399 protein-coding genes, 4 tRNA genes, 3 pseudogenes and 1 riboswitch (2 of these 407 running past the window's edge) are annotated in these 461,373 nt (G+C 53.9%); of the genes and pseudogenes, 159 read left to right on the top strand and 247 right to left on the bottom strand.

The features are described 5' to 3' along the window. The 3 genes in view from folE to IPH75_09750 are tightly spaced (at most 20 nt apart) and all read left to right on the top strand, a layout consistent with a single transcriptional unit that may run on beyond the window. Window positions 1-30, top strand: the final stretch of a protein-coding gene (gene folE, locus IPH75_09760) for a GTP cyclohydrolase I FolE (GenBank protein ID MBK7142353.1). It extends 531 nt beyond the left edge of the window; only the last 30 of its 561 coding nucleotides appear in the window; the start codon falls outside the window, past its left edge; it ends in the stop codon at window positions 28-30. A gap of 20 nt (window positions 31-50) precedes the next feature. After that, window positions 51-1,271 (top strand): 6-carboxytetrahydropterin synthase, encoded by a 1,221-nt coding sequence (locus IPH75_09755; GenBank protein ID MBK7142352.1) that lies wholly within the window; start codon window positions 51-53, stop codon window positions 1,269-1,271. Further along, the gene (locus tag IPH75_09750; GenBank protein ID MBK7142351.1) at window positions 1,271-1,963 is read left to right on the top strand and encodes an SDR family NAD(P)-dependent oxidoreductase; all 693 of its coding nucleotides are present in this window, start codon (window positions 1,271-1,273) and stop codon (window positions 1,961-1,963) included. The genes IPH75_09755 and IPH75_09750 overlap by 1 nt, the downstream gene beginning before the upstream one ends. A gap of 4 nt (window positions 1,964-1,967) precedes the next feature. On the opposite strand, the gene IPH75_09745 is transcribed toward IPH75_09750, so the two are convergent. Then, entirely contained in the window at window positions 1,968-2,516 is a 549-nt protein-coding gene (locus IPH75_09745; protein ID MBK7142350.1) for a hypothetical protein, read from the bottom strand. A gap of 55 nt (window positions 2,517-2,571) precedes the next feature. Beyond that, complete coding sequence (locus IPH75_09740; protein MBK7142349.1) at window positions 2,572-4,344, bottom strand: aromatic amino acid hydroxylase; 1,773 nt, start codon at window positions 4,342-4,344, stop codon at window positions 2,572-2,574. A gap of 400 nt (window positions 4,345-4,744) precedes the next feature. Between IPH75_09740 and hppD the strand changes: the two genes are divergently transcribed. Genes hppD through IPH75_09710 form a run of 6 tightly spaced genes read left to right on the top strand, consistent with a single transcriptional unit; the run spans window position 4,745 to window position 12,278 of the window. Continuing rightward, window positions 4,745-5,884, top strand: a complete 1,140-nt coding sequence (gene hppD / locus IPH75_09735) for a 4-hydroxyphenylpyruvate dioxygenase (protein MBK7142348.1) — start codon at window positions 4,745-4,747, stop codon at window positions 5,882-5,884. Window positions 5,885-5,897: 13 nt separating this feature from the next. Beyond that, window positions 5,898-7,061: a homogentisate 1,2-dioxygenase gene (locus IPH75_09730; protein MBK7142347.1), complete on the top strand. Its 1,164-nt coding sequence runs from the start codon at window positions 5,898-5,900 to the stop codon at window positions 7,059-7,061. Between the two features lie 39 nt (window positions 7,062-7,100). Beyond that, window positions 7,101-8,234 carry a histidinol-phosphate transaminase gene (hisC, locus tag IPH75_09725; GenBank protein ID MBK7142346.1) on the top strand — a complete coding sequence of 378 codons (1,134 nt, stop codon included), beginning with the start codon at window positions 7,101-7,103 and terminating at the stop codon, window positions 8,232-8,234. A 1-nt stretch (window position 8,235) separates the two neighbouring features. Continuing rightward, window positions 8,236-9,267 (top strand): fumarylacetoacetate hydrolase family protein, encoded by a 1,032-nt coding sequence (locus tag IPH75_09720; GenBank protein ID MBK7142345.1) that lies wholly within the window; start codon window positions 8,236-8,238, stop codon window positions 9,265-9,267. Further along, window positions 9,264-10,295: a flavin reductase family protein gene (locus IPH75_09715; GenBank protein MBK7142344.1), complete on the top strand. Its 1,032-nt coding sequence runs from the start codon at window positions 9,264-9,266 to the stop codon at window positions 10,293-10,295. Before IPH75_09720 ends, IPH75_09715 begins: the two co-directional genes overlap by 4 nt. An 18-nt stretch (window positions 10,296-10,313) precedes the next feature. Beyond that, window positions 10,314-12,278: an acetoacetate--CoA ligase gene (locus IPH75_09710; GenBank protein ID MBK7142343.1), complete on the top strand. Its 1,965-nt coding sequence runs from the start codon at window positions 10,314-10,316 to the stop codon at window positions 12,276-12,278. A 61-nt stretch (window positions 12,279-12,339) separates the two neighbouring features. Here the strand turns inward: IPH75_09710 and IPH75_09705 are convergent, their stop codons facing one another. The 3 genes from IPH75_09705 to IPH75_09695 form a co-directional block, all read right to left on the bottom strand. Then, window positions 12,340-14,454, bottom strand: coding sequence for a Cache 3/Cache 2 fusion domain-containing protein (locus IPH75_09705; GenBank protein MBK7142342.1), 2,115 nt, complete (start codon window positions 14,452-14,454; stop codon window positions 12,340-12,342). Window positions 14,455-14,869: 415 nt separating this feature from the next. Continuing rightward, entirely contained in the window at window positions 14,870-17,209 is a 2,340-nt protein-coding gene (locus tag IPH75_09700) for a HAMP domain-containing protein (protein MBK7142341.1), read from the bottom strand. Between the two features lie 80 nt (window positions 17,210-17,289). Continuing rightward, on the bottom strand, window positions 17,290-20,247 hold the full coding sequence (locus tag IPH75_09695) for a hypothetical protein (protein MBK7142340.1): 2,958 nt from the start codon (window positions 20,245-20,247) through the stop codon (window positions 17,290-17,292). A gap of 334 nt (window positions 20,248-20,581) precedes the next feature. On the opposite strand from IPH75_09695, the gene IPH75_09690 reads away from it, so the two are divergent. After that, window positions 20,582-23,653, top strand: coding sequence for an amidohydrolase family protein (locus tag IPH75_09690; GenBank protein MBK7142339.1), 3,072 nt, complete (start codon window positions 20,582-20,584; stop codon window positions 23,651-23,653). Further along, on the top strand, window positions 23,640-24,935 hold the full coding sequence (locus IPH75_09685) for an amidohydrolase family protein (protein ID MBK7142338.1): 1,296 nt from the start codon (window positions 23,640-23,642) through the stop codon (window positions 24,933-24,935). The genes IPH75_09690 and IPH75_09685 overlap by 14 nt, the downstream gene beginning before the upstream one ends. Before the next feature lie 49 nt (window positions 24,936-24,984). Here the strand turns inward: IPH75_09685 and IPH75_09680 are convergent, their stop codons facing one another. The 17 genes from IPH75_09680 to IPH75_09600 form a co-directional block, all read right to left on the bottom strand. Further along, the gene (locus IPH75_09680; protein ID MBK7142337.1) at window positions 24,985-25,770 is read right to left on the bottom strand and encodes an N-formylglutamate amidohydrolase; all 786 of its coding nucleotides are present in this window, start codon (window positions 25,768-25,770) and stop codon (window positions 24,985-24,987) included. Window positions 25,771-25,779: 9 nt separating this feature from the next. After that, complete coding sequence (locus IPH75_09675; GenBank protein MBK7142336.1) at window positions 25,780-28,227, bottom strand: carboxypeptidase-like regulatory domain-containing protein; 2,448 nt, start codon at window positions 28,225-28,227, stop codon at window positions 25,780-25,782. A gap of 77 nt (window positions 28,228-28,304) precedes the next feature. Further along, window positions 28,305-28,718, bottom strand: a complete 414-nt coding sequence (locus IPH75_09670) for a DUF420 domain-containing protein (protein MBK7142335.1) — start codon at window positions 28,716-28,718, stop codon at window positions 28,305-28,307. Beyond that, window positions 28,715-30,250, bottom strand: a complete 1,536-nt coding sequence (locus tag IPH75_09665; protein ID MBK7142334.1) for a COX15/CtaA family protein — start codon at window positions 30,248-30,250, stop codon at window positions 28,715-28,717. The genes IPH75_09670 and IPH75_09665 overlap by 4 nt, the downstream gene beginning before the upstream one ends. A 99-nt stretch (window positions 30,251-30,349) precedes the next feature. Beyond that, window positions 30,350-30,820 (bottom strand): cytochrome C oxidase subunit IV family protein, encoded by a 471-nt coding sequence (locus IPH75_09660; protein MBK7142333.1) that lies wholly within the window; start codon window positions 30,818-30,820, stop codon window positions 30,350-30,352. 12 nt (window positions 30,821-30,832) lie between these two features. Next, on the bottom strand, window positions 30,833-31,492 hold the full coding sequence (locus IPH75_09655) for a cytochrome c oxidase subunit 3 family protein (protein MBK7142332.1): 660 nt from the start codon (window positions 31,490-31,492) through the stop codon (window positions 30,833-30,835). 23 nt (window positions 31,493-31,515) lie between these two features. Beyond that, window positions 31,516-33,138, bottom strand: a complete 1,623-nt coding sequence (gene ctaD, locus IPH75_09650) for a cytochrome c oxidase subunit I (GenBank protein ID MBK7142331.1) — start codon at window positions 33,136-33,138, stop codon at window positions 31,516-31,518. A gap of 18 nt (window positions 33,139-33,156) precedes the next feature. Further along, on the bottom strand, window positions 33,157-34,098 hold the full coding sequence (coxB, locus tag IPH75_09645) for a cytochrome c oxidase subunit II (protein ID MBK7142330.1): 942 nt from the start codon (window positions 34,096-34,098) through the stop codon (window positions 33,157-33,159). A gap of 9 nt (window positions 34,099-34,107) precedes the next feature. After that, window positions 34,108-34,905 (bottom strand): SCO family protein, encoded by a 798-nt coding sequence (locus IPH75_09640; GenBank protein MBK7142329.1) that lies wholly within the window; start codon window positions 34,903-34,905, stop codon window positions 34,108-34,110. Between the two features lie 166 nt (window positions 34,906-35,071). Further along, window positions 35,072-35,416: a hypothetical protein gene (locus IPH75_09635; protein MBK7142328.1), complete on the bottom strand. Its 345-nt coding sequence runs from the start codon at window positions 35,414-35,416 to the stop codon at window positions 35,072-35,074. Between the two features lie 8 nt (window positions 35,417-35,424). After that, a complete protein-coding gene (locus IPH75_09630; GenBank protein MBK7142327.1) occupies window positions 35,425-36,612 on the bottom strand; it encodes a hypothetical protein in 1,188 nt (395 codons plus the stop codon). Between the two features lie 11 nt (window positions 36,613-36,623). Continuing rightward, window positions 36,624-37,223, bottom strand: coding sequence for a cytochrome c (locus tag IPH75_09625; GenBank protein MBK7142326.1), 600 nt, complete (start codon window positions 37,221-37,223; stop codon window positions 36,624-36,626). Beyond that, window positions 37,220-37,783, bottom strand: a complete 564-nt coding sequence (locus IPH75_09620; protein MBK7142325.1) for a DUF3341 domain-containing protein — start codon at window positions 37,781-37,783, stop codon at window positions 37,220-37,222. Before IPH75_09620 ends, IPH75_09625 begins: the two co-directional genes overlap by 4 nt. Beyond that, the gene (nrfD, locus tag IPH75_09615) at window positions 37,780-39,198 is read right to left on the bottom strand and encodes a polysulfide reductase NrfD (GenBank protein MBK7142324.1); all 1,419 of its coding nucleotides are present in this window, start codon (window positions 39,196-39,198) and stop codon (window positions 37,780-37,782) included. The genes IPH75_09620 and nrfD overlap by 4 nt, the downstream gene beginning before the upstream one ends. After that, on the bottom strand, window positions 39,195-42,209 hold the full coding sequence (locus IPH75_09610; protein MBK7142323.1) for a TAT-variant-translocated molybdopterin oxidoreductase: 3,015 nt from the start codon (window positions 42,207-42,209) through the stop codon (window positions 39,195-39,197). The genes nrfD and IPH75_09610 overlap by 4 nt, the downstream gene beginning before the upstream one ends. Then, complete coding sequence (locus IPH75_09605) at window positions 42,197-42,844, bottom strand: cytochrome c3 family protein (GenBank protein ID MBK7142322.1); 648 nt, start codon at window positions 42,842-42,844, stop codon at window positions 42,197-42,199. The genes IPH75_09610 and IPH75_09605 overlap by 13 nt, the downstream gene beginning before the upstream one ends. A 223-nt stretch (window positions 42,845-43,067) precedes the next feature. Next, window positions 43,068-43,940, bottom strand: coding sequence for a protoheme IX farnesyltransferase (locus IPH75_09600; GenBank protein MBK7142321.1), 873 nt, complete (start codon window positions 43,938-43,940; stop codon window positions 43,068-43,070). 798 nt (window positions 43,941-44,738) lie between these two features. Here IPH75_09600 and IPH75_09595 point away from each other — a divergent pair. Then, window positions 44,739-48,392 (top strand): vitamin B12-dependent ribonucleotide reductase, encoded by a 3,654-nt coding sequence (locus IPH75_09595; protein ID MBK7142320.1) that lies wholly within the window; start codon window positions 44,739-44,741, stop codon window positions 48,390-48,392. Window positions 48,393-49,672: 1,280 nt separating this feature from the next. Here IPH75_09595 and IPH75_09590 read toward each other — a convergent pair. From IPH75_09590 to IPH75_09575, 4 genes are all read right to left on the bottom strand, one after another. Then, on the bottom strand, window positions 49,673-50,245 hold the full coding sequence (locus IPH75_09590; protein MBK7142319.1) for a hypothetical protein: 573 nt from the start codon (window positions 50,243-50,245) through the stop codon (window positions 49,673-49,675). A gap of 441 nt (window positions 50,246-50,686) precedes the next feature. Continuing rightward, on the bottom strand, window positions 50,687-51,982 hold the full coding sequence (eno, locus tag IPH75_09585) for a phosphopyruvate hydratase (protein MBK7142318.1): 1,296 nt from the start codon (window positions 51,980-51,982) through the stop codon (window positions 50,687-50,689). A 238-nt stretch (window positions 51,983-52,220) separates the two neighbouring features. Continuing rightward, window positions 52,221-52,412: a hypothetical protein gene (locus IPH75_09580; GenBank protein MBK7142317.1), complete on the bottom strand. Its 192-nt coding sequence runs from the start codon at window positions 52,410-52,412 to the stop codon at window positions 52,221-52,223. Beyond that, a complete protein-coding gene (locus IPH75_09575; GenBank protein ID MBK7142316.1) occupies window positions 52,412-52,999 on the bottom strand; it encodes a TlpA family protein disulfide reductase in 588 nt (195 codons plus the stop codon). The genes IPH75_09580 and IPH75_09575 overlap by 1 nt, the downstream gene beginning before the upstream one ends. A gap of 288 nt (window positions 53,000-53,287) precedes the next feature. On the opposite strand from IPH75_09575, the gene IPH75_09570 reads away from it, so the two are divergent. The 4 genes from IPH75_09570 to IPH75_09555 all read left to right on the top strand — a co-directional run bounded on the left by IPH75_09570 (window position 53,288) and on the right by IPH75_09555 (window position 57,911). Beyond that, window positions 53,288-54,616, top strand: a complete 1,329-nt coding sequence (locus IPH75_09570; protein MBK7142315.1) for an SPASM domain-containing protein — start codon at window positions 53,288-53,290, stop codon at window positions 54,614-54,616. Between the two features lie 112 nt (window positions 54,617-54,728). Then, entirely contained in the window at window positions 54,729-55,799 is a 1,071-nt protein-coding gene (locus tag IPH75_09565) for a radical SAM protein (protein ID MBK7142314.1), read from the top strand. Window positions 55,800-55,878: 79 nt separating this feature from the next. After that, window positions 55,879-56,775, top strand: a complete 897-nt coding sequence (locus IPH75_09560; protein MBK7142313.1) for a DUF2167 domain-containing protein — start codon at window positions 55,879-55,881, stop codon at window positions 56,773-56,775. Next, complete coding sequence (locus IPH75_09555) at window positions 56,772-57,911, top strand: hypothetical protein (protein ID MBK7142312.1); 1,140 nt, start codon at window positions 56,772-56,774, stop codon at window positions 57,909-57,911. The genes IPH75_09560 and IPH75_09555 overlap by 4 nt, the downstream gene beginning before the upstream one ends. A gap of 26 nt (window positions 57,912-57,937) precedes the next feature. Here the strand turns inward: IPH75_09555 and IPH75_09550 are convergent, their stop codons facing one another. The 4 genes from IPH75_09550 to IPH75_09535 are packed head-to-tail and all read right to left on the bottom strand — an operon-like array spanning window position 57,938 to window position 60,640. Next, complete coding sequence (locus IPH75_09550) at window positions 57,938-58,366, bottom strand: arsenate reductase ArsC (protein MBK7142311.1); 429 nt, start codon at window positions 58,364-58,366, stop codon at window positions 57,938-57,940. 2 nt (window positions 58,367-58,368) lie between these two features. Next, window positions 58,369-59,475 (bottom strand): ACR3 family arsenite efflux transporter, encoded by a 1,107-nt coding sequence (gene arsB, locus IPH75_09545; GenBank protein ID MBK7142310.1) that lies wholly within the window; start codon window positions 59,473-59,475, stop codon window positions 58,369-58,371. A 9-nt stretch (window positions 59,476-59,484) separates the two neighbouring features. Then, window positions 59,485-60,288, bottom strand: coding sequence for an arsenite methyltransferase (gene arsM / locus IPH75_09540; GenBank protein MBK7142309.1), 804 nt, complete (start codon window positions 60,286-60,288; stop codon window positions 59,485-59,487). Between the two features lie 16 nt (window positions 60,289-60,304). Next, window positions 60,305-60,640 carry a winged helix-turn-helix transcriptional regulator gene (locus tag IPH75_09535; protein MBK7142308.1) on the bottom strand — a complete coding sequence of 112 codons (336 nt, stop codon included), beginning with the start codon at window positions 60,638-60,640 and terminating at the stop codon, window positions 60,305-60,307. Window positions 60,641-61,136: 496 nt separating this feature from the next. Here IPH75_09535 and IPH75_09530 point away from each other — a divergent pair, with 496 nt between their 5' ends. The 4 genes from IPH75_09530 to IPH75_09515 all read left to right on the top strand — a co-directional run bounded on the left by IPH75_09530 (window position 61,137) and on the right by IPH75_09515 (window position 64,302). Further along, entirely contained in the window at window positions 61,137-61,808 is a 672-nt protein-coding gene (locus IPH75_09530) for a heavy-metal-associated domain-containing protein (protein MBK7142307.1), read from the top strand. Window positions 61,809-61,924: 116 nt separating this feature from the next. Next, window positions 61,925-62,887, top strand: a complete 963-nt coding sequence (locus IPH75_09525; GenBank protein ID MBK7142306.1) for a hypothetical protein — start codon at window positions 61,925-61,927, stop codon at window positions 62,885-62,887. Window positions 62,888-62,896: 9 nt separating this feature from the next. Beyond that, the gene (locus IPH75_09520) at window positions 62,897-63,151 is read left to right on the top strand and encodes a SemiSWEET transporter (protein MBK7142305.1); all 255 of its coding nucleotides are present in this window, start codon (window positions 62,897-62,899) and stop codon (window positions 63,149-63,151) included. A gap of 110 nt (window positions 63,152-63,261) precedes the next feature. Then, a complete protein-coding gene (locus IPH75_09515; GenBank protein ID MBK7142304.1) occupies window positions 63,262-64,302 on the top strand; it encodes a PD40 domain-containing protein in 1,041 nt (346 codons plus the stop codon). 68 nt (window positions 64,303-64,370) lie between these two features. On the opposite strand, the gene secF is transcribed toward IPH75_09515, so the two are convergent. The 3 genes from secF to IPH75_09500 form a co-directional block, all read right to left on the bottom strand. Continuing rightward, window positions 64,371-65,297: a protein translocase subunit SecF gene (gene secF, locus IPH75_09510; protein ID MBK7142303.1), complete on the bottom strand. Its 927-nt coding sequence runs from the start codon at window positions 65,295-65,297 to the stop codon at window positions 64,371-64,373. Window positions 65,298-65,311: 14 nt separating this feature from the next. Next, a complete protein-coding gene (gene secD, locus IPH75_09505) occupies window positions 65,312-67,006 on the bottom strand; it encodes a protein translocase subunit SecD (protein ID MBK7142302.1) in 1,695 nt (564 codons plus the stop codon). 79 nt (window positions 67,007-67,085) lie between these two features. Continuing rightward, window positions 67,086-67,526: a hypothetical protein gene (locus tag IPH75_09500; GenBank protein ID MBK7142301.1), complete on the bottom strand. Its 441-nt coding sequence runs from the start codon at window positions 67,524-67,526 to the stop codon at window positions 67,086-67,088. A 159-nt stretch (window positions 67,527-67,685) separates the two neighbouring features. Between IPH75_09500 and IPH75_09495 the strand changes: the two genes are divergently transcribed. Continuing rightward, window positions 67,686-70,403, top strand: coding sequence for an insulinase family protein (locus IPH75_09495; protein ID MBK7142300.1), 2,718 nt, complete (start codon window positions 67,686-67,688; stop codon window positions 70,401-70,403). Window positions 70,404-70,477: 74 nt separating this feature from the next. Here IPH75_09495 and IPH75_09490 read toward each other — a convergent pair whose 3' ends face one another. The 18 genes from IPH75_09490 to IPH75_09405 form a co-directional block, all read right to left on the bottom strand. Then, window positions 70,478-71,731, bottom strand: a complete 1,254-nt coding sequence (locus tag IPH75_09490) for a sodium:calcium antiporter (GenBank protein ID MBK7142299.1) — start codon at window positions 71,729-71,731, stop codon at window positions 70,478-70,480. A 24-nt stretch (window positions 71,732-71,755) separates the two neighbouring features. After that, a complete protein-coding gene (locus IPH75_09485; GenBank protein ID MBK7142298.1) occupies window positions 71,756-72,661 on the bottom strand; it encodes a CBS domain-containing protein in 906 nt (301 codons plus the stop codon). Next, window positions 72,648-73,313 carry a DUF502 domain-containing protein gene (locus IPH75_09480; GenBank protein MBK7142297.1) on the bottom strand — a complete coding sequence of 222 codons (666 nt, stop codon included), beginning with the start codon at window positions 73,311-73,313 and terminating at the stop codon, window positions 72,648-72,650. The genes IPH75_09485 and IPH75_09480 overlap by 14 nt, the downstream gene beginning before the upstream one ends. 154 nt (window positions 73,314-73,467) lie before the next feature. Next, on the bottom strand, window positions 73,468-74,979 hold the full coding sequence (locus tag IPH75_09475; GenBank protein ID MBK7142296.1) for an NADH-quinone oxidoreductase subunit N: 1,512 nt from the start codon (window positions 74,977-74,979) through the stop codon (window positions 73,468-73,470). Between the two features lie 4 nt (window positions 74,980-74,983). Next, on the bottom strand, window positions 74,984-76,468 hold the full coding sequence (locus IPH75_09470; GenBank protein ID MBK7142295.1) for an NADH-quinone oxidoreductase subunit M: 1,485 nt from the start codon (window positions 76,466-76,468) through the stop codon (window positions 74,984-74,986). Window positions 76,469-76,492: 24 nt separating this feature from the next. After that, window positions 76,493-78,577 (bottom strand): NADH-quinone oxidoreductase subunit L, encoded by a 2,085-nt coding sequence (nuoL, locus tag IPH75_09465; protein ID MBK7142294.1) that lies wholly within the window; start codon window positions 78,575-78,577, stop codon window positions 76,493-76,495. 5 nt (window positions 78,578-78,582) lie between these two features. Further along, on the bottom strand, window positions 78,583-78,882 hold the full coding sequence (gene nuoK / locus IPH75_09460) for an NADH-quinone oxidoreductase subunit NuoK (GenBank protein MBK7142293.1): 300 nt from the start codon (window positions 78,880-78,882) through the stop codon (window positions 78,583-78,585). Further along, a complete protein-coding gene (locus IPH75_09455; protein MBK7142292.1) occupies window positions 78,882-79,403 on the bottom strand; it encodes an NADH-quinone oxidoreductase subunit J in 522 nt (173 codons plus the stop codon). The genes nuoK and IPH75_09455 overlap by 1 nt, the downstream gene beginning before the upstream one ends. After that, window positions 79,396-79,908, bottom strand: coding sequence for an NADH-quinone oxidoreductase subunit I (locus IPH75_09450; GenBank protein MBK7142291.1), 513 nt, complete (start codon window positions 79,906-79,908; stop codon window positions 79,396-79,398). Before IPH75_09450 ends, IPH75_09455 begins: the two co-directional genes overlap by 8 nt. A gap of 43 nt (window positions 79,909-79,951) precedes the next feature. Beyond that, window positions 79,952-81,019 carry an NADH-quinone oxidoreductase subunit NuoH gene (gene nuoH / locus IPH75_09445; protein MBK7142290.1) on the bottom strand — a complete coding sequence of 356 codons (1,068 nt, stop codon included), beginning with the start codon at window positions 81,017-81,019 and terminating at the stop codon, window positions 79,952-79,954. Continuing rightward, window positions 81,016-82,119: an NADH-quinone oxidoreductase subunit D gene (locus IPH75_09440; protein ID MBK7142289.1), complete on the bottom strand. Its 1,104-nt coding sequence runs from the start codon at window positions 82,117-82,119 to the stop codon at window positions 81,016-81,018. The genes nuoH and IPH75_09440 overlap by 4 nt, the downstream gene beginning before the upstream one ends. Further along, window positions 82,116-82,592, bottom strand: a complete 477-nt coding sequence (locus IPH75_09435) for an NADH-quinone oxidoreductase subunit C (GenBank protein MBK7142288.1) — start codon at window positions 82,590-82,592, stop codon at window positions 82,116-82,118. The genes IPH75_09440 and IPH75_09435 overlap by 4 nt, the downstream gene beginning before the upstream one ends. Before the next feature lies 1 nt (window position 82,593). Further along, entirely contained in the window at window positions 82,594-83,103 is a 510-nt protein-coding gene (locus IPH75_09430; protein MBK7142287.1) for an NADH-quinone oxidoreductase subunit B, read from the bottom strand. After that, window positions 83,094-83,447 (bottom strand): NADH-quinone oxidoreductase subunit A, encoded by a 354-nt coding sequence (locus IPH75_09425; protein ID MBK7142286.1) that lies wholly within the window; start codon window positions 83,445-83,447, stop codon window positions 83,094-83,096. Before IPH75_09425 ends, IPH75_09430 begins: the two co-directional genes overlap by 10 nt. Window positions 83,448-83,779: 332 nt before the next feature. After that, a complete protein-coding gene (locus IPH75_09420) occupies window positions 83,780-84,163 on the bottom strand; it encodes a RidA family protein (protein ID MBK7142285.1) in 384 nt (127 codons plus the stop codon). A 108-nt stretch (window positions 84,164-84,271) separates the two neighbouring features. After that, entirely contained in the window at window positions 84,272-84,658 is a 387-nt protein-coding gene (locus IPH75_09415) for a DoxX family membrane protein (GenBank protein ID MBK7142284.1), read from the bottom strand. Window positions 84,659-84,770: 112 nt separating this feature from the next. Next, window positions 84,771-85,751: an HD-GYP domain-containing protein gene (locus IPH75_09410; protein MBK7142283.1), complete on the bottom strand. Its 981-nt coding sequence runs from the start codon at window positions 85,749-85,751 to the stop codon at window positions 84,771-84,773. 148 nt (window positions 85,752-85,899) lie between these two features. Continuing rightward, the gene (locus IPH75_09405) at window positions 85,900-86,520 is read right to left on the bottom strand and encodes a hypothetical protein (protein ID MBK7142282.1); all 621 of its coding nucleotides are present in this window, start codon (window positions 86,518-86,520) and stop codon (window positions 85,900-85,902) included. 370 nt (window positions 86,521-86,890) lie between these two features. Between IPH75_09405 and IPH75_09400 the strand changes: the two genes are divergently transcribed. After that, on the top strand, window positions 86,891-87,097 hold the full coding sequence (locus IPH75_09400) for a hypothetical protein (GenBank protein MBK7142281.1): 207 nt from the start codon (window positions 86,891-86,893) through the stop codon (window positions 87,095-87,097). A gap of 58 nt (window positions 87,098-87,155) precedes the next feature. Here IPH75_09400 and IPH75_09395 read toward each other — a convergent pair whose 3' ends face one another. From IPH75_09395 to hprK, 6 genes are all read right to left on the bottom strand, one after another. After that, window positions 87,156-88,187, bottom strand: coding sequence for a VWA domain-containing protein (locus IPH75_09395; GenBank protein MBK7142280.1), 1,032 nt, complete (start codon window positions 88,185-88,187; stop codon window positions 87,156-87,158). Window positions 88,188-88,249: 62 nt separating this feature from the next. Next, the gene (locus tag IPH75_09390) at window positions 88,250-89,764 is read right to left on the bottom strand and encodes a magnesium chelatase (GenBank protein ID MBK7142279.1); all 1,515 of its coding nucleotides are present in this window, start codon (window positions 89,762-89,764) and stop codon (window positions 88,250-88,252) included. A gap of 83 nt (window positions 89,765-89,847) precedes the next feature. After that, entirely contained in the window at window positions 89,848-90,090 is a 243-nt protein-coding gene (locus IPH75_09385; protein ID MBK7142278.1) for an RNA-binding S4 domain-containing protein, read from the bottom strand. After that, window positions 90,090-91,391 (bottom strand): peptidylprolyl isomerase, encoded by a 1,302-nt coding sequence (locus IPH75_09380; protein MBK7142277.1) that lies wholly within the window; start codon window positions 91,389-91,391, stop codon window positions 90,090-90,092. The genes IPH75_09385 and IPH75_09380 overlap by 1 nt, the downstream gene beginning before the upstream one ends. Beyond that, entirely contained in the window at window positions 91,391-93,136 is a 1,746-nt protein-coding gene (locus IPH75_09375; protein ID MBK7142276.1) for a peptidyl-prolyl cis-trans isomerase, read from the bottom strand. Before IPH75_09375 ends, IPH75_09380 begins: the two co-directional genes overlap by 1 nt. Window positions 93,137-93,284: 148 nt before the next feature. Continuing rightward, window positions 93,285-94,256 (bottom strand): HPr(Ser) kinase/phosphatase, encoded by a 972-nt coding sequence (gene hprK / locus IPH75_09370; GenBank protein ID MBK7142275.1) that lies wholly within the window; start codon window positions 94,254-94,256, stop codon window positions 93,285-93,287. Between the two features lie 244 nt (window positions 94,257-94,500). On the opposite strand from hprK, the gene IPH75_09365 reads away from it, so the two are divergent. After that, a tRNA-Asn gene (locus IPH75_09365) sits at window positions 94,501-94,573 on the top strand. Here the strand turns inward: IPH75_09365 and IPH75_09360 are convergent. From IPH75_09360 to IPH75_09315, 10 genes and pseudogenes are all read right to left on the bottom strand, one after another. Continuing rightward, window positions 94,535-95,353 carry a recombinase zinc beta ribbon domain-containing protein gene (locus tag IPH75_09360; protein ID MBK7142274.1) on the bottom strand — a complete coding sequence of 273 codons (819 nt, stop codon included), beginning with the start codon at window positions 95,351-95,353 and terminating at the stop codon, window positions 94,535-94,537. The genes IPH75_09365 and IPH75_09360 overlap by 39 nt on opposite strands. Before the next feature lie 204 nt (window positions 95,354-95,557). After that, window positions 95,558-96,007: pseudogene (locus IPH75_09355) on the bottom strand (recombinase family protein). Beyond that, entirely contained in the window at window positions 96,004-96,192 is a 189-nt protein-coding gene (locus IPH75_09350) for a helix-turn-helix transcriptional regulator (protein MBK7142273.1), read from the bottom strand. The pseudogene IPH75_09355 and the gene IPH75_09350 overlap by 4 nt, the downstream one beginning before the upstream one ends. Before the next feature lie 31 nt (window positions 96,193-96,223). Further along, window positions 96,224-97,324 (bottom strand): tyrosine-type recombinase/integrase, encoded by a 1,101-nt coding sequence (locus tag IPH75_09345; GenBank protein ID MBK7142272.1) that lies wholly within the window; start codon window positions 97,322-97,324, stop codon window positions 96,224-96,226. 928 nt (window positions 97,325-98,252) lie between these two features. Then, on the bottom strand, window positions 98,253-98,993 hold the full coding sequence (locus IPH75_09340; protein MBK7142271.1) for a hypothetical protein: 741 nt from the start codon (window positions 98,991-98,993) through the stop codon (window positions 98,253-98,255). After that, on the bottom strand, window positions 98,956-100,092 hold the full coding sequence (locus IPH75_09335; protein ID MBK7142270.1) for a 7-cyano-7-deazaguanine synthase: 1,137 nt from the start codon (window positions 100,090-100,092) through the stop codon (window positions 98,956-98,958). Before IPH75_09335 ends, IPH75_09340 begins: the two co-directional genes overlap by 38 nt. Before the next feature lies 1 nt (window position 100,093). After that, window positions 100,094-100,861 (bottom strand): hypothetical protein, encoded by a 768-nt coding sequence (locus IPH75_09330; protein ID MBK7142269.1) that lies wholly within the window; start codon window positions 100,859-100,861, stop codon window positions 100,094-100,096. A 59-nt stretch (window positions 100,862-100,920) separates the two neighbouring features. Then, window positions 100,921-102,177: a restriction endonuclease subunit S gene (locus IPH75_09325; GenBank protein ID MBK7142268.1), complete on the bottom strand. Its 1,257-nt coding sequence runs from the start codon at window positions 102,175-102,177 to the stop codon at window positions 100,921-100,923. 104 nt (window positions 102,178-102,281) lie between these two features. Next, the gene (locus tag IPH75_09320; protein MBK7142267.1) at window positions 102,282-103,742 is read right to left on the bottom strand and encodes an N-6 DNA methylase; all 1,461 of its coding nucleotides are present in this window, start codon (window positions 103,740-103,742) and stop codon (window positions 102,282-102,284) included. Window positions 103,743-103,758: 16 nt separating this feature from the next. Beyond that, on the bottom strand, window positions 103,759-106,425 hold the full coding sequence (locus IPH75_09315) for a DEAD/DEAH box helicase family protein (GenBank protein MBK7142266.1): 2,667 nt from the start codon (window positions 106,423-106,425) through the stop codon (window positions 103,759-103,761). Window positions 106,426-106,956: 531 nt separating this feature from the next. On the opposite strand from IPH75_09315, the gene IPH75_09310 reads away from it, so the two are divergent. The 4 genes from IPH75_09310 (at window position 106,957) to IPH75_09295 (ending at window position 112,995) form a co-directional block, all read left to right on the top strand. Further along, complete coding sequence (locus tag IPH75_09310) at window positions 106,957-109,170, top strand: hypothetical protein (GenBank protein ID MBK7142265.1); 2,214 nt, start codon at window positions 106,957-106,959, stop codon at window positions 109,168-109,170. Window positions 109,171-109,542: 372 nt separating this feature from the next. Beyond that, entirely contained in the window at window positions 109,543-109,776 is a 234-nt protein-coding gene (locus IPH75_09305) for a DUF542 domain-containing protein (protein MBK7142264.1), read from the top strand. Next, window positions 109,755-110,213 carry a hemerythrin domain-containing protein gene (locus tag IPH75_09300; GenBank protein MBK7142263.1) on the top strand — a complete coding sequence of 153 codons (459 nt, stop codon included), beginning with the start codon at window positions 109,755-109,757 and terminating at the stop codon, window positions 110,211-110,213. Before IPH75_09305 ends, IPH75_09300 begins: the two co-directional genes overlap by 22 nt. A gap of 100 nt (window positions 110,214-110,313) precedes the next feature. Further along, window positions 110,314-112,995 carry a S8 family serine peptidase gene (locus tag IPH75_09295; GenBank protein ID MBK7142262.1) on the top strand — a complete coding sequence of 894 codons (2,682 nt, stop codon included), beginning with the start codon at window positions 110,314-110,316 and terminating at the stop codon, window positions 112,993-112,995. A 472-nt stretch (window positions 112,996-113,467) separates the two neighbouring features. Here IPH75_09295 and IPH75_09290 read toward each other — a convergent pair whose 3' ends face one another. Genes IPH75_09290 through IPH75_09280 form a run of 3 tightly spaced genes read right to left on the bottom strand, consistent with a single transcriptional unit; the run spans window position 113,468 to window position 116,704 of the window. Next, complete coding sequence (locus tag IPH75_09290) at window positions 113,468-114,907, bottom strand: ammonia-forming cytochrome c nitrite reductase subunit c552 (GenBank protein MBK7142261.1); 1,440 nt, start codon at window positions 114,905-114,907, stop codon at window positions 113,468-113,470. Window positions 114,908-114,918: 11 nt separating this feature from the next. Beyond that, window positions 114,919-115,398: a cytochrome c nitrite reductase small subunit gene (gene nrfH, locus IPH75_09285; protein MBK7142260.1), complete on the bottom strand. Its 480-nt coding sequence runs from the start codon at window positions 115,396-115,398 to the stop codon at window positions 114,919-114,921. Window positions 115,399-115,444: 46 nt separating this feature from the next. Then, a complete protein-coding gene (locus IPH75_09280) occupies window positions 115,445-116,704 on the bottom strand; it encodes an alginate export family protein (GenBank protein ID MBK7142259.1) in 1,260 nt (419 codons plus the stop codon). Between the two features lie 294 nt (window positions 116,705-116,998). Between IPH75_09280 and IPH75_09275 the strand changes: the two genes are divergently transcribed. Together IPH75_09275 and IPH75_09270 are read left to right on the top strand one after the other, a co-directional pair. Continuing rightward, the gene (locus IPH75_09275) at window positions 116,999-118,240 is read left to right on the top strand and encodes a DUF438 domain-containing protein (protein ID MBK7142258.1); all 1,242 of its coding nucleotides are present in this window, start codon (window positions 116,999-117,001) and stop codon (window positions 118,238-118,240) included. Continuing rightward, window positions 118,237-118,773, top strand: coding sequence for a DUF1858 domain-containing protein (locus IPH75_09270; GenBank protein MBK7142257.1), 537 nt, complete (start codon window positions 118,237-118,239; stop codon window positions 118,771-118,773). The genes IPH75_09275 and IPH75_09270 overlap by 4 nt, the downstream gene beginning before the upstream one ends. 40 nt (window positions 118,774-118,813) lie before the next feature. Here the strand turns inward: IPH75_09270 and IPH75_09265 are convergent, their stop codons facing one another. The 15 genes from IPH75_09265 to IPH75_09195 all read right to left on the bottom strand — a co-directional run bounded on the left by IPH75_09265 (window position 118,814) and on the right by IPH75_09195 (window position 131,719). Then, a complete protein-coding gene (locus IPH75_09265) occupies window positions 118,814-119,416 on the bottom strand; it encodes a hemerythrin domain-containing protein (protein ID MBK7142256.1) in 603 nt (200 codons plus the stop codon). A gap of 6 nt (window positions 119,417-119,422) precedes the next feature. Next, the gene (locus tag IPH75_09260) at window positions 119,423-120,844 is read right to left on the bottom strand and encodes a cbb3-type cytochrome c oxidase subunit I (protein ID MBK7142255.1); all 1,422 of its coding nucleotides are present in this window, start codon (window positions 120,842-120,844) and stop codon (window positions 119,423-119,425) included. A gap of 154 nt (window positions 120,845-120,998) precedes the next feature. Further along, the gene (locus tag IPH75_09255) at window positions 120,999-121,790 is read right to left on the bottom strand and encodes an ABC transporter permease subunit (GenBank protein ID MBK7142254.1); all 792 of its coding nucleotides are present in this window, start codon (window positions 121,788-121,790) and stop codon (window positions 120,999-121,001) included. Beyond that, window positions 121,787-122,497, bottom strand: a complete 711-nt coding sequence (locus IPH75_09250) for an ABC transporter ATP-binding protein (GenBank protein MBK7142253.1) — start codon at window positions 122,495-122,497, stop codon at window positions 121,787-121,789. Before IPH75_09250 ends, IPH75_09255 begins: the two co-directional genes overlap by 4 nt. Then, window positions 122,494-123,741 carry a nitrous oxide reductase family maturation protein NosD gene (nosD, locus tag IPH75_09245; protein ID MBK7142252.1) on the bottom strand — a complete coding sequence of 416 codons (1,248 nt, stop codon included), beginning with the start codon at window positions 123,739-123,741 and terminating at the stop codon, window positions 122,494-122,496. Before nosD ends, IPH75_09250 begins: the two co-directional genes overlap by 4 nt. Further along, on the bottom strand, window positions 123,738-124,091 hold the full coding sequence (locus tag IPH75_09240; protein MBK7142251.1) for a nitrous oxide reductase accessory protein NosL: 354 nt from the start codon (window positions 124,089-124,091) through the stop codon (window positions 123,738-123,740). The genes nosD and IPH75_09240 overlap by 4 nt, the downstream gene beginning before the upstream one ends. A gap of 100 nt (window positions 124,092-124,191) precedes the next feature. Beyond that, the gene (locus tag IPH75_09235; protein MBK7142250.1) at window positions 124,192-124,749 is read right to left on the bottom strand and encodes a hypothetical protein; all 558 of its coding nucleotides are present in this window, start codon (window positions 124,747-124,749) and stop codon (window positions 124,192-124,194) included. Window positions 124,750-124,899: 150 nt separating this feature from the next. Then, window positions 124,900-126,816 (bottom strand): Sec-dependent nitrous-oxide reductase, encoded by a 1,917-nt coding sequence (gene nosZ, locus IPH75_09230; GenBank protein MBK7142249.1) that lies wholly within the window; start codon window positions 126,814-126,816, stop codon window positions 124,900-124,902. A 44-nt stretch (window positions 126,817-126,860) separates the two neighbouring features. Further along, complete coding sequence (locus IPH75_09225; protein ID MBK7142248.1) at window positions 126,861-127,388, bottom strand: cytochrome c; 528 nt, start codon at window positions 127,386-127,388, stop codon at window positions 126,861-126,863. A gap of 124 nt (window positions 127,389-127,512) precedes the next feature. Next, window positions 127,513-127,944 (bottom strand): Rrf2 family transcriptional regulator, encoded by a 432-nt coding sequence (locus IPH75_09220; GenBank protein ID MBK7142247.1) that lies wholly within the window; start codon window positions 127,942-127,944, stop codon window positions 127,513-127,515. A 560-nt stretch (window positions 127,945-128,504) separates the two neighbouring features. Further along, window positions 128,505-129,194 (bottom strand): sulfite exporter TauE/SafE family protein, encoded by a 690-nt coding sequence (locus IPH75_09215; GenBank protein MBK7142246.1) that lies wholly within the window; start codon window positions 129,192-129,194, stop codon window positions 128,505-128,507. An 87-nt stretch (window positions 129,195-129,281) separates the two neighbouring features. After that, complete coding sequence (locus IPH75_09210) at window positions 129,282-129,773, bottom strand: hypothetical protein (protein MBK7142245.1); 492 nt, start codon at window positions 129,771-129,773, stop codon at window positions 129,282-129,284. Between the two features lie 13 nt (window positions 129,774-129,786). Next, on the bottom strand, window positions 129,787-130,020 hold the full coding sequence (locus IPH75_09205) for a TM0996/MTH895 family glutaredoxin-like protein (GenBank protein ID MBK7142244.1): 234 nt from the start codon (window positions 130,018-130,020) through the stop codon (window positions 129,787-129,789). A gap of 10 nt (window positions 130,021-130,030) precedes the next feature. Then, window positions 130,031-131,332, bottom strand: a complete 1,302-nt coding sequence (locus IPH75_09200) for a permease (protein MBK7142243.1) — start codon at window positions 131,330-131,332, stop codon at window positions 130,031-130,033. 60 nt (window positions 131,333-131,392) lie between these two features. Further along, entirely contained in the window at window positions 131,393-131,719 is a 327-nt protein-coding gene (locus IPH75_09195; protein ID MBK7142242.1) for a winged helix-turn-helix transcriptional regulator, read from the bottom strand. A gap of 660 nt (window positions 131,720-132,379) precedes the next feature. Here IPH75_09195 and IPH75_09190 point away from each other — a divergent pair. From IPH75_09190 to IPH75_09130, 13 genes are all read left to right on the top strand, one after another. Then, complete coding sequence (locus IPH75_09190; protein ID MBK7142241.1) at window positions 132,380-141,949, top strand: VWA domain-containing protein; 9,570 nt, start codon at window positions 132,380-132,382, stop codon at window positions 141,947-141,949. A gap of 250 nt (window positions 141,950-142,199) precedes the next feature. Continuing rightward, window positions 142,200-143,402: a sensor histidine kinase gene (locus IPH75_09185; protein ID MBK7142240.1), complete on the top strand. Its 1,203-nt coding sequence runs from the start codon at window positions 142,200-142,202 to the stop codon at window positions 143,400-143,402. Beyond that, entirely contained in the window at window positions 143,402-144,052 is a 651-nt protein-coding gene (locus IPH75_09180; GenBank protein MBK7142239.1) for a response regulator transcription factor, read from the top strand. Before IPH75_09185 ends, IPH75_09180 begins: the two co-directional genes overlap by 1 nt. A 140-nt stretch (window positions 144,053-144,192) precedes the next feature. Then, window positions 144,193-145,425: an ammonium transporter gene (locus IPH75_09175; protein ID MBK7142238.1), complete on the top strand. Its 1,233-nt coding sequence runs from the start codon at window positions 144,193-144,195 to the stop codon at window positions 145,423-145,425. A 26-nt stretch (window positions 145,426-145,451) separates the two neighbouring features. Further along, window positions 145,452-146,189, top strand: coding sequence for a hypothetical protein (locus IPH75_09170; protein MBK7142237.1), 738 nt, complete (start codon window positions 145,452-145,454; stop codon window positions 146,187-146,189). 301 nt (window positions 146,190-146,490) lie between these two features. Next, complete coding sequence (locus IPH75_09165) at window positions 146,491-148,911, top strand: heavy metal translocating P-type ATPase metal-binding domain-containing protein (GenBank protein ID MBK7142236.1); 2,421 nt, start codon at window positions 146,491-146,493, stop codon at window positions 148,909-148,911. A gap of 1 nt (window position 148,912) precedes the next feature. Next, a complete protein-coding gene (gene ccoS / locus IPH75_09160) occupies window positions 148,913-149,101 on the top strand; it encodes a cbb3-type cytochrome oxidase assembly protein CcoS (GenBank protein MBK7142235.1) in 189 nt (62 codons plus the stop codon). 3 nt (window positions 149,102-149,104) lie between these two features. Further along, window positions 149,105-151,267, top strand: coding sequence for a cytochrome-c oxidase, cbb3-type subunit I (gene ccoN, locus IPH75_09155; GenBank protein ID MBK7142234.1), 2,163 nt, complete (start codon window positions 149,105-149,107; stop codon window positions 151,265-151,267). A 15-nt stretch (window positions 151,268-151,282) separates the two neighbouring features. Continuing rightward, window positions 151,283-151,474, top strand: a complete 192-nt coding sequence (locus tag IPH75_09150; GenBank protein ID MBK7142233.1) for a hypothetical protein — start codon at window positions 151,283-151,285, stop codon at window positions 151,472-151,474. Between the two features lie 115 nt (window positions 151,475-151,589). Continuing rightward, window positions 151,590-152,135, top strand: a complete 546-nt coding sequence (locus IPH75_09145) for a c-type cytochrome (protein ID MBK7142232.1) — start codon at window positions 151,590-151,592, stop codon at window positions 152,133-152,135. 7 nt (window positions 152,136-152,142) lie between these two features. Beyond that, window positions 152,143-153,594, top strand: coding sequence for a cytochrome c oxidase accessory protein CcoG (ccoG, locus tag IPH75_09140; protein ID MBK7142231.1), 1,452 nt, complete (start codon window positions 152,143-152,145; stop codon window positions 153,592-153,594). Further along, window positions 153,587-154,051, top strand: coding sequence for a FixH family protein (locus tag IPH75_09135; protein ID MBK7142230.1), 465 nt, complete (start codon window positions 153,587-153,589; stop codon window positions 154,049-154,051). The genes ccoG and IPH75_09135 overlap by 8 nt, the downstream gene beginning before the upstream one ends. Before the next feature lie 4 nt (window positions 154,052-154,055). Then, window positions 154,056-154,757 (top strand): sulfite exporter TauE/SafE family protein, encoded by a 702-nt coding sequence (locus tag IPH75_09130; GenBank protein ID MBK7142229.1) that lies wholly within the window; start codon window positions 154,056-154,058, stop codon window positions 154,755-154,757. Between the two features lie 2 nt (window positions 154,758-154,759). Here IPH75_09130 and IPH75_09125 read toward each other — a convergent pair whose 3' ends face one another. Further along, window positions 154,760-156,121 (bottom strand): ATP-binding protein, encoded by a 1,362-nt coding sequence (locus tag IPH75_09125; GenBank protein ID MBK7142228.1) that lies wholly within the window; start codon window positions 156,119-156,121, stop codon window positions 154,760-154,762. Further along, a complete protein-coding gene (locus IPH75_09120; GenBank protein MBK7142227.1) occupies window positions 156,111-157,493 on the bottom strand; it encodes a sigma-54-dependent Fis family transcriptional regulator in 1,383 nt (460 codons plus the stop codon). Before IPH75_09120 ends, IPH75_09125 begins: the two co-directional genes overlap by 11 nt. 294 nt (window positions 157,494-157,787) lie before the next feature. Between IPH75_09120 and IPH75_09115 the strand changes: the two genes are divergently transcribed. The 7 genes from IPH75_09115 to IPH75_09085 are packed head-to-tail and all read left to right on the top strand — an operon-like array spanning window position 157,788 to window position 170,150. Then, window positions 157,788-159,044 (top strand): HlyD family efflux transporter periplasmic adaptor subunit, encoded by a 1,257-nt coding sequence (locus IPH75_09115; protein MBK7142226.1) that lies wholly within the window; start codon window positions 157,788-157,790, stop codon window positions 159,042-159,044. A gap of 50 nt (window positions 159,045-159,094) precedes the next feature. Then, window positions 159,095-159,784 carry an ABC transporter ATP-binding protein gene (locus IPH75_09110; protein ID MBK7142225.1) on the top strand — a complete coding sequence of 230 codons (690 nt, stop codon included), beginning with the start codon at window positions 159,095-159,097 and terminating at the stop codon, window positions 159,782-159,784. A gap of 43 nt (window positions 159,785-159,827) precedes the next feature. Beyond that, on the top strand, window positions 159,828-162,173 hold the full coding sequence (locus IPH75_09105) for an ABC transporter permease (GenBank protein ID MBK7142224.1): 2,346 nt from the start codon (window positions 159,828-159,830) through the stop codon (window positions 162,171-162,173). 16 nt (window positions 162,174-162,189) lie between these two features. Then, a complete protein-coding gene (locus IPH75_09100) occupies window positions 162,190-164,601 on the top strand; it encodes an ABC transporter permease (GenBank protein ID MBK7142223.1) in 2,412 nt (803 codons plus the stop codon). 15 nt (window positions 164,602-164,616) lie between these two features. Beyond that, a complete protein-coding gene (locus IPH75_09095; protein ID MBK7142222.1) occupies window positions 164,617-167,010 on the top strand; it encodes an ABC transporter permease in 2,394 nt (797 codons plus the stop codon). Between the two features lie 21 nt (window positions 167,011-167,031). After that, on the top strand, window positions 167,032-167,724 hold the full coding sequence (locus tag IPH75_09090) for an ABC transporter ATP-binding protein (protein MBK7142221.1): 693 nt from the start codon (window positions 167,032-167,034) through the stop codon (window positions 167,722-167,724). Continuing rightward, window positions 167,721-170,150, top strand: a complete 2,430-nt coding sequence (locus tag IPH75_09085; GenBank protein MBK7142220.1) for an ABC transporter permease — start codon at window positions 167,721-167,723, stop codon at window positions 170,148-170,150. Before IPH75_09090 ends, IPH75_09085 begins: the two co-directional genes overlap by 4 nt. A gap of 76 nt (window positions 170,151-170,226) precedes the next feature. Here the strand turns inward: IPH75_09085 and fumC are convergent, their stop codons facing one another. The 6 genes from fumC to IPH75_09055 all read right to left on the bottom strand — a co-directional run bounded on the left by fumC (window position 170,227) and on the right by IPH75_09055 (window position 178,317). Further along, complete coding sequence (gene fumC, locus IPH75_09080) at window positions 170,227-171,627, bottom strand: class II fumarate hydratase (protein MBK7142219.1); 1,401 nt, start codon at window positions 171,625-171,627, stop codon at window positions 170,227-170,229. 135 nt (window positions 171,628-171,762) lie between these two features. After that, on the bottom strand, window positions 171,763-174,132 hold the full coding sequence (locus IPH75_09075) for a hypothetical protein (GenBank protein ID MBK7142218.1): 2,370 nt from the start codon (window positions 174,130-174,132) through the stop codon (window positions 171,763-171,765). Further along, on the bottom strand, window positions 174,132-175,487 hold the full coding sequence (locus IPH75_09070) for a M48 family metallopeptidase (protein ID MBK7142217.1): 1,356 nt from the start codon (window positions 175,485-175,487) through the stop codon (window positions 174,132-174,134). The genes IPH75_09075 and IPH75_09070 overlap by 1 nt, the downstream gene beginning before the upstream one ends. A 250-nt stretch (window positions 175,488-175,737) precedes the next feature. Continuing rightward, a complete protein-coding gene (gene rpmA / locus IPH75_09065; GenBank protein MBK7142216.1) occupies window positions 175,738-175,989 on the bottom strand; it encodes a 50S ribosomal protein L27 in 252 nt (83 codons plus the stop codon). A 157-nt stretch (window positions 175,990-176,146) separates the two neighbouring features. Then, entirely contained in the window at window positions 176,147-177,427 is a 1,281-nt protein-coding gene (locus IPH75_09060) for an ABC transporter permease (GenBank protein MBK7142215.1), read from the bottom strand. Further along, window positions 177,427-178,317: an ABC transporter ATP-binding protein gene (locus tag IPH75_09055; protein MBK7142214.1), complete on the bottom strand. Its 891-nt coding sequence runs from the start codon at window positions 178,315-178,317 to the stop codon at window positions 177,427-177,429. Before IPH75_09055 ends, IPH75_09060 begins: the two co-directional genes overlap by 1 nt. 252 nt (window positions 178,318-178,569) lie before the next feature. Here IPH75_09055 and IPH75_09050 point away from each other — a divergent pair, with 252 nt between their 5' ends. Next, complete coding sequence (locus IPH75_09050) at window positions 178,570-179,301, top strand: 5'-methylthioadenosine/adenosylhomocysteine nucleosidase (GenBank protein MBK7142213.1); 732 nt, start codon at window positions 178,570-178,572, stop codon at window positions 179,299-179,301. A gap of 89 nt (window positions 179,302-179,390) precedes the next feature. On the opposite strand, the gene IPH75_09045 is transcribed toward IPH75_09050, so the two are convergent. The 7 genes from IPH75_09045 to lysS form a co-directional block, all read right to left on the bottom strand. Then, the gene (locus IPH75_09045) at window positions 179,391-181,838 is read right to left on the bottom strand and encodes an ATP-dependent Clp protease ATP-binding subunit (protein MBK7142212.1); all 2,448 of its coding nucleotides are present in this window, start codon (window positions 181,836-181,838) and stop codon (window positions 179,391-179,393) included. A 73-nt stretch (window positions 181,839-181,911) separates the two neighbouring features. Then, window positions 181,912-182,991 (bottom strand): protein arginine kinase, encoded by a 1,080-nt coding sequence (locus IPH75_09040; protein MBK7142211.1) that lies wholly within the window; start codon window positions 182,989-182,991, stop codon window positions 181,912-181,914. Next, window positions 182,988-183,518 carry a UvrB/UvrC motif-containing protein gene (locus IPH75_09035; GenBank protein MBK7142210.1) on the bottom strand — a complete coding sequence of 177 codons (531 nt, stop codon included), beginning with the start codon at window positions 183,516-183,518 and terminating at the stop codon, window positions 182,988-182,990. Before IPH75_09035 ends, IPH75_09040 begins: the two co-directional genes overlap by 4 nt. A gap of 20 nt (window positions 183,519-183,538) precedes the next feature. Then, window positions 183,539-184,204: an ABC transporter ATP-binding protein gene (locus tag IPH75_09030; GenBank protein MBK7142209.1), complete on the bottom strand. Its 666-nt coding sequence runs from the start codon at window positions 184,202-184,204 to the stop codon at window positions 183,539-183,541. Between the two features lie 120 nt (window positions 184,205-184,324). Then, window positions 184,325-185,554 (bottom strand): ABC transporter permease, encoded by a 1,230-nt coding sequence (locus tag IPH75_09025; GenBank protein ID MBK7142208.1) that lies wholly within the window; start codon window positions 185,552-185,554, stop codon window positions 184,325-184,327. A 223-nt stretch (window positions 185,555-185,777) separates the two neighbouring features. Continuing rightward, window positions 185,778-186,107: a hypothetical protein gene (locus IPH75_09020; protein ID MBK7142207.1), complete on the bottom strand. Its 330-nt coding sequence runs from the start codon at window positions 186,105-186,107 to the stop codon at window positions 185,778-185,780. 476 nt (window positions 186,108-186,583) lie between these two features. Continuing rightward, entirely contained in the window at window positions 186,584-188,170 is a 1,587-nt protein-coding gene (lysS, locus tag IPH75_09015) for a lysine--tRNA ligase (GenBank protein ID MBK7142206.1), read from the bottom strand. Between the two features lie 313 nt (window positions 188,171-188,483). Here lysS and IPH75_09010 point away from each other — a divergent pair, with 313 nt between their 5' ends. Further along, complete coding sequence (locus IPH75_09010) at window positions 188,484-189,038, top strand: GNAT family N-acetyltransferase (protein MBK7142205.1); 555 nt, start codon at window positions 188,484-188,486, stop codon at window positions 189,036-189,038. A gap of 26 nt (window positions 189,039-189,064) precedes the next feature. Here the strand turns inward: IPH75_09010 and coaD are convergent, their stop codons facing one another. The 3 genes from coaD to IPH75_08995 all read right to left on the bottom strand — a co-directional run bounded on the left by coaD (window position 189,065) and on the right by IPH75_08995 (window position 190,803). Next, window positions 189,065-189,586, bottom strand: a complete 522-nt coding sequence (coaD, locus tag IPH75_09005) for a pantetheine-phosphate adenylyltransferase (GenBank protein MBK7142204.1) — start codon at window positions 189,584-189,586, stop codon at window positions 189,065-189,067. Between the two features lie 63 nt (window positions 189,587-189,649). Next, the gene (locus IPH75_09000; protein ID MBK7142203.1) at window positions 189,650-190,483 is read right to left on the bottom strand and encodes a hypothetical protein; all 834 of its coding nucleotides are present in this window, start codon (window positions 190,481-190,483) and stop codon (window positions 189,650-189,652) included. Then, a complete protein-coding gene (locus IPH75_08995) occupies window positions 190,480-190,803 on the bottom strand; it encodes a helix-hairpin-helix domain-containing protein (GenBank protein ID MBK7142202.1) in 324 nt (107 codons plus the stop codon). Before IPH75_08995 ends, IPH75_09000 begins: the two co-directional genes overlap by 4 nt. Window positions 190,804-192,606: 1,803 nt before the next feature. On the opposite strand from IPH75_08995, the gene IPH75_08990 reads away from it, so the two are divergent. Together IPH75_08990 and IPH75_08985 are read left to right on the top strand one after the other, a co-directional pair. Next, complete coding sequence (locus tag IPH75_08990) at window positions 192,607-193,200, top strand: hypothetical protein (GenBank protein MBK7142201.1); 594 nt, start codon at window positions 192,607-192,609, stop codon at window positions 193,198-193,200. Window positions 193,201-193,589: 389 nt separating this feature from the next. Continuing rightward, a complete protein-coding gene (locus IPH75_08985; GenBank protein MBK7142200.1) occupies window positions 193,590-193,961 on the top strand; it encodes a T9SS type A sorting domain-containing protein in 372 nt (123 codons plus the stop codon). Between the two features lie 76 nt (window positions 193,962-194,037). On the opposite strand, the gene IPH75_08980 is transcribed toward IPH75_08985, so the two are convergent. The 8 genes from IPH75_08980 to IPH75_08945 form a co-directional block, all read right to left on the bottom strand. Continuing rightward, the gene (locus tag IPH75_08980) at window positions 194,038-194,580 is read right to left on the bottom strand and encodes an NTP transferase domain-containing protein (GenBank protein MBK7142199.1); all 543 of its coding nucleotides are present in this window, start codon (window positions 194,578-194,580) and stop codon (window positions 194,038-194,040) included. Window positions 194,581-194,819: 239 nt separating this feature from the next. Further along, window positions 194,820-195,377: an LPS export ABC transporter periplasmic protein LptC gene (gene lptC, locus IPH75_08975; protein ID MBK7142198.1), complete on the bottom strand. Its 558-nt coding sequence runs from the start codon at window positions 195,375-195,377 to the stop codon at window positions 194,820-194,822. Window positions 195,378-195,425: 48 nt separating this feature from the next. Further along, window positions 195,426-196,340, bottom strand: coding sequence for a lysophospholipid acyltransferase family protein (locus IPH75_08970; GenBank protein ID MBK7142197.1), 915 nt, complete (start codon window positions 196,338-196,340; stop codon window positions 195,426-195,428). Window positions 196,341-196,369: 29 nt separating this feature from the next. Further along, a complete protein-coding gene (locus IPH75_08965; protein ID MBK7142196.1) occupies window positions 196,370-196,999 on the bottom strand; it encodes a LysE family translocator in 630 nt (209 codons plus the stop codon). 57 nt (window positions 197,000-197,056) lie between these two features. After that, on the bottom strand, window positions 197,057-198,028 hold the full coding sequence (locus IPH75_08960) for a KpsF/GutQ family sugar-phosphate isomerase (protein MBK7142195.1): 972 nt from the start codon (window positions 198,026-198,028) through the stop codon (window positions 197,057-197,059). Then, the gene (locus IPH75_08955) at window positions 198,025-198,561 is read right to left on the bottom strand and encodes an HAD hydrolase family protein (GenBank protein MBK7142194.1); all 537 of its coding nucleotides are present in this window, start codon (window positions 198,559-198,561) and stop codon (window positions 198,025-198,027) included. Before IPH75_08955 ends, IPH75_08960 begins: the two co-directional genes overlap by 4 nt. Then, window positions 198,554-199,360, bottom strand: coding sequence for a 3-deoxy-8-phosphooctulonate synthase (gene kdsA, locus IPH75_08950; GenBank protein ID MBK7142193.1), 807 nt, complete (start codon window positions 199,358-199,360; stop codon window positions 198,554-198,556). The genes IPH75_08955 and kdsA overlap by 8 nt, the downstream gene beginning before the upstream one ends. A 55-nt stretch (window positions 199,361-199,415) precedes the next feature. Further along, window positions 199,416-199,814, bottom strand: coding sequence for a DUF4430 domain-containing protein (locus IPH75_08945; GenBank protein ID MBK7142192.1), 399 nt, complete (start codon window positions 199,812-199,814; stop codon window positions 199,416-199,418). A 147-nt stretch (window positions 199,815-199,961) separates the two neighbouring features. Between IPH75_08945 and IPH75_08940 the strand changes: the two genes are divergently transcribed. Together IPH75_08940 and IPH75_08935 are read left to right on the top strand one after the other, a co-directional pair. Then, on the top strand, window positions 199,962-200,834 hold the full coding sequence (locus IPH75_08940; GenBank protein ID MBK7142191.1) for a hypothetical protein: 873 nt from the start codon (window positions 199,962-199,964) through the stop codon (window positions 200,832-200,834). Between the two features lie 46 nt (window positions 200,835-200,880). Continuing rightward, window positions 200,881-201,933 carry a PDZ domain-containing protein gene (locus IPH75_08935; GenBank protein MBK7142190.1) on the top strand — a complete coding sequence of 351 codons (1,053 nt, stop codon included), beginning with the start codon at window positions 200,881-200,883 and terminating at the stop codon, window positions 201,931-201,933. 2 nt (window positions 201,934-201,935) lie between these two features. Here the strand turns inward: IPH75_08935 and IPH75_08930 are convergent, their stop codons facing one another. Beyond that, window positions 201,936-202,994 carry an NAD(P)-dependent oxidoreductase gene (locus IPH75_08930; GenBank protein ID MBK7142189.1) on the bottom strand — a complete coding sequence of 353 codons (1,059 nt, stop codon included), beginning with the start codon at window positions 202,992-202,994 and terminating at the stop codon, window positions 201,936-201,938. Between the two features lie 115 nt (window positions 202,995-203,109). On the opposite strand from IPH75_08930, the gene IPH75_08925 reads away from it, so the two are divergent. After that, window positions 203,110-203,466 carry a VOC family protein gene (locus tag IPH75_08925; GenBank protein MBK7142188.1) on the top strand — a complete coding sequence of 119 codons (357 nt, stop codon included), beginning with the start codon at window positions 203,110-203,112 and terminating at the stop codon, window positions 203,464-203,466. Between the two features lie 13 nt (window positions 203,467-203,479). Here the strand turns inward: IPH75_08925 and IPH75_08920 are convergent, their stop codons facing one another. After that, the gene (locus tag IPH75_08920) at window positions 203,480-204,592 is read right to left on the bottom strand and encodes an AI-2E family transporter (protein ID MBK7142187.1); all 1,113 of its coding nucleotides are present in this window, start codon (window positions 204,590-204,592) and stop codon (window positions 203,480-203,482) included. 392 nt (window positions 204,593-204,984) lie between these two features. On the opposite strand from IPH75_08920, the gene IPH75_08915 reads away from it, so the two are divergent. The 4 genes from IPH75_08915 to IPH75_08900 all read left to right on the top strand — a co-directional run bounded on the left by IPH75_08915 (window position 204,985) and on the right by IPH75_08900 (window position 207,742). Further along, window positions 204,985-205,347, top strand: coding sequence for a hypothetical protein (locus IPH75_08915; protein ID MBK7142186.1), 363 nt, complete (start codon window positions 204,985-204,987; stop codon window positions 205,345-205,347). A gap of 119 nt (window positions 205,348-205,466) precedes the next feature. After that, window positions 205,467-205,814, top strand: coding sequence for a cupin domain-containing protein (locus IPH75_08910; protein MBK7142185.1), 348 nt, complete (start codon window positions 205,467-205,469; stop codon window positions 205,812-205,814). A gap of 36 nt (window positions 205,815-205,850) precedes the next feature. After that, window positions 205,851-206,900, top strand: a complete 1,050-nt coding sequence (locus IPH75_08905; GenBank protein MBK7142184.1) for a type III polyketide synthase — start codon at window positions 205,851-205,853, stop codon at window positions 206,898-206,900. Window positions 206,901-206,980: 80 nt separating this feature from the next. Then, on the top strand, window positions 206,981-207,742 hold the full coding sequence (locus IPH75_08900; GenBank protein MBK7142183.1) for an inositol-phosphate phosphatase: 762 nt from the start codon (window positions 206,981-206,983) through the stop codon (window positions 207,740-207,742). Window position 207,743: 1 nt separating this feature from the next. On the opposite strand, the gene IPH75_08895 is transcribed toward IPH75_08900, so the two are convergent. Beyond that, window positions 207,744-208,103 carry a DUF393 domain-containing protein gene (locus IPH75_08895; protein ID MBK7142182.1) on the bottom strand — a complete coding sequence of 120 codons (360 nt, stop codon included), beginning with the start codon at window positions 208,101-208,103 and terminating at the stop codon, window positions 207,744-207,746. 81 nt (window positions 208,104-208,184) lie between these two features. Here IPH75_08895 and IPH75_08890 point away from each other — a divergent pair, with 81 nt between their 5' ends. From IPH75_08890 to IPH75_08875, 4 genes are all read left to right on the top strand, one after another. Next, window positions 208,185-208,928, top strand: a complete 744-nt coding sequence (locus tag IPH75_08890; protein MBK7142181.1) for an energy transducer TonB — start codon at window positions 208,185-208,187, stop codon at window positions 208,926-208,928. A gap of 224 nt (window positions 208,929-209,152) precedes the next feature. Next, window positions 209,153-209,740, top strand: coding sequence for a sigma-70 family RNA polymerase sigma factor (locus tag IPH75_08885; GenBank protein ID MBK7142180.1), 588 nt, complete (start codon window positions 209,153-209,155; stop codon window positions 209,738-209,740). Beyond that, a complete protein-coding gene (locus tag IPH75_08880; GenBank protein ID MBK7142179.1) occupies window positions 209,737-210,537 on the top strand; it encodes a zf-HC2 domain-containing protein in 801 nt (266 codons plus the stop codon). The genes IPH75_08885 and IPH75_08880 overlap by 4 nt, the downstream gene beginning before the upstream one ends. A gap of 53 nt (window positions 210,538-210,590) precedes the next feature. Beyond that, entirely contained in the window at window positions 210,591-211,628 is a 1,038-nt protein-coding gene (locus tag IPH75_08875) for a hypothetical protein (GenBank protein MBK7142178.1), read from the top strand. Here IPH75_08875 and IPH75_08870 read toward each other — a convergent pair. Beyond that, window positions 211,625-213,730, bottom strand: a complete 2,106-nt coding sequence (locus IPH75_08870; protein MBK7142177.1) for a DUF4388 domain-containing protein — start codon at window positions 213,728-213,730, stop codon at window positions 211,625-211,627. The two genes, IPH75_08875 and IPH75_08870, sit on opposite strands and share 4 nt — an antisense overlap. 279 nt (window positions 213,731-214,009) lie before the next feature. On the opposite strand from IPH75_08870, the gene selD reads away from it, so the two are divergent. Beyond that, window positions 214,010-215,065: a selenide, water dikinase SelD gene (gene selD, locus IPH75_08865; GenBank protein MBK7142176.1), complete on the top strand. Its 1,056-nt coding sequence runs from the start codon at window positions 214,010-214,012 to the stop codon at window positions 215,063-215,065. A 150-nt stretch (window positions 215,066-215,215) separates the two neighbouring features. Further along, window positions 215,216-215,839, top strand: a complete 624-nt coding sequence (locus IPH75_08860; protein MBK7142175.1) for a superoxide dismutase — start codon at window positions 215,216-215,218, stop codon at window positions 215,837-215,839. A gap of 87 nt (window positions 215,840-215,926) precedes the next feature. Here the strand turns inward: IPH75_08860 and IPH75_08855 are convergent, their stop codons facing one another. Then, the gene (locus IPH75_08855) at window positions 215,927-216,508 is read right to left on the bottom strand and encodes a superoxide dismutase (GenBank protein ID MBK7142174.1); all 582 of its coding nucleotides are present in this window, start codon (window positions 216,506-216,508) and stop codon (window positions 215,927-215,929) included. 406 nt (window positions 216,509-216,914) lie between these two features. On the opposite strand from IPH75_08855, the gene IPH75_08850 reads away from it, so the two are divergent. Both IPH75_08850 and IPH75_08845 read left to right on the top strand, forming a co-directional pair. Further along, entirely contained in the window at window positions 216,915-217,172 is a 258-nt protein-coding gene (locus IPH75_08850) for a hypothetical protein (protein MBK7142173.1), read from the top strand. A 187-nt stretch (window positions 217,173-217,359) separates the two neighbouring features. Next, on the top strand, window positions 217,360-217,884 hold the full coding sequence (locus IPH75_08845) for a DinB family protein (protein ID MBK7142172.1): 525 nt from the start codon (window positions 217,360-217,362) through the stop codon (window positions 217,882-217,884). A 68-nt stretch (window positions 217,885-217,952) separates the two neighbouring features. On the opposite strand, the gene IPH75_08840 is transcribed toward IPH75_08845, so the two are convergent. From IPH75_08840 to IPH75_08830, 3 genes are read right to left on the bottom strand one after another with little or no spacing between them, the layout of a single operon-like run. Then, entirely contained in the window at window positions 217,953-219,293 is a 1,341-nt protein-coding gene (locus tag IPH75_08840; protein MBK7142171.1) for a glycine--tRNA ligase, read from the bottom strand. Beyond that, window positions 219,290-220,099, bottom strand: coding sequence for a DNA repair protein RecO (recO, locus tag IPH75_08835; protein MBK7142170.1), 810 nt, complete (start codon window positions 220,097-220,099; stop codon window positions 219,290-219,292). The genes IPH75_08840 and recO overlap by 4 nt, the downstream gene beginning before the upstream one ends. Window positions 220,100-220,107: 8 nt before the next feature. After that, a complete protein-coding gene (locus tag IPH75_08830) occupies window positions 220,108-220,473 on the bottom strand; it encodes a septum formation initiator family protein (protein ID MBK7142169.1) in 366 nt (121 codons plus the stop codon). A 178-nt stretch (window positions 220,474-220,651) separates the two neighbouring features. Between IPH75_08830 and IPH75_08825 the strand changes: the two genes are divergently transcribed. Then, window positions 220,652-220,852: a winged helix-turn-helix domain-containing protein gene (locus IPH75_08825; protein ID MBK7142168.1), complete on the top strand. Its 201-nt coding sequence runs from the start codon at window positions 220,652-220,654 to the stop codon at window positions 220,850-220,852. Window positions 220,853-220,897: 45 nt separating this feature from the next. Here the strand turns inward: IPH75_08825 and IPH75_08820 are convergent. Together IPH75_08820 and IPH75_08815 are read right to left on the bottom strand one after the other, a co-directional pair. Further along, window positions 220,898-220,970: transfer RNA gene (locus IPH75_08820), tRNA-Lys, on the bottom strand. Between the two features lie 15 nt (window positions 220,971-220,985). Then, a tRNA-Lys gene (locus IPH75_08815) sits at window positions 220,986-221,057 on the bottom strand. Window positions 221,058-221,337: 280 nt separating this feature from the next. Between IPH75_08815 and lon the strand changes: the two genes are divergently transcribed. The 4 genes from lon to IPH75_08795 all read left to right on the top strand — a co-directional run bounded on the left by lon (window position 221,338) and on the right by IPH75_08795 (window position 226,881). Further along, the gene (lon, locus tag IPH75_08810) at window positions 221,338-223,812 is read left to right on the top strand and encodes an endopeptidase La (protein ID MBK7142167.1); all 2,475 of its coding nucleotides are present in this window, start codon (window positions 221,338-221,340) and stop codon (window positions 223,810-223,812) included. A gap of 77 nt (window positions 223,813-223,889) precedes the next feature. After that, window positions 223,890-224,441, top strand: a complete 552-nt coding sequence (locus IPH75_08805; protein MBK7142166.1) for a YihA family ribosome biogenesis GTP-binding protein — start codon at window positions 223,890-223,892, stop codon at window positions 224,439-224,441. An 8-nt stretch (window positions 224,442-224,449) separates the two neighbouring features. Beyond that, window positions 224,450-225,724, top strand: coding sequence for an adenylosuccinate synthase (locus IPH75_08800; protein MBK7142165.1), 1,275 nt, complete (start codon window positions 224,450-224,452; stop codon window positions 225,722-225,724). 590 nt (window positions 225,725-226,314) lie between these two features. Continuing rightward, on the top strand, window positions 226,315-226,881 hold the full coding sequence (locus IPH75_08795; GenBank protein ID MBK7142164.1) for a porin family protein: 567 nt from the start codon (window positions 226,315-226,317) through the stop codon (window positions 226,879-226,881). A 74-nt stretch (window positions 226,882-226,955) separates the two neighbouring features. On the opposite strand, the gene IPH75_08790 is transcribed toward IPH75_08795, so the two are convergent. Next, window positions 226,956-227,348: an ankyrin repeat domain-containing protein gene (locus IPH75_08790; protein MBK7142163.1), complete on the bottom strand. Its 393-nt coding sequence runs from the start codon at window positions 227,346-227,348 to the stop codon at window positions 226,956-226,958. 244 nt (window positions 227,349-227,592) lie between these two features. Further along, window positions 227,593-228,612: a S41 family peptidase gene (locus IPH75_08785; GenBank protein MBK7142162.1), complete on the bottom strand. Its 1,020-nt coding sequence runs from the start codon at window positions 228,610-228,612 to the stop codon at window positions 227,593-227,595. A gap of 368 nt (window positions 228,613-228,980) precedes the next feature. Here IPH75_08785 and IPH75_08780 point away from each other — a divergent pair, with 368 nt between their 5' ends. Together IPH75_08780 and IPH75_08775 are read left to right on the top strand one after the other, a co-directional pair. Next, window positions 228,981-229,502 (top strand): FKBP-type peptidyl-prolyl cis-trans isomerase, encoded by a 522-nt coding sequence (locus IPH75_08780; protein MBK7142161.1) that lies wholly within the window; start codon window positions 228,981-228,983, stop codon window positions 229,500-229,502. Between the two features lie 398 nt (window positions 229,503-229,900). After that, window positions 229,901-230,662, top strand: a complete 762-nt coding sequence (locus IPH75_08775) for an outer membrane beta-barrel protein (protein MBK7142160.1) — start codon at window positions 229,901-229,903, stop codon at window positions 230,660-230,662. Window positions 230,663-230,730: 68 nt separating this feature from the next. Here the strand turns inward: IPH75_08775 and IPH75_08770 are convergent, their stop codons facing one another. Further along, a complete protein-coding gene (locus tag IPH75_08770; GenBank protein MBK7142159.1) occupies window positions 230,731-231,894 on the bottom strand; it encodes a PLP-dependent transferase in 1,164 nt (387 codons plus the stop codon). Further along, window positions 231,894-232,880, bottom strand: a complete 987-nt coding sequence (locus IPH75_08765) for a cysteine synthase family protein (GenBank protein ID MBK7142158.1) — start codon at window positions 232,878-232,880, stop codon at window positions 231,894-231,896. The genes IPH75_08770 and IPH75_08765 overlap by 1 nt, the downstream gene beginning before the upstream one ends. Before the next feature lie 319 nt (window positions 232,881-233,199). On the opposite strand from IPH75_08765, the gene IPH75_08760 reads away from it, so the two are divergent. Next, window positions 233,200-233,376, top strand: coding sequence for a hypothetical protein (locus IPH75_08760; protein MBK7142157.1), 177 nt, complete (start codon window positions 233,200-233,202; stop codon window positions 233,374-233,376). A gap of 23 nt (window positions 233,377-233,399) precedes the next feature. On the opposite strand, the gene greA is transcribed toward IPH75_08760, so the two are convergent. The 3 genes from greA to IPH75_08745 are packed head-to-tail and all read right to left on the bottom strand — an operon-like array spanning window position 233,400 to window position 237,783. Then, a complete protein-coding gene (gene greA, locus IPH75_08755) occupies window positions 233,400-233,876 on the bottom strand; it encodes a transcription elongation factor GreA (protein ID MBK7142156.1) in 477 nt (158 codons plus the stop codon). 37 nt (window positions 233,877-233,913) lie between these two features. Beyond that, complete coding sequence (locus tag IPH75_08750; GenBank protein ID MBK7142155.1) at window positions 233,914-235,284, bottom strand: sodium:solute symporter family protein; 1,371 nt, start codon at window positions 235,282-235,284, stop codon at window positions 233,914-233,916. Between the two features lie 6 nt (window positions 235,285-235,290). Then, window positions 235,291-237,783, bottom strand: coding sequence for a TonB-dependent receptor (locus IPH75_08745; GenBank protein MBK7142154.1), 2,493 nt, complete (start codon window positions 237,781-237,783; stop codon window positions 235,291-235,293). 85 nt (window positions 237,784-237,868) lie between these two features. Beyond that, window positions 237,869-237,966: riboswitch (TPP riboswitch) on the bottom strand. Window positions 237,967-238,110: 144 nt separating this feature from the next. On the opposite strand from IPH75_08745, the gene IPH75_08740 reads away from it, so the two are divergent. After that, window positions 238,111-239,655 (top strand): hypothetical protein, encoded by a 1,545-nt coding sequence (locus IPH75_08740; GenBank protein MBK7142153.1) that lies wholly within the window; start codon window positions 238,111-238,113, stop codon window positions 239,653-239,655. A 7-nt stretch (window positions 239,656-239,662) separates the two neighbouring features. Here IPH75_08740 and IPH75_08735 read toward each other — a convergent pair whose 3' ends face one another. Then, window positions 239,663-239,872 carry a TOBE domain-containing protein gene (locus IPH75_08735; protein ID MBK7142152.1) on the bottom strand — a complete coding sequence of 70 codons (210 nt, stop codon included), beginning with the start codon at window positions 239,870-239,872 and terminating at the stop codon, window positions 239,663-239,665. Between the two features lie 102 nt (window positions 239,873-239,974). Here IPH75_08735 and IPH75_08730 point away from each other — a divergent pair, with 102 nt between their 5' ends. Beyond that, window positions 239,975-241,684 (top strand): DUF814 domain-containing protein, encoded by a 1,710-nt coding sequence (locus IPH75_08730; GenBank protein MBK7142151.1) that lies wholly within the window; start codon window positions 239,975-239,977, stop codon window positions 241,682-241,684. 3 nt (window positions 241,685-241,687) lie between these two features. Here the strand turns inward: IPH75_08730 and IPH75_08725 are convergent, their stop codons facing one another. The 3 genes from IPH75_08725 to IPH75_08715 form a co-directional block, all read right to left on the bottom strand. Continuing rightward, window positions 241,688-242,656: an EamA family transporter gene (locus tag IPH75_08725; protein ID MBK7142150.1), complete on the bottom strand. Its 969-nt coding sequence runs from the start codon at window positions 242,654-242,656 to the stop codon at window positions 241,688-241,690. A gap of 1 nt (window position 242,657) precedes the next feature. After that, entirely contained in the window at window positions 242,658-243,161 is a 504-nt protein-coding gene (locus IPH75_08720; protein MBK7142149.1) for an Lrp/AsnC family transcriptional regulator, read from the bottom strand. A 193-nt stretch (window positions 243,162-243,354) separates the two neighbouring features. After that, complete coding sequence (locus IPH75_08715; GenBank protein MBK7142148.1) at window positions 243,355-244,143, bottom strand: methyltransferase domain-containing protein; 789 nt, start codon at window positions 244,141-244,143, stop codon at window positions 243,355-243,357. Window positions 244,144-244,355: 212 nt separating this feature from the next. Between IPH75_08715 and IPH75_08710 the strand changes: the two genes are divergently transcribed. Next, window positions 244,356-244,973 (top strand): PEP-CTERM sorting domain-containing protein, encoded by a 618-nt coding sequence (locus tag IPH75_08710; protein ID MBK7142147.1) that lies wholly within the window; start codon window positions 244,356-244,358, stop codon window positions 244,971-244,973. 83 nt (window positions 244,974-245,056) lie between these two features. Here the strand turns inward: IPH75_08710 and IPH75_08705 are convergent, their stop codons facing one another. From IPH75_08705 to IPH75_08685, 5 genes are read right to left on the bottom strand one after another with little or no spacing between them, the layout of a single operon-like run. Continuing rightward, the gene (locus IPH75_08705; protein ID MBK7142146.1) at window positions 245,057-246,748 is read right to left on the bottom strand and encodes a hypothetical protein; all 1,692 of its coding nucleotides are present in this window, start codon (window positions 246,746-246,748) and stop codon (window positions 245,057-245,059) included. Window positions 246,749-246,793: 45 nt separating this feature from the next. After that, window positions 246,794-248,494 (bottom strand): hypothetical protein, encoded by a 1,701-nt coding sequence (locus IPH75_08700; protein MBK7142145.1) that lies wholly within the window; start codon window positions 248,492-248,494, stop codon window positions 246,794-246,796. 38 nt (window positions 248,495-248,532) lie between these two features. Then, entirely contained in the window at window positions 248,533-251,664 is a 3,132-nt protein-coding gene (locus tag IPH75_08695; GenBank protein MBK7142144.1) for a hypothetical protein, read from the bottom strand. Window positions 251,665-251,693: 29 nt separating this feature from the next. Beyond that, window positions 251,694-253,412, bottom strand: a complete 1,719-nt coding sequence (locus IPH75_08690) for a hypothetical protein (GenBank protein MBK7142143.1) — start codon at window positions 253,410-253,412, stop codon at window positions 251,694-251,696. Between the two features lie 47 nt (window positions 253,413-253,459). Continuing rightward, window positions 253,460-254,842, bottom strand: a complete 1,383-nt coding sequence (locus IPH75_08685) for a hypothetical protein (protein MBK7142142.1) — start codon at window positions 254,840-254,842, stop codon at window positions 253,460-253,462. Window positions 254,843-255,046: 204 nt separating this feature from the next. On the opposite strand from IPH75_08685, the gene pgsA reads away from it, so the two are divergent. Genes pgsA through thpR form a run of 4 tightly spaced genes read left to right on the top strand, consistent with a single transcriptional unit; the run spans window position 255,047 to window position 257,899 of the window. Continuing rightward, window positions 255,047-255,634: a CDP-diacylglycerol--glycerol-3-phosphate 3-phosphatidyltransferase gene (gene pgsA / locus IPH75_08680; GenBank protein MBK7142141.1), complete on the top strand. Its 588-nt coding sequence runs from the start codon at window positions 255,047-255,049 to the stop codon at window positions 255,632-255,634. Next, complete coding sequence (locus tag IPH75_08675) at window positions 255,634-256,086, top strand: phosphatidylglycerophosphatase A (GenBank protein ID MBK7142140.1); 453 nt, start codon at window positions 255,634-255,636, stop codon at window positions 256,084-256,086. Before pgsA ends, IPH75_08675 begins: the two co-directional genes overlap by 1 nt. A 20-nt stretch (window positions 256,087-256,106) precedes the next feature. Further along, window positions 256,107-257,348, top strand: coding sequence for a competence/damage-inducible protein A (locus tag IPH75_08670; protein MBK7142139.1), 1,242 nt, complete (start codon window positions 256,107-256,109; stop codon window positions 257,346-257,348). Next, complete coding sequence (gene thpR / locus IPH75_08665) at window positions 257,348-257,899, top strand: RNA 2',3'-cyclic phosphodiesterase (protein ID MBK7142138.1); 552 nt, start codon at window positions 257,348-257,350, stop codon at window positions 257,897-257,899. The genes IPH75_08670 and thpR overlap by 1 nt, the downstream gene beginning before the upstream one ends. A 74-nt stretch (window positions 257,900-257,973) precedes the next feature. Here the strand turns inward: thpR and IPH75_08660 are convergent, their stop codons facing one another. Beyond that, a complete protein-coding gene (locus IPH75_08660) occupies window positions 257,974-258,666 on the bottom strand; it encodes a choice-of-anchor N protein (GenBank protein ID MBK7142137.1) in 693 nt (230 codons plus the stop codon). A 461-nt stretch (window positions 258,667-259,127) separates the two neighbouring features. On the opposite strand from IPH75_08660, the gene recA reads away from it, so the two are divergent. Then, entirely contained in the window at window positions 259,128-260,177 is a 1,050-nt protein-coding gene (gene recA, locus IPH75_08655) for a recombinase RecA (GenBank protein ID MBK7142136.1), read from the top strand. A gap of 220 nt (window positions 260,178-260,397) precedes the next feature. Then, the gene (locus IPH75_08650; protein MBK7142135.1) at window positions 260,398-262,557 is read left to right on the top strand and encodes a hypothetical protein; all 2,160 of its coding nucleotides are present in this window, start codon (window positions 260,398-260,400) and stop codon (window positions 262,555-262,557) included. Between the two features lie 63 nt (window positions 262,558-262,620). Here the strand turns inward: IPH75_08650 and IPH75_08645 are convergent, their stop codons facing one another. The 10 genes from IPH75_08645 to IPH75_08600 form a co-directional block, all read right to left on the bottom strand. After that, window positions 262,621-263,070 carry a hemerythrin family protein gene (locus IPH75_08645; protein ID MBK7142134.1) on the bottom strand — a complete coding sequence of 150 codons (450 nt, stop codon included), beginning with the start codon at window positions 263,068-263,070 and terminating at the stop codon, window positions 262,621-262,623. A 98-nt stretch (window positions 263,071-263,168) separates the two neighbouring features. After that, window positions 263,169-263,960, bottom strand: a complete 792-nt coding sequence (locus IPH75_08640; protein MBK7142133.1) for a PASTA domain-containing protein — start codon at window positions 263,958-263,960, stop codon at window positions 263,169-263,171. 92 nt (window positions 263,961-264,052) lie between these two features. Further along, window positions 264,053-265,420, bottom strand: coding sequence for a 16S rRNA (cytosine(967)-C(5))-methyltransferase RsmB (rsmB, locus tag IPH75_08635; protein MBK7142132.1), 1,368 nt, complete (start codon window positions 265,418-265,420; stop codon window positions 264,053-264,055). Between the two features lies 1 nt (window position 265,421). Beyond that, window positions 265,422-267,920, bottom strand: coding sequence for a TIGR03960 family B12-binding radical SAM protein (locus tag IPH75_08630; GenBank protein MBK7142131.1), 2,499 nt, complete (start codon window positions 267,918-267,920; stop codon window positions 265,422-265,424). Window positions 267,921-267,999: 79 nt separating this feature from the next. Continuing rightward, the gene (gene tsaD / locus IPH75_08625) at window positions 268,000-268,998 is read right to left on the bottom strand and encodes a tRNA (adenosine(37)-N6)-threonylcarbamoyltransferase complex transferase subunit TsaD (protein MBK7142130.1); all 999 of its coding nucleotides are present in this window, start codon (window positions 268,996-268,998) and stop codon (window positions 268,000-268,002) included. Beyond that, window positions 268,979-269,917, bottom strand: a complete 939-nt coding sequence (locus IPH75_08620; protein MBK7142129.1) for a YbbR-like domain-containing protein — start codon at window positions 269,915-269,917, stop codon at window positions 268,979-268,981. Before IPH75_08620 ends, tsaD begins: the two co-directional genes overlap by 20 nt. A 101-nt stretch (window positions 269,918-270,018) precedes the next feature. Beyond that, on the bottom strand, window positions 270,019-271,491 hold the full coding sequence (locus tag IPH75_08615) for a hypothetical protein (protein MBK7142128.1): 1,473 nt from the start codon (window positions 271,489-271,491) through the stop codon (window positions 270,019-270,021). Continuing rightward, window positions 271,488-272,708: an amidohydrolase gene (locus IPH75_08610; protein MBK7142127.1), complete on the bottom strand. Its 1,221-nt coding sequence runs from the start codon at window positions 272,706-272,708 to the stop codon at window positions 271,488-271,490. The genes IPH75_08615 and IPH75_08610 overlap by 4 nt, the downstream gene beginning before the upstream one ends. After that, window positions 272,705-273,430 (bottom strand): endonuclease V, encoded by a 726-nt coding sequence (locus IPH75_08605; GenBank protein MBK7142126.1) that lies wholly within the window; start codon window positions 273,428-273,430, stop codon window positions 272,705-272,707. Before IPH75_08605 ends, IPH75_08610 begins: the two co-directional genes overlap by 4 nt. Before the next feature lie 142 nt (window positions 273,431-273,572). Then, window positions 273,573-274,544, bottom strand: coding sequence for a TerC family protein (locus tag IPH75_08600; protein MBK7142125.1), 972 nt, complete (start codon window positions 274,542-274,544; stop codon window positions 273,573-273,575). Window positions 274,545-274,742: 198 nt separating this feature from the next. Between IPH75_08600 and IPH75_08595 the strand changes: the two genes are divergently transcribed. The 6 genes from IPH75_08595 (at window position 274,743) to IPH75_08570 (ending at window position 280,299) form a co-directional block, all read left to right on the top strand. Continuing rightward, window positions 274,743-275,258 carry a metal-dependent transcriptional regulator gene (locus IPH75_08595; GenBank protein ID MBK7142124.1) on the top strand — a complete coding sequence of 172 codons (516 nt, stop codon included), beginning with the start codon at window positions 274,743-274,745 and terminating at the stop codon, window positions 275,256-275,258. Window positions 275,259-275,266: 8 nt separating this feature from the next. Then, entirely contained in the window at window positions 275,267-276,199 is a 933-nt protein-coding gene (locus IPH75_08590) for a zinc ABC transporter substrate-binding protein (GenBank protein MBK7142123.1), read from the top strand. Window position 276,200: 1 nt separating this feature from the next. Then, on the top strand, window positions 276,201-276,962 hold the full coding sequence (locus IPH75_08585; GenBank protein ID MBK7142122.1) for an ABC transporter ATP-binding protein: 762 nt from the start codon (window positions 276,201-276,203) through the stop codon (window positions 276,960-276,962). A gap of 6 nt (window positions 276,963-276,968) precedes the next feature. Then, the gene (locus tag IPH75_08580; GenBank protein MBK7142121.1) at window positions 276,969-278,285 is read left to right on the top strand and encodes a metal ABC transporter permease; all 1,317 of its coding nucleotides are present in this window, start codon (window positions 276,969-276,971) and stop codon (window positions 278,283-278,285) included. Beyond that, complete coding sequence (locus IPH75_08575; GenBank protein ID MBK7142120.1) at window positions 278,282-279,178, top strand: metal ABC transporter permease; 897 nt, start codon at window positions 278,282-278,284, stop codon at window positions 279,176-279,178. Before IPH75_08580 ends, IPH75_08575 begins: the two co-directional genes overlap by 4 nt. A gap of 125 nt (window positions 279,179-279,303) precedes the next feature. Beyond that, window positions 279,304-280,299 carry a hypothetical protein gene (locus IPH75_08570; protein ID MBK7142119.1) on the top strand — a complete coding sequence of 332 codons (996 nt, stop codon included), beginning with the start codon at window positions 279,304-279,306 and terminating at the stop codon, window positions 280,297-280,299. Between the two features lie 53 nt (window positions 280,300-280,352). Here IPH75_08570 and IPH75_08565 read toward each other — a convergent pair whose 3' ends face one another. Then, entirely contained in the window at window positions 280,353-283,613 is a 3,261-nt protein-coding gene (locus tag IPH75_08565; protein ID MBK7142118.1) for a S8 family peptidase, read from the bottom strand. A 307-nt stretch (window positions 283,614-283,920) separates the two neighbouring features. On the opposite strand from IPH75_08565, the gene IPH75_08560 reads away from it, so the two are divergent. After that, complete coding sequence (locus IPH75_08560; GenBank protein ID MBK7142117.1) at window positions 283,921-284,433, top strand: hypothetical protein; 513 nt, start codon at window positions 283,921-283,923, stop codon at window positions 284,431-284,433. 112 nt (window positions 284,434-284,545) lie between these two features. Here IPH75_08560 and IPH75_08555 read toward each other — a convergent pair whose 3' ends face one another. Continuing rightward, a complete protein-coding gene (locus IPH75_08555) occupies window positions 284,546-285,388 on the bottom strand; it encodes a hypothetical protein (GenBank protein ID MBK7142116.1) in 843 nt (280 codons plus the stop codon). A 298-nt stretch (window positions 285,389-285,686) separates the two neighbouring features. Here IPH75_08555 and IPH75_08550 point away from each other — a divergent pair, with 298 nt between their 5' ends. Beyond that, window positions 285,687-286,547 carry a S9 family peptidase gene (locus IPH75_08550; GenBank protein ID MBK7142115.1) on the top strand — a complete coding sequence of 287 codons (861 nt, stop codon included), beginning with the start codon at window positions 285,687-285,689 and terminating at the stop codon, window positions 286,545-286,547. Between the two features lie 139 nt (window positions 286,548-286,686). Here the strand turns inward: IPH75_08550 and IPH75_08545 are convergent, their stop codons facing one another. After that, window positions 286,687-287,097, bottom strand: a complete 411-nt coding sequence (locus IPH75_08545; GenBank protein ID MBK7142114.1) for an ORF6N domain-containing protein — start codon at window positions 287,095-287,097, stop codon at window positions 286,687-286,689. Between the two features lie 464 nt (window positions 287,098-287,561). Here IPH75_08545 and ffh point away from each other — a divergent pair, with 464 nt between their 5' ends. The 7 genes from ffh to IPH75_08510 all read left to right on the top strand — a co-directional run bounded on the left by ffh (window position 287,562) and on the right by IPH75_08510 (window position 292,622). Next, window positions 287,562-288,890, top strand: coding sequence for a signal recognition particle protein (gene ffh, locus IPH75_08540; protein MBK7142113.1), 1,329 nt, complete (start codon window positions 287,562-287,564; stop codon window positions 288,888-288,890). 14 nt (window positions 288,891-288,904) lie between these two features. Next, window positions 288,905-289,273 (top strand): 30S ribosomal protein S16, encoded by a 369-nt coding sequence (gene rpsP, locus IPH75_08535; protein ID MBK7142112.1) that lies wholly within the window; start codon window positions 288,905-288,907, stop codon window positions 289,271-289,273. Window positions 289,274-289,367: 94 nt separating this feature from the next. After that, window positions 289,368-289,598, top strand: coding sequence for a KH domain-containing protein (locus IPH75_08530; protein MBK7142111.1), 231 nt, complete (start codon window positions 289,368-289,370; stop codon window positions 289,596-289,598). Further along, window positions 289,599-290,117 carry a 16S rRNA processing protein RimM gene (rimM, locus tag IPH75_08525; protein ID MBK7142110.1) on the top strand — a complete coding sequence of 173 codons (519 nt, stop codon included), beginning with the start codon at window positions 289,599-289,601 and terminating at the stop codon, window positions 290,115-290,117. Window positions 290,118-290,131: 14 nt separating this feature from the next. After that, window positions 290,132-290,899, top strand: a complete 768-nt coding sequence (gene trmD, locus IPH75_08520; protein ID MBK7142109.1) for a tRNA (guanosine(37)-N1)-methyltransferase TrmD — start codon at window positions 290,132-290,134, stop codon at window positions 290,897-290,899. An 8-nt stretch (window positions 290,900-290,907) separates the two neighbouring features. Then, a complete protein-coding gene (gene rplS, locus IPH75_08515; protein MBK7142108.1) occupies window positions 290,908-291,267 on the top strand; it encodes a 50S ribosomal protein L19 in 360 nt (119 codons plus the stop codon). A gap of 140 nt (window positions 291,268-291,407) precedes the next feature. Next, the gene (locus IPH75_08510) at window positions 291,408-292,622 is read left to right on the top strand and encodes an SIR2 family protein (protein ID MBK7142107.1); all 1,215 of its coding nucleotides are present in this window, start codon (window positions 291,408-291,410) and stop codon (window positions 292,620-292,622) included. Between the two features lie 72 nt (window positions 292,623-292,694). Here IPH75_08510 and IPH75_08505 read toward each other — a convergent pair whose 3' ends face one another. Beyond that, window positions 292,695-293,279, bottom strand: a complete 585-nt coding sequence (locus IPH75_08505; GenBank protein ID MBK7142106.1) for an RsmD family RNA methyltransferase — start codon at window positions 293,277-293,279, stop codon at window positions 292,695-292,697. A 232-nt stretch (window positions 293,280-293,511) separates the two neighbouring features. On the opposite strand from IPH75_08505, the gene IPH75_08500 reads away from it, so the two are divergent. Both IPH75_08500 and IPH75_08495 read left to right on the top strand, forming a co-directional pair. Continuing rightward, window positions 293,512-294,171 (top strand): ribonuclease HII, encoded by a 660-nt coding sequence (locus IPH75_08500; GenBank protein ID MBK7142105.1) that lies wholly within the window; start codon window positions 293,512-293,514, stop codon window positions 294,169-294,171. Beyond that, window positions 294,155-294,535 carry a YraN family protein gene (locus tag IPH75_08495; protein MBK7142104.1) on the top strand — a complete coding sequence of 127 codons (381 nt, stop codon included), beginning with the start codon at window positions 294,155-294,157 and terminating at the stop codon, window positions 294,533-294,535. Before IPH75_08500 ends, IPH75_08495 begins: the two co-directional genes overlap by 17 nt. 33 nt (window positions 294,536-294,568) lie before the next feature. Here the strand turns inward: IPH75_08495 and IPH75_08490 are convergent, their stop codons facing one another. Then, window positions 294,569-295,318, bottom strand: coding sequence for a response regulator (locus tag IPH75_08490; protein ID MBK7142103.1), 750 nt, complete (start codon window positions 295,316-295,318; stop codon window positions 294,569-294,571). A gap of 1 nt (window position 295,319) precedes the next feature. Next, complete coding sequence (locus IPH75_08485) at window positions 295,320-296,663, bottom strand: phosphomannomutase/phosphoglucomutase (protein ID MBK7142102.1); 1,344 nt, start codon at window positions 296,661-296,663, stop codon at window positions 295,320-295,322. A 261-nt stretch (window positions 296,664-296,924) separates the two neighbouring features. Here IPH75_08485 and IPH75_08480 point away from each other — a divergent pair, with 261 nt between their 5' ends. Together IPH75_08480 and IPH75_08475 are read left to right on the top strand one after the other, a co-directional pair. Further along, complete coding sequence (locus tag IPH75_08480; protein MBK7142101.1) at window positions 296,925-298,649, top strand: NAD-dependent malic enzyme; 1,725 nt, start codon at window positions 296,925-296,927, stop codon at window positions 298,647-298,649. A gap of 113 nt (window positions 298,650-298,762) precedes the next feature. Continuing rightward, on the top strand, window positions 298,763-299,620 hold the full coding sequence (locus IPH75_08475) for an NAD(P)-dependent oxidoreductase (protein ID MBK7142100.1): 858 nt from the start codon (window positions 298,763-298,765) through the stop codon (window positions 299,618-299,620). On the opposite strand, the gene IPH75_08470 is transcribed toward IPH75_08475, so the two are convergent. The 3 genes from IPH75_08470 to queF are packed head-to-tail and all read right to left on the bottom strand — an operon-like array spanning window position 299,617 to window position 301,753. After that, window positions 299,617-300,153: a hypothetical protein gene (locus IPH75_08470; GenBank protein MBK7142099.1), complete on the bottom strand. Its 537-nt coding sequence runs from the start codon at window positions 300,151-300,153 to the stop codon at window positions 299,617-299,619. The two genes, IPH75_08475 and IPH75_08470, sit on opposite strands and share 4 nt — an antisense overlap. Before the next feature lie 17 nt (window positions 300,154-300,170). Further along, entirely contained in the window at window positions 300,171-301,337 is a 1,167-nt protein-coding gene (locus IPH75_08465; protein ID MBK7142098.1) for a hypothetical protein, read from the bottom strand. Window positions 301,338-301,357: 20 nt separating this feature from the next. Then, window positions 301,358-301,753, bottom strand: coding sequence for an NADPH-dependent 7-cyano-7-deazaguanine reductase QueF (queF, locus tag IPH75_08460; protein ID MBK7142097.1), 396 nt, complete (start codon window positions 301,751-301,753; stop codon window positions 301,358-301,360). Between the two features lie 107 nt (window positions 301,754-301,860). On the opposite strand from queF, the gene queC reads away from it, so the two are divergent. The 3 genes from queC to queD are packed head-to-tail and all read left to right on the top strand — an operon-like array spanning window position 301,861 to window position 303,684. Next, window positions 301,861-302,565, top strand: a complete 705-nt coding sequence (queC, locus tag IPH75_08455; GenBank protein MBK7142096.1) for a 7-cyano-7-deazaguanine synthase QueC — start codon at window positions 301,861-301,863, stop codon at window positions 302,563-302,565. 3 nt (window positions 302,566-302,568) lie between these two features. After that, the gene (locus IPH75_08450; protein MBK7142095.1) at window positions 302,569-303,315 is read left to right on the top strand and encodes a 7-carboxy-7-deazaguanine synthase QueE; all 747 of its coding nucleotides are present in this window, start codon (window positions 302,569-302,571) and stop codon (window positions 303,313-303,315) included. A gap of 6 nt (window positions 303,316-303,321) precedes the next feature. Beyond that, entirely contained in the window at window positions 303,322-303,684 is a 363-nt protein-coding gene (gene queD, locus IPH75_08445; GenBank protein MBK7142094.1) for a 6-carboxytetrahydropterin synthase QueD, read from the top strand. Between the two features lie 60 nt (window positions 303,685-303,744). Here queD and IPH75_08440 read toward each other — a convergent pair whose 3' ends face one another. From IPH75_08440 to IPH75_08425, 4 genes are all read right to left on the bottom strand, one after another. After that, entirely contained in the window at window positions 303,745-305,523 is a 1,779-nt protein-coding gene (locus IPH75_08440; GenBank protein MBK7142093.1) for an MCP four helix bundle domain-containing protein, read from the bottom strand. Window positions 305,524-306,067: 544 nt separating this feature from the next. Next, complete coding sequence (locus IPH75_08435; protein MBK7142092.1) at window positions 306,068-308,023, bottom strand: HAMP domain-containing protein; 1,956 nt, start codon at window positions 308,021-308,023, stop codon at window positions 306,068-306,070. A 393-nt stretch (window positions 308,024-308,416) separates the two neighbouring features. Then, window positions 308,417-308,788, bottom strand: a complete 372-nt coding sequence (locus IPH75_08430) for a hypothetical protein (GenBank protein ID MBK7142091.1) — start codon at window positions 308,786-308,788, stop codon at window positions 308,417-308,419. Next, window positions 308,788-309,099 (bottom strand): hypothetical protein, encoded by a 312-nt coding sequence (locus tag IPH75_08425; protein MBK7142090.1) that lies wholly within the window; start codon window positions 309,097-309,099, stop codon window positions 308,788-308,790. The genes IPH75_08430 and IPH75_08425 overlap by 1 nt, the downstream gene beginning before the upstream one ends. 242 nt (window positions 309,100-309,341) lie before the next feature. Here IPH75_08425 and IPH75_08420 point away from each other — a divergent pair, with 242 nt between their 5' ends. Beyond that, window positions 309,342-309,938, top strand: a complete 597-nt coding sequence (locus IPH75_08420) for a hypothetical protein (protein ID MBK7142089.1) — start codon at window positions 309,342-309,344, stop codon at window positions 309,936-309,938. A 271-nt stretch (window positions 309,939-310,209) separates the two neighbouring features. Here the strand turns inward: IPH75_08420 and IPH75_08415 are convergent, their stop codons facing one another. Both IPH75_08415 and IPH75_08410 read right to left on the bottom strand, forming a co-directional pair. Further along, the gene (locus tag IPH75_08415; protein MBK7142088.1) at window positions 310,210-311,028 is read right to left on the bottom strand and encodes a Fe-S cluster assembly protein HesB; all 819 of its coding nucleotides are present in this window, start codon (window positions 311,026-311,028) and stop codon (window positions 310,210-310,212) included. 2 nt (window positions 311,029-311,030) lie between these two features. Beyond that, on the bottom strand, window positions 311,031-312,440 hold the full coding sequence (locus IPH75_08410; GenBank protein ID MBK7142087.1) for an O-antigen ligase family protein: 1,410 nt from the start codon (window positions 312,438-312,440) through the stop codon (window positions 311,031-311,033). Between the two features lie 246 nt (window positions 312,441-312,686). Here IPH75_08410 and IPH75_08405 point away from each other — a divergent pair, with 246 nt between their 5' ends. The 4 genes from IPH75_08405 (at window position 312,687) to IPH75_08390 (ending at window position 316,627) form a co-directional block, all read left to right on the top strand. Further along, window positions 312,687-313,049 carry a hypothetical protein gene (locus tag IPH75_08405; protein MBK7142086.1) on the top strand — a complete coding sequence of 121 codons (363 nt, stop codon included), beginning with the start codon at window positions 312,687-312,689 and terminating at the stop codon, window positions 313,047-313,049. A 13-nt stretch (window positions 313,050-313,062) separates the two neighbouring features. Further along, window positions 313,063-315,306, top strand: a complete 2,244-nt coding sequence (locus IPH75_08400) for a sigma 54-interacting transcriptional regulator (GenBank protein MBK7142085.1) — start codon at window positions 313,063-313,065, stop codon at window positions 315,304-315,306. 433 nt (window positions 315,307-315,739) lie between these two features. Further along, a complete protein-coding gene (locus IPH75_08395; protein MBK7142084.1) occupies window positions 315,740-316,309 on the top strand; it encodes a BMC domain-containing protein in 570 nt (189 codons plus the stop codon). A 36-nt stretch (window positions 316,310-316,345) separates the two neighbouring features. Further along, complete coding sequence (locus tag IPH75_08390; protein ID MBK7142083.1) at window positions 316,346-316,627, top strand: hypothetical protein; 282 nt, start codon at window positions 316,346-316,348, stop codon at window positions 316,625-316,627. 290 nt (window positions 316,628-316,917) lie between these two features. Here the strand turns inward: IPH75_08390 and IPH75_08385 are convergent, their stop codons facing one another. The 4 genes from IPH75_08385 to IPH75_08370 all read right to left on the bottom strand — a co-directional run bounded on the left by IPH75_08385 (window position 316,918) and on the right by IPH75_08370 (window position 320,730). Further along, window positions 316,918-317,337 carry a hypothetical protein gene (locus IPH75_08385; GenBank protein MBK7142082.1) on the bottom strand — a complete coding sequence of 140 codons (420 nt, stop codon included), beginning with the start codon at window positions 317,335-317,337 and terminating at the stop codon, window positions 316,918-316,920. 42 nt (window positions 317,338-317,379) lie between these two features. Then, on the bottom strand, window positions 317,380-319,095 hold the full coding sequence (locus IPH75_08380; protein MBK7142081.1) for a hypothetical protein: 1,716 nt from the start codon (window positions 319,093-319,095) through the stop codon (window positions 317,380-317,382). A gap of 10 nt (window positions 319,096-319,105) precedes the next feature. Continuing rightward, window positions 319,106-320,059, bottom strand: a complete 954-nt coding sequence (locus tag IPH75_08375; GenBank protein MBK7142080.1) for a DmsE family decaheme c-type cytochrome — start codon at window positions 320,057-320,059, stop codon at window positions 319,106-319,108. 74 nt (window positions 320,060-320,133) lie between these two features. Then, window positions 320,134-320,730 carry a TetR/AcrR family transcriptional regulator gene (locus IPH75_08370; protein MBK7142079.1) on the bottom strand — a complete coding sequence of 199 codons (597 nt, stop codon included), beginning with the start codon at window positions 320,728-320,730 and terminating at the stop codon, window positions 320,134-320,136. Window positions 320,731-321,009: 279 nt separating this feature from the next. Here IPH75_08370 and IPH75_08365 point away from each other — a divergent pair, with 279 nt between their 5' ends. The 7 genes from IPH75_08365 (at window position 321,010) to IPH75_08335 (ending at window position 328,172) form a co-directional block, all read left to right on the top strand. Beyond that, window positions 321,010-321,981: an L-threonine 3-dehydrogenase gene (locus tag IPH75_08365; protein ID MBK7142078.1), complete on the top strand. Its 972-nt coding sequence runs from the start codon at window positions 321,010-321,012 to the stop codon at window positions 321,979-321,981. Window positions 321,982-322,007: 26 nt separating this feature from the next. Then, entirely contained in the window at window positions 322,008-322,418 is a 411-nt protein-coding gene (gene acpS / locus IPH75_08360; GenBank protein MBK7142077.1) for a holo-ACP synthase, read from the top strand. After that, window positions 322,396-324,099: an acetate--CoA ligase gene (gene acsA / locus IPH75_08355; protein ID MBK7142076.1), complete on the top strand. Its 1,704-nt coding sequence runs from the start codon at window positions 322,396-322,398 to the stop codon at window positions 324,097-324,099. Before acpS ends, acsA begins: the two co-directional genes overlap by 23 nt. 27 nt (window positions 324,100-324,126) lie before the next feature. After that, window positions 324,127-324,372, top strand: coding sequence for an acyl carrier protein (locus tag IPH75_08350; protein ID MBK7142075.1), 246 nt, complete (start codon window positions 324,127-324,129; stop codon window positions 324,370-324,372). A gap of 30 nt (window positions 324,373-324,402) precedes the next feature. Continuing rightward, window positions 324,403-325,650, top strand: a complete 1,248-nt coding sequence (gene kbl / locus IPH75_08345; GenBank protein ID MBK7142074.1) for a glycine C-acetyltransferase — start codon at window positions 324,403-324,405, stop codon at window positions 325,648-325,650. A gap of 139 nt (window positions 325,651-325,789) precedes the next feature. Further along, window positions 325,790-326,692 carry a hypothetical protein gene (locus tag IPH75_08340; protein MBK7142073.1) on the top strand — a complete coding sequence of 301 codons (903 nt, stop codon included), beginning with the start codon at window positions 325,790-325,792 and terminating at the stop codon, window positions 326,690-326,692. 340 nt (window positions 326,693-327,032) lie between these two features. Continuing rightward, on the top strand, window positions 327,033-328,172 hold the full coding sequence (locus tag IPH75_08335) for an aminotransferase class I/II-fold pyridoxal phosphate-dependent enzyme (GenBank protein ID MBK7142072.1): 1,140 nt from the start codon (window positions 327,033-327,035) through the stop codon (window positions 328,170-328,172). Here the strand turns inward: IPH75_08335 and IPH75_08330 are convergent. The 5 genes from IPH75_08330 to IPH75_08310 all read right to left on the bottom strand — a co-directional run bounded on the left by IPH75_08330 (window position 328,153) and on the right by IPH75_08310 (window position 332,206). Beyond that, window positions 328,153-328,818 carry a hypothetical protein gene (locus tag IPH75_08330; protein MBK7142071.1) on the bottom strand — a complete coding sequence of 222 codons (666 nt, stop codon included), beginning with the start codon at window positions 328,816-328,818 and terminating at the stop codon, window positions 328,153-328,155. The genes IPH75_08335 and IPH75_08330 overlap by 20 nt on opposite strands. Window positions 328,819-328,919: 101 nt before the next feature. Next, window positions 328,920-330,041, bottom strand: coding sequence for a hypothetical protein (locus IPH75_08325; protein MBK7142070.1), 1,122 nt, complete (start codon window positions 330,039-330,041; stop codon window positions 328,920-328,922). 205 nt (window positions 330,042-330,246) lie between these two features. Next, window positions 330,247-330,579: a hypothetical protein gene (locus IPH75_08320; GenBank protein ID MBK7142069.1), complete on the bottom strand. Its 333-nt coding sequence runs from the start codon at window positions 330,577-330,579 to the stop codon at window positions 330,247-330,249. A 20-nt stretch (window positions 330,580-330,599) separates the two neighbouring features. After that, the gene (locus IPH75_08315; protein ID MBK7142068.1) at window positions 330,600-330,926 is read right to left on the bottom strand and encodes a hypothetical protein; all 327 of its coding nucleotides are present in this window, start codon (window positions 330,924-330,926) and stop codon (window positions 330,600-330,602) included. A 266-nt stretch (window positions 330,927-331,192) separates the two neighbouring features. Further along, window positions 331,193-332,206: an isocitrate/isopropylmalate dehydrogenase family protein gene (locus IPH75_08310; GenBank protein ID MBK7142067.1), complete on the bottom strand. Its 1,014-nt coding sequence runs from the start codon at window positions 332,204-332,206 to the stop codon at window positions 331,193-331,195. A gap of 145 nt (window positions 332,207-332,351) precedes the next feature. Here IPH75_08310 and IPH75_08305 point away from each other — a divergent pair, with 145 nt between their 5' ends. Continuing rightward, complete coding sequence (locus tag IPH75_08305; GenBank protein ID MBK7142066.1) at window positions 332,352-332,897, top strand: peroxiredoxin; 546 nt, start codon at window positions 332,352-332,354, stop codon at window positions 332,895-332,897. Between the two features lie 78 nt (window positions 332,898-332,975). Here IPH75_08305 and IPH75_08300 read toward each other — a convergent pair whose 3' ends face one another. After that, a complete protein-coding gene (locus IPH75_08300) occupies window positions 332,976-333,974 on the bottom strand; it encodes a magnesium transporter (protein MBK7142065.1) in 999 nt (332 codons plus the stop codon). Between the two features lie 35 nt (window positions 333,975-334,009). Next, complete coding sequence (locus IPH75_08295; GenBank protein ID MBK7142064.1) at window positions 334,010-335,011, bottom strand: decaprenyl-phosphate phosphoribosyltransferase; 1,002 nt, start codon at window positions 335,009-335,011, stop codon at window positions 334,010-334,012. Between IPH75_08295 and IPH75_08290 the strand changes: the two genes are divergently transcribed. Next, window positions 334,994-335,938 carry a hypothetical protein gene (locus tag IPH75_08290; GenBank protein ID MBK7142063.1) on the top strand — a complete coding sequence of 315 codons (945 nt, stop codon included), beginning with the start codon at window positions 334,994-334,996 and terminating at the stop codon, window positions 335,936-335,938. The genes IPH75_08295 and IPH75_08290 overlap by 18 nt on opposite strands. A gap of 3 nt (window positions 335,939-335,941) precedes the next feature. After that, on the top strand, window positions 335,942-336,574 hold the full coding sequence (locus tag IPH75_08285) for a hypothetical protein (GenBank protein MBK7142062.1): 633 nt from the start codon (window positions 335,942-335,944) through the stop codon (window positions 336,572-336,574). Here the strand turns inward: IPH75_08285 and IPH75_08280 are convergent. From IPH75_08280 to gmd, 5 genes are all read right to left on the bottom strand, one after another. Continuing rightward, window positions 336,571-338,010, bottom strand: a complete 1,440-nt coding sequence (locus tag IPH75_08280) for an HD domain-containing protein (GenBank protein ID MBK7142061.1) — start codon at window positions 338,008-338,010, stop codon at window positions 336,571-336,573. The two genes, IPH75_08285 and IPH75_08280, sit on opposite strands and share 4 nt — an antisense overlap. Beyond that, on the bottom strand, window positions 338,000-340,072 hold the full coding sequence (locus tag IPH75_08275; GenBank protein MBK7142060.1) for a HEAT repeat domain-containing protein: 2,073 nt from the start codon (window positions 340,070-340,072) through the stop codon (window positions 338,000-338,002). The genes IPH75_08280 and IPH75_08275 overlap by 11 nt, the downstream gene beginning before the upstream one ends. A 113-nt stretch (window positions 340,073-340,185) precedes the next feature. Beyond that, a complete protein-coding gene (locus IPH75_08270) occupies window positions 340,186-341,526 on the bottom strand; it encodes a nucleotide sugar dehydrogenase (protein MBK7142059.1) in 1,341 nt (446 codons plus the stop codon). Between the two features lie 73 nt (window positions 341,527-341,599). Then, window positions 341,600-342,571 (bottom strand): GDP-mannose 4,6-dehydratase, encoded by a 972-nt coding sequence (locus tag IPH75_08265; protein MBK7142058.1) that lies wholly within the window; start codon window positions 342,569-342,571, stop codon window positions 341,600-341,602. Beyond that, a complete protein-coding gene (gene gmd / locus IPH75_08260; protein MBK7142057.1) occupies window positions 342,568-343,536 on the bottom strand; it encodes a GDP-mannose 4,6-dehydratase in 969 nt (322 codons plus the stop codon). Before gmd ends, IPH75_08265 begins: the two co-directional genes overlap by 4 nt. Window positions 343,537-343,794: 258 nt before the next feature. On the opposite strand from gmd, the gene IPH75_08255 reads away from it, so the two are divergent. From IPH75_08255 to IPH75_08235, 5 genes are all read left to right on the top strand, one after another. Beyond that, entirely contained in the window at window positions 343,795-344,703 is a 909-nt protein-coding gene (locus IPH75_08255; GenBank protein ID MBK7142056.1) for a tetratricopeptide repeat protein, read from the top strand. A 74-nt stretch (window positions 344,704-344,777) separates the two neighbouring features. Continuing rightward, a complete protein-coding gene (locus IPH75_08250) occupies window positions 344,778-345,653 on the top strand; it encodes a hypothetical protein (GenBank protein ID MBK7142055.1) in 876 nt (291 codons plus the stop codon). 122 nt (window positions 345,654-345,775) lie between these two features. Next, window positions 345,776-346,714, top strand: coding sequence for an aldo/keto reductase family protein (locus IPH75_08245; GenBank protein MBK7142054.1), 939 nt, complete (start codon window positions 345,776-345,778; stop codon window positions 346,712-346,714). 44 nt (window positions 346,715-346,758) lie between these two features. After that, window positions 346,759-347,262 carry a DinB family protein gene (locus IPH75_08240; protein MBK7142053.1) on the top strand — a complete coding sequence of 168 codons (504 nt, stop codon included), beginning with the start codon at window positions 346,759-346,761 and terminating at the stop codon, window positions 347,260-347,262. Between the two features lie 161 nt (window positions 347,263-347,423). Next, window positions 347,424-348,104 (top strand): toxin-antitoxin system YwqK family antitoxin, encoded by a 681-nt coding sequence (locus IPH75_08235; protein ID MBK7142052.1) that lies wholly within the window; start codon window positions 347,424-347,426, stop codon window positions 348,102-348,104. Between the two features lie 10 nt (window positions 348,105-348,114). Here the strand turns inward: IPH75_08235 and IPH75_08230 are convergent, their stop codons facing one another. Beyond that, window positions 348,115-349,008: a DMT family transporter gene (locus tag IPH75_08230; protein ID MBK7142051.1), complete on the bottom strand. Its 894-nt coding sequence runs from the start codon at window positions 349,006-349,008 to the stop codon at window positions 348,115-348,117. Window positions 349,009-349,323: 315 nt separating this feature from the next. Between IPH75_08230 and IPH75_08225 the strand changes: the two genes are divergently transcribed. The 4 genes from IPH75_08225 to IPH75_08210 all read left to right on the top strand — a co-directional run bounded on the left by IPH75_08225 (window position 349,324) and on the right by IPH75_08210 (window position 353,143). Further along, the gene (locus IPH75_08225; protein MBK7142050.1) at window positions 349,324-349,827 is read left to right on the top strand and encodes a hypothetical protein; all 504 of its coding nucleotides are present in this window, start codon (window positions 349,324-349,326) and stop codon (window positions 349,825-349,827) included. 21 nt (window positions 349,828-349,848) lie between these two features. Next, window positions 349,849-350,349 carry an RNA polymerase sigma factor gene (locus IPH75_08220; protein ID MBK7142049.1) on the top strand — a complete coding sequence of 167 codons (501 nt, stop codon included), beginning with the start codon at window positions 349,849-349,851 and terminating at the stop codon, window positions 350,347-350,349. Window positions 350,350-350,351: 2 nt separating this feature from the next. Next, window positions 350,352-350,828 carry a hypothetical protein gene (locus IPH75_08215; protein ID MBK7142048.1) on the top strand — a complete coding sequence of 159 codons (477 nt, stop codon included), beginning with the start codon at window positions 350,352-350,354 and terminating at the stop codon, window positions 350,826-350,828. Between the two features lie 65 nt (window positions 350,829-350,893). Next, window positions 350,894-353,143: a UvrD-helicase domain-containing protein gene (locus tag IPH75_08210; GenBank protein MBK7142047.1), complete on the top strand. Its 2,250-nt coding sequence runs from the start codon at window positions 350,894-350,896 to the stop codon at window positions 353,141-353,143. A 9-nt stretch (window positions 353,144-353,152) separates the two neighbouring features. Here IPH75_08210 and IPH75_08205 read toward each other — a convergent pair whose 3' ends face one another. After that, the gene (locus IPH75_08205) at window positions 353,153-353,632 is read right to left on the bottom strand and encodes a hypothetical protein (protein ID MBK7142046.1); all 480 of its coding nucleotides are present in this window, start codon (window positions 353,630-353,632) and stop codon (window positions 353,153-353,155) included. 33 nt (window positions 353,633-353,665) lie between these two features. Then, entirely contained in the window at window positions 353,666-354,262 is a 597-nt protein-coding gene (locus IPH75_08200) for a GNAT family N-acetyltransferase (protein ID MBK7142045.1), read from the bottom strand. 241 nt (window positions 354,263-354,503) lie between these two features. On the opposite strand from IPH75_08200, the gene IPH75_08195 reads away from it, so the two are divergent. Next, window positions 354,504-354,842 carry an STAS domain-containing protein gene (locus IPH75_08195; protein ID MBK7142044.1) on the top strand — a complete coding sequence of 113 codons (339 nt, stop codon included), beginning with the start codon at window positions 354,504-354,506 and terminating at the stop codon, window positions 354,840-354,842. A gap of 148 nt (window positions 354,843-354,990) precedes the next feature. Next, on the top strand, window positions 354,991-357,303 hold the full coding sequence (locus IPH75_08190) for a carbohydrate binding family 9 domain-containing protein (protein MBK7142043.1): 2,313 nt from the start codon (window positions 354,991-354,993) through the stop codon (window positions 357,301-357,303). 75 nt (window positions 357,304-357,378) lie between these two features. Here the strand turns inward: IPH75_08190 and clpX are convergent, their stop codons facing one another. The 4 genes from clpX to IPH75_08170 all read right to left on the bottom strand — a co-directional run bounded on the left by clpX (window position 357,379) and on the right by IPH75_08170 (window position 360,996). Further along, complete coding sequence (gene clpX / locus IPH75_08185) at window positions 357,379-358,629, bottom strand: ATP-dependent Clp protease ATP-binding subunit ClpX (protein ID MBK7142042.1); 1,251 nt, start codon at window positions 358,627-358,629, stop codon at window positions 357,379-357,381. 71 nt (window positions 358,630-358,700) lie between these two features. Then, on the bottom strand, window positions 358,701-359,282 hold the full coding sequence (clpP, locus tag IPH75_08180; protein MBK7142041.1) for an ATP-dependent Clp endopeptidase proteolytic subunit ClpP: 582 nt from the start codon (window positions 359,280-359,282) through the stop codon (window positions 358,701-358,703). A gap of 96 nt (window positions 359,283-359,378) precedes the next feature. Next, window positions 359,379-360,653: a trigger factor gene (tig, locus tag IPH75_08175; GenBank protein ID MBK7142040.1), complete on the bottom strand. Its 1,275-nt coding sequence runs from the start codon at window positions 360,651-360,653 to the stop codon at window positions 359,379-359,381. A gap of 258 nt (window positions 360,654-360,911) precedes the next feature. Next, window positions 360,912-360,996: transfer RNA gene (locus IPH75_08170), tRNA-Leu, on the bottom strand. A gap of 683 nt (window positions 360,997-361,679) precedes the next feature. On the opposite strand from IPH75_08170, the gene IPH75_08165 reads away from it, so the two are divergent. The 3 genes from IPH75_08165 (at window position 361,680) to IPH75_08155 (ending at window position 364,522) form a co-directional block, all read left to right on the top strand. Continuing rightward, on the top strand, window positions 361,680-362,066 hold the full coding sequence (locus tag IPH75_08165; GenBank protein ID MBK7142039.1) for a hypothetical protein: 387 nt from the start codon (window positions 361,680-361,682) through the stop codon (window positions 362,064-362,066). 33 nt (window positions 362,067-362,099) lie between these two features. After that, a complete protein-coding gene (locus IPH75_08160) occupies window positions 362,100-362,705 on the top strand; it encodes a hypothetical protein (protein MBK7142038.1) in 606 nt (201 codons plus the stop codon). A gap of 977 nt (window positions 362,706-363,682) precedes the next feature. Further along, a complete protein-coding gene (locus tag IPH75_08155; GenBank protein ID MBK7142037.1) occupies window positions 363,683-364,522 on the top strand; it encodes a hypothetical protein in 840 nt (279 codons plus the stop codon). A 787-nt stretch (window positions 364,523-365,309) separates the two neighbouring features. Here IPH75_08155 and IPH75_08150 read toward each other — a convergent pair. The 3 genes from IPH75_08150 to IPH75_08140 form a co-directional block, all read right to left on the bottom strand. Further along, a complete protein-coding gene (locus IPH75_08150; GenBank protein ID MBK7142036.1) occupies window positions 365,310-366,335 on the bottom strand; it encodes a site-specific integrase in 1,026 nt (341 codons plus the stop codon). An 89-nt stretch (window positions 366,336-366,424) separates the two neighbouring features. Beyond that, window positions 366,425-366,619 carry a helix-turn-helix domain-containing protein gene (locus IPH75_08145; protein MBK7142035.1) on the bottom strand — a complete coding sequence of 65 codons (195 nt, stop codon included), beginning with the start codon at window positions 366,617-366,619 and terminating at the stop codon, window positions 366,425-366,427. A 1,297-nt stretch (window positions 366,620-367,916) separates the two neighbouring features. Then, a complete protein-coding gene (locus tag IPH75_08140; protein ID MBK7142034.1) occupies window positions 367,917-368,141 on the bottom strand; it encodes a hypothetical protein in 225 nt (74 codons plus the stop codon). A 190-nt stretch (window positions 368,142-368,331) separates the two neighbouring features. Between IPH75_08140 and IPH75_08135 the strand changes: the two genes are divergently transcribed. Then, on the top strand, window positions 368,332-368,499 hold the full coding sequence (locus IPH75_08135; GenBank protein ID MBK7142033.1) for a hypothetical protein: 168 nt from the start codon (window positions 368,332-368,334) through the stop codon (window positions 368,497-368,499). A 70-nt stretch (window positions 368,500-368,569) separates the two neighbouring features. Here IPH75_08135 and IPH75_08130 read toward each other — a convergent pair whose 3' ends face one another. The 6 genes from IPH75_08130 to IPH75_08105 all read right to left on the bottom strand — a co-directional run bounded on the left by IPH75_08130 (window position 368,570) and on the right by IPH75_08105 (window position 374,190). Continuing rightward, the gene (locus tag IPH75_08130; GenBank protein MBK7142032.1) at window positions 368,570-368,746 is read right to left on the bottom strand and encodes a hypothetical protein; all 177 of its coding nucleotides are present in this window, start codon (window positions 368,744-368,746) and stop codon (window positions 368,570-368,572) included. Window positions 368,747-369,068: 322 nt separating this feature from the next. Then, window positions 369,069-369,296, bottom strand: coding sequence for a hypothetical protein (locus IPH75_08125; protein MBK7142031.1), 228 nt, complete (start codon window positions 369,294-369,296; stop codon window positions 369,069-369,071). A gap of 72 nt (window positions 369,297-369,368) precedes the next feature. Next, a complete protein-coding gene (locus IPH75_08120; protein ID MBK7142030.1) occupies window positions 369,369-370,409 on the bottom strand; it encodes a hypothetical protein in 1,041 nt (346 codons plus the stop codon). Between the two features lie 261 nt (window positions 370,410-370,670). After that, window positions 370,671-371,927, bottom strand: coding sequence for a hypothetical protein (locus IPH75_08115; protein MBK7142029.1), 1,257 nt, complete (start codon window positions 371,925-371,927; stop codon window positions 370,671-370,673). A 25-nt stretch (window positions 371,928-371,952) separates the two neighbouring features. Beyond that, entirely contained in the window at window positions 371,953-373,626 is a 1,674-nt protein-coding gene (locus IPH75_08110) for a type IV secretion system DNA-binding domain-containing protein (protein MBK7142028.1), read from the bottom strand. Between the two features lie 3 nt (window positions 373,627-373,629). Continuing rightward, window positions 373,630-374,190: a hypothetical protein gene (locus tag IPH75_08105; GenBank protein ID MBK7142027.1), complete on the bottom strand. Its 561-nt coding sequence runs from the start codon at window positions 374,188-374,190 to the stop codon at window positions 373,630-373,632. A 121-nt stretch (window positions 374,191-374,311) separates the two neighbouring features. Between IPH75_08105 and IPH75_08100 the strand changes: the two genes are divergently transcribed. Beyond that, complete coding sequence (locus IPH75_08100) at window positions 374,312-374,602, top strand: hypothetical protein (GenBank protein MBK7142026.1); 291 nt, start codon at window positions 374,312-374,314, stop codon at window positions 374,600-374,602. Between the two features lie 155 nt (window positions 374,603-374,757). Here IPH75_08100 and IPH75_08095 read toward each other — a convergent pair whose 3' ends face one another. The 8 genes from IPH75_08095 to IPH75_08060 form a co-directional block, all read right to left on the bottom strand. Continuing rightward, complete coding sequence (locus IPH75_08095) at window positions 374,758-375,804, bottom strand: replication-relaxation family protein (protein MBK7142025.1); 1,047 nt, start codon at window positions 375,802-375,804, stop codon at window positions 374,758-374,760. Between the two features lie 1,169 nt (window positions 375,805-376,973). Continuing rightward, complete coding sequence (locus IPH75_08090; protein MBK7142024.1) at window positions 376,974-378,443, bottom strand: Ig-like domain-containing protein; 1,470 nt, start codon at window positions 378,441-378,443, stop codon at window positions 376,974-376,976. Between the two features lie 2 nt (window positions 378,444-378,445). Further along, window positions 378,446-378,853 (bottom strand): site-specific integrase, encoded by a 408-nt coding sequence (locus IPH75_08085; protein MBK7142023.1) that lies wholly within the window; start codon window positions 378,851-378,853, stop codon window positions 378,446-378,448. 56 nt (window positions 378,854-378,909) lie between these two features. After that, window positions 378,910-379,551: a tyrosine-type recombinase/integrase gene (locus IPH75_08080; protein ID MBK7142022.1), complete on the bottom strand. Its 642-nt coding sequence runs from the start codon at window positions 379,549-379,551 to the stop codon at window positions 378,910-378,912. Window positions 379,552-380,279: 728 nt separating this feature from the next. Continuing rightward, on the bottom strand, window positions 380,280-383,882 hold the full coding sequence (locus IPH75_08075; protein MBK7142021.1) for a DUF4020 domain-containing protein: 3,603 nt from the start codon (window positions 383,880-383,882) through the stop codon (window positions 380,280-380,282). A 138-nt stretch (window positions 383,883-384,020) separates the two neighbouring features. Continuing rightward, complete coding sequence (locus IPH75_08070; GenBank protein MBK7142020.1) at window positions 384,021-384,875, bottom strand: replication-relaxation family protein; 855 nt, start codon at window positions 384,873-384,875, stop codon at window positions 384,021-384,023. 37 nt (window positions 384,876-384,912) lie between these two features. Then, complete coding sequence (locus tag IPH75_08065; protein MBK7142019.1) at window positions 384,913-385,431, bottom strand: hypothetical protein; 519 nt, start codon at window positions 385,429-385,431, stop codon at window positions 384,913-384,915. Between the two features lie 231 nt (window positions 385,432-385,662). Further along, window positions 385,663-385,941 (bottom strand): helix-turn-helix transcriptional regulator, encoded by a 279-nt coding sequence (locus tag IPH75_08060; protein ID MBK7142018.1) that lies wholly within the window; start codon window positions 385,939-385,941, stop codon window positions 385,663-385,665. Between the two features lie 285 nt (window positions 385,942-386,226). Here IPH75_08060 and IPH75_08055 point away from each other — a divergent pair, with 285 nt between their 5' ends. The 5 genes from IPH75_08055 (at window position 386,227) to IPH75_08035 (ending at window position 392,813) form a co-directional block, all read left to right on the top strand. Continuing rightward, on the top strand, window positions 386,227-386,397 hold the full coding sequence (locus IPH75_08055; protein MBK7142017.1) for a hypothetical protein: 171 nt from the start codon (window positions 386,227-386,229) through the stop codon (window positions 386,395-386,397). A gap of 60 nt (window positions 386,398-386,457) precedes the next feature. After that, window positions 386,458-388,179 carry a recombinase family protein gene (locus tag IPH75_08050; GenBank protein ID MBK7142016.1) on the top strand — a complete coding sequence of 574 codons (1,722 nt, stop codon included), beginning with the start codon at window positions 386,458-386,460 and terminating at the stop codon, window positions 388,177-388,179. 103 nt (window positions 388,180-388,282) lie between these two features. Further along, window positions 388,283-388,516 carry a hypothetical protein gene (locus tag IPH75_08045; protein MBK7142015.1) on the top strand — a complete coding sequence of 78 codons (234 nt, stop codon included), beginning with the start codon at window positions 388,283-388,285 and terminating at the stop codon, window positions 388,514-388,516. Between the two features lie 836 nt (window positions 388,517-389,352). Next, window positions 389,353-391,086, top strand: a complete 1,734-nt coding sequence (locus IPH75_08040; GenBank protein ID MBK7142014.1) for an AAA family ATPase — start codon at window positions 389,353-389,355, stop codon at window positions 391,084-391,086. A 2-nt stretch (window positions 391,087-391,088) separates the two neighbouring features. Beyond that, window positions 391,089-392,813 carry an ATP-dependent helicase gene (locus IPH75_08035; GenBank protein MBK7142013.1) on the top strand — a complete coding sequence of 575 codons (1,725 nt, stop codon included), beginning with the start codon at window positions 391,089-391,091 and terminating at the stop codon, window positions 392,811-392,813. Window positions 392,814-392,955: 142 nt separating this feature from the next. Here the strand turns inward: IPH75_08035 and IPH75_08030 are convergent, their stop codons facing one another. The 7 genes from IPH75_08030 to IPH75_08000 all read right to left on the bottom strand — a co-directional run bounded on the left by IPH75_08030 (window position 392,956) and on the right by IPH75_08000 (window position 401,567). Continuing rightward, window positions 392,956-393,138 (bottom strand): hypothetical protein, encoded by a 183-nt coding sequence (locus IPH75_08030; protein ID MBK7142012.1) that lies wholly within the window; start codon window positions 393,136-393,138, stop codon window positions 392,956-392,958. A gap of 155 nt (window positions 393,139-393,293) precedes the next feature. Then, window positions 393,294-393,656, bottom strand: a complete 363-nt coding sequence (locus tag IPH75_08025; GenBank protein MBK7142011.1) for a hypothetical protein — start codon at window positions 393,654-393,656, stop codon at window positions 393,294-393,296. 23 nt (window positions 393,657-393,679) lie between these two features. Beyond that, the gene (locus IPH75_08020) at window positions 393,680-394,030 is read right to left on the bottom strand and encodes a hypothetical protein (protein ID MBK7142010.1); all 351 of its coding nucleotides are present in this window, start codon (window positions 394,028-394,030) and stop codon (window positions 393,680-393,682) included. A 106-nt stretch (window positions 394,031-394,136) separates the two neighbouring features. Continuing rightward, entirely contained in the window at window positions 394,137-398,039 is a 3,903-nt protein-coding gene (locus IPH75_08015; protein ID MBK7142009.1) for a hypothetical protein, read from the bottom strand. 1,429 nt (window positions 398,040-399,468) lie between these two features. Continuing rightward, window positions 399,469-399,627: a hypothetical protein gene (locus IPH75_08010; protein ID MBK7142008.1), complete on the bottom strand. Its 159-nt coding sequence runs from the start codon at window positions 399,625-399,627 to the stop codon at window positions 399,469-399,471. 96 nt (window positions 399,628-399,723) lie between these two features. Continuing rightward, on the bottom strand, window positions 399,724-400,779 hold the full coding sequence (locus IPH75_08005) for a DUF932 domain-containing protein (GenBank protein ID MBK7142007.1): 1,056 nt from the start codon (window positions 400,777-400,779) through the stop codon (window positions 399,724-399,726). Window positions 400,780-400,874: 95 nt separating this feature from the next. Then, window positions 400,875-401,567, bottom strand: coding sequence for a hypothetical protein (locus tag IPH75_08000; GenBank protein ID MBK7142006.1), 693 nt, complete (start codon window positions 401,565-401,567; stop codon window positions 400,875-400,877). A 235-nt stretch (window positions 401,568-401,802) separates the two neighbouring features. Between IPH75_08000 and IPH75_07995 the strand changes: the two genes are divergently transcribed. After that, on the top strand, window positions 401,803-403,014 hold the full coding sequence (locus tag IPH75_07995; protein ID MBK7142005.1) for a hypothetical protein: 1,212 nt from the start codon (window positions 401,803-401,805) through the stop codon (window positions 403,012-403,014). Window positions 403,015-403,112: 98 nt separating this feature from the next. Here IPH75_07995 and IPH75_07990 read toward each other — a convergent pair whose 3' ends face one another. After that, window positions 403,113-403,331, bottom strand: coding sequence for a single-stranded DNA-binding protein (locus IPH75_07990; GenBank protein MBK7142004.1), 219 nt, complete (start codon window positions 403,329-403,331; stop codon window positions 403,113-403,115). A 724-nt stretch (window positions 403,332-404,055) separates the two neighbouring features. Here IPH75_07990 and IPH75_07985 point away from each other — a divergent pair. Then, window positions 404,056-404,871, top strand: coding sequence for a ceramidase domain-containing protein (locus IPH75_07985; protein ID MBK7142003.1), 816 nt, complete (start codon window positions 404,056-404,058; stop codon window positions 404,869-404,871). Window positions 404,872-404,931: 60 nt separating this feature from the next. Further along, window positions 404,932-405,783, top strand: a complete 852-nt coding sequence (locus tag IPH75_07980) for a hypothetical protein (GenBank protein ID MBK7142002.1) — start codon at window positions 404,932-404,934, stop codon at window positions 405,781-405,783. A gap of 626 nt (window positions 405,784-406,409) precedes the next feature. Here IPH75_07980 and IPH75_07975 read toward each other — a convergent pair. The 9 genes from IPH75_07975 to IPH75_07935 all read right to left on the bottom strand — a co-directional run bounded on the left by IPH75_07975 (window position 406,410) and on the right by IPH75_07935 (window position 422,358). Then, window positions 406,410-407,366: a DUF2726 domain-containing protein gene (locus IPH75_07975; GenBank protein ID MBK7142001.1), complete on the bottom strand. Its 957-nt coding sequence runs from the start codon at window positions 407,364-407,366 to the stop codon at window positions 406,410-406,412. Between the two features lie 249 nt (window positions 407,367-407,615). Then, complete coding sequence (locus IPH75_07970; protein ID MBK7142000.1) at window positions 407,616-408,182, bottom strand: hypothetical protein; 567 nt, start codon at window positions 408,180-408,182, stop codon at window positions 407,616-407,618. 383 nt (window positions 408,183-408,565) lie between these two features. Next, window positions 408,566-409,615, bottom strand: coding sequence for an NAD(P)-dependent alcohol dehydrogenase (locus IPH75_07965; GenBank protein ID MBK7141999.1), 1,050 nt, complete (start codon window positions 409,613-409,615; stop codon window positions 408,566-408,568). A 100-nt stretch (window positions 409,616-409,715) separates the two neighbouring features. Then, window positions 409,716-410,684 carry an NAD(P)-dependent alcohol dehydrogenase gene (locus IPH75_07960; protein ID MBK7141998.1) on the bottom strand — a complete coding sequence of 323 codons (969 nt, stop codon included), beginning with the start codon at window positions 410,682-410,684 and terminating at the stop codon, window positions 409,716-409,718. 24 nt (window positions 410,685-410,708) lie between these two features. Continuing rightward, a complete protein-coding gene (locus tag IPH75_07955) occupies window positions 410,709-412,556 on the bottom strand; it encodes a serine/threonine protein kinase (protein ID MBK7141997.1) in 1,848 nt (615 codons plus the stop codon). Window positions 412,557-412,682: 126 nt separating this feature from the next. Further along, window positions 412,683-416,576: a translocation/assembly module TamB domain-containing protein gene (locus tag IPH75_07950; protein ID MBK7141996.1), complete on the bottom strand. Its 3,894-nt coding sequence runs from the start codon at window positions 416,574-416,576 to the stop codon at window positions 412,683-412,685. Beyond that, complete coding sequence (locus IPH75_07945; protein ID MBK7141995.1) at window positions 416,576-418,447, bottom strand: BamA/TamA family outer membrane protein; 1,872 nt, start codon at window positions 418,445-418,447, stop codon at window positions 416,576-416,578. The genes IPH75_07950 and IPH75_07945 overlap by 1 nt, the downstream gene beginning before the upstream one ends. 38 nt (window positions 418,448-418,485) lie before the next feature. Continuing rightward, window positions 418,486-419,262: a DUF3298 domain-containing protein gene (locus IPH75_07940; protein ID MBK7141994.1), complete on the bottom strand. Its 777-nt coding sequence runs from the start codon at window positions 419,260-419,262 to the stop codon at window positions 418,486-418,488. A 198-nt stretch (window positions 419,263-419,460) separates the two neighbouring features. After that, a complete protein-coding gene (locus IPH75_07935) occupies window positions 419,461-422,358 on the bottom strand; it encodes a hypothetical protein (GenBank protein ID MBK7141993.1) in 2,898 nt (965 codons plus the stop codon). A gap of 232 nt (window positions 422,359-422,590) precedes the next feature. Here IPH75_07935 and IPH75_07930 point away from each other — a divergent pair, with 232 nt between their 5' ends. Beyond that, complete coding sequence (locus IPH75_07930) at window positions 422,591-423,379, top strand: hypothetical protein (GenBank protein ID MBK7141992.1); 789 nt, start codon at window positions 422,591-422,593, stop codon at window positions 423,377-423,379. A gap of 89 nt (window positions 423,380-423,468) precedes the next feature. Here the strand turns inward: IPH75_07930 and IPH75_07925 are convergent, their stop codons facing one another. The 3 genes from IPH75_07925 to IPH75_07915 all read right to left on the bottom strand — a co-directional run bounded on the left by IPH75_07925 (window position 423,469) and on the right by IPH75_07915 (window position 426,574). Further along, on the bottom strand, window positions 423,469-424,329 hold the full coding sequence (locus tag IPH75_07925) for a bifunctional methionine sulfoxide reductase B/A protein (GenBank protein ID MBK7141991.1): 861 nt from the start codon (window positions 424,327-424,329) through the stop codon (window positions 423,469-423,471). A gap of 232 nt (window positions 424,330-424,561) precedes the next feature. Further along, window positions 424,562-425,977 carry an aspartate aminotransferase family protein gene (locus tag IPH75_07920; protein ID MBK7141990.1) on the bottom strand — a complete coding sequence of 472 codons (1,416 nt, stop codon included), beginning with the start codon at window positions 425,975-425,977 and terminating at the stop codon, window positions 424,562-424,564. Window positions 425,978-426,061: 84 nt separating this feature from the next. After that, on the bottom strand, window positions 426,062-426,574 hold the full coding sequence (locus IPH75_07915; GenBank protein ID MBK7141989.1) for a hypothetical protein: 513 nt from the start codon (window positions 426,572-426,574) through the stop codon (window positions 426,062-426,064). A 150-nt stretch (window positions 426,575-426,724) separates the two neighbouring features. Between IPH75_07915 and IPH75_07910 the strand changes: the two genes are divergently transcribed. The 6 genes from IPH75_07910 to IPH75_07885 all read left to right on the top strand — a co-directional run bounded on the left by IPH75_07910 (window position 426,725) and on the right by IPH75_07885 (window position 432,255). Next, complete coding sequence (locus tag IPH75_07910) at window positions 426,725-427,546, top strand: PIG-L family deacetylase (protein ID MBK7141988.1); 822 nt, start codon at window positions 426,725-426,727, stop codon at window positions 427,544-427,546. A 33-nt stretch (window positions 427,547-427,579) separates the two neighbouring features. Next, window positions 427,580-429,088: an aspartate aminotransferase family protein gene (locus IPH75_07905; protein MBK7141987.1), complete on the top strand. Its 1,509-nt coding sequence runs from the start codon at window positions 427,580-427,582 to the stop codon at window positions 429,086-429,088. A 258-nt stretch (window positions 429,089-429,346) separates the two neighbouring features. After that, window positions 429,347-429,856: a TlpA family protein disulfide reductase gene (locus IPH75_07900; GenBank protein MBK7141986.1), complete on the top strand. Its 510-nt coding sequence runs from the start codon at window positions 429,347-429,349 to the stop codon at window positions 429,854-429,856. After that, on the top strand, window positions 429,856-430,086 hold the full coding sequence (locus IPH75_07895) for a DUF4266 domain-containing protein (protein MBK7141985.1): 231 nt from the start codon (window positions 429,856-429,858) through the stop codon (window positions 430,084-430,086). The genes IPH75_07900 and IPH75_07895 overlap by 1 nt, the downstream gene beginning before the upstream one ends. After that, entirely contained in the window at window positions 430,071-431,372 is a 1,302-nt protein-coding gene (locus IPH75_07890; protein ID MBK7141984.1) for a DUF3570 domain-containing protein, read from the top strand. Before IPH75_07895 ends, IPH75_07890 begins: the two co-directional genes overlap by 16 nt. Continuing rightward, the gene (locus tag IPH75_07885) at window positions 431,362-432,255 is read left to right on the top strand and encodes an FAD:protein FMN transferase (protein MBK7141983.1); all 894 of its coding nucleotides are present in this window, start codon (window positions 431,362-431,364) and stop codon (window positions 432,253-432,255) included. The genes IPH75_07890 and IPH75_07885 overlap by 11 nt, the downstream gene beginning before the upstream one ends. 2 nt (window positions 432,256-432,257) lie before the next feature. On the opposite strand, the gene IPH75_07880 is transcribed toward IPH75_07885, so the two are convergent. The 9 genes and pseudogenes from IPH75_07880 to IPH75_07840 form a co-directional block, all read right to left on the bottom strand. Next, window positions 432,258-434,090: a DUF4153 domain-containing protein gene (locus tag IPH75_07880; protein MBK7141982.1), complete on the bottom strand. Its 1,833-nt coding sequence runs from the start codon at window positions 434,088-434,090 to the stop codon at window positions 432,258-432,260. A 129-nt stretch (window positions 434,091-434,219) separates the two neighbouring features. Further along, entirely contained in the window at window positions 434,220-434,696 is a 477-nt protein-coding gene (locus IPH75_07875) for a DinB family protein (GenBank protein MBK7141981.1), read from the bottom strand. 35 nt (window positions 434,697-434,731) lie between these two features. Beyond that, a complete protein-coding gene (locus tag IPH75_07870) occupies window positions 434,732-435,232 on the bottom strand; it encodes a DinB family protein (protein ID MBK7141980.1) in 501 nt (166 codons plus the stop codon). 82 nt (window positions 435,233-435,314) lie between these two features. Further along, window positions 435,315-435,743, bottom strand: coding sequence for a (4Fe-4S)-binding protein (locus IPH75_07865; protein MBK7141979.1), 429 nt, complete (start codon window positions 435,741-435,743; stop codon window positions 435,315-435,317). Window positions 435,744-435,758: 15 nt separating this feature from the next. Further along, window positions 435,759-436,043: an N-acetyltransferase gene (locus IPH75_07860; GenBank protein ID MBK7141978.1), complete on the bottom strand. Its 285-nt coding sequence runs from the start codon at window positions 436,041-436,043 to the stop codon at window positions 435,759-435,761. 145 nt (window positions 436,044-436,188) lie between these two features. Next, on the bottom strand, window positions 436,189-437,955 hold the full coding sequence (locus IPH75_07855; protein ID MBK7141977.1) for a DUF4397 domain-containing protein: 1,767 nt from the start codon (window positions 437,953-437,955) through the stop codon (window positions 436,189-436,191). Window positions 437,956-438,037: 82 nt separating this feature from the next. Next, a pseudogene (locus IPH75_07850) lies at window positions 438,038-438,720 on the bottom strand (DUF4397 domain-containing protein). Window positions 438,721-438,815: 95 nt separating this feature from the next. Beyond that, window positions 438,816-439,337 carry a fasciclin domain-containing protein gene (locus IPH75_07845; GenBank protein MBK7141976.1) on the bottom strand — a complete coding sequence of 174 codons (522 nt, stop codon included), beginning with the start codon at window positions 439,335-439,337 and terminating at the stop codon, window positions 438,816-438,818. A 46-nt stretch (window positions 439,338-439,383) separates the two neighbouring features. Next, window positions 439,384-439,605: a DUF378 domain-containing protein gene (locus tag IPH75_07840; GenBank protein MBK7141975.1), complete on the bottom strand. Its 222-nt coding sequence runs from the start codon at window positions 439,603-439,605 to the stop codon at window positions 439,384-439,386. Between the two features lie 261 nt (window positions 439,606-439,866). Between IPH75_07840 and IPH75_07835 the strand changes: the two genes are divergently transcribed. After that, window positions 439,867-440,817 (top strand): MerR family transcriptional regulator, encoded by a 951-nt coding sequence (locus tag IPH75_07835; protein MBK7141974.1) that lies wholly within the window; start codon window positions 439,867-439,869, stop codon window positions 440,815-440,817. 18 nt (window positions 440,818-440,835) lie between these two features. Here IPH75_07835 and IPH75_07830 read toward each other — a convergent pair whose 3' ends face one another. Further along, window positions 440,836-441,411 (bottom strand): DUF4287 domain-containing protein, encoded by a 576-nt coding sequence (locus IPH75_07830; protein ID MBK7141973.1) that lies wholly within the window; start codon window positions 441,409-441,411, stop codon window positions 440,836-440,838. 182 nt (window positions 441,412-441,593) lie between these two features. Here IPH75_07830 and IPH75_07825 point away from each other — a divergent pair, with 182 nt between their 5' ends. Further along, window positions 441,594-443,405 carry a hypothetical protein gene (locus IPH75_07825; GenBank protein MBK7141972.1) on the top strand — a complete coding sequence of 604 codons (1,812 nt, stop codon included), beginning with the start codon at window positions 441,594-441,596 and terminating at the stop codon, window positions 443,403-443,405. A gap of 192 nt (window positions 443,406-443,597) precedes the next feature. Here IPH75_07825 and IPH75_07820 read toward each other — a convergent pair whose 3' ends face one another. The 9 genes from IPH75_07820 to IPH75_07780 all read right to left on the bottom strand — a co-directional run bounded on the left by IPH75_07820 (window position 443,598) and on the right by IPH75_07780 (window position 451,446). Beyond that, the gene (locus IPH75_07820) at window positions 443,598-443,945 is read right to left on the bottom strand and encodes a cupin domain-containing protein (protein ID MBK7141971.1); all 348 of its coding nucleotides are present in this window, start codon (window positions 443,943-443,945) and stop codon (window positions 443,598-443,600) included. A 386-nt stretch (window positions 443,946-444,331) separates the two neighbouring features. Next, window positions 444,332-446,023 (bottom strand): SUMF1/EgtB/PvdO family nonheme iron enzyme, encoded by a 1,692-nt coding sequence (locus IPH75_07815; protein ID MBK7141970.1) that lies wholly within the window; start codon window positions 446,021-446,023, stop codon window positions 444,332-444,334. A gap of 851 nt (window positions 446,024-446,874) precedes the next feature. Continuing rightward, window positions 446,875-447,027 carry a hypothetical protein gene (locus IPH75_07810; GenBank protein MBK7141969.1) on the bottom strand — a complete coding sequence of 51 codons (153 nt, stop codon included), beginning with the start codon at window positions 447,025-447,027 and terminating at the stop codon, window positions 446,875-446,877. Between the two features lie 132 nt (window positions 447,028-447,159). Beyond that, the gene (locus IPH75_07805) at window positions 447,160-447,531 is read right to left on the bottom strand and encodes a response regulator (protein MBK7141968.1); all 372 of its coding nucleotides are present in this window, start codon (window positions 447,529-447,531) and stop codon (window positions 447,160-447,162) included. Next, window positions 447,521-447,976 (bottom strand): hypothetical protein, encoded by a 456-nt coding sequence (locus tag IPH75_07800; protein ID MBK7141967.1) that lies wholly within the window; start codon window positions 447,974-447,976, stop codon window positions 447,521-447,523. The genes IPH75_07805 and IPH75_07800 overlap by 11 nt, the downstream gene beginning before the upstream one ends. A 45-nt stretch (window positions 447,977-448,021) precedes the next feature. After that, window positions 448,022-449,956 carry a PAS domain S-box protein gene (locus IPH75_07795; protein ID MBK7141966.1) on the bottom strand — a complete coding sequence of 645 codons (1,935 nt, stop codon included), beginning with the start codon at window positions 449,954-449,956 and terminating at the stop codon, window positions 448,022-448,024. A 210-nt stretch (window positions 449,957-450,166) separates the two neighbouring features. Beyond that, window positions 450,167-450,493: a PAS domain-containing protein gene (locus tag IPH75_07790; GenBank protein MBK7141965.1), complete on the bottom strand. Its 327-nt coding sequence runs from the start codon at window positions 450,491-450,493 to the stop codon at window positions 450,167-450,169. Window positions 450,494-450,510: 17 nt separating this feature from the next. Beyond that, window positions 450,511-450,756: a PAS domain-containing protein gene (locus IPH75_07785; protein MBK7141964.1), complete on the bottom strand. Its 246-nt coding sequence runs from the start codon at window positions 450,754-450,756 to the stop codon at window positions 450,511-450,513. A gap of 156 nt (window positions 450,757-450,912) precedes the next feature. After that, complete coding sequence (locus IPH75_07780; protein MBK7141963.1) at window positions 450,913-451,446, bottom strand: DUF3365 domain-containing protein; 534 nt, start codon at window positions 451,444-451,446, stop codon at window positions 450,913-450,915. Between the two features lie 419 nt (window positions 451,447-451,865). Between IPH75_07780 and IPH75_07775 the strand changes: the two genes are divergently transcribed. Then, the gene (locus tag IPH75_07775; GenBank protein MBK7141962.1) at window positions 451,866-452,249 is read left to right on the top strand and encodes a PilZ domain-containing protein; all 384 of its coding nucleotides are present in this window, start codon (window positions 451,866-451,868) and stop codon (window positions 452,247-452,249) included. 77 nt (window positions 452,250-452,326) lie between these two features. Here IPH75_07775 and IPH75_07770 read toward each other — a convergent pair. From IPH75_07770 to IPH75_07755, 4 genes and pseudogenes are all read right to left on the bottom strand, one after another. Next, window positions 452,327-453,497, bottom strand: a pseudogene (locus IPH75_07770) (SpoIIE family protein phosphatase). A gap of 14 nt (window positions 453,498-453,511) precedes the next feature. Beyond that, window positions 453,512-453,892: a response regulator gene (locus tag IPH75_07765; GenBank protein MBK7141961.1), complete on the bottom strand. Its 381-nt coding sequence runs from the start codon at window positions 453,890-453,892 to the stop codon at window positions 453,512-453,514. 41 nt (window positions 453,893-453,933) lie between these two features. Next, a complete protein-coding gene (locus IPH75_07760; GenBank protein MBK7141960.1) occupies window positions 453,934-455,442 on the bottom strand; it encodes a hypothetical protein in 1,509 nt (502 codons plus the stop codon). Continuing rightward, window positions 455,436-458,627 (bottom strand): nuclear transport factor 2 family protein, encoded by a 3,192-nt coding sequence (locus IPH75_07755; protein ID MBK7141959.1) that lies wholly within the window; start codon window positions 458,625-458,627, stop codon window positions 455,436-455,438. Before IPH75_07755 ends, IPH75_07760 begins: the two co-directional genes overlap by 7 nt. 287 nt (window positions 458,628-458,914) lie before the next feature. On the opposite strand from IPH75_07755, the gene IPH75_07750 reads away from it, so the two are divergent. Genes IPH75_07750 through IPH75_07740 form a run of 3 tightly spaced genes read left to right on the top strand, consistent with a single transcriptional unit; the run spans window position 458,915 to window position 460,834 of the window. Beyond that, complete coding sequence (locus IPH75_07750; GenBank protein ID MBK7141958.1) at window positions 458,915-459,265, top strand: GntR family transcriptional regulator; 351 nt, start codon at window positions 458,915-458,917, stop codon at window positions 459,263-459,265. Between the two features lie 4 nt (window positions 459,266-459,269). After that, window positions 459,270-460,163 (top strand): ABC transporter ATP-binding protein, encoded by an 894-nt coding sequence (locus IPH75_07745; protein ID MBK7141957.1) that lies wholly within the window; start codon window positions 459,270-459,272, stop codon window positions 460,161-460,163. Continuing rightward, the gene (locus IPH75_07740) at window positions 460,163-460,834 is read left to right on the top strand and encodes an ABC transporter permease subunit (GenBank protein ID MBK7141956.1); all 672 of its coding nucleotides are present in this window, start codon (window positions 460,163-460,165) and stop codon (window positions 460,832-460,834) included. The genes IPH75_07745 and IPH75_07740 overlap by 1 nt, the downstream gene beginning before the upstream one ends. 4 nt (window positions 460,835-460,838) lie before the next feature. Here IPH75_07740 and IPH75_07735 read toward each other — a convergent pair whose 3' ends face one another. Continuing rightward, window positions 460,839-461,373, bottom strand: partial view of a cysteine synthase family protein gene (locus IPH75_07735; protein ID MBK7141955.1) — the 3' portion only. It continues 446 nt past the right edge of the window; only the last 535 of its 981 coding nucleotides appear in the window; its start codon lies beyond the right edge, outside the window; it ends in the stop codon at window positions 460,839-460,841.

The raw sequence follows: 461,373 nt of genomic DNA, 5'->3' as shown, positions 1-461,373 counted from the left end.
AGAGCCGAATTCCTCTCTTTGCTCAAGTAACGACTGACCCGGGCTTGACGATGTACCTCACACTTAGCAAACGATTTGAATTTGCCGCCTCCGCGCGGATGCACAACAGCCGCCTCTCCCCTGAGGCCAACGCCGATTACTACGGCGCGGCCGCAGGCAATCGATACGGGATCGGCAACAACTACACCGCGTATTTTGTCTTCCATGGTCCGGTCGATGAATCGCTCGGAATGATGATCAATGTCAGCATCATCAAGGAGCGGATGTCGGCTCTGTTGCAGGGGCGCTACGATCATAAATTCCTCAATGTTGACACCGTTCCTTTTGAAGAGATCCCGCCGACGCCTGAAAACGTCGCCCGCATGTTGTTGTTGGAGGCTATGCCTTTCTTCTCGGACACCGCCGCAAAACCGGTAGCACTCCATCTTGAAGTTTCCCCCCTCAGTTCGGTGACGGCCTATGCCGATGGACGCTTCGAACGGAATTTCTGGGTCGAGTTCTCCGCCGCGCGCCGCACCTGTTCGCCGCACCTCTCCGATGCAGAAAATCAGAAGTTGTTTGGGATAGCGTCATCACCGATGGGGCACGGTCACAACTATCGATTGCGAGTGACGGTCGAGGGCCGGGTTGAACCGGAGATGGGCCTCTTGGTTCCCTATCGCGAACGATGTGCCGCGCTGGATCAACTCAAGCAGATGCTCGACCACAAAAGCCTGAACGACGAGGTTCCTCTGCTCAAGGGGTGGCCTATAACGACCGAATCACTCGCCAAATTTTGCTTTGATCAGCTAAGTTCGCACATGCCGATGTCGCAGGTGCGACTGCATGAAACCAGTTGGTTTTTCGCCGAATATCAGAAGGATCGATCAACCACCGTAGGGGTCGAGCGCATGTTCCACGCCGCACACCGCCTCAATAATCCGAATCTCTCCGCTCAAGCCAATCGCGAGCTGTATGGCAAATGCAACAACCCATCCGGCCATGGACACCTCTATCGTGTCCAGTCGACTATCGGCGGCCCGCTGGATGAACGGAGCGGCACTCTCGCTGACCTCAATTGGGTCTACAACGGACTCGGCGACACGATTTCTCCCTGGGCGTTCAAACATCTTGATGCCGAAGTGGCTGACTTCGCCGAAAAGACCTCGACCGGCGAAAATATCGTTTCTATCCTCTGGCCAAAACTTGACGCAACCTACAATGGCCGCCTGCAACGCCTCCGTCTCTGGGAGACCCCCAACAATCGCTTTACCCTCAGGAGATCGATCTGATGCAGCGTATTTTGATCACCGGCGCCAGTCGCGGCATCGGGCGCGCTATCGCCGAACAGCTCGCCGAACCGGATACGCGCCTGCTCCTGCAAGGTCGTGATATGGCTGCTCTCGAAAACACTGCGGCCGTTGTAACAGCCAAGGGCGCGCAAACCGAACTACTTCGCTTTGACCTTGGCCGCCGGGATGAAGTGTTCGAATTGCTTAAAAAGCTCGACTCTATCCCCATTGACATCTTCATCAACAATGCCGGCGTCGGCATGGTCGCGCCGCTTGAGCAGGTCACACAAGAGGATTGGGACCTTACTGTTGCCGTAAATGTCACCGCGCCATTTCTCCTCTGCCAGCGTCTCGTCCCGCAGATGAAAGCCGGAGCGAGTATCGTCAATATTCTCTCGGGCGCCGCCAAGATCGGCTTCCCCGGATGGACCAGCTATTGCATGAGTAAGTTTGCGATGGATGGTTTCGCTAAGGCATTGCGTGAGGAATTGCGACCGCGCGGCATCCGCGTGATTAATATCTACCCCGGTGCCACGGATACGGACATCTGGGATCAGGTCCCCGGCGATTGGCCACGAGAGAAGATGATGAAGGCGGAATCAGTAGGTATGGCCGTCAAAGCGGCTTTGGAGCAGCCAGCTAATATCCTCGTCGAAGATATTACCCTGGGGATCATCTCCGGAAGACTATAATCGACTATTCCCGCGCTCGGAAACCGAATTTTTCATACTTCGCGTTATACCGGACCATCCGATACTGTATCTCTTCCGCCCCTGCGCTCCCATCGCGAGCAGTGAAACTGATCTCCAGCGTATCAACATCGGGCGGGATATCGACAGCCCCAAATCGAAGGATTCGCCGCGTCTCATCCCCAAAATTCACTGAATCGACTCGCATATGCCGAAATGGCACGGTGAGTTTACTCCCGCTTGGGCTAAGTGAGATTATCAGGGAATCAACAGCCGGCGACGTTGCAGGGATCACTTTGGCAACCATTTGCAGGGTAAACGCATAACTATTGCGAATGAGTCGGGTTGAGTCGTTCGTCTCATATGAAGAGACTGCACGTGCCAGCCAATCCCAACCCATATGGACTCCGATCGAACCATCGATCACATCCTTGGGGGCTTCCCTGTATTCGATCTGTGGTGAAGTGGATTCGACTCGAAAAATAGTACTGTAGAACGTGGTTGAACAACCAAGCCCGACTAACATAACCAGCAGCAGAAACGAGATGATTTTCATGACTCTACCTCTACCCGAAAAGTAGCTATGCGGCAGAGCCAATTCAAGTCGAATTTCAGGTATACAGAAGATTCAAGCCGTCGGCGATCAGCCCCTTCAGCTCTGGATTCCTTGCCGCCTGTTTGTCGAGCCACTCGCGGACGATCGGCTGAAGTTCCCGATGTATCTCCCGCTTCGCCATGATCTCGAGTATCTCCAGCGAGGCAAGCCAATCTTCGCGATGCTCCTCGAGGAGGATCTTCCACAATTCGGGGAGCAGCTCCGGACTGGACTTTTCGTCGCGAATTTCCCGAATATGCTTATAGACGTTGTAGAGCTTGCGTGTCTTGAGATCCGGCTGGACCTTGATCGTGCGCTCTTTCGGCACCAATGCAATCTGCTCGTAAGCATCTTTGTCGGCCGCACCGTTGAAGACGGAGACTATTCGGTCACCCACCGCCATATCATACATCCCCCAGGCCGGTTCAAACAGGACTCTGCTACCGAGAGTGACTCGACAGTCGGCAAAGCAGAGCAGAACAAGGTGCCCATCCTGACGGACCACCTTCTCCAGTCTCCCCGCAACCTCAATTCCGCTGTCATAGATCAGGTGGCATTTCTGGTGCAGGACAATCCCCTGTTCATTCAGTTCGCTATCGGTCATCTCCTCAAGCGGCGTGGAGATGCCTTTCAGCTTGCCGACTGGTGAACCGAATCCGTCGGCATGGTAATCCTTCCCGTGACCATCCAGCTGTTGATCCCCAACCGCCAGTGCCGATGGACCCTGAACGCGGATATATGCCGGCTGATTTCCGTAACCAGGGAGCATTTCCACGAAAACACCGGAGACCTGCAACCCTGAGGAATAAACCGCAGTCGCCACATTGTTGCATTCGATCGCTTTGGAGATCCCTTCGGTCCCGCCAACCGTCCAGGCCATGGTCGAGACAAACTCATCCAGAACATGATTGAGGTGCTCGAAATCCGGCGTCACAAAAAGCTGCGGCTGCTTGGTGGTGATATCAAACGCGACATCCGCCGCGGCGATAGTATAAGGAATCTTCTTCACTCCCTCATCAAGACAACTCACCGCCTCGCCTATCGAAGAGAGCAACCCGGCTCCATAGATCTTCGGTTGCTCCATATTGCCGATCAGCCCGTATTCGACCGTCCACCAGTGGAGTCGGCTAAGCCGAGCCATCTCGGAGGGCGCGCCCAGATTCGCCTGACGCTCTCCGACCAGCTTTGCCGCCGCTTCGACCTCATTTGGGTCGGCGTTCGGCGCTTCTTTCAGGATAGACAAATGCCGGATCGCCTCATACAGCTCGAAATCCTTGCGTGAGGACATTGCCCGCGCGCCGACCTCACCAAACCGCTGCAGGTAGGCGGCATATTCGCCATCAACGATGATCGGCGCATGCCCGGCCGCCTCGTGGACGATATCCGGCGCTGGAGTATACTCTATGTGATTTATCTGCCGCATATCGCAGGCGATCACCAACACCCGGTGCGCCTGGTATTCCATGAAAGCCGCCGGCGGAATGAACCCGTCAACCGCCACCGCCCCCCAGCCGATCCGACCAAGGATCTCGTTCATATCTTCAATTCTGGGGATGGCATCGAGATTGATACCGGTATTGAGTAGCCCCTCGAAGTAGATCCGATGGGCATTCTCTCGCAGGATATGGACAGCCTGACGCATGATAAATCGCCAGACGGCATGATCGACCGGGGAATATTTCTCCCAGTTCTGACTGACATAGAACTGGCGAAGGTGATTGGGGAGCGACGCAACCTGCGGGTTGGAGGACCATGCAGTCGGCGCCGGAGACTGTCCTACATTTTGCATAGCACTATTCCTTCTGTCCCAGGGACAAGTGGCGGCTGCGGAGTCGAAGAGGTCGCCCGGAGCGGGGCCGCACGCCGTCACCGTCAAACATGTAGTTGACGGGCCCAATATATCCTAATAAACCCACCCCGGCAAGGGTTAGTTTCTGCGCCCAAACGAGATACCCCGGTTTGCCCGGAGGAACAAAGGTCACCTGACGCCGGTTCTTGGATGCAGGAGGACGGGTCGGCGATGGCCCTAGGCAGAACGGTATCAGGGACTTACAGGACCCACCTTGCCTGACAAACCCCTTGCCTTTGCGCCCCCTCGCCTCTATACTAGCCGGGGTTCTCCCCTGCTTTGACACCGGCTCCGGGATTCGGTGACCGAAGATGACGACTTAGCATAAAGGGCTCTGCACATGTCAGGATTAGATGGGATCAGGGGCTACGACTATATCGAGTTTTATGTCGGCTCCGCCAAACAGACCGCGTTCTGGTTCGCCAGCACGCTCAATCTCAATATCACCGCTTATGCCGGTCCTGAAACCGGCGTGCGTGACCGCGTCTCGTATTACCTCACCAAAAACAATCTGAAGTTTGTGGTCACCTCGGCTATTGACCCGAACAACTATGATGTCTTCGGTTTTGTCCAGAAACATGGCGATGGTGTGAAGCGCTGGTCGATCGAGGTGGATGATGTCGAGGCTGCCTTCCGTTATGCCACCCAACATGGCGCGGTGATGGTCGCCCGCCCGCACAAACTGGAAGACCACAACGGCTATGTCATGGAAGCCGCTATTCGGCTCTACGATGACACCGAGCTGGTCTATGTCAATCGTGACCACTATAATCAGACCCTCAAACCGGGTTACTGCAAGCCCCACATGAAGATCGAGATCACCAGCCGTGACACCGGCATTCAGGCGGTCGATCATATCGTCGGGAATGTCCGCGAAAACGAAATGAACCTCTGGGCCGACTACTTCAACCAGACCATGGGGTTTGAGACCTTCGTTGATTTTAAGGCCGGCGATATCGGCACCAAATATTCTGCCCTCCTCTCCAAAGTCGTGCGGAGCCAGAACAATATCATCAAGAACCCGATCAATGAACCGTTCGAAGGTCTCAAGAAGTCCCAGATCGAAGAGTTCATCCAGACCTACCACGGCTCCGGTGTACAGCATATCGCGATCCGGACCGAGAAGATCGTCGACACTATCGCCGCGCTCCGCGCCAATGGCGTCGAATTCCTCACCGTTCCGGACACCTATTACGATATGCTGCGAAATCGGAAAGACCTCAATATCGAAGAGTCTATCGACGACCTGCAGAAGCATGGCATCCTCTGCGACAAAGAAGAGAATGGCTACCTGCTTCAGCTCTTCACCAAACCGATCGGTGACCGCCCGACCTTCTTCTTCGAATTCATCCAACGTCGTGGCGGATCGCAGGGATTCGGCAAAGGGAATTTCCAGTCCCTCTTCGAATCGATCGAACTAGACCAGAAACTTCGCGGCAATCTCGACCGTGAATATCAGCCGAGCATGCCGGCCTGCTAAGGAGTATTTGACCATGCCGTTCTACCATAAACTGGGCAACATTCCGCGTAAACGCCATACGCAGTTCTATAAGCCGGATGGCAAGTCCCTCTATCGCGAGGAACTCTATTCGACGCTCGGTTTTTCCGGTGTTTATTCCAACAAGTATCACATCAATATGCCAAACTCGGTCTACGCCGTGAAAGAACTGCCGATCGCTGAAAATGTCGACTGGCCTGAAGCCCCCCTCAATTTCTATCACTGCTTCAGCAATCGGAAAACCAAAGATGGCGACTTCATCACCTCGCGCATGAAGTTCATGGAGAATCGGCACTGCATCATCTCCACCGCAACGCCGAACCGCGAAACCGATGATTTCTTCAAGAACGCCTATGCTAACGAATACATCTTCGTGCATTATGGCCGCCCACTTTTCCTCTCTGAGTATGGCCAGATCCAATTGGAAGCAGGCGACCAACTGATCATCCCCAAAGGGATCCCGTATCAGTTCAAGTTCAAGGACCTGAGCAAAAACAAACTCCTCATCGTCGAATCAGATACCCCGTTTGATATCCCCAAGCATTTCCGTAACCCATACGGTCAATTGGAAGAAGCCGCGCCATACCAGGAACGGGATTTCAAAATTCCGGAGTATATGGAGCCGAAGGACGAAAAAGGGGAGTTCCGGTTGGTGGTTCAGGGCGGCCAGCGCTTTTTCGAGTATACCCTGCAACACCATCCTTTTGATGTCGTTGGCTGGGATGGATTCCACTATCCGTACGCTTTTAACATCCGCGATTATAACCCAAAGGTTGGCCGCCTTCATCTTCCGCCGCCAACCCACCTTGCATTTAATACCGGACATTTTGTGTTATGTAATTTCTGCCCTCGCCCGTTCGATTTTGACCCCCAGGCGATTCCTGTCCCATACTGGCATTCCAACTGTGACAGCGACGAGGTTTTGTATTATGTTGAGGGGGACTTTATGTCCCGCGCCGGCATAGAAGAAGGGTCGTTCACCCTGCACCCATCGGGCATGCCCCATGGTCCGCAGCCGGGAAAGACCGAAGCTTCACTTGGCGCAACCGAAACGAGCGAGTATGCAGTCATGGTCGACACCTTTGAACCATTGCGTCCCACGACTCACGTCCGGGACACTATCGACCCGAACTACTCTCGCTCCTGGCTGGCAAAGTAACCGGCCGCACAACGAAATGTCTGTAGCAGAGAGTCTGTCATGATCGAAATACCGCGGTTTATCCTGAACCTGCAACCGTACATTGCGGGGAAGCCGATCGAAGAGTTGGCCCGTGAGAAAAAACTCTCCCGGATCGTTAAGCTTGCTTCCAACGAAAATCCGTTTGGACCATCCCCCAAAGCGATCGAAGCAATGCAGCGGTCACTTGCCGATCTGCATCGTTATGTCGATCCGGGCGCCTACTCGCTGATTCACAAGATCGCGGATCATTTTGATATCAAAGCATCGCAGGTTATCACCGGCTCCGGAGTTGATGCCCTCCTGTCATACACGGTCAAGGCATTTACGCAGGATGGCGACGAAGTGCTCACTTCCGAGGGGACCTTTATCGGCATCTACGTTAATGTCAACAAGCATCACCGGACGCTGAACCTCGCCCCGCTCGATAATTACGCCTATGACCTCGACAATATCCTGTCGCGCATTAACCCGAAAACCAAGTTGATCTATCTGGCGAATCCGAATAATCCAACCGGCACCAGCTTTGGTTCGGATGAGTTCGAGCATTTCATGGCGAAAGTCCCCAAAGATATTCTGGTTATTCTCGACGAGGCATATTTCAGCTATGCGCAGGCCAATCCGGAATACCCGAATGGCCTGACCTATTCTTACGAGAACTTACTGGTGATGCGGACCTTCTCGAAGGACTACGGTTTGGCGGGAGTCCGTATTGGTTTTGCCTACGGGCCGGAGTACCTGATCCGTGAGCTCTACAAAGTGAAACTCCCGTTTGAGCCGAACTATCTCGCTCAACAGGCGGCTATCGCTGCGCTTGATGATAGTGAATTCCTGAAGATGACCATTGAGACCAATGCCCGTAACATGAAGCGGATGGTCAAAGCGTTTGCCGAAACCGGCGTCAGGCAGATCCACTCCGACGCTAACTTCATTCTTCTGCTGATGCCGTCAGAGCAGTTTGCGGTCGATTTTAATCTCGGCTGTCTGGATCGCGGGCTGATCGTCCGCCATGTCCGTTCGTTCGGTATTCCGAATGGAATTCGCATCAATACCGGCACCGATGACGAGACCAATTTTGCGGTCCATGTCGTTGACGATGTCTATCACGCGGTGATGAAGACCGCCCCCGATTTCGCATCCCATCTGGAGGGTTAAGATGAAATTTGTTTCCTATCGCACACCGGCTGATCCGGAACGGATCGGCCTGGTGGTCGATAATCATATAGTTGATCTGGCAGCATCGGCCCCGCTTGCCGGTCTTTCGCTTCCGGTGACCATGGGCCAGTTCCTCGAAGGAGGATCTGCCACAATGGAGATTGCTCGGCAGGTCGAGACACTTTTCCGCGACGAACGGAAAGGTGTATTCGCCCCCGATGGTGTCGTCCTCCTTTCTCCCGTGCCACGACCAACCTCCTGTCGCGATGGCTACGCCTTCCGCCAGCATGTTGCAACAGCTCGCCGCAATCGCGGCGTTGAGATGATCCCGGAATTCGACCAGTTCCCCGTCTTTTATTTCACCAATCACCTCGGCGTAGTAGGACCGGGCGAGGTGCTGGTAGAAACCGACCACCTTCAGCAACTCGATTTCGAACTGGAAGGCGCCATCGTTATCGGCAAGCAAGGGAAGAATATCCCCGCCTCCCGAGCCGATGAATACATTGCCGGCTTTGTGATCATGAATGATCTCTCAGCGCGTGTGCTTCAGATGGATGAGATGAAACTGAGCCTTGGACCGGCTAAAGGCAAAGACTTCGCCACGGCACTCGGTCCCTGGATGGTCACTCCCGATGAACTGGAGAGCCGTCGCAAATCCGGTCCGAATGGATCTTCCTGGAATCTCCGGATGCGCGCCTGGCATAATGGCGAACAGATCTCCGACGGCAATATGCAGGATATGAATTGGACTTTCGCCGAGATCATCGAACGTGCCTCATATGGCGTGGATATTTACCCCGGCGATGTTATCGGCTCAGGAACCGTTGGAACCGGTTGTTATCTTGAATTGAATGGTACTCGCGCCCTCGAAGCCAAAGCCAAAGGGTCGGTCTACACACCGGTTTGGCTTAAAGCAGGCGATACGATCGAACTGGAGATCGATCTCCTTGGTCGACTGACCAATCGGATCGTGGCAAATTCGCAATCGTATTCGATACTCGAAAAGAAGAAGGTAGTCGAGCCGGCCCGATGACACAGCAGACGCGCGCAGAGATCCCATCGCGCACTGCCGATGGGATAAGGCATATCAATCCGCGCGAAGCCTCGGTCCGCGAGAATTTCCTCTACCTCCAGGGCGGGATCGCCCCCCGTCCGATCGCCCTTGTCTCCACTCTTTCTGCGACTGGCGCACGAAACCTCTCCCCGTTTTCATTCTTTAACGCCTTTGGTGGCAACCCACCGACCGTCTGCATCTCACCCTCTCGCCGTCAGCGCGATGGTTCTGTCAAAGACACATACAATAATTTGGCCGCCACGCGCGAATGTGTCATCCAGGCGGTGACCTACGACATGGTGCAGCAAGTCAGCCTTGCCTCAACTGAATATCCGACCGATGTAGACGAATTCATCAAATCCGGGTTGACGCCCATTCCATCCGAGATTGTCAAACCGCCGCGGGTGGCGGAATCTCCGTATCAGATGGAGTGCATCGTCAAAGAGATCATCCACCTCGGCGACAGTAACGGCTCCGGGAATCTGATCATCTGCGAGGTAGTGCGGTATCATATTGCCGAACGGATCTTCGTGAATGGAATAATCCATCCGGATGCGATCGATCTGGTTGGCCGCAATAGCGCAGACTTCTACACGAGAGCATCGGGAGCGGCGATCTTCGCCGTCAAGAAACCGCTCGAAACGCGCGGCATAGGCTTCGACCAGCTACCGGAATATATCCGTCAATCACACGTGTTTACCGGCAACAATCTCGGTCAGTTGGGCAACTGTGAATCGATCCCGTCACCCGAAGAGATCACCAGTTTTGTCCAGGCAATGGAACCACTCCCGCTTTCAGACTCTGAGATCGAGCAGGCACAACAGACCGGAAATTATCGCGCCCTATTTCAGACCGCATTACAACGGCAACACCATGGCGACAGTTCCGCCCCCGATCTGATGGAACGGGCCGCAAAAATTGCGCTCGACACCGCCAATGATACTGACTTCGCCTGGAAAGCCGCTCTCTACGCCGAAACCGCGCGCCATCAACTTCGTCATTCATAATCAGGATCAGGCCGAAGTATGTCAGTCACGAGCCCGGATGCCAACTCTCCCCTCTGGACCCCATCGGCAGAGCGTGTAGCATCCGCTCGGATGACCGCGTACATGCGTTGGCTCGGCGATAAGCACGGTCACGCCTTCAGTTCATATCATCAACTTTATCAATGGTCGATCGAACAGACCGACCAGTTCTGGAAAAGCATTTGGGAGTACGGCGAGATTATCCACTCGCACCCGCCGACATCGATTCTCGACGATAATCGCATGCCCGGCGCCCGATGGTTTGCATCGGCAAAGCTCAACTTCGCCGAAAATCTGCTTCGCTATCGCGATGACCGCATAGCCCTGATCAGTTACCGTGAGCAACATCTGGTCGGCCGACTTACCTATGCAGAGCTTTACAGACAGGTGGCTGCGGCCGCCGCGGGATTGAAGAAGGCAGGTGTCGGCCGTGGTGATCGTGTCGCAGCGTATATTCCTAATCAGGTAGAAGCGGTGATCGCCATGCTGGCGACCACTTCTCTCGGCGCGATCTGGTCCTCCTGCTCCCCCGATTTCGGTCTCCAGGGAGCACTCGACCGTCTCAGCCAGATCTCACCAAAGGTCCTGATCGCCGCGGATGGGTATCAGTATCTTGGGAAACAACACTCCTGCCTGGATGTCATCACTCATCTGGTCGACCAGATCCCAGCCATTCAACACGCATTTGTGGTCAACAATATTGGAAGCGACCTGTCCGGCACCGGTGATCGTATCCAGCGTTGGGATCAACTACTTGATCTGAACGCCACCGAGATCATCTTCGCCCAGCTCCCGTTTGATCATCCGATTTACATCATGTATTCCTCCGGCACGACCGGAAAACCAAAGTGTATTGTCCATGGCGCCGGTGGCACTCTGCTGCAGCATTTCAAAGAGCTGGCACTGCACACCGACCTTCGTCGCGACGACACCATTTTCTATTTTACCACCTGCGGTTGGATGATGTGGAACTGGCTGGTTAGTTCACTGATGATCGGCGCGACCATTGTGCTCTACGACGGATCGCCCGCCTACCCCTCAGTCAATTCGCTCTGGGAAATGGCCGACCATGAGAAGATCAGCATATTTGGCACCAGTCCCAAATTCCTCTCCACCTGTCAGCATGCGGGAATCAGGCCGATCGCGGATGACTCTCTCCCCCGACTGAGAACTATCCTGAGTACCGGCTCTCCTCTGACAGCAGAAAACTTCAGCTATGTGTATCGCGACATCAAAGCAGACATTCAGCTTTCTTCCATCTCCGGGGGAACCGACATCATCTCCTGCTTCATGCTCGGCAATCCGGTGCTACCAGTCTATGCTGAAGAGATCCAGTGCCGTGGCCTTGGCATGCAAGTAGAAGCGTTCGACAATAGTGGCCGCCCGGTTATCGAGCAGACCGGCGAACTGGTTTGCACAAAACCATTCCCGTCGATGCCAGTCTCGTTCTGGGATGATCCTGATGGCGCCAAATATCGTGCCGCCTATTTTGATGTTTATCCGGGTGTCTGGCGTCATGGCGACTATATCAAGATCACCAGTCGCGGTGGAGTGGTCGTCTTTGGTCGCTCCGACGCTACGCTCAATCCTGGGGGCGTTCGGATCGGCACTGCCGAGATCTACAACCCCGTCGAAGCAATGCCTGAGATCAAAGATTCATTGGTGATCGGCCAGCGCTGGAACAACGACATCCGTATCGTCCTCTTCGTTGTGCTTCATGATGAATACACGCTCGACGACGATCTGAAAAAGAGAATTCGTGAGTCGATCCGGCGACACAACACGCCGCGGCATGTTCCTTCTGTCATCCTGCAGATTCGTGAGGTCCCCCGAACCCTGAACGCCAAGAAGGTGGAAGTGGCCGTCACCCGGATCATCCACGGCGACCCGGTCACCAACCGAGAGGCACTCGTCAACCCTGATTCACTTCGCCAGTTCGAGAACCTACCCGAACTACGGGTGTGACCACCAATAAAAAGAGGCAGGTCCAGACCTGCCTCCACACTCCACCGATTTCTTAAACAAACTACAATTGGAACTTGGCAACCATCTGCTGAAGACCTTCAGCCTGACGGTTCAATTCCTCGGCCGCGGCAGCAGATTCCTCTGCACCATTGGCCGTCTCTTTAGTCACCACACTGATCTGCTCGATATTCTTGGAGATCTCATCGGCGGCACTCGACTGCTGTTCCGTAGCTGTCGCGATCTGCCCCACCATTTCGGTTACGCGCTGGGCCATGGTGACGATCTCATTCAGACTGCTCCCCGCTTTGTCGGCGAGCTGTTTGCCGCGATCCACCTGCTGGACACCAGTCTCCATCGTTTGCACAGCATCTTCTGTCTGTTGCTGGATCCCTTTGATCATCGAAGCGATCTCGCCGGTCGCCTTGCCAGTCCGTTCGGCAAGTTTGCGAACTTCGTCGGCAACCACTGCAAATCCACGTCCCTGCTCTCCGGCCCGTGCGGCCTCAATAGCCGCGTTGAGCGCCAGCAGATTGGTCTGGTCGGCAATATCATCAATGACCGAAATGATCTCGCCGATCTGGTCGGCGGATTTCGCAAGCTTGGCGATCGACTCCGCAGACTCCCGCACTACATCGGCGATCTTCTGCATTCCGTGGATCGTATCGCTGACGATCTGGCCACCCGAATCAGCGGTCGATGCCGCACCTTTGGCGGTAGTGGCGGCATCCCCGGCGTTCCGCGATGATTCTACGATCGTAACGCTCATCTCTTCCACTGCCGCAGATACCTGATGCACCTGTGAGGATTGCTTTTTCGCACCGTTCGCCATTGCCTCGGATGAGGATGCGATTTCAGTTGCAGCAGTCACCAGCTCGCGAGCATTGTCCGACAACTGTCGGATCATCCCGCTCAAATTGTGGATCATTGTTTTAAACGAATTTCCCAGGACATCATTCGGAGAACGAGGCTCGACTCGGACAGTCAGGTCGTTGGCGGCGATCCGTTGAGCGGCCTCAGAGACTGTTTTCATATATACGACCGCATCATGCACCGATTGCTGGAGCTCGCCGATCTCATCTTTGCTGGTTATCGTCACCTGTGCATTGCAGTCTCCCTGCGCCATACTCTTCGCAGCGCCAACCAGCAAATAGATCGGTTTGGTGATAGACCGGGCGAATATGACCGCCAAGGTCAGGCCACAAAGTAGTGCCAGAACACCGATCAGAATACTGGTGTTGCGCATACCGACGACCGGAGCGGTGAACTCATCCAGGTAACTTCCCACTCCGATGATCCAGTCCCACTCCGCAAAGTAAGTATAAGCGACGATCTTTTCACGAGGCTCAGTCTCCCCCAGTTCTTTGTTGATCCAGGGATAGGATATCCAAGCGATCTCGCCATCTCTCAACTTGGGACCATTTGTCATCATCTCTTTGATGAAGTCAAACTTACTGAGATCCGCGCCTTCTTTGGCCGGATGGATTTGCAGTACACCCTCGCTGTTGATTGCGTAGAGGTACCCGGTCTCGCCGATCTTCTGCGACAGCATAGCTGTACGAAGCTGCGGTGTCCGTTCTGGAACGCCCACATACAGAACACCAATGACTTTGTTATTAGCATCTCTGAGCGGCTCGTATGCGGTCACGAACCAGGAAGTTACCACAAATGCTCGGCCATGATAGGTCTCGCCACGTGTCACGACTTTCTCGTACACCTGATCGGAGAGATAGGTGCCGACTGCGCGGCTGCCATCTTCTTTTCGGACGTTGGTGGCGATACGCTTCGCCTTGTCACCCTCGCGCATAAATATTGTGCAGGTCGCGCCGGTCTGCGATTTGACTTTGTCGACAAAGACCGAATCGCCATTCAGCGCACGACTATTGCGACCGCCACCGATGACCAACTGATCGCCATCCATTCTGACAGCGTCATTGGTATAGTCGCGGAAAAGCGTACGCGCGACCTCAAAGTTGTATTTGACCTGCTGCGTGCTCTGTTCATACTGCATCTTGCACATCTCGACAGCGTTTGCTGCCAGATGCTCGAGATCGGTCTTTGCTGTCGCCGTGATCACATCGGAAGATTTCCATGTGGTCACGATCGTCACTGCCGCCGTGGCAACGAGCAGCGATCCGCCCATCGCGATCAGCAGTTTGTGTGCTAGTTTGAGTTTCATACTCGTTCTGTCCTCTCCTGTCACACTTGCCGGAGTCGCCGGTCCGGCTGGATCGGCAGCCCATTGGTCAAGTGATCGAATTGCCGCATCCGATGCAAATCGTCCTGGCAGTCATTTTCGCGGTGACCAGCCCCTCCGCTGCTCATCCTGCCACAACCCCCGGAGTTCCAGGTATCGGTTTTCGTTTGTCCGCCTGGCCTGCGATTCCCGGAGCAGGCAGCCGGTGTGTGATCACGCGATAGGAGCGATCAAGGGGAGCGCCGCTTTGCGCTCCACTTCCGAGTCGTAAGAGAATAGTCCGTATATATTTCGACTTCAAGAATCCTTCGCACCTCAGAGCACAGACAAAACATGCACCGATCGCTGGTGTCGGAGATCAGTCGATCAGGGCAACTGACCTCCGCACTGGCAATCCTTACGCATGTGTTCTGGCTATGCTCTCTGTAAGGTTGTCAATTGACGACACTACCTCATGAGATGCGCGCTCGGCCTCATCCAGACTCCGCTTGGCCGTCGCTTTGTCTCCCGATCGAAAACCGGAGATCGACTCATTTGCCAGACGATGGACGCGAGCGTGCGGATCCTCAATTCGATTGAACTCGCTCATGTGTCCAATTTCCGCCTTCCCTTGCGTATAGTACCACTTTCCGAAACGGCAGTTCTTGTGGTCTACTGTCTTCCACTGGGAAACGTCCAAGCTGCCAGCGATCACTTTCTCAAGATTTTCGACATACCGTTTGTGATCATCCTTCGCCAAGTGAAGCATGCCGGTATTGCCGCCATCCACTCTGAACTTCGACACCATCTGCTGAAGCCCTTCCGCCTGGCGGTTGAGTTCTTCCGCCGCGGCCGCCGACTGTTCGGCGCCGATCGCGGTCTCTTTGGTCACTGAATTGATATGTTCGATATTCTTGCTGATCTGCTCGGCCGCTGCGCTCTGCTCTTCCGAGGCTGTCGCTATCTGAGCGATCATCTCGGTCACGCGCTGGGCCATATTCACGATCTCGTTCAGGCTGTTGCCGGCATTGTCAGCCAGCTCACGGCCACGGTCCACCTGCTGCAGACCGGCCTGCATTGAATTGACCGCCTCGGAGGTCTCACTCTGGACGCCTTTGATCATTTCAGTGATCTCGCCGGTCGCTTTGCCGGTCCGTTCAGCCAGCTTTCTCACTTCGTCAGCAACCACGGCAAAACCGCGGCCCTGCTCGCCGGCGCGGGCAGCTTCAATAGCCGCGTTCAGCGCCAACAGATTGGTCTGGTCAGCGATGTCGTCGATCACGCCGATGATCTCGCCGATCTGATCTGCAGAATGCGCCAGCTTCGTTATGGAGTTCGCTGAATCTCTCACCACCTGGGCGATCCGCTGCATCCCCTGGATCGTCTCATTAACTATCTGGCCGCCGGTCAATGCCGTTTCGGAGGCATTCTTTGCCGCACCGGAAGCGTCACCGGCGTTCTTTGACGACTCCAAAATCGTCGCGGTCATCTCTTCAACGGCCGTTCCAACCTGGTTCACCTGGTCGGACTGATCCTTTGCCCCCTTGGACATCTGCTCCGAAGAGCTGGAGATCTCGGTGGCGGCGGACACCAGTTCGCGGGCGTTATCAGCCAACTGGCGGATCATCGTAGAGAGATTGTTGATCATGGTCTTGAAGGACTGCCCGAGCACGTCGACCTCTGACTTCGGCTCGACATGCACGGTCAGATCATTTGCCGCGATCTTCTGCGCAGCGTTAGCCAGTTCCTTCATGTACTCTGTCAAGCCGCGGAATGAATCCGCCAATTGACCAACCTCATCTTGTTGGTGAATGTCGATGTTCTGATTGATATCACCTAACGCTACCTTTTCGGCCGTCCGGGCTATATTCACAATCGGTCGCGATACGCCGCGCGCAATGATCCAGGCAACTACCAAACCGATCAGTATCGCTGAGATCGCAAACACAATTGCCAGACTGCCAATTTGTTTGGATAGGCTTGCAAGAGCCGAGGTCTGCATATCGACGAATTCAGTCGCTTTGCCGAGGAAAGCAGATGCAAACTCAGCTACTGCCTTGCCTTCGACCGACTGCTGCTCTTTCAGCGCCACATACTCTTTGAAGCTGGACAAGTAGGACTCCACCGCTTGTTTGGCCGCGGCCGACTTGTTACCCGAGCGAGCACGACCACCGATCTTTTCACAATAAGCGATCGCCTTCTCTGCGGCGGTGTAGGTCTCTTCCGCCCACTTCATATCCTTGCGCATCTGGTAGTTCTTTTCGTGCTGCCGGCATTGACGCACCAGATTGTCAATCGTCAGTCCATCTATCCCGCCCATAGCCGTTCCGGCGCTCTGCGCTGCGCGTCCGTTCTCAACTACCTTGGCATCCAGTTCCAGCAGCTGGAACTGCATTTCAGCGTACTTTGCAAACCGCTCACCATAGCTTTCGCTGGAAGCCTTGATCTCTTTCAGCAGCACCATCTCTTCATCGGTAGCCCCTTGTTCGGTCTCCGCGATGATGGCAGCAATGTCTGTCAGTTTTGCGTTGACCTTCTCAACCAGCTTCGGATCACTGGTCGCATAGAAATCTCGGCGTGCCACCGCGCAATCCATCGTCCACTGGATCGTCTTGCTGGCATTCTGCTGCATCTTCGTATCTGCAGATAATGACCTTAATCCTGAAACTGCGACATACCCAAGAGCCGCCGTTAACCCAAGCACGATCCCGAAGCCGATATACAGCTTCTTGGCTATCTTAATATCTTTCCAACTCATTGAAGCTCTCCCTTTTGGTCAATGCTCCCTTTTGTGCGTCATCGTACAACCTGCATCAACCTTCCACTCTCAATTGTTTGCTAAAACCCGACCTGAAAATTGGCCAGGAATTCATTGTTTTTCACGTTCGTTCCCTCTTCTCCATTGAACTGGTAGTTCAACTGGATCAGAGTGTACTTCTTATCGATATAGAATGTGGTGCCGATCGTCGTCCGATTCACTTTGTTATCGACAACCGCTCTATTGGCATCGTATTCTTCATAGCGAGCTACCAATTGCACTTCAGGTACGAACTTCCAGTTCGTCTTCAGCATATGGCCACCCCACACATACCATCCGGCTTTCTTCACGCCGGCTGCTTTCGTGTGGATGTACTCTGCCTCAACCTCTTCCGACTTCCACGTCCAATTGGCGAAACTCCCCCAGGTATCAACATTGCCCGGGTTCACTGCCTTGTTGGATTTTCCGGAGTAGTTGTTCGCTCCAAGGGTCAGCGCGGAACCGATCTTCATCTGCGCTCTAACCACAGAATTCTTGGCCGAATTGGAGTCTGAGACATTGATACCGGCGCCGTTGTACAGACCGGCCGTCAACTGCAACCCGAATTTCTTACTGAATGAATGATCCCAGGCGACCTGCGCACCAATGTCGCGGTCCGATCCAAGCGCCATTGCCAGCGACGGCGTGATGACCGTGTAGATCGCGGGCGAACGGAGGAAGTTCTGTCCAAATGCCGGTTGCATCTGCCCGAACTTGAAACTCCACTCTTTGTTCGGAGTCAATGTCACGAACCCATCCAGCAATTTGACCGACTTAGCAAACTCACCATGAATAGTGATCTTGGCGTAGTTATTGAGCGCTCCCGTGAAGCCAAGTCGCGCACGCTTGTTATCAAAGGTTGACAGCTTGCTGTCTCCGCCTCGCTCATAGTACTGCTGATTCAGCAACCCAAACATCGTGATCGAACCACGCTTGACTTCCGGGCTATTGATCGCCGGTTTCGCCGGCACTTTGGCCTTCTCCACCACTGCACTCAACTCGTCGACTATTCCCGCAAACCGCTCCAACTGATAATTCTCGTTGGTCGGCGCCGCGTAAACATCGTCATCGATCGAGGCCAGCTTCTGTGATGCCTGCTCGGTAAAGCCGCGAAGGGCATTGTTCTCTGCCTTGAGTACTTCGATATCACTCAGGATTGCCGCAATCGTTGAATCAGCGAGTCGATTCGCCTGAACCTGTTCGGTCAGCTTGCGAAGATCCGACTGGAGTTGCTGCAACTGCTGTTGGAATGTGACCATCTGGTCTGAAGCCGCCACCGTGGTCGATGTCGCCTTGGAGACCTCAACTGATTTTGGCGCTGCTGTCGGAGCAGGTGCCGCCGGTTGCTGTGTCTGCTGTAACGCATCAACTTGCTGCTGCAACCGATCAAGCGCCGCGCCCAGTGTCTGGACAGGCTTTCCGTCGGTCGTTGCCTGAGCTTCTGGAGCCGCTACCGGCGTTGTCACTGTTTCCGCTTTCGCCGGTATCTCTATCTTGGTTTCCTGTTCAACTGCCGGCAGATCATCAGTGGCATCAGCATGCTCAACCGCATTGCCGTCGCACTTGGCGAGTGTCGCACTGATCAGTGTAGTTTGATCGGGGTGATTCCCCAGCCAGTCGATTGAGCCGTTCTCGAGATGATACTTGGCGCCGACCACTGCCAGTCTCCCTGCCTTTACGCGCGCGCAGATCTCCGGACTCTGTGCATACAGGTCGGAGATCGTCTGCCAGATATTGGCATCAACTGACTTTTCTATCAGCTCTTTCCCTGCAACTGCCGGATTCGCCGTGGTCACCTTGGCCACCGCTGGCTGAATACGGTCGACTAATTCGGGAATCGCTCCAGACATCTCTGCATGGTTAGCGACCGCCGTGACAGCGCCGCAGGAACTATGTCCGAGCACCACTACCAGTGGCGTCTCCAAATGCTCGATCGCATATTCGAGACTTCCCGTCTCCATCAGACCGGCGACATTCCCGGCTACCCGAACGACAAAGATATCTCCCAGTCCGGCGTCATAAATATGCTCTACCGGCAGACGCGAGTCCGAGCAGGTCAAGACGGCCGCGTACGGGTGCTGACCATCGGTCATCACTGCCTGCATCCGATCCCAATCCTGGTTCGGATAGGTCCGCTGTGCATCGACAAAGCGGCTGTTGCCGTCCTTCAGGAGCGCTAACGCTGATTCGGGTGTCTCTCCGTCCTGGGGAGCAGCTTTGGAGATCGATGGCATCTGATAGTCGGCCGTCACGTAGAATTGCTCATCCTGATCGACCATCTCATTGTTATAAGCGTTGACCAGCAACGAGGTCTGCTTGGGGTGACTCCCCAGCCATTCGATATGACCGTCGCTGAGATGATATATCCCGCCCAATACTTTCAATTTCCCTTCAACCACGCGTTGGCGGATCGCCACGCTGCGGGCGAAGATCGACTCGATCGTCAACCAGATATTTTCGGTGATTGCCGCCGGGACCAATGCCTTGCCACTTTTCGATGGATTCGCTTTGGCGGCCCGTTCGACGGCCGGGGCTAGTTTCTCAAGGATCGGTCCAACAGATCCTTCACTCGCCGCCGAGGTAGCCGCGGCTGTCACGGCACCACAATTGGAATGTCCAAGGACCAACAGGGTAGGAGTTCCCAAATGGTCAACTCCATACTCAAGACTCGCCAGTTCGTTGATCCCGGCGATATTGCCGGCGACACGAACGACGAAGAGATCACCGATCCCCATATCAAATACCTGCTCCACGGGAACCCGTGAATCAGCGCAACTGAGAATGGTGGCGACAGGATGCTGTGCGGAGGCCGTACGTGTCAGATAGTCAGCATCCTGATGCGGATAAGTCACCTCTCCCTTGACATATCGCGCATTTCCCTCTTTGAGGAGATTCATTGATTGACTGGTTGAGAGTGTGGATTCTTTTCCCGTCGATGCTGTGACAGAAACTGTCACAACAAGGATGGTCCCAACCAAGCGTGCGATGAATGATCGCATAATTCCCTCCGGTCTATTGCGGCCCTTGCGATGGATTTCGCAATGCGCAGATAAGATCCGCGCGTACCGCCCCTCTTTAGTCGACTGTATTTGCTGCCCCAGTACAACCAGTACCGCCGTTCCGGCCATAGGCCGGCATCGGTTTGTCGAATTCACTTCGACTTACCTAACTGTTCGGCTACCTTGTTGTCCAGTTTAGGTCAAACGGTGTTGAATTATTGCACTACTTCGGCTTGAGAGACTTGAAGATACAAGGAATCGTTGGGCCTCTCAGTCTATGTTAGGCAAGCAAAGCCGTTGCATCCCTGCCTTTATTTTACTATTCTATCCGGATATGATGATACGGTTACTCGTCCTGTTGTTGGCGCTGGCTACCGGCCTCGGCGCCCAAACCACCCCTCCTTTCGGCGTCAGAACCAAAACCCCGGACCTCAAAGCCTACATCAACGCCAGGATCGTCGTCTCCCCTGACCTGACAATTCCGTCAGGCATTCTCATTGTCGAGCAGGGAAAGATTCAGGCAGTCGGTGAAAAAGTGCAGATTCCGGACGGTGCAGTTGTCGTCGATCTCAAGGGTAAGACCATTTACCCCGGCTTCATTGATCCGTATGGTCAGTACGGATTACCTGTACCGGAAAAGCCAAATCGCCAGCGTAACGCTCGTCCGCAGTACGAAGCAAATCGACAGGGCGCTGATTCCTGGAACGATGCTATTCATGCGGAACTGAATACTGTCTCAGGATTCTCTCCCGATGCCAAACGAGCCGAGGAACTTCTACGCCAGGGTATCACGACTGTGCAATCGGGCTCACTGGATGGTGTTTTCCGCGGGCGCTCATTTGTGACCCTGGTCGATACCGGTCTCTCCAATGGCCTCCTCCTCAAAACACACTCCTGGCATTTCGCCTCTTTCAACAAGGGGATGTCAACTCAAGAATACCCATCTTCGCTGATGGGCAGTATCGCTCTTATCCGGCAATCCTTCCTCGATGTTGACTGGTATCGCAAAGCGCACGCCGCCTATCGCCTCAATCCGCAGCAACCGATGCCGGAGTTCAACCTTTCCATCGCCGCTCTCGGGCAACTTGCCAACGAACCGATCATCTTCGAAACCGATGATGAACTCTCGCTCTTGCGCGCCGGACGGATCTCTGCAGAATTCAAGATCCCGTTCATCCATGTCGGTTCGGGACATGAATATGAACGCGCCGCTGAGATCGCCGCGCTCAATCAGACGCTCATCATCCCGGTCAACTACCCGAAACCGCCTAATGTCAAAGAGGCGGAAGATGACCTCGATGTTAATCTCGCGGATCTCCGCTATTGGGAGCAGGCACCGGCCAATGCTGCCATGCTGGACAAAGCCGCCATCAAATTCGCCTTCACTACCTATCGCCTTAAAGAGACCAGCCAGTTCCTCAAAAATATCCGTCAGGCGATCAGTTATGGACTCTCCCCCTCCGTAGCGCTCGCGGCGCTGACCACCGTCCCGGCCCGCATCTGCGGACTGGAGTCGGAACTTGGCACCCTCGAAAGAGGAAAACTGGCCAACTTCATCATCACCGATGGCGATATCTTCAGCGAAACCACCCACCTCTTCGGTGCAGTGGTCAAAGGGGACCGTCGCGAATTCATCCCCCTCGACCAGGTCGATTTCCGCGGGAATTATTTGATGGGATTGAATGGCCGCGAGCTCTCGCTCAGTCTCAAGGGCCAGCTCGATACTCTGCGCGGTGAGATCAAATCGGGAGATACAAAACTCTCGCTCGACCAGATCAATGTCACCCGCGATGAAATGACCTTCGCTCTCAGAATGGACAGCCTCGGCATGCAGGGAGTCGCCCGCATTGCTTTCCGCAAGGAGAACGACAGATTGGTCGGCCGCGCGACCATGCCGGATCTCAGCATTGAAAATATCCAGGCAACACTCTCCTCTCCGTTCGACCCGGCCGCCGCTGACTCCGCCAAAACGAAGAAACCGCCATCACTGGTTTCCAATGTCACCTTCCCCAACAAAGCATACGGGGTCACGCAGCTTCCTCCGGTCGCCAACCTGTTGATCAGGAATGCAACCATCTGGACCTCCGAAGCCGATGGTATCCTTGAGAATACCGACCTGCTGATTCAGAATGGGAAGATCGTCAGGATCGGCAAGTCAATTCCTGAACCTGCCGGCGCAACTATCATCGATGGTACCGGCAAACAGTTGACGGCTGGCATTATCGATGAACACTCCCATATCGCTGGCTCCGGTGATATAAATGAGGGAACTCTGATCACCACCCCCGAGGTCCGCATCGGCGACATAATCGACCCCGATGATATCAACCTCTATCGGGCCGTCGCCTCCGGTGTCACCACTCTGCAGATCCTGCATGGCTCTGCCAACCCGATTGGCGGACAGGCCCAGATCATCAAACCTCGCTGGGGTGCCTCCTCTGAAGAACTCAAGTTTGCTAACACCATCCCGACCGTCAAAATGGCGCTCGGCGAAAACGTCAAGCAGAGCAACTGGGGCGAACAGTACAGCATCCGTTACCCGCAGAGCCGACAGGGTGTGGAATCGATTCTCCGCGATGTTTACCAGGCGGCGCGCGAGTATGGCGATGATTGGAAGAAATATAACGCGCTCCCGGCCAGAGAGAAGGAACGGACCATCCCACCGCGTCGTGACCTCAATCTCGAGGCAACCCTCGACATCATCACCAACAAAATGCTGATCCACTGTCACTCCTATGTGTACACTGAGATTCTGATGCTGATGCGGCTGGCCGAGGAATTCGGCTTCAAAGTCCAAAACTTCACCCACGTCACTGAGGGATACAAGGTCGCCGATGAGATGGCCAAGCACGGCGCCACCGCCTCATCCATCGTTGACTGGTGGGCCTACAAGTTCGAGGTGTACGACGCCATCCCGCATAACCCGGCTATGATGAATGAGCGCGGCATTATTACTTCGATCAATTCCGATAGCCCGGAACTTGGCCGTCGCCTCGCTCACGAAGCCGCCAAGTCGATCATGTATGGCGGCATGAGCGAGCTTGATGCCATCAAGATGGTCACCATCAATCCCGCCAAGCAGTTGAAGATCGATGACCGCGTCGGGTCTATCAAAGTCGGCAAAGATGCTGATCTGGTCGTCTGGAATGGTAATCCGCTCTCTATCTATTCAAAACCGGAAATGACCTTGATCGATGGCCGCGTTTATTTTGATATCGAGACCGACCTGAAAGCCCGCGTCGCGATTCTCACTGAGAAGGCGGCTCTCATTCAGAAGGCGCTCTCTGCACCCTCCGATTTTAAGGGACGATGGCGCGAAGGATACAAACCACGCGAACGAGAGTGGGACTGCGAAGATCAATTCGACTACTGGAAGGAGTGGAATGAATACCATGCGACTCACTAAACTCCTCTCCCTGCTGCTGGTGCTGACAGCAGCATCGATCTGCGCCCATGATTATATTCCCGGCGCACCGCAGACCGCTCCGATTCTCCTCAAAGGCGGCACCCTCTACACCATTTCCAATGGTGTTCTGGAGAATACTGATCTGCTCTTTGAGAATGGTCGTATCACCCAGATCGCCCGCGGCATCACGCCCCCCGCTGGTGCGGAGGTGATTGATGTTACCGGTCAAATGGTCTATCCCGGACTTATCAATGGATACACGCAGGTCGGCCTGGTCGAAGTTGGCTCAGTCCGCGGCTCCAACGATAACAACGAAATCGGCCGCAACAATGCCGACCTGAAAGCCTGGGTCGCCTACAGCCCCGATTCGGAGATCATTCCAACTGTACGCTCCAACGGTGTCCTCACTTGCCTCGTCGTGTCCGGTGGCGCGCTGATTCAGGGACGCTCCAGTCTTATGAACATGGATGGCTGGACTCGCGAAGATGCCGCCGAAAAGCCGATCGTCGCTCTGCATATGGCATGGCCCTCGTCGGCCATTGTAGATGCCTGGTGGTCTGAAAAAACGGTTGAAGAACAGAAAAAGGAGATGACCGAGAACCGGGTCGCCATCGCCCAGCTCTTTGAAAGTGCCCACGCCTATTCTCTGGCCAAACAAGCCGATCCCAATATCAAGCAGGATACCCGATGGGAAGCGATGCTCCCGGTCTTCTCCGGCGAGCTTCCAGTCATCATCTCGGCCGATGATCAGCGACAGATCGAAGAAGCCGTTGCCTTCAGCAAACGCTTTGGCTTTAAACTGATGATCTCTGGTGGACGTGAGGCGTGGAAAGTCGCCGAATTGCTAACCGCCAATTCCATCCCCGTGATTGTCGCACCAACTACCTCAATGCCGATGCGACATGATGATGCCTATGACCTCGCATACAGCATTCCGGCACTCCTGGCCAGAGCCGGAGTTACCTTCTGTTTCGGGACATTCGATACATGGGGTTCGCGCAATCTCCCCTTCCAGGCAGGCAATGCGGTCGCTTATGGATTGGACAAAGATCTGGCGCTTCGGGCTATCACCCTTATCCCGGCTCAGCTTTTTGGCGTTGATAAAGAGATCGGCTCGCTCGAAATCGGCAAGAAAGCGACGCTGATCGTCTCCAGAGGAGATATCCTCGACCCCCTCACCCACAACGTTACACAAGCATACATTGGTGGTCGAAAGGTCGATTTGGATAATAAGCAGAAAGAGCTGTACCGAAAGTACGAAGCCAAGCGGGCGACAAACTAAGCCGACCGCTCCGCAGATGACAAAGCGAGGTAGTGATGCCTCGCTTTTTTTATTCGCCGAATATTCTCTCAGACAGAGCCTCAACTCCAATCTTGAGTACTCGCCGCAGTGATTCTACCGATGTCTGGTCTATCTCCCCGGTCCATTCATCCATGTACACCTTCTTCGCCTCGATGGAAACCACGCAGATCGATCCACCAAAACTCTCCTCGACCCATTTGGCAAAATGCCCCGGACCTCTGAATCTGACATTCTCTCGAACATCCAACCTCTCGCCATTCCACGTTTGATCTCGCAAGCATTCGATCAGGCGATCAATTTGGCCCGACCAACGCTGCCGGTTCGTTTCGGTTGTGTCGATCTCTATCGTTGGATTGCCGGAGCTATCCGCGGCAGGCATCGTCGGTCCGGACCGACGGTGATTATATGAATGCAAATCAAGCACGAGGGCTTTCCCGTATTTCTCGACTTTGTGCCGCAACATCGCTTGAGCAGTTCGATAGAATTCGTCGTAATGGTCCAGTGACTCAGCAATTGCCGCATCCGGCAAGTCTGTTTTCCACACTGTCATTCCCCACGCATCATCGGGATGTCGATACACAGCCTTTTCACGTGGTCGATTTAGGTCATGCTCAAAACGGGATATGTGGGAGATTAGTCTGGTGGGAGCAATTTCCGCCAACAGATCTGTCCCGGGGTCCTCTTCATAGAGTCGCTCGATCTCAGTCAGGGCAAAGTGATCCAGTAGGTTTGGCCGAACGCGATTCCCCGCATGAAGCGCTACCCCGACCAACGCTCCCTCTTCAGAGACTATACTAAAACGTAGGTCGCTCATGCTTTTGCTTTAGAACTCAATTCCCCAACTAAATGTCCAATCGCTCGTTTCGTAGGCGGACAACTGCCAGGTAAACCCCGCGCTGAAATTGAACGGCGAGATAAATGGCGTCAGATTCCCCAATGAAAACCCGATCTCCGAATACGCCTTGCGCGCCACCTGACCATAGATCTGATCCGGGTCAGGCTGATGCTTGAAGTCACTCCAGAACGCCCCGCCATGTACACTCAGCCACCAGGGGATCTTCTTTATCACCGGCAACCCGCTTTTCACCCAAAGCGATCTCCGGAACTCATGCCGCATGCTGACTGCAAACAGCCGGTCACCGGCGAAAAGTGTCTGATCGAGCGTTTTGAATGACCGGTCCTGATAAAAGTCGAGAGGACTGTATTCCATTGTAAAGTAGCGCTGTGGCGGCAATGGCTTATCCGATGCGCCGTAATATGCCCATAATGACGTCACCCCCATGCCCAAAGTTCGCTGCCGATGAAAGAGAGTCGCGTGATAACTGGTGAAATCAAAATCGCTTTTGAGCAAGCCGGGCGATGTATGCACCAGCCCAACAGAAAACTCCGAATACAACGGCTCTCCTACCACCTCAGTCTTCCCTTTACGCAACATGCGGGGCCGTGTATCAACGCTGAATCCGACGGAGAGGTCTCTTAGGTGTCCGTCAGCTATGGCCGGATTTGCCCGAATTGAGTCCTCTTCACCAAAAAAGCTGTAATCGCTATTGAGTGAATCCGATGCCAGTGCCATTGATTTCTGATGGAAATTACCGTATCCGATCGAAAGCCGAGTCTGGTTGACCAGTTTGGTTGAAAGGCCAAGCGAAAATCCTTTCTCCTTAAAGTAGTCAAACGGGTCGGTTTGGTTCCACAGCGCCGGCAGAGTCATATTACTCCCCCACCTATGAATGACCGTCGCACGGCGCCATGTATAATCATGATACCCTGCATATGCCGTAAGCGGCCACGTTTTCAATGGCTCAAAATACGCGCCAACCCGCCATTGCCAGTACTCCGCTCCAAAGGCGTACCCGACCCCGCCGTTCAATGATGTTCGCGGAAGTAGTTTGTTAGAGTACATACCATACCCGAGGTATGCCCCCTCGGCGCGATTGAAATGGAAAAGTTCATCCCTGGTAGACACGATGAAAGGCAGCCCGATCAGCGCCATCGCCAACTGCTTCCCGATCGGTTTCGGCACCGATTCCAGCGAGTCGATCCGTTGATAGCCAGTCATTTCATCCTGCGTCAATGGTATTGACTGCTGGTTGTTCCAGGCAGTCGAATCAAACGAGTCGGCCTCCTCTGTCACTTCCAGTACAATTTCACCAAATGTCCCCTTCTTAATCCCTTGCTCAATACTGAAATTATGGAGCGAGGCCACATGCTGAAACGACATCTCACTCGGAAATCCCGGAAAAGGGATCGGCAGTTTGACATCGGCGCCAAACCGTATCTCCACCGGCAACCAATACTCATTGTTGAATTGCGCACAGTGCTGGCTATAACGGGGATTCTTGATGAATGCCGACCGAAGGCCGCTGAAACCGACATCAACCGCCACCACATCGAAGGTAGAATCCGCGATATGGATCGTCCCCTTGAACAATGTCTCAAGGTCATTCTTCGGTTCGATTGCCAGCACAAAGACCCGCTGACTGTCAATGAAAGTCGTATCCATCAGCGAATAGTCATAGAAATCAAGCGCATCGTTGGCTGTTGGTGAAACGATCGACATCTCCCCGGCCTCAATTCGATTCTTATTGAAATTGAGTATCTCCCCCACCGTCACGAGATTGTTTTCAGCCTCGATATTCTTGGACTGTTTCCGCGCCGTGATCACCTCTTTGTATTTGTCCGGTTGCTCCCAATAACAGGTCACCTGCGTTTCCGTGATCAAAAGGATATTGAGCGAATCCGGCTTTTTGCTGTCCCGCACCACCAGCTTGGTATAGGCATCAAAACTATAGTCATGCAGTTTGCTCAGAATATCCTTTTTCCGTGCGATCGCCTCGAGAATGATCCGCTGCGCCGGATCGACCGCCCGGTCAAACACGCTGGTCCCGGGAATTTCGATCATCGCCGGATGCAGGGCGAAGTCCTGACTGACTCCTCCCTCAACCGCAATCACCGTCACTCGCTCTGAATAATAGGCGATATGACTGCACTTGAGACGATACTCCAGCCCTTGTTCCACGATCAACCGGTATCTCCCCGCGTCATTCGCGACCGTCGACTGCCCCGTCCCTTCGACCTGCACAGTCGCAAAGGGAATCGGCTGCTGGCTGTCAAAGTCGCGCACCATCCCCTCGATAGCGATCTTCACCACCGGTGTAATGCTGATGATCTTTCTATCCTGAGCGACGGTTGGAGTGATGAAACTGAGAGAGAATATCGTGGAGAGAACAAACAGACTGAAAACAGAACGATTCGCTAACGATCTGAACATTGATGACCCGCTCCCTTTCCTCTGGATTGGCCAATGCCCCTTATACGACCCGCCGCCAATGCAGTTTCCATTGAGGGCTACAACTGGTAAAGCATAAGATATACGACAACCCCCGATACCGACACAAACATCCAGACTGGCCAGAGCCATTTCGTAATGCGCGTATGTTTGACAAAATTCCCCCGGAAGGCATGCCAGACCGCCAGCAGGATAAATGGCACCATCACCGCCGCCAATATCACATGAGGAATGAGAATCGCAAAGTAAACCGGGCGAGTCCAATCCTGTTTTGCATACGGGACCGAGCCAACCGCATAATGATATACCAGGTAGCAGATGAGAAACAGTGCCGATGATACCAGCGCACTTATCATCAGTTTCTTATGAATCTCCGGCTTCCCCCGCTTCACATAGATATACCCCAGGAGCAAAAAGAGCGAACTGATGAGGTTAAGCGTCGCATTGACGGATGGAAGGTCCTGAACTGTCACAACATCTCCTTTGCCAGTACCGCTGCATGCGCCCGAAGCAGCTTCAGTGCACCCGGATCATCATACGCATAATATCCCCTGATATTTCCCGCAGGGTCGACCAGAATGAACTTCGTGCTGTGCATGCCGGGCAGATCTCCGCTCACCCCAAACCCCTTCTCCGCCAGCCAGACCACCTGGTCCATCTCTCCGCGGATAAAGACCCAGCGGTCATCGGTCACGTTGAATCGCTGCGCGTATTCCCTGAGCGTCTCCAGCGTGTCTGTCTCTGGATCAACGGTGATTGAAACCAATCGAAGTTGCTCGCTCCCGGCATACTCCCGGTATAGCTCGCTGAATGTCGCATTCATCGCCGGACAGGGCCCGCGACAACTGGTGAAGAAGAACTCGACTATATTGACTTTCCCTTTCAGTTCTTCCAATCCAAATGGCTGACCACTCCGCTCCACAAACTGAAACTCCGGCACCGGAGTATTGACCGGCAGACTCTGCCGCTCCGCTTCGGCACGGTCGACCACCAGGTAAGCGATCAGTGCCAGCCCGATAACTCCCGCCGCCATCGGCATCAGCACTCTCGCAAACGACCTGCCATAGGAGACAATATCTGCCCCGGTATGTCGCACGCCGAAAAACGCCACCATCGCCAATCCAATGAACAGACCCGCCGCCCACTGGTGAAAAAGCTGCGCAATCGGCGCCAGTCCAAATGCATAGAAGAACAGCCCAAGCAGAAGTTCGACCAACATCAGAAGCATCATCCCCCGCAACGCCAACCGGACTAATTGGGAGATTTGCTGACTCATCCGGAGTATTGAGTATCCTGCAAACCAAGTGAAAAAGACCATCAACGCGCCTGATATCATGTGAATATCATTCCAGACCGCAACCTGACTTATCAACTGGCTATCCTTAAGCAGTGGAAATTCTCGAGCGATCATTTCGATCGCCTCACGCACCTGAGTCCCCAGCACGATCTGCAACATCCCGCCAACCCAAAGCCACCCGCACCAGCGCACCGCCTGTGACGGATACTTTGGCCGGGCCGTTTCACCGGCCGGCACCGTCTGGTAGTAGGTCTGCTGAGTCACATAGATCAAGAGACTGACGATCAGATACGAGAGCAGAAGATGCATGGAAATAAGGAGCGGCTCCAGCTCCGAGGTAACCACCTTCCCCCCTTGCCACCCCTGATAAGCGACCAACACCGCCGCCGCCAGCGATGGCCAGAGAATCTTCGGAAGGTGACGGTACTTGACCAATGCCATGATCGCCACCGCCAGGATCAGGAATCCAACCGACACCCCGACCAGTCGGTTGACATACTCGATCCATGACAAAACCACCGTCAGGCTGGTCGCGCCAATATCCGGTGGAAGATCGCTGACCGACAACGGAGGAAACCACCGGCCGTAGCACTTCGGCCAGTCAGGACAGCCCAGTCCCGCTCCGGAGACCCGGACCAGCCCCCCGACAAAGATCAATATGTATGTGGCTATGGTTGAGAAGAATGCGAGGCGACGAAAGGATTGCATCTGGCGGCTCATTTCCGGGGCGAAAATTCCGTCTGCCGCCCCGTGGCATCGCCACTACACTACGCGCCGATCGCCCGGTGCGCAAGTGCAAAGTAGAGTCTAATGGCCGCTCGCGGCCGCACTGTCGACCGGGGCCATCATCGTATCAACCGCCGCGTTGGCGCTGTCCGTGACTGTCGCCCCACCGGGTGCTGGAGGAGTTGTCGGCGCATTCTGATAAATGATCGCCTTCGGCTCGATCGGACCATCCACTATCCTCTCCAGCTCATACCGGCGCTCAGTATCAAACATGGTTAACCCAATGAAAACCGCCAAAAACGCCAGCGAACTGAAGAAGATCAGGAAATAGAGCTTATTGTCATACCAGAGATGCATGAAGAAAAACGCGACCAGGCTCGCCTTGAACCCCGCGATCAACATGGCGATCAGAATATTGGCCGGACCAAAATCGATCCCGGCTACCGCCACTGTGACAGCCGTCATCACCAGCAGGATCCCCCCGATAAGCAGGTAGACCTTTAACGGTGTAATATGATGCTGCGCATGACCGGTCGTATGACTAGTAGACATTGTTTGCTCTCCTCACGACACCAGGTAAAGAAGGGGGAACAGGAAGATCCAGATCAGGTCGACCAGATGCCAGTACAGGCCGGTCACCTCGATCGGGTTGTAATACGCCGCATTAAACTGGTCGTTCTTCGTTTTGTACAGCATGATGGCGATCGCGATCATACCGCCGATCACGTGAAGCCCGTGGATCCCGGTCATCACGAAATAGATCGAGAAGAAGATATGCGGGTTGGTCCCTTCGATCCCCGTAAACGTGTAATATTTCCCCGGAAGCTGCCCCAGGTGGAATTTGTGCGAATACTCGAAATACTTGATCACCAGGAAGATGCCGGCGAATACCAGCGTGGCGATCAGATTATACATCGTCGCCTTTTTGTTCCCCACCTGCATCGACCGGATCGCCAGCGCCATCGTCACCGAACTCGTGATCAGCACCAGCGTATTAATGAACCCCATCTTGACATCCAGCGCCTTGTGTGCGGCATGGAACATCTCCGGATTCCAGGATTTGAAGATCGCGTAAGCGCAGAAGAGCCCGCCGAAGAACAAAACTTCGGTCAGCAGAAACACCCACATCCCGAGCTTTGCGGAATCCCGCTGCTGCTCGGCATCGGTGAAATGGTGCGCGACATGTTCGTCGAGCGATGAATGCGACTGTGCGTGGTTCGCCATTCTCTTCATTACCTCGTCGGGGTTTAGCGCAACCGATCCGGTTCGCGCTGGATCAAAACTTTGTCATAGTCGTACGGACCATGCGTTACCTGCGGCTGCGTGAAGAAGTTCTCGGTCGGCGGCGGAGAGGTCGTCTCCCACTCGAAGCCGAGCGCTCCCCACGGGTTATTCCCTGCCGGCTTCCCCTTGATCAATGAGTGCACCAGGTAGATACCCATAATGAGGAAGCCGAGCCCGAGCACCCAGGCGCCGTAGGTTGAAAAGGCATGCAGGCCATGATACTGGTCCAGATATGTGAAATATCGTCGCGGCATCCCGAGAGACCCCAGGATGAACTGCGTGAAAAAGGTCATGTTGAAACCGATGAAGATGATCACTGCTGCGGTGCTCGCCCAGAACTCGTTGTACATCCGCCCGAACATCTTCGGCCACCAGAAGTGTATCCCGCCCAACAGCGCCATCACTGTCCCCCCCATCATCACATAGTGGAAGTGGGCGACGACGAAATACGTGTCATGTACATGGATATCCACCGACAGGGCGCCCAGAAATATCCCGGTCAACCCGCCGATCGTAAATAGGATCAGGAATGACAATGTATACAGCATCGGGGTCCGCAAACTGATCTGCCCCTTATATAATGTCATGACCCAGTTGAAGACCTTTACCCCCGATGGTATCCCGACAAAAAACGTGAGGAACGAGAAGATCACCGCCGCCAGTTCCGACTGCCCCGAGGTGAACATATGGTGTCCCCAGACCAGGAACGAAACAAGCGCAATACCAAACGATGAAAACGCGATCGCGTTATAACCGAAGATCTTCCGGTGCGACATATGCGAGATCAACTCGCTGATGATCCCCATCCCTGGCAGGATCATGATATACACCGCCGGATGAGAATAGAACCAGAAGAAATGCTGATACAAGACCGGATCACCACCCATCGCCGGGTCAAATATCCCGATCCCCATTGTCCGTTCCAGCAGCAGCAGCACCAGCGTGATCGCCAGCACCGGCGTCGCCAGCACCTGGATCAGCGCCGTAGCATAGAGCGCCCAGACCATCAGCGGCAACTTAAACCAGGTCTGCCCCGGTGTTCGAAGCTTGTGTATCGTTACAATGAAGTTGATTCCGGTGAAGATCGAAGAAAACCCGAGAATGAACGCCGCCAGCAACATCGAAGAAACCGAGGAGGTTGAACTCGTGCTGTATGGCGTATAAAATGTCCAGCCGGTATCCGCGCCGCCGGTGATCAGTGAGTATATCCCGAAGAAAGCGCCAAAGACAAACACATACCAGCTTGCCAGGTTAAGCCGTGGGAACGCGACATCCTTTGCCCCGATCATCAGCGGCAAGACAAAATTCCCCAATGCCGCCGGGATCGATGGAATGATAAAGAGGAAGATCATGATCGCGCCATGCAGCGTGAATATCCGGTTATACGCTTCGGCATTCATGAAATCCTGGCCGGGATTCAACAGCTCCGTGCGAAGCACGATCGCCAGCGCTCCCGCGAAGAAAAAGAAGAACATGATCGCCGCAAAATACATGATCCCGATCCGCTTGTGATCGAGCGTAAACAGCCAGCTCTTCCAGCCCTTCGGACTGTTCAGGTAATGCGTCTGGGGAATGACATTTTCCATTCTATTACCTATCCTCGATTATTTCAGCGTCTTTATGTAAGCGATCAGGGCGTCGATCTGACGGTCTTTCAGGATCCCCTGATAGGTCGGCATTACCGGATCATACCCGTTGACGATATGCGCGCGCGGGTCGAGGATCGACTCGCGTATGTAATTTTCATCCGCAACCAACCGCTGGCCATCGGTCATCGCCTCCTGGCGGCCAAATAGCCCAAGGAAACTCGGACCAACCAGCTTCTTTCCATCCAGCGTATGGCAGGTGACACACGCCTTTGACTTGTACAACTGCGCCCCGAACTCTTCAAGAGACATCCCTTCGCCCATCCCCGATGATGACTCCAGCCACTTATTGAAATCTGTCTCCGATACCACTTTCACCTTCCCCAGCATCTCGGAGTGTCCCTTACCGCAGTATTCTGTACAGAATATCTGGTATTCGCCGACCTGGGTCGCTTCGAACCATGCCACCTGGTACCGGTTCGGCAACACATCGCGCTTGATGCGGAAATTCGGGACATAAAAACTGTGCAGCACATCCTTGGACGACATCAGCAACTTGATCGGCTTCCCAACCGGTACGGTCAGTTCGTTGACCGTATTCGCGCCGGCCGGATAATCAAACGACCAGAACCACTTCTGCCCGGTCACTTTGACTTCCAGCGCATCTTTGGGTGCCACATAGAACTTGATGAACGACTTGAATCCCCAGACGAAAATGACCATCACCAATACGGTCGGGATCACCGTCCAGAGAACTTCCAGCGTCGTGTTGTGTGATACCCCGGTCGTCAGCGTATCCTCACCCCGTCGACGGTACTTCACCACGAAGAAGGTGATCAGCGCGACGACAATGATGAACATGATAGTGCTCGACCAGAAGAGAAATCCCCAGAGCGGATCGATCTCACTGGCCAGCGTCGAATTCGCCGGTGGCAAAAACAGGTTGCCCGTTGTGTCCATAACTTTCCGTTATCTCCGATTTCCCGTCATCGACCCGTCGACTGAAAGAGCCAACTGCCGCTGACGGTTTTTTCGCTCATGTCGCCACAACAGCGCCACGAATATTCCCAAAATGATCGCCGACAACGCCCCACCGATCCGCATCACATTCGTCGCGAAAAGTACATACCCTTTCGCCTGCGGATCATAGTGGAAGCAGTAAAGGATCAGCCGATCGAGCGTATTTCCGATCTTCCCGTCCGAAGCCTCCAGTAGGGCCAGCTTCAGATCGCGGGGACTGAATTCTATTCCATACAAATAGCGGGAGATCTTCCCATCCGGCATCAGCACAAAGGCCGCCGCCGAGTGAGCAAACTCCTTCTGCTCTTCATCATATTTGTAGCCGAACCCGACCGCCTTGGCCAACGCTCGCGATTGCGTCGAATCACCTACCAGGAAATGCCAGCCGGCCTCTGCCCCCGGTCTCCCCAATTCCGCCAGATAATTCTCTTTTTTCGCCGCGGCCAACTGCCAGGTCTCCGCCGGATTGATCGACACCGCCACCAGATCGAACTTCTCCCCTGGCAACCAATCCATCCCCTTGACCCCGGTCACCATCCCGTTCAGCACCAGATTGCAAAGCATCGGGCACTGATAGTAAACGAGATTCAGGATCACCGGCTTGTCCGACTTGAAATAGTCGGCCAGGGTCACTCGACGCCCGGTTTCATCAGTGAACGCCAGATCCATCGGGACCGTCTCGCCCAGATGTTCGGTGATCCCGACTCCGGCTAATTCCGGTACCGAATCAAGGACAACTTGGCTCAATAAAGGCGATTCTCCAGTCAGAATCAAAAGAAAACTGAGAAGGAAACAGGATAAATAAAACCTTGTTTTGTCCATGTTCATGCCCTTGAAGACCATACTGCGTGAACAGCCCCCATCGGGGAAAGTTCACCTAAAACTGCTTATAACGGACCGAGCAAGTCTATGCTTACCGAGGGCCGGTTCCTGCTCGATAGGCCTCGTCGGCCACGAGCTGCATCGCCCGGTCTATGGGGATCTGATAGACGCCCTTGGCGGCATCTAGGATCTTGTAAGAATTCAGGATCTCGTCTTCCCGCGCCCGCAGGTCACGATACGAGATCGACTCCGGCTTTAACACCGTATCGTAAATGATCTCTTCTTTTGTCAGCACGAAAATATTGTCCACCACGATAACCGACAGGATCACGAACAACGCCGTAGCGGCGGTCACCAGGCCGATCACCTTGAGATTGGCGTCGCGCTTCTCATAGCCGAATGGCTTGTCGTGATGATCAGGTGAGGTACTTGACATATCTCTCCTCAGAACGGATTAACGTGATTGATCGATCCGGCCAGTTTCGGATCCTGCACCGGGATCAGCGGGTGACGCGAGAAGCGTCCCCAGAATCCCCAGAGAAAGACACCGCCGATAAATAGCATGGTCGCCGGTTCGATCCAGTTGATGCTCGCTCCCTCTTTGAGCAGCGTCGGATACACCAGCCAATACATATCGACCCAGTGCATCAGGAGGATCCAGCACCCGATCAACGTCAGGGCGATCGGTGTCCGCTTGGTCGCCCGGAACAGCAGCGCCACAAACGGCAGCACAAAATGTCCGAACAGGATCACCATGCTGACAAACTGCCAGCTCCCTTCCCATCGCGCCAGATACCAGACAGTCTCCTCCGGCACGTTACCATACCAGATCAGGAAATACTGGGAGAATCCGATGTAGGTCCAAAAAACCGTGAAGGCAAACATCAGCTTGCCCAGGTCATGGTAGTGTTCCACCGTTATCGTGTCGGCTAGTATCCCCTTCCGACGGAGCGCCAACGCGATCAGCGTCATGAACGCGATCACCGACAGCAGCCCACCCGCAAAGAAATAGACGCCGAAAATTGTCGAGAACCAATGTGGGTTTAATGACATCAGCCAGTCATACCCCGCGTAAGTCACGGTCACGGCAAACAGGAGCATTCCCCATGCGCTGGTCTTGCGCATCGCATCGCCGATCGCCTGCGTGTCTCCCTTATCCTGCTTCAGCGAAAGCTTGTGCAGCTTGATCGCCAGCAAAGACCAGATCGCAAAGAAAAACACTGTCCGGATGATGAAAAAGGTCTGATTGAGATACCCGGACTTCGCCTGCAACAACGCATCATGCGCCACCGCATCCGCATGGCTCCAGTGATAGAGCGAATGCATCCCGATCAACGCCGGTATGAATAGCGCCGCCATATACGGAAGCACCATCATGATACTCTCGGAGATCCGTCGGATCACCACACTCCAGCGCGCCCCGACCAGATGGTGCAGCATCGTGAAAAACAATGCTCCCAGCCCGATCGATGTCCAGAAGACAAAGGCTGTCAGGTAGGCATGGAAAAATCGGTCTGCATCCAGCACCCAACCCAGGATCGACAGGATCAACCCGGCGCCCCCGGCTATCAACATCCGCATGCCGAATTTCCCAGGGTCGCTCAACATATAAGTAACTTTATTCAGTGTCATCTGCATTCACGCTATTTCAGGGTACCACGCATCTCTTGTGGAACATCGTTTATCGTCGCCGCATGCGAACGCTGCAAGGCCCGGAAGTAGGCAATGATCGCCCACCGGTCCTCAACCGAAACCTGGAACCGATACGGCGGCATATTGCGGATCCCGTTGGTGATCACATTGAAAATGTAGCCATTCGCGGTATCGACCAGTCGCTGCTCATGGAATGATGGCGGCGGCAACAGCCCCCGATTAACCACTATTCCCTTCCCATCCCCGGTCCGGCCATGGCACGGCGAGCAGAAAATATTGTATCGCTCTTGACCACGCTGCAGAAGCTGCATCGTGATCGGAACCGGCATCCCATCAAATAATGAGCCATCCGGGTTGGTGCCGCTATGCAGCGCATCGTTCTCCCGAAGGAACCCGCGCGCGACCGTTCCGGCCGGTGGGATCCGCATCGTTGCACTATCCGCAAAAAACGGACTCTTCGACTGCACATCGTAGCGCGACTGATCATCCATATTCGGATTCATGTGGATCGGCGGCTTGTCCGATGGCGTGCCGCGCATGCAGCCACCCAAAGCCAGTAGACAGCCAATGGAGAGTAGCAGTTTCTTCATAGTCCTCGTACCACCTCCACGTGCGAACCACCTATCGATTTCAGGAATGCCTCGGTCTTGGCCGGGTCGAATTTCGCATCGTCCGATTCAATACTGACGAAAAACCCGTCATCATTCACTTTGGCGCTGAAATGCTCGGAATAAAACAGCCCGTTGAACCACATCGGCAGTCGATTCAGGATCAACATGGCGAACACCGCACCAAGCGCCGAGAAGAGAATGGTCAGTCCAAAACAAACGACCACCCAGGCCTGATAGCTATTGAACGGCTTCCCCGCGATCACCAGCGGATAATCCACCGCCTGCGTCCAATACTGCAACGCAAACGCGGAGACAAGTCCTACCGCACCGCATGCCCCGGCGATCAAGCCGACTTTCGACTGTCCCGCCCCCATCGCATCATCCATCCCATGGATCGGGAACGGCGAGTGAACATCCCACTTCTTATATCCGGCATCGCGCACCTTTTCGGCGGCGCCCAGTAATTCATTCGGACCGGCAAACTCCGCGATCACCGCGTAAATTTTCTCTTTCGCCGGAGCGGCCATTGTTTCGCTCATTCATGACCTCCCGCGTTTTTCGCGTGCGATCCGTGACCATGGTGATGCGTATCCGCCTGCGGCAGTACACCCTTCACCTCGGCCATCGACACGACCGGCAGGAATTTAAGGAATAACAGGAACAGGGTGAAAAACAGGCCGAATGACCCGATCATCGTCGCCCAGTCCCAGAAGGTCGGAGTATAATGATCCCAACTCGATGGGAGGAAATCCCGCGCCAGTGTCACCACGATCACAAACCGCTCAAACCACATCCCGACATTGATCAGGATCGAGGCGACAAACATGATCGCGATATGCCGGCGATACTTCTTGAACCAGAAGATCTGCGGCACCACCACGTTGCAGAAGATCATCGTCCAGTACGACCACCAGTACGGCCCAAAGGCACGATTGATGAACGCAAACCGCTCATACGGATTGCCGCTGTACCAGGCGATAAAGAACTCACAGGAATACGCGTAGCCGACCATCATACCGGTCACCAGCATGATCTTGTTCATCTTCTCCAGATGGTCGACCGTAATGATATCTTCAAGCTTGAATGCTTTTCGAACCAGGATCCCGAGAGTAAGCACCATGGCAAACCCCGAGAAAATAGCGCCGGCGACAAAGTAGGGCGGGAAGATCGTCGTGTGCCAGCCCGGGATGATCGAGACTGCGAAGTCCGTCGAAACCACCGAGTGCACTGACAATACCAGCGGAGTCGATACCCCCGCCAGGATCAAATATGCTTTTTCATAATTCCGCCACTGACGCTGGCCGCCTCGCCAGCCGAGCGAGAATATCCCGAAAGTCAGTTTGCGCCACTTGGTTTTGGCGCGATCGCGCAGCGTTGCCAGATCCGGGATCAACCCGACATACCAGAACGCCAATGAACAGGTGAAATAAATACTGACGGCAAACACGTCCCAGAGAAGCGGCGAGCGGAAGTTCGGCCACATCGACATCTGGTTCGGGATCGGAAAGACCCAGTAAAGTAGCCAGACTCGACCGACGTGGATCGACGGGAAGATCAGCGCGCAGATAACAGCAAAGATCGTCATCGCCTCGGCAAATCGGTTGATCGAGGTCCGCCACCGCTGACGGAACAAGAACAGGATCGCCGAGATCAGCGTCCCGGCATGGCCGATACCGACCCAGAAGACGAAGTTGACGATCGCCAATCCCCATCCCACCGGAATGTTAAGCCCCCAGATCCCTGTCCCTTCCCAAACCAAAAAGCCTACTGATCCGAGTAACACCAGTACGATCGACACGGCCATGCCAAACAGGACCAGCCACTCCAGAGAGATCTTGCGCTCCGTCAACTCACTGATCTTCTCAGTGATGGCATGGAACGTCGGATTCCCCTTGATCAGCGGTGGCTCGGTTGAGACTGATGAAGGTGAATGAATGTCAGTACTCACGGTCACCCTTTATGCGTTGCATGAGCGTCCCCGGAAACAACGGCTGTCCCGATCTCCGGATTGACGTTTCGGATTTTTGCAAGGTATGTCGTCCGCGGCTTGGTGTTCAGCTCTTCCAGCACCGCGTAATCGCGGTTCCCCTTCTTGAGCGCCACCACCTGGCTCGACGGGTCATTGATATTTCCAAAGACGATCGCTTTGCTTGGGCACGCTTGCTGACAGGCGGTCACGATCTCACCATCGTTAACCGTCCGGTCCTCCAACTTGGCCGCCAGCTTACCCGCGTTGATCCGCTGAATACAGAACGTGCACTTCTCCATCACACCGCGCGTTCGCACCGTCACATCCGGATTCTGCGCCATCTTGACCGTCTCCGGAAGATCCTTGGTGTAGTTGAAGAAATTGAATCGGCGCACCTTGTAGGGGCAGTTGTTGGAACAATACCGCGTCCCGATACACCGGTTGTAGACCATGACATTGAGCCCCTCTTTGTCATGGACCGTCGCCGCCACCGGGCAGACGTTTTCGCACGGAGCCATTTCACAGTGCTGGCACATCATCGGCTGATGCGACACTTCCGGCTCAGCAACATCACCTTTATAGTACCGATCCAGTCGCATCCAGTGCATCTCGCGGCCTCGCGATACCTGCTCCTTGCCGACGATCGGGATATTGTTCTCTGCCTGACAGGCGATCACACAGGCGTTGCAGCCGGTGCACGCAGTCAGATCGATACTCATTCCCCACTGATAACCGGTGTCATACGTATGCTGATCCCACATTGGGAGAAGCGGAGGATGCGCGATCATCTCCGGATAAAATTCACCAGTCTTCTGGTACTGGTCGAGCGTCGCTTCCCGAAGGATCGGACGACCTTCCATTGAACCATGGTCCTGCACATTCGACAGACTGTAGGTTCTTCCAACCTTGCTGATGGTCGCACCCAGGCCAAAGCCGAGCGAGTTAGAGGTCCGCAGTTTGTAACAGTCGAACCCAACGTTTTCAGCCACCCGCCCTGCGGCCGTCCGGCCGTAGCCGAGCCGCACTGTCACCGAATTATCTGCCTGACCTGGATTGATCCAGATCGGGAGCTCAAGTTCATTCCCCTGATGGGCTACTCGCGCCATATCTCCATTGTGCAGACCGAACGCTTGCGCCGTCTTCTGGCTGATCAGGGCAGCATTGTCCCACGACAGCCGCGTGATCGGATCAGGCAATTCCTGTAGCCAACCGTTGTTGGCAAAGCGTCCGTCATACAGGTTGGATTCGGTAAACAGGATCTCAAGATTATTTCCATCGGCGATCCCGGAAGGTAGCGGACTCGCCGCCAGATGATTCCGCACCGCCATCATATCGACTGAAACTGCGACTGGCGCTTCCGCGCTCTCTGGCAGCATGCCGTCATGCAGCACTTTCCGCCAGGACTTCTCAAACCCGGCTCCGGCGAGTGAACTCTGCCAGCTCTCCCGCACTACATCATATCCCTTAACTTTCGTACCGGTCGCCAGCAGGTTCATCACTTCGCAGGTCGACTGCGAACTGAAGAGCGGCTCGATCAGCGGCTGGATCACACTCAGGGTTCCATCCAGCGCCCGTACATCTCCCCACGCTTCGAGGAAATGCGACTGCGGCAAATGCCAGGTCGACAGATTCGAAGTCTCGTCGACATGCGTCGCCAGATGGATCGAGTTCTTCACTTTCGGCAGAGCCGCGGCAAACTGCAGATCAACCGGCGCAGAATAGACCGGGTTGCCGCCCAGCATCACTAAGGTATCAACTGCCCCCGCCTTCATCTGGTCGGTAAGCGATTTGAGCCCGGCATTGGCAGGAAGATAACTATCTTTGATTTCTACAAATGTCAGTGTCGTGCCGACATTCCCCAGCGCTTCGTTGAGCGCCACTGCGAGTGCATGCACCGAGGCAGGCTGCTGTTTACCAACCAGTATCGCCGATTTGCCGCGCGACCGTGCGAGGTCACGCGCCAACCCGGTCACCCACTTGGAATCATACGTGCCAGTGGTCGTCAGCCCGGCGAAGGCCGGCAAGCTGAGCCCCATCGACTGCAATTCCCGGCCGAGCACTACCAGGAAGTCGCCGACCTGTCGCGATTGGATGCGTAGCCGATGATCCGCCGTCGCTCCGGTTACCGAGTAATTGCTCTCGACCGCATACAGCCGATTCATCTTATCCGTCTGCGCCATCACTCGACGGCCATCCGCGAACTGTCGCGCCAACCTGACCGAGTCAGAATCGTGCGCAATGAAGTCCGCATCCAATGACAGAATCACTTCGGCGCGATCAAGCTGATACAGCGGCTGGAGTGATTTGCCCGTCGCCATCCGCACTCCCTCATATGCCTGCTCATTCCCCAGCGGTTCGTACACCACCCAGGTCGCCAGCGGGAGTTGCTTTTTGATCTGTTCGGCCAATCTATACAGAGTCGGTGAGTGGAATTCTTCAGTCAGAAACGCCAGCCCCTGCCCTTGATTCCCCTGGAAGAAAGTCAGCCGCTCGCGCCAGAACGTGACGAAATCATCCCAGTTCGAAACCGCGCCCGACTTGGTCGGAATGCGTGACCGATCCGGATCATACAGATTCAGGATCTCCGCCTGCATCAGCACGCTGGATGATCCGCGTGTTGAGCCATGCTCAGGATTTCCCTCGATCTTGATCGGACGACCGTTGATGCTTTTGACCAGCAACCCGAGCGCGTTCTGACCGAACGGCATCGCCGTCGCATAATAATTAGGCATCCCCGGTGTGATCTCTTCAGGCTGGGTAACATACGGAACGATCTTATCGACCGGTCGACGGCACCCGGCCAATCCGGCGAGTGCGACCGATGCACCCATCAGCGTCAGGAAACTACGACGCGACCAGCTATTATCAAACTCCGAGGCCCCCTGCGGAAATTCGCGATGAAGGAATTCCTTGAAATCAGGAGAATTTTCGAGCTGATCGAGACTCCGCCAATATGCCAGTCCGGTGGTCTGCTTCTTCTCTTTCATCGGTGACATCCTGAACAATCCTGCGGTGGATTGATCCCTTTCTCCTTTTTGACCCGGGCGGCAAACTCCAACTGATCGGCTGGGGGCATCCACTTCATATTGGTGATCTCATTGACCGGGCGAAGGTGCATATCCGGATTGCGATGGCAATCCAGGCACCAGCCCATACTAAGCGGTTTCACTAACTGAACCTCTTCCATGTCGGCAACATTGCCGTGACAGGAAGCGCACCCCACGCCCGCATGCAAATGCGCTGAGTGATCGAAAAATGCAAAATCCGGGATCTTGTGGACACGCACCCACTGGATTGGCATGCCGCTCGCAAAGCTCTCACGAACCGGCAACAGCTTGGCACTCTCGGGGAGCACCAGCTTGTGGCAATTCATGCAAGTCTGTGTGGGAGGTACATTCGCCTCAAACGACTTCTCTACTCCGGTGTGGCAGTAACGGCAGTCCATCCCCAGATCCCCGGCATGCACCTTATGGCTGTACGGGACCGGCTGTTTTGGCCGATAACCGACATCCGTGTAACTGGGTGATCCGTAATACCAGAAGAAAAGCGTTACTGCTGTCAGTAGACAGACAGCCCCTCCGGCCAGCATTGGCGGAAGTTGATTGGTCCATTTCGGAAATATCTGAGCCATAGAATCAGATGCTTGTTACTAATTTCACAAGAATTGGGCGCGAGGACAACCGAAAAAATCTATCTGCCCGGACTGCGCTCGCATGATCCTTGTAATCGTTTCCTGTGTTACGTATTGGCCTCGAATTAAACCCTCAAAATAGCCGATGTCAACCGGCAATTCACTAGTCGGCCAAATTATAGACTACTTGGTTCTATGTACTAAATGTTGGACGGACGACAACTTAGATCGACCGTGCGACCAGAATATCCGCGATCAGCGCCAGAAATAGCCCGAACAGGTAGACGATCGAAAATCCAAACAGACCGCGCATGGCCGGCACCGTCTTGAGACGGCGCGCTACCAGCGCCTTCTTTACCAGGTATCCGCCCAACCCGACCGCCACTATCAAATAAAGCCACCCCGCCCCGACGGCAAAAAGCGCCAGGCTGACCAGGATAAGCGCATAGGTATAGATCATGATCTGACGGAATGTCGCATCATCCCCCTTGATCACCGGCAACATTGGTAAGCGGGCCTTGATGTAATCTTCTTTGCAATAAAGCGCCAGCGCCCAGAAGTGTGGCGGGGTCCAGAGGAAAATGATCAGGAAAAGCAACCAGGGGGCCACCGCCGTCTGACCGGTCGCTGCCGCCCAAGCCCCAACCGGAGCCATCGCCCCCGCTGCGCCGCCGATCACTATATTATGCCACGTGTGCGGCTTGAGAAATAGCGTGTAGAAAAGCGCGTAGAAAAGCAGGGTCGCCAGCGACATCAGCGCGGTCAGCCAATTAAAGAAGTAGCCGAACAGCAGCACTCCGATCACCCCGATCGTCACCGCAAAGATCAGCGCCTCTTTCGGCCCCAGGAAATGCAGGGGCAACGGACGACGGCGCGCTGTCCGCTCCATCTTGGCATCGATCTCTCGCTCGAAATATTGATTGAGCGCGTTGGCGCTCCCCCCGGTCAAATAGAGGCCGACCAGCACCAGGAAAAACTTCAGTGGCTCATGCAGCAGACTCCCCTCCATCACCAAGGCGGTCCCGCCGGTGAACAACACCAGCAACATAATGGTCGGCTTGGTCAGTTGGATATAATGGCGGAGCCTGGTTATCATCTCTATCCTTGTGTTGTGCGCCCGGAATAGAAGTAGCCGTAGGTTTGATCACAGGCGGTACCCGGTCGCGAATCGATTTGTGCAACAGTCTCTGTCCGGTGAGGTTCCCTCGCCGCCCAGATCGATCGGTCAAACCAGCGCTATTAAAGTCATAATGGAGCCATGCTGTCAATGAGAAACGGGATCAATGATGAGCGACCAGCATGCTTGACTAATCCGCCGCGCGTGACGGTAATATCACCACACCATTAATAGGCGCTTTTTCGCCCCACCTGATCACCAATTTTCGGCCAGAAAAGGCCCCTCAAACAATGTGCACACTGTGCATACGGTGTTGATAAGATGTGCGATTCTCGTAACTCATAGCAACTCAACAAGGTAAGTGCTAACCGAAAAATAATGGACTTTTCGTCACCCGTTATCTCAGGCTGGACCCCTGTAAGGGCTTATTGAATAATAGATTATCATTACCGAATTGTTAGGGTTTGTTTCGATCTCCGCCGAACCAGAAAACCCGACTTCGCCGCCAACTTCTTAGCCCATTGCTTGACAATCGGATAGAAGATTGGGAGACAAAAACACAATTTTTAGTGGTCCCCCCATTTGTGACCCCAATATATTGGGGTCGCTCAGGAGATATGGCTCGGCCGATGATTTCTATACTCGCGCTGGCTCTGCCAGAACTCATCCCCTGACTTTATAACTCGAATAGTAGTATCCGGCCGCCGGACAGTCCAGTGACATCTCAACGGATGGACATGTCGCTTTTGAGTCTGGCTGCCCCACAGGAGGTGGAGTGTGAAAATAGATCGTTACTTTACGCGCGAAGATGAATCACCGTACAGCCGGATCCCCTTTGCTAAACGTGTCTCGGAGATCCGCAATCCCGATGGTTCCGTCGTCTTCAAACTCGACAATATCGAGGTCCCCGAAAGCTGGTCCCAGGTAGCTGTCGATATTCTGGCTCAAAAGTACTTCCGTAAAGCCGGTGTTCCGCTGACCGACGAGCAAGGCAATCCGAGCCTTGACGCCGACGGACAGCAGAAAACCGGTGGCGAAACGGATGCCCGCCAGGTGTTCCATCGTCTCGCCGGTTGCTGGCGACATTGGGGAGAAAAGCACGGCTATTTCGAGTCCGCCGCGGATGCCAAAGCATTCTACGACGAACTCTGCTATATGCTCGCGACCCAGATCGCCGCGCCCAATTCCCCGCAGTGGTTTAATACCGGCCTCAACTGGGCGTACGGTATCTCCGGCAAACCGCAGGGTCACTATTATGTCGACCCGGTCACACACACGTTGACCGAATCAAAGAATGCCTATGAACACCCCCAGCCCCATGCCTGCTTCATTCAATCGATCTCCGATGATCTGGTGAACGAAGGCGGCATTATGGATCTCTGGGTGCGTGAGGCCCGCCTCTTTAAGTATGGCTCCGGTACCGGCACCAACTTCTCGAATCTGCGTGGCTCTGCCGAACCGCTCTCCGGCGGCGGCCAGTCCTCCGGTTTGATGTCGTTCCTCAAGATCGGCGACCGCGCCGCTGGCGCAATCAAGTCCGGTGGCACCACCCGTCGTGCCGCCAAGATGGTCTGCCTCGACCTGGATCACCCGGACATCCTCGACTTCATCGACTGGAAAGTGGTCGAAGAACAGAAAGTCGCTTCCCTCGTCGCCGGCTCCAAAGTCATCAAGCAGCAGCTTAAGGCTATTGTTGAGGCCGCCCGAGTCTCCGGCACCAACGGTAACTCGGTCTATGAAACAGACCCGCACCGCAATCAGAAACTTCGCGACGCTATCCGGCTTGCTCGACGTCTCGCCGTTCCGCCAGGTTACATCCAGAAAGTTCTCGACCTGGCCAAACAAGGCTTTACCGATATCCAGTTCTCCGAATATGATACCGATTGGGACTCCGAAGCCTACTTGACTGTCTCCGGACAGAACTCAAACAACTCGGTTCGTATTGCCAATAGCTTCTTTGAGCGTCTCAAAGATGGAAAAGACTGGGAGCTGAAAGCCCGCACCGACGGCAAGGTCATCAAAACGATCTCTTCCGGTCAACTCTGGGATAAGATCACCTACTCTGCCTGGGCTTGTGCCGATCCCGGCGTCCAGTACGACACCACCATCAATGAATGGCATACCTGCCCCGATGATGGCCGGATCAACGCGTCCAATCCTTGCTCGGAATATATGTTCCTCGATGATACCGCTTGCAACCTCGCCTCGATCAACCTGATCAAGTTCGTGGATGCCGATGGTAACTTCGACATCAAGGGCTACCTGCATGCGATCCGTATCTGGACCGTCGTCCTCGAGATCTCCGTCCTGATGGCCTCATATCCGTCGCGTGTCATCGCCCAGAAGTCATACGAATTCCGCACTCTCGGCCTCGGCTATGCCAACCTCGGCACAGTCCTGATGCGCATGGGAATCCCGTATGATTCTCCGCAAGGCTACGCGCTCTGCGGTGCGATCTCCGCTCTCCTGACCGGTGGCGCCTACATGGCCTCCGCCGAAATGGCCAAAGAACAGGGAGCCTTCCCGGCCTTCTACCGCAACCGCGATGCCATGCTTCGCGTCATGCGCAACCATCGCCGCGCCGCCTACAACTCGGACAAGTCCGAGTACGAATCCCTCACTATCAAGCCGATCGGCATCAACCCGAACTATCTCTCCGAAGAGATGGTCAAGGCCGCCCGTCAGGTCTGGGACAGAGCGATCGAACTTGGCGAGGTCTACGGCTATCGCAATGCCCAGTCGACCGTCATCGCCCCAACCGGCACGATCGGCCTTCTCATGGATTGCGACACCACCGGGATCGAGCCGGATTTCGCCCTCGTGAAATTCAAAAAACTCGCCGGCGGTGGCTATTTCAAGATCATCAACAATTCGGTTCCTGAAGCGCTCCGTCGCCTTGGTTATTCCGAAGAACAGACCAATGCGATCATCACCTACGCCACCGGCACCCGAACCCTTCGCCAGGCGCCGTTCATCAATCATGAATCGCTCCGTGCCAAAGGCTTCGGCGATGAAGAGATCGACAAACTCGAAAGCTCATTAGAAAACGTCTTCGATATCACCTTCGCCTTCAACAAGCATATCCTCGGCGAAGATTTCGTTCATCACAGCCTTGGCTTTGGCGAAGATCAGACCGACCGCTGGGACTTCAATCTCCTCCGCGAACTCGGCTTCACCAAAGAGCAGATCGAAGCCGCCAATGAATACTGCTGCGGCACGATGACCCTCGAGGGCGCCCCGCTGTTGCAGGACAAACATCTCCCCATCTTTGACTGCGCCAATAAGTGCGGTCGCAAGGGGACCCGCTTCATTCAGTATGAAGCGCATATCCGGATGATGGCCGCCGCTCAGCCCTTCATCTCCGGCGCTATCTCCAAAACGATCAACATGCCGGCCGAGGCGACCATTGACGATGTCAAGAAGGCCTACCGTCTCTCGTGGGAAACCATGAACAAGGCGGTCGCACTCTATCGCGATGGCTCCAAGCTCTCTCAGCCGCTCAATTCCGCTCTGCTAGATGACGAGCATGAAGAGGTTCACACGCCGCTCTCCGTCTCTGCCGCCTCGCAGAAGATGGCCGAGAAAGTTATCTATCGCTATCTCGCGAAACGCCGCAAACTGCCGCATCGCCGTGGTGGCTATACCCAGAAAGCCGAAGTCGGTGGACACAAGATCTACCTTCGCACCGGCGAATACAATGACGGCACGCTTGGCGAGATCTTCCTCGACATGCATCGCGAAGGCGCCGCCTTCCGTTCGCTGATGAACTGCTTCGCTATCGCCATCTCGCTCGGACTCCAGCATGGCGTCCCGCTCGAAGAGTTCGTCGAGGCTTTCCTCTTTGCTCGCTTTGAGCCGAACGGCATGGTCGATGGCAACAAGTCGATCAAGCGTTCCACTTCGATCATTGATTACATCTTCCGCGAACTGGCGATCACCTACCTCGGCCGCCAGGATCTCGCGCACGTCACCGAAGATGACCTGCGCTCGGATACCATCGGCACCCCCGGTGACGAAGGGATCGAATACGAAGCTGAAGAACCGGCGCCGTTCGCGTCGGCTCCTCAGTCCGCTACTGCCTCGAGAAAAGCTGATGACATACATACAACCCACTTGACGTTCAAGAAGGACGCCGACGGCAACGGCCATGGAAACGGCGGGAACGGCAAGGCAAATGGAGGAAATGGTCATGGTAAGTCGATGGACGCGACGGCTCCAGCTCCAAAAGGCGGCCGCACGGAGGCGGTGTTTGCATATGTCGCAACTCCAGATTCAGGTTCCGAAGGAGACCAAAGACTCCACCAGATCCGAAACGCGCGGCTAAGAGGATACGAGGGTGACATGTGTCGAGAATGCGGACAGTTTACGATGGTCCGCAACGGTACCTGTCTGAAGTGCGACACCTGCGGCTCCACTAGCGGCTGCAGTTGATCGCGGTCTGACCAGTTCGGCATGTAGGGAAAGATGCCGAGAGGGCAAGCTATCTGCCCCGACAGGCCACCAGACACGTGTAAGAATGCCTGACGCTTATCGGCAATGATCGAGTTGTCCGCCGGCGGTGGCGAAGCAGACGCCATTATGAATGGACTCCATTCACCGGCTAACCGATCGGACGATATCTCATCGGGCAAACTGAACCCCTCCCCGCCAGGGGATTGAGAGAGAGGGGTACACGGACGGAGATCGAGCAGCATGGAAAGTGTGCTACCCTGGCATTTGAACCAACCGGCGTTGGGGTTTCCCCCCAGCGCCGGTTTGGTATTCGGCTTTGGAAGCGGTGTTCGTGACAAGACTCAAACTTGACCATACGTTCGATAGAATAAGATGCTACCAATTCCTTCAACATTAGAGAAAACCTATCCTCCCAGAGGGCCCCTTCAGCAGTTTAGATTGAAAGAGACTATCGCGTTCACTTGCTTCAGATGCGGATTGTCCAAGAAATCAAAACTGATTACGGTCTATTACGGTAATTGGCAGAAATGTCTGTGCAACGGGTGCTATGGTCGATTATTGTCTCTGTATGAAATCAAGTCTGGCACTGGAGTCGAATCTGAAAAGGCCGCCATGCTTGAGAACCTTCTAATTGAACTGGTTGACAATCAAGCCCAGCGAAATGCCATGGCACTGCTTCGCGTATCAGAGAAACGTGCTAATCTTCTATCAGCGGAGTCTCTAAAGTTTCTGGCAACTGCCACATATCTGGCAAAACAGCTCGGTTCGATGCCCCAATTGGAGTGGTCTCCCGCAGTCATTGGATTATGCAAGGCCGCTGAATTGGAAATAGTCAGATATATGGTACAGCCAATATCACAGCACGTGTCGTCAGCCGAATTGGTAAACGACACTCAAGACAAAGATATCGGAAGAGTGGCAGCATTCTGCGCCGACCCGAAGAAAAGGACACCAGAGCTCGGATCTGTTGCTCACTTCTTGCAGACAGTAATTCATAGTCAGAATAGGCGACAGAATAGTCCGCTCATCAGAGGATTTCTCAATTTGGCGATGCAGTGGACCGGCTCACATTGGATACTTTCTGAGGACGGACTACTTAGGTCTCTGAACAAACTTACAACTGAATACCGAAACAGAGCTGCACATATTGATGAGTTATCTAATATTGACTACTCTAATTGCCATGAGTTGACGATTGGAAGTGATGGATTCATTTGGAAACTCATACTCTCAGTACAAGTTCACGGACGTGGCACTGTCTAACCAAGAGTCTTTATCTGATTTAGTGAAGTCAAAAGGGCCCTGAGAGCATTGGCCGCTTTGCCGTAGTCTCTCATGTCGTAAGCGTCCAATTCAATCTTATCGATAAGGAAGTAGTGTTGACGGTTTCTCACTTCCCAAACCCAATCGAGATCGCATCTTATTTCTTCATCAATTATGCCCATATTTTGGAGTTTCTGAGTTCGCTTCTCATAGCCACCGAGCTTGCCACCTAGAAAGTCTCTGGTCACACTCTCTACTAACGCCCCTGCGAGGAAGACTGCCGCCTTAATCACCATGCTCATGGCGACACCCTGAAGATCCGTCCTAGTGAGTAGCCAATGGTAGACGTCCGACAACATCAGAGCGTATGACAAGTTCTTTCTGAGTTTATCGTCCTGAATGAACTCCAGACGCTTCTCGTGACTATATGCTGTGCGTATGTAGCGCCTCGGGAACTTGATAATAGCAGACGGATCTTGTTTGTTTCCAATCAAGTCTTGAATGGCAGACAATGCACCGTTAGCTTCTGCAACAGCAGAATTCAGTTTGGTAGTGAGATCTGGTTCCATCACTTCCCGCCTCGTTCAGGGATTTTGGTACTCTTGGAACTGCTCTGCAATCAAGATGACATCGCACTGGCATAGTGAACCCGACAAACAATTGCGTATCCGATGAAAAGCCAAACAAAAAATGAGGATTCATTCCCGTTGCACGCCTCTGGCCCTTCCCGGGTTTAATGGATGGAACGAAAGGGTGGATCTGAGCGGCAGACGTCCCCGTCTGCCCTGATCACCCCCTCTTCGTATGACATCCGCTAGTCCTCCCTCAACCGCCCCCATATATAGAGGGCTGCTTGCCTGCCCCGCCTGCACTCGGCCCAACGATCATGACTCCCGCAAATCCTCATCCCCCTCTACCTCAACAACATGATGATTCCCTCCCGGCACCCCCAAACAAAAACCGGCCCCTCGCAGGGCCGGTATTACACACGATAGAAAAACTGATCGGTACTACGTCAAATTGTAAAACGTCCGACGACCCAGATACTGCGCATTCCCCGCCAGTGACTCTTCGATCCGAAGTAACTGATTGTACTTCGCGATCCGGTCTGTCCGGCACATCGATCCGGTCTTGATCTGTCCGGCGTTCGTCGCCACCGCGACATCGGCGATCGTCGCATCCTCTGTCTCACCCGAACGGTGCGACACGACTGCGGTGAATCCAGCTTTCTGCGCCATGGAGATCGCATCCAGCGTTTCAGTCAATGTCCCGATCTGGTTCAGCTTGATCAGGATCGAATTCGATGACTTCTCTTTTATCCCGCGCGCCAGTCGCTTTGGATTGGTCACATACAGATCGTCGCCGACCAACTGCACCCGCTTGCCCAGCTTTGCAGTTATCTTCTGCCAGCCTTCCCAATCATCCTCGGCCAGACCATCTTCGATCGAGACGATCGGATAGGTATCGCACAGCCGTGCGTAGTAGTCAACCATCTGGTCGGTGGAGAGCTCTTTGCCTTCAGCCTTGAGCTGATACTTGCCGGACTTCGCATCGTAAAATTCCGTCGAGGCTGGATCAAGCGCCAGCAGGATATCCTTGCCGGCTTCATAACCGGAATTTTTGATCGCCTGCATGATCACCTGGAGCGCTTCCTCGTTCGACTTAAGGTCCGGCGCGAAGCCTCCCTCATCGCCGACCGCGGTATTCAGATTCATCTTCTTGAGCACTTTTTTCAAATGGCCGAATACCTCTGCCCCCATCTGCAAGGCCTGCGCTAATGACTGCGCCCCGACCGGCATGATCATGAACTCCTGCAGATCAACATTGTTATCTGCATGTTTGCCGCCGTTCAGGATATTCATCATCGGCACCGGCAACACTTTCGCATTGATACCGCCGATATACTCGTACAGATAACAGCCGCGCGACTCCGCCGCCGCTTTAGCAGTCGCCAGCGAGACGCCGAGGATCGCATTGGCGCCCAGCTTAGATTTATTTTCAGTCCCATCCAGTTCGATCATGAAGTGATCGAGTGTGACTTGGTCATACGGATCGAGAATATCATTCAGGATCGCCGGGGCGAGCACTTCGTTGACATTCTCCACCGCTTTTTCAACCGACTTGCCGAAGAACTTTTTGTCGTCGCCATCGCGAAGTTCCACCGCTTCGTGCGCGCCGGTCGACGCACCCGAGGGGACTATCGCCCGGCCGAGTGTGCCGTCACTGAGGCTGACATCAACTTCCACCGTCGGCGTGCCGCGGCTGTCAAGTACTTGTCGGGCATGAATATATTCGAACTCGCACATACGTCGTCCTTTCCCTGAGAAGATTGTTTTGCTCTCGAACATATCGCTGCCGCATGAGCCGGGCAAGTGAAAAACAGTTCAAGCCGGAGGAGAATTGTCTCAAGCACAATGGACCAATGGAGCCCGCTAACTCGCATTCAAGTCGCAGTCAATCTTGATTGTACAACCACCAAATAAACAGCGCCCGGCTGATTACCGGGCGCTCCTGTCGGTTGTTTGGATCAGTTCATCCACGGGTCTATGGGCACGGAACCGGCTTACAGACCTCCCAACATACGATCGGCGGCGTCGTGGTGCAGTACATCACCCAGATGCAGCATTTCGGCCGAGCCTGAACTGACTCGGTGCTGACGATCGTGAAGGCACCGGCAAAGATTATTGCCAGCGCGAGTACGACGATTAGGACTTTGAATCGACGAAGTGCCGTCATTATAGATCACCTCCTTTATCGGCATGTGACACCAGTCCGGCTAATTGCGCATCGATCTGCTCCAGCATCGATAACGTCAACTCACCTGGCCAGACTTGTGTCACCTGCCCCGTAGGATTGATCAGCACTGTCTGGGGCAATAGATTCCCCTTGTATGCCTCCACCAGAAATTGGTCCGTGACTGACATCACCGGATAACTGATCGCCTGCTCCTGCGCAGTCGCGCGCGCCTCTTCCAGCGTGCCGCCGCAGAACCCGATCATCCGCATCCGCTCGGATCCATACTTCCCGTATAGCTCGTTCCAATAACCGAAATTGCCTTTGCAGGCGCTGCAACTTGCAGAAAACCAGGTGAGCAGTGTGTAGGGTTGGTCGGGGCCATACTGCAGCGACACATCACTCCCGGCAATATCCTGTCCACGGATAGCCGGTACCGACTGGTCCGGCTGAAGCGTCTGCATGAATTGAAGAGGATCATCCAACATCGCCTGGAGTCGGTGGTTCTGCGCAACCAGATAGAGGATCTCGACTCCCATGACAACGATAATGGCGACGAGCCACCAATTCAGTTTTTCCCGCGACCCCATACTCGGCTCTCCGGTACTGAACACTGTGTGATACAAATGTCTAAGCTGCAAATCGTGGTGCGATAGCCCGGATACGGACTGCGCTTATCATAGGCCCGCCTTCCCATCCTGTCAAGTGGAAAGCACAAATCGTGACTGACAATTCTAATACACAACTTAATTAGTCGTTGACAACGACGACTTATTTCTCTATGTTACCACATCACGATTCTCATATCGAATTAGTCACAACTACGCTCTCGGAGTGCGTGTTCGCGGGCTGCACTCTCGGGAACTGACAGGGTGTGGATGAAGCCGTCACGATATAATATCTTTCTCCGCTCGGACAGCGGCGCCACCTTGGCCTTTAATAGTGCCAGTGCAGCTCTGGCAGAAATTCTCCCGGACAAGTATCCGATCATCCAACGCCTGATTGACGATCCCTCTTCCGCCGGTAACGACGAAGAACGCGAATTCCTCGCCGCCCTGACTGAGGGACAGTACTTGATCGCCGATGACCGCGATGAATTGGCCGCTTTCCAGCAAAACAACCGTCTCCAGCGATTTGGCAATCGCGCCCTGCTTCTGACCATTGCCCCGACACTCGCCTGCAATTTTCGGTGCGACTACTGCTTTGAGAGTCAGTGCGCGCTTCGCATGGATGCCGCCACTGAGCAAGCCTTGCTGGCATTTGCTGAGCGTCAACTCGCTCGATCCGACCAGATCTGTGTCACCTGGTTCGGCGGCGAACCGACCCTTTGCCTTGATACTATTGAACGGATCCAACAAGGTCTTCTGACTCTGGCAAAGCAGCGCGATATAAAGATGCGTCCGAGCGCGATCATCACAAACGGCTATCTGCTCGATGCTGCCATGGCGACTCGCTTGAAACAATGCGGTGTAGCCGAGGCTCAGATAACCCTGGATGGCCCCGCCCCCATCCATGACAGCCGCCGCAAACTGGCCAACGGCCACGGCACCTATCAGCGCATTGTCGATAACCTTGTCACTACCGCCGATCTGCTGACTATCTCGATCCGCATCAATGTCGACCGGATGAATGTCAACTCAACCTACGACATATTCGCCGACCTCGGCGAGCGCGGCCTGCTGGATAAGGTTGGCATTTACTTCGCCCAGGTTAATTCGTCGACCGCCGTCTGCGCGGATATCCGGGATCGCTGTCTCACGACCGAAGAATTCTCGCGCGATCAGATCGATCTCTACCGCAGGCTGGTCGAGGCCGGCTTCTTCCAGATAGAGTATCCGACACCCGCTCCCGGCGGACACTGCGGCGCGGATTCGGAAAACGCATTTGTCGTGTCACCTTCCGGCGACCTCTTTAAGTGCTGGGAAGAACTCTCCGCCGATTCGGCGCATGCCGTCGGATCGGTCCATCAGAGCGAACCTACTCCCGCCCAGGAGGCGGTGCGGGCTCGCTATATGTCATGGGACCCGTTTGCAAAGACCGGGTGCCGCGAGTGCAATATCCTCCCCCTCTGTATGGGAGGATGTCCGCGTCATTCTATGTCGCTTGGATCCTCAAACACCGGAGCCTGTTGCTCCTGGAAATTCAACCTTAACGACATGCTGGAGCTCCGCTACCAGTGTGACCAGCGAAAGGAGGTGAATTCGTGAAGTTTATCGAAAAGAACCGCAAGGCCGAGGCTATTCCGTGCCCGTGCTACAAGAAACTGTTCCTCATCTCTCCGAGATAATGACCAGTTTGTTTCAAGACTAACTTCGGCGGATGTCGGTCCGGTTATCCGGTTCGGCATCCGCCATTCATGACGCAAAGGGATCGATGATCGCACCACGTTCAGACAAACCAAGAATGGTTGCGTTTGAAGCAACCCGCCAGTGTAACCTCACCTGCCCCCACTGCTACAGTGCTGCCACGCGCAAGCCGCTCAATGAACTGACCACGGCGGAAGCGCTTGGCATTCTGGATCAACTGGAAAGACTCGGCAGCGAGTGGCTTGGCTGGACTGGTGGTGAGCCGCTACTCCGGACCGATCTGGAACATCTGATCAAGTATGCATCTGATCATGGCTTCACCCGACAGGGGATCACCACTAACGGTATCCCACTGACCAAACTGCGGGCCATTTCACTTAAGGCTGCCGGAATCACCTCGGTGCAGATCTCTATCGATGGCTCCACCGCGGAAAAGAATCGCGAGATGCGCCGCGCCACCATCGAGGAATTCGAACTGGTCCTGCAGGCGATCAGGCACTGTCACGATGTTGGACTGCCAGTCGACCTTGCCATGCTGCTGGGACGTGCCACGCTCGAAGATGCTGATCCCTTCCTCGAAATGGCTGACCGCGAAGGAGTGAAATTTGTCCGATTCTGCGGCTTTGTGCCGGCCGGACGCGGGAAGCGATCCGATGTCACCGATCGGCTCATGTTCAACGGTCATCTTCCCCAACTAAAAGAGTTTGTTGATGCCGCCGTCTATTGCGGGCAACCGATCGCCATGTTCGACCCGGCTTTCGGTCCGACTCCTCCAACCTACGAATTCCATGACTGCATTGCGGGTGTGGAACTACTCTATATCTCCTGTACCGGCGATGTTTATCCCTGCACCTCACTTCTCGATAAGCGATTTGTGGTCGGCAATCTCCGCGAACGAACCTTGCTGGAGATCTGGAATGATCCCAAGATGACCGAAATTGCCTACTTCCCGCGCCACGAGATCCACGGTCACTGCAAAGAATGCGAGCAGTTCGCGGCCTGCCACGGCGCTTGCCGCGGCATCACCTATGCCCACACGGGCGATCTCTACGCATCCTTTCCTGTCTGCCTGAAACGCGTCTGATCCACGTTTTATGATTGCACGACCTGCGGCCCGCCTCTATATTTCCAGATAACCAGTAACTCTTGTTGGGGAGTTTCCCATGCGTCGTAACGCACTACGTCCGTTCAATCACTTCATCGTGATGCTTTCATTCATCGCCGCTGTCACTCTTTTCCTCCCTCTCTGCTCCGTTTGCGCGCAGGATGAGCCGATAGATCCATCGTTGCCCCAGATCAGTTGGCTGGAGGGCCCCTCGATCGGTTCTTTGGGCGAAGAGGCGATCATTGATGTTCCCGTAGGCTACCGCTTCACCGAGGTTGAGGGGACCCGCCAGTTGCTTGAGTATATGCAGAATGTCACCGATGGCACCGAGCGAGGAATGCTCATCCATGACAGCCTCGGGTGGTTTGTTGTCTTTGAATATATTGAGGCCGGCTTCGTCAAAGATGATGAGCGCGACGATCTCGATGCTGACGCTATGTTCAAGTCTCTTCGCGAGGGACAGGAAGAGTCCAACAAAGAGCGCCTCAAACGTGGATGGGATACGTTGAATCTGCTGAACTGGGTTCAGGAGCCATATTACAATACAACCACCAATAACCTTGAGTGGGGAACGCTGATCGAGGCGGGAGACGGAGGTCAGTCGATCAACTACTTCACCCGCTTTTTGGGGCGGCGCGGCTACTATTCCGTTACGCTGGTCGCTGACCCCAGTCAGTATACATTAGTGCTTCCTGAATTCCAGGCCGCCATGAGCGGTTTCAACTACACCGAAGGAAATCGCTACGCCGAATTTCGCGAAGGTGACAAGATCGCCGAGTACGGCCTCACCGCGCTGGTAGTCGGGGGAGCGGGAGCGGTAGCCGCCAAGGCCGGTATCTTTAAATGGCTCTGGAAAGTGATCGTCGTGGCCATTGCCAGCGCCGCCGGATTCCTAAAAAAGTTCTTTACCGGTCGATCGAGTGAATCGAAAGCGCCCGGCCCACCGACCGCATGACCGACGTTCAACTGCTGCTGGTTACATTTCTCGCCCTCTGCCTCATGCAGTCGGTTCGCATTGTGCCATCGGATCTGTTGATCCTGCAGAAGGGGATCCTCAGAAGCTGGCGGATCACCCGCCCGTCTTTTCGATTTGGATCGGGGAGACTCTCTATTGTTTTGCTCGATCCACTCTCCCTCTCCGGTTCAGCGTTTGCCGTCCGGTCGGTTCCGTTTGCGATCTCATCTGCAGGATTAGTCGGTGTCGGACCGGAAGACTCACTCGCATCCGGTTCACGTTCACCGCGACTGGTCCCAACTGAACAATTGAGCAAGGTCCAGGCAATAGACACCGAACTAATGATCGGCGATGAGAGACTACTCTCGTTCCTCCACGCAGACAATGCTGAATCGACCGTCGATCAATTACACAAACTGAGTTCGACCGATCAATCAACGGCGGCAAACATGATCCTGCATGCCTGGTTTGATGATTCAGCCTGCCAACAGAAGATCGAGTATGTGCGATCGGCGATTCGCTCGCTCAGAGTAGGTTCGCTTCTTTTCTTGCTATTGATTATAAGCTTTCTGGTTGTCTGGGATCGAGCCGGATTCAACGCCGCACGCTGGCTCTTGATTCCAATAGTCTCAGTATGGATTCTATCGATCTTCTGGCTCTGGAGAAGCTACCGCACGCTTTTCCCTGAAGCCCGACGGTCACGTCTGTTTGCGGCGATCGAAGCGATCTTCTATCCTATCTCTCTGGTCAGAGCGTCCGATTCGCTGACTCTCCCGGCCACCGAACTGTTTCATCCGACAACGGTCGCGATCGCTCTGGCTCAGCCGATAATAGCATCTCGGATCAGCGCCAGCGCCCTGCGAAAACTTAGGTATCCTGTCAAAGACAAAGCCTCCGGCAATCAGCTTGCAGAATCAGTGATGACTTCTACCCGGGAGCGTGTGAAAATTGAATTGGAAAGCCTGCTGTCCAGACATAGCCTTGATGCGGAGAAGATTTTGGAGAACCACAGACAGCTCGATACAAACTCCGACTACTACTGCCCCCGCTGCCTCTCGTGCTATCTTACCAAGATCGATGAGTGCCCGGATTGCCCTGGCGTCAAATTGCTACCCAATGAATCGAAGATAAAGTAGCCAGTCGGTTGATGACTTTTGATTAATTAGTTGGCGAGCAACTCAGGCAATTCAGTGCGAATTCTTGTCGCGATCTCATCTCGTACTCGCCGGAATTCAGACAGTATCTCATCTTCGCTCCCTGTCGCCTTGTCCGGATCATCAAACGGCCAGTGCAGCCGTTCGGCTTCTCCGGGGAAAACGGGGCAGTTTGAGGCGGCGTTGTCGCAAACGGTGATCACATAGTCGAACTGCTCACTCAGAAATTCGGAAAGGTGATTTGACTTCTGGTGAGATATATCGATCCCCAGTTCCTGCATGACCTGTATTGCCTTCGGATGAACTGCTTTCGGCTTCAGACCTGCCGAGAATGCCTCGACCTTCCCGGCTCCGAAATGTCGAAAGAGCGCCTCCGCCATCTGCGAACGACAGGAGTTGCCGGTGCAGAGCACCAGGATACGAATTGACTGCGACATCGTCACGAGTGAGTTGCTCCTGTAGTTGCGGGTGAGAAATATCTCTTTTGGAATCGAAGCGCGACATTAACCAGACCGATCAACACCGGAACTTCAACCAGTGGTCCGATCACCGCTGCAAAGGCGGCTCCGGAGTTGATGCCAAACACGGCCACGGCAACGGCTATTGCCAGTTCGAAATTGTTGGAGGCCGCCGTCAAAGACAGGGTTGTCGTTTTGGAGTAATCCGCCCCTGCCTTTTTCCCGAGCCAGAAACTGACCAGGAACATCACCACGAAGTAGATCAACAGCGGAATGGCGATCCGGACGACATCCATCGGGATCTGGACTATCAGATTCCCTTTCAGTGAAAACATGACGAGTATGGTGAACAGCAATGCGATCAGGGTTATCGGACTGATGACCGGTATAAATCTCGTCTCGTACCACTGTTTCCCCTTCAGCTTTATCAGACTGAATCGAGTCAGCATCCCCGCAAGAAACGGAATGCCGAGATAGATAAAGACGGAGTTGGCGATCTGCCGCATGCTGACCTCAACGATCGCCCCTTCCACCCCGAAATATGGCGGCAGGACAGTGATGAACACCCAGGCATACAGACTGTAGAAAAGCACCTGGAAGATCGAGTTAAACGCAACCAGTCCGGCGGCGTACTCGGTGTCCCCTTTCGCCAGCTCATTCCAGACGATCACCATGGCGATACACCGCGCTAGCCCGATCATGATCAAACCAACCATGTAATCCGGATACCCGCGAAGAAAAATGATCGCCAAACCAAACATCAGGATCGGCCCGATCACCCAGTTCTGCAGAAGCGACAGCCCCAGGACTCGCACATTCCGAAAGACATCCCCCAGTTCCTCGTACTTCACTTTGGCGAGTGGCGGATACATCATCAGGATCAACCCGATTGCGATCGGCACGTTTGTCGTCCCCACCTGAAACTGATTGATGAACGATTCGACCCCCGGCAGCGCCCACCCGAGCAGAACACCGATAGCCATACCAAGAAATATCCAGACTGTCAGGTACCTGTCAAGAAACGAGAGTCGCCCACCGACTGTCGGGAGCTCCGTGCGAGCACGTCCTTGTGTGTGTGTTGCGGACATCGGCGTTCCTTATGCTGGTTTCCGTCCGGTGACCGTGATACTAAGCACTTCGGTACCGGAATGCTTGAACTCTTCTATTTCGGTCGGCGAAGCGTAGTTGCTGAGCACATCGTCCGGCAACTCAACTTTCTTGCTTGATTCGACCTTTACTTCGCGAAGGCCTGCCTTGGCGATAAAATCCATGTATGCGTTGGTGGTCGTCGCTCCAGCAATACATCCGATATACAGCGCCGTCGCATTCCGCACCCCCTCGGGTAGCGGACCGGTCAGCACCAGGTCGGAGATCGAGAACCGCCCGCCCGGTTTCAGAACGCGAGCGATCTCCGCAAACGCTTTCTCTTTGTCCGGAACCAGATTCAGCACACAGTTGCTGATCACCAGATCGGCGAAATTCTCTGCTACCGGCATCTGCTCGATCTCACCCAGCCGGAATTCGACATTCTTGTATCCAAGCCCGCTGTTATTTTGGTTCGCCTTTTCTATCATTGCGGGAGTCATGTCGACGCCAACCACATGCCCCGTCTCTCCGACCATACGACGGGCGACAAAAACATCATTCCCGGCGCCGGAGCCGAGATCAACCACCGTCTCTCCCGCTTTGATATTGGCAAACTGGGTCGGCAAACCGCACCCAAGACCAAGATCTGCTTCCTTCACATAGCCATCGATTTGAGTATACTCACTAGGGGAGACATTGATCGTACCATCGCCGCAGCAGTTGGTTGGACCACAGCAACTGGATGAAGACAACGCAAGTTCTCCGTACTTTTCGCGGACAACCGACTTTATTTCGGATGGGTCATTGGTTTTCATTCATGGCCTCACTTTTCTAGCAGCATTCGCTGCTTTCCGGTATTGGTAATGACGTTAATATCTGCTGGAATCGCTCGTGCTGTTCTTTCAGCTTGGACCAATCGATGCAGTAGCATGACTTGGGGCCATCGATCTCCCCTTTGATCAGCCCCACTTCTCTGAGTACTTTGAGGTGTTGCGATACGGTCGACTGCGCCAGCGGCAGCAGTTCCACTATCTCCCCGCAAACACATCCCTGGCGATGAGCGATTGCTTCGAGGATTGCTAGTCTGGCCGGATGAGAAAGCGCCCGCGCAAACTCTGCCGCCGCGATCAGATCCTGGCTGAATTCTTCTTTTTTGTTCTGTCCCATATAGCTCCTATATCGTATACTTACGATAAACGATTTAGATTTGCAACAGCTTTTTTGAAGGCTTTGGCAATATTCGCGTAAGCACTTATTTCACAATACGTTAATTGAAGTAACAACGACTTGAAGCAGGCAGTCGGCGGATATATCGATGACCTGACCCGATCTCGTCTCGATTGGCGGGGTTTTTTGGCCGATAAAAAGGCTATGAATTATCTACTATAAGATAGTAACAGCGACTAACATAGTCTCTATCAAGAGATTGCAGTAATTTCACATCTTGTTGGCAGGGAGCCGGATAGGATAGAACGGCTGACCGTCAGAAAATCAAAATCGAACGGGATTCTGGAACTGGAACCTCGCTGGGGTGTTTAATCTTCCAAAGGGATGATACGGCGGGCCTCGACTCAATCCCCTATTGAGATTGCACGAACAAAGAAAAACGATATATTAGAACCTATAAGAAAACCATTAGGCGAAATCCGAAGAGGAGTAATGTATGAAGAAAATGATTTTCCTTGGTCTGTCCGGTCTGGCCGTATTGGCCATGACGGTCGCACCGGTAGTTGCCGGTGAAAACTGTAGCGGCACGAAGACGACTGCTACCACCGCCAGCTCCAAAGCGACCTGCGGCTCGAAGGCTGAAGGCGCCAAGGCTACTTTGACCGGTTCTGGCACTTCCTGCGGCGACAAGACTGCCACGACTGCTTCCGCTGATGGCACCTGCAATCTCGCCGGCAAGAAGTTGACGGCCGAAGAATGCGCCACCATGATGAAGACCATGTCCGCCGAAGAGTGCGCCAAGCTGTGCGGCTATGACGGCAAGATGGAAATGGTCAACATGAATATCAAAGGGATGACCTGTGGCGGCTGCGAAGGTTCCGTCACCGCCGCCCTGGAAAAGACTCCTGGCGTGGTGAAGGTCCTCAGCGTGAACTACAAAGATGGTTCCGCGCTGGTTTGCATCGATCCGGCCAAGACCAAAGCCGAATCCCTGACCAAGACCGTAGTTGACAAGGGTTACGAAGCTCAGATCATTCCGGCGGTTGCCACCACCGGTACGACGACCAAAGCCGCTGGCGCTGGTTGCTCCAAGACCTGCAGCCCCGAAGAGATGGCTGCTTGCGCTTCCAAGAAAGACGCCAAGACTGGCGCCGAAGGAACCAAGTAAATTCCGTTTCTCCTTTTTGGGTGTTACCGGCGGGGTTCAATTGAACCCCGCCTTTTTATTGCCCAAGGAAATTCAGGATGGACGTTTCGTGCGATGCTCCGTACATTAGTGAACCGATGAAACGAGTCACCTTCGTCTGCCTGCTTCTCATTCTCCTGGCGGCCGTCCCGGCTGGCGCGGCCAAGTATGCGGGGGAAGCCTTCTCTTTGGGAGTTGGCGCCCGCGGCCTGGCGATGGGGGGTGCAGTAGTCGCTGGACCATTCGACGGGACTGCCGCATACTGGAACCCTGCCGGTCTCAATCGCCTCGACGGTCGTTACCTGACGGCCATGCATGCCGAGACGTTCGGGTCGCTCCTCAACCACGACTTCATTTCCTATGTTGATGCCCGCCCGCGTGAGAACTCGCTGATTCAGCGATTTGGCTTTTATGTCTATTACCTTGGCGGCGGCGGGATCAAAATCACGCAGCTCGATCAATACAATCGACCATATGTTCTGAAAGAAGAAAACCACGGCGATTTCCTTTTTGCCGGATCGGTCGCCGGAAAGTTTGGCTCACGGTTCGACTTTGGTTTAACCGCCAAAGTGATCTACCGCGATATCGGTACTGAATCCGGATATGGGCTGACGCTTGATGCTGGCCTCCTTTACCAGCCGTACCGTTTTGCCACACTTGGGCTGACAGTCACCGATGCGACAACTGGATTCATTCGCTACTCCGGAAAAACATTTGATTCGGGGAGCAACACCGAGAGCATTTATCCCACGGTCAAACCTTCACTCCTTTTGAGCACACAGTACAAAGATTTTACCGGTCGGTTTGTGATGAGTGGAGATGTCAAATTTGAGGGCCTCAAGCGTGCTGCCCAATACTGGTCAGGTGAATTGTCAGTGGATAGTCATTTCGGCTGGGAGCTTGGTTACAAGGAAATGATCTTTGGCCGCGCAGGATTTGATATCGGCCGCTTTACGACCGGAGCGGGGGTGGATGTCCGCCGCATCACGATCGATTTCGCGTATCTCCACCACTCCGAACTTGACGAGACCTTCCGCGTCAGCGCGGGATACCGCTTCTAACCGATGACCATGGACAGCATCACCATACTCGGCCTGCTGGCCGGCGCTCTTACCTCTGCCGCCTTCTTCCCCCAGTTCATTCAGGCCTGGCGCACCAAATCGGTGAAGGATGTCTCGCTGGCAATGTATATCATCTTCTGCCTTGGGATATCGCTCTGGCTGATATACGGCTTTCTGGTCAACTCACTCCCGGTGATCCTGGCGAATGTCGTCACCCTGAGCATGGCGGCGGCGATCCTGTATCTTAAGATCCGCTATCGCTGAACGGACACTTGCCAGTCGGCAATTCGTCTGCTACCTTTTCAAGCATAGAGTGTATCAGTCTCATATACAGAGGAGAATTAGTAGTGGTACGGAAACTCACAATTATCGGGATGTTGCTTGGTTTGGTCGTCAGCCCGGTACTGGCGGATGAGCCCGCCGCGCAGACGTCAAAGGCTGTCGCCGATTCCCTGGTCTTACCCGGAGAGACACATCTCTCCAATATTCGCCAGATCACCTTCGGCGGACAGAATGCGGAAGCTTATTGGAATCGCGAAGGAACTGAGCTGCTCTTTCAATCCGAGCGTGATGGCCGCGGCTGTGACGCGATCTACCGGATGAACGGCGATGGTTCAAATGTTCGGATGGTCTCCAACGGACGCGGAAGTACCACCTGCTCGTTCATCGCTCCGGATGGCCAGGCAATTATCTATGCGTCAACACATCTGGTGGATTCGGTTTGTCCTCCCAAGCCGGACATGTCGCGCGGCTATGTCTGGGCACTCTATAAGGCATATGACATTTTCAAAGCTGACCCGGATGGCTCCAACCCGGTGCAATTGACCACCACCGATGGATACGATGCCGAGGCGGTTTATTCACCCAAAGGTGACAAGATCCTCTTCACCTCAGTTCGAACCGGCGATCTTGAGTTGTATCTCATGAATCCGGACGGTTCCGGCGTCGAGCAAGTCACCAACATGCCCGGCTACGATGGCGGCGCGTTTTTCTCTTACGATGGCGAGTGGATCTGCTGGCGGGCATCACGTCCCACCGGTGAAGCGCTGACCGATTATCAGACCTTGCTGGCCGAAGGATTCATTCGTCCCAGCAAGCTCGAGATCTACATCATGAATCTCAAAGAGCGGAAGCCGATCCAGTTGACCAGCAACGGCAAGGCTAACTTCGCTCCCTATTTCCATCCGAACGGGAAGCAGTTGATCTTCTGTTCCAACATGAACGACCCGAAAGGGCGCAATTTCGATCTCTTCCTGCTGAATATTGAAACCAAAGAGATCGAACAGGTGACGCACAACGAGTCATTCGACGGATTCCCAATGTTCACCCATGACGGTAAGCGGCTGGTCTTTGCGTCGAACCGAAATGGCAAAGTGCAGGGTGAAACGAATATCTTCGTGGCCGACTGGAAGTAGATCAGGATTGTCAGATAGAGAAAAGGCGGAGCCAGTTGGCTCCGCCTTTTTATTTCATCGCATTTCGACTACTTGAAGCGCTTCGGACTGCGGGCTTCCCACTCAGCGATGATCGGGCTGGCGACGAAGATCGACGAGTAAGTGCCGATCGCCACGCCAAGGACCAGGGCGAGCGCAAAGTTACGCAGAGTCTCTCCGCCGATGAATACCATCACAACCACCACGATAACCGTGGTCGACGTGTTGATCGTACGGGAGAGCGTTTCATTAATAGAGCGGTTGATGCACGGGACAAACTCCGCGCGAGTCCGGAATTTCCGGAGGTTTTCGCGGATACGGTCGTACACCACCACTTTGTCGGTCAGTGAATAACCGGCCAGTGTCAGCAATGCCGACAACACCAGCAAGTCGAATTCAAGGCCGAGCAAGAAGAAGATGCCGAGCACTGCCAGTACATCGTGCACCATGGCAACCGTTGCCGCCACACCTGACCGGAAATCAAACCGGAACCAGATGTAGACCATGATCCCGGCAATTGACAGCAGAATGGCAAGCCGTGCGTCTTTACGAAGCTGCTCACCGACTGCAGGGCCGATGATCGATTCACGGTCGACGGTAAAGGTATTACCGGCGAACTTGGTCCGAATGATCTCGCCGATCCGTTTGATCTTTTCGGCGCCTTCCTGTTCGGTTTCCGGACGTTTGGTCTTCACCATGAAGGCGTTACCGCCGGAGAAGTCCGTGACCTGATTCACCTGCGCCTCGGGGAATTCCCCGGTGACTGCATCGCGAACCTGGTTGATATCCACCGACTGGGAGAAGTGCCCCTGCACCAGCACACCGCCGGCGAAGTCGATCCCCATATTCCCTTTGCCAACGGAAATCATCACGAAGGCAAAGATCCCGATCGCGGCCAGAATGGCCGACAGGATAAACGCATAGTTGCGTTTGGAGATGAAATCTATGTTAGGTACCTTTTTGATAAGGGAAAACATCGTGTCCTCTCCGGTTAAATGCTCAATGTTTTGTACTGTTTGCGGAAATCAAAGATCAATTTGGTGATGACGTACGCTGTGAACAGCGAGATCAAGACACCCCAGAAGAGTGAAACCGCAAAACCTTTGATCGAGCCGGAGCCGAGAATGAACAATGCACCGGCGGTGATGAGAGTCGTCACGTGCGAATCAAGGATCGCCACCCAGGCACGGTCATAGCCGGCGTCGATCGCCGCGCGTACCGTTTTCCCGGCCAGCAATTCCTCGCGGATTCGCTCGAAGATCAGGATGTTCGAGTCAACCGACATACCGATCGTCAAAATGATACCTGCAATACCGGGCATGGTCAGGGTCGCGCCGAGCGCCGCCATAACCGCCAACAGGAAGAACAGGTTGAAAATGAGTCCGATATCGGCGATCAAACCGGAGACCTTATAATAGAACGCGATATAGGCAAGCACCAGAAGCAAGCCGACGAGAGCCGCCCAAAATCCTTTGCTGATCGTGTCCGAACCAAGGGTGGCGCCGACAACGTTCTTCGCAATGATCTCGACTGGGGCAGGCAACGAACCGGCCTTCAGGACGATCTCGAGATTGCGGGCGTCATCAAACGACGCACCCGTACCCATCGTGATCTGTCCGGAGTTGCGGATCTTGGAATTAATGAACGCCGCTGATTCAACGCGGTCATCCATGACGATCGCCAATGGCTTGTCGATATTGGCGCCGGTCAACTGCGCAAAGCGGGCAGCCGCGTCACCGGAGAGTTTGAAGTTCACTGCCAGGCCACCCATATTCTCGCGGCCGAGGGAGATTCCTTCGATCTTATTGCCCGGGAACTGCACTTTGCGCTTCAGGAGAAACAGCTCGTACACTTCGCGCGCTTCGCGGATCATCGAACGGGTCGACCAGGCAAACTCAACATCGGGCGGAACCAACGCTTTTACGCGCGGATCCTTCAACCAGCGATCGATCAGGATCTGGTCTTTCTTATTCACCGTGTATCCCGGCCAGGCAGTGCTGGTCCGACTGGAGACAAGCGTCAGTTCAAGACGGCTGGTCAGCGGGTCGGTGGAATAGTCAGTCGTTTCATCAAATTCGTACGCGGATGCGCTGGTGTCTTTCTTAGTGGTATCACCCATCAGATCAGCCATCACCTGATTGTCGCCGGTCGGTGTGGTCGGCGTGGTGGTGGCGGCGGTCGGTGAAGAATTTTCTTTCTCGATCGCCGAGATGACGGTGTCGATCTTGGAGAGCAGCAGGTTGGCGTTCTCAATGCTTTCCAGCAGTTTGAATTCCAACACCGCGGTCTGGCCGATCAACTCTTCAGCGCGAGCCGCATCGGTGTAACCGGGAAGATCGACAATGATACGATCATCGCCTTCTTTTTGAATCACCGGCTCGGCGACGCCGAGCGCGTCAATACGATTCCGGACGACCTGGATAGCTCGGTCGACAGCTCCCTCTTTCGAGGCAGCATCCAGATCTTCAAGCTTCACTCGCAGGACGACATGGATGCCTCCCTGCAGGTCGAGACCGAGACGGATCGCTTTCTGCTGCATGGTCAGCAGCTTTCCCGGATCCTTCTCCTGCATCGTCTGCTTTTCGGAGTCGCTCATGGTCCATAATTCGAACGTGTTCCAGAATGCCCAGAAGGCCGCTACGACAAGCAGCGCGGTCAGGGCGACACGCCATTTCTGTGACGACATGGTTGTCCCTTTCAACTATTGATTAAGAATGTGGTGAATGTACGAATTACTTGGGCGCGGGTAGCGCCGAAAGGCGGAATTACATTGTGCCGGATGGCTTGGCGCCAAGCAGCGTCGCCTGACGACCCAGATCCGGGGAGATCATGGCGGTCGTCAGCGGAAGTCGTCCCGAATTCGGCTCAACATTAAATGCCGTTAGATAGGCACACTCGTGGGCGGGGCGATCGGACAGCTTCGTCCGCTCATCCGCCGACTTAAAGACGATCGGGACAGCATTTATCAACGCGGGTATGGAATGCGTGCTCTTTTTGGGAGTCATCTTGCCACCAGAGGGATCCGTCGTGGCGGCCGTTATCAACGTCCGCTCCTCCGTCGGCTGCTCCACCTGGGTTACCTTGGCAGGATTGCAGACTATCTTCCCCTGGCCGGTATAGCCTACCGAAACCAGTAACGAAAGCAGAAGCATAGCGACAGTCGCTAAGCGAACGGCTTTTATGGTGTGGGTCAAAATTGTCTGCATGGTGTAACCGCGGCCAATATAGCCGTTTACGCCTCAAAGTCAACGCCATTTTCTGCACATCCCTTGACATGCGTATTGTGGCACAATAACTTACCGTCAGCGCCGCGATAGAAACAGATGCGGTGCTCAGATGATGAACAGTCAATCTTCGGAGTCAGCATGTATAACCGCTTCCTCTATACTCTCCTGACGGCCATTCTGCTTTTCGGCAGTCTAAGCGTTATGGCCCAAACGGAATCCTTCACGCTCGACAACGGCATGCAAGTGATCCTCAAGGAGAACCACAGCTCGCCCATGGTTGCCAGCCTGGTATTCGTCAAATCGGGCAGCCGGTACGAAGGGAAATTCGAGAACGGCATCACGCACTTCCTCGAACATCTCCTGTTCGATGGCACCACCACACTTTCCCGCGAACAACTTGACAAGTCGATCAGTGATCTGGGCGGCTATATCAATGCGTTCACCCGGAAAGACCTGACCGCATATCTGGTGCTTCTGCCCAAGCAGTATATCGACTACGGAATGACCGTCCAGGCGGATATGCTCTTTAATTCGACCTTCCCGGAAGCCGAACTGGCGAAAGAACGGAAAGTGGTGATCGAAGAGATCAACAAGGATATGGACTCACCCTCCGCCCCCTCGGATGAGCTCTTTTCCGAAGCCGCCTATGGCGCCACTCCGTATGGACGACCGGTCCTTGGATACAAATCGTTCATCGAAAATATCGGGCGTGATGCGATCATCGCCTACTGGAAGAAATATTATCAGCCCGGAAATATGGTGACGCTGATCATTGGCGACTTTGATGCGGCGCAGATGAAGCAGTCCGTAGTCTCGATCTTTGGCAAAGCCACCGGTCAGGCGCCGGTCTTTGAGCCGTCGAAGGTTGAACGGATAGCCGGGTTCAATCGAATCGATACGGTCGCCGCGGTCAGCTCGACCTATATCAATTTCTCCATCGAGGCACCGCTGTTTGGAGATTCGACTTACCTGCCGATGGATCTGCTGGTGCAGTATCTAAATCTGGATGAAGTGTCACCGCTCAAGCAGTCACTCCTGGGAAGCAATGCGCTGGCATCCGAGGTCTCTGCATCGCTCACCAGCTACCCTGACCTGACCCGGTTGGAGATCAGTGTGGTCAGCGAAAAAGCGGAAAATCGCGATAGGATCGTCGATACGGTGATGTATGCCCTGCAAAATCTCGCATCGCGTGAGGCGGATCTGGATGTCAGCCTGCTGGATGGGATCAAAACCTCAGTCAAAACGCAGGATATCTACAATGCCGAGAAACTGCATTACTACGGATTCATGATCGCTCCAATGTTGATGACCGGCGGATTCGAGTTCATCCAACAATATCCGGAGCTGTTGTCGAAAGTTACGCCCGTCCAGATGTTCGGTGCGGCCAGACAGTGGCTGGAGAAACCGAGCTGTATGGTGACGGTCGTGCGACCGATTGATGACTCCTCTAAAGTGCCGTACCGCTCTGTCGGGATGACTGCCGACGAGGTGAAGGGATATTTTGCCACTGCGACCTTTCCGCAATTTGATCTGACCAAGGGTGTCTCCCTGACCTATCCGTCGACAGACGTCGTCTCATTGAAAATCGAGGATCGCGCGACCTATGCGCGCCGGACCCTGCAGAACGGTCTGACCGTGCTGGTGAAGTCGGCGCCCGACAGCAAAGTATTCGCGATGATGACGCTGGGGAAAAATCGCTCAGCCAGTGAGCCGGACAGTCTGGCCGGAATCACCGATTTCGTCAATCGCTGTCTTGAGAAAGGGACCAGTACCCGGAGTGCTGCGCAATTGTCACAGGAACTGAACAGCATCGGGGCGACCACCACTCTGTATGACAACCCGTGGATCCCCTACGATGACCGCTACACCACTCCCCTCTTCTCATTTTGCAAGTTTGAGACTATCGATGAATACGCGGATAAGGGGTTTGCGCTCTTCAGCGACATGCTGCAGAACCCGTCGTTTGATTCCGCGGAGGTTGAGAAAGTTCGGCAGGGGATGATGGGAGTGATCGGACGAGAGACAGGCAGTCCGGGTTCGGTGGCGAAGAATCTCTTCTACAAGACCTTACTCCGAAATACCGGTTTGGATAAACCGGTGATGGGAAATGCAGAGACACTCGGCCGGATCACGCCACTCCAACTGCGCGACTATCACGCCCGGTTTTATGCACCGGATAATATGGTGCTCGCGATAGCTACCAGCCGCGATACGGCCGAAGTACTCGAGTGGGTAGTCAAGCGATTCGCACATCTGACCCCCGCGCAGAGCACCAATCCGCCCGCCGCTCAGCCACCGGCTCTGACTGTCAGTCGGCAAGAGCATGTTGAACTCAACAAAGAACAGATCAGCATCTATCTGGGAGGACTGCTCCCGGGGATCAACGATCCGTCATCGGTCTCACTGGAGGTCGCGCTCTCGATCCTTTCCAACCGACTCTGGAGCAACCTGCGCGAACGACAGGGGCTCGCTTACTCGGTCGGCGCGGGCGCAGGCTTTGAGCGGGAATTCGGCTGGTGGTATTGCTCCATTGGAACCTCCGCCGACAAGTATCAGCAGGCGTATGACGGCATCCAACTCGAGATCGATAAATTGAAGATGGATGGCCCGACCGAATTGGAGCTCAAGCAGACGCGCAATCAGATCTGGGGAAGACTGATGTCGGCGAAACTATCGCGCATCAATCAGGCCTACTATATGGCGGTGAATGAGTTCCTGGGACGACCGCAACAATATGACCCGACCTATCTTGAATCACTCACCAAGGTCGATCTGGTGTCTGCCTCGGAAGCGATGCGCAAGTATGTTCGACCGGAATCATCCGTACTGGTCTCTGCCGGTAAAAAGGCTGAATAGACCACATCAAGTTGCAGATACAAGAAAAGGGCAGGAATTGCTTCCTGCCCTTTTTGCATTTTATGTTTTAGACATCAGGTCGATTTTCGTTTGAGTCCCAACCCCATGATGGCTGCCGGTATTAAGTGCTTTCGATGCAGGATGTGGAAGAACACTGCCAGCAGAACATAAGCGATCGCAACCTCGATACGGATCGACTCCACGAAGAATTGCGCCAGGAAAAGACCCAGCAGCAATAACCCTTCTCCCCGCCCGATCTTCAGGTTCACCAAAACCGCTACCGCAAACAGTGACTGCGCGGCCGTTAGCCAGAGTTCGTGAACCTGCTTCTCATCAAGGGTGAAGGCAACAATCTGACCGGCGGAAAGCGAAAACATCAGTGGAATAGTACCGATCAGGAGGGTCCACTGATTGACTTTCGAAGAGATCAGCGCCTTGAGCGCGGAACCAGCGGCGCCACGCAATGTCCAGGTAGCCGCTATGATAAACTCAGGCGATTCGGAGGCGATCGGAGCCAGCCACTGGACAAGCAAGAATCGATCGATCCCAAAATCGGCTCCCATGTCGACAAGTGATTCGGCAAATGGTTCGGCCACGAAGAAGATCACCACACCGGCAAAGAGAAACAGACCTATCGTCACCAGCCGCCTTTTGACCGTCTTCATATTGGCAATGATTTTGACAGGGCCTACCATTTCCGGCTCTGCGGATTCCATCTGTGCCGCGCGACGGGTGTAGAGAGCGAAGATCGTGACCAGGATCAGCGTGTCGAATATCGTCAGGCTCCCTTTGAGCGGGATCGTAAACGAATAGATCGTCGCCATCGCCAGGTAGAAGATCTCAACCCGCTGGGTTTCATCCAGAATGACCGCTTTTTTCTTTTTGACTAGTACGTAGAGGAACAAAATGAACGGCCAGCCCAGACCGACGAGCATACGATTCGCTCCAGTCATATTGGCGATCGCGTAGTGATGCCATTCATTGACCTCAGGATACCCCTGCCCCGCTTTCCAGGTGAAAACGAAATCGACCGCGTATTCGGGCAATACCGCGATCAGTGCCAGGATCGCCACCGCCAACGATTCAGATATGTCAATCTGAGCAGATTCGGCGGCCCATGAGAGCAGAAACGCCGCGCCAAAAACCGCAATACCAAACGCGATCGTCCCCATCACCGGAGCAAGATGAGTGTGAGTCATTCCGGCCCAGAGCCCGGGGATCGTGGCCACCACGGCAAGGATCAGGATCAGATAGAGATACGGGTCTATCTCATACTTATGTTGATGCTGTTCCCTGACGTGTCCCTTACTCTCTTTCGCTTTGCTCATTAACCGATACTTCCTTTTCCGGCCCTAGCCCCTGATGATCATATTCACGATATCTTTGCGCAGGAGTACGCCGACCAACTGCTCACCCTGCAGGACAAATACCCGCCGCAGATCTTTAAAGATCATCATTGCCGCCACTTCGACAATTCGGGTATCTGGTGTGGTCGTTTCGTAGTCATCGCGGTAAAGCTGCGATACTTTGATCTTGTCTTCCTGCTTCAGCAGCTCTTCGAACGGCTCAACTTCCATCGAATAATTGAGGTTGGAGATCAGCGCTTTGTAGTCCGGCAAGGCAACTTTGATCAGGTCCCGGTCATTGATAACGCCAAGCAGCTTGTTTTTGGTATCAACTACCGCCAGCGCGGAGAGGCGGTTGCGGAACATCTGATTGGCCACTTCTTTGAGCGTATCATCGGGAGTAACACTGGCCACGGCATGCCGCATCACATCCTTGACCATCAACTCCTTATCAACCATCACGCCACTGTTAGCGACCAGTTTGATCAGGTCATTGGGATTATCCGTCCCGAGTAGTTTCTCCAATGTCCCCGGCAGTCTCGCAAATCGCGCCATGCCTGAGAGGGATTGCAGGTAGAGCTTGGCTATGGAGGACGGCGTCAGGAGCAGGCAGACCACATGCACAGGAATGGAATCCAGGGTCTTGCCTTCAAAGCCCGCTTTTGAAACGCCGATCGCGATATACATCTCTTTGACCGCATCGGTCCGGGCATGCGGGAAGGCAAAGCCATGACCATATGACGTATCTTCCACCTCTTCCCGTTCGCGAACGGATTGAAGCACGGCCTGATAGTCGAATTGGACCCCCTCGTCTCGCATCATGGTCAGCAGTTCTTGCACTGCGTCATCTTTGGTGCGGGACCGGAGATTCATTTTGATGCGATGTTCCACCAGCAGATTAGCGAGTTTCACCGGTTGCCTCCTGACTCCCTTTCCAGGCAATGCCTCCCGGACGCGGCTTGATGACCCCGGGCGCTACCACGCCACCCGAAACGACAAACTTGACCGCCTGTTCGACTGTCATGTCGACCGGGGTGACTTCCTCGATCGGCAGAATGATGGTCCAACCGGTGAACGGGGTCGGGGTATTCGGCAAATAGACTGCCGCGCATTTTCGCTTGATCCCTTCTATCGTTAACTCCGTAAAACTCGCAATAAATCCCAAATTATACGATCCCTTGCGCGGATACTCCACCATTACCACTTCCTTAAAGGTGGTGGTTGATTCGCTGGTGGTTGCCTGGAGAAGACCTTTGGCTCCGGAATAGAGCGACCGGATCAAGGGAATCCTGGCCAGGAGCGTTTCCCAGTACCGGTAAAATCTGCTCCCAAGATAATTTCGGGTGACTATGCCTGCTACTATAATGAGGAGCAGGGTGGCAATCACCCCCAGTCCGGGAATCCGGATATCGGCCACTTTGTGGATAAGTGGCTGCAGGATGCCATCGACTGCATCAAAAAGCAGTTTGAGGACGAGGTAGGTGATAATGAGGGGAACGACTACGAGCAGTCCACTCACGAAGTACTGCTTGAAGATCTTCCCCGCTGTTTTGGAAAAAGACATAGCTCCTTTTGACCGCCATTCGGTCGGCCAAAGTATACCTTAAGACTCTTTAGCTGTCAATAAGTTAGAGGGACCCGGCCGACCCACCTGCCAAATGCAAAAAGCCCCGCCGATCCGGGCGGAGCTTCTGAAAATTAACAGCCTCTTACCCGAGTTAATGCGGGCTGGCAAATCCCAGCGCAACAGGGATCTGAGAAGCAAACTGCATGATCGAATCGGGGAACAGCCCGAAAAGAAATACGCCAACCAGGCCGACTGAAACGACGACAATGATCGGGTTTTTCAGGCTGAAAGTGTATGGGCTGGTTTCGGCGCTGAAATACATCATCTTAATGACGTACGCATAATAGTAGAGCGCAAACACTGAGGTCAGAAGCCCGATCCCGACCACCCAATACAGGAACAAGTAGTCCGGGCTTGCCCCGGCCAGTTTGATCGCCGCGGCGAAAACGTAGTACTTCGCAAGGAATCCGGCTAACGGCGGGATACCAGCCAGCGACAGTAGAAAGACTGCCAGCGACGCCGCCACGAATGGCGAGGTCTTGGAGAGACCGGCGTAGCTTGCGATCCGGGTCGACCCGGTCTTGTCTTCGAACATCGTGACGATCGCAAACGCCCCCATATTGGCAAACAGATAGGTGAAAGCGTAGAATGCGACCGAAGAGAGCCCGATCTCGTTCATTGCCAGCATACCGATCATGATATAACCGGCCTGGGCAATTGATGAATAGGCGAGCATTCTCTTGATGTTGGTCTGGCGGAGTGCAACGACATTTCCGACGATCATCGCCGCAGCCGCCAATACGCCGACCAGGAATCCCCAATCATTGGGAGCAAAGTTCGGATCCCAGAATGACTGCAGTCCATAAGTGAATATTTTGGCAAAAGCCACCAGACCGGCCGCTTTTGAACCTACCGAGAGGAACGAGGCGATCGGGGTTGGAGCGCCTTCATAGACATCCGGGGCCCATTGGTGAAATGGTGGGAGGGCGAGTTTGAATCCAATTCCGGCTAACATGGTGATGATCGACAGCACGAGGATCACGCCGATCTCGCCTGATTCGACATGCAATTTCATCAGATTCCAGCGCATCGCCACGATATCAGTCGTGCCGCTCAATCCATACAGGAATGAGATGCCGTACAACAGCAGGGCGGATGAAAGAGCGCCAACGATCAGATATTTGATACCGGCTTCCACCGACAACTTGTCATCTTTGAAAAACGCCGCGAGAACAAACAGCGGAATGGTAGTCAATTCCAGCCCGATATACAGGGTCAGTAGTTCATACGACGACGCCAGAAACATCATTCCGACAGTCGAGAAAAGGATCAAGCCGTAGAACTCGCCGCGATGGTTGAGGATCTTCCGCTCCATCAGACCAAAGGAACTGCCGATCGCCATAAACGCCGCGCCGAGGAAGATCATTTTGAAGAAGACGGCCAGCGCATCGTTGAAGAACATTGTCCCGAAGCCATTGCCGAATCCGACGAAGTAGAGAACGATCCCGCTGATCACCGGCCCGGCCATCGCCAGCCAGGTAACTGTCCTGCCGCTGGATCGTTTTGTCACCAGGTCATAGGTGAAGATCACCAGCGCCCAGACAAAGAGAAAGATCTCCGGGAGCATCATCGTATAGTTGAACGGCGGGAGTTGCGGCATCATCTGTTTACCTGCCCATCAACTGAACGAGGTTGGTCAAAGTCGCATTCATCAGGTCATTGAGCGGTTTCGGATAAACGCCGATCAGCAGAGTCAGGATCATCAACGGTATGACCGTAAACAGCTCCCGCCCGTTGATCTCGGTCAATCCGCCCCACTTGGCGAGATTAAATTCTCCGAGGAAAACCCGCTGGACCATGCGAAGCATATAAGCCGCGCCGAGTACCACACCAAGGATCGCCAGACCGACGAGATATGGATTCAACTGGCTGAATGCGCCAAGGAATACCATGAACTCGGAGATAAAACCGGACATTCCCGGCAGGCCGAGCGCCGCCATGGAGAAAAAGACCATGATCGAACTGTAGACCGGAAGTTTGCTGCCGAGTCCGCCAAAGACAGCGATCTCACGAGTATGGGCGCGATCATATAGCACGCCGACCAGAAGGAACAGGGCGCCCGTGATCAGGCCGTGCGAGATCATCTGGAACATGCATCCGGCGATCGCCTGAACCGAACCAAATGCCGCCAGCGCCAGCATGCAGTAACCCATGTGCGAGACCGACGAATAGGCCACCAGCTTTTTGAGATCCTTCTGCGCCATCGAGACCAGTGCGCCATAAACGATGGCGATCACGCCGAGCAACGCGATCCAGAAACTGAGGGCGTGCAAAGCACTGGGGAACATCGGCCAGCTAATACGCAGCATACCGTAGGTTCCCATCTTCAACAGCACACCGGCAAGAATGACCGAGACGGCAGTCGGCGCTTCGACGTGTGCATCCGGCAACCAGGTATGGAACGGCCAGACCGGTACTTTGATTGCGAAGGCGATAAAGAAGAAGCAGAAGCAGACCATCTGAGTCGTGTGAGTCAGGGTCGGCGAACTCTGCATAAGTGTCATCATATTCAGAGTGTGCGGATCGCTGGTGAAGTAAAGTACCAGGATCGCTACCAGCATGAAAATCGAGCCAAATAATGTATAGAGGAAGAACTTGATCGCGGCGTACTCTTTCCGCGGTCCGCCCCAGATCCCGATCAGGAAATACATCGGGACCAGCATCACTTCCCAGAAGATATAGAAGAGGAAGAAGTCGAGTGCGACAAAGACTCCCATCATTCCAACCTCGAGGAGCAGGAAGAAAGCGAAATACTCTTTCACCCGATTCTGGATGCCGAACGAGGCAATGATGGAAATAAACGACAGCAATCCGGTGAGGCCGAGCATCGGCACGGAGATACCGTCAGCACCCATCAGGTACTGGATATTGAGCGACGGGATCCACTCGAAGGGGCCCTCCATGTAGGCCATCGCCGCTGAACCGGAATACTGGACGAAGTAATCCCAGACCAGCCAGAGCGACAGAATTCCCGGGATGCCGCTAAAGACCGCGGCGGTCCAGCGAATCGCATCCTTCCGCTCTTTTGGAATGCACATCACCGCCACCATACCCAGCAGCGGGATCAAGACAAGCCAGCTCAGTATTCCCATGTCAGCATCTATCCTTCAACGTCACTATTTTTCACTATCCTGGCTCTCGGAGGAACCGGTCCGTCCGTAAGCGCGGGTGAATATCGCCATGCCAAACATCGCCACGATGAAGATCGTCGTCAGCATCGGCCACGTCTGTTCCATATTATTTTTGTCTATTTTATAGAGCATCACCAGCACCAGAGCACCGACCATGAACAGCGCATAAAACTGCACTTTACCGGACTGGAGATAGCGAAGCATCCCGCCGAGTCGTCGGACGAGCCAACCCGAACCGTTTACGGCGCCGTCGACAATCCACTTATCGAACCAGTGATGGATCTCGGAGCTGATCATCGTCAGCCATCCGGTGCCATTGACGGCCCCATCGACAACTTTCGCATCAAACGACCAGAGGAAAGTTCCCAGTTTCAGGATCGGCTGGATGAGGATCAGATTATACAGCTCATCGAAATAGTACTTGTTGTACAGCAGGGTATACAGCGGCTTAAATTTAGCCGCGATCGCATCGGCAGAGATCGCCTTGCGATAATAGATCACGTACGCCAGCAGTATTCCCGACACCGCGACAATCGTCGAAAGCCCCATCAGGAAATACGATGGTTCCGCGTGGTGCGGTTCGGCGCCAAAAAAGACGAACGATGAATATCCGTTGTGGAGCCAGGGCAACGCCACCCACCCGGCACAAACTGAGAGTACACCCAGAAAGATAAGCGGGCCGGTCATGACGTTCGGCGATTCATGGGCATGGTCAAAGCGGTGATGATCGCGTGGTTCGCCAAAGAATGTCAGGAAAACCAGGCGGAACATGTAGAATGCGGTCATGAAGGCGATCGCCAGCGTGAAAACGAAAAAGACCGGATGATGATACGCGGTCGCGATGATCTCATCTTTCGACCAGAATCCGGAGAGCGGGAAGATACCGGCAATCGACAGCGAGGCAGTGACGAACGTCAGGTAGGTCCACTTCATCTTCTTGCGAAGACCGCCCATCTCCTGAATGTCATTGGTGTGCACTGCATGGATCACCGACCCGGCGCCAAGGAAGAGAAGTGCTTTGAAAAACGCGTGGGTCATCAGGTGGAGCGTCCCGGCGACATAACCGGCAGAGTGGTGGCCGTTGGCCGTATCGTATCCAAAAAGGCCGAGGGCCATGATCATATAGCCAAGCTGCGAACAAGTCGAGAACGCCAGGATCCGCTTGATATCATTTTGCACCAGACCGATCGATGCGGCCATGAAAGAGGTGATCAATCCGATCACCGCCACCACCATCGCGGCATCGGCCGAGCCGACAAAGAGATTCATCGAGCGGGCGACGAGATAGACACCGGCCGCGACCATCGTAGCGGCATGGATCAACGCCGAAACCGGGGTCGGACCTTCCATTGCATCGGGCAACCAGACATGCAGCGGGAACTGTGCCGACTTACCAACCGCGCCGGCAAATACGCCGATCGCTGCAAGAGTCAGAATAACCGGAGGAATGGAGCCGCTTGAGACGATTCCGAAAACTTCCTGGAAATTGAATGTGCCGGCATATACCCCGATCAAAAGCAGACCGGCAATAAATCCAAGGTCACCAATTCGGGTGGTGATAAATGCCTTTTTCCCTGCATCTGCAGCGGACTTCTTCTCAAACCAGAACCCGATCAACAGGTATGAAGTGAGGCCGACCAGCTCCCAGAAGATGAAGATCATGAAGAAGTTGTTGGCCAACACCAGCCCGAGCATCGAAAAGAGGAAAAGCGACAGATAGGCGTAGAATCGACTGAAGCGCGGATCATCCTTCATGTACCCGAGCGAGTAGATCTGCACGCAGGCGCCGACCGTCGTTACAACCACCAGCATGATGGCCGAGATCGAGTCGATCAGGATGCCTATCTCGAAATTCATCTTGGCGAACGAAGTAAGATAGAAGAAAGTTTCGTAACGTTCGCCATGCCGCGCGATCGTCTCGAAAAGGACAGTCACGGACATCAGCCAGGAGACCAGGATCATCGCGATCGAAAAGCCCGAGGCTACTTTCTCACGCCACCGCAGGAAAAAGACGATCATCAGGAACGAAATGAGTGGCAGCAGGGCGATCATGTATGCATGCGAAGTCATGGAGCCTACCATTTCATAATGCTGATGTTGTCGGTGTTGATGCCGCGCCAGTTACGATACAGCAGCAGGACAATGGCCAGGCCGACCGTCGCTTCGGCCGCCGCCACAACGATAATGAACAGTCCAAACATCTGCCCGGTCAACGCGGTCGGCGCGAGGAACTTGTTGAACGCCACGAAATTGATATTCGCCGCGTTAAACATCAGCTCCAGAGACATCAGTATCCCAATGGTATTCCGGCGCGTGATCACGCCGAACAGGCCGATCACAAACAGCAGAGCAGCGAGTGACAGATAATAGAACATCAGGCGCGCTCCTCTCTGGCCAGTGCAATAGCGCCGATCAGGGCGGCCAGCATCAGGACCGAGACCACTTCGAACGGCAGCATGAAGTCGGTCATCATCAGTCTTCCGATCGTCCCGATATTATCTTCCGGCATCGGCATATCGGATAACTGCCAGATATCGGTCTGGGCGATCAGGGTAATAGCACCGATCACAAAGACGATGCAGACAAAGACCGCCGGCAAGACCTGCTTGTTGACCTGAACGATCCGTTTATTGGCCAGGTTCGAGGTTAGCATGATGGCGAAAATGATCAAGATCGAGACTGCGCCGACATACACGAGCACCTGCACGGCAGCCAAAAACTCGGCATGCAGGAGGATGAAAATCCCTGCAACACAAAAGAGACAGAGGATCAGCGCCAGGGCTGAATGAAAAATGTTCTTTAGGCTGACCACCATTAAGGCCGAGATCAATGTCACGGCCGCCAGCACCCAGAAACCGGGATCACTGACGATGGACTGCTGGATATTGTCAAGCATTGGGCGCCTCTCCCTTCTGCTCGGGCTGAGCCGCCGGAGCTGGGGCAGCAGCCGGGGCAACCGGTTTCGCCTCTACCTTTTTCTTGCGGGTGTCGACATAGTCGACATCGCGTCCTGCCTGTTGCAGCTTGGTCACATTCCAGGTCAGGTCCTCTTTATGAATGGTCGAGTATTCGTACTTGCCGGTCATCTTTAGCGCTGAGAAGTTACAGGCCTCTTCGCAAAGTCCGCAGAAACAGCAAATACCGAAATCTATTTCGAATTGCTGCAGGTCGCGCTTTTTGGTGACTTCGTCACGCGGAGCCACGATCCTGATCGCGCCGGTCGGGCAGGCTTTCATACAGAGCATGCAAGCGGTGCAGTTCAGCGCCCCGGTCTCTTTATCCGAAAGCAGAACGACGATGCCGCGCGAACGCTCCGGCATGGTCCATTTCTCTTCCGGATACTGGATCGTTATGGCATGTCTCCCCAGATGTTTACTGGTGATCCCCATGCCTTTGAACAAGTTCTTAATGTCTTTCCACAAACCCATCAATACACCATCCCGCCTACCAGTACCATTTCAACAGCTTCATAGTGGCTGCGATGATCAGGTTGGCGAAGGTTACGGGGACCAGGAATTTCCAGGCGAATTCCATCAACTGGTCAACACGCAGTCGCGGGAAGGTCCACCGGAAAAGCATCAATATGAAAACTACGAGTAATGTCTTGAGCAGGAACCAGATCCATGAGGGGAGGAACGGTCCGTTCCAGCCACCGAGAAATAGAGTGGTCGCGATCGCCGACACCGTGAACATATTTACGAATTCCGCCAAAAAGAACATGGCGAATTTCATCCCGCTATATTCCACGTTGTATCCGGCAACCAACTCCTGTTCGGCCTCGGGAATATCAAACGGCGTACGGTTGCTCTCTGCGGTCGCGGTGATCAGATATGTGATAAAAGCGAGCGGCCCGAACGGAACTCGGAAGATAAACCAATTGAATATCCCGTGTCCCTGTTGCGAGGCGACAATGTCACCCATCGACAACGAGCCGGCAAAAAGCACGACCGTCAAGATGGAGAGGATCATCGGGACCTCGTAGCTGACCACTTGCGCGGCCGAGCGAATCCCGCCTAAAAGTGCATACTTATTATTAGAGCCCCACCCCGCCATCAGCAGCGAGATGATCGTAAATGTCGTCACGGCGATGACATAGAGGATGCCGATATTCAGGTCCGCCACGATCAGGCCGTCGCCAAACGGGATCACCACATATGCGGCGAAAGCGGCGACAAAACAGATCACCGGCGCCCAGAAGAAGACCGGCTTGTCGCGCGTGTCAACCAGGATATCTTCCTTCTGCAACAGCTTGACCGCATCCATGACCGTCTGATACCAGCCGTGCCAGCCGGTCCGCATCGGACCGAAGCGTTGCTGGATATGTGCGGAGATCTTTCTTTCCCACCAGACCAGGAAGAGCGCCACAAGCGCGAGGAGCCCAAACATCATCACCGCCAGCACGGTATAGGTGATAATGGTAACCCAGATCTCAGGGAGACCGGTGGCAGTCAACTGCTCGTACAGCCACCGAAAGACGACGATCAGTTCGCCGCTGGCCAGAATCGGGCTCATCGATCCACCTCCGGCATGATGATATCAAGCGATGCCATGATGGCGACGATATCGGCGATCAACAGACCCTTGCCGATCTCCGGCAACACCTGGAGCTGATTGAAGGAACCGCCGCGCGTTTTGACGCGAGTCGGCTTGGTGGTACCGTCGGATTGCAGGAAAACGCCAAGTTCACCGCGCGAATTTTCAATGCGGGCATATACCTCGCCGATCGGCGGCTTGAAATTGGGGGAAACCTTTGCTTTGATATCTCCCTCGGGGAGACCATCCAGCGCTTGAGAGATGATCTTCAGCGATTCCTTGACTTCCTGGAGCCGCTGAATATATCGGTCGTAGCAGTCACCGTTTTTCTGCGTCGGAATGTCAAACTGGAACCGATCGTAAATTGAGTACGGGTCGTTCCGGCGGATATCAAACTTCACGCCGCTTGCACGCAGGGCCGGACCGGAAACACCCCAGGCGATCGCCTTCTCGGGAGTTAATACGCCGACGCCGGTATTGCGCGCCACCCAGATCGGGTTTTCGTTGAGCAGTCCCTCGTAGTCGGACATCTTCTCGGTGATCGTTTTGACCGCCTCGCGCGCCATCGGTACGAATTGCGGCGGGATATCTCTTGAGACACCGCCGATACGGATATAATTGTAGGTCAGGCGCTGACCACAGGTCATCTCGAAGAGATCCATTATCAGCTCGCGCTCGCGGAAACCGTAGAGAAATGGGGTGATCGCGCCAAGGTCCAGTGCGGTCGTGCCGTACCAGAGCAGGTGCGAGGCGATACGATTTAGTTCCAGCATGATGACGCGGAGGTATTCCGCGCGTTCCGGCACCTGGATCGCGGCCAGACGTTCCGCCGCCAGGGCGAAGACGTAATTGCAGGACATCGCCGTCACATATTCCCACCGGTCGAGGATCGGGATGCACTGCGCGTAGGTGCGGTTTTCGCAGATCTTTTCGAGCGCGCGATGCAGGTATCCGACATGCGGCTCGATCTTGAGCACGCGTTCACCATTCATGGTCAACAGCAGGCGACAGACGCCATGGGTCGACGGATGGTGCGGCCCCATATTGACGACAAATTCTTCGGTCCGAATTCCACTCATGCGCCAATCTCCGGGAGACGGATGAAATCAGGTGCATCCCAATCTTTGCGCATCGGATGACCCTGATCCCAATTGTCGGGCAAAAGGAACTGCGTCAGGTTGTCATGACCCTTGATGTTGATGCCGTACAGTTCCCACATCTCCCGCTCGTACCAGTTGGCCGCGGGCCAGATATCTGTGACAGTCACTACTTCGGCCTGATCGTAGGCGAGTCGAAGTTTGAGGTCGAGACGAAGATTTTTAGCGATCGAGGCAAGCTGGTAGCTCACTTCAAACTGCTGTTTGGTGTCTATCCCGCCCAGATTGCAGAGAAAGTCGAACTGCAATGTTGCGTCGTCGCGAAGCGCCAACGCCACTGCATGCAGATTCTCCGGGGACACCAGGTAGACCGGATCGTAGCGACCGGTATCCAGCAAGGTCAACGTCTTCGCAAAGTGACTGGCGATATACTCTTTTAGTTCATCTTTGGTCATATTACTTCTGCCAATCGGACAGCTTCTGCGCCTTGATCTTTTTCTGCAGGGTGAGACATCCTTCCAGGAGTGACTCCGGACGGGGCGGACACCCGGGGATGTAGACATCGACCGGCACGATATGGTCGATCCCTTTTTCCACGGCATAACTGTCATAATAGAACGGGCCACCCTTGACCGTACAGCCACCCATCGCGATCACATAGCGAGGCTCGGCCATCTGGTCGTAGAGCTTCCGAAGGCGCGGCGCCATTTTCTTGGTGATGGTCCCGGCGGCAATAATGAGGTCGGACTGGCGTGGGGAAGCACGGAAGATCATTCCGAGACGGTCAAAATCGTAGCGCGAAGCGCCAGTCGCCATCAGTTCAATAGCGCAACAGGCGGTCCCAAACAGAAGGTACCAGAGGGAACAGGCCTGACCATGGTGCAGGATCTTCTCCAGCGAGGTCGTTACCAGGGCGCCACCGGGGATCTTCTCCGCATAGACCGGTAGTTCTTTGATCACACCCATTTCAGTGCTCCTCTCTTCCAGGCGTAGTAGAGGCCAAAGAGAAGAATCAGGATGAAAATGACCATCTCTACGAGGGCGTACAGGCCGAGTTGGTTGAACGCAACCGCCCAGGGAAACATGAATACCGCCTCAACATCAAAGATGACAAAAATGAGGGCGAACTGGTAGAACCGCGGATTAAACTGAATCCAGGAGTCTCCAACCGGTTCTTCGGCACACTCATAGTTGACATTTTTTGCCGGGTATGGGTTACGTGGACGGATCAGGCGGGAGATGAAAAAGGTGATGAGAACTATAGCGCTGCCGGCGACGATAAATATTGCTGGAGCCAAGTATTCTGACATCTCTCATCACTCCTCAAATCACATATCGGAATATGTGACCGAATTCACAAGTTACGATTAGCCAAGAAAATTAGTTTTGATTGAAAGTCAAGCGGTTTTTTGAATTCTCTACCTGCCAAGTCCTTTTCCTGCAAATAGGTTGATAGTCACAAAGTTAACAAAAAAGTACACGTTAAATCAGGACTGCGATAGTGGAGTTAGACAAGACATAATACCCTTTTTATCCGGTTATCGGGCCGATGATTAGGCCGCAAGACCGGACGAATCAGGAAATCTTGAGACTATTTGTCAGCCAAACCATCCAATATGCCCAAAAAGAGGGCATTGGAGCGTTAGACTACCGCGATAGCCTCGATTTCAATCTTTACCCCTTTGGGGAGTTTGCTGACCTCGACAGTCGAACGAGCAGGCGGATCGACATCAAAATAGGTGGAATACATCTCGTTAACCGGGCCGAAATCGCCAAGGTCGGTCAGGAAGATGGTGGTCTTGACAATATTGGAGAGATCCGCTCCGGCTTCTTTGAGCAGGCCCGCGATGTTGTCCATCACCTGCTTGCATTGTTCGGCGGCGGTTTTGCCGACTATCTCGCCGGTCTTGGGATTGAGTGGGATCTGACCTGAGCAATAAATAAAGGCGGTCGGTTCTACGCGGATCGCCTGGGAATAGGGGCCGATAGCGGCAGGCGCTTTATCGGTGCGAATGATCTCTTTCACGTTACCTCCTCAAGTTGCGAGGAAGATAACGGACCTGTTTCAGCTCGTCAGCATAAAACGTCTGAAATGTCCGAGGTGAGAATCAGAGGGCATTGTGGTGCGAGAGATTCACTTCCCCAGTTTCCACCGGTTCGAATCCGCGAAGTACATTCCAACAACCACAACCAGCAGGTAGGTCAGGTTCGGCGCCACTCCCTGCGGCTGTCCCTGCACCACTTTGCCGAACGAGAGGATTGCGAGGATGACTCCAGTTGCCATCAAGGTCGGGAGATACTTGTAGCCGATCAGCAGCAGAACTCCGATCAGAATTTCAACAAACGGGAGCGAGTAAGCAAAGGGTACAACTACCAGACCAGGCAGCCACGTCTCGGCGAATCCTTCAATGATCCCCTGCGGCGATTGCGGATAGGTGAGTACTTTCCCCAATCCATGCGCGAAAAAGATGATCCCCAGCGAAAAGCGGATCAGAAGCGTTATCCAATGAGCAGGTATCATCCGGTCTCTCCAATGACGGTAAGATGGTTACGGAAAATCGATACTGATAAGACACGCCAGAAAGGGAATGGTTCCAATGGAGCGATTGGTCGGAGATAACGGGTTTGCGGGATCAGATTTCGAGCAGGCCGGTAGGACCCATCAATTCGACAAAAATGCGAAGGAGCTGTTCATCGTATGCCCCCTTTAATCCAAACATGATGCGGAGTGCAGGGAAAGTCTCCATCGCTTTCTGGTAGACGCGCTGGGTGGTCATGGCATCGAATGAATCAGCGATCGCCACGATCTTGGAGTAGATGTGGACTTCGTCCAGCGACAGCCCATCGGGGTAGCCGCGACGGTCCCCTCGCTCGTGGTGCTGCAGGACCGGATAGTAGATCGTCTCGCTTACAATGCTGGTTTCGGTGAGCAGATCGACACCCCATTTCGGGTGCTTTTTCATGATCTCAAATTCGATCGGCGTAAGTGCGCTTCGCTTGTTGAGGATCCGTTCGGAAATGCGTGATTTCCCGATATCGTGAAGCAACGCCCCCACTCCCAGTTCATGCATGAACTGTTCGTCTTTGATCCCCATCTGCTGAGCGAGGGCGATCGAAAAGGTACAGACATTGACCGAATGGGTATATGTGTAGTAATCGAACGACGTGATCTTCAGCAGGTTGAGAAAGGCATCCCGCCCCTTGAGAATATGCTCAACCGTATTGGCGACCAGCGCCTGGGAGCGGTGGATATTCTCGCCAAGGGTCGGATTGTTTAGAACATCCTTCACCAGGTTGGTGGAGGTGTCATATAGGATGGCGGCTTTCTTTTCTTCGTGGATCGTCCGGTCGGTCAGGATCTTGTCCAGGTTGGCTTCGATATACCGCTGGTACTTGTCCTTGTTTTCGAACGGGACATACAGTCGCTCGACCCGATTGTCGAGCAGTTTCTGCCGGGTCCGTTCGGTGAAGGCGAGATTGGGCGCTCGATAGAGCACCAACTCGTTGTTCACCTTGAGGAACAGGTCAAAATCCAGGATCGAATCAACCCGAAGCGAATCCAGGTAGATCGGCAGATATTTCTGTTCGGTTCTGGTCTTGATGGCAGTCGACACCGGCTGTCCTTTAACCCAAGTGGTTTAGGTCTTTCGTTCTAGTATCGGCAGGGAGAGCGGTCGATTATAGCCAAAGAATTACCCCCGGAAAGCTGGGTCCGGGGGCGTGCTCACGGTACGAAGGGAGTATGGAAAAGTATAGGAACTGTCAGGAGCCGATATTTTTGACCGATTGGATCACCGACTGCAGGGAGCCGGTAATGTCGGTCAGGATCCGGGAGTAACGTTTCAGCAATTCAGAGTACTGCCAACGCATTTGAAACGCTTCCTCGGGGAACTGGAACAGGTCGAGCAGGGTCGCCCGGTAGATCTCATCGATATACTTGATCACGTAGAACGGGTAGTCAGGGACATTCGGGTCATCGACCTCTCCCTTACCCAGCCGATCGCGATAAACCTCTACCTTTTCAAGGACGACAGTGCCGAAACACCAGGGAGTCATAATGACGCCAAGGTTGGATCCGTCGGTGTAAAAGCGAAGGATCGCTCGTTGGAGGACATCAATGATCACCAGCCGAGCGCGATAGAAAGCGACGGTCTCGGTGCTGTCGACCGGGGTCGACGCCAGTTTCTTGCGCAGCGATTCCTGGTCAGCCTTGGAACGAGCATACACCATCTTGAGAAACGTATAGTAGTCGTCGAAATAAACTTTGCTGTTCTCCGAGAGGGACATCATGAAATGGCCGTGTTCATCCCGGCGAACTTTCGGCTCGTGCGTGTTGGCAAGTCGTTCCGCTGAGAATCCGCGTTGAAATTTGCCGTCTAACATCGTGTCTTTCCTCTCTATGCTGTCGTGTCCGAGACCACTAACAGCATAGGCTGTGCCGACCTTGCAGACCGACTTATCGGTCGGATATGAGAACGTTATCAGCTTATGCCACAGAGAGAAACGGCATTGCCTCGCTCAGATTGCGTCTAAAGGACCGACCTGCAGTCCGCTTCACAGTCTGTCAAACAGGTGCGTACTCGATTGAACTATGCAACCGGCTTCCACTCCTGCGCTGCAGTATGGGCGATTCCCCATATGGTTAGTTTGAACATCCGGAGAAAATGCATACGGAAATTTCGAAATTCCCGGGCATCGAATGCCGATTTTCTAACTAGCATGTCAAATCGGGCATTCGGTAAAGAGGAGAAGCATGCATCGCAATGATCGAAGCACCAAGGTGCAGGAACGACGCAGAGGTCCCAAAGCCAAAACGGCGGGACCGTACAACGACGACAGCATGGATGAAATGAATAACCGGCAGGGGAAGCCGGGAAGACGTCAGTGGCAACAGGAGAAACAGTTGCTCAAGCAGCTTGACCCCAAACTGCTGGAGGAATATCTCCTGGATAACGAGTGATGTACTTCCGGATCAGAGAATGCAAAAGGGCCGGTCAATCCGGCCCTTTTTGCTGAGATCAGTTTTTCTTCTTCTTGCGGTTTGAGACGAAGTCCCAGAGAACGTAACTACCGAGATTATCGACCGAGGCGAAGTATGCTCTCCCCCGGTTCAGCTCGGTCAGTCGCTGAACGAACTGCTGCAGGTACGGATCGTCGGTGACCATAAAGGTCGTGATCGGGATCTTTTTCTTCCGGCAGATCACCGCTTCATCCAGCGTACGATTGACAATTCGCGGATCAAGCCCCATCGGGTTCTTATAATGTGTCCCGTTCGGACGGGTGATCATTGACGGCTTTCCATCGGTCACCATAAAGATCTGCTTATTGACATGCTTTCGCGACAGCAGGATCTGTCGAGCCATCCGCAGTCCCGCCTGTGTATTCGTATGATATGGACCTGCGCCGATATACGGGAGGTCATCGATCTGAACCTGCTTGGCATCATCGCCGAACAGGACAATAGACAAATCATCTTTAGGATACTTTGTCAGGATCAATTCAGTAAACGCCATCGCCACCTGCTTGGCCGGCGTGATTCGATCCTCTCCATACAGCACCATAGAGTGAGAAATGTCGATCATCAGCACGGTCGCACAGGAAGACAAACGCTCGGATTCGAAAACTTCCAGATCCTTTTCATCCATACTGAGATCAAGATCTCCGGACCGGGAGATGGAATTGAAGAGCGAAGATGTGAAATCGATATTGCGCGGGCTGTCGCCGAATTCGTAGGCGCGACGTTCCGGCAATGGTTCCTCGGATGACCCACCCTCGTAGGGAAGCGGATGATCCCCTTTGCCCGATGACCGCATTTTATCGAAAATCTGGCTGAAGGCATCTTTGCGAAGCCCGCGCTCTCCCTTGGCTGAGAGCTGAAGGCCGCCGTTTTTCCCCGGCTTGACCAGCCCCTGCTGTTTTAGCAGCTCCTTGAACTGCTCGAGATCGTACTTTTCATCCAGCACTCCCTGCGCCTGCAGACGCTCCATCAGCCGCAGAGTCTCATCCGCGTCACCATTGAGCCGCATCAACAGATAGGTGTAAATGGACATCAGGTCGTTCAGGTCTTTGACGGCCTGAAAGAGCGCCTCATTCCATTGGGAGTAAATGAACTTCACCGGGAGCCGCCTAAACCTTTCAACATATCGGAGAAGATGTCCGCGTAGCGGACCAATGAATCAACCTCTTCACGGGCGATCACGTTGTTATGGTGCAGCCCCTCGAGAACCAGTTCCATACGCAGCAGCATCTCCCGCTCATCTTTGGTATCAAAGTACTGCTTAACGATCTGCTTTAATCCGGCGATCGTCTCCAGCCGCTTACGGTATTCATCAAATGACAGATCATCCGCCATCTCCAGTTTTCGACCTGTCGAGAAGAAGTCGATCACGGCTTCATATGGGTTGGCGTGATCCGGTCGATCCGGGTGCGCCTTCTCTTTGCTTGGAGTCGGGAAGTGCCGAAGGAAAACCGTGTTGATCGCTTTACCGATCAGGCTTTGCGCCACAATGATCGAGCCTTCCTGTTCCCCCTCGTACACCAATTCGATCTTTCCTGTTATGGCAGGGATGATCGCATACAGGTCGGTCATGCGCGGATAACAGTCGTTGTCCCGGTTCAAGAGCGCCCGCCGTTCGACATTTGACAGGAGGTTTTCGTACGCCGCTATTGAGACACGCGCCGAAACGCCTGAGGACTGGTCGACAAACTCGCTCGCGCGCGCCTGGAAAGAGACTTCTTCTATGATGTCCCGAACAAACTCCGGCACTGTGACGGCGCTGTCACCGGATGATTGCTCGCTCGCCGTGATCGCCTTGGCATCCTCAAGCGTCCTCGGATAGTGCGTAATGATCTGCGAGTCGATACGATCCTTCAACGGGGTAATGATATTGCCGCGATTGGTATAGTCCTCTGGGTTGGCGGAGAAGACGATCAGAATATCCAGCGGGAGGCGGAGCGGAAATCCGCGGACCTGAATATCATTCTCTTCCAGAATGTTCAGTAATCCGACCTGGATACGTGGCTGAAGGTCAGGCAGTTCGTTGATCGCAAAGATGCCGCGATTGGTGCGCGGGATGATTCCCCAGTGGATCACCTCTTCATTGGAAATGTCCAGTTTCTCGCGCGCCGCTTTGATCGGGTCGATATCGCCGATCAGGTCCGCGATAGAAACATCCGGGGTCGCCAGCTTTTCGTGATACCGTTCCTCGCGATGTTTCCACTCGATCGGCGCGTTGTCACCATGCTCTTCAATGATCATTTTCGCCTTGGGTGAGATCGGGCGGTAGGGATCTTCGTTCAAATAACTTCCGCCGATGATCGGCTGCCACTCGTCCAGTAGCAGGTGGAGTTGGCGGAGGATCCGACTTTTGGCCTGGCCGCGCAAGCCCAGCAGGATAAAGTGGTGCCGGGAGAGAACCGCATTCTGTATTTGCGGGATGACGGTCTTTTCGTAGCCGACAATTCCGGGAAATATCTTCGCGCCGGACTTCAGTTGGGCCAACAGGTTTTCGCGCATCTCTTCTTTGACCGGACGGCTTTTCCAGCCGGATCGCTTGAGAGCGCCAAGAGTCGTAGGTAGGGTATCTTTCACTCGTTTTCCTTCTTGAGTACTGGCTGGGGAATTCATCAGCCCATACAGAGAAACAGGGAACCCTGTGGTTTGGTTCGAATTGGAGCCAGAAATGTTGGAGAGTGCGAAAATGGGCGGAATCAGGCCAAGGGGCGGTAATAGTCGGTGCGGGCGTCTTTGGAGACCGAACCATGCGGCACCTGGACTACTTCGGCGGTAAACGGTCGGCTTCCTTTGATAGCGATAATGTCGCCGACCTTGACCTCGTACGACGGCTTCACTTTCCGGCCATTCACTTCGACGAGTCCGTTGTCGGCCATCTCTTTGGCGACCGTTCGCCGTTTGATCAGGCCGACAGTGCTGAGGTAATCATCGACGCGCATTATTCTTCGAGATGGTAAACGATGTAGCTTTTCTTCTTGATATCGGCGAGCCATTTGTCGACCGAGCGGCCGGTTTTGTCCTGCCTCGCCAGCTCTTTGATCTGGTCGTAGTCGGTCTCAATGGTGAAGGTCTTTGGCGCGGTATATTCGAGCAGCTTGAACAGGTGGATACCGTCCTGTGAGACGATCGGTCCCTTAAAAGTACCGACTTCGGACCAACCGGCGACCGCATCAGCAAAGGCGGCGGGCATTTCGTTGACCGAAAACCAGCCTAGTTCTCCCCCGGTAGCCCGGGAGTTATTGTCGTCAGAAAAGGTTTTCGCCAATTCCTCGAAGCTGGCGCCGCCCCGAGATTCGCGGAGCAGAGAGTCAGCCAACTGGAAGATCATGGTCGTATCGCCAGCCGATGGTTCCACCGCGAGCAGGACATGCCGAAGTTTCAGCCGGTTCTCCTGTTTCCCCTCGTTGCGGATGATATGGTATCCGTAGTTGGTGCGAATTACGCCGGAGATCTCGTTGACCCCGAGCGCAAATGCGGCGCGGGCAAATTCTGGGTCCACATCTTCACGCGCGATATAACCGATATCGCCGCCATTTACTCCCGCCCCCATGCTGGAATATTGCGAGGAGATCGTGGCAAAGTCGGCACCTCCGACAATCCTCTGGCGAAGTTTCGTCGCCAACGCCTTGACGGAATCCTCGACTCGCTCTGAAGGGACAACTCGCAGGAGGATATGAGCCAGCCGCACGGCTTCCGGCTGGGTCGGCAGAGAGTCTTTGAACTTGGTGTAAAACTCTTCCACCTCATGTTTGGAGATGGAAACCGTCATCAGTCGCTTCTGGATCAGCCGTTGTTTGAGGAGCTGCTTTTCGATATCGGGCCGGTACCGTTTTTCGAGTGTCCGTCGCGTCATCCCTTCGGCGGCGAGTGCCTCGTTAAACTGCTCCTCCGAACCCATTCGCCCGATCACCCGCTGCATGTGCTCGGCCAGCGCCTGATCGATCTCCTCCGAGCGCACGGAGATACTGGTATCCTTGCGTGCTTCCTGCAGGAAAAGCTGATCGGTGACCATCTCATCAAGCAGGCGGTCGCGCAAAGCGATCATCTCCGCTTCGGTATTCGGTTTTCGCCCGGTCTGCAGGGTGATCATCTGCATCTGACCGGCTAACTCGGAGGCGAGGATCGCTTCCTTACCGACGATCGCGATGATACGGTCGAGCGTCTGGCGCTCCGGTTCGGCCGCCGGGAGTGATACTCCAAGCGACATAACCAACATCCATGCGGCGGCGAACTGTTTCATTAATTCCCTGACGGTACCCCGGCGGGATTCTCCGTCGAGGTATACTTCTCTTTGTTAACGGTCGACCAGAGGACTTCGTAGTTGATCTCTATCTTGGTCGCATCCTTGTGTTCTTTGACCCACTGGGTGAATCGCTGGGAGGCCTCATCGGCCGCCAGCTTGGAGGAGATCATTGGCCTGACCGCCAGGAAGTCGCGCACCTGGGCATCGATCTTGTCGACGACGTAATAGACCGAATACTTCCCGCCGACTGTCGGCACCGGTCCGCCGATCTCTCCGATCGGGGTGCGGAATGCCGCATCAAATATCTCCGGGTAGCGGTCGCGCACGATATACCCCATGTCTCCTTCGGTGGTCCGGAGCGCCGGTCGTTCGGTCAGTTCGACCGCACGTTTCCGGAAATCGGCCAGCGAACGAAGGTTGGTCAGTTTGTTGGCGAGCAGTTCATCGCTGACCAGGATCTCGTAAATGTGTACGCGCGCGGCATCCATGTACTCGTTTTGGTGTGCATCGTAGTATTGGCGCATCTGTTCTTCGGTCGGCTGCTTCTGGACCATGATCGAATCATTCCGCATCACGTCCGCGATGGTCAGATCCTTAAACAGATCAAGCTTCTTCTTGAATTCGTCGTCGTTCTCGACACCTGCTTTGGTCGCCTCAAGGATCAGGACATCAGTCAATTTCGCCTGAAGGACAGCCATCGGCATCTGGTCATAGTTTTCGAACTCCGGTCGCGTCGCCGGCGGCAGAGCGCGCGCCAGGTTCAGATACTCGCCAAGCGTCACCTGACCACCTTCCCAGGTAGCCAGCACCAACTCACGCTCATTGCGATCCAACTGGCGATCGTCAAAGTCATTCTTAGGAAGGTTTTTCAGGACCTCGGCGGGATAGAGATCATTCCGCTTATGGATCAGGTAGTCGAGAGTCGAGCGATCAACCGTGAACGGATAGTTGGACTTGATCGACTCCAAATATGCGGTGGTCAGGCGAGTCCGTTTCAAATGTTTGAGGGTTCGTTCAAGACTCGCTTTCATCTTGTCGAATGGCTGACGTGAGTCGTTCGGCTGACGTTCCGTCACCTTGATGATATGGTATCCGTACCGGGTTTTGACCGGGGTGGAGATCTCATTCAGGTCAAGGGCCAGCATAGCTTCTTCGAATTCAGGAGCTTCCGGCATCGAACCATATTGATAGAAGCCGAGTTCGCCACGATTTCGCTTGGCGGTCTGGTCGGTTGAGGCGTCGAAAGCCAATTGCTCGAAATTTTCGCCCGCGGCGAGACGGCTGACCAGCGCATCTGCCGTATCTTTGTCCGCCACCAATATGTGGCTGACTTTGTGCCGGAATTCCAGCTTGCCCCAGAGTTCCTGCAGTTCGGCATCCGAGGCCGTTACTTTGTCTTCGATCTGCCGCTTGTAGAGGATATCCAGGAGGAATTTGTCGCGGTTCGCCGCTACAGCCTGGGCGACCTCCTCCAGTTTGTCCACTCCCTTTTCTTTTCCGGCCAGCACCAGAAGCCGTTGCACGATCATCGAATCGAGTATCTGGCTTTTGGTATCGAATTCTTCCTGAGCGCTGGTGAAGTTTTGGGGGAGCGCTTTTGTCAGCTCGTCAAACTGGTCGACCGTGATCTCATACGAGCCAACCTCGGCGATCACCTTGTCATCTGTTTTGGAGCAACCGGTGATGAGCGCGGTCAGCATCAGGCCGATAACCACGAACTCACTCTTCCAGACTCTGCTCATAACTATCTCTATCCTCCGTAAGCGGTAAGCATTGTACTACGTTAGCGGATGTCGGTTCCGCCGAAGATCGGCGGACAAGACGTGAATGATACATCCTAACGACAGCAATATCAAGGGGTTTTGGGCCGAAGAGCGGGCCCGATCCGGCCTACTCGTAGTCGGATTCGAGGTAGTCTTTGGTAGTCGATTGGCGGGAAAGCCGCTGAGACAGCTTTTTAGTGAACTCCAACGCCGAGTTCTCGCCATACACCTTAAGCATATGGTTCATGGCGATAACCTCAGAGATAACGGTGATATTTTTGCCGGGGGAGATCGGCACAACGACCAGAGGGATATTCACCCCGAGGAGGGTGGTGTAGTTTTCCTGGATACCGAGTCGTTCATAGTCTGCGGTCTCGGACCAAAGAGTGAGCCGAACCTCGACCTCTATGCGCTTCTGAAGTCGAATCGCCCGAATGCCAAAGAGTTCCTCGATATCTATGATCCCCACTCCGCGAATCTCCATATGGTGCCCGAGCAATTCGGAGCCGGATCCGATGATCACATCGGGAGCCGCTCGGGTGATTTTCACCACATCATCAGCTACCAAACGGTGACCACGCTCCACCAGATCAAGGGCGACTTCGGACTTCCCAATGCCTGATTTGCCGGTGTAAAGGAGTCCCACTCCGTAGACATCGACCAGAGTGCCATGCGCATTGGTCGAGGGGGCGAAGGCATGATCAAGAAAAGCCGCCAGCCGGGCAGATAGAATAGCGGTGGTCAGGCGGCTGGAAAAAACTGCTGTATTGTGGCTCTCCGCCATGCGAAGAAATGCCAGCGGTGGGGTGATCCCCTTGGCAATGATCACCATCGGGAGATCAAGGCTGAACATCTTTCGGGTCACTTCATCAAGCTGCTGCGACGGCAGACCGGTCATGTAGGTCATTTCGGTCTCTCCCAGGATCTGAATTCGCTTATTGGCGAACCGTTCGAAGAATCCTGCGAGGGCCAGCCCTGGGCGGTGCAGTTCGGCGTTATTGATCAGCTTTGTCAGACCGGCGTCCTGACCTGTCAGCAAAGTCAGCTCAAGATCGCGATTTCTGTCCTGGTAGAGCTTTTCGACGGTGAGTGCGGCCATGGTGGAATCAATATAGGTGTGGTGACAAAGTTGAGGCAAGCCAGAAAAGGGGTGCCGGTTCAGATAGGAAGCAGCCAGAGTCTATTCACGCGCTTGTATCTCAAGCGGTTAGTGCGTACAGGTTGACCCGATTGCGTGAGGCTAAAAGTATTTGACAAGTGGCCGAAATACTATATACTACGGTTCCCCTCGGGGACAGGTATCGCCTGAAACCGATGGTACAACATACAATTAGCTCACACACTCCCCTGTAGCTCAGCTGGTAGAGCAGCTGACTGTTAATCAGCGGGTCGCTGGTTCGAGTCCAGCCGGGGGAGCTTAAGTTGTAGATCAAGCCCTTCAGCTATGTAGCCGAAGGGCTTCTTGTATGTGGGCGTTACAGTTAGCCCGTCGAGAGTGCAGTTCGAGAGCACAGAATTGAGCAACTGACGTTTTCCCTCTGTATTGCCACTAAGGTAAAGTGAATAGGCCTCTTGAGAGAGTTCTAAGATCTCCAATGCGAAATCAACACTGCCCCTGTTGGCAGTTCTAAGTGCGTCAATTCTCCGCGAAATGCTGTCCTGTTCCGACCTCCACTTTGTCGATACCTCGTGCCAGTAACCCTGATCTATGACCTCATCCAGCCGATCTTCATAAGCCTTGTCCAATCTGCGCTGCAGGTCGGTTTGGCGGGCTCGGAGTCTTTTCATTTCCGTCTCCGAATGTTCTCGTTCCGTTGAATGGAAGTCTTGTAGCGCACGAACAATGTCCTGCACGATGCTTGGGGTAACCTGGATTGACCGCAGGGTATCTCCCATCGCTTCAACCAGACTCTCCTCCCTGATATAGGGCTGATCGCACCTTCCCTTGGCGGAAGTGCAATGATAATAGATGTACTTACCTTTCTTCAGCTCCCCAACTATCGCACAGCCGCATTTTGCGCACTTCAGGATGCCCTTGAATGCAAAGTCTCGTGTACGGGTCCGAGGATGCCCTCCGCGTCCCAAGACTATCTGGACCCTATCATAAAGATCTCGACTGATAAGCGGTTCATGATTCCCTCGATATCGCTCTCCTGCCCAAACGAAGTCGCCGTAGTAAAAAGGGTTCTTGAGAATTTGTTCAACAAGGCTCTTAGACACCGTTTTCCCATTGCCACCCCTCACGCCCGACTCTCGAAGCATTTCCCGGAGCCTATTCAGCGAGGTGCCGCCAGCGGCATAGGCTTCGAATGCCCTTCCAATAGCTGGTGCGATGTCTGGATCTGGGTGCACACGATGAGCTACCTTGTCGTTTCGATAGCCACAAGGAGCTTTGCCTGGCCACTCTCCCTGATTAGCTTTCTCCCGCATTCCTTTCTTTGTCTCTTCAGACAGATTAACACTGTAGTTCTTGGCCAAAGAGAGGAGAATGTCGTGCAGCAGTTGGTCCTGAGAACGACTCTCCCGACTCAAACATCGTCCTTCCTTGACGAAATGAATCTTCACGTCCAGGTCGGCGACAGTAAGGCCGTCCCGAAAGTTCCTGTAGAGTCGATCTGTCTTTTCGACGAGGAGGTCTTTTATGTCCCGGTTCTTTCGCAGACAATCAATCATCTCATTGAACTGCGTTCTTCCCGCCGCCTTGGCCGATTCGACATCAACGAATTGCCGTACAATGGCGAGTGTCTTCTTTCTGGCATACTCCTTCAGCAACCTCTCTTGAGCCTCGATGGAGAACCCTTCTTCCCGTTGCTCTTTGGAAGACACTCTCGCATAAGTAACGCACTTCATTTCTTCTTCCTCCCCGCAGTAAGCAGTTTCTCGATATGGTAGGACTGAATCTTATTAGGGTTGGAGTGACCATTCAACCACCTACTAACGGTCGCATGGGTCACTCCGAGCTTCTCTGCAAGCTTCTCTTGGCTTATGCGATTCTCGAGACGATAAGTCTCAAGTCTACTGACTAAATCGTTCATAGTTCTATGATATATACTACTATATAGATTGTCAAGCAATTCCTCCCCTTCTCCTCAAGAGCTTCTCGATAGCTTGCCGCTCTGACTCAGTCAGGTCATCCGATCCGCCCGGCCTCAAATCTAACCGGCGAACAACCTCGCCGACCCTGTATTCGTCTAACTTGCCATAGGTGATCAAGGTTGTACCAATGTTCTCATGGCCAATATTCTGGCTTATTGCCCTGATCTCTTCGGCCGATCTTGCAGACCGCATCGCGAGGTGGACGTGGGCATGACGGAAGGAGTGGGGATAGTAATAGGCAAGTCCGGCCCTGTGAGCCCTTAACTTCAGTATGTCGCGAATACTCCCAGTCCCGCCCCAGAAGCTTGGTTCCACCCCGGCCCTCTCAAAAGACAAGTTATGTTCAGCCTGCTTCACTTTTGTCTGTGGAAACATAGGATCCGAGTCGCTGAATAACCTCTCAGTTCGCAGGTAATGGCACCAGTCCTTTACGACCTCCAGCAGGATTTCATCGAACGGTAAAAGGACGGTCTTAAAGGATTTGCCAAACTTGGTGTCGACACCAGCAGTTGGACGCTGCTGCACCTCCAGAGTCTCTGGGTCAAAACATCCGAGCGGCAGGGTCGCAACAGCTTTGTCTCGCATGCCGCTTAGAAGAAGGAACGCAATCAATGCCCGGTCCCGCCTATCCAGTTCCGTCACAGGATCAATCGACACGACCAGCGCCTTTACGTACTCCAGCGTGGGCCATTTGGGCTGGGACGATGAACTTATGGACCGAACAGTTTTCCTATCGAGAGTGAGATATGAGATCGCATCGGCCGAGATTTTTGACCTGTATCCAGGTTGGGTGGAGAGCCACCCGAAAAACTGTTTCAAGTGATGCAGGCAATGATACCTCGAATTTGCCGACAGAGGTTTGCCGCCGGTTCCAGCTTCCTCCAGATACTTCTTGAATGCGACTGCCTTTTTGGCAGTAAAGCGGCCATAATCCTCGTTCTCCGAAAACTCTTCCCATCGGCTGATTGCTCTCTCGATTGCCACAATTGTCGCAGGAGCGTAACCACGTGCCTCCCTCATTGACTTCAGGTAGCTTCTTTTGACCTTTTCATTCTTGAATCGAGCATTCATGACTAATCCTTTCACGGTCAGTGTTAACGGAGTGAGCAGAGGGCCAGCATAATCTGCCTTGTGGCCCTGTCGGCGTTGACGTTGAATTGGACAAGATTGGATCGCCGCCTACACCAAACTTGACCATGGGGCAACTACAAGCGACGCATACTCCGCGCAAAAGCACCAACTCCTGGCCACTGCCCAAGTGTCTTCCAGTTGGTTCAATTGCAAAGGGCTGCATTTTTGACAGTCTCGGGCGACGGCACTTCGGACAATAGCACTCATCTGGCGCAAGTTTGCACTTACGCTTGGAGCGTCTGGATATGAGGAAGTCCCTCACGGTCTGGCCAATGAACAGCAGGGGGAAGCACTTCTCCGCCAGTGGCAGCAGGCCATGTTTGTGCCATTCCTGAACGGTTCGTGGATGGACGTGGAGGACCTGGGCCAGTTCCTTGGTGGAATACGATCTCTTGGCGCGGAGGCAGCGAATCCGCGCAAATTGCTTGCGTGTCATAATTGTTCTCGTTTCTGTTTTAGCTTCGAGAGCACGGCAAAGAACTCACCCAGATTCCGACAGATATCTTCGTACTCGCCAACAGAGATTGACTTGCCCCAAAACAAGCGAGGAGACACATCCTCTGGAGTCGGACGAGGATCAGGGCTCGCGTTGCCCCTTGACGGTTTGCGGGAGGATTCCAAACCTTGCTCCAAAACGAAAGGACCCGGAAGGCAGGTTTGGCTGTGGAAGTACCTTCCGGATCCCGACCCCAAAGGGTCTTTGCTTTGCCAGGGTGCCAAACCTCTTGGCTTCACACCCTGTATTGGTGAGTTGTAAGGAATGGGGGAAAAGAGTACAGAGGCTCTGACTCAGTTCGCTGCTAACCAACGGTATAGGGCCAAAGAAATATTGCACATTGGATCTGGGGGAAATCTTACTTTTCAGATTTCAAGCTTTGGGTAGCGTCCGAGCGGTAATCTTGAAGCGTGTTACGTAGCCAACACCACGTTTGTAGGCATGTATGGGGTTTCCACTAAGTCCAAAGAATCTCTTAAGTGTTTGGTTGAGGTCGTAAATGGGCTTGTACTTGCCGAGTTCAGCCTGCTCGTTCGCCCAGTCGAGTTTGCCTTCGGCTTCAGCAAAGGTCCAAAGCAGGTCCCATTGCTTGTTAAGCATGTTGTTTTTGCGACCGTCCCGAAAACCCATGTCAAAGCCCGTATACACCTTGCTGGTAGTTCCCAGGCGAACTCTGACCGAATCCAGCGTCAGCATTTCGATGGTCAAATCCTCCCACTTGGCCCCAGACGGCGTAGGAAACAGCGCTGGCTTTGTGCCTTGACTCTTCATTGCCGAGCTTTGACCTACTACCATAGCCAACAACGAATCGGCGTGAAGGCGACCGTCAGCAATCTGTTCTGCGTTCAACTCAATCTCTCGCGTTAGAACTCCAACTACCTGCTGGCTGTGTCGCTGATGCAATTCGAACAGCCTTTGTGCCGCCTCAGAGGACGATAGATCAAGAGCCGTAATAATGTCCCAGGCCGGTCCAAACCTATGGTAAAAGTCATCTATTCCCATTCCCTTTACTTCTTTGGCAAATCGCACATATGACTCGGCAGTTGTGCGTGCGTCAGGAGACCCAAGGGGATCATTAGGCAGGGAGACGTTGATAGATTTCGTCTGGGTCATTTTCTCCGGCTTGTGTGGCGAAGGTAGCCAAACGACGCCCGACGCACTGTGAACAAACGCCGCAGTGTGATTTGATTTTGTCGGCCGGACGAACATGTGAGCAACTGAATGATCTGGCAATTAGTTTGCTCAGCCCCGCGTCAATGACCGTCTGTACTATGTCTGCCTTGGTTTTCCAGAAAAAGGGGTTTACCACAGCAAACGGCCGATTAACCAGCAGGCTCAGCAATTGGCTCAGTTTTTTCAGCACCTCTGGGTGAGTCGTTCTACTGGCCCTGGCACCCTTCAGTTGCTCCAGAAGAGTTAGATTGCAGCTTGTAATCCCATTTTCATAGAATCGTATTTCCGACATCCCTTGCAACTGGGCAATGGCTGCGGCCATCATTGCAAAGAGAAAGGAGCGAGTACGCTGGTTGGTGTCGCGCGTAAGTTCCTTTTGCTTATTAACCCAGATCGGTATGTGCAGTATGTCATGAACATTGCCCGTTGCCTTACTGAATTCGTCGAGCAGAGTCCGCTGCCGTTTGTCAACTTGCGGTGCAGCCCGGTGACTCACTGCGATCACCCGCTTCCCTTCTTCGACAGTCGACTTACAGAGCCCTGCCAGCGAATCCAGCCCTCCAGAGAATAGCAGCACCTGGTCTGCTGAAAACCACGGTCGCCCTTCGTCCATCTTAAAATATGGATTGAGTTGCACAATCTTCCGCAGCTTGCGGAACCTAAATTGAAAATTCTCATCCGACATGAAATTTAGCGTGGACTCCAACGCTTCTTTTACGTCTGTTCGATTCCATAACTCCAGACATCGGACAGGAATATCAAATTCAAAAGACCGCCGCCAGTCGCTGCCATTATCCCGAAGCGTTTTGCCACCTCGCGTCACTGTCTGGTCTGCAGCATACACATAGCTGCCGACTTCGAGGATGTCCAGCACCAGGTCGCTAAGGTTTGATGCGAGGGGAATGCTGATATTCTCGAGGATTAAGTTGACGTTGCTGTTGGAGGGAAATGTGTTGAGGTAGATAAGTCGCTGATTCTCAGAACGCTTCCTTTCAGGCGGTTTATCCGGGCCGCACCATACCCAGCGCGTCTCAGCCATTTTACTGGGCGCCTCGACCGAACTCGCCGCTAATCTTCTTGAATGCGATATGTGAGAATTTAGCCACTTCCTCGTGAGTCAGTCGCTTCTCCCAACGAGCTTTGCCGAACCACCCCGGCACAAAATCGTCGGTAATTCGCACCGTCTGGCGCACATGCAATTCGAATGCCTTGGCGAATTCGGAATGAGCATCGACATTCGCCATTCCCTTTCCAATGCCAACATGGTTGGAAAGCTCGCGACTCAAATGATAGCTCAGATAACGATTGGTGAAACCGACAAAGAATTCGTGCATGACCCGTTCGAAGCGTTTTCCCCGAAGGTCATTGGTGAGAGCTTGCCGCACGTCGGTCTTGGTAGTACCAAACAGCGAAAGCAGGGCTGGCGAAGTTGACCCAAATACCGCAGAAGTAAAAGCGTCCTGGGCTATTTCCGCTACATCGGAGCGGCTCCGCAGATCGGCGACTTCTCTTTGGGCTTTCTGCCTGAAGGCAGCAATGTAGTCAAAGACTGACCCTTCGCCGATTTCGAAGCCCTGTCTGCGCAGATCCGCATCTGGATTCTTGGCGTGAAAAGCATCGACAAATTGAAAGATGGTGGTGAGAGTCCGGGTGAAACCTTCGTCATTTGGAACTGCAGCAAGACTATTTTCTGCTGCATGGTAGGTTGCATTAGCCAGATCAGAGACATCCGCTGCATTTTCAAGCAGTTCAATGACCTGCTTCCAACGATGTGTCTTGGCGAGTCGACCGAGTCTCCAATTTCCCATGAGGAATCTCCCTTACCAAAAGTATAAGGAAAGATGAACGATCAAGTCAATTGTTGATTTCACTTTTTAGTCAAGGCGATTTTCTTGCGAGGTTTAGGTCTTGCGGACTTCCCCTCCTTAGAAGCTGCCTTGGACTCCTGCTTGACCCCTCTCGCGGCGCGGATGCGCTCGAGGAGTTTCTCGGCGGGTTCGTCGTTCGGGTCCTGGGGGACCAGTTCGCCACGAAATGCCTTGGCGAGGATTGCAGGTGTCAGTTTATCGACGTGGGCTTTGGCCCTCTGGTAGCGGGCCTCAATCTGGTCAGCGAGGGCAAACAAGTGTTCAACTCGTTTGATAATCTCATGCTGTTCTTTGACAGAAGGAACTTGAAAGGGCATTGCTGCAAATATGCGTTGATTCAGATTGTCCATTGTCGTCCCATTTGACTCACCGATCAAGTACGCCCTCGATTCAGGCGACGAAATTTGCATTTGAGCAAATTCCGGCACCACTTGGGACTTAAATCGGACAATTGCCGAACCAGTGCCGCATATCCAGCCGGATTCAACTATGGTGGTAACAGCACATCTTCCCATTTCTCCTCGTCGCGCAATTACAATGTCACCGAGCCTAAGTGAATACTCCTTTAGCCGTTGCAGCGTTACTTTTCCTATCGTGACATTGCTGCTCGAGATGATTCTCCCGTCCACGAGATGCATCGGATTGATCACGGGTATACCGCCCGTAATGTAATCGGATTTGTGCAGTGCACTACCAAAAGGCCCCGTACGGATTTCTCTCGTAGTCGTTCCGACTGTTTCCTCTGACCATTCATCAGCACTGCATGTCGCCCTCCAATTCTCTGTCAGCTTGCCGGAGCAGGCGGCGGCGAGGATCGACTGTCGGAAGCGCTTAAGGAGAATCGGAATTCGCTCCAATCGCTGCTGGCATTCCCCAATTCTATCAGATAGTATTTCGATTCCGTCGGCAATTCTTTCCTGTTCATGTCTTGGCGGCAAAGGGATGTTGTGGTCACTGATCTGATCCCAACTGACTCGTGGCCGGTCCCCCTTATTAAGTTGATTCGCGAATTCCACAAATCCATCGGTGCTAAGGTACATTGCTAAGAATCTTGAATCGTGTGCTTCAGATTGTGGCAGCACAATGAACTCACTGGAGCAAAGCCCTTCAAATGTGGCGTAAAACACCTTGTTCAAATAGGGTCGTAACCTGCCATAGAGTACGTCGCCCGGATGGAAGTGAAAGGCCGAACTCTTCATTTCTGACGCTGGAATGGTGGACAAGAGTCGGCGACTTCCAGATTCAATGTGTTCCATCCCAATATACGTGAGCTGCGGGAAGTCTGCCGGATTTCGACGCGGTCTGGTTGGAGCCGTTAAATCCACGAGCAGGGCAGTCGTCCATCCCAAAGGCAATTCACTCACTTCTCCACCGCCTCTTCGCGCTCGATCAAAGCGATTATCTCTCGCAGATCGTCGACTACAGCTTCCAGTTCGGTAATTGCGTCCGCAGCCAAGTCCTGTGGTTCAGGCAATTCGTCGCTGTCTTCCAGCGAATTGTCCTTCAGCCAAGTGATATCCAGCTTGAAGTCCCGCTTCTTGACATCGCTAATATGGAACTTGCGGAAGCGCCCCTCTTCACCAAGGTCCTTTCGCTTGCCCTTGCCATCTGGGTCGTTCCCATAGCATTTCTCAAACTCCGCGAAATGTGCCGCCGAAAGTGGCCGATCTTTCTTGGTAATGCCCGGCACGTTGGAACGAGCATCGAATATCCAGACATTCTCTGTCGGTAGCCCCTTTTGGAAAAAGATCACATTCGCTTTTACTCCTTGGCTGTAAGGGGTGAAGGTGCCACGCGGCAAACGGAGGACCGTATGCACATTGCAGTCGTGCATCAGTATCTCGATTACTTCGCCTGCCTTCTCTTCAAACAGACAGTTGTCCGGCAGAACCATGGCGGCCCGGCCGCCCGGCTTGAGTGTGGTTAATACATGTTGGACGAAATTAAGCTGCTTGTTGCTGGTCTCAATAGTGAAATCCTCGCGCTGTGGGGCCTGCCCGGCACCCTTGGTGCCAAACGGCGGGTTGGTCAGGATCACGTCGAACCGCTCTCCCCGGTCTGGCTCCGCGATTGTATCGCCCAGATGAATGTGTGGTTCGACGCCATGGAGGAACATATTCATGAGCGCCAGTCGACGCGGGCGAGGAACCAGATCCTGCCCAAAGTAGGTCTTGGTCTTAATCCGTTTGTTTTCGCTGCGTTCAAACACTCCTCCCGAGACCTCCTCTGAACAGAGCCACTCCCATGCACAAACCAAGAAGCCACCAGTTCCACAGGCAGGGTCACAAATCTTGAATTCGGCCTTTCCGCGGGGATCCGGTTTCATGACTCGGACAATAGACTTGATGAGTTCGCGTGGAGTGAAGTATTGACCAGCCCCTTTTTTCCCTTCATTAGCCGCCCTTTCGAGGAGTCCTTCGAATGCTTGACCCTTAACATCAGCATCCATTGATGACCAATGTTCCTCGTCAATCATTGAAATGATTCGATTCAGATTGACCGGATTATTGAAGCGGTTCTGCGACTGTGTGAAAATATCTCCGAGCAACCCGGTCTGTTGGCTCAGAGCGCGAAGGATTAGTGCAAACCGATCAGAGAGTGCAGGACCAGACGTCGTCGCCAATGTGCTCCAAGAACAGTCAACAAGACTCTTCTTGCTGCCAGCATCCACAAACTCGATGGCTGCAAGGTCCCGTTCGCGCTCCTGAGCCATTTTGAGAAAGAGCAGGTAGGTCAATTGCTCAATGTAGTCTCCGTAGTCGATGCCATCGTTACGAAGGGTATGACAAAAATTCCAAAGTTTGTTAACAATATCAGCCATTCAAGACTTCCATTCGTTATGCCGCGATCAAGCTGTTGATTTCTTTGAGGAGCTCAGGCAATTTGTCGCCAAATGCCTTCTTAGCAGAGTAGCTGCCGCCTGCTTTCTCAAAAACTGCCTGATCATCCAAATCTGATAAGTCGATTGTAAGGCTCTCTATGAGATGCCGTCGAATACGATCGATCCACTTTTCTTGCTCCTCGGAGAAGGCATGTCCGCTTCGTAGTTTGGCAAGAGCAAGGTCCACCCGTTCATCTGCATTCAACACCGGTTCCTGCTCTCGGGCAGCATGCTTCACCATGGAAATGATGTCCGCCAACGCCTTTGAGTAGACGACGCGATGCGCCTTGCGTAGATCCTCCTCCTTAAAGGCATTCTGTCCCAATTTGGTCCGAAGGTCGTTCAGAACATTTGTATTCCAGTCTTTAGGTCGCTCCAACAGGATGCCTATCGCTTCGATATGCTCAGGGTTTTCTTTCACGAAGCGCGTGAACAGGTCGAGGTAATCTGCCGGTTTCAGGTAGTCACTCCCCTTGCGGAACAGTACTTCGGAAGTCACTTCGTCCTGGACATCGTATCCTTTCCAGAATTGCACTTTGGCCCGTTCGTAATTGAGCAGCAGAAACTGGAATTCAGGATTTCTCAGCAATTTCATCGTCTCTGTGAAATCCTGATCAATCTTGTTCGGCAACTGGTCGGCCAACTTGCCGATATCGCCCTCGGGAATCCAATTCTTGAACTCATCCCGAGCGTTGCCGCTCATGGTTCGTTCGATCCGCCTTAAGCGCTTGACGAGAATCTTGGTATTGTAACTGCGGTCTTTGTTCTGGTAGATATTCTCGATAATCACAGCCAGTGGTATGACCGGCTTGTCCGGAGGATCGATGTGGAAATCCGTGGCGTTACGGAAGTACTCTATTAAACTGCCATCGAAGCAGTCGAAGATCGTGAACTTCTCTTTCTTGATATCTTCGCACTTGCGGGTGCCGCGACCGAGCATCTGTACCCAGAGTATACGTGACTTGACCGGCCGCATGAAGACGATAAACTCAAGGGCAGGAATGTCTACGCCCGTGCTTAGCATATCTACTGTCACGACCACAGAAGGTAACGGGCGATTGCGGAACTCGCGGATCTTCTGCAAGGGGCGGTCGACAGACGGGCTGCCGGTGATCTTCTGAACGAAATTGTCGCCCCGGCCGAACACTTCCTTGCAGATTGCCACTACCTGATCGGCGTGCGAAACATGAGGGATATCATTCACGGCAAATATAAGGATCTTGGGAAAGCGCCCATGCTCGATTTCAAATTCAAAAGCATGGCGGGCTATTTCTTTGATGATCTTCTGATTCGTGTCCGGTGAAGTAATCTTGTGCTCGACCTCTTCAGCCCCGAATTGGCGCTCTTCCTCAAGCTCATCGTATTTCTCTTCGCCCGTCTCCCTGTCGACCAGACCGACGTGTTCGCCTTCCTTGAGGAATGCACCTTGAATGAGAACCTCGGACCTGACTTTGATCGCATCGTAATCGACCAAGTAGCCGTCCTCGATAGCTTGGGTAGTCGTATACCGATAGACGATTTCCTTGAACAGCGACAACGAATTAGGAGCCGGAGTGGCGGTCAACCCAATTCGAACTGCGTCAAAATACTCTATAACATCGCGCCAGATAGCCGTTTCTCCTGAGGTGTAACCGCGGTGACATTCATCGGCGATGATCAAGTCAAAAGCATGAATCGGAATCGACAGCTTCTGAGCATCGTCCTCTCTGTCTCGCTCGTCTGCATCCCCTGGCCGCCAGCCAAAGAGATTGATAGTCATCCGCTGGATGGTGGAGACATAGACAAAGGTATGCGACGGTCTGGGGTCAGTCAGATATGAATTCGGCAGGGCCTCTGGGTCAAACTTCTCGTCCTCGTCAAAATCCTCACGGTGAAACCTCTGACTGAAAACTTGGTACTCCTGGTTGAACTTGCTCCCACGAGGGGTGTCAAAGGAGTTGAACTCTCGGACCGTTTGGGCGGCCAGTGCCCGGCGATCAACCAGGAAGAGAATGCGCTTGAATGCGCCAGATCGGAGGAGCCGATATATCTGGGAGACGGTCAGAAAGGTCTTGCCAGTGCCGGTTGCCATCGCCACCAACATGTTCCGCTTTCCGGTGGCAATCGCCGATTCGACTGCATCAATAGCTTCTCGCTGATAGGGCCTGAGTCGCTCAATCTCGATGTTTGGTGATTCCTGCAGCGGCACCGCGGGCCGACCAAGACGTTCCTCCAGAGCCTGCGGAGTAGGAAATGCGGACAGTTCTCGCGGCAGATTTCGCCAGTCTCGGACATCAAGGAATTGAATCTTCTCTCCGTTGGTGGAGATCAAAAAGGGGACCTTGTAGCCGTCCCAGGCCCCAATCGAATCTTCCGCCCCCATGGAGTAGCGCTTGGCCTGTTCAAGGACGTTTTCCGGACCCACACTGACCTTCTTGGCCTCTATTAGGCCGAGAAGTCGACCATTCACGAACAGGGCGTAGTCGGCTGGACCGTTGGCTGTAGGGAACTCCTCGACGGCATGGTGGGTCAGGCGCTCAGTGTCCAGCCCCTCTTGGTATCGCACGACCTTCCAGGGTGATGACAATCCCCCCAGTTTGGTATTGATTCGATCTCTACGAGTTTGCCATTCGAGTTCAGTCATAAGATCATGTTGCTTACGAGCTATTTTGAACTGCTAAATCTCGGACTTTGATTTGGAGTGTAAATCTCTCCCATAACTCAATGTAATGCAATCATAACAATTGTCAAGGTTCGGTGATAAGTTGGAGAGACATGACGGCTTGGTGGCGTATCAGTTGTTACTTCGAACAGGCAAACAAATCCTGCATATGCGGAGAGGCGCAGTGACGCGCTTTTCAGGATGGAGTGAAACACATCTCCAAACCCGTACGACTCAGAAGTCACTCGAAAATGGCAAGTGGGCGTTGTCAAGGCGACAATCGAATACAGCGCTAACCGTTTCTTTTAGAGTCGTAGACTAATTTAACCTTTTTTTCGCTTGACACCCGCCGGAGCACCCCATACTATACCGGTGGAGTCATCGACTCCCCTGATTTCACAGTATCGTCATTTCTCAGTCACATCATGTCGCCGAACGCTTCAAGCGCGACGCAGACGAGTTTGTCAGTATTTCGAAGGTAGTCCGGGCTGTTCAACAACACACGGAGGTCCTATGCGACATCGACTTGCATTGGTCCGACCTCTTCCGATTGCGCTCCTGTTCGCCCTCACTCTTTCTGTGAGCAGCTACGCGACCGAAAGTCCGGCCAAACCCATCCAGCCTGGATTGACTCTCCCATTCGAGTCGAACAATTACGCGGCACCAGCGCTGACAACTGCAACCTGCACCGCTCGCGATGCTGCGGGAACGATAATCCTTCCCGCCCCCTGTCCGTATCGTACCCATCAGGATACGGCGCACATTCAGGACGGCTTGCCGATTGGTTCAGAGATCAAGATCGAAATCATCTCCATGAACCTGACCACGGTGGGTATCTCTCCCGGTGGTATGCTTGGCGGAGAAGTGATAGATTTCACCGCCACCGCCAATTTTGTTATGTCCGGCACTGGTGCTTATCCCACGTATTTCCGCACAATGGTCTTCCCGATGGCCGGCCAGTACCATACTGCGCCACGAGTGCCGGGTACGTCGCCGCAGATATTCCTCACTGAACTCACACAATTACAGGGCCAGATCGTTGGAGATCCGGACTTCGATCTCCTGCGAATCACCGGCGGCACCTTTTTCGGTTTGCCAAGCCCGGGACGAACCACGCTCAGCCGACTTTCAACAGGTGACTGGGCAGTCAACAGCTTCTTCGACATCACTTACCGAATAGATTTCGTGGGCAATCCAGCCGGACCCTTCGCTGGCATGTCCGGTTCCACAACTGATTCTCCTCTTCATCTCCTGCAAGGTGGACCGTTCTGGAATCCCGGCGATACGTTCAAGATGCACTATCCTCAGCTACCCGATTCAAACGGCTGGGATGTCTATGCGACCTCTTCGCGCGAGATGGGCGATGATTTTATGTGCACTGAGACCGGGCCGATCAAGGATATCCACTTCTGGGGTTCCTGGCTGAATGACGATACCGCTTACATCCCGTCGTTCACAGTCAGCATTTGGTCGGATGTTCCTGCTGGAGTATCTCTCCCCTGGAGCCATCCCGGCACCAAACTGTGGGAAAAGGATTTCAACCTCTACGTGAAAACACCGATGGATCTGAGGACCCAGGGATGGTATGATCCTCCCAACAACTACTTTCCACATCCCAACCACCAACGATGGTATCAGTATGACATTCTGGTCGATTCCATCGATTGGTTCGATCAGACTGCCGGAGAGATTTATTGGTTGGTCGTGAAAGCGAATCTTGACCCCATCGATTCGCTGATGGGCAAGCGCTGGGGATGGAAAAGCTCTCTTCAGCAGTTCAATGATGACGCTGCCTATCGCGAGCCGCTCATTGGAACGCCGTGCTACACTCCGGATAATGGCACCTTCACTGGCACACTACCGGCTCAGTGTCCTATCGATGGATACGGCAACCTGATGACCTTTTTCGATGGTCTCCCGCCCGGCTCAACCATTGACTTTCCGGCACGCATGATCAATATGATGTCTCCCCTTGAAGCACCCGGTGGCACGCTTGGTGGGCATATGCAGTTCTTCGATATCTTCATCGAGATGCCGATGACCGGTACGGGAGCGATGTCCGGCTTTTCGCGGAATATTCTGATGCCCCTGCAATGCCAGACGCATACCGGTCCACGGGGAGGAGCCGCAGTGCAGTCTTTCCCCGCCGATTTCTTCCAGCTTCAGGGGCAGATCATCGGTGACCCGGATTTTGACCTTTTGCGCATCACCGGCGGCACCAATTTCGGAATGCCGAGTCCCGGTCACACCACGCTTACGCAATTGCCTTCAACCGACTGGCAAGTAGAGAGCTTTTTCGACATAACCTATCGGATAGATTTTGTAGGAGCGCCTGGTGGTCCCCTCGGAGGTATGTCCGGTTCGACAACCGGTACGATTCGCATGTATCAGGGACAGGCATCGGGCGGTGATTGGACTGAGATACGGACCCCTCCTTCTTTCATTACGTCGCTGGACCTGGCGTTTGTCATCACAGGAGGACAATCACTGCCTCCCGGTTGTTGCATTGGTTCGACTGGGAACGTGAACAAGGGCCTATCGGAGACTCCGGACCTGTCGGATCTCTCTCTGCTGATCAGCTATTTGACGGTCACGCCACGACCGTCACTTCCCTGTAACGATGAGGCCAATGTCAACGCAACAGGCGCTATAGACCTGTCTGATCTTTCGCTCCTGATCGCCTATCTGACGACAGTGCCTCGTCCACTGCTGCCGCTGTGCCCATAGTTCCTTTTCTCTTTGGTTCCCACGGTCGCCGCGGACATGATCTGCGGCGACCGTCTTTATTCAAGCGCTTCTCCCGCTGGTAATGTACTCCGCAGCAATTCCTCTTATAGTCGACCGACATGCGAAGAACAGTACGACATAGATAACTCCTTGCATTTCAAGACATCCAATCTCTCCAAAAAACCAAGGAAAAAACCGTCAGTATTTGGGCTTGTGCTTTGGACAGAATAGGTCTATATTATCGTACGGCCGTCGAAACTCCCAGAGAAGCGGCATTTTTCAAGGCAACATTTCGGATAGCGGAGTCCTAAATCAGCAATTAGCACAGAGAACCAAACGGCAACGCCGTATGGATTCTATAAAGGAAAAGAAATGACGATTTCCGCAGAAGCAACAGTAGCAGCTCTCGCCACCGAACACCCGCTGGCTACTCGCGTATTTGCGCGGTATGGCATCGACTTCTGTTGTGGTGGTGGACGGCCCCTCAAAGCAGTCTGTGCGGAGAAACGTCTAGAAGTGAACCGGATCATCGATGAGATCGCGCAGGAGTTGGTGTCAACTGAAGAGGTGAGCACCGCTGGGACATGGCGCCACTCAATGAACTGATTAACCACATTCTTGAAACGTATCATCGTCCGCTTGACGAGGAACTGCCGCGTTTGGAGCGCATGGCCGCCAAAGTACTGGAAGTGCACGGTGACAAAGATCCCCAACGATTGTCTGAGTTGGTTGCTGTGTATGACGCTGTTAAGGCGGAATTGCAGAGTCACATGGGAAAGGAAGAGAAGATTCTTTTCCCGATGATACTGGCCGGTCGCGGTGCTGCGACTGCTGGTCCGATTTCTGTAATGGAAGATGAGCACGCTTCAGTTGGGACAGCCCTCCGATACCTGCGCGAGTTGACTGACAACTATGAGGTACCGGCTCAGGCCTGCAACACCTGGCGGGCTCTGTGGCATGGCCTCGAAGCACTTGAGCAGTCGCTGCACGTGCATATTCACTTAGAGAACAATGTGCTCTTTCCCCGCGCACTGAGGAGCTGATCTCGCACTTGTTAAGTGCGGACAAAGCCCAAATTCGGAATCACATTTCGGATAGCGGAGTCCTGAATCAGTAATTAACTTTTGTGTAGGTGACAATCCTATGTCTTTTTTGACATGCATTTCAGAACGTCCAGCAAGATACTTTTTCATCTTTTTAGCCACACTCAGCCTTCTCACCTTCAGTTGCAGCAAGAGCACTGATCCGGGCACGAAGAAGCCGCCAGATAACGGGCCGATCGGCATTCTACTGGAAGGTGCAGATACCGACTCCGCCTTATCGGGAACCAGTAATCACGGCCCTTTCGCCGTACCCGAGGATGAATGGGATGGGGACTTTGTCACCACACGGCTCGAGGCAGTCATCAATCCTGGTGCAACTGTTGGTGAAGTCAACACAGCCCTGAATAATGTTGGGGCCAAGATCAGTTGTATGCGGGCGGGTTTGATGTTCACGGAGTTGGTGGTGCCTGCTCTGACCTCCGTTGGTCAGGCCGAGGTTGTTTGTTCCACGCTGGTCGCATCCGGTGGGTTCCTGTCGGCGTATCCGTGCTTTGATCCGACCGCCGGCAACGACGGTGATGTGGCCCCCGGCTTCCCGGCCAATATCCGGATTACTCCTCTTGAGGAGGCTAAATTCCCCGCGGCGTGGAATCTGAGAGAACGAGTCGCCGCACTTCATTCCCCGGTGACAATCATGGTGGCAGATGATTTCGGACGGTTGGTTGCTCACCCGGAGATACCGGCACAGACATTTGTGGCCGGCTCCGCCACGGCTGACACACTATTCGATAGTCTGGGTAATGTTGAAGGGAACCACGGCTTTGCTGTCGCCGGTACGATCGGCGCTCGCTATGACGATATCGGGTCAACCGGCGCATTTGCCGATACGGCCAACCTTCTTCGCCTCCCTTGCTATGGGATGGGTGGGCTTGGCTCCTGGATGGCAATTCTGACTGATCTTGCCTCCCGCCTGCCTTATTCCGGCAAATTCATTCTAAATACCAGTTGGGGTTATAGCGGAGACTTCACTCGCTTCCCCAAGCGCCAGCGCATCGAGCACGCATTCTACTGGCGCTCTCTCGTGGCCCTGAGACAAGGCGACTTCCTGCACACGCAGTCATCGGGGAACAGCGGATTGTTCTCACCGGCCCAACCCAACGCAGACTATAACTCACCGTTTACCTTGACCGCACGGTTTGACAATCCGTTTCAGATGCTACAGGGGACGGAGGTGACACCCGCAGACAGCACCGCGTTGACAACCCTGTTTGCACAGGCGATTGTCAATGGGGGCACGTATGCGACGAAACTCCACAATGTGATCACGGTAGGTTCTTCCGATTGGAGCGGTAATCTGTCAAGCTTCTCAAGCGGTCCTGCGGATGTTCGGATGATCGGCGAGAACGTGACTCTTCCGTGTCTTATGGGGGATGGCGTTTGCGGTCCGGGAACCGATGTAGCCTGGCAGGGGAGCTACGAGGGGACGTCGTTCGCCGCGCCTCAGGTGGCGGCATTGGCGGGGTGGCTGTGGGCGCTGTCACCATCGCTCTCGGTCGATGAGACTAAGGCCACAATTATCAACTGCTATAATGGCAAGTGGATAGATGCGTACAAGGCGGTGTTGTCGGTAGATCACTCAATGGCCTCCGCCGACGTCCGTCTGACCTTACTTGATGTTGCGGATGGAAGTGGCAATATGGGGAGCAACAACAAGTTTGACGAAAAGGATCTGCAGATGATCCTTGACTCGATTCTCTACTACGAGGCGAGCCGTGGCGCTGTGAGTCCACTGTGGACGAGAGACCATTCGCGGTTTGATCTGAACGGTGACGGGTTCACAGGTGACACGATGCTGACATCCTCGACCGCGCCGTTTGACTTGGATATCAACACTCCGCCGGCGTATTCGACGGTATCGGTGACACCGTGTGATGCTCCCAGCCCAAACGACACGACCTTGGATGAAAGGGCCGTGACTGACCGTGATATTCTGAGCTATTACGCCTTCACAGCGTTGTATACCGGGAATGACTCCTTGCGTAACGAGTTGTTGGGCGTGTCCTGTACGCCGTTCTGGACGGGGCACGATTCAACATTCATTTATGTGTACTCTGGGGTACCAGCTTTGGGTATCCACAATGCAGATTCGAGCTTTAGCGGGAGCTTGTCCACCGATCTCGATGAATACAGAGACTCCGTTCAATCCTACATCGGTATTTGGTGTAAAGGTCCAGGCGGGTTTCGATTCACATCCGATGCTGAGAGCGCTTCCAATCTTGGCGCCAGCGGTGGAAGCACGAGTCTAAGTGTAGGAGGTGCGGCATTTTTGAGCAGCAGCGCCACCGCTACGCCACCCACGTCAACTTCGTCAGGATGCCAGTTCCATGTAAGTAGCGGGGCCGGAGCTGAAAGTTCGGTAGACTTCGCACTGGCAGGTGGATCGAGCGGCATGCCTTTCACACTCGTAGTTGACGGCACCGTACTGCCCACAAATCAGATCCTAACTCCGCGAGCCCGCTGTATTGTGGAACTAAGTATTGTTGATACTACCGTTTTGGCATCAGTTGCGGCAACGCAGACCAGACTCCTATTGCCAAAATTTGATAGCGACGTGAATGCCCTGCCATATGTGATGAGTGACTTGCTCTTTCCCCTGGCGGAACATCATGTTTATAGGCTGAAACTAACCACGAGTGTTGCCACCGCGGCCACGACACTCATAGATGAGGGGCCAATAGAGGCGGAAGTAGATGTCAGCATCACGCTACTTGTCGGGCCATGATGATTGTCAAAATGACCATTGTACCAAGTGTTCTGACTCAGCTGCGAGAGTATCTTGGATGACCACGAGACGCACTTTCGTTGCACTCATCGCGTTACTTATTCTCATTTTGAGCTGTGGCAGAAGCACAGATCACGGCACGAAGAAGCCGCCGATGGCAGTTCGATTGGGGTGCTGCCTTCCGGCACGAACGGCAATCTGCCTTAACCGCACCGAAGGTCAATGGCGAGACATCGTATGCAATTCGGCGGGCGACGGGTTTGATATAGGGAGTCGGTAGCTACGAAAGCCCCCCGATTCATGTTAAGATTTATTCACCCGATACGATTACGCCTGTGTATTGCGCTACTTTGCCGGGACCCTTGACTGCAAACATGATTCACAGCCACTGTCATTCATGTTTGACGAATTAAGCCCACAGGGACAGGACAGGCCAAGCATGCGATTGTGCCTGTCCCAACCTCTCCAAGACCTACTTCTCAGCCCGTCTTAAGCCGCCTTTGCCAGGGAGTGCGCTGAAACCTTGCCGGGCGTAGTCGATCGCTTCGGCGAGGATACGGGTCGCTTCCTGCGAGGCATGGAATCCCATCGAGTTTTCGGCGGCGATAAAATCGAGCCGGAACTGTGCCTTGCGATGGAAATTGCGCGCGGGAGCGAGCGAGACAGAGTCGGCTCCGGCGGTCCTGGCGGCGTCAATGGCCGCAATCAGGTCAAGCACAGCTTCCTCGGCGCGGATCATCACGTCCTTGGTCTTATCCTGAATACGCTGTGCCCGAGCAAGAATCTCCGACTCAGGGTAACGGTGGCAGTTCTGGCAAGCGCGCGCGATATTCAAAAGCGGGCTCCGCACATGGTGATCGGATATCTTGATAGCGCCTTCGCGGTAGTACGGCATGTGGCAGTCGGCACAGGCGACGCCGCTCCGGGCATGGATTCCCTGGCTCCACATCTCAAACTCAGGATGCTGGGCCTTAAGAACTGGCGCGCCGGAAGTAGCGTGGGTCCAATCGACATGTTTCACAGAGTCGTAGTATGATTCGATATTTTCCACAGCCACACCTTCGTGCCAGGGGTAGGTGAGGAGTTTTTCTTTCCCTTTGAAATAATACTCGACGTGGCACTGTCCGCAGACGTAGGAGCGCATCTCCTGGCGAGTAGCTTCCTTATTGGGATCATACGGTTCGGTTTTGGGGCCGTTCTGCCAGCGGGTGAGGCTGGGGAGGTGGGGCATAGAGGTTCCACTTTCGGCGAGGCGCCGGATACCATTGATGAATCCGGGGCGGGTGACGCGGAGATTCATTGATTTTGGCTCATGACAATCAGCGCAGACGACCGGATGTTCGACCAATTTGTTGGCACTATCCCAGGGCATGGCACAGACGACCTCGAAGCCCTTCGCGATCTGGGCGAGCGTATCGGAATCCGGCACGCCGGCTTCTTTCCCCTTCTGCTTGTAAGCCGGAATAATGGCTGCATGGCAATGCAGGCAGGCGCCGGGTTGACGGAACTGCTTGGTCCGTTCGGTGTCGAATTGGTCGGTCAGCATGAATGCATGGCCGCGTTCTTCGCGATAGTCGACGCCAAATGCGTAGCCGTTAAACAATTCACGCCAGCGTGTGTCATCATCGAGTTTCTGAAAGGCTTCGCTGCCGCCATGTTTGGTTCGGGCGGTATCGACAGTTCGCTTGTACGTGTCGAACTGGCGAGGGAAATTCTGTCCCCAGACCTTGGGGTCGATCGTCTCTTCGTTGATATCCGCAACCTGAAAGACAACCTGTTTAGCTTCATCTTTGCGTTGCGAGATATTCTGATACAGCATCATCATCGCGAAGGTGGCGATGGCCAACAGCACGACGAGGGCGACGATGATCAGTTGTGCCCGTCGGTTGGAGGGAGTGGTCTTCTCAGCCATGATCTATCCTTTCAATGCGCTGCGCCGTGGCCGACCTCGCGGTGGCACCGAACGCAGTTCTGATGTTCATCGGCGTGGGTGAACGAGCCGACCGATTCCGAGATCAGTTGGGCGTGGCAGCGAAGGCAGTTACGCTGGACCACCTCGCGATTGTGTTCGCGAACGCGGATCGGTTCGTTGAAGTTCTGCATGGTGAATTTCTGTGAGTGGCTCCAGCCATTCTCCATTTTGATGAGATATTTGCCGGGGAAGCTCTGTGGCAGGTGACAGTCGTTGCAGATGGCAACTCCATGGTGGCTCCCTTTCTGCCAGGAATCAAAATGCTCGCGCATGATATGGCAGTTGGTGCAGACCGTGGGGTCATCGGAGAGATATGACGCGCCGTGCGCGTAATAGAAGGTGAAGAACCCAAGGCCGATCAGGATCCCGGCGAGGATTGCGATCACCGCGATCCATTTCTGCAATGGTGCCGATCCGGTCAGTCTAACCATCGACATCCTCCACACTCACGTTCATACGTTGCTATCGTCCGGTCGCTCAGAAGTTGACCGTTAAGGTTGTATAGCCCCAGAGCCCGGGATCAGGATCATTTGCCGCGGCGAATGACTCCGACGGCAGAAACAGGGATAGACCGGCGGCGAGGAGTGACCCTTTGATTCGGGAACTGGTGAGCGAAAGGTCGAGCTCAGTCCCGACATCGGTAGTCAACTTTCCGTGGATATCCCGGTAGTCAGCCGCGGATTGAAAATAGTGAGCGTCGAGTGCGATGTCCAGCCCTACTATCGGCTTGACCGACGCACGGGCGACAAGATCAAGGAGACCGGAACGGGATGAGGAAAGGAAGTAATCCATGTATCCTCTGAATTTGTGGCCGGTGTAATAGAGATTGTCAAATGACTTAAAGGTTGAATCGACCAAGTCCTCGTCGCCAGAGGCGTAGTCCAATCCTATTGCAAGTCGTGGTTTGGACGCGGCCGAAAACGTATGACCGAGTTCGGCAGTGATGAGGAAAGCGGAGATATCCTGCTCGATCGTGTCGCCGCCAAAGACGCCGATCTTACCGGTCTGGATCGCACCGTTCAGTTCGAAATCGGAGGAGCCAAACGAGCGCTTGAAATAACTGCCAAAGGTGATCCGGTCGAGGCGGTTGATATCGTCATTCATTCCGGAAGTGTCGGAATCGAGTTCGTAGACCGCAAAGAGGTCGATATTGGCGCGTGGGAGAGTACCGTACGCGCCGAAAAGATCAAAATCGCGATTGCTGCTGGTGTTATTCATCTCAAGTCGCTTAAGCCAGAATACGGAGAGCTTGAGTTTCGAAGTGGTATGCGAAAAGAGCGCGCCCTCCCAGGAACGGCCGACATTATGCCAGTCAACTGCGCCAAAGAGTCGCTGGTTGCCGAAATTCATCTCAAATCGACCGACTTTGAGAGAAGAGCCATTGGTCCAGATCCGGTCAATCAGCAAGTATGCCTGGTGGATATCAACATTTTTGCCATCGTTGGTCAGTCCGGACGTTGCGGTGCCATTGATCGTTCCACCGGCAGTGCGGGAGTCCTGCAGTTGAATGAAGGCGTGGGTGTTGGTATCAACGGTTGCTTCGAGTCCGACGCGAGTGCGGAGCAAGAGGTAGCTTTGATTCGCTTTGCCAAAATCAAAATTCCGTTTGTCGAACTCGGCACGCGTACGAAGCTGGCCGGTGAATTTCAGGTCGACTTGGGCAGATTGAGCCGTCACTGCCAAAACTAACAGCATCGTAGCGGCAATCAATGGGGAAATCACTGTTCTGGTATACATATCAGATCTTTCGTTACAAGTGTTGGCCAATCCGACAATTCGGAGCCTGCCAGACGGAGAGAATCGGCAGCTTGTGAAGAAAATCCTTTGATTAAAGTCAAGCTGGAGGACAAATCGGTCCGAATTCTGGTAAGTGAGCAGGTTTATTATGAGCAACCAGCAACCAAAGCCACTTGACCTTAGTCAAGGTGTTCGTTCGAAATGTGCACTATTAATCTAAGAAGACAATGAACTGATTTGCCAGCATCACTAATCGCACCAGAATAGGGTTCAATTGCTACAGTGAGGACGAACATGAGTGAACTAATTGACAGCGCCAAGGCGCGTCGGGCAGTACTGAAACACCTCATACTGCAACTTCATAGCGGCACCGCACCAGAGCATGTGAAGCCGCAATTGCTGAGATTGCTGGGGCGAGTCCCCTATCATGAGGTGGTGGAAGTTGAGCAAGAGTTGATTGCAGACGGGGTTCCGACAGAGGAAATTCTCAAGATGTGTGACCTGCATTCAGCTGCAATGCGGGGTGCGCTCGAGGGCGCCGACGCACAGAATGTACCGGCAGGACATCCTGTCCATACCTTCAAGAAAGAGAATGAAGCGTTAGCTGGCGAACTCCAATTGGCCGATAAGCTCTTCGCCGAGATCGAAGTAATGGCCGACGAGAACAACGCAACGGAAGCTTTGGGACAATTGCGACTTCGCTTTAGCCGACTGGCTGACGTTGGCAAGCACTACAGTCGAAAGGAAAATCTAATATTTCCCTATCTTGAGCGGAAGGGCATAACCGGACCACCAAAGGTGATGTGGGGAAAAGATGACGAGGTTCGTGCCGCCATCAGCGCAGCCCTCGAAGGGCTGGAATACCACGGTCAAGTCTCTGCCAGCGATGCCAAAGGAATAATAGAGTTGTTGCTACGCCCCGCGGCAGACGCTGTCAAGGAAATGATCTTTAAAGAGGAAGAGATTTTCCTTCCCATGTGCCTCGACAAACTGGATGCGGCAGAATGGTATGTCATATACCAGCATAGTCCACAGATCGGTTTCTGCATCTACGATCCGACGAACACCTGGCGGCCTGAGGGTTTGCCAGAAGCCGTGACCATAGAGCCAACAGCAGATAGGGTACATTTCCCAAGTGGTAGCCTGAGCGCCCAGGAGATACAGTGCATTCTGAATACCATCCCGTTTGACCTGACATTCGTCGGCGCTGATGACACCGTAAAGTACTTCACACAGGGAAGCGAGCGGATTTTTGAGCGGAACAGAGCGATCTTGGGACGTAAAGTTCAGATGTGCCACCCGCCAGCAAGTGTACACATTGTCCAGAAGATCATCGATGACTTTCGCTCCGGAAAGGCGGATCGTGCGCCATTCTGGATCCAGATGCGCGAGAAATTCATCCATATCGAGTATTTTGCCGTCCGTGGCGAGACTGGTGAGTACCTCGGCACCCTGGAGGTCAGCCAGGACCTGACTGCTAAACGGTCACTGTCCGGTGAGCAACGTCTGTTGACTTATGATCAGGAGCGCACATGACCGAAACACCGAAAAAGCTGATAACTCCGCAGACAAAAGTGGGTGAGCTACTCGATGCCTTCCCTGAATTGGAGAATGTGCTGATCCAGATCGCTCCTCCTTTCAAGAAGCTACGCAATCCGATCCTGCGGCGTACGGTCGCGCGAGTAACCAGCCTAAGCCAAGCGGCACGAGTCGGTGGTGTGTCTGTCGCGGAAATGATCAACACTCTGCGCCAGGCAGTTGAACAGCCAGACTATCAGTTGAGTGACGAAGTACCGCTCGGACCCAGATCCTGCCCCGAGACACCTGATTGGCTGAGGACGGATCGGATAGTCAAACGCATGGACGTTCGCCCGATGATTAGCGCTGGCGAACAACCTATGGGTAGAGTGCTCCAGGAACTGGCCTCGCTGGCCAAGGGAGACATCCTTGAGATTGTCACACCCTTTGAACCTGCACCGCTCATTGACAAGGCAATGGAGCGTGGTTTTCACACTTGGATTTCAACGGAGTCTCCGGAGGTCGTCCGGGCCTATTTCCTGCGACCATGAGGCACAGTAGGACGGTTGGTCACGGTATGGAGCGAGCACTTCACGAGTTGATCGCTTTCACACACTGCTGGGAATGACAACCAACTCCTCTCGTGTTGACTAAGACGTAGCGCCTGTAAAGACCTTCCAACTGCGAACGATATCTTTGTCTTGCCGTCGTGTGAGCATCTGGCAATTTCGGACTCGACCCGAGTTTGCGCAGGATTTTCTCCGCTCGCGGGAAGTAGACGTGATTTTCGTCACAGATATGAATGTGCAGAAGGGTGCAGTAGGCCGAGGCGTTATCCACAAATTGGGTGCGCCAGCCTCGCCGTCCCGATCGCGCACTCTTGAGTGAGTCGGCCATCGCATCAACAAATACTCTCCCCATTGTGTGCTGCGAAAGCAATCTCTGATTCATCCTCCGTAAGATCCGATTTCTTTCTACCGCCACAAACAACTGATCCTCTTCAGTCCGATGGTGGATCTTGTCGGCATATTTCTGAAAGAAGCGGATCAGGAGTGAAAGATCAGTGAGGGCAACCGTCCGGTGACGCTTCACCCTGCCGGTCAAAACGCTTAGCACTGTCAACGCCTGCTGTATAACTACATGTTCTTCCAGCAACACCTGTATTATTGGATGATGAATTTTGCCCGGAACCATTACACATCACCTCTCTTCGATCTGAAAGTTCATATGGCTGTATGTGAATTCGCCGCCAATCGGCTGAGGACCTTCAATTGCAGGAATTCTGCGACGTGCACTGAGCGCCAGTATCGCGATGGCATGCAATAGCGAAGCGACCAAGAGAAACGACCCGACAGACGAAATTGCATGCAACACTTTGTAATTATCCGGATACTCGTACAGAGAACGTGGCAGTCCCAAAGTGCCGAGCGCGACCATGGGCAGGAAGGTCAGACAGATTCCCACAAGCATAGTGTAAGCGCTGATACGAACAGACTTTGCTGGAAGTTTGCAATGCCACCAATGCGGCCAGAAGTGAAAAAGCCCACCGAATACAGCTCCACCGATCACCCCAACCAGTGCCACGTGCAAGTGAGCTACTGTGAAATAGGTATTGTGCAGGTGTATCGCGATTGCTGGAATGGCCAGGGCGGCCCCTTCAAGACCACTTAGAAACCCACAAAAAAGCGTGCTGAATACGAACAAGTCGACACCGGTGTAAGGCCTTTGGATTCGAACAAGCTGACGAAGCAGGTGAAGCAAAATGAACCCTGCACAACCTGTCATCAACAGCCCGAATAGGCTGCCAAGTACGGTAGCAAGTTCACTTTCGCCAGACGCTATCAAGTGCTGTGGAAATGAAGCAATGGACAGTATCAACAGACCGAATCCAGCGACTATCAAAGCGGTATGAGCATGCAAAGCAACTTTGGAACGAGCGATAAGCACTTCAAACCCCAAGCCAACAACGAATAGGAGAAGGCTGAGTGTTGCAGGTCCCGCATACAACCAAAAAAACTGCTGATACCGGGAAATACCCTCTGGATCAGTCAGCGAGAAGTGGGTCCAACCCCACAAATGGCTCCCGAGAACAGCAAGTAGTGTTACCAGTCGAACGGGCGTTACCACCACCTGTACTATTGCACCAAGCAAGAGAAACCAGGCAAAGATGGGGAGTTTCGCCAATGAATGCGAGCGCACTCTGCGCGACGTAACCATTCGCACGATTTCTATCGAAGGAAGCAGAGTTCCCAGCGCGGCCAGGAGCAAGCCAACTATCAGGAGAACAAATGGCTGAGTCTGCCCTGCCACGGGCATCATCATCTGCCATCCGCTATCGTAACCGCCGAGCAGCAGAGCTCCGACAACAAGAATTCCCCCGATCAGATGGCACAGCCAACCGGCCAGCCCGAGTCTACTTTGTACAAATTGTCTTTCCCCGACGGCCGATGGAAGGACCAGCTGGCCGAATACGCCGGGGAAAATAGGCAGAACCACCAGGAAGACCATTAGCATGCCGTGACCGGTAAGGAGCTTGCCAAACCACAAAGCACCAGTGACCTGAAGAACGGGCGTTAACATATCAAACTGAATGACCACCGCCGCCGTTGCCGCGATCAGCATGAAAAGACCGCACGTTATGAGATACAGCCTACCAACCAGAATACTCGGTGCCTGCAGAAACATCTTGAACGCATTCATGCTATCTGCCGCCATTTCACTCACCCTTTGTCAGTGTTAGAGAATTTGTCTGTCGTACCGCTTCTATCTGGCGGAACTACATGTCTTTGATTCGGAATCGTCGTAGACCGATCCAAAACGGACCGATCGTCCAGATCAGTAACGAGAAAATCGCTATGCTGACACCGAGACCGGTGCCGAAAAAGCGATTGAATACCGCTCCTGTATACCCCATTAGAGCGGCCCAGTCGGTCTTGACCAGAAGCGTGACACGCGCCAGGTCTATTGGATTAGCCAGCGACGCGATCACCAGCGGTGTCTCCAACGGGTATTCGCTGAAGGTCATAGCCGCCAAGAGCACGAGACCATCGTACACCAGCGCTGTCAACAGCCAGACACCTAACACCGCGGCCAAACCCTTCCCCCGGTCATCGAAGATCGTCGCCAGGCAGAACGAAATGGCGACGAAAATGAGAGTGAGGAATGCCCCAACACCAAGCAAGACCGCCAGTGACGTGAGTTGGTAGACAGAGGCGTCACCGAAAATCGCCGCCGGAATACCGACGCCCAGCGTGAAACCTGCGATCAACGCGAGGGAGAGCCCCAGATAGAGACCGAGATAAACGGTCTTTCTTGACACCGGCTGGGTCAGGACGAGCTCGACGAACTCGCGTGAATTGTAGAAATAGACAGTTCCAAACAACGCGCTAACAAGCGGTATGAGAAAGAGACAGATACTCATCAGACTGACCGCGACCTTGGCCGATTGCGCCTGTAGCTGGAAAAGGCCGATCGTGACCGCCGCGAAGAAAGCGGTGTAAAGCAGGCCCCAACGGTTGCGCGTCACATCCCGAACCGCGAACCAGGCAACATGCAGAATGAGTTTCATGCGGCACCTCGCTGGAGGAGTCTGGCAACCGCGGCTTCGAGTCGCGGTTCCTCTGTTTTCAGCTTGAGATCGCGCACCGATCCGGCGAACCTGATACGACCTTCGAGCAGAACCACGACATCATCGGCGATCTCTTCCAGGTCGCTCATGATATGGGTCGTGATAAGAACTGTACGCTCGCGCGCTTTGAGCGCAAGGAGAAACTCCTTGAGGCGCGTGTTAGCAAGCGGGTCAAGGCCGGCGGTCGGTTCATCGCAGATGACCAACGATGGATCATACATGCAGGCGAGCACCACACTGAGCTTCTGGCGCGTGCCGCCGGACATGGCACGCGTCCGCTTGGTCAGTTCCGACTCCAGGCCAAAGAGAGCGATGAGTTCATTTTCGAGCGAGGGCATGTCGGTGCGGAGGCCCCTGACAATCTCAATAACCTCACGACCGGTGAGATCCTGCGGAAATCGCGCGACTTGCGGAACATATCCGAGGGTGCGACGATATTCGCTGGCGCCGTTCAACAGATAGCCGTTGATGGTGATTGACCCCGAGGTTGGGGTGACAAGACCGAGAAGAGATTTCATCAAGGTCGACTTGCCGGAGCCGTTCGGCCCGATAATACCGGTGATCCTGCCCCGTTCGATCGACAGGTCGACATCGTGCAGCGCGACAAATGAACCAAAGCGCTTGTGCAGGTGAGATATCGCTATCATATAATCGGCCTCATACGGGGTTTGGCGTCCACAAGGGCTTCGGGAGTAAGGGTCGGCATCACCCGTTCCGCCAAGTCCAACAGGTCCACCAGCAAACTTCTGACGAGAATGAGGGTCGGCGGTTCGGATTCCACGAGCAGGCTGTACAGGCTTACCGGGCGGAATGGTTCATCGCCAAAGCCATCGCGATCGAGGTCGAACCCTCGGTACGCGCTCCAGTAGTTCGCCTCGAATGTGCTGAATGTCTGGCGGCTGTTGGTGGCCACTTGAAAGGTGTTATCGATAAAGCTGTTATTCTTGATCTGTCCGCCAACGCAGTTGGCCATTATCTTGATCGCCCAGCCATTTGAAACAAACTTGTTGGAATCGATCCGCACCCGGTCGGAACCCTCCATATTGATCGCGACTGAATTCCCTGAAAAGAGATTGTTCGCAACGCGGCTGTCTTTGATATCCTTAAGCAGTAGTCCGTAGGCCGCGCCACCCCAACTATCGGCGAAGGTGTTGTCCGACATGTTGACTGAAGTTGTATACATCACTGCCACGCCGGAACCATTGCCGACAAACTGATTATTCTCATATCTGCAACTGTCTGAAAACATGAAGTGCAGGCCGTAGCGAAGATTCTGTTCGCTCTGATTATCGGTGATGAGACTATGCTTGACAAATTCAAGGTAGATTCCATCGCGGTGGCCGCGCAGGATATTCCCGGTGATGGTGATATCGCGAGACTTCCAGAGGTGGATCGCGTTGCCGGAATTGGTCAGGTCGGTCGAGGTTCCACGTACTTCATTGTCAATGATCTGGCAACGTTGCGAGTTGGCGAGATAAATGGCGAAGAAATTGCCTCTAAAACGGTTGTTGCTTATCTCGCACTCTTGAGTACTTGATACAAGGATCGCTGCATGTTCCTTGATGTGGCTGACTGGAACATTGCAAAAAATTATGCCGGAGATATGTACATTCGGCGCGGTCACCTCAAGAATAGGGCCCTTCTCAGATGCGTCGATGGTCGGCCAGTCTTCGCCGAGGATTGTGACGGATTTTGCCGCGATCAGGTTCCACTCGCAATAAGTGCCGGAGGCAACCAGAATCGTGTCATTATCATTTGCTTTCAATAAGGCCGCCCGAAGGGACTGAAGTTCTCCGGTTGGTTGAACGCAGAGGACTGCACCGTGAACAAGTGCTGAGTTGAGGGTCACGGCAAGTAGAGAGGCGATAAAAATCAAGGTTATGCGCTTCACCTCGCCTCCGCAAGTTTCCACGACTCCACGACCAATTGAATTGTCTCGTTCCAGGTGATGACCTGCCCGCCTTTGGCGGCGATGAGATCATCCGCTGCCGCGCGGCTGCTGACCGCAACCAGACCGATCCCCATCGGGCTTTTCTGACGGTCGGTCGCTACGATGATCGCCTGGTCTGTATTGAGGAACAGGCCGGGATGATTGAAATCGGTGGTCCACCGTGAGTGAATATCCGCGTTGCTGCCGCGCTCGAATTCGGCGGCGGCGAGACACTCAATAGAGTCATACTTGAGTATCTTTCCCTTAGTTGTAACCATCTCGGTCCCGAAGGCTTTGTCGGCGATGGTCATGTCGCAATAATCACAGAGATCAGTTCCGTAAATAATGGGTGTGGGACCGCGAGCCCCACAGCCTGCCAGGACAATCGCCAATATGAGGGTCAGAAGAAAGCTACGCCGCATTGGTCGCCGGCTTTCTCTGTCGTCTCATCTCCCACAGCCAGACGAGGAGACCGATAGTGAACGACCCGATAGCGATCCACCCGCCTATCCCCGGGAGTGATATTGCCCTGAAATTCAGAAGCTTTTTTGCTCCGATGACCGGTGGTTGATAGCTCATCCCAGGTACCTTGATGATCGCATGCTCGGTGTCAAGATTGTGGCCGTAGTCGTATCCCCAAAGGTAGAAATCGACCAATCCGGCAGCAGCGACCGCGATGAAGATAAGCAGCCAGAACGTCAGCCAGGAACGTCGCCCGGTGGCCGCGACCAGAAGGCCAAGCAACATCACACCACGCATCACCCAGGGCATGATTTTCAGTTCCGGTATTGACTCCGGCTTGATCGTCTTCATCCCGATATAGTGATTCAGATTGTTGATTTTGTTGAGGTCGCCGGGATGCTGCCCCTGCATCTGATTGATCCAGATCTCCAGACCAAGCCCTTCAGGATACTGTGGCGCCTCGAGAGTGATCTCCCAAAGCGGAAAGAAATAGGTGAAGGACAGCATGAGGGCGGCGAGGACAATAACGATACGGGATGAAAGGGATAGAATCCCGCTACGCGTTGGCTTCGCCGCCTCATGTCGATTGCCGAATGACCCGGTCACACTGACCGGATCACTCGTGGAGTTTTTCCTACTCAGGAAATTCATGTTTCCTCAACTCGACACCCGGATCCAGCCCTGCATCTCCTGGTGTAGCGCCGAACAGAAGTCGGTACAATAGAACGGTATCACGCCGGCCTGCTTTGGCTCCCACAAGATGGTTCTGGTTTGCCCTGGCAAGATAAGCAGTTCCGAATTTGTAGAACCCATCACGCTGAAACCGTGAGGTACGTCCCAATCCTGCTCCAGATTGGTGACATGGAAGTACACCTTGTCGCCGACCTTGACTCCTTCGATGTTGTCCGGCGCAAAGTGCGTTCGTATCGTGCTCATGTAGACATGAACAGTCTTTCCATCGCGTTCTACTCGAGCATCTCCCTCCGCTTTAATAGCGTACGGGTTGTGGTTCTCTTCTATCGGATACCATCGCTTCGATTTGTCTTTGATAAGCGTGGCCGGGCAAGCCTGCGCATAGTGTGGTTCGCCAATGGTCGGGAAATCGAGCAGTAGCTTCATCTTGTCGCCTGTGATATCGATTAGCTGGGCAGACTGAGTCAGTTCCGGACCAGTTGGGAGATAGCGATCCTTGGTGATTTTATTCAGCGCTACGACATATTTACCGTACGGCTGCTTGGTATCGCCGCCAGGGATCATCAGATGACCGATAGAATAGTAGGTCGGTATGCGGTCCACTACTTCCCAGGTCCCGATCTTCCACTTCACGATCTCTGACGAGAGGAACATCGAGGTATAGCCATACCCCAGACCGTCAAATTCAGTATGGAGCGGTCCAAGACCCGGCTCTTTCACTTCGCCGGCAATGACCGACTCATACTTCAGGATCGGTATGCCATCATATTCCCCGTCAAAGTCCTTGTTGGCAATGGCCCGCTGGAGCTTGCTGAAGGAGTGAACCGGAATCAGCGCCGCGAGCTTTCCGCCGGCGACGATATACTCGCCGGAAGGGTCAACATCGCAACCGTGCGGTGATTTCGGCGTCGGCAGATAATAAACGAGGCCTGGATGCTCTTTAGCGTTAAGCACCCTGACACCGCTCATCACTTCGCTCTTCCCCACATCCGCTGCATCCATATAATTGTGATAGTAAGAGGCTGGCCACTGTTCACCTTTCCCTTGCGCGACCAGTTCTTCGGCCAGCTTCCAGTTAACAGCCGCGATAAAATCTTTGTCATTCTGAGACGCGTTGACTTCAAGTTGCGTGTTGGCCTGCTCGGAATTATACGAACTGAAGAAGGACCATCCATACGATGGACCTTTACCGGCGCGGGAGAGGTCGTAGTTTATCCCGGGGACCAGGATCTGGAACGCGAGGTTCATCCGGCCGGTGGCGGAATCAACTTTGATGTATGAAATCGTCCCTTTGAAGTTCTCTTTGTAAGAGCTGATCGGGACATCTTTCTGCGGAATTGGCACCGAGAATCGGGTCGAAGCTACCACATACTCAGTGTTCGGAGTCAGATAGGGCGAACCATGGTTGCCACCCGAGTTCGGGATCTCAATCGTTTCTACTGTCTCAAAGGTCGTCAGATCGATGCGCGCGATTCGCGGCGTGTTGTTCCCGTTGATGAACAACCAGCGTCCATCAGTCTGGCCATCGGTCACCGACAACTGCGGATGATGTGCGTCATCCCACGGGATGAACCCGTGGGTCGTGTTCAAGAGCGGCTTGGTCTCTTCGGAGTATCCGTAAGCCTTCTCTGGATCCTGGCCGAAAACCGGGATCACTCGGAACAGGCGGCCCGACGGCAGTCCGTAGACCGAGACCTGGCCGCTGAATCCGCCTGACATGAAGGCGTAGAATTCGTCGTAGGTGCCCGGGGCGACATAGACCTTGGCAGGTGCGTCGCCGACGCCGCCAACTTCCTGCTTCTTTGAGCAACCCACGAATGTGGCAAGCATCAGTAGCAGGAGCGCGCTGGATGTGATGATTATCGAGCGATAAGCGTTCATTTCGTCCTCCTCATGTAACCTTTAGCTTCTCTCATGTTGTCCCTTCAATTGCCGGGCGGTGGTGGCGGTGTGCCGAACCCTGGTTGCTGCTCCGGAGGAAGCGCCGGTTTGTCCGCTTCTGAGCGTAGAAAGGCAAGCAGGTCCTCAGCGTTTTCGTGAGTGATCCCCTGAATCGTCATGTACTGCGCATACTGCGCGACCAGTTTTTTGCCATCTGGATGAAGCTTCCCCATCTGTTCAGGATTCAGGATCTGGTTGAGAACGTACTCAGCCGAGCGGCGTTTGGTGACATCGCGAAGCATCGGGCCAGTCTTCTTGTGATCCAGGTAGTGGCAGGTTGCGCACTTTTTTACAAACAGGTCGTGACCTGAGGTCGCACGAGAAGGGTCTATTGCGGCGGATTGTGTCTCTTCGGTTATGGGGCCAATGCCGTGTTCGGTCTCCCAACTCGTTAGATTGCCCGCTACCCACCTCGCCTGACGTTCGGCGTCGGTCTCGGGAGTGGAAGAGCAGCCGATGACGGCAAGGATCATCGCCAGGGTCATCGCGCTTAAGAGGATCAAGGACTTCATACCATCGTTCCTTTATTGTGTAAGAAAGAGCAGTTAAGTGTCTGACTTTTTATATTCTGATTTAAGAGTATGATATCTGAAATACAGATGGATGTATAAGCACGTCTGTTTTCATACGGTTACCTCAATGCCGAAGTCCGCTGGACTGGAGGTCTTTGGCCAAACTGGCCAGCGTGGTCTTTTCAAACATGCGATGCAGATCTTCCCGACGTTTGGCCCAGCTTGCGTGCAGAGGGCAGGGAGTATCTTCACCACACCCCGGGAGGCCGAGCGCGCACTCGGTGAAAATGTCCAGGCCGTCAATCGCCTCAATTACATCAACCAAGCGGATATCCTTGGCGGGTCTTGCGAGCCCAATGCCACCGTTGGGACCGCGAAACGACTCCATGATCTTCGCTTCGGTCAGCTCCTGCATGATCTTGGTGAGGAAATGGAAAGAGAGATCGAGTTCATCCGACAGTTCTTTGATCGGTATGAACTTGCGGCCATCTTTCAGCTCCTTAGTAGTGACAAGGAGAGAGGCACGAATCGCGTAGCTACAGCCCTTTGAAAACAACATAACACATTCCAGTTATAAGAGTCTTGTATCTGTATATATCGACTCCACGTCGCTTCGTCAAGTCAGATTTCGGGAAATTTGTCGACAATTCTGCCGATTCTGCGAATCTTTCCGGATATCGATTGCTTCGTAGCAAGTTAGGCCGAGAAAGGGACGTGAACAGTTGCCTCGGGGAAAATCCTATTAACTTCTTATTTTGCAACGAATTAGTCAGCCGCCTCTGCATATCTTGTGATCGAATCGCAAATTATCGCGTAAGCACGAAATCCGGCTCAGAGCTTACTCCGAGAAACAATTCACCCGCGTCTCTCCACATTAATGCGCGAGTTCGTTGCCACAATAGCAGTCAAGCGGCGGTACACCAAAAAGCTATGAAATCTCTAAACGTTCGACTAACGCCCGCTTGGGGGAGCTTAAGTTGTAGATCAAGCCCTTCGGCAATTTGGCCGAAGGGCTTTCTTTGTGTTCGGCAGTTTGAGTCATCCACGAGTCGGGATGGTCAGAGGAAAGCCCTCCAAAAAGTCGCCGTAACCGGACCAGATCGAGTAACGTCCATCTCAAAACAGGTGAAAGACATATCTCAAGATCATGTAGATCCCAACGATGATGAAAATGACCGCGGTGATGACACGAACCCAGCTTTCAAAGCGCTGGATTCCCGAAAACAGCTTCCCCACCGACTTGGCGCTGTACGCCAGCATGATACCGACAACCAGTACCGGCAGGCCGGTGCCAATGCCATACAGCGACGGAATCAGCAGGTACGAGTGATGCTGTACCGACAGCGGGATCAGACTTCCGAAAAACAATGCCGCTGATACCGGACAGAAAGAGAGTGCAAAGACAGCGCCGAGCAGAGCCGCTCCCCAGAGACTTCCACGTGAGGCACGTTCCTGCATTTTGTCGCTGGGTGTGAGTCCCGGAATGCTGAACGGCAACCAGTTTAACAGAACCAAGCCGACCAGGATGAGGATCGGTCCGAGCAAGCTGTTCATGTACTTCTGCAGGAAATTCGATACGCCGGGTATGGAGAGCACACCGGCGGTCACGATCGCCCCCACTACAATGTAGGTAACTACTCGACCGAGGACATACAGCAATCCGGACCAGAGGGCATGGCGTCCGCTCGACACATGCTTGCCTATGTAGGAAACGGCCGCAATGTTGGTGGCCAATGGACAAGGGCTGATCGAGGTGAGTATCCCCAGCCAGATAGCGGAAAGTGCTGCGACAAAGAGTGAATCCATGACAGTTTCCTCAGGACCTGATCGATCTCCGTACGGACAACAGCGTCAGAATAACAGGACTTCGCATGTTCAGGCCCGGCCGGTTCATCACTTGGTGGTGTCCATCATGATCCTCACTTCATCCTGGATATATTTCATGAAGTCGGACTTATCTCCCGTCAGAGTCCATATCTGGTCGAGGTTTTTCCAGCGGGTCTGTTTACCCTGATGAATATCTGAGAGTATGACCGACTTGGTGTAGAGCTGGTAGTCCTCCACAAAGTGTTCGTTTTGCGTTGAATCGGTGTTTATCGCATGCCACTCGAGCAATCCGGACTTGAGTTCAGCGGCAAAACCGCTGTCAATCGCTTCGCCGGTGTATGCTTCGATCTTTCGACACGTGGCGCACCGAACATCACCATAAAAGTAATAGGCGACGACCTTGTGAGGCATGACCGCGGCACTATCGGTGGCGACTGCCGAAGTGGACCCGGTGACGGACTCGTTGTTCTTCAGATCCCCCGCATGAGCCAACAAGTATCCACCCAACCACAAGAGTGTTATGCCGGCGATGACCGCTATGGTTTTTGACTTGTTCATCTGAGTATTCCTTTCACGCCAGGATCTTTTTCAGTTCATCGACCGATGGTACTTTGCCGGATAATACGACTTTGCCGTCGATCACCAGCCCCGGGGTCATCATGACGCCCATGCGCATGATCACCTCGATATCGGTGACTTTGAGGATCTCACACTCAAGGCCGATGGCCTTGGCCGCCTCGCGCGTCTGCTCCTCGAGCTTCTTGCACTTGGGACAGCCGGTGCCCAGAATTTGAATCAATTTCATTGTGTATCTCCTATCCAAACAAATAGCCGTAGATCAACCCAGTGATTGTCGCCATGACTACGACGACACTTACAAAAACAGCAGTCTTCTTCAGTCCCATGATGCTCCGAAGCACCAGCATGCTCGGAAGTGAAAGCGCGGGCCCTGCCAATAGGAGTGCCAGCGCAGGACCTTTCCCCATGCCGCTCCCCATGAGTCCCTGTAGAATGGGGATCTCCGTCAGAGTGGCGAAATACATAAAGGCTCCGGCAACGGAAGCGAACAGATTCGCCCAAAGAGAGTTGCCCCCCACAGATCGGCTGATCCAATCGGAAGGAATGACTCCTTCATGTCCGGGCCTGCCAAGAAGTAGTCCTGCGACAAGTACGCCAAAGAGAAGCAATGGTAGTATCTGCTTGGCGAATCCCCAGGTCTGTTCAAACCAGTTCCCCATTTCGCCATCATCGGTGCTGGTTATGATCGAGAGCCCGACAAATCCGGCGGCAAAGGGGATCAGGGGATGCTCTCGAAAGATCAGGCCAAGGATCGCGACGGCGATTGCTGTCGCCGCGACCTTCCACCAGGCGACTTTGAACCAAGTAGCAAGCATCAGCCCCAGCGCTGCCGCAGACAGAGCGGTCAGATACCATTTGAAATCGTGGATGGCATTCCAGATACCGACTGGTTCGCTTGATTTCCCCCAGTTGGCAAAAACGAGTATGGCTATCATTGAAGCGAAATAGAGTACGGTCTGCCAGAGCGGGCGTGCGGTCGGCGGATCCGGCAATGCCATTTGAGCTTCCGCCCGGGAGTTCTCTTCTTTACGGTAGATGAAATGCATGATGAGCCCGACAATGATGCTGAAAACTACTGCGCCAACAGCGCGTGCCACCCCCATTTCGAGCCCAAGAATTCTTGCAGTAAGAAAAATGGCCAGCACGTTAATAGCCGGGCCAGAGTAGAGAAAGGCACTGGCCGGCCCAAGCCCGGCTCCCATCCGATATATCCCCGCAAAAAGTGGAAGAACGGTGCATGAGCAGACCGCCAGAATGGTGCCAGAGACTGATGCCACGCCATAAGCGAGGACCTTGTTGGCTTTGGCTCCCAGGTACCGCATCACCGATGCCTGGCTGACAAAAACACCGATCGCTCCGGCGATGAAGAACGCCGGTATCAGGCACAACAGCACATGTTCCTGCGCGTACCATTTGACCAGGTGCAGCGATTCGTTGACGGCGTTATCGAACCGTGGCGTACCGACCGGCAGATAGAAGCAAGCCAGGAAGGCGGCCACGATCACGGCCAGCGGTTTCCATTCTCTCTTCCAGTCCATTTCCAACGCCTGCTTTCTCACGACTATTTGGCGAAACGGCCAAATAAAGACCCAAAAAAACTACTTTCGATCGACCAACATCACCTGCTCGCTGGCCGATAACTTCTGCACCTGGCTCACGCATCCAAAAAAGTTCAGGATACAGGGGACTTTGAGGGAATAATAAACCTGAAGGCCGCGCTTATCATCGCTCACGATTCCGGCCGCTTTCAGGATCGACAGGTGCTTGGAGACCGTGGAGGTATCTGCTCCGATCATCTCGGTCAATTCACAGACGCACTGCTCATTTCGAGACAACACATCCACGATGAATAGTCTGGTGGGATGGGCCATGGCTTTGATGATCCTGGCTTTGGCCTCAAACTGCGCTCTGGTTTTGCTGTCCATTCCCATATCGGTGTACCTCAACTTCTATTTGGCAATATCGCCAAATAATTGGAAAAATCAACAATTTCCTCTCAGCCCGGTGGAATATTTGTATCTGGCTGTAATTGACCATGTTAGCCTGATCGACGAGAGGACTGGTCAAAACGGGGCTCGATTGACCGCTTTAGTGGACAGCCAATGAACCGCAGGATCTCGCGCACTGTCGAAACGCCCGTTGAATTCGACGCGGCGCAGCATCACTGTAAACAGCAAAATAGCTTGACAATATGCGGAATTTTGGCTTCCTTATAATGTGCTCAGGGCGGAACTGCGTTGAGACACAGAACTCGCACGTTTCGAACAGATTTCCGCCTTCTTTACGAATCAATTTGATAATTAGGTGATTGACGAGAGGTAATACTGACGATTGCACATTGCTCATTTTACCAGTGCGGGTTATTCTAGTTTGATATAGTACTTTCGTTATCCCGCGTTCGCTGTCGTCTGGTACAGCATCTCAGCATTTATTCTCTCAGTCAAATTCAGAAAAGTCATGGCAGACTGTATTGGCGTGAATGACATTGGCGGATGTCTGCGTGTTGCGGTACGTTCGTGGTCACAGTCGCGTTCGCCGGTATGGTCACAACAGGTGTATTAGACACCGAATCCCTGGGAGGGATTATGCTGCGTTCCGTGGTTCGCTGGTCTCTGTTGCTACTCGCCCTCTGTTGTACTTCGGTTAACGCCCAGTACATCATCGTTGGTCCCCCTGATGATCAAACCATCATCGACACAAGTTTTCATCCCACGGCTTCATTGCCGGGGAGCGGAACCGTTCGCCCGGTCATCACTGCCGCGACCGGGACCGATGTGGTCGCTTCCATCGACCTCTCGCAGATGGACTGCTCGCAGTTCCCGTACATTTGCGGGTATGTCGATGTCCTGAATGGCAGTGGAATTCCAGTCCCCGGTATGACCGCGGACAGTTTCTGCCTCTATCAGGACGGTGTTCCGGTCCCGAATTTCAGCGTCACCCAACTTACCTCCGGTAATTGCATTACGTCGGTCTGTTTGGTGGTGGATGTCAGCGGATCGATGACCGATGATCACCGGCTCGACTCAGCCAAGGCGGCGATGCATCGATTTGTGAACGCGATGGACCCGTATGACCAGGTCGCCATTGTGACGTTCGCGAATTGCTGGACTGTGCATCAAGCATTCACCAGCAACCAGGCCACGCTTCATACTAAGATCAATAGCCTGTCTGCCGGCGGCAACACGGCAGTCTTTGACGGCATTTACAAAGGCGTCGATATCACCCGCTTCCAATTGGGGAGCAAAGCGGTGATCGCTTTTACGGATGGACTTGAGAATCGCAGTAACAATTGTTCGCCGAACCCTCCCGACGGCGTCAACGACAACACGTTTGCGGATGATTCCACGGCCATCTGCAACCTTGCGAACACAGCCAGTATTCCGATCTACACGTTCAACCTCGGCCCGATTACCAACACCTGGTACAACCCGGAAGCATTGCAGGCGTTTTCATCGGGGACCGGTGGATTCTGGCAGCACGCCCAGACCGGCGCTGACATGGATTCCGTATATACCCTCGTCAAGGAGCGCCTCTGCAGCCGCTACTATGTCTGTTACACTAGCCCGGATACGATCCAGAATGGCGATGTCCACTGGATGAAGGTCTGCAAGAAGACCGGCCCGAACTGCACTCCGTGTGATTCACTCTCTTGCCAGGAGACTGCGCCGCCGGTGATCGTCCGTACCCCTGCCACCATCAACCTGAGCACCGGCTGTCAGCCGTACACGTCGCCGATGTCCATATGCGCATATGTGACCGACCTCGATACCCCCAAAGGAAGTCTGGCGGTTACGCTGTATTACCGGACCGCGGCGGTCAGTTACACTGCGGTCAATATGATCGCCACTGGCGCCCCATCGGATAGTACCTTCTGCGCCACAATACCATCGTCGGCACTCCCCTGTGCATCGTTCTTTGATTATTATATCACGGCCTCGGATGGTTCTGCGACGGTGTCATCGCCATCCATAAATCCGCAGGCCAATCCGTACAATATCACGATCTGCGGCACCAATCCGCCGGTAGCCAATGCCGGACCCGATCAGACGATCTTCCAGTGTACACCTGCCCAGATCTGTCTGCCGGCATCGTGTAGTGATGTTGACAATAACCTGAAGACCTGTGAGATGATCAGCGGCGTGGGTACTTACAATGGCTCGCAGATCTGTTTCACGCCGAGCGGCACGCTTGATTACGAGTTTGTCATCAAGGCGACCGATAGCTGCAATTTTGTCGACTACGATACGGTTGTTATCCACTACACGCTGAACAGCGCGCCGGTCGCCGATGCCGGACGCGATTCGACCCTGTTCCTCTGCGCAGCACAACCGATCACCTGGGCCGCCTCCTGTATTGACCCGAACAGCAACCTTTCGACCTGCCAGTTGATCGCCGGACCCGGCACATACAACAGTGGTTCGATCAGCTTCACCCCGGCTGCTTCGGGTGTCTATACTTTCATCCTGAAGGCTACCGATGCCTGCGGACTGATCGATCAGGATACTGCGGTGATCACGGTCACGCTTAATGCTGCCCCGATCTGCTCCGGCCCAAGTAACCAGACGATCTTCCAGTGCACGCCGACGCAGGTCTGCCTCCCCTACTCCGCGACCGATGCGAATGGCAATTTCAAATCCTGCCAGATCATCTCCGGTCCCGGATCGCTGGTGGGTGGCAACTGGTGCTATACACCATCCTCATCGCAGACCGTCAACGTGACGATCCAGTGTGAGGACTCCTGTAACGCAACCTGCCAGTCATCGTTTGCGATCACGTTTAATATCAACCAGAAACCGACAGTGGCGCTCGGAAACGACACCACCATCTTCCAGTGCGCTCTCGCGGAGGTCTGTCTGCCGTACACGGTGACCGACCCGAATAACAATGTCACGAATGAACAGATCATCTCTGGACCCGGTACGATTGACACTGTCGCGAACACCGTCTGCTTTACTCCTGGCGCGGCCGGAACGTATCAGTTCGTGGTAAAGGCCTCCGATGCCTGCACCGATCATGGCAGTGATACTATTCAAGTGACGATCAATTTGAATCAGGCGCCGGTCGCCAACTCTGGCCCGAACCAGACTCTCTTCCAGTGCCTGCCTACTCAGATCTGCTGGCCGGCTTCCTGTACTGATCCGAACGGCAATCTCAGTACCTGTAACCTGACCGGGCCAGGCACTTACAATGGCAGCACGATCTGCTTCACGCCTTCCACATCTGGAGTCTATACTTTTGTGCTGACCGCAACCGATGCTTGCGGCCTGCAGCATGCGGATACTACCCAGATCACGGTAACCGTTAACGGTGCTCCGACCCTCGCTTTTGGCGCCGATACCTCCCTGTTCCTCTGCACGCCACAACAGGTTTGCATGAGCTACTCGGTCTCCGATCCGAACGGGATGAGCAAGTTGACTGAAGTTATGATCTCGGGATTTGGAAGTCTCGATTCAGCGCTGAACAAGGTCTGTTTCACGCCGACCACGGCCGGGACCTACGACTTCATCGTTTCGGTCACCGACTCATGTGGGGCCACTGATCGGGATACGATCAGAGCTATCATCACCTTCGGAACCTTTGCTGACATCACCTGCCCGTCAGGTCCGATCAGCAAGTTCCTCTGCGCTCCGGGTCAGGTCTGTCAGCCGTTGACGATCGCTCCGGCGGGTGCAACAGTCACGTCGACTCTCGGCACTTATTCCGGTGGTCAACTCTGCTTTAACGCGCCGACCTCCGGCACTTATAATGCTCGAGTGATTGCCACGACCTCGTGCAGTGTCGATACCTGCGACATTACTTTCAATGTCACGATCAACACGGCACCGGTTGCCTCGGCTGGTCTCGATCAGACGATCTTCCAGTGCACTCCGGCCCAGATCTGCTGGCCTGCTTCCTGTTCCGATATCAATGGTAACCTGGATAGCTGCAAGCTGATCTCCGGTCCTGGCACCTACAACGGCAGTTCGATCTGCTTCACACCGGCGGCATCCGGAACCTACACGTTCATTCTCCGAGCGGTCGACCAGTGTGGTGCGGCGAGTCAGGATACGGTCAATGTTAATGTGACCCTGAATGGTGCTCCGACTCTCGCTTTTGGCGCCGATACCTCTTTGTTCCTCTGCACGCCGCAAGCGGTTTGCATGAACTACACGGTCTCTGATCCGAACGGTATGTCCAACTTGACGGAGGTCTTGGTTGCCGGATTCGGCACGCTTGACGCGGCCAACAACAAGGTCTGTTTCACGCCGACCACGGCCGGGACCTACGACTTCATCGTTTCGGTCACTGACTCGTGTGGTGCCACTGATCGGGATACGATCAGAGCCATCATTACCTTTGGAACCTTTGCCGACATCACCTGCCCGTCAGGTCCGATCAGCAAGTTCCTCTGCGCTCCGGGTCAGGTCTGTCAGCCGTTGACGATCGCTCCGGCGGGTGCAACAGTCACGTCGACTCTCGGCACTTATTCCGGTGGTCAACTCTGCTTTAACGCGCCGACCTCCGGCACTTATAATGCTCGAGTGATTGCCACGACCTCGTGCAGTGTCGATACCTGCGACATTACTTTCAATGTCACGATCAACACGGCACCGGTTGCCTCGGCTGGTCTCGATCAGACGATCTTCCAGTGCACTCCGGCCCAGATCTGCTGGCCTGCTTCCTGTTCCGATATCAATGGTAACCTGGATAGCTGCAAGCTGATCTCCGGTCCTGGCACCTACAACGGCAGTTCGATCTGCTTCACACCGGCGGCATCCGGAACCTACACGTTCATTCTCCGTGCGGTCGACCAGTGTGGTGCGGCGAGTCAGGATACGGTCAATGTTAATGTGACCCTGAACGGTGCTCCGACTCTCGCTTTTGGTGCCGATACCTCTCTGTTCCTCTGCACGCCGCAGGCGGTTTGCATGAACTACACGGTCTCTGACCCGAATGGGATGTCCAACTTGACGGAGGTCTTGATTGCCGGATTCGGCACGCTTGACGCCGCCAACAACAAGGTCTGTTTCACGCCGACCACGGCCGGAACCTACGACTTCATCGTTTCGGTCACTGACTCGTGTGGTGCCACTGATCGGGATACGATTAGAGCCATCATCACCTTCGGCGAGTTCGCATCGATAACTTGTCCGCCAGGTCCGATCTCCGCCTCACTTTGCGGCGCCGGTCAGGTCTGTCAGACACTCACTATAACACCTCCCAGTGCGACCGTGACCACCACCCTGGGGACCTACTCCGGCGGACAGTTGTGCTTCACGGCTAACACTACCGGCACCTACAATGCCCGGGTGATCGCCACGACCTCGTGCAGTGTGGATACCTGCGATATCACGTTTAACGTGACAGTCGGACAGGCTGCCCAGCTCACCTGCCCGGGCACGCAGACAATTTTCCTCTGTGCCGCAGGCAATGTCTCGATCCCGATCGGCGTAATGGGCGCTGGAGCATTGGTTAGTGTTACTCCGATCGGTTCTTACTCGGCTGGTAATATCATCTTCCCGGCTGACACGACCGGTCATTATGTTCTTAACGTGATAGCAGGCACCTCGTGTGGTGCTGACACGTGCCAGGTAGTCGCCGATGTGACGATCAACACCCGCCCGCTGGCGGTTGATCCGGTGACGCCGAAGGACACTTTCCTCTGTGCTTCAGCTTCTATCTGCTACCAGTTCTCCGCTTCTGATGTGAATGGCGGCACGCTGGCCTGGAGCAAGGTGAGTGGGAACGGTACGGTTTCATCGACCGGTCTCTGGTGCTTCACCGCCAATACTACCGGCACGTACACGGTGCTGGCGGCAGTCGCAGATTCCTGCGGAGCGGCGGATACTGTCACTATGACCTACAATACGACCATGAATCTTCCGCCAATGGTTGGCTTTGGCAATGACACCACGCTGGCATTCTGCCCGGGTGGTACTGCCTGCCTGCCGTTCATGGTGGCAGATGCCAACAATAACGTCACCCTGGAGCAGTTGGTCGCCGGTAGCGGAACGATCGACACTCTGCTGAATCAGGTCTGCTTCTCCCCTGCCTCTGCCGGGCTGTACACCTTCGTGGTGAAAGCAACCGATGCGTGCGGCGCAATGGACTACGACACGATCAACGTGACCGCCACCATGGGTGAGATTCCTGTAGTAACCTGTCCGGGGACTCAGAATTTCTTCCTCTGTTCTTCACAGCAGATCTGCGTACCAGTCACGGTAACGCCGGGTAGTGCGAGCGTGACCGTCACGCCGACCGGCAGCTACAGTGGCGGCAATGTCTGCTTCACGCCGGCAACTTCCGGAACCTACAATCTGACAGTGATCGCCTCGACCAGTTGCGGAGCAGATACCTGCCAGTTGACGGTTAACGTGACCATCAACTCTCGCCCCGTGGCGGTTGATCCGGTGACGCCGAAAGACACCTTCATTTGCGCTTCGACCTCCATTTGTTATCAGTTCTCCGGATCTGACGTCAATGGCGGCACGCTCAACTGGAGCAAACTGAGCGGCAACGGAACGGTGACCTCCGGCGGTCTCTGGTGCTTCACCGCTGGATCAACCGGAAGTTACACGGTGCTGGCGGCAATCACAGACTCCTGTGGCGCGGCCGACACGGTCACCATGACTTACAACGTGACCAGCAATGTTGCTCCGGTGATCGCGTTTGGCAGCGATACTACTCTGGCTCTCTGTCCGGGTGGCTCGGCTTGCTTGCCGTATTCGATCTCAGATGCAAACAACAATATCACGCTTGAACAGCTCCTCTCCGGAAGCGGGACTATTAACACCGCCGCCAACACGGTCTGCTTCTCGCCGGCTTCGGCTGGTCTGTACACCTTTGTGGTGAAGGCGACCGATGCGTGTGGAGCGATCGATCAGGATACCATCAATGTGACGGTCACTCTTGGTGACATCCCAGTGGTTACCTGCCCCGGCACGCAGAACTTCTTCCTCTGCGCTTCGAGCCAGATTTGCGTACCAGTGACGGTTTCGCCTTCCGGTGCGACGGTCACGGTCTCGCCGACCGGCAGCTACAGTGGCGGAAATGTCTGCTTCACGCCGGCAACATCTGGAACTTACAACCTGACAGTGGTAGCCACGACCGGGTGCGGTGCGGATACCTGCCAGGTAACGGTTAACGTCACCATCAACTCTCGCCCTGTGGCGGTTGATCCGGTGACGCCAAAGGATACTTTCATCTGTGCCTCGGCATCGATCTGCTATCAGTTCTCAGCTTCTGATGTCAACGGTGGAACGTTGAACTGGTCGCGGTTGACCGGTAATGGCACGGTAACATCCGGTGGGCTCTGGTGCTTCACCGCTGCAGGCAGCGGTAACTACAGCGTCACTGCCGTAGTGGCTGACTCATGTGGCGCGGCGGATACGGTCTCCATGACTTACAATGTCAGTCAGAATGTGCCGCCAGTTGCCAGTATCCTGCAGAATGACACCACTCTCTTCCAGTGCGGTTCGGCGCCAGTCTGTCTGCCGTACAGCGTGACCGATGCCAACACCAACGCCGTGCTGGAGCAGTTGCTCACTGGTGGGACGATTGACACGATAACCAACACAGTTTGCTTCACTCCGCCGAGTGCCGGGGTTTATCCGGTGATCATCCGGGTAACCGACGCTTGCGGAGCAGTCGACGTGGACACTGCTGTCATCACGATTCAGCAGAACAATCCGCCGGTAGCGAATGCCGGCGCTGACCAGACGCTCTTCCGCTGCACTACCGCACCGATCTGCTGGCCGGCCTCAGCCAGCGATCCGGATGGCAACCTTGATTCGATCAAGGTGCTCTCCGGTCCGGGTAGCTACAGCGCCGGTCAGATCTGTTTCACTCCGGCAGCTTCAGGCAGCCATGTGATCGTCCTCCGGGCGGTTGACAAGTGCGGCGTAGCCGATCTCGACACGGTGGTCATCACTGTGACGCTTAATGCCGCGCCGGTTTGCCAGATGCCGCCAAACTCGACTTTCCGTCAGTGTGTACCGACCCAGGTCAGCCTGCCGGTGAGCGCGACGGATGCAAACGGCAACTTCAGCCACTGCCAGATCGTCTCTGGCCCCGGTTCGCTCTCCGGCGGACAGTGGACCTATACGCCGTCGGTAGATGAGATCCGGACGATCGTGATCGATTGCTTTGATTCCTGCGGCGTAAGCTGCCGGGATTCATTCCGAGTTGTCTTCCAGTTGAATGCCGCGCCCATCGTGAACGCTGGGCATGACAGCACGATCTTCGTCTGCGGCAACCAGAATGTTTGCTGGACAGTGGCGGCAAGCGATGAGGACAACAACCTGAAATCGGTTGAACTGACCTCTCCGCTCGGCACCTACAATTCCGGAACCGGTCAGGTCTGTTTCCCCATCACGTATGCTGATCTGCCGACCGGTCAATATGCTTTCATCTTCAAGGCGACTGATTCGTGCGATCTGGTCGATTACGATACGACGATCATCACGGTCAATTACAACAACAAGCCGGTGGTGGCAGGCCCGCCTGACTTCACCGCGTACATGGAACAGGTTGGCCCGCTCTGCTTTGACCTCACGGTCTCAGATCCGGACAACAACTTGTCATCCGTCACCGTGACTCCGTCTGGTACTTACAATTCCGGGACTGGTCAGGTCTGTTTGGCCATCAATGATCCAGGGATGTACTGTGTGGTCATCACGGCGACAGATCTCTGCGGCTTGGTCTCGAAAGACACGGTCTGTGTTGATGTGACGGTCGATGAGTGCATGCACGTGGAGATCGAGAAAACACACAATGCCCTGCAGGGCCAGCATGAGACGGTCAATGTCTTCCTGAACGGTACGGGCAAGCCGCTCGGTGGCTTCTCGTTCCTCATTGCGTATGACGCCAGCTCGCTTACGGCGATGGGGGTCACACCGGGACCGCTCTTTGAACAGTGCGGATGGGAGTACTTCACTTACCGCTTTGGTGCCGATGGCAACTGCAATGGCGCCTGCCCTTCAGGACTCATTCGTATCGTCGGCATGGCCGAGACCAACAACGGTGCGTACCATCCGGGATGCTACTTTGATGGTCTGGTCGGCTCAATGGCAGAGATCGACTTCCTTGTCTCCAACGATCGTACGCTGGAGTGCATGTATGCGCCGGTCCAGTTCTTCTGGCTCGGGTGCACCGACAACGCGCTTTCATCGCTCGCCGGTGATACACTCTGGATCTCGCGCCGTGTTTACAATTTCGAACACCAGGAGATCACCGATAATAGCTTTGGTCTGCCGGGTTATGTCGGAGCTCCCGACTACTGTCTGCAGGGCCCCGGTGGGGATAAGATCGGCCCGCAGCGCTGTATCGATTTCACCAACGGTGGTATTGACATCGTCTGCGCAGACTCGATCGATGCGCGTGCCGATATCAACCTGAACGGCATCAGCTACGAAATTGCCGATGCGGTCCTCTTCTCCAACTACTTCGTCCGCGGTCTGGTGGTCTTCACCGTCAATCAGGCCGGGCAGGTAGCGGCATCCGATGTCAACGCCGACGGCATCCCGCTGACGGTCGCCGATCTGGTTTACCTGATCCGCGCGGTGGTTGGCGATGTACCGATGACGCCGAAACTGAGTCCGAACGCGGCATATCATGCCGAGGTAGGTGTTAGTGATGGTGTCCTGTCGATCGGCAACACCGACACGCCGATCGGTGCGATCAGTCTCGTTCTCGAGGGACAGGCCGAGCCGACCCTTCACGAGTCTGCCTCGCAGATGGAGATCAAGACCGCATACGATGGCAAGGTGACCAGAGTGCTCATCTATTCGTCGACCGGAAAGGGCTTCCTCGAATCCGGTCCGGTGATCTACATGAACCATGCCAGACAGGTTAAGTCGATCGAGCTGGGTAGCTACGATGGATATATGGTAGAGGCGAAGATCAGCCTCCTGCCGAGCGAATACTCGCTCTCGCAGAACTACCCGAATCCGTTCAACCCGGTCACGTCGATCGAATTCGCGTTGCCGAAAGCGGGTGAGTGGACCCTGACCATTTACAACGTCCTCGGTCAGGAAGTCACCAACTGGAATAAGCGGACGGAAGCCGGATATCATAAAGTCGAATGGGATGCCACTCAGCATGCCTCGGGCGTCTATTTCTACCGACTGGTTGCCGGTAACTTCACATCGACAAAGAAGATGGTTCTGTTGAAGTAACTGCTTACGCTTCACGGGCCTGATACAACAGACGCCCGGTTACAGGGAAAACCTGTGACCGGGCGTTTTTCGTTCCTTCATTAATATGTATGCGGCCAACTGTAGGTATGCAGGAATCAAGACGCGGTCTATCTGACTTTGTAACTCGTTGGTAATTCGTTCCATTTGCCAACTTCACGCTTATCCCTTATCCTGACCACAATAAGTTGGCTGTTGTCTACCGCAACTGCGGCAACGAACGGGGTACCGTGTGACTGAGGCATTGGATCGTCTCCTGCACAATCTGCAGGAACGGATTAAAGAATTGACGGCACTGCATGGAACAGCCCGTCTTTTGCAGCATCACACCAAACCCGACTCTGAACTACTCGCTGGAGTGCTGACACTACTCCCGCCCGCCTGGCAGTATCCCGAGATCACCGAAGCACGAATCTGGTTTGGCGAATTGAGTGTTGCCACCGGAGGATTCCATCCAGGACCCTGGATCCAACGTGCGACTTTTGCGGCCGGAACAGAGTCCGGCGGGATCGAAGTTGCTTATCTGGCGGAACGTCCCGAGGCCGCCGAGGGACCATTTCTTGCCGAAGAACGGGATCTGATAAATTCGCTGGCGGAGATGCTTCGTTCACATTTCCAGCATCGCCTCGCGGATGAAGCGCTGGTGCATGCGCGGGAGACGCTGGCGTTACAGGTTGCGGAGCGCACCGCCCAGCTTGAGGCGGCCAACCGCGTCTTGAGTGCACAGGTCATTGAATTGCAGGATGCCAATCGCCGGATCGAAGATTTCCAGCGCCTGCAGCAGCAACTGACCCGGGAGCTCTCGTTTGCCGAAGTACGCGAGCGGCGGGAGATCGCTTCGGAACTGCACGACCATATCGGCCAGGCGCTCGCTTATATCAAAATGCAGATATCACAGTTCCAGAGTAATGCGGTCTTCTGCGGGTTCGAGGGTACGATCTCCGAGATCATGTCGCTGCTCGATGGCACGATCTCTTACACCCGCAATCTGACCGTGCAGATCAGCCCACCGGTGCTGAATGAATTTGGGCTTGCCGCGGCGATCGAATGGCTGGCAGATCAATTCCGCGAGGAACATCGCCTCAAGGTGACAGTCGACCGGACTCAATACAAAGGGATCGCCAAAGGGGAGCATGCGGATGTGCTGTTCAAATCCGTCAAGGAGCTACTGACCAATGCCGCCCGGCATTCCGGTGCCAGTTCTGTCCTCGTGACTGTCAGTGGTGCAGAACAACGGATCAAGATCACGATCGCCGACGATGGATGCGGATTCGACGCACAACAATGGCAGGAGACGGTTGCTTTTTCCAAGAAGTACGGGCTGTTTTCCGTTCGCGAACGAATCCGTTTGTTGGGCGGCGAGATGTCGATCCAATCTGCTGCCAATGCAGGAACCACAATTACTCTGGAGGCGCCGCTCGCGGCGAATGTCTGATGTCCAGTATCACTCTTGTCCTGGCCGACGATCACCTGCTCTTTCGGGCGGGACTCCGCTCCATGCTTCAACAGCAGTCGGAACTCGAGATAATCGGTGAAGCGATCGATGGGCACGCTGCCATCCAGCAGGTGGAAGAATTCTCGCCCGATATTTTGTTGCTCGATATCTCCATGCCGGGCCTGAACGGTCTTGAGGCACTTCGCAAACTCCAGGAACTCCAGACACCGACCCGGGTGATCATTCTCTCCATGCACTCGGATCGCCACTATGTGACTGAGGCTATCAAGGCCGGAGCGCGCGGGTATCTGCTGAAGGACTCGACCCTTGAGGAATTGGTTACCGGCGTCAGAACCGTAATGCGTGGGGAGGTTTATCTCAGCAGCCGGATCGCCGGCGTGCTGGTGAGCGACTATGTCACCCTGTCGGCGGCCATAAATGGCCCATCCGATCTCCTTACTTCGCGCGAACGGGAAGTACTCCAATTGATCGCCGAAGGAAACAGCACCAAAGATGTCGCCTCGCGATTGCATGTATCGGTTAAAACGATCGAGACTCACCGCAAACGGATCATGGATAAGCTGAGTTTGCACTCGGTAGCGGAACTGACCCGCTACGCGATCCGCGAGAAGATCATCGAGCCTGAGTGACCTATCCGCTTCCCTGACCGGGGTAAGGATTGTCGCAGTCGGGAATCAGGTATCCCCCCATTGTAAAACACCGACTTTTCCCTCTATGTTGTGACTGATAAGGTACATAACCGTAGCTTACGGTCTTCTGGAGGATTGATATGTTTGATACTGGCAATACCGGCTTTATGCTGGTCGCGACCAGCCTGGTCATGCTGATGACCCCAGGGCTGGCGTTTTTTTATGGGGGTCTGGTGGGTCGGCGGAATGTGCTGACCATCATGATCCAGAGCTTCGTTTCCATGGGCGTCACCACCATCATCTGGTGGGCGTACGGCTATTCGCTCTGCTTTAGCGGCGGTGAAGGTGGGATCATCGGGAATCTCGACAAGGCATTCCTGATGGGAGTTACGCTAAACACCGTCTCTCCCTTTGGGTCAGGGAATATCCCGGAGTTTGTGTTTATGGCGTATCAGATGATGTTTGCGATCATCACGCCGGCTCTGATCACCGGAGCGTTTTCAAACCGCGTCAGGTTTGGTGCGTATCTCTCGTTCCTGGTTCTCTGGCTGACCTTTGTTTATTTCCCGTTTGTGCATATGGTCTGGGGGAATGGCTTGCTCGCCCACTGGGGCGTACTCGATTTTGCCGGTGGCATTGTCGTGCACAATATTGCCGGTATGGCCGCGTTGGCATCAGTGCTGTATGTCGGACGGCGCAAAGTCGGCGACTCAGTCCCGCACAGTATTCCGCTGGTGGCGCTCGGCACCGGACTCCTCTGGTTCGGGTGGTACGGCTTTAACGCCGGTAGTCAGCTCAAGGTTGATGGTATCACCGGCATCGCTTTCCTCAATACGGATATAGCGGCCTCGTTTGCCGGTCCGACCTGGATGCTCCTGGCCTGGATTTTCGAGAGAAAGCCGAAATTCCTCGGCCTGTTGACCGGCGCTGTCGCTGGGTTGGCCACCATTACTCCCTGTGCCGGATATGTAACCCCCACGAGTGCGGCAATCATCGGTATCCTGGCCGGTGGCATCTGCTACTTTGCCGTTTCGCTCAAGAACAAGTTGAAATGGGATGACGCACTCGATGTCTGGGGAGTGCACGGAGTTGGAGGCGCGATCGGCGTGATCCTGCTCGGACTTATGGGGAGCACGGCGGTCAATGCCGCTGGCGCTGATGGCCTTTTTATGGGAAACAGCTCCTTCTTTATGAAGCAGCTTGTCACGGTGGTCGTATCTTCCATCTACGCGTTCCTCTTCACCTACGTGATGCTGGTGATCATCAACAAGTTCACGCGCGTCCGCACGTCGGCCAATGAAGAGGAGATCGGGCTGGATGCCAGTCTCCATGGTGAGCAGGCATATGAAGAAACCCCAGCCGGTCAATTCTGAACAAAAGGACACGTAACGAGGATAAGATGAAACGAACACGATGGATTTTGCTCTTGCTGCTACTGCTCCCGGCAGGGATCTGCCTGACGCAGAGTGCTTCGGCTGGAGATCTGGCGCTGACCGCATCCGCTGACTTGATGAGCCGCTACAACTGGCGCGGTCTTGATTTCGGAGATGCGTTTTCCGTTCAACCTGCGCTGAAATGCCAGGCTGGCGGATGGAAACTCGGATTCTGGGGTTCTTACTCGTCGGAATTCGATGAGATCGACACCTGGACCAGCTACACGGTCAGCACTTCCAATGCGGGGAGCTTTACCGCCCTGGTAACCGACTACTACTTCCCAAGCGCAGGGATCCGCTATTTTGACTTCAACGACTACGATGATCCTGATGGTGCCGGGGCGCACTTGATCGAACTGGGGCTCTCCTGGTCCGGTCCGTCCTCTTTTCCAATCACGCTGTCGGGATATATGAATGTCTATAATGAAGCGGGAAACTGCACGTACTTCCAGGCCGACTACGTCACCAAGGTACAGGATGTCGATCTTGGGCTCTCGATAGGCGCCACCACCGGTAGTACTGACAATCCTGTCTATTACGGTTCCGCCGAACGGCCCGTGGATGATCTGCAGGTCATCAATATCGGTGTCAAGGCGACTCGCATGCTGGCACTATCGGAAGGGCATGAACTGCCGCTTTCGGTTGCGTTCATACTTAATCCTCAGCAAGAAGTCTCATATCTCGTCCTGGGACTCTCGTTCTAGTTTTCTTTCAGGCGCCTTGTTTTGGTGAAGCGGGTCGGGTTTGCCGACCCGCTTTTCATTGGGAGCGTGCGACCAGACAGCGCGCGAAGAGGCGTAATGCAGGTACAATCAATAAATACATACTTGTACAGTATTTAAATGCACTCGTTTGCTCTACTTTTGAAGTAAAAAAGTCTCCATTTGCGCTCCAAATTGTTGCCTCTGTTTCCACCTGCCGATATATTCGATCAGAACATGGTGTAATTAGGGCAAATTATCACTCCTTGGTATGGATTGACAACGCCTTACGAGAGTCGAGCAGATGTCACGAACAACCGGAACAGACGAGATCCTGTGCACGCATTGCGGCGCTCCCTGCCGCGATCAGGTCGTGCCATCCGGTGATGCGTCGTTCTGCTGCAACGGTTGTCGAGCGGTGTATGAATTACTCCATTCGACTGAGCTAAGTGCCTATTACAATCAGCAGACGCCCCCCGGGATCAAGCCGGTCGCCGATATCGACACATCTCGCTTCGCGTATCTCGATGATCCGACAGTTCAAAAGCAGTTGATAAGTTTCAGCGATGGGCGGATCAGTCGCGTTAACCTGATCATTCCGCAGATCCATTGCGCTTCCTGTATCTGGTTGCTGGAGAACCTTTATCGACTTCATTCGGGGATCAGTCGCTCGCAGGTAAATTTCCTGCGCCGGGAAGTGGTCCTTCAGTTCGACCAGACCGTGATCTCATTGCGTCAGGTAGTTGAGCTACTGGCCAAAATCGGTTATGAACCGCACATCCGACTGGAGCATTTCGAACGGATCGAACGTCATGACCCGCGCAAATCTCTCCACCTGAAGATCGGTGTCGCAGGATTCTGCTTTGCCAACATCATGCTGCTCAGCTTTCCGGATTATCTCAATTCACGCGAACTGGAGCAGACTGCTTTTCCGCTGGTCTTTCGGGTAACCATGGTGTTGCTCGCATTGCCGGTATTTTTCTATTCAGCCTGGGGTTACTTCACCTCGGCCTGGTATGCGCTTCGCTCGCGAATGGTGAATATCGATGTCCCGCTCGCGATCGGCATGTTCGCGCTGTTTGGACGGAGCATTTACGACATCGTCCTGAATGCCGGACCGGGCTTTCTCGATTCATTTTCGGGACTGGTCTTTTTCCTCCTTCTTGGCAAACTGTTTCAGCATCGGACCTACGAGCAACTTTCGTTCGAGCGCGACTACAAGGCATATTTCCCTGCCTCCATCACCCGTAAGGCGGGTGACAGTGAAGTTTCGGTTCCGGTCACTAACCTTCGGGTGGGAGATCGGATCATCGTGCGCAATCAGGAGTTGATCCCGGCAGACTCGATCCTCATCAATGGCAATGGACTGATCGACTACAGCTTTGTGACCGGTGAATCGCAGCCGCGCGCATTGACAAGCGGCGACAGCGTGTATGCAGGCGGACGTCAGACCGGAACCACGCTGGAACTTGAAATTGTCAAGGAAGTATCGCAAAGTTATCTGACCAGTCTCTGGAATAATGCGGCGTTTGCCAAGGAGTCAGCCAGATCGGTCACGTCGATCGCGGACAGTTTCGGAAGGTACTTCACGTTCGCCGTTCTGTTTATTGCGACTGCGACCGCACTGTACTGGTTTCGCCGAGACACCGATATTGCCATCAATGCCGTCACTGCGGTGCTGATCGTCGCATGTCCCTGCGCGCTGGCACTCTCCAGCCCATTTGTGTTGGGGACAGCATTGCGCATTATGGGAAGAAACAGGTTTTACCTGAAAAATACCGCCGTGGTGGAAACCATGGCAACCGTTGACACGATCGTCTTTGACAAGACTGGCACGCTGACCACCAATGAGCCGGAAGAGCTGACTTTTGTTGGTGCGACAGAACTCACCATCCGCGAACAGGCACTGGTCAAATCACTGGTCCGTCATTCAACTCACCCGGTCAGCCGCCGGATCGAGTCAGAATATCCGGTCGAACCATTGTCGGTGACTGATTTTGTGGAGGAGTCAGGGCAGGGGATCTCCGGAACGGTTGCTGGTCACCGTATTCGCGTCGGTCGTTTCGCATGGCTCAATCAGGACGGTACGCTTCTCAAGCCGCATGGCCACAAATCGGGTACCGTTACTTTCCTGTCAATCGACGGCCAGCTTCGGGGACAATTCGTCATGGCTAATCGGTATCGAGCGGGGCTGGATGAAACGATTACCGCCCTGAAGCAGAGCCACAACCTGGCCGTGCTGTCCGGGGATAATGACAAGGAGAAGGAACGGCTGACCTCTCTCTTTGGTGAGTCAACCTCACTAACCTTTAATCAGTCGCCGCATGACAAGCTGGCATCGGTACGGACGTTGACCGACAGTGGAAAGCGAGTACTGATGGTGGGAGATGGCTTAAACGATGCCGGTGCTCTGAAAGCAGCGACAATCGGGATAGCCGTGTCGGATAATGCGATCAATTTTACTCCGGCTTGTGACGGAATTCTCGAAGCATCCCAATTGTCCAGACTGGACAAATTTATCCGTCTTGCCAAAGCCGGCCGCCAGTTGATTCTTGCCAGTATCGTGATTTCGATATTCTATAATGTGGTCGGGCTGTCCTTCGCCGCGACCGGTCATCTGTCGCCGCTCATTTCGGCGATCCTGATGCCGGTCAGTTCGGTTTCGGTGATCCTCTTCTCGACCATCGGAACGCAGTTGGCGGCTCACCGCCTTGGAGTTCGTTGACATGTACGTGATCATAATCCTCATCGGCGCCTCGTTGCTGGTAGCCATCGGCTTCCTCTTCGCCTTTTGGTGGGCGGTTCGTTCCGGGCAATATGAGGATACGTATACCCCGGCTATCCGGATGCTGTTTGAGGATAAGTCGGTGCCCACTGATACCGAGAACAATATGAAACCTTCATCGGAGATATAGCGCATGGCGGTTGAACAATTTTCGTACGACAACAAGATAGTACGAGATTTCGGCATCGCGACGGCAGTCTGGGGAGCGGTCGGCATGCTGGTCGGATTGTTGGCGGCGCATCAGCTTTTCGCGCCCGTCTTCAATTTCAATCTACCGTACACGACTTTTTCCCGCATTCGCCCGCTGCATACCAATGCAGTCATCTTCGCGTTTGTCGGCAACGCCATGTTTATGGCGATCTACTACTCGTTGCAGCGGCTCTGCAAATCCCGGATGTTCAATGACACGCTGAGCAAACTCAATTTCTGGGGCTGGCAGTTCATTATCGTCTGCGCGGCGATCTCACTGCCGATGGGCTTCACTACGAGCAAAGAATACGCCGAGCTGGAGTGGCCGATCGATATCCTGATCGCCGTCGTCTGGGTGATCTTCGGTATCAATATGCTCGGAACGATACTGAAGCGTCGTGAACGGCACATGTATGTGGCGCTCTGGTTTTATATCGCCACCTGGGTGACGGTTGCTGTCCTGCATATTGTTAACTCAATCGAGCTTCCCGCCACGTTTATGAAAAGTTATCCGGTCTATGCCGGCATACAGGACGCATTGGTCCAATGGTGGTACGGGCATAATGCGGTGGCGTTTTTCCTCACCACACCCTACCTGGGTATGATGTACTACTATCTGCCGAAAGCGGCAGACCGGCCGGTCTTTTCATACCGCCTGTCGATCATCCACTTCTGGGCGCTGATCTTTCTCTACATTTGGGCCGGTCCTCACCATCTGCTTTATTCCTCGCTCCCCGATTGGGCACAGTCTCTCGGCACAGTTTTTTCAGTGATGTTGATCGCCCCCTCCTGGGGCGGGATGCTCAATGGCTTGTTGACGTTGCGCGGAGCCTGGGACAGAGTGCGGGAAAGTGCTGTCCTCAAATTCATGGTAGTGGCTGTCACCGCTTACGGTATGGCGACCTTTGAGGGGCCAACCCTGTCCGTGAAGTCGGTCAATGCGCTTTCGCATTTTACAGATTGGACGATCGCCCATGTCCATGTCGGCGCACTTGGCTGGAACGGCTTCCTGACGTTTGGAATACTCTACTGGATCATTCCGCGTATCTACGGCACCAAGTTGTATTCCGAGAAGATGGCCAATCTTCACTTCTGGATCGGCTTCCTCGGCATCCTGGTCTACGCGTTGCCGCTTTACTTTGCCGGGATCACCCAGGGATTGATGTGGAAGGAGTTTGGTGAGGGCGGATTCCTCGCTTATCCAAACTTCCTCGAGACCGTTTTGCAGATCATCCCGATGTATATCATTCGCGCGGTCGGCGGATTCCTCTTCCTGATCGGCGTTATCATGATGATCATCAATCTCTGGAAAACCGCCAAACAAGGAAAGCTGATCGCCAATGAGCCTGCATCAGCTCCGGCGCTGGAGAAGACATTTAATGCGACTGGTCATGACAAAGCCTGGCACCGCTGGCTGGAACGTCGGCCGATCCAATTCCTTGTCTGGACGACCATTGCCATTCTGATCGGCGGGATCATTGAGATGATCCCTACTTTCCTGGTGAAATCAAATGTACCGACCATTGCCGCGGTGAAGCCATATACGCCGCTCGAACTGGAAGGGCGGGATATTTACATTCGGGAAGGGTGCAACAATTGCCACTCGCAGATGATCCGCCCCTTCCGCTCGGAGACCGAGCGCTATGGCGAATACGCCAAGGCCGGTGAATATGTCTACGAGCATCCGTTCCTCTGGGGTTCCAAGCGAACCGGTCCGGATCTGCTCCGGGTGGGCGGGAAATATCCTGATGCCTGGCACTACAACCATATGAAGGACCCGACCTCCATGTCTCCGGGCTCGATAATGCCGAAGTATGGCTGGATGGTCACCGATGAACTGGATATCAGCGCGACCCAGGCGAAGATCAGCACGATGCGCAAACTAGGTGTCCCATATCCGGAAGGATATGAATCACGCGCACTGCAGGATCTTCGTACTCAGTCGCTCAGTATTGCCACCGGGTTGAAAGATGCCGGTATTGAGGTGCGCGAGGACCGCGAGATCATCGCTATGATCGCGTACTTGCAGAGACTCGGCGCCGACCTGAAAGGGAAACCGCAGGCGATCGACATGAGCGCACCAGTAACCGCTACGACAGGACAATAGGAAAAGGAGTGACCAATGTTGTCTGAAATGCTCCGTTCCATACCTGGTCTTGAATACTGGCCGGCGCTTGCCCTGTGCATATTTCTCGTTGTGTTTGTCCTGGTGATCTGGTGGTCGCTCACCCTGGACAAAACGAGCATTGACGAGTGGTCGCATCTGCCGCTGGATAGCCACGATGAATCTGAAGGAGTTCGTACCCATGAATGATATGAACGAAAAACTGCTCGACCATGATTACGACGGCATTCGGGAGTTGGATAACGACCTTCCACGCTGGTGGGTCTGGCTATTCTACTTCACCATCATCTTCGCCGTGCTTTATATGCTGTACTTCCATGTCCTGGGGATCGGTTACCTCAGTGCGGATGAATACCGCCAGGAGGTTGATCCGTCATATGTCCGGATCGATCCGGGCGGCGCGCGCCTGTTTGGACTGGCACCGGTCTATCGCAGCCCGCTGGTCTCTCCTGAGCGAGATGCACAACTCAAAGCAGGTATGCCGACAATCGTGCTCGCTTACAAAGAGGAGAAGCGTGAGCAGGATACTACTACATACGTCGCTTATGTTGAGGCTGACCAGATCGCCGCGGGTAAGGCCACCTTTGAACGCCTCTGTTTCACCTGCCACGGGAAACTGGGCGAAGGTGGTATTGGACCGAATCTGACCGATGATTACTGGCTCCACGGCGGCGCATTCCCCGAGATCGTGAAAACGATCAAGTATGGCGTACCGACCAAAGGGATGGTCGCGTGGCGTATGGATCTAAAGCCCGACCAGATCGTCCAGGTGGCGAGCTACGTAAAAGCGTTACACGGGACGAATCCGCCAAACCCAAAAGCTCCACAGGGCGAACTGAGCCAACCATGAAGGTGATATGACCGGCATTCAAGAACCAGAGGACAACTTCCGGGATAAGCTGGCGACTATCGACCAGCAGGGGAGACGGCTCTGGGTCTATCCAACCAAGCCGGTCGGCAAGCTATACACGGCACGCACTATTCTTTCGTGGTTTCTCCTGGTGTTTCTTTTTGGAGCGCCTTTCGTTCGGATCGACGGCAACCCGCTGCTGCAGTTTGATATCCTGCACCGGAAGTTTTTCATCTTTGGTTTCATTTTCTGGCCGCAGGACTTTTTCCTCTTCGTTCTGATCACCATCGCATTCGTTGTGCTGGTGATCCTCTTCACTGCCGCGTTTGGTCGGCTTTTCTGCGGTTGGGTCTGCCCACAGACGATCTTCATGGAGATGGTTTTCCGAAAGATCGAGTATCTCCTCGAAGGGAACGGTCCCCGACAACGCGAACTGGATCATGCCCCAATGTCTGCGGGGAAATTCCTGCGCAAGTCAACCAAGCATTTGATATTTTTCAGCCTCTCTTTTCTGATCGGCAACACCTTTCTCGCCTATATCATTGGAACCGATGCATTGCGGGATATCGTCACCTCTTCGCCCACAGAGCATATGACCGGATTCATTGCGATGGTGATCTTTTCGGGAGTCTTCTATTTCGTCTTTGCCTGGTTTCGCGAGCAGGCCTGCACGCTGGTCTGTCCATATGGACGGCTGCAGTCGGTGCTACTGGATGCCAACTCGATCGTTATTGCGTACGATTTCCGCCGCGGCGAAAAACGCGGCCCGGTTATGCGAGGGCAAGATTTCTCTCAGCGGGGACATTGTATCGACTGCGATGCCTGCGTCAAAGTCTGCCCAACCGGCATAGACATTCGCAACGGCACACAGCTTGAGTGTATCAATTGTACCGCCTGTATCGATGCCTGCAACCGGGTCATGAGCCGGATGAAACTCCCGCCGGGACTGATCAAGTATTCTTCGTACAACCGGATCGCCGAAGGGAAACCGCTTCGCTTTACCCCGCGCATGTGGATCTATACCGGCGTGCTGACCGTATTACTCGGACTGATTGTCTTCTTCCTTGTCAGCCGTTCGGAAGTTGAGACGACAGTTCTCCGGACAACCGGCTCCCTCTATGAGGAGTTGGAGGATGGGTCGATCCGCAATCTGTATACGGTCTCGGTGATCAACAAAACCGCGGAGACACTCCCTCTGACGCTGGAAATGGTCCAGCCGCAGGGAACTCTTACCATTGTCGGACCGCCACTTGATGTTCCGCCGCAGGGGAAAGATGAAACCGTGATCTCCGTGCAGATTCCGCGCAAACAGATATTCAGCTCCAACTCAACGGTGATCATTCGGGTAATGCAGGGAAATGTGGAGATCGAAGAGGTACGGACAACTTTCGTCGGCCCCGATCCGCGCGAACATCACGAGGAAAAGAACGACGATCACCAGGAGAACGACAATGACTGAACAGAAGAAGACTGGGCGTTCCTGGGAGTTTGGGATCTGGATATTCTACGGCGGGTTCGTGCTGTTCATTCTCGCCTGTGTTGGGTTCGCTTCAATGCAGCAATTCGATCTGGTTGAGGATAACTACTACGAACGCGGTATCGGTTACCAGACCAATATTGATACGCAGAACCGAACCGCCCAACTACCGGAACAACCGGTGATCGAAATGGCGGATGGCAAAGTGATCCGGATCGCATTCCCAGCCTCATTCACGGCCGGGGATCTTGCAGGTCAACTACTTCTCTATCGCCCGTCCAATTCGCAATATGATCGGCAGATGCCGCTGGTTCTGGACAGCGTCAAAAGCATGCATCTCTCCATGGCAGACCTGCCGACCGGCCTCTGGAAAGTGAAACTCAATTGGCAGTACGCGGGCCAATCTTACTATAACGAAGAAACCATTATTATTGAGTGATGTCATGACACCGGAACTCTATGCTGGCTTTGTTGTCGGGATCCTGGGGAGTGTGCATTGTATCGGTATGTGCGGACCGATCGTGGTCGGTCTGCCGGTCGGCTTCAACACGCGTACGCGCCTGGTCATCAGCCGCCTGCTCTACAGCGGTGGAAGAGTGATCACCTATATCCTGATGGGCGCGATGGTCGGATTGATCGGCAAATCGATCGCCCTGGCCGGTTTTCAGCGCTGGCTGTCTATCGCCGCAGGGATCGGGATCATCCTGGCTGTTCTCCTCCCCGCCGACATCACACAAAAGATCTTTCCGGCAAAATTCAACTACCTGATAGTCGACAAGATCCGCAAAGCCTGGGGATCACTGTTCCAGAAGCGGACTATGTCTTCCATGGTCGCTATCGGCCTGTTGAATGGTTTGCTTCCGTGCGGATTTCTCTATGCCGGTCTTGCCGCCGCTGCCACTACCGGCTCGCCGCTTTCTGCCGCCGGCTACATGCTCTGGTTTGGACTGGGAACGATTCCTGCACTACTGGTCACATCGCTATTTGGTTCGATGTTGAATCTTCGTGTCCGGCAGTATTTTCTCAGGTTGTTGCCGGTCGGCGCAGTTGTATTGGGGCTGCTCCTGGTATTGCGCGGCATGAATCTCGGCATTCCGTATGTCAGTCCAAAGCTGGATACTGAAACACACTCCTGCTGTCATTAGTATTAGAAGCTGAGCGTAAAGCAGGTTTCCACGTCCGGCGTGGATCGTACTGAGATATGTCCCCCGTGCAACCGCATGATCTGGCGAGCCAGCGCCAGACCGATTCCGGTTCCCCCCTTTTTAGTGGTGAAGAACGGAATAAATACCTTGTCCAGAGCGCCATCGACTATCCCCGGACCATTATCTATCACCTCGATCAGGGTGCGCCCGGATCTCCCCAATCGTGCCCGAATAATGATCTTACCTCTCTCGATCTCCTTCAACGCCTGGAGTGAGTTCACAATCAAGTTGATCAGCACCTGTTCGATCAGGTTAGCATCGATTGCAAGTTCCATTTCAGGCGGATCGATCTCCGTGGTGATCTCCACCCGTTGCTCCTCGGCCTGCTGTTGAAGCAGTGTAACTACTCGTGCGATCAGTTCTGATGCGGCGATAAAACCGAAATCTGGCCGCGGGATCCGGGTCAGATTGCGATATGCTTCGACGAAGTGCAGAAGGCCCTGACTCCGTTTTTCGATCGTGGTCAATGCACCGGAGAGGTCAGCGTATAGCTCCGGGTCCATCGCTTTGCCAGACCCGGTTTTCTCCGGATCAGCCTGTTGGCGCACCAGATCATTGACTGATCCCGCGAGTGAGGCGATCGGTGTGACAGAATTCATGATCTCATGCGTTAATACGCGAATGAGGTTCTGCCAGGCGACCATTTCCTGCTCGGCAAGTTCCGAGCCGATATTCTGGATAGAGACCAGTGTCAGCATCTGACCCTCGCGCCTGATCTGAGTTGCATGGACCGCCAGTTGCAGCAAGTCGTAGTCGATCGTCACTTTGATCAGGATCCGTTGGCCGGCATCCAGCTTCTGCAATGTATTTGGCAGTTCTGGTTCTATCTGTGCAAGCTGGGAGATATTCTTCAAGTGATTAACTGCCAGCAATCGCTTGGCCGCCTGATTGATCAGCTCGACCTCGCCGTCCTCTCGGAATGCGATCACTCCCACGCCGACATGTTGAACGAGTGTCTGCAGGTACCGGTATTGCTCTTCCTTCTCCGCTCTGGTACGCCTGAACTGATCGGCAACCTCTGAGAATGCGCTGGAGAGTCCTTCGAATGACCGTCCGAGACCAAGGGTCGTGAAGCTCTGGGAGAAATCGGCATGGCGAACAGCATCAAAAAAGCGAGTTAACTGTCGGTTGGTGCGATCCACGAAATGAACAAGCGACCAGACCTGATAGATCAGTATCAGGCCGACCAGCGACATGGTGGCATAGAGTGATGTCCGGGAGATCAAGTAGCTGAATAGCGCCATGGTGGCAACGAGGCAAAGCACTCGTATCACCACCTGGAGCCGAAAGTGTCTAAAGACCATATTTCTGAATGCGTCGATAGAGCGAAGTGCGGGTCAGGCCAAGTTCGCGGGAGGCATGACTGATATTCCCATGATGTTTGCTCAAGGCCTTCCGGATGACGGTCCGTTCCACCTCTTCAAGATGGAAATCCTTGAAGACTAACCCCGCTTCTTTGTTATCCGCACTATATAACAGGAAATCTCCCGGAGACAAGACTGATTCATCGGTCATAATGACGGCGCGTTCGATCGCATGTTGCAATTCACGGACATTCCCCGGCCAGCCGTAATGCTCCAGTCGGCGAATCGTGCCGGCCGACAACCGCTTGAGCGGCTTGTGGTAGCGGTCACAATACTGCTTCAGGAAATAGTCGGCCAAAGGCCCGATATCATCGGTCCGCTCACGAAGCGGCGGAAGGGTGATCTGGATAGTGTTTATGCGATACAACAGATCCTGGCGGAATCGCTGTTGTTGGACCATGTCATGTAATGGAAGATTCGTCGCGCAGATCAGCCGAATGTCGATCGGGACCTGCTGATTTGAGCCGAGACGGCTGATCCGTCGCTCCTGCAGGACGGTCAGCAATTTCGCCTGAACTCGTAAGGGAAGATTTCCGATCTCGTCCAGGAACAGTGTCCCACGCGAGGCCAGCTCAAACAGCCCGGCGCGATCCTCGCGGGCATCAGTGAATGCCCCCTTCACATGCCCGAACAGCTCGCTTTCGAAAAGCGTATCGCTGACCGCCCCCATGTCGACAGAAACAAACATCTGATCTGCACGCTGGGATTGGCGATGTAGCGCTCGCGCGACTAACTCCTTCCCGGTGCCGCTTTCCCCCAGGATAAGAACATTGGCATCGGTCGAAGCCACACGCTGGATAGTATCAAACACCGTCTGCATTGCGGTGCTGATACCGACAAAGTCGTTAAAGGGCTGGTCGAGTTCGGCGGCCAGGTGTTGTTGTTGTTGACGCAGGGTGCGAGACTCTTCGCGTGACCAGCGGAGTTTCATCGAGGCTGACAGCGTGGCGATCAACTTCTCGTTCTGCCACGGCTTGAGCACGAAATCCGAGGCACCTGCCTTAATCGCTCGAACGGCCAACTCAACATCGCCGAAAGCCGTGATCAGGACGATCACTGCCGCGGGGTCAATTTCCAGAATCTTGTTTAGCCAGTGAAATCCCTCTTCACCACCGGAGACATCGCGGGTGAAGTTCATATCCAGCAGAATGACATCATACTGCTCGTTGGTGAGAATGGCAGGGATCCGTTCGGGTTTGGTTTCGGTGTGAACTTCAGCGAAGTGCTGCTTGAGGAGCAACCGTGCGGCCTGCAAAACATCCTCGTCATCGTCGACGACCAGCACGCGACCTAATTTTTCAACTGCGGACATCCTGATTCCCCGTCGGTTTCACATCAATGCATCAATATCTATTCGTATATACGGACCAAAAAGTTTCAGCTAAGCTGTTTGAGCAAAATCAGATAGGGCATTCGCTCCATGACGGGACTGTCCGCGGGCGTACAGCAACTGTCCGTCAGCGGATAAATCCGCATGACTTGCTGCTGCCTCCTACCGCTAACTCGTTGCTGTGCAACGTTGGCACACGATTTGTTCTCATCCTGGGTTGAGTCGAATCTCAGTGACAAATCACCGGGTAGATTTTTTTCACACAGGATTGTCCAGATGACCATGGATCGAAAAATCGAACGAAAAAAATGGCCTCCAAAGCGGATCGCCTATTGGGGTGGCGGAGCGCTGGTGATCGTGGTGGTCATCGCCTCGTTCCTCTTTGGCGACACTCGTTCCACACTCAATGTCGAACAGGAGAAGATCTCCATCGCCACGGTCGAGCGGAGCCCATTCCAGGAATTCATCCCGACTACCGGAGCGGTTCAACCGATCAAGACGGTCTACATGGACGCACTCGATGGCGGCCGCGTTGAAGCTATCTATGTTGAAGAGGGGAGTTTCGTCAAGCAGGGAGACAGTCTGCTTCGGACTGCCAATACCAACGTACAGATGGAGTTGATGTTCCGCGAGGCGGACCTGTACGAGCAGATGAACAACCTGCGGGCGACTCGCCTGGCCATGGAACAAAATCGTCTCACCCTGGCGCAGCAGGAAGCCGAAGTAGTCTATCAGCTTTCGCTGCAAAAGCGGAATTTCGAACGAGCCAAGGTGTTGCTTGCCGGTGAGATGATCAGCAAGGAAGAGTATACTCGCACTGAAGATGAATTCGAGTACTGGCAAAAGCGCTCGACCCTGGTCGCCGAATCGCAGCGCCAAGATTCCATCATGCGAGCGCTTCAGATAGAGCAACTGGAGCAGTCCGTTTCCCGGATGCAGCAGAACCTCACGCTGGTCCGTGAGAAATTCAACAACCTGATCCTTCGCGCGCCTATATCCGGCCAACTCAGTTCGCTGAATGCTGAGATCGGCGAACTTAAGCCTGCCGGTGTGCGGCTGGGTCAGATCGATGTATTAGACAGCTACAAGTTGCGCGCTTCGGTCGACGAGTACTATATCAGCCGCATCTCCCCCGGCCTTGCCGGAGAGTGTGAGATCTCTGGCAAGATATACAAGCTGTTGATTCGTAAGGTCTACCCCGAGGTGCGAGAGAGTCGGTTTGAGATCGATCTTGAGTTTGATTCCGGCATTCCGCCGGGCATTCGTCGCGGTCAATCGGTACAGGTACGTTTGGCGCTTGGCGAATCAACCACCGCTCTGGTCATCCCTCGCGGTGGCTTTTACCAGACAACCGGCGGCAACTGGATCTATGTGCTTGATCCATCCGGGGACTTTGCAACTCGCCGGACAATTCGGCTTGGAAGACAGAATCCCCAGATGTTCGAAGTGCTTGAAGGGCTCGAACCGGGCGAGCAGGTGATTACCTCCTCCTATGACAATTACGGTGATTTCGACAAGTTGGTCCTGAAATAGAGAAAGGCGCACAGATGGACGCGAAAGGAATGCTCAACGCTGAGTCGGCTATGATCCGCACAATCGCACTCAGTAAACTCTATACCACCGAAGAGGTCGAGACCTCCGCGTTGAACAATGTCAGTATCGATATCCGCGTCGGAGAATTTGTCTCTATCATGGGGCCTTCCGGCTGTGGTAAATCAACTCTCCTCAATATTCTCGGGCTGCTGGACAATCCCTCGGGCGGAGAGTATCATTTTTTCAACACTGAGGTTTCGAAATTCACGGAGCGGGAACGGGCCAACCTGCGCAAACGAAATATCGGGTTTGTCTTTCAGAGTTTCAATCTGATTGACGAACTGACGGTCTTTGAGAATGTCGAACTTCCGTTGCTTTACCTGGGCGTATCGACCAATGATCGCCGCACCCGAGTGGAAGAAACACTTGAGCGAATGAACCTGATGGCCCGCCGCAATCACTTCCCGCAACAGCTCTCCGGTGGTCAGCAGCAGCGTGTTGCGGTCTCACGCGCTATCGTCTCCAGTCCGAAATTGATCCTGGCCGATGAACCGACCGGAAACCTGGACTCTTCCCACGGTGACGAAGTGATGAAAATGCTGACCGACCTGCACGCGTCCGGCACCACTGTCGTCATGGTGACGCACTCACCGGCATATGCTGATTACGGCACCCGGACGATACACTTGCTCGACGGTAAAGTGGTCACTGAAAATATACTGAAGGCGCGTCAGGTCTAGGCACCACAGAGAAAAACTTGCCGGAACAGAGGAAGTTGCAGAGATGATTGGACATTACCTCCGAGTCGCTTTTCGACAAATTGCCAGGCAACGAGCATTCGCCGGGATAAACATGCTCGGGCTCTCGCTGGTATTTGCCTGTGCCATCATGGTTTTTGCGGTCATTCGGCATGAGTACAGCTATGACCGCTTTCATGCTAAGTCGGAACGAATTGCTCGTATCATTGAGACGCAACAATATCCATCCGGCGACATTCGCGTTGCGGTAACTCCGTTCCCTCTGGCGCCCGCTCTCGTCCGGGACTTTCCCGAGATAGAATCAACCCTCCGGCTCTATTACGGTGATTATCTCAATCTTGGCTACGGACAGAATCGCTTTTCTGAGGGACCGATCTACGCCGAAAGCACGTTCTTTGACTTCTTTTCTTATCCTCTGGCCCAGGGTGATCCTGCCACCGCTCTCAAGCAGAAAAACACCGCTGTACTGTCATCTGAGACAGCCACGAAATTATTCGGGGCAGAGAATCCGGTAGGTAAGACTGTTCGTGTTGACAACAAGTATGATCTTACCGTGACCGGCGTACTCGCCAGGCAATCTCCCGCCAGCCATCTGCAAGTACGACTCCTGGTGTCACTTCAAACGATCTCCGATACCTGGACAGAGGCCGATCGCGAGGAATGGTGGCGCAATTCGTTCTCAACCTATGTCCTGATGCGCCCGAATATCGACCGCTCTGTGCTCGCATCCCGGATCGACAGCATACTTTACAAGTACCGCGGGGAAGAGAACTCCACCCGCCTCTTTCTCCAGTCGCTGACCGACATTCACCTGACCTCCGATCTGGTTGCCGATAACAGCGTCACCACCGACACCCGTCGCCTTTTCATCTATGGCTTGGCTGCCTTACTAGTGGTCATAATTGCCTGTCTCAATTTTGTCAACCTGGCAACCGTCCAGACTTTCCTCAGGTCAAAAGAGGTTGGCCTCCGAAGCTGCCTTGGCGCCAGCCTGACACAACTGCGGATTCAGCTATTGGGCGAAACTGCATTGACAGTGGGCTGTGCCGCGCTGCTGGCGATCGTCTGGGTTGAGCTTGCCTTCCCCTTCCTTCGCCAGGCGTTGGGCACGACGCTGACTCGAGCAGACCTTCTTTCTCTACCGAGCGGCCTTGGGTTGATTGTCTCATGGCTCCTGGTTTCAACTTTGGTCGGAGGTTATTTGGCGCTGGCGGTGGTGCGATCGCGCCCGATCGCATCCATCCGCGAGAATCGGCTGCGCGGAGGTCGTATTCGCGCCGCGCTGGTCGTCCTGCAATTTTCGATATCAATTGTCATGATCCTGATCACATTGGTGATACTTCGTCAGCAACAGTTCACCATGACGAAATCTTTGGGGGGACATGACGAGCAGATCCTGCTCATACCTTTGCGCGGGTCCGAAACTCGCGATCACGCCGAAACCTTGCGCAAAGAGATCGAGAGACTCCCCGGCGTCCTGTCGGCAACCGGATATCAGCAGACACCAAATAATATCCAAGCCTCCTCCACATATGGATGGGAGGACCAACCGCCGGACATGGAGATCCTTTTCGATGAGAATGTAATAGACCACCAGTTTGTCCGTACGTTTGGGATCAATATCAGTTCCGGGCGAGACCTTCGTGAAGGTGAGACCGGCGTTTGCCTGATCAACGAGACAGCGGTCCGTAAGATCGGGTGGACCGATCCGATCGGCAAAACTATCGACCTCGGTGTCGAAAAGGTATCCGTTGTCGGCGTGGTGCAGGATTTCCCCCATGCTTCGCTCCGTACTGAGATCGGGCCACTGGTACTCTATCCTCGAGCGGATCGACAGCAGCAGTTGGCTGTCCGCATCAAACCGGATGTCATCAAGCAGACGACCCCGGCGATCGATGATATCTGTCGCAAAGTCGTACCGTCAGGGGAGTTTAATCCGATTTTCTTTGACGATACATACGACCGACTCTATCGTGACGAAGTTCAGATGCAACGCACCGTCTCCCTGTTTGCATCGCTCGCCATCGTTCTTGCCTGCCTTGGTCTCTATGGACTGGCCGCGTTCAGCATTCAACGTCGCACCAAGGAAGTTGGAGTTCGCAAAGTTTTCGGCGCCAGTATTGCAGATATCCTGACGTTGCACGCCCGTGAGTATGCGGTCTGGCTCGCTATCGCCAATCTGGTCGCGTGGCCCATTGGCTATCTCCTGAGTCAGCAGTGGCTCGAGCGATTTGTCTATCGGACATCTGTCCCTTGGTGGTCCTTTGTGACCGTAACATTGATCTCTCTTGTGCTGGTCGCCGCAACGGTGGCGTTCCAGACTATCCGGGCCGCAATGACCAATCCCGTGCAATCGCTACGATATGAGTGAAAGGTGAAATGAACCAATGTTGCGCCACTATTTGACTATAGCGATCCGTTCACTCGGAAAACAGCGACTATACACGTGTATCAATATTGCCGGACTGAGTATTGGGATGGCTGCCTGTCTGCTGATCTTCCTGTTCATCAACGACGAATATGGATTCGACAAGTTTCATCACAACGCCGAGAGGATCTTCCGCGCTGCTCAGGTTGAAAATTACGAGGGCCGGGAGTACTTCAGTACTTCGACACCGTTCCCACTGGCACAGGCGCTGACCGATTCATATCCGGAGATTGAAGAGGCTGTTCGCGTCGCCAAAGTGACCGATATCGTCAAACGAGGAGGGCATTCCTTCTCCGAGCCGTACCATCTGGTTGACAGTGGCTTCTTCAGGGTTTTCACCTTTCCTTTGGTACAGGGAGATGAACTAACCGCTCTCGCCTCTCCGAACAACGTCGTGATCAGCGCACGGATCAGCGAGAAATACTTTGGGGAGCAAAATCCCCTCGGACAGAGCTTCACGATCAAACTCGATTCCATATTCGAAGAATTCACCGTCACAGGAGTGACGGCTAACACGCCATCAGCATCGAGTATTCAGTTTGATATTCTCATTCCCATGTCCAACTGCCATAAGCTCTGGCGGGAATCGCTGCGCAGTAGCTGGACCGATGTCTGGGCGGAGACTTATTTGCTCACCAAACCAGGCGTCACTCCTGAACAATTGGAGGCTAAAGTCCCGGCGATGGTGAAGAAGATAGCAGGTGACAAGTATGTCGAGGGTCAGGTCACCGAACGTTTTCAACCGATCACCGACATCCATTTAAACACCGAGTTCCCACCTGGGATCCAACCGACCAGCAACCCTGCCTATTCCTACATTCTAGGAGGGATCGCCCTCGCCATCCTCTCGATCGGGTGCATAAATTTTGTGACGTTGGCTGTGGCCAGAGCTGCCGGCCGCGCAAAAGAAGTCGGCATCCGTAAAGTGGCCGGCGCAGGGAGATTTCAGCTTCTCAAACAGTTCTGGGGTGAAACGATTGTCCTCAGTCTGATCTCGCTCCTGGTGGCAATAGTAATCGCAGAATTCACTCTCCCTGTCTTCAATTCTATCGCCGGGAAAGATCTGGCGCTGCGATTTGATCTGATGACCATGGCTGCGGCGGCCGCACTCCTCTCAATTGTCAGCATCATCGGCGGCAACTACCCCGCCCTGATCCTTGCCCGCTTCCAACCGGCGCAGGTACTTAAGGGAAAGATGTCGATTCAGCGAAGCAACCGTTTGCGGCAGGCACTAGTGATCGTCCAGTTCAGCCTGGCGATCGGACTCGTAGCATGCACATTCACGATGTCGCGCCAATTTCATTTTCTGCAAAACAGACCGATGGGCTACGAACGCGAGCATATTGTAACGATACCAACCAATCTTGCATTCGATGGAAGCAAACGGATCGCTGAACGACTTCGCCAGTCGCTGGTCCAATCCGGCGACGCGGTCGAAATATCGTTTGCTCTGAATTCTCTTGGCGAACCTTGGTACAATATTGGCTGGTTTGTTCAACCCGGCGATTATCGCTGGGCGAGCCTCAATCGCGTCGATAAGGAATTCCTTCCCGCCATGAGCATCGACATTCTGCAGGGGCGGAATTTCTCGGTAGAGACTCCTTCGGATACACTGGATGCGGCGCTCGTGAACGAAGCATTTGTTCAGGCATTCGGCATCACCGATCCGATCGGCAAGCCGCTTCCGGGCTCACTCTCGCCGAACAAGATCATCGGTGTGGTCAAGGATTTCCACTATGCCTCGCTCCACCAGAAGATCGAACCGCTCATCCTCACCATGCGGGCGGGAAATATCCTCAGATTGGTCGAGGATGCCAGCACTGAAGCTCCGGGGCACAATCGCCTACTTGTGCGGTTCACTCCGGGCGCATTGACTGAGCGCATACAGCGACTTGAGAAGGCATGGAAATTAGCCGCGGGCGACCGCCCTTGCGAACCAACGTTTCTGGATGCCGCTATCGAGAGTCAGTACAGAAATGACCGTCGATTGGGCCAAATAGTCAGTTATGCATCGATCCTGGTGCTGATCATCTCCAGTCTCGGGCTTTTTGGATTGGCGGCTATTTCTGTGGTCCGCCGAACCAAAGAGATCGGCGTACGAAAAGTACTGGGGGCCACGTCGCTGAATATTCTCGGTCTCCTGTGGCATGAAGCTATCTGGCTGGTGGCGATTGCCTGCCTCCTGGCCTGGCCCCTCGCCTACTACGCGATGAATCGCTGGCTGGAGGATTTCGCCTACCGTGAGGCACTTCATCCCCTGATCTTTCTGGCCGCTGGATTGCTGGGTCTTCTGATTGCGCTTGTAACAGTCAGTTATCATTCCCTCCGGGCTTCGACCTCTAACCCTGTTGACTCGTTGAGATGCGAGTAGAAGGCAAGTCAACGTATGCTGCGTAATTATTTCCTCGTCGCAATCCGCAGCCTTCGGCGCGAACGGCTATACGCCGCGATCAATGTCATTGGGCTGGCCGTCGCTCTGACCGTTGCCTTGTTGGCGCTCGCCTATGTTAAGCATGAACGGTCGTATGATCGATTTCATTCAAACAGTGACCGACTCTTCCGAATCAACTACCTGATCCCGCAGGAGAACGGCAGAATACAGCGCTCCGCCGGCACCGCATTCGTCCTTGCGCCGATCCTCCGGGAACAACTCCCCGATATTGCCGCCACGGTCGCCACAGCGGACCTTCCGGAAGCGATCGTTCAGTATGACCGCCACAATTTCCGCGAGCCGGTCTTTTTCGCTGATTCGCAATTCTTCTCGACCTTCAGCTTCCCGCTGATCGACGGTGATCCTGCCACCGCGCTGCAGAATCCAAACTCAGTAGTGCTCACCGAGAAGCTGGCAACCAAGTACTTCGGCGATGCAAGGCCGGTCGGCAAGATCATCACCATCTCCATACGCGGGAAACAGGAGTTGTACGAAGTGACGGGGGTATGCCGGAATGCCCCCGGCAATTCGTCGCAGCAATTTGATCTGGTCATCCCGCTCCGCAAGCTCTTCTCATTATATGAGGGCGTATTCAAATTCGGCTGGAATCTGACCTGGCCAACCACATATGTTCTGCTGCGTGACGGTGTTTCAGTTACCGATGTCAACGCCAAGCTGGAGGCGCTGGCGCTCACCCTGCCGGTCGATGCCGACGGCAAGTTGAAGATCCTCTTCGGCCTCCAGCCGATCGCCGACATGCATTTTGATCACGCCATTGATAATGCACCGCCCAATGCCAGCAGACCACTCTACTCCTTCATCCTGGCTGGTCTTGCCTTACTGGTTTTGTTGCTCGCCTGCATCAACTTCATGACGCTTGCGATCGGACGTTCTCAGACTCGCACCAAAGAGGTGGGGATTCGCAAAGTACTGGGAGCACGTTCTGATCAAGTGATCGGACGGTTCCTTGGAGAGGCGATCCTGTTATGCTTGATTGCCACCTTGATCGCATTCGTCACCGCCGAACTGCTGCTCCCGGCTTTCAATGAGCTTTCCGGCAAACAGATCTCCCCTTCGATTTGGATGGACGCGACTACCATTCTCTCCATCCTGCTACTGGTGACATTCACCGGGCTGGTGGCCGGTGGTTATCCCGCCATCGTACTGGCTCGGGCAAGACTCCGTGATTCGGTCAAAGGTAAGGCCGCGTTTCTCACAACTGGCGCCGTCACCCGAACATTGGTGGTCTTCCAATTCGGGCTTTCCATCGCATTGATCGTTTCGACCTTCGTTATGTCGAATCAGATCGAATATTTGCAGTCGATTCCGATCGGATTCGACAAAGAGCACCTGCTCTTGGTCAAACTCGGTGGAACCGGCGAAGAGAAACTCAAGACTGTTCAGTTGCTCCGCAATCAGCTCTCCGGCAATCCCTCGGTCCGGTCGATCAGCGCGGCCAGCCGCAGTTTTGATGGTACCGGCATGGCTAATGGTGATTATCTCCCTGATTCGACGATCTTCGTCGTTTATGCGAATCCCGCCGATGAGCATTTCGTCAAAACGATGGGGTTGACCATAATTGAGGGTTCCAATTTTACCGGCAACGTTTCCGCTGATTCTCTTGAACCGCTCCTGGTCAATGAAACCCTGGTCCGTCGGCTTAAATGGAGCTCGGCGATCGGCCAGCGCGTCCCGGGAATAAACAACGGCCGCGTTATTGGCGTGGTCAATGACTTCAACTTCCGATCCCTCAGCGAACCGATTGAGCCGGTAGTGATCCCATTCGCTGATCCGCAAGGCTGGGGTGCAGAAGTCCGCTTCGCCTATCTCCGCATCAGCCCTGAGCGAATTCCAGCAACCATTGAGTCCATTCGAAAAGCATGGCAGGCCGTCGCCCCCAATTTCCCGTTCGAATTTCAGTTCATGGATGACCACATTGATGCGCAGTATCGCTTTGAACAGCGTTGGTGGAAGATAATCGGGATGGCCGCAGTACTGGCGGTACTGATCGCCTGCTTTGGGACGTTTGGCTTGACTGCCCTGGCTGTCGCCCGTCGACGGAAAGAGATCTCTGTCCGCAAGGTACTAGGAGCCAGTTCGCAACAGATCGTCACCTTGATGAGTTCGGAGTTTCTCAAGTTAGCTATCATCGGCAATCTGATCGCCTGGCCAGCCGCCTATTTCGCGACCAGACATTGGTTGAGCGGCTTTGCCTATCACCTTGATCCGTCTCTCCTGCCGTTCCTACTTGCCGGCATTCTGACAGTAACCATCGTGTTACTCACAGTCCTTGTCCAGGCCGTCAGGGCCGCCCAGGCCAACCCGGTCGATTCTCTTCGTTATGAATAAACAGAGTCAAAGGAAATAGGTGTGAGTCAGGAACAGAATTCGGAACCAGTCATCGCTTTGCGCGGCATCTATCGATACTTCAATTCCGGGGCGGGGAAGGTCTTTGTCCTTCAGGGGATCGATCTTGATATCCGCGCCGGTGAGTTTGTCTCGATCATGGGGCCCTCAGGCGCCGGAAAGTCTACCCTGCTGCATATTGTCGGTCTTCTTGATGAACCGGACGATGGCGACTACCATCTCCTCGGACAGACCGTTACTCGCCTCTCGGAGAAAGAACGCTCGAGCATTTTTAAGCAGCAGATCGGATTCGTGTTTCAGAGTTATCATCTAATAGACGAGTTGACCGTCGCTGAAAATCTGGAGACACCGCTGCTCTATCAAGGTGTCGGCAAAGCTGAACGAAAAGCGCTCGTCGCGGATACGCTCGATCGCTTTCAGATCGTCGGCAAGAAAGACCTCTTCCCATCACAGCTCTCCGGAGGGCAGCAACAACTGGTCGGCATTGCGCGAGCGGTGATCACCAGTCCCAGGATCATCCTGGCCGACGAACCGACAGGTAACTTGAACTCCGCACAGGGTGCGGAGATCATGGCGCTGTTCTCCAAACTGAATGCCGAAGGAACCACCATCATCCAGGTGACCCATTCGGACAAAAATGCATCATATGGTAATCGAATCATCAACCTTCTTGACGGACGGATAGTCCAGGCGTGATTGAGGCATCTATGCTGACGCACTATTTGACCATTGGCTGGCGCAACCTTCGACGGAATCCGCTGTATAGCTTTATCAACATTCTTGGGCTCTCTATTGGAGTTGCCGCCTGTCTCCTGATCTTCCTGTTCGTGCAGGATGAGCTTACTTTCGATCGATTCCACGCCAATCAGGATCGTATCTATCGTGTCATTCGCTCTCCCAAGCCAAATATGCAGCACTTTGAGCTGAACGAAGGGAAGACGCCGTATATGCCGGGCCCACTGGCTCAGGCGGTGAAAGAGGAGATTCCGACCATCGCAAATTCGATTCGTTTGCGTCCGGCGGGTAAGGCGACTATCCTGGTAGACAACCACGCATTCAAAGATGAACTGACCTATACCGATTCTTCGATCTTCGACATTTTCTCCTTCACACTGGCGGCCGGAGATCCCCGCCGGGCACTGGCTGAACCAACCGCAGTCGTACTCTCCCGGAAGGCGGCAATCAAGTATTTTGGCACGGAGGATGCGATCGGCCGCTATATCGACATTTCACTGTACGATGCTCCCCCCAAACGGCATCAGGTTACCGGCATCCTGAACGATTTTCCGCCCAATACCTCTATCAAGATGGATGTCGTCGCTCCGATGATCTCGGCGCGTCGATCTTCAAATCTCTCCGGTACCTGGAAGGGATGGAATTTTTATACCTATCTCATGCTTAACGCCGGAGCAGATCCCGTGACTGTTGGAGATCAGATGTCGGCGCTTTACGAGCGACGTCTCGCCGAAGCGGAATCGTCTGACGGAATAGAATTGAGTCAGAACCCGTTTCTTCTCTCTTTGCAGCCGCTCTCGGATGTGCACCTCGATCCTGAGACTGGCGAAAGCCGTCGTGAGTACTCATATATCCTTGGTTGCATTGCGGTGGCAGTGCTACTGCTCGCCTGCATCAACTTTATCACGTTGGCCATGGCCCGCTCTACCACTCGCTCGCGTGAGGTGTCTGTACGTAAGGTATTTGGGGCGGTCCGAGGCCAGTTGATCAATCAATTTTGCGGCGAAGGACTGCTTGTCTCCGGATGTGCCATCGTTGCCGGCTTTGTCCTTGCCGAGTTAGCACTGCCCGTCTTCAATTCGATTGCGGAGAAGTCGCTCTCAATCGACCTGCTCTCCAACTTTCCTCTTATCTTCATCGCGGTTTGCCTCTTGTTGATCTTGGGTCTGGTCTCCGGAGCGGTCCCGGCTTTCATGCTCTCCGGTTTACATCCTGCCGCGATATTTCGTCAGCGCTCCGGCCTGCTGAAGAGTGGTCTGCTCCCGCGTGGGCTGATGGTGCTGCAGTACGGCATCTCGATCGCCTTGCTGATCTGTCTGTTGGGGATGTTTGCGCAATATCGGTTCATCAATTCAAAACAGTTGGGATTCAACTCCGAACATGTCGTGGTGATCACGAACACATCTCCTCCGACAATGGCAGGTGACGATCTCCTGAATCGGATGCGCCGAGAGTTGTCAAATGCACCATCGGTCCTCAGCGTCACCGGGTGTGATCCGTCATTTGTCAGAGGCTGGGGACAGACTGAGTGGCCCTACCAGGGAACTAGTCTGCGCACCTTCGTATATACGGTCGATCACGAGTATATACCGACTCTTGGCATGCAATTGCTTCAGGGGCGGAATTTCGACCCGGCCATGCCGTCCGATCCGACTCAGTCAGTTATAGTCAATGAGAGCTTTGTCCGCAAAGCCGGTTTAACCGATCCGATAGGCGCTCCATTAACTGGCTATACTCTCGGTGACTCAGAGCAACCGCCTCTCATCGTCGGAGTACTTAAAGACTATCATGTTGTTTCTCTCCACAAACCGATCGAACCGGTCATGCTGACTACCGATCCCTCCTTGCACTTCAGCCATATTCTGGTACGAGTCGACGGCGCCGACCTAAAGGAGTCTGTTGACAAGATCGAGTCAACCTGGTCTGCGATCTCGGAGCAGAGTCGCTTTGATTACTCTTTCCTCGACGAGGATCTGGCACGCCAGTATCTCGAAGAACAGAAGTGGATGAAGATCGTGGGATACAGCGCAATGGTTGCCATTATCATCGCGTCACTTGGCCTTTTCGGACTCGCCGGCCTCAGCGCCGTACGCCGCATGAAAGAGGTCGGCATCCGCAAGGTGCTCGGCGCGTCACTTCCTCAGTTGCTGGAGAATCTGAATCGCGAATTCCTGCTGCTGGTCGGCGTAGCCAATCTGATCGCCTGGCCCCTGGCCTATCTTGTTCTTAACCAGTGGTTGCAGAGCTTCGCCTATCGGACCGAGTTGTCCGTCTGGATATTTATCATTTCCGGGCTCTCCGCACTTGTCCTGGCTCTGGCGGTCATCAGCTATCATACCGTCCGGACAGCTTCAATCAATCCATCGGAGGTACTTCGCCACGAGTAGGCAGCAGCGATGCCATAAGAAAAGGACTCATGGCCAAACCGGCTATGAGTCCTTTGAATAAACGGGAACGCTCTGCTTACTTCGCCTTCATATTCGGACCGATCATCTGTTCGGGCCGAACTTTCTGATCGAATTCCTCGGCAGTCAACAGACCAAGTGAGACCGCCGCTTCTTTGAGCGTGGTCCCCTCTTTGTGTGCCTTCTTGGCGACTTTGGCTGCATTGTCATAGCCGATATGCGGGTTGAGCGCAGTCACCAGCATGAGAGAGTTCTGCAGATGCTTCTTGATATTCTCGCGAAGCGGCTCGATCCCGACGGCACAATGTTCGTTGAACATTTCGCAGGCATCGGCGAGCAGACGGATCGACTGCAGCACATTATAGATGATCACCGGCTTGTAGACGTTCAGTTCAAAATTCCCCGATGCACCACCGAAATTGACCGAAACATCATTGCCGAACACTTGCGCGCAGACCATGGTCATCGCCTCCGGCTGGGTCGGATTGACCTTTCCCGGCATGATCGATGAACCCGGTTCGTTCTCCGGGATGGCGATTTCAGCGATCCCCGAACGCGGGCCTGAGGCGAGCCAGCGAATATCGTTCGCAATCTTCATTAACGAACAGGCGAGTGTCTTGAGTTGTCCGTGCATCTCCACAAGTGCATCATGAGTGGCGAGTGCTTCATATTTGTTCGGCGCAGTGATAAACGGTTTGCCGGTCAGTTCGGCAATGCACTTTGCCGACTTGACGGCGAAATCCGGATGCGTATTCAAACCGGTGCCGACCGCTGTTCCACCCAGCGCCAGCGGGTACAACCGCTTCATCGAGTCATTTATCCGATCGAGATCGAGTGTCAGCGCCGCCGTGTACCCCGAGAACTCCTGTCCCAGCGTCAATGGCGTGGCATCCATCAGATGCGTGCGCCCGATCTTGATGATATCCTTAAACTCGTCTGATTTCTTCTGCAGAGTATTTCGAAGTTGTGTTACCATCGGTATCAACCGACGGTGCAATTCTTCCACTGCGGCGATATGCATCGCCGTCGGGAAAGTGTCGTTTGATGACTGCGCTTTGTTGACATCGTCATTCGGATGAATCGGCTTTTTTGAACCCATCACGCCGCCGGCCATCTCGATCGCCCGATTGGAAATAACTTCGTTGGCATTCATGTTGGATTGCGTGCCGGATCCTGTCTGCCAGATCACGAGCGGGAAATGGTCATCGAGCGTCCCGGCGATCACTTCATCAGCCGCCTTGACGATCAGGTCGCCTTTTTCTTTCGGCAACAGACCGAGATCCATATTTACTATCGCCGCCGCCTTTTTCAGGATTCCCATTGCGCGGATCAATTCACGTGGCATCCGTTCGCCACCGATGCGGAAATGGTAGAGAGAGCGTGCCGTCTGAGCGCCGTAGTAACGATCCGATGGTACCTTGATCTCCCCCATCGAGTCAGTTTCTATCCGATGATCCATTGCGTTCTCCTTAGCTGTGATGTTTTTCACATGGCTATGAATATACGCAACCTGCTTCGACTGGCAAGAGCTAACCGACACGGATACGGGACTTGGTTTTAGTAGCTAATGAGCTATGCAGCAATGCTTTAGCGGCTATTGCTTGACGTCGGCCAGGACCGACATCAGGGGATTAAGAGTGATTTTCTTTGGTTTGCTCGGAAAAGTCAATTCAAACTCTTTCTCCGGTTGATCGACCAACAGTCGTACGTATTGCTTTTCCCCCGATTTCATTTCAATCTCTATCGGCACGTACATCCTGAAATCAGCCGGAACTTCGCTCTGAGAGATATTCAAAGTCACAGTAAATCCATCGGCCGAATCCGGCGCGATGCTTTGTTTGAATTTATAGGTCGGAATGTAATTGTTGTATACCCATTGGCGGAAAAACCAGCCCATGTCGGTTCCCATATGCTTCTCGACCATGGTCTGGAACTCGCGGGTGGTTGCTTTTTTTCCTTTGTATGTGGTGTACCAGTCGCGCATCAGATCGCGGAATCGATCCTCATTCATGGTTTCGAAATCGACCATCAGATTGCGGAGCATGTGCAGAATGAAAGCCCCACGCCCATACACGACCACACTGTAATTCCCTTTGTCCTTGACATTGTATGCCCGTGGACCGAGCGCCACCGCTCCGGCATGTTTGCGCTCCATCAGGATATCTTTCCTATGTTCATTCAGCCGATCCAGGAACCGATCGTCTCCGCCGGCTTCCTGCAGGAAAAGATAAGAGCTATATTCTGCAAACCCTTCCGACAACCAATAGTCCCGATAGCTCTCCGCCGAGACTCCAGTTCCGAACCATTGATGCGCAGCTTCGTGCGAACGATGCAGCCGTTCATACCCCCACATGTCGCTCCCGACCCAGGTGAATAAACCAAGGAGAATAAAGCTCGGATAAGAAGTGCTATGGTCTTGAATATACTCCGAGACAACCAGCGTATCATGATCCAATGGGCCATACAACTGAGTGTAATATTCAAGACTGCTCCGAAGATCACTCACCACCTGCTTCACTTTGTTGCCGATCCAGGCATCGGGCGGGGAGCTACTTCGATACTCATCGACCACATGCTGAATCTCAATGCCACTTGGGCGGTGAAGGTAATCGCAGAAGTAGACATTCAGCACCTGACCATAGTCGGTGCTGAATTGCTCTTGCTCGAATATCCCCAGATTGAAAGAGTATAACTCTGTCGGCCCGCGACTTTGCCAGTGGCTGAACAACGTGTCCTTCACCGAATGACTGTCAATCAAGATCCCTTGCGCAATCAGATCGTAATCCGCGGGGGTCCGCATCTTCAGGTCTATAGTAGCCACCGGCCATTCATCAGCAACCGGGTACCAACCCGAACCGGCAACCACGATGAATATGCCCAGTTCCTTTTCCGCAACATCGCCGTGATAGTGAAACGTCAGTTTGGTTTCAGAGTTCGGCTCCGGCGGATTGTCAAAAAGTAGCCAGAGGCCATAGTAGTCGTCGCTCTCTTTAAACCGCCTGAAAGGGACAATCCGCCCTTCCGCGTCGATGACAGAATCGACCTCCATTTCGTTATCCAGATAGAAATAGCAGACTCGCGATCTCAGGCTGTCCCAGCTGATCGAGGTGGTGACCTCGGAGATCATCTCTCCGTTTCGCTTGATCAGCATATCCATGTCATAATGGCGGATATCCAGACTCGACTTGCGTCTGCCACTGAAATCAAGCTTCACCGTATCGGATTCCAGTGCATATTGACAGAGCGTCTGCCAGACCTTCCGGTAGATAACCTGCATTTCCCGCTTGTAGAGACCGACCTGCTCCCGGTCGTAAGGATCATGCTGATAGAGCACCGGCCCGCCATCAGTCAACTCCGTCAGAAGGAGCAAATAGTCGGAGTTCAGAGGATTCGTCAGACTGCGAAGCGCCCCAAAGGTGAATAGTCTGTCCCACTGTTCTTCGAGATATTTGAGGCACATTCTCCTGATCGGACGGTAATCGACAGGCAATCCGATCGCCGATTTTGAGTCGACCAGCAGTTGACGGTATTCTCCCGAGTCCAGGACGATCATCATCTGCTCGAAAGTCCGATTGAGGCTGTCCGTCTTCATGAACCGTCGAAGCTGCTGCCGCTCCATTGAGATAGGTGGGTCGTATTCCATCCGGCCATGACCGACAAACAGACCGCCAAAGTAGATCTTGCCGGAATCAAGTTCGAGCGGCAGAAACGATATAAACCAACCGGTCTCAAGAGTAACCCGCAGATCTCGCTGCGTGATTGTACGATTGGAGATCTCCCGAACATTGCTGCTGTCCAGCGGCAACGCAAGGAGCTGGTCGGCCGCTCGTTCCATCGCAGTCAGCTTGGGTGCAGGAGATGGTTTAGCGGCGTGTAGAAATGGACAAGTAAGCGCCACTACCGCCAGGCTGATGATAATCAGTCGGACGCGCCGGCCGCCTCTCCCCTTCGTAAACTTATTCACTACCGCTCCGCTACCGGGTGATCTATCCGGTACTGTTTCACAAACGCCATGCGGGATTTAAGCGCCGGATGATCATAAAACCAGAACTCTATCAACGGATGCGGATCAGGATCAGACAGATTGTAGGCCGACAGCTTATCGAATGCCGAGGCAGCCTCGTCGCCGGAAATATCAGTGACGTCCATTCCGAAAATGTCCGACTGATGTTCCATATACCGGCTCGCGTACGTCTGGATCGGCTGGAGGAAAAAGCTGAAGATCGTGAACAGGGCCATCAGCAACGGCAGGGATGCGATATCAGAAAGACGTTCAAATCTGAGGGTATGTCGCCAGCGCTGGATCAGCCCATGCGCCGTTTTCTCCGTCAGCCAGAGGATCGCCACCAGATAGAAGACCAGCAGGCCAAGTCCCCACCAGATATGTTTCATCAGGTAGTGGCCCATCTCATGTCCCATGACGAATTTGATCTCATTGTAAGTGAATCCCTTGATCAGCGTATCATAGAGTACGATCCGCTTGGTATTGAGTAGCCCCGTGACATACGCATTCACCTTGGAGGATTGTTTGGAAGCGTCAACCTCAAAGACATCCGAGCCCTCGATCCCGGCCTTACTGGCCAGAGTCAGGATCTCTTGCTCCAGTTGTTTGTCCTTGAGCGGCTCGAATTGGTTGAAGAGAGGCGAGATCAGCACCGGGGCGATCACAACAAAGATCACCATGATCGGAAACGCGCCAATTGAAAATGCCAACCACCAGCGTTTGAAACGCTGAATCACGAAATAGAGAAACCAGACCGGGATCGGCATCACCACGACCATGACCGCCAAAGAGATCAACTGTTCGCCGAACCACTCTCCAAACGATTGATTCATGAACCCGAATTGAACCTCGAGGTGATAGTCGCGATAGTAATCGAAAGGAAAGCTGAGGACAGACATCGCCACCAGCAGGATCGCGCAATAGAGCCAGATAGTGAAATAGGATAGTCTGGCCGATTTCGCCCAATCGCGGATTCGCGCGGAGAGACCGGTGAACAGAATGATTGCCAATATCAACAATCCCGAAAACAGCTCGACAAAGCGCCACAGGTTGACCATGTCGGCATATTCACTCAGTAACGCTTTACGCTCTGGCGAAAGTGGGTAAAGCGGCTGGCCATCCTTCATCAAGATGCCGCCGCCGGAAGTACTGTCAGCGGTGGCAGAGCTATCGGTGGACATTGCGGGTGCCAAGACACTATCGCTTTGCGATTGAGTGATAACAGAATCTGGCTGCGTAGAATCGGGGGAGACTTGTGCTAATGCCGGACTCAGCATCAGCAACGCGATCAGTAATCCAAGAAGAGATCTGGTCATGATACCAACCTCATGGTGAATAGTCAGATAGGCAAAACTATCCCTTCTTGCCCGCGATGTCAAGTGCCGGGAGACTACTCCCTCTTGGATGTTAGCTCACGCGTAAGGTAGGTTCAATCAGATAGGCCATCCCTCTCGTTCTCAACTGCCGTACTATCGAAACACGCGAAGCGGACCAGTGCAGGTGAAACCTGCCCCAACAAAAAACCCACTGTTGCCAGTGGGTTCATTTTGCAGATCGTATCGAGGTCTACTCGTATACCGAAACTCGCTTGCCGGTTTTGCCGACGCGCTCGTACTTGACGACGCCGGTTACTTTGGCAAACAGCGTGTAGTCACGGCCGGTGCCGACATTATGTCCTGCACGGATCGGGGTACCACACTGGCGAACGATAATAGCGCCGGCTGTCACTGCCTGGCCGGAGTAGACTTTGGTTCCACGTCGCTGTCCGCCGGAATCGCGACCATTCTTGGAGGAACCTACACCTTTTTTGTGAGCCATCTCAATACCTCTATCAGTAAATGCTTCTTCTCGAATTATCGGCTGACCGGGCCAGACTTCTCCCCTGGCTGCCGGAACAGGAAGGGCAATATACTATATCCCAACCCAATGGCAAGAAATATTGTAAATTGTTATCAGATAGCGAGATAGGTAGCGTCTACCCGTCCGACCGGCGCAGCACCAGCACCCCGATCAGGTAGCCGATCGCACCAACCGACAACAGAACCGCGATCGGAAGCATCATCTCCGATGCACCAAATCCGCGCCAGCTCGCCCCCTCTGTCGCCAGGATCGACCACTTCACCGGACTGAAATGACTCAGCGTTACCATCCAGGATGGCATCATCATCAGCGGCACCATTCCGCCGCCAGTCATCGAAAGCACTAAGAAAAGCGCCCAGCCAGCACCAGATACGGAGTTCTCTGTTTTTCCCAGCACCGACATCAGCATCATCAGCCCGACAAAACAAAACGCCGCACTCGCCAACGCCGCAATCAACCAGGGGACCGATCCTATCTGCACACCAAAGACGAAGACGCCGATCGCCATCAATAGCAGACAGACCGAAAAGCAGGCGATAAAGCAAGCCAGCCCCTTGCCGGCCAGAATGTGCGCGCGCGACAACGGCGCCAACCGAAGGCGCATCCAGGTGCCGCGCCGACGTTCCGTCACTATCGAAAGACCAAAGGTCGCCGCCGTGCCGATCAACGCCCACTGCAAAGATTGCGGAAACGTGATCTCAAATGCCGACCGCGGACGTGCGGTATTCACGGCAACATCGTTGAAAGCGATCTTCGGACCGCTCATACCGGCAGATGCTTTGGATGAATCTGAACCGACAGCATTTGCGGCATCCATATCTGTCTGAAGTGAATCGAGCACGTCAAACAACTTGATCAGGTTGTTGCGATGTCCGCTCGTCATGCCGGCTGAGCTGTCCATCGATGCCCGCTCCGCGCTCAACTGCTCTTTCCACCCTTTGGTATCCATCATGGCCGATTGCAGCACGACAAAGTACGCCTGACTGATCATCCCGTTCAAATAACCGGCTTCGGCTTTGCGCGAAGGGTCGATTCCGACGACTATCTCACCCGGATCGGAGAACAGATCAAACGAGCTTTCCCCCTTGCCGGTGTACTCGACATACGCAGTCAACTTGCCGCGCTGAACCAGAATGCGAGCCGAGTCACGTGACATGATGAAGGTGTTGAGAACAGACGCTTTCGCCAACTCATCGTAGAACTTCTGCGCCACTGGAGAGCCGGTTTCGCGGATGAGCGCGACTTTCATCGACCGCGCCCCGCCCCCTTCGCCGCCAAAGATCGAGCCGAAAAAGAGCGCTATTAATAGCGGAAAAAGTATCACCCAAAACAGCCCGAGCTTGTCACGCCAGAGCAGGCGAAGGTCTTTGACTGCCAATGCCAGAACCGCACGCATCAGTCGCGAAGTCTCCTTCCGGTTAACGACAGAAAGACCGATTCGAGGTCCGGCTGAGTGATCTGCAGAGAATGGAACGCCACACCCTGAGCATTTAACGCGGCTACTTCGGAAAACGGATTGGTTGATTCGAATCGGATCTGCAGATCATTTCTCACACCGGGCAGTGAAACGCCCGATGGCGGCTCCTTTTCCAGTTCGCCGGTCACGACTGCTTTGCCGCCATACTTGGCGATCAGATTGGGGACAGTATCCATATCGAGGATCTTCCCATGATCAATGATCGCGACTCTGTCGCACAGCCGCTGCGCTTCTTCCATGTAGTGCGTGGTGTAAACAACCGTCCGCCCTTGCGACCGAAGTTGCTCGATCCTCTCAAACATCATGCTTCTAGATTGCGGGTCAACGCCGACAGTCGGTTCATCCAGAAACAGCACGGGCGGATCATGCACCAGGGCACAGGCTAGGTTGAGGCGACGTTTCATCCCGCCGGAGAAATTCTCCGACTTACCTGATTTGCGGTCAGTCAGGCCGACAAAATCGAGCGCCCAGGCCACTCGTTCTTTCAAAATCTTTTCGGGAAGTTGATACAGCGTCCCGAAAAAGTGAATATTCTCTTCAGCGGACAGCTCTTCATAGATCGCCAACGCCTGCGGCGCGACCCCAATACCGCGCCGAGTGTCAGGATGCAGAGGATTGCCGTTCTGGCCGATTCGGACAGTGCCGGAATCCGGCGCCAGTGCGCCAACCATCATATTGATAGCAGTCGATTTCCCCGCGCCATTGGGGCCCAACAGGCCAAACACCTCACCCTTTCCCACGGAAAAGGTGACAGCGTCAACTGCGATCAGTTGGCCAAACCGTTTACTCAGTGATTGAACGTCGATCATAAGCTGATTTAGTGACTCGAAACAAGATACTCTATCCGCCGCTATGAACTCAAGTGCGAAAGTCGCTGACTTACCCTTCCACTACGTAGTACTCCTCGTAATCGTTTCAATCTGAATCAGTCTCGTCCGGCAATGTGCTCGAGGGGGACAATCGACTCCCGCTCAGCCGGATATACCGGCAGCATTGCTACAGGCATAGCCGCAAATCCCGATAATTGATAGATAAGGGAGTTTTCAAAAGATGGGGAACATGTGATCGGCTTACTCAGCGCCATGGATGAAGAGATCGAACTCTTCCGCAGTCACCTTCAATCTGACAGCACGTCTACCTCATTCGCCGGAATCACGTTCGACCTGGGGACTATCAACAACTGCCCCGTTGTCCTCGCCAAATGTGGGGTCGGCAAAGTGAACGCCGCGATGGCGAGCCAGGCGATGATCGACCGCTTCGGCATCCAATCGCTGGTCTTCACCGGCCTTGCCGGGGCACTGGTGCCGCATTTGAGGCGTGGTGATATAGTCATCGCCAACTTCGTGGCTCAACATGATATCGACTTGACTGCCTTTGGGCGACGTCCGGGACAGGTTTCCGATGCCGGCCGATTGATCGAGGCTGACCCGAAAATCGTCGACAAGATCGCCAGAGCGGCGGAGCAGAGTTTTGCGGATAATCCCAACCCGCCGCAGGTACTGGTCGGGACGATCGTCACCGGCGATTCCTTTATTGCCGATCAGCAGCGAATCAAGTGGATTCAGCGAGAGTTTGGGGCGATCGCGGCCGAGATGGAGGGGGCGGCAGTCGGGCAGGTTTGTCAGGCCAACAAGATTCCGTTCGCCGTCGTACGCGTAATTTCCGATTCAGCTTCGGGAGGAGCCGCTGGCGAGTTCATTATGTTCCTTGACGAAGCTTCCGAACGCTCTTACCACATCATTGAAACGGTGTTGCCGATGCTGAATACCGCGCGACAACCGCAGTTCGTATAGAACAGACATCGACAACCGCTGAGATAGAAAAACCCGCCCAGATGCCTGAGCGGGTTTCTTATTGTCAATAATTTGACTGCTATCAGTCTTTACTGCCCGACCTTCTGTTCCTTCGGTGCGGCATTGAAGGTGAACGAGAGTCGATCCATCTCCGCGCCGATCACCAGATCCAGGTCGCCGGCATACTGCCCGCGCAGGATCTCCTCGGCCAGCGGATCCTCCAGATACTTCTGCAACGCCCGCTTGAGCGGCCGCGCTCCGTATGCCGGATCGAATCCCTTGTCGACCAGGAACTCCTTCGCTTCGGGAGTCAGCTTGAAGCTGATGCCACGCTCGGCCAGACGCTTCGCCACATCGATCACCAGGATGTCGATGATCTGCTTGATATGATCGCGGTCGAGCGAATGGAAGATCACGGTTTCGTCGATACGGTTCAACAGTTCCGGGTTGAACAGCTTCTTCAGTTCATCCATGATCTTGTGACGCATCCCGTCATACGATCCGTCGAAATCGGCGCCGTCGAACCCGACCGTCTTCTGTTCGCGAAGCTGGCGGGTACCGACGTTGGAGGTCATAATGACGATCGTATTCTTGAAGTCGACCCGTCGACCGAACGAATCGGTCAGCGCGCCGTCATCAAATAACTGCAACAGGATATTAAACACTTCCGGATGTGCTTTCTCGATCTCGTCGAGCAGCACCACCGAATACGGTTTGCGACGGACCTTTTCGGTCAACTGTCCGCCTTCTTCGTATCCGACATATCCGGGCGGAGCACCGATCAGACGGGACACGGCAAACTTCTCCATGTACTCCGACATATCAATGCGGATCAACGCCTCGGGATCATCAAACAGGAAGTCCGCCAGCGAACGAGCCAGTTCCGTCTTTCCGACACCAGTCGGACCGAGGAACAGGAAAGTGCCGATCGGACGGCGCGGGTCACCGAGTCCGGCACGAGCACGGCGCAATGTGCGGGACAAGGTCGTGATCGCCTCTTCCTGACCGACGATCTGCTTCTTCAGCTCTTCCTCCATCCGGAGCAAGCGCTGTGATTCCTTCTCTTCCAGGCGGAAAAGCGGAATACCGGTCATCTTGGAGAGGACCATCGCGACATCATCGGCGGAAAGGGTGACGCGCTCTTTTTCGCGTGTCTCTTCCCACTTCTTGGACTGATCCGCGAGTTTTTCTTTTTCAGCCTTGATCTCGTCGCGCAACTGCGCGGCAGTCTCAAACGCCTGATTTTTGACCGCTTCTTCCTTGCGGTGCATCAATTCGGTAATGCGCGTTTCGGATTCAGAGAAAAATCCAGGACGCGTGTAAGTCGACAGATGCGCGCGCGAGCCGGCCTCGTCGATCAAATCAATCGCCTTATCCGGCTGATACTTGCCTGAGATGTAACGATTCGACAACTTCACCGACGCAATGATCGCATCATCCGAAATGTGCAGCTTGTGATGCTCTTCATATTTCGGACGGAGCCCCTTCAGGATCTTGATCGTATCTTCCTCGGATGGCGGCTCAACCATGACCGTCTGGAAGCGGCGCTCTAACGCACCATCTTTTTCGATATATTTGCGATACTCATTCAACGTGGTGGCGCCGATACAGCGCAATTCACCGCGCGACAGCGACGGCTTGAAGATGTTCGAGGCATCGAGCGAGCCTTCCGCACCACCCGCTCCGACGATCGTATGCAACTCATCGATAAAGATGATCACATCGGTGGAGTTGATGATCTCGGTCATCACCGCTTTGAGTCGTTCTTCAAACTGGCCGCGGTACTTAGTGCCGGCCACGAGTGACGCCATATCAAGTGTCACGACTCGCTTGTTCTCCAGCGTCTGCGGGACATTCCCTTCGACGATTCGCTGGGCGAGCCCCTCGGCGATGGCGGTCTTGCCGACACCTGGTTCGCCGATCAACACCGGATTGTTTTTCTTGCGGCGCGACAGCACCTGACAGACGCGCTCGATCTCATTCTCGCGCCCGATGATCGGGTCGAGTTTTCCGCGACGCGCCAGTTCTGTCAGATCGCGACCGAAGTGATCCAGTGCCGGCGTTTTTGATTTTTTCCGTTTCTTCTTAAACGAAGACGGCTTGCCGCTCTGGATATTCTTCAGCTCTTCGTAGGCTTCTTTATAGTCGATTTCATAGGTCGACAGGACCTGAGCCGCCACACCCTCTTCGTCTTTGAGGAGAGCCAGCAAGATATGCTCAGTGTCGATATCCTTGGACTTGAGGGCGCGCGCCTCCTGGCCGGAAACCTCGAGCGTCTTTTTCGCCCGGGCGGTCAGTGGAAGTTGCCCCATGGTCATCGTCCCGCCCGATGGCTGTACGACCTCTTCGATCGACGCCTTCAGGTCATCCAGATCCAGGCCGAGGTTGCCGATGATATCGACCGACCGGCCTTCTCCGAGACGAATCAACCCTAACAGGAGATGTTCCGTACCGATGTAATCATGTCGAAGTCGTGCGGCTTCGTCCCGAGCATATTCAATTGCCCGTCGGGCCGCTTCGGTAAACATCTCATTCATGCTGTGTCTTCCTTCCTGTCACGTGACAATATGCACCGTCACACTGCCGTTGCACAATCAGAACAGCGTCCGGCTAGTCCGAGTTCCGCAGCTTTTCCCGCACCAACTGGGCACGAACGAAATCGCGGCGATTCGGATCCATTTCCTGTCCAAAGTACTTCTGCAAATGCGCCGGCTGCGACAATAGCAACAATTCGTTGATCAGAGCGACATTTAAGAAATCGATGATCTTCATCGCATGCCCGAGGCGGACCGCCGACAACAGGTTCATCACCTCTTCGGAGGTCAATACTCTCGCATACTTCAGGATGCCATATGCCCGCCATATCTTATCTTCTATCATATCGGCAGCTTCATCCATTAGTCGCTGCCGTGCGGCCGCTTCCGCCTCAATGATCTCCCGGACCACTCGCGTGATCTGGTTGAGGATCTCGCTTTCGGAAACGCCCAGGGTGTTCTGGTTGGATACCTGGAACAGGTTCCCCAGTACATCGGAGCCTTCGCCGTAAAATCCGCGCACAATCAGGCCACTATGGGTGATGCGCGATATCACTTTCTCGATATCCCGGGTCAAAACCAGACCGGGGAGATGGATCAGAACCGAGGCCCGCATGCCGGTCCCGGCGTTGGTCGGGCAGGCGGTCATATATCCAAAATCAGCATCGTAATCAAATTCGAGGAATTTTCCCACTTCAAGGTCGTATCGCGTTGCCTGGGCAAACGCACCTTGTGGATCAAACCCGGCGGTCAGCGACTGGATGCGCAGATGGTCCTCTTCATTGACCATGATCGAAACCTGTTCGGCCGGACTGATATAGAGCGCTTTGGATGTGTCTCCGGTCAGAAAGGCCGGCGATATCAAATGACGCTCCACCAAAAAATCGCGATCCAGATCCGAGATCTCTCCCGCCTTGACGTAGGTTCCTTCCCCCAAAACGGAGGAGCGACCGATCGCCGAATCAAAGTAGCCGACAATGCGACGTTTGGTTTCGGTATCTGCGGTCGTGGGGAAACGACAGCCGGCCACATTTCTGGCTAGCCTGACGCGGGTCGACAAAACCACCAGCGCCTCGTCCCCCTTCCCGGAGAGCCATGCTGCAGGCGATTTGGCCATTGACTCAAACATCACTATCACTCTTTCTGCTGCGCTCACGAATGATATCCTATCGCATATTTGATCGATTTAAGTTTATCCCTGATCTCCGCGGCGCGCTCAAAATCCTCGGCGTCGATAGCCTTGCGCAACTCCGTCTCGAGACGTTCCTCTTCCTTGACCGGGATCGTCACTTCACCCTGTTCTGCTTCAAACGGAAGATCCGGCGCTTTGCCGCGATGCAGCGATGCTCCATGGATCTTGCGCATGATCGACTCCAACCGCGGCCGGAAGGTACGATAACAATCGCCGCAGCCAAATCTCCCCTGACGCGTGAATTCTTCAAACGTAAGCTGACAGGTCGGACAGACCATCGCATCCAGAGGAGCCACATTCCCTTCCTGGGTGAAACTCTTGGCCAGATTGGTCAGAATCTCCGCCAACGGAAAGGGCATATTGTCCAAGGGTGAATGGAAACCGCGCGCCGAGGCACACTCCTTGCACAGCGATAGCCCGATCTTCTCATTATTGATGATCTGCGTCAGATGAACCTGAGCTTCTCGTTTTTTGCAGTCCTGGCACAGCATGATCTTCTCTTATCCTTCCGTTACCCCTGCAATTGTCCGTCAGCCATATGGAGTTGACGGGTGCAGCGTTCGGCCAGTTCCTGGTTATGCGTAGCTATCAAAAAGGTAGTCGACTTTTCAGAGTTGAGACGGAAGAGCAGATCGTGGAGCATGCGACCAGTCGCCGAATCGAGATTCCCGGAGGGCTCATCCGCCAGCACAATTCCCGGACCATTGGCCAGTGCCCGGGCGACCGCTACTCGCTGTTGTTCCCCGCCCGACAACTGGTCTGGACGGTGAGATTTTCTACCACTTAAACCCACATCCTGCAATAACAGTTCCCCCTGCCGCACCGCCTCAGACCGCTTCACACCAGCTAACAGCATGGGGATCATAACGTTCTCAAGTGCGGTGAAATCCTCTAGCAGGTAGTGAAACTGGAACACAAAGCCAACTTTCTGATTCCGTATTCTCGCTCGTTCTTGCTCCGAAAGACTGCTGAATTGCAGTCCCTCCAGACTAACCTGACCCACAGTCGGGCGATCTAGCCCGCCTAAAATATGTAGTAGTGTCGATTTGCCGACCCCGGAGACACCCGTGATGGCGACCATCTCGCCGCGTGTCACCCGTATATCGATCCCCTTCAACACCTTCAGGAGACCTTCCACCGTCTGGAACTGACGGTGAATCCCGGTCCCTTCCAGAATGATCTTAGTTTCTTGCACGGACAGCCCCCTTTCCACCGGCCATCCGGTTTCCTGATGAAAGCTTATCCGTTACTGACATTGTCGCCATTTTTGCTCAAAGTTTTAGCAGTGCAACGACATCTACTTACGAAGCACTTCGATCACCGACATCCGGGATGCCTGCAGAGCCGGGTAAAGGGCCGCCAGAAAACAGATCAACAGGGTCACTAGTCCGGCATAGGCAAAGTCAACCCAATGAACCTCAATCGGGACATAGCTGACAAAATAGAGATCGGCCGGGAGCGAAACCACCTTGTAGTAGTTCTGAATAAATGCCGCCACCAGCGCAACTATCCATCCACCCAGCACCCCAAATCCCGCGATTAACATCCCCTTGTAGACAAAGATTGCGGCGATCAGGTTGGGTGTAGTCCCGATCGTTTTCAAAATTCCGATCTCCGCTCGCTTTTCCATGGTCAACATCACCAACGTAGAAATGATGGAAAATGCGGCAACCAGGACGATCAGAATAAACCCCGCCCCTAATACGATCTTCTCTATTTCGATCCAATTAAAGAGATTTTTGTGCAGCACATTCCATGGCACCACATCATAATGGTTCCCCAGCGCCGAATCGATCACCGGTGTCAGATTTTCAGCCTGATAAATGTCTGTCAGTTTGAGATGAACCGCGGTCGCCACGTCCCCCATTAGAAACAGCTTCTGCGCCGATTGCAGTGAGATGTAAGTCAGTTCTCCATCGAATTCGTAATAGCCGGTCTCGAATATCCCCGACACGTAAAACTTCATTATTCTCGGAGTGATGCTTCGACGGAGGTCCTCACCGCGCAATGCATAAAGCGCGACCTCCTGCCCGACATAAACGCCCAGCCGGTCCGCCAGGTTTTTGCCGAGAATGATCCCCGGCAGCGAATCGCCATCGATAAGCGTCCGCTCGAAATTGTATGAACCTTCTTTGATATCCCGCGCAATATTAGCGGTCTGCTGCTCTCGCTTTGGATCTATCCCCCGCACGACCACACCATCCCCATGACCCGACTCCGAACTTATCGCCGCTTTGTAGTAGATGAACGGCGAGGCGGCCACCACCCCAGGGATATTCTCTATCTGATCGACTAGTTGGTCATAGTCCGTAATGAATTCGCCGCTCAGACTGAATACGGTAATATGGGAGGTTGTGCCAAGTAGTCGGCTCCGGATCTCCGATTCGAAACCGTTATGCATCGACATGACAAAACAGACGACTGCCACACCGAGGGCAACCCCGGCGATAGTCATCCAGGTCGAGACGGAGATAAAAAACCGCCCGGAGCGGAAATAGCGGCGTGCGATGTAGCTTGCAAAGTTCATCCAGTACCGCGAGTTATACAATTATAGGATCTCACGGAGGGAACATACCAGATGATAAACAGTGAAATCAATTGGTTTTCCTGCCCATTCCGCCATTCCTAACCGATTGTGATCTATATCACTTAAGGCTTGATTCTGATATCGAGTGATTTAGGTCGGCCGAAGACGGGATAAAAAAAGGCCCCGGGCATAGCCGGGGCCTTTGACTGAACTGCGACTCTGACTATTCCTGCTTAGTTCGGATACGATCCCGGAGGCGGATCATCAGCCCGTTCAGGTGGTCAACCGTCGACCCAACCCCATCTCGAACTGTATTGGCAAAGCGGTGACCCCAGGTATAACGATCACCGATGCGGGTGCTGTCACACACCGGACGCACGTAATCCGGATCCTGGCAGTTAGGAATTCCGTCACCATCCGCATCCTGCAAATACAGGTACTGATGGTTGAAATTGTTCGGCACTCCGGTGTTGCCGTTGCCATGGCTCTGCGCCGTAGCACTCATGACAAGCGCAAACGACAGAAGTAGGGTGAACATCAAGACGCGTTTCATACAAAACCTCCTCTAAAGTGTTGACGACTCTCAAGCCGCCGGTGTTGTCTTACAGTTTTGCGTTAATGCGAATGTCGTGCCGGGAGTGTGCCACTGACGGAAGAGACTGACTATCAGTGAGTTAAATGGACCACGTGCTCGCCGTTCAAGGGCCATGGCGACCGCCGCGGTACAGATTGCACCTTGTCGTGTACCTGATTGTCCAAATTCGACTTATGGACAACGTCGTGAGCACAAATTGTCACAAAACAAGACAGCAATGGATGAACGGATTCTGCCGTCTGTCTCTCTGCTGTTATTTTGTCTGCGCGAAATTCATCCCCGCCGACCGGTAGAGCAAACAAGTGGACATCGATGCAACGGGAATCTGCGATTCTCCCCTCAAAAGAAAAGGCAGGAGTCCCTTTCCTCCACGGAAAAGGATTTCTGCCTTACTTGTATTCAAGCACTAAGAATAGAGAAACGACGGAGGACGATTAACCCTTCTCTTCCTCCAGCAACTGCGCCAGGATCTTCGACACCGGCACCGATCCCTCTTTCGTCTCCTTCATCTGCGGGAAAAACAGCACGTCCCGGATCGACTGCTGGTCGGTCAGCAACATCACGAGTCGGTCGATCCCAAAGCCAAGTCCGGCAGTCGGCGGCATGCCGTATGACAGCGCCGTGATGAAATCATCATCCAACGGCTGCGCTTCTTCATCCCCCTGCTCAATCGCTTTCCCCTGCTGGAGAAATCTTCCAAGCTGATCCATCGGGTCGTTCAGTTCGGAGAATGCATTCCCCATCTCCTGACCAGCAATAAACAGCTCGAACCGCTCAGTGAATCGCGGATCCTTGCGATGCCGCTTCGCCAGCGGTGATATCTCGACCGGATGATCCGCTATGAAAGTCGGCTGGATCAAGTTCGGCTCGACCTTCAGCTCCCAAACCGCCTCAATCGCCTTGCCGCGATTGATCAGCTTCTCCTTTTCATGCACGCCAAGCTTCTGCGCGGCGGCTTTTGCATCAGCATCCGAGAGATCTGTGAAATCAACGCCCGTAGCTTCCTTGATCGAATCAACCATAGAGATCCAGCGGAATTTCGGTCCGAAATCGATCTCCTGACCATCGTAGGTCACTTTGTGACTGCCGAACACGGCATGCACCGCGTGGCGGAGCATCTCTTCATAGAATGCCGCCATGTCATGGTAATCCGCATACGCCCAGTAGAGTTCGATCATACTGAACTCAGGATTATGCTTCCGGTCCATCCCTTCATTCCGGAAATCTTTGCAGAATTCCCAGACCTTTTCGTAACCGCCGACAATCAACCGCTTGAGGTAGAGCTCATCGGCGATCCGCATATAGAGCGGAATGTCCAGCGCATTATGATGCGTCTTGAAAGGCCGTGCCGACGCGCCACCGTACAACGGCTGAAGGATCGGCGTTTCGACCTCGAGGAATCCTCGCGAATTCAGGAAGTCCCGGACTATCTGTATTATCTTCGTTCGCTTGACGAATACTTCGCGAACTTCCGGATTGATGATCAAATCGGCATAGCGACGGCGGTATCTGATCTCAACATCGGTCAACCCCGCATGCTTATCCGGCAGCGGATGCAGTGATTTGGAGAGAAGCTCCCACGAGTTGACTTTAAGCGTCCGTTCGCCGGTCCGGGTGATGAACAACGTCCCTTCGGCCCCGACGATATCTCCCATATCGAGCAGGTCGAAATTATCAAACCCGGCCTGGCCGACATTGTCGATCTTGATATACAACTGGATCTTGGCAGCAGCATCGCGAACATCGGCAAAGATCGCTTTCCCCATTTTTCGCTTCAGCATGATCCGTCCGGCCAGCCGGACGACTGTCTCGGCCGCCGCTAACGTGTCAAACTGCTCCTGCAATTCGGCGATCCCATGCTTCCGGTCGTATTTGTATGGGTATGGCTCGATCTGCTGTTGCTTGAACTGGTCGATCTTCTGCCGACGGATCCGGATCAGGTCGGCCAGCGGGAGATGTATCTCCGCATCCGACTGAACGGTACTGTTTTCCGGGTGCGGCTTCTGCTGATGGTCACTCATCTCTGTACTCCATGGGTAAATCGCGTTTCCGCGAAGTAATCAATATAGGTCAATCCAACCCCTTTGCCAAGCGGCGGAAAATGCTGTAATAGATCAGTCTCTATCGACTAGCCCTCACCCGCCTCTTCGAGGCACCCTCTCCCGCAAGGAGAGGGGATTTCCCTTCTCCCTATGGGTGAAGGTGGCGCGGAGCGCCGGATGAAGGGCGCTTACCCTCCGCCAAACTTCCTCTTTCCTTTTCTCACAATATGGAGTATCTTATCGGTGACCCTCACTCGCCAGGATCGAACTCTGTAGCTGATTGGGGATAGTCATGTTTTCCATCGCACCCACCCTCCATTTACCTCGCCTCATGTTGCGTCCGTTTTTCCTTGAGGATATCGACCCACTCCATCGCGTGCAATCTGAGGATTCCGTGTTTCGCTATTTCCCGCGTACCACCCCGCCCCCCCGTCCATCCGTGGAAAAGGATATCTGTTATCAGATCGAGCACTGGACCCGGTTTGGCTATGGACGGTGGGTAATCGGTCAGCCGCCCGATGGCAGGCCCATTGGATGGTGCGGTTTGCAGTATCTGCCGGATACCGACGAGATCGAAATCGGCTATTTGTTGGCCAAGCCGTTCTGGGGGCAAGGTCTCACCACCGAAGCCGCAATTGCCGGCCAGCGCTGGGCCTTTGAGCATCTCGACCTGCAGGAATTAGTAGCTATCATTCATCCGGAGAATATCGCTTCGATCCGGGTCGCAGAGAAACTGGGTATGACTTTCACCGCCCGAACTGTCTACTTCGGGATGCAATGCGACCGGTACGCGATAAATAGGGGGGAATGCGAAGTCTGGGAGGCAGAGCACAACCATCATCACTGATGGATGTGCCATAGAATGGACACTGCTCAACGGCGACGCTTAGAATTGCTTTTAAACTTCCTCACCAGTGCCTGCTTGACAACTGTCGGCACCAGCCCCGTCACATCACCGCCGTTTTTCGCCACTTCCCGCACGATCGAGGATGACAGATAAACCCACGAAAGCGACGGCATCAAAAAGACCGTCTCAACTTCGCGCACCAATTTGCGATTCATCAGCGCCATCTGAAACTCGTACTCAAAATCTGAGACTGCGCGAAGCCCTCTGATGATCGCGTTCGCCTTGATCTCCTGCACAAAATCGGCCAAGAGACCATCAAAGCCGACCACCTTGATCCGCTTCGCATTCTGCAGTTTCGCCACCGACTGCTTCATGAACCCGAGTCGTTCTTCGGCGGTGAACAACACGTTTTTGCTCGGAGCGGTGGCGACTGCCACGATCAGTTCATCGAATAGCCAGGATCCCCGGTCGATCAGTGAAAGATGTCCATTGGTGGTCGGGTCGAAAGAACCCGGATAAACCGCGCGTGTACGTACTGCTTTGGCCATAACGTGATGTCTGGTTGAGTTTAAGGTTGAAAAAACATACTGGTCGGACTGTCCAATGGCAAGCTAAATGACCGTCATCCCCAGAGCCGGGAGAAACAGCTCCGGACGGTTCGACATCTCCAGCCCTGGCCCCAATGCCGCTCGGTTCACCTCCACGCGGTGTACCCCGGTCGGAAAGTACCGTTCGATCTGCTCGAGCAATTGATCCGAAAAATCGCCGGAAAGCGACAGCGAAGACATCGGGATCGATAGTCCCATTTCTGCCACCGAGGCCAGCTTAAACGAGACCAGCGTTTTGATCTCCATCGCCAACCGTTTCACCGACATCTCGTCCGCCGGCTCGTACCCTTCCAGTTTCAAATGCCCGAGGGCGATGATCTCCGCGCGATACAACAGACAGAGTGACAGCGAATCCGGCGTTATATCCACCAGACCGATCAACTCCCCACCGGGTACTTTACAGAATGCACGGAATCCGCGCGCCAATGCCACTCCCCTGGCCAGCGATATACTGGGCGCTTCTTCGCTAATAGCCAGCCTCTGCTGCAATGCAGCCAGACCTGATTTGCGGCAGATCAGCCCAAGATACCTGTCCGGCAGACTGGTCCTGATCGTGTCGAAACGAAATTGGTCGGCATCATCCAGCAACGACTGCTCCATTTCAAATTGCAGCCGAAGTTCCACATCGCTACCGGCGACAGTCGGCATCTGGTAGTATTTCACCATCACCGAGTCATCCGGGATCGCCAGGGCGAGCGTCACCTTATCAGGATACTGCATCCGCTCAGACACTGGCGCCTGGGCCAGCCAGAGAATCGTGCGACGACCGTTTGTTTCGCCAACCGATGCGGTACAGATGGTCGGACCACGCAGATCGATCCCCAGGATCGCACTCATCGTTTGACCCTCAGGTATGGTTTGATCCGCTCGTACAATTTCGGCCCGATCCCTTTCACTTCGGTGATATCGATCTCCTGTTCAAACCGATGTTGCTGTCGGTATTCGACTATTCGATCAGCCAGCGTCCGCCCGATTCCCGGCAGCAATTCAAGCGAATCAGCGGGAGAGGTGTTTGGGTCGATCAGAAATATCCCGGTGAACTTCTGATCCTCGCCCAAAAAGACGGGCATGGAGACTGCCTGTGGAGTCGGTTCGGCATAGGAACGGATCAGCAGGTAGCCGGTCAACAGGATCGCTGTGACCGTCAATATCCCCATCGCCTTCAATTGCGTCGGGGTATAGTCGAAAAATGCTGCCAGTCTCTGTATGTGCATAATTTTCGCCCGAGATCGCAGCAATTAGATGGCAGAAGGACTGGTAGGTGATTTAGAAATTGACAATGGATTAAAATGGTCTATATTATAGTGTAGCGCGAGGGTCCCCCCCCGCTGCCTCCCACGGAGCCCCCTTTCCCCTTCCAAGCCGTCACCGTGGGGCTGCTAAAAGGTGGTGGCCCTTTCCATCCTCCCACTGGCGGCGCCCCCCCGCCCCCCCCCCCCCCCCCCCCCCCCGTTTTTTCGGGCCGCCCGGTGTGTGGGCCCCCCCCCCGGCCGGCGCCCCCCCCCGGCCGGGCGCTGCGCGCCTCGGGCGGGGGGAGTCCGCCCGCGCGGGGTGGGGGGGCGGCGCCGTGGGGCCGCCCTCCGGGGGGGGGGGGGTTCCCTCCCCCCCCGCGGCCCCCCCCGGTGGCCGCCGGATCGTCGCGACCCCGGGGGCCCCCCCTGGGCCCCCCCCCCCCGGCACCCCCCCCGCCCGGGGGGGGGGGCCTTCCCCTCCGCCCGGCGGCCCCGGATATCCCCCCCCCGCGGGGTCTTCGGGTTGTGTGGGTTCTCAGACACAAACAGCGGTATTTGGGATCTTTCTTTACGACCCGGCAATTCTCGGGGTACGCCGGGGTGGCGGTGCTGGCGCCCCCCCTGGCTCTGGCTTGGGGGGGGGGGCCTCTGCCCGGGGGTGGTCTCTCTTCTTCCTGGTTTGGTGTCCACTTCTTTTCTTCCGCGCGGGCCGGGGGGGGACCCCCCTGCGGGTCTTTTCGGTCTAACTTCGTCCTCTTGTTTCCGGCTCCTCCCCAGGGGGTTCTGGGGGGTTTCGCTCTCCCTCTGTTCCTTTGGCCTCTTGGGTTTTTGTGGTGGGTGTGGTTTTCTCTGTGCTCCTGCCGCCCGCCGCGGCCGCCCCCCCCCTGGCGGAGCCACCGCTCCGGACTCCCGGTGGCGGGCCCCCCCCCCCCCCGCCCCGCCCCCCCCCCCCCCCCCCCGCCCTCCCTTTTGGGCCCCCGCCGCCCCGCCCCCCCCGGGCCCCCGCGGGCCCGGGCCGCGGCCTTGCCCATGCTCATGCTTTTCCATGGCCCGACAGTCGACCAGCGGCCACCCCCCCCCGCCCCCCGCCCAAAACTAAATCCCCCCCCTTCCTTGTACCCAACCACGGGCCCCCCGTGGGGCGCCTTCCCTTCCCGGGGCCTCCCCCCCCGGGGGGTGGAAGGGGGGGGAAAATACGGGGGGGGTGGTTAGATTATGCCGTTCCCCCTACAACACCCGGGGGGGGGGTTCCGGTTGAGGGGGACAAACTTTTTCCGGGGGGGTGGGGGGTGGGGGGGGGGGGGGGGGGGGGGCGGGGTTTGTTTGGGGGTGTTTTCCGTGGGGGGCGGCCGCCTGTCCGCCCGCGGGGGGGCCGCCCGGCGCCCCCGCCACCCCCAACCGGTACCGGATTCTGGGCAGACAACAGGCCCGGCCCGGGGGCCCGCGGGGGGGGGGGGGGGGGCGGGGCGGGGGGGGGGGGGGATGCCCCGTAAGTGGTTCGGCAATGTGACGATAGCAGGGAGTATTCGTGGTGAAATCCCTGGATGTAGTGATTCACCTACACCGCCCCCCCCCGCCTAAAGTGGTCCCCTTTGGTTTTGGATTTTAGGTGAATATCTACTTGGCACCGGCCTATTCGCGGACTCTGGAAGATGCGCGCTCATCACCAACTACGGGTTTATGGATAGTCAGTACCCGCTCCCGCTTGCCAGTCCATATCAGTCCGAAATGTCCAATGAGAACCGCTACTCCTTCCCTTCCTGTTGGAACAACCTGCACTTTCAAGTTCGTGGAATGTCTTGTTGGGAATGGTTTGAGCAGGATTTCGAAGGGTACTACACCGCCGTACCAATATTCGCGCCCATTCGACTCCCCTCGGAAAGACTCCTGCCCCCAGGTGAAGAGCACTTAGTTGGTCCCAACAATGACCTGGTAAACCTCGATTATGACGTAGGCGCTCAGGTCCTATTTCGATCCGACCTCAGTGCACCGTCGCGCAGAACGAAGAGCGTGCGACTGGGACCGGTGATGCCCCTCGGCAATATCAATGTTGTCGCCAAAATTGCCAATTCTGGAATCGCAATTGACCAGGGAAATACTTCAGATAGTGGTCTGATTCGCCTGCTGGGAATGAGCAACAGTTCACCCGATACCATTGTTGCATCGGGCCGCACTTATATTACTGCGGCGAGAAGGTTCTCTAATCAGCCCACCTGGGTATCGGTTTCGGCCGAGGTGCCCGATCTGGATTCCGTCGGACAATTGCGTGCCGCGCTCCCCTTCTGGTGCCACCGCTTGTGCGGTGACATCGTCCTCAGGTGATTCCATTCAGCTCTCCTTGGCAGCGAATGATTACATAGCCACGCTCACTGATAGCCTCACAGCAATCGGCCAGTTCACCATTCACGCTCTGGATAATAACAACGCTCCCTTTGCTGTGCCGTTCAATTTCCGCACGCAACTTGGAAACGGTTCTGGATCGATCATGCATGGACCTGGTGGAGCCTGTCAGGTAAATCTGGACACCGGAATGGCATCCACCGGCCGCACCATGCTGCTCACTACCACCTTTCCTGTGATCGCCACCGGATTGGGGACCAGCTCACGGCAAGCTGGCCCGGCGTCGCTGTGGCTGACGTACCAACGGCATCTTGCTAGGCGCGTCTGCACTCGTGTCCGGTGGAGCTGTCGATACTGCGCAAAACGAAGTGATGTCCGCTATATCGTCCACCGGTGTGTACGCCGCTTTCACCTCGAATATACCAGTCGATGTTGATGACGACGAACGCGGTGACATGCTGCCCGATGACTTCGAATTGCGACAGAACTACCCAAATCCATTTAACCCTAACACGACAATTCGATTCTCGTTACCCTCCAGATCGCAGGTGAAAATTGAAGTATTCAATCTGCTGGGGCAGTCGGTTCGTACTCTGGTCAAAGACCAGCTATCTGCCGGACAACATGTTGTGGAATGGGATGGACGCGATGAGAGCGGCCAGGAGGTTGCCAGCGGAGTCTACTTGTACAGAATGTCGGCGGGAGAATTGGAACTGACACGAAAAATGCTGCTGATCAGATAAGAGCTGCGGATATATAGAATAGAAATCCGTCAGCCGGCTGAACGCGTCAGCGGCTGCAAAATTCGGTCCACAAACACTAGCGCAGGTTGAGCTGTTCAGCCAATGTCGGATCGGGAAGCGGCAGCAACTTTCCATCGCGGGCCAGTAGTTGCATCAGCTCAGTCAGATCGGCCGCCTTGCCTTCATTCAGCGATTCAACCAGCTTTTTGCTGTAGATGCCGAACAACGGCTGTGCCACTCCCTGGTGAACTGACTGGTACCCCAGGAACGACTCTCCCTGGTAATTCCTGACCAGTTCCACTACCAGTTCGAGCGGGAAATCCCGGATCTCGGTCGATCCGATAAAAACCGCATCCGACCCGGACTGCCGCAATGCTTCTTCGATCCCATGCACGGCGCCATGCTCGGTTGATTCGTCGCACACATACGGATAATTGAGATATTGCTCGCGCGCCTGGTCCTTCTTCAGCACCAGCGTCACACGCTCAAAGACCGCAGCATAGCGACGGTACCCTCGCTCAAGGCGCGTCAGGTCACCATCGGGCTGAAAATCTCTCTCCTGGTTGCTTTTTCCCCCGGCCAGGACAAAGCAATCCATCTCCCTGAATCGGTTCTGCACAGTCTGCTCCCTTCCATAGGAAAGACGAGATATTTGGTCATCTGTTGGGATATTCATTCCGGGATAACAGTAAACGGCAAGATCGAGAGTCAGGCAAGCAAAAAGGAAAAAGGGTCTCTAAATGTCACAAAAAAACCGGCGGTCTCGCCGGTTGTGGATAACCTCTCTGCTATTGCGCGGCAAACGTCCTCGTTTGCCCGGGCACACCGGGAGGTGTGCCGCGCAAGTCACAATGACCATTACATGCTGTCTATCTCATCGGTATTGTGAATAGTCCCGGAGACTTGTCTCAGCACTTTGATCCGGGTCAACTTCTGATCCGCTTCCAATCCCCAGCCGGTAACCACATCCCCTTTTCTGGTAACCTTGACATAGGCATCGGTCTGGATCTTCTCGATATCCGGATTCCAGTGCAGGTAGTCGGTTTCCAGCATTGAGTGATCTTCCGAGACAACTACCACGTGCCCATAGACATGCATATGGTTGCTGGTTTCTCGAATATAGGCGGAGTCTCCGTCCAGTCGCGAAGTGATATTGCCAAGCGAATCAAAAAACTCAGCGTGAACAACGTAACCCATCGTAGAGTCTTTGGCGTCGAACTTGAGAATTCGGTCGGCATCAATTCGAGTGGTAACTCGCTCCCCTTCAAGCAGGTCTATTGTGGCGCCGCGCATCTCGGTATCCGGACGGCTGGAATCAACCACAATATCGGTCTTGGTCGAACTCTCATGGTTCGAGCAGCCGGCCAATATCGCCGTCGTAAGTCCGAGTAGTATGATTCTTAGGTAGTTCGCCATAATAGTCTTTATCTATCGGCAGACAACATGGGGATAATCAGTCGAGAGTCAAGGCAGATTTTCCGGGCGGCTGTTCCAGCGGGTATGAATCCAGATCCACTGGTCGCGGTGACTATCGATCATTTCCTCTAATGCCTTGGTGCAGAGTAAGGTAGCCTGGTAAGCGTCTTTCTCGACATCCCCCGTCCGCTCAAATTGCACCTCCGGACGAATGATCACTTTATACCGATCGTTAGCCGTTCTGAGGCAAGCAACCGGCAAAAGCGCAGCTCCGGTCTTGACCGCGATGATCGACTGCCCGATCGGCGTATTGGCCGGTTTCCCGAAAAATGGGACGAATGCCGATCGTACCCGCATTGAATCAATGTCGATCAGGACGCCAACAACCCCTCCTTTGCGAAGCCACCCAACGATCTTTTTGGGTGAATCGGTCGTGGCGATATTCACCAACCCGACAGCCTCTCGATTCCGGACCAGAAGCTCGTTCAACCGTTTGTCATACATCTCACGCCCGATCACCGCGCAAGAATATCCGAGCGACTGCATGTAGGCGGCCAATAGTTCAAAATTCCCTAAATGGCCGGTCACCCCGAATATCCCTTTCCCCCGTTTGGCAGCAGCTTCGAAATACTCCAATCCTTCGACTTCAACCAGCGGCCGGATCTCATCACGGAAATGTTTTTCAAAACGGATCACATCAACCAGATTCTTCCCACTATTAATAAAGAACCGACGGCCGATCTCCTCGCGCTCGTCCGCGGTCAGCCGGTTGCCATAGGCGATCTGGAGATTCTGATGGACGCGCTGGCGGTCCCGGTCGATCATCCGCCACGCCAGCCTGCCGAGCGATGCTCCTATCCGAATGGACCATGATCGTGGGAGAATATTCAGTTTCCAGATGAGGAGACGTGTCAGGTAGTAGACAAGTGTATTCTTGGTTCGCTTGATTATTCGCGACGACATTTTGGTGTTACCTGGATCTCATAGAGATGCTATTTCCGGTCTGCGAGCGCCAACCGCGCTCCAAGCGCAATAAAGACCGACCCGGTAAACCACTTCTGCACTTTGAGGAATGTCGGGCTGTTTTCCAACCAACTGGAGGCATGCCCTACCGCTATTGCGATCACCAGCAGCACGGTCACGCCGGACAGGTCGAACATCACTCCCAATGTCGCCAACTGCAAGCCGACCGATCCTCGTTCCGGATCAACGAACTGTGGCAGAAACGACAGGAAGAAAAGCGCGACTTTGGGATTGAGAATATTGGTTAACACTCCCTGCCAGAAGATGCGCGAGAGACTCTCTTTCGCCACGTTTTTCCCCAGATGCAACTGCGCCTTGCTGCGAAAGGTCTTGATCCCCAGATAGATCAGGTAAGCCGCGCCAAGATACTTGATCGCCATGAAGGTGAATGCCGAGTAAGAGAGCACTGCGGATAACCCGAGAGTTGCGGCGATAATGTGTACGATCGTCCCGGCGCCTATCCCCAGCGCTGATGCGATCCCCGCCCGTCTCCCCTGGCCGAGAGACCGTGTCGCGGTGTACAGCATGTCCGGTCCGGGGGTCAAATTAAGCGCCAGCGTTGCCGCCATGAAGATCGCCAGTTGCGATGACTCAAACATCCGATTCTCCTCTGCCGGAAAGTTGATTCGTGACGCCCGGGTTATCTGCTATGCTGCTTAGAGCAGCTTGGATTTCAGAATGTCATGCAGGTGGATCACGCCGACCAGCCGACCATCCTGGTCGACCGTCGCCAGTTGCGTTATCGAATACCGCTCCATCATCGCCAGCGCCGCATCCAGGATCGCCGATTCAGAGATAGACTTCGGATTGCGGTGCATCGCTTCATCCGCCGTCAGATTAAAGAAGTCCTTCCCTCGCTCCAATAATCTCCGAAGATCCCCATCTGTAAAAACGCCGGTCGGTTTCCCCTCAGGATCGATCGTAAACACACACCCCAATCGCCGGGAGGTCATCACCAGCAACATCTCGGTGATCTTCGCCTGTGAGGTGATGATCGGCAACTCCTCGCCGGTATGATGCACTTCGGAGACATGCTTGAGCAGTCGTTTGCCGATGAATCCCGCCGGATGATAACTCGCCAGTTCTTCGAGTGAGAAATTACGCGCCTTGACCAGCGCGAGCGCCAATGCATCTCCCATTACCAGCGCGGCGGTCGATGATGAGGTCGGCACGACATTATTCGGGCACGCTTCCATCTCCACCGAGCAATCCAACACGATATCGGCGCGCTGTGCCAGCGGAGAATTGGGCGTTCCATTCAGCACGATGATCGTGACGCCGATCCGCTTTGCGGCGGCAATGATATACGCGAGATCGTCGATCTGACCGGACTTGGAGATCAACAGCATAATGTCATCGGAGCGAACTAATCCAAGATCACCATGCACCGCTTCGGCAGGGTGCAGAAAAAACGACGATACTCCTGTTGAATTGAAAGTCGCGGTGATCTTCCGACCAATGAGTCCGGACTTCCCCATCCCTGCGACAATCACGCGCCCTTTGCAATCCATGATCGCCTGCACGGCATCGCTGAATGATCCATTCAGCCGATCAGCCATGGCAGCAACTGACTTTGCTTCCTGTCGGATCACCGACTGGGCATACGTGACCATCTCTTCCGCTTTCAAATCACATACTCGATCGGGTTTTTGCCGACCGCCTCAAAATAGAGCTGGATCACTTCGCGCACCGCCCCAGCGCCGCCTGATTGCACGGCGACATATTCTACCACTTCAAGATACTCCGGCGCGGAATTGCGTACTCCGATCGGCAATCCCACCCGCTTCGCCAACCCGATATCCAGAAGTTCATTTCCGACAAATGCCACTTCATGGAACCCGATCTGCAATTTCTCCAACAACGGTTCGATCAGTTCCACTTTGTTTTTCTTCCCCTGCAGTACGTGCGTCACGCCGAGATCTTTCATGCGGGTGTCCGTCGCGGGAGAGTAGCGACCGGAAACTATCGCCAGTTCCAGCCCGCTCCGCATCGCCAGCACCATGAAGAAGCCGTCCGAGATATTGAACCGCTTCATTTCGAATCCATCCGGACCGAAATAGATGGAATCATCAGTCAGCACACCGTCGACATCGAGCGCCAGCAGCCTGACCTGCTTAAACCGTTCCCGCATCTGTTCGCGGGTCAACTGCACTTTAGCCATGCGACTTCACCGCCTCGCGAATCGCGGTCACTTGTTCGATCAATTTGGGCATCGCCTCAAGCGGGAGCTGGGTAGCGCGGTCCGATTTTGCTTCCGATGGATTGGTATGTGTTTCGATAAACAGCCCATCGATTCCAACTGCCGCAGCCGCCCGCGCGAGGGGGAGCGCAAACTCCGGCTGTCCCGAGGACTCTTTCCCCGCCCCACCCGGCAATTGCAGCGAGTGCGTAGCATCAAAGACCACCGGAAGGCCAGTTTTTTTCATGATCAGTAATGAACGGAAATCGACCACCAGATTGCGGTAGCCAAAGGATGCCCCTCGTTCGGTCAGCATTACCTTTTTGGTGCCCGCTTTATGCGCGATCTGCTCCATATCATCCGGAGCCAGAAATTGCCCTTTTTTGATATTGATCCATTTGCCGGTGGCTGCCGCCTGCACGACCAGTTCGGTCTGGCGGCAGAGAAACGCCGGTATCTGCAGGACATCGACTACCTGCGCCACCGCGGCTATCTCAGTGGTCTCGTGGATGTCGGTAAGAACCGGAATGCCGAAAGTCGATTTGATTCTGGCCAGTATCTCCAGCCCCTTCTCCAGCCCCGGTCCGGTATAGGTCTCCCCCGAAAGGCGATTCGCCTTGATATAAGAGGTCTTGAATATGTACGGGATGTTGTATTTCTGGGCCAGACTGTTGACCGATTCCGCCACTCGCAGACAGAGGTCGGCGGACTCTGCCACACAGGGTCCGGCAATCAGAAAAAACTCCCCTTGTTCGATTCGCCGCATTGTCTCCAGCGTCATGACGGGGAATATATATCCCCGGTCCAAAAAGGGAAGCTAATATCTGGCAGTCGGTTTACTCGGATGGGACCCGAAATTTCCAGACCACCGTATCCCCTGACCGAGTGAACATCTTGTCTGCCGCAGTCTTAGGGACTGTGTCGTTGATCGTATATACCCAGTAGCCCGACGTTCCACCCCGAATCGAGTCGATCCCTGTCACAAATGACCCCATGGCGGTCGACCGCGATTCCACATAGTGCGACATCTGGAGCAGTTCTAACACCGTGACGGAATCCTGCCCTACCAGAGTAACTGACACGCTATCCCGTCCCTTACTCTCTTCAGTATTGGCGGCAGTAGTGGTGTCTCCCGGCAGTGCACTACTCTCCTGCTCTTCCGTGCCGCAACCGTGAATAATCAATCCAAGCGCAAGTAATACCAGCAAACTGTAGCGTTTCGTACGACTCAACATACTTTCACCTTTCGTTTCTTCAGCGCAAAGGTGCGGGCGATAGTGGACCAAATCAAGTTTGATTTTTCAATCCGCTTTTTGATTGCCCCGAACTTTTCTCTGGAAGTATATTGGGTCGATCACACAATCACAGACGAGGAGATGACAATGGAGTTTGGGTCTATCCTGCAGCGGTCCTGGGATATCGCCTGGAGATACAAATCTCTTTGGGTGTTTGGACTCTTCATTGAAAGCATCGGCAACCTCAACGGCCTGATCAACAGCGATGACTACGGCCAGATACAGTCGATAATCTCCAGCCCGGCTTTTATGACCATTCTGATGATCGGAGTAGTCGTGGGGCTATTTTTGTTCATCATGCACTTTATCTCCTCAGCCGCACATATCGATGCTGTCAACAAATTGACTCGCGGCGGTGTCTATACGTTCGGAAGTTCCTTCTCTATAGGCGTCGACAACTTCCTCCGCTTCCTCGGCCTCGGCATCCTTCTTTTCGGAGCGGTGGTTGCCCTGGCGATAATAATCATCCTGCCGGCCGTACTCCTGTTCCTTATCCATTGGGTAATTGGGATTCTTGGACTGATCATTCTTTTGCCGGCCTTTATCGCCGGACTGGTCACTGTTCTGATGCTCTACTGGTTCTCCCAGCGCGCGATCGTCGTTCGCGGCTCCGGGATCAGTGATGCACTCGATGAAGCCTACTTCCTTTTCCGGACCTATCTCGGTACCTGTTTCAAGTTTGCCCTGATCCTGATCGTCCTGGCCATTGCCATGAGCTTCGTAATCATCATGATCTTCGTGGTGGTCGCCGCCCCGTTTGTCGCCATGGCGCTCGCGACCGAGGGGGGCTTGATCCCCGCTCTCTTGATCGGGATACCGATCGGGCTGTTGCTATTGCTGGTAGTCGATGGCCTCTACGGCTCGTTTTTCCACTCAGCCGTTACCCTGTTTTATTTCAGGCTGTTGGACATTCCGCTCGATCAGCAGCCGGCATTCCCTCAGGAGCCGACCATACGATGATCCGGTTTTGCTTGCACCAACGAGTTGCGACTAGTACTATCGCTGCATGTACCGTTATTGCCTGATATTAATTTTCATTCTGGCTGCGTCACTCATGGCGCAGCCGGATTCATACCTCCAGTCGCGACCGACTGTCCTCTTCGACAAAGAGAATGTCGAACTGCAGACCAGTCTTTACCCGACCTATTATCGCACAACCGCCGCAATTGATGATCAGCGGTGGGTACTGGCGCACACCGTCGAACTCGATTCATTCTGGCTGCAAACCGGTGATTCCGTCCTCTGGATACTCTCAGAGCTTGCCGGTATCCCCTGGGAGCGCCAGACGATCAACGTCACCCTCCTTCGCTACTATCCGACCACTGGCAATCCTGATCCGCTGATCCTGCCGATCAGCGGCATTCGCGTTGGCGCTTTGACCGAGGCGGTACCATCGGGCTCCCCAACCAAACTCAACCTGATCTATCAGTTGGCTCAGCGGCTTCTGCTCGAGGGTGAGTCCCGACGTGCTGACCTGACCAGTACGCTGAAAAATCACCCGCTCGCACAACCTGGTCCGTACAACCGCGACATGCTCGCCTTTCATCTCGCTTATTCGACCGCCAGAATTATCCTCGGCCCGGACTCAGCCGTCGCCTCCTATCAATCGCCATTCTGGAGAGATGGACTCCCCGCCCGCGATCTCTACGAGCAGTATCTCCAGTCAAGCTGGGTGCTCACGCCGGAGAAACCTCTGTTGGTCTGGTTGGGAAAAGAACCGACTGATTCCCGCCTGGTGGCGGCAGTCAGCCCGATGGCGGATCAAACTGCGGGTGAATCGCGCCGGGAGACGGTCGATGGTCTCCCCGCCAAAGGGCAGTTGGGCTTTGCGGTCAGGATAAACGACAATAATCAGTTGGTGATCGATAAGATTGACAACGGTCGTCTCGGCTACAAAGCCGGGCTCCGCATCGGTGATATCATCACGCGCGTCGGCGGTGTTCGCCCCCGCACGCACAAAGAACTTATGGAGATGTTATTCGATGGTACCGAGCGCGGTTCGATCGCGGTTCAGGTATCGCGCGCCGGCAAATCAGAGACTGTGGTGATCAGAAAATAGCGTTACATCCATCGCTTGATGAACTTCAATATCCCCTGATCCCAGCCGACCCGGTGAGTCACCCCCGCCTTGGCGTATTTCAATTCATCCTTATGTTCGAGATACCATTTGTGCGAACCGATCAAAGCATCCTGGTTTGAATAATTCGATTTCCAGCCAAGCTTTTTCTCGATCTTTTCGGTCGACACAAACGAGTCTTTGTCCGCTGTCCCATATACCCACTTGTAAAGCGGCGAGATCTTCATGAACTCAAAGACCGCCAGCGCACCTTTGACTAGTGGGGCAGGAGTTGGAAGGACCTTCGCGCCGTTTCCGGCAAAGTCGCACAAGGCGCCAACATCCAGCTTTACCTTTTCGAAGCGCTGTGCCCCGACATTAAATATGTCATTGGCGACTTCCGGCGGCGCGGAACCTGCCAGGAAGATCGCCTCGATCAGGTCGGTCACTTCGAGCAACTGATAGAGATTATCCCCCTTACCGATGATCGGAATCCGCTTCCCCGAGTCAACCCAATCATAAAGTATCTGGAATACGCCGAGCCGTGCTGTCCCGATAAATGTCTTGGGCCGGATCACCGGCACACACATACCCGCGGCGCGGAATTCCGCGCATACCTCTTCGCCGGCGATTTTCGATTCCCCATACGCCCCGACCCCTTCGACCGGATCGGTCTCAACCAGCGGATGTTTTTCCGGAACGCCATAGACCGCGGTTGAGCTGATGAAAATGACTCGTTCGACTCCGCATTTCTGCGCCTGGGTCAGGGTATTCCGAACCCCGGCGATATTGGTCGACATGATCTCTTCACGCGGCCAGAGCGGCAACGCCGCCGCGCAGTGCACGATGATATCTATCTTGTTGTCATGGATCAGACGGTACATTGCGTCCGCATCGCGGACATCGACATTTACCAGTAACGAATCTTTGGGATATTCATCCTTGAAAAAGGGCGCGATATCATTGCAGGCCAGGAAGGCTATTTCGCGGCGTGGAAGATTTTGAGCCAGATGGTATCCAAGAAACCCCGCCCCGCCAGTCACCAATATTCGTTTATTCTTCATATGTCCAAGTATACGCAATAATCGAAAAACGACAAGGCGGATTCCAGGTTGACCCAACAGCCTTCCACTGCTATGTTGTTGAGCAGAAATCAGTAACCTATTCGGGAGAGGTCCGATGCCACAGCCGATCGTGTATGTTGAGATGGGAGCGGTTGATGTTCCCCGTGCCGCCGCTTTCTACCAGACCGTCTTTGGATGGGAGTTCACCGATCCAAAGCAAATCGCCTACTCAACATTTTCCAGTGGCCCAAATGGAATCGGAGGCGGCATCTTTCGGACCGAGCGGTCCCGCATCAACGCTACCTCTGTCCTCTATATATATGTGGAAGATATCGAGATCTCCTGCGAGAAAGTCGTTTCTGCAGGCGGCGAGTTGGTTGTCCCGAAATCAGTCATCCCCGGAACCGGCTTTTACGCCCATTTCAAGGATCCATCCGGGAATTTGATGGGATTGTTTACGCCAGGAAATTAGTTAGCATCGCAAGTCACTGCGCGGCTGAATCAGGCGAGGGTGGCTGCTCCAGCGGAGCTGCTTCGCTTTTCCAGGGTCCGATCTCAATCTCAAACACTTCGAGAATCGTCACAAACGCTGCCGCCACGAGCGGTCCGGCGATCAATCCTTCGATCCCCAGCAAGGCAATTCCGCCCGTCATGGAAAGAAAAAGCATCAACGGATGCATGTTTGTCCCACCGGCGACCATATACGGACGAAGGAAATTATCTATCTGGCTGACGATCAGCGTACCAACTCCTATAATTATACACCCCTGGACGACATCGCCGTTGATGATCAGAATGAGTCCCGCCGGAACATAGATGATGAAGGCTCCCAATAATGGGATGACCGACAGAAACGCCATGATCGCTCCCCAGAAAAGTGCCGAGGGGATTCCGACCAGGGCAAACATCATACCGCCCACCGCTCCCTGGATCAGCGCGATGACAATCCCACTAATCATGGTCGAATTGATGATCCCATGAAGTTCCTTAAGCATGGCATTCGTGCGTGATCGCTCCAACGGCATCAAAGCAGCGATCCGTTCGACTAGTTTCTCCCCGTCCTTCAGCAGGTAATAGAGCGTGAACAGCATCAGCAGGAAATAGAAGATCGCTTTCGAGACATTAGCGATTATCCAGGAGGTCTGGTTGACAAAAAAGTTGCCGAGCCAGCTCACCGCATCTTCGGTCATTGCACGAAGGTCCAGCTTCTGAATATCCACGTAGGGACTCAACCGTTGCACCACACTATCCCACCATGGCGCCACCTGTGACCAGATTGTGTCCAGTTGACCGGACTGGCGCATTTCCGTCACCCGTTGAACAGCACTCGCCGCCTGTTCAACCAGCATCACCGACAGAAGTACGACTGGTCCAATGATCACTATGATGATGAGGAAGAGGATCAGTATCGATGCGAGCCCGGGCCGCTTGACTCGCTTGAGTAATCTCTTGTACAGCGGATGAAAGAGGATCGCAAACACGGTCGCCCACATCAGCGGCGCGAAAAATGGCGCGAGCAGTTTATAGAAAAGGAAGATGACCGCGGCCGCGACCGTTAAAAAAAGTGAGATGGAGAGGTAATGTCGTTTCATGGTCATGCTTGACTCGCGGCCTCAATCTATGCCCTTTCAAAGTGAGTAGCAACTTCAAACCCGCTGATTCACAGGCAGTTGAGACGACTACCGACTCCGCCCTAGCTCGCCTAACCCATTACTGGGGAATACGTTACAGGCATCGATTCACTACCTCCTGCTCTGCGATGAATGGTTGTTCATCAGTCTTGATAGAAAGTGCGATCAGTTTTTGCGGTCGCAAAATTCGACTCATGAGTACAAGCTCAACCCGGCAAGCCTGCTCAGAAAGCTAACGACATATGGTTAAGTATCTTAAATCAGTGCCGATACAAAGTATAGAAATTGCACTAAAGAGCGAACGTGGACTCAGCCATGTCACGGTTCGCAATCGTCAACGCTCATTAAAGGAGTTCACAATGGCTTTCAAGAGAACCCGTTCCAGCAACCGTGCGTCCGTTCGCACTCGTTTCACCAGCCGTGCGAAGCAGGGTGGCAAGCCGTGGACCGCGAAAGACATCGCTTTCATGCGCAAATTCTATCGCGTCAACGAGACCACTTGGGTCGCTCGTCAGCTCGGCCGTACCGTGTACAGCGTCCGCTACAAAGCTTCCTCGCTGAACATCAAGAAGGTCAATCCCTCCAATTGGAAGGGCAACACTGGCGTGACGAAGGTTGTCAATCGTCGCTTCAATAAGGTCCCGAAAGTGCGCTACGCTCGTACCACTCGTTGGACCGCTCGCCGCAGCCGCAGCCGCAAGTCTTCGCGCTCCGGCCGCTAAGCGTCCTGCCAAACCTTTGCAGCACAGGATCGTGCTGCGACAGACCCGCTTTGATCTCCAACGCGGGTCTTTTTTTATCCCTCAGATTGTATATATTGTAGCATAACCCAGGAGGACCAATGCCTGTCGTCAAATATACTGACATGAAAATGACCGAGATCAATATGACCGGTGTCTCCAAAGCGACCAAGTGCAATGTCATCGGCGGCACCGAGGGCTGGACCGACCACACTCTCCGCGTTTTCCGCCTCCAGCCCGGTGGCTTCACCCCCCGTCACCAGCATGACTGGGAACATATCAATCATATCGTCAAAGGTCGCGGACGTCTCCGGATCGGCGATCAGGTGCATGAACTGACCGAAAAGGATTTCGCCTTCGTCCCGCCGAATACCGAACATCAGTTTGAGAATCCGTACGACGAAGAATTCGAGTTCATCTGTATTGTACCGAATCGCGGCAACTACTAACCGGTAGACTGAGACCGAAACCAGGCGAGCAAGCATATGCCGAAGATCTGCGGAGTCACCATCGCTCTCCCTCCCTATCGGGTGCCGCAATCCGAGGCGGCTCAGTTTGCGCAACACCATTTCGGCACAAAGATCGGCGACCTGCACCGCATGATGCAGGTCTTTGCCAACGCAGGTATCAACACCCGCTATTTCAGTCGGCCGGTGAACTGGCACCTTGAACCGCATACGATCGCTGAGAAAAACGAAGTCTACATCGAGTCGGCCACCAACCTCTGTCTCGATGCTTCCCGCCGCCTTCTCGAACGTAATCACCTCGCGCCGACTGAAATTGACTACATCATCTATGTCAACACTACCGGTCTGGCCACGCCGTCAATCGATGCCCGCCTGATAAACCTGCTCGGTTGCAGGCAGGATATCCGACGGACCCCGATCTGGGGTCTCGGATGTGCTGGCGGTGTTGCTGGTCTCTCCCACGCCTATCATCATGCGCTGGGGCACCCGCGCGATCGGATCCTGCTGGTGGCCGCCGAACTCTGCGGCCTGACGTTTATTCCCGATGATTTCTCTCGAAGCAATCTGGTCGCTACCGCCCTCTTTGGCGAAGGAGCCGCCGCTGTGCTGGTCTGCGGCGATGAGGTCTCCCTTGGGGGATATTCGATCCTTGGCACCCAGAGCCGCTTTTACCCCGATTCACTCGATGTCATGGGCTGGCATGTTGTGTCACAGGGGCTGCAGGTCGTTTTTGCCCAGCGCATCCCGGATATTGTCGCGGCCAACGCAAAACAGGATTTTTCGGATTTCCTGAACAAGCATGAGCTGCGAATGGATGATATCAAGGCCTATCTATTCCACCCCGGCGGGATGAAGGTCATCGATGCATACCGTCAGGCACTCGGCTTCACCGGCAACGAACTCGCCTTATCAGAAGAGATCCTTCGTGACTACGGCAATATGTCGTCCGTCTCAGTCCTTTTTGTCCTCGAACGCTTCATGCAGCGGCAATCCGATCCGGGCGGCCATGGCCTCATCTCGGCGCTCGGCCCTGGATTCTGCTCCGAGTCAATGCTCATTTCACTCTGACGACTGACTCTCCTTGACTTTCCCTCGACTATCCTCGATTCTAGTCCTGCAAGACGGCTTACTCTTTACAAGGAAACGCAATGTCCAGATTTCTGCAGGTAGCCATGGAGGCGGTCAACGCGATGGAGCGTGTGACGGTTGAATATTACTACAAGAAACCGAAAGTCCGCACCAAAGCCGACAAGTCACCGGTCACGATCGCCGATATCTCCGCCGAAAAGGCCGCCATCAAGGTCATCAGGAAGCATTTCCCGAATCATGCCATTTTTGGCGAAGAATCCGGCCACCGCAAGACCAGCTCGGAATTCACCTGGATAATCGACCCGATCGATGGCACCCGGAATTATATCGCCGGAATCCCACTCTGGGGAAACTTGATCGCCCTGGCGCACGATGAACATGTCGTACTGGGGATATCCAATGTCCCACTCCTCAATGAACGGCTCTGGGCAGAACGCGGCTCCGGCGCCATGCTGAACGGCAACCGGGTTACTGTCTCTGCCAAATCTTCACTTCGCGATGCTATGATCAGTTTTAGCTCGGTCAACTCATTTCATAAGTCCAAACGTGAACCAAACCTGCTCAATCTACTCCATGCGACAGCACGCCAGCGCGCCTTCGGAGATCTCTGGCCGTATCATCTGTTGGCATCGGGAAGATTGGAGATTGTAATTGAGGCTCAGATCAAGCCGGTTGATGTTGCCCCGTTTGTCTGCATCATCGAAGAAGCAGGTGGTTCTACCTCGGACCTTTTCGGAAGACCATTCTCTCTGGGGATCAAAACATTCGCCGCGACCAATGGGAAGTTACACCAGAAGGTGATCAAACACTTCCGGAAGTAAACTACCGCGCCACGGCTTTCGAGAGCTTCACCCTGTTTCTCGCTACTACACCATATATCACTCGCGCGAGCTGACGTATTCCCGGCCAGCCCATTATCCTGCTGATCCACGCCGTCGTTGGAAAAATCGACATCACCTGCGCCACAGCTTCCGCACCGCGATACATTTGACCGGAATCATCAAATAGGTGAACTGCGTTCTTCAATTCATGCTGCGGCGGCAGGCTCTGGCCGTGCGGAAGTCGCGGATCGGAGAGTGGAACAAGCTCAACAATCCCGAGTGTATCGATCTTTCTCAATCGATCTATCGAGGCCAGACAGATCGGACAGCTATCATCGTAGATGAGGTAGTAGCGAGGCATACATTTCGAATATACGATGAGTTCATAAGGTATGTACAGAGAAGTTGCTTGCATCAGGCCCTGACATCTTTTAGTCTTCCAATGAACACTGCCGTCTGGGAGATTCTGATGATTCGATTGTTGGCCGTGATTGTTTTGCTGTCATCGACGCTAGCGCAGTCGGCTGACGCCGGCCACTACCGCAAGAACCCGCCGAAAGAGTGCAAGACCATCGACCCCGGCGATTTCACGTTTCCGCCGATCACCATGCTGAAACCCGCCGCAACTGATTCCTGCAAAGCCTCCCCGCATGCGGAAGTCTGGGTGAAGTGCAGAATCGATTCCACCGGCAAGGCATTTCAGTCGAAAGTCGTCTGGTGCAGCATAGACGATACTACCTTTGAGACAACAGCCCTTGAGTACGTTAACACAACAATCTTTGACAGTATCTGGACCGGTTATCACGGCCGCGAAGGCTGGCTGTACCACATGGTTCTTTTTCGCCAGCAGGATGACCACAAGTGCGCCATTCATGAATCAACTCCTTCAGATACCGGATATGTCCCCGTTGAAGTACTGCCTGAGATGATCAAACAAGTGCAGCCGGCCTACCCCCGGGATGCCCGTCACAGGAACGCATCCGGAACTGTTTGGGTAAAGGCGCTGGTCTCTAAGTTTGGGACTGTGGAGCAGGTCAAGATCGGTCATTCCTCTGGTGATGCGTACCTTGACAATGCAGCTTTGCTTTCTGGCTATCGCAACAAGTACAAGCCCGCAATACAGCGGAAAAAGCCTGTAGCAGTCTGGGTTATGTATCGAGTTGATTTCAAATTGACCAATCGCTAGTGCCTGTCCCCCCCTTTTTCCTTGCCTCCTGCCCGGCAACCGGTTATTTTCAAGTAATTCCGGGGATTGTGGTCAAAATTTACCCTTTATTCCACTTACCCCCGGGAACCGTGACCAAAACAAACAAAAGTCGCGGCCAACTTGGAACTACCATGGAAAGTTTCCTGTTACCAACAGTGGATTTACAAAACTTTCCGGGTCTTCCGAGAGTATAGAGTTGTACTATGGCGGATAAAAAGTCGGAAGAACTGGAAAATCGACGGAGCTTTGAGCGCGAAGCTCTGCCGCATATGGATGCGCTCTACCGGACTGCTCTGCGCATGACCAAAAATGAGAATGACGCAGAGGACCTTGTCCAGGAAACGTTTGCGAAAGCCTACCGTTTCTGGGATAAGTTCGAGAAGGGTACCAATGCTCGGGCATGGTTGTTCAAGATCATGACGAACATTTTCATCAATGAGTACCGTTCCAAGTCCCGGGCGCCGGTGTCGGTCAATGTCGATGATATCGACGATAACTTCCTGTACGGCCAATTGGCCGCCACAGGGCCGTCCGATGATCCGGAGAGGCAGTTTTTTGCGAAGATTTTTGACGATGATGTAAAGAAAGCGATCGAAGATCTGCCGGACGATTTCCGCATGGTGGTGATCCTCTCGTTCCTCGAAGGGTTCTCTTACCAGGAGATCGCTGAGATCTGTGACCTCCAGTTGGGCACAGTCAAAAGCCGGTTGCATCGCGGTCGAAAACTGTTGCAAAAGAAACTATTCGAGTACGCGGTACGAAACGGGTACATCAAGGACCTCGCCAAATGAACTGCCAGGAAGCCCTCGCCTTACTGTACGACATTATCGATAAAGAGGCATCCGAGATCGACTCCCAGCAGGTGCACGAACATCTCCAAAAGTGCTCCCACTGCCTCAAACGATATGAACTCGAAGGCGACGTTAACGCCTTCGTCAAAGAAAAGCTCTCGCACTCCCAGCCGACCCAACAGCTCACTTCCTTACGGAGTCGCATACTCTGCAAGCTCGATCATATCGACCGAGAGGAAGGAGGACTGAAGGGCGACACGCCCCCCTTTTGGAGAGCCTCGTACGTCGTAGCCGCCGCCGCGGTGCTGGTCATCGCGCTTGGCGCAGTCTATCTGGCGACCGGTTTCAATCGCCACCAGGAAGCCTATATCCCGCTTGAACAGGCACACTGGCAGGCTGCTGATCATCTCCAGTCCTTTGATAATCCAGCCCTGACTGCCGCCGCCGTCGCTTTTGTCGCCGACACTATTGGTTACCAACCAAGCCCCGAGGTTTCCGGAGTCAGTCTGGTTGGCGGGCAGATGGAAGAGATTGATGGCGCCCGAATGGCCCACTTTATCTATACCAATCCTGGCACTCGCGTGGTTTCGGTATTTGTCGTTCCGGCCGATCGCTTCCAGATTCCTGACGACCTGAGATCAAGCCTGGTCAACCGCCACGGCTTCGACCTTTTTGACCACAACTGCCGTGGATGTCGCCTGGTATACCACCGGGTCGGCAATGCGCTCGTGATCACTGCCACGACTGACCGCGATACCGAACTGCTCGACTTCATCCCCGGACAGTCGACTATTTAAGTCCCTCTTCTCAGAGTATAGGAAACTCCCCATACTGCCGATACTAATGCCGTATGCGGCACATTGGATGTATCGTCATTTCTTTATGGGTATTGGCCGGTTCTGCCTTTGCGCAGACGCCTGCTGACCCCTACCTGACCCCCGAACGACAGCAGTTCTTCATTGCTGTCCAGCGGTTGCTGTTCGATGATCGTTTCGCACAGGCGGACTCGGTCATTGCAGCGTACCGTCACTCTTCCCCGCTCGACCCGGCAGGTATCCTTTTTCAGGCTGGTTCGCTCGTCACGCAAATGACCGACCGCGAAGAGGAGATCACTCCCGACCTGTTCAAAGCACTGATCGATTCCTGTCTGGAGATGACCGATGATGTTCAGGACCTTGACTCTCCACGCGAGCAAGCCTGGCGGTTCCTTATCCGTGGCCACGCCCACGCCTACCGATCAATCTACTCATCGCACTTTGGCTCGTTCACCGCGGCGATAGACCATGGCTTCGATGCTAAGGGGGAATATCAGAACGGTCTCAAAGCCGACAGCACCCTGTACGACCTCTATTTCGGGCTCGGTTCATACCACTATTGGAAATCCGCCAAAGCCGGTTTTCTCCGCTGGATCGGGATATTCAACAACGATAAGGCGAAGGGAATTCGCGAACTGCAACTGGCGGCTGATTCTTCGCTGGTCTCCCGGGAAGCCGCCACCAATGCGCTGATCTGGGTCTATTTCGACAACAACGAGTTCGACAGCGCCAAACAACTGGTCGATTCAGCCATGCTTCGCTATCCGAACGGTAAGGCATTCCTCTGGCCGCTGGCCAAAGCGCAATACGAATTGAAAGACTACGCCGCCGCGCTCGCTACCTATCGTGAACTACGCCTCAGGCTGGAGCAACAGCCGGGTAATTTCTACAATCTGATCGAGTGTGATTACTATCTGACCAAATGCCATGACCGCCTGAAACAGGATGATCAGGCCATTTCAGCCGCTCGGCAATTTGTGGAGTATTATGGTGAACTGACCAAAACCGTGCTGGATCGCCAGCGCAGCAATCTCAGTTACCTTAGGAAGATCGCGACGCGCAAGAACGGCTAGAACGATTCCTGGATCGGCGTCCGGGAACTCTCGTCCAGCAATCTGCACCCTTCCATCATCAACGACTCATTCGAATAGAACGTATTCGAGGGCGGCAACTGGTCGAGCGGAATTGTCTGAATCGTCCAGGTACCGTTGGTCCAACTGATCCCCTCGTAGAATGCATCCGGCCCGAGCTTAGTACCGCACTCTGCGTATGTGATCGCTCCCTGGCAGAGATATAACACCAGTTTGTCGGTGCTGGAGTTGATCGTCACGCGAGCGGTCTTCCGGCTCGGCCCCAGCGCCTGGATCAAGTCGATCAGATTCATCTCTTCAAGATGACCGACCGCTCCTGCCTGTTGGACTATCTCTTCCCGCTCTTTCGCCTTTGATTCGATTCGGGCGCGGATCTTCTTCATTTTGATCAACAGCACGTTCAGGTTGTCATCGGCCGGAATGACATCCTCGATCCCCTTCTCCAGCAATCCGGTCATCTGCGGTGCCAGCGCGCCATCGGTCAACAGGAATGTCGGGACCTTGTCTACTGTTACTCCGAGATCGATCAGTTTTTCCACCAGAGTGCTGATGGCGATTGCCCCGCTCGCTTCATGGATCACCAGAATATCCGGGTGGCTCCGTTTGTAAAGCTCGGCAAATTCTTCTGGCTCAGTTTCAACAATCAGGCGGAAACCTGCTTGTTTGATTCGCTGTTCGATATCGCCCAGGCGTTCACGCTCGGAGGAGAGTAACACTACCTGGCTGTATTTTTCCAGAGTCGAGATCGAGAGGATCTCTTCCTGCACCATGGCGATAAATGCCTCGACCACTTCGGTCAGGAACAGCTTGCCGACCAGGTCACGATATTTCCGCTTGATCGCATCAAACTTGTCGAGCGTTAGCGCCATGTCCGGGCGCATCGTCTCACAGAAGATATCCACGACTGTCAGAATATTCCCACCCAGCACCTCGATCGGCAACCGCTTGGTAAATTTCTCGCGAAGATTGATATACATCGACCGAAGGATCTCTATCACCAGCGGCTGATAGTTCAGTGAATTGAGCAGTTTGACCGTCAGGTTGATATACTCCCGGTGATCTTGCTCCGCGGTATTACCATAATAGAATTTCGCCAGGTCATGCAGATAACCCGCGTTGGTGATGATCAGCCGATCCTTGTCCGCCAGTTCCAGTCGGCGACAGAGTTTGTCGACATACTGGCCGACCCGCGCGCTATGGTTGTTCACCACGCCATCCTCGGAGGACAGCAGCGAAGTGAACAGTTCTAGATTTCTCACCAGCAGATCCGCTTCAAGAGTGCCGGCATCCAGCGACAACAGCAACCCGGCGGCATTTTCATAATAGCGGACGCGTGTTTTTGGGGAGATCTTGCGAAGACGATCGATCAGATCAATGTAATCCCCCGGCACGGTGTCCTGGATCAACACGGAATGGAACCGCTGATTACCGATCAACTGGATAGCGTCATCGGCTGAATCCGTCCGGCGGACTCGATACTCCCCTCGCTCGAGCAGTGACTGCATTTTGTCACCCGAATCAGGATCATCCGTCACCAGCAGGATCGCAGTATTTGGATTCCGGACATCTTTCCCCGAAGGATCGGCGCCGATATGCGGTACGATCAACTGCTCGGCCTCTTCGATCGGAAGAGCCTTCCCCAAATAATGCTTGGAGATCGCCATATTGAGCGATAGCTCTGCGGCGACATATGGCTTGATCCCCTTCCCCGAAGCGACAAACTCAAGCTCCGTCAGCAGTTCATCGCGGAATGGATCTTCGCAGGCGATCAGCAGTTGATTTTTCGATGAATCATACGCAAACGGCATGACTTTCCGTGCCACCGCGACAGTGGCAGGGATCATATCGACTATTGAATCCGGAATATCGATCTTGGAGAGAACAATCCCTTCGCACCCCATCTGCGTCGCCAGTGCGCGCACCAGGCTCGACTCATCCAAAAAGCCAAGCGTGATCAGTTGAGAACCAAGTCTTCCGCCAAACAGCTTCTGGCGCTGTAAAGCCTGAGCAAGCTGATCCTCAGTTACCAGATGTTCGCGAAGCAGTACTTCGTCTAATCGGGGGACACGTCTCGATTCAGTCATGATCCGTTTCGTTCTGTTAGCGCGCCCTATCCAAATAGTCCAGACCCTGCGTACGCCGGGCACCGGGCGCCGCGAATCACCCACTCATAACAACAAGGGCCGTAAGCCCGCCAGTGACGGACCCCACCCCGCACCCATTATATCGGCTAAATCGTTTTTATTTTGAGCCTTACAGTCTGTTTGCGGGCTGTGCATTTTCTGTACAGGTAATAGGTTTTGTTGGTCAGAAGCGACGTTTCCGCAGTTGCAGCAATGCCTTGAATAGCATAGTTTCACTGCATGGATGACCGGAAAAAAGAGATCACTATCAAATTGACGGCCGAAGTCAGCTGCGCGGGTTGAGCCTCCAAACTGGGGCCGGCGGTGCTGGCTGAAGCGCTCAAATCTGTGCCACAATCGAAACATCCCGACCTGTTAGTCGGCTTTAACAAAGCCGATGATGCCGGGGTCTTTCGCTTGTCCGAAAATCTGGCGCTGGTTCAGACGGTCGACTTTTTCCCGCCGATCGTTGATGATCCCTATTGGTTTGGCCAGATAGCGGCGGCGAACGCCCTCTCCGATGTTTTTGCCATGGGCGGCAAACCGCTTACGGCTTTGAATATCGTCGGCTTTCCGATCTCAACCATGCCGTTGTCTATTCTGACCGAGATCCTCCGTGGCGGTGCCGAGAAGGTCGAAGAGGCTGGCGCTGTAGTGGTTGGCGGACACTCCATCAAAGACAAGGAACTGAAGTTTGGCGTATCGGTCACCGGGATCGTTGACCCACACAAAGTAGTCACCAATTCCGGCGCTCAGCCGGGCGATGTCATATTCCTGACTAAGTCGCTCGGTACCGGCCTGATAACCACCGGTATCAAACGTGGCAAAGTCGGCGATGATCTCGCGATGGTCGCCATTCAGAGCATGGCCGCTCTGAATCGGACTGCTGCAGAACTGATGGTCAAGCATGGAGCTCACGCCGCCACCGATATCACCGGCTACGGCCTGCTCGGCCACGCGTATGAAATGGCCGCAGGCTCGGATATCTCTATCCGGATCGTGGCATCTGCATTGCCGCTATTACCTGACGTTCTCGCGTTGGCCGAACTCGGCATGATCCCCGGTGGAGCCAATGACAATCGCGCCTATCTTGAGCCGTTTGTTTCGATTGCCGCGACTGTTCACAAGAATCTCGTGGCGGTAATGTATGACCCGCAGACGTCCGGCGGACTTTTTATCGCCCTTCCCGAATCCACTGCCGATGCATTCCAATCCGAGGCCGACTCTGTGGGCTTGGCAGTCTCTCGCATCGGCCGGGTGGAACCGCGCGCCGATACCTATCTGATTGTTGAGTAATCGGTTGTAGTTCCGTCGAAAATCTCCTCGGCACTATCTTAGACTACATTACTCTATGTAATCTACTTTCCTCTTTACAGCTTTCCGCCCCGTCTGTATTATCAGCCTGCTTGTAGTGGCCAACAATTTTAAGCACAAGGAGGCTACACCATGGCTGACCGTTACAAAATAAAGCCGCTCCCCTACGCGTACGATAAACTCGACGGCATCTCACAGCAAACCAATACCTTCCACCATGACACCCATTACGCCGGGTATGTCAAAAAACGGAACGAAGTGATGGAGAAGCTGGCAGCCGCGGATCGCTCTGCCGCCAATGCCAACTACTCCGAATTCGGCGGACTGAAACGTCATGAGACTTTCAATGCCGCTGGCCAACGTCTGCATGAGCTCTACTGGGATATTCTCGGTGGCGACGGCAAACCGACCGGCGAGGTTCTCAAGCATATCGAACGCTCGTACGGCTCATTCGATAATTGGGTCGCCGATTTTAAGGCATCCTCGATGATCGCCCTTGGCTGGGTCATCCTCGCCTGGGATCCGGGTGACGACAATCTGTATAATTTCACCGGCGACTCACACAATCAGGGTGGTGTCTGGGGGACCTTCCCGCTCCTCGCTATCGATGTTTTCGAGCATGCCTACTACCATGACCAGGGGCCAGCCCGCGCGAAATATATCGATGCTTTTGTGAAGAATATCAACTGGCAGGAAGTGGAACGCCGCTATCAGATCTTCAAGAAGATCGCCGGCGAATTCAAAACCAACTGGTAGGAAAACTCAGTCACACGAAAATTGGCTATCGTCATCCCGAGCCCTCGCCTTGTCAATTCGACAAAGCGAGGGTGTCGGGATCTCTTTTTACTTCCCGAAATTCTCTTCCACAAACTTCCAGTTTACCAGATTCCAGAAATTGGTGACATAATCCGGGCGGGCATTGCGGAAATCGATATAGTACGCATGCTCCCAGACATCGCAGGTCAAGAGCGGCATCTTGCCGTCGCGAAGCGGATTATCCGCATTAGGCGTTTTTTCGATCGCCAACGAACCATCCTTGGTCTTCACCAGCCATGCCCAACCGGAGCCAAACTGTGTGGTCGCGGCCTCGGCGAATTTCATTTTGAAATTGTCAAACGACCCGAACTGCGTAGCGATTGCCTCGGCCAGTTTCCCCGATGGTGCTTTGCTTGAGTTCGGCGTCAGACAATGCCAGAAAAAGGTATGATTCCAGACCTGGGCGCCGTTGTTGAATATCCCGCCAGACGCTTTCCGGATAATATCTTCGAGAGACGCATTCTCGAACTCTGTCCCCGGTATCAGTTTATTGAGATTAACAACGTAGGCATTGTGATGTTTGCCGTAATGAAAATTTAACGTTTCCTCCGACATCAGCGGCGCAAGGGCCGTGCGTGGATACGGAAGTTCCGGCAATTGATGGGTCATCTGTTACCTCCTCGTCTCCCAACCGGTTGTAGACTTTCGGTTGGTCATGTGCTGTCATGAAAAGAGAGCATGTTATCTGCGTTAACTGAATTGAGCATAGACTGAGTGACCAATCTTGTCAATCTGTTTTTGAATTGACCTCAAACTCGATGGCATCCTAACTGGTATAACCTTCGTAGTGACCAGTGAAGGTATAGGTGATAGTCACTGCAATCGTGGCTTAGTAAGAGCAACTTAGTCTTGTCTTGCGCAAGAGCTTGCGCGAGAAAGTGACAGGTTTCCCCTGATTTTAGTTGCAGTTGTTAAGAGAGACGGTAGTTTTCCGATGTACTGAGTATAGCAGGGTGGTCGGGGAACGGCGTTCCGCTTCTCAGGTAAGCATCACAAGGGAGTTGGATTACACGAGATGGAAATCGGCCTGATCTATTCTGAAAAGGACCCGCAACAATCGGCGGCCCGTAACTTTGTTCATCGCTTTGTCAAAGAGCGCGGTATTCTGGCGAATATCATCGAGTCTGACCAGCCGGTTACTTCTCCCACGATTATCATCAACGGCCGTTCATTGACTGACCTTCGACGGAGCCCGCGCGAAACATCTACCCGGATGTTCCCCAATATCGACGACATCGCCCGCGCGCTCGAACAGCACTTCTGGTCTCTCTAGGCATTTCTGATTATTGGATATCAAGAACCCCGCCTTCGCGGGGCTTTTTTTGTATCTCATTCAATTCACTCGCACCACCACCGGAACTTTCTATTGTATCTGTGATGAAACCTGAGTTTCTGTTTCGACGTTTCGCATTTATGTAATGAGAGTCAACTATCGTTCAGAACACACTCAGGGAGTAAAGATGAATCTGTCCATACCACGATCGATCGAGATCCTTGAACGCACACCGTATGTACTCGAAGTACTCCTGCGCGACCTGCCCCCCTTCTGGACTGAGAATAACGAAGGTCCGGAGACCTGGTCACCGTACGATATCATCGGCCATCTCATTCATGGTGAACGTGCTGATTGGATAGAAAGGATGCAAATCATCCTCTCGTCTGGCGACCGGCGGGAATTCAAACCATTTGACCGCTTTGCTCAATTGCGCGAGAGTAAAGGGAAGTCGCTTACTGAACTGCTTAGCGAATTCAAGACTTTGCGCGCGGCAAATGTCGCCACCCTGCGATCACTCAACCTGACCGATGATGACCTGAAGAAAACCGGCACACATCCGGCCCTCGGTGAGGTAACTCTCGCCCAACTTCTCGCAACCTGGACCGTACATGATCTCGATCATATCTCCCAGATTTCCCGCGTGATGGCCAAGCAGTATATTGACGACGTCGGCCCGTGGAAAGAGTACCTGAAAGTCCTCAGGTCATAATCAGACAGACGTACGCCAAACAAAAACGGGTCCATTTCTGGACCCGTGAAATCACCTGAAAGAACCCCCTATCCGTTCACCTTCTCATCTAAAAACGCCACGATCTGGTCAAAGCTCATCCGGCTCTGCTCCATCGTGTCGCGATCGCGCACTGTCATCGTATGATTGGCCAGCGACTCACCATCGATCGTGATGCAATACGGACAGCCGGCTTCGTCCATGCGCGCGTACCGACGGCCCACCGCGCCTGAATCATCAAAGAAGACTTTGAATTTCTTCTTCAAATCGTGATAAACTTTCTCAGCGTATTCCGGCATCCCCTCTTTGTTGACCAAGGGGAAGATCGCCGCTTTGAGTGGTGCGATGCGCGGTGACAAACGCAAAAAGACGCGCTGCTCTCCCTTCACTTCGATCTCGTCGTAGGCATCGACCAGAGTCGTTAACAATGTCCGATCGCACCCTGCCGAGGTCTCGATAATGAAGGGCACGAATTTCTCGGTGAACCGCTCGTCAAAATAGCGAAGATCCTTCTTTGTTGCTTCCATATGGCGGCCCAGATCGAAATCGGTCCGGTTGTGAACTCCCTCGAGTTCATGCCAACCGAACGGATATTCATATTCGATATCGTACGCCGCTTTGGCATAGTGGGCCAACTCTCCCTCGCCATGCTGGTGCCAGCGAAGTTTGTTCATCTTGATGCCGAGCCGCTCGTACCATGCCCAGCGCTGTTCGCGCCAGTACTCGAACCACTTGTCATCCTCGGTCGGATGAATGAAAAACTGCATCTCCATCTGCTCAAACTCGCGCGTGCGGAAAATGAAATTCCCTGGCGTGATCTCGTTGCGGAACGCTTTGCCGATCTGCGCGATACCAAACGGAATTTTCTGCCGCGATGAGTTCTTCACATTGAGGAAATTGACATAGATACCCTGCGCCGTCTCCGGGCGCATGTAGACTGTCGCGGACTCATCCTCGACCGGCCCCATAAAGGTCTTGAACATCAGGTTGAATTTGCGCGCCTCGGTCAATTCACCACCGCATTCCAGTGGCGATTTGGATGGCTTCAAAGGGCAGCGGGCCTCTTCCAGTTTATCCGCGCGGAAACGGGCTTTGCATTTTTTGCAGTCGACCATCGGGTCGGTGAAATTGGCGACATGGCCGGAGGTCACCCAGACCTGCGGATGCATCAATATCGCGGCATCGAGCCCTTCGATATCATCCCGGCGATTGGTCATGGCATCCCACCAAAAGGTCTTGATATTCCGTTTCAGTTCGGCCCCCAACGGACCATAATCCCAGCAGGAACCAAGTCCGCCGTAGATCTCCGATGACGGAAAGACGTATCCGCGACGCTTGCACAGCGAAACGATCTTGTCCATAGTATCCGAGGTAGCCTGTTTTGCGCTCATCGCGAATCCTTCTCCAACGTCAAATGGCTGTTTCTCAGCTTCTCCAGGAATTCCAGTGATTTCAGTCCCGACACCAGGCCGGACTGGTAGCTGAGGAATTTGGTCAATGTATCGATCAGTAGCGAGGCTTCCTGGTATCCGATCGGAACGGTCGACGCTTCATCCAGCGACGCCGTCTGCAGGCGAGATAACACCCGGTAGCTCTCGGCAGAAAGCCCAATATAATACTCTCCCTCCCGTTGGCAAGCGGGACATACCACCCCTCCCCGTTCCGGGGAAAAGAGCACCGGCTTCTCGATTTTAGTCCGGTGATTCGTCTCTTTGCCGCAATCAATGCAATAGGCTAGCGACGGATGATACCCGAGGTGCGACAACAGCCGAAGGAAGAAGGCGAGAAAGATCGCGGGAAGGTAATGTTTCTCGGCAGTATCGATATGCCGAAGATAACTGATCAGATAGTCATAGAGAAGCGTATGAGATTCTTCTTCAGGAAGCAGCAGATAAAGCAGTTCGCAGGCCGCAGAGCCATACGCCAATCGGCCGAGTGTCCCTTCTCGCTCGAATGAAAACTGCTCAAGCAGATCAACATCGTTGATATAGCCGCGTTCGGTTTTCTCGGAATAATGAAAGCCGATCTCCAGCCGCGAAAACGGGATCAGTCTTCCGCGCTTCGAAGTGATCGATCTCCCGCCTTTGTCGATCAATGGCATTTTGCCGAATTCTCGACTCAACATCACGACGGTGCGGGATGATTCCGCCCAATTGAATGTCTTGAGGATGACTGCTTCAGACTTTTCGCGTGCCATATACCGTTTTACCGGTAACGCAGGCGATAGAGCGTCTCATTCGGCAGCGCCATATGATATTTGGTGCGGGCGATATATGAGATATAGAGTGAATCAGAACGGAGCATCTCGCGCTCGTGAGTGGCATCGATGAGGATCGTCAATTGGCGACGGTTTGCTTCCTGCAGCCCTTTCTTTTCCAGCTCCAGGCGGACAATTCGCGGCACGCCGTAATCCCCGCTGACAAAGGACCAGCCGAAAAAGATCGCGATCAGCCAGAAACTGATCGTGATCAGGCGGCGACGCGTCTGCGGGTTCTCTTTGGCCAGCCGCTTGACAAATGACCCTGCAGGGGTAAACAGCGATGGCCGTGCTTTGGTGACTCGACGTGGCATGGGGCGAATAAATGACTGTTCAATAGCCAACGCAAGATTTTTTCAAACTTGTTATCCGACAATCGCTTGACATCCGATATCCGCTTGCGCCACCAATCCTCACCGCAAACAAACTTGACTTCGCTTCCCACAATTCTTATCCCCCTCACAGTTAGTATTAAATCTCAAGGAGCGGAATATGGAAACTCAAATCGGCAAGGTCGCCGGCGTTATATGGGATATCTTGCAGGAAAAGGGGGAAGTCAGCCTCTCCCAGCTCCCCAAACTGGTCGCAGAAAAGGACACGATTGTCTACCAGGGTTTGGGATGGCTCGCACGTGAAGGAAAGATCAGCTACCGGGCCGACAAAAATCGGACATTTGTTGATTTGAAGAAATAACTGACGGGCTATCGATTGCTGGGAAATTGAATCGGCAAAAAAAAATGCGCCATCAAGGACTCGAACCTTGGACCCGCTGATTAAGAGTCAGCTGCTCTACCAGCTGAGCTAATGGCGCATTCGATATCTTAAGTGAGGGTGGATGGGATCGAACCATCGACTCCCTGCTTAAAAGGCAGGTGCTCTACCACTGAGCTACACCCCCAGCCGTTGTCATTTTCGAGACGGAACCGACTGGGCTTGTCGGGCACAAACGCCCTCACGCGGCCTAGCGCCCGCCGTGCCAGACGCCTAAAATAGGGAGATGTACCCGGATGTCAACCGGTTTTTCCCCCTGTCGCTCCCTCAAATCACTCTCCCGCGGGTCATCCCCCCACAATCATTTCTGACCCGCAATCGGCAGCACCACACAGAGTTCCGACTCTCCGAAGACCACTGGCGTCGCGCCTCCGGAAAAGATATTTACGCCACCCTCTTCATCCGTTATGTTGAGTCAGTCCGCCCTGCAGTCAAGCCGGACGGGCTATAACCAGAATTGGACAAATACTGCTGTGAAGATACATCACAACGCTGAAGATATCGAGATCCGCTCGACCCTCCCGATCATCCCGCTCCGCGATGTTGTCGTTTATCCGCATATGATCTATCCGCTCCTGATCGGACGGAAACTGACGATCAATGCGCTGCAGGAAGCAATGGTCCAGGAGAAGCAGATGTTTCTCGTGGCCCAGCGTTCTCCCTCGATCGACAACCCCAAGGCCGCTGATCTCTACACGGTCGGTGTTGTTGCCCGCATCCTGCAGGTAATGAAAATGCCGAATGGCACGCTCAAAGTGCTGGTCGAGGGGCTGGTCCGCGCGGAGATTCTTTCGATCTCCAAGACCAACAATTACCTCACTGCCAAACTCAAACTGGCATCGGCACCGGAAAAACCGTTCGACCGCGAGATCGAGGCCCTCTCTCGCGCGGTCTCCGAGCAGTTCGCCGAATATGTGCGACTCAATCGACGCATCCCGGATGAAGTGTTGGTATCTGTCGCCTCGATCGAACGATACGATCAACTGGCCGACACTATTGCGGCCCAGATCATCCAGAAGATCGATGCCAAACAGCGGGTACTCGAAGCGTTTGATGTCAGAGAGCAGTTGCAGTTGCTCTCCAAAGTTCTGCGTGATGAGATAGATATTCTCAAGATAGAACAGAAGATTGATGGTTCCATTCGCGACGCCCTCAATCGCTCACATCGCGAAGCATACCTTCAGCAACAACTGAAAGCGATCAAGGATGAACTTGGCCAGGGCGACGAAGCAACCGCTGAGGTCGAAGACCTGCTGACCAAGCTGGAGAGCCTTCCCTATCCGGAGAAGGTCAGAACCAAAGCCGAGGAAGAGATCAAGAAGTTGAGCAAGATGCACCCCTTCTCTGCCGAAGCCGGTGTTGTTCGCTCGTATCTCGATTGGCTGCTTGGTATCCCCTGGACTATCCTGACCGAAGATCGCACCGACTTTGCCGAAGTCCGTACTATACTCGACAACGATCATTACGGCCTCGAGAAACCGAAAAAGCGGATACTGGAACATCTGGCCGTCATCCGACTGGCTGGAAAGGTCAAAGGCCCGATCCTCTGTCTGGTCGGTCCTCCCGGTGTCGGCAAAACCTCGATCGGACGTTCAGTCGCCCGCGCGATGGGACGTGAGTTCATTCGTATGTCCCTCGGCGGCGTACATGATGAAGCAGAAATACGCGGCCATCGGCGCACCTATATCGGCGCTCTCCCCGGTCGCATCATCCAGTCCCTCAAGAAGGCCGGCTCTGCCAATCCGGTCTTTCTCCTCGACGAGATCGACAAGCTGGGAAAAGATTTTCGCGGCGACCCTGCCTCGGCCCTGCTTGAGGTATTGGACCCCGAACAGAACAATACATTCTATGACAATTATCTCGAGGTAGAATTCGACCTCTCGAATATCCTCTTCATCACGACCGCCAATTCAATGAGTTCGATCCCCATAGCTCTGCGCGACCGGATGGAGATCATCCGCCTTCCCGGCTATCTCGATTTCGAGAAAGCCGCGATTGCCAAGCAGTACCTTGTCCCCAAACAGATGAATGAGGTGGGTGTCCAGAAGTATGGGATTGAACTGGCCGATGACGCCGTTTTCGAATTGATCCGTTACTACACGCGCGAGGCTGGTGTCCGCGAACTGGAGCGACGCATCAGCGCGATCCTTCGCCAGACGGCAGTTGAGATCGCTGGCGGCAAGAAGATGAAGAAGCTCCTGATCAAAGGGAACAAAGTTGCCGCCTATCTCGGTCCGCGCAAATATACCGACACCAATGTCAAACAGCAGCCGACTATCGGCTATGCGGTCGGCCTCGCTTGGACAGAACTTGGCGGAGAAGTCCTCCCGGTCGAGGTTGTCCCAATGCATGGCAAGGCGAAATTGACCCTCACCGGCTCGCTGGGCGAAGTGATGCGCGAGTCCGCCACAGCCGGACTCTCATACATCCGGAAGCATTCTCTGACCTTCGGCCTGAATGAGAACTTCTTCGATGACCTGGAACTGCATGTTCATGTTCCCGAAGGCGCGGTTCCCAAAGATGGTCCATCTGCAGGAATAACGCTCTTGACCGCGTTGTTGTCATCGTTGACCAACATTCCGGTTCGAACTGATATCGCCATGACCGGCGAAGTGACGCTTACCGGCGATGTCTTGCCGATCGGCGGGTTGAATGAGAAGTTGCTGGCCGCCAAACGACACGGCATCCTGACTGTGCTGATTCCGGAGCGAAATCGCAAGGATCTAATCGAGATGCCCAAGGAATTGCTGGACGGACTCAAATTGCACTTTGTACGGAATATTGACGATGTTTTGAAACTCGCCATGACCCGTTCACCGTATACCACAGCGCGCCCCCGTACCGGCAGTCGGACCGGGGCACGGATCGCGCGCGCCCATTAAGCGCGCTAATATGACCGAGGAGAAGCACCATCGGCGCTAAGAAATTCAGTGGTCAGTTTGTCGGCTCGTACTTCGCGATGTCGCAGTTGCCGAAAGATAGTCGCCCGCAGGTAGCCCTGGCCGGGCGTTCTAATGTCGGCAAGTCTACCCTGCTCAACCGACTGGTTGGACATCGCAATCTGGCCAAAGTCTCCTCGACTCCCGGCAAAACGAGATCGCTCAACTTCTTCTCGGTCAGTGACCGGTTCTATTTGGTTGACCTTCCCGGCTATGGGTATGCCAAGGTCTCCAAGTCGCTCAAGGATGAGTGGGGGAAATTGATCGAGACCTATCTCCGGACCTCCCCCAATCTGACCGGACTGGTGATTTTGCTGGATGTTCGACGTGATGTTACGGATGACGATCTCCAGATGCTGGAGTGGCTCGCCAAGCGATCCCTCCCGGTCCTGGCTGTCGTCACCAAAACCGATAAGGTGAGCCGGAATCTCTGTAACAAGAAAGTAGCCGACGTAGAACGTCAACTTGAAATCCCGGCTATACCATTCTCGTCGATCACCGGGATCGGCAAAGATGAATTGATCGGGTCGATCCTCGACCTGATCTCCACCACCACCACCGCCAAAGGGTGAAGGATACGATGGGTAAGAACAGAGTTGTCATTGGGTGTCAATGGGGCGACGAAGGTAAAGGTAAGATCGTCGACCTCCTTGCTGCCGACGCTGATGTCATCGCACGCTGCCAGGGTGGGGCCAATGCCGGCCACACCGTCTGTGTCGGCGACAAGAAATATGTACTGCACCTTATCCCGTCGGGAATCATCCAGCCGGGAAAGATCTGTTACATCGGCAATGGCGTCGTCCTCGACCCGTTTACCTTCAAAGATGAACTCGATTTTCTGGTCAGCAAAGGGATCGAATACAAAAATCGCCTCTTCATCTCTCCCGCCACCAACCTGGTGCTGCCATATCACAAGCTGATTGATGCCGTCGAAGAAGAGACCCGGGGCACTTCGTCTATCGGCACCACGATGCGCGGGATTGGCCCGGCATACGTTGATAAAGTCGCGCGCCACGGTATCCGGATGATCGATCTGTTCAATCCAGAGAGATTGCGTCACCGGCTCGAATACAACGCCAAGATGAAATCACGTTATCTCGAAGGTTCCACCGACGAGCGCGCCAACATTGAAGTGACGTTGGAAAAACTGAAAGCGCTGGTCGAACTCTTCCGTCCGATGGTGGTTGATGTTTCGCTCCATCTCAATCAGGCGTACCGTCAGGGAAAGAAAATACTCTTCGAGGGCGCGCAAGGGACGATGCTTGATGTTGACCTGGGGACCTACCCCTATGCGACATCATCCAACACTATCACCGGCGGCGTATTGACCGGACTGGGTGTTGGCCCGAAGATGATCGATGAGGTGATCGGCGTGGTCAAAGCATACTCGACACGCGTCGGCGCGGGACCTTTCCCGACTGAACTGATTGATGCTGTCGGCGAGAAGATCCGCGCGGTTGGCGATGAGTACGGTGCGACCACCGGACGCCCCCGTCGAACGGGATGGCTTGACCTGGTGGCACTTCGCCACGCAGTGCGAATCAACGGCGTTGATTCAATCGCTATTACCAAGCTTGACGTTCTCGATGATATGGATGAGATCAAGGTCTGCACCGACTACCAGCTCGATGGCCGTACGATCCATGAAGTGCCACTCGATCTGGCGGAACTGCAGTTCACCAAACCGGTCTATACGACTATGCCGGGCTGGAAAGCCGACACCACCGGGATCACATCTTTTGCGGCCTTACCGGAGAAAGCGCGCACGTATCTTGAGTATATCGCGAAGGATCTGGGAGTGACGATCTGCCTGGTCTCGACCGGCGCGAAGCGCGAAGAGACGATATTGGTCTAACTGGAAAGTTAGCGAATATCTCTTGCGAGCGAAGTAGAGCTTCTCGACAGCAGACTTGGTATACAAACCAAAGCATCATTCCGCGCAGGCGGGAATCCAGCCTTCGGATACCGTCGCATTTGCAGACAACAGTTACCACCAAACTAATGAAAGGTCTTGTCTCACGGAACCGCTTCTAGTTCCGCGAGTCCATAAAAATTTCACACTCTGCATTTCCTTTCACATTGTCGTTTTGCATCGACAACATCACACATCGAAACATCCTCTACTGCAAAGATATAGCCATATTTGAAGCTGGACTCAACTTATCCATTTCCAAACAACAGGCATAAATTCGTTTACTCTGTCGGGATATTGACATCGCATCACCGCCGCTCGCGGGTATAAGAGACATGAACAGAACAGAAAGAGGACATTTGCGAGGACCTCCGGTCCGTGCTTTCTCGAGCGATGTATCTTTTATGACGTCTCTGGAGCGAAGCATCTGCTTCGTTTTTTTTTCATCAGCAGACCCGGAGTAGACAACTGCTCGGATCTCTGTCGCGTTGAATTTCAGGTTGGGGCGAACGTGATGAGAATTGGAGGACAAGATGAGGAAGAGACTTCCCATGGCGATCTGTCTGGCAGTGCTCGCGTTGTTGCCGCTGTCGGCCAACAGTCAATCGAGCGCATATCTCGGCCCGCACCTGGGTATTCAGAAATCGCCCGATGCAGAGAATTCAAATTATCTGGTTGGCGCTACGCTGCGCCTGCCACTGCTACCGGCACTCAGCCTGGAAGGGGATGTCGGTTACCGACAGGAAGAATATGGCTCTGGTTCCTCAGAAGTCACGGTCAAGGATTGGCCGCTCACTGTCACTGGCCTGCTGTATCCGCTTCCGGTGATCTATGGAGGGATCGGCGGCGGCTGGTATAACTCTACGATCGACTATTCAAGTACCTACAATGCGGCCGGTATTGAAGATGAAACAACGCAGGATTTCGGCTGGCATCTGGCTGCCGGAGTGGAACTACCTACCTCGGCGCGTGTCAAACTGTTCGGCGATGTGAGGTATGTCTTTCTCGATCGCGAGTTTGAGGATATCCCAGGAGACGTCCTGGACGGCGCCAAATCGGATTTCTATTCGATCAACGTCGGCCTGCTATTCGGTCTCTAAGTTGATCAGTGAACCACGGTCCCGAAGCGAACATCAGCGACGGGATCGTGGGGATCGAAAGCCAGCGGCCGCAATCACCAGAGCGGCAGGCGTGCTTCTTTCAGCCCTTTACTTTCGAGATACGCAAGCAGTTCGGCAGCGGCGTCTCCACCCCGCTTCGCATGATGAAGCAGCGTGTACCCGTGCGGACCCTTCGCATTCAAGAGTGACGGAAAGTCCTCCAGTGCCTGCTTCACCAGTGCAGTCTTGCCGAGCATGGTCAGCACAAAGATATTCGGACGCGCCCCCTGGCCGATCAGATAGTTCGCTATCTCATCATCGCCGACATGCCCGGCTCCTTCGAGCGCTGTCTCGAAATCGCCACCCCCCCAATCCCAGGTCGCATACAGGAGGTTTGGATTCTCCGCCAGCATCGCCTTGACCTTGACGAGGTCATTATGTCCGGCGGCAACGAAATCTTTTACCAGATCATCGGCGAAACGTGGCGGTTTAGGCGGGGCTGCGGGTTTCTGTTGCGTGGTGTCGGACTGTGCCAGAAGTGTCGGGGCGATAATCGCTGTGCCGACAGTCAATGAGGCCGCGGTGAGGAAAGTTCGTCGATGCATGCGTTTTTCTCCGGATAATGAACAGTGGCGTACCGTTGGAGAAATAGACGATGAAAAAGTGGATTTGTTGCATCCAGAATTGGACGCGAGCCGGCCTGCCGATTGCCTAGTGCTTTCGCAACCACTTCACAGCCGCCGCGATCTTTGCGTCAGCTTCAAGCAAATCAAAGTAATCATACTTCGCGACCACGGTGTCAGGCTCTACCGCATGCCGATAGACCACCTTGTTCCTGTCAGCTACGAAGGTCGTCGCGAAGTTCATCCAGAGATTCGGCGCAAACTGAAAATAGCCGTTGGATGTGGTGTAACCATCGGCGGTCGGTTCACCGATGAGAATCGTATTCGGCCGTCCTTTGAACGCGATCGCAGTCGCGCTCCCCGAACTCCGTGTCACCGGGCCGATCAACACCGCGACAGGAAGGGATGTCAGGTTCAGTACGGACTCCGGCGCCAGATCTGTGGCCCGATACCCGCCGATAACAAAATCGCTGCCTTGCAGCTCCCATACACGGGCTACGCTGTCATCGGGGGTCATTTCGTACCCGACCACGCCGTCTCCGAGAAGTGGACTCAAGCCGGCCAGCATAGGATAAAGATTGCCGCCGCCGTTCAATCTAAGATCTATTACGAACCCTTTTCGGTTATGCGTGGACAGCATACTAATAGAAGCGTAGACCTGCGTAGCCAGGAGATTGATGTCGTCAATGTTTGCTGCTTGCATCCCCGGCACCCGAATATACGCGTACCCTGACTTTAAGGTGGAAGCAAAAATATGATTCGTTTCGTCGTTCGCCCGCTTTGTGAGTGACTTCACTTTGGATCGCGTGTATTTGTCAGGAGCCGCATAGTGTCCGAAATACTGATCATTCAGGAAGATCTGCGAATGAACATCACCAAGCGCACGCAGTACTTCCACAAAACAGCGCATGGTATCTTCGAGCGTTGCGGCGGACTTGATATTCGATGCAAACGAGCTGTCGATCGGCTGCCAGTCAACCTCCAGTCGATGCACTGAATTGTATTTCATGAAAGTGTAGACCGAGTCGACATTGGCGGGGAATTGGGCGAAAGCCAGAAGAGGCGATGAGACAAGGGCGATGCAAACCAACAGCCATTTCAAGATCATGAGAATCCCAGTGCAAGGTGTTCAGTTCTTCTATCGGTAATCTACACGGTCTGGGGCTGCTGTGCAATCGGGGCCGATCCCCCAAATAATTAAAGCGCCGCTGGTATGGGCGGCGCTTCAATATTTCCTAAGGGTCGTATGAAAAAGCTAAGACTAAGCTACAAAACCGGCCGTTCCGTATGTCACCCGACTGTCATCGAATACGACTTTTTCCGTTATTTTCCGGAAATTTCCCTCTCCCCCGCGTTTTTCCGGCCAATTAGACTCATTTTCTGCTGGAACTGCCTCCCCCCTATCATGTATTTTCCGATTCCGGCCGCCAGGCCGTCAAAACGATAGCTGAAGAACTCAAGATAGGAGACAATTCAATGAGAAGACTGGTCCTCGGGATAGCCCTGATGTCGCTGCTTGGAGCGGTGGTCTGTGCGAACAGCGCCGACACCACGAAAAAGGCGGCCGACCCCAAAGCCGAAAAAACTGAGATGAAACCGGCCGAAAAGGCCGATAGCGCGGCCACCCCCGCAGAAAAGAAGGCCGAAGTGGTCACTACCAAATCCGGATTACAGATTATCGATCATAAGGTTGGCGAAGGTGCCGAGGCCCGCACCGGGATGCGTGTGGCGGTCCACTACACCGGCTGGCTCAATGACAATGGCAAACGCGGCAAAGAATTCGACAGCTCCCGCCCGAGCGGTCAGCCGTACGTCATAACTCTTGGCGCCAAGCAGGTAATTGATGGTTGGGAAGAAGGGATTGTCGGGATGAAGGTCGGCGGCAAGCGGGAACTGATCATCCCTCCGACACTCGCTTACGGCAAGAGCGGCTATCCGGGGTATATTCCGCCCGATGCGACTCTGATTTTTGAGCTGGAGTTGATGGACGCTCAGTAAGTTTTTGGAAAATAACGGCTTACCATGATGATGCGGTGAGCTGGAAATAATTAAGGCGCTGTGGGATTCCCGCAGCGCCTTAATTTTCTTAAAGAGGTAACATAAGAAAAGCTAAAGGTAACGCATCTGTTATAACGCAATCATGTCCGAAAAGTGTCCACGTTTTACATATTTTTTTGTAGAATTTTTTGCCCCGTCCACGTTCTGATTTGAATACCCGATTGCCAATCAATATGTTAGGGCGCTGCGTGGCGACTATCAGAGACTCACATAATCTTTGATTCATCGGCAACGAACGGCGCGCGCACGCTCCCTCCCTCAAACTTGATATTTCCTTGCTCACCCTGGGCCGAGCCATTATCTTGCAACAAGATAGCGGTTCAAACTGGGGAATTCTCATGCGAAGTCCGGCGCTCAAACAGCTTCTCTTTCTGCTCATATTCAGCCTGATGTTGGGTATTAGCTCATCCGATGCCCGCACACCTGTGTCAATAAGACTGATTGGCGGATTAACACAATCAGCCTCAGATGCGGTTTACAACGAAACCGACGATCTCACGCCGGTTTTCGGTCTGGGCGCCAGGTATACGCTTTCCAGCCGACACTCACTCTTTCTTGATATCGAGCGGATTCAGCGATGGCCGGATTTCACTTACACCCTTTTTGCAGACACGACACTGTCGCGCGAACCGTTGTCGGATGCAGTGGGTGGCAGTAATTCGCTGGTAGTCTATCCAATCACGCTCGGATATCAATTCGCGTTATCAACGAAGCAGGGTGCCCGCCTCGCCCCCTATCTGTCAGTCGGACTTAGCGCCGTGCGACTCAGTCTGCCGCCCGATCTTAGTAATAGGTATCCGTCACTGGAACCGGGGAGCAGCGAATCATTTGGAGAATCATCCAGTGGTGGTCATAGCTGGAAATTTGGCGCGATGTTTGGTCTGGGGTGTAGTATGCGGATCAACGCATGGGCTTCCCTTGCGGGAACCGCGTATTATCGGCACTTGGATCTCCCCGGCAACAACTCGACCACTGGAAGAGCAGACACACAGCAGAACATCAGCGGTAATGTTTTCGAAGGCACATCCTACGACCAGGCCCCAGTCAGAGCACGCGTCGGCGGATTCGAAGGAAAACTGATCCTTGAATTTCGTCTCTAAGCAGAGCCACTCACAAATGAAAAGGGCTGGTCAGTCGACCAGCCCTTTTTGTTTGCCAATACTCAGGACTATTTCATTGCCGCGAAGGCGTGCGTCAGGTCCGAGATCAGATCATCCGCGTGCTCTATCCCGACCGACAGACGGATCAGATTATCCGTGATACCGTTCGCTTCACGAACATCTTTCGGGATCGAGGCATGGGTCATCGCCGCCGGGTGATTGATCAACGACTCTACCCCGCCCAATGACTCCGCCAGAATGAACACTTTGGTCGCGGTGACGAATTTCTTCACTTTCTCAAAATCCGCCTTAACCGTAAACGAAACCATCCCGCCCGGCATAGTCATCCCGTTCGCAACCTGCTTTCCATCGGCGCCAGGGAAAAATATCTTGTCGACAGCATCGACTGTCTCAAGGTACTCCACCACTTTCATCGCGTTGATGGAGTGGCGCTCCATGCGAAGATGCAGGGTCTTCAGTCCGCGAATCACCAGCCATGACTGGAATGGATCAAGCACGCCACCAACCGCAAACTGGTTGAAGCGGACTCGCTCGGCGAGCGCTTCATCTTTGACTATCAACGCTCCGGCGATAACATCGCAATGCCCGCCCAGATATTTGGAGGCGGAGTGATGGACAATATCCGCTCCCAATTCCAGCGGGCGCTGGATATACGGGGTGGCGAATGTATTGTCTACTGCCAGCAGGATATTGTGCTTTTTAGCGATCGCGGAAACCGCGGCGATATCGATGATCTTGAGCAGCGGATTGGTCGGGGTTTCAGTCCAGAAGAGTCTGGTGTTCGGCTTGACTGCCTTTTCGAAATTGGCCGGATCGGTCCCATCGATATAGCTGAAATCGAGCCCGAAATTGCGCATCAGTCTTTCAAACAGGCGCCGGGTGCCGCCATAGAGGTCATCGACCGCTACCACATGGTCGCCTGACTTAAGCAGGTCGAGTACCGCATTGAGGGCTGCGAGTCCGGATGAAAATGCAAACCCGTGCGAACCTCCCTCCAAGTCGGCCAGGATTTCTTCCAGTGCCGCGCGCGTTGGGTTGGCCCAGCGTGAATAAACATAGCCGGATTCATCCCCGGGGAAGCCTACCCGATAGGTTGAGCTGGGGAAGATCGCCTGGGTGACGCCGCCGGTTTGATCGGCCGCGATCTGTCCTGAGTGGATCGCTTTGGTTTCGAAGCGGAAGTTTTTCCAGCGTTTATCTTTACTCTCCATTAGAGGAGTCCTTTCTCGCGCATCCAGCCATCGGAGTACATTTTGCTGATATATTTCGACCCGGAATCGGGGAGGATCACCACGACCACCTTATCTTTGTCCAGGGTCGCGGCATGCTTTAGAGCGACATGCACTGCTGCACCCGATGATCCACCTGCCAGGATCCCCTCTTTGCGGGCAAGATCTCGTCCCGCCGCAAAACACTCTTTGTCCGTCACCTGGTAGATCTGGTCGATGACAGAGAAGTCGATGGTCGGACAGAGCATATCTTCGCCGATCCCTTCAACCAGATAGGTGTGGGGCTCAATCATTGTCCGGTCTTTATGATACTGGTAGTAGATCGAGCCGATCGGGTCGGCGGCGACCACCTGAATTTTCGGGTTCTTTTCTTTGAGATACTTGGCGATCCCGGAGACAGTCCCGCCGGTGCCGATCCCGCCGACAAACACATCGAATTTCCCCTCGGTCTGCTTGTACAGCTCAGGGCCGGTGATCTTGTAGTGCGCCTCGATATTGTCGAGATTGAAATACTGCCCGATCATGTAGGAATTGTCGGTCTCGCGGTGGAGTCGTTTGGCGGTTTCGTAGTAGCTTTCGGGGGATTCTGCCGGTACCGCCGTTTTGCAGACATGGACCTGGGCGCCGAACGCCTTGAGCGTGTCGACCTTTTCGTTGGACATTTTGTCCGGGATTGTCAGGATTGCCTTGAATCCATTGACCGCCGCAAACATGGCAACGGCCGCCCCGGTATTACCGGAGGTCGCCTCGATGATCGTCCCGCCCGGTTTCAGGTCGCCGCGACGGATCGCCTGTTCCAGGATATAGACCGCCATGCGATCTTTGACCGAGCCGGTTGGATTGAGGAACTCCAGTTTGACCAGCACGGTCGCCTCGACCCCGCGTTCCTGGGGCATCCGCTGGAGGCGGACAAGGGGGGTGTCGCCGATCGTCTGGGTGATATTCTCGGCATAAAATCGTTCAGTCATGGTCCAGAACTTTCTGTGAGCAGTTGCTGTTATCGCCTCATCGGGCGGACCCGGGCGGCCTGGCTATGAATATGACAAACACCGCCGGAGGGGATTCGTTCAGTTTTTCCATCCGGCCGATATCCATGCAGTAAACGGGATTTGGACCCGGTTCGTCAACTACTGTTCCGTAGGGACGGACCGTGAAAAAACAATTGACAGTCAACATGGCAGATTGTACTCATAGTCGGCTCAGGAATCCGCGAGGCTGACTGACCCGCGGAGCGGGGCGGATAAGGTACCAACCAGGCCAATAACAGAGGGTATTGAGGTAAGAAGCATGTTCTGCAATCAGTGCAACGAGAAGATCGTCGGAAAACCAGTCAAACAGGGGGCGGAATATTACTGCTCGCTGGAATGCGCCAACCTGGCCTCCGGCATCGACCCCGAAGAAGAAGCCGAAGAATATTTCGAAGAAGAACAGATCAACAACGAGTTTTTTGAAGAAGAAGAGTAGCTGGCCGGAAAACGGCCGACAGGCTATTCGCGCGATATCTTCAGGATCTCATACTTGAGCATCCCGGCCGGGACCTGGATCTGGACTACATCGCCGATCGCTTTCCCTAGCAACGATGCGCCGATCGGTGATTTTATCGAGATAATATCATTGTCGACATCTGCCTCGTCCGCCGGGGCGATCGTATAGAGGATCTCCTCACCATCCCGCAAATCCTTGACCAACACACGGGAAAAGAGATAAACCTTGTCGTTCGGGATCTTGTCGACATCGACAGTCCGGACCCGTGCCAGCTTATCCTCGATCTCGGCGATCTTCCGCTCGATATGGCGCTGCGCCTCTTTGGCGGCATGGTACTCGGCGTTCTCGGAGAGATCGCCCAGCTCCATAGCCCGCTTGATCTCGGCAATGATCCGGGGACGGTCCTCAAATTTTAGCTTTTTGAGCTCCGACTCCATCTTGATCCGGCCATCTTTGGAAAGGTAAATATGGTCGCTCATAGAGGTCCAATATATGGTTTTGAGTGGCGTCTGGCAACTAATGCTGTCGACGGGCCAAAAGCAGATAGAGAATTAGCGAAAGCCCCAGCCCCGGCAGGATCGGCTCTATCCCCAGCCAATATTCCCCTCCCTGCCAATACGAAGAGAGGTACCAGACCAACGACAGCGCGCCTGAGAGCAAGATTGAGAGCATCGCCGACCTCCCGCTGAACCGTCGTTTCCCGACAAACGAACTGACCACCGGCACCACAAGCGCCGGCGCCCCGATCGATCCAAACGCATACCAGATATCTACCGCTGACCTGAAGAAAAGCCCCACCGCCAGCGCCAACAGAGTAGAGACGCCAAGACCGATCCGGGTCATCCGGGTGATCTTTGCTTCATCGAATGGTCGTATCCGTCGGAGGAGATCGTTGCTGAAGGTCGAAGCCGCAATAAACGAGTAGGAGTCGACAGTCGACATGACAGTCACCAGCATCGCGACCGCAAACAGCCCGGAGATCCCAACCGGCAAGACCTGATTGGCCAGAGTTGGATAGGCGGCGAGCGGATCGGCAAGTTCTGGCAGCAGCGCGCGGGCATAGAGGCCGCACGAGGTCGTCATAAAATCAAAGATCGCCCAGCAGCAGACAGAGAGAATGATCCCGCGTCTGGCGATCTGAGGAGTTTTGGCAGCGTAACATCGCTGAAAAAAGGCAGGTTCTGTCAGAGTAGTCAGGGCGATGAAATACCAGACCGCGATCGCCCAGATCGAGCGCCCCCCATGCCAGGTAAGATGTGTATCGGGGACATTGGCAGAGACAAAGCCAAGGCCACCGTAGGTCGCGATCAGGAAGATCAGCAGCACGGCAAACCCAAGAAACATCAGGCCGAACTGCATCAGGTCGTTCCGGATCAGCGCACTGAACCCACCGGCGAATACGTAGATGGTCGAAAAGCCTGTCCCAGCCAACACGCCGACCCAGAAAGGCCAGCCAAAGAGCATCTGGAAGAGCACTCCGAGCATAACGATATATGCGCCCGGGATCGCCATCAGAAAAACGATGGTCGCCCCGGCGAGAGCGGCTGGTTTGCCGTAGACCTGCGCCAGACGATCGGGGATAGTCAGCAGTTCTGTTTCGCGCGCTTTGCGTGCCAGAAAGAGTGCGAAGAGCAGCGCCGCAACATAATACGGAACGCCAAGCACCAGCCAGTTGGAGAGTCCGTAATTGTACGAATACTCCCCCACTCCCAGGATTCCGCCATAATAGGTTGAGACGAGACTGGCGACAAACGCGGGGAGAGTCAACACTCTCCCGCCTATGATCAGTTCTGTCGCCGAGCTATCCGGTCGAATACGACGGCTCACCCCGAGGTACATCTGCACCGCGAGATAGGCAATGATGATCGCGTAGTCGACCGGATGCATAATTCCTTAGAACAGCTCCAGTGCGAGTTGGAGGTAGAAATTCCGTTCGGCGCCGACATAATATTCTGCCCAGCCGTCGACCACCACACTGCCGTCACCGGTGTAGGCGTAATTGCCTCCATACCCGGAGGTTTCATATTTCTTGTCGAACAGGTTGTCAACCCTGACCGAAAAGACCAAAGTCCCCAGATCGGCAAACTTGTTCCAGTTGGCCGAGGCAGAGATCGATGATGTCGCATACGGTGCGATAGACAGATTCTCGAGATTGACCAGCTCCATCCATTGCCGACCGACAAACCGTGTCCGCCAGGTTGCACGGAACAGACCAGTTTTGTAGTCGAGCATCAGATTCCCGAGATACTCCGGAAAGCCGGAGAGCTTTTTGTCAGCAAGGTCAACCGTGAACGGGGAGTCATCCTCCAGTTGTAGCGTGATCGAATACTCTTTGACCCGATTGTAATTAAACGACCAGTTGCCGCCAAGTGTGAAGTGGTCATCTAGATTGAGTTCACCGCTCAGCTCAATACCGGCATGCACCGACCGATCGGCATTGGTGGTGATCGCCAGTCCAGTATTTGGGTTGATGCCGCCATACGGGATGATCTCGTTACGGAAGTCCATCCAGAAGAGATTCAACCCGAACATCTTCTTGTTGTCGCGATACTTTGCCCCCAGTTCGTAGTTAACCACTCGCTCTGACTCTGCGGTCGGGTCGCCGAAAGTGTAGGTCGTATCGCTTCCGTTCACCTGCCGATCTTCGATCTCCAGCGATGGCATAATACTGGGGTCATTGGCGTCATAGATCTCAGCATCGGTAGGTGTCCGCGATGATACCGCCACATTGGCAAACAGATTGACTGCCGGTGTCAGGGTATAGGTGAATCCGAGACGCGGCGAGAAAAAGAGCCAGTCCAGATCGTAATCGTACCCTTTGAATGCTCCCATCTTCACCTGGTCGAACTGATATTTCTGATAGCGAAGTTGTGCAGTAGCCAGCATTCCCAGTTTCGGCGTCAGCGCGTATTGCTCCTGCAGATAAAGCGAGCCGACATACTTGTCGCCGAAATACTGGTAAAATCTATGCCCCGGAGAGAGGGTAGAGTTTACGTTCTCCGCGAAAATCACCTGCCCCCAGTGATCCGATCTGAAGTAGTAGAATGAGCCACCGACTGAGTGCCGTCCGGCTGCATGGTCGATATCCAGACGCGGGTTCCAGCCATATTGATCTTTGGCCACCCAGATCTGCCGGGCGATATTGCCGGATTCAAACGGCTCACCGGTCAGAGTGTCTGTGTTAACCTGGTCCGATCGAATATTGTAATCGCTGTACGCTGCCGACTGCTTTAATTGCTCATAATACCCTTTGCCGCGAATATAGTAGAGCGTGTTGGTCAACGTCACCTTGTCATTGACTTCAAACACATTGTGCAGCTGGTAGTGCGGCTGATTGAAATTGTCAGTTTCGTTGTCGTATGACAGATAATTCGTGCGGCGATCTACCTTCAGCACTTCTCGCGGAGTACCATAGTATGCGAGATGCATCCGCATGGGGCCGCCGTAGATCTGGAGATCAGTGGTCGATTTCGGCGTGAGCCTCGCCAGCGAGAAATAGTACGCCCACCCTTCGTACCAGCTATTGTGGCGGTACCCGCTTGAGTTCTGCCGCGAAAACCGTCCGGCAAATGCCCAGCGGCCATCGATCAGGCCGGAAGCGTACTCAATTGACTGTTTGGTTACTTCACCTACTGTCTTACCGTTGGACCTATACTCACCATAGCCGGTAGTAATGCGGGCCTGACGTTCCCGCGCGAATGAGTTTGAAGCGATATTGACCGAGCCACCGAACGAGGCATCGCCATACAGCGAATTGCCAACCCCACGCTGCACCTGGATATCGGAGACCGTGGCGGCAAAATCGGGGAGATCGACAAAGTAAGTCGCCTGATCCTCCGGGTCATTCAGCGGGACTCCATTGATATAGACGGAAACCCGCTTGTCGTTGAAGCCGCGGATCGACATATAGCTGTAGCCGAGCGAAGAACCGGCATCGGCATACGAATAAAGATTCGGCGTCGACTCGAGCAAGAGCGGAAATTCGCCAACCGTATAGTCCCGCGCGATCTCATCCTGAGAGAGATTCTCAAACGGAACCGGCGTGACTCCCTCGCGTGCCCGATCGGAACTGATCAGGATATCACGAGTGCGATAATAGATCGGCTGCAGCGTGACTACCGATGGTACCCGGTCGATCGCATACTGCTTTGCTTCATAACCCACCGATGAAAACGTAATGCGGGTGACCTCCTCAATAGAGGGGAGTTGGAATTGTCCGGAACTATCGGTCTGAGTGCCGACACCGGACCGGTCGGTGACGATCGAGACGGCAACCAAAGGGTTCCCCTCCGGGTCGACTACCTTGCCGGACAGGGCGGATGCCGATATCGGCAGAGCGATACACAGCAGCCATAGGCTGAGAATCGAGTGAAAGAGACGTTTCATGACAGTAACCTCGCAGAATAGGTTTGCAAGATTCCGTCCTGAATCGATAGGTAAGCCTGGGAAAATCAGGCACGGGGGATGTGATTAACACGCATCTCCGTTTCCCTACGCCGGTATTACCCGGATCAGGTCGAGGGGGTATGATCTCAGGCGGTCGTTATTACGCCACCCCCAACGGATCTAAGTTCTGCCGGTAAAGTGGTAAGGCTGGGTCCAGTTGGCAAGCAGTATTTTTCCGGCGGGACCCGGCCACATCCGGAAATGAGGGGCTGGCGGCTTGCACCGCAATGCGTTATCTTACTCTTCAAAGCAAACAGACAACGTGACATGACCAACCTCTCCAAATTTCTCCCGATCACCCTGCTCCTGATTGCACTCCTGCTTTCTCTGATCGACTATGTCTCATTCCAGAAGTTCTACCACGATGATGCATTCATCTCTTTGCGCTATGTGCAGAATTTTCTGCATGGACACGGTCTGGTCTGGAATCCAGGAGAACGAGTGGAAGGGTACAGCAATTTTCTCTGGGTGATGCTGGTCAGCCTGCTCGGGATAGCCGGAATCGACCCGGTGATGGCAACCAAATGGCTCGGTATCGGCAGCCTCATAGCCGTCGGATGTGTCGGGTGGAGGTTCTGTCGACAGCAATATCCAGATGATCAGATCACTCCCATGCTGGCGGTTCTGGTAATGCTCAGTTCGCTGCCGATGATCATTTGGTCGATCGGTGGATTGGAGCCGGTACTGTTTGCGCTGTTGCTACTGCTTTCGATCTGGCAGACTTTGTCCACTGAGACTGTAGGCATGCGTGGGGCGGTCGCCGCCGGACTACTCTTTGCTTTGCTGTCCATGACTCGCCCAGATGGCCCACTCTACTTCGTCTGTGCGCTCGCATGGATGGCCGTGTACAATCGCAAAGCGATGCAGTTCGCGATTGCCGCCTTTCTCCTCTGCTTTGGTTCGTTTCTTCTTTGGCGTTATTCCTACTACGGTGACTGGCTCCCGAATCCAGCATATGTCAAAGGGACGGTCATGCTTTCCAATATCTGGCGAGGGCTGGAGTATCTTCGCGACTATGCATTCTCACTCCCTTATCTCTTGCCGCTTACTTTGCTCGCGATAATCTGGCTGAAAGTGCAGAGAGTTTGGCAATCACGCCATACGCTGTTCCTGATGATCCTGGCGGCGCATCTTGGCTATATCGTTTTGGTCGGCGGGGATCATATGCCGGCGTTCCGTTTCATGGTTCCGATCATCCCGCTGAGTGCGCTTCTGATTGCAGACGCCCTTCGCCCCCTTATCTCGAGCCGACGAAGAAATCTGGGGATGGCCGCACTTCCAATTATCATTCTGCTCCTCTGTTTGCAAATGATCTTCCCGCCCGCATTGGTCGCACGGGCCAAGCATGAAGATGGCGCCGCCTTTCTTGGACGTATAGTCGGCGAGTATATCAATGCCACCTTCCCGAAAGGGAGTCTTATCGCGCTTAACACTGCCGGCTCGACGCCGTATTATGCGCCTGACCATCGGTTTATTGATATGCTAGGACTGAATGATCGTACGATCGCCAAACGGAAAGATCCGCCGAAAGTGGCACGGTGGCAGGATGTACCCGGCCACGAAAAGGGTGATGGGAAATATGTCCTGAGCCGTAAACCGGACTATATCATTGCCGGAGGCGCGGCCGGCTATGCGGTCACCATGGGGTGGTTCCTCACCGAATATGAGCTTGCTCGCGAGCCGGAGTTCAGTCGATGGTACACGCCAGAGATGATCCTCATACCGGTACGCCAGTATGAAGGTTTCGAGCTCTACGAAGAGTCGGAGACCGGCGAGATGGGATTTGCTTACTACCAGCGCAAGCAGAATTGAGCCATGCCTATTTTTTCACCGGCAGGACATGGATCGCTTTGACGATCAGTTCCACTTCATCGCCCGGCTTTAGACCCAATTCTTCGACCGACTCAGTTGTCAGCACCGAAGCCATCGTGTGTGGGCTAGTCACGTCGAATTTCACCAGCGACATGATATCGCCGCTTTTCACGGAAGTGACTTTTCCGACTATCCGATTTCTTGCGCCGTATTTCATTGTATCTCCTTTAAACGTTGGTTAGTCCTTTAGTATAGGAGGGGCAGACGGTCCGGTCAATTGAGACTTGTAGCAATCGGGCGGCGCCGCTATATTCGCGCCATGCAAACAGCACTCCATATCCTTTCGCTGGTCACGGAAATGAAACGCGAACTGACCGGCGGCAGAATTGTCAATACAGAGTTCTACAAGAAGGAACGGTCGGCCTACTTTTTCGTGAAGAGTCAGAGCGGTCTTTGGGCGATCGCATCGATCTTCCACCCGGCAGGCTCGGGCTATTATATAGTCCCTGGTTCAAAAGTGAAGATCGAGACTCGCGAAAAGCCCTGGCCGATCTTCGATCTGGCTGGCGCAACTGTAGTTGAAGTCAGCCAGCCGGTTTTGGATCGTGTCTTCTACCTGACAGTGGAAAACGACGGCAAAACTGAGACGGTCGTTATTGAAGCGATCGGAACGAATGGCAATGTCTGGCGGCTGGATCACCAGTTCGGCAAACAGGGAACGCTGCGCAACCGTGACTTCAAAGAAGGCGAGCGATACGAAGTGCCCGTCATGCCGGGGCGAATCGACCCCAGAGGGATCACTTCAGAGCAATTGGAACAGTCTATTAAGGATACAGCGGACGACTCCCCCACTCTCCCTCTGACCATTTATCTCGAAAAGTCGATTGTCGGATTCAATAGAACGCTGGCGCGCGAGGTCGCCTTCCGAGCAGGAGCCTCCGATCATGACCTGGAAGAGATAGAACCGGAACAGATCAATAAGCTGGTCGTTGCCATCGGCGAGATAGTGACCCGCTTTGCGGAACCGGAATCAGGCTATCTCTACTCTATCGCCGGAACCCCGGAGGCATATCCGTTCAAACTGTCATCCATCGATGAACAGCCGGAGAAGTTGAAATCGCTCTCGATGGCGATCATGACCGGCGCCTCGCGCCGTCAGGACAAAACCGAAGAGCGGGATGAGCGAAAGACCACTATCGATCTGGTCGGCTCAGCGATCAAAAAGCTGGATCGTCGCATACACAAGCTTGAACATGATATTACCGAGGCGCAGGATTTCGAGCGTTACAAGCGGCTTGGCGAATTGCTCCAGATCAACTTTGATAAGTTGAAACGAGGAATGACCACGATCGAGCTCGAAGATGTCATTGCCGACAATTCGCAGAGAATGACCATTCCACTCGAGCAGGCGCTCGCTCCGCAGGAGAATATTGAATCATACTTCCGGCGCTACCGCAAAGGACGGGAAGGGCTCGACCTGCTGCAACGTCGTCTGGAGATAACCCGAGGAGAACTGGAAGAACTTCGGGAGATCGCCGATGCGCTGGATCGGCAGTATGAACAGGCGATCGAGCGATACCGCGCAGAGCTGGAATCGCTTCGTCCGCGCGTGGCGGGTCCAAGCTCGGCTCCGGCGCAACGTCTCCCCTACAAGCCGTATCATCTTTCCACCGGACTGACTATCTTTGTTGGGCGCGATGGCTCCGACAACGACCGGACAACCTTTGATTTTGCCAAGCCATATGAACTCTGGTTCCATACCCAGCAATGTCCCGGGTCGCATGTGGTGATAAAATTCCCGAACAAATCGTTTGAGCCATCCAAAGCGGAGATAGAAGAAACCGCCGCGATCGCCGCGTTTTTCAGCAAAGCGAAAAATGACTCGCTGGTGCCGGTGATCTATACTGAGCGGCGGTATGTCCGCAAACCGGCCAAAGCCAAACCGGGGCTGGTGGTAGTTGAACGAGAGAAGTCGGTGATGGTGGCACCCAGGAAACCGTCGGAATCGAGCCGCGTCGGCAAGGAATAGCAGCTACACTTCGGAGTCGACCGGTACAGCGGCGGCGGTCGGTGATACTTCGGGATCTCTCCGCACTGATTTGGCGATCGTGATCAAGGCAACCGCGCCGATAATGATCACCGATGCAATCCCCATGCGGGCATCGAATTTCTCCCCACCCAAAGTTGTCCCCAGAATGACTGCGACAATTGGATTCACATAGGCATAGGTCGAGACCTTGGCCGGTGTGGAAACTCGCAACAGAAATACGTATGCAGCAAAAGCGAGCGCACCAAAGACAGTCAGGTAGCCAAGCGCCAGAACCGATTTGAGCGAAACCGTCTCCCAAACGACTCGCTCTCCGATCAATGGTCCGAACAGCACCAGTACTCCCCCGGCGACCAACAATTCCACTGCCGCCGCAGTCAGCATCGATTTCGGCATCTCAATATGCTGAGACAGGATTGATCCGCCGGCCCAGCAAGCCGAAGCCACCATGATCGCTATCGCGCCAATGAAATATTTGTGGTCCACCGTTCCGGATAGGATCTGATCAGGGCCGATCAGGATTGTAGTGCCGGTAAAGCCAATGACCAATCCGACAATAGTCAGCAGGTTTGGTTTGTTGCCGCGCGGGCGAAGCCACTCGATCAGGACAAAAATGGCGGGAGCGCCGGAGATGATCAGGGCGGTCAGTCCGGACGGAACGAACTGCTCTGCCCAACCGACCACGCCGGTCGCGCAACAGAGCATCAGGATCCCGACGATGCTGGCCGAACGAACTTGTCGCCAGGTCGGGATCGGTTCGCCGGACATCCGCACCCAGACATAAAAGAACGCGCCTCCCAAAAGGAAGCGCGTCCCCATCATCAGAAAAGGCGGAAGCGTATCGACTGCGAAGCGGATCGCCAGGTAGGTCGAACCCCAGATGACATAGACCGCCGCGAAGGCGAGCGCCACCTGAAGACGTGATGCTCCAGCGTGACTGCTTCCGATGGTCATTCTATTTCACCTGGTCGCCGGATTTTCCGTTTGATCCGTTCCCGGTGCCGATCAATTGAATCGGAAGATTCGAGGTCTCTTTAAAAGTCTCGAGCGCGATGATCGTTCGCGTGCTGTTGACCTCAGGGATCGACCCGATCTTCTCGCGCAGGAAGTGACTGAGATATTCGGTATCTCGCACGCGCACTTTGATCAGGTAGCAATCTTCGCCGGCGATGTTGTGGACTTCCTGTACTTCCGGGATTGCCGTGAGTTTGTCGGCGGTCGGATAACCGGAGACCGGTTCCTGCGAGCGCACAAAAATGAACGCGACCAATCCAAAGCCGAGCGACTTTGAGTTCAGGCGTGTTTCGTAGTTTGAGATCAATCCTTTGGAAGCAAGTTTCCGGATCCGCTCCGAAGTCGCCGACGGCACAATTCCGACACGTTTGGCGATCTCATTGTTGGGGATACGGGCATCCTGCTGAAGGATATTCAGAATGTCACGATCTATTGCATCCATAATTCACCTTTCTAACTCTGGTAGAGTCAGTATATCGTATTATACGGCAGGATACTGAAGGATGTTTAGTGAATGTGATGCTTGGCCGAATATATTTTGCACGCCGAAAACCGGTTGTTAATCAACAACTTAAATTGTTTTGATTGTCCGATTTCGTTGATTCGATGTCAGATAGGGTCGAAAATGGGGTCAAATGCTACTTCGTTCCGACCGCCCGGTTCCAGTAAAAATAGGCGGCGGCATCGGGTAAGCGACTGAACGACATAGCTTCCGCCACGCCGGCATCGATCTCTTCCCCGGTCAGAATTCCAAATCGGATGAAATCCTCCCGGCTGGCCTGGATGATCCGGGCCAGATTCTCCACCCAGAACTGGAAACTGCTCATTCCGGCATGGTGAAACTCTTCGGCCAGCGAGATCGAGGTTTCCTTGAATCCGACCTGCCTGAAATAGGCAAAGAGCTTTTTCCCGACATGAGCATCGGCCCCCAGCTTCTCCTGTAACTCCGCCAATTTGAGCCAGACCGGTTCAAAGCGCGGACATTCCGGATAGAAGAAATTGACAGCGATATTATTCTCCTGCGCCAGAAATCTCCCGCCAGGTTTCAGCACGCGCCGCGCTTCAGAAATGACATGCAGCGCATCGGCCATATGCTCGAGGACATACCGACAGTAGACAACATCGAAGGTATTATCTTCAAAGGGGAGATGATGCGCGTCGCCACGAATGAAATGGAGATTGAGTCGACAGCCGTGACGTCGCGCGATCTGCTCCGGCGAGAACTCAACGGCGAGAACTTGTCCGTTAGCCGCAACATCCGCAACCTGTGACGCGAGTATCCCCAAACCTGCGCCGATCTCCAGCACCATGTCGGTTGAGCGGACATTGAGGAACTCGATGAATTTCGGGTTGGTCAGGGCGTTGAGCTGAGCCAGTCTCGCTTGCTCATCCGGGCTGGTCCCATGGACGTATTTCGCTTTTTTCACGCTTCGATCCGTTTGTGGTTTGGCAAGTATGCGCGGTTCTGGTCGCGGATCGCCCGGTAATATCCGCTGTCCAAAGAATATACAGGATAAAAGACAAAGTAGGTACACTCTTTGCACTATGGGGGGTCAGGCACTTACCCAGACCTTAACCCTTCATTGGAGGTAGCATGAGAAAACTCCTTATGGCTGCAGCGCTTTCGGCGTTGGCGATCATGGTGATCGTTTTGCCTGGAACCGCTTCGGCGTTCACCTTCACTGCAACCAATTTCAGTGGTGCGGCCGCCTATGAAAGCTCCGGCCACGTAATCGAGACCTTCGGACTGAATCCTGCCCTGGCAGGACAGGGATTCAACACCGCGGCAATGCTCAATTTCAGCTTCACCTACGACCCCGGCTACCCGTCGCTTGCCGATATGATGGGGAATCCCTCGCAGGAATGGGCCTGGGATCTGAGTATTTCAGGGCTTTCTCTGCCAATGGTGAACATGCCGATCCCGAATCTCAATTTCAGCCACATCTTTTCGCTGAATGATCTGGCGGGCGGAGCTTCCTGGTTACAGGGACAGATCGCCGATATGGGGATCTGGGGTTGCGCCTCGTTTAATCACACCTTCACCTCTCCGACCACCGGGTTTGGTTCGTTGATGCTTGCCGGCTTCATTCCGGAATGTTACCTCCCCGACAATATGCCACCGGCTGGCTACACGCAGTTCCGATCCGATGGACGGTTGACTGTCAGCGCGGCGCCGGTACCGGAGCCGATCTCGATGTTGCTGTTTGGAACTGGATTGGTTGGGATGGGGATAATTCGTCGTCGTAAATCAGCATAATCCTTTCTTCGTCATACTGGTAGTTCCACCAGAAGAAAAGCCGGCCACGTGGCCGGCTTTTTTCAATCGTGAGACTCGATAAATCAGAATGGACACGGCGGCAGAGTTGGTCGGGGTGTCACCGTGAGAAACGTTATCAGCAGTGACAGGTCTGAAATGTCAATGTCACCGGAACCGTTTACATCTGCCTCTGCAAAGCAATAGATCACCGGTCGAGGAGTCACAGTCATATAGGCGATCAAGTATGAGAGGTCGGATAGGTTAGGTGTTGTCCATGGAATGGAAATGACGTTTCCTCGGGTAAGCTCACAACAACCGCAACAACAAGTTGCAACATTATTGGACCAGGCAAAGGCCTTGTCGATCTCTTTCCTCAGACTGTCCAATCCCTGCGCCGTAGTTCCCCCAGTTGGCCGAACGACCGCGATAGCAGTCCAGATATTCAATGTATCATTCGCCGGAAGGGTGAAACCTGCATTGGCGGCGCCATTCTTGTAGACGAGCATCGAGTGAAGGTCAGCAATGCGGGATTCGTTGGAATAGCCGGTCGACTGCATGTTCTCCCAGAGCTGTTGCGGCACAAAGCCGCCAGCCGGATAGACAAAGCTGTCGTTGGCCGCATTGTAACCGGCAAAAAGCGTCGTGTTGCCTACACAGTCCTTCATGTGCATTTTAATCAAGGCCGCCCCTCCATAACGAAGGGAATTGTTGTAGCAATCTGTTCCTGGGTCGGCTGAATCAAACCCGCGCATATAGACTAGTCGGCGCGTCGGGTCGGTTCCGGCGATATTAAGCAGCTCACCCGAATCGCTCGGGATGTCCCAGTCAAACACATCACCGATCGCCAATCCACTTACACTCATTCCGATCGAATACGGAAAGATCCTGGTTCGCATAATGACAAACTTACAGCTGTCATTGTTGGTCGCTCCGTTCGGCGCCCAGACAGTTCGTTCGAGTTTCACCAGCGAATCAGTCGTGCAAAATATGCCTGAATTGTACCCCTGCCATCGAGCGCCGCTGAAATACCCGCGGTTGGGGCTGGGGAAAAGTGGCTTAAAGCCATTAGGCGAAGTAACGTCACCGCTATGAACAGACCAGGAGCCGATATAGTTGCCGACCCCTGCACGACGGACGATCACCGGCGAGGCATCGGCAAGATAAATGTCCGCGTTCCCGGGGTTATTCTCTCCAGTGTCACACTCTGGTGATGTCTGCCAGAAACCAAAATTCGCCCCTCCGATGCCATGCGCACCAAGGTTCCCGTTGGTTCCAACTGTGAGCGGAATGCCGCACTGAGTTGTCACCGTATCCCAGACCGGAAAAACTATCGTGTCGGCGACTATAAAGCTGATCGGGAGGTCGAGCGAGTCACCCGACGGACCAAAGTAGAATCTCAGTCTGCCGAATAATTGAGTTGGAGCAGAGCTCATTACAACACCGCCGTCGTTGAGCTCCAACACCATCGTAGTTGAATCACCGGGCAGAATATCGCCTGGAAGCGTGCCATAGCCGAGCCATCCTGGCGCCGCCGATGGTTTGGCGGAATCCTCAAAGGGAGTGACCACTGGGATAGTTATGGTCAGCGGCCCGACGTTCTTCAACATGAGCGTATACTGCTTCTCCACAGCCGGCTTGGTGTATTCCGGATAGCCGATCGACGATGGAGACACTTCGAGCCATCCGTTCTGTTCGACCGGCTTGGTGCTTGCAGCAAACGCCATCTGGCACGCGGTAAGCACCACAACTATGATCAGAAAAACTGATTTGTTCATCTTCTCCTCCAATAATAACTCGGTGCCTCTTTCCTTCACCTGAACTCATAGCGGACAGTATGGGAGTTCCGGACGCGGAGTCTCGATGAAGTACGCAATCAAGAGCGAGAGGTCGGATAGATCAATGCCACCAGATCCATTGACGTTTGCTTCATGCATGCACCCTAACACCGGCCTTGGTTCTGTCGTCAGGTAAGCGATCAAGTAGGACAGGTCGGTCAGATTCGGAATTTCCCAGGGGTGCGTCGCAATGTTTCCGGTTTTGAAGTAACAGCAGCTAAAGCAACAGACACAGAAATTCCGCCACCATCGCCGAGCTTTGTCGATCTCTCTCTTGAGGCTGTCGAGCGCTTGCGCGGATGTTCCACCAGCGGGCCGTACGACCGCGATGGCGGTCCAGACGGTAAGAGTGTCATTTGCGGGTAACGTGAATCCCTGATCAGAAGAGCCATTCGTGTAGGTGAGTACAGAATGTAAATCAGTAATTCGTGATTCGGTGGAATAGCCCATCGTTTGCATGCTAGCCCAGAGCTGCTCGGCGTCGAACCTTCCGGCTGGATAGATAAAACTATCATTTGCCGCATTATAGCCACCGTACAACATCGTGTCGCCGGCGCAGGACCTCGTGTTATATGCCAAGAGTGCTGCTCCAGCATAGCGAAAACTGTTGTCATAGCATGCGGTTCCAACAGAACCCGATTTGTACCCCCTCGCATAGACAAGTCTACGACTAGCGTCCACTCCGCCCACATTTCCTATTCCACCCGAATCACTTGGTATATCGAAGTCGAAGACGTCTCCGATCGCTAGTCCATTCACGCTCGAGCTAATCATGTACGGGTAGTACCGCGTGCGCATGATAACGAAATGACAGCTATCCGCATTGAAGGTCCCGGCTGGCGCATAGACAGTTCGTTCGACCTTCACCAGAGAATCAGCCGTGCAAAATGTCCCGGTATTGTAACCTTCCCATCGAGCGGCGCTGAAATACCCGCGATTCGAACTGGGGAAAAGCGGCTTAAAGCCGTTGGGCGAAGAGATATCGCCATCGTACACGGACCATGATCCGACCACACTATCGCCAACTTTCCTGAGGACCACAGGAGATGCATCAAATAAGTAGACAGCGGCATTCCCCGGATTATTTTCGCCGGTATCACATTCCGGAGACGGCTGCGGAAAATTGAGATTCGCTCCGCCGATCCCGTGCGCCCCAAGGTTCCCATTGGAACCGATCGTCAGTGGCATTGCACAGGTAGTGACCACCGTATCCCAGACTGGGAATACGATGGTATCGCAAACCGTGAAGTTTATCGGCAAAGTTCCTTGTTCAGTGGCAACCTCACCCATCAACTGCAGTGTGAAGACAACTCGGCCATACAATCTGGTGGGGTGCGATGACATTACCACCCCACCGTTATTAAGTTCAAGGGTCAGATTTCGTGAATCATGTGCAGGAATTTCAGTGAATGTCCCGCTGATCCCCAGCCATCCGCTTGGCGCCGACGGCTTCGCGGAATCCTCATACGGGGCGATTGCCAGCACTAAGAGAATGCTATCAAACGGATTTCTCACTGTTACTGTGTACTGCTTCTCAACACCCGGCTTGGTGTATTCCGGGTATCCAATCGACGACGGAGACACTTCGAGCCATCCGTTCTGTTCGACCGGTTTCGTAATCGCGCCAAATGCCCACTGGCACGTGGTGAGCAGGACCACTATGAACAGGACAACGACTTTCTTCATTCTAATCTCCAGTTTCTACTTGTTGCCTATCCAAATCACTAGCAGTTCGGAAGTGTTGGTCGAGGTTCGATGGTCAGATATGCGATAAGAATGGAGAGGTCTGAAAGATCGAGAATGCCACTTCCGTCCATGTCAGCTTCCACGCAGCTGGGAAGGGTTGGCCTGGGCTGTCCGACAAAGTATGCGACCAATAGTGATAGGTCAGAAAGGTCGGGGGTTTCACTAACGCTCTTGTTCACATTCCCCCTAGTTCCCATGCAATCGCCCAAACAGAGTCCATGGTCCCTCGGTCCGCGGTACCAAGATGCTGCCTTTTCGATCTCTTTCTTCAAGCTATCCAGACCCTGCGCCACAGTCCCTCCCGTTGGACGCACCGCAGCTAGCGCAGTCCAGATTGTTAGCGTGTCATTCGCAGGAAGTGTCCAGCCCGAATTCGCTGCACCGTTTTTGTAGACCAGCATAGATTGCAGGTCGGTCACACGGGATTCGTTTGAGTAGCCGGTCGACTGCATGTTCGCCCAGAGCTGTTCTGGTACAAGTCCACCGGCCGGGTACAGGAAGCTGTCATTGGCCACATTGTAAACAGCGTAGAGCGAATACTCTGGTAAGTAATTATTGAAGCCCATTGCGATCAACGCCGCGCCACCGTAGCGAAGTCCGTTGTTGTAACAGTCAGAGACACTATCTGGTGAATTGAATCCCCGCATATAGACCAGTCTTCTAGTTGGATCGGTGCCTGCGACATTGGCCAGGTGATTCGGAGAAGCGGTGTCACTCGGCAAATCCCAATCAAAGATCTGGCCGATGGCGAGGTTTGGCACAGAGACGCCATTAGTGAATGAATAGATCTTCATACGTTGGACCATGAACTTGCAACTATCAGCATTGGTCGGACCTTTCGGAGCGTACCATGTCACCTGAATTTTCACCGATGAATCTGCTGAACAGAAGACACCAGAGTTGTATCCATCCCATCGCGCGGTCGTAAAAGGACCTGCGGTGGGCGATTCGGCCATCGGTTTGAAGGTGTGACTGAATTGAGCGTTGTCGGAGTACACTCCCCAGCTTGCCGCATAGTTGTCTGGCGCGATACGTTTAACAATGATCGGCGAGGCGGCACCAAGGTAGATAGAGGCATCCCCTCGACTCAGGTCCCCACCGTTGGTGTCGCACTCGGGCGATGGCTGCGGGAAACTGAAGTTTGCGCCTCCCGCATAGTCATTCCCCATACTCCCGAAATTGCTCACCGCCAAACTCAAGCCACATTGAGTGGTCAGCGTGTCCCATACGGCGAATGGCGGCGTTAAGGTTCCCTTTCCGCCTGCGGTAATGACCACGGGAATGGTCAAAGTATCAGCCGGCGGATCATACACTACCACAAGCCTGCCATAGTACTTCCCGGCGTTTTTGATCACTTCTCCCTGGTTCAGGTGAATCAGGAATTGCACGGAATCATTCGGCAGAATGATGCCCGGCAATCCTGTAGTGACCAACCACCCGGGAATGACCGGAGCGGTCGATGAATCTTCGAAGGCGGTCACCGACAGTATACTCATCTGGTCGCTGCAGATATTTTCGAGAAGGACTGGAATATCGAAAGCATCATCCGATCCCCCAAGCTTGATGTTCTGTACGACCTGATAGACACTCGATGCCAACTGACACGACGGAGTTGGCGCGGTACAGGCCAGGCGGATGAGGCGAAGGTCATTCCTGGTCATCATTGTCGTATTGGTGCCGGCATCCCCGGGAATGCGATCAGTCAGGTACCAGACCGGCAGGAAATGTCCATTTGGAGAACCACCGTCCATCACCCATAACTCCAGGCTGTTCCAGTCGTTGACCGGGTAATCCGCTTCATTGATGCCCATGCGGCTGACCCCCATCAGTCGATCATCAGCACAATCCCCTCGCTCGCAGTTCTGGCCATAGCTGTCCGAGAGATTGCGGGGAAGAATCCAGCCGGTCCCTTGAATATCGCTCGACACCGAGACAAAGATCTCGCCATTCGCATAGGGGTTGTTTTCATCCACCGAGCCGTCATCAATATGACCGGTCAGTGGATCATTGAAACTCGAATAGAGCGCATACAGTCGGTTGTTGCATTCCGACAGCGAGAAATGGGCGATATTAAAGATCCCCCATGCCGGGTAGTATGCGGTCGTCAGGGTGTCCCATTCCGCGGAATAAACAGGCACGATAGATGACGTATTCCATTCCGACCAGTGGAAGAGCCTGCTTTTCCAGAGGTCAAAATTGTCACCTTTCCATTTCGCGCCGTTCCAGAGCAAATGCAGTTTACCGTCCGAATCGATGAGCGTGGAGACCTCTTGCCAGGCGCGATAACTATTGCCGCTGTACTGGGTCAGGTTCGCGTTTGACCAAGTGATCCCATTGGAACAGCTTGCGTACCAGATGTCGCTACCGCCGTTGGCTGACGGCTTGACATAGGCGACAACCACCCGCAGGCTGGCGCGATCGCAGACGAGATCATGTCCAGATTCGACCGCTTCATCCGTATAAACCAGTTGCCAAGTATTGTCATTAAGTGATGTCGACCAGCCGACCTTCTTGTAGACTGCCAGATTGCCGCCACTAGTGACAGATTGATAAAAGATGGGAGTTCCCCCGAATTCCGTCATATCGATCTTCGGCCACTGGATGCCCATAGATTGTCGAATTGAGCCATCTGCGATATACCCAAAGTTCCCCTGCAATAGCGCGGAATCGCGAATAGTGTGATAGCGAATGTGGCCGTCGCTGGCGTTGAAATCATTTCCGCTGACATAGGCGATCCCATTTGAGTCGAGAGTGATCTGCGGATAAAGACCGTAGTGCGTACAACTGCTCGCCGTATCCGCACACTGGCCGATCTGTCGTCCGCCCGGCGCAATGAACACGCCGACCGAAGCATCGTATGCCGTCCATGCCCAGAGTGGAGTGTGCGAGGCTGAAGAGCTTGCCTTCTCCATATAAACAAACTGCACTGCGGCCTGGCCGCTGGATGGCGGCGAGACGGCCACGGTTCGCCCGATTGAGCCATAACTTTGCTGATCGCGCCAGGTCTGAGAGACAAGTGTCCCCCGAGAATCGACGGCGAACGAAAAACTGGAAAGCAGGACAATTGCGACAAGGGCCAATCCTGCGCAGTAGTAGGTTTGTTTGTTCATGGTTTTTCCCGGATACCTGTTCTTTACTCCTAGCACTGTCTGATGCACGTACTGGTTGGATTGGTCAGTTTATCGATCAGGCAACTCAGGTCAGCCAGATCGATCTTACAATCCGCGTTGACGTCCGCCTCGGCGAAGTTTGGCAAGGCGGGTCGCGGGTCCGAAGTCAAATGTGCGATCATTAGCGATAGATCGGACAAATCTGGTGTTTCAGTTGTAGACGCGTTGACGTTTCCCCGCATCCCAATGCAACAGCATCCACATGGCCACGCCCAGGTTCGTACGTTTCTATACCAGATGGATGCCTTATCGATCTCCCTCTTCAGACTGTCCAATCCCTGAGTGACAGTCCCGCCGGTTGGCCGCACAACAGCCACTGCAGTATAGACCGTCAATGTGTCATTTGCAGGAAGTGTCCAGCCCTGGTTTGCCGCGCCATTCTTGTATACAAGTACAGAATGCAGATCTGAAACCTGTACTTCATTTGAGTAACCAGTGGATTGCATGTTCTCCCAGAGCTGTTCGGGTATGAAGGTCCCCTGGGGATACACAAACGAATCGTTCCTTGCATTGTAGCCGGCATACAGGTTAGTTTCAGCAATGTATGTCTTGAGGTGCATCTCGAGCAGTGCTGCACCACCGTAGCGTAGTGAGTTTGGGTAACAGACCGCTCCCGTATCCGCCGCGTCAAAGCCTCGCATGCCAACCAATCGGCGGGTGGGGTCAGTGAATGCGACATTCAGGAAATCTCCCGAATCGCTCGGGATATCCCAATCGAACGCATCACCGATCGCCAGATTGCTCACACTTTGATTGATCGTGTACGGCCAGTATCTGGTTCTGATGATCATAAACCTGCAGCTATCCGCGTTGGTCGCGCCGTACGGCGCCCAGACAGTTCGTTCGAGTTTTACCAATGAGTCTGAGGTGCAGAATGTCCCGGTATTGTATCCCTGCCAACGAGCGGCACTGAAATAGCCGCGATTGGAACTGGGAAAGAGCGGCTTGAATCCGTGGGGCGAAGTGATATCTTCGTCATATATATTCCATGATGCCCCCATGACATCGCCGTTGTTTCGCAGAATGACCGGTGAACCACTGTACAGATAAAGGGCCGCGTTGCCGGGGTTGTTTTCACCGGTATCGCACTCCGGCACCGGTTGCGGGAAATTGAGATTTGCGCCGCCAATGCCATCCCCCCCGAGGTTGCCGTTCGTGGCAATTGTGAGTGGAATGCCGCACTGAGTGGTCACCGTATCCCACTGGGGAAGAACGATCGTGTCGGCGACAGTGAACCGGATCTCGACAACTCCGTCCCCTGTGTTGCCAAGCTGGGTGACGGTAAAGACTAGTCGACCATAGAGTACGGTCGGATATGGGTTGCAGACTATTCCGCCGGCGTTTAATCTGAGTGTCACCGAAAGGGACTCATGTGGCGGAACTTCGGATATCGTGCCGCTCACGTCCAACCATCCGTCGGGTGCCGACGGTCTTGCAGAATCCTCATGCACGGTGATAGCCACCACTTCGAACATGAGATCGTCCCGGTTGATTATCGTTACCGTGTACTGCTTTTCGATACACGGCTTGGTGTACTCAGGGTAGTCAATGAATGCCGGACGGATAGGATACGGAATTTGCACACTTCCCAATTGCATGACCTGCGATACAGGTGGCTTATCAGCGGCAAACCCCGAAACTATGCCAAGAGCGGCCAGCAAGGCTATCACAATTAGACTTTTCTTCATCTTCTCCTCCAGTTCCCTGCCCGTTTGGATCCTGAGCGAACTGCCTGCTACGGGCAGTTCGGGAGAATCGGCCGCGGCTCCGTGGTCAGATACGCAATCAGTATCGACAGGTCTGTCAGGTCGACGAGACTACTCAGATTGATATCTGCTTCGCAAGGACATGGTAACGAAAATGGCCCGGCCGTCAGGTATTGTATAAGAAGCGAAAGATCGGACAGGTCCGGTGTTTGAGCTGGACCGCAATTGACATTGCCGGTAGTCCCGATGCAGTAGCCGCAGATAATGGGCGCGATAATTCCGGACTTGTAATACCATGCCTTTGCCTTATCGATCTCTTTCTTTAGACTGTCCAGCCCCTGAGCGGTTGTCCCACCGGCCGGGCGCGTGACCGCTATGGCGGTCCAGATCGTCAAAGTATCATTCGCCTGCAGGGTGTAGCCGGCATTGGCCCCTACGTTTTTATAGACCAAGAGCGAATGCAGATCAGTGACTCGAATCTCGTTGGAATAACCGGTCGATTGCATATTAGCCCAGAGCTGCTCCGGAATAAAGCCTGCATCCGGGTAAACAAAGCTATCGCTGGCTGCGTTATACCCGGCATAAAGTGTAGTCTGAGAAATCAGATCCTTTTGATGCATTCTGATCAACGCGGCGCCGGCATAGCGAAGGCTGTTGTTGTAGCAATCCGACACCGTATCGAGCGAATTGAATCCGCGCACGTAGACCATGCTACGGGTCGGATCGGTCCCGGCGACATTAAAGACCACACCCGAGTCGGATGGTACATCGAAATCGAAGGCATCCCCGATCGCCAGCCCGCTCACACTGGTGCCGATATTCGCGGGGAAAATCCGTGTTCGCATGATCATGAACTTGCAGCTGTCCGCATTGGTCGCCCCTGTCGGCGCCCAATAGGTGCGTTCCAGCTTGACCAGCGAGTCAGACGTCATGAATGTCCCGGTATTGTACCCCTCCCATCGAGTCGCCGTGAATTTCCCTCGGGGAGAACTGGGCTCAAACGGCAGGAAGATGTACTGGTCAACAAAACCATCCTGATAGATCGACCAGGAGGCGGTGTATTCGCTCCCATTCTTGCGCACGATTACCGGTGAAGCATCGCCAAGGTAGATGCTCGCATCCCCTCGGTTCAGAGTGCCGCCATTGGTGTCACATTCCGGTGATGGCTGGGGAAATCCCATATTGCCCAAACCGGAAAAAAAGTGCCCCATATTGCCGTCCCATGAGACCACCAGCGGAATGCCACACTGGGTAGTGATGGTGTCAAAGACTAATGCCTGAGGCAAGGCACTATGGTGGACTGATGTCTGTGACGTTCCAGACAGATTGCGTGCGAAAGGCGGTTGATCGGCGGCGGTTACAGCGATTGAGAGAAGAGTGAGAAACAGGCAAACCAATAACACGTGACGCATACACCCTCCATGCTGACGTTGATTCGGCGATTGAGGTATCGGGGCGGGGATTGCCTGAAACCGATGCTTAAATATATGCTTTATGGATTCAGACGTCAACTATAATTTGATTGTACCGGAGCGACTTAGGCATGCGGGGGGTGCTCCTCCCCCCGCATTTTTACGGTTTGACTGACTCGTCCAAAGCCTGTACCTTGAAGGCCGATGAATACGCCGAACAAGCTGACCCTCACCCGCATTATCCTTGCGCCTATCTTCATGATCTTCTTTCTAGTGGACAATTTCTACATGCGGATGATCGGGCTGGTCCTCTTTTTGCTTGCGGCGCTGACCGATCTGGCCGATGGCTACTATGCTCGCAAGTATGGTGCGATGACCGGGTTCGGCAAATTCATGGATCCATTGGCCGACAAGATTTTGGTCTCCAGCGCGCTGATCTCATTTGTGTCGCTCGACTACGTCTCTCCTTTCCCGGTGATGCTGATAATCGGGCGTGAGTTCGGGATCACAGGCCTTCGCCTGCTGGCGGCGTATCGCGCGGCGATCATCCCCCCCACCTGGTGGGCGAAAGTGAAAACATTCCTTCAAATGACCGTGGTTTCGGGGATGCTCGGGTATATCAGCCTGGCGACCTGGCTCCGCCATTTCGGCCATGATGACTCCCTGCTTCTTCAGTTCGACTACAAATTCTATTTTAACGTCCTACTGTGGGTCACGGCGGTGGTGACGGTCTGGACCGGAATAGATTATGTCATCAAATATTTCTCGATGATCAAGAGTGTGTTGAAATAATGCCGAACTGGCTGACCAAAATGCTGGCGACCGGTTTTTACACCGGCTATGCGCCGGTGGCCGGGACGGTCGGGACTATCCCGGCCTGGCTGATCGGTTGGTTTTTGCTCGGTCAGAACCAGTGGCTGTTGATCGGCGCGGCGGCGATAGTGACCATTGCATCGGTTTATGTCGCGACACAAGCGGAGCATATTTTCGGCCATGACGCGAAGTCGATCGTGATCGATGAGTGGGCCGGGATGTGGGTGACTTTTATCTTTCTACCGCACACCTTAACAGCCTACATCATTGCCTTTTTCACGTTTCGCGTGTTTGATGTCCTTAAGCTCCCTCCGGCGGCGCAGGCTGAAAAACTTCCCCGCGGCTGGGGGATCACCGCCGACGATGTAGTTGCGGGGATTCAGGCGAATTTGGCTACCCATGTAGTGCTTTGGGCAATGACGAAATTATGAAAAGAACGGATAGATAGCGCATGGATGTTGAGATCATCACAGTTGGAGATGAGGTAGTTACCGGGCATACGGTTGATACCAACTCCGCGTTTATTTCACGAGTGTTGACCGAGACCGGTCTGACGATCAAATACAAATCGTCGGTGGGTGACAGTATCGAATTGATGGAAGAGGTTTTCCGGATGGCGCTCAAGCGGGCGCATCTGGTGATCGTCACCGGCGGACTCGGCCCGACCGATGATGACCTGACCAAACGGGCGATCGTAAAGGTCTTCAAGCGAAACCTGATCTTCCACGAAGATATCCTCGACGAGATCAAAGAGCGATTCCGCCGTCGCGGTCTGGAGATGCCCGCCCTCAATCAAAATCAGGCGCTTTTGCCGCAGGGGGCGACTTTCTTTCCGAACAAGTTGGGGTCGGCTGTTGGCATTTGTATCGCCGAGGAAGGACGCGTTTTTATCGCGCTCCCCGGTGTGCCGAGCGAGATGAAACAGATCCTGACCGACGAGGTCGTGCCGTATCTTCGGAATCTCCACACCACCCAGGCGATCTCAGTAGTGAAACTTCGGACCACCGGCATTTTCGAATCGGCGCTTGCCGAGCTGATCATGCCCGGATTAAAATTGGAGACCGGCGTTCGGCTGGCCTATCTGCCGTCGTACAGCGGCGTTGATCTTCGCATTGTCGCGACTGCTACTACTGAATCCGATGCCCGAGCGAAATCAGCCAAGCTGGCGGCTCACCTGGAGTCGATCTGCGGCAAGTTCGTTTTTGGGAAAGATTCGGACACACTGGAATCAGTTGTCGGCGACCTGCTGCGCACCAACCGTGCGACAGTTGCCGTTGCCGAGTCATGCACCGGAGGCCAGCTTGGCATGGCGCTGACCGCGGCCCCGGGATCATCCGACTATTTTCTCGGTGGAGTGTTGGCCTACTCAAATGAAGTCAAACAGAGTCAATTGGGTGTGAGTGATGAGATCCTGGCGAAACATGGCGCTGTCTCGGAAGAATGCGCGATCGCCATGGCCACTGGAGTGCGAAAACTAGCCGGCAGCAGTTATGCTATTTCGGTTACCGGCGTCGCCGGACCGGGCGGCGGGACCGACAGTAAGCCAGTCGGATTGGTTTATGTTGGTGTATCGTCGGAGAAACGGACGATTGCCAGGAAGTACTCTTTTGGGATCGACCGTGAGATCAATCGGACTCGCGCGACGTACACCGCGATCGAACTGCTTCGACGCGAAATTCTGGGTATTGAATAATGCGGCTCTTTATTGCTTTTCCGCTCGAAGAACCCGCGACACGGCGGCTTGGCGAGATCGTCACCGAATTCGAGCGCAATGGCGGCCCGGTCAAATGGGTCGACCCGAAGAATATGCACCTGACCGCCCGTTTTCTGGGTGAGACGCCGGACAATCTCGTTGACCCATTGATGAAGCTGGTGACATCGGTGAGCGGCAAAGGGGCGGTGATCCGGACTGTTATTCAGCAGATCGGCGGATTCCCGAACCTGCATCGTCCGCGCGTCATCTGGGCTGGGATGGATAACGAAGTGAACAAGCTGATCCTGGTCGCGGCCGAGATTGAACGGCAGGTTCAGCAACTTGGATTTGCGGCGGAAAGTAAGCCGTTTAAGCCGCACCTGACATTGGGGCGGGTACGCGAGGGAGTAAAGATCGGCAACTCACTTGACTACCTGATGCGCTACCAGTTTGCGCCAATACCGCTGCTCTTTGACCGGATAGCGCTGATCAAATCGACTTTGACGCCGCGCGGCCCGATCTACGACGTCCTCCACGAACGCTCGCTCTGATTTCATAGCAGTTCATGGCCAATAAAAAAGCGACCTCGTGTGAGGTCGCTTTCTGAGGAATTTTCAGAAAATTCTTACTTCTTCGAGAAGCGGCGAGAGATTGCGCCACCAGCCAGACCCAAACCGAACAGAAGCATAGTAGCCGGTTCCGGAGTGTAGCCATGCGAGGCGGCATCATGTGAGAACGGTGCGAACTTGTCGATCACCGTATTGCCACGATTGTCGAGCTTAAGATTGTAGGCATCGAAATGGGCGCCCGCGGCACCGATAACTTCGATCGAGAAACTGCGATACTGCCCCAGCGTATTGCTGTTAGCGAGGTAGCCATCGATCAGAGGATCATAGGAACCACCGACGCAATCATCGATCCCGCCCATGGCGGCAAAGTCGCCGGCATCGAATTCAGCGTACCAGGCCGGGAAAACACCATGCTTGGAGAGATCACCACGCGTCGATTCCAGGGTCGCCATCGGCGGAACACCCCAGACAAAATTGTTGTAGGCGACGCCATTGACGACAATGCTGACACCGCTCACGTCGTCGTTTTCACCAAAGCCTTCAAGCGCCATGGAGACCAGAACATCATTGATGCCGGCCTTGCCGATGACATAGAGGTCGAAACTGGCTGAGTTAATGATCCAGGTTTCCGGGTCATCACCGCTGGTCTGATAGGTCGAGCCGGGAGCGTAAAGCTGAAGGTCCGGGACCGCGAAGGCACTGGCTGACACCAGAAGAAGGGCCAACGTCGCTAGCAGAAAATTCCTCATGAAAGTACCTCGTACTTTTTTGCAGGCTACCGCGACGTAACGTGCAGGTGATAGGGGTTGTGCAACAATCGATAAAGAGCAAGCCGTATGCCCTAAACGGGAAAGCTCGTCGCCAAATATAGCCTTCATTCGCTAACTAACTGACCTACATGACGTTAATTGTTTCCGTAGAGCACCAGGAATCCATATTGGATGGCACCTACCCAGGGCCTAAATGCAAATCCGTTCATCTGTTCGAAGGCTCAGTGCAGACGGAAACCAATGGTTTAGTGGCTCCGGTAGCGGCAGAAAGCTGCTCGGGGGCCCAAAAAAGTTGAGCAGTCTCACTTTTCACTGACAGCCCCTGTCAGTGGGATATTCTATTTATAGGGCGTGGCGAATGTGATATACTTAAGCAAACCTTCATCGGAGATTGGACAATGGAAAGCAAGAAAATCGACATAAAGAAAGGGAAGCCTGAAATGGCAGCAACCGCGACGGCCACGCCGGACCGGAAGAAGGCGCTGGATGCGGCGCTGACGCAGATCGAACGGGCGTTCGGCAAAGGCTCTATCATGCGACTTGGCGATGGTCAGATCGCCGAGGTCGAAGTTATCCCGACCGGCTCATTGGGGCTGGATTTCGCCCTGGGGGTCTGGGGAATCCCGCGCGGCCGGATAGTCGAGGTCTACGGGCCGGAGTCCTCAGGTAAAACGACTCTCGCTCTGCACGTCATCGCCGAAGCGCAGCGCGCCGGCGGGGTGGCGGCATTCATCGACGCCGAACATGCCTTTGATGCCAGCTACGCCAGAGGGCTGGGGATCGATCTGGGGAATCTGCTCGTCTCTCAGCCGGACAATGGCGAACAGGCGCTTGAAATTGTCGAGACGCTGGTTCGCTCCAGCGCGGTTGATCTGGTAGTGGTTGACTCGGTGGCGGCGCTGACGCCGAAATCCGAGATCGAGGGGGATATGGGAGATTCGCATATGGGTCTGCAGGCCCGCCTGATGTCTCAGGCGCTTCGCAAACTCGCCGCGATCACCAGCAAATCCCACACCGCGATCATTTTCATCAACCAGATCCGCATGAAGATCGGCGTCATGTTCGGCAATCCCGAAACGACGACCGGTGGTAACGCCCTCAAGTTTTATGCGACGATCCGTCTGGATATCCGCCGTATCGCCTCGATCAAAGAGGGGGATGAAGTGATCGGCTCTCGCACCCGCGTCCGCGTGGTGAAAAACAAAGTCGCGCCGCCGTTCCGTGAAGCGGAGTTTGATATCATCTACGGCAAGGGGATCTCCGGCTCTGGTGAATTGCTGGATCTGGCGGTGACGCATAATATCGTTGAGAAATCCGGCTCCTGGTTCAGCTATAAATCTGAGCGACTGGGGCAAGGGCGCGAGAACGCCAAGAAATTCCTCGAAGAGAATTTCCCGATCCTCGATGAGATCATGCATTCGGTGAAAGAGAAATTGGGTGCGGCCGGGACAGCGGTTCGTGCGGGGAATGGCGCCGAAGAGGAAGACTAGCGCCTTTAATTGATAGACGTCTGGTACTTGAAAGAAACCCCGGTCTTTTCGGCCGGGGTTTTCTGTTGGGGGTTCTTCAATTCTAATGTTCTGGCGATCACCGCGGGTTACGCGAGCCCAACTTCTCCCTTGCATTAACAAGGACAACAGAGTATATTTTTACGTCGGGAAATTCAACATCACGTCCATCACAATCGAACTCGCCACTGGAGGGTATGGTATGCGTACCTCACGCGCGTTGCTGATCGCAGTCGCTTTAGTGCTGACAGCCAGTATCTACCTGCCGACTGATACCCATGGCCAAAGCTGGGCCTGGCTTCAGAATGTAAATATCGAGATGAAAGACCGCGACCTGTTGAGTATGATCAACGAGGTGCGGGTTGAGGGGAATCTCGCCTATTGTGTCCTTCCCTGGGGAGTACAGATCGTAGACATTACCAATACGGCGGCGCCAGTCAAACTGGGAGAGTGTACGGCCCCCGACATCAAATTCCCTCAGGCTCCTTATATGCATGGGGATGTGATCGTACATAACGGCTTTTTGCTGGTGGACAATCTGCTGTTTGATGTCTCCGTTCCAACTGCCCCGGTCTTCGTGAAAGAATTTCGCCTGTATTCAGACTACTTTGCTTTGGCGCTCTCCGGCGAGTACCTCTATGCCGTGAAGCCCGGCGGAGTGGTGGATATCTACGATTTCACCGATCCCGCAAACGCTGATTTGCTCGGCTCGTGGCAGGCGGTCACCGACTTGGGAAACGAAACGGTGAACGATGCTGCTGTCGCAAACGGCTATCTCTATCTGGCAACGCAATTCAACGCATCGATGATCATAGTCGATATCAGCATGCCAACCGTGCCGGTGACTGTGGGAGAGGTCCCGATGACCACTCCGGGGACACATGTCGCGGTAAGTGGGCAGTATGTCGGGCTGACCCGTCAGACGAATGGGTTGTTTGAGGTATTCGATGCCACTGACCCATCCGCTCCGGTCTCGCTGGGTGAGTATTTGACCAGCAACTATGTCATGAAGTTCGCATTGGATGGTTCGCGGGCCTACTGCCTGAAGGGAGCGGGAGAGCTCGAAGTAGTGCAGTTCACGCCGAGTGGCCCACCGACTCTGGTTTCACGCCGCCAGCCGCCCACCGGCAACCCGAATGTGGGAGCCTGGAATGGTATCACCGTGGCGAATGGAATGGTGTTTCTCGCCCGTTCTGATATCGGCCTGGAGCTATTGACCCCGAACGGAGATGATCTGACCTTGACCGGGCAGTATGTCTGCAATGATTTTTTGAAAGAGGTGGTGAGCGACGGGCAGTATTTGTATGTCGCATCTTGGCGCGTTGGGCTTCGGGTGCTGAGTCTGGCAGATCCAGATCGACCGGAACTGATCGCCACACTCCCCATTCCCCGGGTGACATCAATAGCCCGAGAAGGGAATGTCGTCTACCTCGGACGAAGAACTGATGCCCGCTTTATGATCATTGATGTGACTGATCCGGCGCATCCGGCCGTGACAGACTCCGTTTCTGTCACCGGTTATGTGGAATGCGTCAAAGTGAGTGACGGGAAGTTGTTTGTGGTCGATCGCTACCAGGGATTGCGCATCTACTCGCTGGCCGATCCCTTTTCACCGGTCCAGATCGGATTGCTGTCTCTCGGGCAGGCGTCCAAACTGGCAGTGTACGGCAATTGCGCGATTTTGCAGAATCAGGCAACCGGAACCCATTATGTCGACATCACAGACCCAACCCACCCAGTCCAGCGCGGGCTCTTCCCCGGCTACTCCCTCCTCTTTGAGAAGATGGTGACCGATGGAAGATATGCGTACGTGATCTATGATGGAATGCGCGTTTATGACATGATAAACCCTGATAACATCATCGAGGTCGGCGGTCTTCCCTATCCATGGCCAAAAGCAAATGGCGCGCCTGAGGCAACCCTGGCTGAGTCAGGCACTGGGGAAGGATCAATGATCCTCGACGGCAATTACCTTTGGCTGTTTTCCAGTGGAGGATTGGGCCTCTACGACATACGCAATCGAGTGAAACCAACGTCGATCATTGGTTATAGTTCAAGCTCGTCGGGTGGAGCCGGCGTGCTTGACCAGAATCGCATCTATATGGCACAGGAAAGCGGGTTGACTACGCTGGAATATACCAAATGCTGTAACGGGATGACCGGTGATCTCAATATGGATGGTCATATTGACCTGTCCGATCTCAGTCTGACTATCCTGTACGTGCTTTACCGTGGGCAGACGACTTCCATTTGCGGCCCGGCGGTTGATATCGATGGCAGCGGAAATGTCGATCTGACCGACTTGAGTATGTCGATAGCTTATGTGACCGGAGCAATCCCGTCGCTTCCGAACTGTCAATGAGATGCAATGTGGATCTCAGAAGAAAACCGGCCACAGGGCCGGTTTTTCTTCATAAAGTCTGTGTCAGCTTTTGGCGGTAGTGGCAATAAGCGGACTAGTGTGGCGCGCGTTGCGCTGCGCGTACTCGATGCCGATCTTGCGGTCCTCGGTCAGGATATGATTGAGCAGCCAGTCGCGAAGGAAATTCATCAGTTCGTACACATTGACCGTGCCGCCATCCTTGAGCCGCATCAACGTATCTTTGATCTCTTCGACAAACATGCGATGATACTCAGCATGGCGGACGGCTTCGGAGAAGCCGATCTCACGCTGAATATTCTCTTCTTCAGAGAAATGATACTGGGTGTATTCAACCAGCTTGACCAGGACGGAGCCGATCTCTTCGTTGACGACGCCCTTGCCGGAATCAACGGCATCCTCGAGTTGATTGATCATCGCCACCAGGCGTTTATGCTGCATGTCGATTGACGGGACTTTCGTCTCGAACATGGTCTGCCACTGAATTTTCGCCATGACGCCCCCGAAAAAGTTTATGGACACTATTGGTAGAGTTATCGGCAAGCGAACGATTCTATTGAGCGGGCAGAGTATTGAAGCGAGGGATTACGCGGTCAGGTTTTGGTGACGACCAGATCGACTTTGGCGCCGACAGTCAGTTCGGTCCCTTCTGGCTCAGACTGCTCCAGTATCGTATCCGGAAGGAAATTATCGTTGGTGCGGTAGGTGACGATCCCGACTTTGAGCCCCTTCTGTTCCAGCAACTTGACAGCATCATCCAACGGCATACCGACCATCTTGGGAACATAGGTATATTCTGAGGCTCGTCCGCGGTTGACCATCAGGTTGATCTTGGTCCCTACGGGTACCTCGGTCCCGGCGGCAGGATACGAGAAAACGACGACGCGTTCCGGAATGGTGTCAGAGAAAGCCCAGGAGACTTCGCCAAGAAGGAGCCCGGATGCTTCGAGATCGAGCGTCGCCTGCCGGACAGATTTTCCGCCCACCTGCGGGATGTCGACATACTTCTGCCCCATCGAGATGACAAACTTGATCTGTCGACCCGGCTTCACGCGGGTCCCCGCGATCGGGAACTGATTGATGATCGTCCCTTTTTCTTTACCGGGGGCATACTCTTCACCGGCGATCGAGTAGCTGAGGTCAAGGTCCTCAAGCTGCATTTCAGCTTCGATCACCTTCATGTCGACATAACTGGGGAGTGGGAAATCTGCCCCTTGGCGGGTGATGACCGGCATGACCATCCAATCGAATATCCCTGCAAGCAGGAGCAACGCGAGGAACGGTATGCCGAGGTAAAAGGCGAGGCGTCGCCGAAGCGTACCGGCGGGAAGATATTTCCCGAGGAAGATCTTGGTGTTGGGATCGCCGAGTGTGATCTGGCCCATCTGGTTTGTCTCTGTCCGTTCCTTTATACAACCCGGTCAGGTTCAGGAGTCAGCATCTTGCATTTGAGGCGGCAACGCAAGAAAAAAGCTGGTCATCCTTCGAGGCGGCACTTGAAGCGGGCGCAAAAGGCGCCATCGAGCCCCTCGATCGCCGGGTAGGTTTTGACAAAGCCGCGTTCGTTCACCAGCTCCGGCGGAAAATACTGGGCCGCCGATTCAAGCTCGAACTTCTTGTTGCGGAGCAGGAATTCCTCGACGATCTGGTCGTTCTCTTTGCGGATGATGGTGCAAGTGGAATAAACCAGTATCCCCCCCGGCTTGACCAGACGGGCGGCACGGTCGATCATCTTGGCCTGGATCTTGGACAGGTTTTCGACGTCGGCGGCAGACTTGGCCCAGCGAAGGTCAGAGTGTTTGCCGGCAGTCCCCCATCCGGAACAGGGCGGGTCAATGATGACTCGGTCGAACGGTCCGCCTTTGAAATCAGCGAGATCGGAAACGACCGGGGCAATGATCTTGATACCAAGGCGCTGTGCGTTTTCGACCACGATCTGGAGCCGCTGATGCGACTTGTCGAGCGCGGTGATCCGTCCCTTGTTACGCATACGGATAGCCGCGTAGGTCGCTTTGCCGCCGGGAGCGGCAGTCAGGTCGACGATATTCTCTCCCTGACGCGGATTGAGCAAACGCACGGCCACTCCCGCCGACTCATCCTGCACCAGCACTTTGCCGGTGGCGATCAGCGGTTCCTCAAGCGGAAGACCGGGACCATCGATATGAATGAATTCCGGCAGAAATTTGCCGTAGCGGAAGTCGACATGGTTTTCCTGCAACAGGTGAGCGACCTCATCCGGTTTCGCTTTCAGGAAATTGACCCGATAGGTGACATGCGGCGGCTGGTTGTACGCAATCAGCAGTTGTAGAGATTTCTCCACGCCGAATTCATTAACGCAGTATTCGACGAAATAATCGGGGTAGGAATAAAACTCGGCGAGATGTTTGACCGGGTTTTCTTCGATCGATGCGAACTTGACTTTTTCCGGCTCGCGCAAGCGCGCGCGCATGACGGCATTGACCAGTTTCGCCTGCGCATCATCGGTGAAGTGCCGGGCGAGATTCACCGACTCCGAGACGGCCGCCGCGGCCGGGACTTTGTCGGTAAAGATCAGTTGGTAGAAACCGAGCCGAAGGATATTCATCAGCTTGATCGAAAGCGAGACCGCCGGACGCGCCAGATAGAAACGGATCTCGTAGTCGAGACGCCGGCGCATCTTGGTCGTCCCGTTCACCAATTGCAGCAGGAAGCGGGTGTCGATCGGACGGAACCGTTTTCCTTCGGTCACCTGCTGGATGGCGGTTTCGGTCTGTGTCCCCTGTTCGATCAGGATAAGCGCCTCAAGCGAGGCGGCACGGACGCGGTCGAATTGTTTGTCGCTTGTTTTTGATCTGCTTTCGGTCATCTTAAAGATCCATTGCATCTATTCTGCGGCCATCTGACTCCAGTCGAAACATCTCTTTTCGATGGAAGGGCAGGCCGTTGTTCGGAAAGATCAGCCCGGTTGAGAGAAATTGCGCGACCTCAGTGGGTCGGGCATAACCTGCTTCGCCCAGGCCAAGCACCATGGAAACTTTCTGCTGGCTCACCGACAATTCATAGATCGCGGGGCGGATATCGATTGGCCTGGTGTAATCTTTGCTCGGGCGTTCAATCACCAAACTCTCTGCCGCCAGTATGGTATCTATCATCTCCTGGATCGGCGCATCGGCTTGCCAACAATCCAGCGAAAGTTCATAGCGAACACGATTGAGGGCCGATGACAGGGAGGCGGACTTTCCGAGCACCACTTTGGCATCGCCAACCATAAAGCCATCGGGGAGCGCTTTCCTGAGCGAGTCGATCATGTACGCCATCAACGTGACATCTAAGGTAATATCGACATACTCCGCCTCGGACGTGAATCCAAGTGGCAGGGGCGGGCCGAATGATAGTTTCGGGGTCGGATTAAATCCCTGGCTATAGGAGACCGGCACTCGGGCGCGGCGAAGCGCTCGCTCGATCATCCGCAAATTATCGAGATGCGACATGAAGCGATAGCGAGTAGTTTTCCCCCAGCGGAGGCGGGCACGATTTTTGGTCGGCGCTGCCGCATTGCGTGATACCACTTTCTTTTTACCGCGCCCATAGGCGGTGGTGTCGCCACTCTCCTCGACCGTCTCGCGAGGCAAAGGGGTGTAATCGCGCAGGGTTGTGGAAGTGCGCTGGCGTTCGGCGACCAGGCTCTCCAGCGATCTCCCTTTTTCGATATGCGACCAGGGCAAGTCAGCGGAGAATGGGATCGGCCGCAGTGATGCCGCCACATCGACGCCATGTTCTTCCATCGCGGAGAGCCAGAGGTTGAAGTGGAAGTCCTCGCTCCAGCCTTCGAAGCGACATCCTTTGCGATAGGCAGTCTCGATCACTTTGCCGATAGCGCGCCCACCACGACCGAGAATGGTCGACAGGATCGCCAGTTGCGGATTATTCACTTTGAACGACACCTGGTTGATCCGGGTGTGACGTTTCACGAAACCGATCTTATGTCCGATCGCTTCCTCGCCGAACGACTCATCCCATTGGAACGGCGTATGCGCCTTGGGAATGAACGGCGAAAGCGTAACATTGATCGTCTTCTTATTCGGATATTCCTGGCTGATCTGGTGAATTGAGTGAATGATATTGGCGATCCCGCGCAGATCCTCCTCGGTTTCGGTCGGCAGGCCAAGCATGAAATAGAGCTTGATGGTCTGCCACCCTTTTTCGAACGCGAGGCGAACGGTGTCAAAGATGGCGGCATCGGGAAAATCTTTGCGAATGAAGAGGCGGAGTCGTTCGGAGCCAGCCTCGGCGGCAACCGTCAATCCGGATTTACGCACTCGTCGCACTGATTCCAGCAGGCTGGCACTCACCGAGCCCGGACGCAATGACGGCAAGCCGATAGAAGTCCGCTGAGGTTCCAGGCGTCGCGAAAGGGTCGATGCCAGTTGATCGATCTCCGGATAGTCGGTGGTCGACAGGGCAGTCAAGCTCACTTCGTCATAGCCGGTATTGTTGAGCTGAGCCTCGACCTGTCGCATGATATCATTTTGGGGGCGGATGCGGACCGGTCGGTAGATCGTCCCGGCCAAACAGAAGCGACATCCCTGCGGGCAACCGCGCATGATCTCCACGCCGAGAAAATTGTGGACAGTCTCGATAAGTGGGACGATCGGCTTGTCCGGGTAAAATTCAGGTTTCAATTCGCGCGTGATGCGCGCTTTGATCATGGCTGGCGCAAAGTCAACTATCGATTTGCGCTGTTCATTGTAGAATCGCGGGATATAGACCGATTCAACGCGACGGGCCAGCGCCTCGAGTTTTTCCCGGCGGGAAGCATGCTTCAGTTCGCCCAGGATGGCGAGCATTTCGGGGAGACCATCTTCAGCATCGCCGACAAAAAAGAGATCGATGAAATCAGCGAGCGGTTCGGGATTATAGACTGCCGGTCCTCCGGCGATCACGAGCGGATCGGAGTCGAGTCGATCTGCCGCGTGCAACGCCAATTGCGCGAGGTCGATCATCGCCAGGACATTGGTATATACCGTTTCATCGACAAGCGTAAAGCCGACCGCGTCGAAATCTTTGGCGGAGCGCCAGCTTTCCAGAGAGAATAGCGGGAGTTGCTCTTTGCGTAGTAGTGCTTCGGCATCGCGATCGACGGCAAACGCTCGTTCGCAGAGGAAGCGATCATCCTTATTGATGATATGATAAAGGGTCTGTAGTCCCTGGTAGGAGTGGCCTATCTCATACTTGTCCGGATAACAATGCAGGTAGTTGACCCGACCGGCGGGATCTTTGACGATCTGGCCGATCTCGCCGCCGGCATATCGGCCCGGCTTGATAACAAAGGGAAAGAAGCGCTGTTCTAAGTCTCTTTTAAGCATAAATATGTGCTACGGATTCAGTTGCCCAGGCGGACAGGATAACAGAATCATTCAACTTCGGCAAGGAGAGAAACGAACACTATTCCAGCGATAGATATGGGACGGCATCAACCGCCAGTTCACCGGCGCCGAACTTCTGGAAGCGATAGTAACCGGCCGCGGCGATCATAGCGGCGTTATCGGTACAAAGCGATAGGCGAGGGAAAAAGAGCCTCTTCCCTACCTTAGTCAGCGATTCGGCCAGAGCGGTCCGGAGTCGGCTGTTGGCCGCGACTCCGCCGGAAATGGTAACATCGCGCAACTGGTTCGCTTCGGCGGCGCGAACGGTCTTTTCAACCAGAACCTGGACCACCGCTTCCTGGAACGAGGCAGCAATATCCGCCTTGTGGGCGATAAACTCGTCATCCGACAACTTTTCAATATAGAGTGCCACCGCGGTCTTTAAGCCAGAGAACGAGAACTGGTAAGGCTCCGGCAGGACAGCGCGAGGAAAACGATGGTATTCGCGATTCCCCTGTTGCGCGAGTTTGTCGACGAGTGCGCCACCGGGATAGCCAAGTCCCATCACCTTGGCGACTTTGTCGAACGCCTCACCGGCCGCATCATCCCTGGTTTTGCCGAGCAATTTGTAATCGCCGAAGCCGTTTACTTCTACCAACATCGAGTGCCCGCCCGACACCACGAGGGTAAGGTGGTGCGAATCAAGGTCAGGGTGTTCCAGCAGATTGGCCGCCAGATGTCCTTCCATATGGTTGACGCCGATGAACTTTTTCCCCGAGGCAAAGGAGATCCCTTTGGCAAAAGTCAGCCCCACAAGAAGTGGTCCGACCAGCCCGGGGCCCATCGTTGCGGCGATCAGATCGATCTGGTCAAGGGTGACACCGGCGACCGAGAGTGCTTCTTCGTAGATCGGGACAATCGTCTTGATGTGTTCGCGACTGGCGACCTCGGGGACCACACCGCCAAAACGGGAATGGACTGCCTGAGACGAAATGATGTTGGAGAGGATCGTGCGGCCATCTTCTATGACGGCAGCCGAGGTCTCATCGCATGAGGTTTCAATTCCGAGAACGAGCATGGGGGGTAGCCAATATCCTTACCGAGTCAACCGAAACAGCTTTGACCCGGAAATTTGCGGGGCAATCGACGCTGATCACGGCCATCCCTTCTTTGGTCATGTGACGATAATCTGCGGCAACCGTCAGGGCATTCTTGTTGAGCAGCTCGATATCTTCAGGCGGGCCGGTCAATTCAACGCGCACCGAAGGCGGGTTCGTTTTTGCGAGATAATCCGGCGGTAGATGATAGACCGCGACGGGAAGATTGTCGTATACCCGGGTCTTCACCGGAACGACATCGATCCGGACCATCACTGTCTCCGGTTCCACTTTCATGCTCATCCCGGCGGGGACGGCCAGAGCGGCAGGAACCGTGATGCTGTTGCGCAGGCCGTTCAATTCTTTCGGCTCGGTCAACAGAAACGAGAGTGTTTTGATGATCGAACGCGGACCGGTCAGTTTGGCTTTCGCCGGAGTTGCCTGGACACGACTGCTGACGGCAAAGCCTTCATCGGGGCTCGCGATGATCGTCGGTGAGACGGGTAGTTCCACGGTCACTTTGGGGTCGATCTCGATCTCCCATTGCACTGGCGAGATCACTTCTTCCAGCACCACGTTCTTGAACGGCGCATATAGCTGAATATTCTCCGGGGTCAGATAGAGCGTGTGATGACCGGTCGGCAGTTTGGAGATATTGATCCGCAGCCCGCGTTCACGCCAGGACGATTGCACCAACTGCTTTCCTTTAGCGGAGACAATAACCAGTATCGAATCCGGCGGCTGGGTGGCGATTGTCAGGTCATCCCGAAGATCAACATCGGTGACCGGGAGCATAACCTCATAGGTATAGCTTTTCTCGGTGACCACATGAAACCAGACGAGTAGTCCGATCAGAAGGGCCAATAATTTCAACCAGAGATTGTTGAGCAGGCTTTTCATAGTGTTGTTTGCGCACGGTGGATCGAACCGTATGCGCTTGAGTAAGATACTACGAGATTAGCGGCATGGAATCAACAGAATATTCTGGCTGATCGCATGGGTCAATCGATCCGGTTGGGATTGTTCCAGTAAAAGCGGGTCAGCCCTTTATCGGTTCCGATCCAGAGGTAGTCCCCATCAAACAGCAGGTCATAGACATAGGTGGAAGCGAGACCATCCTCGACAGAAAAGTCACGCGTCTGCAGATCCTCTTTTTCGAGGAAAATGAAGATCACGCCGCGCTCCGAGGTAACAGCGGCGATCTTGTCGTTGACGGCAATCGCACGATAGTCCAATCGGCTGGATGGGACTCGGTATGGCGTGGTGGTTCCATCCTCGAGATCAAGACGGACCAGGCCGTTATCCGAAACAAACCAGATCGCATCACCGAACGCCTGAATGCCAAAGACCCGGTTGAAGAGGACCTGATCAGGGTCCTGAAATTTCTGCAGTTTGGCAGTTTCGAACGAATAGCGATATGCGCCAACATCAGAACCAATCCAGAGGTATCCCTCGGTTACCGCCAGATCGTAGATAATGCGATTAAAGAATTGTTTCTGAGCAATATACCTGATCGAATCGCCTGCGATCTGATATATCAACAGTCCGCTAGTGGTGCCAAGAAACAGCGTATCTTCGCCAATCATCTGGAGACTAGTGATATTATCGTCGGCGAAGCCGCGGCGCCGGTCAACCCGTTTGATCATGCTCGGGTTGGCCCGGTCGATTATGAACAAGCCTGCCTCGGTGCCGAGTATGATCGAGCGCTTGTTGCCAGTGACGCAGTTGATGTCGACTGTCGGAAGATCCGGGTGAATGCCGGTCTCAATGTAACTGAAGCTGTTGGCGATGAAGTTGTAGCCGGTGACACCGGTGCGGCTACTGGTCAGTGTGGGGCCGCCGGTCCAGAGAGTGCTGTCATCGCGGTAGATCGAATAGGCGCCGTTTTGCACCAGACCGTATGGAAGCGGAGTCAGATTGTTGACAATGGTGCCGGAGCGGAATACGCCGTATCCCCAGGTACCGAGCCAGAGATTCCCGTCGCCATCGTTGACCACGTCGGTAATGGTAAACGACCGTGCCTCGGGGTCAACCATTGTTCCGTTTCCGAGGTAATTATAGCCAAACGGAGCGACCAGTTCCTCGGGTGGTGCGATATGTGAGTCGTTGGATTCAACAGTCGGCTGTTCGAACAGCGTGAGCCATCGCTTAAAAGTGAAATTGTATTCGTACCAGCCGGAGGCAACCTCAGCGTAGAGATGTTGATCGAATCGATCGACCCGGATCCGCCGAATATCAGTTTCGACAAAGCCATCGGCGCCGGTCAGCGGTTCTTCCCATTGGTTGGTCAACTTGTTGTAAACGACAACCCCGGAGGTAGTGGCGAAATAGACCTTAGCCTGCGAAGTAGCGATATAGTTGATGTAGAGGAAATTGGCCAGTGTCACGGCCTGGTCCTCAGGGCGCATGGCATTAACAGACCCCGACAGGAGCAGACAGAGGAGGACAAAGCTGAGGATCGTTCGACGTATCATCGCAGGCCGTTCCATCCGTATTGCAGGGCCGCAAAGGCCAGCAGAGCTGAGCCGTATGGCAGAGCCGTTTCATCGGCGATGAATTTAGGCGAGTGCCATGGCTGGTTGGCTTTGAGCTTATGGTTCATGATCCCGAGCCGAAACATGGCGCCGGGAAGTTTCTGCAGGTAGCAGGCGAAGTCTTCGCCGCCGAGAACCGCCGGATGATGCACTACTTTCCCTTTGCCATAGAGCGACTGATACTGGGCCGCGAGAAACTCGTTGACCGCGACGTTATTTGCCAGCACCGGATAGTGTGCCCGCGCGAAAATAGAGCAACTCGCTCCGCGCGCCCGAGCGATGTTTGTGGCGGTCCGTTTGATCAGCGACGGCACCAGTTTCTGGAGTCTGGGCGACAGGGTTCGCGCCGTGCCGGTCAACTGGACTGAGTCGGCAATGATATTCCGTGCAGTCCCGCCGGAGATCTTGCCGAAGGTGATGACGACTGAATCGATTGGATCGGTCTCGCGAGAGACCACTTTGTGCAGTGACTCAATGATCTCGGCTGAAGTGGCGATAGCATCAACTGTCAGGTGTGGTCGAGCGGCATGTCCGGTGCGGCCATGCACGGTAAGGTCAAAGTCATAGACCGAGGCCATGGCGGAGCCGTCACGCAGTCCGATCTTGCCCGCCGGAATATCCGGGTCAACATGGAGACCGAAAATGACATCTCCGTTCTTGAGTGCGCCGTTAGCGATCATCGGAATGGCGCCACCGGGGGGCATCTCCTCGGCCGGCTGAAATATGAAGCGGACTTTCCCTTTGAGATGTCGTTTGCATTGGGCAATCAGGTTGGCGGTGCCGAGGATGGTCGCCATATGCATATCATGTCCGCAGGCATGCATACATCCGGCTCTTTTGGAAGCGAACGGCAAGCCAGTCTGCTCCAGGATCGGCAGGGCATCGATATCGGTTCGGATTATGACAGTTGGCCCCGGTGATGAACCCTCGATCTCTGCGAGTAAGCCGGTCTTCAGCCTGATCGGCAGAATTCGCAATCCGAGCTTCTTCACTTCTTTGCGAAGGAATGCAGTCGTATCAAATTCTTCATTGGAGAGTTCGGGATGCTGATGAAGATGTCTACGCCAGGCAACCTGCTTCGGAAAGGAGCGCTGGGCAAGCATGCGAATTTCTTCGGCAGTGACAGGCTGAGAAGAAGGCGGTCGCATCTGTTTCATGCCAGTTGCTCACTGGTGACCAGGTCAGTGGTCCCTGCTCGTTGTTTTTCTGAACGTTGGCGATAGCGGTTAGCCAGTAAATGAGCGACGCGCATTGGTTCGGGGAGCCGGAATCCACGCAGTGACCGAGTGACGATATCGTGGGCAAAGCGCAGATCGCACTTATGTCCGGGCGAAACAAAGATCGGCTTAACTGATTCTTTGCTGCGGAGTGCCAGACCTACCTCTTTCCCGTTCAGTATCATCGGCTGAATGGATCCTCGCGTTTTATCTAATGGCCGATGGGTCGCGGCCAGGATTTTGCGGGCGCAACCGATCGACGGCTTATCGAAGAGCATACCGATATGTGAGGCCATGCCGCATCGGTCGGGGTGATCGATACCGTGGCCGTTAATCATTATAACCTCAGGGTCGGTCGCCAGTTTGCTCAGCGCTTCAAGAATTACGGGTCCCTCGCGATAAAAGAGCAGTCCCGGGTAGTAGGGGAATTTCACGTCCATTCGGGCAAAACTGCGCTCGATCTCTTCCATTTCAGGGAAACTCAGCACCACAGCGGCGGCATAGAGGATCTGTCCTGCAAAACCGTAGTCGGTATCAACCGCAACAATGGAGCGTGGCTCAGCGACATTACTGTTTATCTCTACAGCCTGTGAAGCGATGGATTGCAGTTGAAGTGCTGATGCCCGGTCGGTCGGCCAGCGGTCTGGACGGCGATAATTCACGATGCGGAATCCCCTTTAATTGCTGATTTCTGTACTGTCTGTTCGCAAAGGGCAACATAGGATTGTTGAGCAACGGCTGTCAAGATTTGTCGCCGTCGGAACGTAACGGTCTCGTTCGCCCCTCCCGGCAGAGAGAGGGGAATCATCCGGCTTCCGAATGATCCTCATCCTTTTTCGGCCAGAGAAGCGATGCGGCAATGGAGAGTGCCAGGATGACGCCTATGGCTCCCAGCGAGTAGACAACCGGGATCTTGAAGATGTCGGTTAGTGCCATTTTTATGCCAACAAAGATCAGAATGGCCGACAAGCCATAGTGAAGATGGTGGAACAGACGCATGACCGCGGCCAAAGCGAAATAGAGTGACCGCAGTCCCAGAATGGCGAATACGTTAGCGGTATACACTATGAATGGGTCCTGGCTGACGGCAAAGATCGCCGGCACAGAGTCGACAGCGAAGATGATGTCCGAGGTCTCAATCAGGAGCAGAACCAGGAACAATGGAGTTGCGATGAGCTTGCCGGCATCGCGAATGAAAAACTTCCCGCCATGATACTGATCCGTCACCGGCATCAGTTTGCGGAAAAGTCTCAGGACCGGATTGCGCTCCGGATGAATCTGCTTGTCTTTCACCCAGGCCATTTTGATGCCGGTAAAGATCAGAAACGCGCCAAAGAGGTAGATCACCCAGTGGAATTTGGCAATGAGGACTGCTCCGAGTGCGATGAATATTCCGCGGAAGATCAGGGCACCAATGATCCCCCAGAAGAGCACTCGATGCTGATACTCGCTGGGGACCCGGAAGTAGGCAAAAAGTAGGAGGAAAACAAAGATGTTGTCGATCGACAGCGATTTTTCAATGAGATACCCGGTCAGGAATTGAAGAGCGATCTCGGTTCCTCGTTCCGGACCATAGATGCCGCTCTTCCAGTAATAGAGCGCGACATTAAAGCCGATGGCCAGAGCGATCCAGGCAACGGTCCAGGTGAGAGACTCGCGAACGGAGACGGTATGGTCGCGCCGATGGAATACTCCGAGATCCAGCGCCAGCATGGCCAAAACAAACAGGTTGAAGCCTATCCAGAGGAACAGCTGATTTGATTCCAGAAACTGCATAATATCCATGTCTAGTCGATTTCCTTTGCCCGTAACAACAGGGGTCAATCAGGCAGGTTCCGCTAAAGCGAATGGTCGACATTCGGCCAATACGGATTTTATTAAAAATCTATCCTTCAATGACTTATGGACTCGATTTTATATTGTTCTGCTCGGCCGGGAACCTTATTATCTCAAGGTAATTACTAATAGGTAACTATGGTGACAAAAGATAAACAAGCCATCATCCTGACGGCGACCCAGGAGGATTACCTGGAGGTGATCTTCCAGTTGAGTCAGCAAGACCCGGAGGGTTCGGTCAGGATCACGGATATCGCGCGCGAGTTACAGACCAAGCTACCGACCGTCACACGGACGGTACACAAGCTGACCTTACTTGGGCTGCTGGAACATCCGCACCGCCAGGGGGTGACGCTTTCGGATCACGGCCGGAAGATGGCGACGGATATTCGCCACCGGCATACCGATCTCGTGACGTTTTTTACCGAGGTGCTGGGATTAGATGAACGGGCGGCCGAACAGGACGCCTGCAAGATAGAACATGGGCTTTCTCCGCGAACGGCCGAGCGGCTACACGACTTCCTGGAATATTTCCAACAGTTGCCGCAGCCGGATCAGCAACGAATCACAGCTTTCCAGACAACTTCAGATCTGACCCGGGTACGACAATTCAAAAACCTGATGCAAAATCGAGTACGAGGATGGAGAGGATAAAAAGTACGATGAAGGTGACATTGTTACAAACTCTGGCGACTGGGCTGGTCCTGGTTGGACTTTTGTTCGGCTGTGGTGGCAAACAGGAGACGCCTGCCGACGACGGCAAGATATCGGTGGTGACGACGATCGGAATGCTGGGGGATGCGGTACGCAATATCGCCGGCGACTCAGTTTCGCTGCACTCGCTGATGGGCCCGGGGGTCGATCCGCACTTATACAAAGCGACCAAAGGGGATATCGATCGGCTGACCAACGCAGATATCATCCTGTACAATGGATTGAATCTGGAAGCAAAGATGACTGATATATTCAGGCAGATGTCCGGGAGCAAGGTCGCAGTGGCTGTCGGCGAGGTTGTGCCGGACTCACTCCGGCGACATCCGGCGCAATTCGAAGGACACGCCGATCCGCATATCTGGTTTGATGTCTCTCTCTGGGAGATGGCGGTGCGGGAGGTTGTGGCTACCCTGACCAAGCATGACCCAAAACATACCGATATCTACTGTCTGAACGGCGCCGCCTATCTTGATTCGTTGCGCGCCCTGGATATCTGGGTGCGGGAGCAGATCGCCAGTATCCCGGAGAATCAGCGAGTGTTGGTGACGGCCCATGATGCGTTCGGTTATTTCGGACGGGCATACCATATCGATGTGCAGGGATTGCAGGGGATCTCAACGGTCACCGAAGCCGGGCTTTTTGACATGACGGCAATGATCGATATGCTGGTGGAGAAAAAAATCAAGGCGGTGTTCGTGGAATCTTCAGTACCGCGCAAAGCGATTGAGACGGTGGTTGAGGGTTGCCAATCGCGCGGGCATGAAATAGTGATCGGCGGCGAGCTTTTCTCCGATGCGATGGGTCAGGCGGGCACGCCCGAAGGGACCTATCTCGGGATGGTCCGCCACAATGTTGAAGCGATCGTAAAGGCGTTGAAGTAAGATGGAAACGAATCTTCCTATCGAAGTACACGACCTGACAGTGGCCTATCGCCGCAAGCCGGTTCTGTGGAATGTTGATTTCACCCTGCCCGAAGGGAATCTGATCGGTCTGGTCGGCCCGAATGGTGCGGGAAAATCGACCCTGATCAAAGCGATCATGGGGTTGTTGCCGCTGCTGTCCGGCTATGTAAAGATCTACGGCGAGCCGCTGGAGAATATGCGTCACAAGATCGGATATGTGCCGCAGCGTGAGTCGGTGGACTGGGATTTCCCGATCAATGCGCTGGATGTCGTGACGATGGGGCGGTATGGCCGGCTGGGGATATTCAGTCGTCCCTCTAAAGAAGATAAACAGATCGCAATGGCCTGCCTGGAGAAGGTGGGGATGCAGGATTTCGCGCATCGCCAGATCAGTCAGTTGTCCGGCGGGCAACAGCAACGGGTCTTCCTCGCCCGCGCCCTGACGCAGGATGCCTCGATCTACTTGATGGATGAACCATTTGCAGGAGTTGATGCCGCCACCGAAAAGGCGATCATCGAGCTGCTGAAGGATCTCAAGGAACATCGCAAGACAGTCATGGTGGTACACCACGACCTGCATACCGTCACAGAATATTTTGACTGGGTGATGCTGCTGAATATGCGCCTGGTCAAGTTCGGGCCGACCGCCCAGATCTTCACGGAAGAGAATCTTCGCCTGACCTACGGCGGAAAACTGCTGCTGTTGAGTGAGGCGGCGGAGAAAGTGGCGCGTCACCGCTGAGGCGATATGGAATGGCTTGATTCGACATTACGCTTTTTCTCCTTAGTCGATGCCAATGTCCGGTGGGTCGTGTTTGGATCGATCCTGCTGGGTGGCGCGGCCGGTGGGCTGGGCTGTTTTGCCTATCTGCAGAAGCGGTCGCTGTTGGGGGATGCACTGGCGCATGCGGCCCTTCCCGGCGTGGCACTCGCCTTCCTGCTGATGGGACGGAAAGATTTCCTCGCGCTTTTGATCGGCGCCTCGATCACGGGCTGGCTTGGTGCGCTGGCGATCAATTATATCATCAAAGAGTCGAAGATCAAATTGGATGCGGCGCTCGGCATCGTGCTAACGGTCTTTTTTGGACTGGGTATAGTCATCCTGACGCATATCCAGAAATCGGGTTCCGGCGCACAGTCCGGTCTGGATAAGTTTCTCTTTGGACAGGCGGCGGCGATGGGGCGAGATGATGTGGTCATCCTCGGGATTGTTGCGCTGACCATGTTGGTGGTAGTATCGCTCGGCTTTGGTCGCTTCAAGTTGATCTCCTTTGATGCGGCGTTTGGACGATCGCTCGGGATGAATGTCGGCCTGCTTCAGTTTGCACTGACTACCATGATCGTTTTTGCAGTGACGATCGGACTACAGGCAGTTGGTGTGGTGCTGATGGCGGCGATGCTGATCACTCCGGCGGCGGCGGCGCGACAGTGGACGGATAAACTGCATTTGATGGTGATACTCGCATCGGTCTTCGGGATTCTCTCCGGTCTGTTTGGCGCGTACATCTCATTCCTTGCGCCGCGCTTCCCAACCGGCCCATGGATGGTGATCGTCGTTACCGCTCTCTTTGCGTTTTCCATGCTGTTTGCGCCGAATCGCGGCGTAATCAGCTATATCCGGCAGCATTATGCCAACAGACGGAAGATGACTCGCGAGCATGTCTTAAAAGTGCTCTTTAAGGCGGGCCAGGATGGAAAACTGTGGAAAAAGTATTATCCGTTTGATCAGATCAAGCGGATGTGGTCATTCACGCAACGAGAGTTGCAGTCGGCGCTGAGGACATTGCAGAGTCAGGGGATGGTGGAGAAGTCCGGCAGTATGTACCGCCTCTCGGATAGCGGGATCACCGAAGGCGCGCGGGTGACCCGACTGCACCGACTCTGGGAAGTCTATCTCTCTCGCTATCTTGAATTGCCGGAAGATCATGTCCACCGCGATGCTGAGGATATGGAACATATTATCACACCTGAGATGGAAGCTCGTCTGGAAGAGTTGTTGGATCATCCTGAATATGACCCACACCGCCAGGAGATTCCGTATATCGGACGGGAGAAAAATCAATGACGCCGGATCTTTGGGTGATAATCACCGGTCTGCTGGCTGCTTCGGCTCTGGCATTGATCGGCAGTTTCCTGGTACTTCGCCAGAACGGGATGCTCGGGGATGCGATCTCGCATGCGGTTCTCCCGGGGCTGGTCCTGGCGTTTCTGATCACCAGTAGTCGGAATGTTGTGCCGATGGTTATCGGCGCTGGTCTGTTTGGGTTGCTGACCGCCTACCTTACGGAGATACTAAGCCAGACTCGACGGGTTTACAGTGATGCCGCGATGGGGATCGTCTTTACCCTCCTTTTCGCGGTTGGTGTGATCATGGTGGCGATGTTCGCGGAGCAGGTTGACCTGGATCAAGAATGCGTGCTGTATGGCGAGATCGCCTATACGCCGTGGAATCGTTTTATGGTCGGAACAACTGACCTTGGTCCGCGCGCGGTCTGGATATTGGGAGGCGTTTTGTTGGCCAATCTCGCGTTCATCCTGCTCTTTTTCAAGCAGCTCAAGATCAGTTCGTTTGATCCGCAGATGGCGGTGGCGGTCGGCATAAGAGAGAAGCTCTGGCACTACCTGCTGATGACCATGGTCTCGCTGACCGTGGTGTCGGCGTTTGAGTCGGTCGGAGCGATCCTGGTAGTAGCGATGCTGATCATCCCGGGGGCGACTGCTTACCTGTTGACCTCCCGACTACATGTGATGTTGATCCTGTCAGTTGTGATTGGCATGTTCTGCGCCATAGGTGGATTTTATGGGGCATCCTATTTTGATGCCTCAATCGCCGGGTTTATGGCGGTGGTGGGCGGGGTGGTCTTTGCGGTAGTTTTGATCGGCACGCAGGTCTATCGCCGGATCAGCCAGATGAAGTATGCATCGGCGCGGGTACAACCGGCGGACAAAACGGCTTAATTTCGGACAGACAATATTTCGGGGGAATTGTGGCGGAACGGGCAGCCATACTTGTCTCGCGACAACCGTTGAGACCATCGGGAGTCACTCCCTGGGTAAGGACGGTAGTTAGCGCAGTCGATTGGGTGAAAAATCGACATCTGACGCTCTGCAGTTCGATCGGGATGCAGACCTGGGAATTGGTGACCGCGCTAGCGTCGATGCATCGTGTTCCACTTCGTCTCTATCTTCCACCAAAATCTCCTCACTCCTTATCCAGATCCGAGATCTCCAGGCAGTTCGCCCTGCCGAACGAAGGGGTTGAGTTTGTCGACGTTGAATACGGCGGAGACAGCAAGGAGGAGCAACTTGCCTGTCGGGATCAGGCGGTGGTGGCGGATGCTGACATCTTGATACCGATCGCTGTTCGATCCGGCGGTCATATGGATTCACTCCTGCAAGCGGCGAGTCGAGAAGGTAAGCAGGTGATCTCCGATTTCCTGGTTCACCCGACACGCGATGCAGAGACAGTAGCTTTGCATGTTGAAGCGGAGAGGATCAATCCGGAAGTGGACCTTCTCCCCCGTCGATACTTGATACACTGGACACGGACGCCGCATGGGGCATGGCCGAGGGAACTGCATATCGACTATTACCGCGCGTTGATACAATCGACGAGATTTCCTCGCTCGGCATATGAGACGATACGTCGCATCGCCGGCAGCCGGTTATTGATCGGGTCGCCGCGACATATGCCGTCGAACTTTCCAACAGTCGCTTTTTCTGCCCTCACGCCGCGCGATCTGATCCCGCTGATGAAATGGCGAGCACGGTATGCAGAGCTGAGTTTTGAACCGTATGGGATCGGCATACGCGAGGATATCGCAACGGAGCTTGGCATTCTTCCGGTCATCTACTATGACACAACAAAGCCGGCTGAATATGAAAAATGGCCTTGGCGATGTCAGTCGATCGGAACCAAGACGGATTGGCGACAGGAGGCGGAGTCTCGATATCCGGGGGATCTCTCGCTGGCGAGTCTCGGGCCAGAGGCACTTCGTCTCTTCTGCCACACTCAGGCCGAAGCGGAAAAGCTCAGCACGGAATTCGGGATCCCGACCACCAACTTATTCCTTACATAAGAAAGGCCGATGCATCTGCACCGGCCCATCAGATTTTCCGTTGGCGCACCCGATCATTTGATCAGGAGCATCTTGCGGGATGCGGAATAGTTTCCGGCGGTCAGGCGATAGAGATAGAGGCCCGATCCCTGGCGTGCGGCATTCCACGTGATCTCGGTTCGTCCGGCGCGGGCCTCCCCATTTCGCTGAAGCACCTCTCGCCCGGTGATATCATACACAGTCAATGAGTATGCCGATGCTCTCGGGAGATCGAAAGCGATCACGGTCGATGGATTGAAAGGATTCGGGTAGTTCTGCAGCAGCGCAAAACTGTGCGGCAGATTGGGATCATCGCCGGGAATATCGGTGGAAACATCGATACTGAATTTTCTTATCGGTGAACTGGCGGACATGGCGACATTGTCGGTGGCGACCACCTGCCAGTAGTAGTCTGACAGATCGGTCAGCGGGTCGGTGAGCGTGAAGCTGGTGTCGGCCAGATCGAATATTTCAGAGGCTGTGGTCAGAGTGGGATCTGTCCCAAATCGCAGTGTATAGGTGACAACATCGTTTGGATTAGGATCAAGTGACCGGTTCCAGATAAAAGTCGGCAGCAATTGACCGATCACGGCATCGCTTGCCGGAAGAATTTGCGCGGCGACGGATGGCGCCTGTCCGGCGACAAGAGCGTAGGCAAAGGTGGAACGAGTGGCCGCATTGCGGATAGTTGGCAGATCACTACCGCCAAAAAGCGCAAAAACGACCGTGTCGGTTTGTCCTGGCGCGAGGACGAGTGGTCCGGCCGCGAGAGTTTGCACCAGATCATTAAACGATGATTTATAGGTGTCAATATTGGTCACACCAGAAACGAGCATGCTGTACTTTTCCTGATCGGTGTAACCGTTGGCGCCGGTTCCCCACCAGGGGATCAGAGTAACGAAAGAATTTGTCGTGTTGGCGGTGGCGAGGGGTCCCTCAAGTAGTTTTCCGCCGCGATAGCGCCTGATATATCTCTCAGTCGCTGAATCTTTGATGTGCGCCGTCCAGAGGAATTGCTCGGCAGATTCCCATCCGCCGCAGTTCTGCGCATACGAGATAATATCCCAATCCAGGCTCAATCCAAAGCGAAGGGTATTGATCGCAATACCGGAGTTGTTTTTGAGGACATATTGCAGGGCCACGATGTCGCTGTAGGGATCTGCAAAACTGAACGTCTGCTGAGTGACTTCGAGGCCGATCGGCGAGGTGGCATTGGAATCATCGAATACCGAGCGACTGACCTGATGGATAGCACCGCCGAGGGTGTCAAAGGTCATATCCCCGCCGGGAGCGACGCGAAAATCCATATTCGGTTCGGTCAGGAGAAAGTGAATGGCAGAGGATACTTTGGTCGGGCCGGTAGTCGCCATAATGCCGGCCTCCAGCAAGTCGTTGCCGAGGCTGTCCAGATTGAATCCTTCGCCACCTGTATAGAAAAACGTCGGGTCGCCAAATCCATAGGCCCCAAAATTGGAGACTGAAAACATGAGACGGTCGGTCTCGTGAGTGACGATCGCTTTAGAGTTGCGCGGTTCGACCACAAAGGAGAGGCTGGTGGTGACTGAGTAACCGAGCCCGGAGATCTCAAAAGGAACGGTGATAACTGTCCCCTGCAAGACACTGTTCGAGACAGTAACGTTGATCTCAGCATTGGCATTAGCGGTGTCAATCGCTCCTGCCGCTACCGTGCCGAAGGTGGTGCTGCCGTCATGGATGGTCAGGAGCGGATGAGTGCCGATGATAGTACCGGTTAAGTTCGATACCTGGTCGCCAATATTCTGAACGACGACCAGTCCTGAGACAAGATCACCCGGGGCGATCGGGTCATGCAGGAAATCGTAGACCCTGACACGAGGAGTATTTGGTGGATCGGCGAGTGCGTTCAAAGCGGCCTGACAATCGATCTCTCCCCAGCCGAAGGTATTGCTCGGAACGGACCAACCGTGGGTTTGTGTGGACGCAAGGATAGCTTGCTTGATCTCACGAACCGTTGCGGCGGGATTCTTCTGTCGAAGCAGCGCCACCAAGCCGGAGACATGCGGCGCGGCCATCGAAGTGCCGGTCAAAATACCATAGGTTGAATTGGGGACGGATGACCTGATCTGATATCCGGGGGCAACTACATTCGGCTTGATCGCACCATTGCAGGTAGAGGGGCCGCGCGAAGAACTGGCCACGATCTGAAGCGGAGTCAACTGTAGGTTGCCGACGGCAAAACAGTCGAGAGAATCATTAGCTCGGTTGGCCGGATTGTAGATAGTCTGGGCAATCGAGCCGCTGTTGCCGGCAGAGAAGATATTGACGATGCCGAGCGCCTCGGTAGCATCGATCATTTCGTAACAGATATCCTCACAGCCGACATAGCGATTTTCGTATCCCCAGCTATGGTTGATGACATCCGGGAGATCGGCGACGGTGTTCGGATCGCCATCAGGATCAGCCGCCCATTCGAAAGCATCGATGATCGAGGCTCCGGCGATGTCGATCACTCCGGCGGAGATCCACTTGGCATCCGGGGCGACACCGTAGGCGATATCATTGATCGAGTCGAGTCCGACCATCGTCCCCATAGTATGGGTGCCATGGGAGAAGGACAGCGAGCCATTCAGAGTGTGGGGTGCGGTCTGGTGAAAGACCGGATCAAACCATGAGGCAAGCGAGTCCGTGCGGCTCCCTCCTTTGCCTCGCCAGCTTCGCTGAAGCGCCGGGTGGTCTCCCTGAACGCCGGAATCAAACGAGCAGATGACACGTCCTGCGCCGGTGAAACCGGCGGCCCAGGCTTGCGGAGCTTTAATATGATCGAGATTATCAACTACTGAATCAGCCAGTATTTCATCGGGAGAAAGGGCTGCTTCATAGGTTGGGCGAATCGACCGGATGACCGGCTCGGGGGAGATCAACTCGATATCGCTTCGCGACGCCAACGAGGCAAGTTCAGCAACCGGCAGGTCAACCTCGATGACGTTGACCAGCCAGTGGGATTTGATAGCCGACGCCCGGTTGGCACTCTCAAGCGTTTGGAGATGTGAGAGCAGGTTCTCCTGAGCGGAGGTATGTCCCTCTTTAAGCGCGTTGATAGCGTTGCGATGGTTCTCGACGGCGGTGGCAGCGGCCACTGAAGTGCGGAACGACTGGGCTTGCGCGGATGGCGGGAGCTTGATCCAGACTCTCACTCGTTGGTCGGAGTCCAGCGCGGCGATCTTTTGCGCCAGTTCATCGGACAGTTGTCCGGCCGAAAGACTGCCGGAGAGCACAAGGGTCAATATCAGGGTAAACAAGGGGGCGAGAATCTTCATCGTATGCTCCAACCTAGGGACGCTTGAGTATCGGGTTTGGTTCAGTGAAAACGAAGCGGCTGAAGGCTCCGGTTTGCTTTTACTGATCTTTTGTCATGCAGCATCTTTTTGTTGTAACCGGCGACCGCCCGGGGCGGTTCGCGCATCGAACGGGTTTCTTTTCAGAAGAGCCGGTCGATCGGGCGCGGAATCAGGGGGCGCCGGACTATTCGACAGGGGTAAGATACACTGATATCTCCTACTTGTAAAGTTGGGCCTAAATATCTACCTTTAACTTCGGACACAGAAGCTATGAAGGAATGTTCAGATGGCTGAAATGACAGATCTTACACCAGAGACACTTCGCGCAATGCTTGAAGACTTTGCCAAAAACTGGCTGGCCCATGACGGGCTTTGGTTCCAGGCGGTCGAAAAGCACTATGGGATGGAAAAGGCGATCGAACTGGATACCGAGGCCTGGGAGCAGTTCACGGTGATCGAGGCAAAACGGATCATGGCGCGGCACAACATAGCGGAAGGATCGGGACTTGAAGGTCTGAAAAAGGCGCTTGGGTTCCGGCTGTATGCGTTTCTCAATGTGCAGGAGATCCGGAACGAGACCGCTAATTCGTTCGATTTCTATATGGTAGATTGTCGGGTACAATCGGCGAGGAAACGGAAAGCGCTGCCGCTGTTTCCGTGCAAGTCGGTCGGGCTGGTGGAGTATGCCGGATTTGCGAAGACGATCGATCCGCGGATCGTGACAGAGTGTATCGGTTGCCCGCCGGATGGTCATGCCGGGAAAGAGTTCTTTTGCGGCTGGCGGTTCAGTTTGAAATAACGGCAAGTCATGCAAGATGAAATTCAAACGGCGCCTGCGAGTAGGCGCCGTTTTTTTCGAGTACGTCAGGCAGATGGTGTATCGCTTGCACACGCACCTGCCATCAGAGGGCTCAAGCGGGGCAATTAGGCAAAATCGGTTTTGGCGTTTGAGTCAGAAAAGAGATCAGCAGAGAAAGGTCTGAGAGGTCCGGCGTACTGGCGACCGACCCATTTACATTTGCCTCGGCGAGACAGGGCAGAGTTGGTTTGGGTGTCTGAGTCAAATAGGAGATCAACAGTGACAGATCGGACAGATCAGGAGCCTCAGCGACCGATTTGTTGACATTACCGGTCGTGCCAATACAGCAGAAAAGCGGGTTGATACGAATCGTGTCTTTCATAAATGATGCGTGCGGCGTACAGAGATACGGGAACGGCCCCATGCCATCGCCGGCAGTAAATGTCAGGCTGAAGGTCTCGCTGACCAGAAGCAGATCGCTGTCCCAGGTCTTGGGAGAGCCGGGCGCGGAGGTCGCGGTGTGCTCCATGGAACCGTTATTGGTCCAGACTACCGTGTCGCCAGGATTGATCACGAGGTTGGCCGGCTGAAATTCAAAATCGATGATACTTATCTGGTGTTTGGTCTGCACAAAGATCGTGTCGATCATACCGAGATGGATCGTGCAGGTATACGGGAACGGCCCGCGGCCATCGGCAGGATTAATGACAATCTGATAGGTGCCAGCCGAGTTGATCAGGCCGGAATTCCAGGTTTTGGGCGAACCGGGATTGGAGACCGAGTTGTGCTGGAAGCCATCCATGTTGATCCAACGGATGGTGTCGCCGTAATTGGCTTTGGTTTTGAGCGGCACAAAGGCGGAGCCCATGATATGGATCTCGCGGATGGTCGCCTGCGCAAGGATTGGCAGACCGACGACCGCCAGGAACAGCAGCGGTAACAACAGACGTTTCATTGAAGCCTCCTCTGACGCACGGCTTGCCCCGCCAATGGCATCATGGTTCGGGTGTGAAGTGGAATGCGAACAGCAATACAGAGTAAGTGGGTCGATGTTTCGTACAGGATCAGTGAAAATTCGGGCTTCGACTACGCTCAGCCCGATAAATGCAACGGAATCGAATTCGCTGCTGACATGTAACTCAATATGTCGCACTGAGCGAAGTCGAAGTGCGGCCAGAAAAAGAGTTGGCGGGTTCGAAGACGGACCCGCCCTACGTGCTTGACCCAGCCGCACTAAACTACTTACTTCAGGCATGCCTCCTATCGCCACACTCGTTGATTCACATCCGGTTACGCTCAAAGCAATACCGGCCTCGATAGTCGAGAAGATGTATGACCGGACCGTGCTTACCGATACGGTTGTCGAAAAGATCACTTACCTCTCGGATGGTTTTAAGGTCAAAGGGTATATCGCCCGGCCAAAAGCTGAGGGGCGGTATCCGGTGATCATCTGGAATCGCGGCGGGTACGGGTTGCATGGTTCGCTTGAGGATCTGACGGCGTACTTGATTCTCGCCTCGACCGCCGCCTGGGGGTATGTGCTTCTGGCGACACAGTACCGTGGGAATCATGGCGGCGAAGGGGTCGAGGATTGGGGGGGCGAGGATGTGCGCGACGCGTACAACCTGATCGGTCTGGCTGAGACTCTCCCCTATTGCGATCCGAACCGCATCGCGGTCGAAGGGGCGAGCCGTGGCGGGATGACTACCTATCGGTTGCTGACGATGTATGACCGGTTCAAGTGCGCGATAGTGCATGCCGGGGTTTCGGATGTCGACAAGTTGTGCGAAGTGCGCGAGGATTTCTGCAAGCTGTTTGACAAGCTGTTTGGGGATTTGCCTGTTTCGCAACGGTTCGAAGAGATACGGAAACGTTCGGCGACGCAGATAGCATCGCAGTTTCCGAAGACAACACCTATCCTACTGCTACATGGGACAGCCGACAAGAAGGTGCCGATTGAGCAGTCAATCGCGCTGGATGCGGTGTTGACGAAGTTGGGGCATCCGCACGAATTAGTGGTGATAGAGAATGGCGGGCATGTTTCGTTGAAGGATGGATCGTATCGGGCCATTGACAGGTATCGACGGAGTTGGCTGGAACGGTATCTGGCGTGAAGACGTTGGGGTTTCGACCCCGATGCTATTTTTTGGGGGGCATTGAACGGAATTAGCTACAATTTAGCGGGGGCACAGGGAATTAACACATTTGGTCGAGGTGATCACAGCGTGTGATGTCGAACTGCATGGTAGAGTGTCAGTTGGTCTTTTCATCGGGAGTCTTTTTTCGGTTCGTTTTTGCCGGTTGTAATACAGGGCCGCGAGAGAGGGTCGGATGGCTGACGGCGAATGACAGCTTGACCTTGTCAGCGAAATCGGATCTGAGTTTGAGTCCAACCATGTTGACGCCCCCCATGGTGAACGCGTGGGGTAAATGGGCGTGATTTCGATAGCGCAGTTGCGGGAGACCATCGGTAGCCCTCAGGCGCAGGTACTCCTGCTCGTTCAGGCGGAAATAGAGTTGGGGTGGAAAGAGGGTCGGGTTCCGTTTGGCGAGCTGATTGAGCTGTCGGGTGGGGATGTCAAAGAGCTGCGCGACATGGAAGTCGAACATGATGACACATCCGCGAAGGATGTACTTGTATTTCTTAAGTGGACCGTGGAGCATCTACTAGAGGGGGCGGATCCATGAGCACTAGCAGATGTAATACGGGGGGGGTAGGACTACTACGCCTTCGAGGTCTTGATCTGGAGAACTCCACCTTTTGGAGGGTTCGGGAGAGTGGTGGCATTTAAGGGGGGGCTGGCTCTCAAGATAAACGGACACCAAAATGCTATGTACTTACCGTCCAATCAGATAGCTGGGGGGATACGGCAAAATAACCCTTGCCAATTTTCGTCAATCCTCTATATTGCTTCGCTCTGACGGTGACGATTCCCCGTTTGATTCGCTCGTGTCGCAGGTAGTTGCTTTCCAAGAGGATTGAAATCTGGATGCCCGCCTTCGCGGCATGATGCGTTTGGGGGGCGGAATGAAGCGGTGGGGGAATCGAAAGTGAAGTAATGAGGTTGCTTCGTGCGCTGTTCGCGTTGCTCACGTGCTCCTCGCAATGACATATAAGATGAGAATGAATGTTTGACGGTCTGTCGGATAAATTAGAATCGGTTTTTAAAACGCTGCGCGGCGCCGGCAAGCTCTCGGAGAAAAATATCCGGGACTCCATGAAGCAGGTCCGTCAGGCGCTCCTCGAAGCCGACGTGAACTACAAAGTCGCACGTGATTTCGTCAAGACCGTCGAGGATAAAGCGGTCGGCACCGAGGTGCTGACCTCGATCGAGCCGGGGCAGTTGATCGTCAAGATCGTACATGACGAGCTGGTCAATCTGCTGGGCGGGAAAACCGCGCCACTCGCGCCAATCGACAAAAGCCCGACCGTCTATATGGTCTGCGGCTTGCAGGGTTCCGGTAAAACCACCCTTACCGGCAAAATCGCCCTGATGGCGAAAAAGAAAAATAAGAAGGTGATGGTGGTGGCCGCCGATATCTACCGCCCCGCGGCGGTGAAGCAGCTCAAAGTTCTGGCGGACCAGATCGCGGTGGAGCATTTCTTTATCGAAGGCAAGCAGCCGCCGGAGATCTGCAAAGAAGCAGTCGCGTTTGCCTCGAAGAATTTTGTCGATCTGGTGATTCTCGATACGGCCGGACGGCTGCATATCGACGATGACCTGATGAAGGAACTTGAGCAGATCAAGTCCCTGGTCAAGCCGGATGAGATCCTGCTGGTCGCTGATTCGATGACCGGTCAGGATGCGGTCAATGTCGCGGATCAGTTCCACAAGCGGCTGGATATCACCGGGGTGGTGCTGTCCAAACTGGATGGTGATGCCCGCGGTGGCGCGGCGCTCTCGATACGGCAGGTGACCGGCTGTCCGATCAAGCTGGCCTCGATCGGCGAGAAGTTGTCGGACCTGGAGCCGTTCCATCCGGATCGGTTGGCCTCGCGTATTCTTGGTATGGGTGACATTGTCACGCTGGTCGAGAAGGCGCAGGAAGCGGTTGATGCCAAACAGGCCGCCAAGATGCAGGAGAAGCTGCTCAAGGCGGAGTTTAATTTCGAAGATTTTCTGGACCAGATGGCGCAACTGAAGAAGTTGGGGCCGCTGGAAAATGTCATCGGTATGATCCCGGGGATGGGGAAACAGCTCAAAGGGATGAAGATCGATGAGCGAGAGATGGAGCGGACGACGGCGATCATCAAGTCGATGACTATCGAAGAGCGCCGGTATCCGCGGATCATCGACGGGTCGCGCAAGCGGCGGATCGCGAAGGGTTCAGGGAACACGGTGCAGACCGTGAACCAGTTGTTGAACCAGTTTTTCGCGATGCAGAAGATGTTCCATTCGTTAGGAGGCAAGAAAATGAAAATACCAAAAGGCTGGTCCGGTTTAGGGGCCAGGTAAACGGAGGAATTGATTTGGCGGTTCACATTAGACTTCGCCGTATGGGCTCGATGAAGCGCCCATTTTATCGTATCGTCGCCGCGGACTCGCGGACCGCGCGTAATGGCGCGTTCCTGGAGATCCTCGGGACGTACAACCCGATCACCAAACCGGCTAAGGTGGAGATCGAGGAGAAGAAAGTAACGAAGTGGCTGGAAAACGGCGCAGTGCCGAGCGACACGGTCCGGACTCTGCTGAAGCAGGTCGGGTTCTCGTCGAAAGCTCAGCGCGCTAAGAAGGGTGAAGATGTTTCCGGGACGGTCCTGAATAAGACCATCAAGGAACGTCCGAAAAAGACCCGAAAGATGAAAAAAGCTTCGGCAACGGCTGAAGCGGCCAAGTAAGACAGCGCCGGTGTAGGGATTACACCGGGAGTCCGGGTGGACAACCAGGTCATGACTGCGGTTGTGGCCGACAGACGACTACGGGAGCCGAAGGATGAGGGATTTCCTTGAGTATGTCGTCCGGGCGCTGGTGGATCGTCCCGATGCCGTGACGATCAATGAAGTTGAAGGCAGTCGCACGACCGTGTATGAATTGAGAGTCGGACAGGGTGATCTCGGTAAGGTTATCGGGAAGAACGGTCAGACGGCACGGTCGCTCCGCACGCTGTTGGGCGCAGTTTCGGCGCGCCAAGGAAAGCGGGCGGTTCTGGAGATCCTGGAGTAGGTGAAAGAGGAATTGATCACAGTCGGGAAACTGGGGAAAACGCGCGGTCTCCATGGTGAGCTGTACGTCACCCCGCTGACCGACTTTCCGGATCGATTCCTCGACCTGACCGAGATCTTTGTCGGCAATCGGGGTGTCTGGGAGAAGATGAAGATCATCTCCTCCCGGTTGGTGGGCGGACGGCCGGTGTTAGGCTTTGAGTCTTTCACCACTCCCGAGGCCTCGGCACGATTGACCAACCGTGAGTTAGCGGTGCCGCGCGACCAGGTAGTCGATCTGCCGGAAGATATGTATTACGTGTTTGAGATCATCGGCTGCGCCGTGTATAGCGACGCAGGCGGCGCGCAATTAGGTGAACTGGTGGATGTGGAGCATTATCCGGCGAACGACGCGTATGTCGTACGGATGACGGATGGCTCCCGCCGGATGCTTCCGGCGACCAAGCAGGCGATCAAAACGGTCGACCTGCAGGCAAAACGGATGGTTGTAGATGCGGACAGTCTGCTGGAATTCGAGTAGGCGTCCGAAACGATATGCAGTTTGCGATAGTCACGCTTTTTCCGGACTACTTTAGTCTGTCGCTGCAGCAATCCTTGCTCGGCAAGGCGCGTGACAAAGGGCTCTTTGACATCGAGATCGTAAATCCGCGGGAGTTCGCGCAGGATAAACATCACACGGTCGACGACACACCGTTTGGCGGTGGCGGCGGGATGGTGATGAAAGTCGAACCGATCGACCTCGCGCTGCAGAAGCTGGGATACCGACATCGAGCCCAGGGTGAGCCGCCTTCAGAGAAGGATAGGATCATTCTGACCTCGGCAGCGGGACATCAGTTCAATCAGGAGATGGCGATACGCTATTCCCTGTGCGACCGGATCACCATCATCTGCGGGCATTATCTGGGAGTCGATGAACGGCTGCTGGAGCTGTACGAGATGGATGAGGTTTCGATCGGAGACTATATCCTGACGGGCGGCGAGCCAGCGGCGGCGGTGATGGTTGACTCAGTCGCGAGATTGATCCCGAAAGTGCTCGGGAATTTCGAGTCGGCGCTGAATGATTCGTACATGAATGACATGCTCGGCTCTCCCTGCTACACTCGACCGGCGGAATATGCCGGGATCGGGGTGCCGGAGATATTGCAGCAGGGGAATCATGAAGCGATACGGAAGTATCGACGGATGGAAGCGATCAAAAAGTGTCTGCGTCATCGGCCGGAACTTCTGGCGGGGGCGGGTCTCGATAACGCGGAGTTAAAGATGGTTGAACAGTTGAAAAAAGAGATTAAGAATAGAGAGTGAGGTAAGGCATGAAACAGATCGCCATTATTGAAAAGAGTTATATGCGCGATGATTACCCGAAGTTCGCTCCGGGTGACACGATCAAAGTGCATGTGAAGATCAAAGAGGGAGACAAGGAGCGAATCCAGGTTTTCCAGGGGACGGTTATCGGGATGCGTGGTTCCGGTACGGGAGCGACCTTCACGGTTCGCAAGATGTCCTCGGGTATCGGGGTGGAGCGTATCTTCCCGTACTGCTCGCCGAATATCGCGAAGATCGAGCATATTCGTTCCGGACAGGTCCGTCGCGCGAAGTTGTATTATTTGCGCAATCTGACGGGTAAGTCGGCGCGTATTAAAGAGGATATGGCTGACAATACGAAAGAGTAAGCTGATCGGATATTGATCAGTAATTGAAGGCGCTCGCAAGGGCGCCTTTTTTTGTTTCAACTTTTGGTTGTTGGCCTCGGTTTTAACACCCCTTATTTGCTTTAGAAATTGTCGTCTCTGCGAAAGGAGGGTGAAAGATTATGTCAGAAGATAAACGGACAAAGGTTTGTTTCTTGCTGGGAGCGGGGTTCTCCATTCCAGCAGATCTCCCCCGGACCCAGGACATTACTACTCGTATTATGACTGGCGAGGGCATGATGCGGCACAGTGATGCCAACTACTATTTCGGAAGACCAATGTATGAGCACATGGGCTGGTCGGACGATGGGTTGAGCAGAGTCTTACCTTTTCTGAACCTGGTGCGGAACAGAATAGCCAACTACTATGCTAAGTATAGTCCTGACCACGAAATCAACTACGAGGAAGTCCTCTACGCCCTGCAACAGATCTATGACGACGAAATGGGCGAATACGAGAATCCACTATTGATGGAGGTTCAAAATGACTTGAGGGCCCAGTCTGCTTCAATGCTGAAGGCCAATGACCATCCACTAGAATCTGAATGGACCTACGACCAACTACTTCGCGAGTCCCTCAATTATGGACATGATGTAGTATGGCATGAACTCGAACAGAAGCCTCGAAAGAGCCTGAATTACATGTGTGCGTTGAGTACGTCTTTCACAGACGAGAGCATTCGAATTATGGCGGTATACACCTTGAATCACGACTTGCTGCTGGAGGAGCACCTAAGAGAGAGTTCAGTTCCATTCAATGATGGCGAAGTGGAGTTTGATTCCCACTTACGCTTATGGTCGATTGAAAACTACTACGAGTCAAAGGGCATCCCAATCCTACATCTTCACGGCCATGTGCGTCTGTATCGAGTAAACTACTACACGAAAAACCGCCGGCGAACTGTATATGGTAGGCCAGTCGGTTGGGACTCGATTCATACACACCATATAACCGACCAAGAGTACTTCATGCTCCCAGATGGAAGACCTGAAATCCTCGCCGGCACAACTAACAAACTCCTCGAATATCAGGGTGGGATTTACGCTGACATGCAAATGCACTTCTATAACTCCCTTAGAAGTTGCGAGTTTATAGTTGCATGTGGTTACGGCTTTAGAGACAAAGGTATCAACACCAAAATACTCGAGTGGTTGTACAACGATTCGGCCCGCAGATTAGTAATAATTCATCCTAAGCCATCTGATCTCCGTCGAGAGTCACGTTCAGCAATTAGTCAGAGGTGGGACGAACTCGTTGCACGGCAGCAACTGCAAACAATTGATTCGTGTATTGAAATGGTGGTCTGGTCAGATGTTAGGAGATTGATATGTGCTTAGTCCAGCCTCGAAATCTCACGCCATGGGCATGACCCCATCGGGGCATGGGTTTCGACCTACAAGACTTCCGCGTTATTTCACCGGGGGGCGGAGGATGGTGAAGGTCGTGTGGCCGTATTTGCGCTGCTGGTCGATCGGGAGGACATCAAACAAAAGCACTTTTAGCTCCGAGGTGTCATGCTGGCAGATGATCTTGGTATCCTCGGTGAACAGCGGATAGTGGCGGAAGAGTTCGAGCGTGCGGTCCACCAGGCCGACATATTGCGGTGGGGCGATCATGATAATATCAAAGACTCTCCCCTCTTTATGCAGGCGGGGGACAGCATCAAAAACATCCTCAGTCAAACAGTGGAGTTGGTCGGCGACGCCGAATTTCTCCGCTTGACGATTGATGGCATCGGAGAGTCTGGGATCAAGTTCGACCCCGGTAGCCTCGGCCGCCCCGCGCGAGACTGCCTCAAACAGGTAGGAGCCGGTGCCGGAATAGAGATCGAGATAGCGGGAATCGGTGATGTACGGCATCAGGTAATCAAAGATAGATTTGCGAAGGCGACTGAGCGGCGGGCGGGTGATGCCGAGATTCGGGGTAATGATCTTCCGCCCCTTGAGAGAGCCGGCGATGATATTAAACTCGAACTGCTTTTCCTGTGTGGTCATGGGCATATGATAACTGGGAAGATCGAATCAGAAAAGGAAAACGTCAGGAACTCGCTTCGCGACCCCTTCGGGGCAAGGTTCCTGACCTACCGGGACTGGTCGGGCTCGACAAACGGGAGGATTCATGAGTGTTGGCGGTAATAAAAGCGGTTTGCGCGGTCGATACTATTATTAGTGTGGTTAAACTTGCGCAGCGGTTTTGAAACAGCTTATCTATCAAGTGAGTACGGCCATGAACAGACGTAAAGACCAGCTTGTCGAGATGATCGATCTTACCGGTATCGAAGAGAACCTGTATGCTATGGGGCACCAGGCGATCTGCGGAGTCGACGAGGTGGGACGTGGTCCCCTGGCCGGACCGGTCGTGGCGGCGGCGGTGATCCTCCCCCGAGGGGTGGAGATCCCCGGAATCGACGATTCAAAAAAGCTGACCCATGAAAAACGGGAGAAGCTCTGCCAGCTCATTTTCGATGCGCAGATCCCCTGCGCGATAGGGATCATTGACAGCGAAACAATCGACAAGGTGAATATACTCCGGGCAAGTTTGCTGGCGATGCGGAAAGCGGTCAGCGAGCTGAGCCTGACACCGGACTGTCTGCTGGTGGATGGGACATATTGTATTCCGAATCTGAAGCAGGCGCAGTATGCGATCATCGGCGGCGACGCGCGGGTGAAGTCGATCGGGGCGGCCTCGATCATCGCGAAGGTTACGCGCGACCGGATCATGGAGAAATACCAGGAGATCTATCCCCAGTTCTCCTTTGCAGTGCATAAAGGATATCCGACCCCGCAACATCTGGCGGAGCTGGAAGAGCATGGTCCCTGCGCGATCCACCGTCGGTCATTCGGCCCGGTGCAGCGTCGAATCGAACAGTATGCCCTCTTCGAGTGACAGACGGAAATCCGGCAATCGACGGGCGGTCGGACGACGGTACGAAGATGCGGCGGCGCAGTTCCTCATTCAACGCGGTTTCGAAATCCTCGACAAGAATTATCAGGCGGGACACAAAGAGATCGATCTGGTTGTCTCCAAACCGGGCGTGATCGTCTTTGTCGAAGTCAAGGCGGCGCGGTCGAATGCGTTTGGGCATCCGGCAGAGTGGGTCAGTGCGCGGAAGATCCGATTGCTGACGCAGGCGGCGCAGGTTTATCTCGACGAGATGAAGATAGTCGGGCGGGATATTCGGTTTGATGTGATCTGTTTTGTGAAGGGGGAGCTGGAGTATTTCCCGGGGGCGTTTGAGGGGGTGGAGTAAGGTCGGGCAGACGTGGATGTCTGCCGCGCACAGCTACGAGTCAGAGCGGGGGAGTTTATCCAGCATTTCCAAAATTGATCCAAGTTTGAACGGCTTCTGCAAGTAGCCGGCATAAAGAGACGGTTGCTCGTTGTCGTTCAAAAGCGAAGGATCATCGGCGCCGACCGCAATGACCGGGATATTCGGATAGCGCTCGCGAAGTTTGATGGTCAGCTTGTGGCCATCGAAGTGCGGGTCGGCAACATCAGCGATAACAGCCGCAAAGGTACCATGCTCCATCTCCTGCATTGCTTCAGCTTCATCGGTGGCAGAGAACGGGATATACTGGCTGTAGTTGAGGGCGTCGGCTAGGCTCGAGCGAAAGTCATCATCGTGATCGACCAGAAGGATCTTGCGGACGGAGCGCGCGGTCAGGCCGGATTTCTTGGCCAGCGTTTGTTCGATGAGTGCTTCGATATGTTGTATGCGGAACGGCTTGGCGAGGAAACCATCGGGAGATGCCTCGCCGATCATTTCCGGTGAGGCATAGCCGGTAATGAAGAGCACCGGCATGCCGGGATAATGGCGGCGGACTTTCTTGAGCAGTTGAATGCCGTCGATATCCGGCATTTTGATATCAGTCACCATCAAGTCAAAGCTGTGGTTGGTCAGACAATCGAGGGCGGCCACTCCCCCCTGCGCCCCGGTGACCTGATAGCCGATCGTTTCCAGAGTATCTACCAGCAGCCCCAGGAGCATTGGGTCATCATCGACCACGAGCACATTCGCTTTGAACTTTTCCATATTACGACCTGATTATTGAGAGAATCTCCGCCGTTTTGTCTTCGAGGATATGCCGGTCGTTCGCCTCGACATTGAGGCGGATGAGCGGCTCGGTATTGGATGCCCGGAGATTAAACCAGTAAGTGGGGAACTCGACAGTGAGACCATCGATCGTCTCCTGTTTCCCCTTGGCGAACGCCTGTTTGATCTGCTCGATCTTTTCCGGGATGGAATCGACCCGGCTGTTGATCTCACCCGAGCGGACATAGGGGTCAATCTCTTTGACCATGTCATGCAACAGGCGGTCTTCTACGGAGATCAGCTCCAGGCAGACGAGCATGGCGATCAGGCCGGAATCGGCGAACCAGTTGTCACGGAAATAGAAATGGCCGGAGTGTTCGCCGCCGAAGATGGCGTTGTATTTCTTCATCAACGGTTTGATGATAGCGTGTCCAACTTTGGTTTTGATGGCAGTGCCACCCATTTTGGTCACCATTTCAGGGACCGCGTGCGAGCAGATAAGATTGTACAGAATTGTTTCGCCGGGATGTTTTTGCAGGAGCGACTTGGAGACCAAAGCAGTGGTCATATCGCCGCCAAGTTGACGCCCGAATTTGTCGACCAGGAACATCCGGTCAGCATCGCCATCAAACGCCACGCCAAAGTCCGCATTGGTTTCATTTATCTTCTGCTGCAGGTCGACCAGGTTTTCCAGTTCGATCGGCGAAGCAGGGTGGTTCGGGAAGTTGCCATCGAGTTCGAAAAAGAGCTTGGTGACTTTGATGGGGAGTTTTTCGAGAACCGGGCCGAGAGTGGCGCCAGCCATGCCGTTGCCGGCATCAATAACGATATGGAACGGTTTGATCTTTTTGACATCGATAAACGAGAGACAATGCTCCGCGTAGGCTTCGCTGATATCCTTGCGAATGATCGAGCCGCGATTGGGGGCCTTGGTCAGCCAGGTATCGGTCTGAATCATCTTGAGCATCTGGGAGAGGCCATCATCGCCGGAAAGCGGTTCGGCATTGACGCGGCAGATCTTGAAGCCGTTGTACTGTTTTGGATTGTGACTGGCGGTGATCATCACGCCGCCTTCGTAGCCGAATTTTCCGACGGCAAAATAGAGACCATCGGTGGAGACAAGACCGAGGTCGATGACATCGACGCCGCTGTCATTTAGACCGCGGGCGAGGTAGTCAAAGAGATGGTCGGAAGAGACGCGCATGTCGCGGCCGACGGCGATTGATTTGGGTTTGAGGAAATTGGCGAGCGCGCCGCCGATCATGTAGGCGATATCGCCGTTCAGTTGATCAGGGACAACGCCACGGATATCATAGGCTTTGAAAATAGACGGATTGACGGACATCGTTACGGATCCTTTACGCGAAAACGTTCCCGGCATTACACATCGACGAATAGTGATAATACACCGTACGGGAAGGCGGCGTTCAAATCAACATTAAAATCATCCAGCCGATTGCGTATCAACGAGCTACAGTGGCGTTGGGGACGCTGTGGGACAGGATATTATCGGCCTCATATACCGCACCAAAAAAACCGAATTAGTGGTTGCAGTCTATCTGTTTAGGCGTAAGTTATGGCTCCTTACATTACTGAGGTAGCTGCTATGAATCGTTTCGAAATGAGAGTCGACCCCCTGACACATGAGGTTTACTATTCGGTCCCGCTGAAGGGATACGCCCTCATGCATGACCCTTTGTTGAATAAAGGGCACGCCTTTACCGAGGATGAACGAGTTGAGTTTGATCTGGAGGGATTACTTCCCGACCCGGTTGGATCGTTACATGACCAGGTAACGCGTGATTATGAGATCTACAAAAACAAAGATACGGACCTTGGGCGGTATATCGGCCTGATGGCGTTGCAGAACCGGAATGAGACGGTTTTTTATTCGCTGTTGCTCGAGCATATCGAAGAGATGTTGCCGATCGTCTATACGCCGACAGTCGGGCATGCCTGTCTGAAGCTTTCACATATGACGCGGCAGTATCGCGGGCTATATGTGACGCAGGAGAATGTGAACGGCATCGAGCATATGCTTGGCAATGTCGGTCTGCCGAATATCTCGCTGATAGTCGTGACGGACGGCGAGCGGATCCTGGGATTGGGGGATCTTGGCTCGGATGGGATGGGGATACCGGTTGGGAAGATCGCGCTGTATGTAGCGGCGGCGGGAATCCACCCGGCCTCGACATTGCCGGTCTGCCTGGATGTTGGGACAAACAACGAGCGGCTGTTGAATGACCCGCTCTATTTAGGTGTGCGGAAGCCGCGACTGACCGGCGATGCGTACTACGAAGTAGTCGAGCGGTTTGTGCAGGGGGTGAAGCGGTCATTCCCGAACGCATTGTTGCAGTGGGAAGATTTTGGCAAGCAACATGCGTTCTCCCTGCTGGAAACATACAAACATCGCATTCTCAGTTTTAACGATGATATCCAGGGAACGGGGGCGACGGCGGCCTCGGCTTATCGGACAGCATTGAAGGTAGCCGGCAAAAAGGCATCCGAACAGAAGATCGCGATCCTTGGTTTTGGACAGGCGGGTAATGGGGTGGCCAATGCGATCTGCTACATGATGTCGATGGAAGAAGGGATCCCGCTGGCTGAATGCCGGAAGCGGGTTTTTGCGCTCGATATGCCGGGTTTGATGCTTGAAGGGATGCCGGCGGAAGCGTATCAGAAAGATTACCTGCAGCCACGATCGGTGATCGCGGACTGGCCGATCCCGAAAGATCGGTCGGCGACTCTTGCCGAAGTGGTGAAGCATGCCGGGATAACGACCCTGATCGGCCTGTCGGCGCAACCGGGAGCATTCACCGAAGTGATACTCACCCAGGTGGGGCAGAACACCGATCGGCCGATCGTGTTCTGTCTTTCCAATCCGACCTCGAAATGCGAGGCGAAAGCGGAAGATATTCTTCGGGCTACTGACGGACGGGCGCTGATAGCCACGGGAAGCCCCTTCGGGCCATGCACACTTCCGAATGGAAAACAGGTGAAGATATCGCAGTGCAACAACCTGTATGTCTTCCCGGGAACTGGATTGGGTTCGATCATCTGTCAGGCGAGCCGGGTCTCTCCTACCATGTTCCAGGCGGCCAGCCGGGCGATCTCCGATATGGTGACGCCGGAACAGATCAAAAACGGCGAGCTGTTGCCGCCGCTCACCGATATTCGGAAAGTCTCTTTCCAGGTGGCGCTGGCTGTTGCGAAGCAGGCACGCGAGGAAGGGATCGGGATGCGGGTGACGGATGACCGGTTGGCATCGCTGATCTATGCGGCGATGTGGGAGCCGCACTACTATCCGTATCGGTTTCAGCACTCAAGATAACCTCACGAGGGCGGAGTCTTTTTGGCTCCGCCCTTTCTTATCTCCTTTGCTCTGTTTGCAAATCTTCCCTACTTTGCCTAATTTGTAGCGAACCTCTGGCTTTGGAGCGGAATATGTCAGTCGGATTTATAGGTCTTGGAAATCTTGGGAACGCGATGGCGCGTTGTTTGGCCGCGGAAGGGACTGACCTTCTGGTCTGGAACCGGACACGCTCAAAGGCGGAGGCGATTGGGTTACCGATCGCAGAGAATCCGGCGGAGATAGCCAGGGGATGCGAGACCATTGTTCTCAACCTGTTCGACAGTGCGGCGGTGCGGGAGGTGTTAGGGTCGGCATCGGGACCCCTGACGGGAGGGCTACGCGGTAAAACCGTGATCGATACCACGACGAATCATTTCCGGGACGTGCTTGAGTTCCATGAGATGGTAAGGTCTGCAGGTGGAAGCTATCTGGAATCGCCGGTCCTAGGGTCGGTCATGCCGGCCTCGCAGGGAGCGCTGACTATTCTGACCAGCGGCGAACGCACCGCATACGACAAGGCGAAGTCGCTGTATGAAAAGATGGGGAGACAGCTCTTTTTCCTGGAGAAGCCGGGGCTCGCGAGCAAAATGAAACTGATCAATAATCTGGTTCTAGGCACTTTTATGGGGGTGTTGGCTGAAGCGACAGTATTGGGGGAACGCGCGGGGTTGGCGCGTGAGCAGGTGCTGGATATTCTGGCGGCGGGAGCGGGGAATTCGGCAGTGCTGAATGCGAAGCGTCAGAAGTTATTAAGCGAGGATTTTTCGCCGCATTTTTCGGTGGCGGCGATATATAAGGATCTGAGGTATGTGGGGGATCTGTTGGCGGAGATGTCAATTGAGAGCAAAATGAGGCCAGCCTCGGAAGCAGTTTTTCGAGCCGCTTCCGAAGCAGGGTTGGGTGCGATGGATCTTTCCGCGGTGCTCAAGTCGATCAATTCGAAACGCTAAAGCTGTTCGACTTTGCGGGAGATGAACTCGCCACCGGCTTTCGGCATATAGACCGCTCGACCATCTTTGAAGAATTTCGCCTTATCGCCATTGTTCGTGGACAATAGCACATAGTCATCGGTCAGTTCAATGATGGCATCGTACCAGACGTCATTGACTACCTCCGACTTTTCGGCAACAAACTTGGCAGTGTCCACTGACAGCGGCAGTTCTCGATCGGTTTGAGTAGCACGGAACAGTTCGTTTTCTCCCTCTGGACGGTGCGCTGCGAACAGCCGCTCCGTGTGTACTAACCCTTTGGGAGTGAAGGCCAATTGAGATGCTGCACAGTATATAAGGGGATTTGAAGTGTCACCGGACGCGGTGATAACAAAGTAATGGCTGTCCGTGATCACCATGTAGCTGGAATTCTCAAACAGCCAGACACCCTTGGCCCATTGAAACCATTCCGGATCATTTTCAGATTGATGGGTGGTAAGCCCGAGAGTACTTACAGCGGCGACCGCCGCCAAAACCAATAGCAGCTTCTTCATACGTCCCTCCTTGCCCGTTAGTGGGAGTTGATTTTGATCGAGTGTTTTGTGTATTCCTTCATTGGTTCAGGGATTTCGAGTTGTGATCTTTCTTCCTCAGATTGAAGTGAGCTTCTGATCTGCGTGACTTTTCCCTTTTTGGCTTTGGTTGCCCAATCGGCGTCAAGTAGAACTGCGCGTCCAAGGCCGACTAGATCAACACCATCTTGTTGTACTCGCAGAGCATCGGCCGGATGCAAAATTGATCCGACGCCGATTACGGGAATCCGGCTCGGGATGGAATCGCGGATCATTTTTGTCGGGTGTGTACCGTCGGGCCAGTCATTGCGTATCCCCGTTCCATAATCCCAGCTTGAGACATGCACAATGTCGATGCCGAGTGGGATAAGCAGACCGAGAAGTTGAATCGCGTCATGGGTGGAGTAACCATCGGGGTCCGCTTCTTCGGGTGAGATACGATAGGCAACCGGGTAGTCCGGGCCAACCTCTCCCCTGACCGCTTTGATGACCTCGATCGCGAAGCGGGCGCGATTTTCCAGGCGGTGGCAGAGTTCGAGTTGGTCGTGGAATTGGTGGCGGTCACAGCGATCGCAGCGAAGGTCACCGCCCCACTGGTCAGTTCGCTGATTGGTGAATGGTGAAAAAAACTGCTGGAAGAGGTAGGTGTTGGCGCCATGGAGTTCAATCCCGCTGAAACCGGTTTGTTTGGCGCGGCCAGCGGCGCGAGCAAACGCCTCGATGACCATCCAGATCTCCCCTTCCGTCATCGCGGTCGGCATTTCGGAAGTGCCGCGACGGTTGATAACAGCAGAGGGGGCCAGTGGCGGATGTCCAATGTACTGAGAACGCGCGGCATTGCCTCCGTGATGAATCTGCAGGAAGGATGCGGCGCCATGTCGGTTGATTGCCGCGGCGCATTGATCCAGGCGGGAGAGCATCAGATCGGAATGGCAACCGACCTGGCGCTCGAATGAATGGCCGGATTTGTGGACATAACAGGCAGGGGTCATCACCAGCCCGATGCCGGATTCGGCGCGACGACCAAGGTAGTTGATCTCTTCATCGGAAAAGGTGCCATCGAGATTGCCCGAGACGGTGGTCATGGGGGCCATGACCAGGCGATTGCGCAAGGTGAGTTTGCCGCCAACAGTCAGCGGCTCGAAGAGCGACTCGTAGTCACTCATGCATCAGCCTGACGAAGATTCTATACAGCGGAATATTCTCTTACTACGGTAGTCTGGATACCGCCGCGGGAGTTGAAGATGCCTTCGAGTCGAGCACGTCGCGGTTTGATAGCCGCGATGATATCATCGAGTACGCGGTTGACGACGTTTTCGTGGAAGATCCCCTTATTGCGGTAAGCGAGGAGATATTCCTTAAAGCTCTTGAGTTCGATACAGAGCTGGTCAGGGACGAAGGTCAGTTTTAGTTCGGCAAAATCGGGCATGCCGGTTTTCGGACAGACGCAACTGAACTCCTGGACGGTCATGCGGATCTCATAGTCCCGGTCGGGGTAGATATTGACAAAGACCTCAATGGCCGGAGTGGGCCATTGGCGGATATCGGTCTGGAGATTTTCGTAGTTTGAAGGATTACTCATGGGGGTATGAAACTGATTTCTGAGACCCGGCGCAATGGAAAAGCAGACGAAATTGTGGTGACCGGGGGTCCTGATTCGCTATATTGTCTCCCAGAGATATACCAGTTATGCAAACCAAACCAAAAGCTATCTCCCTGTTGTCCGGGGGGATCGATTCAACGACTGCCACCGCAATCGCGCTGGCGGACGGGTATGAAGTCATGGCGCTGAGCTTTGACTACGGGCAACGGCATTTTGTGGAGTTGATCGCCGCCAAGCGGGTGGCGGTTTCGCTGAAGATCAGCGAGCATGTCACGTTCCCGCTGGATCTGGATGCAATAGGCGGGTCATCGCTGACTGACAAGGGGGCCGATATCCCCAAAGACCGCGCCGAGACAGAGATCGGCCAGGGGATTCCGAGTACCTACGTGCCGGCACGGAATATTGTCTTTCTGTCGATTGCGCTGGCATTCGCCGAGTCACGGGGGGCGGAGCGGATCTACATTGGGGCGAACGCGATCGACTATTCCGGCTATCCGGATTGCCGTCCAGAGTTTCTGACTTCCTTCGAGCGGATGGCAAACCTCGGGACTAAAGCGGGGATCGAGGGTGGCAGATTGCAGATTGTCGCACCGTTACTTCAGATGACCAAAGCAGAGATACTGAGAACGGGGACAAGTCTAGGGGTGGATTATTCACTGACATTCAGTTGCTATGATCCGGATGAGGTTGGATTGGCGTGTGGGCATTGCGATAGCTGTCAGATCCGTCGAAAGGGATTTGCGGAAGCGGGGCTTCCCGACCCAACACGGTATCAGCCCGGAGCTCGATAAGCGATGAAGCGGTATGAACCTGAAATTGAACGGTGGCCCACGGAGAGCGACGGGCATTTGCCGGTCAGCGAGCTGTTTGTGTCGGTTCAGGGAGAAGGACGGTTTGCCGGGACACCGGCGCTGTTCATTCGGTTCAAGTACTGCAATCTGGGTTGTGTCTGGTGCGACACGCGGTTTACCTGGGATAAACGGAAGATAGAGCCAGGGGAACTGCTATCGCTAGCGGAGTTGACTGAACGGAGTTGCCGATTGGTGGACGCGGAAACGCGCGCACAAACTCATGTCGTGCTGACTGGCGGTGAGCCGATGCTGCATCAGGCGGAGATACCGGCGTTGGTGAAGTCACTTCGGGAGGTGGGCTTTCGCTTTGTTGAAATTGAAACAAATGGGATGTATGCTCCGAACGATGAACTGTCGGACGAGGTTGACTGGTGGAATTGCTCTCCCAAACTGACCAACAATGGATTGGCGAGAGAAGTTAATATCATACCCTCGGCTATCAAGAGTTTAGTGGCAACGGGAAAAGTTGATTTCAAGTTCGTCGTGCAATCACCAGAAGATATATCTGAGTTGATAGAGGATTACCTACCGCTCGTGCCGCGGGAATCGGTGATCTTAATGCCGGAGGGAGTGACGCGGGAGCGTCAGTTGGCGCAGACCGGATGGGTGATGCAGGCATGTGTGGCGCATGGTTTTCGTTTCTCTCCCCGCCTGCATATACTGGCGTATGGGAATGAACGTGGAAAGTAGGGATCAATGAAAGTTCGGCTGACCAAACAGTTTTTGTTCGAAGCATCGCACCGGTTGGATCATTTGTCGCCGGACCATCCCTGCTACAATCTGCATGGACATAGTTATCGGGTGGAGGTTGAGATCTCGGGTGACGTGAATGAGCAGACCGGGTTTTTGATCGATTATTCGGATATCAAGAAGGCGGCGGCGCCGATTGTGGCGATGCTGGATCACAAGCACCTGAATGATATCCCGGATCTTCCGACGACGACGACTGAGCATATCTGTCGGTGGTTGTGGGTGAAGTTGAAGCCGGGTCTTCCGCAGTTGAGCCGGATAACGATCTTTGAAACGCACTCCACCAGTTGTACCTACGAAGGGGAGTAAAAAAACCTGCCGAAGCTCAGCGCGCCGGCAGGTTGGTCGAATTGAGTAGTTTGTGGAATTCTACGAGTTCACCTTGAATTTGGCCACCATCTCCTGCAGACCTTCTGCCTGGCGATTCAATTCTTCCGCAGCGGCGGCTGATTGCTCGGCGCCCGCGGCGGTTTCCTTCGTCACCGTGCTGATATGTTCGATGTTCTTCGAGATCTGTTCGGCAGCCGAGCTTTGCTCTTCGGAAGCTGTCGCGATCTGAGCGATCATGTCGGTCACCCGCTGAGCCATGGACACGATCTCATTGAGGCTGCTACCGGCCTTGTCAGCCAATTCACGTCCCTGATCAACCTGCTGTAAACCAGCCTTCATCGACAAGACTGCCTCGGAGGTTTCGGTCTGAACTCCTTTGATCATTTCGGTGATCTCGCCGGTCGCCTTGCCGGTCCGTTCCGCAAGCTTGCGGACTTCATCGGCCACGACCGCAAAGCCACGTCCCTGCTCACCCGCCCGAGCGGCTTCGATAGCGGCATTGAGGGCGAGCAAATTGGTCTGGTCGGCGATATCATCGATCACGCTAATGATCTCGCCGATCTTGTCGGCGGAGTGAGCCAGTTTCGTAATCGAGTCAGAAGAGTTGCGAACCACCTGGGCTATCCGCTGCATTCCCTGAATCGTGTCATTCACGATCTGTCCACCGGTCAATGCTGAACTCGCGGCACCTTTGGCCGTTTCCGAGGCATCACCGGCATTCTTGGAAGATTCCAGTATAGTGGCGGTCATCTCTTCGACAGCCGTCCCTACCTGGCTGACCTGATCGGACTGATCTTTCGCACCCTTGGACATCTGTTCGGAGGAACTGGAGATCTCAGTTGCAGCAGAGACCAGTTCGCGGGCATTGTCCGACAACTGGCGGATCATGCCGGTAAGGTTACCGGCCATCGTCTTGAACGCACGTCCGAGGACATCCTTGTCGGATTTCGGTTCGATCGTGACGGTCAGGTCGTTGGCGGCGATCCGTTCAGCGGCGCTTGCGAGCGACTTCATATGATCGATCAACTTATTGAACGAAGTAGCCAATACTCCGATCTCGTCGCGCGACGAGACTATAATAGTGTGATCAATATCGCCGATGGCGATCTGTTCGGCGATGGTGACCATCTGGGTGATTGGTCGGGAGATCCGTCGCGAAATGATTATTCCCAAGGTCATTGCAAGAATCACTCCAATAATGGTGGCAACCACAGAAATGGTCTGCTGGAAGTTCGCCTGCTCCATTGCGCGAGGAACTTCTTCGTTAGCCACTTCCATATTGATCTCGACTATTCGATTGAGAAGCGCCTCCGCATCAGTGAATGATTTTGAGCATCTCTCGAGTTTCTGGGTCACCATCATCTGATATAGTTCGTCAGTCTTTGACGATTCGTATTTGCGAGCATATTCCACAAAAACTTCATGATCCTTCCACCAGATGCCCCAGGCCGGCACGAACTCTTTCCAAGTACGTGCTTCTTCCTCAGTTTGCGGCAGCGGCTCATAGATCTTCCATCCAGCGTCAGCCCGCGCTTTTGCTTCCCCGAAACGTCGATAAGCGGCCTGACGGGCTGATTCGTTCATCCCGGTGCTTAGAAGCAGGTTTTCCGCACTTTCTATGGCCGTTTGTGCCTCACTCATTATCAGGAGACCCTGCACTGAAGGGAGTCGAACGACGCCGATCTCGTCCACCGATCTGACGGCTCGGCTTGCACCATAATACCCAATAATGCCCAGTATCAAGGTAATGGAGGCTACGCCGAGGAAGGCGGCGAACAGCTTGCGGCCAATGGTCCAGGTCATTTTGTTGTCAGACATACTCTCCCTCTCTCCGAAAAGTAGTTAGATTGCGCTGTGAGAAGATGCTGCACGGTTCTTCACCGGACTTGCAAATGCAGCGCTGGTTCTGCCCGATCGACCAGCCAGATTCCGAGCAAATTTGACTGCAAGAGCTGCAGGCACGGTCAAGGGTTTTCTCTCTTGTGCATTTTCTGCCAGCCCGAATCTGTCTGGACTCTTTTCGCGAACGCACTGTCACTTGCTAGTGCGCCATCCCCTTTTTTTGACTGACAGTTTCTGTCAGTCACCTAACTTCCGGTATCGACCCAAAGGAGAAATATGACAGATAAAGTGGATGATTAATTCCATACTTGTTCATAATGAATACAGACCCGCGGGAATCCGGCAGGTTTCGTAATGAAACAGTTCATTGGAGAAGATTGGATCTCAACCTGAAAGACGTACAAATACATGCGCAGACCGAGTTGGGTGTCTGCGCATGGGACAGAACGAATAAGTGATAGAAGCGAAAGCGGAACCTGCCATTCGGGAATAATGGCAGGCTCCATCGGTACAGTGTCTCTTATCCGCTGACTTTGAATTTAGCCACCATCTCCTGCAGACCTTCGGCCTGGCGATTCAATTCTTCCGCGGCGGCGGCAGATTGTTCGGCGCCGGTTGCGGTTTCCTTGGTCACGGAGCTGATGTGCTCAATATTCTTGGAGATCTGCTCCGCGGCGGCGGATTGCTGCTCGGTGGCAGTGGCGATCTGCGCGATCATATCGGTGACGCGCTGGGCCATGCTGACGATCTCATTCAGACTGCTGCCGGCCTTGTCAGCCAGTTCACGTCCCTGATCCACTTCATGAATACCGGATTGCATTGACGAGACGGCCTCGGTGGTTTCCGTCTGCACGCCCTTGATCATTTCAGTGATCTCACCGGTGGCCTTGCCCGTCCGTTCGGCCAGTTTGCGAACTTCGTCAGCGACGACGGCAAATCCGCGTCCCTGTTCACCAGCGCGAGCGGCTTCAATAGCGGCATTGAGAGCGAGCAGGTTGGTCTGGTCGGCGATGTCGTCGATCACGCCAATGATCTCGCCGATCTGGTCAGCAGAATGAGAGAGTTTGGTGATCGACTCAGCAGAATTGCGCACGACCTGAGCGATCTTTTGCATGCCCTGAATAGTATCGTTGACGATCTGTCCGCCGGTGAGGGCCGAGGTAGCTGCACCTTTGGCGGCGCCGGAAGCATCGCCTGCGTTTCTCGATGATTCCAGGATGGTTGCGGTCATCTCTTCGACAGCCGTGCTGACCTGGTTGACCTGATCCGACTGATCTTTGGCACCCTTTGACATCTGCTCGGAAGAACTGGAGATCTCGGTCGCGGCCGAGACCAGTTCACGGGCATTGTCGGAGAGCTGACGGATCATGGCGGTCAGATTAGTGATCATCGTCTTGAAGGCATGACCGAGAACGTCTTTCTGCGATTTCGGTTCGACTTTGACGGTCAGATCATTGGCGGCGATCCGTTCGGCGGCGCTGGCGAGATTGCGCATATATTCAACCAATTGGCGGAAGGAATCGGCAAGGACACCAACTTCGTCTTTCTGTCGGATCTCAATATCGTGTGAGACATCGCCCTTGGAGATCTCTTCGGCGACTCTGGCGATATTGGCGAGCGGGTTGGCGATAGCGCGCGCGATGATGAAAGCAATAAGACCACCCAGCAAGGCGGCACAAATGACAAAGGTGATGGCAAGCGAGGTGGCAGAAGACTGGTCGGACGCCATACGTTTATCCTGAGTTTCTGCCATCTTGTCCAGGTTGGTACGGAATTCTCTGTTGGTGGCAACGTTGGCGGCCAACAATCTTTCTTCTTCTTTTGCGAGAGAGGCGTACTTAGTGAAAGCTGTCTCATATGCTTCAGTCGCTTTTTCGAAAGCGGCATGGCGTGAACCGAGATCGTTCCGGAGTTCGGAGACATTCTTCTTGAATGATTCCGCATAACTCTGGTCTTTGGTTCGCATGAAATTGCGAGCATCGATACGGAGTTGCTGGAAATCGAACAGGATGCGGCCGTTTTCGCCTGAGAAATTGCGGCCGGCGATATCCAACGCACTTTGTGCGGCAACATCCATCGCTTTGGAAGCAGCCTCAGACTCAGCATACGTGTCTGCATACTCTTTGAAGCCGGAGCCGTACGCTTCGACACCTTTGTGCAGGTCATCTACCGCGTCGCGATCTTCCTGGGATTGGAGACCGGCTTTGAGACCATCCAGGGCCGCTGTAATGTCAGCCAGGGTGCTAGTGATCTTCTCAGCATGAACTTTTTCACCGGTGCTGGTGAAATCGCGACGTGAGGTCGCCAGGACCTGTGCCAAAAACTTGGCGTCAGCTGCACACTCCACGTTGTGGGAACGCCGAGCCACTGTATCCAGCCCGTTGTAACCGATGAACCCGGTTGCGATCGTCAGTGCAACAACTAGTCCGAAGCCGAGATACAGCTTCTTGGCGATCTTGATGTCTTTCCAAGCCATGCAATCCTCCCCGATAGATTCGTGTTCTGTCTCAATCCGTGAGCTGCTTGGTCTCGCGGATCGTATATCAGAAGACTTGATTCATGTGTGGGACAAAGCCGTTGGTACTCGAGTTTTTCGAGTCGCCGCAGTCAATCCCCCTTTTACTCGAACGGCCGTAGACCAAATCTGGTCTGTAGCCGTCTTAAAGCAACTATCGGTGGTTGGCGGCCGGGATTTACGGAAAATGGATTATAAAATCCGTTATTGTGAAATAAATGAACATTGGATAAAAGCTCAGGGTACTGGAGGACCCGTTGAGCAGGAACTGAAGGCGGCCGACTTCGGGCACGGGCGCCGGGGCTGGCTGTCAGAAAGGGGCAGCAGAGCAATGGTCAGTGAGGAATACTGTACTCAATCCAGGAGTTTCTTGAGCATGTCGTTGGCGCCGGTCAGTTTCATCCAGCGCTTTTCAGATAAGAGAGAGATGAGGGCTACTGACGGGATCAAAAGATACAAAAAGCCGATGACCAGCCCAACAATAGCCTTGGTCTCCGGGGCCCAGGGCATAAACAGGAGCAATGCTAAAGGGATGAGGACAAGGCCGGCACCTATCAGGGTGATCACAAAAACAAGCAGGCAGATCAGAATAAGGATCTGCCTGGCAGACTTGACTCCCTCGAGATAATAGATCGCCGCACGAACTTTTAGTATCTGGATGGTCGGCTCCAGATAGGTTCGTTTCAACCAATCAAAAAAACCCTGGAAGAGTGCATTCACCGGCATCAGTCCTTTCGGGAACGTCCAAGCAAAAAGCCAAAGACGAGCGCGGCGAGCGCGGCGCCACCGATATAGGCGTACGGGTTTTTGTGAACCGACTTATCGATATCCCCGGCAACATCGGCGACCTTCTGTTTTCCCGCTTCGTAAGTATCTGCGGCGCGGGTTTTCATCTGATCGGAAAAAGCGGAGACGACCGATGAGAGGTCGGTGTATTTGTTTTCCATTGCGGCCTGGAGTTCCGCTTTTTTGTCACGCGCGACGGAGTTGAGCAGGTCGAGCGCTTCATTGATCCGTTTGTCTTCAAACCGTTCCATCTATAACCTCCATCGTATATCGTTCATTATCGGCTGGTTAGGGAAAGCTGCACAGAACAGTATCAATATATGATACGGTCAAACGGGAAGCAAAGCCGAGTCACGGGCAAAATAATCGGGGATTTTGCGGATTGAAAGGAATCGCTTGTCCGGCAAGACATTAACTTGACGCGGCGGTTGCCTGGTTTTAGCTTGGGCGAGCAGAGTCAGTTTGGATTTAGGCGGTATGGAGAGAATTTCCCATGACAGAAGAGATCGAGCGCACGTTAGCCGAGTTGCTGGCGTCCGGTCCGCTCACGTATGAGCGGTTTCTTGACTACGCCTCGCAGATAGCCCATCAACTGGAGGCAATGCATGGCTCCGGCAACGGACACGGCAGTATCAGTGCACTGGCGGTGCGGATCAGTCCGGAAAATCGAGTCACGCTGGATGCAACTTCACCGGCGCTTGAGGCCACCCCTGAGGTGGTTCGGAATGATCTCTACCAGGTTGGAATACTCTTCACGCAAATGCTGGTAGCCACCAAAGGGGATTCGAAGGAGAATCAGATTCATCCGATCCTGTCGGATATTGCCTCGCTCGGCGGAGCGACCCGTTTGATCCCGGTGGAAGCACGGCTGTTGTTAGAGGAGCTGTTGGCGGAGGACCCGAGACAGCGAATCTCTTCTGCGCACGAGTTGGCTTCGACAGTCAACGAACTTCGGGAACTACATCGACTACCGGTGGAACCATCGGTCCCACCCGCAAAGGACCGCTCCCGGCTGTATTTTCTGATCGCGATGTTGGTCTTGATGGCGGCAATTTGCTGGATGACGATTGGAATACTCAACCGGCCGTAAGGCTATATTCGGAGTGAAGTTGGTAGGGAATCTGACACAAAAAAATAACCCAGACAGGTTGCTCGGCCTGCCTGGGCGGACGATATTAGGTAATCCACAGAAAGAGTAACACTTTCCGATTGCACGAGTAAAATACCTAAATATGTTGATATGTCAAGGGGAAAAGCGGGGATTTTAGAAAATTTTTCACATCTTCCCACCCCGTTTAACCAGACTTGTCCGCTCTTCTTTCGATGGTCATACTTCACTCATAATCAATAAGTTACAGTTATCATGGGAGGGTCAGCTTCCCCTTCGTGAGCAAAATGAGGCCGTCTTTAGCCATGCCGGCGGCAATCCGCTCCACGGTCGGTAAGTCTCTTCCGGTAGCTCGGCAGATTCTGCGAAAAGTGACCTTGCCCCCCTTAAGAAGCATCCGGATGATCTCCCCTCTCACCTGCCGCGCGGACCCTTCAAATCGGGATTGTCGGGTAAGTGGTGGGACGCTGGAAAGCTGCTTGGGCAACGCCAGGCGTGAATAATCCATCAATCCGTTATGCCAGTCGCGGGACAGCCGTTTCGGGACAAGACGTTCCGCAAACCGGCGTATGGTTTCGAGCGAGGTCGATGGGGAGAGACCAAACTGGTGGATCAAGACTCGGCGGATGTTGGTGTCGACGGTGGCGAGTGGTCGGTTGAAAGCGAAGATCAGAATAGCTCGGGAGGTATAAGGGCCGATCCCCGGCAGAGTTTCAAGCAGTGCGGGATCATGGGGGAGCTGTCCCTTGAACTGGTGGACCAGCGCATTCGCGAGTTTTCCAAGGAAGAGGGCTCGTCGATTGTAGCCGAGTCCGGACCAGGCGCGCAGCAGTTGCTCGGTGGAGGCACGAGAAAGCGATGACCAGTCCGGCCATTGCGCGATCCATGCCTCGTATTTGGGAATAACCCGTTCTACCTGCGTTTGTTGCAGCATGATCTCCGCGATAGTAATGCGATAGGGGTCGGTGGTGGTGCGCCAGGGGAGATGACGTCCGTGCGTCCGGTAAAAGCAGAGAATCTTTCGCCGGAACGCTTTTATCTCATCATCGCTGACAGACTGTATCGAGCGCATGGTCAGGTGGTTTCATCTTCGCGGCAAGTGAACCACCAGGCGGCGGTCATGCCGAACAACATCGCCATGACATGACCTTCCTGCGCCCAGGTCCAGGCGCGCATGAAAAAGATGGAGAGCGCAAACACGATCATGGCAATCAGGATCGCGGCGGAGACTTGGGTCTGCTCGAGAGTCTGTTTCCGGCGGAAGGGGAATCTGGCCATGCGCAATCCGGCTCCGGTTACAGCGAAGAGCGCGGCGACGCCAATGATCCCGGTTTCCGCGAGATAATGGAGCACAACATTGTGAGCGGACATCCCCCTTATGTAGTACCAGACCGGAGCGGTTTTCATTGCGGGGACGACCTGATCGACCAGATTGAAATTACCAATGCCGATCCCAACGATCGGGCTGGTGAGCCATCCTTTGATAGCGGCAGTCCAGAGAACAATGCGAAGTGCAATCGTCCCTTGTGGGTCGGAGACCGAAGCGAGCATCTCCTGGACTCGCCCGAAAAACCCGACGAGTAGCGTTCCGCTGACCCCAACGATCAAAACAGTGATGACAACCGCCACACCCAAAACCTGATTGAAGGCGTGGCGGACCTCGGTCATCTGGTCACGATCGATCTTGCGATAAGCGATCCAGATGAGAATAGGGACGGCGAGAAGAATGGCCAACAGGGTTCCGCGCGAGCCTGACGCGACCACAGCGAGAGCGATCGCCACGATGATGATCGCAAAGCGGATCCTCTCCCCCCGGTGACGCGACCAGATAAAAAAGGCAAGCGCCATCGGCAGAGCGGTCATGGAGTAGTTTTCAAAGGCGAGCCAGGCCGGGCCGAAGACTCGCTCTGCCCCGCCGTACCAGAGGAAGATCGCGATATTGATGAACGAAAGCGCTCCCACAAGGTAGATATAGAATAAGACGATGCGTCGCACTCCAAGTCGAACGGACATGGTGAAGATCGCGCGGAAGGCGAGAAAGATCAGCAATATCCGGATAGACGGGATAAGCGATTCGGCCGGTCGGTAAGCAAAGATGGCCGAAAGCCAGGTTGCCAGAATGAGGAGAAGCATCGGCAGATCGGCGGGAGTGCGGCGTATTTCAGTTTCCCCTTTCAGGAGGAATTGCACAACCATCCCGGCCAGCAGCATAGCCATGGCGAGGTCGAATGCCCAGATTGCGTAGCCGGTCAAATGGTATGGGAGATAGATCGGCACAGTCAGCATGAAGAGGTAAAACGAAAGGGCTGGCGAGACCAACATGGCGAAGATGATCGGAATCGGGATGAGCAGAGTCGCCGGGAGGTTTTTTCCCATGGCGAAAAGAATAAGGACCGGCACCAGCCAGCCAGCGACGGCAAGGATGGCGGCGGTCCGGAGGTTGATGGTCATCCGGTCAAACGAAAGGGTTGGTCGGCTCGTCATTTCTATGAAGATAGCCAAATCAGCGCGGCCGGTCAATTCATCGTCGGAGGCATTCTCACTCCGGCAGGTCGTGTAATCTCAGTGTCCGGGTCCACTTTAAGCCTTGACACCCATGGGGGGAACGGGGTATATTTAAGCATGAAGGAAAGGCAACTGACCTTCACCACCCCTCACCCCTCTCCGTCAGGACAAGTATGCTTTGCGCACGCAAGGCTTTCAAACTCTTATAACCAAGGAGTTCGTATCATGCGTAAGGTTTTGACCATTTTAGCACTGGCGATGTTGTTCGTGGCGATGACGGTTGACCCAGGTCAATCGAAGTCACGCCCGTACGAGATCACCGACATCACCAATGGGTCAGGTGGTTCGACCGATGACCATCCCTGGGGTGGTGACGACACCGGCGGCGGAACCGGAACGAACGGTGGCACGATCACGAATCGTCCGTCGATCTCCGCGACGACCGGAATTTTTGTCGTAGACTATTTCGCCAATCGTTTCCTGCAGCATTTCATCTCAAAGAGATGGGAACGGCCGAGTATCCCGACGGGAGAGACGACGACGTCGACTGGCAACACGCCGACCTCGACGAAAACTCAAGCCAACTAAGGGTAGGAACGATATGAAGATGCATGAAACCACAGGCCAGGGATTCTGCGAATCCATCGCCCATTTCATGGCAGGGCTTCTCGAACAAAGAGATTTTGCCGCTGTCGTGAAGCAGTACGAGCTGCACCGCTCGTTACTGGATGAGGTGGGTGGATTGGCAGCGGGTACGGTTCTACACCGTGCCGCAACCGCCTATGCGTCTCTCGGCAACTACCCGTTGGCACTCAGAGTGGCGCGTCTGGCGCAAGCAATGATCGCGGCCGAAGGAGACTCACTCCTGATGGCCGAGAACTTTGTGACGCTAGGCGGCATTCTGCGTGATCAGGGTCAGTTGAAAGAGTCGGAAAAGGCGTTCCGGGATGCTGAATCGATCTTCCGTCGCAAGGATCATCTCGAAGGACAGAGCCGTGCGCTTAACCATCTGGCGGGATTGTATTATCGCCAGACGGATTATCGGAATGCACTGGCGGTTCTGATGGATGCGGTGGAGATCGCCCAGAAGATCGGCGACAAGAAAAAGCTCGCCTTCATGATGGGGAATATCGGACGAATCCATACGTTTACCGGTGATCTGGCGGAGGCTGAACGTCACCTCCGAATGAACATCGATCTGTCGGTCGAGCTGGGAGATCAGATCGAAGTCGCGCGCGCCTATCTGTCGTTGGCGTACGTGAACATACAGCAGGCCGACTATGTCGCGGCCGAGCAGGCGCTCGGTGAAGCGTATCCGCGCATCCTGATCAATGTGAGCAAGCGGGATGAAGTGATCTATTTCACGTATCTTGGCGAGCTGCAGTATCGGGCGGGACGTCTCGAGGAATCGCGTCATTCGCTGGAGCATGCGCTCCACCTGGCCGAAGAGATCGGCCCGAATACGACGCTGGCGGGTCGGGTGATGCGTCATTTGGCGGAGCTGGCGATCCGGATGAAAAATCATCGGGTGGCGCAGCGCTATGTCGCCAAAGCGACACCGATCTTCGCGAAGTCGGATGACAAAGTCGAGACCGGCGCGCTCTGGAAACTGAAAGCGCAAATAGCCGAGATGAATGAGCAGAAGGAAGAATCGGTCGCCGCGTTCAAGCGAGCGCTTGACCTTCTGGCTGAATCCGGCGTGCGGTGGGAAAAAGCGGAGGCATTGGTGGCCGCCGGTTGTTCGACCGCATTCTCTCCACGTGAGCGGATGACCTATCTTTTCCGAGCGGAAGAATTCTATGCTCGCTGTCACATGGTGAGAAAACATGAAGAGATCGGGCGGCTGATCCACCAGCAGGATGATCGAGTCGATGTCCCGACCATTGGGCCGGTGAACGCTTCCTCTGTCGAGATCGATTACATCACCGAGTGTGATCGGATCAAGCAATTTAAGTCGCAGATCCCGATCCTGGGTCGCTCCGACCTGCCGATCTTGTTGACCGGTGAGACCGGTGTCGGCAAGGATCACCTGGCGCGCTATTTCCATAGCATAGTCAGACCGGGAACGCGCTACCTGGCGATCAACTGCGCCTCGATCCCGGAGACGTTGCTTGAGTCCGAGTTATTCGGCTATCGCAAAGGAGCCTTTACGGGAGCCGATGCACACAAGGATGGGCTTTTTGTCGCGGCCAATGGCGGCGTGCTGTTGCTCGATGAGATCGGCGATATGCCGCTGTCCTTGCAGGTGAAACTGCTCTCCGTGCTGGAGCGCCGTCGTGTGACGCCGCTGGGCGGCACGCATGAGATCGAATTGGATGTGAAGATCGTGGTGGCGACGAATCGGAATCTTGAGACGATGGTCGAACAGGGGACGTTCCGTCGGGACCTCTACTATCGGCTGTGCGGTTTGTCTTTCCAAATCCCGCCGCTTCGCGAGCGGAAAGAGGATATTCCGTTGTTGCTGCAGACGTTCATGTGCAAGCGGAAGATGAGTTCGCCCGATCAGAAACTTCCGGCAGAATTGGTTCGCCAATTCCTCGAATACGAATGGCCGGGGAATATCCGCGAGCTGGATAACAAGGTGAAGCGGCTTGAAGTGATGGCGCAGATGGTCGCGGAAGGGGATCTGGTTGAGTTGGCTCGTACGATGTTCGCTCCGGCGAAGCAGGCTCCCGGTAAAGGGAATCTGTTTGATCGGGTCGAAGAATATGAGCGTCAGCTCATCATGGATGCGTTGATGGCGGCGCACGGCAACAAGTGCGAGGCGGCTCGTCTGTTGGGAGTGCACGAAGCGACGGTTCGGATGAAGCTGAAACGGTATGGGACAAACGCGACATTGCATTAAGTCGTGCGAGTTACAACCGATGAAGTAATCGTGAATTAGTACGATTTAAGTTAGTTCTCCTTGGTTGCGGTAAGTGTTTCGTAGAGAGGCACTTACCGTTTTTTATTGGGGCCGGGTCGTATAAACGTACGAGTTTTTGAGGGGGGCGATTTTCAAGTCCGAGAGTCGACTCGATTATCTTTCAATCTCACAATGAGTTACGACGTGCGTGCGATTGCGGACAGTGACGGGCACACGCATTGCTATAACAGGTTATGTCATTTTTACTCCTGAGCGCTGTGTTGGTGCTTAGAAGGTCCTCTTTTCTTTGGTGTATCGAAACCGTCTGTACTCGAGGGGAGTGCAGGCGGTTAATTATTTAATGGCGACACGCTCCTGCTCCGCTATATTTGCTCCCGAACAACCAATCAGCCTAAGACGGGAAAACGGACGAATGGACGCACTGGGATTGATAGAGACGACCAATCTGGCCGGGGCGATGGAAGCCTCGACTGCCGCATCACAGGCTGCCACCGCATCGGTCAGTTCGGTGACATTGATCGATGCCTCGTTTGTGGTGGTAAAGATCGAGGGGGATATGCCGGCGGTACGTGCGGCGATCGAGGCGGGAGCACATGCGGCACAACAGTCGGGGAGTCTTATCTGTGCGCGGATCATCCCGCATCGCGAAGGTAAACTTGCGAGTGTGGTCACGCCAAAGCGGAGCAGACCGGTGGTGGCGTCGGCTCCTGTGACCAAAAAAGCGACTGGTGCGACCAGAGGGCGCAAACCAAAAGTGGTGGTTGCCGCTCCGGTCCGTCAGACGGTCACACCGCAGGCTGCTCCGGCGGTATCCTCGCCCAAGTCGCTGTCCGGGTCAATGTCGATGGAGCAGCTTGAGGCGCTCCCGGTGTCGAAGTTACGTCAGTATGCGCGGGGATTGGCGGGATTGCCGATACAGGGACGTCAGATCTCGATGGCGAACAAGCAGCAGTTGCTGGAGGCGATAAAGCAGATCGGCTAGCGGTCTCCGGAGCTGCAACGGACGGGTAAGCAGTTCATGATCAGGTTCATTCGGGCAAGTTTTCTTACCCTGGTTCTTATACTTTTAGTCGTCATACTTTGGGCTGCCGTCGTTGACCTCTATCACGGCGCATTTCCTTTGGCGGTAGTTTTTGCTTCCATCCTCGTTGCTCCATTCCTTGAAGTACCAATCCTGTTGCTAAGCGTTTGGGGCATATTAGGTGATAAGCTCCGGCTAAGAAGATACTTTGTTGCAGCAGTGATCATGATTGCCGGGCTATGTTGGGCATATGCGATGTGGGATATCCCGATGCCATGATTGTTGCAGATTCTCCTGCCGTCGCCGTCGATCTGCAGTATGCGGATTTGCGAAGGTACGATCGTGTGACCCGCCGCACTTCTCAAAGCTAGAGGACCGACAGTTCACACTCTCGCGTAATTGAGATGATCGGTCGGTGATTGAGAAGAGGGCAAGCGCAGGAACTGACGGAACATTTGGGGCGAAAGGTTTATCATATCTTATAGTTAGCAAGACAGATATATGAAAAGCCGCGCTCCCCGGACGGGAGCGCGGCTTTTTCTTTGAGAGCGGTCCCCTTGGGCAGGAGACTAAAAGTCGAAACGGAATCCGGAGCGGATCATGAAGATCGATCCCGATTCATTTCCGTACACATAGGCCGCATCGTCTGTCAGGTCGGCGTAATCGGTATCGGCCGTCCAGGTCAGACCCTGCGAGAGTTTCAATTCCAGCCCCAGCGACAACTGCAGCAGTTTGTAATCAAGGTCGGAGTAGCTGTCCATTTCCAGGAAAGTGAAGTCCTGGTGGGTCAGGTCTCCCTGCAGTTGCTCGGTAACATCGGGCATCTCGACGACATCAAGAGCTGCTGTCGAGGCGACATAACTGAGCGTGCCATGCAGGCGGGCTTTGCTGGTGGGAATGAAATTGGCTGAGAGATAGACCGTGTGCGCATCGGTCGTGTAGTCGGTCATGGCATTGGTCGAGCCATAATGTTTCTGACGGATGGTCAAGTTCGGGGCGACACCCACGGTGTCGCTAACGAGTTGACCTGCTCAGCCATCGAAGAGCGCGATCGATACGGGCAGTCGCGCTGTCGAATGATTAAACGTATACCCCAGATTCATCGACCACTGCGGTGACGGCATCAGGGTCAGGTTCAGATTCGGCATGAAAGACGAATGCTTGACATCGAGTGAGTCAAGGTCGCCATTTTTGTCGAACGAACCTTTGATCGCCGCATGCAGATTCGCTTTGGGCGATGGGATCCAGTCCACACTGAGATCGAACTGATGGGCCGAGGTCGGCTGGGTCGTGATCGCCTGGTAGCGGAGATCTTCGCGCTGGAAATAAAAGACCAGCGGGTTGATCGGCGCGGTTGAATCCAGCGTGTGCAGTATTTCGCGACCGGAAGCCTCGAACAGACCGCGACTGGAGCTGAACGGATCAGAGATCATCTCGAAGCGGTACTTAAGCGATGCGGTCATGGCATTGCTCTTGCGCCAGCGGAGCTTGGCCTGTCCAAAAAACTTGGTGGTCAGGTTGTTCCCTTCGAAATCGACATAGTCATAGCGATCGATCCGGTTCAGACCGGCCAGGAATGATACGGTGGTCCGCGGATTCAATCGTGTGATCAACTCCAGGCTACCGCGTGCATCGAGACGGTCGAGCGCGGAGTAGCGAATGAAGTCGAAGTCGACTATCGGTCCGTTGGTGGTACCGCGACGATAGGACGGGAGGTCGATGTACGGATCATCGCCGCGCTGTCTGACGGCACTGGCACGTGCGATCAGACGAGTGCGCGGAGAAAGCGAACGCGTGTAGTTCAGGGCACCGCTGATCGCTTTGGTGGAGAGATCGGTGTTTTCGTTGGTAGCGGTATGATAGCCGAGCGAACCGGAGATCCGTCCCTCGCCTACTTTTCCGCTTACCTTCACCTTGTGGCCGATCTTCTCGGTTTTTGGTTCAATGCCGTACGGAAGTACCGTATCGCTGAACACGAGACGCGATCCAAACTCGGCGGCATTGCTGCCGTTCACCGGATGTTTGGCCGGGTCATAGTAGGAGTAAGTCTCCTGGTGACGCGGGTTGTACTGCCGATAGGCGAAGGTGTATCCGACATTGTAGCCGCCGAAATCACCTTTCAGTCCGGTCTCCAATTGGTGAGTGCGCCGGTCAACAGCGGCACTCTGTGAAGTCAAATGGCAGGAGAAGCAGTGGTCGGTCTGCAACTTCTGCTCGGATCCTTCTTCCATGATCATCCGATGGGCGATCAGGAGTCGGATATCATTCCGTTTGGAGAGGCGGGCTTCCACGCGGCTCTGCAATTCTTCCCGATGGGTAGAATAGTCAGCGCCGGCATCAAGCAGTTCGGAAGTGAGGATCTTCCCACCGGGGCGAGTGGTCAGCCATTCGCGAGCGGAAAGATTGGAGAGCAAGTCCTGGCCGGACTGATTGGTCAGCGAGCGGTACTGGAAAGTCCCGCTGAAGCTCTGGCCGATCCTGGTCTCCAGTTTGCCGTCGATGTTTTGATCATCAAAGTAATGACCATCGAGTCGGAAGATGCTGTTTTCACCCTGCGACAGATAGATCAGGCGCATTTCGGGCAGCCACTCTTCGGACCCTTTGTTGAACTCGGCGACCTTTTTCTGGTAGTCGCTGAAGCTGGTATAATGAGAGCCCAACCAGAGCGAATAGGATTCCTTTTCCTGGGCGGAGGCAACAGAGGCCACAACCAGAAGAAGGAGCGCGAAAATGAATAACTGTTTCATAGCATTCTCCTTATCTGGTTAATCCCTTACCGCCGGTTGAGGCTGCCTGTGAGGGCAGATCAGAGCCGTGGATCTGGGTGTGACACTGGGTGCATTTCGTCAGCATGCCAAGCTTCCATCCGTCGGGAGTGGAGACGCCGTCCCGTGAGCGATTCATCGGGTCGGTGAACGCACCATCTACACTTTCGACAGAGGCGTGGAAGTGCATGGAATGGCAACTAAGGCAGAGCGCCGGTTCGGCTTGTTTCAGCAGGTTGTCGGCGACTGTGCCATGCGGCGAGTGACAGATCGAACAATCTTCCATCACTGGCGCATGCTCAAAAGCATACGGGCCTTCTTTGTCTGCGTGACAACTGAAGCAGAGCTCGCGGCCAGTCGGTTCCATAGCCATACGCGGAGTCTCACCATGGACCCCGTGGCAGTCGAGGCAATCGATCTTTCCTTCGGCGATCGGGTGATGCGAGGGCAACATCGAAGCCGAGCGAACATCGGCGTGGCAGTCGTAGCAAAGAGCCGGAGAACTCTTCTTCAGAGAGACTCCCTCAGTGCTGTGTACCTTATGGCACGAAGCACAGCTTACATCGCCGGCGCTATGACTGGAGGCGGACCAATCAGCCATGTGACCGCTGTTGTGGCAAGTAAGACAGAGCTCATTGCCGTTCGATCCTTCGACCTTCGAAGGATTGATAATGTCCTTCGGGTCTCCGGACTCGATATGGGCAGTCGCAGGACCATGGCAGGTTTCGCAACTATTGTCGCGGAGCCCGGCATCATCACTGAAGAACTTCCCATGGGGTGAATTGTGAAAAGAATCACTAACTTCGGTATGGCATTGAGCGCATGTCGAGTTGGCGATTCCCTGTGCCCAGGTCGTCGAAGCTGATCCTCCCAGCAGAATGAGAACTGCTGCAATGAGAATCAGGGGTCCGGAACGACCGGGGATCCTTCTTCTTCGGTTCTCCATTACTCCTCCATTGAGGTTAGTGAGTGTTCACTAACTATCTATAATTGAGCTGAATGCATTTAAGCCGATTACAGCTACTTCTTTAGCCCCCGAGAGTAGATCGGGATATTGTTTTCTATGACATCGGCCGGTTGATAACTCTTACCAAGCATGCCTTTCCAGACAGTGACACTGAGCGCGCAGTCAAAAACCATCCCGATAAAGCAGCGAGCGGTGATCTCGTTGTTCTTGGCGATGATCATACCGCTGGCGTGGAGACGGTCAAGCTGTAGGGTGAGGAAGCGCACGTACGTCCCTCGAATGGCATCGAACACCTGCTTGCCGCTAGCGTGGTCACGGAGTGTAGAATACAGCAAAAGGCGATGAATTTCCGGATTGGCGACAAAACAATCAATGACATGGTGCGCCAGACGACCGAGGATCTGTTCGATATCGTCGGAATTTGTCAGATCGGCGAATATCTCTTTGGTGTCGAGTCGACTTCTCAGAGAGAGCAGAACTTCTTCGTAGATCGCTTCTTTGGATTCAAAATGGCGATAGATAGCCGGTTCGGTGACACCACAACTCTGGGCGAGTTGTTTGATGGTGACTCGATCGTATTCTTCAGCTCCAAAAAGCCGGGTAGCTTCCTGGATGATCTGGGCTTTTCTGTCAATTGCTGCGGTACGCATAATTGTTAGTTATCGTTAACTAACTAAGTATATCGGCAATGTCAAGCAAAAACGTAGTCACGATTACCCATTTTCTTTTGGGATTCGGCGACAAAACAGGTCTGGGCGCAGGTTGGTTTATTCTATGGAAAAGCTACTGAATTTCCATGATTTGGTCGACTCCCCCTGTTGCCAGAAATCGGGATATTGTGTATACTCCAAGTGAAAAAGAGTACAAAGTGGTCGCTAAAGGCGGATAAGCGCCGGGAATCCGCAAAGGGCAAGGAGAGAGCTAATAGTATGAAGAAGATGTTGGTGACCGGGGCGATCGGTCAGATCGGTTCGGAATTGGTCTCTGCCCTTCGAACACGATATGGGGCAGAAATGGTTGTGGCAACCGATATCCGGATGCCTACCGACAAGGAACTTCGCGACGGCGGACCATTTGAGTTTTTGGATGTCACCGATTCCAATCATATCACCCGGGTGATGTCGATACATGAGATCGGGACGATCTATCATCTGGCGGCGGTCTTGTCGGCGGTGGGTGAGTCACGCCCGAATATCGCCTGGCAGATCAACATGAACGGCTTGTATCACTTGCTCGAAGCGGCCCGTCAATACAAGTGCCAGATATTCTTCCCCAGCTCGATCGGCGCATTTGGTCCGGGCACGCCGCAGGATAATACGCCGCAGGATACGATTCAGCGGCCGGACACGATGTATGGTGTCACCAAGGTCGCCGGTGAATTGCTGTGCGATTACTATTTCAAGCGGTTCACTGTGGATGCCCGCGGGGTACGGTTCCCGGGGCTGATATCGTATGTCGCCGAGCCGGGTGGCGGAACGACCGACTATTCGGTTTCGATATTCTACGAGGCGATCCGGCATAAGAAGTTCACCTGTTATCTCCGTCCGAATACCTATCTCGATATGATGTATATGCCCGATGCGTTGCGGGCGATGATCCAGTTGATGGAAGCGGATGGTTCGAAGCTGATCCATCGGAACGCTTTCAATGTGTCGGCGATGAGTTTTACGCCGGATATGCTGGCGGCAGAGATCAGGAAGCATATTCCGAGTTTTGTGATGGAGTATGAGATCGATCCGGTCAGGCAGGCGATCGCCGATAGCTGGCCGAATTCGATGGATGATTCGGCGGCGCGCAAAGAGTGGGGATGGAAACCGGAGTATGATCTGAAGTCGATGACGACAGAGATGCTCAAAGAGATCTCCGCCAAGTTGCAGGGCGAAGTCAAAGTTACGCACTGAAAAATGGCTCTTCGTGGGGGAGCCAGATGTCAATAGAGATCGGCGTTGATATAGTGGACGTCGACAGGCTCAGCCGACAGATCGACCGGCAGCCTGAGATCGTACATGACCTGTTCACCGACTCAGAACTCGCTGCAAGTCGGGAATTCAGGCATGCCAGAGCGTATCTGGCCGGTTGTCTGGCCGTCAAGGAAGCTTTCCTGAAGGTCACCGGATCCGGGTTGCGCGATGGAATCGCATTTAGAGACATAGTAATAATAAGTAACGCTGCAGGTATTTCCGGGATTCGCCTGCAGGGAATACTCCGTCATCGGTACGGCGAACACGCTGCTTCCGAGTGCCGAGTATCGGCTGCGTTCACTGACCATGTGGCTTGCGCTGTAGTAGCGTGGTCACAGGAGGGACGTAGTACGGATGAGCCATTTCGGAAGCTATGAAAATCGCGTAACGGACTTTTCCTGGGCGCAGGCCGAACAGGAATTGGAGTACAGGCCGGGGGGCGTCATCAATATCGGTTGGTATTGCACCGACCGGATCTGCAGTAAAGGTCTCGGCAACAAAAAGGCGCTGATCTGGGAAGGGACCAACGCCGAGCCAAAAACCTACACTTACAACGATCTTCGACTTACCACCAACACGATCGGCGCATTTCTGCGGAGTCTCGGGATCCAGCCAGAGGACCGCGTTTGTCTGTTCATGGATCGTATCCCAGAGTTGTATCTGGGATTTCTTGGCGTGCTGAAAATAGGAGCAGTGGCTCAGCCGCTGTTTTCCGCATTTGGTGAAGAGTCTTTGTTTGTGCGGCTGGATGATGCCAAAACCCGCGCAATCATAACGCAGCGGAAGCATGTCGGGAAAGTGCGCAAGATCCTCGACCAGATGCCCTATCTGGAGCATATCATCATTGTCGATCATGATGGCAAAAAGGAGCTGAAAGATCGGGAGATCGCATTTTCGCTTGAGCAAGCGACGCCGGTGGAAAAGCTGGAGAGCCATCCGACACTGGCTGAGTCTCCCTCGGTACTGCACTATACCTCGGGGACAACGGGAAAGCCGAAGGGGGTACAGCATGTACACTACTCCCTTATCTCGCAGTACCTGACTGCCAAGTGGGTGCTGGATATTCATGAGAATGACGTTTACTGGTGTACCGCCGATCCGGGTTGGGTGACCGGGACCTCATATGGGATCATCGCGCCATTCGCGCTGGGTGCAACGCAGTGTGTGCAGGATATCGGATTCTCCGCAGACAACTGGTACAAGTGGGTCGAAAAACAGAAAGTGACTGTCTGGTACTCCGCGCCAACGGCGATACGTTCGTTGATGAAGGCGGGCGATGAGGTAGTCAAAAAGTATGATCTGTCTAGTCTGCGACATCTGGCGTCAGTCGGAGAGCCGCTCAATGCCGAAGCGGTTATCTGGTCGCAGCGGGTGTTCGATAAACCGTTCCTCGACACCTATTGGCAGACGGAAACCGGATCGATCGTCATCACCAATTTCCCCGGGATGAAAGTGAAGCCTGGTTCGATGGGGCGGGCATTTCCGGGGATCAAGTCGTGCGTTCTCGATCTCAAAACGTACGAGCCGATCGCTGAGTCGGGACGGATCGGCCTGATCGCGCTCAAGCCGGACTGGCCGGCATTAATGCGCGGCTACTGGGGGAACAAAGAGACTTATAACAAAAAGTTCGTGAACGGATGGTATCTGCCGGGAGATCGGTCATCGATCGACAAAGAAGGGTATTTCTGGTTCGCGGGGCGGGATGATGATATCATCAACACGGCAGGACATCTGGTCAGTCCGTTCGAAGTAGAGTCGGCTCTGCTGGAACATCCATCGGTAGCGGAGTCGGCGGTGGTGGCAAAGCCGGACGACGTGAATATGGAAGTAGTAAAAGCGTTTGTTACGCTTAAGCCGGGATTTACGGCGAGTGACGATCTCGAACTGGATATCATGAATTTCATACGGAAGAAACTCTCCTCGCTGGCGATGCCACAGGAGATCGAATATGTACCGAATCTCCCCAAAACGCGAAGCGGCAAGATCATGCGACGGTTGTTGCGCGCCCAGGAATGGGGCGAGGAGATCGGCGATATCTCAACTCTGGAAAACGACTAACCGGCCACCCGGCTTACGGAGGATACTATGGATGAAATGAAAGATGTCGTGCTGAAGTATGTGAGGAATGAATATCTCGAGGACGAAGATGAAGAATTGGGGTATGACACCCCGCTGATCTCGGGAGGGATTGTCGATTCATTCTCGATGGTTTCCCTCAAGCGGTTTTTGGAGAACAAATACAAGATCTCGATCCCGGATGACCAGGCTACGCCCGAGGCTTTCGACTCGGTGAACAAGATCGTGGTTTTGGTTCAGCGGTTCGTCAAATAGATTCCCGGGTTCCGGGCAAAGGAGTCGGATATGAGTTTCAGCACAACTGTCAGATCGATCTACCATGACCAGATCCATGGGATCCAGGATGCTGGTTTATTCAAGCAGGAACGATTTATCCATTCACAGCAGGCGGCTGATATCGAGGTGGAATTCCCGATCGGCGCGCCGGTGAAAAAAGTGATCAATATGTGCGCCAACAATTATCTCGGGATGTCCAGTCATCCGGAGGTACTCAAGGCGGCGCAGGAAGGACTGCAGTGCCGCGGGTATGGGATGTCATCAGTTCGTTTCATCTGCGGCACACAGGATATTCATCGAACGCTGGAAGAGCAGGTGACGGAGTTTCTCGGCACGGAAGCGACGATCCTCTTCCCTTCCTGTATGGATGCCAATGCCGGCGTTTTCGAAGCGCTGTTGACCAAAGATGACGTGATGATCGCGGACCGTCTGGTGCATGCCTCGATCATTGACGGGATGCGGCTCTGCTCGGCAGAGCAGGATTCATTCAAGCACGGGAATATGGAGCATCTCGAAGAGAAATTGCAGCTTCATGCCGACAAGCGATTGAAAATGGTGATCACCGACGGCGTCTTTTCGATGGACGGAGACACGGCTCGGCTCGACCAGATCGTGGCACTCTGCGAAAAGTATGACGCGATGGTATTTGTCGATGAGTCGCACGCTTCCGGGTTCATTGGTAAGACCGGACGCGGGACGCATGAGAAATACGGTGTGGTCGGGAAGATCGATGTCATCACCACGACCTTCGGCAAAGCGTTGGGCGGGGCATCCGGGGGCTGTGTCTCGGGCCGTCGCGAATTGGTGGAGATGTGCCGTCAGCGGGCTCGGCCATATCTCTTCTCCAATACGATCGCTCCGGTCGTGGTCTCCGGCGTGATGCGGGTACTTCAGATCTTGTCGCAAAGCACGGAGCGTCGCGACAAGCTGGAGAAAAACACGGAGTACTGGCGCCGCGGTCTAACCCAGGCTGGCTTTGTACTCAAAGAAGGAGATACGCCGATCGTGCCGGTGATGCTGTTTAATGCGAAATTGTCACAGGATGTCTCGCGCGATCTGTTTGATGAAGGGATCTACGCGATCGGGTTCTTTTTCCCGGTCGTGCCGCAGGGGCAGGCGCGAATTCGGACGCAGATCTCGGCGGGGCATGAGATCCATCATCTGGATAAGGCGCTTGAAGCGTTTATCAAGGTCGGGAAGAAGTACAATATTCTCGGCAAGACCAAGCAGGAGATAATTGACATGTACGGAGCGTAGCGATCTCCCCACGACATTGGACGCAACGTACTGTCTCCGCAGGGCCACCGAGTCGATCCGGTGGCCTTGTTCTATAACCGCATATCTTGACAATCATCGCTATAGCTGCTAATGTACGACAAATCAGGAGGGATCAAAAATGAGCTACGACCTTTTCTTTCGAGCTCGAATTCCAGAGCAACAACCTACCCGTGAACAGATCGCAGATTACTTTCGGACCAGAGAGAATTACAGTGTCTCGGACGAACAAGCGCTGTATGAGAACGAAAGTACTGATGTCTATTTCGTCTTTCTATTTGACGAAGTCGAATTTGAGGCAGAGGACGATCGAGAATTCATGGCTGAGGGCTTGCTACCCGTCATTTTCAACCTGAATTATTTTCGGCCGCATGTTTTCGCCTTGGAGGCCGAAATCGAAATCTCGGCCTTTTTGAGACACTTTGATCTTCTCGTGAGTGATTATCAGCATCACGGCATGGGAGACGGCGAATTTTCAAGTGAGGGGTTCTTGCGAGGCTACAGTTTCGCAAATGAAGCTAGCTATGAGATTATAGGAAATGAGCCAGGCGATGGCTCCCCGTTGTTGCTATTGGAAACAGAAAAGCTCGAGTCCATTTGGAGATGGAATTACGAGTGCAATCAATTTAATGAACAATTGGGTCCGCAAATCTTTGTCCCTCATATCAAGTTCTTCTATGTCGATAGTCGGGTCATGAGTGCAGTCATCTGGCCCGATGGCATGAATGTGGCGATACCTGTTGTTGACATTATAGTGCTGCATCGTGACCGATTGCATTCTCATCACTCTTCAAGTCACAAGGAGAAAACGGCCTTCGTGAAGTTCGAAAATGTGCTCCCGTTTCTAGCAAAGTATCCAAAGAGGCAGCGCAGTTTACCGTACTACCATTTGGAGTATGATGAAGTTCCTCCAGATTTGTGTGAGTTCATCGCTAGTGCTGAGACCACGATAGCACGTACGCGAAGTCTGGTGTCGATAGATTCCATTTTGAATCGCGAAGTGTTTGAGGGGCGAAGAATCTAATTGTCATTTGAATCCGTGACCCTTCACATATTATCGTCAACTTTGCAGGCGTAACTCATTATCGTATCATGCGTTAACACCGACCGACAAACTCACGGTCACCCCCTGCCTCTCCCCTTGCTCTAAACAACTATCTCCCTATATTACGCCGACTTTTGGAGCGCTACCAGGAAACCGCGGCCACAGATCGACCCCCGCGCTGGCGTGCGGTCTTCCCGCCTGAAAGTCGTAAAGGAGTGTAGCTGTGCCACTGGATAAATTCATACCTGCTCTCTCTGCCGAGATCGCGCAGATCGATTCCGCGAAAACCTCCAAAGCCACCGAACGGATCGTGGTTGATATGCTTCCCGCCAGCGGTGAGCGTGGGCCACGGTTCATGCTTCAGGGATATCCCGGCCGGGAGTTCCTGCGGATGAATTCAAATTCGTATCTGGGGATGTCCGCCCGCGAGGCAGTGACGCATGCTGAAGAAGAGACGGTGCGGAAATTCGGCGCCGGGCCGGGCGCAGTGCGGTTTATCTCGGGCACCTACGAGCCGCATGTCGCACTGGAAAAACGTCTGGCGCAGTTTCATGGGCGCGAAGATTGCATGATCACCTCCGCGGCGTATACCTCGGTGCTGGGAGTGATAACCTCGCTGACCACCTCGGAGACGATCATCCTCTCGGATGAACTGAATCATAACTGCATTATCAACGCGATGAAGCTTTCCCGGCCGAAAGACAAAAAAGTCTATCGGCATGTTGATATGGAGGATATGGAAGAGCAGATCGTTGCCTGCGAAGGTCAGTGCGATACCCTTCTGCTGATCACAGATGGAGTCTTTTCCATGCGCGGCGTCTACGCACCTTTGGAGACGATCAGCGCGATCGTGGCGAAACATAATCATCTTTTCCCGCGCGGGATCGTGCTGATAGTCGATGATTCCCATGGTGTCGGCGCGCTGGGTGAGACCGGCCGCGGGACCGAGCAGCTCTGCAAGGCGAGTGGGGTTGATATTTTGGTCGCGACACTCGGCAAAGCGTTTGGCGTGAATGGCGGGTATATCGTTTCGAAAAAGGAAGTGATCCGCTTTTTGCGCGAACGGAATCCGCTCTATATTTTCACCAACCCAATTACACAGGGGGAGGCCTCGGCGGCACTGGCCTCGATCAACTTGCTCGATTCAGCCGATGGCCGCAAATTGCTGGAGCATCTGCACAGGCTGGTCGCGATGTTTGAGAAGGGGTTGACGGATCTGGGGTACGAAACGATGTCGAGCCCGCATCCGGTGACACCGCTGATGGTCCGCGACACGGCCAAAACATCTAAGTTGGTGCAGTACCTGTTTGAGAATGGGATTCTGGCGACAGGGCTGAATTATCCGGTGGTGCCGAAGGGGGACGAGTTGATCCGGTTCCAGGTGAACGCGGACCACACGGAGAGCGATTTGAAGTTTGTGCTGGAGGTGTTGGGGAGATTCAGGAAAGAGCAGTGGTGAGGTAGAGTGGCTTTGCCACGCTTTGCTCTATGCCGAATTTCCGTTTCGGATAAGGTCGGATTAAGTGGCGAACGGATTCTACCAGGCGTCTCCTGTGTACTCTGTTTCCCAAAAGAAACAGATACCTATGCTTGCTGTGAATTTGTTGTGTTTGATAATTCGGGTCAATTTGAAGCAAATGATCCCGTGAACGCGAACCAAATTTCTTGTGCACTTTCCGTGGATCATAGAGCTTGCCATTGATGATGTACTTTTTGCCTCCCCCCGGTGAAGTCATACCAATATATATTGCATTGCTGGCTTGATAGATTGTCCCTATCTCACCTGCAGCAGGGTCGGCATAGGCAATCACGGCATCTACTCCATAAGAATTCCTTATTAATGTTAGCGACCGACTGATTAGCATACTGCCCGACCATTTTGGTGCCCAATAGGTACTCGCACCCCGACATAGCTGCCAGAATTGCACCGACTCATCAAGACCGATAAGCCGTAAATACCCGCTTGGTGCAACCAGAGGACCATAGCAGACAACTGCCGCTAGGTGCGTTCCAAACATCAGTCCAAAACAGTATTTGGATGTGCCCATATTCCCCAGCCACTCGTATTCTAAGATGAATTCGCGGGCCGCTGAATATTCAATCATACAAATCTCTGGCCTACTTTCGTATACAACGCGATCACTAGGCGATGATTCGTGGCGCTTCGAAAGCTTTCTGAGATATTGCCAGCAGGTAAGTGGCTGGCTCATATGATTTTCTTGCCCAACATTTTGAACAACAAGACTAGCGCAAGTGTCTGAACGGCTACAGCAGCCAATTTCGGGTAGTAGAGCACGAAAATTGAAGTGATACTGAGTGGCCACACTTCACTCCAATCAGTCCCGACTACAAATGTCGATGTCGTGTAACATAGAATCAACAGACATATCCAAAACCAAAACCAGGCCTTATTCTTTATTTCAAACACAATAGGTCGATCGGGCCCGACTACTGTTCCAGTCTCCTTTGCTTCAGAAATCCCTGTTGAATATCGCAAGCTCAAGGAACCTTTGGTTTCCTCTAAGTGTCGCTTCAACGTGAAACCGTATGAGACACTATTTGAGTAGCTGTCGACAATCAGCGCACTTGACCCCAAGCACCTAACAGTGTCGTCGCCGACAACTTCTATCTTTGCCATTTTTGTTTGGTCAGCCTGCTGAATTGGATACACATAGTTCAACTTGAAGTCATATTGTTCATTCTGATGAAGTACAAATAGCGCTGTGTCGCTCTTAATTTTCGGAGAAAGCTCCTTTTTGGGAGTTGACCTACGTGAAAGCGAGGCCTTGGCAAAGAGATTGGCATTGCTAGATGTTGATAGGTCCTTGAATGCCTGAGTCTGGAAGAGCGCTTCTACAGCTTTTGTCCAAGCTGTCTCGCTGGAATAGTATTTCCCCTGATTCAAAATTGCCTCTGTGTCAACAATGGCGTATTGGCCATCTTTTGTACTCTTTGGGTCGGACCCCTGAAGTTGCGGCATGCCCTTCTCTATGAGGCGGTTCCTTATAGTCGTTTGAAAATCCGTTATGTCGACTGGAAACACATAGTCTTCGAGTACTACCCGAAAAAAGAATCGATCCAATTCCGTTCTTATGCTCAAGAATCTACCCTTTCGAAGCGGATAAAATCTGTATCCGTCAATTGCGAACCGATCAATGTAGACAATGAGCAAGTCGTCTTGTCTCTTTAAGGTGTCTTTGATATCCTCAGAAACCTGTTCTCCAATCTTATACCTGTAATCATTGGTCCATCCGCTGGGCAAGAACAGCGTATTGTGCACATTTGTCAGGTACAGTGGTCGAAATGCGGAATTAAATAGATAGAGCATAATAGACTCCCCAAGTTTACAGAAACCTATATGCCAAAAGCGTCAATGTCAATACCATTAACTCTGGTGACCACTAATAAGTGAGCAGGTCGGGCCCGCATGATGCGAAGCAGCACAAAATGGCGGACCTGACAGCGAAATGTCAGGCGCGCAGATAATCGACATCGCGCTGCTTGTCGACCGCGCCTGACCTACGAGCCGCCACTTACTTCAGCCAACCCGACCACGGCAGGTTCCCGGTAACATCGAGATACGCACCGAGGATGGCTGCTATCAAAAGAATTGCCAGAGTGATAATCAGATTGCGGCCGAATTTCAGAACCGGTACGCCTTTGTCATCCAGAAAGAGGCCAATGAGCCGTCGCAGGCTTTTCCAAAGAATCGCCCCTCGACCTCGTAAGAGAAAGCTGTAAACTCGCTGCAATTGATGGAAAGGGATAGCCGCCAAAACTATCTGCGACAGAAGAACAACCAGCGCCAGCACAAGCAAGCCGGCAATGAAGTAGAGCAGGGTGCTCAGAACAACTTCAGACCACACTCACCGAATCCCCCGCTTGATCAATCATTAAACAGATCGTCGAATTTCTTTTTCCGGTTATCTTTGGTTTCCGGGCCCTGGGTCGAGACGCCCCCCGCTTTTTTGATCACCTCGCGGAATTGATAGACATCGCAGAAATTCGATTTCTCTTTCTCCACGATATTGCTCTCGATCGTCTCACGGCACTGGAACCGTCGAGTCGGATCGAAATGTCGGCAGCCGCGGCAGCATCGCATATCAGCGTTGCAGTGCGGGCAGGTGTCATTGCGGAAGACTTTGCCGGTGATCCCGGTCGGTTTGCCGCAACTCCAGCACATCAGTCCTTCGGTCGGCATGATAGGTGTCATGGGGGGAATATAGTAAATGCGGTAGATTGATGCATTGGGAAAGTTGGCAGGGGGACCCAAGGTCAATCCCTCACCCGCCCTTTCAGGGCACCCTCTCCCAAGGGGAGAGGGGAAAGTCCCTTCTCCCTCTGGGAGAAGGTGGCGCGAAGCGCCGGATGAGGGGCGTACAAGCAATCCTTTATCGCGCACACTCGCCATCCACACAAACAGAAAGGGCTCGGAGTTTCCCTAACGCCGAGCCCTTGACCGACAAAACCAGACGAATCCTATGTCCGGCTTTTTATCTCTTTGATCAATTCATCGGTGAATTCAGTTGTCGAGCAGGTGCCGCCGAGATCGCGCGTCAGGTGGTGCCCCATCGCGAGTGAAAGGACCATCGCTTTCCAGATCCGGTCGGCCGCCTCTTCCTCACCGAGATAACGAAGCATCAGCAGCGCCGAAAAGATCAGTGCGGTCGGGTTAGCGACATTTTTGCCGGCAATGTCGGGTGCGGTACCATGGACAGCTTCGAAGACGGCGTACTCATCACCGATATTGGCTCCCGGCACCACACCCAGTCCGCCGACCAGGCCGGCGGCGAGATCGGAAACGATATCACCAAACAGATTTCCCAAGAGCAGCATATCAAAGCGGGTCGGGTCCATCACCAGTTGCATGCAGAGGGCATCGACAATGCGATCCTCGGCTTTGATATCGGGATATTCTTTGGCGATCTCTTCGAAGGTGCGCAGGAAGAGCCCATCGGTCATCTTCATGATATTCGCTTTATGCACCAGGGTGATCTTCTTGCGCTTGTTTTTGCGGGCATATTCAAACGCCCAGCGCGCGATCTTGGCGGAGGCTTTTTCGGTGACCACTTTCATGGCGGTCATCACCCCGGGCGAGACCATGCTTTCGATACCGGTATAGAGGTCTTCCGTATTTTCGCGGAAGATGACCAGGTCAACTTTGTCGAAATGGCTCGGAACACCGCCGATCGATTTGACCGGCCGGAGGTTGACATAGAGGTCGAGTCTTTGGCGAAGCGTCACATTCGCGGATTTGAATCCTTTGCCGACGAGAGTGGTTAACGGGCCCTTGAGCGCGACCTTGTTCTCTTTGATGGAATCAAGCAGGGCATCGGGAACAGACTCGCCGTATTTCTGGATACCGGCCATGCCGGCCTCGTGGCGGTCCCACTGGATGTCAACGCCGGCAGCCTCGATTACGCGGACGGTCGCCTCGGAAACCTCGGGGCCGATACCGTCGCCAGGAATAAGAGTAACTTTGTGTTTAGCCATTTCTTCTTTCGTTTCGGTTGGCAGGAAACAACGACGCCGGGAAGGGTTCGTCAATAGCTAATTTCTGACGGAAAATGTCCGGAAACCGGGAGCGGTCGGCAATTGTTCAGGGAGAAACAAATTTGCAGAGCGACAAGGAGTATTGATGAGTCGAAGAATCTTGATGGCGATGATCATTGCGGTGGTCTCAATCGCCGGATTTGCCACAGAAAGGACAGCTGCCATGCCACAGGTTGGTGACACGATCCCGGAGTTCAAACTGCCGTATGCGACCAGGGATTCGATCAGTTGGGAAGGGATCGGTTCGGCTGATTTGAAGGGGAAGCGGTATCTGCTGGCCTTCTACCCTGCCGACTGGTCGGGCGGTTGTACCAAGGAGGTCTGCACATTCCGCGATGCGATTGCGCAGTTTGAAGGGCTGAATGTTGAGGTGTTGCCGATCTCGGCCGATCTGGTCTATTCGCATCAGGAATGGGCGAAGCACCACAATCTTCCATTCAGATTGCTGGCGGATCATTGGCGGGAGTTTGGGAAAAAGATGGGGGTCTTTGCTGAAGAGAAGGGGTATTTCAAGCGGTCGGTATTTGTAGTGGGGCCGGATGGGAAGATCGAGTATGTCGATGAGGCGTATTCGGTGGCGGATGAGAAGGATTTTGAGACACTCAAGGCGTTTTTGGGGACGAAGAAATAGACGGTGAGTTAAAGACAATCTTGTGAATCGGCCCGGTTGATAACCGGGCCGTTTTTCTTTGTGTTTGGCCGATCTGAATTAGAGTCGTTCCAGCAGCCAGCCGGAGAGATTGAAGTAAAACATCAGGGCTATAATGTCGGCGACCGCAAGCACGATCGGGCCGGCGGCGATCTGTGGATTGATCTTGAGACGTCGGATGATCCCCGGCACCGCCACCCCGAGAAGACAAGCGGTGATCATGGAGACCCAGATCGCGCCGCCGATAACCAGCGCAACCACCCAATCGCGTTGCCAGATCCAGGCGACAGCGCCGACGATCGCACCGCTGGAAAGGCCGATCAGGGCGGCGACCAGCAGTTCGCGTCGAAGCGCGGAGAGGAGCATGATATCCGATTGTCCGGTCTCAGGCAGTCCCTGCAGAGTGAGGGTCATCGACTGCATCGAGACCGATTCAGCGAGTGCGAGTACAACCGGAACAAACATGGCGAGCAGAATGACGATCTCCAGCAGCGACTCGTACTGGCTCATGATGAGCGCACACATCAGTCCGCCGAGGATATTGACCAACAGCCAGGGAAAGCGGTCGAGATAGCTCGCCCAGAGCGATGACTTGCGACCAAGGGTAACGTGAATACCGATCAACTGGAAGGCGTTTTCGATCTCATGCTGTTCGGAGAGAGCGCTCAGTTCTTCGGTGAAAAGTTCAATATCCACCACCCCGAGCAAATGATTCTGAGCATCGACAACCGGCAACGCCAGATAGCGGTAGAAAAGGAATTGCTCCATGGCGATCAGGACGGTGGCACGCTCCGGGATGGAGACAACCCGTGTCAGCATGAGAGAGGATATCTTGTCCTGAAGCGGCGACATGAGGAGCCGTCGAACCGGAACGACACCGACCAGTTGGGAGCGATCATTCAGCACATAAAAATAGATGATCTTTTCGCTCAGCTCCGTGCCGCGCAAACGGGCCATCGCCTCCTGCACTGTTTCGGTATCGCGCAGGGTAGTGATATTCCGATGGAGGTAATCGACGATCGGGTCGTTGAGATTCTGAGCGTTTAGTTTGCCGTTCATGGTATATCTATTCTACGGGAAAAGGGAGCCAAAGTCTACCAGAGATGATAGAGGATCAGAGTGACGGCAACAAACCAGAGTGCGACATTGATCAGAATCGGTTTATCGGCAAAGAGGACGCGGGTCGGCGAGCCGCCTTCGTCCAGGCGGTGGATCAGATAGAGATAGCGAAAGATGCCATAAACGACAAAAGGGATGGTCAGATAGAGGTTCTGAGTGCCGAGCTTGACCGAAACCTCGTCGGAGAAAGTGTAAAGCATATAAACGACCAGCACTGAGGCAGTGGTAACGCCGATGATCTGGTCGAGCAGATATGGGGAATAATGGCTGAGGGATTTGCGATGAGCGCTGGCGGTTGATTCGAGGAGTACCAGTTCATGCCGGCGTTTGCCGAAGCCCAGGAAAAGGGCGAGCATGAAGGTGGTGATCAGGAGCCATTTGGAGGCAGGGACATTTATGGCGACGGCGCCGGCATAGGCGCGCAGGACAAAGCTGAGAGCAAGCGCGACAACATCGATGATGACGAGATCTTTCAGTTTGATCGAATAGCCGAAATTGAGCAGAACAAATCCGATCGCGACTGTGCCAAACTGCCAGTTGATCCAGAATGCGGCGGTCAGGCCGATGGCGAGGAGGATGATCACCATGGCGATCGCTTTGGTCGGAGTGACTCGGCCAGAAGCGATGGGGCGGTCCTTTTTCAGCGGGTGCTGTTTGTCGGAGTTGCGGTCGATCAGGTCATTGAGGGTATAAATAGCTGAAGAGAGAAGGCAGAAGATACCGACCGCCGCCAGGGCGAGCCAGAGGCGCGAGGTATCCCGCAGGGTGCCGGCAAAAATGAGGGCGGCAAGGAGCACCCAGTTCTTGATCCATTGACCGGGTCGAGCAAGTTTGATCAGATCGGCGGGCATACCAGTAGTATATGCCCTAACGCCAAAGACTTCAAGTATTTCAAGGGAGAGGGAGGCCGGAGGAAGCAAAATCCTTGCGGGGAGGGCAGGAGAACGTATACTACCGCCATGCCAAGAAGTCGTCATCAGAAGGAAAAGCAGAGCCATGTGGCACTGTTTGTTAATCGGAAAGCGTCCGGCTACCAGGCCAAACAGATCGACCAGTTGACGTCCGCGGTCAAAGAGCGGGGCGGTTATTACACCACGTTTGAGCCGGAAAGCGCCATGTCGCTTTATAAGCAGGCACTGGCGATCGTCCAACCGCACAAAGATTCATCGGAACTGGCCCCGGTAGTGGCCAAGCGAGGGGAGTTTACCGCGCTGATCGCCTGCGGCGGGGATGGGACATTCAATCTGGTGGCACGCGCCGCGATGGAGAGTGAACTCCCGGTTGGGATCCTCCCGATGGGGAGATTCAACAACATCGCCCGTTACCTCTACCAGGCAGTTGAACCGAAAGTGGCGATTGCCCGGATATTAAAGGGGGATTACAAGAAGATCGATGCCGGGATGGCGGCCGATCAGCCGTTCTTCAACGCGATCGGTATCGGATTTCTTCCAGAGTTGGCGGATAACTTAAAGTCGATCCGTTCACCGCGCTTCGGGTTCGGATGGTCGCAGCTTGGGGCAAAAGCAGCGTCCGCGGTGACGGTTGAAAAGCTCGTGGCCAAGATCGATGCCTTTCGCTTTGAGATATCGCCGGTGATGATGAATATCCACCTTCTCCCGTATGCGGTTGGTCTCCCCTTCGCCAGCGCGGCGCTGGTGGATGATGGTCAGGCGGAAGTGATTTTCGATCAGGGTGGGCAGCTCGGGGAGTTTTCCTCCATCACCAGAGCGATTCAGAAGGGGAAGTTCCTGTATGGGACGGATGTGCGGATGTACCGCGGGAAAACCATCAACCTGCAGCCGATCAAAGATAAGGTGATGTATCTGGATGGCGAGTTGATCACGCTGCCGACGACCGTGTTGGCGGTGAAGATCGGCGACAAGCAGGTTAAGGTCTTCTGTTGAGGTATGAAACCGACCAGATTGTTAGTGCTGCTGGTGGTCCTGTTCTGCGCGTTCGCCGCGCCTGCGTATAGTCAAGTTGCCCCTTCCCCTGTCATTGACAGCACACTGTCCGATACGACAGTGGTAGATTCAAGCAAAGCTCCCCTCATTCAGAACGACACGATACTTTTTGTGCCGCCGGTCTTTCACGGCGAGCTGCCGGTAACGGATAGCACCAATCTCGAAGAGCGATTGAGGCAGAGGCCAACCACCGCATTGCTCAAGTCTCTGGCGATTCCGGGATGGGGGCAGATCGGAAATGGTCGGGTCACCAAGGCAGTGATCTTTGCGGGATTACAGGGATGGTGTATTGGGGCGGCGATCCACTACGGAAAATCAGCTTCCAATTTCAAAGATAGCTACGAGGCGGCGACGGTAGTCTCCACGCGCAATCAGTATTACTCGATGTTCAAGGACCGCCGCCAGGAGCGAAACAAATATCTCTTCTTTCTGGGGTTGACCACGCTGGTCTCGGTATTCGACGCCTATGTGGATGCTCACTTGACCGGATCACCGGCCAACCGGACCGAGACGATCGGGCTGGAGCTCGCGCCGACTGCTGATGGGATGCAGGCGGCGATCTCTTTTCGATTCTAATCCTGCAGAATGAAATTCTTGACGTCGAGCCCGTAACGTGACGGATCGATCATCCGCATCACCTTGCGATCTTCGTTTTCCGGCAGGGCAAGGTCGATCCAGATCGGATTATCGAGCAGTCCGGCACGGTTACCGACGATTTTGATATAAGGCCGAGCGAGATTCTGCTCGTTGTTGGTCAGCACTAATGCGATTTCATTGGTCGATAGCAGAACCAGCGACCCGGACGGATAGATTCCCACGACATTGGTAAAGATCTTCAGCAGGAAGGGATCAAATTTGATCGCCATCTGCGAGCGCATCTTTTTGATAACCTCATCGGGCGCGATCGATTTTTTCAAGTAGACACGTCCGGAACTGAGAGCATCGAAGGTATCGACGATCGAGATGATGCGCGAGAAGAGGTCCGGGGTCCGCTTTTTATGGTGAAGAGTCGGATAGCCGGTAAAGTCGCTGTTGATGTGGTGTTCAAACGCACCACGGGCCGCACGGGCGGTATGTTCGTCCAGTTTAAGTCGAGCCAGAATGGTTTTCGCGCCGAGTTGCGGGTGGCGCTGCATCTGGATCCAGTCGTTTTCATCGTATGCATCCGGCTTGCGGATCAGATCCTTGGGGAGTTTCACTTTCCCGATATCATGGAAAAGCGCGGTAAAGCCGAGTTGCGAAAGACGGGAGCGATCGAGTCCCAGCCTGGCGCCAAGCGTCAGGGAGTAGACGCAGACGTTAGTGGAGTGAGCGTAAGTGTAATCATCGTAATCACGGATGGAGGCGAGTTCCAGCAGGGATGACTCATCGCGAGAGACATGGTCGATGAGCGCCTGAACCACGCGACGGGTCTTGGCCATGTTGATCTCGCGATCCTGCGAGACATTAACCACCAGTTCCTGCACAGTGGTCATCGCCTGGAAGAAGGCGTTACGCGCCGAAAGGCGGATGGTCTTTTTCTCTTCTTCCGTGACATGGCGATGGGGTTGGTCTCCCTCACGCTTCAGAGAAAGAAGATGGACGCCGGCATGCCCCTGCGTTTTCAGACGGGCAGCCAGTTCTTCGATATTAGACGAATTCGGTTTGATCGCCGCGATAAACGTGATGAATTGACGGATGTCGGCCAGGGTGGCTGAGGCCTCGAACGTAATGCCGCCGATGCCGAGGGTTTTCCATTCGGCAACCACCTGCGCGGCGCCGGAAGCGCCGTGCTCATCAAATTTCACCATCCGCTCGTTGACGAAGTAGTGTCCGCCAAACGCTTTGAGCGTGATATTGCCATATTCATTGACCAGGTGAGTCAGATAGTTAAAGAATGTCTCGCTCTGGTTCTTAAAGACAGCGTTACCGGAATCAATGATCCGGGAGGTCTTATAAAGGACGAAAAAGAGCGTCAGCAGTTTTTCGTCGGTTTTGTCCCCGAGTACTCGTTTGACCTGTTCAACGGGCATGGGTAGCCTCCGGGGAATGGTGATTCTGGTCAGCAGTAGCATGCGCGTTGGAACGAAGCATCAGCTCACGTCGCAGATTGACGGCATCGCGGGCCTGACGGCGAACATCCGGAATCCAGTGAGATTTCAATTTGATCAGGACAGTCTCGGCGGCCTGACTGGGGGAATGGGCCAGCGCCTTGAATGCCGCGGCGCGATGCAACGTGATCATGGCGTCACTCAGCAGATTCAGCCGGGTCGCCAGCTTACGCAGGAAAGAGACGGCACGTTCTCCCCCAAGAACAGCATATGCGCGGAGCGCCTCGATCTGTTCATCGTGGTCGATAGTCTGGAAGGTCGCGTCGGAGATCATGGCAGAAACGGCATCAAAGCTCCCCTTTCCACGGTTATGCAACAGCGCTTGGAGAGCAGTGCGGCGGATGTCACTTTCCTTGTCGAGGAGCACCTTGCGGAGAATGTCAAGGGTGCGGGCATCGGTCCGTTCCTTGATGGCGTTGAGCACTTCGAGGCGGACCCGTTTATCTTCATGTTTCAGGGCCGGCGCAAGGTAGCCGATCGCCTTGTCATCGTTGATGCGGGCCAGAATGCCCACCGAATTACGTACGACGAACCACCGTTTGTCATGCACGCCTTTGGCGATAATGGCAAGATTGTCTTTGCCGCGATTGGACAAAAAGTCGCAGAGGAATTCGCGATGCGCGCGATGCTGGAGATCGCCGAGCAGGTCGGTGATGGATGCGAGGGCTTCCCAGCCGAAAACCTCCAGATAGCTCCGAATATCGTAATTCGAAATCTGGGGATACTGGTTGAGCGCGTCACCGAGTTGTTTCATGCGGTTGGCGCTGCCAGCGGCGATACGACTGTCTCGCAGTCGTTCTGACCAGAGCGGTTTGCCATCGGAGAGTTCTTCTTCCAGACGTCGGAGGTTGGCCAGAATGTGACCGGCTTCCATCAAGCGTCCGGCAGAGACGAGATCAAAAGTCAGCTTTTCGCAGATACCAACCGTCTCGAAGAAAGCGCTCAGTTCGGTCTCCTGGAGGAGCATTTCGGCCAGCAGTTCGGTCGTCGATTCGAACATATCAAACTGCGCGTCTTTGGCCATAAGCGAACGAATATCGAGTTCTTCTTCTTCGGTCAGTTTGAATTCATCATTGAGGATCAGCGCGGTGTCGGGCGCGGCCATCTGGCGATTCATTAAATCGCCAAACCCCATGGCATCGGCGGCTTCGGCCACGCGGAGGATTGAGCTGTCGATACGGTCATTGCCCGTCGACGGTTGGTCAGATTCAGCGGCCGGATCGACCAGGAAAAATGCGGCATTTTTCTTACGCGCGGCCCGTAGACGATTGACGAGCGTGCGACCATCGGGGACAACGCCACCGGGTTGGTCTCCGCCCTGCGCATTGGACTCTCTGGCGAGCTTTTTCAGCTCGCGGAGTTCTTCATCAGTGACATCGTCGGGAAGTTCGACCACATAGCCGCCGGAATCATTTCCCGGATCGGTGGATTCTTCTCTGAAGATCTCGTCATAGGCGGACTGTCGATCTTCTCTCGGTGAGTCATCTCCCGAGGCAAGGATCTCTTGAACCCGGAAGTCTCCATCGTAGTCGGCCAACGCGATATCTTCAACGGAAGTGAACTTGATACTTCCAAAATTGGCTTCCCAGAGGAGAGAAACGAGCTCAGCATTCAGGGCGCTTTTGTTCTGATAGACCTTTATGACATCAAGGAGTTTGTAGACCTCGAGCAGATCGAGTGGGTGGCCGAACGTGAGGCTGGTGACGCCATTCTCAAAGAAAAGACCGGCGAGGCTTTCTTCGCGGGAAGAATCCGTGAAAACCGTTTCTTTATCCAGCACGATTTTGTCGGCCTGAATGAGAAACTTCAGATCGTTATGTTGTTCGGCGATATGAACCAGCTTTTCGGCAAAGGAGCGACGGAGTGACTGCGGCAGCGGGTTCCCTTCCGGGTACATAGCCACAACCTTGATGACCTTGAGCATATCCTTGAGGATAAGGCGGGCATCGGAGAGCCGATCGTTTTTAGGTGTCTGCGCAGTCATAATGAAAATAATCCTTATCCTGGTATATCGGCAGCGATGGGTTGGATTTAAACGCTTGGGGGGCAAAAAATAGCCGCCCCGGGGGGCGGCTATGGACTCACGTGCGGAAGTACTTACAGAACAACGATCTTGCTGCGGTTCTTCGTAACCTTTTTCGCGGCGTTACGCGTATCGAACACCAGCTTGGAATTGTTCACGATCCACTGATAGTCGTAACCGGTATGGTCGGTGACAATGATCACCAGGTCCGCATTTTTGAGGAGCTCGGCGGAGAGATTGACCGACTTCATCAGCCCACGACTCTTTTCCCCTTTTTCCCCATGCTCCAGGTAGAAGTTCGGGACAAACGGGTCGTTGTAATGGACTTTGGCTCCACGGTTCTGAAGTAGCTTGATGACATCGAGCGCCGGTGATTCGCGAACATCTTTGATATCCCGCTTGTAAGCAACACCGAGGACGACAATGTTCGTTTTGCTGAGAGCAAGGCCGGAGCGCTCGTTGAGCAGACGGATCGTCCGCTCGACGACATATTCCGGCATATGGCTGTTGACATCGCCGGCCAGCTCGATAAATCGAGCGTAGTAGTTGAGCGATTTCAATTTCCAGGAAAGGTAGTGCGGGTCGATCGGGATACAATGGCCGCCGAGTCCCGGACCCGGGTAGAACGGCATAAAACCGAACGGCTTGGACGCTGCCGCGTTGATGATCTCCCAGACGTTCAGGCCGAGGCGATCGCACATCAACGCAACTTCGTTGACCAGACCGATATTGACGGATCGGAAGGTATTCTCCAGAAGCTTGACCATTTCGGCAGCTTTGGTCGATGAAACCGCATAGACATTCGCGATCGTCTGCTCATAGAAGACTTTCGCCACGGCGGTACAATCCGGCGTGACACCGCCAACTACGCGCGGAGTGTTTTTGGTTGTATAGATCGGGTTGCCCGGATCAACACGTTCCGGCGAAAACGCCAGGAAGAAATCTTTACCGACTTTGAGGCCGCCGGCTTCGAGGATCGGAAGGATCAGCTCTTCGGTCGTACCGGGATAGGTGGTCGATTCGAGAACGACCAGTGTCCCTTTCTTGATGAACGGCTTGGCCGCATTGACGGCATCAAGAATGTAGCTGACATCCGGATCCTTGGTTTTGGAGAGCGGTGTCGGCACACAGATGGAGATCGTATCCACCTTCGCCAACTTGCTCGGATCAGTGGTCGCACTGAATCGTTTCGCGGCGACAGCCTGCTTGACGACGGAATCAGGGATATCATCGATATCTGATTTACCGGCGTTGAGCAGTTTGACTTTCTCTTTGGAAATGTCGAGTCCGAGGACTCTGAAGCCGTTATCGGAAAGGACCATGGCGAGTGGAAGGCCGACATAGCCGAGTCCGACGATCCCGGGGATCGCTTCGCGGCTACGGATCTTGGCAATCAACTGATCGGCGGCGGATATCTGTTTGCCGGACGATTTGGTTGCCTTTTTGGATTTTGCTTTTGTTGCCATCTATTCTTCTCCCAAAGTGGTGCTATTTCTTCGTTGCGATCTTCTCACGCCAATACTCAAGCGTATCCTGCAGAGTCTTTCGTAACGGTATTTTGCTGGTAAAGTTCACTGCGCGAGTGGCTTTTGCATGGCTTCCCCGCAGTATCGGTATATCGGCTTTCCTGAGCCGACTTTTATCTATCCTGACCTCTATATCGGCGTGACTGAGGGATAGCAATATCCTCAGGATGTCGTTTATTGCGACCGCTTTACCGGAGCAAAGCTGATAAACTTCCCCCGGTTTCCCCTTCTCAGCCAGCAAGCGATAGCCGCGAACAATGTCGCGGACATCGGAGAAATCTCGTTTAGCCGAGAGGTCACCCACCATCAGAGTTGGTTTCTGGCTCCTGGCTTCGATTTCAGCGATCTGTCGGGCGAACGACGGAATGACGAAGTTTGCGGTCTGTCGCGGGCCAGAATGATTAAAGGCCCTGGCGACCACGACCGGCAGGTGATGGGATCGGCAGTAATAGCGTGCGGCGTACTCGGCGGCGGCCTTGGCTATCCCATACGGAGATATCGGGTTAAAGCTCTGGTTTTCGGTAAGTGTTCGGTTGGGGGGCTGGAAAATACCATATGCATCGGCCGATCCGACGAATAGGAACTTTTTAAGTCCTGTATGCTGTCGCGCGGCATCCAGCATGTTCTGGGTACCATCAAAATTCACCCGAAAGGTGGTCTGTTCTAGTTCGAACGATTTGCCTACTGATGCAATCGCGGCCAAATGAAACAGGTAGTCCGGCTTGACGGAGACGACCAACTTGCGGCAGGCGGGAGTCTTGAGAATATCAAGGCGGGTGAGAGAGAGATCGGTTTTGATCTTCTTGATATTGTCGGTCGTTTCACCGGGGGCGAGCGTACCAAAAACGCGGTACCCCTCGCGGAGCAGCTCCTCGGCGAGCCATGAGCCGGCGAATCCGGCGATACCGGTGATCAGAGCGGTTCGTTGTTTCATGCGCGGGGCGAGCCCGACAGACGCTCCATGTCAGCATCAACCATCATCTTGACCAGTTGTTCGAAACTGACTTTCGGTTCCCAGCCAAGGGTCTTCTTCGCATGTGAAGGGTCACCCAAGAGCAGGTCGACCTCGGCGGGTCGGACGAAGCGCTGGTCGGTGACAACATGCTTTTTGTAATCGAGATCCAGATGGCCGAACGCAAGCTTGACGAAATCTTCGACCGAATGTGTCTGGCCGGTGGCGATGACAAAATCAGAAGGGTTTGGTTGTTGTAGCATCAGCCACATTGCGCGGACATAATCACCGGCAAATCCCCAGTCACGTTTGGCGTCGAGATTCCCCAGCGCCAATTTGTCGGCCAGACCAAGTTTGATCCGTACTGCGCCATCGGTGATCTTCCGGGTGACAAATTCCAGCCCGCGGCGCGGCGATTCATGATTGAACAGAATCCCGGAGCTGGCATGGATGCCGTAGCTCTCGCGATAGTTCACGGTGATGAAGTGACCATACACTTTGGCCACGCCGTACGGTGAGCGCGGATAAAACGGCGTTGTTTCTTTTTGCGGGACTTCATGGACCTTGCCGAACATCTCCGATGATGACGCCTGGTAGAATTTGATCTTTTTGTCAACCAGTCGGATCGCTTCGAGCATCTTGGTGACGCCAAGCGCATCAAACTCGCCGGTCAAAACCGGTTGCACCCAGGAGGTCGGCACAAAGGATTGTGCGCCGAGGTTGTAGACCTCGTTGGGGCGATGGTGCTCGATCACATTGACGATTGAGAGCTGGTCGAGCAGATCTGCCTGGACCAGTTCGATCTTATCTTTGATATGGTTTATCCGGTCGAATGATTCAGTGGAGGACCGACGGACCATACCGATGACTTCGTATCCTTGTTCAAGGAGAAGTTCAGCGAGGTAGGAGCCGTCCTGTCCGGTAATCCCGGTAATGAATGCGCGCATAGGGGACCAATGGGTAAATGGTTAAGTCTTGCTTTGTCTTATACTGTCGTTGTCGGCAGTCGACGGCGGTCAATATATGGTTGGAGCAAAAGAGGGTCAAACAGAATTCACTCCTCTACTGTATTGAAAAAGAGGGAGTTAGGCGGTATATTCGGAGGGCGAAGGTAGTCAATTGAGGCATGCTACTCCGGTCCATTGACTATCCTGCTGTCCGGGGTCGTTTTGACGCGATCCGAGAGAGGAGAAAAAGGAGCTTTGATGGAAACGTCCGGCCTGTCCGCCTCCGAACTGCTCGAATTGGCTGACACTGCATTTCAGAAACGGGAAATAGATTCCGCCTTGGCGACCTATACCAAGGCTGGAGAAACGGCTCGAGCTGAGTTCAATCGGCCGGTGGAAGTTGAGGCGCTTTGCCAGGTGGCGCGATGCTACCTGACACTAGGGAGTCGAACGGATGGAGAGATGATCCTGACCGAGGCAGCAGCGAAAGCATCGGAGAACGACCCGCTTGGATGGTCCCGCTATCTTGGAGTCCGCGGGCGGTTCGAGTGGAAAGGGAAAGATCTCGACGCGGCGCGAAAAACGTTTGAAGACTACTATACCTTCTGCGCCCTGCATGACCTTCGGGCACGGGCGATCGACGCGGTCAATATGAGCGGGATTGTGGCAGCCTCGCCACAGGAAGCGATCGACTGGACCAAACGCGGGATCGAGATGGCGGAATCGTACGAAGCTGAGCATTGGCTCGGGCCACTCTGGAATAATCTTGGCGGGACATATTATGATCTCAAACGGTTCGACGATGCGCTTGACTGCTATCTCAAAGCGCGTGAATATCACTGGCGGCATTCGACGGAGACGGCCAAGCTGTTCGCGGATTATCATGTCGGGATGACCTATCGATTGACGGGACAGAATGAAACGGCAAAAAGCTGGCTTCGGCCGGTGTTAGCGTGGGCAGAGCGACTGGGGAATCATAGTGCGATCGCACAGGTACTGGATGATCTGGGTGAGATCGCGAAAGATGAGGGGAATTTAACCGAAGCCCTTGCGCTATTGAAGCGAGCGAAAGATCATTTCCGCCTGGATGGCTACCCTGAGCATTCACCGGATATCTGGGAGAATGTCTCAATACGCGTCGCACAGCTCGAAGCCAAGATACGCTAGGAGCGGGGCTCTGCAATCGGGAGACGATCCGGGTTCGTATAAGCTAGTGACGCGGGGAGAAACGCGAGCAGGCGATGAAGTATCGTTCAACTGGACTGATCATATTTATTATTGCGACAATCTGGCTTTGTGCTGGATGTCCGGAAGATACCCCCGTACCTGCTCAAGGTGAAAATTATTACCCGTTTGAGACCGATCCGATCCTGTCGACTGACCGTCAGTATGTTTACTTTTCTTTGCGCGATACGGCAGCCCCCTCGCTTACCGGTATTTATCGAGCGAGAGTCGTGCGCCCAGAGCGCGAACCAATCTGGCTTGACTCCGGACTGACCTCTCCCTCGCCCTCGGAGAATCTCCAGCAGATTGCGGCATTGCGGCATGATACCTTGCTGGTTTATGCCGTCAGTGATTCGAACGTTATGGTGCCGGCTCTCGGCAGCACATTTGAGTCTGTCTGCTTTGTGGGGAATAGCACGATCATAACTGTCAATGACTCTACCATATCGAGATATTCACTATCGGGAGGCGGTCTGCTGTTTGATCGTTATGGCTATGATCCCGTCGCGTTTTCAGAAAGTAGTTATACCTGTCTCGTGCGCACGGGAGATTTCAACTGGGCGGTGATCGAAGCAGGATTAAATGGTGCGACAGATACGTTGTATCAAGTAGCATCGACATTTCCGCCGCGGTGGCCCCTGCTGAATGCAAACCGGGACCGTCTGGTGCTGGCGAGGCAAGCGACTGCAGGATATGAGCTATGGGGCTATAATCTGACCACATCGGCTGACCTGTTATTGGCGGAGTCAGACTATCCGAAGGCGTGTTTGATCGGCAATTACCTGCTCTTTACCGGGGCGAAGCCGATCCTGAATCAGGTCTCTCTTTTTGGAGGCTCAATTTCACTTTGGGTGTTCGCTGAACCAATTGAATCGACACCGTCTGGGCCCTAAGAAAGTCAGTATATGTTAGTCAAGTTCGGGTCTGTTGGTCTCCCTTTCCGGTTGTTCAATTGCCGGCATCTTACTACTTTCATTTCAATGAGTATTCGATCACCCGAGGCAAAGGAGTTGGTGTGAATTATCGGCGTGTAGGTGGTACCGGTCTCAAAGTTTCCAGTATATCGCTCGGCGCATGGTTGACTTATGGCGGGACGGTAGAAGACAGGACCTCCACCCAGATCATCCAGCGCGCGATCGAACTGGGGATCAATTTCATCGATATCTCAGATATCTACCGCAAAGGGGAAGCCGAGAAGGTCGTCGGGAAAGCGATCAAAGAGTTCACGCGAACCGACCTGGTGATATCAAGCAAGCTATTTTGGCCGATGTCGGACAATGTGAATGACCGCGGGCTCTCCCGCAAACATATCATGGAATCGATTGAAAAGTCACTCAAGCGGATCGGGACCGACTATCTGGATATCTATTTCTGCCACCGGTTTGATCCGGAGACGCCGGTCGAAGAGACGGCACGAGCGATGGATGACCTGATCCGTCAGGGGAAGGTACATTACTGGGGGCATTCCGTCTGGGAGGCGGAGCAGATCCAGCAGGCGGTGGATGTTGCCGAGCGTTATTTCACATATCGCCCCTCGGTTGAGCAGCCGCGCTACAATATGATTGACCGTCACATTGAGAAGGATATACTCCCGACATGCGCCAAAAACGGCATCGGGCTGGTCGTCTGGTCGCCGCTGGCGCAGGGGTTGTTGACCGGCAAGTATAATGGCGGGGTTCCGGAGGGGAGCCGTGGGGCGACCAGTCAATGGCTCGAACGGGATATGAACGAAACCAATATTGCCAAAGTCCGTAAACTAACCGGCATCGCGGAGAAGTTGGGAATCACGGTCGGGCAGTTGGCGCTGGCCTGGATACTACGGCTTCCGGAGATAACCTCCGCGATCACCGGCGCAACAACGCTCGCGCAGTTGGAAGAGAACGTGAAAGCGTCGGAAATTGCCTTGTCACCAGAGACACTCACAGAGATCGAGCGGATCCTAGACGGGAAATAGACTCGAACAGATAGGAACTCAGACATAGATCGAGGAGCGGTAAGATGTACCATTCATTGGCGGAATTTTTCGGGGAGTATGAACAGGAGCGCGGTGAAACACAGAAGATCATGAATGCGCTGACGGATGCATCGCTCGCGCAGGCGGTCGCGCATGACCATCGGACACTGGGACGCATGGCCTGGCATCTGGTGACCACCTATCCGGAGATGACCGCATACAGCGGTATTATCATCAAGTCGGCCGTCAAAGAGAGCCCGGTGCCGGCCACCGCGGCGCAGATCGCCCATGCGTATCAGACCGCAACACAGGAGATGATCGATTTCATCAAGGGGAACTGGAATGATGACGAGCTGAAGGTCGAGAAAGATTTCTACGGCGAAAAGTGGTCGATCGGTCTGATGCTTAAGATATTGATCAAACATGAGATACATCACCGCGGCCAGATGACGGTGCTGATGCGTCAGGCGGGGCTGAAAGTCCCCGGCGTATATGGACCGGCCAAAGAGGATTGGGTCAATTACGGGCAGAATCCGCCGGAGGTTTAGCCGATTTAACGGTTTCTCCATCGATGACTTACCGTTTTCTAACGGTCTGCGGGTTTAATAAAATGTCGGTCGCCTAGTGACTGATGTTCAAGCGAATTGACCAGGCTGCTTGATTTCTCGAGCAGCCTGTTCTTTGAAACGCGGTAAAACCAGGTGAGTGGATGAAACTGCTGAAAACAACCTTCCTGCTTCTGACTTTATGTGCGTTTGGTGCGACATTGACCAGCGCCCAGACTCCGACTGACTCTTCTCTGCTCAAGCAGGGGATGCAGGCGCGTGAAGAAATTTTCCCCAATGGCAAATTGAAAGCGAAGTGGACCGAACGGACCAATGCGGATGGGACAGCCACCAAGCATGGCGTGTTCGAGAATTTCTACGACAATGGCCAGATGAAATCCCGCGTCGAGTATGTCGAGGGGAAAGAGAACGGCATGATGACCACCTGGCAGAATGACGGCAAGTTGATCTCGACGCTCTCCTACAAAGATGGGCAATTGCATGGCATCTGCACCTATTTTAATACGGATGGGGTCAAGATGTCATCGGGGAGTTACCAGAACGGCAAAGAGAACGGCGTCTTCACGCTGTTTTATCCATCGGGGAAAGTACAGGCGAAAACGACCTGGAAAGATGGGAAGCAGGATGGGGCATACGAAGTCTGGTGGGAGAATGGGAAGCGGGCGAAACTGGGACAGTCCAAAGATGGCATGGTTGAGGGGCATTGGAAAGTCTGGGACTCGACCGGAATGTTGATGCTTGAGGAAGACTACAAAGAGAACGTGCTGGTGAAATCGGTGAAGTACGACAGCACGGGTGCGGTGATCGACACGACGAAAAAGTAAACGCGGTCTCTCAGACCATTGTGGTGTTGGTCGAGGGCTTGGGGAGTTTGATGATATTCAGCACCAGTCCTGTCCCCAATAGAATCAGCGCCATCCCGCCGACCATCCCGAGCGTCAACTGCTCGTGCAAAAACAGCACCCCCCACAATATCCCAAACAGCGGCATCAGGAAAGTAACAGTCAGCGCCTTGGTTGGGCCGATATCGGCTATCAACCGGAAATAGAGCAGGTAGGCGACTGCGCTACAGATTATCGCGAGCGCCAGCATATTGAGGGCGATAAACGGCGTTACTTCGCCTCGCATCGGGAATGCGGGAATGGCAGGGATCAAGACAAATGCGGCCATCAACTGACTCGCCCCGGCAATCGCGCGCGGCTTGAGTGACTTGCCAAATTTCTTGATATAAACCGCGGAAAAGCCATAGCAGAGCGTCGCCACCAGACAGGCGAGGACCGACATGAGGAACCATGAGTCAACCTCAGCCGGTGGAATATTCACCACCAGAAAGACGCCACCTGCCCCGACCAGCAGACCGAGTGTCCGCAGCCAGGTCAACCTCTCCCCCAGCCAGAAGACCGACAGGATCGCGCTCCAGAGCGGGGCGCTTGAATTGAGAATCGCTGAATACGAGGCCGGGATATGGAGTGCGGCAAACGCGTACATGAAAAATGGGATCGCCGAGTTCACCCCGCCGATCAGCAGGTACTGTTTCCAGTACTTGAAGAACTCCATGTCAAAACGAATGATGCGGAAGTAGATGGCCAAAGCCACTCCGGCGATCAATACCCGGAGCATGGCAGTGATGATCGGCCCAAAGACCGGGGAAATCACCCGCATGAAGATAAACGACCCACCCCAAATGGCGGCGAGAATGACCAGGCTGACGATATCGGAAGTCTTCATAGTTGCGGGAAGGTAGTACGGGGTCGGCGGCTTGTCTACCGGAAATCGGGCAAGGAATCCGATCGTCCTGTAGCAATCAACTAGCCTGAATGAGATACCCTCACCCGCCTCTCCGAGGCACCCTCTCCCAGAGGGAGAGGGGACTTCCCTTCTCCCTTTGGGAGAAGGTGGCGCGAAGCGACGGATGAGGGATTCCACGCCTCGATCAGTCCAGCGTTAACCCGTAGCATTTTCCCAACTCACTGTTTACCTTTCCGGTGACCTGTCCGTCTAATGGTCAAAGCTAATGCAAATACCGAATCTCAGGAGCCACATATGGATAACGACATTCTGATGCAGGAATCGATAATGTTCGCCTGTTTGACGGCGCTGGTTGGGTTTGTCCTCTGGTTGCTCTTCCGCCGCAGACAGGTGATCATGAATCTGGAGTATCATCGGCTGGAGACGCTCAACAAACTGATCGACAAATACGGAAGTGCCGCGGAGTTCATCAGTTTCATGGCGACCGATGCCGGGAAGCGGTTGCTGATGACGGCGGAGAAAGAAGCGCCCGCCTCCAACGGAAAGAATATGGTCCTTCGGTTTATCCAGGCGGCGGTGATGATCTTCGTCCTGGGTGCAGGGTTTATGGCTGGCGCGGGACAATACGGCGATTCCAGTGATCCCGGGAATATTCAGCAGGTGCATGATATGGAGTACTGGGGAGTGATGTGCTTCATGTTGGCGATCGGGCTGGGGATCGTCTCGATGGTCACGTACGGATGGCATAAGACACAGGAACGGGCTGCACGGAAAGAGCGTAAACTGGAAGCGTCCTGATCAGTCTGTCGGCCACCTACCATGAACCAGTCCGAGTTCCGCATCTTCTACCGCTCGACGTACCGTCCGCTCTGGAGCTATCTCTATCGAATGGTACGCGAGCATGAATTGAGCAATGATCTCGCACAGGAGAGTTATTTTCGATTTCTCAAGGCGGATCGCGGTGCGGAGACACCCGGAGCAGATCGGGCTTACCTCTTCACTATCGCGACCAACCTGGTGCGGGACCACTGGCGAAGTGGAAAAGTACATGGGGAGTGGGTGGAAGTAGAACAGAGCGATGATAGCGATGATTCAGCTGAACAAATTCCGTTGCAGATCGACCTGGCAACGGCGATGGAGAAGCTGACGCTAATGCACCGTTCCCTGCTCTGGCTTTGTTATGTCGAAGGGTACACGCATACTGAGGCGGCGGCTATTGTCGGTGTAGAAACAGGTTCGGTGAGAGTTCTGTTGTCGCGTGCGCGAAAGAAGCTGGCAGGCATCTGTCGTGAAGCCGGTATTGTTAAAGAAAGAGAATGACTATGCAGTGCGAATTTGAATTGCGAGTAATCACGGCTGTCCGGTCCGACGCGATCCCCGGTGACCTGCGAAAGCATATTGATTCTTGTCCTGCTTGTCAGGAGACAGAGCGGCTGACACTGTCTTTCCGCGCATTGGCTATGGAGACTGACGCAGTAATTCCGCCCGTGCCGGATCCATCGATGGTCTGGAACGAGGCGACAGTAGAGGCACGACCGGCATCGCAAATGACGCTCTACCTTATTTCGGCGGCGGTACTCGGCTCAGTCTTGCTGGCTGGTTATTTCATATATGGATTCTTCTTCCGGATGCCGGGAGAAAGCGCGGGGTCGCTGAAGAGACTTCCACTCGGCGGGTCCCCCTTCCCTCTCGATAGTGGCCTGATAATCCTGTTGGTGGCAGTCGGGTTGGTGCTGCTACTTCCGCAGATGGGGTCATCCAAGCCGAAAAAAGTCGGCAGTTTGTTTGTCACAATGTAGTCACGCACGAAGAAATTCCCAAAGTCATTGCTTCCGGAGCGGGAGGATGTATATTCGTCCCACTTATGCATCATCTCCTGGAAGGCCTCAATAACGAACAACGCGACGCGGTGGTCACGACCGATGGACCATTGCTGGTGATCGCCGGCGCGGGGTCAGGCAAAACGCGGGTATTAACGCGACGTCTGGCGTATATCCTGATGCAGCGATTGGCGGAGCCGTACCAGATGCTGGCGGTGACATTCACCAACAAGGCGGCGGGAGAGATGAAAGCGCGTGTCAATGCGCTGATGGCCACTGACATAGCGGAACTTCAGGTCAGCACATTCCACTCCTTCTGTGCGCGGTTACTTCGGCGCGAAGCGGCCTCTGCAGGGTATGACAGTAATTTCACGATCCTCGATCAGGAAGATTCGATCAGCCTGATCAAAAACTGTATCAAGGATCTTCGGATATCGGATGGTCAGTTCCCGGCCAAAGGGCAGGCGCGCAAGATCTCCGATGCGAAAAATCAGTTGATATCGGCGGACCAGTTCGCCCAGCAGGCTTCCGGTTATTTCGAATCCCGCACGGCAGAGATCTACAAGTTGTATCAGCGCCGGTTGCGCGAATGCAATGGGATGGATTTTGACGACCTGATCTTCAACTCGGTCTGGATCCTGAAAAACAATCAGGAGATCGGTGACCGGTATCGAAATCGATTTAAGTATCTGCTGGTGGATGAGTACCAGGATACCAACCGGGTGCAGTACCTGTTGCTGAAGTCGATCCTCGGAGATCACCAGAATATCTGTGTAGTGGGAGATGAGGACCAGTCGATCTATGGCTGGCGCGGTGCGGATATCCGCAATATTCTCGAATTCGAGAAAGATTTCCCCGGAGCCAGGATCATCAAACTGGAGCAGAATTACCGGAGTACCAATACGATTCTGAAAGCGGCCTCGGCGGTGATCGAAAACAACCAGGCGCGCAAAGGGAAAACTCTCTGGGCACAGGCCGAGGATGGCGAGCCGATCAGACTGCTGATGGTTGATTCGGCCGAGGATGAGGCGGTGCGGATGGTCGAGCAGATAGATTCCGATCGCGGAAGCAGATCGCTCAAAGAGATGGTGATCCTCTATCGCACCAACGCACAGTCACGACCGTTCGAAGAGCAACTTCGCCGGAAAAATATCCCGTACCAGATTGTCGGTGGCATCTCGTTTTACCATCGCAAAGAGATCAAGGATCTGATGGCGTATCTGAAACTGATCGCCAATCCGAAGGATGATGTTGCATTCGAGCGGATCATCAATTATCCGAAGCGCGGTCTGGGGGATAAGACGGTGTCGGATATCGCGGCGCTGGGTTCACAGCAGAAGCAGCCGATGTATGAGATCGCGCGTTCGGCAGCAAGTTATCCTGATCTTGCCGGCAAAGCGAAGCGGATCCAGCCATTCGTCGACCTGATCGAGAAATTCCAGGCACGGGTTGAGACTGACCCGATCGATATTCTCGCGGAAGATCTGGTCGCCGACCTGAAGCTGATCGAAGAGCTGCGCGCCGAAGATGCCGTGGTCGGTGAAGCGAAGGTTGAGAATATCGAAGCGTTTATCGAGGGTGCGGCCGAGTTCGCACGCGGACGCAGTGAAGCGAACCTTCGCGACTACCTCTCCGAGATCTCGCTGTTCTCCGATACCGACCAGTACAAGGAGATCGAAGAAAAGATCACGCTGATGACGATCCACGCGGCCAAAGGGCTGGAGTACGAGACCGTCTACCTCGTTGGCCTTGAGGAGGGTCTGTTTCCGCTCCAACGAACGATAGTCGAGCCGATGGAGTTGGAAGAGGAACGGCGACTGTTTTATGTCGCCGCAACCCGGGCGCGCAAGCGGCTCTTTCTTTCGACTGCGACGACCCGTTTCCGGTTTGGCGAGGTGCAGTCGATTCCGTCGCGTTTCATCAAGGAGATCCCGGAGGGATTGCTCGAAAAGCGCGATTTCAGGGCACGGACGATGTTCCAGTATGGAAACGGGTATCAATCGCAGTCGACTGCCCAGGGGAAGCCGTTCCCTTCGCACCAGGTTGGAGAAGATGATCTGTTCGGCGGCCGTTCGGCCGCATCTGCATCCAAAGCCAAGGGCGAGACATATTACGAGTATGAAGAGAATGAAACCTATCGGGTGGGGCGAATAGTAGCGCATCCCACATTCGGACGCGGGAAGATACTGGCGGCAGAAGGATACGGGGATTCGCTCCGTTTGGAGATCATGTTCACCGGGCTGGGAGTAAAAAAGATCATGGCGAAGTATGCCAAGTTACGGATAGTTGGCTAAGCCGTTCGGTCAAGTGACCGGTTTTTTCGCTTCTTCAGAATCTCTCTTCTTAAATACTACTCTCCCCCACAACAGCGGGACCAGAAGCAAAAGAGTGGCGCCGCCAGCCATCACAGAAAATCCATAGCGTACTTTCGTTGCACTGACCAATCCTCGCATTGTATTTCTGAGAGGGCCCCCGGCCACGTGTTGCTTGAAGTCGGTATCCATGCTGGCCTTCCGGTTTTCGATCTCGCCGACCGTATAAAACAGCAGGATCAGCGCGAGGAGACCTGTGAGGTAGAGTCCCCACCACTTGCGGAAGAGAGCAAGGAAAACTGAGATCGCCGCGAGCGAGATCAGGATGATCGCTCCGGTCGGACTGAGGTCGAAGAAAGATTCATCGCGGAAGATCTTCATCCCCAAAAGAGGCATCGAAACACCCCAGATCATCAGTCCGGCGCCAATGAGGATGAGCAACTGTCGAATCAGAACAGAAAAATTGAACATATCTACCCGGTCAAGATACGTGCTGGAATCCCGTCAGGTTCCTTTCTTCTTTGACTTAGCGAAAGAAAGTCGATAGAGCGGACGACTATGGGAGAGCCGTTGCGTGAGACTGAAGCCGAGTCGCTTGAAGATCGCTTCGGGGCCGGTGTAGACAAATGCCGCCGGGAGTTTGTTGCCATCCTTGGTCAGCGGGACAGGATAGCTTTCGATGATCTTCCCTTTCCGTTTGACGATCGCCTTGACGGCGGCTTCACACATTTTTTCAGCGAGCCCACTGTTGCGGTATTCCTTTCGGACGAAAAAGCAATTGATCGACCAGACCTGGTCGATATCGGTCCGGGCGTAGGCTTTCATGGTTTCGGTGCGCGGGAAATCGAGGCGCCGCCCGAAGGAACACCATCCGATCGGGGTGGAACCATCGAATGCGAGTATGCCGTTGGCCTCACCAGCCTTGACCAATTTGCGAAACGCTTTGTGGTTCGGTTCGCCGACGGCATTCCGCCAGAGTTTGCCACCATGGGGGATTCGCCAGAACATACACCAGCATCCGCCGCAGGCGCCACGTTCGCCGAAAAGTTCTTCGACTGCGGGCCAGTCTGTGGGCTTTAATTCTCGCACGGTAATTGCCATAAGTTCGTCCTTGGAAAGTCGGGTTGCTGGTACGATAGAAGGTGACGATGCGACAGGCAATCACAAAACGGGTTTGAAGGGAATAAGCTCTTGGGACGGGGGATGTTAGGTCGGGCAAAAAGGGCTTGCTTTTTGGGTGATTGGGTACCATCTTTGGCTACCTTTCCTCAGACCGTCGCAACCGGTTGGGGGACAGCACCAACCAGAAATAAGTAACCTCGAAGCATAAAGGCGCAAACTCATGAAGTTTGAAGACATTCTGCAGGACGATATCGTCATCATCGACATATCGGGAAAGATCATGGGTGGCGAAGAGACGACGATGTTCCACGGCCGCGTCCATGAGTACCTCAATCGGAACAAGAAGAAATTCGTTCTTGATCTGGCCAAGACGGATTGGATGAACTCCGTTGGCCTGGGGATGCTTATCTCGGCGCTGACCTCAGTCAAGAATTCGGGCGGACGCCTGGTTCTGGCCAATATCACGAAGATCGAATCTATTCTGACTATCACTCGCCTGATCTCTGTTTTTGAGCACTTTGAGAGCCGCGAAGATGCCCTCAAAGCGCTAAAAGGCTAGTTTCGTCCGGATTTCAGACAGATATGACGCAAGGCCCGCAATATGCGGGCCTTTTTCTATGAGAGAAATGGGGGCTGCCGCTCGCCCGTTTGCCAGCCAATTTCCGGTCGGTCGAAACATACAGGAAAGTGGTTACGTAGTTTCCTTCATGGGAACTATCAGACTCATCTGCAGCGCGGCAACCATGGCCGCTCTTATCCTGTTTCTACCGTTGTTTGTTTCCGCTCAGGAGACGTTTACAGCCAGGATCAAGCCGACGATCAATGTCCCCCGCGTTACCGGAGAAGTCACTGTTGATGGCAAACTGGATGAACCGATCTGGCAACAATGCGCGGTGGCTGATGGTTTTTCCGAGACCGATCCCGGCGACCTGATCAAGCCGCCGGTTGACTCACGGGCGCTGATCGGCTTCGATGATCACAACCTCTATGTGGCGCTCATCGCGCTTGACAATGACCCGAAGTCGGTCCGCTATTCGTTGCGCGACCGCGACAATATTTTCCGCGATGATTATTTCGGCCTGATGCTCGACACATACGGCGACGCATCCTGGGGGTATGAGTTGTTCGTCAATCCGCTTGGCATCCAGGGGGACCTTCGGATGCTAAACGGCGGCAACGAAGATATGACTTTCGACCTGATCTGGCACTCCAAAGGAGTAGTTACCGACAGTGGCTACCAGGTTGAGATCGCGATACCGTTTTCCAGCCTTCGCTTCCCGAATAAAGAGGAGCAGGTCTGGAAGATCAATTTCTGGCGCGACCGTCAGCGCGAAGTACGCCGTCGCATGTGCTGGGCGGCCATCAGCCGCGATGACCCTTGCTTTATGTGCCAGTGGGGAACCCTTACCGGTATCTCTGGGATCAAGTCTGGCAACAAGCTGGAGATACTTCCTAATATCATCGCGTTCCAGTCAGGGGAGTTGAGAGATTATGGCAATCCCGATGACGGGTTTGAGAATGGGGATGCCGATGCAGAGGTCTCATTCAATGCGCGTTATAGTCTCTCTTCGAACGCGACGGTAGAGCTCTCCGCCAATCCGGATTTCAGCCAGGTTGAGTCGGATGCGACCCAGATCGATGTTAATTCTCCCTTTGCGCTCTTCTTTGAAGAACGACGCCCCTTCTTCCAGGAGGGGAGCGACCTGTATGGTTCATTCATAGATGTCATTTACACCCGTTCAATCGCTGATCCGCTTGTTGCCTCAAAACTGACGGGGAAATTCGGGCGGACCAGTTTTACGCACCTGCTGGGGCGGGATGAACACACCCCGCTTTTGGTTCCGCAAAACGAACGCTCTTACCTTTGGCAAGGTGGGAAAAGCACGTCGAATATCCTGAGAGTGAAACATCAACTCAATGATGGCTCATATGTCGGCGGCATGGTGACGGACCGTCGCCTGGATGGCGGCGGTGCAGGAACGGTCTTTGGCGGCGACTTTTCCTATCAGTTCCTGAAAAACTACACGGTAGAGGGGCAACTGGTCGGCAACCGGACTGCAGAACCAGATGACCCGGCGCTTTCAGAAGATGCCGGGGATGCACGTTTTGATGATTCGGCGCATACCGTTGCGTTTGACGGCGAGACCTTCTGGGGAAGCGCGGGGTATTTTAGCTTAGAACGGACTGCGCGGGTCTGGAATGTGAATATCGACTATAACCAGTATAGCCCTACTTTCCGTGCGGACAATGGTTTTGTCACGCGCAATAGCAATCGGGTCATTGATATTTGGACCGGTCTCAATTTCCAGCAGAACAGCAAGCTCTTGCAGCGCGTTGAGCCATCGGTAGGTATCGGCCGCTTGTGGGATTGGGATGGCACACGCAAAGATGAATGGCTGGTGCCGCATCTTGAGATGCAACTAACCGGTCAGACCTTCGTCTGGGCGGAGTATCTCTGGAGCAGAGAGCTGTTCCGCGATGTCTGGTTTCCGGGGATCCGACGTGCCACACTTGGGGTTAATGGCAGACCCTCGGAGTTTTTCAATTTCGAAGTAAGCGGGAATGTCGGGCGGTTCATCGCACGAAGTGGTGAATTGGCCGAACCAGTACTTGGGGAAGGACAGAATTACTTCCTCTGGATATCGCTCAAGCCGACCAAGCGACTGTTGATCGAGCCATACGTTGAATATTCCAAATTGGATTACCCGGACGGCGGCCAGAACATTTATGACTTCTATGTTGCACGGTCACGCTTCAATTATCAGTTGAGCCGTCAGTGGTTTTTGCGAGTAGTAGTTGAGTATGTGCACGGAAAGGAGATCATCAATACCGGCTCAGGTTACGGATACGACAAGCAAGCGTTTCTGTCGGTCGAACCGCTGGTGAGCTGGAAATTGAATCCGTTTACGATCTTCTATGTTGGTTCAACGCATGACTACTGGGACGCTGACCAGGAAGGCAAGCTGTACCGGTCATCGCAGCGTTTCTTCGCGAAATTTCAGTATCTGTTCAGGATATAGGGAGGTTAGGCGACTCTCCAGATACACAAAAGCCCCGTAAGTGCGAGGCTTTCATATTTGATTCTATAGGGCGTCTCATCCCGCTTTTTTCTTCTCCGCGTGAGTTACCAGTTTCGGTGGCTTGCCTTCAGTGATCGTCTCCGCGCCGACAACGACTTCGGCTACTTCAGGATGCGACGGGATATCGTACATCACGCCAAGCATCGCCTTCTCGAAAATAGACCGCAGCGCGCGGGCGCCGGTCTTTTTCTCCATCGCGATCTTCACCGCCGCCTGAAGCGCGTCTTCTTCGAAGCGGATCTTGACCCCTTCCATCTCCATCAACCGCGCATACTGTTTGGTCAGCGCGTTTTTCGGTTCGGTCAGGATAGACATCATCGCGACAGCGTCGAGCGGACGAAGCGGCGCCACCACCGGAAGACGACCGACCAATTCCGGTATCAACCCGTATTCGATCAGATCAGCCGGAATGACATGGTCAAGAACCTCATCGGAGTTCTGTCCGACGAACTTCTTGTTCGCCTCAAACCCGACAATGCGACTCCCCTGCCGACGGGCGACGATCTTTTCCAGACCATCAAACGCTCCGCCGCAGATGAAGAGGATGTTCGAGGTATCGATCTGCACGAAGGCCTGCTCGGGATGTTTCCGTCCACCTTTCGGCGGGATATTAGAGACAGTCCCTTCGAGGATCTTGAGCAGACCCTGCTGGACCCCTTCGCCGGAGACATCGCGGGTGATCGATGGGTTTCCATCTTTTCGGGATATCTTGTCGATCTCGTCGATATAGATGATCCCTCGTTCGGTCTTCGCCTGATTGTAATTGGCCGCCTGGTAGAGGCGGACCAGGATATTTTCGACATCCTCGCCGACATAACCGGCCTCGGTGAGGACGGTAGCATCGGCGATCGTGAACGGCACTTTGAGGAATTTGGCGAGCGACCGGGCGATGAGCGTTTTGCCCGTACCGGTCGGACCAAGCATCAGGATATTGGACTTCTCCAGATCGACGACATCGGTGTTGGCAACATCGCCGGCCGAGCGTGAGCGGAGATTGAGATTGACGCGCTTGTAATGGTTGTAGACCGCGACAGCTACCGTTTTCTTGGCGAGCTCCTGACCGATCACGTACTGGTCGAGGAAGTTCTTGATCTCGGCCGGGCGCGGGAGATTGGCGATCTCCTCGCTCGGTTCGTAATCAGGAGCATTCTGCAACAGGTCGGAGCAGAGGACCACGCACTCATTGCAAATATAGGCCTCATGACCGGAGAAGAGCCGTTTGACCTGACCGTACGCTTTCCCGCAGAAGGAACAGCGGTGTGGCATACGTGGCGGTTGACCCGCTTGATGTGTCATATCAACATCCTATGTTTCTGGTCCGTTCGCGCGGACGCTGACTACTTCTTTTCTTTCTTGCCGAACTCGTAGACCTTGTCGATCAGGCCGTAGTTCTTGGCATCTTCGGCGGACATGAAGTAGTCGCGGTCGGAATCCTTCTCGATCTGTTCGAGCGGCTTTCCGGTATGATAGGCGAGGAGTTCGTTGAGGCGGCGTTTCGTCCGGAGGAACTCTTCGGTCATGATAACGATATCGGAGATCTGACCCTGGGTGCCGGCTGACGGCTGGTGGATCATGATCCGGCTATTCGGCAGCGCCGAACGCTTCCCGGTTGTGCCGGAAGCGAGGAGGAATGCACCCATCGATGCGGCCAGCCCCATACAGGTGGTGGCAACATCCGGCTTGATGAACTGCATGGTGTCATACATGGCAAGTCCGGCCGAGACCGAACCACCCGGAGAATTGATATAGAGGAAAATGTCCTTTTCCGGATCCTCAGCATCAAGGAACAGCAACTGCGCAATAACCAGGTTGGAGATATTGTCATCGATCGGGGTGCCGATGAAGACAATCCGGTCTTTGAGGAGTCGCGAGAAAATGTCATAGGCTCGTTCGCCACGTCCGGTTTGTTCCACCACCATCGGAACGAGGTAACTCGACTGGGCCTTCGTGTAATGTCTGACTAAGTCGTTGAATTCTTTCACGCGCTACATCCTTTTCGCTTATCGTGATCGTCGTTAGGCTTTTTTCTCCGGCGCCACCACCTGGGCTTTGCTCATCAGGAAATCGAGCACTTTTTCTTCGAGCAGCGATTCCCGCAAGCTGCTGACCTTACCCGACTTATTCAGGGCTTCGGCCGCCTGCTCCTTGGTGATCTGGTTGCGCAGGGCAAATTCGTCTATCCATTTTTCGGTATCTGACGGCAAAACTTCAATCTTCTCTTGCCCCGCAAGCTGATGCCAGATCAAATCCCAGCGCATCGCTTCTATTCCAACATGGCGGTAGTTCTGTTTGATCTGCTCTTCATCATCGGCGGTTGCCATGGGATATTGCTTCTTGAAGTCCTCGATCACCGACTCAAGGTACTCAGCGACCATCCCTTCGGGGATCGGGATAGGGTTGATATCGGCCATCTGGTGGACCAGTTCGTGGCGCTGGTTCCGCTTGTATGCATCCTCGCGCTGGCGCTTGAGGTCCTCGCGGATCTTAAGGCGCATTTCGAGCAGGGTCTCCCCTATCCCGGTCTGCTTGGCGAAAGAGTCATCGAGTTCCGGAAGGATCACTTCCTTGACTGATTTCAGGGTAGCATGATAGGTGATCGATGCTCCGGCGAAAACGCGGTCGGAGTAGTCCTCGGGGTAGATGACTTCGATCTTTTTCTCATCGCCGATCTTCATGCCGGGGATCTGTTCGCGGAATTCTTTGATCGTGACCGGATTGGACAGGTCGACCTCGGAATTCGGGAAGCTATCGGTCTGCAGAACCAGTTTCGGGTCGGCGATCTTTTTGAGGTCGACCGTCACCCAATCCGAGGACTGCGCTTCGCGCTCGACCGGGCGGACAGTGGCCATCCGCTTCCGCATATAGTCAACCATCTCGTTGACGTCTTTGTCAGTCACTTCGCCATCTTCTTTAGTCACCTTGATACCGGCGAAGGCGATAGTGCCGACCTCGGGAAAAACTTCGACCTGGGCGGTGTAGTTGAAACCGCCATCGTCGTTGAAGTTAAAGTCGGTCAGGGTCGGGCGGGTGGCGACTTTGAGGGAATGTTCTTTGACGGCTTCGGGGAGGGTTTCCTTGATCAGATCATCGACGACATCCGCACGGACCTCGTTGGTGAACATGTTTTTGATCATGGGCATCGGGACTTTCCCTTTGCGGAATCCCTTGATCTCAGCTTTTTGCTGGACCTCGACGAATTTCTTTTCCATTTCGGTCTGTACCCGCTCGGCAGGGATAACCACCGAAAGTTCGCGCACTAACCCTTCACCAGTTTTGACTTCAACTTTCACAAATCTTCTCCATCGGCAATGCCGGTCATGTTAGGTAGCAACGGTGGCAAGGTAGCCGAATGTTCCCGTCTGCCAGGATGGCAGGAAATCGGGGGGTCAGGCTGTCCGAACCGCCGTTATCTGAACCTCTAATAAAGCACCAAAAGCCACCTGAAAACAAGTGGCTAATTCTTGGCGCAAGTTCTGATGTGACAAACAGGTAGCGGGCAGGGCGGGTTGGGACCATGCCGGGCCGCGGCTGGGAGTCACCGGGTATAATGGTGCGAAAGGGGGGACTCGAACCCCCACCCCTTGCAGGACTGGATCCTAAGTCCAGCGCGTCTACCAATTCCGCCACTCTCGCATTGGCCTAAATAGTATATCTACGAACAACTTACCAATAATATGGTTTTCCTCGCGACGGCTCGTGTGACCAATTTGTGACTAACCAAAGGCTTCTACATCAATCTGGATTCATTCAGTATGATTCCAATTGTAACTGACAGCGATTGGATCAACACAAAAGATGGGTTTACCATTGGCCTTGTGGACCTTGCTTTTTGGTTGATTCAATTTGCCCATTTATCTACCTTAGAACAACATCAATTTTGCAGATTCTAAAGGGAGGATATTCTGTAGCCCGTTACTCGATTCCTATCATAAAACCAATCCAGCTGCAGAATTGAAGAGACAGTGCACTATCGAGACCATCACCGGATAAACCGGCTACAAGTGGCATACGACAATGACTGAAATCAGATCATTAGCTGCTCGCAAGATGGCCAGAGGGTAGAGATTTTCGGGTAGCAGGGTGATTGAGACACCTCCTAGGTGGCAACTGGTACCACATCACAGTTGTCTGCCAAGGCGGCCCAATTCGGAACTGTTGGAATGGTAGACTTATTCGTGTTGCCCAGAAAAGCAGTTTCTTTCGTGGCCCCGAGAGTGCTGACATTAAAAATGAGCAGACGCAGGCCAGCTTTGCGAATTTCAAGCTGACAAAGCTGCCGTAACCATACGAGTGAATCTCAGCGGGGAAAGGGATCAATGACCTCCAAACGTAACACAGTGAACATACTGGCCATGATTACCTTCGTGTGCCTTGCAAGTTGTTCCGAAAAGGAAGCACAGCCTATCGTCAAGAAGCTGGAACCGATTGTGGTTGCCGATGATTTCCGAAATCTCAAAGACGGAGAACAAATCGCTTATAGGCTCACGTCAGGGACGTACAAGATGGAGCTGACTTCGGGAAACGGGACTGCAGTTGTTGAGTGGGTAGGTGCGCCCTGTCCAAAGTCCACCGAAGTCACCGCGCTGCAGACAATGTGTGAACTTGTTCAGGATGGCCAGCTCTTAGTGACCAATCCAACCAGCTTCGGGAACGGCCCGACTATCTCAGTTACTATCAAAATTACACGCATGCCACATGCCTAACACTTATTCAACAGTTGGCAAAGGACATCAGAAGTGCCGGTTTCTAATGCTGAAAGACTCAACTACAATGACGGTGCGCTCTATTGCTACGGAACCGCATACATTTTTGAATGTAGGATTCGACCTCTCGAGGTCGCCATTAACCTGCTTACCTTTACTGGGTTTCTGGGTCCTATGATCGCTGGCGTAACTGTCACCTCCGTTAGCACAAGTGGTCAAGTTGCCGGATGGGTGATTTTGGTAATTTGGTTTGCCGTAGCCTTGAGTGCCATCCACGTTCTACTGTCGCTTTGGGCACTCGTTCAGGAATGGCTTAACCAGTTGGCTTTTTACAAGAGCAGCATGGTTGAGAATTACCAGCTTTCTTCGGAGTTAGAGGACTTGGCTAAAAATACACTTTTGTCAGACATTGATTGGAGGAACCGGGCTGCAATCTTGGATGAGAGAGGTAAGTATCGCCAAAAAGAGGATCTTCACCAAAACATTACGGAAGACGAGCGCCGCATGGGGATGCGGTATGCACTCAGAAAGTTTAAACGGGCTTGTTCGGGATGCGGGAAGATTCCCACCAGCATAGTTGCATCAGACTGTGACATTTGTGGATCGTTTAAAATGAGGAGTTTCCAATGGCCACGGTAAACGCAAAAATGGTCAAAGTAATGGAAGGGTTCACGAAACTCGATTCCGCTGAGAGGGCGGAGCTTGTCAATTGGATTAACAAATACCAAGCCACCGTCTACGGTTTCCAGCAGACTGAGCTGATGGAATCAATACGCAAGACTGCCGGCGTCTCACTTGGGCCGCTCAGCTCCGGCTCTTGCCCCTGTTGTGGTAGATAAGGGTAAAACCAGAAATTACAGCAACCTGCTATAGCGTCTTTACCGGATTGCCAACAGGCAATCAGGGACCCCATTCAAGCCCCTGGCGCAAGGTGGGGCTATTTTTTCAGTATTTACGGTCTTATGACGCACCCTATTCCCAATTGAAGAGCCAGGCTGCATTCGGGCACCGTCTAGCGTCCGAAGAGTCGCCCGCCAAGCTGTAGTGAGGGTGTCGAGGGAAGGGTTTGACGCCGAAAGAGGAGCTATAAGGCGTCGATTCTGGTTTATTTTTCTTGACAGAACTTCTTTCTACCCTTATAGTTAAGGTGTGCGCTTCAGTACCCTCGTTAACCAGCCGATAAAATGACTACTGTGTATAAAGACTCTCGTATCTCCGTCCGAGACGCAAGATTGGGCAACAAGATTCCGCTTGCGGGATGGTATAAAGAGGGAGTATGTTCTTAAGCAAAAAGAGCGAAGAGGTTCCGAGGAACAATCGGAAAGGTATCTTCGCAGCTTAATCTCTTAGTGGCGGCAAATAGCCAGCATCACCGTGCGTAGTATAGAAGATTCTTCTATGCCGGTCAAGCCAAAAAATTTAGCCGCTAGGTAGAATTATTGTTTCAGAAAGGCGGTGATTTATGATGATTGATGGAGGCGGTACCGGCGAGTAATCAAACGTACCCTAAAATCATGCGGCTTGCGGCATAGCAAAGCCATAAAAAACTCTTGCAGTTCTGCAGGGGTTTTTTTTATTGATTATCGTCCATTTCATCTATAACCGAGGAGGGCACCATGGGGAAGATCAGCTGGAAGGATTGGGTTGGCGTAATCGGAACTATAGTAACGACTATTGCTTTCATTGGGGCAATAGCTACCGAGCAGTCTATTTACCTCAAAGTTTCGCTGGCTGTATTACTCTTGATAATTGTCGTGTTGATTGGGGTGCAGGTAGTAAAAGCGCTTCGGCGGTTCAATGATCACGTAGAAACTGTTTCCAGATTGTCCGAGACGGTCGCGCGAAATATGAGCGGGGAAGCATTATCGAGACCATACGATATGGAAATAGCAAAGAGTGATCATGCGATAAAGCACCTGCAAATCGACGCTCACTATCAGGATGCCAAAGGGCACCGCGTAACCCTTAAGAAAACGCAAACGGTTCTCCCAATGAAAGATGGATTTGTAGAAATTTGGGACCGAAACTTGAAGGTAGAGTCACCGGGATTTCTCGATTGGGACAGTGCTGAGAGTACACCGGGTAAAGTTGACATAACCAAAAAGCGAAATTTCGGAACTACATTTGAGGTGCCGACCGTTTTCAGCGACCCCCTACCGATCAACAAACCCACCACGAGAGTCTTCAAGATCGATATGATTGATACCTTTCCAAAGGATACTGAAGATCTGCTCTGTACGCTTGAACGCCACGTCGAAACTCTTTTCATCACCGTGAATGCTTGCGATGGTCTCAAGTTTGTGAAGTCTCATGGCACAGCTCGGTTCGGAGGGTACGAAAAGAACAACCCCGACCCAGCACCATACATCACGGACGATGGAAAGCGAATATGCTGGGATATTCCTAACGGTCAAATCGGAGAGGTCTATCGCCTCGTGTGGCTTGTGCAGCGGTAAATGAGCACAGATGTTCCTACTGCTGACGCACGGGAACTGTCAGCATGGCCGCCCACGAAGTTTCACAGTCGACTTCAATCGTTGGGCCTGGCCACTCGCAAATTTGGGCCGCCGTGCCACAGCTGTCCGCGGGGTATCACAGAGTCTCAGTGCCGGTGCAATGTCGTACAAGTCTCCACCTTGACCAGCACTCCATCCCTCTTTGCCCCAGCCCTAGCTTTCAGGAACCATTGCATTCTGAAAAGTCTGGCTCACTCGGCTGTGCGCCGGACAGAACTTGTTACCCATAGTTGTGCGCAACTTGGATTTTGCCAAGCTGCTCGTGCAGATACGTGAGGGCAAAGGCGGCAAGGAATGACGCATGATCAAACCATCCATGACAATTCCAATTGTACCTTGTCTCTTCATTTAAGACAGGCGATTGAGGAGCTCAGATTCATAGAAGCGGGAACATTCAAATTGGCGGTGATGTCAACTAGTTACTTGCTCACCTATCGGTGAAGATTATTTCCCCATTTCGTCGTACCTCTGTCCAATAGGTACATCCGTGCCAGCGAAGTTGTAAAGATATCTCGTATTGAGCAGATTGATCACTCTCCTGGACGCGAAACACATGAGTGCCCCCTGTCATTGTCATTCGGGAAGTCATTTCCTGACCGTCGTAATAAATGCGTTCTTTTCCCCAACCCTTGATTTGGATGGTATGGCCATGACTAATGATAGTTTTCACCGTGTTCCCCGCACTAAAGTGTTGTTCTTGAAATAATGAACGGTTGAGATGCAGATGTCAAGAAACATTCGTCTTGGATTCGGGGATAGAACGGTGTCCTGGTGCGCAGTAATCGAGACTCTCTATTGCCTTCCGCTTGTGGTCCGGGCTCAGGTGTGCGTATCTCAATGTCATGGTTATGGACTTGTGTCCCATAAGTTCCTTCACAGTCAGTAAATCAACGCCAGCCATAACCAAATAGGACGCGAAGGTGTGCCGGTTGTCATGAAAGTGGTAGTTAAGGATGCCACACCGCTTGACCGCTCGATCAAACGCTTCCCGGATGCTCCGCATACGGTTGCCATTGCCAAAGGAAAAGACATACTCACCGGTTCGTTCGAGGGCATTGAGCACCTTCAGCAGTGTCTCAGCAATGGGAATCTCCCGTTTCTCACCATTCTTCGACTGGCGTACAAAGAGCAAGCGCTGCTTCAAATCTACATCGGCCCATTTGAGATTCAGCAATTCACCCCGACGCATGCCTGTATAGAGGGCACATTGGACAACCGGCTGTACTCGCTCTGGCAACGCATTCATCAGTAGTTGTATCTCATCGTTGGTGAGGTACCGCAGCCGTTGATTGTGCTCCTTGAGCATGCGAACCATTCGGACGGGGTTACTCGTAGCCATCTGCCACTGGATCGCCTTCGTGAACATGTGCTTGAGGCATGCCAATTCTCGATTGACCGTCGCTGGAGCAACTACTTTCAGGCGACTGCTCTTGTACGTCTCCAAAGCTAACGGTGTGATCTCACTCAGTAGCTTTCGGCCAAAAGACTCCTTCAGGCGTTGAATGCTGTGGACATCACGCTGCCACGACAGTTTGTTGGCCTTGGCGTATTCCAGGTAAGCGCCGATGAGCTCCTCAAGGCTGGTTCTTGGTGACCGTTGAATGTCCAAAAATCGGTGCTCTGCCACCTGCACCTGACGTTTGGCAAGTGCTTGCTCCGCAACTTTCTTATTCGAGCCAACGCGCTCACGCTTACGCTTTCCGTTGACGTAGTAATCGATATACCACGCGTCGCCACGCTTATACAATCCCATATTTTTACCTCGACTTTGCCTCCAAAATGTACATAGAGGGGCGGCAGCCAGGTATCACCGGCAGCCGCCCCCGCTCAGAAAGTGACATATCAGAATGCCGACGGGGAGTTTCGATTGCGCTCTAACCACAGATCGACATCTTTCCGATCAAACATGACGCGGCGGCCCATCTTGATGAACGGTAACTCGCGTCGCTGGGATACCCAGGCATCAATCGTGTAGAGGGAGAGCCCCAACATGGCGGCCACCTGCCGCTTATTCAGGAAACGCTGGTCGGTGCTCATCTTCCCCCCTCTCTCAATAAGGGAGATGCCTGCATTTCTGCATCACACGCTACTCCTACAAAGGGGGCACATGGCGATAGTGACAGCAAAAACTCGCTGGCCATATCGTGCAAGACTGCGCAAATCACGTTGCTATGTGTAAGTTCAATTCTACCGGAGTCATCGTCAGGGAAAGTTCTACCAAACCTAGTCATAATGAAACACTCCTGGGATTGGTTGACAAAGTTGATTGCCTCCAACTGATGATGAGTTCCCAATTCCTGAGACCTCGCACCGGTGGGGCGGTACTATTGTTGGGACTAGGTGGGATAAGGAAAGGCTGATATACCCCACCGCAGTTGCTACACTCCTACGCAACTGAAAGGGCTGCAGATTGAAGAAGGCTCGAGACCCCTGATGCTTCCCCGCGCCAGCGGTTGACAACAACAATGCGAATCAATGCTGTTGGTCGAGAAGCTCGATACCGTTGAGAAACCTTAGCAGAGTGTTCTTCATTCAGCACACATTCATTATGGTGTGGTGTGCTGAATGAAGAACACTGGCACGACATCCATTCTCCCGAGTCTACTGGGCGTGTCCTGCTACATCTTCAATTACCTCCGCTATTAAATGGAAGCGACTGCTGGTAGTTTGAATACGAACCTTTCCCCATATTATTCAATTGTTTCGTTATGAATTTTGGTGGAACTGGTCACACATTGGTCACTACTACTGCGGCACCAAACATCCTTTTGGGGCACATTATCTTGTACAACTACCCGCTCTACTATGCTTGGCGATGAGAAAGAAGCCCGCAGTAGTACAGAACCATAGGACTGCATGTGCCGGGTGTCGTGCACCACATCTGATCCTATTGACAACCCAACGCGTCACGTCCCATGTGCTTGGCACTGGGGTTACCTTCGCACTTGACAGGTTTATAGAAGCCAGGCATTCGGGAAATCGGAGACGAGGAAAGGCCCGCCTTTTATGGTACCACTGACCCGATAGACATAGGCGTAGTCTGAGTTCTTAGCAAACGTCCTTGCCCATTTCCGGACAATGGTGAAAACCATTGCACTATAGACACTTGCGACTATCCTGAAAGGCGGCTACTGGACCCGAAGATATCACTTTCTACCCAAAGTGTGAAATTGGAGCAATAGATTCTTGCCAAGTTGGGCGCTGGGTACGTACTTCCGAACCGAGAATTCAATCAGAAAATAGGAGGAGTCTCGTGAGACAGCTTAAAGGTACTCTACTTGTGGCGGTACTACTATGCGTACTCCCGATGTTAGCATCTGGGCAGACAACAGTTTCAGATTACCGACAACTGGTCATCACAGAAATGCAAAAAGCCGGGGCCAAGATACTGCCCGCCGATTCGGCGATTGATTATCTGTTGGACTTGAATTACCAGCGGCTCAAAGGAACTCTGGAGAGTCTGCCCGATTCGACGCTGGTTAGCTACTTCGCCACATACGATCCAATATCCGCTAGACTCCGCGGCCATCATTGTCGCATCCGCGGTGTACTTGGGCACTGATTCCACTTTCCACCTCAAGCATGCTCCGGTTGACATTGCACATCGACTGAGTTCGGAAAGAAAGGTTCCTCTGTACTACGATTTAGAAAAGAGTCACCTGTACATCTGGCCTCCCTTGGAATCTAAGGCAACAGTATTTGTCATGTTTTGGAGGAAATTCCCTGAGACATTCAAGGATGCCGTAAGTATGTGGCCAGAAAAATATAAAGATATTCTGGTTCTTACTACGGTACTGGACCGCATGGGTAATTCTGTTCCGAAGGAAATTGCCGAACGCCTTCGCTCCGAGCTAGCTGCTTCCGCGAAGAGTGCTGGGGTTCCCTTCGACGAGAAGGAAGGCAAGATTGCTTTCTAGTTATTCCGGATATTCATCCTGGCCGCGAGCAATAACAACGGGCGGGGGATAACCCCGCCCGTTGTGCACTCTAGTGCTGGGCCGCCTGTCTGCGGTCCATCTGGTGGGCGTACTGAACGCCACTCCAGATCGCTCTTCCGGTTTCCTGAGCCATCAATATCGCGATGCGCTCTCGGACTTCTTCATCCGGCAAACGCGGATCGTTAAGCTCAACGAGCTTTGCTCGCGCTTTATCAATGTAGGTCATACGTATCTGACCTCTCTCCAGCTGTGATTGAAAAGTGAAGTTGCACCGCTGGCGTGCCGCCTTCAAGTTCTGCTGGGGCATAGAGGGGTGGAGTGCTGGTCAAGGTGGAGACTTGTACGACCTTGCACCGGAACTGAGACTCTGTGATACCCTGCGGAAACTTGTGGCACGGCAGCCCAAAACCGCGAGCGGGGCCAGTTCGTCGGAAAATCACAATCAAAGCGAGAAATCAGAAGCTGATCGTGGCTCTACGAGCCTCTAAATGCGTCGTTTTTTTGAGGACCCTACATGGCCACTCATAGCAGCCGCAGTCTAGATAGTTCTAAACTCTCTGCTTGCCCGATCCATTACAAACATCACAGATGGTATTTCGGAAGAAACCAGGATAGAAACCCCTGCCTTCACATGCGGCACAGGTGACAATTGTCCCCTGAAAAGATGGGCGATAGTTGCAAGGAGAACCACCTGAGCGCAACGGTGTACCACAATTGCGGCAAAAACTATCCGAGAAATCGATCGTTTGATTACAGGTAGGACATGCGTATCCCATTTTGCAAACCTCCTTCTACTGAAGATGGCCGCCACGGCAGTCTCACTACGCTCGATGGCGGCGTGGTATCTTTTAGGCTTTTGGGGTGGCGGTTTCTCCCCTTCCGTCATCAACGTCAAAGTCGTAATGCCCGGCCTTGATTTTCCGCCGCGCCAAGCGGAAGCATAATTCTGGCGGAGTTGCCCCTGCTGCGCGAGCACGCTCCATTCGCTCAAGGAGTGGTTTGACCTCGGCTTCAAATTCGGGGTAGGGATTCTGAGATGCAATGTGGGCGGCTTGTCGAAATCGGTCACGGAGATTTGTGAACTCACCAGCAAGGTGCTTGACCTGGCCAAGCTCGTCGTCGAACTTCAAGGCGGTATAAACCACAGGAAGTAAACCGGCCACGAAGGCGCTTATGACTGTAATCAATTTTATCGAAGGAAGGTCAGCTCCGGTCAGCAGCTTCCAACCAGCGACAGAACCAGCGACGGCTGATCCAGCGGCAAAAAGTCGCCGAATCCACATGAGCCAGCGTAACCAAATTCGGAGCGTCGTGGAAGTATAGAGGCAGCTTTCGTACTGCCGTTTGCACTCTTGCGCGCAGAATAAAAAATCTCGTGTCATGTAGTCATAATAGACAGTGCTATTACCGGCGTGTGTCCAGGTTTGGAGAAACTGGATAGCCAAAAGCTCTATCACGAATGATTGCAATGGAACATTACACCAGCCCTGCCAACATTTCATCATTCTAATAAGATGCCGCGTATTTCCCTTTGTCGTTGTATCAGAGTCAGTAACGGCTTTGATTTCCGCATTCGGGTCCACACTTTTATATTTTCCGCCATCGTGTGTATCACACACCCAGTACTGGCCGCTGTTCAGCTTGAAGGCCGGAGCCACCTCGACACTGAATGACTGGAAAGGAACGACTACAACCTGACCGTCCCCGCGAATGGCGGTATTTGAATAAGTGTTTTTGAGAACGTCGCGGACCTCTTGGAGGAGCTGTGATTGCTTATTGCCGGTGCGCTGCTCAAATCGCTGATAAACCTCATATGGGAGGACGAAAAACACATCGACATCGCGCGGAGGCCGGATGCGAGTCGATTTTCCCCACGAACCGATCAACATACTGTTGGCGGTTTCAGAGCTGGCATTGTAATAACTTGAATTGAGACAAGCCCCTCACACCGTGGTGCTTAGTAGTACCGTCATCGCGTTGAGCTTGCGTCAATAGGATATTGTTGAGTAGCGCAATGAATCGCTCAGATACAGTCATAAGAGTGTCCCCAATAGGCTTTGGAGAATATAGACCCTCTTGGCGGAAGTTTCAATCACATTTTAGACTATAGCCGCCACGGCAGTTTCGCTCCTCTCGATTGCGGCATTCATTCATGGCAACTGCGTGACCCGGATGTTGGTAAAGTTCACAAGGGTTGCATCATTGTTCGTTCCGAGACCCACCAATCCGCGAAAAAGGCCGCCGTGCCTGACCTCACGGTGGAGTTGGCCATCTTTGTAGTATTGAATGAGGTCCCCTTGGCATACAACTTTCAGTTGAAACCACCTGCCGTCGGGCGGACAGTTCCGGTCAAACGTCCAACCCCCAATTTCATTAGGAGCCCCAGCCCGGACGTAGACGATTGCATTGTTACAGCTTGGATCATACCCCATGACGTAGCAATTTGACTCGTCCGTTGCTCGGCAGTAGACACCGAAGCCGCGACCCGCCGTGAGTTTGATAGAACATTCGAACGTGTAGTTGATCCACTTTTTCGAACCGAAAAAGATCACCGCCTCGTGCATTGAGCCTTGGGTGAGAACATTGCCAACAGAGCCATTGGGTAACATGTCCTGGGCTATCTTCCAGTCTCCCGACCGGCGGACAGCACTCTGAATGAATTGGTCATCAAGATGAAACTCGACATAGCTCTGCGTGGCCAACAGGTCGGGTGTATCAACAGGAACCGTTAGAGCCGAATCGATGTGCGCGGCAGCTTGAACAGCACTGGTCACGTGCGGTGGTGCCTCCTGCGACACCGGCGCTAACTCTGCCTGCTGCTTATGTTCCACAAAAACAGTTTCTACCTGGGGCTGCCGCCGCTCAACCTTCGCAGGCTCTGCGGGCGTCAGCATCTTCTGCCCAAGTACCATTTTGCGGACGTTCTCGTTGCTCTGGCGTTCGACCTCAAGAAGTGAGTCGTAAATGCGCTGATTTTCCTGTGTCAAATCATCTTTCGCAATACGACCGGACAGGTCGGTCCAAGCTGCAGAGAGTTTCGCAGCATTGATTGAATCTACTCGCTGAGCGGTACGAATCCGAATGTTCTCCTGCGTGACGCCCGGCTCCATGGCTTTCTTTGCAAGCTCGTTATCCGTACGCTCTTGCGACTTATCCAACACGTTCTTTGTGAGCGGTAACCCCTGTGTGAGTCGAATGCCTACAGAAATAATTAGTAGGACATTGCCTACCCAGCGCCAACTGGGTGACAGGCCGAGATTCATGAGAGCAAAGGCGGCAATGGTGCCGAGGACAAACCACACGCCGACAAGTCCACTAAAGAGCGACACAACGAGGCCAACAGCGACAAGGACGGCGATAATGCGAAAGGCAAGTTGCGGGTCAGTATTCGTTGAAGCAGTGCTCATACAATGTTCCCCTTGATTTCAGTACTTATAGCTGTTGCCATTTATCTTCCGTCAGTTCATCCAATTGTTCCATGCTCGAGGGACCGTAGAGCTGGGCGTAGCGTTCGGGTCCTAAGTAGTGCCGGAGACGATCATCTATGAGTGCATCAACCTCCTTTTGCGTCCGGAGCCGCATACGTTTGTAGACCTCCTCCTTGAATGCCAGCAGTGGCTCAGGCGCGATTGGGTACAGTGGAACCGTTGGCGTCTCAAGGGAAATTGGCTCACGGTACGGCAGCTTCACCTTGCAGTGCCGGAATGGCTGCCGGACAATCTCATTCTTGTAGTGGTTAACCTTCTCCTCAACGGAGGTAAACACCGGCGTTTCATCTTCCAACTCGCGTTCGAATGTCGTCTGGATTGCCTCGTGCGTGCTGTTGCTGTTCGAACTAGCGTGGGAATCACTGTCTGATTGCGAGCGCTGGAACGAGTCCATGAGAAAGCTACCGCTATTTGGGTCTGTCGTAATGCTCACGCCAGCTACGCTACCGGATCCGGAACTTTCACCGTGTAGCTCGATTATGTCTTGCTGGGGAATCAGCATGGTGCGCTTGCCTTGGTACTTGATATCGTCGCCGCGAATTTGGAGCGCAAAGATTTCCCGCGCCATAATTTCCGCATCATCGTAGGCAAGCGAAAAGCTAATTTTGGTCAGTGTGTTGGCCATGACAGAGCTGTAGATGTCGTCATTCTCCATGTCAGTTTTGAGCTGACCAAGGCGCTGGTTGGCCAGCACAAAGGAAACACCGAATTGCCGGAGCAAATCGAGCGCGTCGGTGAAATCTTGGCAGACGATCTTCCCGAATTCGTCTATGTACACTGTGAATGGCTGTAATTCGGTCCCGCGCCGATTGCGTGCGGCTGTAGTGATTTGATGGACAAGGATAACGCCCAAAAGAGATGCCATTTTAGAACTGAGTCGACCAGTCTGTCCGAGATTGCAGAGTACAACCTGGCCGTCATCCATGGCCGTCCGCCAGTTAATGCTACTTGTTGGCTGACCAACAATCCGGCGCATGGTTTCATTTGGCCAGAATCGCATGCCTCGATTGTAGACGGCCATAATCAGCCGAAATTTATCATCGTAGCGTTTGTGGCTATCAAACACCGACCACCCCAACCGCAAAGCAGGATCCATAATGTCTGCGAGGACGTGCTGGCGAAAATCTCCTAAGCTGGGGTCCGTGAAGAATGGAACCTCGAGAAGGGTCAATTTCTTCTTAATCAGCGGACCGAACACGAGCGGGGCATAAGTTTCCCAGAGGGGCCGCACGTCGTTTTGCTGCTTGTACACCCGCTCGATGCCAGCCATAACCATCTCAGCGATCGTGCCCGTGTCGCCCTCACCGTCGTACTCAAGATAGTTCAATGCCGGACAGTAATGCGGGTCGCTGGGGTCGAATAGGCGTAGGCGGTCGCCGGTGCCATACCGACTGTAGTAGGCGCAAAATTGCACCAATCGGGGGTAAAGGTTGCCGAGCATGTCAATGACGCACACGCCACGTCCGGCCGCAATATCCTGCCGGATCATGTGTTCCATGTAGCTCGTCTTGCCCGTGCCGGTCCGTCCAATAAGGTGGACATGCATCGAACGGCTGCGATCATCAAGGAAGACGGGGCGCCTTGCTTTAGTACTGTCCCCCAGGTGCAGTGCTGGCATTGGTCAAGTATCCAATTTCATTTCGTACTGCATAAATTCCCTATCAAGCATAGTTAATACTCCCTCGAGGATCTTTGGCTGATTGCCATATTTGCGTCTGAACCGAAGTATAAACTCTTGGTGAAGGCTGTGAAGCTGCTCCCTGGTCGTCACCCTTGTCAAGAGACCGCGCAATTCTGGCATAACCCCTGCAAATTCATCAGTAGCTGAAGCGCGTTCTGATGGTGCCTTCGATTCGACAGTTTTCCCACGGCGGAGCAGTGCGACATGCAGTTCGGCGTAATAATTACGACGCTGTGCCAAAGTAAGCTGCACAAGGGTTTCGCGTTCGTCGGCGGTAACAGACTGGTGGTCGTCCGGAAATTCTGAGCGGAGTTCTTCATCAATCTCGAGTCGCTTGTCAAGCTGCGAAGAAAAGGCTTGTTTGAGTTTTGTTTCGCCGGAGGCTGCATTTTTGATGGTCGAATTTAGGAAGGAAAGGCGATTGGATTTTGCCAAGTAGCCGAAGAGGGCAATCCCACCAAAGACGCCCACCACGATGAGCACGACGATGTAGAATTCCATGTTTGACAACCTCCCGATAGCGTGCAATAATTAGTGACCCTTTCTCCTGTCGGCAGTCAGGCTATCTCGAGCGATAACCGCTGGAGCGGCCATTCACCTGCCAACAGTGGAGGGCTCACACGTGCAGAACGGTGATACTGATGACCGTATCCGGCAAATAAAACTAAATCTTATCAAAGCGCAAGTCGAACAGAAGGCTGCTCAACGTGTCTGTGGGTCTCTAGCACCCATTCTCCGTACCTATGGCGTACCGGAATGCCTGATCAATCTGGTCGTGGCAGACGCGCGAATGGCAGATGAACTGCTCTTCGAACGAGAACGCAACCTGTGGCTCTACCTTCTCGCAGAAGCCACGGGAGCCGAAAAGGATCGCGAGAGTTTCAAAAGTTCGTTTGTACTTCGAAAAAAGTGAACCTGGGCCGCCCAGCACCTTTGCTGGCGGCCTTTCTTGATGCTTGGATACATCCGGTCGCAAGGTTCCGCCCCGACCACGTAGTAGAGGTGCCGCTGGTACTGACAAGACCTTGGTCCACTGACAATTTCTGACAGTACTCACATAATGAAAACTCAATCTAACAGGCTGTGCAGCACGACATTGTTCGCCTTAGGGCTCTGCCAAATTGCGCGGAGAATAGCCTCCGGGTCATCGATCCGATAGTCAAGCTCGTCGGTCGCGAACAGAAATTTACTGGTGGTCGGTGGAATATCGGGCACCTCCTGCACCGTTCGAAAGAGATTCGCCTGACGCAGCCGGGACGGTCGTTTTCCGGCAAGTATGAGGGCTTTGTCCTTCTCAGTGGACCTCGTCACGAACAATACCTGAAAACTCGCAATTGCACTGGTCACGAACGCCTTCTGGTGTGCCGGATCAAGACTATTCCACGGTTTGTCGATTGCGTACAGAATAGGCTCACCTGAGCGATTGATCCGGTAGGAGTACTTCCGGCGAAACATCTGTGATCGATAATAGTACCAGTACCCCAGCGCCTTCTGCCGGATGTCGGCTAAGGGCATCGTCCCCCGATCGTATTCCAACATGTAGTGCGCTGTGCCTTTGCCCTTGATCGTGAGCGCAAAAGCCGCATCCGGCACAACCGGAATGCGGTCGGCAGATGGTCCGCTCCCGACCATGACGGAATCGCGCAAGGCCGGTCCTTGGATCCAGCCGGTCAACTGCACCATTGTACCGGTTGCACGACACGCCAACCGCAATATCGACTGGAATCTCGCTATACTCAGTTCGTGCCGTAGGAAGAGGCTCTTGACCGTATTCCTCGCGACCGTTACACACACCCGTCTCGCTTTCTCGCCATAGCTTTCGGTTAGCAAATCTACTGCTGCAGGTCCGATGGCGTAGATCGCCGGACGCTCCGTATGCCATCCTCGGCCAGTGGGTTGATCCGCGAGGAATCGCCAGACCAAGTAGCGGTTCTCTCTTAGCTTCTGGCAGCGGGCGCGAAGCGCCGAAACGGTGAAGCCGTACTGCCGACCGGCGGCGGCGGGCTCGCAGAGCAGCGCTGCCAGTAGCTCAATACTCATGTAGCGATGTTCGAAGACCAATTGGAGAATCGCCACATCGCGTGCATTTGGCACAAAGGAGGCTTTGCGTTTCACTCTACACCTGCCGTTCTCGCGTGAGACTGATGCTGACACTGCCAGAAGATACTGCGGTTAGGGTAGATCGCGCATCAGAGCGCATCCAAGGCAATCCAATAACATCAAAACTGCGTTCGAAAAGATTGCGTGGCATTTCGCCCTCCGGAACAGCACCCGTATGCGCGCGTTCGTCGGAGGCAGGCGGGCTCCGCGCCCGGGTCGCTCCCAGCGAGCAGGGGCGCGGGAGTGGCTGGCAGCAGCCGGCCACGATAGCCGCCGTCAGCCTCCCGACTCCTCCAGTTTCGTCAAGGCCAGGCCGCGGACACCAATCGAGATGGGAAATCCGCGGAATGGCCGCAGACCGACGCCGAGCCGCCGCACTCCGCGAATGCAATTGGTTGCGGCGGCGATGTCGGCGTAGCGCCGACCGGCGGAGCCGAGTCCTTTTCGGGTTCCTGCGATTGGCGCACCACGCTCCACCACAGACGCCAATCGGAGGAGGAAAAGGACTCGGGGAACTGGAGGAGTCGGGAGGCAACCGACACGACATTCCGTAAGTGTGACAAGGGGTTATGTTGGAGGAAAAGTAGAAGCGTTTACCACTTTCGCTTCGACTTCTACTTTTCGGGTGACGCGCCGGGAAGGCACGTCACTTCACACTGCAGGAATGGCGTGGAGGGATGCTGACCGACGAACGCGCGCAACTACAACCGCCGGTACGCGCCTTTGGCGCAGGCGGCAAAAGAAACAGAAGGCCAAACGCTCAGTCGCTACTGAATGCAGCCCCCGGCGTGACTGGTGTACAGGGCCACGCAGTCCCGCCAGTATCGCCACCTCTCAGAGCCGCATGTTTCGGCGACGGCGGTACTAGCGAATTTGATTCGGATATCGACGGTTGTCCCCTCCGGACATTTTTTGGGTATGTATACTAGGCGACGAACCAAGGCATGTGAACAAGAAGAATGCCACTTTGCCATTAGTGGTGTATACGAGCGTATGTGCAGCCAGACAATTTTCCTAAGAGACTTCGTACCATACGGCATCGAGCGTCCTCAGGTATGGGCCATACAATCCACCACCTGAATTTACGGAAACCAACTAGCCCGGAACTGGGTATTTGTGTTTGTCCTCAATCCGCCAACATTGGATTATCCCGAACCACGTGCTTCCTGCAGGACTATCAGCAGCTACATGTACCGGAGCCGAAGAAAGAGTTTCTTCCGAGGCTTAGCCGCAGTGTCGTTTTCCAGTGTCATCTCACCCACGGCAATCAGTTCGTCAGATCCCCTCGGTATGCCGCTGTAGACCCAGAACGCTTGACGTATCCCTGGAGCAGTCCACGTTTCGGGCCGATAGTCTATCCATGCGCCGCCATTAGTGAAGTAGACCACAGGGCCCATAGCGTGGTTGTCCGTCTGGAATGGCACGAATCCCACCAAGCCGTCCCGAAACCTGCAACCGCTCGTTATGGGACCGCCAAACCAGCCGTGCTCATCTCTGGAGGTCCAGAGACTGTCGCCTGCGGCGTTGATCTTGGCGGCCACGCCCCCTGCCCTGCTTTGCGAGGGATCCCATCCTCCGAACACCGCGTAGTTGCCGTCAGCAGAAGCGGCCATTGCCCTAGCTGAATACCCCTCCTGGTAATGACCGTGAAAGTACATCTTGAACCAAACGCTGTTGCCCGCGGCGTCAATCCGTCCACCGCAAATGCTCTTGGCTGGGTCAAAGTCACCGGGAATTTCCGAAGTATAGAGGTAGCTCCCTGCCGGACCAGCGCACAAGCCGCGCACGGTGCCGGTCGTCGTTGCTGTCCAAAGGAGCTCTCCCGTACTGACAGAGTACTTCGCCACCGACCCGCCCCACGTGATGAGATTTCCATCAGCGGCCAGCGTGACCCCGTACAGGCCCACGCCTTGAAAAGATTTCTGCCACTGTACGTTGCCGGTAGCATCCGTCTTAATGAGCAAACCTGCCGACCCGAAGTCACCGCCCAGCCCGGCAATGGCGAACCCATGATCCTGAGTCTCCACAATGCTCGATGCTTGTCCGTATCCACCAGCAGCCACGGTCTTCTGCCAGAGCGCGACACCGTTGGAGTCGACTTTCGCCAAGTAAATGCTTCGATTGCCAGATAGTCCTGTCCATCCCGCAATCCCGTACTTTCCGTCTGTACATGGCGTCACTGCCCAAGCCCCCGCTTCTTCCGCTGCGGCGGAATCGAACTTCACGACCACTGGCATCAGCGTCCAGTCTCTTGTCGTGAAGGACCAGCTGTAAGCTGTTCCGAGTTGGACGCCGGCCTGACTGCTGACGGACCCTGCAACGTGCGCGGTGTAGGATTCGTTGTGGGCAAATGGCGTCGTCGGCTTGAATGCGGCGATGCCGTTGGCGTAGCTGACGGTACCCGGCTTGCCGTCGACCCAGAACGTCGTCGCCGTGAACGAGGCCGGTTTCATCGCTTCTGTGAACGTGATGGTAATTGGTCCTGTCAGACTGTCCGAAAGAACCGCACCGGACGACGGGTACGTCCCTGCGACGACAGGTAGCGGCGGCGGATTTGATTGGGTCGAGTTCTTACTGCACGAACTGAGAATTGCCGCACCAACGAGTAGCGGCACAAGGCAGGAACGCAGACTGGCTACTCTTCGCGTACTCACTTTCATTTGTCTCTCTTTCTGGCGGCCCGTTCAATTTCAGCCACTGCTGGAGCACCGGGCGTGGCCAACATTTTCTGTTTAGTGTTTTCATAATTCCGCTGCATATCGTGGAGACTTTCGGCTCCATAGAGATCCCACGTCGTTGCGACCGAGGAATGCCCCATCACTTTCGAAAGCGTCTCGATGCTTCCCCCATGGAGTTTCCAGAGCCGAGCGAATGCATGACGAAGCAAATGGCAGGTAATGTTTGGACGCTGGGGGTTTGGGTGCGTCGGCCCTGCCCGTTGACCTGCCGCTACGACTATCCGATTGACCTGTCGCGCTGATAATGCTTCCGATTGCCGGGACTGATAGACGAGCGGTCGATTCGTCCTTTCGGCCAAGGCCAAGTGTGTCGTGATAGGAATCATGCATTGTTTCCCTCCTTACCCTTTTCGCACGAGGAGGTTTCGGGAAGATATCAAGGTCATCCTTCTTCTCCGGGGGTAAAATGGTGAAACGCTCTTGCAACTACCTTTTGATATTCGATTTCGATATCTGTAAGTCCGGGTCGCCCGTACACGTCCCACGTGGTCTTCACTGACGCATGCCCCAGAATGTGCGACAGCACTTCGATGTCACCGCCTGAAGCCTTCCAGCGACGAGCAAAGGTGTGCCGTAACAAGTGACACGTGAGTTGTGAACGACGCGGATTAGGTGGAGTCAGCCCGGCAGCGCGACCGGCACAGGCGACAATTCGATTTGTTTGACGCCGTGAAAGGCGCGGACCCTGACGCGAAGAAAACACCATCGAGCTTCTGCTCATGCATTTCAGTGCGGCCAGATCGACCGCCAGCGAGGGCGTGATGGGCACCATACGCATTTTCCCTCCTTTGCCGTTTCGCACTACCAAGAGACAGGCGGCAAGGTCGACATCGGTCCATGCAATGGAGACTGCTTCCGCCCTTCTCAGCCCTGTTTCTGCAAATGCCCTAATCAGGGCACGGTCGCGCAGGCATGCGGCTGCGCTGATAAGTCGATGAACTTGGGCCGCAGTAAGACTGTAGTCTGCTTGCGTCAACTGGTTTAGCCGCCGCGGTTTCTCTCTGGTGCCCAAAAAGCCGACCATGAATCTCTTAGCAGCCCGAATCAGACCCACCGTAGAGAGAAGGAGACAGTGATCACGGTTGTGACGGAGCATTGAAGTCACAGCGGTTGGCCGAAAAGCCATTGGTTTGCATGCCATTGAGCATATTTGAAGACGTGTGGTTAAACCACGAACAGAATGGAGTTACGGAAGCTGGACGTAGTCGAAGAATATTGGAGAAAATCCTGAGGGACAATTACTTACGGGATTATAGCAGTGTCCCATTTTCTCTAAAGTAGGACACTCGATGATTCATGTCAATGAAATTCTGTCTATAAGGGTTTTCGGAATCACTGCAAAACAAAAAGGACTAGTTACCTAGTCCTTTTGGAAGCTGGAGCGGGGGGGAGGGGGAACGCTCCGAGCCTATACAAATAAGTAATGGTTATCCATGAAGAAAGCAAGGGATCTTTGCAGTCACTTAGAAATGCCAATATGATACAAAACTAGGTGGGGCTTCATGAGGACTATTGAATCTTCCGTCTCGCGACATCTGAGCAAATCACCAGCGTCGAAGTACCGCGCATTCAGGGATGTTCACCTCCCTGCTCATCGCGCGCCTACATGCTTCCCTGTACTGTCAAGCAACATCGTCTAAACGATTGCTCTGCCATTGAGTAACTTGAGCGTGCATGACTACAATGGATAGTTCGCCAATATTCGCCTTCAAATGCAATTTCCAAAATTATTGATACGCACAATTCATGCCGTCAATTCTCGACTGACGGGGGCGGCGGCGCAGACAACCCCAATCTGACAAACTCCTCGCGCAAGGCCCTTAGCTCACCCACAGAGAGTTTCAGCGCAAGTCGCCTGAAGAGGTCGACAATATGGTTTGGATCAAAGATTGACTGTGCTTCGACCCTCTTGAGCAGGTGCAGAAAAAGACGTAGGAATTCGTGGGGGTACTTTTCTGGTGAGTCAGTATCCGCTAAGTGACGGTAGAGGAATGTATGCGCCTGACCTGTGGTATCTGCTGTCAAAGCAAGTGAGACCGCCTCGGGAAATCTATCGGCAACGTACGGAATGAGATCCAGACAACCGGAGACCTCTTCCGACGTCATTCTGTCTGGTACACCGTCTCTCCTCTTAGCCCAAAACTCGGCGATCCAAGCATCCCAGGAAGCTACCGTCAAGACCGGCCCAGCTTGCTTCAAACTGTAGGTAATGTGCCGCCAAAATCCGACTCGTTCGCCGTTTGAGAAGGCGCGGAACAAACGAATCAGCCACGCACAGACATCGAAGTCACGTCCCGTCAACAAGAGGGCGGTACCTGCCGCGTATTCAGTGATCCGACCTCTCAAGCCATCACTTCTCACCGCAAGGTGTTGGGCAGTGGATACGAAGAGTTCCGCAAATTGCTCCCGAAGGGGTGGTGGAATGCGGCCCCACGTCAGGAAGCCGTGCCATGCTTGCTCTGCTCGGAGAGCGTCCTTGCCCCAATCGAAGCAAGCGATCAGCTTCTGGGTAGTCCAGTGCTGGTCCGTCGCATAGAGAAAATTCACCTGACTGCATAGGACAACGCGTGCTAACTGGCCCGCTTCGGAAGGAGCATCAATGACCTGGTCAAAGAGATCGCGGTACCATTCGGGCAACTTGTCTACCCGTGTCTGTGAATGTCGAATGCGCAAGCTAAGTGCATGGAGCCAGAACCCAGCAACGTGCCCAGCGGGGCTATCAAGCGCCTTTGCCAGCCATGATTCCTCTCCGGAAAATGCTCGTTCCTGCGTCTGAACTGCGCGGAAGCAATTTAGAGAGATCTCCTCTGCCTGGCCAAGGACTGATAGTGGCAAGCCACTCCCCTGTCGTGTTACGATCTTCTCGAGGAACAAGTCCATGTCTGGGTGGGCGTGCAAATGAAATGCTGGCACAAGCACTCCAAAGACCTTCTGCCATTGGATGGAGTCGAGGTCAGTTTCCGACCAACCCCTGAGCAGAGCAGTCCAAATGTCAGACTCCCAAATCTCTTTGTCTCGAAGCCTTCCTGCAAGGAAGAGTGTCCTGTCAAAGTGCTGACTGACTGTTGATTGGATTTCAGCAAGAACGCGATTGCGACGAACCCACTCAGTGCTTCCCTGTGGGTGCCTAGTACCAACTACTGCATGGAGTTCGTCATCAGATATTGAGTCCAGCTTGCAGCTGGGCATTGGCGGTTGCTCAGCCAACCGATCATCAGTGTCTCCGATATAGTGCAGGAAATCCGCCCAACTCCTCAACCGAAATTCCGGATGAATGTTGGTAATCGTAGCAAGCGCCGTACAAATAGGTTCTGAATCGGGGGCATTCTTTTGCATCCAACCCAGCAAATTGAACTTGGAATAATCGTAAAGCTCCTGGTCCTGAACTGTCGATACAGCTTCTGGTGGCCCTTCTATTGCTACTCGCACGAGTGCAGCGATGGTTTCTTCTGAAGCCATGTTTATGGTCTGCGCTAGTAATCGGTATACCTCGTGATGCGTCGGTAGTCCAAACAGTAGGTGCCTATCAAGCAGCCACAACAGCTTCGCATCGGCTGTTAAGTTCGGCAATTCTGTCAGGCCATCAATTGCGATCCGCATCATCAATGGAACGTTTGAAGCATACCACGCATCGATGAGAAATGTCGCTCGGTGTGGATCGTGCTTGGTGCAATGTCGAATGACGTCCCTGGCCGCATCAATAAGCGGATCAAGGTCATGTCTGTTGTCATCTTGTGAATGCGGTTCAATCGCCGAGCGAAGCGCAGCCGCCGAATCGTAGCTATCACCGGCAATCCTGATACTAGCGGCGATGGTGTGCGCCATGAGCAAATTGCTGTAGATGATCCCCTGCAACTGCTCGAAACAATCACTCAATTGCGGTCTAAACTTATCTCTCCAGACCTCCGTCAGGTCGCTTTCATCACCCCGCAGTGTCAGGCGAGGCACTAATCCCGTCTGCCAGGTGAAGTCATTCATAGAGACGACTCCTTGTGCGAACCGAACATGAGGCGTTGTCAGGTACGCAAACAGTTGTAGGACCACTGGGCCGTCAAGTGAGAGACTAATTTTGGAGAGCAAATATTCAAAAATATGTTCAATTGGCAACGGCGATGGAGCGTTGTTCAAGAGATAGTTTACCCAGAGAGCCAAAACGCGCGGTTCCGGACGCACGTCAGCTGTCCAGAGTCTGTGTGCAATGGCGCGCCACAACTCAGGGTGGACGTGTTCGTTGCGCGTTAGCAGGTTCATGAACGGTTCGTGGTTCACGACTACAAAGTTGTCGGCGAGCCACCATGCCAACGCGCCTTGTGACAAACTGAGCGGAGTCGAAGAGTTGAAGAGCGGTTTGAGCACGTCTCTTTCGGAAAACCACTTGAGCCAGTCAATTGACGTCACTTGCTGGAATAGCATTCGAGCCGTGACAGGATCGCCGAGCGCATAGAGAGTGCAATCCACTTCAATGGGTGAGATAGGAGGCTGCACAGCTGCAATCTCGCGAATCACCTGTTCGTGTTCAAGATAGCCACATCCTGCGTGCTTGCCCCATGCTTGCAGTGCGCACAGTGCCGCATGATGATCGTTGCCTGACTGCTGAGGGTACGATACTGGCTCAACGCCGAGAAACCTCCATTTGTCTGCGTCGGAATCAGGAGAGAGTGCGAATCGACTGCAGGATGTGCTTAGACCTCGCGCAAGGTAGCGCATAACGGGATCTTCATGGCTGTAACCCACGAAGAGTATCGTAAAGCTCTCAAACAACCCTATAAGAAACCGACTGGCCCAGCCGTCAATGAGATAGGCCCGGCCAAAGCTACTGTCAGTCAGCACCGCACCTTCAACTGGGCGAGCGACACTACCGTGCAAATAGACTAATCCCTGGAAGCGGCCACCTAATGGTAGAGCTGGCGCGTAGAAGATGTCGTCTGTTTCACCCCGTTCTTCGCGAAGAATGGTAGTAAGATGGCGGTCCAAATTAGTCGTTACAATTCTCAGTATGCTCCGCGAGCCGAAGAGATGGACTATTGCCTTATGCCAGTCATTGGGTCGAGTGCTCGCATTGTCCAGTTGTGAGTAGATGAACGATTCAACTGCCTTGCCGTTGCCGTTCAGGCGACCAAGGAAGCGATCAATTGGCTCAGGAATCGGCGGTGTTGAACCGTGGTCGAGTTGTCGAGGTTCACTGAAGTGCGCCTCAACTCGGCTGGCCAAGGTCTCAAAGGTAGGCAAGGCCGATGGCAAATCAACGGACACTCCGGCACCGATGAATAGCACAAGATGGTCCTGTCGGAGGGATTCGAGTAATGCTTCGGGAACGTCTACTTCGTCAGTAAATCTCATTGCTGCCCACTGCAATCACTGCATTGATCCTCAAAATCGTTGCCAGTGCGCATGTGCGCAATCACTTTATTCAGTATCATACGATTGTTGTTAGCTCCTTTGCTCCCGCACCCGGCAGATGAGGATATCCCCAGCCGCCGGGCCCATGTGCCGTTAGCCGGCTCCGGCGTCTGGTCCGCGCACTGCTGGGTTAGCTGGCGCAGTCGGGAGCGTGATAGGAAGAACTGGGAAAGCCCTGACTCTTGTATGGTGCCCGGTTTGGTCAATTGTCTCCCAAGTTGGCTCAAAGAGCCTCCCAGGTCGCTCTATGCTGATTTCCCCTTGTTTGGTCAGGCAAATTACTTCGCTACGCTGAAAATTCCTCTGAAGGCCTTTCAGGACCTTGAGCAAGTTCGTCAACCGTCGCTGGGTGGTGGTGACGTAAAGCACACGGAAAGACCGAATGCCAAGCTGTCTTGACGCCGCTTTCGAACGCCAGAGGTCAAGATATGCAAGGAATTTCAACCGAATTCTCCGTAAATCAGTTGTTCCTCGGTCGATTTCGAGAAAGTAAACGTAATCCAGTTTGCCAAAGGTCAACACGAAGAAGGCGTCTGGGACAATCGGCACTCGCATCCCCCCTCTTTCGGTGCGAACAGTACCGCTGAAACGAACCCTTTTGCCCTGCTGCCAATTGCTCAGAGTCGGGTATCGTGGATGCTTTGTCGCCAGCATCATCGCGATGTGGAAGTCGTTGATCTTCTCGAAATGAAGGCTGAGTTTTCCGGCATATCGCGTGGACTGTACTTTTTCAGCATTCGCATCTACTACTCCCTCTCCCTTTCTCGTGAGCGTATAGAGGTAAGGTGCGGTTCCGTCGCCCATTCGCACGGGTCGGCGGTGCCGGGCAATTAATCGATGTTGCCAGAGCAAGCGCAGTCGTTTCCTGGTACGTCCGCTGGAGGAAAAGCATAGGTATCGAACCTGCTCGGTCGTGAGCATTCCTAAGTAGGCAAGATGACGCAGCACTTCGCCGTCTCGACTCGTGATGTGGATTGGCCTTCGCTTAGTAGTCGTTTGCGGCATACATTTCTAGTTTGCCTTGTTGGTGTAGGTCGAGCGCAGTCCGGCCACAGGCGATGGCGACAAACATGTGCGACACATACTGTTGATTCGACGTATATCTCTTTCGTAAGCGGGCCTGTAGGTGCGGTGCGAAAGCTATGAGCGCATTTGCTAACTCCCATTTGCTAGCCTCATGTCGACCAGCGAGACTCTGCTTGATGAATCCAATGTTGATTCTGAACAGCGGGATGTCACGCTTACGAGCGATTTCTTCCATCTGCAGCACCACTCGTTCGTACCAGGTCCTTCGTATTTCCTGGGCATAGTCGTTCTTCACCAGCACAAGCAGATTAGGATTGGAAGTATCGATGAGCTTACTGAATTCGGTCATGACCACATTCGTCCGCTTGCTATCTGGTCGGCGCAACGATTTGATGCCGTAGTTGATCAATCGGTCACTGACCATGACGGCAAAGCCGAATTCTCGGCTGCAGGGATCAATTGCGAGAATCCTGGTCATTCTCAAGGGAATGGACAATGAAGAAGAAAATAGCACGTCGGGACTTTCGCACTTGGTGGCTCGGTACGGACATAGCCTCTCGGTATGCTCGAAAGACAAGCTGGAAGGGTACTCCAGCACAGACACGCTGGTAATCAGGTAGGCGCTCCTCGTCGTTGAACGCTCGGGCAATCTCCAGCATGAGCGCGTCGCGTCGATTCTGCGGCACGAAAGGAACCGGCACAGTCATGGTCATAGGGGTTTCTTAATGGGGAGAGCTTTACGATTCAAGATATCCTTGCGCAGTTCCTGGAGGCGCTCTGAGTAGAGAACGATGACCGGAGCCTCAAGGACTGCGGAGAGCTTCAGCACATTATCGAGGCTCGGCGCTTTCCGTCCGGCTTCCCAATGCGCTATGTGTGAGGGATCCGCCAGGCCCAGCAAGTGGGCGACTTCGAACAGCCGCAGGTTGACCTTCAAGCGATACTCACGGATAGAATTGGGGTAGCGAATTTGGCGGTGGTGACCCATAAAGGTAGTGTTGGTTTTGAAACGGTAACTACCTATAGAAAATCGCTCAATTGCCTATTTCGGCAAGTTGCTGTGGAAAACTTTCGCAATCGTCCAACAAATCGTTGGTAATTGCTGCAAATTCATCGAGAACCTGTTCGGAGGATCGTTTGCCTGCTACAGACTGCTCGTGAACCAATAGTCCCATCAGAATCGGCTATTCTGTCAGAAGTTCTCCACAATTATTGCCGAAGATTACGGATTTTCCGCATTTACGTGTTCCCGCCTCTTAGTAGACTGATAGGCATGCCACTGCAGCAGCGCCATATCGAAGAACTGAAAGCGCTCTATCGAAAGGAGCAGGGGGTTGAGTTGGACGACAAGGAGGCATGGGCGATGGCGATTCGACTCATCAACCTGTTCCGGATTCTGGCGCAATCGAAGCCACCACGCTCGGATAAAGTTCGAACTTCGTAGAAGTTGCCTCCCTCGCGCCTAGTCTAGTACGCTTGGATTGCTCCTTCTTAAGGATTACCCATGCCCTCCATCGTCATCTACGCTCGCAAGTCTACCGAATCTGAGGACCGACAGATTCTGTCTATTGATTCCCAGGTTCGGGAATTGCAGGCGTTCGCGGCAAAGGCGGACCTCTCAATAGACGCTGTCTACATCGAGTCAATGTCGGCTAAAGCGCCAGGTAGACCAGTGTTTAAAAAGCTTCTGCAGCTTGTGGGGACTGGCAAGATCCAGGGCGTCCTCTGCTGGAAGTTGGACCGCCTCGCACGTAACCCGGTCGACGGCGGAGCTCTCATATGGGCTATGGAGGTAGGGAAATTGTCGGCCATACATACGCCACAACGGAGCTTCAGTAATACGGGCAATGACAAGTTCTGGATGCAGCTGGAGTTTGGCATGGCCAAGAAATACGTGGATGACCTTTCAGATAATGTGAAGCGAGGTTTGCGGGCGAAAATCGACCAAGGCTGGGTTCCGGGCCTTCCACCCATCGGCTATACCAACGACCGCAATACCCGCACGATTGTGAAAGACCCGGAGCGGTTTCCTCTGGTTCGCAAGATGTGGGATCTCATGCTCACCGGGAGCTACACGCCCCGGAAGATTCTCAGCATTGCGACAGAGCAGTGGGGTCTCCGCACCCGCAAGCACAAGCGCATCGGCGGAGGCCCGCTGCAGTACTCAACGGTCTATAAGGTCTTCACCAATCCCTTCTACTACGGAGCGATCCGGTACGGCGGAGACATAAACCCCGGTGGCCATGCAGCCATGATCACCAAGAGTGAATTCGACCGTGTGCAAGAGCTGCTGGGACTGCGCAAGTGGCCGCGACCGAAGCGGCACGAATTCACGTATACTGGCCTCATTAAGTGCGGAGAATGTGGCGCAGCAGTTACGGCGGAACACAAAACGAACCGCTACGGCCGGAAGTATGTGTACTACCATTGCTCTCATCGAAAGCGATCCGTGAAGTGTTCGCAACGCTCCATAACCGATAGTACCCTTGAATCGCAGGTGAGAGAGTTCCTATCGTCACTGCGAATCGGAGCTGGTATTCGTGACTGGAGCCTGAAATTGCTCCGTGAGTTTCACGAGGAGGAGTGCCTGAAAGGCGGAGCAGCGCTTGCTTCGCTCCATAGCAGGTACGAAGCGTGTGTGCGGGAGATCGGAGAGTTGGTCAATATGCGGCTGCGAGAATTGCTCACCGATAGCGAATATAGAGCGAAAAAGGCAGAGTTGGAAGAGGAGCGTTTCCGCCTGAAGGAACTCTTAGACGACAACGATGCACGCAACAAACAGGTCCTTCTGGCTTGTGAGGACACTTTCGACTTTGCACAACGCGCTATGGTCGACTTCGAAAATGGTACGCCTGAGCTCAAACGAGCTATTCTCGTGTTCACTGGTTCGAACCTCACGCTGATGAACGGAAAACTGCTGATAGAGCCGCAGAAGCCGCTTCAGATGATTCAAACTACACTCTTGTCTCAAGCTGTAGAAAAGCTTCGGTTCGAATCACAGATTTTAAGCTTGGTTAAGCGGAAAACAGACCTGGTTGCGCAAGGGATTTCCGAGTGGTGCGGTCTAGTACGAGACATTCGAACTTTCTACAAGCAAAATCGAGGTGTGGCCACATTTGAACAGACCGTGCAGCGCATCAGCAGTGCAGGCCTTGGTGGTCAGCGGTGGAAGCAGCGTGGGAAAGAACGGGTCAGTACCAGTGCACTGGTCACGGTAGCAGCATGACGAACGTTATCAATTGCCGAAGTCGGCAACATTTCCGGTGCTGCTGTGGAAAACCTCGAGTCTCTTTGACAACCCTCCTCCCCCTGCGCTACGCTGATTCCCTATGGAAAAGGAGCAGTCAGCCATTATTGCGAAGCTCGATGCACTCGATGCCAAGGTCGCTACTCTGGAGACCAAGGTAGACAGCGTGGTCAGTCGGGATGAATTCCTCACGACCATGGATGAGGTCCTCACCATCGTCCGCCGACTGGACCAGGAGCGTATCTTCAGTCTGGAGTGGGTGCGGCGCATCGAGTCAGACGTGCAGCGCGTGAAGCAGCACCTCCACCTCGCCTAAGCATTATACGATCACCTGCCGCATCGCACGCTCCTCAGAGCGTGTTTTTTGCGTATATCGGCTCACGCCAATGCCCATTAGGCACTTCTGGACGGCCTGGGCAATCAGCGCTAGGTTGGCGGTGTGCACTCACCTTAACGCCACTCTCCTATGCCCCTGCAGCAGCACCACATTGACGAGCTGAAAGCTATCTATCTTAAAGAGTCTGGGATAGCCGTAGAGCGATAAAGAAGCCTGAAATGGCCCATTCGGCTCATCAACCTGTTCCGGATCCTGACGAAGACAGATGGACGCTGCTGCTCCGTCCTTATCGAGCCCAGCAGGAAACCGGAGGTCCCGGTCACCGCGCTCGCCTGCAGGGCGGCGGCGGGCCGGGCAGAATCGTCCCCAGCGGGCCACAGTCCGGGTGGAGCAAATCTGCACGGCTAGCACGCCGTGACATCCGGTGCTGCGCCGGTATTGCGTGCAGTGGTGACCATTGAAGGAATCCATAGCCTACCCAACGTAGTGGGTGGCTCCAAAGCCTTCAATTGCCGAAAGAGGCAAGTTTTGGGGTAAGACTGGGGATAAGTTGAAGCTCTTTTGACAGTTCCCGTATTTCCCAGGATTGGCGAGAATAAAGGGAATCCAAAGATTTCGATTGCCTGTTTGAATGTTTCCTACACAAATTTCACCTTTAGTGGCATAGTTGGAGAGTCGAGCTAACCCCGACGTCGCAACATAGGATGCATAGTGGGCGACTTGGGGCTACTGATAACGCAGTATACGTGGGGATAAACATAGTAGTATGCGCCACTACCTCGCCGCGAACCCATTTTCCTTAGGAACATTGAAGCATGCGAATTCTCTCTCTGCACATTGAGCGGTATCGCGGCATAAAACGGGCCGACCTCTCACTACCTGCAAATGTACTATTCGTTGGCCCGAATAACATTGGGAAATCAACGATTCTCGAAGCGCTCGACCTCTTGCTCGGCCCAGACCGTTTGGGCCACCCAGCCGCAATTTGTGAACATGACTTCTTTCAGAGTCACTATCTCGATGATGGAGTACCAGTCGAAATTCGCATTCGCGCCACATTAGGGGCGCTGAGCGATGATGACCGCGCAATGTTTTGGACACACCTTGAGTGTATGGGTGCGGATGGGCAGATCGTTTCGAAGAAAGATGTGCCCAAGGGCAAGGCTGGGAGTGAGGACTATCCGTTCGTACTACAAATCGAACTCGTTGGGAAGTACGATGTTGAGGAAGGCGAGTTCTTAGCAAAATCCTACTACTGTTGCCCAGAAGCACCTGACGGAGAGCGAGAAGAATGCACGCGATCCCACAAGCGAAAAATCGGGTTTGTTTACCTTAGATCTGTGAGAACCGGCAGTCGTGCCCTCAGCTTGGAGCGTGGCACACTGCTCGACATTCTCATGAGACGGCACGAGGCCAAGCCAGGTTGTTGGGAGTCAGTTCTGGAGAAGCTCCGCGCAGTCGGTCCGACGGTGAGTAATGACCCAACCATCAAGCCGGTGCTTGAACGCATTGTTGAAGGAGTCAACCAGTTCATTCCCTTATCCCAAGACGATGGATCGACGCTAATCAACGTATCTGACTTGACCCGCGAGCACCTGCGCAAAGTACTGACACTATTCTTGAGTTCACAGGAGTCTCCCCACCCCCTTCCGTTCAAGAACCTCGGAACAGGTACCGCCAACGTATTGGTGTTTGCACTGTTGGCCGCCATCGCAGAACAGAAAGCAAACGTCATATTTGCAATGGAGGAGCCGGAAACCTCACTGCCGCCGTACACGCAACGGCGCATCGTCTCGTTCCTTAAGTCGAGGTGTCAGCAGTGCATTTTCACGAGTCACTCTCCTTACATCAGTGAGCAGTTTCTGGATGCGGGTATACAGCTTATCGCTCGCGCCGATGACACGCTACATACTGAAGCACGACAGCTGAACATTCCAGCAAGCCTGAAGCACAAAATTTTCTCCCGTGACTTCAGAAAGAAGTTTGCTGAAGGAATACTGAGCCGAGGAGTGCTCCTTGTGGAGGGAACATCGGACGGGTCGACCATCTACGTCGCCTCAGAGAAAGTATCTCAAGTCGATACACTTGCACCAACCTTAGATACTCTCGGCGTCACAGTCGTCGACGCTGAAGGCATAACGGCCCTAACAGGAATCGGTGATTTCTTTCGGGGCTGTGGTATACCGGTGTTTGCCTTCTACGATGCCTCGAAGGGCATAGACGACGCGGAGATGCAAACACATTTCACCGCGTGCCGATCACACCCGTACGGGGGACTAGAGCGGCTCCTCGCCCAGACATTGCCGCTGGATGTCTTGAAAACCTTCGTCATTGACCAGAGAAACGATTCTAACTGGCCGCAGAAGGTCACGACGCCGGGTCCAAACGATGCCGAACACAAATGGCGCGAGTACATCCAACAAGTTTTGGAGAGGCGCAAGGGCTGTGGGTATGCGGCGGCATTGCTCAGCCACTGTCCTCCGGCTGAAGTACCCACTGACCTTAAAGGTGCAGTCACTATGGTCACACAGTACCTGGTTCGGAATTAGCAATGAGTGCATTCCGGAGCGACCCGTTGCACGAGGCTGCGCTGGCGGAGACTGGGCATGTGCTCGTACTCGGTGGCCCTGGATCGGGCAAGACTACGCTCGGTCTCCGAAAAGCGCTTTGGGCCATGTTGACTATGGAGGAGCACCAGCGAGTTCTCTTTCTAAGTTTCTCGCGGGCTGCTGTCGGCCGGATCATGCGGGCTGCGCAGAGTCCCGAGTTTGCGGACCAATTGCGTCGACGTGTGCAGATAGATACCTATCATTCATTCTTCTGGGACATCATCCGTTCATACGGAGGATTCGTCGGCCTGCCAGGTTACGTACGCATCCTCGCGCCCGAGCAAGCAAAGGTCATTCAGCGCTCTCCAGGCGGGGGGACATCCGCATTACAGGCCCTTGCTGATCGAGGAGAAATTGACCTTGAACGGCTGGCGTCACTGACGGCTGCGGTTGTGCACAATCAACCAGCGGTTGCCCACGTCATTGGGACGCGATATCCCTTAGTTATTCTCGACGAATTCCAGGATACCGACGGCGAGCAGTACGCCTTCGTACTCGCCATGGCACAGGTAACACAGCTCTTTTGCCTGGCAGATCCGGATCAGATGATCTACAGCTTCCGAGAGGGCGTCACTCAGGTGCGCGTTCAGAAATTCAGAGAGGACATAGCGCCTCGATTCATAGACCTCGAGAAACAGAATTTCCGCAATGAGAAGACGGCAATTCCTCAGTATGCAGAGGCGATTCTACACGGCCGCACTCCCCCGAGGGTTAACGAAGTAAAGATCAGCCGCTTCCCCTACCCGAACCACGTCGGCTTATACCTCAAGCGCCTCGTCCTAGCCACAGAGAATAGGTTACACCAGCTATCGGTACCTTTCCCGAGTATTGCGGTACTAGTCCGGACCAATGAAGGGGTCCAGACGGTCTCAGAGATGTTAGAGCACAAGACTAAAGCAGCATCTTATTCTCTTTTTCACGCCACAGAAACTGACAGCAATCAGTTGCAGTTCGCCTGGCGTATGGGAATCGCCCTCCTCTGTACTCCTCGGCATCTGTTGGCTGGGCAGATTCTCGAGTTCATGGCTGGTTTTCACCTCTGTGTTGATCAGGCGAAACCGGCTAAGTTGGGGCTACAATTACAGCGAAGTGCGGAAGCGTACGGTAAGGGCCAGGAAATTGACGGTGCGCTGGCAAGAGCCATCGATAGCCTGTGCACGGCAACCTGTGATTCTGGCCGTTCTGGTCGGCCCGACATCGACCTCGACCGCATCACAACGCTGCTGGGCGCATCGGAAGATCCAACGCTGCAGGCAATTGGGAGATGCCTTGTGTTTGGCCGGTTGGGGCATGAGCCCTACGACTTCGACCTATTGAGCAGAACCCAAGCACAGTACGGCACATACGAGCCAGCACAACAGAAACTCATTGACGCACTTGCCTCGCATCGCCTCCGGGATGTCTATGGTCCGCGTCACCGGCGAGTGGTCACGACAATGCACAAGAGTAAAGGCAAGGAATACGATGCTGTCATCATTGTAGACCTGAGCAATCCGCGCTTTGGCCTTGTCGACCCACGTCACAAGCCACCATATAAAGAAGATCGCCGGCTGCTACGAGTCGCCATTACCCGTGCACGCCATTTAGTTCATATCTTGACAAGCAGCAACAAGTCATGCCCCCTCTTGGAATCGCACTCCTCTAGGCCTGGCACACCTGACGAGTAACTCTAACAACCCATCGGTTGAAGGTTATAGGCGTGTTCGCCACGATGCTCAAAATATGCGATAAAGCCAACAATTCTGGCAGTCTTGCAAGCCGTCTCTATGAATCTATGAAAAACGTGTTCAACAGCAGAAACCCAATGATTTAGAACCATCCGGCTGCCTGAATTGAAGTGGACACAAGTGTCATATGGCTCGGGTCAGGCGACATGAATCTCCCCATCTCATGACTGTAGTACCGTGGCCCAACGTCCAACTCACCGACATAGTCGTTTTCCATTTCGGAGAAACTCAGATGTGAGGCAACCAGATTCAGGAAACTCACCACATACAGATCTCCATATCGAGAGTATTCAAGTAAGCGAACCCTGACAAGATCATCAAATACCTTTACCGATCATACGGTACTGAGGTTGTCGACTAAGTTCTTGAGGCCTTTCCGAACAACACTTCGCAAATCCGTACCGATTCATTACAAAACTCTTACCTTCCCATCAAGAAGACCAGAATTTCGCTGAATACGATCAAGACCAACAAAAAGAAATAGGACTTGAAGTACTTACGCCGCAGGCCACCAGGGTCTATATTCAACAAGCGCGACCAGTCGGCACATCGAAACTGTATTACGCCAAGCACCGCTGCCCCGATCATAAGACAAAGCCCTACACAAACCAGAAGTAAAATATCCAATGGCTGCATTTTGTCAAGATGATTGGGAGGTGTGCCGCCATCCTTACGAAGCAGAATATAGAAGAACAGCATTCCGCCCGATATAAATGCGTGTCCTATCGGGTACCACCTGTCCCTGATCGTCTGCAGCCCTATCGGCGAAGAATCTTTCTTCATTGAATCCATATCCTTTTGTTCTTTCAACGAATCTGCCATGTATATGTATAAGCAATCACGGATTCAATTCCAAGTGAAACACCTGGTGACAGATTATAAGGTCGGCCAGGAGCGCTGAACGAAATGTCCAACTGAGCTCCGACACCAATTCTGTTCGAAATGACTTTGACTCCGTGGCCGGGATAAACAACTGTACTTGGTAGGTCAGCGCCAGCATCAAGACTTAGCTCGTCGAGATTCCAATTGCCTCGAGAGGCGCTCGCCCCAAAACCATGACCAATCTCGATCTGGAAATAGATATTGTCGCCTTGGAATATGAAATGACCGCCACCACCAAAGAAATAATATCCTGCAACTCCAAGTTCGAGGGTCATGCCCGAACCCCTCGGTCGTCCAAACGCAGCCTTGTACGCCATGTGTTCGTCTGTGGAAGCCAGCATCTCCGATCCTCGTAGTTCTCTGGCCTCCATTTATCTGATTTTATTTTAGCCCATGACGCAGCAAGCGCCGCTTCTCTTTCGACGCTCTTTCAATACTAAGGTTTGTGTTGATTCTTCCGAGTTCACGACTATCAGCGCGTCCAAGCTCCTGGTCCCCGGCATACAAGACTATGTCGTCAATTTTCTCCCATTTCTTAGTCTCATTATTATATTTGCCAGAAATCTTGAGCTTCAGAACTAGCGAACCATCCCATGTCATTTCCACTTCGGCACTAGGATCATCTGTCGCGTAATACGGAATTCCCGCTTGACATTCAGCGGCAAAACTCTCTGCTGCCACCCTGGCGAATTCCCGTTCCATACGCTCACTGGAGCTGCAGTCATGCGGGCCATAGAGCATTTGATCACGGGTAGTCTGTGCCCACGCACTGGCTGGATCTGGTACAAGCCCCGATGGGTCCCAGTTCATCACCGGGTTCCCTTCGGCATAGCTGTACGGTGATGGTCCGGACAGGATCGGGTCAGGCGACAAAAACCTCCCCATCTCACGACTATAATACCTCGGCCCAAAGTCCAGTTCTCCGACTTGGTCGTTCTCTTTGCTCAGAAAACTCCGATGCGACCAGATGAGGTTTTGGAAGCTCCCCGAGTACGGCTCACCGTACGGGTAATATTCGAGCAGTCGGTCCTTCACCTCTCCATCATACCTGATCACTGCTCTAACTGTGTTCAGATAATCAGAGATCAGATACTGCCAGTTGTTTCCCTCCCAGCGAGCAAGTAGTTTACCCAACCCATAGACATTGATGTTCGAAATCGTACTGGGATTATCCAACTCACACACTACTTGATTTCCAGACCATATATAATAGCGCGCCTTCGTCCGTCGCTGCCAGTAACCGTCACCCGGCACTGAACCATCTGTTCCAATTCCATCATCAATAAAACCATCTATACCACCTCCCCCCGTATCCGGCGGGATCCAAACTTGGTAAATAGTAAGCTGCTTCACTTTCCTGCCGGCAAAGTCGTAATAATTGAGCACCGTGTCAGGAGCGTCACCCGCTTGCAGCGGAATTTTGAGCTGAAAGGTCGCTTCCTTCAGAAGATTGCGATGATCGTATGCGTACGTTGTCTTACGGTACCAATTAGCGGAATCGAGAATAAAAGCTCCGTTATACTTCCGCTCCACTACTATGCACCCTCGTGAGTCTCTAGTCAGAACAAGAGTGGAGTCGTCACTATACTTGACCACCGAATCGCAGTTCGACGCTGAGTGCCGCGTGTAGTAGAGCGAGTCGATGCCAGCCAGTTTTCTCATATTTAAATTATTGCTAAGATCATACTGATACGCGAGGGAGTGAGTGTCTGCAACGCCATTAGGATCTTTAAGCCAGGCCGAAGTCAGTCGACCACGATAGTCGTACCCAAAGGTTCGTACCTGACCAACATTCGTTGAGTCAAAGAAGCCTGTGCCGTTCACGGTAGTGTCCAGGTCGAATTCCTTCGTCATGTACCAGTTGGCATATTGGTATCCACGCCCAAAAAGGCGATTGTTCTGTGACCAGGTTACGGTCTGATCGAGTCGACCGAGGATGTCATAAAGATTATGAGTTTTGAGTCTTGACGGTCCACCGAACGCAACTCGCTCTATTGCACCCCAAGCCGCATACTGAATGGAATCGGGTCGAATGAAATAGGTTGTGTCATTCTGAAGAATCGAATGTAGCCGTCCTGCGACATCATACCCATACTCCGTGTATGTGCCATCGGGATACGTAATGCGTTTCAGAGCATCGTTTGCGTAATAGGAAAAACGGAGCTTCTTGACGCTGGATAGACCCCGGATAGAGGTTGTCTGCTGACCGACTCGACCACGTAAATCGTAGTAATAGTACGTGTAACCCGAGGTATCGACCACCTCGGTCAACCGACCGAGACAGTAACTGAGCCCGCCCACCGTGTCGGCAGCGATTGTGGAGTTAGAATAATTATCATGCCGATAGCGAGCATAAACACGCTTGGAACCGACCGTATCTTCAGGATAGGACGAGACCTCCATTTTAGAGGTATCCGGCACACCCATGACACCTTCTTCAATCAGCCTGCGTTCGGCGTCATACTTCATGTATTGATAGGTGGTCTCGGAATTGCGCCTGGCGAAACGCACGTTACTGGCGCGATCATACCAGGTTCTAATTGCACCAATATCGGGGTCAGTAAATAGGATTTGCCTTCCCCAGGCATCTAGTGTTGCCGCCCGAACAAGACCCGCAAAATTTCCGACCCGAATGGGCGAATTCCATGGTGAGAAAGTCGCATTGGCGGATGAGATTGCACTAAAGCAAGTGTCACATGCCGATGAATCGCCAATTTGGACCCTCATTACATTTCCGAAGAAGTTGGTGATCAATCGCTGCCTGAGGCCAGTAACACTTCGGGTATCGAGAGTGAAAGCATCTCTAAATCGTGTTGAATCGAACGAACCGTCGGGATAGGTATGTTTATATGGCCGCATGTTCGCATCATAAGCTGTGTGCGTCCAAATCAGGGTGGTATCTCCGGAGTATCGAGCTCGCGCAGATCTCAGGACATTGCCATACGGATCGTATTCCATACCATCCTTGATTACGGTGCTATCGTTGATCGATAATTCCGATCTGGTTCGCCGAAATCGTGTATCGTAGTAAGTAGTCTCCTTGCGATAGACGCCACTTTCGATCTTCGTCCGACCGGTAACCGTATTTGAACTGTTGTAGTATTCCTTGATTGTAGAGGGTTCGTCTTCAGGGTCAAGCGCTCCAAACGTGACGCTATCGCGACCATAGAAGTCGGGCACGAAGATCGTGCTGTCCCCGTTCGGCCCCTTCACGTACTTCAAGGCTCCATTCGGATAATAAGCCTGCTTTGACAGTTCGACCGTTAAGTCAAGCGAACCGTACGACGAATCGATGGTCGTCACCATCCGATGGTCACTATCGTATGTGTAGTAGACAGTATCGTAGGTCGCGGAAATTGACCTGAATAAGTCATAGAGGCTGTCGTACAAATAAGTGGTCACCATTGTATCTGATGTCTTGACTGTCCCGGAATCGTTGTAGACAGAGGAGATTGCACTCTGCTTTAGCAGGTAAGCCTTGGTCGAGTCGTATTGGTACTCGGCTATGAGCTTACGCCACCGTGGGCCATTCTGCACCATATGCACAGTGCGCAATGGCAGGGTCAGGTTAAACTCCGGAACGTACTTCCAATTCGTCACGCTGTCCAATACGAACGGAAGTGTATCATTGGGGTACTCCTGCGGACCGCAATCAGTTGAACTTCCTCCCCAAGGACAGATGCTGTAATTGGGGTCAAAGTACATTAAGCTTGTATCACCAGTCGCACCCAGATACTGGTGCAAGCGGGGCGCTGTTACCGTGTAGGTCGGAAACCTCAGAGTCCGGAGATCAAATCGACTATATCGCGTTCGCCATGATTTTGCAGAGTTTAACGCGAATTCGATTGTCTCGCTTGTATCTAGAAGATCAGGCTGATATGTACCGACGCCGTCATGCACGAACGATCGGTTTGATGCATAAACTGGAACAGAATCAACCATCGTGCTGCAGACATAAAGGTGCCCATAGTCGCATTCGAACAAGCACGTATCCACCGCCGGAGTAATGGAGTATCCAATTTGAGTGAAATCGCCCGTACCCATGTAATCATAACCAGCACAAATAGTATCAGCGTCTGCATAGTTGTTGACCTGAAAGAGCGCTCCAGGCAACATACCGGCACTTGGCTCAGGATTGTTATCGGGATTGTACTCCTGCTCAAACTCACAGAAAAAGAAACATTCGGTCCTAAGTCCATAGCCGTAGAGTGCATGGGTGCGAGAGGTAACGTTGAGTAGAGGGGTGTAGACGAGCGATCCTTCAATGATCTGATAGTTTAACATCAGCGAGTCCAGTCCATCGTACCTCCGTTCAACCGCTACGTATGCTTTGTAGCGCCATCCTTGACCTGACAGCTTCGATGGCCGGTAGATTTGCCGATACTCCCATCTGGTCCACGCACCTCCGACTGACTTGTATTGGTAGAGAAAAGCAAGACTATCTGAGGTTACTGTTGTGTCGTTCCATTTGTATGAACTAGTGTACTGGTATGCAGTCGTGTCACCAGCTGGATATATGACACCGGCTAACCGCCTCTTGCCTGAGCTTTCCTCGTAACGAAAATCAATAGAAAGAGTGTCACCGATGTGATTTTCATAATCGAGTCGCCGGAGACGAGCGCTATCTGGCGGTGCCGATTCTACCGAAAATAGGGCTGTCCCAGGGCCAGGACCGTATCTGAAAATAACTTCTCGTCCGCCAGGGGCCGTTACCTTTCTAATCCAATGAGAGTACGAGTAATACTCGACCACCAATTCGTCTCCGAACCTATTGACCATTTTGGTCAAATACTTCCGTTTGTCCCGTAGGTGTCCAAAAATCCACTTGGTGCCATCGGTGTTCAGAAGCGTATCAGGTTTGGAGGCATCGTCACCATCCACACCGTGTCCTATGAACAACGCCCCGTCGCGAGTCTTGTTGGGATACACACTATTCGTTAGCGTGTCCTCGTTGCTGATGAATCCATCCTCTGCCCCATTTTGGTAAACCAAGACGAGTCGTCTGTTTGTTCTAAAGGAACAGCTACTCGTCCAGGCGCGCTGGAAGCTTTCATAGATGTATGGATATTCAATATGCCATCCTTGCCCCAGATAGCGATTGCCTTTAGGATTGCTGAGTGTTTGATAGACATGAGAGTGGAGAGCATCTTCGCGCGAGTCCACCGAGAACATTTGCGAGCTGTAACTGTGTGCAAGCGAGATATCGAGGCCACGTCTTCCTTGTACCGAGAGGTCGGTTTCGGTAAGTGTCAGTGAGCCGTTGGAGAAATCAATTCGATCACCAATTGAGCCAATGTGCTGTTGTGCGAATGACTGGTGAATCGGGAAAAGTAGTGACAGAGCGAGAAGAACAAATAGTACGGAGCGCATATGACCTCCCGGAGTGTGCGCGTTGCATTTCGGATATGCAAATAAATAATCGATCGCAAATAGCTTTGTCAAGAGTGGATTGCGGTATCCATGACGATTCTAACGATCGCGAGCGCTTGGAGGATTCCAGATCCCTTAATCGCTTGTGCCCCATAGCGGATAACCGACTCATGGCCTCAATAGTCCACTTCGATTTCGGGTGAGCCAGTGCTTTCTGCAAATCTGAAACCCTTTTATATGTGCTGAACAAGTATGGATTCGAAAGTAACAATTTGGCCAAATATAAATGCCCCGGAATCAGTTGATCTCGGGGCATGGTTAAGCAATGAACAAATGACTGGCTCTACCACTCGAAAACCTTATAGTCAGACTGGAGATGCTCAGCGGCATAAGCCTCAGCTAGAGCCTGCGTTTCGAACAGCATTGTCCGGTCACCATCATCTTCCATTATGACAAGATGAAAGTCGAAGTTCATCTCGATAACAATGAGGTACAGTGACATACGGACTCCTGAAGTATAGGGAAGTGATGTGTGGCAGTACGGTGTGAGGTCAATGTACGGCCTGGATGCGGCCGTCTGATGGACAGAGGAATGAAGTTAGCGAAGCAGTGCCCCGGCCCGCCGCTCGAGACTGACACGTGTGTCGATGTGAGGAAGCGATTGGGCGGCAGCCGTGAGGCCCTGGATCATCCCCCAGACCGTCGAGACATCGTCACCTGCACTCAGTCCTGCGTGATGACCGGCCAACAGTTCCTGCCGTGTGAACGGCTTGCCGGCAAACCACGCCTGCACCTCATCAAAGGACCCGCCGACCGGCATGTACATCGCTCGATGCACAACGTTTGCAATGGCATACGATGCGGCGCTGCTCTCCACAAACTTATTGAGGAGCGGGACTGCTTCTCTGCAGAAACGATCCGGAGCTCGATCTCGATGGACGATTCTGAGTTCCTTCACCTCTTCCGCCCCCCAGACGATGTGATTTTGACATACTGAGTTGTACAGAAACGTGGTTAGGCCGAAGGTTGCAGCTCCAGTCTCGGAGTTCCAGAGGAAGAACCCTCGACCGAGTTTGGCATTGCCAATCTCCACCGGCTGTTCGTCATGAATCAGGAAGGCGAACATGTTCCGATCCGAGGCGTAGAGCCCACTCGGGCCCAGAACAGACGATGGCGGGGTATGCCATCCGTTCCCCTCAATGGCAGCCAAAAGGGCGGCGAGAACATCACAGTCCCAGATGCGACCGTACGTTGGGCTGGTGAAGGCGGCAGCGAGGTTGGCGTGATCATCACCTTTGCCGCCATTCCGGGTGAGTATCTTACACTCATCGTATGACTGACTAATCCCGTGCTCCAAGCACCGTGCGGCTACCTCAGGCGGAAGGGTCCGTAGGTACCCTGCCGGTGCCCCCAGCTTGTGGCACATTTGGGAGAAGGCCCAATGGGTGAGAGTGGCATGTGGCTGGTGTCCGTTCAGGTCGAGGGCGCCGTTATGGGAGGCGTAGACGCGGAGTGAACGGACATCCCGGACGTTCTCGATCGACTCCCGCTTACGATGGCTCGCGACGTCGAGCATAGCTTCGAGACTTGGAAATCGCTCATCCGGTGGCCGTGTGATCCACTGTTTGTGTGCGTCAAGGAGTGTTGTAGACATGGAAGTTTACTTTCTTCTGTAAGATTTCAGTTTCTTGTGATTGGTGTCAGGACTTGGTTCGATGCCGAGTGAGTCGGTGGTACGAATCCAAACCGTCAGGAGACGGCTACCCCACGCAGCATCTCCAGAGGATTCGCCAGCAGTTCGTCAATGAGGTCAGATGCTTCCTTCTTTGTCACCTCACTGAGGGAGCCTGCACCGACGGTCTCGATGATGTAGTCCTGCGCGTCATCGCCGTTGACGCCGTGCTCTGCCAGGATGCCGTACAGGTAGTTCAGCTGGTATTCCGTCATCGGGTCGTTGCCAGTGCCACTACCGTTATTTGAACCAGTCCCTTGCGCTAGGTGCTTAGGGTCCTGAGCGAACTTGCCGGTCGCGCCTACCAGAGGTTTGGTGCCGGCGTTATCCACACCGTTTCCAAACCCTGCACCAAGCTCCTCAATTGCCACGGCACCGATGTTGACTGCGTCCCTAAGGGCGCGGGCTTTCGCACGGGTCACGGACATGCGAATGATGTGCGGAATGATCATGGAATCGACATTGTCCGGGCTGGCATCTCCGTAGTCTCGGAACACACCCTTGTCGGTCTCCACTTCTGCCATGGAAATCGCGGTCATACCGTTGGCTGCTGAAGGGGTCTGAATGAGCTTAGTTGACACTCTTTTCAGCCCCTCCTGGTGGGCGCGATTAAGGAGGCCAGCGTAGGTGACAACCTCTTTCGACTCCACGACCCGCCCCTGGTCGTCCTTCACCTCGATCGTTTTGACTAGCCCCGGCTGGCTACTCATGTTGCTTCTCCTTTCTGCGTCGTATTTTGTTGGAAAAGTGGGTTGGTTTCCGGGCAGTCATGTGTGCTGCCGCAGACCCAGCGTAGCGAAGCCGCAGAAGGGTTCAATTGCCGATGAGAACAGGTTTTCCGTATAGACTGTGGAAAGCTCGTTCGGGTAGGCTGAACACATGGGAAATGGGGACCTCCTCATCCTCGGGGAGACGAATTATCGGAACGTTCGGCGAAAGTTCGGGATGAAGCCGGACGACCGTCTTCGACCGACGTACATCGTGGGCAAAACCGGCATGGGAAAGTCTACCCTGCTCCTGAATTGCATCATTCAGGATATTCAGGCCGGTCGGGGTGTGGCGGTCATTGATCCTCATGGTGATCTGGTCGAGGAAGCGTTGGAGTATGTGCCAGCCAGCCGCATCAATGAGACTATCTACCTGAATCCTGCCGATACGGACTATCCGATTGGCTTCAACGTGCTCGCACACACGAGCCCGAAGTCTCGGCCGCTCGTTGCTTCGGGTCTGATCCAGGTATTCAAGAAAGTCTGGGCCAGTTCGTGGGGCCCCAGGCTCGAATACGTGCTGCGAAACTGCTTCCTCACGCTTCTAGAAAAGCCCGGGAATTCCTTGCTCGGCGTTTCGCGCCTTCTCACGGACGAGCGATTTCGGACGAAAGTAGTTGCAGGTGTCGTCGATCCGGTCTTGCGAACGTTTTGGACCTCGGAATTTGAGCAATACCCCAAAGTCTTCCGCACCGAGACGATTTCACCCATCCAAAACAAGGTTGGTCAGTTCCTGACGAATCCGATCACGCGCAATATTCTCGGGCAGACAAAGTCTAAACTGCGCCTGTCAGATGTGATGAGTGAAAGTCGAATCTTGCTAGTCAACCTAGCGAAAGGGAAGATCGGTGAAGATAACGCGTCGCTTCTGGGCGCGCTGCTCATAACACAACTGTATCTGGCCGCTCTCCAGCGGACCAATCGCTCACGACAGCAGCGTCGATCGTACTACCTTTACATTGACGAACTACAGTCGTTCGCAACTGAAGAGTTTCCGTCTATGCTTTCGGAAGCGCGAAAGTACGGCTTGAGCATGGCTGGCCTGGCCAACCAGTTCCTCTCGCAACTACCCGATAGCCTACGGGACGCAGTCCTGGGGAATGTCGGTACGCTGATTACTTTCGCTGTGGGGGCAGACGACGCCAAAGCGCTCGAAGCCGAATTCAGACAGGTGTTTTCTGCGGATGACCTCCTGAATCTCCCGAGGTTCCAGATCTACCTGAAACTGTCCATTGACGGCACCACGTCGTTGCCGTTCAGTGCAACCACGGTGATGCCGCCTGCACCGCGCCACGGCAACGCTGAACAAATAATCCGGCAGTCGCGAGAACGCTGTGGGACCCGCCGGGAATCACTGGAGCGTCGCATTGCTCGGTGGTACGCCGGGTAAGCTGTAGTGCCTGCGCTGTATCGTCTCCAAAAGGGTGGGAGGATTTTTCACCGAGCACAAAAAAGCGGAGCGGGGAAACATCCCCGCTCCGCTCAGTGCTAATGCTGCACTACCTCACCGCGCTTCGGCTCGGCACAGCCGAGCATAATCATGTGCTGTGCGATGACCTCAACCGTCCGGCGTCGCTCGCCGGACTCTGCTACCCGGTCAACTGAATGCAACCGGCCTTCGACGTAGATGCGGTCACTCTTGCGAAGGTACCGCATTGCAACTTGCGCCAGCGGCCCAAAACAAACCACTGTGTGGTAGTCAGACATTTGCTGGCCGGTAACTAGGCGACCAGGTATGCTTAGCTAGTTCAGGTCCATATGCATGAACCCTGTCTCGGGCGACTAGTGAGAACGGAATGACACTTCGTAGCTTGCCGTTTCCGCCCTCCTTAATAGGACAGAAAGGTGAGAAGGGTCGAGTCGAAGTGATGCGGTAGTGAACGAAGGGCAGTCGGCGTCAGGTGTGCTGCCCGTCAGGGTGAAGACATGTACGACTTTGGGTAGGTAGCTGAGACAAAGCGATACCCTCTATGGAACTACTTACATGCCGTATGATCTGGTCGCGGCTTGGAAAAGGGTAGAGTGAAGGCGTAAGTGTTTCGGGTGCAGGGCGTGAAGACTATGAGACTATACGGCACAACTGGTAATGCCAATTAGACAGGCGTCATCTCGATTCGCACTGCCGACCATTTCTGATTCAACGAGGCAACTGAGAATTGGAGGACTTATGCACGGAACCACTTTGGGTCTCCCGTCCGGTGCGTGAGCATCCATGCCAATACTCCTAACTGGAACCCGTCGGTGACCTACTAGTACGACTTAAACACCCGACTGACGCGGATCCAGCAAAGCAACCGACACATCACTAATATCTTCCGACGTTAAGTTGAAGTACTGTGTTGTTTCGTAGTTGACTTGGTGCGTGCGTTCGCATTATCCTATAGATGATGGTCCCAAAATTAGCAACCATCCAACAAGTCCTGACTTTCACATGAGAATCCGTACCGTCTCGACTATTGTAACAGTCACTTTGATTACCGCGGTAACCGCCGCAGTATCTATTTGGATTATAGACAAAGCACAGTGCACTTGGGATTCGTGGCGGCCCGCAACCTGCCAATCACAAGAATCAAATTGCTTCTGCGAACACATCAATACTTCGGGAGCAAAACAGCCTATTAACACGGCAACTGGCTTTGGTTTCGTGTGGGTTGGCATTCTAGTCGCCATTCGAGAGTGGCAAGTAAGAAAGTTAAGGATCGAACGAAGTAATGGTCCCCAATTATTTCGGGTATGCTTCGGCTTGGCTTATCCGATGTTTCTCATAATCGTAGGACTTGGGACAGCATTCTATCATGCATCGCTGACGTTTGTCGGGCAGTCATTCGATATAGGCGGAATGTACTTGATAGTCTTGTTGTTTCTTGCATATGGTCTCGCGCGCTTACAGAACTGGAGGACTGCGCAGGCAGTTGCACTTTTTGGGACTGCATGCATCTTTTTCCTGTCATGGGCCACCATATACCCAGGCGCTCGTAGGTATATATTCGCAGCCATGGTTGTTTCCATTCTGGTCTGCGAGTATGCATACCATAGTTTCCGACAGGCCAAGTTGAGGTATAGCCTGCTGCTTGCAGCTGTTATTGTGCTTGCAGGAGGCCATATTTTTTGGCAACTTGATTATCATGGAGTATTTTGTGATCCCTCGGGCTGGTATCAGGGCCACGCTTTGTGGCATGTCCTAGGGTCTGTTTCTGCCTATTTGGCATATCGGTTCTATCGTTCGGAGTTGGAAATAGAGACATAGTATTCGCCTTATTTTTGATAGTCGAGTTTCACACATCCACCTTTTGGGGAGGTTGCCGTAATGAAATGGGTAGTCGCATGTACGTTAGTGGTGTCGGTTGCAGTAAGTGTGTCGATCTTCTATTCGACTTTCTTTGATCATCGGTTCGAAACTACGGTGAGGCTTTGGGGGCACGCTCCTCAGCAGTATATTTTTAGCTTGCTCATTTTCCCCTTCGCTGCGTTTGCGGTGTTCACAGCACTTTATCTTCTAGTGTCTTCCGTCGGTCCACATTTACAGGAATTGTCCCTAGCTAAGCAGATGGTGGATAATTGGATAATCGTCGTATACCTGGTACTTATCCTTTCCTCAATTGTTGCTATTACGACTTACTTTTCGGTAGCAATGAGCCCCGATAAGTTAAAGCCCCAATTTGCGATAATGTATCTAGCGTCTGAGGAATCTCTCCGTGAGGAATTTGAGAGTCTGGAAAGTAAAAGAGTAGAAGAGTACAGGCGTCAGTGCATCGCTAACGCCAAGCAGACATGCGGAGAACTAGTGTTCCAATCGAGTGAACCGGTGAAACTCGAAAGTGATTTGGCCGCCCTGCCACCAGCTGTGCGCCTTCAAGTCCTTCAATCCCCGAAGTTGCAAAGAGAGCTGAGACTCTTAGAACCGCCGATGCAAGCATTGACTATGCTTCAGATGTTCATCACGTTATCAGTTGGGTTGCTTTGCTTGGCGACGATATTTGTAACCTGGTGCGCGGCTGAAAGCATTGGTTATAATGGTGCCAATTCTCCACAGATTAAGGTGGTTATCAATACGCTCTTTGTCTCTGTGATGGCATTTGCGGCATTTCCCCCTTTGTTACAGTCAGTTCCGCCATCAGGCCGAGTACCTAATTGGCTCAGGAAATTGGAATCTGTCTGACGTATTTGCAAGTGCCACCATAGTTGTAGCACTTGTATGTCTACGAATGCTCGATCCCTCAAATCGGACACTTTCCGCATTAACGATTGGGCGATTCGTTCCTATATTCGCCGTCGGTGCCAGTTCAATCTTGGTGGCAAGAGACTCGACACTTATGAGGCAATTAATCGGCAGCGATACAAGAACCGGCATCCAGATTATTTTGGGCTTGATGCTATTACTTGCTGGCGCAGCTGTTGTCTTCGCCCTGTGGCCAAAGAAATCGTTGTTCGAATGAGGATGGATTCCTCGAGAAATCAGGTCTCGGGGGGCGGCATACTCGTCAAATGCCAGAGTGCTGGACCTTCTCAGAAGCACACGAGTTGCTGGATGAGAGGTCTACCCACTTTTCCAATAGTAGTGACCTTTACCAAATCATAAAGGTGACGCTTCTTTCGAATACACGCATGCGAGAAAAGGTGCTGGTCTTCCCCCTTCAGATTGACCCAATAGGAGGCCCGACAATTAGGATTTTCGCTTCCTGTTGGAATATGGACCTGTAATGATACTGTCGCGCCGAAGAGCAGAATGGCGAAGTGTAAGGAGAGGTTGGAAGGTGTCTGAAGGTAACCAGGAAATAGATGTGGTTATGGCTCTCGTTGGGGGGTAGCGAGGTCCTGAAGCACCGGTAGGTAGGTGTTCGCCCAACGCTCAACTTCTAGGAGCCCAAGATATGCACAGTAACTGTCTGCAATGTCCCAAGGGTGGACACCAGGTATGTGCGGAAACCACATAGATATGGCTCGACGCTGCATTACCTCGGACCATGGAGCAAGTGAACCCATCCCGTCTTGATAATCCCAAATGTCTGGCAGTGGAATATTCGTTTGGAGAGGTAGCCACGCACGAATTGTAACAGAGGCAATTTCGGTGAAGATCGGTGTAGACTGCCTCTCGGATTTTGGCCAGAGGCTGACACGAAGTGCACTGGTATGAAATTGATCGCGATGCCATTGGCTTGGGTCAGCGCTAGCCACATCACACGTGTACACAGCAGTTCGGATTCGCCTATAATCTCCCCTACTCCATGCAATCCCATATTTGTTCCAAAGTCGGTCGGCAACTAAACGAATGGCAGGGAACGGGTGCCTTACATCAAAAATCACGTCCCAATCAGAGTCAATATCTGAATCCGAAAGTTCGTTAAGACATGCAGTGTATCGCATAAGCATAAAATCAAGCAATGTGATCTTATCTTGCTCTTCAATCTCGGTCGAAGTGATACGAAGCAGAGGTAGGTCCGCCTTCTTGCACAGCCGATTCTTGATAACGTCACGTTCTTCTGTTCTGGCATCAGATAAGTGATACGGACCATCAAATTCGACGGCGAAGACAGGGAAATTGCATTTGTATACGACAAAATCCAGACTCGCTTGTGTAAAATATCGGAACTCTTCGGTAGTAAGGTACTCGCCATCCTTCTTCTTCAAAACTCTCGGCAGATGTATTTGGGGATGAACCCGATATCCCTGCTTTGCCAGATTTCGCCAAAGAGAATTGCCCACCACCGATTCGCAACTGTTAACTATCGGGAGTTTCTGCATCGATAGCCTGCTATTTGATTCACAGTCCATATCGAAAAGGGCGAAGACATCTGAAACTCCCCTTTGCAACCCGCACAAACAACTCTGAATTTCCACCCGGATTGTCCTTCGTATGCTTGTGGAGGAAGGCACTATAGGTACCCTTCCCGAGGCCAGGACAGGCTTCCCGAAAATCTGCGGATGAAAACGGCTCGGCAAGTGAGCCATTCTTCACTGCCCTTACAATAGCAGCGTATATCCGATGAGCCATCAATCCTCCGAGCTTTGTTTCATATTTGCACTGGATCGCGGGCATTTGTCGCCGCCTTTACCGTCAAAAATCTCAAACCCGCACTCGAATCGGCTGTACTCGTGATCTACTTCTATTTCCATACCGTTGTACTCGCCCCACTCAGAATGTCCCTCGCGAACAATCAGAGGCGCTCCACAGTGAGGGCATACTAAATTGTAGTCAGAAATCTTCTGCAGTAAATTACTAGCCTTTAAGATCTGGTCTCTAAGTCCTGCGATTTGATTCTGCACTGCTTCAATTTCTGCCTCCTTAGCTTTCAGAGTTGTCTGAGCCGTCTGTTTGTCCTGGCGCATGAGCACAAGTTCATGTTCGTAAGTATGCAGTCGATCCGTTAGTTGTTTGGCAAGAGTGTCTGGAGAATGATCTTTGGCAATCGTCAATTGGCTTTGGAGGCTTGCCTTCTGCTCATTCAAAATGTCAATGTGGCGTTGCAGCATCCAGTAGGCAAAACCGGCAAGGACCAACATGCCCGCCACTATCGGTGGCCAGCCAGTCCAACCTGCGACTACATTGTAAAAATCCATTGCCAGAATCCGTCCTCATCTTCATCAGCAAACATGGTGCATGAGAATTTCGTTCCATCATCCATTGTGAGGTCACAACCAACTTTTAACAAAACTAAATTGGAAGAAGAAGGCAATATCTTGTGTCCATTTTGTGACTAGTTAGAATCCCAAATGACCCTAACGGAGCTTTGGACCTATTTGCATTGCTTCGGCGGAAGTTTTTGCCGCACAATGCAAATTGAAGAATTTGAAGCACTTTGCCCATGAGGTAGGTCGCATCCTAAGTCCAGCGCGTCTACCAATTCCGCCACTCTCGCAGTATACAGGGCAACAAGTTACAAGGAATACCGCGTTGTGGCAAGTATTTCCTGCACGCAAAACTGCGAGGCTCGGAGTCAGCCCTACTCAGCTTTGAGCGAGGCCATGTCGATCGAGAAGCGGTACTTCACGTCGGAGCGGAGCATCCGCTCGTATGCTTCGTTGATCTTCTGGATCGGTATCACTTCAACATCGGCAGTGATATTATGTTCGCCGCAGAAGTCGAGCATCTCCTGAGTCTCGGCGATACCGCCGATGAGCGACCCGGAGAAACTTCGGCGCTGCAAGATCAGCGGGAAAGCTGCAACCGCCAGCGGTTTTTCCGGAGCTCCAACCAGTGTCAGGTTGCCATCGCGACGGAGCAGGTTGAAATATCCGTTGAGATCATGATCGGCGGAGACGGTGTCGAGAATAAAGTCGAAACTGCCGGCATGCTTCTGCATTTCGTCGCTGTTGCGGGAGTTGACGACTTCGTTCGCCCCAAGTCGCAAGGCATCTTCGATCTTATTGCTCGAAGTCGTAAACACGACGACATGAGCGCCGAAGGCATGGGCAAGCTTGACACCCATATGACCGAGTCCACCCAGACCAACCACACCGACCTTTTTCCCCTTGGTGACGCCCCAATGACGCAACGGCGAGTAGGTGGTGATCCCGGCGCACAAGAGCGGCGCTGCTCCGGCAAGGTCAAGATTGGAGGGGACTCGCAGGACGAAGTGTTCATCGACTACGATGCTGTCGGAATAGCCGCCGTAAGTGACACCGCCGGAATGTTCATCCGGAGAATTGTAGGTACCGACCCAATGGCCGCAGTACTGCTCGAGTCCAGCCTGACAGGCCGGGCAGGTGCGGTCGGAACCGACCAGGCAGCCGACTGCGGCGATATCGCCAACTTTGAACTTGGTGATATGCGCGCCGATCTTGGTGACGCGCCCGACAATCTCATGACCGGGGACACAGGGATAAACGGTGCCGCCCCATTCATTGCGGGCCGTGTGAAGATCAGAGTGGCAGACGCCACAGAAGAGAATCTCGATCTGGATATCGTGGTCGGTTGGGGTGCGTCGTGGAATATTGGTGCGGACCAGATTGGAGGTCGCGCTGGCGGCAGCGTATGCCTTGGCGGTGGACATTCAGTTGTTACTCCCGGTTTACTTTTCTTTCTGGACAATATACACCATTTGAGTAAATGGTAATACGGGGAGTTTCTGTTTGTCCGAATTGTTCAGCATTCTACATTGGGTTGACCCTTATCACCACCTTGCCGCGGGCGTGGCCCGTCTCAACATAACGGAGTGCGTCCGGAATCTGTTCTAATGAGTACGTTTTATCGATGACCGGTTTGATTTTGCCGGATTCGGTGAGTTCGGCAAGGTAGGCCAGATCCTTTGTGTTTACGGAAGCCAACAGTGAGAGTATCCTCTTCCCACCCTTTTTCGAAAAGAATGTCTGAAGAATGACCAGCAATATGAAGTTAGAGAAAGCGCCGCCTATCAGAACGTACTTCCCCGCAGGTTTGAGAGCACGCAGCGGTTTGAGGATCGAACTGAAAGCGACATTATCCAGAATGAGATCGTACTTGCCGCTGCCTTTCCAGAATGTCTCTTTGGTGTAGTCGATGACTTCGTCGGCGCCGATCGATCGCATCAGTTCAGCGTTTTTTCCACTGCAGACCGCGGTAACATGTGCGCCGAATTGTTTGGCAATTTGGACGGCAAATGTCCCGACTCCCCCCGATGCTCCGTTGATCAGAACGTGCTGTCCCGGTTGGATCTGACCATGGTCGCGGAGAGCCTGCAATGCGGTGAGTCCGGCGACTGGAAGAGCGGCAGCCTGCTCGAAACTGACCGTCTCTGGCTTGAGTGCCAGTTTGGTCGCGCTGACACAGGCATACTCGGCGAAGCTCCCGATCGAGGAACCAAACAGACGGTCGCCGATCTTGAACTGCGTGACGTTGCTTCCGACAGATTCGACTATACCGGCGAGATCGGCGCCAAAGATCTGTCGTTTTGGTTTCAGCAGTCCGAATCCTGCCAGCCTGAGAAGAATTGGTGTGCCGCGAAGCACATGCCAGTCGATAGGATTGACTGAGTTGGCGGCGATCTTGAGGAGGACCTGATCTTCGGTCGGAACCGGAATGTCGACATCCTTGAATTCAAGAATATCCGGTGATCCGTATCTGGTGCGAACGATTGCCTTCATCTGATTCCTCCGCAATTTCGCTTTTTAGTCGCGCATCATGCCAGCCAGGAACTCTTCGATACACTGGACTACGGTTGGAGCATGGAGGAGTTGCATGTGTGGGATATCTTTGCGCACGATCGTCGCTTCGGTGAACTTCTTGCCGAGTACTTCTTTTTCGAGGTGAAGCTGCAGAACCATATCCAGCGGTTCCCACTCATCCTTCAAGAAGACAAATCTGACATATGGCAGGTGTTCAACTGCCAGACGGTACCAGTCAATGAATTGCTGATGTCCGCGCGCCGCAAAGGGGGCAACGATATCCGAGGCGTATCGCGAAAGCGGGGCAAGGTCGGTCTTGAATTTCTCCAGCACCTGAACCTGATACGAGCTTACCAATAGCCAGTCACCAAGACTCTGGAGACCTTTGCCCGCCGCTTGCAGCGATGCCAATAGCTCTGTGCCGGTATCACCTTTTAATTCCGAAAATATCCGGGAGTTTTTGCAGGTCTGCAAGCTGACATTCACTCCCAACAGCAGCTGCCCGGCAATCTCTTTACCCCATGCAGGATCATCGCTCAACATATGCAATAAATGATCGGATCCGGATGAAGCTCCCACCATCACAACGTCTTCCGCCTGTGTTTGTGGGATCACCTGGCGAAACATAGCGCGCAGCAGGATTGACTGATCTCTCAGCGACAGTGGAAAACGGTGTGGGGAGTCAGCGCCGAAGCCGTACAAAGTTGGTGCAATGGCGCGACAAGGGAGATGCGAGATCACATCGGCAACCGAACGCTGATCAAGCCCCATGCCATGCAGCACGACTGCCAGCGTGTCAGAAGGTGTGCCATTGTCCAGATAGGTCATGCGATCCCCGATCATCTGGGGAGAGCGATACTCCAGTTCGCGCACCAGTTCTGCGCTTAGCACAAAGTGACGCTCGGTCAAGTGAGAAGACTTACGCATGCTCACAAGGGGGGCTGGCTGTTCAGAGTGTCCGGATCTCAGCGAATCAAGCAGGTCTTCCAGCTCGATCCTGAGATCGGTGACTGTTTGGTATCGCCGCGCGGTATCTTTTCTCAGACATCGCAGGATCGCTTTCCCGAGGTCAGGCGGCAGATCATTGGTGCCGGAAGGAAACATGCGCGGCTCATCGCGCAGGATGCTTGATGCGATCTCGGCAGGAGTCGCACCCACGAATGGGTGGTCTCCCGAAGCCAATTCACAGAGCGTCACGCCGAGCGAGAAGATATCAGCGCGCTGGTCGACGGGGAGGCCACGCAATTGTTCAGGCGCCATATAGGCAAAAGTGCCGATCGGGTATCCAGCCTGCGTTAAATGGGTGATCGTTTTCTCAGTGGAATCAGTCGACTCCAACTGGTTGATCCCGGCCAGACCGAAATCCAGGAGAAAAACCCGTTGCGATCTGTCGACCATGATATTGCCGGGCTTGAGGTCGCGATGAATTACTCGGTTCGCATGGGCGGCTTCCAGTCCGCAACAGATCGAGATCATCAGGGTAAGCAGTTTGGATGAATCAAGTCTGTGCGCGCGGGCGAATGCGCCGAGCGTAAGACCATCCACGTACTGCATCGCCATGAAGGGCCGGTCGCCATGTTCGGAGACCTCGAAAACCTTGATGATATTGGGATGATCCAGCGATGCGAGGGTTCGGGCCTCGCGCAGGAAGCGACTCCGTGCCTCCGGCTCTCGATTCAGAGAGTTCAGGAGAAGTTTGAGTGCGACGAGACGATCGAGCGACCTATCCTGGGCCAGGTAAACCTCTCCCATACCACCATTCCCCAGATGCCGGACAATCGCGTAATGCGCAACCGTAGTACCGGGGGGGAGATGAGTTGATGTGTGGTCCGGTTGATTATCGTGTCCCATACTAATCCATGATTGGAGTCGGCTCAATATGCGGAGAGAGAACTGTTTTGGCAAGAAGACAGAATCGCGGCGTGACGTGAAAGGACGGGCGCTGTGGGGAGAACGAAACTGCCCCGCTCCCATCACCTACCAGGCAAATTTGAGGACAACATCGAAACCGCTGGCCTTGGGGCCGCCTTCCAATAACTGCAGGGCGAGGTTACGTGTCAGTTCGTACTCGAGCGTGACTATGACCGGGGTGACCTCATCCTCGGATGGATTACCCACTCCCCGCTGATAGCTCATGAAGAGATCGGTAGTCAGATATTTGCCCAGTGTGATAGTGGCGCCGGCAAGGCTGGAGGAGGCATCGATCTCGACCACATCCAGCGCCAGGCTTTTGCCCAGCGTTGAGGCGAGTTGTCCGGCGAGGACATTGGCGGCAACCCCCTTCGCCATGTCGCCGGATCCACCGCCGGTGCCCGAGGCGGTGACCTCATCCATACTCCGTCCAAAAACTACATAGGCCAGCGCGTCTCGTTCAGGGATCTCGGAGCCATCAAGCGAAAAAGCCACCAGTGGAGTGAATGCTTTGCCGGTGATGGTTGCGACCAGTGTATGTTTCTCCCGTTCAGGCGAGCGGAAGACATACTGTGCGATCAGATTGAGGTCCGGATTGTATTCCGCGCCACCGGTGAACGTGAGGGTCCCTTCGCGGATCACAAATTCTTTTCCATACATGGTGTATTTGCCGCGGACTACGGTGATCGGACCAAACAGCTCGAACTCATCCGGACTCTCTTTGACCATGCGGATATCGCCGGAAATCTCAATGTTCATCTCCGGACTTTTCAACCAGGTATTCCGCGGGATATTCAGGGTGAGTGCGCCACGCAGGTTGCGATAGTAATCAAGCGACTCCACCGCGGAGACTTCCGCACTGTCAACAACCTGGTTCGAGGAATCGCGAGTAGTGCTGTCCGGATAGAGAGCGGAGATCAGCATCGGCGGGCTATCCAGTGTCCCCCCGGATTTAGTCGCCATCTCCGTGAGGAAGGGGACATAAAACTTGGAGCGGTCGATAGTGATCTCTCCGGAGAATTTCGGTTCCGCGGTACTTCCCTGCAGGGCGGAGTTGCCGGATATCTGGATCTCAAAATTGCTGTGTCTGGCCAGAAAGATCTTGTCGGCCACCAGATCAAAATCCGTACTGCGGAGCGCGCCCGACATAAGGTCACTTTCAAACTCAAGATGGCCGGTTGCGCGCATGAATCCCTTCCCACGTGCCACTATCAGACTGTCCAGGATGACCCTATTGTCGTTGAAAGAGACGGCGAGTGCGAGGTTATCGTATTCAACGCCGACATCCTCAATCGCAAGACCGGCGTTCTGAATCGAAAGTTTGCCTGCCATATCCGGTTTATTCCAGGTTCCACCAACGGTGATATCAGCATCGATCACGCCGCCCGTAACCGTCATCTCGGTGGTCATCCCGCCGAGAATGGAGAATGGAAGCTGGCTGGCTGTAAGTTTCATCTCCATCGGGCGGTCTGGAAGGATCAGATCTGCGCTGTCGGTAAGCGACAGATGGAGCGGGAAAAATCCGCTGGTGGCTAATTCGCCGGTTGTGCCCGGGTCGAGGAGTCCGTTCCAGTGGAAACTATCATTCGCATGCTGGTAATCCAGCGCCAGTGAATCGAAGAAGAATTTCTGCACAAGACCTTCGGAGAGAACGGTTCGTCCGGTCAGAGTGGGCTGCGCCGCAGTGCCGGTCACGTGAAGATTGCCGGAGAGATGACCGGCCAGGGGGTATGGAATTTCCATCAGAGAGGCGATTGGGGCAAGATCAATCTTCTCATAGCTTATCTTGAGGTCCTCTGACGCAGCGAGACTGAAGAGGCCATCCAACACAATCCGCTGAATATTGCCAGCACTATCCGGCTGACTAGCGAGTGAAAGATTGCTGATGCGATAGGAATCTTCGAGCAGACTGACTCTGGTATCGCCTGAACCACCACTCCACTGCTGGTTTAAATACTTAACTGCCAATTTCTGAATAACGACCGTGAGGATCGAGTCCTCAGGGAGATCGAATTCGCCGTCAACAGCCAGCCCATCAGGAGTGATCAGGTGCAGTTTGCTGCTTATCAGGCCGTCGGAGAAGATTGCCTCGGCACGCACCGAATCCACCGGATATCCCGCGGAGACCACCTGCTCGGAGCGGAGGGTTGCGTTCCCCCGGAGGGTAGAATCGACAAGGCTGAGATCAAATTCGCAGGCGAGTGAATCTATGCTGGTGATCTGATACCAGAGTTTTCCTCCGGTTGCAGAACCGACAACAGTCAGGGAATCGAGGCTACCAGCGACAGTCCCGTGCGCGCTGAGGTGTCCTCCCAGGCTGTCGGTCCCGGCGAATGCGTGGTAGCGGGAGAGATCAGCTACTGTCAGGGCGAAGTCGAGTTTCCCTTCTCGGGCGGCACTGATCTCTCCTCCTGCATTCACGGTCGCGAGAGCGGAGTTTAGCCAGAGAGTGTCAATAGAGATCTGGTTCGGCTCAAATCGAAGAGCCGCGGAACCCTCCTGCAGTTCGACTTCAAACATACTGCTTCTGCTGATATCAAGGGCAAGAGAGCCGGTGGCGGTTGCCGTGTCGAATCCCTGCCCATTCAGACGGAGCGTCAGATTGATATCCGAATTAAGTGAATCACTATTCAGTAGCGGAGCCAGGTTCAGGGAAGAAATGGCGGCTTCCAGATGATACGCTTGCGTGTTGAAGATATCTGCCACCAGACTATCGAGGCTGATCTTTCCGAAATCCGACGCAACCATTGCGGTGCCTGAGAGTATTCCCCGATCGAGATGCATTTCGGCGGAGGCAGTATCCACTCTCCGTTCCATGACCGTACATTGGCCAAGATCGGCAGTGAGGTCGACTGTCATTTTTTCGGGCAATGTGCCCTGGCCGTTGAGATCAAATATGCCATTGATCTGGTAAAGGAAGGTCGAATCACCGGTCCAGCGCGCAATGTCGATATTGCGCAGTTCTCCCTCCACGCGATAGCCGATTGAATCGAGAGTCTCTTCACTCAGCAGGTAGCTGACCGGCCAGGCGGAGATAGCGAGGTCGACCACTTCCGGACCATCCGATATTGTGATCCCGCTGTAGAGGCTATCTTTGACCAGACGCGATGTCAGCGCGATCTGGGGAGCAACCGCAATGCTGATCTCCGGAAAGATCTCGGCAAACTCCGTGAAATCAAATCTCTGGCTGGAGACGGTACCGGAAGCGGTGATCGAGTCGCTTGGTGCGTAGTTGGCAGTTGCGCCCGCACGATTCCGTTTCGTTTCAATGATCAAATTGCTGATAGTCAGAATGTCGTTCTTCTGACTGGCATCAAACGCGAGTCGTTCGAGCCTGAGGAGTGGATCGTTCAATTGGACCTGCAGTTCCTGTACCGAGAGTTGCGCGGCAGTGTCGGCATAGGACCCGGAGAACTGCACCAGGATATCTCCAAGGCTCAGATGCAAAGAAGTATCGAGCGCAACAATTTCCGCGGCGGTATTTCGAAGCATGAATTCATTCAGCAACAGGGTGAACCCGAATGGTTCATCGCTCGCAGTCAAATCCGCTTCGACGGATGAATCAGGTTTCATCAGTCCATCAAGATTCCAGCTACTGTCGGCATATTGTCTGACGGAGAGCGTTACTGAGTCAATAATGACCGAGTCGATCATGATCTGTTGATCCAGTATCGGCGAGAGCTGATAGCCAAGCTTGATGCGCTGAATGCCGCAGATCGTATCCTGTTGTCGTACTATCGTGATATCAGTCAGTTCAAGATCTCCGAAGAGAGAACCGGAGATCCCGCCAACGGTCAATTCACCGTTGAGCGTCGAGTTTACTTTGTCGACACCCAGGCCAAGCAGATAGCGCTTAACCATATCGGTCTGTAACAGGAGCAAAAGGAGAACCACGAGCAAGATGAAGCTGCCCAGTGAATAGGTCAGCAGTTTGGCAATTTTCTTGAGGTTAAGCGCCATTAGAATGCCTGCCCCACACTGATGTGAACCTGAGTGGTCTTGTCGACATCCGAGACTGGGGTGGCGACATCGAGTCGAATCGGGCCGATCGGAGTTGTCACCCGTATGCCGAGCCCGGCAGAATAGCGAAGGTCGCCGAGAGGGAAATCGAAGGAGTTGAGCCAGACATTGCCAAAATCAACAAACGCGGCTCCGGTCAGCAGACCGAGGATTGGAAACCGGAGTTCTACATTCGACTCAAAGAGTGAACGTCCGCCGACCGGGTCACCATCGATAGTCGGACCCAACTCTTGTCTCCCCCAGCCGCGCACAGAGCTACTTCCACCAGAGAAGAGGCGTTCTTCGAGTGGGATGATATCTTCGGTGGAGAATTCTTTCGCTCCACCGATCTTGGCGCGCAGGGCAAGCGTAAAGGGGGAAAGTCGGCGATAATGGCGCGCTTCACTCACTATTTTCCAGAAATGAAAGTCCGATCCAAAGCCGAGTCCGCTAAGGGTGACATTGGTGGCAATGAAGAATCCGCGTGTCGGAGAAAAGAGCGGCCGCGAATTGTCGAACTGTCCTCCCAGGGCAATGGTCGATTTGGTGTACTCGTCAATGGCAGCGCCCTCGTACAATTCAACCTGTGACGTTGAAAGCTCGTTGAGTTTCACACTCTCATAGGTGTAGGTTGCGGCACCGCTGAGTTGCTCAGTGAACGCATGGCTGAGTTGGATGTCACCACCGATCCGGCGGACATCATATGCCTTTTCATCCTGTCGCCAAACGAATGGGCTGAGAGTGAGCGTGGTGCGCGGATGGAGAAAGGCCGGCTGGATCAGGCTGAGCCGGATATTGTACGGCTCTATTCCCGAATGCTTGACATACAGTCGCAGGGTACGTGCGCCGCCGAAAAATCCGTATTTGCGGATATCGCCAAATGTACGGAACTCTTCTTCGCGCCCATAACCGGCTCCAAGCTTGAGTTTGTATTTGGCACCCTCACGGACCGAGACGGTAACCGGGATCGTGTGTATGGCAGAATCAGACAGATTCGGGTGTACCGTGGCCACCTGGAACATGCCAAGGGCGTACACCTGCTTCTGTGTCCGCAGGACAAGTCGACGGTCGTACCGCTGTCCGGTTTGGAAAGCAAGCACCCGGGCGATCTCGCGGTCCTGGAATCGTTCATTGCCGACGATTTCGGTCTCTCCGAACGTCGCGAGCGAGCCCGCCGAGATCCGCCAGGTGACGGCGACCCGAGCTGCGACCGTGTCGACCCGAAGGCTCTGTTCGATCCGTGCGTGCGGGTAGCCCTGGTTTGACATCAACAGGATCAGCGAATCACGATCGATAATCAGCGATGAATCGCGAAAGCGGCTGCCAACATGCAGTATGAATTCATCGCGAGCACGCTTGATATGCCAGGCGAGCATAGATCGCTCGCTTTCGTCAACACCACTGATCTCGTAGCCGATGCTGTCGATCAGCATCGGTTGTCCCTCGACGACGACAATGCGAAGCTGCACTTCATCTTTGCGAGCGTCAAACTTGATGACCTCGGGGGGGGCGATCCTGACCAGCGCATACCCTTCCTGCTGATAGAATCTCTGGACATTGGCGATTCCCAGGGCAAACTGGTCTTCATCGTATAGGTAGTCCCCCTCTTCGCCAAAGATGCCGGAGACACCGGAAGAGGAGGCCGATTTGAGGATGGTTCGCAGTGCGCCATCGGAGAAGGTATCGTTTCCACTAAAGTCGATCTTAGTGACGCGGGCGCCGGACTGAGCTATTGTGGTGAGCGGAAGAGTGACTGCTAAGAGAAAAAGCAGGATCGCCAGGTAAGCAGGCGAACCCGGGTGTGGTCGGTTGAGTGGAGTCCCCTTTGACATAGTGAGTTTACCCGGCTGGTAATTTCCGGGTTTTAGAGTCACCCTTGTGATCGAGTGGAGTCAGAAACCGCCTCAGCCTTTGGGCGGAATTCCGGTTTCAGCAGTTTTTCCAGTCGCGCCAGGGGGATTGAGACCACCTGCTCGCCGGCGGCATAGGGGGCGACAGCGTATGGTTCAAAAAAGATCACCAGGTCGCGGGGGGCGAGCATAAACCGGGAGAAATTGGCCAGATCCGGTTCCGTGCCGACCTCCAGCATCTCGTCAACCAACATCTCCCCCAGTGTCTGGCGGAGTTCCGCCCGGGAATAGACGGAGAGGCTCTCCGCTACTTTCGCCCGCCGTTCGAACAGATCGGTAAGCAGAAGCAGGTTTCGGGTAGCGAGGTTGAAATTGAGGGTGGTCACTGTAGTCATACCGTGAGCGCCGCCCGTAAACTGGTACGAATCAAACTTGAAGCAGACAATACTTGGCGGATAAACGGAAGAGCTGTAATTGATATCCAGTTCGGACGGCCAGGTCTGGTCGGTCAGGCTGTCGGGGGCCAGGGCAACAAAGCTGTCGATCTGGGTTTTGACGAACTGCTCGATCAAAGTATCGACAATCGGTTCGCCGGTGCGGGGAAACCGGGCGGAATAGCGATAAGCGGCGGTGGAATCGCTGATAGCAGCCGGCTCCTCGAGAGGAAGCAGACCGAGGGTGTCGCCTGCCTGGGAGGTGGTCTCCTCCTCCGGCGGGGGGAGCTGGGCGGATTCCTTTTCTTTGGCGCAGGACAGGGTAAGGATGATCAAAACGCCGGCAAGGAATGGCTTTCGCAAAATGAACGCTCCAGTTAGATCGTGCCCGATAAGGTGTGCAGATTCGTCTGACACTCATTCTAGAGTGCAAAGATGCAGTGGAAGTTTCCGTGACGCAAGCAAATCGGCAGGTTAGTCCATTTCCCGCGAAAACTGACGTCTGGGCAGCAAAAGGGACCGGGCGCAAGCCCGGTCCTGAAGCAATAACGGTCTCTAGAGCTACTGTCCGGAACCACTCGGCAGAGGCAATGACTCGACCGGGCAATCCGGCAACGTCGGTGCAGGCGTGACGGTCAGATAGGCGATGAGGTAGGACAGATCGGAGAGATCGACCAGATCATGCGTATTGATATTTGCTTCGGCAAAACAGGGGAGTTCGGGCCGGGGTGTCATGGTCAGATAGGCAATGAGCAGCGAGAGATCAGAGAGCGTGACGATATTTTGACCATCGACATTGCCGGTGGTACCGACGCAGCAGGTAGGTCCGCTTACTCGGTAAGTGACCGGAATGAGGATCAGACCATGGCTATTGTCGTAACTCGAGATCGTAATGGTGTCGCGGTAGATACCTCGGGGAAGGATCGCATTTGGTGCGATCAGGATCGTATCGGGACTGGCAGCCCCATTCTTCTTACTGAGGGTCAGCCACCATTTTGTGTGATCGGCTTGCCAGTCAAATGGGACCTGTGCTGCATTGGTCAAGACTATCTGTTGGCCCGGAGGAACTAAGCTGTCAGCGGTGAAGTAGAGTGAATCCAGAGAGGTCGTTAGCTGGGACCTCTTCTGCAAAAGCAGTTTTAGGTCGGTTATTGATTGCAGCCTATCCTCTCCCTGGCCGACTCCCCATTTGACGATCACTTGCTGGCTGTCGCCTGGCGCCATGCTGATCGGCCCGATCGAGCCCATAATGCGCCGATCGGCGGGATTAACGTCCAGGTCGCCGGTCATCGAAATCGGGTCACCGGGGACCATGAACTTGGAGCCATTGGGCAATGGAGAACCATCGCTATTCAGTCCGCGCATATAGTTGTACGATTCGGTGGAGGAATTCGGATCTATACCGTTGTAATAGCGCACAAAGGCGGTTACATCCATATTGCGATAATTGGGAACGGCCCGTCCAAATGAGACGGCAATATCTCCAGGTGAAGGAACGATCGGCCCTTGAAGGACAGTGAAGCCAACTGCCGGGCATCGCACACCGTAAACTGCGTCCGAATAGTCGCCATTGTAGGTGTAGTAGACGTGGTTGATAGTATCGCAAGCTGTCAGATCATCGGAGGAGGTTCCGAGATCCGGGTCACCCCAGATCGAGATATACATATCCTGGATATCTCGCCCCCCCTTGTTGAAGAGGTCATACTTTACATAGAGGGCATTTCCGTCGCCGCCAGCTGTCTGAAAAGTCGGTACCGTGGCGGTAAAGGCAAAGGAATCCACCGCGACAAAACCTTCTGAGGCAAGGATCTGAAAGACCGTGCCGGTTTCAGGCATGTCAGCTACAAAGGGTGGTGCTTCTCCTCCGTTCCAGGCGACAAAAACGAGGCGAGCAAGAATTTCGGCGGCGGCGCCTCTATCATAGTCTCCACCTCCCTGAACTGCTGCAACAGCCGTATTATACCCCTGTTCACCCGGCTGAGGATCTGATGGACGGTAGAGATAAACCCAGTCGGTGAACGGATCATTGTCAGCGCCAGAAACAGAGTGCTCGTTTCCCGCTCCGTAGGCAGATAAATTGAAGGTCCCGTCATCACCGTTTTCCAGTAGCAGAGGTATGAGGCGGACATCGTCGCTCGGATCAGCGGGCGTATCCTTCCCAATATCCCAAACTTCAAATGGAACGGGGATCAAGCTATCTTCAGAAGATCCGAAGTCGGCCTCTCTGATTCCATAATTGCCTGCGCCAGTGAAGCGGAATTCGTAATCCCCCTTCAGAATCTCAGGCCAATTGGTTCCATCGCGCGTGGTACGGGATAAGAATGCTTCGTAGGAACCTCGCGTTCCGCCGCCGGAACTCCCGCCGTTATCGGCAGTATGAATGAGCCAGCGTTGGCCGGTGGTCTGTTGTGCCGAGGTAGGAGCTCCATCTCCCGGCGTCGGAAATCCTTGAAAATTTGCAGCAGCAGGCTCTGGAGGGTCGATTGGACCTGCCGCATTAGCGACTGCCTGAAATGAGGAGAATCGAATCCCCAGAGCTTTCACCTGAATCCGCAGACCGTCCACCACCGGGGAACTAGCATCACCGGTGAAGTTGTATTGATAATCGAGGACTGTCGCACCGATGGTGCGGTCGATCAGTCGCCAATAGGCGCTGTCGGCAGTGATAGGGACAACCTCGACCAAATAATCATGGCCGGTGATCGCATGAGGGTTCGCGACCACTGCCTCGACCACTTCCGAGCCTGCGTCAAGGGCTGACACTGGATAGTAGTTCGGAAAGAACAGCGTGTCATCGCCGGACTTGCCGTATCCCCAGACGGTCTGGTGAACTTCTATGCCCAGTGGTGGCAAAGTGCCGGCACGGTTGTCCCAGACGCTTTCAGTACTTGATTCATTGTAAGCGGCATAGAGGGTTTGCCTTCCCAGCAACAGAGGCTTGCCGTTTGCATCAAGAGGAGCACCCTGATCGACCGGCCAATGAATATAGTCATAATTCGGATTACTCTCCATACTGTCTGCATAAAGCTTGTAGACGCGATTGTCCGGGTTGTACCGGCCATTCGGATCAAACGATGTGCCAAGCATCGGTCCCGGATAATACTCGCTACTATAGATCGCGACCGCACCACGCAATTCACCGTTGGTTTTGCCGAACATCCAGAGCCCGGCGCTATACATCACGGATTTGGTGTTGGTGCCGTTCACTATGTCGGCCGTGGTAGTGTAGGGATAGAAGAAGCCGTAATCATGGCCGAAAACGCCGGCAAGATCCCTGAACATCATCCCCTGATTGGTGACAAACGCAAAGATATTGTTGGAATTGACGAAGGCCTCGTAATCTAGTCTGTTCGTTTCTGCAGCCGACGGAACAGTTAGCCTGCCGAGCGGTGGAAGCGCCATGACCTGCGAGACCAGCAGAAATATGACTATGACCGCACATATCTTAAGTGAATTCATTGTAAACCCCATCGGAAAACGTGTAAGAACATCCGGAAGACTCCCATTCTTCAATAATATATCTGCTGGACCACGTTTCACCAAGGTGGAAATATGGAAACACCGGCCAGACGACGGCAGAATATACTCCTCATAGATTATCACCAACCTATCTGATTGCGGTACATTCGGTTCCTCAAGGAGATAGCGATCCTGTCGATACATGATAGAGTAACCCAAGGGAGTATATCCGATGCTTGCTTACTTTCCGTACATCATCGCCGGACTCGTTATCTGGGGGATCTTCGCGCTCATTCGTCATTCGCGCAGGCTGATGGCCGAACAAAAGCAGATGCTGATGGAGCTTGGCTTTTCCGAAACAACCACTCCAGACAGTGACCTGACAGCCAAGGTCAACCGGCTTCGTAATATCGGACGCGGCAATGTGCGTATTCTCAGGTGCTACTCGCGTCGTCAGGCGTATTACACTCTCTACTTTCTGCACGTCTGGACCGGTGGCCGCTCAGAAAATTCAACACAGTGGACTGCCGCGATCGTCTCGAAAGAGATCGATCTCCCGACCTTTGCCATCAGCCCTTCCCTTCCAATCAAAGGAAAGCTCGGCTCATGGTTGAATTCTGCGGTGACCTGGGCGGTGGAACGTCGCGGACTCAAAGCGGCTCCAATTCCCAAAGAATCAGGCTGCGCGGAGAGTCATTACTTTTTTGCGGAGAACCCGACCCTGGCGGCCCAATACTTCACGCTGCCGTTCTGGGAACGTTTGGCCGATGACAAAAATCGACTGATGATGGAAGGTACGGAGGATCTGCTGCTTTTCTGGTCGATGCCCGGGCAGGAGCGAGAAAGCCGACGGATCAACTGGGTCGGCAAACGGGAGGCGGTACGGTTGCGGATGGATATCGCTGACCGGATATTTGGATGGTTGCGCGAGTGCGGCAAACAGGCGCAGTCTACCGGGGCTCGCGATCTGTCATCACTGCTAAGCGGCGTCAGCGCGATCCAGGCAGAGCGCGAACGCTAGGCCGGACGCCGTACTCCAGGTAACACACGTGCAAATGAAAACGGACCCTGTGACTCGGGGTCCGTTTTGCATATAAGTCGGCGTGAAAACTAGAACCGTTTGGTATAGAAGTGACAGTACGGTTCCTTGCCGGTGTAGTTGTAGTAGTCCTGGTGGTATTTTTCAGCTTCCCAGAACTTGTCCGCCTGAGCGATCTGAGTGACTACTTTGTATCCCTTTTCTTTCAACTGACCGACCAATTTTTCGGCAATCAGCCTCTGCTGTTCAGATGTGAAGAAGACGGCCGAGCGATACTGGTCGCCCACATCCGGTCCCTGGCGATCGATCTGCGTCGGGTCATGTATCTCGAAGAAGTACTTCGCCAATGATTCATAGTCGGTCTTTGACGGATCATAGACGACCTCGACCGTTTCAGTATGACCGGTCGTTCCGGAGCAGACTTCGCGATAGGTCGGGTTCTCTTTCGTTCCACCCATATAGCCGGACACGGCGGAGATCACGCCCGGCTGTTGTTCGAGCAGATGCTCGGTTCCCCAGAAACATCCACCGGCAAAATAGGCGCGTTCGGTTTTCACTTCGGCCGGCATAGCTGATTCCGGTACGAAGTTCATCGAGATCGAGTTAACACAGTGACGCGTGTTTTTCTCGGTGAACTGCTCACCCTCGAAGACATGTCCGAGATGCGCGCCACATTTGGCACAGGTTATCTCGGTCCGCCGACCGTCAGCATCAAGAGTTCGCTTCACTGCGCCCGGGATGGCGTCGTCGAAGCTGGGCCATCCACAGCCAGCATCAAACTTGTCACCAGAGCGATAGAGTGCCGTTCCGCACCGCTTGCAGGTATAGGTTCCTTTGGCGGTATGCAGATAATACTCGCCGGTGAACGGCATTTCCGTTCCCTTATTTACGATGACCCGTTCTTCTTCGGGGGTCAACTTGTTGAATTCCATGCTTTTCTCCTTGGCCTGGTCCTGTGAGGTGACCGCTACTGAGGCGATCCCAATGCCGACCAGTGCAATAATGGCAACCCAGATCAGACGCAGATAGTGTGTTCGGTTCACGATGAAATTCCTCTCCGAGAGCCGGTCAGGATCTCCCGGTGATCGAGAGCTCTCGCGAATTATAACACGCGGCGGTTCCCGAAGTGCCGGAGTCGTTTCACCATGACAGAAAGATGACGATTCAGCGAACGCTCCGAGCGGTCGTCTGAATCAGATCCCAGGCAGACTCTACATCGTGTCGCGTGACGCCGCTCTGCCCGATTACCATGCGGAGAGTATATGCGCCGCGAAGTTTGGTATGAGTCATATACAGTTTGCCGGTTCCGTTCAGGTCCGCCAGCAGCTTCGCATTGAGTTGGTTCAGTTCTTCTGGGTTGTCGACAGTCCCGGGGTGATAGCGGAAACAGACCAGGCTGAGCGGATGCGGAGCGAGCAGCTCGAAATCAGGCGATTGCCTTATCTCGCCAGCGACCCATTGAGCGAGAGAGATATGCTGGCGAATCAGTTTCTGCAATCCCTCGACGCCAAATGACCGGATGACAAACCAGAGTTTGAGCGCCCGGAAGCGCCGCCCTAACGGTATCCCCCAGTCGCGATAGTTGTTCACCCGGTCCGCCTCTGCGGTCTTGAGATATTCGGGGAGGATCTCAAATGTCCGGATAAGTGCCTCTCGGTCGCGCACGAAATAGGCGGAGCAGTCAAAATTGGTCAACATCCATTTGTGCGGATTGAACACAAAACTGTCGGCCAGTTCAAGACCTTCGCTCATCCAGCGCATTTCGGGAAGCAGCAGAGCGGTTCCGGCATAGGCGGCATCGACGTGCAGCCAGATGCCGTGCTGAACGCAGATATCGCCGATCTGCTTGAGCGGATCGATCGCCGTCGAGCCGGTTGTACCGATGGTCGCTATAACGCAGAGCGGAGTGAAGCCGGCGGCTTTATCCTGAAGGATCGCCTTCTCCAATTCCGAAGGGATCATGGCAAAGCGGTCATCGACCGCGATCTGCCTCAGGTTCGCGCGGCCGAATCCGGCGATCTTGACTCCCTTTTCAATCGAGGAGTGAGTTTCTGTCGAGCAATAGAGGCTAAACTTGTGGCCAGAGAAACCACATTCGTTGATCCGAAAATCAGTCTTGCGTTCGCGGGCAGTCAGGATAGCACAAAGAGAGGCCGTAGAGGCGGTGTCCTGAATCACGCCGGTGAATCCACCGGGCAGAGCGAGCATCTGGCCGAGCCACTGCATCATCCGCTCTTCCAGCTCTGCGGCGGCGGGCGAAGTTTGCCAGATCATGCATTGCGCCCCGAGCGTGGCGGTCAACATCTCGGCAAGCACGGATGGTGCGCTGGAATTGGCCGGGAAATAGGCAAAAAACGAAGGGTGTTGCCAATGAGTCATGCCCGGCATGATCTTCTGCTGGAAATCCGAAAAGATCTTGTCGAATGGTTCCGAAGTTATCGGCGGTGCTGTGGGAATCTCATTGATGATCTCGCCCGGTGCAACGGTAGAACGGACCGGCAGGTCACGAAGATTATCCAGATAGTCGGCCATCCAGTCGACCAGACGATGTCCCTCTTTGCGAAATTCGTGCGAATTCATGGCAACTCCTCTTCAAGGTCGAAAGATAGAATACGTGACCGAAGAGTGCCAGAGCTTTACGCGCGAAGGGCGGCAGAAACTATCTCACCTGGACCGTGAGTAATTGATCTGCCACTGCATTGCCCAGATCTTTCCGGAGTCGGTCGAGGACTGCCAGTCCCAGACAAAACTCTCTCGGGTGATATCGCGAAAGACCATGCGCTGAAGGATCTCCTTGCCGTCCTTGCGGGTGACGGAGCGAGAGAGGATCATGCGGTCCCTTTCCCAGCCGCCGGTGAAGGTCATGTAGGCTCCGGTGTTGTCGACCCAGGTCTGTCGCCAGGTCTTGGCTTGCGGGTCATAGACTGAAACGGAATGCCCGATCAGGCTGTTGGGAGCCAGATCACGGAACTGCTCCTGTATCACACAATTTCCCAGCGGCTTGGTGATGCTGTTGTGGCCGCGTCCTGAGTCCGCCCAGGTAAGGTCCCATTCCCCGATCCAGAAATCAAACTGAGCGGCCTCGGAAGAGGCACACGGCGGCGGGGTCGAATCCGTTGGTTGTTGTGCGGCGACCGAGGCGGTCAGCCACAGCCCAAGAATAAAAGCTCGTAACATGCTCTTCCCCTTTCGGATGGCAGTATCAGGGTATGGACGAATCGGGTCAATAATCAGTGCAAGCAAATCCGCTTGCTCTAACCAGAGGATACTATTTATTGAGACAATTAGCATGGACTAATTTAGTCCTCGACACAGGAGCGTTTTGGATTGTCACGACCGCTTTCTCTACTGACCGTACTGGCACATCCTGATGACGAATCTCTGGGTATGGGAGGGACACTGGCCCGCTACCGAGCCGACGGTATCGCCACCTATCTTGTCTGCGCCACCCGCGGCGAACGCGGTAGATATTTTGATCAGGCGGAGAAACCGCCGATCGAAGTGATCGCGAAAACACGCGAACAGGAACTGCTCGCGGCGGCGAAAGAGCTGGGGATTCGCGAAGTCAGTTTTCTTGACTATCTCGACAAAGACCTGGATCAGGCGGACCCGCACGAAGCGATCTCAAAAATCGCCGCACATATTCGGCGGATCAAACCGGATGTGGTGACCACTTTCGGTCCGGATGGCGCATATGGGCATCCGGATCATATTGCGATCTCGCAGTTCACTGTCGCGGCCTGTGTGGCGGCGGCGGATGCATCATTCAAAGCAGCGGCTGGAATTGACCTGCCCGCGGAACCACATCAAGTGTCCAAGCTGTATTACATGGTCTGGACTCCGGGGAAATCAGCGGCTTACATGAGCGCGTTTCGTGAATTGAAGATACTGGTAGACGGCGTAGAGCGTTCTTCGTCCCCATGGCCGGTCTGGCAGATCACTACCGTGATCAATACGGAAAAGCACTGGCCGACCGTCTGGAAAGCGATCTCACACCATCAGACGCAGTTGACCATCTACACCAAACTGCAATCGCTGGGTGAAGAAGACCACCGCCAACTCTGGGGATCGCAGGAGTTTTATCGGGTGTATAGTCTGGTGAATGGCGGCCGGACGCAGGAAACAGATCTTTTTGCAGGGCTGAGATAACCAGAGTCGAGAATCAGGTAAGGAGTCATCAGCATGGCAGTTCGGACCAACGAATCAACTTCGCGGCAAGCCGCAGTACAGATGAGCAGCGAACAGTTTCGCGAACTGGGACACCGCCTTGTCGATCAGATCGCGCAAATGTTGGAGACTCTCCCGAGCCGACCTGTGACGCCATCGCCGGAACCATCGGAGATCCGTCGCTTGATCTCCTCTCCCCGTCCATTGCCGATAGAGGGTGCCGATCCAAAACAGATCCTCGATCAGGCCGTTTCGGTGCTGATGAACAACTCCCTCTACAACGGACATCCCCACTTCTGGGGATACGTTACAGCCGGTCCGGCACCGATGGGCATACTGGCCGATTTCCTGGCCTCGGCAGTCAATCCGAACTGCGGTGGATGGACATTGTCGCCGGCGGCATCGGAGATCGAAGCACAATCGATCCAGTGGATGGCCGAGTTGATCGGTTACCCATCGGATTGTGGCGGCGTTCTGGTGAGCGGCGGCAATATGGCAAACTTCGTCGGTTTCCTATGCGCCCGCGTCGCCAAGGCGGATTGGGATATCAGAGCCAAAGGACTATCCACTCCAACCTCTCATAAGATGATCGCCTACTGCTCTGCGGAGACCCATACCTGGGTGCAGAAGGCGGCCGATCTGTTTGGAATCGGAACCGACTCAATTCGATGGATTCAGACCGACAAAGAATTGCGGATGGATACGACGGCGTTGCGGACCCAGATAGAAAGTGATCTTTCATTCGGGCTCAAGCCATTCCTGGTAGTTGGCAATGCCGGGACAGTCAGCACCGGCGCAGTTGACCCAATGTATGAGATCGCGGAGATCTGTCGTAAGTATGATCTCTGGTTCCATGTCGATGGCGCATACGGTGGTTTTGCGGCCAATGCGAAAAGCGCTCCCTCAGATCTGAAAGGACTGCGCGAGGCGGACTCGGTGGCGGTTGATCCGCACAAATGGCTCTATATGCCGCTCGAGGCAGGCTGCGCGCTGGTCCGTCGACCGGAAACGATGATCAACGCCTTTTCGTATCATCCGCCATATTACCACTTCGATCCCGAGCGGGTCAATTATGTCGATTTTGGCATGCAAAACTCGCGCGGCTTCCGAGCGCTTAAGATCTGGCTGACATTACAGCAAGTGGGAAGAGCCGGATATCTGCAGATGATCGAGGATGATATTCAACTCTCCGCGGAGATGTTCCGGGCCGCACAGCAGCAGCCGGAGCTTGAAGCAAAAACGCAGGGGTTGAGCATCGCCACCTTCCGCTTCGTGCCGGCGGATCTTCGGGAGAGAGCAGATCAACCGGACACGCTGGAGTATCTCAACAATCTGAATGAGCAGATCATGATAGCGATTGAGAAGTCCGGGGAGGCATTTGTGTCGCCAGCGATGTTGAGTGGCGTGTTTGTGCTGCGTGCTTGCATCGTGAATTTCCGGACGACTGTTGAGGATGTGCGAGCATTTCCGGAGCTGGTCTGCCGGTTGGGCCGGGAAACAGACAGGGCGTTGCGTCCGCGCTAATGTTGCCTGGTTGGACCAAATTTCTCGTTTATTGGACAATTGAGTATAGATTTACGCACTCCTGCTTAACTCCGATCGCGTAAATTTCGGCCATTTATCCCAGAAACCAGTTGATTCCTTTACTGTTCGGGAACATTCTATCTAAAGTCATTGTAAAAGAACGGCTATCACAAATATTCAAATAAGGAACCTTGCCGTCCGAAGTTGATATCGAGTCGATAACAGAACTATTCACCCTCGAACAGAGAGGAAATTAGTTTGATATTACGAGCACTCTGTATCAACACTGTTTGGATCGGCCTTCTGCTGGCCTCTTCTACTTCCTCAATCTTTGGCAAACCGAAATCCGCGCCTGCCACGTTGCAGGAGATCGGCGCCGACTGGAGCGATTCCAATCAAGTAGCCGGCAAGGTTGTCTATCTCGATTTCTTCGCCTCATGGTGTACCCCCTGTGCACTTTCGTTCCCTTTCATGAAAGAGCTGAGTCGGACTTATGCCGATAGCGGCCTTCAGATCATCGCGATCGATCTGGATAAGGACTCATCAGAGGCTACGATTTTTCTCGAGCGGATGCGCCCTCCCTTCAAGATCGTGATGGATCCGGAAGGGAATCTGGCCAAGCGCTACGATCTCAAGGCGGTTCCATCTTCCTTCATTTATGGGCGAGATGGGACTTTGCGCGAACTGCACCAGGGGTTCGTTTCTGCCGATACCACTAAAATACGCGCCGAGATAGTGGCGCTGCTCAAAGAACCGAGGAAGCCATAATGAAAAAGCAAACCGCCTTGTTGTTGACACTGCTGGTGTTCGCCATGTTGGTGATCAATAGCTGTGCGCCGGTGGGGGTCAAACCATGGGAGCGGGATATCATGGCGAAACCCTCGATGCAGTTGGATAACGAAGCTGTGGATCGCGGCCTGGATGACCATATCTATTTCAGCAAGGAAGCCTCCAGTGGCGGTCGCGGTTTCGGAGGGGGCGGATGCGGATGCAACTGACCAAGCCGCGTTCCATAGCCAAAGCGGCCGCGGCGATCACCACTGTCTTGCTGGGCGGAAATTTGGTCGCTTCGAATACCACCGGGAAAGTGGAATCCTCGCTTCTTCTCTACAGCGAGACCAGTCGCGTGAAAGCTGCTGAGGGAGTCCTGGCCGGAACTCTCTTCCTTAAAGGTGACCGGGTGGTCTCTGCCAAATTGACCTTTGATGGCTTGACCGGTGCCTCGCCGAATGGCGCGACTCCCTCAAGTCAGATCCAGACATTCACTCGTCCATCGGGCAACGGAAGCTACACGATTCGTCCCGGCGAAACGCCGCTCGATGATACCTTCAAAGACACCCGCTTTGCATTCGACCTCGGCCTGACTCAGCCGCTGGGTCGCCTGACATCGCTCAATATCGGCGGGCATTTCTCCAGCGAACATGATTACAGTTCTTTCGGTCTGAATGCCGGACTGAGCCGCGAGTTTTTCGACAAAAACACAACTGTCGGGATATCGGGGAGTTTCGCCCATGAACTGGTGCGAACAGTTGGAGGAACACACGTGCCGTTGTCCTCCATGCCATTGGCTGTCGATGACGGTGGTGGTGGCGAAGAGGATGACGATGACGGCCCGGAGGGGAAAGAAAAGAAAGATGTTTTCGATCTCCTGGTCGGTGTGACTCAGGTGCTCAACCGGCAGACGATCTTTCGCGCCAACTACTCGTATGGAAGTGTGACCGGCTACCTGAATGATCCATACAAGTTGCTCTCAGTGGTAGAGCCAGCGACCGGCGCCAATCCCGGCGAACCTGTCGACTACCTGTATGAAGGGAGACCGGACAGCCGCACCAAGCAATCTGTATATGGACAGGTGCGACGGTACCTCGGCGGTCATACGGTCGATCTCTCTTATCGCCATTTCTGGGATGACTGGGGGATCACGTCGAATACGGTCGAACTTTTCTATCGGTGGCAATTCAAGGGGGATAAAGCGCTCGTCCCGCATTTCCGTTGGTATCATCAAACCGAGGCCGACTTCTATCGCGCGTTTCTGTTGCAGGGGGATCCTCTCCCCGGTTTTGCATCGGCTGACTATCGTTTGGCGAGCTTCAATGCCTATACGATGGGATTGCAGTACTCATTTCCGCTTCATCAGGGGAATAAGATCAGTATCGGAGGAGAGTACTACATGCAACGGGGAGACGCATCACCGCCCGGTCTTTTCGGATCGCTGCGCGATGCCAAGCTCTTCCCGGATATGGATGCCCTGATGTTCCGGATAGGGTTCGAGCATGCTCTCTAAGGAGTTGGTCCTGCGCAGATCCGAGAATTGCTGGAAGGCGGAATTTTCCGCCATGGCCAGTCCGTGCGAACTGCTGATAGACACCGATACCGAAAGTGAAGCCAGATTTCTGGCTTCACTTGCCCTTTCTGAAACCCTTCGAATCGAATCCAAATTCAGCCGCTACCGGGATGACAATATCATCCATGCGATCAATCACTCTAACGGTCAGCCCGTGGAGCTCGATGACGAGACCTCCCGCATGCTGGCATATGCGAATTCCTGTTTTCAACTGAGTGATGGCCTCTTTGATATCACCTCGGGGGTACTGCGAAAAGCCTGGAAATTTGATGGGCAGCCGATTCATCCGGACAAAGAGTTGATCCGCAGTCTGCTCGCCGTTGTTGGTTGGTCCAAGGTGGCGCTGACCGACAGAAGCATCACACTCCTCCCCGGCATGCAGATCGATCTGGGGGGGATCGGCAAAGAGTATGCAGTTGATCGTGCGGCCAATCTGCTCCATGAAAAATCCGGCAGGTCAGTCATGGTCAATTTCGGCGGAGATATTCGGGCAATCGTCTCCGATAGTGGGCGTGAGCCATGGACAGTCGGGATCGAAAAGCCGGAAAATGAAGAAAAGGTAGCCGGGGTGATCGAACTGCGAAATGGTGCGATTGCGACAAGTGGAGATTCGCGAAGATTCTGCCTCTACAAAGGAAAGCGTCTGGGCCACATTCTCGACCCGCGGACCGGCTGGCCGGTGAAACATGCGCCGCGAAGTGTAACCGTTATCGCCGGTCAGTGTACCGAATCGGGCCTGCTCGCGACGCTCGCCATGCTGCATGGCGCCAAAGCGGAAGAGTTCCTGCAGGCGCAGGAAGTGACCTTTCACTGTATTCGGTAGCGCTACTTCTTTCGGATCAGTAGTTCTCCCTGGAACAAGCCCACCACCGCAGAATCAGACGCGGCCTGACCATTCACCTCGAGCACTATCAGCAACGCCTCCATTTGAGCGTTCTCAGCTCTCAGATGAAGTTCTGATTTTGTGGTGTCGTTTTCCATGTATTTAGCTGCAGCGGCAATCATCTCTTGAGTGAGATCGAATTTGAGCGCTTCTGTCTCAGAAGAATCTGCAATCCATTGAATAGCCAGTTCTGCCGTCCGTTGCTGGAATGTCAAACTGAGCGAGTCGGCTCCCAATTGGCGGGTTACGGCTATCTCCATCCTGTCGGAATATCCGAAATCGAGTGGGATCAGATACTGATAGGATGAAACATCGACTGCCAGATGTTGATCGTAGTTCCGGTTGAACCATTTCCCCTGCCAATTTTGATCCCAGTATCCAAGAAATTGCCCGGCATATTCAAAGCCGAGTAGTCTGGCGAGATCATCATTCGGGGTACGGTCGGTTTCAGAGATAGTGGCGAGAATCGAGTCCGCAAACCAGAATCCAAACGGCTCGCGTCCGTGCCAGCTCACCAGATAATCGATCGTGGAACTCATCGACTTCCGTTCTTCCAGGTCGACCTCAATTAACACGGCGGTTGTGTCGCCACTCGGTACGATGTCGTGGGAGCGTAGTTTGCTGTCCAGGCGGGAGATCTGGCTTGATTCTGCGACAGAGAATGCGCTCTGCGGTCCATAGGCCGAGGGTAAAGCCACTGCACAAACCACGATCGGAATCAGGCGAATGTCTTTTTTCCGGCTCAAGACGTTATAGAGCACCACCACCGCCAGGCCGCAGGCCATGGCGATAACGAGATAGCGATTGACCGTCACACCATATTCGCCGATCCGCTCGAAGATCGCGAGGAAAAGCATGACAAGCAGTGGGACGAGCAATCGGAAGAACCACTTACTGAAAGTGCTGATCCATTTGCTCTCGGCCTTTTCGCGCAACGGCCAGAGAAGCAACAGGGCAAGTATGCTGACCACCGAATACCAGAGCACCAGTTGCGAAACCCAGCCGCGCGGCCAGCTCCACTGGAGAACGATCTTCAAACCGTACGCATAGAGGATCACCAGGTAAAGCCCGACCAGGGGAAGCAGAATGTATTGAGTGAAAATGCGGAGTCCGCGTGGATATTCGGTCGGCTTGTCAAGTGCATTGAGATCCTCCGGTATACCGGAGATGAAAAGCCAGGTGGTGAAGAAACCGGCGCAGATCGACCAGAGCTGCATATAGATGTCATCATCGAAGTCAAAATCAAACAGCGTCTTGAGTGCCCAGAGTGCGATAGCCAAGCCGCCGAACATCACTGCCGAAAAAAGTCCGGAAGTAAGGAAGCGAAGGAACAGCGCTTTGTTGTATTGCCAGAACCCCTGTGTCTGATCTCCACCCAAAAACGGCAGGAAGGCCGCCAGGCAGTGGAAAGCGACGGCAAGCAGAATGATCCGGACCCAGTGAATATTGGGATAAGTAATATCCGTGGGTGTCGTGAGGAAGACGATCGCCAGCAGAAGGATCCCGATAGCCTGAGTGCCGTAGTTTGCCAGACGACTGAGTTGTCGCTTTTCGGCGAATGCGGCCAAGGCAGTAAACAGGGGGAGGCCGAGCGCTGAGAAAGCCGCCCACTTCTGAAGCAACGGGTTAGTGGGGAATGCATCGCGCTCGATCAACAACACAAGAAAGCACGACGCCAGCACGCCTGACAAGAAAGTCAGCGGGAATCGGGTCAAGCCGCGAACCGCATTGCGTGCCAGGAACTCATATGAAGGAAATCGTGTGAACCAAGACATACAGTCACCTCTGGTTTCTACAGCCGCCAAAATCTCGTATCCGACCCGTTGATCGGCCAAGATAAAAACGCGCGACTCCCTTTATACCGACCAGCCGGTGCCCGGAGAGCTACTTATCTCACGAGGGAGTTACTTCAACAGCTCCTGGATTGACTGTGCCCCGATCCCTTCGGAATTGCCAGTCACCAGTCGACGGTGGTAGTCTATCTGGCCGAGATGGTAGCTGAAATGCGTCGTCAGGTGCACGAGAAACAGCCCGGTGACCAGTCGGGTCTTGCCGACCTCTATCGGGTAGATCGCGTTGAGTGTCTCTTCGGAAAGATCGGCAAGGGTTCTTTCGATCTCAGTGATAGCGGTGACAATATCACGCTGGATCTCTGCCCGTGCGACCGGCGTGCCGGAGAATTCAAACTCGCGGTTCCGTACATAGCCGGAGTTTCCCAGGATTGCGCCAATGAAGTGGCGCGTATTACCGAGCAAATGGAGCGCAAGACTCCCGGCAGGGTTTTTGACCCCGGCTGGATGCGCCCAGATCAGCGCTTCATCGGGGTAGCCATCAAGCTCGCGTGACAGTGTATTGAGTTCGCGCTTGAGGATAGCGTTAATATGCGAAGTACTAGTCAAGAGTGTCTCTCCTTCTTTCACAACTGATCTTTCGCCTGAAAGACCCAACCTGGCGCTGAATCGACGGCTTGCCGCATGATCAGATTCATCTGGGCCGCATGATGCTGGCAGTGGCGCATATTATAAAGGAATTTTTCGGCAACCGTGATATGGGTGTTGGCGAAATGATATGATTGAGTACTCGCTTCTTCTGTCAGCCGGTGAAGCGCTTGTTTGGCATTAGCCCTGGCATGGGCCAAAAACGCGAGCAGCTCTTGTTTTGAATAAACGCGCGGCGGAAGCAGACCGGCCGGATCAAGTTCTTCCAGGCCGAATGGTTCCGGCGGATAGTATCCCTCGCTTGAATCTTCCATATAGAAATCGAGCCAGAAAATGGTGTGAAATGCCAGATACCAGTACTGGGGTTCGCGCGATTGGTCGGACCAGAGTGCATCGGGACAGAGTTCTATACTCCTCTTGATCGAGTCAATCGATGCTCCAAATTGGAGCCAGATAAGGTTTTTCCACTTTTCATGCATGAAATACCATTCTCCCTATCCTCGCCCCAATGCAAAATAGCGGACAGTCGAATCAGAGAATATCACAATTTGAGTTCGTTGATCACCCTTTGAATCCGGTGCGCGTGTGGCTCCCATCGCAAAACGGCTTCTTGCCGGACTGCCCACAGCGACAGAAAGCCGTGGTCCGATCCCTGACCTCTTCCTGACCGTTGGCGTGTCGAAGTGTAACGCTCCCGGTCAAGATCAGCGGGCCATTCTCTGTCACTTCTACAGTGGTGGCCGGTTTTGCGGATTCAGCCGGCGGTGTTGCTGAGTCACGTTGATACGATAGGGCACCGGAAGGACATTTGTCGACCTGCGCGATGATCTGGTCGGAGGTAGCTCCATCAATCTTTACCCAGGGGCGTTCCTTGGGATTAAAGACAGAGCCGAGGCCCTTCCAGCAGAGTGTGGAGTGTATGCAGAGATCCGGCTTCCAGATGACCGTTATCTCACCATTCGAATACTTTTTGGTCAATTTGTCTCGCATCAGGAGATACCTCGCTTACTTGACTAAGACATCCGCATACTCAGTATGCCGCTCGAACTCTACTTTGGCGAAGGGACAGAGCGGAACGATCTTCAGGCCATTTTGGCGTGCGTGTTCTACACCTGCCCGAACTAGTTTGGCACCGACTCCCTGCCCTTTCAAGATGGGGGATACCTCGGTATGGTCAATGATCATCAGAATCGAGGTTGACTGCACGTACGTCATTTCGGCGACCCGTGTGCCATCCTGTTCGATGAAAAAACTCCCCTTGGCGCCGTCGAAGTTTTGTTGAATCTCCATATTTCCTTTGCTCTGGACTGAGTGTCGTGTGCGGGCTCGTGACATTTACATAAACGGCCGGGAAACCGGGGGAGTTCCAGAGCGTGGAAAAACGAAAGCCGGCACCCTATCCGGCGCCGGCTTTCAGTCGAACAATATCCGAGTGTTACTTAAGCAAGCTCATCTTCTTGCTCTGCGTGACACCACCTGCCGTCAGGCGGTAGAAATAAATGCCCGAAGATAGATTCGTGGCATCAAACTGAACAGTGTGTGCGCCCGCGCCCATCGGGCCTTCCACCAGCGAAGCAACCTCCTGACCGATGACATTGTACACCTTCAGGGAGACATCCGACGGTGTCGGCAGGGAGAAGGAGATAGTGGTCGTCGGGTTGAACGGATTCGGGTAGTTCTGATCTAATGCGAACTCTGACGGAAGGCTGTTGTCGAGCTTGGCGACTGCAGTCTCGGTGGCACTGGCCGCGGGAAGTTCAAGTACGGTGCCATCAGCGAGAGCGGCGAAAAGCCCAAATGCAGAACCATCTCCATTGGCGGACGGATTCAAAAATCCTGAAGCAAAAACTACAGCCGCGCCTCCTGCAAGACCCCGAAGATCAGCAACAAAGGAAGCTACCACCGTTTTGTTGTCGCCGCCCGGAGTCACATCGAGGATGTACTTCCAGGCCGGGAGCAGACGACGTTCAGAGAAGGAACCATAGGAGAGATCGTTAAAGATCGGGATCCGGACTTTCCCGAGTTGCGGAACGACATCTACAGTCGGAGCATCGGAAGCACCATGGAAAGCTACCAGATTGACGAGATGCCCGTAAGGTGATTTCTCCGCGATCCCTTCCTGCGGATAGAGTGAGAAACCGATCGGAAGACCATCCGGGTTCTCGGCAAAGCCGTTCGGATCGAGGACACCGTTTGCCATAGCGACATACGTACGGCCGGGAGTAAGAGTGACAGTAAACGTGGCAAGCGCTTCCGAAGCATTCGCGCTGTTGGAACCAGCCACGCCTATCTCGAGCGGAGTTCCGGCCGGAACATCAACAAACGGAGTAGCTGTACGGAAGGCGAAATTGTCGAGGAGCAGACCGCCATTCACATAGACATCAACCATTTCAGCGGCCGGATCGGCGGCATTGTGGATCACCTGCAAACGAGCGGTAGTGACCTGCGGGAGTTCGATCACCGTGCCATTCGGCAGCGCGGCGAACAGACCAAACGCAGCACCCTCTTGATTAGCTGCAGGATTCAGAAAGCCTGAAGCAAACACTACTGCCGCACCACCGGCCAGTCCGGTTAAGTCGGCCTGATAGGCAGCTACAACCGTGTTTTCGTCACCGGCCGGAGTGATATTGATCTGGTACTGGCGGGGAGAAACATCTTTGTATCCGGAGAACTCACCGTAGGAAAGTCCACTCACCAGATTCCAGGAGTACTTGCCAGTAACACGAACATCCACGGCCGGGGCATCGGTCGCACCATGGAAAATATTGAGATCAACATTGCGGCGCCAGGTGGCCTTTTCGCGCATCTTGTCTTTGGCAAAAAGAGTAAAGCCAATGGACTTGTTTTCCGGGTTGGAGGCAAACGCATTGGGGTCAAGGACACCGTTGGCTATCGCGACATAGATCTTCCCCTTCTGCAGAGTGACGGGGATAGTGGCGAGAATATCCGCTGATGACGAGCTGGTGCCCGGCGCGACGCCGATATTCAACTGCACGCCGGCAGGGACATCAATAAACGGTGTCGCCGCGCGGAACGCGAAATCGTTGAGAAGGAGTTCGCCGTTGACATAGATGTCAACGACTGCCGCCGCCGGATCGGCTGCGTTATGAATCACCTGCAGGCGAGCAGTCTTTGCTCGGCTGGCGAAAGCAGAGGTGGCCAACAGGGCCAACGCCGTGACGAGAATTAGTAAGCGCTTCATTTTGTTTTGCTCCCAGTTCTTCTGAGTTCTTGTTTATGAGTAAGGGCCCCGGCATCGTCCAGCCGAGGCCCGAACACTTTGGTTAATTGTTGACGATGATCTCCGCACCCAGCGCCTGAGCACCAGCTCCGCCAACAAATCCTTTGGCGAAGACGGTGTAGATGTCACCGGCGGTGAGAACGACACCATTCAAGCTCAGCACCACGGCAGTGTTGGTGGCGGCATCACGAACCTGCAGGTTGTAAGTACCGGCATCGAGCGGGGTGAAGTCGGTCGACTGCTTGAACGCTTTGTTGCCGAACACGATGGTCCCATCGGTCAGCGTGATATTGACGGCTGGGGCGTTCGGGGAGAGGTGAACAAAGCGAACGTGCGCTTTGCCGGCGGCCGGCGTGGCGAGATTGTCTTCCAGAACGACAGTCGAGATCTTGCTGACGGAATCAACCGCAAAACGGTATAGTCGCCGTTCGCCGTGAGTGCCAGGTCCGCATTGATGACCGTTGTGCTGGTACCGGTCACATTGACCTTCACATTGCGTGTCCCGGCATTCACCGGCAGGTAGCCTGTGTTGGCGGGAAATGCCAGACCGGTCCCCGCAACGTTGTTGTCGACCAGCAGGTCAACCGCGGGGGCATTCGGGGATGCGTGAACCACCATTACATTGGCTTTGGGCTGCGATGCGACCGGGTTGTCATCATCACTACAGGAGGTGATCGCTAGCGGAAGCGCAGCGAGCATTGTCACGAGCATTGCTTTCTTAAACATCAGTTTACTCCTCTATTTGTTTTCGTTCTTGTCAGTTTTGGTCGGGTCGCGCCAGCAATAGGCGGCACGACCCGTTCGATCAGTTCTCAGTGATGTTATTCTTTTTCTTTGGGCAGGATCACCGTGTCAATGACGTGGATAACGCCGTTGGAAGCAGTGATGTCTGCCTTAACGACCTTTGCATAATCCACCATCACGCCGTCCTTGGTTGTGGTGATCTTCACACTCTGGCCATTGACCGTCTTCGCTTCGGTAAGCTTGACCACATCGGCGGCTTTGACTTCGCCGGCGACTACGTGATAGGTCAGAATAGCGGTCAGTTTCGCTTTGTCCTTAAGAAGGGCTTCAACCGTACCGGCTGGGAGCTTCTTGAACGCTTCGTCCGTCGGCGCAAAGACCGTGAACGGACCTTTCCCCTTGAGGGTCTCGACCAGGCCAGCGGCTTGCACTGCCGCAACTAGAGTCGTGAAATTGCCTGCCGTGACTGCGGTCTCGACAATATCCAACTGCTTGGCCGGCGCCTTCTTGTCAGCATCACTTGCCTGCGCGGTGACGACTACGCTCATCAGGGCAAACACGAACGCGCTAGCAAGCGCGATTGATTTCAAAGTTTTCATGGTTTCTCGTTCCTCTTCTTCTATTGTGTAGAGTTGTTTGACAATCCTAGGCCCGGGCGGCAGACATACCCCAGCGGCGCTGGATAGCTTTCCACTGAAGCATCTGATAGATGGCGCAGAGGCCAACCACCACATAGACCAGGCGGCTGAGCATGGTGGCATCACCAAGCAGGGTTGCGACCAGATCGAAATTCATGAATCCGACCAGACCCCAGTTCAGGCCGCCGATGACCAGTAGCAGGGCGACGATGGTGTCTATTGATTTCATTTTCTTCTCCTGTCTTAAGGGTTCGAGCGCTTCAGACGCTCGACCTGTTTGTTCATCATTTGTCTATCGTTTGCCTAATTAAACTGTTCAGAGGCGAAAGAAGTTCACGAAAAACGAAGATTTTTCATGGAATCGCATAATCCACTCTTATATAATAGGTTATATTAGCCGATGGCTAAGCCGCGTGGATTGGATTCGTCAGTATGTGGAACTTAAGGCTTGTCTAATGTCTTACAGGGTGTATATAATGTCTAACTTTTGATGATTGAAATATCGGACAATACAGTGATGGAACTAGCCAGAGAACCGGGATTGGGCATTCGGGCCGTGGCGAAGCGGCTCGGCATCAGCCAGCATTTGATAAGGGTGTGGGAGAAGAGATATCGGGCGGTCACACCCAATCGTACAGATACCAATCGTCGTCTTTATTCCGAGACGGAGATCGAGCATTTGCGCCTGCTGCATATGGCGGTGCAGGCCGGTCACAGGATCGGGGACATCGCGTCCATGTCCAATACCGAATTAGAGCGATTGATCGGATCCAAAACCGCAACTCTACCGGCTGTCGCGTCGGAGAATACGTCAGCGTACTTCGTGGAGCGCGCGCTCAAGGCTATCAAAAAGCTGGATGCCGAGGAGCTGGATGCTGTTCTCACCCTCGCGGAAGTTCAGCTCGGCCAGGCCGTTGTTCTGGACAAGGTGATTTTGCCGCTGATGGATCAAGTCGGTTCTCTTTGGAAAGAAGGGAATTTGCGAATCGCGCATGAGCATATGGCGACTGCCATGGTGAGTCAGCATGTGGGTGCGATGTTGCTCTCCCACCGATATCCGGCCAACGCGCCAGCCATCGTGATCTCCACTCCGGCGGGGCAGTTGCACGAACTGGGCGCGATGATTGCGGCGGTCCAGGCAGCGCTGGAAGGATGGCGACCGATATATCTGGGACCGAGTCTTCCGGCAGAGGAGATCGCCGGAACCGTGCAGCAGACCGGAGCGACAGCGATCGCATTGAGTGTGGTGTTTCCCGCGGATGACCCGCGTTTGCCGGGTGAGATGGCCAGACTTCGCCGCCTGATCGGCGACCAGTTGCCCATTATCATAGGGGGATCAGCGGCTCACGCGTATCAGTCTGCGTTGTTGGGTGCAGGAATCACACTGGTGGATGACATGCATGGCCTGCGTATACAGCTGGCCTTGCTCCGTTCAGCATGACCGAGAAGCCCAGACAGCTCACCCGGCGCTGTCGAATGCCTGTTTGATCCAACTGAACAGCTCGTCATTGACCTCGGATACTTCGGTGAGTTTGACTTTGTAATTGCACATTCCGCCGGCCGGGAGTTCTTCAAGCCGTCCCCCCGCTTTCAGCCCCTTCACATTCAATCCAACTTCGAACCGCGTATTGGTCGCGGGGCCGAGCATGGCGAACTGCTTTTTCCGTCGAAGGCTGACATACCCCTTCTTGGGCGCGATCTCGAACTCACCAAATGTACTGATTTTCTTCATGAGCGCTTCGTGTATCGGTCGCATATGGGCTTTGGGGCCGGTGTAGATAGTATCTAGGACATCGCCACCCGCGGAGGTCGTTTCCTGCGCGGCGCTGGCGCCATCACTCTTGAGGATCACATGAGTAAGCGTGTTGGCATCGCCGTGTCCTAATCCAAGGTCTACTTTGAGCATGTCGCGGATTTCGCCATGCTTGGTCAAACCGCTCATCTTCACGATCTTCGCAAGTTCATCCAACGTCTTTCCGGTCTTAGTCTGAATGTTCTTGAGCTGCGTTTGCAGTGCCTGTTGTGGGTCGGCCATGGAAATACCTCCTCATGTTGCGGCATTCTAATAAACGAACGCCAGTTGTTAGCATGTCGACATTCTTCTTCAAATCGTCGTCCACGCAAAATATACCAATTTACTCGTGTTTCTCAACAATGTTCTATGATGGCCGATAATGGAGACAAGAGGCGGCATTATAATCCCAACAGGAGAGAAGTATGTTCCATCGAAATTTTGCATCGCGCCAGTGGGCGTTGACCCTCAGTTTGTTGCTCTTGGCAATATCTATCGGCGGTTGCGGCAAAGACCCGGTCAATAATGACACCTCTGCCACCACCGGCTCTATCACGGTGAATCTCATCGCTCCGGCTCAGTCGAATGTGAATGGCCATGCCGCGAGGCTGGCTCTGTTGAACCAAGCCGGAGATAGTCTGATGGTCGTGAGCGAAGACGAGCTGTTTGCCGACGGTTTCGTCCAGATCACGGTAGATAGCATTCCGGCAGATGTTTATGCGCTCATGGTAGCAATTAGTCACGATAGTTCGGCAACCCAGGAGACGGGCTTGGTCAGTGACAGCGATTACTTTTGGATGGGACTCGATGTCGAGGTGAGCGGAGCAGATACCCTCACGTTGAGTCAGTATCATTGGCAACGGTATTACAGTGAGGCGATCATAGTTGGCGTTCGCGGTATTCCGTCCAGTCAGGAAGGGAAGATCGCAGGCGCCGGTCTGTTTACAGACGGCTATGATGTTCTGGCGACCAGCCAGCCGAACGCGATTGTCGGTGCAGCATCGTTTGTTTATAACGGAGCAATCGTTGTTTCCATGTTCCAGGATGGTGAACTTGGGCCAGACCCACTTTCCGCAGGAGAATACGACTTCTGGTGTATAGTGGATGTCGACGGCACACCCGAAGACTGGTTCACTCAGAATGGCCAAGGTGGGATTGAGAATGGCGACCTGATCGCTCAATCTGATTTCACTTACCTTGGGCCAGAGGAAAGCCAGTTTTATTTCCGGACGGGGGATTTCACGGCCCTGGATGCCCAGACTCTGACTCTGAATCTTACCGTACCCACGGAACTCGGACTAGAAGGCCATGGTCTTTATCTCTACGTTTACGAGACATTCCAGGACCCGCATTTGGCGCTGGGTGAAACGGTAGTTGAGGGAACCGACGTTACCGTATCGGTAGAGTTGCTGCAGGCTGGAACATTCCAACTGCTGGTGGTTCTGGACAAGGATAATAGCTTTAGTCCCAATGTGACGGAATACCCATGCCTGACAGTCGATGATTATTTCTGGGGGACGCTTGACCTGACCGTTCTTACTGACAGGACGATCACTATCTCAGACAGCGCCCTTCAAAACTACCAGTCGTTTATTTATTCGGTGAAGGGGATACCGGCGGGGAACGACGGCAAGCCGTTTGCCGTGGCCCTTTATCCCGATGGTGAGCAGCCGCTCAATATCCATGATGATCCCGTCTTTGCGGGTGTCGGCATGGTCTACAATAACTCGGCGATGGTTTCACTGCAACCGACAGACATGCTGTCCGGAGACAGCTCCGGATACATTCCGGAGGGGGATTACGACGCCTGGACGTTAGTTGATGTGGATGGCCATATGTCGGACTTTTTCGGCGATGCAATCGTTCGCCCGGCTACCATTGGCGACCGATATTATAAGTTCGATGTCACTTATGATGAGGAGAACCGGTATGCCGACTTCCAGGAGCGAGAAGGGTCGTTCCTGCCGATAATCGCGGTGACCGGTGACATTGACTGCCCGACATTCCACGGGAATAACATCTATATATATCTCTTCCGGGAAAACCCGTTCACTTCCGAGGGTGTTGATCCAGTGGTGACTCTCGTTTCGCCGGAACCAGGTTGGTATGAAATGCCTTACTATTCCAACGACTCAATGTACATTGTTGCATTCTGGGATAATGACGGCAGTGGCGAAGATGGCGGACCAAGTGCTGGAGATCTGATCGGAGCCTATGGTCTGGCCCAACGGCGGTGATCCAATGACTGATCTCGTGCAGGTCACCACTTCTACACTGGCTACCGCCAATCGGAATTTCGAATTATGGTTTACCTTTGAAGCTCCGACTGCAGCTCCCTGGAAAAAGTAAGCAGATACTACGGACTTAAACAAAGGGCCGGCTGACTGCCGGCCCTTTTCATTTTGATCTGGCAGGGGTCTATTTCGTGATCACTTGCCTCGATTTTTCCAGAAATCAAACGACCGTCCAGGCACAAAGATATCAATTCCGACCGATGGCGTGGATAACGGATTGGTAACGATGTGCGATTCGTTTCCCGGGATGTAAACGGAATCACCGACCTCAAGCGTCTGTTCATCCGAGTCGGTAGTGATGGTCAGTTTACCTTCCAGGACAATCAATACCTGGGCGTTGGGATGGTCATGTTTCGGCGATGCATGCTTCGGCGGTTTGACGAAGTGCTCGATAGAAATATCCGGCTGGGCGCAGATCGATATCCGTTTCCAGTCTTTCTCCGGTTCATAACTCTCCCCGCTTTGTAAACGAATAACCTGCATAGGACCTCTTTCCCAGGTATAGTTAATGCGAAGGTTGGCCAAATCTGCCAGGACAGAAAAATAGCAAACAGACCCTTCGGTACCAACTGGAAAGTTCGTTACAGGTGTCGGCGAATGAGGAAGGGTGTGGCACCAATTCAGGATCGGGCTGGCGTGGCAATAGGGCCGAACTTGACTCAGCTTCGGATCAATTGTGGCAACTCTGTCTTCTTCAACGCACCGGCCCAAGATGCTGGTCCAGCCAAAGCAAGACCTCTTTGACCAGTTCGCTCCGAGGTACAGAATGTCCCAGTGAATAGGTCAGCCGCTTTTTCTGATCCGGTGGAGCGCCCAAAAGTTCAAACATCGGGCGCTGCGACGTCTCAATCGGAAAGAAGAAGTCACGCTCACCGTTCAGCATCAGAGTCGGTTGCGTGACCCGCGATATAGTTGATCTGATCGACTTCCGGCAACGCGTGTTGAAAGATGAGACCGGCTACGTAGAGCACAACCGTCTTGATCCGCTTTTCGATCGCGGGCATGATCGCCCCCATCGCGCCACCCCAGCTAATGCCGTAATAGGCCAGCTTGGATGAATCAATATCTGCTCGGGTTTCCAAGTAGTCGATCGAACGGGCCAGATCCTTGCTCCACATGATGACATGATCTTTATAGAATGTCGATTGATCAGGATAATCGGATTTCAGCTCATCCCCTCGCTGGTAGGTTCCCTTATAAATGGGGAGCATGAGAGCACGACCACTCTTCAAGATGAAGTCCGCTCGCCGGAAGTCGGTTGTCCCGACTGACGAGACATGGATCGCCAGCGAACCGGGGAACATCACTACCGTCTGCAACGGAGGTTTCGGTCGGATCGGCAGGAACAGATAGGCCAACATCTGCTCGCCGCCATAGGCGGCATCAAAACTGATCTTCTGAAGGATCCCGAGTGGACGCTCTTCTTCTGACTCTATCCTGGCATTCAGTGGCGTCTTGTCATAGCTAAACTGTCGAAGGAAAAATCCAAATACCTCGTTCGACACTGGCTCTTCCGTCATAAAATCACGGAACGGGAGTTCAATGATCCGCTCGAGATTCACTCGGTTCGGCTCGTCAGCCAACACTCGCATACAGCGGAAGCCGTTGGTGCGGGAGCGATCGAATGGCGACTGAGCATACGCATCGGTAATCGCGTATTCTGCGTCATTCCATCCGCCACCCAGAATGAAACGCTGACCCGGACGATTGCATTCATTCCAGGTCCATTCGCGAACGTTGCCGGCGAGATCATATATCCCAAATCTATGCATCGCTTGTGTAGAACCTACCGGCAGAAGACTTTTGCCCGAAAAGTTGCAGAAGGGAATGATCTGCGAGCTGGCCACGGTGAAAGCGACGCGATTCCAGTGGAAGATGGTCGGCAGCTCTTTACCGGCCCAAACCGCGTATGCAGCGGCTTCGTACCAACTGATCCCCGTGACCGGGAGGTCATCCTCACCTGAGGGGAATTCGCCGAACTCCCATCCGGCAGGGCCGGGTTGGCCCACCGCGTCGGTGAATCTTCCGAGCGCCTCTTGCCTCTCAATGGTACGCCCATCGTCAACGAACGGATGTCGCCAGTATTCTTCGCTATCGTATCCGCCGATATCAACGAACTTCTTGAATTCGCGATTGGTGACAGGATGGCGGTCGAGCAGAAACTCGGACATGGGTTCGGTCTTTAAATGGTCGAGTCCCGGCATAAAGAGTGGAAACTCCCCGCCGGGAATCAGTTCCATGTCATCTGGGATCTCGCCCGGCGAGACCAGCCGATAATGCCACAACGAGGTCCTATTGTCCGTGGCGCCAAAGACTGAATTTTCGATTATCCAGAGCAGATCATGACACGGCCTGTGTCCCGCCAGCTCAAGCTTGAGTCTGGTGAAACCTCGAGGATAACGCACCTCCTGTAGCGGAGTCACACCAAGTGGGATCCACTCGCTCTCCGGGTCACCGTAATATTTGATAGAGACGGTTGCGCCGGGTGGATCGGATGTAATGTTGATCTTGCGACTGAACTCCGGCAGGAACCGTTCCAGTTGCCCATCAACATCCGCCATCTTCTCGATCTCGCGAGCAAGTTCATAGCAGACCAGGCTTCCGGCCCTTCATCCAGTGACTGGATCTTCTCAATGATGCTCGCCAGCTTTGGCAGTCCTTCATCGCGAGCCCAATTGCGAAGTCGTTTCAATTCGATAAGCAGATCGCCTGCATTGGCGTACCGGTTGGCAGGGTCACGTTCCAGACAACGTCGAATAATGGCTGCGAGTGGCCCCGGCAGGGCATGATTGATCCGGCCCACGCTATCGGGAGTGAATTGCATGATGGCGTTAAATACCAACGCCGTGTTAGTTCCGCCAAAAAGTCGCTCTCCGGTCGCCATCTCATACAATACGGAGCCGAGCGCAAAGATATCAGTCCGTTCGTCGACCTCTCCTCCGGTGATCTGTTCTGGAGACATGTAGGGAATCGTTCCGATGAACGCACCCTGCGTGGTCAGAGGAATATTCGCGGTTGCCGGCTCACTTGATACTGATTCAGCCGTTCGCGTCTCGGTCGGACGGGACAGACCAAAATCAAGGAGTTTCACTCCCGAGGCAGTCAACATGAGGTTGCCCGGCTTGAGGTCGCGGTGAACAACCCCCGCCCGATGTGCTTTGGCCAATCCGTCGGCTACCTGGGCACCGAATACGAGGAGCTCGTCGACCGGAAGCGGCCCGCGTTCAAGGCGGGAGGCCAGCGTCTCACCCGGGATGTACTCCAGGACCAGAAAGTCTGTTTCGTGATGTCGTCCAATATCGTAGAGGTGCAAATGTGCGGATGATTGAGCTGAGAAATGATACGGGCCTCGCGCTCAAACCGGGAGCGAGCTTCGCTGTTATTTGCCAGATGTGCGGCAGAAATTTGAGCGCTACCTGGCGGTCCAACCGAGTATCTTCGGCCAGAAAGACCTCCCCATTCCCCCTGCTCCCAGCTTTTCAATGATCCGGTAGTGCTGGACCATCGAACCCGCGCTCATCATCATGGGCGAGCGCGCAACATCGTCGCGCATGTCACCGGACATGGCAAAACACCGCCGGGTAAGATAAAGATAGACTATTTATGGCCATAAATCGAAGATACCGCGCGAGCGGAAATTGCCAAGTGTTCTTCGAAAGGAGTGGAGGAAAAGGGATTGAAAGGAGCGGCGGGGCCACTATCGGTAGCTGGCCGATGCCGGTCTTCGATCCAATTCCCGGCGAACGGCGGCCGCGATCGTTCTTCGGTCAAGCGGCTTCCGGACGAACTGGCCGGCGCCCAGGCGCTGGGCCTCGAGCACCCGTTCGGATTCTGAGAAGCCGGAGACGATAATGGCCTTTTGTTCCGGATTGATCTCAAGGGCGCGCCGATAGGTCTCGGTACCATCCATGGAGTTGGGCATGATCATATCAACCAGCAGAAGGTCAAATTGCTGATGTCCCAGCAGCTTGACCGCGGCATCACCATTGGCGCAGTCGGTGACCAAATAACCCAGAGAGGTCAACAGCCGCGACGAGACCTCTCGCTGAATATCATCGTCATCGATCACCAGAATTCGTTCGGTACCGCCAATCGCCTTTGTCGGTGGACGAACCAGAGACTGTGCCTCTGACAATCGGGAAATAGAGCGAGAAAGTCGATCCGTGACCAACGCGAGTGGTCAGGTCAAGATAGCCGCCGTGGTCTTTCCGACCGCATCGACCACACCTGAGTCCCAATCCTGATCCACGCTTCTTATCGGCCGACTTGGTGGTGAAGTACGGATCGAATATTCTCTCCACCAGATCGTCGGGGATCCCGCAGCCGGTATCCGTGACGGACAAACGGATGTACTCGCCTCGCGGAACCCGGCCAAATTGGATGGTCGAATCATCGGCGTAGAAATTTTCGGTCCGGATGTTCAGTAGTCCGATATCCTGCATGGCATCCCGCGCATTCGTGACCAGGTTCATTACGACCCGGTAGAGTTGCGCCGTGCCACCGGTGATGTTCATGATGTCCGGGGCCAGGCATAACTCGAGCGCGAGGGTTGAGGAGTATCACCCATATCGCGAATGACCTGCTGGACCACCGTGTTGAGGCAGAGGACTTCCTGGTTGTAGTGCCCTCGTCGGCTCAACGTCAGAAGCTGTTGATTGAGATCGGCGATCTTTCGCGGAATCTTCGATGGAATCGAGATAATGGAAAGCGGGGTCATTGACCGGAAGGGATTCCCTGATCAGTTCGGGATAGGCCATCATCAGGGCAAGCATATTGTTAAAATCGTGCGACCTGTCCGGCGATCTGCCCCGCTGTCTCGGCCGTTGAGCCCGCGACTCCAATTGTTGCAGCCGCTTCATTTCGGTGATATCGATCACCGTTCCGAATGCGCCGAGATAGTTCCCCTGGTCATCCATACGCGGTGAGACCGAGGCCAGAAGTTTCTTGCGCCGTCCGTTCAACGTGATGATATCCAGTTCGTATTGACTTTGCGGTCCCATTTTCCGGTTCTGAGCTTGCGCACGGACCACTTCATGCTGATCCTCTGGTGTCAGATCGAGTAGGTTACGTCCAATCAATTCATCGGTCTGAACAGACTCGAATACCTGGGCGAACGAGGGGTTGTAGTATTCGATGACGTAGTTCGGATCGACCGTCACAATCCCTTCGAGCACAGAATTAAAAAGCTGATGATAACGCTCTTCCGATTTGCGAAGCGCTTCTTCTGCCTGTTTTCGTTCGGTAATGTCGCGGGCATAGCCGGTTGTACCAATGATCCGTCCATTGTCGTCCAACACCGGCGTCTTGAACGTCTCGAACCACCTATCTTCGCCGCGATCTCTGACCAATTCCTCGACGATCTTGCTCTGGCCAGTCCTGATCACTTCGGCATCATCGTGGCGATATTGCTCCGCGAGTTCCTTTGGCCAGATGTCCAGATCGGTCAGTCCCACTAAATCCTGTTGCTCTGCTTTGCCACAGGAGGCGGCAAATGACTTGTTTACGGCAAGAAACCGGCTTTCGGTATCTTTGAGCCAGACCAGGCCTGGCTGATTTTCGATGATCGAACAGTACGATTCGCGGACCTTGAGAGCATGATCCGCACTCCTTCGATCAGTGATGTCAAGGTAAGTGCCCAGGACACCAACAATCTCTCCTGAGCTGTTACGGAGAGGGGTCTTGCTGGTCAGCAGATGGATCAGTTCACCGGTTGGTGTGGTTTGCGGTTCCTCGATCAGCATCTTGGCCACGCCACTTTCGATCACGGCGCGATCATCAGCGCAATACAGCTCGGCTTGGTCGCGCCAGACCATGGCATGGTCGTCTTTTCCCACGATCTCTTCCGGCGATCGAAGTCCTGCGTCAAGAGCAAACAGCTCATTGCAGCCCAGGTAGATACCATTCCGGTCTTTCCAGAAAACTCTCGCCGGTATTGAATGGAGTACAGAATTGAGGAGCTCTCGTGATTCTCTTAGTGCCTCGGTTGCCTTGCGATGTTCCGTGATGTCGACCATCACCGTCAGGAAGTACTGTTTCCCCTGACTGATTATCATCTCGCCCGTGAAGAGCCCGTGCAGAATCTCACCATTCTTGCGGCGGATGCGTAGCTCGATCTCCGCGATCCGTCCGGTCTCCCAAAGTTGCCTGCCTGCCTGTTGCTGTTGTTCCGGGTCCGCAAAGAGATTCAATTCATCGCCATTCCGTCCGATGACCTCTTCCCGCGTATATCCGATCGTCTTGAGGAACGCGTCATTGACATCGATAAACTTCCGATCCTTTGTATCGGAGACCGCCATCAGGGCCGGGTTATTGCGGAAGAGACTTTCAAAGCGCTGCTGGGCTTCCTGCTCTGCAGTAAGGTCTTTGGATAGTCCAAGATGCAATCTCGCCATTCCATTTTCCGGACCATATCCGGTCTCGACAGGGAGAAGAGAGCCGTCCTTGCGCGCCAGAGGCGGGACAACTGGTGCGTTCACCGCGAACCATTGAGCCAATGACGGTAAGGGCCTCCTGGCGCACGTCAGCGGGGTGTAAGTCCAGGATATGCATCGTGGAAAGCTCCACTACCGAATATCCCAGCGCAGTACCTACCGCCGAATTGGTGAAAGTGATCTTTCCCTCTTCGGAGGCCACTATCAGCAGGTCGCCGACCGACTCGAAGAACGTGCGAAAGTTGGTTTCGCTCTCGCGGAGTTTCGTTTCCGCTATCTTCCGTTCCGTGATATCTTTGTCGACACCACGATATCCCTTGAGATTTCCAGGTCATCCAGGAATGGGACAGCATTGGTGACCATGCACATCAGTGCGCCATTCTTAGAAAGCACCCAATTCTCGAGGTTAACAATAGGGGCTCGCTTGGAGGCTAAATTCGAAAAGACCGCAGACACTCGAGTTGCTTCTTCGGGCGGCATGAATTCAAAGGGAGATTTGCCGATCAGTTCGGCAGGCGTGAAGCCCATCATTTCGATAGACCTGTCTGAGCAGTAGGTGAAGATCCCGTTCTCGTCAACTTCCCAGACCCAGTCGGCCATGCTGAATATGATGTCTTTCAGGCGCGATTCACTTTCGTGCAAGGCTTGCCTGACTTCTTGGATTCAGTGACATCGACATGGGTTCCCGTCATGCGAAGCGGTTTTCCCTCGGCGTCTCGCTCGACCACTCGGCCGCGATCGGAGATCCAGATCCAGTCACCTGAACAGTGCTTCATCCGGATATCGCATTCGTAATGGTCAGTGACGCCAGAGAAGTGCCGATGGATCAGTACCTCGGATTGGATCAGGTCGTCCGGTGGCACAGATTGAACCAGGTTGCAATGGAAATTGGCTGGAGTTCTTCAATAGTGTATCCAAGTATCTCCGCCCTACGCTCGTTGAGGACAAGTTCGCCCGACTGGATCTTCCAATCCCACAACCCCGCACCGGTCCCCTTGATAGCCAGATCGAGTCGCTCTTCACTTTCTTTTAAGCGACGATAAGGTTTCTATCCGGAGTCGCTCCCGCCGTCCACTGTGCCAGGCACCGATCGACAGCATGGTCACTCCAAACAACCAGAGCAGGAGGTGGGCGACCATCAGGGGCTGGAGGCGTGCCGAGGCTGCGGCGGTGAATTCGCCGAGAGGAATCTCTACCGAAATGCCACCGCCTATCTTGCCGGCCGTATACCCCTGTCCTGAGTGACACCCAAAACAGTCCTCCTTCGTGATAAGCGGCTGCATATAGCGAAGGTGTGGTTCGTTATTGACTATGGTTTTGGTTGAGTACTCACGAGCGCCCTGAGCAAAGAGGTCGAGTGCAGTACTCTCCCAACTGTCGGGCTCATGCTCGGGATGGATCGGATTCTTGCTTGTCAGATGGCTGCGAGTCTCTTGGCCATTGCGGCCGGGGCAAAACACTCGATGGACCCGATATGTCTGGTACGAGGTATCAATGCTTGTTGGATTGGCAGTCGAATCACCCCACTGGATATAGATCAGATCTTCGGCGATCTGTGATCGTGCCGCCTCCCGAGTTCGATCACTCCTTCGTGCTGGCTATGATAGTTCCAGACCATTGATGCCGCGACTGCTGCGGTCCATGCAAGGGCCAGGAGCAATGCGTATTTCAGCGAAGCCACGGTCTGGAGTGAATTACGAGAGAGCACGTTAGCTGATCCTCTGTATATAACCGGTATCCACGTTTTTCACCCAAGTTGAGCGAATATCATCATGGATAAGCCCGTCAACTAGTATCGGCAAGCTGTGCAAAAAGTTAACAGGCACAGGAATCAACCGGCTGTCAGGCAAGGCAATACAAGCAGAGCGGAAGACAGAATAGCCCCCGATTTTACTGCGCGAATCCTAAAGCATCGACCGCCAATGCCGATTTCTACGAATGAACCATCTCTTTCCGACTGGTGACGATTACAATGACCAACAAAAGAAAAGATCGACGAATCTATGCCCCGGATGTCCTCCCGGTAAAAGACCGCGTTAGTTGTCTGACGCTGGGGTTTCTTCGCGATCTCTCAGTGCATGGAATGAAATTGACCGGTAAAGGACCGTTCACTCAGGGAAATATCTACAAGTTGAAACTGGTCCTTCCGCGGGCCATCATGGGGAAAAGATCAGTAGAATTGGAAGCTTGCTGCCGTTGGAAGACGAAAACGGCAAAGAAGGATGTCTTTGATGCCGGCTTCCAATTTGCGCAGTTGTCCGAAGATGTTGAACTGCTCCTCCTCCTTGTTCAGGCCGAGTATGCGGTCAAGATGATGGACACCGAAGAATCGACAGTCGGTAGTACGGGCCGGTAAGATTACCCATCGCTCTCATCCAGTCATCGTTGATACTTTGCTGAGAAGATGGGTGGCACGCGTTGCCAAGTCAGAGGTTATTTCCCTTTATACTCTAGTGACAGCACCGTAATATCATCCGCCTGGTCGGCTTTCCCCATATATTGCAGAACATCAACAATCACCCCGCGGACGAGATTGTTGACATTCTCCGGCCTGCTCCCTTCGAGATACTTGAGCAGTCTCGGCTCCATATACATTTCGTGCGATCCGTTGGTCGCCTCAGTCACGCCGTCAGTATAGAGGATGATCCGGTCACCCGGCTGGAATTGAATCTCTTTGGCTTCAAAAGCTGAACTGGTCGAACTTGCCCAGTAATATCCCCGGTGCATTCTCCAATTGGGCGACCGCGCCACTCCCCCTTCACCACAAACGGAAGGTTATGCCCGCCGTTACAATAGCGGATGATACCAGTACTCGTATCCAGCACACCGTAGAATACGGTGACAAACATGCTGGCATCACTCTCCGGGATCAGCATACTGTTGACTTTGGAAAGGCAAGCCGCCGGATCGAGCAATTGCGAGGCGATCCCCTTGATCATAGTGCGTGCGACTGCCATATAGATTGCGGCCGTTATCCCCTTGCCGGATACATCGCCGATCACAAACCCTAGGTGACTATCATCGATAAAGAAGAAATCATAAAGTCGCCGCCGATATCTTTAGCCGGATGCATCTCCGCATAGATCGAAAATTCGCTCCGATGCGGAAACGGCGGAAAGGTCTGCGGAAGGATCGTCTGCTGGATGCGCGAGGCGGTAGAGAGATCGCGCTGCACCGCCATGAGGCTCTTTCGATCGTCGAGCGCGGCCTTGATAGCAACGATCTCTTTGAGCCCCTTCTCGATCGTCAGATGGAGGTCGTTGAAGTCGATCGGCTTGGTGACGAAATCAAACGCCCCGCGATTCATGGCGGTCCGGATATTCTCCATATCCCCATAAGCGGATACGATAACGGTCTTCAGTGCCGGGTCGCCGCGCTCCTGCAACCGCTGAAGCAGTGTCAGTCCGTCCATGCGGGGCATGTTGATATCGGAAAGGATCAGCGCGATATCATCGGCAGCCTGAAGTTGATTCAAGGCGTCTTCGCCATTCTCGGCGAAAACGAATTCATACAGCTCTGCCTGGATCTGCTTCCTGAATCTCTGTAGGATCAGCATCTTCAGATCCGGTTCGTCGTCAACGACCATTATCTTGAACAATTTCATAGCGTCCCGATCGCTTAGCCTTGTTTCTGTTGTCCGATCTGAGCATGAACTTCCTGCTTCAGCCTGCCGAAATCGATCGGTTTGGTGAAGAATTCTTTGGCGCCGGAAGCCATCGCCTTCCGGTGGTTGTCGCCTTCGCCATACGCGGAAATCATGCTGACATGAATGTGCGGATACTTCTGAGTGATGATCTCCAGCAGCTCCAGCCCGGTCATCCCCGGCATATTGATATCCGAAAAAACATAAACCACATCGGGAGGCTGCGAGCTGTCCAGAATGGCCAGTGCGTCTTGTCCGGAAAAGGCGAAAACCAATTCCAACTCGCCGCTTCGAATCTCTTTCCTGAATTGCTGCAGAAAGAGCAACTCGATGTCCTGTTCATCATCGACGACCAAAACTTCATATTTATTTCACTCTCTGTTACTTTGCGCACTCGTCAGTGGGGGTCAGCCGGCAAAGCGACCACAAAGGTAGCGCCGCCGTCCTCATTAGATTCTATGTTCAGTACGCCGCCGTGGGCCTTGACGATATCATTGGTGATAGACAGCCCGAGTCCGGTCCCCTGGGTCCCCTTTTTCGTCGTAAAGAAGGGCTGAAGGATCTTATCCTTGATGCTGTCCGGAATTCCCGGACCGTTGTCGCCGACCTCAACCAGCACTCGATTGGTTTCCCGACGGGTTCGCACGGTCAGTTTGGGGAGGTACGAATGTGAGCCTGTCTGCTTGCTTTCTCCGTTCAACTTGTCCCGCATGGCATCAAAGGCGTTCTGGCAGAGATTGATGATCACCCGGCTGAAATCCTCAGCGATCACCGAGACCATCCCGACCGGATCCTGGAGATCAAGGACGATATCGACATTGATCGGATTCTTGCCTGCCCTCATGCCATGAAAGGCGAGATTGGCGTACTCTTTGACCAGCGCATTTAGGTCAATCGGTTCTCGCTTGCCGCTGCCGCCGCGCGAGTGCTGCAGCATCGACTTGACAATCCCATCCGCGCGCGTGCCATGTTGAATGATCTTAGTCAGGTTGGTACGGATATCCGTCAACAGAAGCGGGACATCCCCCTTCTTGAGATCGGGCGCAGATGATTCGATCTCTTGTATCACTTCATCAAGCAATTCCATCGAAACCGAGGAGAAGTTATTCACGAAGTTGAGGGGGTTTTTGATCTCGTGTGCAATGCCGGCAGTGAGCTGGCCGAGAGAGGCGAGTTTCTCCTGCTGGAGTAGTTGAACCTGCGTGTCGCGCAGTTCAGAGAGAGCGTCCTCGGCACGTTTCTTCTCGGTCTGCAACTGGATCAGGTCAAGGTGCGCCTGATGCGCCTGAGCCTCGGCCAGTTTCAGATCGTTGAAACGGGTGAACGTAAGATTAAAGACCGCTGCAAATCGCTCCAGTAGAAGAATGGTCTCTACCGGTTGTTCATCGGGAGAGGCGATTCCCAAGAATCCTCTGGAGAAGTAGGCGATCGTCTGGACCCGACGCGTTTGCGAGAGTCCCCCTTTGAACGGGACATTCAGTTTCGCCAACTGCTGGAAATATTCCTGCAGCTCTTCTCCCTGCATGTCGATCGTGATTGATGTTCTTCCCTCTTTCCACCCAGCGAACATCTTGCGAAATGTGCCGTTGCTCTCCAGGTTGGTGGCGAAGCCCGAATTCACTCTGCTTCCGTCTTCATCGGTGATCCAGAATTCGGCGTTGCCGGAATCATCCTTGATGACCGTGATATAGAGGCGGTTTGGTGCGATCCCCAGGGCGATCAGTTGTCTGAAGAGAACCGCCGCCGTTTCGGCCAATTCATCGGATCGCTGCATCGCCAGCGTGCGACTTCGCACCCGCTCCAGGCTTGCTTCAATCTGTGCTTCGCGAGCCTGTTCTTCAGCGCGCTGGAGTTCAAGGTATCTTCTGAATGTTAGTTCGATGATCCCTTTGAAGCGGTTTAGCACCGCCAGCTGTTCATCAGTGTACTGCTCCTGCGTCCAGGCGTAGAATTGCCCTTCTGAGAAGTAGAGGTAGTAACCATGCTCGACTTTCTCTCGCTGATCACCTGAAACAAAGGGAACAGGGTTCTGCCGGTGCAGCCATTCGTAGTACGATAGCAGTTCTTCGTTTTCAGCGTGACCAGGTAGTCTTCTTGCTTTAGCCACTGCTGGTATTGCTTCTCCAGCGACGGATGACCAGTCAGAGAGATAATTCCAACATGGGCAAGAGTATCACTCTCCCGGGAGGTGGAGGTGAAGTAGAGCGATCCATCGTGGGATTGCTTGGTCAACAGTACCACGCCACAGCGAACCGACGTGATCCCCAGTTTCCGCAATTCCGTGAAAACTAGCCCGGAGGTAACCGACAGATCGTTGCTGGTACGCATCGCCATCGCTTTCGAACGCACACGCTCCAGCGCTGCCTCGATAGTGGCTTCGCGCGCCTGTGCCTCGGCCTGTTTCAGATCGAGAAAGCGGGTGTAGGTCAGGTCAAAGACCGAGGCAAAGCGCTCGAGGAGTTGGACCACCTGCTCGGATCGCGGATGATCGGTTGAGAATGCCAGTATGCCTTTGGAAAAGAAGGCTGCATGGATCACCCAGCGATCTGTATCCACATGTAACTCGGCTCGGGGATCTCCGCCTCTGACTCTCAGCCGGAACTTATTGTATTCACGAAGTTCCTCTCCCACCAAATCAAGCACTAAAGACTTCTGCTGCTGCTTCCAGGCCGCGAACAGTTTTTGAAGACTGGCTTGCTCATTGAAATGGACTTTTCGGGGATTCTGCCACTGGTTGCCGAAACTCGTGGCATATAGTTCCAGCGTCTCCTGGTCATCGCTGAAAATTCCAATGGAGATCTGGTCGCCGATCTCTCCCAGTTGCATGAACTGCTCGAAAAGAACAAAGGATGTTTCCGAAAGCTCGCTACTCTTCTGCATCGCCATGGTGCGACTTCGCACCCGCTCGAGGGCGGCCTCGATCTGGGCCTCGCGGGTTTGAGCTTCAGCCTGTTTCAGGTCGAGAAAGCGAGTGTAGGTCAGGTCAAAGACCGAGGCAAAGCGCTCGAGGAGTTGGATGATCTCTGGTGGTCGAGGTTCGCTGGTCGAAAAGGAGAGGTTACCTTTGGAGAAGAACGCCGAGTGGATGACCCAGCGCTCATGCGTGAAGGTCATTCCGGTCACGTTCTTGATGTCTCTCAGTTGTTTCCGCCAGGTATTATAGTCGATCAGTGCATCACCAGACAAATCGATGACCAATGACCCTTTCCCTTCTTTCCATGCACGGTGAATTCTCCTCATCACGTCGTGCTCATTATATGGAAGTAGAGTCGAGCGTTTCCATTGATTGCCGTGACTTGTTGCAAACATCTCCATAGTGCCTGCATCGTCATCGATAATCCCGATTGAGACCTGTTCGCCCACTTCCCCCAGTTGCCTTAGTTGTTCGAACAGCACGAACGAGGTTTCGATCAGCTCGTCACTTCGCTGCATTGCCATTGTGCGACTTCGCACCCGCTCGAGGGCAGCTTCGATCTGCGCCTCGCGGGTCTGAGCTTCAGCCTGCTTCAGGTCAAGAAAACGGCGATAGATCTGCCCAAAGACCGAAGCAAACCGCTGCATGATATGCAGCTCGTCATCGTTCAGCCGTTCTTGTCTGACGACATTCAGGGAGCCTTCCGCGAAAAAGAAGGTATAGAAGACTTCACGTGAATTGTACGAACTGGCTGGCTGATATGAGACGACCCCCGCCATGTGACGATAGTATGCCTCAACTTCGTCGCCATTAAACTCCTGGAAGAAGTACGGTTCCTTGTTTTTCCAGGCCTCAAAGCAGCGATCAAAAAACGGATGCGCAGCTCTGGGTACTTCGCCAAGGATTTGCTTCCCGGATTTGCCGCTTGACTGTGACCGGGACCAGACCTCGATCGTCTCTGCGGACTCATTGAAAGTACCGACACCGGTTCTGATCGCCTCAATGCCAAGCGACGCCAGTTGTTCGAAGAAAACATCCGAAGCCTCGACCAGTTCATCGCTTCGATGCATCGCCAGTGATCGGGCACGGACTCTCTCCAATGATAATTCGATCCGCACCTCTTTGGCGTGTGCTTCCGCCTGTTCGATATCGACAAACCGTCGATACGCAAGGTCGAAGACATTGCGAAAACGTATAAGTATCTCACGCTTGGCTTCGCCGATCGGCTCGAATGACGAGATGCCGATATCCCCGAGTCCGATGGAGTAGAAATAGTAGTAGAGTGCGGGATGTTGATCGAGCCGGGGATCATCTTGCTCTCCGTTGCGACGTCGAAACTCCTTCCAGTCGTCCAGTTCTTTTCCCGTGAAGATTATCTCTTCGAAAGCATCATGTGCACCGCGGATCAGTTTGAGGTGACGTTCCACGACCGGGTGAATGTTGTATGGAATTCTGGTTATGCTGTTTCCGAGCTGATCTGAATAGTCGTAGTTGAGGAAGTACCGCTGGTCATCGTGATAAATATCGATCATTGCATTGCGAAGAGCGTCAAATCCAAGAGAGGACAGTTCTTTGAAGAGCACTTCACAGACCCCCAACAGGTCTTCCGGCTTCTTCATAGCGATCGCCCGGGTTCGCACCCGCTCCAGGCAAGCTTCGACTGCCAGTTCCCGGTTTTTGCTCTCAAGCTCTACGGTCCGGCGCTGAATCGCCTCGCGAAGCTGGTAATTCTCCTGCTTGATCTGCTCCGGCGCAATGGTCGCTCCCGCTTGGGCCCGGGGGTCGGGAAAGGAGCCATGCTGATGGAATACCTTCCATTGGTCGCCGATCTGGCGTAGAAAAGTCGAAAGTCGTATCTTGGCGTAAAACGTCCACTGATTGTCAATGAGGACATACATATCCGAGAACTCGTCGATCCGGACCAGGTCGTTGACCGAGGCGACTCGAATATCTCGCTCCCGCATTTCGACCTTGCCTGAGATTTGTTCGATCGTCGCATGCACAAACGCTAAGATCTCCGCTTTATTGAAGCAGAGTTCGATCTCGGCAGTGCCGATCAGAGTCACGTCTTCATCCACGACCGACAGAAACGTCGCTACATCTCCCTTTAAATAGCTCTCCCAATAGAGATCATAGACTTTGCGTGCTTCTTGTTCCTGCGGCTTGTGGTCTGTCATGTGTATGGTCTGGCCCGTTGGTTATAATCCGGTTTCGAAGTGCGATTTCAATAATAGACAATGATAGTCAATATTGCAAGCAACATGCGAAAGCTGCCTCGCTCTTTCTTGCTTGTTCAAAGATTCACATTGACCTGATGAGGACCCCCTCTCCTGCCGATATTCGTCCCGCGAAAAAAAAACCAGAACGCCTGCATTTTCTTTGAGGCAATTTCGAAACCGCCTCGTATACTGTGTATATGCATATGCACAGTTGGCTGATACTCAGCCAAACGAGTGACCGTCCCATGTACCTGCAAATCGTCGATCAGGTGAAGCAGCGCGTCGCTTCAGGTGATTGGGCGCCGGGACAGGAGATCCCTTCCATTCGCGGATTGGCGGCTGATCTGAAGGTGAGCGTCATCACGGTGAAGCGCGCCTATGCGGAATTAGAACAGGCGGGGATCATTGTCACCAATCAAGGAAAAGGTTCTTGTATTGCGGACAGCGTGCCTGATCTCGGTAGCCGCATGCAAGAAGAAGAACTATATCGCCATTTGCGTGCAGCTGCGGAGCTCGCGCTGGCGTTGGGGTGGAGTGCGCGCGATATCGCCGAGGCCTTGAGAAACGTGCAGCAACAGGCAAAACAGGAGAAGTAGCAATATGAGTGCATATGCTTTTGATCTTCGAGCGGTAGACAAGTCCTACCAGCATTTTAAGCTGGACAGTCTCTCCTTGAACCTTCCCACCGGCTGCATCATGGGATTCATCGGGCCGAACGGTGCTGGAAAATCGACCACCATCCGCATTCTCATGGGACTGGTCCGTCATGATTCCGGCGAAGTTGAAGTTCTGGGCAAGGCGATGCCAGCACATCAACATGCGGTGAAGCTCGATGTTGGATTTGTCTCTGAAGATATGCGCCTCTATGCCGGAGCCAGCATTCGTTGGCATATGGATTTTGTCGCGTCGATCTATAAATCCTGGGATAAGGGACATGCCGAGAAACTACTCAAGCGATTTGATCTAAAGCCGGATCAGAAGGTCAAGGGATTATCCCGAGGGCAGGCCGTCAAAACTTCCCTGCTGTTGGTCCTGGCACGTCACCCCAGATTGCTGATCCTCGACGAACCGACCACAGGACTTGATCCGGTCGTCCGACAGGAAGTTCTGTCAGAATTGATGGAGGTTGTGCGCAATGAAGAACATACGATCCTGATGTCTTCACACAACACACAGGATGTCGAGCAGATCTCTGATAAGATCGCCCTCATCTATGGCGGAAAGATCCTGGATTCGGACGACAAAGAGTCCTTCCTAGAGCGATGGCGGCGCATTCGGCTTGAAGTCGATCCACAAACGGCCATTCCTGTACGGAGCGGCTGTGACATGCTCTCGCGGAGCGGGAGAACCGCTATCCTCACCACCGGCCAGTACTCGGAAGGACTGATTGCCGACCTAAAAGAAACCAAAGCTACAGTACTTGAAATTCAACGAATGACCCTGGAAGAGATCTTTCTCGCTCGGATCGAGATGGTCAAGAAGGAAGCAGTCTGATGGATAGATTCATCATTCAGAAACTGATCGGCAAAGACTGGTACCTGCATCGCGTGGCGATCGGTCTGCTGCTGGGCGGTGCGATCCTTGGCGGGATCTGTGCGGCCATTCCCGGAAACACCGGCGTTTCGATCGGCGTGAGTCTATCGATGTGCGTGTTGATCGCGCTGACATTTTATTTACCGCTGACGACCGTGATCGGCGAGCGAACCGACAAAACATTACCGTTTCTGATGAGCCTCCCTGTCACACCGGCGGAATATACGCTCTCCAAGATCCTGGCCAATCTGCTTCTCTATCTGGTTCCATGGACCGTGGCAGCGCTGAATTTCTCACTCGTTTTTCGCGAAGGAAGCGCGGCCGGAGTCCCTGCCGGATATGTGAATGTCCTGTTGATCGGCTTTTTTGTCGTCTTCATGTTTGTGCTGGGGTTTGCGATCATTTTCGAGTCGATGGGCTGGACGATCGCGCTGATCGTCATCCTGATGTTTCTTTTGGGGAATGTGGCGACCCAGATCGTCCCCCGCATACCGGGAGCAAAACAGTTTTTGATGAATGTTGGCCAGCGTGGGCCGGAGTATTACTGGACGATCGCCATCGAGCTACTGCTCATGGCCGTGCTGATCGGCGTGACTTTTTTCGTCCAGTCAAGGAAGCGGGATTTCTTGTGAGCGATCAGAGCATCCCCTTCTCTTTCATCCAGTCATCGTTGAAGACATTACTGAGATAGCGGGAGGCGCCATCGGGAAAGACGGTGACGATCCGCGCCGGCTTGTTCAGTTTGCGAGTCAGTTCCATGACAGCCCAGATTGCAGCGCCACTTGATCCACCAACCAATAACCCTTCCTCGCGAGCCAATCGACGGGCGTGATTGAAACCATCGCGATCCGATGCCTGTATGACTTCATCGACCACCGAAAAATCGGCGCAACCGACAATGAACTCATCCCCCAACCCCTCCATTAAGTACGGCGCCGGCTTGACCATCCGCTTTGAACGGAAGAACTCCGTGTAAACTGAACCCTCGATATCCACCGCGATCGTTCGAATTTTGGAATCCTTCTCTTTCAGGAAGCGACCCACGCCACCCATTGTGCCGCCGGTCCCCATCCCCGCGACCAGGTAGTCGATGCGCCCTTCCATCTGCTCCCAAATCTCCGGCCCGGTGGAATAGTAGTGGGCTTCGTTATTCTCACGATTGTTGTGTTGA

Source organism: bacterium, from assembly GCA_016708025.1.
Taxonomy (GTDB): domain Bacteria; phylum Zixibacteria; class MSB-5A5; order GN15; family FEB-12; genus FEB-12.
Note: the sequence above shows the minus strand (reverse complement) of the source record. Positions and strands in the feature narration are given on the sequence as shown.

Coding starts and splice junctions, on each gene's coding strand:
- IPH75_07815 (MBK7141970.1), bottom strand. CDS start 446,023: ATGGCGGATGTTGATGGGCAACTGGAACGGTTCCTGCCGGAGTTCAGT.
- IPH75_08015 (MBK7142009.1), bottom strand. CDS start 398,039: ATGTTAAACTATCAGATCATTGAAGGATCGCTCGTCTACACCCCTCTA.
- IPH75_09405 (MBK7142282.1), bottom strand. CDS start 86,520: ATGTTAGACGGCAAATTTCAACGCGGATTCTCAGCGGAACGACTTGCC.
- IPH75_09435 (MBK7142288.1), bottom strand. CDS start 82,592: ATGACCAAAGATGAACTAAAAGAGTATATCGCCAGTCACTTTGCGAAG.
- IPH75_09110 (MBK7142225.1), top strand. CDS start 159,095: ATGATCCGCACAATCGCACTCAGTAAACTCTATACCACCGAAGAGGTC.
- IPH75_08340 (MBK7142073.1), top strand. CDS start 325,790: ATGAGCTACGACCTTTTCTTTCGAGCTCGAATTCCAGAGCAACAACCT.
- hprK (MBK7142275.1), bottom strand. CDS start 94,256: ATGGCCGCACTCACCGTCGAAAAGCTCTACCAGGACAGAAATCGCGAT.
- IPH75_07830 (MBK7141973.1), bottom strand. CDS start 441,411: ATGGCCGACCCACAACAGGCACTGCAAACGCAGCTCAAGAACATTCAG.
- IPH75_08415 (MBK7142088.1), bottom strand. CDS start 311,028: ATGCGCTCGATACAGTCTGTCAGCGATGATGAGATAAAAGCGTTCCGG.
- IPH75_09270 (MBK7142257.1), top strand. CDS start 118,237: ATGACCGAAACACCGAAAAAGCTGATAACTCCGCAGACAAAAGTGGGT.
- IPH75_07935 (MBK7141993.1), bottom strand. CDS start 422,358: ATGAATTCACTTAAGATATGTGCGGTCATAGTCATATTTCTGCTGGTC.
- IPH75_08495 (MBK7142104.1), top strand. CDS start 294,155: ATGCCCTCTTCGAGTGACAGACGGAAATCCGGCAATCGACGGGCGGTC.
- IPH75_09325 (MBK7142268.1), bottom strand. CDS start 102,177: ATGGAACACATTGAATCTGGAAGTCGCCGACTCTTGTCCACCATTCCA.
- IPH75_07855 (MBK7141977.1), bottom strand. CDS start 437,955: ATGAAGCGCTTACTAATTCTCGTCACGGCGTTGGCCCTGTTGGCCACC.
- IPH75_09190 (MBK7142241.1), top strand. CDS start 132,380: ATGCTGCGTTCCGTGGTTCGCTGGTCTCTGTTGCTACTCGCCCTCTGT.
- gmd (MBK7142057.1), bottom strand. CDS start 343,536: ATGCGCGCATTCATTACCGGGATTACCGGACAGGACGGCTCCTACCTC.
- IPH75_08630 (MBK7142131.1), bottom strand. CDS start 267,920: ATGCTTAAAAGAGACTTAGAACAGCGCTTCTTTCCCTTTGTTATCAAG.
- IPH75_08430 (MBK7142091.1), bottom strand. CDS start 308,788: ATGCCGGTGAATGCACTCTTCCAGGGTTTTTTTGATTGGTTGAAACGA.
- IPH75_08970 (MBK7142197.1), bottom strand. CDS start 196,340: ATGTCGTCGCGAATAATCAAGCGAACCAAGAATACACTTGTCTACTAC.
- nosZ (MBK7142249.1), bottom strand. CDS start 126,816: ATGAACGCTTATCGCTCGATAATCATCACATCCAGCGCGCTCCTGCTA.
- IPH75_09035 (MBK7142210.1), bottom strand. CDS start 183,518: ATGCTGTGCCAGGACTGCAAAAAACGAGAAGCTCAGGTTCATCTGACG.
- IPH75_08805 (MBK7142166.1), top strand. CDS start 223,890: ATGTCGCAGTTGCCGAAAGATAGTCGCCCGCAGGTAGCCCTGGCCGGG.
- IPH75_08330 (MBK7142071.1), bottom strand. CDS start 328,818: ATGATTGAATATTCAGCGGCCCGCGAATTCATCTTAGAATACGAGTGG.
- IPH75_08305 (MBK7142066.1), top strand. CDS start 332,352: ATGAGTCGAAGAATCTTGATGGCGATGATCATTGCGGTGGTCTCAATC.
- IPH75_09710 (MBK7142343.1), top strand. CDS start 10,314: ATGTCAGTCACGAGCCCGGATGCCAACTCTCCCCTCTGGACCCCATCG.
- IPH75_08380 (MBK7142081.1), bottom strand. CDS start 319,095: ATGAAACAGTTATTCATTTTCGCGCTCCTTCTTCTGGTTGTGGCCTCT.
- IPH75_08435 (MBK7142092.1), bottom strand. CDS start 308,023: ATGGCTTGGAAAGACATCAAGATCGCCAAGAAGCTGTATCTCGGCTTC.
- IPH75_09345 (MBK7142272.1), bottom strand. CDS start 97,324: ATGAATGCTCGATTCAAGAATGAAAAGGTCAAAAGAAGCTACCTGAAG.
- IPH75_07810 (MBK7141969.1), bottom strand. CDS start 447,027: ATGTCCGGTGACATGCGCGACGATGTTGCGCGCTCGCCCATGATGATG.
- IPH75_08370 (MBK7142079.1), bottom strand. CDS start 320,730: ATGCGTACCGCAGCAATTGACAGAAAAGCCCAGATCATCCAGGAAGCT.
- IPH75_08845 (MBK7142172.1), top strand. CDS start 217,360: ATGAATCTGTCCATACCACGATCGATCGAGATCCTTGAACGCACACCG.
- recO (MBK7142170.1), bottom strand. CDS start 220,099: ATGGCACGCGAAAAGTCTGAAGCAGTCATCCTCAAGACATTCAATTGG.
- IPH75_08620 (MBK7142129.1), bottom strand. CDS start 269,917: ATGAAAAGCCTGCTCAACAATCTCTGGTTGAAATTATTGGCCCTTCTG.
- IPH75_08040 (MBK7142014.1), top strand. CDS start 389,353: ATGCGAATTCTCTCTCTGCACATTGAGCGGTATCGCGGCATAAAACGG.
- IPH75_09555 (MBK7142312.1), top strand. CDS start 56,772: ATGACCGACGTTCAACTGCTGCTGGTTACATTTCTCGCCCTCTGCCTC.
- IPH75_08780 (MBK7142161.1), top strand. CDS start 228,981: ATGAGAAGACTGGTCCTCGGGATAGCCCTGATGTCGCTGCTTGGAGCG.
- IPH75_07965 (MBK7141999.1), bottom strand. CDS start 409,615: ATGTCCACCGCCAAGGCATACGCTGCCGCCAGCGCGACCTCCAATCTG.
- nuoH (MBK7142290.1), bottom strand. CDS start 81,019: ATGAGCCCGATTCTGGCCAGCGGCGAACTGATCGTCGTCTTTCGGTGG.
- IPH75_09660 (MBK7142333.1), bottom strand. CDS start 30,820: ATGTCTACTAGTCATACGACCGGTCATGCGCAGCATCATATTACACCG.
- IPH75_09180 (MBK7142239.1), top strand. CDS start 143,402: ATGTCCAGTATCACTCTTGTCCTGGCCGACGATCACCTGCTCTTTCGG.
- IPH75_08550 (MBK7142115.1), top strand. CDS start 285,687: ATGCCTCCTATCGCCACACTCGTTGATTCACATCCGGTTACGCTCAAA.
- kbl (MBK7142074.1), top strand. CDS start 324,403: ATGAGTTTCAGCACAACTGTCAGATCGATCTACCATGACCAGATCCAT.
- tsaD (MBK7142130.1), bottom strand. CDS start 268,998: ATGCTCGTTCTCGGAATTGAAACCTCATGCGATGAGACCTCGGCTGCC.
- IPH75_09730 (MBK7142347.1), top strand. CDS start 5,898: ATGCCGTTCTACCATAAACTGGGCAACATTCCGCGTAAACGCCATACG.
- IPH75_08800 (MBK7142165.1), top strand. CDS start 224,450: ATGGGTAAGAACAGAGTTGTCATTGGGTGTCAATGGGGCGACGAAGGT.
- IPH75_09315 (MBK7142266.1), bottom strand. CDS start 106,425: ATGACTGAACTCGAATGGCAAACTCGTAGAGATCGAATCAATACCAAA.
- IPH75_09210 (MBK7142245.1), bottom strand. CDS start 129,773: ATGAACAAGTCAAAAACCATAGCGGTCATCGCCGGCATAACACTCTTG.
- queD (MBK7142094.1), top strand. CDS start 303,322: ATGAAAGTTCGGCTGACCAAACAGTTTTTGTTCGAAGCATCGCACCGG.
- IPH75_08555 (MBK7142116.1), bottom strand. CDS start 285,388: ATGAAACGTCTGTTGTTACCGCTGCTGTTCCTGGCGGTCGTCGGTCTG.
- coxB (MBK7142330.1), bottom strand. CDS start 34,098: ATGGACACAACGGGCAACCTGTTTTTGCCACCGGCGAATTCGACGCTG.
- IPH75_08165 (MBK7142039.1), top strand. CDS start 361,680: ATGACCTCCAAACGTAACACAGTGAACATACTGGCCATGATTACCTTC.
- IPH75_09300 (MBK7142263.1), top strand. CDS start 109,755: ATGGCGCCACTCAATGAACTGATTAACCACATTCTTGAAACGTATCAT.
- IPH75_09225 (MBK7142248.1), bottom strand. CDS start 127,388: ATGAAGTCCTTGATCCTCTTAAGCGCGATGACCCTGGCGATGATCCTT.
- IPH75_07825 (MBK7141972.1), top strand. CDS start 441,594: ATGTTCCATCGAAATTTTGCATCGCGCCAGTGGGCGTTGACCCTCAGT.
- IPH75_07980 (MBK7142002.1), top strand. CDS start 404,932: ATGAAATGGGTAGTCGCATGTACGTTAGTGGTGTCGGTTGCAGTAAGT.
- IPH75_08645 (MBK7142134.1), bottom strand. CDS start 263,070: ATGGCGAAAATTCAGTGGCAGACCATGTTCGAGACGAAAGTCCCGTCA.
- IPH75_09025 (MBK7142208.1), bottom strand. CDS start 185,554: ATGAACTTTGCAAGCTACATCGCACGCCGCTATTTCCGCTCCGGGCGG.
- IPH75_08825 (MBK7142168.1), top strand. CDS start 220,652: ATGGAAACTCAAATCGGCAAGGTCGCCGGCGTTATATGGGATATCTTG.
- IPH75_08930 (MBK7142189.1), bottom strand. CDS start 202,994: ATGAAGAATAAACGAATATTGGTGACTGGCGGGGCGGGGTTTCTTGGA.
- IPH75_08135 (MBK7142033.1), top strand. CDS start 368,332: ATGTGGCCAGAAAAATATAAAGATATTCTGGTTCTTACTACGGTACTG.
- IPH75_08795 (MBK7142164.1), top strand. CDS start 226,315: ATGAGGAAGAGACTTCCCATGGCGATCTGTCTGGCAGTGCTCGCGTTG.
- nrfH (MBK7142260.1), bottom strand. CDS start 115,398: ATGGTTAGACTGACCGGATCGGCACCATTGCAGAAATGGATCGCGGTG.
- IPH75_09020 (MBK7142207.1), bottom strand. CDS start 186,107: ATGAAACGCGTCTTGATGTTCACCCTACTTCTGTCGTTTGCGCTTGTC.
- IPH75_08025 (MBK7142011.1), bottom strand. CDS start 393,656: ATGAAGAAAGATTCTTCGCCGATAGGGCTGCAGACGATCAGGGACAGG.
- IPH75_08410 (MBK7142087.1), bottom strand. CDS start 312,440: ATGACGAGCCGACCAACCCTTTCGTTTGACCGGATGACCATCAACCTC.
- IPH75_09550 (MBK7142311.1), bottom strand. CDS start 58,366: ATGTCGCAGTCAATTCGTATCCTGGTGCTCTGCACCGGCAACTCCTGT.
- IPH75_08695 (MBK7142144.1), bottom strand. CDS start 251,664: ATGAACAAACAAACCTACTACTGCGCAGGATTGGCCCTTGTCGCAATT.
- IPH75_08440 (MBK7142093.1), bottom strand. CDS start 305,523: ATGTCTGACAACAAAATGACCTGGACCATTGGCCGCAAGCTGTTCGCC.
- IPH75_08195 (MBK7142044.1), top strand. CDS start 354,504: ATGAAGTTTGAAGACATTCTGCAGGACGATATCGTCATCATCGACATA.
- IPH75_08390 (MBK7142083.1), top strand. CDS start 316,346: ATGATCAGGTTCATTCGGGCAAGTTTTCTTACCCTGGTTCTTATACTT.
- IPH75_08785 (MBK7142162.1), bottom strand. CDS start 228,612: ATGATCTTGAAATGGCTGTTGGTTTGCATCGCCCTTGTCTCATCGCCT.
- IPH75_09470 (MBK7142295.1), bottom strand. CDS start 76,468: ATGGGAATACTGAGCTGGCTTGTCTTGATCCCGCTGCTGGGTATGGTG.
- IPH75_08465 (MBK7142098.1), bottom strand. CDS start 301,337: ATGAGTGACTACGAGTCGCTCTTCGAGCCGCTGACTGTTGGCGGCAAA.
- IPH75_08690 (MBK7142143.1), bottom strand. CDS start 253,412: ATGAAGAAAAGTCTAATTGTGATAGCCTTGCTGGCCGCTCTTGGCATA.
- IPH75_09375 (MBK7142276.1), bottom strand. CDS start 93,136: ATGAGCAGAGTCTGGAAGAGTGAGTTCGTGGTTATCGGCCTGATGCTG.
- IPH75_07920 (MBK7141990.1), bottom strand. CDS start 425,977: ATGAATTCGCACGAATTTCGCAAAGAGGGACATCGTCTGGTCGACTGG.
- IPH75_08830 (MBK7142169.1), bottom strand. CDS start 220,473: ATGCCACGTCGAGTCACCAAAGCACGGCCATCGCTGTTTACCCCTGCA.
- IPH75_07840 (MBK7141975.1), bottom strand. CDS start 439,605: ATGAAATCAATAGACACCATCGTCGCCCTGCTACTGGTCATCGGCGGC.
- IPH75_09150 (MBK7142233.1), top strand. CDS start 151,283: ATGTTGTCTGAAATGCTCCGTTCCATACCTGGTCTTGAATACTGGCCG.
- IPH75_09590 (MBK7142319.1), bottom strand. CDS start 50,245: ATGGAACCAGATCTCACTACCAAACTGAATTCTGCTGTTGCAGAAGCT.
- IPH75_08325 (MBK7142070.1), bottom strand. CDS start 330,041: ATGCTCTATCTATTTAATTCCGCATTTCGACCACTGTACCTGACAAAT.
- IPH75_09480 (MBK7142297.1), bottom strand. CDS start 73,313: ATGTCTTTTTCCAAAACAGCGGGGAAGATCTTCAAGCAGTACTTCGTG.
- IPH75_08010 (MBK7142008.1), bottom strand. CDS start 399,627: ATGTCACTGTACCTCATTGTTATCGAGATGAACTTCGACTTTCATCTT.
- IPH75_07915 (MBK7141989.1), bottom strand. CDS start 426,574: ATGTTACGAGCTTTTATTCTTGGGCTGTGGCTGACCGCCTCGGTCGCC.
- IPH75_09535 (MBK7142308.1), bottom strand. CDS start 60,640: ATGGGACAGAACAAAAAAGAAGAATTCAGCCAGGATCTGATCGCGGCG.
- IPH75_08700 (MBK7142145.1), bottom strand. CDS start 248,494: ATGAAGAAAGTCGTTGTCCTGTTCATAGTGGTCCTGCTCACCACGTGC.
- IPH75_08285 (MBK7142062.1), top strand. CDS start 335,942: ATGAAACCGACCAGATTGTTAGTGCTGCTGGTGGTCCTGTTCTGCGCG.
- IPH75_07870 (MBK7141980.1), bottom strand. CDS start 435,232: ATGCATGAAAAGTGGAAAAACCTTATCTGGCTCCAATTTGGAGCATCG.
- IPH75_08395 (MBK7142084.1), top strand. CDS start 315,740: ATGGACGCACTGGGATTGATAGAGACGACCAATCTGGCCGGGGCGATG.
- recA (MBK7142136.1), top strand. CDS start 259,128: ATGGCAGCAACCGCGACGGCCACGCCGGACCGGAAGAAGGCGCTGGAT.
- IPH75_08290 (MBK7142063.1), top strand. CDS start 334,994: ATGCCAAGAAGTCGTCATCAGAAGGAAAAGCAGAGCCATGTGGCACTG.
- IPH75_08870 (MBK7142177.1), bottom strand. CDS start 213,730: ATGACTGAATCGAGACGTGTCCCCCGATTAGACGAAGTACTGCTTCGC.
- eno (MBK7142318.1), bottom strand. CDS start 51,982: ATGTGCGAGTTCGAATATATTCATGCCCGACAAGTACTTGACAGCCGC.
- IPH75_08935 (MBK7142190.1), top strand. CDS start 200,881: ATGTACCGTTATTGCCTGATATTAATTTTCATTCTGGCTGCGTCACTC.
- IPH75_08940 (MBK7142191.1), top strand. CDS start 199,962: ATGGAGTTTGGGTCTATCCTGCAGCGGTCCTGGGATATCGCCTGGAGA.
- IPH75_09655 (MBK7142332.1), bottom strand. CDS start 31,492: ATGGCGAACCACGCACAGTCGCATTCATCGCTCGACGAACATGTCGCG.
- IPH75_08425 (MBK7142090.1), bottom strand. CDS start 309,099: ATGGAACGGTTTGAAGACAAACGGATCAATGAAGCGCTCGACCTGCTC.
- IPH75_09745 (MBK7142350.1), bottom strand. CDS start 2,516: ATGAAAATCATCTCGTTTCTGCTGCTGGTTATGTTAGTCGGGCTTGGT.
- IPH75_08060 (MBK7142018.1), bottom strand. CDS start 385,941: ATGGGTCACCACCGCCAAATTCGCTACCCCAATTCTATCCGTGAGTAT.
- IPH75_08490 (MBK7142103.1), bottom strand. CDS start 295,318: ATGGAAAAGTTCAAAGCGAATGTGCTCGTGGTCGATGATGACCCAATG.
- IPH75_09305 (MBK7142264.1), top strand. CDS start 109,543: ATGACGATTTCCGCAGAAGCAACAGTAGCAGCTCTCGCCACCGAACAC.
- IPH75_09275 (MBK7142258.1), top strand. CDS start 116,999: ATGAGTGAACTAATTGACAGCGCCAAGGCGCGTCGGGCAGTACTGAAA.
- IPH75_09700 (MBK7142341.1), bottom strand. CDS start 17,209: ATGAGTTGGAAAGATATTAAGATAGCCAAGAAGCTGTATATCGGCTTC.
- hisC (MBK7142346.1), top strand. CDS start 7,101: ATGATCGAAATACCGCGGTTTATCCTGAACCTGCAACCGTACATTGCG.
- IPH75_07890 (MBK7141984.1), top strand. CDS start 430,071: ATGCGGATGCAACTGACCAAGCCGCGTTCCATAGCCAAAGCGGCCGCG.
- IPH75_08775 (MBK7142160.1), top strand. CDS start 229,901: ATGCGAAGTCCGGCGCTCAAACAGCTTCTCTTTCTGCTCATATTCAGC.
- IPH75_08920 (MBK7142187.1), bottom strand. CDS start 204,592: ATGACCATGAAACGACATTACCTCTCCATCTCACTTTTTTTAACGGTC.
- IPH75_07745 (MBK7141957.1), top strand. CDS start 459,270: ATGAGTGCATATGCTTTTGATCTTCGAGCGGTAGACAAGTCCTACCAG.
- IPH75_09135 (MBK7142230.1), top strand. CDS start 153,587: ATGACTGAACAGAAGAAGACTGGGCGTTCCTGGGAGTTTGGGATCTGG.
- IPH75_07775 (MBK7141962.1), top strand. CDS start 451,866: ATGACCAACAAAAGAAAAGATCGACGAATCTATGCCCCGGATGTCCTC.
- IPH75_09605 (MBK7142322.1), bottom strand. CDS start 42,844: ATGGCTCAGATATTTCCGAAATGGACCAATCAACTTCCGCCAATGCTG.
- IPH75_09240 (MBK7142251.1), bottom strand. CDS start 124,091: ATGACCATCGCCGACAAAGCCTTCGGGACCGAGATGGTTACAACTAAG.
- nuoL (MBK7142294.1), bottom strand. CDS start 78,577: ATGACTTCGCATGCATACATGATCGCCCTGCTGCCACTCATTTCGTTC.
- fumC (MBK7142219.1), bottom strand. CDS start 171,627: ATGGATCATCGGATAGAAACTGACTCGATGGGGGAGATCAAGGTACCA.
- IPH75_08485 (MBK7142102.1), bottom strand. CDS start 296,663: ATGTCCGTCAATCCGTCTATTTTCAAAGCCTATGATATCCGTGGCGTT.
- IPH75_08210 (MBK7142047.1), top strand. CDS start 350,894: ATGCATCATCTCCTGGAAGGCCTCAATAACGAACAACGCGACGCGGTG.
- IPH75_09685 (MBK7142338.1), top strand. CDS start 23,640: ATGCGACTCACTAAACTCCTCTCCCTGCTGCTGGTGCTGACAGCAGCA.
- IPH75_08895 (MBK7142182.1), bottom strand. CDS start 208,103: ATGCCTCGCTACTACCTCATCTACGATGATAGCTGTCCGATCTGTCTG.
- trmD (MBK7142109.1), top strand. CDS start 290,132: ATGCAGTTTGCGATAGTCACGCTTTTTCCGGACTACTTTAGTCTGTCG.
- IPH75_08310 (MBK7142067.1), bottom strand. CDS start 332,206: ATGGCTAAACACAAAGTTACTCTTATTCCTGGCGACGGTATCGGCCCC.
- IPH75_09565 (MBK7142314.1), top strand. CDS start 54,729: ATGTCGGTCCGGTTATCCGGTTCGGCATCCGCCATTCATGACGCAAAG.
- IPH75_08300 (MBK7142065.1), bottom strand. CDS start 333,974: ATGAACGGCAAACTAAACGCTCAGAATCTCAACGACCCGATCGTCGAT.
- IPH75_08955 (MBK7142194.1), bottom strand. CDS start 198,561: ATGGCTAAAGTGCAGTTGACCCGCGAACAGATGCGGGAACGGTTTAAG.
- IPH75_08945 (MBK7142192.1), bottom strand. CDS start 199,814: ATGTTGAGTCGTACGAAACGCTACAGTTTGCTGGTATTACTTGCGCTT.
- IPH75_08450 (MBK7142095.1), top strand. CDS start 302,569: ATGAAGCGGTATGAACCTGAAATTGAACGGTGGCCCACGGAGAGCGAC.
- IPH75_09525 (MBK7142306.1), top strand. CDS start 61,925: ATGAAACGAGTCACCTTCGTCTGCCTGCTTCTCATTCTCCTGGCGGCC.
- acpS (MBK7142077.1), top strand. CDS start 322,008: ATGTCAATAGAGATCGGCGTTGATATAGTGGACGTCGACAGGCTCAGC.
- IPH75_08855 (MBK7142174.1), bottom strand. CDS start 216,508: ATGACCCATCAATTGCCGGAACTTCCGTATCCACGCACGGCCCTTGCG.
- IPH75_08240 (MBK7142053.1), top strand. CDS start 346,759: ATGTACCATTCATTGGCGGAATTTTTCGGGGAGTATGAACAGGAGCGC.
- IPH75_07955 (MBK7141997.1), bottom strand. CDS start 412,556: ATGGGACACGATAATCAACCGGACCACACATCAACTCATCTCCCCCCC.
- IPH75_09125 (MBK7142228.1), bottom strand. CDS start 156,121: ATGGTCTTTAGACACTTTCGGCTCCAGGTGGTGATACGAGTGCTTTGC.
- IPH75_09430 (MBK7142287.1), bottom strand. CDS start 83,103: ATGGGTGTGATCAAAGAACTACCGGTCTATGCGGAGAAGATCCCCGGT.
- IPH75_09625 (MBK7142326.1), bottom strand. CDS start 37,223: ATGAAGAAACTGCTACTCTCCATTGGCTGTCTACTGGCTTTGGGTGGC.
- IPH75_08420 (MBK7142089.1), top strand. CDS start 309,342: ATGACAGAAGAGATCGAGCGCACGTTAGCCGAGTTGCTGGCGTCCGGT.
- IPH75_08080 (MBK7142022.1), bottom strand. CDS start 379,551: ATGGTCGGCTTTTTGGGCACCAGAGAGAAACCGCGGCGGCTAAACCAG.
- IPH75_08650 (MBK7142135.1), top strand. CDS start 260,398: ATGCGTACCTCACGCGCGTTGCTGATCGCAGTCGCTTTAGTGCTGACA.
- IPH75_08295 (MBK7142064.1), bottom strand. CDS start 335,011: ATGACGACTTCTTGGCATGGCGGTAGTATACGTTCTCCTGCCCTCCCC.
- IPH75_09495 (MBK7142300.1), top strand. CDS start 67,686: ATGTATAACCGCTTCCTCTATACTCTCCTGACGGCCATTCTGCTTTTC.
- IPH75_09490 (MBK7142299.1), bottom strand. CDS start 71,731: ATGAGCAAAGCGAAAGAGAGTAAGGGACACGTCAGGGAACAGCATCAA.
- queC (MBK7142096.1), top strand. CDS start 301,861: ATGCAAACCAAACCAAAAGCTATCTCCCTGTTGTCCGGGGGGATCGAT.
- IPH75_09070 (MBK7142217.1), bottom strand. CDS start 175,487: ATGACCAGATCTCTTCTTGGATTACTGATCGCGTTGCTGATGCTGAGT.
- IPH75_09265 (MBK7142256.1), bottom strand. CDS start 119,416: ATGGTTCCGGGCAAAATTCATCATCCAATAATACAGGTGTTGCTGGAA.
- IPH75_08190 (MBK7142043.1), top strand. CDS start 354,991: ATGGGAACTATCAGACTCATCTGCAGCGCGGCAACCATGGCCGCTCTT.
- IPH75_09715 (MBK7142344.1), top strand. CDS start 9,264: ATGACACAGCAGACGCGCGCAGAGATCCCATCGCGCACTGCCGATGGG.
- IPH75_08055 (MBK7142017.1), top strand. CDS start 386,227: ATGCCACTGCAGCAGCGCCATATCGAAGAACTGAAAGCGCTCTATCGA.
- IPH75_08315 (MBK7142068.1), bottom strand. CDS start 330,926: ATGACACCTATCATGCCGACCGAAGGACTGATGTGCTGGAGTTGCGGC.
- IPH75_08120 (MBK7142030.1), bottom strand. CDS start 370,409: ATGTTGATCGGTTCGTGGGGAAAATCGACTCGCATCCGGCCTCCGCGC.
- IPH75_08725 (MBK7142150.1), bottom strand. CDS start 242,656: ATGACCATCGGAAGCAGTCACGCTGGAGCATCACGTCTTCAGGTGGCG.
- IPH75_08615 (MBK7142128.1), bottom strand. CDS start 271,491: ATGATACGTCGAACGATCCTCAGCTTTGTCCTCCTCTGTCTGCTCCTG.
- IPH75_08575 (MBK7142120.1), top strand. CDS start 278,282: ATGACGCCGGATCTTTGGGTGATAATCACCGGTCTGCTGGCTGCTTCG.
- IPH75_08375 (MBK7142080.1), bottom strand. CDS start 320,059: ATGGAGAACCGAAGAAGAAGGATCCCCGGTCGTTCCGGACCCCTGATT.
- IPH75_08905 (MBK7142184.1), top strand. CDS start 205,851: ATGCCGAAGATCTGCGGAGTCACCATCGCTCTCCCTCCCTATCGGGTG.
- IPH75_08850 (MBK7142173.1), top strand. CDS start 216,915: ATGGAAATCGGCCTGATCTATTCTGAAAAGGACCCGCAACAATCGGCG.
- IPH75_07930 (MBK7141992.1), top strand. CDS start 422,591: ATGCTTGCTTACTTTCCGTACATCATCGCCGGACTCGTTATCTGGGGG.
- IPH75_08115 (MBK7142029.1), bottom strand. CDS start 371,927: ATGAGCACTGCTTCAACGAATACTGACCCGCAACTTGCCTTTCGCATT.
- pgsA (MBK7142141.1), top strand. CDS start 255,047: ATGAATACGCCGAACAAGCTGACCCTCACCCGCATTATCCTTGCGCCT.
- IPH75_07790 (MBK7141965.1), bottom strand. CDS start 450,493: ATGGCCGACTGGGTCTGGGAAGTTGACGAGAACGGGATCTTCACCTAC.
- IPH75_08900 (MBK7142183.1), top strand. CDS start 206,981: ATGTCCAGATTTCTGCAGGTAGCCATGGAGGCGGTCAACGCGATGGAG.
- IPH75_08470 (MBK7142099.1), bottom strand. CDS start 300,153: ATGAAGAAGCTGCTATTGGTTTTGGCGGCGGTCGCCGCTGTAAGTACT.
- coaD (MBK7142204.1), bottom strand. CDS start 189,586: ATGGCCAAAGCAGTACGTACACGCGCGGTTTATCCGGGTTCTTTCGAC.
- ctaD (MBK7142331.1), bottom strand. CDS start 33,138: ATGGAAAATGTCATTCCCCAGACGCATTACCTGAACAGTCCGAAGGGC.
- lysS (MBK7142206.1), bottom strand. CDS start 188,170: ATGAGTGACCATCAGCAGAAGCCGCACCCGGAAAACAGTACCGTTCAG.
- IPH75_09130 (MBK7142229.1), top strand. CDS start 154,056: ATGACACCGGAACTCTATGCTGGCTTTGTTGTCGGGATCCTGGGGAGT.
- IPH75_09235 (MBK7142250.1), bottom strand. CDS start 124,749: ATGCTGTCCTTCACCTATTTCTTTCCGCTTTGGGAGATCACTCTCGAG.
- IPH75_09200 (MBK7142243.1), bottom strand. CDS start 131,332: ATGGACTGGAAGAGAGAATGGAAACCGCTGGCCGTGATCGTGGCCGCC.
- IPH75_09560 (MBK7142313.1), top strand. CDS start 55,879: ATGCGTCGTAACGCACTACGTCCGTTCAATCACTTCATCGTGATGCTT.
- IPH75_07880 (MBK7141982.1), bottom strand. CDS start 434,090: ATGTCTTGGTTCACACGATTTCCTTCATATGAGTTCCTGGCACGCAAT.
- rplS (MBK7142108.1), top strand. CDS start 290,908: ATGAAACAGATCGCCATTATTGAAAAGAGTTATATGCGCGATGATTAC.
- thpR (MBK7142138.1), top strand. CDS start 257,348: ATGCGGCTCTTTATTGCTTTTCCGCTCGAAGAACCCGCGACACGGCGG.
- IPH75_08265 (MBK7142058.1), bottom strand. CDS start 342,571: ATGAAACAACGAACCGCTCTGATCACCGGTATCGCCGGATTCGCCGGC.
- IPH75_09055 (MBK7142214.1), bottom strand. CDS start 178,317: ATGATCGACGTTCAATCACTGAGTAAACGGTTTGGCCAACTGATCGCA.
- IPH75_08020 (MBK7142010.1), bottom strand. CDS start 394,030: ATGACCCTCGAACTTGGAGTTGCAGGATATTATTTCTTTGGTGGTGGC.
- IPH75_09310 (MBK7142265.1), top strand. CDS start 106,957: ATGCGACATCGACTTGCATTGGTCCGACCTCTTCCGATTGCGCTCCTG.
- IPH75_08770 (MBK7142159.1), bottom strand. CDS start 231,894: ATGGAGAGTAAAGATAAACGCTGGAAAAACTTCCGCTTCGAAACCAAA.
- IPH75_08560 (MBK7142117.1), top strand. CDS start 283,921: ATGGCTGAAATGACAGATCTTACACCAGAGACACTTCGCGCAATGCTT.
- IPH75_08085 (MBK7142023.1), bottom strand. CDS start 378,853: ATGATTCCTATCACGACACACTTGGCCTTGGCCGAAAGGACGAATCGA.
- IPH75_09095 (MBK7142222.1), top strand. CDS start 164,617: ATGCTGCGTAATTATTTCCTCGTCGCAATCCGCAGCCTTCGGCGCGAA.
- IPH75_09060 (MBK7142215.1), bottom strand. CDS start 177,427: ATGCGTGCGGTTCTGGCATTGGCAGTCAAAGACCTTCGCCTGCTCTGG.
- lon (MBK7142167.1), top strand. CDS start 221,338: ATGTTGAGTCAGTCCGCCCTGCAGTCAAGCCGGACGGGCTATAACCAG.
- kdsA (MBK7142193.1), bottom strand. CDS start 199,360: ATGACGCTGGAGACAATGCGGCGAATCGAACAAGGGGAGTTTTTTCTG.
- IPH75_08670 (MBK7142139.1), top strand. CDS start 256,107: ATGGATGTTGAGATCATCACAGTTGGAGATGAGGTAGTTACCGGGCAT.
- IPH75_07865 (MBK7141979.1), bottom strand. CDS start 435,743: ATGCGAGACAAATTGACCAAAAAGTATTCGAATGGTGAGATAACGGTC.
- IPH75_09385 (MBK7142278.1), bottom strand. CDS start 90,090: ATGCGCGTCGATGATTACCTCAGCACTGTCGGCCTGATCAAACGGCGA.
- IPH75_07995 (MBK7142005.1), top strand. CDS start 401,803: ATGAAGCCGGACGACCGTCTTCGACCGACGTACATCGTGGGCAAAACC.
- IPH75_08875 (MBK7142178.1), top strand. CDS start 210,591: ATGCGGCACATTGGATGTATCGTCATTTCTTTATGGGTATTGGCCGGT.
- IPH75_09635 (MBK7142328.1), bottom strand. CDS start 35,416: ATGTCAAGTACCTCACCTGATCATCACGACAAGCCATTCGGCTATGAG.
- IPH75_07905 (MBK7141987.1), top strand. CDS start 427,580: ATGGCAGTTCGGACCAACGAATCAACTTCGCGGCAAGCCGCAGTACAG.
- IPH75_09500 (MBK7142301.1), bottom strand. CDS start 67,526: ATGCAGACAATTTTGACCCACACCATAAAAGCCGTTCGCTTAGCGACT.
- IPH75_08150 (MBK7142036.1), bottom strand. CDS start 366,335: ATGGGATTGTATAAGCGTGGCGACGCGTGGTATATCGATTACTACGTC.
- IPH75_09390 (MBK7142279.1), bottom strand. CDS start 89,764: ATGAATTCCCCAGCCAGTACTCAAGAAGGAAAACGAGTGAAAGATACC.
- IPH75_08480 (MBK7142101.1), top strand. CDS start 296,925: ATGAATCGTTTCGAAATGAGAGTCGACCCCCTGACACATGAGGTTTAC.
- secF (MBK7142303.1), bottom strand. CDS start 65,297: ATGTTTTCCCTTATCAAAAAGGTACCTAACATAGATTTCATCTCCAAA.
- IPH75_07800 (MBK7141967.1), bottom strand. CDS start 447,976: ATGAACATCACCGGTGGCACGGCGCAACTCTACCGGGTCGTAATGAAC.
- IPH75_08035 (MBK7142013.1), top strand. CDS start 391,089: ATGAGTGCATTCCGGAGCGACCCGTTGCACGAGGCTGCGCTGGCGGAG.
- IPH75_09350 (MBK7142273.1), bottom strand. CDS start 96,192: ATGAACGATTTAGTCAGTAGACTTGAGACTTATCGTCTCGAGAATCGC.
- IPH75_08915 (MBK7142186.1), top strand. CDS start 204,985: ATGGCTTTCAAGAGAACCCGTTCCAGCAACCGTGCGTCCGTTCGCACT.
- IPH75_07895 (MBK7141985.1), top strand. CDS start 429,856: ATGAAAAAGCAAACCGCCTTGTTGTTGACACTGCTGGTGTTCGCCATG.
- IPH75_09380 (MBK7142277.1), bottom strand. CDS start 91,391: ATGAAACAGTTCGCCGCCGCATGGATGTTGGTTATGTCGCTTGGAGTA.
- IPH75_08000 (MBK7142006.1), bottom strand. CDS start 401,567: ATGAGTAGCCAGCCGGGGCTAGTCAAAACGATCGAGGTGAAGGACGAC.
- IPH75_09475 (MBK7142296.1), bottom strand. CDS start 74,979: ATGATGCCGCAACTCCCGCCGTTCAACTATACGATGATGCTCCCGGAG.
- IPH75_08050 (MBK7142016.1), top strand. CDS start 386,458: ATGCCCTCCATCGTCATCTACGCTCGCAAGTCTACCGAATCTGAGGAC.
- IPH75_09295 (MBK7142262.1), top strand. CDS start 110,314: ATGTCTTTTTTGACATGCATTTCAGAACGTCCAGCAAGATACTTTTTC.
- IPH75_07970 (MBK7142000.1), bottom strand. CDS start 408,182: ATGGATTTTTACAATGTAGTCGCAGGTTGGACTGGCTGGCCACCGATA.
- IPH75_09175 (MBK7142238.1), top strand. CDS start 144,193: ATGTTTGATACTGGCAATACCGGCTTTATGCTGGTCGCGACCAGCCTG.
- IPH75_08220 (MBK7142049.1), top strand. CDS start 349,849: ATGAACCAGTCCGAGTTCCGCATCTTCTACCGCTCGACGTACCGTCCG.
- IPH75_09425 (MBK7142286.1), bottom strand. CDS start 83,447: ATGTCAGAATACTTGGCTCCAGCAATATTTATCGTCGCCGGCAGCGCT.
- IPH75_08400 (MBK7142085.1), top strand. CDS start 313,063: ATGAAGATGCATGAAACCACAGGCCAGGGATTCTGCGAATCCATCGCC.
- IPH75_08760 (MBK7142157.1), top strand. CDS start 233,200: ATGTTCTGCAATCAGTGCAACGAGAAGATCGTCGGAAAACCAGTCAAA.
- IPH75_09000 (MBK7142203.1), bottom strand. CDS start 190,483: ATGAGTGCGATCCTGGGGATCGATCTGCGTGGTCCGACCATCTGTACC.
- IPH75_08880 (MBK7142179.1), top strand. CDS start 209,737: ATGAACTGCCAGGAAGCCCTCGCCTTACTGTACGACATTATCGATAAA.
- IPH75_09570 (MBK7142315.1), top strand. CDS start 53,288: ATGAAGCCGTCACGATATAATATCTTTCTCCGCTCGGACAGCGGCGCC.
- IPH75_07885 (MBK7141983.1), top strand. CDS start 431,362: ATGCTCTCTAAGGAGTTGGTCCTGCGCAGATCCGAGAATTGCTGGAAG.
- IPH75_08145 (MBK7142035.1), bottom strand. CDS start 366,619: ATGAGCACCGACCAGCGTTTCCTGAATAAGCGGCAGGTGGCCGCCATG.
- IPH75_09620 (MBK7142325.1), bottom strand. CDS start 37,783: ATGAGCGAAACAATGGCCGCTCCGGCGAAAGAGAAAATTTACGCGGTG.
- IPH75_07990 (MBK7142004.1), bottom strand. CDS start 403,331: ATGTCTGACTACCACACAGTGGTTTGTTTTGGGCCGCTGGCGCAAGTT.
- queF (MBK7142097.1), bottom strand. CDS start 301,753: ATGAGTAATCCTTCAAACTACGAAAATCTCCAGACCGATATCCGCCAA.
- IPH75_09340 (MBK7142271.1), bottom strand. CDS start 98,993: ATGACCCAGACGAAATCTATCAACGTCTCCCTGCCTAATGATCCCCTT.
- IPH75_08660 (MBK7142137.1), bottom strand. CDS start 258,666: ATGAGGAATTTTCTGCTAGCGACGTTGGCCCTTCTTCTGGTGTCAGCC.
- arsB (MBK7142310.1), bottom strand. CDS start 59,475: ATGTCCGCAACACACACACAAGGACGTGCTCGCACGGAGCTCCCGACA.
- clpX (MBK7142042.1), bottom strand. CDS start 358,629: ATGCCACACCGCTGTTCCTTCTGCGGGAAAGCGTACGGTCAGGTCAAA.
- IPH75_08215 (MBK7142048.1), top strand. CDS start 350,352: ATGCAGTGCGAATTTGAATTGCGAGTAATCACGGCTGTCCGGTCCGAC.
- IPH75_09665 (MBK7142334.1), bottom strand. CDS start 30,250: ATGCAATCCTTTCGTCGCCTCGCATTCTTCTCAACCATAGCCACATAC.
- IPH75_09600 (MBK7142321.1), bottom strand. CDS start 43,940: ATGATAACCAGGCTCCGCCATTATATCCAACTGACCAAGCCGACCATT.
- IPH75_07740 (MBK7141956.1), top strand. CDS start 460,163: ATGGATAGATTCATCATTCAGAAACTGATCGGCAAAGACTGGTACCTG.
- IPH75_09105 (MBK7142224.1), top strand. CDS start 159,828: ATGATTGGACATTACCTCCGAGTCGCTTTTCGACAAATTGCCAGGCAA.
- IPH75_09145 (MBK7142232.1), top strand. CDS start 151,590: ATGCTGTACTTCCATGTCCTGGGGATCGGTTACCTCAGTGCGGATGAA.
- IPH75_08255 (MBK7142056.1), top strand. CDS start 343,795: ATGGAAACGTCCGGCCTGTCCGCCTCCGAACTGCTCGAATTGGCTGAC.
- IPH75_08590 (MBK7142123.1), top strand. CDS start 275,267: ATGAAGGTGACATTGTTACAAACTCTGGCGACTGGGCTGGTCCTGGTT.
- IPH75_08580 (MBK7142121.1), top strand. CDS start 276,969: ATGGAATGGCTTGATTCGACATTACGCTTTTTCTCCTTAGTCGATGCC.
- greA (MBK7142156.1), bottom strand. CDS start 233,876: ATGAGCGACCATATTTACCTTTCCAAAGATGGCCGGATCAAGATGGAG.
- IPH75_08595 (MBK7142124.1), top strand. CDS start 274,743: ATGGTGACAAAAGATAAACAAGCCATCATCCTGACGGCGACCCAGGAG.
- IPH75_09520 (MBK7142305.1), top strand. CDS start 62,897: ATGGACAGCATCACCATACTCGGCCTGCTGGCCGGCGCTCTTACCTCT.
- IPH75_08225 (MBK7142050.1), top strand. CDS start 349,324: ATGGATAACGACATTCTGATGCAGGAATCGATAATGTTCGCCTGTTTG.
- IPH75_08335 (MBK7142072.1), top strand. CDS start 327,033: ATGCTTCCCGCCAGCGGTGAGCGTGGGCCACGGTTCATGCTTCAGGGA.
- IPH75_08505 (MBK7142106.1), bottom strand. CDS start 293,279: ATGACCACACAGGAAAAGCAGTTCGAGTTTAATATCATCGCCGGCTCT.
- IPH75_08230 (MBK7142051.1), bottom strand. CDS start 349,008: ATGAAGACTTCCGATATCGTCAGCCTGGTCATTCTCGCCGCCATTTGG.
- IPH75_08405 (MBK7142086.1), top strand. CDS start 312,687: ATGCGTAAGGTTTTGACCATTTTAGCACTGGCGATGTTGTTCGTGGCG.
- IPH75_09115 (MBK7142226.1), top strand. CDS start 157,788: ATGACCATGGATCGAAAAATCGAACGAAAAAAATGGCCTCCAAAGCGG.
- IPH75_08045 (MBK7142015.1), top strand. CDS start 388,283: ATGGAAAAGGAGCAGTCAGCCATTATTGCGAAGCTCGATGCACTCGAT.
- IPH75_09610 (MBK7142323.1), bottom strand. CDS start 42,209: ATGTCACCGATGAAAGAGAAGAAGCAGACCACCGGACTGGCATATTGG.
- rpmA (MBK7142216.1), bottom strand. CDS start 175,989: ATGGCTCACAAAAAAGGTGTAGGTTCCTCCAAGAATGGTCGCGATTCC.
- IPH75_09100 (MBK7142223.1), top strand. CDS start 162,190: ATGTTGCGCCACTATTTGACTATAGCGATCCGTTCACTCGGAAAACAG.
- IPH75_08710 (MBK7142147.1), top strand. CDS start 244,356: ATGGTGATCGTTTTGCCTGGAACCGCTTCGGCGTTCACCTTCACTGCA.
- IPH75_08990 (MBK7142201.1), top strand. CDS start 192,607: ATGTCCAATGAGAACCGCTACTCCTTCCCTTCCTGTTGGAACAACCTG.
- IPH75_07750 (MBK7141958.1), top strand. CDS start 458,915: ATGTACCTGCAAATCGTCGATCAGGTGAAGCAGCGCGTCGCTTCAGGT.
- IPH75_08675 (MBK7142140.1), top strand. CDS start 255,634: ATGCCGAACTGGCTGACCAAAATGCTGGCGACCGGTTTTTACACCGGC.
- IPH75_07925 (MBK7141991.1), bottom strand. CDS start 424,329: ATGGAATTCAACAAGTTGACCCCCGAAGAAGAACGGGTCATCGTAAAT.
- IPH75_08730 (MBK7142151.1), top strand. CDS start 239,975: ATGCAAACAGCACTCCATATCCTTTCGCTGGTCACGGAAATGAAACGC.
- IPH75_07960 (MBK7141998.1), bottom strand. CDS start 410,684: ATGAAGGCAATCGTTCGCACCAGATACGGATCACCGGATATTCTTGAA.
- IPH75_09530 (MBK7142307.1), top strand. CDS start 61,137: ATGAAGAAAATGATTTTCCTTGGTCTGTCCGGTCTGGCCGTATTGGCC.
- IPH75_09750 (MBK7142351.1), top strand. CDS start 1,271: ATGCAGCGTATTTTGATCACCGGCGCCAGTCGCGGCATCGGGCGCGCT.
- IPH75_09695 (MBK7142340.1), bottom strand. CDS start 20,247: ATGCGATCATTCATCGCACGCTTGGTTGGGACCATCCTTGTTGTGACA.
- IPH75_08705 (MBK7142146.1), bottom strand. CDS start 246,748: ATGAACAAATCAGTTTTTCTGATCATAGTTGTGGTGCTTACCGCGTGC.
- IPH75_08765 (MBK7142158.1), bottom strand. CDS start 232,880: ATGACTGAACGATTTTATGCCGAGAATATCACCCAGACGATCGGCGAC.
- IPH75_08565 (MBK7142118.1), bottom strand. CDS start 283,613: ATGAAGATTCTCGCCCCCTTGTTTACCCTGATATTGACCCTTGTGCTC.
- IPH75_09290 (MBK7142261.1), bottom strand. CDS start 114,907: ATGGCTGAGAAGACCACTCCCTCCAACCGACGGGCACAACTGATCATC.
- IPH75_09195 (MBK7142242.1), bottom strand. CDS start 131,719: ATGGACAGCAAAACCAGAGCGCAGTTTGAGGCCAAAGCCAGGATCATC.
- IPH75_09045 (MBK7142212.1), bottom strand. CDS start 181,838: ATGAATGAGATGTTTACCGAAGCGGCCCGACGGGCAATTGAATATGCT.
- IPH75_09255 (MBK7142254.1), bottom strand. CDS start 121,790: ATGAAACTCATTCTGCATGTTGCCTGGTTCGCGGTTCGGGATGTGACG.
- IPH75_09680 (MBK7142337.1), bottom strand. CDS start 25,770: ATGAGCGACCTACGTTTTAGTATAGTCTCTGAAGAGGGAGCGTTGGTC.
- IPH75_09330 (MBK7142269.1), bottom strand. CDS start 100,861: ATGGGAAATTGGAGACTCGGTCGACTCGCCAAGACACATCGTTGGAAG.
- IPH75_09690 (MBK7142339.1), top strand. CDS start 20,582: ATGATGATACGGTTACTCGTCCTGTTGTTGGCGCTGGCTACCGGCCTC.
- IPH75_09320 (MBK7142267.1), bottom strand. CDS start 103,742: ATGGCTGATATTGTTAACAAACTTTGGAATTTTTGTCATACCCTTCGT.
- IPH75_09205 (MBK7142244.1), bottom strand. CDS start 130,020: ATGAAATTGATTCAAATTCTGGGCACCGGCTGTCCCAAGTGCAAGAAG.
- IPH75_09675 (MBK7142336.1), bottom strand. CDS start 28,227: ATGTTCAGATCGTTAGCGAATCGTTCTGTTTTCAGTCTGTTTGTTCTC.
- arsM (MBK7142309.1), bottom strand. CDS start 60,288: ATGAAAACCAATGACCCATCCGAAATAAAGTCGGTTGTCCGCGAAAAG.
- IPH75_09455 (MBK7142292.1), bottom strand. CDS start 79,403: ATGCTTGACAATATCCAGCAGTCCATCGTCAGTGATCCCGGTTTCTGG.
- IPH75_08350 (MBK7142075.1), top strand. CDS start 324,127: ATGGATGAAATGAAAGATGTCGTGCTGAAGTATGTGAGGAATGAATAT.
- IPH75_07950 (MBK7141996.1), bottom strand. CDS start 416,576: ATGGCGCTTAACCTCAAGAAAATTGCCAAACTGCTGACCTATTCACTG.
- IPH75_08910 (MBK7142185.1), top strand. CDS start 205,467: ATGCCTGTCGTCAAATATACTGACATGAAAATGACCGAGATCAATATG.
- IPH75_08155 (MBK7142037.1), top strand. CDS start 363,683: ATGGGGAAGATCAGCTGGAAGGATTGGGTTGGCGTAATCGGAACTATA.
- IPH75_08105 (MBK7142027.1), bottom strand. CDS start 374,190: ATGGAATTCTACATCGTCGTGCTCATCGTGGTGGGCGTCTTTGGTGGG.
- IPH75_09755 (MBK7142352.1), top strand. CDS start 51: ATGTACCTCACACTTAGCAAACGATTTGAATTTGCCGCCTCCGCGCGG.
- IPH75_08840 (MBK7142171.1), bottom strand. CDS start 219,293: ATGAGCGCAAAACAGGCTACCTCGGATACTATGGACAAGATCGTTTCG.
- IPH75_08110 (MBK7142028.1), bottom strand. CDS start 373,626: ATGCCAGCACTGCACCTGGGGGACAGTACTAAAGCAAGGCGCCCCGTC.
- nuoK (MBK7142293.1), bottom strand. CDS start 78,882: ATGTTCTATTATCTGTCACTCGCTGCTCTGCTGTTTGTGATCGGCCTG.
- IPH75_08530 (MBK7142111.1), top strand. CDS start 289,368: ATGAGGGATTTCCTTGAGTATGTCGTCCGGGCGCTGGTGGATCGTCCC.
- IPH75_08250 (MBK7142055.1), top strand. CDS start 344,778: ATGAAGTATCGTTCAACTGGACTGATCATATTTATTATTGCGACAATC.
- IPH75_08890 (MBK7142181.1), top strand. CDS start 208,185: ATGAACACTGCCGTCTGGGAGATTCTGATGATTCGATTGTTGGCCGTG.
- IPH75_09440 (MBK7142289.1), bottom strand. CDS start 82,119: ATGAGTGGAATTCGGACCGAAGAATTTGTCGTCAATATGGGGCCGCAC.
- IPH75_09740 (MBK7142349.1), bottom strand. CDS start 4,344: ATGCAAAATGTAGGACAGTCTCCGGCGCCGACTGCATGGTCCTCCAAC.
- secD (MBK7142302.1), bottom strand. CDS start 67,006: ATGTCGTCACAGAAATGGCGTGTCGCCCTGACCGCGCTGCTTGTCGTA.
- ccoS (MBK7142235.1), top strand. CDS start 148,913: ATGTACGTGATCATAATCCTCATCGGCGCCTCGTTGCTGGTAGCCATC.
- IPH75_07975 (MBK7142001.1), bottom strand. CDS start 407,366: ATGCAGAAACTCCCGATAGTTAACAGTTGCGAATCGGTGGTGGGCAAT.
- IPH75_09575 (MBK7142316.1), bottom strand. CDS start 52,999: ATGGGGTCGCGGGAAAAACTGAATTGGTGGCTCGTCGCCATTATCGTT.
- IPH75_08885 (MBK7142180.1), top strand. CDS start 209,153: ATGGCGGATAAAAAGTCGGAAGAACTGGAAAATCGACGGAGCTTTGAG.
- ffh (MBK7142113.1), top strand. CDS start 287,562: ATGTTTGACGGTCTGTCGGATAAATTAGAATCGGTTTTTAAAACGCTG.
- IPH75_09170 (MBK7142237.1), top strand. CDS start 145,452: ATGAAACGAACACGATGGATTTTGCTCTTGCTGCTACTGCTCCCGGCA.
- IPH75_08200 (MBK7142045.1), bottom strand. CDS start 354,262: ATGGCAATTACCGTGCGAGAATTAAAGCCCACAGACTGGCCCGCAGTC.
- IPH75_08735 (MBK7142152.1), bottom strand. CDS start 239,872: ATGAAATACGGCGCAAGAAATCGGATAGTCGGAAAAGTCACTTCCGTG.
- IPH75_08125 (MBK7142031.1), bottom strand. CDS start 369,296: ATGGGATACGCATGTCCTACCTGTAATCAAACGATCGATTTCTCGGAT.
- IPH75_09250 (MBK7142253.1), bottom strand. CDS start 122,497: ATGATAGCGATATCTCACCTGCACAAGCGCTTTGGTTCATTTGTCGCG.
- IPH75_07945 (MBK7141995.1), bottom strand. CDS start 418,447: ATGTCAAAGGGGACTCCACTCAACCGACCACACCCGGGTTCGCCTGCT.
- IPH75_09120 (MBK7142227.1), bottom strand. CDS start 157,493: ATGTCCGCAGTTGAAAAATTAGGTCGCGTGCTGGTCGTCGACGATGAC.
- IPH75_09280 (MBK7142259.1), bottom strand. CDS start 116,704: ATGTATACCAGAACAGTGATTTCCCCATTGATTGCCGCTACGATGCTG.
- IPH75_08005 (MBK7142007.1), bottom strand. CDS start 400,779: ATGTCTACAACACTCCTTGACGCACACAAACAGTGGATCACACGGCCA.
- IPH75_07845 (MBK7141976.1), bottom strand. CDS start 439,337: ATGAAAACTTTGAAATCAATCGCGCTTGCTAGCGCGTTCGTGTTTGCC.
- IPH75_08280 (MBK7142061.1), bottom strand. CDS start 338,010: ATGCCCGTTGAACAGGTCAAACGAGTACTCGGGGACAAAACCGACGAA.
- IPH75_08740 (MBK7142153.1), top strand. CDS start 238,111: ATGACCAACCTCTCCAAATTTCTCCCGATCACCCTGCTCCTGATTGCA.
- IPH75_08205 (MBK7142046.1), bottom strand. CDS start 353,632: ATGTTCAATTTTTCTGTTCTGATTCGACAGTTGCTCATCCTCATTGGC.
- IPH75_09335 (MBK7142270.1), bottom strand. CDS start 100,092: ATGGCTGAGACGCGCTGGGTATGGTGCGGCCCGGATAAACCGCCTGAA.
- ccoN (MBK7142234.1), top strand. CDS start 149,105: ATGGCGGTTGAACAATTTTCGTACGACAACAAGATAGTACGAGATTTC.
- IPH75_09630 (MBK7142327.1), bottom strand. CDS start 36,612: ATGACACTGAATAAAGTTACTTATATGTTGAGCGACCCTGGGAAATTC.
- ccoG (MBK7142231.1), top strand. CDS start 152,143: ATGACCGGCATTCAAGAACCAGAGGACAACTTCCGGGATAAGCTGGCG.
- IPH75_09580 (MBK7142317.1), bottom strand. CDS start 52,412: ATGACGGCACTTCGTCGATTCAAAGTCCTAATCGTCGTACTCGCGCTG.
- IPH75_08610 (MBK7142127.1), bottom strand. CDS start 272,708: ATGAAACAGATGCGACCGCCTTCTTCTCAGCCTGTCACTGCCGAAGAA.
- IPH75_09705 (MBK7142342.1), bottom strand. CDS start 14,454: ATGAAACTCAAACTAGCACACAAACTGCTGATCGCGATGGGCGGATCG.
- IPH75_09720 (MBK7142345.1), top strand. CDS start 8,236: ATGAAATTTGTTTCCTATCGCACACCGGCTGATCCGGAACGGATCGGC.
- IPH75_07755 (MBK7141959.1), bottom strand. CDS start 458,627: ATGACAGACCACAAGCCGCAGGAACAAGAAGCACGCAAAGTCTATGAT.
- IPH75_09400 (MBK7142281.1), top strand. CDS start 86,891: ATGCATCGCAATGATCGAAGCACCAAGGTGCAGGAACGACGCAGAGGT.
- IPH75_08130 (MBK7142032.1), bottom strand. CDS start 368,746: ATGACCTACATTGATAAAGCGCGAGCAAAGCTCGTTGAGCTTAACGAT.
- IPH75_08500 (MBK7142105.1), top strand. CDS start 293,512: ATGAACAGACGTAAAGACCAGCTTGTCGAGATGATCGATCTTACCGGT.
- IPH75_07835 (MBK7141974.1), top strand. CDS start 439,867: ATGATTGAAATATCGGACAATACAGTGATGGAACTAGCCAGAGAACCG.
- IPH75_08065 (MBK7142019.1), bottom strand. CDS start 385,431: ATGACCAGGATTCTCGCAATTGATCCCTGCAGCCGAGAATTCGGCTTT.
- IPH75_08275 (MBK7142060.1), bottom strand. CDS start 340,072: ATGACTGCGCAGACACCTAAAAACGATCGGCTCTCCGATGCCCGCCTT.
- IPH75_09165 (MBK7142236.1), top strand. CDS start 146,491: ATGTCACGAACAACCGGAACAGACGAGATCCTGTGCACGCATTGCGGC.
- IPH75_08985 (MBK7142200.1), top strand. CDS start 193,590: ATGTCCGCTATATCGTCCACCGGTGTGTACGCCGCTTTCACCTCGAAT.
- IPH75_09010 (MBK7142205.1), top strand. CDS start 188,484: ATGTTTTCCATCGCACCCACCCTCCATTTACCTCGCCTCATGTTGCGT.
- IPH75_08510 (MBK7142107.1), top strand. CDS start 291,408: ATGTCAGAAGATAAACGGACAAAGGTTTGTTTCTTGCTGGGAGCGGGG.
- IPH75_09215 (MBK7142246.1), bottom strand. CDS start 129,194: ATGGATTCACTCTTTGTCGCAGCACTTTCCGCTATCTGGCTGGGGATA.
- IPH75_09415 (MBK7142284.1), bottom strand. CDS start 84,658: ATGATACCTGCTCATTGGATAACGCTTCTGATCCGCTTTTCGCTGGGG.
- IPH75_08640 (MBK7142133.1), bottom strand. CDS start 263,960: ATGGGCCAGATCACACTCGGCGATCCCAACACCAAGATCTTCCTCGGG.
- IPH75_08860 (MBK7142175.1), top strand. CDS start 215,216: ATGGCTGACCGTTACAAAATAAAGCCGCTCCCCTACGCGTACGATAAA.
- IPH75_08475 (MBK7142100.1), top strand. CDS start 298,763: ATGTCAGTCGGATTTATAGGTCTTGGAAATCTTGGGAACGCGATGGCG.
- IPH75_09515 (MBK7142304.1), top strand. CDS start 63,262: ATGTTGCTTGGTTTGGTCGTCAGCCCGGTACTGGCGGATGAGCCCGCC.
- IPH75_08585 (MBK7142122.1), top strand. CDS start 276,201: ATGGAAACGAATCTTCCTATCGAAGTACACGACCTGACAGTGGCCTAT.
- IPH75_08685 (MBK7142142.1), bottom strand. CDS start 254,842: ATGCGTCACGTGTTATTGGTTTGCCTGTTTCTCACTCTTCTCTCAATC.
- lptC (MBK7142198.1), bottom strand. CDS start 195,377: ATGGCGAACTACCTAAGAATCATACTACTCGGACTTACGACGGCGATA.
- IPH75_08925 (MBK7142188.1), top strand. CDS start 203,110: ATGCCACAGCCGATCGTGTATGTTGAGATGGGAGCGGTTGATGTTCCC.
- IPH75_08745 (MBK7142154.1), bottom strand. CDS start 237,783: ATGAAACGTCTCTTTCACTCGATTCTCAGCCTATGGCTGCTGTGTATC.
- hppD (MBK7142348.1), top strand. CDS start 4,745: ATGTCAGGATTAGATGGGATCAGGGGCTACGACTATATCGAGTTTTAT.
- IPH75_07820 (MBK7141971.1), bottom strand. CDS start 443,945: ATGCAGGTTATTCGTTTACAAAGCGGGGAGAGTTATGAACCGGAGAAA.
- IPH75_08750 (MBK7142155.1), bottom strand. CDS start 235,284: ATGCATCCGGTCGACTACGCGATCATCATTGCCTATCTCGCGGTGCAG.
- IPH75_08600 (MBK7142125.1), bottom strand. CDS start 274,544: ATGCAGTTTCTGGAATCAAATCAGCTGTTCCTCTGGATAGGCTTCAAC.
- IPH75_08235 (MBK7142052.1), top strand. CDS start 347,424: ATGAAACTGCTGAAAACAACCTTCCTGCTTCTGACTTTATGTGCGTTT.
- IPH75_08965 (MBK7142196.1), bottom strand. CDS start 196,999: ATGTTTGAGTCATCGCAACTGGCGATCTTCATGGCGGCAACGCTGGCG.
- IPH75_08545 (MBK7142114.1), bottom strand. CDS start 287,097: ATGCTCCACGGTCCACTTAAGAAATACAAGTACATCCTTCGCGGATGT.
- IPH75_07985 (MBK7142003.1), top strand. CDS start 404,056: ATGAGAATCCGTACCGTCTCGACTATTGTAACAGTCACTTTGATTACC.
- IPH75_09260 (MBK7142255.1), bottom strand. CDS start 120,844: ATGCTGATCGCGGCAACGGCGGCGGTGGTCATTCAGTTTGATATGTTA.
- IPH75_08365 (MBK7142078.1), top strand. CDS start 321,010: ATGAAGAAGATGTTGGTGACCGGGGCGATCGGTCAGATCGGTTCGGAA.
- IPH75_09395 (MBK7142280.1), bottom strand. CDS start 88,187: ATGTCCATTTACACCTATCTGTTGATGCGGCTCAATGGTGACGCGGAT.
- IPH75_07860 (MBK7141978.1), bottom strand. CDS start 436,043: ATGGAGATTCAACAAAACTTCGACGGCGCCAAGGGGAGTTTTTTCATC.
- clpP (MBK7142041.1), bottom strand. CDS start 359,282: ATGGTGGTGGAACAAACCGGACGTGGCGAACGAGCCTATGACATTTTC.
- IPH75_08995 (MBK7142202.1), bottom strand. CDS start 190,803: ATGGGGATATTGACGGTCACAGCGATCCTGTTGACCGGCTACCTGCTG.
- rsmB (MBK7142132.1), bottom strand. CDS start 265,420: ATGACCGAAAGCAGATCAAAAACAAGCGACAAACAATTCGACCGCGTC.
- acsA (MBK7142076.1), top strand. CDS start 322,396: ATGAGCCATTTCGGAAGCTATGAAAATCGCGTAACGGACTTTTCCTGG.